Below are 390513 nucleotides of genomic sequence, written 5' to 3'. Positions count from 1 at the left end.
AGCAAGTTGGTCCCACCCCTTCCCATCCCGAACAGGACCGTGAAACAACTCTGCGCCGATGATAGTGCTGCAACCAGTGTGAAAGTAGGTTATCGTCAGGCTAGTTATATAAAGAACCCCACCCGGTGATCCAGGTGGGGTTTTTTGCTTTCGGCGGCGATTTTTTGTCGTAAAAAGAGGCATATAAGATACAAGCTAGATTTTGATCTGAAGAAACGAAAGGTGTACCATGTACTCTTCCGTGCTTGCCTTATAACTCAATGAAAAACAAGACAGCCCAATCCATGCTGTACCGTGCTCTGGCGTCCGCCGGCATCGTGGCAACCATCTTCGCGACTGCGCCAGCGAGCGCCGACGAGATGGCCGACGTCAGCAAATTGGCCAAGGCTGGCAAGATTGTCGAAGCACTCAACAAGACCAACGAGTACCTGAGCAAACACCCGTCCGATCCGCAGATGCGCTTCATGAAGGGCGTGCTGCTGACGGAACAAAACAAGTCGGAGGAGGCCATCGCCGTCTTCACCAAGTTGACCGAGGATTACAAAGATCTGCCGGAGCCATACAACAACCTGGCCGTGCTGTATGCGGCCAGCGGGCAGTATGACAAGGCGCGGGTGGCGCTGGAAAAGGCGATACGCACCAATCCAAGCTATATGACGGCCTATGAAAACCTGGGCGATGTCTATGGCAAGATGGCCAGCCAGGCTTATGACAAGGCGCTGGCGTTGGGCGCTAACAATGCGCCGCCGGCCAAGTCCAAGTTGACACTGTTGCGCAATTTCTCCAGCAGCACGGGCGCCAAGTTCGCCGCGCCCGAGACCGCAGCGCCGGCGCCAGTTCCTGCTCCGGTGCCGCAGGTGGCCCAGGCGGCGACCGCACCGCGTACGCCAGCCAATGCGGCGCCGCCGCTGATCTCGCAGATTCCTGCCGATGCCGGCAAGTCGACCACGCTGCAGCGCATACCGGCCTTGTCCGTCACGCCGCCGGCACCGGCCGTCAAAGTGGCCGCCGCGACGGTGCCGACGCCCGTAGCGGCCCCGGCCAGACTGCCGGCACCGGCACCGGCACCGGCACCAGCACCAGCACCGGCACTGGCCAAATCGCCCGCGCCGGTGCCAATGCCAACGCCAGCGCCAACCGTCGCACCCGCCAAGCCTGCCGCACCAGTCCCGGCGCCAGTGCTGGCCAAGGTCGAACCGCCGAAGCCGACACCTGTCCCTGCGCCGGTCAAAGCCGCGCCGGTAGTGGTCGCCCAAGCCGAACCAGCCAAGCCCGCCAAGGTGGAGCCGCCGAAACCTGCCAAGCACGAGCCGGAAAAAGCCGCGAAGCTGGACACGTCCGATCGCGACGCCGTGCTGGCCCAGGTCCACGGCTGGGCCAAGGCGTGGACCGCGCAGAACGTCGACTCCTACCTCGGCTATTACAGCCAGGAGTTCGAACCGCCCAAAGGCTTGTCGCGCAAGGCATGGGCCGATGAGCGCCGTGCCCGCATTGAAGGCAAGGGCCGCATCCGCGTCGACGTGGGTGCGCCGGAAGTGGTCGTGAACGGCAACACCGCCAAAGTGACCTTCCACCAGACGTATGAATCGGACCGTCTGACGGCCAGAAGCCGAAAGACGCTTGTGCTCGTCAAAAATGGTGGAAAATGGCAGATCAAGCAGGAAGCCTCGGGTAGCTGATGTCACACTTTAGATTTACACAACACTGGCGTGCCAGTGCGTTGCTGTGCGCGGTACTTCTCAGTGTTTTGGGAGGGGAGGTCAGCTACGCCGCAAAAAAGCCGGCGCGGGCACCGGTCGTCCATAAAGCCAATCCCGAAGAGCTGCTGTCCGATATCTACCGCGAGCTGGCCGAGCACAACCTGCGCGTGGCCCAGCAAAAGGCCGATGCGCTGGTGGAGGCCTATCCCAACTTCCGCCTCGGCCACCTGGTCCGCGGCGACATCCTGCTGATGCATACCCGCGCGGTGACCGCGTTAGGCGCCGCCGTGCCGCCTGGCGAGGATTCCAAGCTGGCCGACCTGCGCCGCGAGGCGGCCGTGCGCCTGCAGGCCGAGCCCGGCCGTCCGTCGCCTGCGCTGTTGCCGCGCGCGCTGCTGCAGATGCGCAAGGACCAGCGTCACGCGCTGATCGTCGACGCCAAGCATTCGCGCCTTTACCTGTACGAGAACCGCAACGACCAGATCCGTCTGCTGTCCGACTTCTACGTCAGCCAGGGCAAGCTGGGCATCAACAAGCTCAAGGAAGGCGACATGCGCACGCCGGTCGGCGTGTACTACATCATCGGCCGCCTGCCCGGCATCAAGCTGCCCGACATGTACGGCAAGGGCGCGCTGCCGCTCGACTATCCGAACGACTGGGACAAGGCGCAGGGCCGCAGCGGTTCCGGCATCTGGGTGCACGGCACGCCGCCGGAGACCTTCAGCCGTCCGCCGCTGTCGACCGACGGCTGCGTGGTGGTCAGCAACGACGACCTCAACACGCTGACCCGCACGGTGGAAATCGGCAAGACGCCGATCCTGATCGGCGACCAGGTCGAGTTCGTCAGCAAGGAGCAGATGGAGCGCGACCTGCGTGTCGCCAGCTCGCTGGTGGAATCGTGGCGCCGCGACGTCGAGAACCGCGACGATGCTGGCCTGCGGGCGCTGTATTCGCCGCGCTTCAAATCGGCGGCCGATGAGGATGTGAACACCTGGCTGGACAAGAACCGTTTCCTGCCTGGCGCCAAGAAGATCAGCGTGACTGTGACCGAGCCGAGCTACTTCCGCCAGCCGAGCCAGGAGGAAGTCATCGTCAGCAATTTCACGCAGCAGATCGTGGTGGGCAAGTTCCGCCACGCGGTGCGCAAGAAGCAATACTGGGCCAAGGAAGGCAAAAGCTGGAAGATCGTCGCCGAAACGAACGTATAAGACATTGGGGTCAAGTCTGACATTCGGACACGAGCCCTACCGTAGCACCGCGCTACGGTAGGGCTCGTGTCCGAATGTCAGACTTGACCCCAAATTTTTAGAAGTGGTAGGCCGCTTTGACTTCGAGGAAGTTCACGCCGGTATTGGGCTTTTTGTAGCCGCCGTTCGAGAAATGCTGGATCTTGCCGCCGATTTCCCAGTTGTTGTCGAATACGTAGCCGATGCCGATGTGGTCGCCAAACTGGAAGTGGGTCGACAGGCGGTAGGTGTCGTTGTCGTACAGCTTGGACAGGCGGTGCACGCCGATGCCGCCTTCGTAGTACAGGCCCTTCTTGTTGTCGTTCTCGAAGCGGAAAACTGGCGTGAAGCCCACGTCCCACAGATGCGCGGTGTTGCCCGAAATGTTCTGGTATTGGCTCTCTTTCCAGAAACCGGCGCTGGCTTCCCAGTAGCCGCTCAGGTGCGTGCCGTTCGATTGGAACCAGCGCGCGCTCCAGTCCTTGGCGGCGCTGAAACGCACCATCTGCACCTTGGCGGCGTTGCCGTAGTCGATGGCGACGGAGTCGACCAGTTTGTCATCGGCGTAGGCGCCTTGCATCGCGATCAGGGCGACGGCGGCGGCAATCAATTTTTTAGCGAACATAGTATCCTTGCGTAGTTAGTGCTGTATCTCAATTTATACGGCTGCCAAGATTGTACCGGGGTTCCAGAAAATATTCCGGGGTGGCTGCTTTTTTGATCATCTCAGGAGTTGGAATTGTCTACGCGAATCGCCTTTCTCGGTATTGGCTTGATGGGAGATCCGATGGTGCGCCGCCTGCTGGCGGCCGGCCACAAGGTCACGGTCTGGAACCGCACCTTCGCCAAGGCCGCCGCGCTGGCCGATGCCGGCGCGCACGCGGTGCCCGATCTGTCCGAGGCGGTGCGTGATGCCGGCATCGTCATTTCGATGCTGGAGGCCGGCCCCATCGTTGGCGAGGTGATGCGCGCCGCGCTGCCGGCGCTGGCGCCGCGCGCGCTGTGGGTGGACATGAGCTCGACCCGTCAATCCGAGGCGCAGGAGTTTCACGCGCTGCTGGCCGCGCAGGCACGCCGCTTTGTCGACGCGCCGGTGTCCGGCGGCGTGGGCGGTGCGGCGGCCGGCACCCTGGCCATCATGGCGGGCGGCAATGCGGATGATTTCGCCGAGCTGGAGCCTGTGCTGGCCGTGATGGGCCGGCCGACGCTGGTGGGCCCGGCCGGCAGCGGCCAGGTGGCCAAGCTGTGCAACCAGTTGATCGTCGGCGCTACCATCAACATCGTGGCCGAGGCCTTGTTGCTGGCGCAGGCCGCCGGCGCCGATCCGGCCGCGATGCGGGCGGCGATACGCGGCGGCTTCGCCGAAAGCAAAATCCTCGATGTACATGGCCAGCGCATGCTGGACCGGAACTTTGTCGCGGGCGGACAGGTGAAGACCCAGTTGAAGGATCAGCGCAATATTTTAGCTGCGGCGGAAGCGGCCGGCATCACCTTGCCGGTGACGCAGCTGGTGACCGAACGTTATCAAGCGCTGGTGGAGACTGTCCCGCAGGCCGATCATTCGGCGGCCCTGCTGGGACTGGAGGCCCTGAACCCGGGACAGCGCGTTGGCACCGCCCCGGACAAGCTGGCCTAAGCCACCGGCAAGCTCATCTCCGCCAGCCGCACCCAGAAGCTGGCGCCGATCGGCAGCAGGTTGTCGTTGAAGTCGTAGCTGCCGTTGTGCAGCACGCACGGGCCGAGGCCGTGGCCGCCGTCGCGGTGATCGCCTTCGCCGTTGCCGATGAAGACGTAGCAGCCCGGCTTGGCCTGCAGGAAGAACGCGAAGTCTTCCGCACCCATGGTCGGCTCGACGTTGTCGTCGACCTTGTCCGCGCCCACCACCGACTTCATCACCTCGACCGCGAACTTGGTCTCGGCCGGATGGTTCACCAGCGGCGGATAATTGCGGCGGAACTTGAACTCCACCTCGGCGCCGAACGCGGCCGCCGTATGTTGGGCGATCTCGCCCATGCGCTGCTCGATCATGTCCAGCACCGGCTGGGTGAAGGTGCGCACCGTGCCGACCAGCTCGGCCTCGTCGGGAATCACGTTGGTGGCGCTGCCGGCGTGGATCTGCGTGATCGACAGCACGGCCGTGTCCAGCGGGCTCTTCTGCCGGCTGATGATGGTCTGCCAGCTCTGCGCGATCTGCACCGCCACCATCACCGGGTCGATGCCCTTGTGCGGCTGGGCCGCGTGCGCGCCCTTGCCCTTTACCGTGACGTAAAACTCGTTACTGGAAGCCATCATCGGCCCCTCGACCACGCTCATCGTGCCGGCCGGTGCGCCCGGCCAGTTGTGCATGCCGTAGATCGCGTCCATCGGACACTGCTCGAACAGGCCGTCCTCGATCATGCGGCGCGCGCCGGCGCCGCCTTCCTCTGCCGGCTGGAAAACGAGGTAAACCGTTCCGTCGAAATTGCGGTGCTCGGCCAAGTGCTTGGCCGCGCCCAGCAGCATGGCGGTGTGGCCGTCGTGGCCGCAGGCGTGCATCTTGCCGGGATGGCGCGAGGCGTGCGCGAAGGTATTGACCTCCTGCATCGGCAACGCGTCCATGTCGGCGCGCAGGCCGATGGCGCGCTTGGAACTGCCGTGCTTGATGATGCCGACCACGCCGGTGAGGCCCAGCCCGCGGATCACCGGGATGCCCCATTCGCTCAGCTTGTCGGCGATGATGTCGGAGGTGCGTTGCTCCTCGTAGCACAGCTCGGGATGGGCGTGCAGGTCACGCCGGATTTGCTGTATTTCAGATTGAAATGCAATGATGGGATCAACTAGTTTCATCTGCTTCTCCAAGATCGGGTTCGCCTGCCTTTTGGGTGGCGAGAGCAGCCATTGTAGCCCTTGTCAGGTGAACAAATCCAGAGCGGACGGAATCGTCTCCATTTCGTTTACCATACTGCTTTCCGTCCACGATTTTTGATCCAAGACATGACAACGACACAAGTCCGCGCGGCCTGCCCGCACGATTGCCCCGACACCTGCGCGCTGCTGGTGACGGTGGAGGATGGCGTGGCCACCGCCGTCAAGGGCGACCCCGACCATCCAACCACGGCCGGCGTGCTGTGCACCAAGGTGGCGCGCTACACCGAGCGCACCTACCACGCGGACCGTCTGTTGCATCCGCTGCGCCGCATCGGTAAGAAGGGCGAGGGCAAGTTCGAGCGCATCAGCTGGGACGAGGCGCTCGACACCATCGCCGCCCGGCTTAAGCCGTTGGCCGAGCGCGCGCCGGAAGCCATCCTGCCGTACAGCTATTGCGGCACAATGGGGCTGGTGCAGGGCGAGTCGATGTCGATGCGTTTCTTCAACCGCATCGGCGCCTCGCTGCTGGACCGCACCATCTGCGCGACCGCCGGCGCCACCGGTTACAAGTACACCATCGGCGCCTCGATCGGTATTGACCTTGAACAGTTCCAGAACGCGAAACTGATCGTGATCTGGGGCGGCAATCCGATCGCTTCCAACCTGCACTTTTGGACCCGCGCGCAAGAGGCCAAGCGCAACGGCGCCAAGCTGATCGCCATCGATCCCTACCGTTCGCTGACGGCGGAGAAATGCCACCAGCACATCGCGCTGCTGCCCGGCACCGACGCCGCGCTGGCGCTGGGCCTGATGCACGTGCTGATCGCCGAAGACCTGCTCGACCACGACTACATCGCGCAGCACACGCTGGGCTTCGATCAACTGAAGCAACGCGCCGCCGAGTGGACGCCGGAACGCACCGCCGAAACCTGCGGCATCAGCGTGGCCGAGGTGGTCGACCTGGCGCGGCTGTACGGCGGCATGGCGCGCGCTGGCGAGCCGGTGGCGATCCGCGCCAACTACGGCGTGCAGCGCGTGCGCGGCGGCGGCATGTCGGTGCGCAGCATCGCCTGCTTGCCGGCGCTGGTCGGTGCGTGGCGCCATCCGGCCGGCGGCATCCAGCTGTCGTCCAGCGGCTCGTTCCCGACCAACAAGGCGGCGCTGCAGCGGCCTGACTTGCTGAAGAAGCAGCCGCGCACCATCAACATGACCACCATCGGCGACGACCTGCTGCGCGAGAGCTCGCCGGAGTTCGGGCCGGTGGTGGAGGCGGTGATCGTCTACAACGCCAACCCGCTGGCGATCGCGCCCGATTCGGGCAAGGTGATGGCCGGCTTCGCGCGCGAGGATTTGTTCACCGTGGTGCTGGAGCATTTCCAGACCGATACCGTGGACTATGCCGACATCGTGTTGCCGGCCACCACGCAGCTGGAGCACATCGACACGCACACCGCCTACGGCCACCTGTACATGATGGCCAACAACGCGGCCATCGCGCCGATGGGCGAGGCCAAGGCCAACACCGAAATCTTCCGCCTGCTGGCCGCGCGCATGGGCTTTGACGACCCGTGCTTCCAGGACAGCGACGACCAGCTGGCGGCGATGGCCTTCGACGCGCGGGACGTCCGCGCGGTCGACTTCGATTGGGAATCGCTGAAGCAAAAGGGCTGGCAGAAACTCAACATGCCCGACGCGCCGTTTGCGCACGGCGGCTTCCCCACGCCGTCCGGCAAGTGCGAGTTCTACTCCGCAACGATGGCGGCCGACGGACTCGATCCATTGCCCGCCTACCTGCCGCCGTATGAATCGGTGGCCAGCAACCCGGAGCTGGCCAAGCGCTATCCGCTGGCGATGATTTCTCCGCCGGCGCGCAACTTCCTCAACTCCACTTTCGTCAACGTGAAAAGCCTGCGTTCGGCGGAGGGCGAGCCGCACCTCGACATCCATCCCGACGACAGCGCCGCGCGCGGCATCGCCGACGGCGACATGGTGCGCATCTTCAATGACCGCGGCACCTTCATCGCCAAGGCACGCGTGACGGACAAGGCGCGCGCGGGCCTTGTTGTAGGCTTGTCAGTGTGGTGGAAAAAGCTAGGCAGGGATGGTAAAAACGCCAATGAGGTTACCAGCCAACAGTTAACCGATATGGGCCGCGCACCAACTTTTTACGATACACTGGTACAAGTCGAAAGAGTCGCTGCTTGAAGGTAATGTATGCGCAACTTAGCCCGCCGAATCGTCCGCGCCAGATACTGGCTGGCGGCGGGCTGCGCAGCACTTATGCTGGCTGGCTGCGCGCAACTCAAGTACTACATGCAAGCCGCCCAAGGCCAGTATGCGTTGTGGTCGGATGCCCGTCCGATTGAAGACTGGCTGGGCGATCCGTCCACCGATCCCCAGCTCAAGGCCCGCCTGGAAAAAGCGTTGTTGATACGCCGCTTCGCCGTCAAGGAACTGGGCCTGCCCGACAACGCCAGCTACAAAAACTACGCCGCGCTCACGCGTCCCTTCGTGCTGTGGAATGTGGTGGCGACGCCGGAACTCTCGTTGCGGCCGATCCAGTGGTGCTTCCCGATCGCCGGCTGCGTCAGCTATCGTGGCTACTACAGCAAGGAAGACGCGATGGTCTACGCCGACGAGCTGCGCAAGGAGGGCAACGACGTGCAGGTCGGCGGCGTGCCGGCCTATTCCACGCTGGGCTGGTTCAGCGATCCGCTGCTGTCGACCTTCATCAACTATTCCGACGCCGAGCTGGCGCGCATGGTGTTCCACGAGCTGGCGCACCAGGTGGTGTACGTGCAAGGCGATTCCCAGTTCAACGAAGGCTTCGCGACGGCGGTGGAGGAGGCCGGCGTGGCGCGCTGGCTGGAGCTGTACGGCACCGATCCGATGCGCGAGGCCTACACCCGCTACAACGCGCGCCGCCAGGATTTCCTGGAACTGTTGGTACGCCACCGCAAAATGCTGGCCGACACCTACGCCAGCAAAACCAGCACCCGCCACAAGCGCGCGGAGAAGGCGCGCATCTTCGCCCACCTGAAAAGCGACTACCAGAAGTTGAAGGACAGCTGGGGCGGCTACGCCGGCTACGACCGCTGGTTTGCCGAGCCGCTGACCAACGCCCACCTCAGCGCTGTGGGAACTTACCACGATTATCTGCCCGCCTTCCGTTCTTTGCTGAAGCAGGAACGAACGTTCGTGCGTTTTTATGCTGCAGTGCAAAAATTAGCTTCTCTTGATCTAGTTCAACGCCAGCAGCAGTTGCAGCAACTGGGTCGCCCGGTATTGCTCAACGCGGAGGCCACCCAGCAGCCGGATGCCACACCGCAAGGCACACATTGATGCTGCAATGCAGCATAAAAAGCCGTTAGAAGCTGCATTCAAATATGGTTAAATGCGCTTGCGTCCGAGCTTGCTGCCCGATAGCATCGTGATAAGTAGGCTCTCGAAGTTCGCATAGACGAATGACCGACCCTGAACCGGCACTGTGCGCCGGACCTTACAACGATAATTCGAGACACGAGGCACAGGATGGAAAAAATCTGGTTGAAGTCGTACCCGCCCGGCATGCTGACGGAGATAGACACGACTCAGTATCGCTCGCTGGTCCAGCTGCTGGAAGAGTCCTTCCACAAGTTCGCAGACCGCAACGCCTACGTCTGCATGGATAAATTCCTCACCTATGCCGAAGTCGACGCCTACTCCAAGCGTCTGGGCGCCTGGCTGCAAAGCCGCGGCATGAAGAAGGGCGCGCGCGTCGGCGTGATGATGCCGAACGTGCTGCAATATCCGATCGCCATCGCCGCCATCCTGCGCGCCGGCTACACCGTGGTCAACATCAACCCGCTGTACACGCCGCGCGAACTGGAGCACCAGCTCAATGACTCGGGCTGCGAAGCCATCCTGATCCTGGAAAATTTCGCGACCACGCTGGAGCAGGTGCTGGGCCGCACGCAAGTCAAGCACATCGTGGTGGCCAGCATGGGCGAGATGCTCGGCGGCCTCAAGGGCGCACTGGTCAATTTCGTGGTGCGCAGCGTCAAGAAGATGGTGCCGCCGTTCTCGCTGCCGAACGCGGTGCGCTTCAAGGATGCGCTGTCGCAGGGCGGCCGCATGAAGCTCACGCCGGTGTCGCTGGAACCCACCGATCCGGCCTTCCTGCAGTACACGGGCGGCACCACCGGCGTCTCCAAGGGCGCGACGCTGACGCACCGCAACCTGGTCGCCAACCTGCTGCAGAACGAGGCCTGGTCCAAGCCGGCGCTGGGCAATGTGACCGAGCAGATCACCATCGTCTGCGCGCTGCCGCTGTACCATATCTTCGCGCTGACCTGCTGCGCGATGTGGGGCACGCGGGTGGGCGCGCTGAACATCCTGATTCCGAATCCGCGCGACATCGGCGGCTTCATCAAGGAGCTGAGCAAGTACAAGTTCAACATGCTGCCGGCCGTGAACACGCTGTACAACGCGCTGCTGAATCACCCGTCGTTCGGCAACCTGGACTTCTCGGGCCTGAAGATCTGCAACGGCGGCGGCATGGCGGTGCAGCAGGCCGTCAACGACAATTGGCTGAAGGTGACGGGCGTGTCCATCATCGAAGGCTATGGCCTGTCTGAAACGTCGCCGGTGGCTACCTGCAACCGCGCCGACAGTTCGGCCTTCACCGGCACCATCGGTTTGCCGGTGCCGTCGACCGAAATCGCTATCCTCGATGACGACGGCAACGAAGTGGCGCTGGGCCAGCCGGGCGAGATCGCTATCCGCGGCCCGCAGGTGATGGCCGGCTACTGGAACCGTCCTGATGAAACCGCCAAGGTCATGACGGCCGACGGCTATTTCAAATCCGGAGACGTCGGCGTGATGGACGAGAACGGCTTCGTGAAGATCGTCGACCGCAAGAAGGACATGATCCTGGTGTCCGGCTTCAACGTCTACCCGAACGAGCTGGAGGGCGTGATCGCCGCGCATCCGGGCGTGCTGGAATGCGCCTGCATCGGCGTGCCGGACGAGCACTCGGGCGAGGCGGTCAAGATCTTCGTGGTGCGCAGGGATCCGAACCTCACGGTCGATCAGTTGATGGCCTATTGCAAAGAACAATTTACCGGCTATAAAAAGCCAAAATATATCGAGTTCCGCGAGGAGCTGCCCAAAACCAACGTCGGGAAAATCCTGCGGCGCATGCTGCGCGACGAACCACCCGGCCAGAACAAGAAAGCTGCATAAGACATGGAAAAGATTTGGCTCAAGTCCTACCCCGAAGGCGTGCCCGCCGAGATCGACAGCACGCAGTACCGCTCGGTCACGCACCTGCTGGAGGAATCGTTCCGCAAGTATGCCGACCGCAACGCCTACGTCTGCATGGACAAGTTCCTCACCTACGGCGAGCTGGACAAGCTGTCGCTGCAAATGGGCGCCTGGCTGCAAAGCAAGGGCCTGAAGCCGGGCGCGCGCGTGGCGATCATGCTGCCGAACGTGCTGCAGTATCCGGTGGCAATGGCCGCCATCCTGCGCGCCGGCTACACGGTGGTCAACGTCAACCCGCTGTACACGCCGCGCGAGCTGCAGCACCAGCTGACGGACTCCGGTTCGGAAGCGATCATCGTGCTGGAGAACTTCGCCACCACGGTAGAGCAGGTGCTGGCGCACACGCAGGTCAAGCACGTGATCGTCGCCACCATGGGCGACATGCTGGGCACGCTGAAGGGCGCGCTGGTCAACTTCGTGGTCCGCAACGTCAAGAAGATGGTCCCGTCGTATTCGCTGCCGAGCTCGGTCTCGTTCAAGCAGGTGCTGGCCGAGGGCTCGCGCCTGGCGCTGGATCCGGTCAAGCAGGGCCATGACGACATCGCCTTCCTGCAATACACCGGCGGCACCACCGGCGTCTCCAAGGGCGCCGTGCTGCTGCACCGTAACATCATCGCCAACGTGCTGCAGAACGAAGCCTGGCTGCAGTTCAAGCCGCAGGCCGAGCAGCTGGTGTTCGTGTGCGCGCTGCCGCTGTACCACATCTACTCGCTGACCATCAGCGCCTTCATGGGCATGCGCATGGGCGGCCTGAACCTGCTGGTACCGAACCCGCGCGACATTCCCGGCTTCGTCAAGGAGCTGGCCAAGTACCGCGTGGCTGTCTTCCCTGCGGTGAACACGCTGTACAACGCGCTGCTCAACAACGCCGACTTCGCCAAGCTGGACTTCTCCTCGTACTCGGTCTGCAACGGCGGCGGCATGGCCGTGCAACAAGCCGTGGCCGACCGCTGGCTCAAGCTGACCGGCACGCCGATCATCGAAGGCTACGGCATGTCGGAAACCTCGCCGGTGGCCACCGCCAACCGCGTGGACATCAAGGAATTCACCGGCACCATCGGCCTGCCGATTCCGTCGACCGAAGTGTGCATCCTGGACGACGACGGCAACGTGCTGCCGCTGGGCGGCACGGGCGAGATCGCCATCCGCGGCCCGCAGGTGATGGCCGGCTACTGGAACCGTCCGGACGAAACCGCCAAGTCGATGACGCCCGACGGCTTCTTCAAGACCGGCGACGTCGGCATCATGAACGAGCAGGGCTTCACGCGCATCGTCGACCGCAAGAAGGACATGATCATCGTGTCCGGCTTCAACGTGTATCCGAACGAAGTGGAAGGCGTGGTCGCCTCGCATCCGGGCGTGCTGGAAGTGGCGTGCATCGGCGTGCCGGACAAGAACTCCGGCGAGGCCGTCAAACTGTTCGTGGTGCGCAAGGATCCGAACCTGACCGCCGAGCAACTGCTGGACTTCTGCAAGCACGAGCTGACCGCGTACAAAAAGCCGAAGTACATCGAGTTCCGTGATGAGCTGCCGAAGACCAACGTCGGCAAGATCCTGCGGCGTCAGCTGCGCGACGAAAAAGTCGCAGCGTAACAAAAAAATCGCCTGTTTGAGACAGGCGATTTTTTTTGCTAGTGGTGTTCGAAATGCGGTCCCTTCCTGATGCAGGCGAGCCGTTTGTCCTTCATGGCGGCGGCCAGCCGCTGCCGCACTTCATGATCGTGATCGACATACCCTTCGACGTTGGCCTTGCGGGCGCAATCGGCCCAGTGCTGGTCGTCGACGTCTTGCAGTCTCTCGAACTCGGCCAGTGACAGCACGACCACCGGGTCGCGCTCGGCGTGTTCGACAACTATCGTCTGCGTCAGAGCCTGGTGCAGATAGCTATCCAGCTCTTGCGCGATTTCACTCTCCGTGACTTTCAACATGTAGCGCCTCCATGCGGTGATGGTCTAGCCAGTATAGGCCGTGCCGGGCCCGAATCAAGCGCTAACCAGTCCTGGCCGGCCGTCGCGCACCAGAAAGCTGGCGATGGTCTTAATGGGGCTGGCTGCGTTGTGGACGTCGTCCAGCGCCAGGAACAAGGTGGTGGTGTCGGACGGCGTGATGTTGAGCAGCATGAAGCCGCGCTTGTCGCTGCGTCCGTACTTGAGGCTGTGGTTCATGGCGACATATTGCTCGGTGCGCGCCTGTGGGCGCGACGGCGAGGTGACCGAGGTGCCGACGAACTCGGTGGCGATGACGGGATTGCCCGCCGATCGCGGACGCGTGGGGATGCGGTTGAGCTCGGCGGCGAAGAAGCTGTGGACGTCGCCGCCCAGGATCAGCGGGTTGCTGGCCTTGCTGGCGTGCAGCGCGTCGAACAGGCGCTGGCGCGCGGCCGGGTAGCCGTCCCAACCGTCGGTCCAGACGCGGCCGTCGGACTCCTTGATCACCGGCACCTGGCTGTTCTGTGCCATCAGCGTTTGCTGCGCCAGGATGTTCCAGCGCGCCGGCGACGACGCCAGCCCTTGCTCCAGCCAACGCTGCTGCTCGGCGCCCAGCATGGTGCGGTTCGGATCGCCCAGTTCGGCGCACTCGCGCTTGAGCACGGAGCTGGAGCCGCCGCGGCCGGCAGGCGGGCAGGCGTGATGCGAACGGTACTGGCGGTCGTCCAGCACGTGGAAGCGCGCCAGACGGCCCCAGTCGTAGCGCTGGTACATGCGCAGGTGCGCGAAGTCGGCCGGCGGCACGCGCAGCGGGATGTGCTCGTAGAAGGCCTGGTAGGCGGCGGCCCGGCGCTCGGGGAAGCGCGGGTCCAGCCGCTCGTCGCGGTCGCTGCCGTAGTCGTTGGCGACTTCGTGGTCGTCCCAGGTCACGATCCACGGCGCGGCGAGATGCGCGGCTTGCAGGTCGCGGTCGGTCTTGTACTGGGCGTAGCGGGCGCGGTACTCGGCCAGCGAGAAGCTCTCAGCGGTCCGTAGCGCCGTTTGCGGATGCGCCAGCTGGTACGGGCCCCATTCGTAGATGTAATCGCCCAGGAAGGCCACCAGGTCGGGCGCGGCGGCCGCGATGTGGCGGTGCGCGGCGTAGCTGCCGAACTCCCAGTGCTGGCACGAGGCCACCGCCAGTTTCAGCTGGTCCGGCATGGCGTTGGCGGCGGGCGCGGTGCGGGTGCGGCCAATCGGACTGACGGCCTCGCCCAGCATGAAGCGGTACCAGTACCAGTGCGCGGGCGCCAGGCCGGTGACGTCGACGTGCAGGCTGTGCGCCAGTTCCGGCGTGGCGATGGCCGTGCCCTTGGCGACGATGCGGCTGAAGCGCTCGTCCTCGGCCATCTCCCAGCGCACGCTGAAGGCCAGCTGCGGCGTGGCCGCCGCGTTGAGCGGATCGTGCAGGATGCGGGTCCAGATGATGACGGCGTCCGGCAACGGCGAGCCGGAGGCCACGCCCAGGCTGAACGGATATGACTTGCTGGCGCTGGGTGGCGCGGCTTGGGCGGCACCGGCACCCGCACCGCAGCCGGCGGCCAGCGCGGCCAAGCGGCTGGCGGTGAGCAGGAATGCGCGGCGAGGCTGCTGCATGCCGCGCCGGATCAGGAGCGGATCAGCGTTTCGATCGGCGGCACCTTGCGCGGCTTGCGGTCGGAGTCGGTGGCGACGTAGGTCAGCGTGGCTTCGGTCACCTTGACGGTGCACGCCTGCAGGCGATTACGTTCCGCATACACTTCGACGTTGACGGTAATGGACGTATTGCCAACCTTGACAATATCAGCATAAAACGACAGCAGGTCGCCCACGAACACCGGGTTCTTGAACACAAAGGAGTTCACCGAGATGGTCGCGACGCGGCCGTTGGCGCGGCGGGTGGCCGGCAGCGAGCCGGCGATGTCGACCTGCGCCATGATCCAGCCGCCGAACACGTCGCCGTAGACGTTGGCATCCGACGGCGCCGGCATCATGCGCAATTCCGGCATTTTCCCCGCTGGCAGGCCGCGGTTGACGGTTTCGACTTTGATGGTGGTGGGATTTTCGGGGGAGGTCATCGTGAATTCTCTTGAAGGGCTACAATTACCGGGATTGAACCATAAAAAGCCGACATCCGCCATGCGCCGTTACCCGAACTCCCCGCCCGAACCCGTCAATAACGCCAGCAGCGCCACCCCGCGCAGCGACACGGCGACGCTGAAGACACTCTTCCCTTACCTGTGGGTCTACAAATGGCGCGTGTTGCTGGCGCTGGGCTGCCTGGTCGGCGCCAAGCTGGCCAACGTCGGCGTGCCGGTGGTGATGAAGCGCCTGATCGACAGCCTGACCATTTCGCCAACGCACCCGCAGGCGCTGCTGGTGCTGCCGCTCGGCGCGCTGGTGGCGTACGGCGTGCTGCGCGTGTCCACCACCTTCTTCACCGAGTTGCGCGAGTTCCTGTTCGCGCGCGTCACGCAGCGCGCGGTGCGGACCATCGCGCTGCAGGTGTTCCGCCATCTGCACTCGCTGTCGCTGCGCTTCCACCTGAACCGCCAGACCGGCGGCATGACGCGCGATATCGAGCGCGGCACGCGCGCCGTCGGTTCGCTGATCAGCTACACGCTGTTCAACATCCTGCCTACGCTGGTGGAGATCACGCTGGTGCTGGGCTACCTCGTCACGCACTACGACATCTGGTTCTCGGTGATCACCTTCGTCGCGCTGGTGACCTACATCTCGTTCACCATCTTCATCACCGACTGGCGCACGCACTTCCGCCGCACCATGAACGAGCTGGATTCGAAGGCCAACACCAAGGCCATCGACTCGCTGATCAACTACGAGACCGTCAAATACTTCGGCAACGAGGACTACGAGGCGAAGCGCTACGACGAAGGCTTGCAGCGCTACGAATCGGCCGCCGTCAAATCGCAGACGTCCTTGTCGTTGCTGAACACCGGCCAATCGCTGATCATCGCCACCGCCGTCACGCTGATCCTGTGGCGCGCCACGCAGGGCGTCATCGACGGCAAGATGACGCTGGGCGACCTGGTGCTGGTGAACGCCTTCATGATCCAGCTGTACATACCGCTCAACTTCCTCGGCGTGATCTACCGCGAGATCAAGCAAAGCCTGGCCGACATGGAGAAGCTGTTCGCGCTGCTGGACCAGAACCGCGAAGTGGCCGACGCGCCGGACGCGCAGCCGCTGCTCACGCACGGCGCGCAGGTGCGCTTCAACCACGTGGACTTCAGCTACGAATCCAAGCGCCAGATCCTGTTCGACGTGGACTTCACGATCGCGCCCGGCACCACGACGGCGGTGGTGGGCCACAGCGGTTCGGGCAAGTCGACCTTGTCGCGATTGCTGTTCCGCTTCTACGAGGTCAACGCCGGCGGCATCACCATCGACGGCCAGGACCTGCGCTCGGTCACGCAGGACACGCTGCGCCACGCGATCGGCATCGTGCCGCAGGATACGGTGCTGTTCAACGACACCATCGAATACAACATCGCCTACGGCCAGCCCGGCGCGACGAAAGAGCAGATCGTGGCGGCGGCGCGCGCCGCGTCCATCCACGACTTCATCGACAGCCTGCCGGACGGCTACGCGACCATGGTCGGCGAGCGTGGCCTGAAACTCTCCGGCGGCGAGAAGCAGCGCGTGGCCATCGCCCGCACGCTGCTGAAGAATCCCGCCATCCTGATCTTCGACGAGGCCACGTCCGCGCTGGACTCCAAGGCCGAGCAGGCGATCCAGGCGCAGTTGAAGGAAATCGCCAAGAGCCGCACGACGATGGTGATCGCACACCGCCTGTCAACGGTGGCGGACGCGCAGCAGATCCTGGTGCTGGACCACGGCCGCATCGTCGAACGCGGCACGCACCAGTCGCTGCTGGCGGCGGATGGTTTGTACGCGCAGATGTGGCAACGGCAGCAGGCCAAGGCCGATGAAGAATTGGTGTCGTCGCCCGACGACGCCGTGGACGCAGTCTCTAACTAAGGAATCGACGATGAAGTCTCGTTTTGTGCTGGGTGCGGTGTCTGTCATGATGGCTTGCGTGCAGAGCGCGCACGCCGATCCCACGGAGCAGAAGTTCCGCGCGCTCTACAAGGAGCTGGTCGAAACCAACACCACGCTGTCGTCGGGCAGCTGCACGCTGGCCGCCGAACGTGTCGCCGCGCGATTGAAGACGGCTGGCTTCACCGATTCGCAATTGCACTTGTACGCCGATCCGGCGCATCCGAAGGAGGGCGGTCTGGTGGCCGTCATGCCGGGCAGCGATCCGAAGGCGAAAGCCATCCTGCTGCTGGCGCACATCGACGTGGTCGAGGCCAAGCGCGAGGACTGGGTGCGCGATCCGTTCACGCTGATCGAGGAAGACGGCAAGTTCTACGCGCGCGGCGCGCTGGACGACAAGGCGCAGGCGGCCATCTGGGCCGACACGCTGGTGCGCTTCAAGACCGAAGGCTACGTGCCGCGCCACACGCTGAAGATGGCGCTGACCTGCGGCGAGGAGACTGGAGGCGCCTTCAACGGCGCCGAGTGGCTGACCAAGAACCGCCGTGAGCTGATCGACGCCGGCTTTGCCATCAACGAAGGCGCGGGCGGCGAGCTCGATGCGGCGGGCAAGCGCGTGTCGATGACGGTGCAGGCGGGCGAGAAGGTGTCGCAGAACTACCGGCTGGAAGTGACCAATCGCGGCGGCCACAGTTCGCGTCCGCAGAAGGACAATGCGATCTACCACCTGGCCGGCGCGCTGAAGAAAATCGAAGGCTACACCTTCCCGATTCAGCTGGCCGACGGCAGCCGTGGCTACCTGAAGGGCATGTCGAAGATCCAGTCGGACGAGGGCCACAAGGACGTCGCGGCGGCGATGCTGGCCGTGGTAAAGAATCCCAATGACGCCAAGGCGGTGGCGTTGATCTCGGACCGCAACAGCAGCTGGGGCGCGATGCTGCACACCACCTGCGTGGCGACCATGCTGGACGCGGGCCATGCCACCAACGCGCTACCGCAGCGCGCACGCGCCAACATCAACTGCCGCATCTTCCCCGGCGTGACGCAGGAGACGGTGCGCGAGGCGCTGGTCAAGGCCATCAACGATCCGGCGGTGAAGGTGGAGACGCTGGAAATCCGTGGCGAGAATTCAGCGCCGCCTGAACTGACGCACGCCATCATGGAGCCGGTCGAGAAGCTGACCGCGAAGATGTGGCCCGGCGTGCCGGTGCTGCCCATCTTGCAATCGGGCGCCACCGACGGCCAGTTCCTCAACGCGGCCGGCATTCCGACCTACGGCATCAGCGGCATCTTCCTAACGCCGGACCTGGGCAACATCCACGGCCTGAACGAATACATCGGCGTGCAGTCGCTGATGGAAGGCCGCAGCTTCCTGTATGACCTGGTGAAGGTCTACGCCTCCCAGAACTAGGCCAGCGCGCGGTAGCGGAAATCGCGCATGCGCACAGCGCCCTCGCCGGCGCTGTAGACGCCCGGCTTGAGGCTGAGGAAGCCGCCGAACACGTTGTGGTGCATGCCCGATACCTCCATCTGCCACGGATGCTGGATCCATTCGCCGGCGCCGAGCGCGTACCAGAAGGTGACGATGTTGCGGTCGTTGCGCACGCGGATGCGTACCGTGGACACGGCCATCTTCTCGCGCATCCAGCTTTGCTCCTGGCCGTAGTTATAGGTCCGCATGTGGGTGGTGCTGAAGCCGATGCCGACGAACATGCGCTCGTTGTAGTGCAAGAGCAGGCCGCCATGGCCCTCGCCTGAGATGTCGAGCGTGACGGTGGCTTCGTAACTGCGGTCGCCGGCCGTGCAGGTGAGCGGTGAGCAGTCGGCCGGCGACGTTCCCTTGCCGGCGATGGTCATGCTGCCCGCTTCGCGGCGCACGCGCCGCATTTCGTCCGGCCCCGGATTGAAGAAGCTCCACTGCATGCCGAAGCGGTCCTGCGTAAAATCGTCGGACCATGCGTGGCCGTGCGGGACCGCGCTGCCTTTCTTGGGCATCGGCAGCGGTGACGACAGGTCGCCGCCCTTGGGCTTGAACCAGCCGTCGCTGGTCCATTCGACCGGCTCCAGCAAGGCCTGGCGGCCCAGCGTGCGGTAGCCGTTCTCGTAACCGTGGTAGACCATCCACCAGTCGCCTGCCGGGCCTTCGACCAATGTGGCGTGGCCGCGCGACCACCACATCTCGCTGTCGCTCCGCGTGCGCACCAGCGGATTGTGCGGGCAGTTTTCCCATGGGCCGTGGATGGAGCGCGAACGGGCGGCGATCACCATGTGGCTGGTCGGCGGGCCGGAAGTGCCGCCGACCGCCAGCACCAGGTAGTACCAGCCATTGCGGCGCAACAGCTTCGGGCCTTCTGGCGCGAACATCTCCACCACCCAGTCGGACGGATAGCGCCAAGGTTCGTAGACTTTTTCAAGCGTGCCGACGGTGGCCAGGCCGTCGTCGGTCAGGCCGATGCGGCGCACGCCGTTGACGAACAGGTAGCGCTTGCCGTCCTCGCCGACCGCGTGGCCGGGATCGATGGCGTCGATGTGCAGGTCGACCGGATCGCTCCACGGCCCACGGATGTTGTCGGCCCAGATGACGTAGATGCTGCCTTCGGCGGGGATGTAGATGAAGTAGCGGCCATTGTGCTTGACGAGGTCCATCGCCCACACGCTGCCGATAGGTTTGGTGAGCGCCGCGACGATGGGTTCCCAGTTCACCAGGTCGCGCGAATGCCAGATGACGGCGCCGGGGTAGGACAGGAAGGACGAAAACGTCATGTAGTAATCGTCGCCGTCCTTGAGGATGGTGGGATCGGGATGGTCGCCGGACAGGATGGGATTGAGATAGGTGCCGTTGCCCAGGTCGGCCTTGCGCTGGCCTTCGACGCCGCGTCCCCAGGTGGGCTTGGCGTTGGCCGCCAGCGGCGCCAGCGCGGCGCCCGACAGCAGTGTTTTCAGCGCGGTGCGCCGTGTTGATTTCATGATGTCTCCGCATGCAGATATTGTCGCGGCCCATGGTGCCTAGAGTGACGCGGACATGCAATTACGAAACTCACCAAGCCAGATAACGATTCCGCGCAACGACGTCAGCGCCCGCTTGCTGTGCAGCCGCACAAGGCGCATCATGAATAAACGAAGATGAGGAGAATCCAATGAAAGATGGTTTGATGCTCTTGATTGCCGGCCTGGTTTGCGCGGCTGGCGCGGCGCTATTCTTCAGATTTTTTGGCAACGAGGCGTTCGGCATCATCACATTGGTGATGCTGGTGTGCGTCCTCGCGGACAACGCGCGATTGCGGCGCCGGTTGCGCGAGATGGGCGCCAAGCCCGAGGGCAAGCGCACCTGGCTGTGACGAAAAAAAAGCCACCTCGCTGAACGAGGTGGCTTTCTTGCAGTTGTCTGTATGGCTTACGCGGCCTTGACCAGCTCGACCTCGCCGGGAGCGGCCAGTTCGCCCTCCCACTTGGCGACCACCGCGGTGGCCACGCCGTTGCCGATGACGTTGGTCGCGGAGCGCGCCATGTCGAGGAAGTGGTCGATGCCCAGCAACAGCAGCATGCCCGCTTCAGGAATGTTGAACTGGCCCAGCGTCGCGGCGATCACCACCAGCGAGGCGCGCGGCACGCCGGCCATGCCCTTGGAGGTCAGCATCAGCACCATCATCATCGACATCTGCTGGCCCAGCGACATCTCGATGCCGTAAGCCTGCGCGATGAACACGGTGGCGAAGGTGCAGTACATCATCGAGCCGTCCAGGTTGAACGAGTAGCCGATCGGCAGCACGAAGGCGGCCAGGCGGTTGCGCACACCGAAGCGCTCCAGGCCTTCCAGCGTTTTAGGATAAGCCGCTTCGCTCGACGCGGTCGAGAAAGCCAGCAGCACAGGGCTGCGCAGTTCCTTGAGCAGGCCGAAGATGCGGGTCTTCAGGAAGGCGAAACCAATCACGACCAGCAACAGCCACAGCAGCGCGATGCCGAAGTAGAACTCGGCCATGAACACGCCGTAGGTCGACAGCACACCCAGGCCGCTCTTGGCGATCACGCCCGACACCGCCGCGAACACCGCGAACGGCGCGAACTGCATCACGTAGCCGGTGACCTTGAGCATCACGTGGGCCACGCCGTCCAGCGCGGCGACCATGACGTTGGCTTTCTCGCCGACCGCCGCGGCGGCCGAACCGAAGAACAGCGAGAAGATCACGATCTGCAGGATCTCGTTCTTGCTCATGCCTTCGACGATGGACGCCGGCACCAGGTGGGTGACGAATTCCTTCAGCGTCAGGCCGGACACGACCAGGTCGGACTTGGCGGTGGTGGCGGCCATGTGGCCCAGCAGCGCGTCGCCGGGGCGGAACATGTTGACCAGTACCAGGCCCAGGCTCAGCGACATCACCGAGGCGATGAAGAACCAGCCCAGCGTCTTGATGCCGATGCGGCCCACCTCGGAGGCGTCGCCCATCTTGGCGATGCCGCAGACCAGCGTCGAGAACACCAGCGGCGCGATGATCATCTTGATCAGGCGAAGGAACAGCGTGGTGATCAGCGACATGTAGTCGGCGAAGTCTGTCGGTGTGGCCAAGTGCTTGTTGGCCAGGTAACCGGCGAAGATACCCAGCGCCAGTCCGACGAGGATGTAGGTGGTCAATCGGCTTTGTTTATGCATGTTATGAGCTTCCTGTGGTAGTGTCTCTCTGGGCCTGCGCAGAGGGCGGGGTGTCCGCCGCTGCGCGTGTTCTGCATTGGCTGCAACCGGTATTTTATGGTCCGGCTGATGAAACTATGGGCAAGTTCCGCAGTATCCTTGTGGGCAGAGGCGCTGTCAAGCGCATGTAGAGCCGTACCCGCACGGGTGCGGACAGGCTTTTTTATTCAGCGTGTATATGATTGAAATCGATAACGTCAGTAAGTGGTATGGCCAGTTTCAGGTGCTGGCGGAGTGCACCACCAGTGTGGTGAAGGGCGATGTGATGGTGATTTGCGGGCCTTCCGGCTCCGGCAAATCCACGCTGATCAAGACGGTCAACGGGCTGGAGCCGTTCCAGCAGGGCCGGATTACCGTCGACGGCGTCTCGGTCGGCGACAAAAACACCGATTTGCCGGCGCTGCGGGCGCGGATCGGCATGGTTTTCCAGAATTTCGAGCTGTTCCCCCATTTATCGGTGCGCGACAACCTGAACCTGGCCCAGGTGAAGGTGCTGGGCCGCAGCGTCGACGAGGCCACCGCGCGCGGCCAGCGCTACCTGGACCGGGTCGGCCTGCTGGCGCAGCAGGACAAATTCCCCAGCCAGCTCTCGGGTGGCCAGCAGCAGCGCGTGGCCATCGCCAGGGCGCTGTCGATGGACCCGATCGCCATGCTGTTCGACGAGCCCACCTCCGCGCTGGACCCGGAAATGGTCAACGAGGTGCTGGACGTGATGGTCGGCCTGGCGCAGGAAGGCATGACCATGATGGTGGTCACCCATGAAATGGGCTTCGCCCGCAAGGTGGCCAACCGCGTGGTGTTCATGGACAAGGGCCGCATCCTGGAGGATAGCGCCAAGGATGAATTCTTCGCCGCGCCCCGCTCGGAACGGGCGCGCGATTTTCTCGCCCGGATAATTCATTAATATTTTATCTACAGAGGCGCCGAGTATCCCCTCAGGCTGGCCTGCACGAAATCGATGAACAGCCGCACCCGCGACGGGATCAGGCGCGATTCGATGATCGCGTACACCGGTACCGGCGCGAAATCCCATTCCGGCAGCACCCGTTGCAACTGGTCCCGCTCCAATGCCCCGGCCGCCTCGGGGCCGGCGGAAATCGCCACCCCCATGCCCAGCGAGGCCAGTTTCCTGCACATGCCGACGTTGTTGGTGGCATAGCGCCCGCCGACCTCGACGGTGACCGTCTTCTTGCGCGAGGACAGCGTCCATTGCGCCTTGCCTCCGACCGGGAACGGGATGATGCATTGATGGTTGACCAGGTCGTCGGGATGTTCCAGCGGCGGCGCGCCGCGCAGATATTCCGGCGACGCAAACAGGTAGCGCGGCAACAGGCCCACCTGCCGGGCGATCAACGTCGACGGTGTCGGCGGGGGCTTGCCCATGCGGATCGCACAATCGAAGCCGTCGGTCACCAGGTCGACACGGCGCGACGTCAGGTCCATTTCGAAATCGATTTGCGGATACTGCGCGCTGAAGGCCTTCAGCGACGGCGCAAGGTAGGTGATCGCCAAGTCCACCGGCATCGACACCCGCAGCGTGCCGGTGGGCCGCTCCGCCAGTTCCTGCAGCGATTCGTGCGCGAGGCGCGCCTCGGCCACGATGCTTTCGCAGCGGCGGAAATAGGCTTGCCCGGCCTCGGTCAGCTCGACCTTGCGGGTGGAGCGGTGAAACAGGCGCACGCCGATTTCCTTTTCCAGCTCCGAGATGCGGCGCGACAGCGTGGAATTGGGCATGTCGAGCGTCTCGGCGGCGCGCCGGAACCCTTTGGCGTTGGCGACCGCCACGAACAATTCCATGCTCGATAAAAGTGACATTGCGATTGCTCCATCAGTGGATCAGTGATTTCATTTTAAGCTATTTATCCCACGGGCGAATCAATGGATGATGGCTGCACATTCACTCACTTAGCGAGGCTCCAAATGAACACCTTATCGACAGCAGTGCAAATCGGCCGTTACACCCTGCGCAACCGCATGGTGATGGCGCCCATGACCCGTTCGCGCGCCAACGATGCCGACGGCGTGCAGTCCGAGCTGGCGGTGACCTACTACCGCCAGCGCGCCACGGCGGGCTTGATCGTCACTGAAGGCGTCTTCCCCAGCGCCATGGGCAAGGGCTATGTGCGCACGCCGGGCATCTACAGCGACGAACAGGTGGCCGCGTGGAAGAAGGTGACGGAGGCGGTGCATGCCGAAGGTGGCCGCATCTTCATGCAGCTGATGCACACCGGCCGCATCTCGCATCCCAGCATGCTGCCCGGCGGCGCGCTGCCGGTCGCACCTTCCGCGATCAAGCCTGCGGGGCAGTCCTTTACCGCCGGCGGCTTGATGGATTTCGTCACGCCGCGTGCGCTGGAGACTTCCGAAGTGGCGGACGTGGTGGCCGAATACCGCCTGGCGACACGGCGCGCGCTGGAGGCGGGCTTCGATGGTGTGGAGCTGCATGCGGCGTCGGGCTATCTGCCGGAGCAGTTCCTGGCGTCGGGCAGCAACCAGCGCAGCGACCAGTATGGCGGTTCGATTCCCAACCGCGCGCGCTTCATCCTGGAGGTGCTCGGCGCGATGATCGCGGAAGCGGGAGGCGACCGTGTCGGCATCAAGATCTCGCCGGAGATGGGGTTCAACGACATCAAGGACGACACGCCTGTGGAGACCTACACCTACCTGGTGCGCCAGCTCGCTCCGCTGGGCCTGGCCTATCTACACGTGGCCAAGTTCCAGGCTGAATATGACTACCACGGCGCGCTGCGGCCTTTGTTCAACGGCGCCTACATCCTGGGCGGCGGCCAGACCCGCGAGTCCGGCGAGCAGCGCATCGCGGCCGGCGAGGCTGATGCGGTGGCCTACGGCAGTTCCTTCCTCGCCAATCCCGACCTGCCGCGCCGCTTCGCGTTGAACGCGCCGCTCAACACGCCCAATCCGGCGTTGTTCTACGCCCCGGGGCCGCAGGGCTATATCGACTATCCCGCGCTGGACGACGCCGCAAGCAACCGCGCGCTGCGCATCCATGCCTACGGCGGCGTGGAAGTGATGCAATGGGATGAGGTGCCGATGCCGCAGCCAGGTCCGGGCGAAGTGCTGGTGCGGGTTGCCGCCGCCGGCGTCAATGGCCTCGATTGGAAAATCCGCGATGGCCTGGTCAAGGATATTTTCCAGCTGCCGCTGCCCGCCACGCTGGGTTTGGAATTGGCCGGAGAGGTGGTCGCGGTTGGCGCGGGAGTCGACAGCTTCGTGGCAGGCGACCGTGTGTTTGGCGCGTTGGGCGGCCTGGGCGCCTACGCCAGCCACGTGGCGGTTGCGGCCTCGAAGCTGGCACGGACACCCGCCGCCATTGAAGATGCCACCGCTGCGGCGATTCCAGTCGCCTCGATGACGGCATGGCAGGCGTTGTTTGAAACCGGCCAGCTGCAACGCGGCGAGACGGTGCTGATCCATGGCGCCGCCGGTGGCGTGGGCAGCTACGCGGTGCAGTTTGCCAAACAGGCCGGCGTCCGCGTGCTGGCCACCGCGCAAGGCCGCAACGCCGACCTGCTGCGCAGCCTTGGCGCCGATGAAGTCATCGACTACAAGACCACCCGCTTCGAGGACGTGGCGAAGGATGTTGACCTGGTGTTCGATCTGGTGGGCGGCGAAACGCTGGACCGTTCGTGGCAGGTGCTGTCGCCGCAAGGCCGCATTGTCAGCATCGCCGCACCGGACATCGTCCAGCGCACGCCGGCCGGCCGCCGTGGCAGCTGGCATGCGAACCACCCCGACGGCGAGCTGCTGGCGCGGATCGCGAAGCAGGTGGGCAATGGCGAGTTGACCGTGGTGGTGTCGGAGCTTGTCGCGGCAGGGGAGGCGGCGGCCGCCATCGAGCGCAACAAAACCGGCCACGGCGCAGGGAAGACGGTGATCCGCTTCTGAGACGGTGGCTGACCATGGCGGCGCGAGAGGGTAAAATGACGGGATTCGTCATTGATAGCCTGAAAGCCCGCCGCCATGTCCGACCTCGAACACACCCCAGACAGCATCACCATCGCCCGTCCCGACGACTGGCATTTGCACCTGCGCGACGGCGCCACCCTGGCCAGCGTGCTGCCGCATAGCGCCCGCCAGTTCGGCCGCGCCATCGTGATGCCCAACCTGAAGCCGCCGGTGACCACCACCGCCGCCGCCGAGGCCTATCGCAACCGCATCATGGCCGCTCTGCCTGCTGGCATGAAATTCGAGCCGCTGATGACGCTCTACCTGACCAACAACACGCCGCCGGACGAGATCCTGCGCGCGCAGGAAAGCGGCATTGTCCACGCGGTCAAGCTGTATCCTGCCGGCGCCACCACCAACTCGGACGCCGGCGTGACCGACCTGTCCAACTGCTACAAGACGCTGGAGATGATGCAGGAAGTGGGCATGCCCTTCCTGGTCCACGGCGAAGTCACCGACCAGGACATCGACCTGTTCGACCGCGAAGCCGTTTTCATCGAGCGCGTGATGCGTCCGCTGCGCCGCGACTTCCCGGCGCTGAACATCGTCTTCGAACACATCACCACCAAGCACGCCGCGCAGTACGTGGCCGAAGCAGAAGGCCCGATCGCCGCGACCATTACCGCGCATCACCTGCTGTACAACCGCAACGACATCTTCAAGGGCGGCATCCGTCCGCACTACTACTGCCTGCCGGTGCTCAAGCGCGAAGAACACCGCCTGGCGCTGGTCACCGCCGCCACCAGCGGCGACGAGCGCTTCTTCCTCGGCACCGACTCCGCGCCGCACGCGCAGGGCGCCAAGGAAGCCGCCTGCGGCTGCGCCGGCTGCTACACCGCGCTGCACGCGATGGAGCTGTACGCCGAAGCCTTCGAACGCGCCGGCGCGCTGGACAAGCTGGAAGCCTTCGCCAGCTTCAACGGCCCGGCCTTCTACGGCCTGCCGCGCAACACCGACACCATCACGCTCAAGCGCGAGCAGTGGACGCTGCCGGAAACCCTGCCGCTGGCGGACCAGCAAGTGGTGCCGCTCAACGCCGGCGAAACCATCAACTGGAAAATGGTATAAGCAGTGCTGCAAGCGATAGACTGGCCGCGTCCCTGGTACGACTCGATACGCACCGCGGCCGGCCACCTCTCGGCGGACGTGGCCTTCATGGACACGTTCAACGCGCAGGCCGCCGCACTGGGCCTGCGTAATCACCAGGACTTGCCGATCCACTTCGTTCCGCAGGAATCGCTGCCGGATGGTACGGCGTACGAGGAATTCATCGGCGCCACCGGCGGCGTGCCCACGCGCGATAACCTGCACGACTTCTTCAACGGCCTTGTGTGGCTTAGCTTCCCGCGCATCAAAGTGCAGCTGAACGCCTTGCAGGCGGCGCAGATCGCGCGCGACGGCGTTGGCAAATCGCGCGGCCCCGCACGCGACGGCGCCACCATCTTCGACGAAAACGCCGCCCTGCTGGTGGTGCGCGACAGCGCCGCAGGCCACGCATTGACGGCCGCGCTGCGCGACCATCAATGGCGCGCCGCCTTCATCGAGCAGCGCGCCAGCTTCGGGCCGGACGCGCAAGTCTGGCTGTTCGGCCACGCGCTGATGGAAAAGCTGGTCGCGCCGCGCAAGGCGATCACCGCGCACACCCGCGTGGTGGTGGCCGGCGACGACTTCTTCGCCATGGACCACGTCGCCCGTCGCCACTGGATCGACGCCAGGGTGGCGCAGGACCTGGCCGAACATGGCCTGAGCACCGCCGACTTCACGCCGATGCAGGCGCTGGGCGTGCCGGGCTGGTGGCCGGAGCAGGACGACGCCTTCTACGACGACGCAACGGTGTTCCGCCCCAAGCGCCCACCGGCGGTAGAATAGATTTTTTAACCGACTTCGCCGCCGACGCGGCAGAAAGAGCACGCCATGACGCAGGTAATTCGCTGGGGGATACTCGGCACCGGCAAGATCGCCAAGGCTTTCGCCATCGCCTTGCAGGAGACTCCGGGCGCCAAGCTGGCAGCCGTCGCTTCGCGCACTGTAGATAGCGCTACCAGCTTCGGCGCCGAATACGGCGTGGAGCGCTGCCACGGCAGCTACCAGGCCTTGGCGGACGATCCCGAAGTCGATGTGATCTACATCGGCACGCCGCACCCCATGCACCACGAGAACGCGCTGATGTGCCTACACGGCGGCAAGGGCGTGCTGGTGGAGAAGTCGTTCACCATGAACCGCCGCCAGGCCGAGGACATCATCAACCTCGCGCGCGAGAAAAAGCTGTTCGTGATGGAGGCGATGTGGACGCGCTTCATGCCGGCCGTGGTGGAGGCCAAGCGCATCGTCGACAGCGGCGAGATCGGCGTGCCGGCCAACGTCAGCGCGGACTTCGGCTTCACCTCGGACGCTGGCCCGGAGCATCGCCTGTTCGCACCGGAGCTGGGCGGCGGCGCGCTGCTGGACCTGGGCATCTACCCTTTGTCGATGGCGTCGTTCTTCCTCGGTCCTGTGGCTAGCGCCAAAGCGCAGGCCGAGATGACCGCCACCGGCGTCGACATGCAGACCGCGTTCACGCTCACGCACAAGGACGGCGGCGTATCGTCGTGCGCATGCAGCCTGCGTTCGCGCACGCCGACCGAGCTGACGATCTCCGGCACAAAGGGCTTTGTGCGCCTGCACGACCGCTTCCACAACACCGAGACCATCACCGTCACGCTGGTGGACGGCGCCTCGCGCAGCGAGCGCACCATCAACCTTCCGCGCAGCGGCAATGGTTACACGCACGAAGCGCAGGAAGTGGGGCGCTGCATCCGCGCCGGCTTGATCGAAAGCCCGGTGATGCCGCACGAGGAAACGCTGTCCATCATGGGCACGCTGGACGACATCCGCGCGCAAATCGGCTTGAAGTACCCCGCCGACATTTAAGGCCTTCAAGCGCGGGCGGCGGGAACTGGTTAAAATCGATAGATGTCGTTTCCATAATCAGGTCCCTATCATGTTCGTCGCCTCCCGTGCTCCTTCGCTTAAAACCGTCCTGTTGGCCAGTGGCGTCGTCCTGACGCTGGCCATGGGCGTGCGCCACGGCTTCGGCTTCTGGCTGCAGCCGATCTCCCAAGCCAATGGCTGGACGCGGGAAACCTATTCGCTGGCGCTGGCCCTGCAGAACCTGTTGTGGGGCGTATTCGGCCCGTTCGCCGGCATGGCGGCCGACCGTTACGGCACCATGCGCGTGGTGGTGGTGGGCGCCTTCAGTTACATGGCGGGGCTGGTGTGGATGGCGCTGGTGAAGGATCCGACCTTGTTCGTCCTCGGCTCGGGCGTGTTCATCGGCCTCGGGCTGGCGTGTACCGCGTTCGGCGCGGTCAGCGGCATCATTGGCCGCGTGGCGCCGGTGGAGAAGCGCTCCTGGGCGTTCGGCATCTCCGGCGCGGCCAGCTCCTTCGGCCAGTTCTTGATGATGCCGGTGGAGCAGCAGTTAATTTCAGCGGTGGGATGGCAGACCGCCTTCTATATGCTTGCCGGCCTGGTGCTGCTGCTGATGGTGCCGATGTCCTTCCATCTGCGCGAACCGGCGGTGGAGCATGGCGCCGGCCCGCAGCAAAGCGTGCGCGAAGCGATGCGCGAGGCGGTGGGCAACCGCTCCTTCCTGTTCCTGGTGGCGGGCTATTTCGTGTGCGGCTTCCAGCTGGTGTTCATCGGCGTGCACATGCCGGCGTACCTGAAGGACAAGGGCATCGCCAGTCCTGGCGTCGCGGTGATGGCGCTGGCGTTGATTGGCCTGTTCAACATCTTCGGCTCCTACTACGCGGGCAAGCTGGGAGGGCGCTTCCCCAAGCGCTACCTGCTGTCGGCGGTCTACTTCACGCGGGCGGTGGTCATCGGCCTGTTCCTGCTGGCGCCATTGACGCCGTACTCGGTGTACGTCTTCGCGGCTGCGATAGGATTCATCTGGCTGTCGACGGTGCCTCTGACGAACGGCATCATCGCCGGCATCTTCGGTGTGAAGCACATGTCGATGCTGGCGGGCGTGGTGTTCTTCTCGCACCAGGTGGGGAGCTTCATCGGCGTATGGCTGGCCGGCTACCTGTTCGCAAAGCTGGGCAGCTACGACATCGTCTGGGGCATCGCGATTGGACTGAGCGTGATGGCTGGACTGATCAACCTGCCGATCAACGAGCGCGCCATCGAACGCGGCGCCTTGAAAGCGGCCTGACGATGAAAACCTGGCTGCTGCGCGCAGCCGGCGCCGTGATGTTGGCGCTGGTTTTCATGGCCTACCTGACGCCGGATTTCCTGCTGGACCTCGCCAACCGCTTCTACCTGTGCTTTTAAACCTTGAGGAACTCTTCGCGGCCGCCTAGCCAACGGGCCAGGTGGGCTTCGACCGTGGCGGCTTTTTCGGGGGTGTTGGCGTGGAGGAGGTCGTGGGCGACGTCGCGCGCCTGGTCGACCAGCCAGCCGTCCGTCTCCAGGTCGGCGAAACGCAGCATCGCCTGGCCGGACTGGCGGGCGCCGAGGAACTCGCCGGGGCCTCGGATCTCCAGGTCGCGGCGGGCGATTTCGAAGCCGTCGGTGGTTTCGCGCATCGTCATCAAGCGTTGCTTGGCGACGCCTCCCAATGGACTTTGGTACAGCAGCAGGCACACCGAGGCCGCCGAGCCCCGCCCAACACGCCCGCGCAGCTGGTGCAGCTGCGATAAACCGAAACGCTCCGCGTGCTCGATCACCATCAGCGATGCATTCGGCACGTCCACACCCACCTCGATCACGGTGGTTGCGACCAGCACCTGCATCTCGTTGGCGCTGAAGGCGTCCATCACCGCCTGCTTTTCGGCCGGCTTGAGGCGGCCGTGCACCAGGCCCACGTTCAGGTCCGGCAGCGCTTCGGCCAGCAGGGCGTGCGTGTCGGTCGCGGTCTGCAGCTGCAGCGCTTCCGATTCCTCGATCAGCGGACAGACCCAGTAGATCTGCCGACCTTCCAGCGCGGCCGCATGCACACGCTCGATCACTTCGTCGCGCCGGTTCTGGTCGATGGCGCGGGTGACGATGGGACTGCGGCCCGGCGGCAGCTCGTCGATCACCGACACCTCCAGGTCGGCGTAGTAGGTCATCGCCAGCGTGCGCGGGATCGGCGTGGCCGACATCATCAGCTGGTGCGGGACCGCGCCCTCGACACCCTTGTTGCGCAAGGTCAGGCGCTGGCCCACGCCGAAGCGGTGCTGCTCGTCGACGATCACCAGCCCCAGGTTGGCGAAGTTCACCGCGTCCTGGATCAGCGCGTGCGTGCCGATCACCAGCTGCGCCTCGCCCGATTCGATCAGCGCATACGCGGCCAGCTTCTCTTTTTTCTTCAGACTACCGGTCAGCCACGCGACCTTCACGCCCAAGGGCTCCATCCACGCGGCGATCTTGCGGAAGTGCTGGTCCGCGAGGATTTCGGTCGGCGCCATCAGCGCGGCCTGGTAGCCGCTGTCGATGGCCTGCGCTGCGGCCAGCGCCGACACCACCGTCTTGCCGCTGCCGACATCGCCCTGCAGCAGCCGTTGCATCGGATACGGGTGGCGCAAGTCGTTGCGGATTTCATTGAGCACGCGCTGCTGCGCGCCGGTCAGCTTGAACGGCAGCGCGGCCTGGAAGCTTTCGGACAGAGCGCCGATCACCGTCAGCGCGGCAGCACCCTTGGCGCGGCGCGCACGCTGCGCGCGCTTCAACGACAGCTGTTGCGCCAGCAGTTCATCGAACTTCATACGCGTCCACGCGGGATGGGAACGGTCGAGCAGCGCATGCTCGTCCACCTGTTGCGGCGGATAGTGCAGCAGCCGCACCGCCGGTTCGAAGTCGGACAGCTGCATCCGCGCGCGCAGCTGTTCCGGCAGCGTGTCGGTCCAGTCGACGCGCTTCATCGCGTCGCCGATGGCGCGCCGCAGTATCGGCTGCGACAGCCCTTCGCCCGATGGATACACCGGCGTCAGGGAAGTGGGCAGCGGTGCGCCCTCGTTGACCACCTTGTACGCCGGGTGCACCATCTCGGCGCCGAAGAAGCCGTGTTTCAATTCGCCGCGCGCGCGCACCCGCGTGCCCTCGGCCAGCTGCTTGACCTGGCTGCCATAGAAGTTCATGAAGCGCAGCTGCAGGTCGCCCGTCTCGTCGGCGATATGCACCAGCAGCTGCTTGCGCGGCTTGTAGGTGATTTCATTTTTCACCACCAGGCCCTCGACCTGCGAGGTCTCGCCGCCATGCAGGCGCGCCTCTTCGATGGTGATGACCTGGGTTTCGTCCTCGTAGCGCATGGGCAGGTGCAGCACCAGGTCCATATCGGTGTGCAGGCCGAGCTTGGCCAGCTTGGCTTCTGGGCTGACTGTCTTTTTGACGGTTTTCGAGGTTGAAACAGGCATATTGGAGCGTTTTTCGGGCACTAGCGTAAAATAGAGGGTTGGCCGCAGTAAAGCAACGCCGGTATTGTACGACTTGCACCGCCTTCGGGCCTATCCGAATTTTCTTCAACAGTTTCCAGAAGTCCGCAAATGTACTCGCTTTCCGATTTCGATTTTAACTTGCCGCAAGAGCGTATTGCGCAATTCCCGCTGCCAGACCGCAGCGCTTCCCGCCTGCTCCACCTGGACGGCGAGCAGATCATCGACCGCCAGTTCGCCGACATCGTCGGCCTGCTGCAGCCCGGCGACCTGCTGGTGATGAACGATACCCGCGTGCTGAAGGCGCGCTTCTTCGGCGTCAAGGAAAGCGGCGGCAAGATCGAGGCGCTGGTCGAGCGCGTGCTGGACAACCGCACCGTGCTGGCCCAGGTGCGCGCCTCCAAGTCGCCCGGTCCCGGCGTCAAGATCCGCCTGGCCGATGCCTTCGACGTCACCGTCGGCGAGCGCGCCGGCGAGTTCTACACCCTGCATTTCGACGCCGACGTGTTCGACCTGATCGAGGCCCACGGCCGCCTGCCGCTGCCGCCCTACATCGAGCACGACGCCGACTCCTTCGACGAGACCCGCTACCAGACGGTGTTCAACAAGGTGCCGGGCGCCGTCGCCGCGCCGACCGCCGGCCTGCACTTCGACGAGAAGCTGCTGGCCGCGCTGAAGGCCAAGGGCGTCAACTTCGCTTACGTCACGCTGCACGTGGGCGCCGGCACCTTCCAGCCGGTGCGCGCCGAGGTGCTGTCCGAGCACAAGATGCACACCGAGTGGTACACCATGCCGCAGGAAACCGTGGACGCCGTGCGCGCCACCCGCGCCGCCGGCCGGGACGTGGTGGCGGTCGGCACCACCAGCCTGCGCGCGCTGGAGTCGGCCTCGCAAAGCGGCCAGCTGGAGGCGGGCAGCGCCGATACCGCGCTGTTCATCACGCCCGGCTATCAGTTCAAGACGGTCACGCGCCTGATCACCAATTTCCACCTGCCGAAGTCGACCCTGCTGATGCTGGTGTCGGCCTTCGCCGGGTTTGAAGAGATCCGCAAGGCCTACGCCCACGCGATCGCCAACGAATACCGTTTCTTCAGCTATGGCGACGCCATGCTGTTGACGACACAAGCACGAGCAAAATAAGGAACAACATGCTGGAATTTAAATTACACAAGACCGATAGCAGCGGCCTGACCAAGGCGCGCCGCGGCGAGGTAAAGCTGAACCACGGCGTGGTCCAGACCCCGATCTTCATGCCGGTCGGCACCTACGGCTCGGTCAAGGCGATGTCGCCGCTGGAGCTGAAGGAAATCGACGCCCAGATCATCCTGGGCAACACCTTCCACCTGTGGCTGCGCCCGGGCAACGACGTCATGGCCAAGTTCGGCGGCCTGCACGACTTCATGGGCTGGGACAAGCCCATCCTGACCGATTCCGGCGGCTTCCAGGTGTTTTCGCTGGGCGCGATGCGCAAGATCACCGAAGAGGGCGTCCATTTCAACTCGCCGATCAACGGCGACAAGCTGTTCCTGTCGCCGGAAGTGTCGATGCAGATCCAGCGCGTGCTGAATTCGGACATCGTCATGCAGTTCGACGAATGCACCCCTTATGAAATCGACAACCGCCCGGCCACGCTGGACGAGGCGGCCAAGTCGATGCGCATGTCGCTGCGCTGGGCGCAGCGCTCGATGGACGAGTTCAACCGCGGCGAGAACCCGAACGCGCTGTTCGGCATCGTCCAGGGCGGCATGTTCGAGAACCTGCGCGACGAATCGCTGGCCAAGCTGGAAGAGATCGACTTCCCCGGCCTGGCCATCGGCGGCCTGTCGGTCGGCGAGCCGAAGGAAGACATGATGCGCATCCTGGCCCACGTCGGCCCGAAAATGCCGGCCAACAAGCCGCATTACCTGATGGGCGTGGGCACGCCGGAAGACCTGGTCAACGGCGTTTCCAACGGCGTCGACATGTTCGACTGCGTGATGCCGACCCGAAATGCCCGCAACGGCTGGATCTTCACCCGCTTCGGCGACGTGAAAATCAAGAACGCACGTTACAAAGAAGACAAGGAACCGCTGGACAGCAGCTGCTCCTGCTATGCTTGCCGCAATTTCTCGCGCGCCTACCTGCATCACCTGAACCGCACCCAGGAAATCCTCGGCGCGCGGCTGAACACCATCCACAACCTGCACTACTATCTGGACATCATGCGCCAGATGCGCGAGGCGCTGGATGAGGACCGTTTCCACGCCTGGACGCTGCAATTCCACGCGGACCGCGCGCGCGGCGTTTAATTTTGTTGTAACTCTTGTAAAAAGATTTATCTTACCCAGATAACCGGAAGTCCTCCCGGCTTCCGGCCAGTGCTAGAATACAGCGCTATTTTTTCAAACTATTATCGGAGTCACCTGTGTTCATTTCCAACGCTTACGCCCAATCGGCTTCCCCACTCGACGCACTCGGCCTGGGCGGTAACCTCACCAGCTTCCTGCCGCTGATCCTGATGTTTGTGGCGATGTACTTCCTGATGATCCGTCCTCAGCAAAAACGCGCCAAGGAACAGAAGGCCATGATGGAAGCCCTGGCCAAGGGCGACGAAATCGTGACCGCCGGCGGCGTGCTGGGCAAGGTCTCCAAGGTGACCGACCTGTACGTGACCATCGAAATCTCCAGCGGCGCCGAAATGACGGTGCAGAAGAATTCGGTCACCATGCTGCTGCCTAAGGGCACGCTCAAGGCGCTGTAATCAGGCCCCGGCCCGCCGCGCGCGGGCCGTATTGCATCCGACGCCTAACACTGAACGTTGAACAATATGAATCGCTATCCTCTCTGGAAATACATACTGATCGTAGTCGCCATCCTGCTGGGCGCGCTGTACACCGCGCCCAACTACTATGGCGAATCGCCTGCGGTCCAGGTCACGAGCGGTAAATCGACCGTCAAGATGTCGTCCGAAATGACCGCCAAGGTGGAAGAGGTGCTCAAGGGCGCCGGCATCGCCACCAACGGCATCGCCTTCGACGGCACCGGCACCTACGCTTCCGTGCGCGCCCGCTTCGCCGATCCGGACACTCAGTTCCGCGCCAAGTCGGTGCTGGAAAAAGGCCTGAACGCCGATCCGGCCGACCCGACCTACCTGGTCGCGCTGAACCTGCAAAAAGACACGCCGAAATGGCTGCAGGCCCTGCATGCGCTGCCGATGTACCTCGGCCTCGACTTGCGCGGCGGTGTGCACTTCCTGATGCAGGTCGACACCAAGGCGGTGCTGGCCAAGCGCGTGCAAGGCATCCAGGCCGCGTCCCGTACCCTGCTGCGCGATAAGAACGTGCGTCACGCCGGCATCGACCGCGTGGGCGACACCATCGAAATCAAATTCCGCGACGACGCCACCCGCCAGAAGGCCAAGGACGTCCTGCAAGGCCAGATGACCGACCTGCTGTTCGTCGATTCCGGCGAAGGCGATGCGCTGAAAACCACCGTCAGCCTGAAGCCGACGGCGCTCAAGCAGACCATCGACGATGGCGTCAAGCAGAACATCGCCACGCTGTCCAAGCGCGTGAATGAGCTGGGCGTGTCCGAACCAGTGCTGCAGCAGCAAGGCCCTGACCGCATCGTGGTCCAGCTGCCGGGCGTGCAGGACGTGGCCCGCGCGCGCGCCGTGATCGGCCGCACCGCGACGCTGGAAGTGCGCATGGTCGACGAAAGCGTCACCCCGGGCACCGAGATGACGGCGGCGATTCCGTTCAACTCCGAGCTGTTCACCGTTGGTAAAGGCGTGCCGGTCGTGCTGACCAAGGACGTGGTGCTGACCGGCGACTACATCTCCAGCGCCACCGCAAGCTTCGACCAGAACCAGCAGCCAGCGGTCGGCATCGACCTGAATGGCGACGGTGGCCGCAAGATGCGCGACGCCACCCGCGACCGCGTTGGCAAGAAGATGGCCATCGTGCTGTTCGAAAAAGGCAAGCCGGAAGTGCTGTCGGTCGCCACCATCCAGAGCGAACTTGGTAGCCGCTTCCAGATCACCGGCATGGGCAACGCGGAAAACGCCGCCGAACTGGCGCTGCTGCTGCGCTCAGGCGCGCTGTCCGCGCCGATGGACGTGATCGAAGAACGCACCATCGGCCCGCAACTGGGTGCAGAGAACATCAACAAGGGCCTGCACTCGACGATGTACGGCTTCGCCGCCATCGCCCTGTTCATGATCGTCTACTACATGATGTTCGGCTTCTTCAGCGTGCTGGCACTGGCCTGCAACCTGCTGCTGCTGGTGGCCCTGCTGTCGCTGATGCAGGCGACCCTGACCCTGCCTGGTATCGCCGCTATCGCGCTGGCGCTGGGTATGGCGATTGACGCCAACGTGCTGATTAACGAGCGTATCCGCGAGGAGCTGCGTTCCGGCGCCACGCCGCAGGCGGCGATTTCCGCCGGCTTCGACCGCGCATGGGCGACCATCATCGACTCCAACGTGACCACGCTGATCGTCGGTATCGCCCTGTGGGTATTCGGCTCCGGTCCGATCCGCGGCTTCGCCGTGGTGCACTGCCTGGGTATCTTGACCTCGATGTTCTCTGCCGTGTTCATCTCGCGCGGTGTGGTCAACCTCTGGTATGGCCGCAAGAAGAAGCTGCAATCGATCGCCATCGGTACCGTTTGGGTACCGGGTCTGAAATAACTCAGGGGTTCACATGGAATTTTTCCGCATCAAAAAAGACATACCGTTCATGCGCCACGCGCTGGTGTTCAACGTGATTTCCGCGTTGACCTTCGTCGCGGCCGTGTTCTTCCTGATCCACAATAAGCTGCACTTCTCGGTGGAGTTCACCGGAGGCACCGTGATGGAACTGCGCTACCAGCAGCCGGCTAAGCTGGAGCAGATCCGCCACTCGCTGGAGAAGATCGGCTACGAGCAGCCGGAAGTGACCAGCTTCGGCACCGCGCATGACGTCATGCTGCGCCTGCCGGTGATCAAGTCGGTCACCTCCAAGGATGCGTCGCAGCTGGTGTTCACCACGCTGTGCGCGGCCGAGCAGGGCGCGCCCAAGCAGATCGACACCGTGACCGCCAAGGGCGAGCACGTGGTCAAGTCGGCCTGCATGGACGCCGCCGGCGCCGAAACCGTCTCGCTGCAAAAAGTCGAATTCGTCGGCCCGCAGGTGGGCGACGAGCTGGCGCAGAACGGCTTGAACGCGCTGGTGATGGTGATCATCGGCGTGATGATCTACCTGGCCGTGCGCTTCGAATGGAAGTTCGCTGTCGCGGCGATCATCGCCAACTTGCACGACGTGGTCATCATCCTCGGCTTCTTCGCCTTCTTCCAATGGGAGTTCTCGCTGACGGTGCTGGCGGCGGTGCTGGCGGTGCTGGGTTACTCGGTCAACGAGTCGGTGGTTATCTTCGACCGTATCCGCGAAAACTTCCGCAAGCAGCGCAAGTCGTCGGTGCATGAAGTGATCGACAACGCGATCACCTCGACCATCTCGCGTACCATCATCACCCACGGCTGTACGCAGATGATGGTGCTGTCGATGCTGTTCCTGGGCGGTCCTACGCTGCACTACTTCGCCGTCGCGCTGACCATTGGTATCTGCTTCGGTATTTACTCGTCGGTGTTCGTGGCCGCAGCCGTGGCCATGTGGTTGGGCGTGAAGCGTGAAGACCTGATCAAGCCTATCAAGGAAAAAGACGAAACCGATGGCGCTGTAGTTTAAACAACGTTATCGAATCGATAGTAGAATCCCCCAGCGCTTTTGGCCTTGGGGGATTTTTTTATGTCGTACCGATTTTTAGCCAGCTTGCTGGTGTGTTGCGCCGCGCATGGCGCCGAACTGCCGTGGGATTTGAGCTACGCCACCGCGCTGCGCGATCATCCGATCGCCGAGAATGAGTTCATGCGCATCTGGCCGCAGCAGCATCCGCAGCGGCCCATCCAGCAAAAGCTGGCACAGTACGCGGGCGAGCCGATTGAAGCATCGATGCTGATCGAGCAGCCCGACGGCCATGCCGGCGACCCGATCGCCCAGTGGTTCATCAAGACACGCAACGGCGCGCAGCTGTGCATCTTCCACCCCAAGCGCCTGAACGACCCATGCCAGAAGCTCGACCCCACGCGCGTCGAAGCGGCGATCCGCGACGTGCTGCACATGAGCGACCCGTGGCCGCCGCGTGGCGACGGCTTGGTGGCGGAGAAGGATTACTTCGGCCCCGGCAAGCCGCTGCTGCTCAATTACTTCGGCTACGTCAGCGTGTATGTGGATGGCGTGGCGTCGCAGCGCCCCATCGGTGGCGACGAGTGGGCGGAACGGCTGGACAAGTCGCGCCCTGCCGGGGCGGAAGCAGGGCGCATGCAGCAGGCATTGGCGCGCGCGATGGAAGGCGCTGTGGTCGCGGAGCCTGCCCCCGCGGCCAGGCCCGTCGCCCCAGCGCAGGACAACACGGAACTGAATGCCCGCAACGCCCTGATCACCGAGGTGCAGGGCTATCTGCAAAAGGCCGACTACAAAAGCCTGGAGGCATTGCGCAAGCGCCTGCTGGACCAGACCCAGAGAACCGGCAGCGGCGTATGGAAGCTGGCGATCTTTTACAACCAGCTGCACTGGCGTCCACAGGGCACGCACGACCCTATCTTCTGGACGCGCATGGAGAACGAGGCCAAGGCCTGGGAGAAGCAGTTCCCCAAATCGAGCGTGGCGCGCATGTACCACGTCTACGTGCTGCTCGGACGCGCCACCACCTTCCGCGGCACGGCCAATTTCAAGGACGTGCCCAAGGAGGACATTGCACGCATGCTCGCGGACACGCGCGAAGCGATGGGCATCCTCAATACGCTTGAAAAGCCGATGCTCAAGGAGCGCGATCCCGAGTTCTACAAGGCCATGCTGCAGGTACTGCCCTACACGGACCACTACAGCTTCCTCGGCGTGACGCACCTGCTGGCCGACGCCCGCAAGGAATTCCCGAACTACCACGAGACCTACTTCTCCGCCGCCTTCTTCTCGACCGAGATGTGGGCCAGCGCTCCGGACGCGGTGGACGACATCGCCCGCAGCGCCATGTCGATGCGCACCGCCGATTCCGACGCGATGTACGCGCGCGTCTACTGGTACATGAGCCAGATGGCCTACGACGACAAGCTGTTTGAAAAGAGCCTCGCCGACTGGAGCGAGATGAAGACCAGTTTCGACGCGCTGGTGGACCGCTATCCCGATCCGTGGAACCTGAACGCCTACGCCTACTTTGCCTGCCAGGCCGGCGACTACGCCACCATGTCCGGGCTGTTGAAGCGCATCGGTGAGCGGCGCGTGTACACCAGCTGGGGCAGGGGCGGCGCGAATGCCTACGAGGAATGCGCCCGCCACGCCGGCGACGACACCAGCCACTACCTGGCCGACCTGCGCGAGACGGTCAAGAAGCGGCAATTGCGGGTCTTCTACCGCTACATCAACTACGCTGCGCAAACGCGCAAGGAAGGCAAGTACGGCGAAAGCCTGCGCATCGTGCGCAAGGCGGAGGAGTCCAATCGCGTCCTGTTCAACAAGCCGTCGATGATGGTGCAGTATCACCTGGGCCTGACCTTGCACGCGCTGAAGCGATACGACGAGGCCTTGCAGGCGCTGTCGTTGGGATTGCAGTCGCAGCCGGGCTACGCGCCGGCCTACTTCCAGCGCGGGCTGGCCTACGAAGCGCTGGGCCGCCGCGAAGAAGCGCGCGGACAGTTCGAAACCGCCGCCGGCCGCATGCCGGCCGAGATCACCAGCCGCGAGCCAGCGCAGCGCGAAGCGGAGGAACAGGAGCGCCGCACGATGTCGGCCAAGTTCCGCGAATACGGCATCAGCGCCCCGTTCTAAATTTGGGACAAGTCTGACATTCGCGTTTTAAATTGGGGTCAAGTCTGACATTCGGACACGAGCACAACTGTAGCGGCCGCTACGGCAGAGGCCGTGTCCGAATGTCAGACTTGACCCCACTGGGTTAGCGGCCTGTTTTGAGCATGTCGTACAGCGCCTGCGCGGCTGGCGACAGGTGGCCGGCGCGGCGTGTGATCAGCACCAGCTGGCGCGAGATGGTCGGGTCCTTCAGCTTGATGGCGCGCAGGCGCGGATAGCTGCCCTTCAAGATCGCCAGCCCGGGCACGATGGCCGCCGCGATGCCCGACGCGACCAGCCCCACCGCCGTCGCGCTGCGCTGCACGTCGTACTGAAAGTGCAGATTCAGTTCTGTGCTCTTGCTGCCCAGGTAGCTGTCGAGCAGCGCGCGGTTGCCGTTCACATCGCCCGAGAAGATCAGCGGGTAGGGCTGGATCTGCGTCCACGTCAGCGAGCGCCGCTTCGCCAGCGGATGATCGTCGCGGCAGACCAGCACGAAGTCATCCTCCATCAATGGCTCCGATACCAGCTCGGGATGCACGCCGCCTCCCAGGCCGATGCCAAACTCCGCTTCGCGCCGCTGCACCGCCTCCGCCACGCGCGATGAGGCGTAGTCCAGGATCTTGATGCGGTTCTCCGGGAAGCGCGCCGAATAGGCCTGGATGATCTGTGGCAGATACTGGATGCCCACCGTCGGCACGCAGGCGAGGGAGACGTCGCCGCGCTGCGCCTTGCCGGTCTCGCGGATTTCGTTCAGCGTGGACGACAGCTCATCCAGCAGCCGCCGCGCCTGCGGCAGGAAATCCTTGCCGATGCCGGTCAGTGCGATGGAGCGCGTGGTGCGTTCGATCAGCATCACGCCCAGGAAGTCCTCCAGATTGCGCAGCCGTTGCGTGACGGCGGTCTGCGTGATGTGCAGTGTCTCCGCCGCTTTCTGGAAGCCGCCGAAGTCCGCAATCGCAACAAAAGCCTGCACGCCGAGTGTGTCGATTTTCATCAGAAAAATGAATATATGGTCTAAATAAATTCATTGTACTTATATTTCCCCGAGGCGGAAAATTCGCCCCATTGAAACCGAAGGAGAAGATCGTGCCGCTATCAACAATTTTCCTGGTGTTTTCCAGGCTGGCGCTGGTGGGCTTTGGCGGCGTGATGCCGTTCGCCTACCGCGCGCTGGTCGAGCAGCACAAGTGGCTGACGGCCGAGGAGTTCGCGAAGTACCTTGCCACCAGCCAGATGCTGCCCGGCCCCACCATCTGCAACGTCGCTCTGATGGTGGGTAACCGCTACGCCGGCACCAGCGGCGCACTGGCCGCGCTGGCCGGCATGATCGCCGGACCGTTCATGGTGGTCATCGCGCTGGGCATGGTGTACCAGCGCTTCGGCGAGATCGACATGTTCCGCCACGCGATACGCGGCATGGCGGCGGTGGCGGCGGGGCTGATCCTCGCCACCGCCGTGAAGATGGCGAAGTCCATGTTCGCCAAGGCCGACTGGCACGCCAACCGCGCGCGCCTGCAAGTGGCCTTGCTGGCACTGGCCTTTATCGGACTGGGTCTGCTGCAATGGCAGCTGGCGCTGGTGTTCTGCGTGCTGGCGCCACTGGGCACCGCCGCGACCTACCTGTTGGGAGAAGAAAAATGAACGAGCAATCTCCAGTCATGGAGCTGTCGCTGCACATCGCGTTGATGTCGCTGATGGCGGTAGGCGGCGGCGTGGTGCTGCTTGGGCCGCAGGTCGGCCACTATGTTGTCGAAGGCAAGCAGTGGCTGAACAACGAGCAGTTCTCGGCCGCCTATGCGATCGCGCAGGCGGCGCCTGGTCCCAACCTGTTGTTCATATCGCTGGTCGGCTGGCTGATCGCCGGCTGGATGGGCGCCGTCTTCACCACGCTGGCGGTGCTGGTGCCATCCACGCTGCTGACGCTCACCGCGATACGCCTGCAGGCGCGCCATGCCGGCGGGCGCTTGACGCAGGCGCTGGGCGATGCCTTCGCGCCGATATCGATAGGCTTCCTGGCTGCCACCGCGTGGCTGTTCACCCGCATCTCCAACGTCAGCTGGCATGCCGACGCGCTGACGGTGCTGGCCGCGCTGGTGCTGCTGCGTACAAAAATCAATCCGGTGCTGCTGATCGCGGCCGGCGCGGTGGCCGGCGCGCTGGGCCTCATCTAAGCGCGCGCCATTGAACGCGACCGCAGCGACGCCGACGGGCACTGGCCGAACAGCTTGCGGTAGTCGCTGGAGAATTGGCTGAAGTTACTCAGGCCCCAGGAGTCGGCCACGTCGCCGATGGCGCCGCCGTCCTGCAGCTGGCGGCGCACGCCGTTCAGGCGCACCATGCGCAGGTACAGCATGGGGCTCATGCCCAGCACGTCCTCGAAGCAGTATTGCAGCGTGCGGCGGCTGACGTGCACGCGTTCGCACAACTCCGGCACGGTGATCGATTCGCTGCGGTGCGCCATGATGTACTCGCGCGCCAGCGACACCACATGGCGGCGCCGTTGCAGGCTGGCCGCCAGCGCCGGCTCCACGCAGCTGTGGTCCAGCATGTCGAGCAGGGTGGACAACACCGTCTCCTGCCACTGCGCCGCGCCGTCGGCGGTGGTGTCACCATCGGCCGGCAGCAGTTGCGACAGGATGCGCAGGCACTTGGCCTGCGCTTGCGCGTCCACCTGCAGCAGCTCGGCCGATTGCACGCGCTCCCAGTCGACCTGGCAGCCGTGGCGCCGCGCCGTCTCGGCCAGCAGCTCGCGGCTGGCGACGATGCCGAAGATGCTGTACGCGCTCGGTGTTACCAGTTCGAACTCTACGTTGCCCGGCTGCACCATGATCCAGTCGGCGGCGGTCTGCCGGCCGTTGATGCGGGTGGCGGCGCCGTGGTCGGGCAGGCCGAACCAGATGGCGTCCGGCCACACGCGGCAGGACTGGCGCACCGACTGGCTCAGGCTTTCACGGAACACCTGCAGCTGCGGCAGGCGCAGTTCGGTGAGGGCGCCATGGAACAGGCCGGAGCTGATCTGGTCATAACTTTGTTGCCAGTTGGTGAGCTTGCTGGCCAGTTCATCGGCGTCGTGCGCCATCACAGTGCGCAAATCTGGCGCACTGTGTAACAACTCTGTCGCAGTCTGGTGCATATTATTTTTCTCCCGCTGTTGTTATTTCTTCCCGAGGCGTCCAGTCCCTGCAAGTTTGCCGATTTTCGATAACGCTGGCGTTTGGCTGGCTCCTATACTCGATTCTGCTGCAACTTCCATACCAGACACGCTTTATCTAAAGGGAGAAACTCATGAGTGCAAAACAGGCGGCCGGGCAACCGGCGCTGCAACAGTCGCTAGGCACCTTTCAGTTGTGGGGCATCGCGGTAGGCCTGGTGATCTCGGGCGAGTACTTCGGCTGGAGCTACGGCTGGGCCTCGGCGGGGACGCTGGGCTTTACCATCACGGCGCTGTTCATCGCGGCCATGTACACGACTTTCATCTTCAGCTTCACCGAGCTGACCACCTCGATTCCGCACGCGGGCGGCCCGTTCGCCTACAGCAAGCGCGCCTTCGGCCCAACCGGCGGCTACCTGGCCGGCGCGGCCACGCTGATCGAATTCGTGTTCGCGCCGCCGGCCATCGCGCTGGCGATCGGCGCGTATCTGAATGTGCAGTTCCCTTCTGTCGATCCGAAGACGGCGGCGGTCGGCGCCTACATTGTGTTCATGACGCTGAACATCGTCGGCGTGCAGGTGGCGGCCACCTTCGAGCTGCTGATGACGCTGCTGGCCATCTTTGAATTGCTGGTGTTTATGGGCGTGGTGTCGCCGGGCTTCTCGGTGGTGAACTTCGTCAAGGGCGGCTGGTCGGGGCAGGATCATTTCAGCATCGCTTCCATCCCTGGCATGTTCGCGGCGATTCCGTTCGCGATCTGGTTCTTCCTGGCGATCGAGGGCGTGGCCATGGCCGCCGAGGAAGCCAAGGATCCGAAACGTTCGATTCCCATCGCCTACATCGCCGGCATCATCACGCTGGTGCTGCTGGCGATCGGCGTGATGGTGTTCGCCGGCGGCGCGGGCGACTGGACCAAGCTGGCCAACATCAACGATCCGCTGCCGCAGGCCATGAAGATCATCGTCGGCGAGCACAGCAACTGGCTGCACATGCTGGTGTGGTTGGGCCTGTTCGGGTTGATCGCTTCCTTCCACGGCATCATCCTGGGCTATTCGCGCCAGATCTTTGCCCTGGCGCGCGAGGCTTACCTGCCGCATTACTTCGCCAAGATCCATCCACGCTTCAAGACGCCGCACCGCGCCATCCTTGCGGGCGGCGTGATCGGCATCGCCGCCATCTATAGCGACGAGCTGATCAAGATCGGCGGCCAGACCCTGACCGCCAACATCGTCACCATGTCGGTGTTCGGCGCGATCACCATGTACATCCTCAGCATGCTCAGCCTGTTCAAGCTGCGCCGCGAGGAGCCGAACATGGTGCGTCCGTTCCGCGCGCCGTTCTATCCATTGTTCCCGGCGGTCGCGCTGATCGGCGCGCTGGTCTGCCTAGTGACGATGATCTATTACAACCTGCTGATCTTCGGTGTGTTCGTCGGCTTCATGGCCGTCGGCTATGCATTCTTCCTGGCCACCAAGGGTAATCGCCAGCAACACGCGGCATACGACGCCGTCTAACCAAACCAACGGAGCCTCTTCAATGTCAAAATCCATACTCTCCCTGCTGGCCGCGGCCGGATGCCTGGCTTGCGCGGCAGGCGGCGCGCTGGCCGCCGACGCCGCGCCTGCCGCACCCGCGCCGGCCTGGACCAACACCGGCAACGTGACGGTGGTGTCCGACTACATCTTCCGCGGCATCTCGCAGACCCAGGCCAAGCCGACCGTGCAGGCCAACCTGGACTTCACGCATGCCAGCGGCTTCTATGTCGGCCTGTTCGGATCCGGCGTCTCGCACGCGGCCTATAACAACGGCAGCGGTTCGGAGATCGACCTCTACGGCGGCTACCGCTATCCACTCAGCGCGGACAGCAATATCGACGCCGGCCTGGTGACGTACTGGTATCCCGGCGCGCACTTCGCGGCAGGCGGCAAGGACATCAAGTACCATACGCAGGAGGCCAAGCTGGGCGTGAACGTCGGCGCCTTCAATGCCTACGCCTGGGTGGCGCTGAGCCAGTACTGGTTCGGCTTCGCGGTGCAGCCGGACACCGGCAAGCTGGCCAACACGCGCGGCACCGCCTACGCCGAAGTGAACTGGAATCCGGAACTGATGCCGGGTCTCGCGCTGAACCTGCACGCGGGCCGGCAGCAGGTGCGCAACATGAGCGACTTCAATTTCTTCGACGTCAAGGTCGGCGTGACCAAGACGATGGATGTTTGGGCGTTCACGGCGGCGGGCACCTACAACAGCGGCGACGCCAGCAAGAACGGCACGCCCCTGTGGACCTTCTTCAACGCCGACGGCAGCGGCAAGAACGTGGCACAAAAGCGCCTGGTGGTGACGGCCTCGCGCAATTTCTAGAGGAACGGCGATGAGCAGCTTTGCACATACGGTAGGCAGCAGGACATACCAGTTCCGCGACCTGAAGGACTTGATGGCGAAGGCGACGCCGGCGCGTTCCGGCGACTACCTGGCGGGGCTGGCGGCGGCCAGCGCCGAGGAGCGGGTGGCAGCGCAGATGGCGCTGGCGGAGTTGCCGCTGTCGCTGTTCCTGAACCAGATGGTGGTGCCGTATGAAGAGGACGAGGTGACGCGCCTGATCGTCGACGATCACGACCGCGTGGCCTTCGCCCGCATCGCCCACCTGACCGTGGGCGACTTCCGCAACTGGCTGCTGGGCGACGCCGCCGATGAGGCGGTGCTGGCCGCCGTCGCCCCCGGCATCACGCCGGAAATGGCGGCCGCCGTTTCCAAGATCATGCGCATCCAGGACCTGATCCTGGTGGCGAAGAAATGCCGCGTCGTCACCAGCTTCCGCAACACCATCGGCCTGGCGGGACGCATGTCGACCCGGCTGCAACCGAACCATCCGACCGACGACGCCACCGGCATCGCCGCCAGCGTGCTGGACGGCCTGCTGTACGGCAGCGGCGACGCGGTGATCGGCATCAACCCGGCCACCGACAACGTGCCGCAGGTGATCAAGATCGTCACCATGCTCGACGAGATCATCGACCGCTACGGCATCCCCACGCAATCATGCGTGCTGACCCACGTCACCAACACCATCGCCGCCATCGAGCGCGGCGCGCCGATCGACCTGGTGTTCCAGTCGATCGCCGGCACCGAGGCGGCCAACGCCAGCTTCGGCATCAACCTGGCCCTGCTGGCGGAGGCGCAACAGGCGGCGCTGTCGCTGCAGCGCGGCACGGTGGGCGACAACGTCATGTATTTCGAGACGGGGCAGGGCAGCGCGCTGTCGGCCAACGCCCATCACGGCGTCGACCAGCAGACCTGCGAGACGCGCGCCTACGCGGTGGCGCGCAAGTTCCAGCCGCTGCTGGTCAATTCGGTGGTCGGCTTCATCGGCCCCGAGTACCTGTACGACGGCAAGCAGATCGTGCGCGCCGGGCTGGAGGATCACTTCTGCGCCAAGCTGCTGGGCCTGCCGATGGGCTGCGACGTCTGCTACACCAACCACGCCGAGGCCGACCAGAACGACATGGACATCCTGCTGACGCTGCTGGGCACGGCCGGCTGCACCTTCGTCATGGGCATCCCGGGCTCGGACGACATCATGCTCAACTACCAGACCACGTCCTTCCACGACGCGTTGTACGCGCGCCGCGTGCTGGGCCTGAAGCCGGCGCCGGAATTCGAGGCCTGGCTGAAGGAGATGGAGATCTTCACCCGCGACGATTACGTTACACTGGGCAAAGCGCTGCCGGCCTCCTTCCAGCAAGCGCTGGCCAGACTGAACTGATGGGAGCCCGCATGAACGACGACGAGCATCTGCTGCCTGCCAGCCCGGCCGGCGATGACGGCGTGGTGACGAGCAATCCGTGGCTGTCGCTGCGGCGCTTCACGGCGGCGCGCATCGCGCTGGGGCGAAGCGGCGTCAGCCAGCCGACCGCGCCGCAGCTGGAGTTCCAGCTCGCGCATGCCCGCGCGCGCGACGCCGTGCACCTGGCGCTGGATCACGCCGCGCTGGGCGACGCCCTGCAGGCCGGGACCGGCTTGCCCTGCCTGGCGCTGCACAGCGCCGCCGTCAGCCGCGACATTTACCTGCAACGTCCCGACCTGGGCCGGCGTCTGGACGAGGCCTCGCGCCAGGCGCTGCTGGAGCGCCCTCGTGAGGAGGCCGGCTACGACCTGGCCTTCGTCATCGCCGACGGCCTCTCGGCGCTGGCCATCGAGCAGAACGCCTTGCCCTTCCTGAAAGTGCTGATGGCGCGGCTGGCCGCCGAGTCGTGGTCGCTGGCGCCGCTGTCCATCGTGCGGCAGGGGCGGGTGGCGGTGGGCGACGAGGTGGGCGAGCTGCTGGGCGCGCGCGCGGTGGCGGTGCTGGTCGGCGAACGTCCCGGCCTGAGTTCGCCGGACAGCATGGGCCTGTACCTGACTTGGGCGCCGCGCACCGGCCTGACCGACGCCGCCCGCAATTGCATCTCGAATGTGCGTCCGGCGGGCTTGACCTACGACGACGCAGCCTTCAAGCTTCACTACTTGTTATCCGAATCGCGCCGGCGGCAGTTGTCCGGCGTCGCGCTGAAGGATGAGACAGCCACCGATAACACCACGCTGGACGCGCCGCCGCGCAACTTCCTGCTCGACCTCGACTAGTCGGCGGGCGGCCGTCCCGCCCAACCGACTAGCGAGAGACCGACAATGAGCCGTACCGGCCGACTTTTCATGCTGATGGATGCGATGCGCGGCTACCGCCGCCCCGTCACCGCCGCCCGCCTGGCCGAGCAGCTGGGCGTCTCCGAGCGCACCATCTACCGCGACATCCAGACCCTGTCCGGCCTGGGCGCGCCACTGGAGGGCGAGGCCGGGGTCGGCTACATGCTCAAGGCCGGCTTCTTCCTGCCGCCGCTGATGTTCGGCGCCGACGAGCTGGAGGCGCTGGTGCTGGGCGCGCGTTGGGTGCGCCGGCAGGGCGACGAGGCGCTGGCCGCCGCCGCCAACAACGCGCTGGCCAAGATCGCCGCCGCCACGCCGAAAGACCTGCGCGACGACATGGCCGAGACCAGCCTGTGGGTGCCGCTGGGCCAGGACCAGGACAGCGCCAGCGACATCCACGTGCGCCCGGTGCGCGAGGCGATCCGCTACCAGCACCGGCTGCGCATGGCTTACCAGGACGAGCACGGCAAGCCGTCGGAGCGGGTGGTGTGGCCGTTCGCGCTGGCTTTCCTTGAGGGCAAGCGGCTGCTGGCCGCGTGGTGCGAGCTGCGCATGGCCTTCCGCCACTTCCGCATCGACCGCATCGCGGCGGTGGAGTCGCTGGGACAGCGCTATCCGGCCCGCCGCAGCGACCTGCTCAAGACCTGGCGCCAGGAACAGAAGCTGCAAGAAGACTACTGACAAAACCTGTCGCGGCCTGGGTCTACGATGAAGTCCTCAACTCATTCATCGGAGACCGACATGCGCTTATACCACCACCCCGCTTCCACCAGCTCGCGCCGTGTGATGCTGGCCGCCCTGCACATGGGCACGCCGCTGGAACTGACCGAAGTGAACCTGATGAGCCCGGAGGACCGCCGCCGCCTGGTCGCGATCAACCCCAACAGCAAGGTGCCGGTGCTGCAGGATGGTGACTTCATCCTGTGGGAATCCTGCGCGATCATGCAATACCTGGCCGACCGCACGCTGGGCCAGACGCTGTACCCGGACAATATCGTGGTGCGGGCCGACATCAACCGCTGGCTGCTGTGGTCGTCGCAGCATTTCGCGCCGGCGCTGGGCGGCATCGTCTACGAAAACATCTGGAAGGGCCTGACCGGCGCCGGCGGCCCGGACGCGCACGAGCTGGAGCGCTACGGCCGCCAGGTGGCGCAGTTCGGCGCCGTGCTGGAGCAGCATCTGGCCGGGCGCGAGTGGCTGGTCGGCGACAAGCTGAGCTTGGCGGACTTCGCGGTGGCCTCGTCGTTGATGTATGTCGAGCAAGCTAAGTTGCCGGTTAAGCAGTATCCGAAATTGATGGCGTGGCTGGGACGTATCCAGCAGCTCGAGGCGTGGAAACAAACCGAGCCGGTGTGGTGATGGAAATGTACTTCCATATGTGAACTGGCGCACAGAGCGGGCGCTGCAGGGCGGGTATTCTGGATTTGTCTCCTCTGGAGGAGATCCCTAGTTTTGGACTTTGCCCGCTCCCCAGCGGGCTTTTTTTTATTCAGAGCATCAGCACCGCGTACAGCGACTGCACTTCCAGCGCCGATTCGCTCATGATGGCATGCAGCGTACCCTCGCCGACCACGAAGTCGATGGTGCGCGCGCCCAGCAGCGTGGTCGCGCCCGGACGCTGGTACAGCGGCGAATGCACCGGCGACAAATCATTGGCCAGCAACAGCGTATCGCCCAGCGTTTCCGGCGGCAACGCGCGCAGGCCAACCCACATCGATTCGATCGCCTTGTAGACGCCTTCCGGCACGCCCAGCTTGGTCAGCACGCCGCGGCCGATTTCCACCTCGCCATGTTCGACCCAGTCTTCCGGTTCGCCGTTCATCACTTCCGGGTATTCGCCGGCGCAGGACAGCATGTAGAAGCCCGCCACCTCGTGCACGATGCCGGCGAACAGCGCCGTGTCGGGATCGACGCGGGTGACGCGGCGCGCGATCACCTGCGACAAGGCCGCCACGTGCGCCGTGTGTTCCCACAGTTGATTGACCTTGGCCAGCAGGGAAGGTTCCGTGACCTGGCTGCCGATCTGGCGCACGATCAGCGCCGCCACCAGCGATTGCAGGGTACGCACGCCGAGCCGCTGCACGGCCGCGCGCACGCTGGAGATTTCATTGCCGGAACGGTTGTAGGCCACCGAGTTGGCGATGGCGACGCTGCGCGCCGCCAGCAACGGGTCTGCCTGGATGAGTTTGGCTGCCGCCTCGAAGTGGCAATCGGGATCGCTCAGCGCCTGCTGCAGGCGCAGCGAGGCATTGACGTTGGCCGGGAACGAAAGCTCCCCCCGGCTCGCCTGAGCAGCGATGGTCTTGAAGGCGTCGAGTCTGTCCATTGCAAAAAATTATACCCGGAATATTGCCGCATGGCACTTCTTCTGAAAATACTTTTGCCTGGCGCAACAACAGCCCTCAGCGGGGATTATTGCTCGCTGAAGATGGCGTCGCAGCCGTCCTGGGTGGCGTCGGTGTCTTGCAGTTCGTCGGTCAGGCCCAGGTCGAACAGTTCCTCGATCGCGTTCATGAAGCTGTTGTGCTTGGTCGCGCCGATCAGGCGGTAGATCTCGCCGTCTTCGTTGCGGATGCCAATGATCAGCTTTTCCTGGCGGACCACGTCCGGCGTCGATTGGTTCAACAGCAGGTTGCCGATGATGTGTTTGTCGAATTTGGCAGGCTTTTTGCCTTCGAGCAGAGTCGTTTTCAAATGATTTCCTTGGTTGAGTCGCGGGTGGACGGGCATTCGGTATGGCCGGCCGTGATTACAGTTTTAAGATCGGTCAGGGTTTTTTCAAGGGCGGCGAAATCGTCTTCGCTGTAGTGCGCGAACACTTTTCCGCTTTCCTTGACGACTTGCGGGAAGACATTGCAGAACACCTGCTCGCCCTCCGCCGTCAGCCGGACAAAGAAGGAACGTTTGTCGCAATCATTGCGCTGACGCTCTACCAGACCTTTTTGCTCCAATCGCTCGATCACCCCGGTCAGCGTACCCTTGGTGATCAGCGTCTTGTCGCCCAATTCTTTATAGGACATGCCGGGCGTATTGCCCAGCGTGGCGATGATGTCGAACTGGGCGTGCGTCAGGCCGCTCTGGCGCACATACTGTCCAGAGAGCCGTTCGTAGCTCTGTAAGCAATCGGCCAGCAGCCGGATACTTTTCAAAAATCGTTCACCCATAGACGGTGATTATAGCCGGTTCGCGCAGGCAATCTTGGCCGGGACTATAATGGCGGACGCACATTCATAATAAAAAAACCATGCCTCAACACTTGCGCGGCATCGCCGCTTTGCTGATCGTGACCCTGGTTTGGGGCACGACTTTCCCTGCGATGAAGAATATGACCGGCTACCTGTCGGCCAGCTGGATCGTGCTGTGCCGCTTCGCGCTGGCCGGCCTGCTGTTGTCGCCGTTTATGTGGCGCGCCAAGTGGAACGATGTCCGATGGGGCATCGTGGCCGGCGCGGTGTTGTTCCTGTGCTACGTGTTCCAGATCGAGGGGCTGGCGCTGACCAGTTCCAACCGCAACGCCTTCGTCACCGGCCTGAACGTGCTGGTGCCGCCGCTGTTGGGCGTGCTGATGGGCGCGCGGCTGGAGCGCCGCATCGTCGTCGCGCTCGTGCTGGCGCTGGCCGGCCTGTTCGCGCTGTGCTGGGAGGGCAGTTTCACCTGGGGGCGCGGCGACACGCTGGCGCTGCTGTGTGCGCTGTTCTTCGGCATCTACGTCAAGCTGATGGAGTCCACCACCCGCAAGGTCGAGAAGCTGATGGTCTTGACCGCCTCGCAGATCATGACCGTGGCCGTGTGCGCCGCGATCTGGCTGCTGATCCGCGAAGTGCCGCTGGGCCTGGCCGAGCGCAGCCAGGACTTGCCCGATTATATAAGCTACATCAGCAAGGGCTTGCGGATCTACGGCCTCAACCTGGCCTACCTGGGCGTGGTCGCCACGGCGGCCATCATCTCGCTGCAGACCTGGGGCCAGAGCCACAGCAGCGCCAACGAGGCGGCGGTGATCTACGCCTTCGAGCCGGCATGTGCGGCCATCTTCGCGTATTTCTGGCTGGGCGAGACGCTGGCCTGGAACGGCCTGCTGGGCGCCACGCTGCTCATCGGCGGCATGATCGTCAGCCAGTGGAGCACCGAGCGGCCCGCCGCCGCGCTGGCCCCGGAGTAAGTGTTCTATGTCTTTTGATAATTTATCCCGCGTCACGCAAGAGCGGCCGTTGCGCATGCTGCTGGTGAACGCGGGCGAGGCGGAGGCCATCACCTGGGCCGGCCTGGTGCAGCCGCTGCGCCTTGCCGCCGCCGCGCTCGGCCGCGACGTGCTGCATCTGGAAACCATGACCCCGTCGCAGGTGGTGCTGGCCCAGCCGGGCTGGCATATCGCCCTGCTGGTGGCCGACGAGCGCCAGTCGCCGATGGCGCCCGAGCTGAGCCGCGCCGTGATCGAGCGCTGCCGCTCGGCCGAGTACTGGGGCGGCGTCGGCGCCGGTGTGCTGTGGCTGGCCACCGCCGGCCTGATGGCGGGCGTGCGCATCGCACTGCCGTGGGCGCTGTACGCGGATACCGAGGGCATCTCCGAACGCGCCATCCTCACGCCCCACCTGTTCGAGCTGGACGGCCGCCACCTGAGCTGCTGCGGCGGCGCCGCCAGCATCGACTTCGCGCTGACGATGATCGAGCACCTGTTCGGCGCCACCGTGCAGGCTTCCGTCAAGGAAAGCCTGTGCATCGAGCGCGTGCGCAGCCACGAGGAACGCCAGCGGGTCGCCCTGCAGGCGCGCTTCGGCGCCTTGCAGCCGCGCCTGTCCGAGGCGGTGACGCTGATGGAGACCAATATCGAGGAGCCGCTGTCCACCGACGACATCGCCAACCTGGTCGGCCTGTCGCGCCGCCAGCTGGAGCGACTGTTCAAGCAATACCTGGGCAGCCTGCCGTCGCGCTACTACCTGGAGCTGCGCCTGCAGCGCGCGCGCCAGTTGCTGCTGGAGACCAACCATTCCATCGTGCAGGTGGGACTGATGTGCGGCTTCTCGTCCGGCTCGCACTTCTCGACCGCCTTCGGCGCCCTGTTCGGCAACACCCCGCGCGAGGAGCGACAACGCAAGCTGACCCCACCTGTATAGACTGGTTGTTCTGACAAGCTTACTTTCGTGGCCAAAAGTGAAAATCCTTGTCGCCATTAGAAAAGAGTTTTAGCATGCCGCTTTTTATAATGGGTCCACGCGGTGCTGTGCCGCGCCTTACCCAACATTGATAGGGAATGCCATGAACGCCAAGCTCGATACGACCGTAACTACCCGTCCTGTAACTCGTCAGACTTTTGATGAAGTTCTGGTGCCAACCTACGCACCTGCAGCGATGGTACCGGTCCGAGGTGCTGGCCTGGACCTGTGGGACCAGAATGGCAAGCACTACCTGGACTTCACGTCCGGCATCGCCGTGGCCGCGCTGGGCCACTGCAACCCGATCGTGGTCGAGGCGCTGACCCGCCAGGCCAACACCCTGTGGCACCTGGGCAATGGCTATACCAACGAGCCAGTGCTGCGCCTGGCCCTCGCGCTGACCGAAGCGACCTTCGCCGACCGCGCCTTCTTCTGCAACTCCGGCGCCGAAGCCAACGAAGCCGCGCTGAAGCTGGCCCGCAAATACGCCCACACCAAGTTCGGTCCGCACAAGTCGCGCATCGTGTCGTGCTACCAGTCGTTCCACGGCCGCACGCTGTTCACCGTGTCGGTCGGCGGTCAGTCCAAGTACACCGAAGGCTTCGAGCCGCTGCCGCCAGCGATCGAACATGTCACCTATAACGATATCGAATCCGCACGCGCCGCCATCGGCGACGACGTCTGCGCCGTGATCGTCGAACCGCTGCAAGGCGAAGGCGGCGTGGTCCCTGCCGACAAGGCCTTCCTGCAGGAGCTGCGTGACCTGTGCACCAAGACCGGCGCCCTGCTGATCTTCGACGAAGTACAGTGCGGCATGGGCCGCACCGGCGACCTGTTCCACTACATGACCTATGGCATCACCCCGGACATCCTGACTTCGGCCAAGGCGCTGGGCAACGGCTATCCGATCGGCGCCATGCTGACCACCGACGAACTGGCCAAGACGCTGGGCGTGGGCAGCCACGGCACCACCTACGGCGGCAACCCGCTGGCCGCGACCGTGGCGCTGACCGTGTTGGACACGATCAACCAGCCGGCCTTCCTGGCCCGCGTCAAGGAAGCCAGCGCCAAGCTGCGCGCGACGATGGAAAAACTGGTGGCCGATTATCCACAGGTGTTCACGCTGGTGCGCGGCGCCGGCTTGCTGCTGGGCCTGGTCGTGACCGATGCCTGGAAGGGCCGTTCGAAAGACATCCAGCGCGCAGCCGAAGGTAACGGCCTGATGGTGCTGATCGCCGGCATGGACGTGGTGCGCCTGGCGCCTGCGCTGATCGTCACCGACGCGCAGATCGCCGAAGCCGACCGCATCCTGCGCCTGTCGCTGGACGGCATGCTCAAGGCTGTCTAAGCAGCACCAACGGCGGCGGACTGGTTCCGCCGTCTTTCATTCCAGCCCGGTGCGCTCTGCGCCGGGCTTGTGCATTAATCTGAGGAGTTCACATGTATGTAGTCCGTCCGGTCGAACTTGCGGATATCGCTGCCCTCGAAGCGCTGGCCGCGGTCACCATGCCGGGTGTGCACACCTTGCCGAAAACGCGCGAGAAGATCGCCGACATGATCGAGCGTTCGATCGCCTCGTTCGCCGCCCACGTCGACATCCCCAGCGAGGAATCCTACCTGCTGGTGCTGGAGTCGCCGAAGGACAAGACCATCGTCGGCACCGCCGCGATCTTCGCGGCGGCCGGTTCCAACGGCACCTATTTCTCCTTCCGTAACGACGTGATCCAGCAGGTCTCGCGCGACCTGAACATCAGCCACAGCGTGCACGCGCTGACGCTGTGCTCCGAGCTGACCGGCTATTCGCAGCTGTCGAGTTTTTACGTCGGCGAGCAGGAACACGGCACGCCGGAAGCGGCGCTGCTGTCGCGCGCGCGGCTGATGTTCGCCGTGCTGGCGCCGCACCGCTTCGCCGACCGCTTCTTCGTGCCGCTGGCCGGCGTGACCGACGCCGACGGCGGTTCGCCGTTCTGGGATGCGCTGGGCCGCAAATTCTTCAAGATGGACTTCCTCGACGCCGAACGCGTGATCGGCGGCGCGCGCAACCGCACGCTGATCGTCGAGCTGATGCCGCACTATCCGGTCTACGTGCCGCTGCTGCCGGGCGACGCGCAGGCGGCCATGGGCCAGATCCATCCGTCGGGCGAGCTGGCGTTCAACCTGCTGACGGCCGAAGGCTTCGAAGCCGACGACTACATCGACATCTTCGACGGCGGCCCGATCCTGCAGGCGCACAAGAATTCGCTGCGCACCTTCAACGGCGCGCTGCAGCGCCGCGTGACCACCGCCGCCGAATCGCCGGACCGTGGGCGCGAGCCGCAGCTGCGCTACGCCGTGGCCTCGGGCTCCGAGCACAATTTCCGTGCGGTGATCACGCATTGCGCCGCGCTGGAATCGCAAGTCAACGTGGCGCTGCCTGCCGACGTGCAGGAAGCGCTTCAAATCGCCGAAGGCGATACCGTCATCTGCGTCAGAATCTAAGAGTGGACCAACTATGCTAGTAGTACGCGCAATCACAGCCAACGACCTCGACGCCCTGTACGTGATGGCCACGCAGGTCGGCAGCGGCATGACCACCCTCAAGCCGGACATGAAGATGATGGGCGACCGCCTGGCGATCGCCGTCGCCTCCTTCGCCGAAACCATCCCGCCCGAAAAGCGCGACTACATGTTCGTCATGGAGGACACCAGCAACGGCCGCATCGCCGGCGTGTGCGCGATCAAGGGCGCGGTCGGCCTGACGGAGCCGTTCTACAACTACCGCATCGGCACCCTGGTGCACTCCAGCCGCGAGCTGGATGTGTTCACCCGCATGGACACGCTGTACCTGTCGAACGACCTGACCGGCAGCACCGAACTGTGCTCGCTGTTCCTGGCGCCGGACTACCGCACCGGCAACAACGGCAAGCTGCTGTCGAAGAGCCGCTTCCTGTTCATCGCCCAGTTCCCGCACCTGTTCACCGAAAAGCTGATCGCCGAAATGCGCGGCTACCAGGAGGAGAGCGGCCGTTCGCCGTTCTACGAGGGCCTGGGCCGCCACTTCTTCAAGATGGACTTCGACCACGTCGACGACCTGACCGCCGTCGGCAAGAAGTCCTTCATCGCCGAGTTGATGCCGCGCCAGCCGCTGTACGTGGACTACCTGCCGGAAGACGCGCAGCAAGTGATCGGCAAGGTCCACACTTCGACCGCGCCGGCGCGCCGCCTGCTGGAGCAGGAAGGCCTGTACTTCGAAGGCTACGTCGACATCTTCGACGCCGGCCCGGTGCTGCAGGCGCGCGTGTCGGAACTGCGCGCCATGCGCGAAAGCACGCTGGCCGAAATCGGCCTGACGACGGACTGGGATTCGGCCTGCGCGCCGGAATCCGCGCCCGCCGAACCGATGCTGGTGTCGAACACCACGCTCAAGGATTTCCGCATGATCCTGTCGCAATCGGTGCCGGTCAACGGCGCCATCGCGCTGCCGGAAGCCGAACAAAAACTCCTGCACTGCCATACCGGCGATACCGTGCGCACGCTGTCCCTTAATTTGAGGAAGAATCCACATGTCTAAAGCTTTGAGTAACTTCATCAACGGCGAATGGCTCGCCGGTAGCGGCGCCGAGCTGGTCACCATCGATCCATCGAACGGCAAGCAGACCTGGGCCAGCAATGAATCGACCGCGCAGGATGTGGCCCACGCCGCCGCCGCCGCGCGCGACGCGTTCGAAGCCTGGGCCTTGACGCCGCTGGCCGAACGCATCGCCGTCTGCACCCGTTTCCGCGACCTGCTCAAGCAGGACGCCGAGGAGCTGGCGCTGCTGATCGCCGAGGAAGTGGGCAAGCCGATGTGGGAAGCCCGCATCGAAGTGACCACCATGGCCAACAAGATCGACATCTCGGTGCAGGCCTACGGCGCGCGCACCGGCGAAACGCAGAACAAGGTCGCAGATGGCGAGGCCGTGCTGCGCCACCGTCCACACGGCGTGTTCGGCGTGTTCGGTCCCTACAACTTCCCAGGCCACCTGCCGAACGGCCATATCGTACCTGCGCTCATCGCCGGTAACACCGTGGTCTTCAAGCCGAGCGAGTACGCGCCGCGCACCGCCGTGAAAACCGTGCAGCTGTGGGAAAAGGCCGGCGTGCCGAAGGGTGTGATCAACCTGGTCAACGGCGGCCGCGATGCGGGCGTCGCGCTGGGCCAGAACGACCTGCTGGACGGCGTGCTGTTCACCGGCAGCTGCCAGACCGGCACCGCGCTGCACAAGCAGTTCGGCGGCCAGCCGGGCAAGATGCTGGCGCTGGAAATGGGCGGTAACAACCCGTTGGTGGTGTGGGACGTCAAGGATATCGATGCCGCCGTGTTCATGGCGATTTCGTCGGCCTTCATCTCGGCCGGCCAGCGCTGCACCTGCGCGCGCCGCCTGATCGTCAAGCAGGGCGCGGAAGGCGATGCGATCGTGGCCCGCCTGGTCGACGTGGCCAGTCGCCTGACCATCGGCGCCTCCGCAGCAGAACCGGCGCCGTTCATGGGCCCTGTCGTTTCGGCGGCCATCGCCAAGCGCCTGGTGCAGGCGCAGGCCGACATGATCGCCAAGGGCGGCAAGAGCCTGCTGGCGATGCGCCAGCTGGTGGACAACACCGGCTTTGTCTCCGCCGGCATTGTTGATGTCACCGACGCCAAAGGCATCCCGGATGAGGAATGGTTCGGCCCTCTGCTGCAGGTGATCCGCGTGGCGGACTTCGACAGCGCGATCAAGGCCGCCAACGCCACCGAATTCGGCCTGGCCTCCGCGCTGATCTCGAACGACGAAAACCTGTGGAAGATCTTCCAGGTCCGCGCGCGCGCCGGCATCGTCAACTGGAACCGTCCGACCACCGGCGCCGCCAGCAGCGCGCCGTTCGGCGGCGTGGGCAAATCGGGCAACCATCGCCCGAGCGCCTACTACGCGGCGGACTACTGCGCCTATCCGGTCGCTTCGATCGAAAACAATGTACTTGAAATGCCTGCGAAGCTGTCGCCGGGCATGCACTTCTAAGGAACCGAGATGCGCGCACGCGAATTCAACTTCGACGGCCTGGTAGGCCCATCGCACAACTACGCCGGTCTGTCGTTCGGCAATGTGGCCTCGTTCAGCAACGTCAAGAGCGCTTCGAATCCGAAGCTGGCGGCGCTGCAAGGGCTGGCCAAGATGCGCGCACTGGCTGCGCGCGGCTTCGGCCAGGCGCTGCTGCCGCCGCAGGACCGTCCGAATTTCCGCCTGCTGCGCAGCATCGGTTTCACCGGCAGCGATGCCGAGGTGCTGGCCAAGGCCGCCAAGGAGTCGCCGGTGATCCTGGCGTGCGCCTACTCGGCATCGCCGATGTGGACCGCCAACGCGGCCACGGTCAGCCCGTCCGCCGACAGCGCCGACGGCCGCACCCACTTCACCGCCGCCAACCTGAATAACAAGCTGCATCGCGCCTTCGAGCACGCGCAGTCGGCACGCTCGCTGCGCGCCATCTTCAAGGACGAGAAGCACTTCGCCGTGCACGACGCGCTGCCAGGCACGCCGGCGTTCGGAGACGAGGGCGCGGCCAACCACACGCGCCTGTGCAAGGACCACGGCAGCGCCGCCGTCGAGATGTTCGTCTACGGCCGCACCGAGTTCGACGCCTCCGCGCCGGCGCCTAAAAAATACCCGGCCCGCCAGACCCTGGAAGCATCGCAGGCCGTGGCCCGCTTGCACGGCCTGTCCGCCGAACGCACCGTTTACATCCAGCAGAATCCGGACGTGATCGACCAGGGCGTGTTCCACAACGATGTGATCGCGGTCGGCAACGGCAATGTGCTGTTCTACCACGAGCAGGCTTTCGCCGACGAAGCGGGTGCGCTGGAACAGCTGCGCCGCGCGATGGGCGGCGTGGGCGCGGACCTGAACGCGATCCGCGTCGATACCGCCAAGGTGTCGGTGGCCGACGCGGTGCACAGCTATCTGTTCAACAGCCAGCTGCTGAGCAAGGACAACGGCAAGATGGCGCTGGTGATCCCGCAGGAGTGCGAGGAAAACGCCGCCGTCGCGGCCTATCTGCAAGGCCTGGTCGCCAGCGGCAACGCGGTCGATGAACTGATTCACTTCGACCTGCGCCAGTCGATGCGCAACGGCGGCGGCCCCGCGTGCCTGCGCCTGCGCGTGGCGCTGACCGACGCCGAAGCGGCTGCGATGCATCAAGGCGTGGTGATGACCGAGACGCTGTACCACACGCTGGTGGCGTGGGTGGAGAAGCATTACCGCGACCGTCTGGAACCGTCCGACCTGGCCGATCCGGCGCTGGCGATCGAGGTCCACACCGCGCTGGAAGACTTGAGCCGCATTCTGGGCCTGCCAGGGCTGTACGATTTGTAAAACAGATTTTCGCCCCCATATGACGATTTGGTGTTTAATTACACTCGACCACCGCCGCGCAGCCACAAGCCGGCGCGGCCCTGCAACATAAAATACACATAACGTATTGGAGAAGCACGATGAAACAAATGCCACAAGACCTGCGCGCACAGACGCTGGATTTGGTCAACGCCAGCAAGCCGGCCAGCGACAGCAGCCAGGTCGCGGCGCTGATCAGCGCCTGGCTCGGATCCCTGGACGATGAAGACCTGGCGGGCACCGCCCCCGGCAGCCTTGCCCCGGTTTTGTGGGACGGTTTCACGCAAGCCTCCAAGCGTTCCGGCTCCGGCGCGCAAATCGCCAAGCTGCGTTACGAGGATGGCCGCGGCGGCATGGCCACCGCGCTGCTGGTCCTGAACGACGACATGCCATACCTGGTCGATTCGATCGTCATGGCGATGCGCAAGCTGCGCGTGGGCGTCAGCGGTGTCCTGAACTCGGTGCTGCCGGTCACGCGTAACGCGGACGGCGTGGTCACCGCCGTCGGCCAGGCCGGCGCCAAGCTCGAATCCTACGTCATGTGCCTGCTGTCCGAAGACCTGGCCGACGCCGAAATCGGCATGCTGGCCGAGCGTCTGGAAATGGTGTCGCGCGACGCCGCCGTGGTTCGCCGCGACAAGGCCGCGATGCTGGAACACTTCAGCCGCATCGGCGCCGAAGCCGCAGCGCACGGCGAAGAAGGCAAGGAAGTCGCCGCCTTCCTGGAATGGGCCAAGACCGAAGGCTTCGAGCCGTTCGGCTACGCCTACTACCAGGTCAAGCCGGGCGCGCGCGAACTGGAACGCGACATCCCGAGCCGCATCGGCGTGCTGCGGGATACGGCGCATCCGGTCTACGGCACCTGCCTGGCCAACATCCCCGGCGACTTCGACACGCTGTCGAAGCGCGTCAACACGCTGTCCATCGTCAAGGCCGACGTGGAAGGCACGCTGCACCGCGACCAGCAGCTGGACTTCATCGGCATCCGCCACACCGACGCGCAAGGCGCGATCCTGGGCGAATACTGCTTTGTGGGCCTGTTCACCCGCGCCGCCACCGCGACGCCGCTGAACCGCCTGCCGTTCGCGCGTGGCCGCGTGGCCAAGGTGCTGAGCATCGCCGGCGTGCGCCAGGAAGGCTTCCGCGCCGAGAAATTCATCGAGATCCTGGAATCGCTGCCGCGCACCGAAGCGCTGGAAGCGGAACCTGAATGGCTGGCCGAAGTATGCGGCGCCGTGGTGTCGCTGTACAAGCAGCCGCGCACCAAGGTGTTCGCCCGCCGCGACGTGTATGCGCGCCACCTGAACGTGCTGGTCTACCTGCCGCGCGAGCGTTACAGCGCCAGCGTCGCTTCGTCGCTGGCCAAGGCGCTGCAAGCCAGTTCCGGCGCCCAGCATGTCAGCTCGCAGACGCTGGTGGCCGACGGCCCGCTGGCCCGCGTGTACCTGATCGCCCACGGCGCGCGCTATCCGCTGGACCTGGAATCCGACATCCAGCAACCGCTGTTGTCGGTGCTGGACGGTTGGCACGACCAGTTCTCCGCACTGGCCGATGCCGTGGCCGACGTGCCGCTGCGCGCCAGCCTGCGCAAGATGTGCGCGACGCTGCCGACCGACTACGTCGCCGCGACCGCGCCGGAAGCCGCCTTCCACGACCTGGGCACCATCCTGCGCAACACCGATCCGTCGCGCGTGGACGTGCGCGTGGAGACCGTGGCCGATGCCACCACCATCCGTTTGTACTCGGTCGACCGCGTACCGTCGCTGTCGACCATCCTGCCAGCGCTGCATAATGCCGGCGTGGCGATCGACCGCGAACAGGCGCACTCGCTGCGCGTTGACGGCAAGCGTCATTTCGTCACCAGCCTGTCGGTCGATGCCGCCAGCGGCGCCAACCTGGCCAAGGCGGAAATCGTGCCGGTCGCGCAGGAGCTGTTCACCGCATTGTTCAACAACGAAGCCGAAGACGGCCGCCTGAATGGCCTGGTCATCGAAGGCGGCCTGAGTGTGCGCCAGGTGCAGCTGGTGCGCGCCTACATGAGCTACTGGCGCCAGACCGGCAGCCGCTTCTCGGTGCGCTACATCGCCGAGACGCTGCGCAAGCAGCCGGTGGTGGTCAAGCAGTTGGTGGACGCCTTCCTGCAGCGCTTTAATCCTGCGCTGGACGACGCCACCCGCGCCGCCGCGCTGGACGCGCTGGCCGGCATCAAGAGCCGCCTGCCTGCGATCAACCACGCCGACAGCGAAGAAGTGCTGGGCGCGATGACGGACCTGATGTCCGCCACGCTGCGCACCAACTACTTCCAGAACAACCAGAAGGGCGACAAGATCATCTTCAAGTTCGACACCAGCAATCTGTCGTTGGTGCCGGAGCCGCGTCCGTTCCGCGAGATCTTCGTGTTCTCGCGCCGCTTCGAAGGCGTGCACCTGCGCGGCGGCCCGGTCGCCCGTGGTGGCCTGCGCTGGTCGGACCGCATGGAAGACTACCGCACCGAAGTCCTCGGCCTGGTGAAGGCGCAGATGGTGAAGAACGCCGTCATCGTGCCGGCCGGCGCCAAGGGCGGCTTCGTCTGCAAGCAGATGCCGAAGGACGCCGTGCGTGAAACCATCGCGGCCGAAGGCGAAGCGGTGTACCGCCTGTTCATCGCCAGCCTGCTGGAAATGACCGACAACCGCGTGCTGGGCAAAATCGTTTCGCCGGCCGACACCGTGTGCTACGACGGCAACGATCCATACCTGGTGGTGGCCGCCGACAAGGGCACCGCGACCTTCTCCGACATCGCCAACGGCATCGCCGTGCAGCGCGGCTTCTGGCTGGGCGACGCGTTCGCGTCGGGCGGTTCGAACGGCTACGACCACAAGAAGATGGGCATCACCGCCAAGGGCGCGTTCGAAGCCGTCAAGCGCCACTTCTACGAGATGGACCACGACATCCACGCCACTCCGGTGACGATGGTCGGCGTGGGCGACATGTCGGGCGACGTGTTCGGCAACGGCGCGCTGCTGTCGCGCAAACTGAAAATCGTGGCGGCCTTCGATCACCGTCACATCTTCCTCGATCCGAATCCGGACATGGAAAAATCCTTCGTCGAACGCGAACGCATGTTCGCGCTGCCGCGCTCCTCGTGGGATGACTACAACAAGGAGCTGATCTCGGCCGGCGGTGGCGTGTTCCCGCGCAGCGCCCGCAGCATCGAGCTGTCGCCGCAGATCCGCGCCACGCTGGATATCGAGGAAACCTCGCTGCCGCCTGAAGAACTGATGCACCGCATCCTGCTGGCGCCTGTGGACCTGTTCTACAACGGCGGCATCGGCACCTACATCAAGGCGTCGACCGAATCGCATGCACAGGTCAAGGACCGCGCCAACGACAACATCCGCGTGGACGGCAACCAGCTGCGCTGCAAGGTCGTGGCGGAAGGCGGCAACCTGGGCGCGACCCAGGCCGGCCGCATCGAGTTCGCGCTGGCGGGTGGCCGCATCTTCACCGATGCGATCGACAACTCGGCCGGCGTGGATTGCTCGGACCATGAAGTGAACGCGAAGATGTGGCTGGACGTGGAAATGAACGCCGGCCAGTTGAGCGAGGCAGACCGCAACCGCGTGCTGAACGAAATGACCGCCGACATCGAACGCCTGGTCCTGCGCGACAACACGCTGCAAACGCAGCTGCTGGTACGCGAGGCGCAGGCGCAGGTCGACGCCGCGGTGCAGGATGGCTATGCCGCGCTGATCGCGTCGCTGGAGGAAGAGGGCGCGCTGTCGCGTGAACTGGAGCAGCTGCCATCGGTGGCCGAACTGGCGCGCCGCAAGGCCGACGGCCGTGGCCTGACCACGCCGGAACTGGCGGTGGTGATCGCCAACGTGAAGAATCGCTACAAGCGCATCCTGTCGGCGCTGCCGCTGACGGACCTGAGCTGGGCCGAGTCGGTGCTGAAGCCGTACTTCCCGGACCTGCTGGTGGCCACCCGTCCGGCGCTGGCGCACCCGCTGGCCAACGCCATCCTGGCGACCGTGCTGGCCAACGAATCGGTCAACCGCTGCGGTCCGCTGATGCTGCGCCAACTGGCCGGCGAACATGGCGTGGACGAATCGGAAGTGATCCTGGCGTGGGGCCAGGCATGGTCCGCGCTGAACCTGGCGCCGATCTTCACGACGCTGGATGCGGATGCGCTGAAGGTGCCGCGCGCCGTGTCGATCAAGGTCGATGCGCGCACCCGCGTGCTGCAAAAGTCGGTGATCGAAGGCGCGCTGTCGGTGCCTGCCGACCAGCTGCGCGCCGGCGTGGCCGAGCTGACCAAGCTGTTCGCCAAGCCTGAGACGCTGGCGCAGTTGACGCCTGCCGACGGCCAGTCGGATGCGGACATCACGTCCGGCCTGCGCGCCGAATTCGTGCAAGCGTGGAAGGCTGTCGATGCGATCGATGCGGTGGCGGCGTTTGTGTTCGCGGCGCTGTCGGTATCGCGTCCGGAAGGCATGGACCTGCCGGCGTTCCTGCAAGTGGGCCTGGCGCTGCGCGCGCAGGTCGGCATCGATACGCTGGAGCGCGGCCTGAAGCTGCCTGCCACCAGCCGTTCGCAGGAGCAGCTGCGCAGCTACGCGCAGAATGCGCTGCGCCGCACGCAGCAACGCCTGCTGTCGCAGGTGCTGCAGCATGCGACCGGCGGCCATACGGCGTCGGAGGCGGTGGAAGTCGTCGCCAACACGCTGGGCTTGTCCGGCTATGCTGCGGCGGCCGATCTGGAACAGGCAATGCTGGACGTTTGGGCGTTGTCCGAGGCGACCAATTCCGGTAACACGATGCTGGTGGTGTAATGAGCGACGAATTACCCAAGGCCTTGCCTGAGTCGGTGCGCGCACTGGCTGAAGCGGATTTCAGCGCGGTCGCGCGGCGCTTTTCGGCGGCCGGTTTTGCGGTGACGCAGCCGGCCGACGGCATCCTGACGATCAAGGCCGAGGGTGAACGTCCGAGCGTGCTGGTTTCGGTCGGCGTGCACGGCGACGAGACCGGACCGATCGAGGTGGTGGCGTATCTGCTGGAGGCCTTGTCGCAGCAGGCTTCCTCGCTCGCGGTCAACCTGATGCTTTGCGTCGGCAATATCGGCGCGATCAGGGCTGGCAAGCGTTTCATCGACGCTGACTTGAACCGCATGTTCCGCAAGGAGCGCGGTTCGCTGGAAGGCACTGCCGAAGCGGCGCGCGCCGATGTGATGATCGCCGCCACCGCCGCCTTCTTCGAGGGCGCGGGGCCGGTGCGCTGGCATCTGGATCTGCATACGGCGATACGGCCGTCGGTGTATCCGACCTTCGCCATCGTGCCGGAGCTGATTCCCGACCAGCCGCGCCGCGAGTTGATCGAGTGGCTCGGTTTGGCCGGCATTGGTGCGGTCATCATGAATCCCGCTTCGGTGGGGACGTACAGCTACTACTCGGCCGAGCATCACGCGGCGGCCGGCACCACGGTGGAGCTGGGACGTATCGGCACATTGGGGCAGAACGACCTGTCGCAGTTCGCCGATGCGTCGCAGGCGCTGGACGACCTGCTGCGCGGCGCGGCCAAGCGCGAGGCCAGGCAGCAGCCGCACGTGTTCAACACGGCGCGCCAGATCATCAAGTTGAGCGACAAGTTCCAGATGGCGTTCGGCAAAGAGACGCACAACTTCACGGCGCTCAAGCAGGGCGAGGAAATCGCTCGCGATGGTGATACTGTTTATACCGTTCAGCATCCCGAGGAGTTGGTGGTATTCCCGAACCCGGACGTGCGCGTCGGCCTGCGTGCAGGGCTGATGGTGGTGCGCGTTTCCTGATCTTTACGCCGCTTTACACTTTGCGGGGTCATAGTTACACCGATTGTTTCGTTAACAGGAATAGCATTCCTTAACTACGGAGTAATCGACATGACGACAGCAATCAGCGGCGTTTCAAGCGGCAGCACTCAGGCCACCTCCTTCGATCCTGCGAAAGGGGCGGCGCGCTTCGCAGCCAAGGTGTTCAAGGACCTGGATGCCGACAAGGACGGTAAGGTCAACAAGGACGAATTCGTATCGGGGCTGGAGTCGAAGGGCGTATCGGCCGACGACGCCACCAAGCAGTTCGACGCGATCGATACGCAGAAGACTGGATCGATCACCCAATCCGACCTCGAGACCGCGATCAAGAGCGGCACCTTCGCGCCACCGCGCCCCAATGGCGGCGAAGCGGGTGGCCCCGGCGGCCCGCAAGGCGGCCAGCATGCGGAAGGCGGACGTGGTGCGGGCGGTGGCGGCGGTGCGGGCGGCGTCGGCAGCTCCAGCAGCTCGACCAAAACCTACGAAGCGGCGGACACCAACAAGGACGGCACAGTCTCCGCGCAGGAGCAGCTGGTCTACAGCATCTCCCATCCCGACAAGACATCCGACACCAGCAAGATTGGCAACAACGTCGACCAGTTGGCCTGATCGTTTCATGCGTGCTGCGGATCGACTAGGCTTGCGTTACACTCACAAGCTCTTCCTTACCAATTGGAGTTCGCGATGTCGTTATCGATGCATCGGGTGTCGGTGCCCGTGTTTGTGCGTGGCTTGAAGGTGCTGTCGGACTTGTTGGGGAAGGCGGAGGCCTACGCCGAGCAGCATGGCTCGGTGCCGGATGCGCTGATCTCCGCGCGGCTGGCGGATGATATGTTGCCGCTGTCGGCGCAGGTGCAGCGCGCCAGCGATACGTCGAAATTGTCGGTGGAGCGCCTGAGCGGCGTGCCCGCGCCCAAGTTTGAAGACAACGAAACCTCGTTCGCCCAATTGCAGCAGCGGATCGCCGACACCATCGCCTACCTGGACAGCGTCTCTGAAAGCGATTTCGCGGGCAGCGAGGCGCGCGCGATCAAACTTAATTTTGGTTCGTTCCAGCCGGAGTTCAAAGGGGACGATTACCTGCTGACGTTCGCGTTGCCGAACTTCTTCTTCCACATCGCCACCGCCCACGACATCCTGCGCAACCAGGGCGTCCCGGTCGGCAAGCGCGATTACCTCGGGGCGTACGCTTAACCGCGCACCAGCCAGGTCGCCAAGGTGCCCGCCAGGCCCAGCAAAACAACGGCGGCGCCCGCGACGGCAGGATGGATACGCCGGGATACGGTAGGGATCTTTTGAATTGGCATGATGGTCTCCTTATTGGCTGGATGTAACACTTGAGCCTAGAGTAGCTTGACAACAATTTCCAATCTATACATCCCGCTGTATCAAAAGTAAGCAACTGTAACGGAGCCCTTGCCCCGCCTGGCGTCCGAGTTGTTTTTCTAACACAAAATTACTGTATTGCGATGGGCCGGAAGGCCCTATAATCGCTTAGTTTTTTTGCCCGTACATATCTCCCACAAGGATTGCCTGTGAACCAAACGTTGGTCCAGAAACTGACCCGTACCAAGCCGGTCGATAACCGAGTAGAACCTGCTCCTACCAGTAGCAACAGCCTGCACCGCTCCATAGGCTTGTTCCCCTTGACGATGATTGGTGTCGGCGCCACGATCGGCACCGGTATCTTCTTCACGATGGTGGAGGCCGTGCCAAAAGCCGGGCCTTCCGTGATCCTGTCCTTCCTGTTCGCCGCCATCACCGCCGGCCTGACCGCGCTGTGCTATGCCGAGCTGTCGTTCCGCATTCCGGCGTCCGGCTCGTCGTACTCGTTCGCGTACGCCACGGTCGGCGAGTTCCTGGCCTTCATCATGGCGGCCTGCCTGCTGCTTGAATACGGGCTGGCGGCCAGCGCCACGGCGATCGGCTGGTCGGACTACCTGAACAACTTCCTCAACAACGCCTTCGGCTGGCACATCCCCGAGATGCTGCGCTCGCCGATGATCGTCTCCACGCCCAAGGGCATGGAGCTGCACCTTGGCCACATCAACCTGCCGCCGATCCTGCTGGTCGGCCTGTGCTGCCTGCTGCTGATACGCGGCACCAAGGAATCGGCCACCACCAACGCCATCATGGTGATGATCAAGCTGGCGATCCTGATCTTCTTCGTGGCGATCGCGTTCTCGGGATTTGATATAAACAATTTCCACCCTTTCTTCAGCCCGGACAACGGCGTGCACATCACCGGCATGACCGGCGTGACGGCCGCCGCGGCCACCGTGTTCTTCTCCTTTATCGGGCTGGACACCGTGGCCACCGCCGGCGAGGAGGTGCGCGATCCGAAGCGCAACGTGCCGATCGGCATCCTGTCGGCGCTGGGTATCGTCACCTTGTTCTACCTGCTGGTGGCCGTGGCGGCCATGGGCGCGCAGCCGGCCTACAAGTTCGCCGGGCAGGAAGCCGGCCTGGCCGTGATCCTGCAAAACGTCACCGGCAAGACCTGGCCGGCGCTGGTGCTGGCGGCGGGCGCCGTGATCTCGGTGTTCAGCGTGACGCTGGTGACGATCTACGGCCAGACCCGCATCCTGTACGCGATCTCGAAAGACGGCCTGATTTCCAAGTCGTTCCAGAAGGTGAACCCGCGCACGGCGTCGCCGGTGCATAACACGCTGATCGTCTGCATCGTGGTCGGCCTGGTGGCCGGTTTCGTGGATGCGACCTTCCTGTGGGATATGGTCAGCATGGGTACGCTGACGGCCTTCATCGTGGTGTCGCTGGCGGTGCCGGTGATGCGCAAGAAGGAAAACGGCAAGGGCACCAAAGGCTTCCGCGTGCCGTTCGGCCCGTACGTGGTGCCGGGCCTGAGCATCGCCGCCTGCCTGTACCTGATGTTCGGCCTGTCGATGACGACCTACACCATCTTCATCATCTGGATGAGCGCGGCGGTGCTGACCTACTTCTTGTACGGCATGCGCAATTCGCGATTGAATCACGCCGCGTAAAACCTCGCGACGTTAAAAAGCCCCGGCCGCTTGCGCGTAACCGGGGCTTTTTGTTTGGTGCGGCAGCTTACGCTTCTTCTTTGCCTGGGTTGGCGCCCAGGTAGAGGCGCAGTACGAGGCCCGACAGGGCGATGGCGGCAGGCAGGTTTTCGATGATGGTCAGCATGGTGATCTCCAGTAAGTTAAATTCGGTTCAATTAGCCGCGCGAGGCCAGGAAGCGCAGTTCGGCGGACAGGCTAGGGGAATGACGTTCGCAGTCATTCGCCATGCTGTTCAGCCAGGCGGCGGAGGATGCCTTCTGGCGCGGCGAGACAACTTCGTCCGCCACAACGGCTGGACGTGGCTTGACGGCGAACAGTGCGGCAACCAGCTGGCGCGCTGCGGCGGCAACATTGCTGGCGTAGCCAGGGGTGGCGAAGTCGGTGTAAGTCAGGTTGTTCGATGCGCTCATGGCAAGCTCCTTTAAATGTTTGTTTGTTTGTTGCAGTGCAGTATGCTCGTCTTTCAGTAATAAATAAACTTTTGATTTGTGATACTAGCCATAAGCATTCAATATAACTGGCGACTTTCCCTATGAAGAATGCGTTCTTAAGAGTAACTTTTTAAGCTCGGATTTTTTACGGCGGGGCGTCCATCAGGTATCATTGCTGTCCAACTGGCAATAATTTGATGGAGCTCCGATGTCCCTGCGCACGAAATTCATGCTGGCCCTGTTGCTGACCGGATTGGCGGCGGTGGTCATGGTGGGCGGCCTGGCCTATGTGGGCATGACCAAGAAGGTCGATGTGATCCGTCGCCAGCACGCCGCCGACACCTTTTACGAGGGCATGAGCGCTTACATGCAAAAGTACGGCAGCTGGCAGGCCGCCGGCGGCCAGGAGTCCTTCGAGGAGTTCATGCACAGCCGGCGGGAGGTGCAAGGCGGCCCTCCGCCGGGGCAGCAGGGCGAAGAGCGTCGGGGACCGCCGCAGGGTGAGGACCGTCCAGGGCCGTCACAGGATGAAGAGCGTCCAGGACCACCGCCAGGTGAATACCGCCCGGGGCCTCCACAGGGCGAAGAGCGTCAGGGGCCTCCACAGGGCGAGGAGCGTCCGGGCCCTCCGCAGGGCGAAGACCCTGCGCGGCGCGGCGACCGTCCGCCGCCGCCGCGCCGCGGCAACGGTGAGCCGCCATACCACTTCATCGTCGCCGACCAGGATTACCGCGTGCTGTTGGGCGCCGGTGTGTACCGGCCCGGTGAACTGCTGCCCGAGTCGGCCCGCAAGGATGCGCGTGCCGTCATGGTGGGCAACCGGGTGGCCGCCTACATTTCGCCGGAAGGGATCTTCACGCCCAGCAAACAGGAAATGCAGTACATAGACGCGATGCGCGAGGCGCTGCTGGCCGGCGTGACCGGCGCGGCGGCGCTGGCGGTGCTGCTGGGCGTACTGTTAAGCCGGGGCTTGAGCCGCAAGCTCAGTCACCTGACCGACGCGGTGCGCGCCATGCACGGCGGTTCGCTGCTGCAGCGGGTGCCGGTGGAGGGCAAGGATGAAGTGGCGGCGCTGGCCAGCGCCTTCAACGACATGAGCGAGCAGCTGGCGCATTCGCACGAGGAGCTGAAGGCCACTCACCAGACCATACTGGCGCAGGCCGAGCAGATGCGCGAACTGAGTGTGCGCGACGCGTTGACCAAGCTGCACAACCGCCGCCACTTCGACGAGCATGCGACCACGCTGTTCAGCCATGCGGTACGCCACAAGCGGCCATTGAGCGTGGTGATCGGCGATATCGATTTCTTCAAGCGCATCAACGACCAGTTCTCGCACGCCACCGGCGACGCGGTGCTGCGCCAGGTGGGGGAGATCCTGCGCAGCCATATGCGCCTGAGCGACCTGGTGGCGCGCTACGGCGGCGAGGAATTCGTGATCGCCTTCCCGGAGACCGAGCTGCCGCAAGCGGCCGCGCTGTGCGACAAGCTGCGCAACCTGATCGAAGGGTTCCCGTGGCATGAGGTGCATCCCGACCTGAAGGTTACGATGAGCATGGGCGTGTACGCCGACCTGGCCGCAGGCACCGCCGAAGCGATGCTGCAAAAAGCCGACGCGCTGCTGTACCGCGCCAAGCAGACGGGCCGCAACCGGGTTTGCTTCGCCTGATTAGCCGCGCTGGCCGAGCCAGCGTCCGCCGAACATGGTGCAGATCAGCGAGGCGACGATCAGTGCGATGCCGGCCCACTGCCAGCCGGTGATGACGTCGCCCAGCGCGATCATGCCGGCGCTGATGCCGACCACCGGCACGCCAAGGCTGAACGGCGCCACGCGGTTGACCGGATGGCGCTTGAGCAAACGTGTCCACATGGCGTAGCCGAGGATGGTCGCCATCCAGCCCAGGTAGGCCGCCGAGATCCAGGTGTCCAATGGCGCGCTGGTCCAGCTCCAGCGCGTGGCCGGATCGTCGAAGGCCAGCGACAGGCCGATGAACGGCAGTATCGGCACCAGGCTGCACCAGACCATGAATCCCACTACATCGAACTGCGGCGTGGCCTGCTGCGCGCGGCGCACGACGATGTTCGACGCCGCCCACATCGCGGCGGCGGCCAGGCATAGCACGAAGCCGCCGGCGGTGGTGCCGCCCGCGTGGCCGGGCTGCACGTAGTTCATGCCGAAGCACACCAGCCCGACGGCGGCCAGCAGCAGGCCCGCTTGCAGCTGGCGGCTGGCGCGTTCGTGCAGCAGCGCGAAACCAAAGAAGGCGGTGAAGAAGACTTGCGTTTGCAGGATCACAGAGGCCAATGCGGCCGACATGCCGATCCGCAGCGACAGGAACAGCAGGCCGAATTGGCCGACGCCCTGGCACAGGCCATAAGCGACGATCCATTTGACCGGCAGCTTGGGCGGGCGGATGAACAGGATCAGCGGAAGGACGGCGAACACGTAGCGGGCGGCGCCCATCTGGAACGGTGTGAGGTGGCGCAGACCGACCTTCATCGCGACAAAGTTGGTGCCCCAGATGAGGACTACGAACAGGGCGGAGATCAGGTCGCGGGTGCTGAAGGAAGACGGGGAGGTGGCGGTCATCCTTTAATCTTAACAGGCCTGCGCCAGGGCTGCTGGCGCAGGGCCGGATCAGGCCACGTTGCGGACGATGGCTTCGCTGTGGACGATGATCTTCAGGGCGTCCGCCTGCAACAGGCGAATGCGGCGCTGGACCAGCGGCCAGCCTGACCACGGCATGGCGGCGCCGTCGGCGGTGGCTGGCGCGATGGCCGGTGCGGTAGCGGGCGCGGAGTCGAGCGCAGTGGCCGCCGCTGGCGCAGTCGTCGCCGGCGCCGCTGCAGTCACCGGCGCAGTCGCCGGCGTGGCGCCTGCGGTTTGCGGCACCAATGCCTGCGCCAGCGTGTGCATCACCTGCTCATGGCTCTCGCGCAGCATGGCGTTGACTGGCTCCGTCGGCAGCTCCTTCACATGGCGGCGCAGGATGGCGCGCAGCGCGGCCACGTGCGCCACCAGCAGGTAGTTCTGCACGATGAACAGGTTGATGTCCTCCACCGCGCGCTGCTTGCGCGCCGGCTCGTCGAGCATGCGCACCAGCGCGGAGCTGAGCGCGGCCAGGCTGTCCATCAGGCGCTTGCGCTCGATGCGATACGCGAAATCGTCCTTGCCTTTGCCCTGCAGCAGATCGAAGCTGGCCTGCATGTAGCGCAGGTTCACCTCCAGCACTTCGCGGATCAGGCGCGGCAAAGTTTGATATTCCCAGCTGGCCAGCACGAAGCTGAACGCGGTCGCCACCGCCGCGCCGATGAAGGTGTCGATCAAACGCTCGACGATCAGGTCGTGGTTGCCCGGCGCGATCAGGTGCATCTGCAGCAGGATCATGATGCTGACCGCGATGGCCGCGTAACGATAGCGCACGTAGATGAAGGTCGGCGTGGCCACCGTCGACAAAATCAGGAAGCCCAGTATCGCCGCCGGATAGTTCAGGTACTTGATGATCAGCGCCGTGATCACGCAGCCGATGATGGTGCCGACGATGCGGTCGCTGCGGCGCTGCTTGGTCATGCTGAAGCTGGGCTTGAGGATGATGACGATGGTCAGCACGATCCAGTAGCTGTGCGCCGCATACGGCAGCCACGAGGCCACCGCCAGGCCCACGGAAATCGCCATCGCCACCCGCAGCGAGAAGCGGAAGATCGGCGAATCGAAGCGCAGGTGCGACAGGATCATGCGCAGCTCGTACTTCTGCTGCGACAGGAAGGGCCCCATGTCGGCGTCGACCCAGAACGGCGTGGTGTCGTAGGCCTTCTGGCTGGCCTGGTGCAGTTCGCCGATCATCTTGATGATGGCGCGGATCTTGTTGCGCTGCGCGCGCAGCACGGCCAGCGCTTCCTGCGCCGGCTTGCCCTCGTCCACGCGCCGCTGCAGGGACGCCAGCTCCGCCTCGATGGCGGCCAGCTCCGGCTCGTAGCTGATCTCCGGGTAGGAGGCCTTCTTGCGCGTGACGTCGTAGGCCACCGATTCGATATCGCGCGCCGCCTTGTAGGCCAGGTCGTGCAGCGTCTTGAGCACCGGCGAATCGGCCAGGTGCACGCGCAGCTGCGCGTAGTCGGTGTGGGTGGACAGCACCAGCTCATACAGGTCCAGCATGCAGACGTGGGTCTGCACGACGATGGCGTCCTTGCTGTTCTGGTGGCTGCGCAGTATCAGGTCGCGCGAGGCCTGCTGGCGGTCGGCCAGCAGGCTTTGATGGCGTACCAGCTTGTTGAATTGTTCGGTGAGGTTGTAGCGGGTGTCGTAGAAGTCGGCCTTGATGTCGATGTAGGCCGCCAGCTCGAACAGCGCCTCGGCCAGCACCTGCTGCTTGATGCGGTGGCGCAGTATCCACGAGATGCCCATCGCGTAGGCCAGGTAGGCCACCGCGCCCAAGGTGAACAGGCCGGTGTGGATGAAGGACTGGCGCGCCGTCATGTCGTGTTCCATCGACATGGTCATGATGAACAGCGTGGCCAGTTGCAGCGGCATCGACTTCTTGCCGTAGACGACCATCATGCAGGCCAGGAAGCTGATCGCCACCAGCATCGTCATCAGCAGCCAATGCACCGGCGCGCAAAGGCTGATCAACAAGGTGACGGCGCTGCACAGCAGCACCGAGGCGCTCATCTCGTTGAACTTGTGGCGCAGGGGGCTGGGCATGTCCATCAGCGCGGTGCAGAGCGCGCCGATGCACACCGTCATGGCGGTGGCCAGGCCGGCGAATTGCAGCGTGATCAGGGTGACGCCGACCAGGCCCGCGGCGAAGCGCAGGCCCAGGTAAAAGTAATGGCTGTAGAAAAACGTGCGCAGGTTTAGTGCGTAATGCATGGGCTATGGCCTTGTGGGCAGCTAGCATGCGCGCCGCGGGATCGCCGCCGCGCGCATGTGGTGATGCGGGTTGTTGCAGTATTTAGAGGACGGACAGCACCGGGTAGCGGCGCCATTCCGGCTCCGCGTGGCGCTTGCCGTTTTCGAAGATGAAGCCGAGGACCTTGTCCTGGCTGGTCAGCAGCGCCGGATTGGCGGCCTTCCATTGTTCGAATTTCGCCTTCAGTTCAGGCTCGGTTTCCAGCATCTCCAGCGCCAGGTCTTCGAACACGTAGTCGGAGTAGGCTTCTTTTTTCTCCAGCACGCTGTTGAAGAAACCCCAGCGGAAGAAGGAGTCGTGGCCTTGCGGTTCCAGCGTCTCGACGGCATAGCGGGCGTTGGCCTGCTTGAGCGGGATGAAGTAGTCGCCCGGCTGCACGGTGAAGCTGCCGGTGCGTGCTTCCAGCTCGATCTCGTCGTGGTACATATGGCCTTCGTAGGCGTTCGGGCGCGAGGTGACGGAGGCGATGTGGTAGTACTGCGCCTCGAAGGTGGAGGCTTCGTCGAAGCGCGCCATCTCCACGCCGTTCCACTGCAGGCGCTCGATGACTTCGCGCCAGGCTTGCGGCACCACATAGCCTTTCGGCGCGCGCACGGTGGTCGACGGCACGAAGCTGTTGTAGTAGGCGATGTCCTTTTCCCATGGCTGGCTGCGATCGTAGGACAGGCGGATGTAGTCGCCCAGCAGGCTTGGGCTGCGCTTGGCCGCGTAGCCCTTGAAGCGGAAGGTCGATGGATTCGCTTCGTCCATCTTCCAGCTCACGGTCCACTCCTTGGCGTTGGCGGCCTGCTCGCGCGCGTCGGCGCGCAGCTTGCGGATCTGCTCACCGTGCGAGACGGTGAAGGCCATGGTCACGTCCAGCAGCGCGCGCATCGATTCGTAGCGGTCCTTGAAGGGCTTGAGCATGTGCGTCTCGGGCATGAAACCGATCACGTGATGCAGCGCCGCGAAGCCGGTCGAGAAGCGCGGCACTTCCAGGAATTCGGCGATGCCGTCGTCCGGCGTGTCCTGCACCGGGTTGACGTAGGGGCAGGTCGGCCAGCCCTTCGCTTCCATCTGCGCGTAGATATGCGGCAGCATGGTCTCGCGCAGGAAGGGGCCGAGGCCGTAGCCCAGCTTGTCCGCCTGCGTGTGGATCAGCGTCATCGTGTATGGATAGTCGGCGCCGTTGGAGGTGTGGGTATCCACCATCACGTCCGGATCCCAGCTGGTGACGAGCTGGTTGAACAGCTGCGCGTTGAGCGTGTCGCATTTGATGAAGTCGCGATTGAGGTCCAGGTGGCGGCTGTTGCCGCGGAAGCCGAATTGCTCCGGCCCGTCCTGGTTGACGCGCGAGGTGTTGGCGCGGTTCAGCGCGCCGTCGACGTTGTACAGCGGGACGAACAGCAGCACGGTCTTGCCCAGCGCGGCGAGGCGGGCCGGATCGAAGCACAGGTCGCGCACGATGGCCATGCAGGCGTCCACACCTTCGGGTTCGCCGGGGTGGATGCCGTTGTTGTTGAAGAAGACCGTGCGGCCCTCGGCCTTGATTTGCGCGCGGTCGAACACGCCGTCCGCGCTGACTACGCCCGCATGCACCGGGATGCCGCCGTCGGACGTGCCGATCTGCTCGAAACGCAGTACCTGCGGGAAGCGTTGCGCCAGCTCCTGGTAGAAGGCGATGCACTCGCTCCACAGGGTGGTCTGGTTTTGATTGCCTTGTTCGTAAGGCGTGGGCATGTCTGGGTGCATGGCGGTCTGGATCTCAGAGGGAGTTGGGGGGAGGGCACGCCGCGCTTGGTAAGCATTGCAACGCGCTGCCGAGGGCGGAATTGTATCATTCGTGCCCGATTTTTGAGCGGCGCCGGCCCGGCACTGCGCGTGTATTGAGTTGCTTCAAGAAAACCTTATGCGGCTGGTGGTCTACTGGAGAACTGGAACTTGGCCGGGAGGAAGCGATGGGCAACCGTTACGGATGGCGCGCGGTGATCGTGTTGGCGCTGCTGGCGCTGGGGTGCAGGGTGGGGCTGGCGCAGATCGGACCGCGCTATGTGATCGAGCTGGACGGCGCGGCGCAGGCGGAGCCGACCGCGCCGGGGCGGGTGCAGCTGGCGGGCAAGGGCCTGGCGCTGATCCGCTTCCAGGGGCTGACCATCCTGACCGTGGGCGCCGATGCGGACGCCTACAGCGCCGAGGCTGCGCGCCGGTGGCCGGCGGCCGACCTGCTGCTGGTGACGCCGGCCAGCGCCGGCCACTACGGCGGAGTGGCGCCGCTGGCCTCGCTGGGCAAGCTGCCGGTGATCGTGGTGGAGCCGGTCGCCGCCGGGCTGGCGTCGGCCAAGTCGGTGCTGCGGCCGCCGCAGTTCTATCCGATGCAGACCTGGGACTCGCTGCATCTGCGCAAGGGCAAGACGCGGCTGCGTGTGACGGCGCTGCCCGGCCCGCCGGGCTCGGTGAATGTGGCGGGCTTCATGCTGGAGGTAGGCAACAGCTGGGCCTCGTACCGGCTGTACATCAGTTGCGAGCCGGTGGGCGCGGACGCGGCGGGCACGCTGGCCCAGCGCCTGCCGGGCGCGGACCTGGCGCTGCTGCCGGACCGGAATGCGCCGCTGCTGCTGGCGCTGCAACGCGCGGCGCCGCCGGCGGCCGGGGCCGCGGCCAGGCCGGCCGCGCTGACCGAGGCCGGCCACGCCTTCAAGGCGATCAAGCGCTGATCAGGCCTTGGCGTTGGTGTCCACCCAGGCGGCAAAGGCGGTCATGAACTTTTGCAGGAACTCCCGCGTGCTGTCGTTGTTCAACTTGCCGTCGTCGCCGAGCAGCTTGGCGGCGCCGCCGATGTAGGCTTCCGGCTGCTGCAACAGCGGCATGTCGAGGAACACCATCGTTTGGCGCAGGTGGTGGTTGGCGCCGAAGCCGCCCGTCGCGCCCGGCGACACGCTGACGATGGCGGCCGGCTTGCCGCTCCAGATGCTGCTGCCGTAAGGGCGCGAACCGACGTCAATGGCGTTCTTCAGCGGCGCCGGTATCGAGCGGTTGTATTCCGGCGTAAGGAACAGCACCGCCTGGGCTTCCTTCATGCGCTGGCGGAAGTGGGTCCAGGTCTGCGGTGCGGTGGCGCCGTTTTCCTCCAGGTCCTGGTTGTACAGCGGCAGTTCGCCGATCTCGACGATCTCCATCTGCAACGACGGCGGCGCCAGCGCGATCAACTCGTGGGCGAACTTGCGGTTGAGCGAATCCTTGCGCAGACTGCCGATCACTACGGCGACTTTTTTCGCGGCCATGACTTCTCCTGAACACGGTTGTGGGAAGCCCTTAATGTAACCGATCCAAGAAAAAAACCACGCCGCGTTGCCGGGGCGTGGTTTCGTGGGTGACGCGGGGGAGGCTTATTCCGCGTGCATTTCCTTCAGCAGGTTGTCGGCGTGGTCCACGTGTTTCATGTTCCACAGGATGTAGCGCAGGTCGACCTGGATGTCGCGGGTGTTGGCCTTGTTGAAGTCCCAGTCCGAGATGATGGAGTCGAGCGTGCCGTCGAAGGCTAGGCCGATCCACTCGCCCTTGGCGTTCAGCGCGGCCGAACCGGAGTTGCCGCCGGTGATGTCCAGCGTGGCCAGGAAGGCGACCGGCACCGATTTCAGTTTCGGATCGGCGTACTTGCCGAAGTCCTTGGCCTTGATCGCGGCCAGCTGGGCTTTCGGTGCGTTGAACTCGCCCACGCCGGTGGCCTTGGCGGCCACGCCTTCGACCGTGGTGAAGGCCTTCCAGGTTGTGCCGTCGGCGCCGTGGTCGCGGCCGGCGATCTGGCCGAAGGTCACGCGCAGGGTGCTGTTGGCGTCAGGGTAGACCGCCTGGCCCTTGCTCTGCATGAAGGCGATCTTGGCCTTCATGTAGTTGGCGTAGGCTTGCTGCAGCTTGCCGCCCAGTTCTTCCTCGTCGGCTTCGTTTTTCATGTCCATGTCGTACATGGCGACGGCGGTCTTGATGAAGGCGTCGTTGCTGGCCTTGAACTCCGCCGGCGTCTTGCCGATCCAGCTGGCGCGCTCGGCGGCGTCGCCCAGCTTGCTGCCGGCGTACATCGCGTCCAGCACCGCTTGCAGGTCGGCCTTGCTCATGCCGTCCTTGATGCCGAAGATGGCGTCGAAGCTGGCGTTGCGCTGGGCTGCCGGCTGGGCCGCGTATTTCGACAGGCTGTTGATCACCAGCGCCTTGTCGACTTTTTCATCGTAGTTGCGCACCAGCGCTGCCACCGACGATTTGATGCGCGGCACGTCGCGGACCTGGTAGCCGGACTTGCGTTCGGCGTCAGGCTTGGTGTTCTCGTTGGCCAGGCGGTACAGCATGCGCGCGGTGTTGAGCAGGCGCGGCTTGGACGAGGCCAGGAAGTAGTCGCGCTTGGTTTCGGCGTCGCGCTGGGCGATCAGCTTTTCCACCAGCTCGATATCGCCGGCGTATTCGGCCTTGCGGGCAGGGTTGGCGTTGATCCAGGTCTTCAGCGCCTCGTGCTCGGCGGTTTTACGCTGCAGCATATCGCTGCCGGCGTAGGAGTCCAGCATGCCCTGGCGGTTCTTGTAGTAGTTGTTGATGCTGGCGACCTGCGACGCGTATTTCAGCGCGGTGTCCTTGTTGTCCTTGGTGGCGTCGGCGATGATGGCCAGGTTTTCCGCCGAGGTCTTGACGAAGGCCGGGTAGCTCCAGTCGAAGGTGTAGGCCACTTCCGACGGCAGGCGGTGGCGGTTGGTGCGGCCCGGGTAGCCCAGCACCATGACGAAGTCGCCTTCCTTCACGCCTTCCTTGGCCAGCTTCAGGTAGTGCTGCGGAATGTAGGGGACGTTGTCCTTGCTGAAGTCGGCGGCCTTGCCGTCCTTGCTGACGTAGGCGCGGTAGAAGCCGTAGTCGCCGGTGTGGCGCGGCCACATCCAGTTGTCGGTATCGCCGCCGAACTTGCCGACGCCGACTGGTGGCGCGTGCACCAGGCGCACGTCGCGGATTTCCAGTTGTTTGATCAGGTAGTACTCCAGGCCGCCGTAGTAGGACGACACGGTGCAGCGGTGGCCCTCGTCTTTTTCGCACTCGGCCTGGATGGCTTTCTGGTTCTTCTCGATCGCGTCGCTGCGCTTCTTGCCGCTCAGTTTGACGACATCGGCGGTGATCACCTGCTTGCTGACGTTGGTGACGGCCTTGGTCACGAAGATGCGGCTGCCTGGCGCGGCCGGCAATTCCTCGGCGAAGCTGTGGGCCAGGAAGCCATTGGCCAGCAGGTCGCGTTCCGGCGTGGAGTTGTGCGCCACGCTGCCGTAGACGCAGTGGTGGTTGGTGGCGACCAGGCCTTGCGGCGACACGAAGGAAGCCGAGCAACCGCCCAGGCTGACGATGGCGCCCATCGGGAACTCGGTCAGTTTGGTCAGGTTGGCGGGGTCGAGTTTGAGGCCGGCGGCCTTCAGTTGCTTGGCTACTTGTGGCAGCTGTTGCGGCATCCACATGCCTTCATCGGCGTGGGCTGCGGTGCTCAGGATGGCGAGCGCGATCAGTGATTTGTGCATTTTTGTCGTTGTTGAAGTGGTGGTAAGGGGAACAACGACGGGAGTATAACAATAAAAAAACCCCGCGCATCCGTTGGATGGGCGGGGTGCGGCCGGCAACGAGGCTTGCTTAGTCGGCCTTGATGGCTTCGATCTGGATCGCCAGTTTGACTTCCGGGGCGAAGGCCGGGGTGCCGTAGTTCAGGCCGAAATCGGTGCGTTTGAACTCGGCCACGGCGTTGGCGCCGCAGACTTCACGTTTGTAGCGCGGGTGCATGATGCAGTTGAACTTGTCCACCTTCAGCGCCACCGGCTTGGTCACGCCCAGCAGCGTCAGTTCGCCATCCACGCCGACCAGCTTGTCACCTTCGAACTTGAACGACTTGCTCTTGTAGGTGATGGTCGGGAATTTCTCGACGTTGAACATGTCGGCCGTCTTGGCGTGGCTGTTCATCTTTTCCATGCCGAAGTCGATCGAGTCGGCGGCGATGGCGATGTCCAGCGCGCCAGTCTTGGCGGCGCGGTCCATCGTGACGGTGCCGCTGGTCTTGTCGAACTTGCCGCGCCAGACCGACAGGCCCATGTGGTCGGCCTCGAAGCTCGGGTAGGTGTGCGTCGGGTCGATGTTGTAGGTGGCGGCGATGGCGGACGTGGCCGAGGCGGCCAGCAGGGTGGCGATCAGGATTTGCAGTTTCATCTAACGGTCTCCGGGGAAAAATTATTGCGCGACGACGTGGAACTTGATGGTCACTTCATCGGCCACCATGCCGGTGTCTTTCCATTCGCCTTCGCCGATGTTGTAGGCCAGGCGTTTGATCGGCAGCGCGCCTTCAAACACTTGCTTGCCGCCGTCGGCCTTGACCGTCAGCGGGAAGCTGATGTCGGCGGTCTTGCCCTTGATGGTCAGCTTGCCGGTGACGTTGAGCTTGCCCGCGCCGGCGCTCTTGATCGCGGTCGAGACGAAGGTCGCTTTCGGGAACTGGGCCGAGTTGAACCATTCCTTTTTCGCCACTTCCTTGTTCATGTCGGCGTCGCCCACGTCCAGGCTGGCGGTCTCGACTTCGACGGTGGCCTTGGAGGCGTCCGGCTTGGCCGCGTCGTAGTCGATGGCGACGGTGTATTTCTTGAACTTGGATTCGACCGGCACGTTCATTTGCTTGAACACGGCCGATACGGTGGACTTGGCCGGATCGGTCTTCAGCGCGGCGGCGCTGGCGGCCAGGGCGATACCCATCATCGAGACGAGGGCGAGTTTTTTCATGGTTTTCATAGAAGCTCCGGTGATGTGGGTGGGGGTTACGGCAGCATGCGTTTGAGCGTGGCGTCGCGGTCGATGAAGTGATGCTTGAACGCGGCCAGCGCGTGCGCCACGACGGCGGCGGCCATCGTCATGGTCAGAACATAGTGAACGGTTTTTAAGATCGGCTTAAGCTCGGCGTTCGGCTCGATGAGGGCCGGCAGCTGGAACAGGCCCAGGTACACCACCGGCACGCCGGCCGCGTACGTGTACAGGTAGCCGGAGATTGGCACCGCGAAGATGAAGAAGTACAGCAGGTAGTGCATGCCGTCGGCCACCTTGTGCTGCCACGCCGGGATGCTGGCCAGCGGCGGCGGCGGGGTATTGGCCTTGCGCCACAGCAGGCGGATGGCGGCCACGCCCAGCACCGTCACGCCCAGCCATTTGTGCCAGGAGTAGTACTTGAGCTTGGTGGGCGTGATGCCGTGGATGTCCACCATGGTCAGGCCGAGGAAGAAGGCGGCGATGATCAGCAGGGCGGTCAGCCAGTGCAGCAACATGGCCGTTTTGGTATAGCGTTGCATAAGCGTTAGCTCCAGGAAATAGTACGTGTTAGGACTAATATACCAAAGAAATGCGATGCGTGCTGGGCGGGAATAAAAAAGGCAAAAAAAGCCCCCGGGACAATAGTCGGCGGGGGCTAGTGTAAAACAGTTTGACGGGTTTGCTTAGATGGCTTTAGCCAGATCCGTCGCGATGCCGATGTAGTTGGCCGGGGTCATGGCCAGCAGCAGGTCCTTGGCGTCCTGCGGAATCGCCAGGCCGGTGATGAAGTCGCGCAGCGCGTCCTTGGAGATGCCTTTGCCGCGCGTCAGCTCTTTCAGCTGCTCGTACGGGTTCTCGATGCCGTAGCGGCGCATGACGGTTTGCACCGGCTCGGCCAGCACTTCCCAGTTGGCGTCCAGGTCGGCGGCCAGGCGGGCGTGGTTCACTTCCAGCTTGTTCAGGCCGCGCAGGCAGCTGTCGTAGGCCAGCAGCGTGTAGCCCAGGCCGACGCCGATGTTGCGCAGCACGGTCGAATCGGTCAGGTCGCGCTGCATGCGCGAGACTGGCAGCTTCTCCGACAGGTGCTTGAGCACGGCGTTGGCCAGGCCCAGGTTGCCCTCGGAGTTTTCGAAGTCGATCGGGTTGACCTTGTGCGGCATGGTCGACGAGCCGATCTCGCCGGCCTTGGTCTTCTGCTTGAAGTAGCCCAGCGAGACGTAGCTCCAGATGTCGCGGTTCAGGTCCAGCAGGATGGTGTTGGCGCGGGCGAAGGCGTCGAACAGTTCGGCCATGTAGTCGTGCGGTTCGATCTGGATGGTGTACGGGTTGAACACCAGTCCCAGGCGCTGCTCGATGACGTTCTTGGAGAACGAAGCCCAGTCGAACGATGGATAAGCCGACAGGTGGGCGTTGTAGTTGCCGACCGCGCCGTTCATCTTGCCGAGGATTTCAACCTGTTCGATGCGCTTGATGGCGCGCTGCAGGCGGGCCACGACGTTGGCCATTTCCTTGCCCAGGGTGGTCGGGCTGGCGGTCTGGCCGTGGGTGCGCGAGAGCATCGGCACGTCGGCGTTGTCGATGGCGATTTCCTTCAGGCGGGCGATGACCTTGGTCAGCGATGGCAGCATGACGCTGTCGCGGGCGGCCTTGAGCATCATGCCGTGCGAGGTGTTGTTGATGTCTTCCGAGGTGCAGGCGAAGTGGATGAACTCCGACGCGGCCACCAGTTCCGGCACGTCCTTGACCTGCTCCTTCAACCAGTACTCCACGGCCTTGACGTCGTGGTTGGTGACGGCTTCGATTTCCTTGATGCGGGCGGCGTCCTGTTCGGTGAACTCGTTGGCGATCTTGTCCAGCAGGGCGGTGCCCGCGGCCGAGAACGGCTTGATTTCAGCGAAACCGGCCAGCGACAACGCTTGCAGCCAGGAGATTTCTACTTTGACGCGGTGGTGCATGAAGCCCGATTCGGACAGGATGGGACGCAGCAGGTCGGTTTTACCGGCGTAGCGGCCGTCCAGCGGCGACAGCGCCGACAGCGTGGAGTAAGGAGTAGTGGTCATGATGGGAAGGAGGCAGGGTTAAAATTGCGCAAAGGTAGATTTTACCATTGGCCGGCCATCAGGCCTCCGATGTTATACTGTTGTCTGATCTTCCACTCTAAGCCTCTATGAAACTCATCGGTTCCCTCGCCAGTCCTTATGTCCGCAAAGTTCGTGTCGTCCTGGCGGAAAAAAAGCTGGATTACCAGTTCGAATTGGAAGATGTGTGGGCCGCGGACACCACCATCGACAAGCTGAATCCACTGGGTAAAGTGCCCAGCCTGGTGATGGAGGATGGCGACGTCATGATCGATTCGCGGGTCATGGTCGAGTATCTCGATACGCTGACGCCGGTTTGCAAGTTGCTGCCGCCGAACGGCCGCGACCGCGCGGACGTCAAGTGCTGGGAAGCGCTGGCCGACGGCATCCTGGACGCTGCCATCATCGTGCGCCTGGAGCGCATCCATCGTCCGCCGGAGCAGCAGAGCGAGGCGTGGATGGCGCGCCAGATGCGCAAGGTGCAGCTGGGCCTGGCATCGCTGTCGGACAAGCTGGGCGAGTCGCCGTACTGCGCCGGCATCCATTACTCGCTGGCCGACGTGGCGGTCGGCTGCACGCTGGCCTGGCTGTCGTTCCGCTTCCCGGAAATCACCTGGCGCGACGACCATCCCAACCTGGCCCGCCTGCTCGACAAGCTATCCGAACGCCAGTCGTTCAAGGACACGGTTCCGCGCTAAGCCATGCCCAAGACCACGCCGCCCGACGCGGACAGCTCCGCCCAGCAGCGGCGCCTGCAGATGGCCGACATCGCGCGGCTGGCTGGCGTGTCGACATCGACCGTGTCGCGCGCGCTGGCCGGCAGCAAGCTGGTCAGCGAGGAGACGCGGGTGCGCATCATGGAGCTGGCGCGCTCGCTCAAGTACACCATCAACATCGGTGCGCAGAACCTGCGCATGAAGCAGAACCGCACCGTCGGCGTGGTGATCCCGTACGACTCGGCCACGCGCCAGCATCTGTCCGATCCCTTCTTCCTGTCGATGCTGGGCAGCCTGGCCGACGCGCTCACCGAGCTGGGTTTCGACATGCTGGTCTCGCGCGTGGACGCCGAGGAGCTGGACGCTGCGGCCGCGCCGTTCGATACCGGCCGCGTGATCGGCATCATCCTGATCGGCCAGTGGCGCCACCATGAACAACTGAACCAGCTGGCCGCGCGCCATGTGCCCATCGTGGTGTGGGGCGCGCAATTGCCGCAGCAGCTGTACTGCACCGTCGGCGGCGACAACGTCACCGGAGGCGAGCTGGCGGCCGCGCACCTGATCGCGCAGGGCCGCAAGCACATCGCCTTCTTCGGCGACATCAACCTGCCCGAGGTGGGCCAGCGCTACGAGGGCCAGTGCCGCGCGCTGCGCAAGGCCGGCATGCAGGTCGATCCGGCGCTGCAGGTGTCGGTGTCCTTCCTGCCGGAGGGCGGCCGGGAGGCGGTGCAGGAACTGCTGCGCCGTGGCGTGCCGTTCGACGCGGTGTTCGCGGGCAGCGACCTGATGGCCATGACCTCGATTAACACGCTGCGCCAGCACGGCTACGAGGTGCCGCGCCAGGTCGCCGTGGTCGGCTACGACGATATCGAGCTGGCCGGCTACTTCCATCCACCGCTGACCACCGTGCAGCAACCGATACGCGAGGCTGGCCGGGCGCTGGTGTCCCAGTTGCTGGAGCTGGTCGACGGCCGTCCGGCGCCTTCGCTGCAAATCCCTACCCAATTGATCGTCCGCAACAGTTCTGTCTGATTTATGCAACCGATTGCATAAACCTCACAATGAGGGCTGCAAATATCTTTTTGCAGAGTTATGCAATCGATTGCATTAAATCGAAAACCGAGGAATAATGGCGTACCTGCTCAATTTAATGGCAGATCAAAACGACAATATCTGGAGACGACAATGGAACAACGCACATTCAAAATGGGCGGCATCGCTGCCGCTGTTGCAACGGCTGTCCTGCACATGGGTAGCGCCTCGGCGCAGCAGGCCGCACCGGCCACCCCGGCCGATGGCTTGAACATGGAGCGCGTGGTCGTCACCGGCACCTCCGGCGGTTCCACCAAGATGAAGACCAGCGTCTCGATCAGCACCCTGGAAGGCGACACCATCAAGAACAGCGCGCCGCTGAGCGCCGCCGAGGTGCTGCGCTCGGTGCCGGGCGTGCGCTCGGAATCGTCGGGCGGCGAGGGCAACGCCAACATCACCGTGCGCGGCGTGCCGATTTCGGCCGGCGGCGCGCGCTATGTGCAGATCCAGGAAGACGGCCTGCCGGTGCTGCAATCGGGCGATTTCAACTTCATCACGCCGGACAGCTTCGTCAAGATCGACGGCACGCTGGACCACCTGGAAGTGGTACGCGGCGGTTCGGCGTCCACGCTGGCGACCAATGCGCCTGGCGGCATCATCAACTTCATCACCAAGACCGGCGAGGAGAAGGGCGGCCATGTGGGCATCAGCCATGGCCTGGGCTACGATGAGACCCGCCTGGACTTCGACTACGGCGCGCCGATCTCGGACAAGACGCGCTTCTTCATCGGCGGGAACTACCGCACCGGCGAGGGCGTGCGCAACACCGGCATGAGCACCGAGGACGGCGGCCAGATTCGCGGCAACTTGACGCATGACCTGGACAATGGCTTCATCCGCGTATCGTTCAAACACGTGGACGACAAATCGCCGACCGCGCTGCCGGTGCCGGTGCAGGTGGTGAACCAGCAGATCCAGGAAATCCCCGGCATCGATCCGCGCAAGGTGACGTTCTACTCGCCGTACTGGGTGCGCGATGTCACGCTGGGCAAGAACAACACGCCGGTGTCGACCAACGTCAACGACGGCCTGAAAGTGAAGAGCGACACCATCGGCCTGGAAGGTTCGTTCGACCTGGGCGACGGCTGGAACCTGAGCGACAAGTTCCGCACCTCCAGCAACAGCGGGCGTTTCACCGGTGTCTTCGCCGGTAACAACGGCACGGTTGGCAGCTATGTGTTCGCGACGGGGCCGAGCAAGGGCCAAGCCTACAATGGCCGCGCCTTCTCCGCCGTGGTGTTCAACACCGCCATCGACGACGCGGGCAATACGCTCAACGACACCAAGCTGGCCAAGACCTTCAAGCTGGCCGACGGCTCCAAGTTGACCACCACCGCAGGCCTGTATCTGTCGACGCAGAAGCTGGCGCTGACCTGGAACTTCAATGAGTACCTGATGCAGGCCACCGGCGACAAGCCCGCGCTGCTGCAGACTTCCAGCGCCACGCCAGGCCTGGTCGGTCCGGCCTTCGGCGGGTGCTGCTCGCGCGCGGTCGATATGGAATACAAACTGACTTCGCCTTACCTGAACGTGGGCTATGAAACCGGTCCGCTGAACATCGACGCCAGCGTGCGCCAGGATCGCCAGCGTGCAAGCGGCACGGCCAACATCGCGACCCTGAGCGGCGGCGCATTGCGCTACGATCCGGCCACGCAGCAGCTGGTGGACTACAAGATCAACCACAACTCGTACTCGGTCGGCGGCAACTACCGCATCACCAGCAGCCTGGCGGCGTTTGCACGCGTCAGCGATGGTGTGGCCTTCAACGCGGACCGCATCCTGTTCGGCACTCCGCTGGATGGCAGCGCGCCGATCAACATCAACACCGTCAAGCAGATCGAGGGCGGCGTGAAGTGGCGCAGCGGCGGCGTGAGCACCTTCGTGACGCTGTTCCAGGCCAAGACCGACGAGAGCAACTACGAGGCGACCACGCAGCGCAGCACCTCCAACAAGTATGACGCCAAGGGTGTGGAGCTGGAAGGCGCGTATGCGTGGAACGATTTCCGCGTCACCGGCGGCATGACCTACACCGACGCCAAGATCACCGGCACCGCGCCAGGCGATGTGGCGGTGATCGGCAACACGCCGCGCCGTCAGGCCAAGGTGGTGTACCAGATCGCGCCGACCTACACATTCGGCCAGGCCACCGTTGGCGCCAGCTTGATCGGCACCGGCAAGTCGTGGGGCGACGATGCGCACACCATCGTGCTGCCGGCGTATGAAGTGGTGAACGCCTTCGTCAACTACCGCGTGACCGAGAAAGCCACGCTGTCGCTGAGCGTGAATAACCTGTTCAACAAGATCGGCTACACCGAAGTCGAAGGCGACGGCCATGCCGCCCGCTCCATCACCGGCCGTGCCGCGAAAGTCAGCCTGTCCTATGCCTTCTAAAGTAATGTCGGACCGCCTGCTGGCGGTCTTGCCCGACGACCTGCGCCCGCAGGCTGCGCAGCGGCTGGCGGCGGCGGAGCCTGTGCTGCGCCGGCTGCTGGCCGGCCTGTATGGCGAGCGTGCCGATTTCGACGCCTGGTTGGGTGATCTGATGGAGTCGCTGGGCGCGCTGTATTCGGCGCGGCCGCCGGAACTGCGGGCGCTTGACGCGCAACGCGCCGCGCAGCCGGAGTGGTTCCTCAGTCAACGCATGCTGGGCTACTGCGCCTACGTGCAGAACTTCGGCGGCGATTTGAATGGCGTGGCGGCGCGCATCCCATATCTGCGAGAGCTGGGTGTGAGCTATCTGCATCTGCTGCCGTTCCTGCGTCCGCGCGCGGGCGAGAATGATGGCGGTTTCGCTGTCGCGAGCTTCGATGAAGTCGATCCTGCGTTGGGCAGCAATGCCGACCTGGATGCGTTGACCACGCAATTGCGCGCGGCCGGCATCAGTCTGTGCTCGGACTTCATCCTGAACCACGTGGCCGACGATCACGCTTGGGCGCAGGCGGCCAAGGCTGGCGACGCGGCGGCGCGGGCGATGTTCCATGTGTTCCCTGATCGCGATATGCCGGACCGCCACGAGCGTACGCTGGGCCAGGTGTTCCCGCAGGTCGCGCCGGGCAATTTCACGCATGTGGAAGCGATGGGCGGCTGGGTGTGGACCACGTTCTACCCGTATCAGTGGGACCTGAACTACGCCAACCCGGCGGTGTTCGCCGAGATGGCCGCCGCGATGCTGCGCCTGGCCAATCGCGGCATCGAAGTGTTCCGTCTCGATTCCACCGCCTTCCTGTGGAAGCGCGAAGGCACCAACAGTATGAACCAGCCGGAGGCGCACCAGTTGCTGCAAGCCTTGCGGGCCATCGTCGATATCGTCGCGCCGGGCGTGCTGCTGAAGGCCGAGGCCATCGTGCCGACGCGCGAGTTGCCGGCCTACCTGGGCAGCGCGGCGGCTCCTGAGTGCCACATCGCCTATCACAGCAGCCTGATGGCGGCCGGCTGGGTGGCGCTGGCGGAGCAGGGCACCGGCGTGCTGCGCGAAGTAATCCGCAACACGCCCGCGCTGCCCGCCGCCGCGACGTGGCTCAGCTACGTGCGCTGCCACGACGACATCGGCTGGAACGTGCTGCGTGCCGAGGCCTCGGCCGGCGGCGATGGCGGCGGAATCGGCAGCGAAGGCAATGGCCGTGGCGATGCCGGCAACGGCGGCAGCAGCGGCAACGGCAGCGTTGGCAGCGCGGCGCGGCTGGCGCGTGTGGCGCGCTTCTTCAGCGGCGCGGAGGGCAGCTACGCCGTCGGCGCCGCCTTCCAGAGCACCGATCCGAACGCGGCGCACGGCAGCAACGGCATGGCCGCATCGCTGACCGGCCTGCAGTCGGCCGGCACCGACGAGGAACGCGCGCTGGCGTTGCGCCGCATGCTGCTGCTGCACGGCCTGGCCCTGAGCTTCGGCGCGCTGCCGGTGCTGTACATGGGTGACGAGCTGGCGATGGAAAACGACTACAGCTACCTGCAACGCCCGCAGCACGCGATGGACAGCCGCTGGCTGCAACGGCCGGTGTTCGACGAGCAGCGCTGGAAGCATCGCTACGATGTATCCACTGTGCCCGGTATGATGCATCAAGCGTTGGCAAGGCTGGTGCGCATCCGCCGCAGGCACGATGCGCTGGCTGCCAACGCGCCCCGCACGCTGCTGGCCGATGCGCCGGATGGCATGCTGGCGCTGGCGCGCGGCGACCGCTTCCTGACGCTGATGAACTTCTCCAGCCAGCCGCAAAGCTATGCGCTGCAAGGCGCATGGCGCGATTGCGTGGCGGAGCAGGCGGCGGGCGCGAATGGCGCATTGGTGCTGGAACCATACGCGATGTACTGGCTGGAACGCGAATAATATAGAATCGCCCAAACAGGGCGTGGAGACAAGCATGACCCAACAAACCATCGCCGTATTCGGCGAAGCGCTGGTCGACGATTTCATCACCGAGCAGGTTGTCGGCGGTGCGCCGTTCAACGTCGCGCGTAATCTGGCCGCCTTCGGCGTGGCGACGCTGATGGTCACCCGCATCGGCATGGACAAGAACGGCGCCCTGGTGCGCAACGAGTTCGAACGCTTCGATATGAGCGAGGCGGGCCTGCAGCTCGATCCGCAAGAGGCCACCGGCCGCGTGGTGGTCGAGCGCAACGCGCAGGGCCACCGCTTCATCATCCTGCCCGACCAGGCCTACGATTATGTGGAAACCGCGCCGGCGCTGACGGCGTTGGCGCAGGCCGCGCCAGGCACGATCTACTTCGGCACCATGGCGCAGCGGCACGAGCGCTCTCGCGCGGCGCTGCGGGCGATGCTTGACGCATCGGCCGCGTTCAACGTCCAGCGCTACCTGGACCTGAATGTGCGCGATGGCCAGGTGACCGAGCGCTGCGCCTTCGAGTCGCTGCACCTGGCGGACATCGTCAAGGTCAACGAGGACGAGCTGAAGGACCTGTTCAGCTGGTACACCCACACCAAGCCTGGCACCAAGGCCATCGACAGCGCCGAGATGGTGGACGCCTGCCAGGCGCTGATGCGCATCTTCACGCTGAAGGGATTGATCGTCACGCTGGGCGAGCGCGGCGCGCTGTACTTCGGCGCCGACGGCACGGTCATCGCCAACCAGGACTGCCACGCGCCGGTACGCATCGTCGACACGGTGGGCGCGGGCGACGCCTTCTCCGCCGTGTTCCTGTTCGGGCAGTCGCAGGGCTGGCCGGTCAGCCTGACGCTGGCGCGCGCCAACGCCTTCGCCGGCGCCATTTGCGGCATCTCCGGCGCGGTGCCGGCCGATATCGCGTTCTACCAGCCGTGGATCGCGGCCTGGCGCGGCGACGCGGTCATGCCCGGAGCCGTCGCATGAAGCCGCGGCTGTCGTTCTGGCAGATCGTGAATATGAACATCGGCTTCTTCGGCATCCAGTTCAGTTTCGGCCTGCAGCAGAGCAGCATGAGCCCCATCTACAAATACCTGGGCGCGGACGAGGCCAGCCTGCCCTACCTGTGGCTGGCCGGGCCGATGACCGGCCTGCTGGTGCAGCCGCTGATCGGCGCCATGAGCGACCGCACGGTCACGCGCTGGGGACGGCGCACGCCGTACTTCCTGATCGGCGCCATCCTGTGCAGCCTTGGCCTGCTGGCGATGCCGTTCAGTCCCACGTTGTGGATGGCGGCCAGCCTGCTGTGGATACTGGACGCGGCCAACAACGTGACGATGGAGCCGTACCGCGCCTTCGTCAGCGACAAGCTCGATCCGTCGCAGCATTCGCTCGGCTTCCTGACGCAGAGCGCCTTCACGGGACTGGGGCAGACGCTGGCCTACCTGACGCCGTCGCTGCTGGTGTGGATGGGCATGAACAAGGATGCCGTCAACGGCAGCCATATTCCGCACATCGTCATCGTGGCGTTCCTGATCGGCGCGGTGTTCTCGATTTCCTCGGTGCTGTGGACCTTGAAGACCACGCCCGAGCATCCGCTCAGCGGCGAGGAGCTGGCGCAGATCCGCGCGCGGCCGGCCGGCTGGCGCCACACGCTGGGCGACATCGCCAGCGCGGTGCGCGAGATGCCGCCGACGATGAAGCAGCTGGCCTGGGTCAAGCTGTTCCAGTGGTATGCGATGTTCTGCTATTGGCAGTACATCATGCTGTCGCTGTCGACCACCATCTACGGCACCACCGACCAGGCCTCGCAAGGCTTCCGCGACGCCGGCCTGCTGGCGGGGCAGGTGGGGGCGTTCTACAACTTCATCGCGTTCGTGGGTGCGCTGGCGCTGGTGCCGTTCACGCGCCGCCATGGACCCAAGATCACGCACAGCGTTTGCCTGGCGCTGGCCGGCATCGGCATGCTGGCGATCCCGATGATCCACACCCCGGCGCTGCTGTTCGTGCCGATGGTGGGCATCGGGCTGGCGTGGGCCAGCATCATGGGCAATCCGTATGTGATGCTGGCGGGCTGCATACCGCCGGAGCGCACCGGCGTCTACATGGGCATCTTCAACATGTTCATCGTGATCCCGATGATCATCCAGATCTTCACGCTGCCGCTGTACTACCGCAGCCTGCTGGGCGGGAATCCGGAGAACGTGATCCGCCTGGCCGGAGGCCTGATGCTGTGCGGCGCGCTGGCCGTGCTGGCGGTGAAAATAAAAAAGCCGCAGGCTGTGAGTCCGCGGCTTTCTGAAGAGGCCAGGACGGCTTAGTCGTCGTTCATCTGGCTTTGCAGGTAGTTCTGGATGCCGACCTTGCCGATCAGGTCCAGCTGCGTTTCGAGCCAGTCGATGTGTTCTTCGGTGTCTTCCAAAATCATCAGCAGCAGGTCGCGCGACACGTAGTCGGCGGCCTTCTCCGCGGCGGCGATGCCTTCCTTGACGGTGATCTGCGCGCCCTTTTCCAGCTTCAGGTCGCAGCCGATCATCTCTTCGGTGTTCTCGCCGATCATGATCTTGTGCATGGCTTGCAGGTTGGGCAGGCCGTCCAGCATCAGGATGCGGTCGATCAGTTTGTCGGCGTGCTTCATTTCGCCGATCGATTCTTCGTATTCCTTCTTCGCGATCTTCTCGAAACCCCAGTGACGGTACATGCGCGAGTGCAGGAAGTACTGGTTGATGGCGGTGAGTTCGTTGGTCAGCTGAGCGTTCAGCAGGCGAATAACTTCTGGGTCACCCTTCATGGGATGCTTTCTAAAATGGTGGTGGAATACTGACATTTTGCCACGAACGCCGTGCTCGCGTGGCCCGATGCGTGCAAAGTGTACCAATATCGGCGGAGTGAGATTGTTGGCGCAAATGAAAACAATTAACATTCCCATATCGCCAAGTTGAAAGGACGCCTCATGATGCTGCATATCCCCGCCGTGCTGACCAAGCCGCAGGTGCAGGAATTCCGCCACCGCCTGGCGCAGGCCGAGTGGGTGGACGGCCGCGCCACGGCCGGCGCGCAGAGCACGCAGGTCAAGCGCAACCGCCAGTTGCCGGAGCTGTCTCCACTGGCGCAGGAGCTGGGCGCCTTCATCACGCAGGCGCTGGCCAACCATCCGCTGTTCTTCGCGGCGGTGCTGCCGCTGCGCATACTGCCGCCTTACTTCAACAGCTACACGGGCGGCGAGCATTACGGCATGCATATCGACGGCGCCATCCGCATGCGGCCCGGCACGGCCAACGCGATGCGGGCCGACGTGTCGTCGACCTTGTTTCTCAGCGAGCCAGAGGAGTATGACGGCGGCGAGTTGATCGTCAGCGACGCCTACGGCACGCACGAGGTCAAGCTGGCGGCGGGCGACCTGATCGTCTATCCGGCCAGCAGCGTGCACCGGGTGGCGCCGGTCACGCGCGGCGAACGGGTGGCGGCCTTCCTGTGGAGCCAGAGCATGGTGCGCGACGATGCCAAGCGCGGCATGTTGTTCGAGCTGGACCAGAACATCCAGAAGCTGCGCGCCGCGCACGGTGACGACGCCATCGCGGTGGACCTGACCGGCCACTATCACAACCTGCTGCGCATGTGGGCCGAAGTGTGAGGCAACCCACCGAGGTTTGACAGCGTCAGGGGTAGGATGACGGTTCAGCCATCACGGAGAGCCGCCATGGATTCCAGTACCGAGCACCACCATCAGGACTTGATCGGCGAGGACGCCGTCAGGAAGATTCGCGACTTTGTCGACAGTTCGCCGGGCTGCTTCTTCTGCACCAGCGACGTGGACGGTGGCCCCGGCGACGCGCGGCCGATGACCGCCTTGCAGGTCGATACGCTGGGTAACCTGTGGTTCGTCAGCGCCAGCGACAGCCTGAAGAACCTGGAGCTGGCGGCCGAGCCGTCGGCCACGCTGTATTTCCAGGGCGCCGGCAACGCCGAGTACATGCACCTGGAGGGCATCGCCACGGTGCTGCGCGATCCGGTCAAGCTGAAGGAGTTGTGGAGCTTTACGATGAAGACCTGGTTCGCCGGCGGCGAGGACGATCCGCGCATCACCTTGATCAAGTTCGCGCCGACCTACGGCTACTATTGGGATACCCGGCACGGCCGCGCGGTGGCCAGCGTCAAGATGCTGCTCGGCGCCGTGCTCGGCAAGCCGCTCGACGACTCGGTCGAGGGCAGGCTGGACGTCTGAGTGATCAGCCCAGCTGGAAGTTGATCGGCACCAGCGCGTACACGGGCACGGGTTTGCCGTCTTCCATGTTGGGCTTGTACAGGGCGCGCAGCACGGCCTGGCGGCCGGCCTCGTCGAGGTTGCTGGAGCCGGACGACTTGTGGATCACCACTTGCTCGGCCTGGCCTTTTTCGCCGATCAGCACGCGCAGGATGACGGTGCCGCTCTCGCCCATGCGGCGCGAGATGCTGGGGTAGACCGGCTGTGGCGCGCGGATGTATTCGACGCCGGACACGGTTTTCGGCGCGGACGGCGCGGCCACATGGGCCGGTGCTGGCGGGGCCGGCGGCGCAGCCACGGCGACCGGCTCGCTCGGGCGCGGTTGCGGCGGCGGCACGGTGATGGTCGGCTCGGCCTGCACCACGTTCACCAGCGGAATCGGCGGGATGAAAGCGGGCGCCTGGCGCACCACCGGCACGGTCTTGGGCGGCGGCGGGGACGGCTTGAGCGGCTCCGGCGACGCGACAAAGGTGACGTTGACTACTTGCGGCAGGATGGCGTGCGACACCTGGCGCAGCATTCCCGACTGGAACATGTAAAACCCGAACGCGTGCACCATGACGATGGCGGCCAGCGGCGCGAACTTGCGCCCGCGCGCCTGCCATTGCTGCTTGAGGAGGGCGGCCAGGCCGCTGTCGTCCGCCGCCGGCGTCGCCGCGCGGCCATAGCTCAGTGTGTTCATCGGAGTAGTTTGCTTGCTGCTTAGTTGGTGAAAACCGGGCGCTTCAGGACGGTTTCCTGGATCTGGGCGGTGGCCGCCAGATGCTCGTTCAGGATTTCCTCGGCGCAGGCAAAGCACTGCCCGCAGCAGGTGGACACGCCCAGGTCGCGGCGCAATTCTTCCATCGAGGTCAATCCCAATTCCACGGCTTGACGGATTTCACGATCAGATATGTTGTTGCAGACACATACAATCATCGATACACCTTCTGGCTAGGCTGTACAAAAAGAATGAACTGACATGATTGCGTGTTAGCTACTTAATGCGAATCATTATCATTAATCGTATACTGCCTCAAGTTTGAGCGGGATGCAAGCGCAAATAGAAGTAATTCGCATTACCGTTTATAATGCTACTATCTTATTTCCGGCCAGAACGCGATCTTGCAGTTCGCCGGCAAGCCGCCGCGGCCTTGGCCGGGCGGCGATTTGAACGGACTTTGCCATGACGCATGCAGCTCCCCTGATCACCCTCGATACCCTGACGGTCGGCGACAGCGCCACCGTGGTGCACATCGCCCCCGGCGACGCGGCGCACGACGGCCCTATGCTGGCGCGCCGCCTGATGGAGCTGGGCTTCGTGCCGGGCGAAAAAATCCGCATGCTCAAGCGCGGCATGCCGGGCGGCGAGCCGCTGGCGATCAAGGTCGGCAACTCCACCTTCGCGCTGCGCCGCTTCGAGGCGGCGCTGGTGTCGGTTCAACCATCGATCCAGCCGGAATAAGCCATGGGTGCAGCTGATATCGCGGCGCCGCTGGCGCCGGTCCTGTCGAAGACGCCGATGGTGGCCTTGCTGGGCAATCCGAATTGCGGCAAGACCGCATTGTTCAACCGCCTGACCGGCGCGCGCCAGAAGGTGGCCAACTACGCCGGCGTGACCATCGAGCGCAAGGAAGGCTCGTTCACTTCGCCGGAAGGCCGCGCCTTCCGCGTGCTGGACCTGCCGGGCGCCTACAGCCTGTCGGCCCACACGCCGGACGAGGCCATCACGCGCGACGTGGTGGCCGGCCTGCGCGCGGGCGAGCAGTCGCCGGACGTGGTGGTGTGCGTGGTCAACGCCACCAACCTGCGCCTGAACCTGCGGCTGGTGCTGGAGATCAAGCGCCTCGGCTTGCCGATGATCCTGGCGCTGAACATGGTCGACGTGGCCAAGAAGCGCGGCATCGAGATCGACGCCGCGCGCCTGGCGCAGGAACTGGAGATGCCGGTGGTGGAGACGGTGGCGGTGCAGGCCGGCGGCGAGAAGTCGCTGCTGCGCGCGCTCGACGGCATGTGGCCGCTGCACGAGGTCAAGCCGGCGTCGCTGTCGGCGATCGACGCGGTCGGCGTTGAGGACACGCAGCGCGAGGTGCGCCGCATCCTGGCGCTGGTCAGCAGCGACGCGCGCGACACCGGCAACCTGACCGAGAAGATTGACAACGTGGTGCTGCATCCGGTGCTCGGCCCGGTGATCCTGGCGGTGCTGATGTTCCTGGTGTTCCAGGCGGTGTTCAGCTGGGCCAATGTGCCGATGGATATGATCAAGGCTGGCGTCGACAGCGTCGGCGGCCTGCTCAAGGGCGCGATGGCGGACGGCTTGCTGCGCAGCCTGCTGGTGGAAGGCATTTTGGGCGGGGCCGGCAGCGTGCTGGTGTTCCTGCCGCAGATTCTGATTCTGTTCTTCTTCATCCTGATCCTGGAGGACTGCGGCTACCTGCCGCGCGCGGCCTTCCTGCTGGACCGGCTGATGGGCGGCGTCGGCCTGTCGGGACGCGCCTTCATTCCGCTGTTGTCGAGCTTTGCGTGCGCGATCCCCGGCATCATGGCGGCGCGCACCATCCAGAATCCGCGCGACCGGCTGGTGACGATCATGATCGCGCCGCTGATGACGTGCTCGGCGCGCTTGCCGGTGTATGCGCTGATCATCGCGGCCTTTATCCCCGAGCGCGAAGTGGGCGGCTTCATGAGCCTGCAGGGCCTGGTACTGTTCGCGCTGTACTTCGCCGGCATCGCGTCGGCGATGGCGGTGGCGTATTTCATGAAGCGCACCATGGGCTCGAACCACAAGCAGCCGCTGATGCTGGAGCTGCCGGCGTATCACTGGCCGCACCTGCAGAACCTGGCGCTGGGCTTGTGGGAACGCTGCAAGATCTTCCTGTCGCGCGTGGGCACGATCATTTTGACCTTGATGGTGCTGTTGTGGTTCCTGAGCTCCTTCCCCGGCGCGCCTGAAGGGGCGACGCATCCGGCCATCTATTACAGCATGGCCGGCATGCTGGGTCGCGGGCTGGAATATGTGTTCGCGCCGATCGGCTTCAACTGGCAGATCTGCATTGCGCTGGTGCCGGGCCTGGCCGCGCGCGAGGTGGCGGTGGGGGCGCTGGGCACGGTGTACGCGTTGTCGCAGAGTGGCGAGGAGTTGGCGCAGTCGCTGACGCCGATCATCGCCAGCTCGTGGACCTTGCCGACCGCCTTGTCGCTGCTGGCGTGGTATGTGTTCGCGCCGCAGTGCATGTCGACGCTGAGCGTGGTGCGGCGCGAGACCAACAGCATCCGCTATCCGCTGATGATGGCCGGTTATATGTTCGCGCTGGCGTACACGGCGTCGTTCCTGACGTATCGTATTTCCTTGTTCTTCATCGGAGGCTGAGCATGTGGCAGCAAGTGATCGTGGCGGTGATTGTGGTGGCGGCGCTGGGGCATTTCTGCACCAAGTATTTGCCGGCGGCCTTGCGCAGACAGATCGTCTATGTGCTGTCGCGGCGCGGCTTCGACCAGAATAAACTGGCTAAACTGTTTAACACGAAATCGAGCTGCGGCGACGGCTGCGCCAGCTGCGGCTCGTGCGAAACCACGCCATCGGCATCGTCCGACGCGCCCACCTCCGCGCCGCTCAAGCGCGTCATCATGCTGCGCGTGCAGCGCTAGTTCCTGCCCCTCTGCGCCGGCGCAAACGCGCCGGCCACAGCCTGTTTAATCTATCCGCATAGTGGTTGATTTCTTAATCTTTGCGGATAAGATGAAACATGGTGATCACCTTCGATCCCAAGAAAGACAAGCTCAACCAGCGCAAGCACGGCATATCGCTGTCTGCGGCGTCGGCGTTTGACTGGGACAACGCTGTCATCTGGATAGATCAGCGCTATCACTACTCAGAAGTCCGGGAATGTGCAATAGGGTTGATCGGTCATCGTTTGTTTCAGGTGACCTTCGTTGATCGTGGTCGCGAACGTCGAATTATTAGTTTGCGCAAGGCAAACGGAGGCGAGGAGATATCGTATGTTGGACAAAAGTAAGATCATTTTTTCGACGCCGGAAGAGGACGCGGCAATCACCGCCGCAGCCTTATCCGATCCCGATGCGTTGCCGATGACGGAAGAGCAGCTGGCGCAATTTCGCCCGTGGCGCTTGCGCTTGTTGCCGCCTGCGGATGCGCCCAAGGTGAAGATCAGCATCGACTACGATGTAGACCTGATCGACGTCTTCAGGAAAACCGGCGAGGGGTGGGAGCTGGGCATCAACGCTGTATTGCGGGAATGGGCGATCCGTCGCGGCTATCTGCCGTACCCGGATTAGCAAACCGGATTGAACGACTCCGCCTGCGCCATCGGCCAGTACAGGCCGAACACCGGCGGCAGGCGTGACAGCTGGCTCGGGTCGAGCAGCTCGCCCGGCTCCAGGTAGGGCAGCAGCGCCGACGCCAGCTTGACCTGGTTGGGCGAGATGCGCCGCACCAGATGATGCGCCTTCAGCTGCGACGGGTGCGTCAGGCCGGCGGCGGCGATCAATTGGGCCAGCGCCTTCAACGTGTTCTCGTGGAAGTTGGCGACGCGCCGGGTCTTGTCCGGCACCACCAGCGCGCGCTGGCGGGCGTGGTCCTGGGTGGCGACGCCGGTCGGGCAGCGGTCGGTGTGGCAGCTCTGCGACTGGATGCAGCCCAGCGCAAACATGAAGCCGCGCGCCGAGTTGCACCAGTCCGCGCCCAGCGCCAGGGTGCGGGCGATGTCGAAGGCGGTGATGATCTTGCCCGAGGCGCCGATCTTGATCTTGTCGCGCAGGTTGGCGCCCACCAGCGTGTTGTGCACCAAGAGCAGCGCTTCCTGCAGCGGCGTGCCGATGTGGTCGGTGAACTCGACCGGCGCGGCGCCGGTGCCGCCCTCGCCGCCGTCGACCACGATGAAGTCGGGCGTGATGCCGGTGGCCAGCATGGCCTTGACGATGCCGAAAAATTCCCACGGATGGCCAATCGCCAGCTTGAAGCCGGTCGGCTTGCCGCCCGACAGCGTGCGCAGGCGGTCGATGAAGGCCAGCATCTCCAGCGGCGTGTTGAAGGCCGAGTGCTTCGAAGGCGAGATGCAGTCCTGGCCCATGGCCACGCCGCGCGTGGTGGCGATTTCGATCGTGACCTTGGCGCCCGGCAGCACGCCGCCGTGGCCGGGCTTGGCGCCCTGCGACATCTTCAGCTCGATCATCTTGACCTGCGGCGTGGTGGCGTTGGCGATGAAGTTCGCCTCCGAGAACGTGCCGTCGGGGTTGCGGCAGCCGAAGTAGCCGGAGCCGATCTCCCACACCAGGTCGCCGCCGTTCTGGCGGTGGTAGGGGCTGATGCTGCCTTCGCCGGTGTCGTGCATGAAGCCGCCGGCCTTGGCGCCGCCGTTGAGCGCCAGGATGGCGTTGGCCGACAGCGCGCCAAAGCTCATCGCCGAGATGTTGAACACGCTGGCCGAGTAGGGCTGGGCGCGCGGGCAGTCCGGGTGGTTGCCGATCTCGATGCGGAAGTCGTGGTGCTGCTCGGACGCCGGGCTGATCGAGTGGTTGATCCATTCATAGCCGGGGGCGTAGACGTCGAGCTGGGTGCCGAAGGGGCGCTTGTCGGTGTCCATCTTGGCGCGCTGGTAGACGATGCTGCGCTGGTTGCGCGAGAACGGCTCGGCCACGGTGTCGTCCTCCAGGAAGTACTGGCGGATCTCGGGGCGGATCGATTCGAAGAAGAAGCGGAAGTGCGCCAGGATCGGGTAGTTGCGGCGCAGCGCGCGTTTGGTTTGCAGCAGGTCTGTGATGCCGACCACGGTCAGCGCGGCGGCCGTCAGCGGGATCCACCAGGGCGCGGCCAGGGCCAGCGAGGCCACCAGCGTGACGATGGCGGCGATGAAGACGAGGTAACGCGGGGACAACAGGTTCATGGACACTCCGGTGGGCGGCTGATGGCGCAGTGTACTGCTGTTCCTCCCGGGAATCCATCGCTCTCTGGCCGGAGGCGCGCAAGGTTGCCAACGATGCTAAAGTAGCGGGGTTGCGGCGCTCGGCCGCGTTTTTGCGGGAAGCTCACCATGATCGTGGTCCACCATCTGAACAATTCGCGCTCGCAGCGCGTGCTCTGGCTGCTCGAGGAGCTGGAGCTGGACTACGAGATCGTGCGCTACCAGCGCGACCCGAAGACCATGCTGGCGCCGCCCGAGCTGCGCGCCATCCACCCGCTGGGCAAGTCGCCGGTGATCAGCGACGGCGACATCGTGGTGGCGGAGTCGGGCGCGATCATCGAGTACCTGGTGGAGACCTACGGCCATGGCCGGCTGGTGCCGCCGGCCGGCACCGAGGAGCGCCGCCGCTGGACGTATTTCCTGCATTACGCGGAAGGCTCGGCGATGGCGCCGTTGCTGATGAAGCTGATCTTCGACCGGGTGGAGAACAGTCCGGCGCCGTTCTTCGTCAAGCCGATCGCGCGCGGCATCGCGCAAAAGGTCAAGGGCGGCTACATCGAGCCGCAGATCGCCGCGCACCTGGATTACCTGGAGGCGGAGTTGAGCAAGCGGCCGTGGTTCGCCGGCGCCGAGTTCAGCGCGGCCGATATCCAGATGAGTTTTCCGCTGGAGGCGGCCGCCGCGCGCGCGGGGCTGGACGCCAGCCGTCCCAACCTGACCGCCTTCCTCAAGCGCATCCACAGCCGCCCGGCGTTCCAGCGCGCGCTCGAGCGCGGCGGGCCGTACGAACTGCTGAAGTAAGGCGCTGCCAGATGGTTTGCACGTGCGGATAGGCTTGAATCTTCAGGTCCGCGGTCACGATGGGCACATTGAGCATCATGGCGGTGGTAACGATGATGCGGTGCCGGATCCTTGTGCAGACCCGGAGGGAGCTGAACGGACGTCACAGCGATTTCATTATCGACCGGAATGAAGCGCATGCGGTCGATTGCCTCCACCGCGGCCAGCCAACTGGCAAGGTCCAGCGGCAGTCTTAGTCGATTGTGCTCGACCAGCAAGGCAATTTCCCAGAACGAGAAAGCGGATATGCCAATTTTACCGCCTTGCGCTTCTTGCGCTATGGCGGCCCTGGCGTTTGGCGAGAGTCTGGCACTGCTGTCGCGCCACCAGATCAACGCATGCGTATCGAGCATGATCATTCGAATGGCTCATATCCGTCTGGCTCGAGTGGCGAGACGACGTCGCCATCGTTCAGTACCACGCCGCGCACCGGATCGTGCGTTATCGTGGGCCCCTGTTGGAACTTTCGTATTTCCATGACAGCCCGGCCATCCATCTCCACGTAGAGCGGTCCGCCGGACTCGATCAGGCGCCGGTAGATGGCGGGCGCCTGCTCCCTGAATTCCGATAGCGAAATAGCGATAAGCATGGTCGCCTCCATTGATCTGCGCATGCTCAAATCATAGGCCGATTCAAGGCGGATGCAATCCCGAATCGGACAAGGGGTGAGGCAGGTCGGGTAAAATGATGGATTGAACAAGCCCGGATGATGTTGAACATGGGTAGACTCCTTGCCATCGACGGCCTCAATATCGTGCGCCGCGTCTACGAAGCCAGCCCCGAACCCGATAGCGCCGAGAAGGCCGAGATCGCGCTGCGCCACGCGCTGTCCTCGTTCCGCAAACTGGTCAACGACCACGAACCCACCCACGTGCTGCCGGCCTTCGATTTCGGCGGCCCCACCTGGCGCCATGCGCTGTACGCCGGCTACCGCGAGGGCCGCGCGCCGATGCCGGCGCCGCTGCGCGAGGCGCTGCCGGCCTTCTACGACAAGCTGCGCGGCATCGGCCTGCATGTGGTGTCGCTGCCCGAGGTCGAGGCCGACGACGTGATCGGCACCGTGGTGCTGCGCTGGCTGGCCGACGGCCGCGGCGAGGCCACCGTGGCCACCACCGACAAGGACCTGCACGGCCTGATCGCGCAGGGCGCCCGCGTGTGGGACCACTTCAAAAGCGAGTGGCACGACCACGCCTGGGTCGAGCGCAAGTGGGGCGTGCCGCCCGAGCAGCTGCCGGACCTGCTGGCGCTGATGGGCGACCCCACCGACTCCATCCCCGGCGTGTCCAAGGTCGGCGTCAAGAAGGCGGCGCGACTGTTGCGTACATACGGCACTCTGGACGGGATCATGGCCGGGGCGGGCATTCTGAAGGACACGCTGGGCGAAACTCTACGAAAAGAACGCGAAATGCTGTATCTTTCGAAACAATTGGTGCAATTAAAAACGGACGTGCGGGTCGGCGTGAGCTGGAATATGCTGGCGTGGGACCGGAACTGAGCGCGCGCCCACTAAGACAAGGTTTGCAAGATGTTAAAAGCGGTCATTATCGACACCAGCGCGATCGCGCGCGGCCTGCTCAACACGGTCCTGCTCGATGGCGGCTATGACGTGGTGGGCCAGAGCCACACCTGCGCCAGCGGCCTGGCGCTGCTGATCAAGCATAATCCCCACATCGTCTGCATCGCCCGCGAGCAGATCGAGAACGGCGAGGACGTTGTGCGCGAGATCAAGACCAACTGGCCGAAGACGCTGATCTTCATGGTCTCGAGCGAATTCGACGCCGCCACCATCCAGGCCGCGCACGCGATGGGCGTGAACGGTTTCATCGTCAAGCCGTTCAAGGCCGACACGGTGCTCAACACGATACGCAATACGGTGATCGCCATGGTCAAGCGCCAGCGCGCGGCATTGGCCAGGGAGGCCGGCGCGCCGGACGCGCCCGAGGCCGAGGGCGGCGAGCCCTCCGCCGGCTAGTCCTTCCCCGTCAGGCGGCGAAGGTCGAGCTGTCGATGATGCCGCCGCCGAGGCAGACGTCGCCGTCGTACAGCACGGCCGACTGGCCCGGCGTCACCGCCCACTGGGCTTCCATGAACTTCAACGCGAAATCGGAATCGCCTTCCGGGGCGATCTCGCACGCCACGTCGGCCTGGCGGTAGCGGGTCTTGGCCGACATCGCGCGCGCGGTCGGCGCCTCGCCGGCGATCCAGCTGGCCTGGTCTGCGCGCAAGGTCGACGACAGCAGCCACGGATGGTCGTGGCCCTGCACGATGTACAGCGTGTTCTCGGCCACGTCCTTGCGCGCCACGTACCAGGCGTCGCTGCTGCCGTCCGGGTTCTTGTACGCCTTCATGCCGCCGACGCCGATGCCCTTGCGCTGGCCCAGCGTGTAGAAGCTCAGGCCCACGTGCTCGCCCACCACCTTGCCGTCCGGCGTCTTCATCGGGCCCGGCTTGTACGACAGGTAGCGGTTGAGGAATTCGCGGAACGGCCGCTCGCCGATGAAGCAGATGCCGGTCGAATCCTTCTTGGCCGCGTTGGGCAGGGCCAGCTTCTCGGCGATCTTGCGCACCTCGGTCTTGGGGATCTCGCCCAGCGGGAACAAGGTCTTGGACAACTGCGCCTGGTTGAGGCGGTGCAGGAAGTAGCTCTGGTCCTTGGTGTGGTCGACCGCCTTGAGCAGCTCGTGGCGGCCGCCGTTCTGGCGCACGCGCGCGTAGTGGCCGGTGGCGATCAGGTCGGCGCCCAGGTGCATCGCGTGGTCGAGGAAGGCCTTGAACTTGATCTCGGCGTTGCACAGCACGTCCGGGTTGGGCGTGCGGCCGGCCTGGTATTCGCGCAGGAAGTCGGCGAACACGCGGTCCTTGTATTCGCTGGCGAAGTTGACCGCCTCGATGTCGACGCCGATGACGTCGGCCACGCTGGCCGCGTCGATCCAGTCCTGGCGCGTGGAGCAGTACTCGGAGTCGTCGTCGTCTTCCCAGTTCTTCATGAACAGGCCGACCACGTCGTAGCCCTGTTCCTTGAGCATCCACGCCGCGACCGAGGAGTCGACCCCGCCTGACATGCCGATCACGACCTTTTTCTTGCTCATCTTACTTTCATCCATTCGCGGCGTTGGCCGCTTCCTTGTACACCGAGGTGTGGGTTTGTATCAGTTCCAGCGGGGCGCGGCGCCCGGCCAGGTATTCGTCCACGCATTGCAGCACCGTCGGGCTGCGGTGACGGTCGGCGCAGGCGGCCAGTTCGTCGCGCGTGAGCCACATGGTGCGCAGGATGCCTTCGTCCAGCGGACGGTCATGCTTGGCGCCCGGCACGCCGCAGAAGGTGAAGCGCAAATACGTCACTTCCTCGCCGGTGCGGTTGGAGGTGTAGCGCGACATGTACATGCCCACCAGCGCGGTCGGCGTGAAGTCGTGCGCGGTTTCCTCCAGCGTTTCGCGGATGACGGCCTGCTCCAGCGATTCGTGCGGGTCGAGGTGACCGGCCGGCTGGTTGATGCGGATGCCATCGCTGGTCTCTTCTTCGATCAGCAAGAATTTGCCATCTTTTTCGACGATGGCGGCAACAGTAACAGAGGGTTTCCAGATACGCGGCATGAGTCATCCTTGAAAGAGCCGACATTTTAGCCTGTTCCGGCCATTTGGTTTGAACCCGCCTGCACGGAAAGGTGGGTTCGTATTGAAATTTCGCAAGGTTTGTTGTGTTAATCCGTGTTTGACTGGCTGCCTTGCGAAAAATTCAGTGTTTTAACTGCAATTCGTGATAAATAGTAATAAATGATGTGATAAATGCGCTATTTATTGATAAATATATATTAAGTATGATGGGGCCAACGAGGGGCGATGCTGTCCCGGCATTCCGTGTTAGATTCTAGTCAGTTTATTAATCATTTGGAGGCACCATGAGAGTAGGCATACCGGCCGAGACGCGGCCGGGAGAAACCCGGGTGGCGGCGACGCCCGAGACAGTCAAGAAGCTCGCAGCCAAGCATCAAGTGATCGTGCAGGCCGGCGCCGGACTTTTGGCGTCGGTCACCGACGAGGCCTACGTGGCCGCCGGCGCACAGATCGTCGGCGCGGCGGAAGCCTTCGCCGCGGAGGTGGTGTTGAAAGTGCGTGCCCCCAACGCCGAGGAACGCGCGCTGATCCCGGCCGGCACGGTGGTGATCGGCATGTTGAATCCCTTCGACGCGGACAACAACGCGGCGATGGCGGCGGCAGGCCTGCAGGCGTTCGCGCTGGAGGCGGTGCCGCGCATCACGCGCGCGCAGTCGATGGACGTGCTGTCGTCGCAGGCCAACATCGCCGGCTACAAGGCGGTGATGGTGGCGGCCAATACCTACCAGCGCTTCATGCCGATGCTGATGACGGCGGCCGGCACGGTCAAGGCGGCGCGGGTGCTGATCATGGGCGTGGGCGTGGCCGGGCTGCAGGCGATCGCCACGGCCAAGCGGCTGGGCGCGGTGATCGAGGCGTCCGACGTGCGCCCGCCGGTCAAGGAGCAGGTGGAGTCGCTGGGCGCGAAGTTCATCGACGTGCCTTTCCTGACCGACGAGGAGAAGGAAATCGCCAAGGGCGTGGGCGGCTACGCGCGGCCGATGCCGGCGGACTGGATGCGCCGCCAGGCGGAGCTGGTGCACGAACGCGCCAAGCTGGCCGACATCATCATCACCACCGCGTTGATCCCCGGCCGGCCGGCGCCGGTGCTGATCTCCGAGGAGACCGTGAAGGCGATGAAACCGGGCTCGGTGATCGTCGACCTGGCCGTGTCGCAGGGCGGCAACTGCCCGCTGTCGGAACTGAACAAGACGGTGGTCAAGCACGGCGTGCACATCGTCGGCGAGCCGGACCTGGCGACGCTGGTGGCGGCCGACGCGTCGGCGCTGTACGCGCGCAATGTGCTGGACTTCCTCAAGCTGATCATCGACAAGGAAGACAAACTGGTGATCGATCGCGAAGACGAAATCATCAAGGCCACGCTGTTGTGCAGCGGCGGCGAGCTGCTTAGAAAATAATAGGGGAGTCAAACATGGAAGTCAGCCACACCATCATCAATCTGATCATCTTCGTGCTCGCCATTTATGTCGGCTACCACGTGGTCTGGACCGTGACGCCGGCGCTGCATACGCCGCTGATGGCGGTCACCAACGCCGTCTCGGCGATCATCATCGTTGGCGCCATGCTGGCGGCCTCGCTGACCGAGGGCGTCATCGGCCAGGTCGCCGGCACCGTCGCGGTGGCGCTGGCCGCCGTTAATGTGTTCGGCGGTTTTTTGGTCACGCAGCGCATGCTGGAGATGTTCAAGAAAAAAGAGCCTAAAGCGAAGAAGGGAGATCACGCATGAATTTCATCTCCATGAACCTGGTGACGATGATGTACCTGATCGCATCGGTGTGCTTCATCCAGGCGTTGAAAGGGTTGTCGTCGCCGGCCACGGCGCGCACCGGTAATGCGTTCGGCATGTCGGGCATGGCGATTGCCGCCGTGACCACCATCGCGTTGATCCTCAAGCTGAAGGCGGAAGCCACGGCGGCGGCGACTGCCGGCGCGTCGGGCGGCATGGGCCTCGGCCTGGTGGCGCTGGGCGTGATCGTCGGCGGCGGCATCGGCGCGGTGCTGGCCAAGAAGGTCGAGATGACCAAGATGCCGGAACTGGTGGCGGCGATGCACTCGCTGATCGGTTTGGCCGCAGTCTGCATCGCGGTGTCCGCGGTGTCGGAGCCGCACGCCTTCGGCATCGCCGCCGTGGGCGAGGCGCTGCCGTTCGGGAATCGCATCGAGCTGTTCATCGGTACCTTCGTCGGCGCGATCACGTTCTCCGGTTCGGTGATCGCGTTCGGCAAGCTGTCGGGCAAATACAAGTTCCGTTTGTTCCAGGGCGCGCCGGTCAGCTTCGCCGGCCAGCACATGCTGAACCTGATCCTGGCCATCGTCATGGTGGGCCTGGGGCTGGCGTTCTGCTTCGCCGGCGGCACCGAGCCTGCATGGCTGCCGTTCCTGGTCATGACCGCGATCGCCTTCGTGCTGGGCGTGTTGATCATCATCCCGATCGGCGGCGCCGACATGCCGGTGGTGGTGTCGATGCTGAACTCCTACTCCGGTTGGGCTGCGGCGGGCATTGGCTTCTCGCTGAATAACGCGATGCTGATCATCGCCGGTTCGCTGGTCGGCTCGTCCGGCGCGATCCTGTCGTACATCATGTGCAAGGCGATGAACCGTTCGTTCTTCAACGTGATCCTGGGCGGCTTCGGCGGCGCTCCTGCGGAGGCGGGTGCGGGCGGCGCGAAGGAACAGCGTCCGGTCAAATCCGGTTCGGCCGACGATGCGGCGTTCATCATGGCCAATGCGGAAAGCGTGATCATCGTGCCGGGCTACGGCCTGGCGGTGGCGCGCGCGCAGCATTCGCTCAAGGAGCTGGTCGAGAAGCTGACCCACAAGGGCGTGACCGTGAAGTATGCGATCCACCCGGTGGCGGGCCGCATGCCGGGCCACATGAACGTGCTGCTGGCGGAGGCCGAGGTGCCGTACGACCAGGTGTTCGAGATGGAGGATATCAACGGCGAATTCGGCCAGACCGACGTGGTGCTGATCCTGGGCGCCAACGACGTGGTCAACCCGGCCGCCAAAGATCCGAAGTCCCCGATCGCCGGCATGCCGATCCTGGAGGCGTACAAGGCCAAGAGCATCATCGTCAACAAGCGTTCGATGGCTTCCGGTTATGCGGGGCTGGATAATGAGCTGTTCTACCAGGCGAATACGATGATGGTGTTCGGTGACGCGAAGAAGGTCATCGAGGACATGGTCAAGGCTGTGGAGTAAGCTTGATTCAGCTTTTGTGAATGGTTCATTGGCTTTTGGCCGATTGATGGTGGGATTGATGAGGCATACGATGGCTACATCAACCCACCTCAAGGAGTCTCACCATGAACCGTTTGCAAAACAAAGTCGCCATCGTTACTGGCGCATCGTCGGGCATCGGCCGCGCTACGGCCAAACTGTTTGCCGCTGAAGGCGCGCGTGTCGTTGTCGCCGCGCGCCGTCTGCCCGAGCTGGAGTCGCTGGTGGCGGAAATCGCCGCCGACGGCGGCACCGCCATCGCGCTGGCCGGCGACGTCACTTCCGAATCGTTCAATGCACAACTGGTCGCCGCCGCCGTCGAGGCGTTCGGGCGGCTGGATATCGCCTACAACAACGCCGGTACGCTGGGCGAGATGGGCGAGTCCACCGGTGTTTCGGAGCAGGGCTGGAACGAGACCATCGCCGCCAACCTGACCAGCGCCTTCCTCGGCGCGAAGCATCAGATTCCTCAAATGATCAAGCATGGCGGCGGTTCGGTGATCTTCACTTCGACCTTCGTCGGCTACAGCTTTGCCTTCCCCGGCGTAGCGGCTTATGCGGCCAGCAAGGCGGGCCTGATCGGCCTGACGCAGGCGCTGGCTTCGGAATACGGCGCGCAGGGTGTGCGGGTGAATTCGGTGCTGCCGGGCGCGGTCGATACGGCGATGTATCGCGATATGAACAACACGCCGGAAGCGGCTTCCTTTGTCACCAACCTGCATGCGCTGAAGCGCGTGGCGCAGCCGGAGGAATTGGCGCGCTCGGTGCTGTATCTGGCTTCGGACGATTCGTCCTTCGTCACCGGCACCGCGTCGCTGGTCGATGGCGGCGCTTCGATCACGCGCACCTGAGCCCGGAACCGCGCAGGGGTATGTATGGGGGTATCTGCACGGCCCTTCTGGGAGCGATACTATTCCGGCTCTCTATTCCCTTCTATTTTTCTTGATTCGTCTCTGCGCTCGGCTGTCTGCGAATTTCAGAAGAAAATAGAGAAAACGAATGGGAACGAGAGGACGGAAATAGCGTGGTTCCCCCAAGGAGGCGCGCAAGGTACCCCCTGTGTGTATTCTCAGGTCAACGCCGGCCGTACATCATGAGCTCGGCCAGCACGCCGCGCGCGGGGCCGACCATGTCGATGGCGGCCAGCGACAGGCCCAGCAGGGCTTGTGCCGGCGAGTCGTTGGCGAAGATGCGGGCCATGGTGTCGGTCAGGCGCACGGTGGTGTTGCGGTCCTGGCGGCGCAGTTCGGTGAATTGCGCCAGCATGGCTGGATTCGCGCCTTGCGCCAGCAGGCGCGCCAGCACGGCGACGTCGCGCAGGCCGAGGTTCAGGCCTTGTCCCGCCACCGGATGCAGCGTCTGCGCCGCGTTGCCGATGGCGACCGTGCGCGCGGTGCTGCGCGGATCGGCGTTCAGGCCCAAGGGGAATGCCAGCCGCGGCGACGAGCGCGTGAAGGTGCCGAGGCGCTCGCCGAACGCGGCGCCCAGTTCGGCGAGGAAGGTTGCGTCGTCCAGCGCTTGCAGGCGGGCGGCGGTTTCGGGACGCACGCACCAGACCAGCGAATACTCTTCGCCTTGCGGCAGCAGGGCCAGCGGGCCTTGTTCGGTAAAGCGCTCGTAGGCGCGGTGCGCGATCGGGCGGCTGGTGCGTACTTGCGCGATGATCGCGGTCTGCTGGTAATCGCGGTGCTGCGCTTTGCTTTCCTGATCGCTGAACAAACCACCTTCGGCCTGCACGACGATGGCGGCGGTGATGGCGGTGGCTGCGGCCGCAGGGGCGGCGCCTGCGGCGGCGGATGCGGGCGTTGCTGCTGCTGCGGCGGCGCCAGTGGCGGCTGTGTCTGGCTTGGCTGTCGTGGTGGCGGCCGCGCCGGCGATGGTCAGCGCGACCGCGTCGGCGTCTTCAGTTATGGTTTCAACGCGGGCCGGGCGCAGCGTGGCGATGCCGGCGCGCTGGCAGACCGCGCCCAGCGCCGTCACCAGATCGCCGTAGCGCAGCACATAACCCAGCGCCGGCAGTTTATGCTCATCGCGGTCGATCAGGCTGCGGCCGAACTGGCTGCGGCGCGATACGTGGATCTGATGGATCGCCGTGGCGGCGGTTGGCCACGCGCCGATTTCCTCCAGTATCTGGCGGCTTCCCCACGACAGCGCGATCGAGCGCGGATCGTTGCTGGCTTGCTCCAGCGTCTTGGCGTCGATCAGGGCGATACGTTGCGCCGGCGTGCCGCGCCGGGCCAGCAGCGCGGCCAACGCCATGCCGGCCGGCCCTGCGCCGCAGATGGCGATGTCATAGGATGGAGCGTCGTTGCTGCCTTGCTGCGCGGGTTCTGCTTGATTGAGTGTGTTCATTGAGACTGCATCAGTTGTTCGATCTCGGCGACCGTCTTGGGCGCTGCGGCGCTCAGTATCGTGTGACCATCGGGCGTGACCAGCACATCGTCCTCGATGCGGATGCCGATGTTCCAATACTCTTCCGGCACACCTTCGGCCGGACGCACGTAGATGCCCGGCTCCACCGTCAGCACCATGCCCGCCTGCAGCGCGCGCGACGGCTTGCCTTCGGCCGCCATGTCGCGGTACTGGCCGACGTCGTGCACGTCCATGCCCAGCCAGTGTCCCGTGCCGTGCATGTAGAACTGCAGGTAGCGCTTGTTGGCGATGATGTCGGCCACGCTGCCGTGGGTGTCGTGATTGAGCAGGCCCAGGTCCAGCATGCCCTGCGCCAGCACCTGCACCGCCGCCTCGTGCACGCCGGAGTAGGGCTGGCCGGGGACGATGGCCTGCAGCGCCGCCGATTGCGCGGCCAGCACCAGTTCATACAGCCGCCGCTGCGGCGCGCTGAAACGGCCGTTGACCGGATAGCTGCGCGTGATATCGGAAGCGTAGCCATCGAGCTCGCAGCCGGCGTCGATCAGTATCAGATCGCCGTCGCGGCTTTGCGCGTTGTTGGCGCTGTAGTGCAGCACGCAGGCGTTGGCGCCGGCGGCGACGATGGAGTTGTAGGCCGGCGCCTGCGCGCCGTTGCGGCGGAATTCGTAAAGCAGCTCCGCCTCGATTTCGTATTCGTACATGCCGGGCCGCGACGCCCGCATCGCCCGCGCGTGCGCCTGCGACGAGATGGTGGCGGCGCGCAGCATGGTGGCCTGCTCGCCATCGTCCTTGAACAGGCGCATCTCGTCGAGCAGCGGCAGCAGGTCGACCGCGCTGGCCGGCGCGCCGACGCCGGTGCGCGCCATGCCCTTGACGCTGGACAGCCACTGGCGCACCCGCGCGTCCAGGGCGCTGCCCAGCGCGTAGTACAGCGCCGGCGCGTCGGCCAGCAGCTTGACGATCTCGCCGTCGAGGTCCTCGACCGGGTGGGCGTCGTCGAAGCCGAAGGCCACGCGCGCGCCGTCCGGGCCGTGGCGGAAGCCGTCCCAGATCTCGCGCTCGACGTTCTTCTGCCGGCAGAACAGGATGGAACGCGCCGGCGCGTCGCCGCGCGCGGCCACCAGCACCACCACGCTTTCCGGCTCGGCGAAGCCGGTCAGGTAGTAGAAGTAGCTGTCGTGGCGGTACAGGTATTCGCTGTCGCTGTTGCGCGCCACTTCGGGCGCGGTCGGCAGCACCGCCACCGCGCCGGGCGGCATGTGCGCCAGCAGGCGCGCGCGGCGGGCGGCGTAGTCTGGCAGCCCGGCGACCATCACTGCACGCCCTTGGCGGCGGCCAGGCGCGTGGCCGGCGGCGCGTTGAGCAGGTCGAGCTGCTGCACCGTGCCCAGGTTGTGCCATTCGCCCTCGTACACCTCGCCGCCGACCTGCTTCTTGTCGATGTAGGCGCGGATCAGCGGGCCAAGCTTGGCGTGCTCGCCCGGCGCGATGCCGTCGAACATTTCAGGGCGGTAGACGCCGACGTTCCCGAAGGTCCATTTCGGCGAGCCCTCGTTGGTCAGCGTGTACATGGTCAGCCCGAAGTCGCCCTCGGGGTGGAAGTCCGGGTTGGGCACCAGGTAGAGCCAGCAGATGTCGCGCTGGTCGGCCGGGTAGGGATTGCCCCACATGTCCTTGTCGTGCAACACGTCCTTGACCTGGGTGAAGTCGAAGTAGGGCATGTAGATGTCGCCCGACACCGCCACGAACGGCTCCTCGCCCAGCAGGTGGCGCGCGGTGGCGATGCCGCCGGCGGTCTCCAGCGCGGTGGTTTCGCGCGAGTACATCAGCTTGGCGCCGAACTGGCTGCCGTCGCCCAGCGCGGTCTCGATCTGGTCGCCCAGGTGGGCGTGGTTGATGACGATCTCGGTGATGCCGGCCCGCACCAGGTTGAGGATGTGCCAGACGATCAGCGGCCGGCCGCGCACCTTGAGCAGCGGCTTGGGCGTGGTGTCGGTCAGCGGACGCATACGTTCGCCGCGTCCGGCGGCGAAGATCATGGCTTTCATGCGCGCCGCCTCAGAAGGTGTAGCCGACTTGCGGCTGCTTGTCTTCCAGCTGGTCGAGCAGGCGCACCAGCGGCCGCAGCTCCTTGTAGCGGCCGGCGGTCTTGCGCACGTAGTCCATCACGGTCGGCAGGTCGTGCAGGTACTGGTCCTTGCCGTCGCGGTAGTTCAGGCGGCAGAACAGGCCGAGGATCTTCAGGTGGCGCTGCAGGCCGGCGTACTCGAAGTCCTGGTAGAAGCCGTCGATGTCCGGGTTGACCGGCAGGCCGACCGCCTTGGCGTGCTGCCAGTAGCGGATCGCCCAGTCCAGCACCAGCTCCTCGTCCCACTGCACGTAGGCGTCGCGCAGCAGCGAGGCCAGGTCGTAGGTGATCGGGCCGTACAGCGCGTCCTGGAAGTCCAGCACGCCGGGGTTGCCGGCATCCATCCACATCAGGTTGCGCGAGTGGAAGTCGCGGTGCACATACACCTGCTGCTGGGCCGTGACGTTGGCCAGGATGGCGTCGAACACGCCCTGCAGCTCGGCGGTTTGCTTGTCGGTCAGCGTGGCGTTCAGGTGCTTGCCGATGTACCACTCGGGGAACAGGCTCATCTCGCGCAGCATGAAGGCGCGGTCGTACTCGGGCAGCACGCCCGGCTGGCTGGTCAGCTGGAACTTGACCAGCGCCTCCAGCGCCTCGGCGTACATGGTCGAGGCGTTGTCGTGGTCCAGCACCTGCAGGTAGGTGGTCACGCCCAGGTCGGACATCAGCAGGAAGCCGCGCTCGTAGTCGGTGGCGACGATGCGCGGCACGCTGACGCCGGCGTGGGCCAGCATTTCGTCCAGCTTGACATAGGCCAGCACGTTCTCGCGCTCGGGCGGCGCGTCCATGACGACCAGGGTGGCGCCCAGCGCGGCTTGCTGTTCAGGCAACACATCGACGCGGAAATAGCGGCGGAAGCTGGCGTCGGCCGAGGCCGGACGGGCGCTGGCGACGTCCACCACGTTCAGCGTGGCCAGCCAGGCGGTCAGCTGTTCCAGACGCGGGTCGGAAGATGTATCGGAAGTTAAATTCTGTAATAAAGACATTAAGCGGGGCCCGGAATCCGGTGTTGGGTGAAGATTCCCATATAATAAGGGATTCAAATCAAAAAATCGCCTGTCATGGTGTTTCCTCCCTTCTTTTCATGAGTCGCATGCGCTGGCTTCCGGCCCCCCCCACACCCCCGCATCGCTGGGCGTTTGCCCTGACTGCCATCGCCGCCGCCATCGCGGCCCTGCCGGCCCACGCCCAGAGCCTGCCGCCGAAGGCGCGCGCGCCGCGGGTGGAGGACAAGAACGCGGTCACCACCATCCAGGCCGAGGACATCAGCGGTCGCCCCGAGCGTGAGATCACGCTGGAGCGCGACGCCGAGCTGGTCAAGGACAAGACCCGGGTCAAGGCCGACACCGCGTGCTACCGCCAGGTCGAGGACGAGGTCGAGGCCAAGGGCCATGTGAAGATCTGGCGCTTCGGCGACTATTTCACCGGCGACGAGCTCAAGCTGAACATGGACAGCGGCAAGGGCTATATGCTCAACCCGACGTACCAGCTGGAGGCCAACCACGCCCAGGGCAAGGCCGAGCGCATCAACTTCCTCAACGAGGACGAGGCGGTGGTGGTCAACGGCACCTACAGCACCTGCCAGGGCCCGACGCCGGACTGGTATTTGCGCTCGAACACCTTGAACCTGGACTCCGGGCGCGACGTCGGCACCGCCGGCCAGACCATCATCTACTTCAAGGACGTGCCGATCCTGGGCACGCCGGCGATGTCGTTCTCGCTGTCGGGCGCGCGCCGCTCGGGCTGGCTGTCGCCGATGCCGGGCTTCGGCTCCAAGGGCGCGGCCGAGCTGACCGTGCCGTACTACTTCAACATCGCGCCCAACCGCGACCTGACGGTGTACCCGAAAATCATCCCGCGGCGCGGCTTCCAGCTGGGCGCCAACGGCCGCTACCTGGGCGAGGCCGCCGGCGGCCTGTACCAGGGCGAGACCTATGTCGAGTACCTGCCGCACGACAAGCAGTACGTGCCGCCCACGGCCGGCGGCTCGACCGACCGCTGGATGATCAAGTCCATCCACAACCAGGAACTGTCCAAGGACTGGGCCTACAGCTGGAGCCTGCGGGCGGCGTCGGACAACAACTATCCGAACGATTTTTCCAAGACCGTGTCGAGCTCGACCGAGCGCCAGCTGCTGCGCGAGCTGCGCACCGACTACCACGGCGAGTTCTGGACCCTGACCGCGCGGGTGCAGAAGTACCAGGTGCTGCAGGACCCGGAATCGGCGGTCGACCCCTCGCTGTTCGTCTCGCGCCCGTACGACCGGCTGCCGGCGATCAACCTGCACGCGGCCCAGTACGACGTGGCGGGCGGCTTCGACTGGGCGCTCGACAGCGAGCTGACCCGCTTCTACCACCCGACCCTGATCAACGGCACGCGGCTGGTGGCGATCCCGCAGGTGAGCTACCCGATCGTCGGCCCCAGCTACTTCGTCACGCCCAAGCTGATGGTCAACCTGGCCAGCTACCAGCTTGACGCCTACGGCACGCAGGCGTCCGAGAACCTGTCGCGCGTGGTGCCGACGTTCTCGGTGGACTCGGGCCTGGTGTTCGAGCGCGACATCAAGTTCGGCGGCCGCGACATGACCCAGACGCTGGAGCCGCGCCTGTTCTACGTGAACACGCCGTACCGCGACCAGAGCCAGTTCCCGACCTTCGACACCGACGCCGCCACCTTCAACTTCAGCCAGATCTTCAGCGAGAACCGCTTCGTCGGCTCGGACCGCATCGGCGACGCCAACCAGCTGACCGCCGCGCTGGTGTCGCGCTTCCTGGACGCGGCCGGCGCCGAGACGCTGCGCCTGGCGTTCGGCCAGCGCTTCTACTTCCGCGACCAGCGCGTGCAGCTGGCCTCGACCACGCCGGTGGTGGACTCGCGCTCGGACATGCTGCTGGCCGCGACCGGGCGCATCTCCGAGACCTGGGGCTTCGACAGCGCGGTGCAGTACAGCCCGAGCTCGCGCCGCGTGGTGTCCGAGAGCTACACCGCGCAATGGTCGCCGGGGCAGAAGAAGGTGCTCAACGCCGGCTACCGCTACCTGCGCGGCAGCTTCAAGAACATCGAGCTGTCGAGCCAGTGGCCGATCTTCCAGCGCTGGTACGGCGTGGGCCGGGTCAGCTACTCGGTGCAGGACAAGAAGATCCTGGAGAGCCTGGTCGGGCTGGAATACAACGGCGACTGCTGGGTGTTCCGCATGGGCGCGCAGCGCTTCGTGACCACCTCGACCAAGGCGTCGACGCCGATCTTCTTCCAGCTCGAGCTGAACGGCCTGTCGCACCTGGGCGTGGGCAGCCCGCTGGAGGCGATGAAGAACAGCATTCCCGGCTACCAGCGTTTGAACGAAGGCTACGGCCGCTAGCAAGACCCCGGGCGTCCGCCGCTGCTTGTCGCGGCGGACGCTATTTGATTGTTGTCACCTGACTCATGAGCGTTCTTAAGATGAAGTTCGAAACGAAAATTCTCGCAGTCCTGTTGTGCACCACCGCCCTGGGCGGTTGCAGCCTGTTCTCGAAGAAGCCGGCGCCGGCCCCTGCCGCGCCGGCCGCCGCCCCGGCCAGCGCGCCGAGCACCGCGCCCGCCGCCGCGCCGGCCGCCAAGTCCGCCGTCAAGTCCGACGGCAAGGGCTTCCTGCCGCCCGGCGAGACCGGCAACGTGGCGATCGACTCCATCGTGGTGGTGGTCAACGACGACGTCATCACCCAGCGCGAGCTCACCAACCGCATCAAGTCCGTCACCGCGCGCATGAAGGCGCAGAACGTGCAGATGCCGGATCCGGCCGACCTGCGCCGCCAGCTGCTCGAGCGCATGATCGTCGAGCGCGCCCAGCTGCAGATGGCCAAGGAGATGGGCGTGCGGGTCGACGACCAGCAGCTCGACCGCGCCATCGGCCGCATCGCCGAGGCGCAGAAGCTGTCGGTGCAGGAACTGCGCAACCAGATGGAAAAGGAGGGCACGCCGTACGCCGAGTTCCGCGAGCAGATCCGCGAGGAGATCATCATGCAGCGCCTGCGTGAGCACGAGGTGGACGCCAAGATCCAGATCTCCGAGGCCGAGGTGGACAGCTTCATCGCGGCCGAGAAGGCCGCCGCCGCCGAGCAGTTCGAGATCAACATCTCGCAGATCATGGTGCGCATCCCGGACAACGCCACCGCCGAGGTGATCGCCCAGCGCCGCGCGCGCGCCGAGGAAGTGATGCGCCAGCTGCGCACCGGCGCCGACTTCGCCAAGATGGCCGCCACCTATTCGGACGCCAGCGACGCCCTGCAGGGCGGCGTGGTGGGCTGGCGCCAGCCCGAGCGGCTGCCGCCGGTGTTTGCCGAGGCGCTGAGCAAGCTCAAGCCGGGCCAGGTCACGCCGATCATCAAGAGCGTGGGCGCGTTCCACATCCTCAAGGCGGTCGACCGCCGCAGCCTGGCCGAGGCGCAGGCGGTCGCCGCCGTGCAGCAGTCCCACGTGCGCCACATCCTGATCAAGGTCACGCCGACCATGAGCGTGGCCGACGCCAAGCGCAAGCTGCTGGAACTGAAGGAGCGCCTGGACAACCACGCGGCCAAGTTCGAGGACCTGGCGCGGCTGGTGTCGAACGACGGCTCGGCCGCCAAGGGTGGCGACCTGGGCTGGCTGTATCCGGGCGACGTCACGCCGGAGTTCGAGGCCGCCATCAACGCCCTGAAGATCGGTGAAGTGAGCCAGCCGGTCGAGACCAGCTTCGGCGTGCACCTGATCGAGGTGCTCGAGCGCAAGAGCGACGACGTCTCCAAGGAGCGCGAGCGCAACAACGCGCGCCAGGCCATCCGCGAACGCAAGGTCGAGGAAGCGGCCGAGAGCTGGCAGCGCGAAGTGCGCGACCGCGCCTACGTGGAATTCCGCACCGACGACGGCACCGCCGCCAAGTAAGCCAACCAGGGGAACCCGCGTGAGCGCCACTCAACACTCCGGGCGCAGCGCGCTGCGCCCCCAAGCCACCGCCCGCCGCGCGCGCGGCGCCCGTCCGGCCATCGCCGTCACCGTCGGCGAGCCGGCCGGCATCGGCCCCGAGCTGGCGATCCGCGCCGCTTGGGCGCGCCGCGCCGAAGTCAACTGCGTGCTGCTGGGCGACGCCGCCTTCCTGGCCATGACGGCCAGCTACATCAATCCCGAAATCAAGCTGTCGGCGCTGTCGCTGCAGGCGGTGCGCAACGGCGGCCTGCCGCACTTCGGACCGGAGCGCGTGACGGTGATCGACGTGCCGCTGGCGGCCCACGTCGTGCCGGGCCAGCTGGACAAGGAAAACGGCCGCAGCGTGCTGGCCACGCTGGACGCCGCCATCGAGGGCATCGAGGCCGGCTGGTTCGAGGCGGTGGTCACCGCGCCGCTGCAAAAGAGCACCATCAATGACGCCGGCGTGCCGTTCTCCGGCCACACCGAATACTTCGCCGAGCGCACCGGCACGCCGCAGGTGGTGATGATGCTGGCCGGCCAGCCGGCCGCGCCGGCCGATGCGCCAATGCCGCCGCCATTGCGCGTCGCCTTGGCCACCACCCACCTGCCGCTCAAGGACGTGGCGGCCGCGCTGAGCCAGGACGGCCTGGCGCGCGTGCTCGACATCATCGACCACGACCTGCGCACCAAGTTCGGCATCGCCGCGCCACGCATCCTGGTGTGCGGCCTGAACCCGCACGCGGGCGAGGGCGGCTACCTGGGGCGCGAGGAGATCGACATCATCGCGCCGGCCATCGCGGCGGCGCAGGCGCGCGGCATAGCCGCCTCCGGCCCGTACCCGGCCGACACGCTGTTCCAGCCCAAATACCTGCAGGACGCCGACTGCGTGCTGGCCATGTACCACGACCAGGGCCTGCCGGTGCTCAAGTACGCCACCTTCGGGCGCGGCGTCAACATCACGCTGGGCCTGCCGCTGATCCGCACCTCGGTCGACCACGGCACCGCGCTGGACCTGGCGGCCCGGGGCCTCGGCCTGGCCGATGGCGGCAGCATGGACGCCGCGCTCGACACCGCCGTGGCGATGGCCAACGCCTCCCTTCACCTCAACCAAGAACAACTATGAAACACGTCGCCCGCAAACGCTTCGGCCAAAACTTTTTACACGACAAATACGTCCTCTCCAGCATCACCGAGGCCATCGCCCCGGCGCCGGACGACACGATGGTCGAGATCGGGCCCGGCCTGGGCGCGATGACCGAGCAGCTGATGCGCACGCTGGACAAGATGCACGTGGTCGAGCTCGACCGCGACCTGGTGGCGCGGCTGGAAAAGACCTACAACCCGGCCAAGCTGACCATCCACGCCGGCGACGCCCTCAAGTTCGACTTCGGCAGCATCCCGGTGCCGGCCGGGCGCAAGCTGCGGGTGGTCGGCAACCTGCCGTACAACATCTCCAGCCCGCTGCTGTTCCACCTGGCGACGTTCGCGCCGCTGGTGCAGGACCAGCATTTCATGCTGCAAAAGGAAGTGGTGGAGCGCATGGTGGCCGAGCCGGGCAGCAAGACCTACGGCCGGCTGTCGGTGATGCTGCAATGGCGCTACGACATGTCGCTGCTGTTCGTGGTGCCGCCGGAAGCGTTCGACCCGCCGCCGAAGGTGGAGTCGGCGATCGTGCGCATGATCCCGGTGGCCAACCCGCTGCCGTGCGACGGCGCCAAGCTGGAGGCGGTGGTGCTGAAGGCGTTCTCGCAGCGGCGCAAGGTGATCCGCAACTGCCTGGCCGGCATGTTCACCGAGGCGCAGATCGTCGAGGCGGGCATCGACCCGACCATGCGTCCGGAAACGGTGGGCCTGGCGCAATACGTGGCGCTGGCCAATCTGCTGTAGACAAAAAAAAGCCCGCTGGTGAAAGCGGGCTAAATCCAATTCCTTTGCAAGAAGTGGAGGAGACAGGTGCAGTATGCTGCGACGCGACATATAACGCAACTTTATTTTTCGAATATCGATCATCACGATAACGAATAACTGCTTCCCTCTCCCTCCCGCTCCCTTCCGTCCTTACTTCGGTGTGCAGTTCAGGATCATGTTGCTGACGATGACGCCGTTGACCACGCCGGTGTTGTTGGCCAGCGTGCAGTTGATGTCGGCCGGCTGCGACAGGATGGTCACGCCGTAGGCCGCGCCGTCGGCCACCGCCGGCAACTGGAACTCGCCCTTGCCCAGCACGGTGTCGTTGGCGTTGGCGCTCGACACCGAGACCTGGCCGCCGGTCGAGCCGTTCAGCAACACCACCACGCGCGGGGTGGCGGCGGTGGTGGCGGTGCCGTCGTTGTTCGGGAACAGGCCGGTGAAATAACCGCCCACCGTGTAGCTGTTCTGGATGCAGCGGATCGCCACTGCGATCGACACCGTGTGGCCGGCCGAGCCGGAGGCGCCGGCGATCGGCGCGCAGGTCTGGTGCGCCGGGTTGGCCTGCACGGTGACGTTGTAGTCGGTGCCGTAGGAAATCTGGCGCGGCATCGTGAAGCTGGTGGTGCCGGACGGCACCGTCAGCGTGTCGCTGCCGTTGGCCAGCACCAGGCCGTTGTTGTTCAAGCCCTCGATGGTGCCCTGCACGGCGAATTGGGCCTTGCCGCCGCAGGCGGACAGCGCGGCGGCCAGCATCAGCGCCGCAACGGCGCTCAAAGTCGAAAATTTCATGGTGTACTCCAAAAAGAGGCGGGCGGGCCGGCCCTCGCGCGGAGGGCCGGCGCCGGAATTAGTTGCAGGTGACGACCAGGTCGCCGTAGTCCTTGCCCGGCATGTTGCCGGTGGGGTTGGCGACCGTGCAGACCTGGGTCTGCTTGGTGGCCGGATCGACCGGTTGCGACAGCACCGTCACGCCGTATGGCGCACCGTCGCCGACCTTGCTGGGGAAGGTGAAAGCGACCTTGGCGTCGGCGGTGGCCGCCGGCAGCACGCTGACCAGGTCGGATCCGTTGGCCAGCACCAGGCCCTGATAGCGCAGGCCGCTGACGTTGCCGCCCAGCGTCCATGGATTGGTCACGCAGGTGAAGCCGATCGAATACGAGGTGTAGGCGTTGGCCTTGCCGATGTTGGAGGTGCCGGCCGGCGTGCACTTGGCGCCGGTGGGCTGGGTGTCGACTTCGATGTCGAATTCCTCGTCGACCGCGGCCAGGCGGGTGAACACGAAGCTGCTGGTGTTGGCCGGGATGGCCAGGCGCTCATTGGTCTTCTTGTTGATCAGGACCAGGTCGGGCTTGGTCAGGCCGCTGATCGTGCCCGACAGGGCCAGGTTGCCGTTGCCGCCGCCGCAGGCGTTCAGCAGGGCGGCGCACGCCAGGGCGAGGCCTGAACGCAGGTACACACTTTTCATAACAATCTCTCTCCAAATCGAATAGGGCCGGGCAACGGGCGGGTGCAGCATCTTACACGCGTTGGCCGGTATTTTAGTGCATTTGGTAACACCGGGGCCGCTAAGCGATGTAACAGCTTGTGACACCCCGCGCCGCCGCGGCGCTCAGCGCACCTGCGCCACCGCGCAGCGCGAGCGCTTGCCGTCGAGCTGGCAGCTGTTGCGCACCCGGCCCTGCAGGTCGTGCACCTGCACCAGCCAGCGGTCGGCGTCCTGGCGTTCCATGGTCATGAAGCCGAAGCCGTCGACCCAGGAACTGAACTGCTCGACCCGCGCGCCCGGCGCCGGCGTCACGCCGTCCGGCAGGCGCTCGGGCAGCGGCACGGTGTCCTCGGCGGTGCCGGAAAAGCCGGAGATGAACTGGCTCGGATGGCCGCTGGCGAAGCTGACCTGCTCCCACAGGTGCACGTGGCCGGACAGCATGGCCTGCACCGAGGCCGGCAGCAGGCCCGGATTGAGCGAGCCGAAGGTCTGCTGCAGGCCGGCGTCGCCCGTCAGCAGCCGCACCGAGCCGTCGGCGCGGCGATCGGCGCCCATGCCCAGCAGCGGATGGTGGGTGATGCCGATGTTGCGCGGCGCCCGCTGCGCCAGCGCGTCCAGCTGGCGGTACAGCGTGCGGTAGGCGTCGTAGCCTTGCTCGCCCGGCTTGAAGCCCTTCCAGGTGGTATTGGCGGTGTCGAGCACCAGCAGCTGGGTGTCCTGGCCGATCGGCACGGCGTAGGGCGCGCTGTAGTTGCCGAGCGCGTCGTCGGCGGCGTTGTTGCAGTCGCGCCCGGCGACCAGCGGGCGCGGATCCAGCAGGCGCCAGTAGCCCTGGCCGCCGCGCTGGCAGTTCTCGTGATTGCCGCGCGCCATGATCCACGGCGCCGCCCGCAGCAGCGCCGCGCCGGGCGCGAAGAAGTCGGCGTTCCAGGCGTCCCAGCCGTAGCCCCACGGACTGCCGGCGCAACCGGCGTCGCCGTCCGGGCAGGCGTTCTCGCGGTAGTGGTAGTCGCCGACGTGGACCACCAGCTCCGGACCCCACGCGGCGGCGGCGGCCGCGATGGCGGCGAACGGATAGTCGGCCGCGCGGTTGCAGGGCTGGTAGCTGTTGGAGTTTTTTTGCAGGCGGCAGCCGGTGTCGCCGATGACCACGATGCGGCGCGGCGCGGCCACCGGCCGCGGCAGTGCGCGGCCCAGCACGCTGGCTTGGGCGTGGCTACCGGCCGGCAGCGGCGCTTCGCAGGTCAGCAGCGGGAAGGCGGCCGGCTTGGAGTCGGCCGGCGCCGACGCCGTGGGGCGCAGCGGCAAGGTGGCGGCCGGCGCGCGCAGCGTCATCGGCAGCGGGCGGCCGTCGACCACGATGTCGGGACAGGCCGGGGCGTCGATCAGCACGCGCGCCACGGCGGCGCCGCCTTCGCCCAGCACCACGAAGGAGGTGAAGGCCGGCGGCTGGCCGACGGTGGCACAGCCGGCCAGCAGCGCGGAGGCCGCGAAGGCTCCGGCCGTCAGGGCTGCGGCCTTCCGGGCGGCTGCGGTCAGGGCGCCGGCCAGCGGCCGCGCCGGGCGGCGGCGGATTGTGGCAAGTGGAGCAACGGTGGCAAGGGCGGCAAGCTTAGTCAAGGGCACGGAATCTCCAGCGGGGCAATCCGGTAATTTACCACGCCCTCGCCGGGCGGCAATCGGTGCGACAATATCGCATCTTTCATTTTCGTTTGCCCGCCATGACGCCACGCCGCCCCCACGCCCTGCTGTTCGACCTGGACGACACCCTGTGGCCGATCGGCCCGGTGATCGCGGCGGCGGAAACCAGCTGGCACGCTTGGCTGGCCGAGCACGCGCCCGAGGTGACCCAGCGCTACTCCATCGAGGCGCTGCGCGCGCGCCGCATGGCCCTGCTGGAACAGCGGCCCGAGCTCGTGGTCGACCTGTACCGGCTGCGCCGGCTGGCGCTGGAGGAAGCCTTCGCCGAGGCCGGCGCCGACGCCGCCCACATCGAGGGCGCCATGCGCCACTTCCACGTGCAACGCAACGCCGTCACGCCGTTCGGCGACGTGCCGGCCGCGCTGGCGGAGCTGCAGGCCATGCTGCGCCTGGGCGTGATCACCAACGGCAACGCCGACCTTGAACTCATCGGCATGCACCACCATTTCGATACTGTGCTGGCCTCGTCGCGCTTCGGCCGCGCCAAGCCCGACCCGTCCATCTTCCTGGCCGCCTGCGAGGCGATGGGCGTGGCGCCGGCCGACGCGGTCTACGTCGGCGACGACCTGCGGCTGGACGTGCAGGGCGCGCAGGGCGCCGGCCTGCGGGCGGTGTGGATGAACCGCCGGGGAGCGCAGCACGAAGCGGGCATCGCGCCGGACGCCACCTGCGCCAGTTTTGATGAACTTCTGGCATGGGTTCGTGCGCAAATGCAGCATTGACGCCACGCCATGGCCCCCGTCCGGCGCGGAGCGTGCATAATAAGCAGAAATACCATCAGTGAATGAACATGCAACTCGATACACGCGCACAAACCTTGCTCAAGGCCCTCGTCGAACGCTACATCGCGGACGGCCAGCCGGTGGGCTCGCGCGCCCTGTCCAAGATCTCCGGACTGGACCTGTCGCCGGCCACCATCCGTAACATCATGGCGGACCTGGAGGAACTGGGCTACGTCGCCAGTCCCCACACCTCGGCCGGCCGGGTGCCGACGCCGCGCGGCTACCGTATCTTTGTCGACACGCTGCTCACCGTGCAGCAGCTCGACGAGCACGCGGTGGAGTCGCGCATGCGGCTGCAGGCGCCGCAGCCGCACAAGATGATTTCCAACGCGGCGCAGATGCTGTCGTCGCTGTCGCAGTTCGCCGGCGTGGTGCTCAGCCCGCGGCGCGAATCGGTGTTCCAGCAGATCGAGTTCCTGCGGCTGGGCGAGAAGCGCATCCTGCTGGTGATCGTCGGCCCGACTGGCGACGTGCAGAACCGGCTGCTGCTGACCGACGTCGACTACAGCCCCGCGCAGCTGGTGCAGTCGGCCAACTACATCAACCAGAACTACGGCGGCCTGGCCTTCGACGAGGTGCACCATCGGCTGCAGACCGAGGTGCGCCAGCTGCGTGACGACATGGGCCGGCTGATGCAGGCGGCGGTGGAGGCGGGCAGCGAGGCGATGGCCGACAGCTCGGACGACATGGTCATCTCGGGCGAGCGCAACCTGCTGTCGGTGAGCGATTTGTCGTCCAACATGACCTCGCTGCGGCAGATGTTCGACATGTTCGAGCAGAAGACCGGCCTGATGCAGCTGCTCGACGTGTCGAGCAAGGCCAGCGGCGTGCAGATCTACATTGGCGGCGAATCAAGCCTGGTGCCGATGGACGAGATGAGCGTGGTGACCGCGCCATACACGGCCAACGGCAAGATCGTCGGCACGCTGGGCGTGATCGGGCCGACGCGCATGGCGTATGAGCGGGTGATACCGATTGTGGATATCACGGCCAAGCTGCTGTCCAACGCGCTCAGCCACAATTAAGCCGGCCCCGTGTTGATCCCCGTGTCTTACGGGCGGTGCGGGCAGGCGGTCTTGGTGCAGTTGCCGTAGATGGCCAGCGCGTGCTCGGCGATCTTGAAGCCGCGCTCCTTGGCCACCACTTGCTGGCGCGTCTCGATTTCCTCATCGAAGAATTCCTCCACCCGGCCGCAATCCAGGCACACCAGATGGTCGTGGTGCGAGCCCTCGTTCAATTCGAAGATGGCCTTGCCGGTCTCGAAGTGATTGCGGTTCAGCAGGCCGGCCTGTTCGAACTGGGTCAGCACCCGGTACACGGTCGCCAGGCCCACGTCCATATTTTCGGCCAACAGGATCTTGTAGACATCCTCGGCGGTCAGGTGGCGCACTTCGCTGTTCTGGAAGATGTCCAGGATTTTGAGGCGTGGCAGCGTGGCTTTGAGGCCGCTGGCCTTCAGATCGGTGGGATTGTTACTCATGGTGGCGACTCTTAATGGTGGTTGGCGATAGCTAGGCGACAGTTTAACGCACTCCGGCCGCCACCGCACCCTGCGCGCCGCGCGGCGCCGCCGGCGTGAAATTTACATTTGCAATGTTTTACAATTAATCTTTATAAAACAAGGACATACTTGCCGTTTTGCTGGATAATGCGGTCTCCCGGAGTGCCCGCGCAGCCCCATGTCGCACCTTGTGCTTTATGATATAGCGTTTTTCGGCACTTCCGCTCGATCAGATTGAGGACAACCATGCGCGTCACCCAGGCTTTATCGCAGTCTTTGTTGCACCGTTTCACCCGCCGCGCCCCGCTGCTGGCCGGCGCCGTTTGCGTCGCGCTGGCCGCGGGCGGCTGCGCGTCCAACACCACGCTGGGCGAGAAATCGACCGAGGTGAAAGAAACCGGCACCACGCTCGACGCCAGCAAGGGCGCGCAGACCACCACCATCACCAAGCTGCAGAAGTTCATGTGGTTCTTCTCGCCGTACCGTCCGGACATCCAGCAGGGTAACTTCGTCTCCGAGGAGATGCTGTCGCAACTGAAGACCGGCATGACGCGCGAGCAGGTGCGCTTCATCTTCGGCACCGCGCTGCTGACCGACCCGTTCCACGCCGACCGCTGGGACTACGCGTTCCGCATGGCCAAGGGCAACGGCGAAATCACCACCAGCCGCGTGATCGTGTTCTTCGACAAGGACGGCAAGGTGGCGCGCTGGGAAGGCGGCAACCTGCCGACCGAAAAAGACTACATCGCCCGCATCGCCGGCCCGGCGCCCAAGGTCAAGAAGGACCTGAGCACGCCGGACGCGCGTCCGGTGTCGAACACCGCGCCGATCCCGGCCGGCGCCGACAACTCCGCCGCCTCGCCGATCGGCGTCACGGTGAGCAACGACAAGAAATAAGCACGAGGACAGACGCATGACAGACCTGAACATCGCCATCGCCGGCGCCGGCGGCCGCATGGGCCGCATCCTGATCGAAGCGGTGCTGGACGCGCCCGACGCCCGCCTGTCCGGCGCGCTGGACCGCGCGGGCTCGGCCAACATCGGCAGCGACGCCGCCGCCTTCCTCGGCAAGCCGGCCGGCGTGCTGGTGGAATCGGACCTGGCCAAGGGCCTGGCCGGCGCGCAGTTCCTGATCGACTTCACCCGCCCCGAGGGCACGCTGGATCATCTGGCGTATTGCGCCGAGCACGGCATCAAGATGGTCATCGGCACCACCGGCTTTGATGAAGCGGGCAAGGCGGCGATCGCCGAAGCGGCCAAGAAGACCGCCATCGTCATGTCGCCCAACTTCAGCGTCGGCGTCAACGTCACGCTCAAGCTGCTGCAGCAGGCCGCCAAGGCGCTGGCGGTCGGCTACGACATCGAAGTGATCGAAGCCCACCACCGCCACAAGGTCGACGCCCCGTCCGGCACCGCGCTGAAGATGGGCGAAGTGCTGGCCGACGCGCTGGGCCGCGACCTCAAGGATTGCGCGGTCTATGCGCGCGAAGGCGTGACCGGCGAGCGCGATCCGTCGTCGATCGGCTTCGCCACCATCCGTGGCGGCGACATCGTCGGCGACCACACCGTGCTGTTCGCCGGCACCGGCGAGCGCATCGAGATCAGCCACAAGTCCAGCAGCCGCGTGACCTACGCGCACGGCTCGCTGCGCGCCTGCCGCTTCCTGGCCGACAAGGCCACCGGCCTGTACGACATGAACGACGTGCTGGCGCTGAACTGATGACGCCCAACCACTTCACCCTGGCCGGCTACTGGGAACAGGGCGACACCATCAGCCACATCGTGGCGCTGGTGTTGCTGGCGATGTCGCTGGTGAGCTGGTTCTTCATTTTGTCCAAGGCCTACGCCGCGCTGCGCATCCGCCGCGGCGCGCCGGCCGTGCAAGCGTTCTGGGAGGCGCCGTCGATGCAGGACGGCGTGGCCGCGCTGACCCTGGCCGATCCCGAGCAGGTGTTCCTGCCGCTGGCGCAGCAAGGCGCGGCGCAGCTCAAGACCGGCGGCCGCGCGTCGCTGGGCGGCGAAATGGGCCATGCCGCGCAGGTCACCCGCGTGCTGCGGGTGGCGATCCAGAATTCCACCAACCGCCTCGAAGGCGGCCTGACGCTGCTGGCCTCGATCGGCGCCACCGCGCCCTTCGTCGGGCTGCTGGGCACGGTGTGGGGCATCTACCACGCGCTGGCCAATGTCTCGGCCAGCGGCACGGTGCAGATCGACAAAGTGGCCGGCCCGGTGGGCGAGGCGCTGATCATGACCGCCATCGGCCTGACGGTGGCCATCCCGGCGGTGCTGGCGTATAACGGCTTCAACCGCGTCAACCGGCTGACCCTGGCCGAGCTGGACGCCTTCGCGCACGACCTGCACGCCTACCTGACCACGGGCGAGCGTGCGGCCAAGTAAGGAGGACGCATGAGCTTTGGTGCATTCAACCACCACCGCAATCCGGGGCCGATGGCCGATATCAACGTCACGCCGATGGTGGATGTGATGCTGGTGCTGCTGGTGATCTTCATCCTCAGCGCGCCGATGTTCACCAACGCCGTCAAGCTGGAGCTGCCGAAGGCGCAGGCCCAGGCCAATTCGCAGCAGGCCGCCACGGTCACGCTGTCGATCGACGGCGCCGGCAAGATCTTCTGGAACAACGACCCGGTCGAGCTCAGCGTGCTGGAGGCGCGGCTGGTCGACGCGGCCAAGCTGGAGCCGCAGCCGGAGCTGCAGCTGCGCGCCGACAAGGACACCCGCTACGAAGTGGTGGCGCAGGTGATGGCCGCCGCGCAGTCGCATGGATTAACGAAACTGGGATTCGTCACGGACCCGAAGAAAGAGAAAAAATAATGGCAACCGCAGAACTGAACGGCGCGGCGATCACCGATTTCGCCAGCTTCCACGCCGCCTGCAAGGCCGCGCTGGGCTTCCCCGACACCTACGGCAACACCATGGACGCCTGGGTCGATTGCCTGAGCTACCTGCGCGACGAGGACGGCATGAGCAAGTTCCGCCTCAAGCCGAACGAGGTGCTGGACATCGTCATCACCAACGCCGAGGCCATGAAGGCCACCGTGCCCGACATCCTGGAAGAAGTGAGCTACTGCGTGGCCGGCATCAACGAGCGCTACGAAGACTACGGCGAGAAGCCGGCCCTGAAGCTTACGCTGCGCTGACCACGCCGGCCGGCACCGAGTTCGGGATCTGCGACTTGGCGCCGGTCTCGCCCGGGGCCAAGGTCAGCACCTCGAAGCCGGTCTCGGTCACCAGCACCATGTGCTCCCACTGCGCCGACAGCGATTTGTCGCGCGTCTCGACGGTCCAGCCGTCATTCAATTCCTTGGTCGCCGCCTTGCCGGCATTGATCATCGGCTCGATCGTGAACAACATGCCCGCCTTGAGCACCACGCCCTGGCCCGGACGGCCATAGTGCGCCACCTGCGGCTCGTCATGGTAGACCATGCCGATGCCGTGGCCGCAGTAATCGAGCACTACGCTGTAGCCGGCCTTCTCGGCCACGGTCTGGATCGCGAAGCCGACGTCGCCCAGCGTCGCGCGCGGCTTGACCGCGCGGATGCCGGCCCACATCGCCGCATAGGTGGTCTCGACCAGCTTGCGGGTGGCCTTGGACGGCTCGCCCACGTAGTACATGCGGCTGGTGTCGCCGTGCCAGCCATCCTTGATGACGGCGACGTCGAGGTTGATGATGTCGCCATCCTTGAGGATGTGGTCGTCCTTCGGAATGCCGTGGCACACCACATGGTTGACCGAGCTGCACACGGTGGCCGGGAAGCCGCCATAGCCCACGTTTGCGGGAATCGCCTGCTGCACGTTGACGATGTAGTCGTTGCACAGCTTGTCGAGGTAGCCCGTGCTGACGCCGGCCTTGACGTGAGGCGTGATCATGGTCAGCACGTCGGCCGCCAGCTGGGCGGCGACGCGCGCCTGGACGATTTGTTCGGGCGACTTGATCAGATTGGCGTTACGGCGGGACATGGTGCGACCTCTTTCATTTTCGGAGGCGCGTATACTGCCACATCCGCTAGCGTACCGCTGCCAAATCGAAATGAGGGTTGTCGATCAGACAAAGCAGATTGCCGAACGGGTCGGCCAATTCCACCGTCTTGATGTTCTCGCCCACGTCCTGGATCGCCCCGTGCACGGTGGCGCCCAGCGCGACGATGCGGTCCACTTCGGCGGCGATGTCGTCCACGCCCCAGTAGACCATGCTGCCGGCCTGCGCCGGCTTGCCGTCCGGGATCAGGCCCAGCTCGAAGCCGCCGACGTTGAAGCCGACGTAGAACGGCTGGTCGAAGTAGGGCGCCGTATCGAACACCTTGCTGTACCACGCCTTGGCGGCCGCCAGGTCGGCGACCGGATAGGCCACGGTGCGTAATCCCTTGATCATGCTAGTCTCCACTGAGATGTTGAAAACGCCATCTTGGCACATCGGCAGCGGGCGCGATTGTAAAAATGGAAGCTAGGCGCCCAGCAGGAAGCGCTCCGGCGCGCTGCCGGCGAACTCCTGGAAATCGTGGATCAGGTGCGACTGGTCGAAATAGCCGCAATCGAGCGCCAGTTGTGCCCAGTCCGCCCCCGGCGAGGCCTTGAGCGCGGCGGCGGCCCGCCGAAAGCGGCAGATACGCGCATACAGCTTGGGCGACAGCCCGACCCGCGCACGGAACAACGCCGCCAGGTGCTGGCGCGACACGGCCAACTGGTCCGCCAGCTGCTCGATGCGCAGCGCGCCGTCGCTGGCCTCCAGCGCAGCCAAAGCGCGCTGGATCAAGCGACCGCCCGCGTCGCCAGGCGTGCCGGCGCCGCGTGCGGCCGGCCCGCGCCCCGTGGCCGCGTCGCCTGAAGCGCGCAGCCGGTACAGCAATTGATGCTCGATGACAGCGATGCGCTCGCGGTCGGACAGCTCGCAGGTCCACAGCGCATCGGCCAGCCGTTCCGCATCGCCGCGCCCCCAGAGCTGGTCGATATCCGCCCGCTGATCGGTCAGCGCATGCAGCGGCGCGGCCAGGAAGGCGCCCGCCGCGCCCGGCTTGAAGCGCACCGCCACCGTCCGCAGCGGCCCATCGCTGGCGACCAGGATGGCGCTGCTCATCATGCCGACCGCAAAGCCAGGCTGTCCGCCATCCTGCCAAAGAATATCGACACAATTATCCGGCAACACCCGGTGCGTATGCGCACCGCCGGGCGCGCGGGCGGCCCACATGCACTCGACGTGCGCGGCCAGCGCCGGATGGGGAGGATATTCGCGATAGTACATCCGCGCAGTATACCTTTGCGCCCAACCAACTTTGGGGTCAAGTCTGACATTCGGACACGAGCTCTTCCTCAGTACGGCCGGGGCCGTGTCCGAATGTCAGACTTGACCCCCTGGGTTATAATGTCCGGTTCATATACACTTATTGGCCGCACACCATCATGCAAGATAAATATAGTCCCGCTGACGTAGAAAAAGCCGCTCAATCGCACTGGAAAGCCATCGACGCCTACAAGGCCGTCGAACACGACCCGCGTTTCCCGAAAGGGAAGTATTACGCCTGTTCGATGCTGCCTTATCCGTCGGGCAAGCTGCACATGGGCCACGTCCGCAACTATACGATCAACGATGTGATGTACCGCTACCTGCGCATGAACGGCTACAACGTGCTCATGCCGATGGGCTGGGATGCGTTCGGCATGCCGGCGGAAAACGCGGCGATGGCCAACAACGTGCCGCCCGCTCAATGGACCTACTCCAACATCGCCCACATGCGCGAGCAGATGGAGTCGATGGGCCTGGCGATCGACTGGTCGCGCGAAATGACCGCGTGCAAGCCGGAATACTATAAGTGGAACCAGTGGATGTTCCTGAAGATGCTGGAAAAAGGCATCATCTACAAGAAGACCGGTACCGTGAACTGGGATCCGATCGACCAGACCGTGCTGGCCAACGAGCAGGTGGTCGATGGCCGCGGCTGGCGTTCCGGCGCGCTGATCGAAAAGCGCGAGATCCCGATGTACTACGCCCGCATCACCGATTACGCCGATGAGCTGCTGGCCTATGTCGACGACAAGCTGCCAGGCTGGCCTGAGCGCGTGCGCACCATGCAGACCAACTGGATCGGCAAGTCGACCGGCGTGCGCTTCGCCTTCCCGCACCAGATCAAGGGCGCCGACGGCCAGCTGATCCAGGACGGCAAGATGTACGTCTTCACCACCCGTCCGGACACCGTGATGGGCGTGACCTTCTGCGCCGTGGCGGCCGAGCATCCGCTGGCGATCCACGCCGCGCAGACCAATCCCGAACTGGCGGCCTTCAACGCCGAGTGCAAGCTGGGCTCCGTGATCGAAGCCGACATGGCGACGATGGAGAAGAAGGGCATGCCGACCGGCCTGTTCGTCACCCATCCGCTGACCGGCGAGCAGGTCGAGGTCTGGGTCGGCAACTACGTGCTGATCACCTACGGCGACGGCGCCGTCATGGGCGTGCCCGCGCACGACGAGCGCGATTTCGCCTTCGCTAAAAAATACAACCTGCCGATCAAGCAGGTCATCAAGGCCGAGGGCAAGGAGTTCTCCACCGACGCCTGGCAGGAATGGTACGGCGACAAGGACGTCTCCATCGTCACCAACTCCGGCAAGTACGACGGCCTGCGCTACGCGGAAGCCGTGGACGCGGTGGCCGCCGACATGGCAGCCAAGGGCCTGGGCGAGAAGAAGATCACCTTCCGCCTGCGCGACTGGGGCATCTCGCGCCAGCGCTACTGGGGCACGCCGATCCCGATGATCCACTGCGGCGATTGCGGCGTGGTGCCGGTGCCGGAAAAAGACCTGCCGGTGGTGCTGCCGGAAGACTGTGTACCCGATGGTACCGGCAATCCGCTGAACAAATACGAAGCCTTCCTCAAGTGCGACTGCCCGCAGTGCGGCAAGCCTGCGCGCCGCGAGACCGATACGATGGACACCTTCGTCGATTCGTCGTGGTACTACATGCGCTATACCTCGCCGGGTTCGGACAAGATGGTCGACGAGCGCAATGACTACTGGATGCCGATGGACCAGTACATCGGCGGCATCGAACACGCCGTCATGCACCTGCTGTACGCGCGCTTCTGGACCAAGATCATGCGCGACTTCGGCCTGGTCAAGTTCGACGAGCCGTTCGTCAACCTGCTCACGCAGGGCATGGTGCTCAACGAGACCTACTACCGCGAAGACGCCGCCGGCAAGAAGACCTGGTTCAATCCGGCCGACGTCGACCTGACCTTGGACGACAAGGGCCGCCCGCAAGGCGCGGTCTCGAAGACCGACGGCCAGCCGGTCAACATCGGCGGCACCGAGAAGATGTCGAAGTCGAAGAACAACGGCATCGACCCGCAAGCGCAGATCGAACAATACGGCGCCGACACCGCGCGCCTGTTCACGATGTTCGCCTCGCCGCCGGAACAGACGCTGGAATGGTCGGGCAGCGGCGTGGAAGGCGCCAACCGCTTCCTGCGCCGCGTGTGGGGCTTCGGCTACGCGCAGCGCGACGCCATCGCCGCCATCGGCGCGCCGCTGACCGCGACCGCCACCACCGACGCCGGCAAGACCCTGCGTCGCGAACTGCATAAAGTGCTGCAGCAGGCTGACTACGACATCAAGCGCATCCAGTACAACACCGTGGTATCGGCCTGCATGAAGATGCTGAACACGCTGGAATCGGCCAAGGACGCGGATGCCGCGTCGCTGTCCGAAGGCTATTCGATCTTCCTGCGCCTGCTGAACCCAGTCGCCCCGCACATCACCCACGTGCTGTGGGAAGAACTGGGCTACGCCAAGGCGCACGGCGACATCCTCAACGTGCAGTGGCCGCAGGTCGATCCGGCGGCGCTGGAGCAGTCCGAGATCGAGATGATGATCCAGGTGAACGGCAAGCTGCGTGGCAGCGTGGTCGTGGCCAAGACCGCCGACAAGGCGAGCATCGAAGCTGCGGCGCTGGCCAACGAGGCGGTGCAGAAGTTCATCGAAGGCACGCCGAAGAAGGTCATCGTGGTGCCGGGCAAATTGATCAACATCGTGGTTTAACTGGATTCAAACATGCTGACTACTTCCGAGTTGTTCCGGCGCGGCCGGCTGGCCGCCGCGGTGCTGGCCGTGGCGCTGACCGTGTCGGCCTGCGGCTTCCATCTGCGCGGCGACGGCGGCCACTACACGCTGCCGTTCCCGACGATGTATGTCGGACTGCCGGAAGCGTCGCCATTGGCCATCGATTTGAAGCGCAACATCCGCGCCAACGGCGGCACCACCGTCGTCAACGCGGCCAAGGATGCGGATGGCGTGATCGAGGTGCTGTCCGACCCCGAGAAGACCCGCACCAAAACCATTTTGACGCTGAACCGCAATGGCCGCGTGAGCCAGTACCTGCTGTCGTATAACATCGTGTTCCGCGTCCTGGATAAACAGGGCAAGGAGCTGCTGGGCCGCACGCAGATCCTGCTGACCCGCCCCATCGACTTCAACGAGACCCAGTTGCTGGCGAAGGAGCAGGAAGAAGCGCTGCTGTACAAGGATATGCAGACGGACCTGGTGCAGCAGATGATGCGCCGTATCGCGGCCATCAAGCCGCAGCAGGTGTCGCTGCCGCCGCCGGCGTTGCCGACGCCGTCCGTGCCCGCCGTGCCTATCCAGTAAGGGCGCGCGATGCAATTGCGGTTAGAAGCGCTGGACGGTCATTTGACGAAATCGTTGTCCCAGCTGTACGTGATCACCAGCGACGAGCATCTGCTGGCGCTGGAGGCCGCGGACAAGATCCGCAAGGCGGCGCGCGCGCAAGGCTATTCCGAGCGCGACGTGCTGACCGTGGAGCGCAGCTTCAAGTGGGGCGAGCTGCTGGCGTCCAACCAGGCGCTGTCGCTGTTCGGTGACAAGAAGCTGATCGAGCTGCGCATCCCGACCGGCAAGCCGGGCAAGGACGGCGGCGCGGCGCTGCAGAATTATGTGAAGGATTTAAGCCCGGACAATCTGACCCTGATAACCCTGCCCAAGCTGGATTGGCAGACGCAGAAGGCGGCGTGGGTCGCCAGCCTGCAGCAGGCGGCGGTGTATATCGACATCGCGCAGATTGAACGGGCGCAGTTACCCAATTGGATAGGCCAGCGCCTTGCCGCACAAGGGCAAAGCGCGGATAGACAGAGCATCGATTTCATCGCCGATCGCGTTGAAGGCAATCTGCTTGCGGCCCATCAGGAGATACAGAAGTTGGCCTTGCTGCACGAGCCGGGCAAGCTGACCTACGAGCAGGTGCACGAAGCGGTGCTGAACGTGGCGCGTTACGACGTGTTCAAGCTCAGTGAAGCGATGCTGTCGGGCGATCCGGCGCGTCTGGTGCGCATGCTGGAAGGCTTGAAGGGCGAGGGAGAGGCGCTGCCGCTGGTGCTGTGGGCCGTGTCGGAGGAGATCCGCACGCTGCTCAAGCTGAAGGCGGGCATGGCGCAGGGCCGTCCTCTGGGTGCGCTGCTCAAGGAGTATCGCATCTGGGGACCGAAGGAACGCATGATGGAGCCGGCGCTGCGCCGCATCTCGCTGCCGGTACTGGAAGCGGCGATGAAGGACGCGGCGCAGGTCGACAAGATGATCAAGGGCTTGCGCGCCAAAGCGCACGCCGGCGACGCGTGGGACGCGATGCTGCAACTGGGACTGAAAGTCGCACGCGGCGGATAGGAAAGCTACCGATGGATATCAAGCACTACATGGAACAACTGGGCCAGCAGGCGCGCAAGGCATCGCGCGCCATGGCCCGCGCCGACAGCGCGACCCGCAACCGCGCGCTGACGCTGATCGCCGACGCGATCGAGCGCGACGCCGCCCAACTGCGCGCCGCCAATCAGCTGGACATGGACGCGGCGGCCGCCAACGGCCTGGCCCCGGCCATGCTGGACCGCCTGGCGCTGTCCGACAAGGCCATCGCGACGATGGTGGAAGGCCTGCGCCAGATCGTCGCGCTGCCCGATCCGATCGGCGAAATCTCGGGCCTGAAGTTCCGCCCGACCGGCATCCAGGTCGGCCAGATGCGCGTGCCGCTGGGCGTGATCGGCATCATCTACGAATCGCGCCCGAACGTGACGGTGGACGCGGCGGGCCTGTGCATCAAGAGCGGCAACGCCACCATCCTGCGCGGCGGCTCGGAAGCGATCCACTGCAACCGCGCGCTGGCCAAATTGGTCAAGGAAGGTCTGCTGGGCGCCGGCCTGCCGGAGGACGGCGTGCAGGTGGTCGACACCACCGACCGCGCGGCCGTGGGCGCGCTGATCACCATGCCGCAGTACGTGGACGTGATCGTGCCGCGCGGCGGCAAGAGCCTGATCGCGCGCCTGATTGAAGAGGCGACGGTGCCGATGATTAAGCACCTGGACGGCATCTGCCACGTCTACATCGACGCCAAGGCCGACATGAAGAAGTCGCTGGACATCGCGTTCAACGCCAAGTGCCACCGCTACGGCACCTGCAACACCATGGAGACGCTGCTGGTCGCGCGCGCCATCGCGCCCGCCGTGCTGCCGGAACTGGCCAAGCTGTACGCGACCAAGCAGGTCGAGCTGCGCGCCGATCCCGAGGCGATGGCGATCCTGTCCGCCGCGGGCTATCCGCACCTGGTGGCCGCCGTCGAGGAAGACTGGTCGACCGAATACCTGGCCGCGATCCTGTCGGTGAAAATCGTCGACGGCATCGACGAGGCGATGGAGCACATCAACCATTACTCGTCCAAGCACACCGAGGCGATCGTCACGGAAGACCACACGGCCGCGATGCGCTTCCTGCGCGAAGTCGATTCGGCGTCGGTGATGATCAACGCCTCGACGCGCTTCGCCGACGGTTTCGAATACGGCCTGGGCGCGGAGATCGGCATCTCCAACGACAAGCTGCACGCGCGCGGCCCGGTGGGGCTGGAAGGTTTGACTTCGCTGAAGTACGTCGTGTTCGGTCACGGCGAAATCCGTCAATAAGGAGACGTATGCTCTGGATTAAAGCGCTGCACATTTTCTTCGTGATCTCCTGGATGGCCGGTGTGTTTTACCTGCCGCGCATCTTCGTCAACCTGGCGATGGAGACCGACAAGGCCTCGACCGCGCGCCTGCTGCTCATGGCGCGCAAGCTGTATCGTTTTTCGATGTGGTTGTCGGTGTTCGCGGTGGTGTTCGGCGCTATCCTGGTGTGGATGCAGTACGGCGCGCAGATGCCGCACTGGCTGCACGCCAAGCTGTTCTTCGTGGTGCTGGTGATCGGTTATCACCACGCCTGTGGCCCCATCCTCAAGAAGTTCGAGAAGGGCGTCAACACGCGCAGCCACAAGTGGTTCCGCGTGTTCAATGAGCTGCCGGTGTTTATGCTGCTGGCGATAGTGCTGCTGGTTGTGGTCAAACCATTCTGATCGGAGTGTCATGAGTAAAGTCTGCCAGTATTTTTTCGCCGCCCATTCGCCGTGGACGTACCTGGGCCATGAGCGTTTTGTCGCCATGGCGCGCCAGCACGGCGTGCAAATCGATATGCGCCCGGTCGACCTGGGCAAGGTGTTCGGCGTGTCCGGCGGCCTGCCGCTGGCCAAGCGCGCGCCGCAGCGCCAGGCCTACCGCCTGCTCGAGCTGACGCGCTGGTCGGAGTTCCTCGGCATTCCGATGAACGTGCAGCCGAAGTTTTTCCCGGTGTCGCCGGAGCTGGCCAACCGCATGCTGATCGCCGCGCGCCTGACGCATGGCGTGGACGTGGCGATGTCGCTGTCGGCGGCGGTGATGCGCGGCCTGTGGGCCGAAGAAAAGAATATCGGCGACGAGGACACGCTGGTGCAGATCGCCGGCAGCCTTGGCCTCGATGGCAAGGCCTTGATCAAGTCGTCGGAAACGGCCAGCGTGCAGGCCGAGTACGACCGCAATACGGAAGACGCGACGGCGGCCAGCGTGTTCGGCTCGCCGTGGTATGTGTTGGATGGAGAGAGTTTCTGGGGCCAGGACCGCCTGGACTTCCTGGAACGGGCAATGCAGAAGTAAGCAGTTTTAGTTTTTTAACGGACAAAAGGTACACCTATGGCATCCTATTTTTGCCCATGCCCTCGCGGCATGGAAGCGGCGCTGGCCGAAGAACTGGGCGAGATCGCCCAACTGAGCACCACCATGAAGGTGCACAACCAGGTCCCGGGCGGGGTGCACTGCTCCGGCGACCTGCTTGATTCCTACCGCATCAACCTGCACTCGCGCATCGCGTCGCGCGTGCTGATGCGCATGGCCGTCACCGGCTACCAGAACGAGAACGACATCTACGACCTGGTGCTGGCGCAGCCGTGGGAAGACTGGTTCACCTACGACCACACCATCCGCGTCGACGTCACCGCCGTGAAGTCCCCGCTGAAAAGCCTGGAGTTCACCACGCTGAAAATCAAGGACGCGATCTGCGACCGCTTCCGCGACCAGTTCGACAAGCGTCCCTCGGTCAACACCAAGGAACCGGACATGCGCATCGTCGGCTTCCTCGACGCGCGCCAGTTCATCATCTACCTCGACACCTCCGGCGAGGCGCTGTTCAAGCGCGGCTGGCGCGAAGAGACGGGCGACGCGCCGCTGCGCGAGAACCTGGCCGCCGGCCTGCTGCGCGTGGCGGGCTGGAAGCCGGGCATGCCGCTGTTCGACCCGATGTGCGGCTCCGGCACCATCCTGTGCGAAGCGGCGCAGATGGTGCAGGGCATTCCGCCCGGCGCGCGCCGCCGCTTTGCCTTCGAAGCCTTCAACGACTTCGATCCGGCGCCGTGGAACGAGATGAAGAATTCGATCAAGGCCAATCCGCTGCCGGCATCGCCGACCATCTTCGGCTCCGACATCTCGGGCGACATGGTGGCGATGACGCGCCATAACCTGAAGTGCGCCGGCATCATGTTCGACGTGCCGCTCAAGCAGATCGAGGCGCAGGAAGTGAAGGCGCCGACCGAGCAGCCGGGCATCCTGCTGACCAATCCTCCGTACGGCGAGCGTATCGGCGTGCGCGGCGACAGCACGCTGCCGGAGGACGAACTGGCGACCAGCTTCTACTCGGCGCTGTCGACCACCCTCAAGCAGCGCTTCGCCGGCTGGACGGTGTTCCTGTTCACGGCGGACCTGGGCCTGCCCAAGCTGCTGCGCCTGAAGGAATCGCGCAAGACGCCGTTCTTCAACGGCGCGCTGGAATGCCGTTTGTTCCGCTTCGATATGGTGGCCGGTTTCAACCGCCGCGAAGCGGCCAAGCCGAAGGAAGTCTAAGCAGTACGCGCCGCGCTTTCCGGCGCGGCGCCCCAGCCGGAAAGCACCGCATGTTCACCACACCTCCCGTCAATCTTCCCCCCGATCCCGTCGCGGAGGCGCCCGAGCCGCCGCACATGAAAGTCCTCGGCGCCGGCGCGCTGGCCGCCGTGCTGGCGGCGCTGTCGATGCTGGGGCCTTTCTCCATCGACGCCTACCTGCCGGCCTTCCCCAACATCCAGGCCACGCTGAACGCGACCCCGATTGAGGTCCAGCAAAGCCTGACGTTCTACATGCTGTCCTTCGCCGCCATGGTGCTGTGGCACGGCGCGCTGTCGGACGCCTTCGGCCGCCGCAACGTGATCCTGGTGTCGCTGGCGATGTTCGCGGTCGGCACGCTGGGCTGCGCCGCCGCGCACACCGTGCATTACCTGTGGGTGTTCCGCATCCTGCAGGGCGTGTCGTCCGGCGCCGGGGTGGTGGTGGGGCGCGCCATCATCCGCGACCTGTACGAGGACGCCGCCGCCGCGCGCCTGCTGTCGATGGTGACGATGATCTTCTCGATCGCGCCGGCCATCGCGCCCATCCTGGGCGGCTGGGTGGTCACGCTGTTCGACTGGCGGGCGATCTTCCTGGCGCTGCTGGCCTACAGCGTGCTGCTGTTCATCTACTGCTACCGCAAGCTGCCGGAGACGCTGCCAAAGGAAAAGCGCCATCCCTTCAATCCGCGCTTCCTGCTGCGGAACTACACCGAGATCCTGCGCTCGCCGCTGTTCCACCTCAAGTCCGGCGTGGTGGCGCTCAATTTCGCCGGCCTGTTTTTGTACATCTCGTCGGCGCCGGTGTTCCTGCCGCAGCACCTGGGGCTGGGTGCCTCGCAGTTCGGCTGGCTGTTCATTCCGTCGGTGAGCGGGATTTTCCTCGGCGCGCTGGCCGCCAACCGGATCGCCGGCAAGATGGCATTTTCGCGACAGATCGGCATCGGATTTTGTTTCCTGGTGACCGCGTCGGCATTTAACGTTTGCTACCACCTGCTGCAGCCGCCCGCTCTGCCATGGTCGGTGGCGCCGATCTTCTTCTACACCTTCGGCATGTCGGTGGTGGCGCCGGCCGCCACCTTGCTGGCATTGGACCTGTTCCCGCACATCCGCGGCACGGTGGCGTCCTGCCAATCTTTCGCCACCACCCTGCTCGGCGCGGTGGTGGCGGGGGTGGTCGCGCCCTTCCTATCACACTCCGCGCTCTGGTTAGCCGCGGGACAGATGGCATTTAGTGCCTCTGCTCTCGTTTTGTGGTTGACGTCGCGCTATTACCGGCGCATGCTTCTACGCCATCCGGGTCGGTAATTATTTACGGCAGGAAATTGACTTAGTTTAGAAAGAAATCTTACTTGCTGTTAAGTTACTACGAGACTTTATGTTAGTATAACTTTTCGGCAGCAATTATTGCTCCTGATTATTGCCCCCGATTCTTGCACAACGACCGGCCCAAACAACGCTTGATACGATGCATCAACCTGACCATGATATTCGCAATCGCCTGCTGATTGCCCGTCTGCCGGCAATGCCGCAGATACTCATTAAGTTGATTGAGCACTTGCAGGCCGACGACGCCGGCATGCCGGAGCTGGCCGCGCTCATCGCCAAGGATGCGGCGATGACCAGCAAGATCCTCACCGTCGCCAACAGCTCGGCCTATCACCGCAACGCGCGCGTGGTCGGCCTGGAGCAGTCGCTGGTGTCGCTGGGCACCGACATGATCAAGACGCTGGTCATCAGCGAATCCGTGTTCCAGACCTTTAACAGCTTCCCGCATTCGAGCAGCACCGACTTGCGCGGTTTCTGGAAAGGTTCCCTGACCACCGCCGTCATCGCCCGCGACATCGCCAAGCGGATGGAATACCCGCAGGTCGAGGAAGCCTACCTCGCCGGCCTGCTGCACAACGTCGGCCGCCTGGCGCTGCTGGCCACCGCGCCCAAGGAATATGCCTTCAACTTCATGGCGCGCGACGACGAGGACCTGTGCGCGGTCGAGCAGCGCACGCTGCAGATCACCCACTCGGAGGCGGGCGCCTGGCTGATCGAACGCTGGCACCTCGACTCCTTCCTGGCCGACAGCGTGCTGTATCACCACGAACCGATTTCGCGCCTGGAGTCGGCCCATCCCTTGATCCGCATGGTGCGCCTGGCGCACCTGCTGTGCTTCCACGAGGACCAGCAGCAGGCCATCGAGGAAGCGGGCCACCTGTGCAGCCTCGATGCCGAGGCGCTGGAGCAGGTGGTCAACAACGCCGCGCGGCAGGTGGAGAAGTCGGCCGCCTACCTGGGCATCGACCTGGCCGGCGCCGACGACGTGCCGCCGCCGTCCGCCTACGCGCCGCCGCCGGTCGATCCGGTGCAGCAGCGGCTGTCCGAGGAAGTGCGCAACATGGTGCTGGTGTCCGAGATGGGCCAGACCTTCGCGCGCCAGCAGGGCGAGTCCGGCCTGCTGGAGGCGATGACGCGCTCGGCGCGCATCCTGTTCGATTTTGAAAACGCCGTGGTGCTGCTGGAGAATCCGACCGGCCACGCGCTGCACGGCGCCGCCGCCGGCGACCAGCAGCAACGGCTGGCCGAACTGGTCATCCCGCTCAACAAGGGCGGCGTGGTGGCCGATGCGGCGCTGGAGCGCAGGCTGGCCTTCGTCAGCCGCGACGGCAATCCGCAGCAGGCCCTGAGCGTGGCCGAGGAACAGCTGTTCCGCCTCCTCGGCAGCGAGGCCATGGTGTGCGTGCCGCTGGTGGCCAACCAGCGCTGCCTGGGCGTGTTGATCGGCGGCGCGCCGGCGTGGCAGATGGCCGGCTTCCAGAAGCGCGAGCGCTTCCTGCAATCGTTCGGCACCCAGGCCGCCGCCGCGCTGGAAACGGCGATCAGCGAGCGCGGTCACGCCAAGCGCCAGATCGCCCACGTGGCGGAGGAATACCGCGAAGCCTCGCGCCGCGTGGTGCACGAGGTGAACAACCCGCTGTCGATCATCAAGAATTACCTGTCGGTCCTGGACGGCAAGCTGGCCAAGCGCGAGCCGGTGGTGGGCGAGATGTCCATCCTGAACGAGGAGATCGACCGCGTTGGACAATTGATCAACGGCCTGGCCGACCTGCAGCCGACCGAGACCTCGCGCGTGACCGACGTCGCCCGCGTGGTGGACGACGTGCTGCGCCTGTTCCGCGCCACCGACTTCGTGCCGGCCTCGGTGCAGATCGTGGTGCGCATGCAGGAGGAGCCGGCCGAAATCGACGGCGACGCCGACCTGCTCAAGCAGATCCTGGTCAACCTGATTAAAAACGCCGTGGAGGCACTGGCCGACGGCGGCAAGATCGAAATCTCGAATCGCGGTCACGTCAACCGCGAACGCAAGCTTTACCTGGAACTGGTGGTCAGCGACACCGGCCCTGGTCTGTCGGCCGAGGTGCTGGCCAATCTGTTCTCCGCAGTGCGCAGCACCAAGGAAGGCGCGCACCATGGCCTGGGCCTGTCCATCGTCCACAGCCTGGTGAAAAAAATGCAGGGACTGATCACCTGCCGTTCCGGTAAAACGGGTACCACCTTTGAAATCCTGCTGCCCGCGCGTGGCAGCACCAGTCAAGTCGCCGGCGTGCAAACGCGGGTGATGGATTCCGTTTAAGGCCATGATGAACCTGAACCCAGCCAGCCTAACCGCTGCTATGGACGACCACGCCCCCGTCGCCCTTCCCGACAACTGCCCGCGCATCCTGCTCGTAGACGACGAGCCGCGCCTGCTGTCATCCCTGTACGAACTGCTGCGCGACCGCGACTACCACCTGGTCACCGCGACCTGCGGCAGCGAAGCCCTGGCGCAGCTGACCCGGTTGAAGTTCGACCTGATCCTGCTCGACCTGCGCCTGCCCGACATGAGCGGCCACGAGATCATGGACTTCATCAACGCCAAGGAGATCGACGGCGACGTCATCGTCATGAGCGGCGATGTCGGCATCGAGGCGGCCATCGGCGCCCTGAAGCGCGGCGCCTACGATTACCTGCGCAAGCCATACAGCCGCGAGGAGCTGCTCAAGACGGTGGAGAACGCGCTGCAGAAGCGCCGCCTGGCCATCGACAACGAGCGCATCGCCTCCAAGCTGGAAAACTCCGAGAAGATGTACCGCTACCTGGTGGACAGCTCGCCGGACATCATCTACACCCTGAACCACGAGGGCAAGTTCACCTTCGTGAACGACCGCGTGCAGCAGCTGCTGGGCTTTACCCGCGAAGAGCTGATCGGCCGCCACTACTCGGTGCTGGTGCACGACGAGGACCAGGAGCGCGCGCGCTACGCCTTCAACGAGCGCCGCGTCGACGAACGCGCCTCGCGCAACGTCGAGCTGCGCCTGAAGTGCAACACCGGCAGCGGCATCGAGCGCACCTTCAACAACACGCTGATGACGATTTCGCTCAACGCGATCGGCATGCACATCCCCGACCACGAGGTGAAGAAGCACGAGTTCTTCGGCACCTACGGCGTGGCGCGCGACATCACCGACCGCAAACGCGCCGAGGAGGTGATCTCCTACCAGGCCTACCACGACATCCTGACCGACCTGCCGAACCGCATGCTGTTCAAGGACCGCCTGGGACTGGCCGTGATCCAGGCCAAGCGCAAGCTGACCGAGTTGGCGGTGATGTTCATCGACCTCGATCGCTTCAAGCTGGTCAACGACACGCTGGGCCACGTCAAGGGCGACGAGCTGCTGCAGCAGGTGGCGACGCGCCTCAAGGACTGCCTGCGCCGCGGCGACACGCTGGCGCGCCAGGGCGGCGACGAATTCACCATCGTGCTGCCGGAGCTGCGCGACCGCCAGGACGCCAAGTCCATCGCCGACAAATTCCTGGAAAGCCTGCATAAGCCGTTCGACCTCGATGGCCATGAGGTGCACATCTCGGCCTCGATCGGCATCGCGATTTATCCCGGCGACGGCGAGACCATCGACGAGCTGCTGCGCCACGCGGACATCGCCATGTACCAGGTCAAGGCGCTGGGCAAGAATGGCCACAGCTTCTATCACAACTCGATGCTGGACGTGTCGCACCAGAAGATCGCGCTGGAGCAGAGCCTGCGCAAGGCGCTGGAGCTGAACGAGCTGGAAATGTACTACCAGCCGCAGGTCGACGTGGCCACCGGCCGCATCATCGGCGCCGAGGGCCTGATGCGCTGGAACCATCCGCAGCGCGGGCTGCTGTCGGCCGGCGAGTTCCTGCCGTTCGCCGAAGAGAATGGCCTGATGCTGCCGATCTCCGACTGGATGCTGGGCGCGCTGTGCCGCGACCTGCTGCAGTGGAACGCGGCCGGCGGCGAATCGATCCGCCTGTCGCTGAACCTGTCGCCGCAATACCTGGACCGCGGCGACTTCTTCGAGAAGATGCGCGGCGCGCTGACACGCTACGGCATTTCGCCGGCGCAGATCGAGGTCGAGATCACCGAGAACATCTGCATCCGCAATCCGCAGTACGCGATCGAGCAGCTGAACAAATTGTGCCAGCTGGGCGTGTCGGTGGCGATCGACGATTTCGGCACCGGCTATTCGTCGCTGTCGTACCTGCACCGCTTCCCGATCCACACGATCAAGATCGACCAGTCCTTCGTCAAGGAGATCCACGACGAGAACGGCCACTACCCGGTGATCCTGGCGATCATCTCCATCGCGCGCGGCCTTGGCCTGCACCTGGTGGCGGAGGGCGTGGAGACCGAAGTGCAGGCGCGCTACCTGCAGGCCAACGGCTGCACCACGATGCAGGGCTACCTGTACCACCGCCCGATTTCGCTGACCAGCTTCATGGACGTGCTGCAGGAGCAGGGCCGCCTGACCGCCATGCCTTCGGCGCATGCGCTGCACGCCGTCACCCACGTAGACACCCAACCGGCGATGATCGCGATCCAAGCTTGAACAGAGTATGACGAAATACAGTCCCAACGAAGCCGGCGCAGAGAACGGCAGCAAGTACACAGCCGAGTTCTTACGCGTCAAGGGATTGGCCGAACGTGGCGTCGCCAATGCCCAGCACAGCCTGGGCTTCATGTACTTCAACGGCCAGGGCGTGGCGCAGAGTTACGAGCTGGCCGTGGTGTGGTATCGCCAGGCCGCGCAGTCCGGCCTCGAACACGCGCAGTACAACCTGGGCGTGATGTACCAGAAGGGCCAGGGCGTCGAGCAGAATTACCAGGAGGCGGCCGCGTGGTACCAGCTGGCCGCGGAGCAGGGCTACGCCGCAGCGCAGTACAACCTTGGCTGGCTGTACGCCAAGGGCCAGGGCATCGACGCCGACACGCAGAAGGCCATGTACTGGTTCAGCAAGGCGGCCGACCAGGGCGACGCCGGCGCGCAAAACAATCTCGGCATGATGTACGACACCGGCAAGGGCGTGCCGCAGGATTTCAAGCAGGCCATCGCGTGGTACCGCAAGGCGGCGGAGCAGGGCTATCCGCGCGCGCAGTTCAACCTCGGCCTGCGCTACGACAACGGCCAGGGCGTGCCGCAGGACGTGGGCCAGGCGATGTCCTGGTACCGCAAGGCGGCCGACCAGGGCTACGCGCCGGCGCAGTTCAACCTGGCGCTGCGCTTCGACAAGGGCGACGGCATCGCGCAGGACAGCCAGAAGGCCATCCTGTGGTATCGCCGCGCGGCGGAGCAGGACCACGCCAGCTCGCAGTTCAACCTGGGCCTGATCTACGATAACGGTCAGGGCGTGCCGCGCGACGAGCAGAAGGCGATGGACTGGTACCGCAAGGCGGCCGAGCAGGGCCACGCGGCGGCGCAGAACAACCTGGGCCTGCGCTACGATCATGGCCAGGGCGTGCCGCAGGATCACGAGCAGGCGCAGTTCTGGTACCGCAAGGCGGCCGAGCAGGGCTTCCCCGGCGCGCAATACCATCTGGGCATGCTGTACGACGCCGGCCACGGCGTGGTGCAGGACCACCAGGAGGCGATCTTCTGGTACCGCAAGGCGGCCGACCAGGGCCACCTGCGCGCGCAGTTCGACCTGGGCCTGCGCTACGAAACGGGACGCGGCGTGCCGCACGACGACCGCAAGGCCATGGCCTGGTATCGCCGCGCCGCCGAGCAGGATTACGCGGCGGCCCAGTACAACCTGGGCCTGTTGTTCGACAAGGACGACGGCCCGCAGCCCGATTGCGCGCAGGCCAACGCCTGGTACGCCAAGGCGGCCGAGCAGGGCCACGCGCTGGCGCAGTTCGCGCTCGGCCTGCGCTACGATAACGGCCAGGGCCTGGCGCAGGATTACGCGCAGGCGCACCACTGGTACCTGAAGGCCGCCGGCCAGGGCCACGCGCGCGCGCAGTTCAATCTTGGCTTGATGTTCATGGTCGGCCAGGGCGTGCGCGCCGATATCGCGCAGGCCTGGACCTGGCTGGCGATGGCCGAGCGTAACGGCTACGCCGCCGCCGGCCGCTATCTGAAAAACGCCGCCGCGCGCATGGACAGCGCCCAGCTGGCGCAGGCCCGCGAGCGCCTGGAGCTGTTGCCGGGCTGAGGTCTTTTGCCGCCCGGCGGCTCAAGTACCGCCGATTATTGCCGTAAGTTAACCGACATCCGTCACTCCGTGGCGGCACCGGAAGCCATCGGCATGCAGATCAACACCAACCTCTCCGCACTGAACGTCCAGCGCAGCTATGCGCAGGCGGGCGAGGACATGGCTGTGCGTCTGCAAAAGCTCTCCAGCGGCCAGCGCATCAACTCGGCGCGCGACGACGCGGCCGGCCTGGCCATCAGCGAGCGCATGACTTCGGGCATCAACGGCTTGAACAAGGCCAGGCAAAACATCAACGATGGCATTTCGCTACTGCAGGTGGCGGATGGCGCGGCCAGCCAGCTGCTCGATAATTTCCAGCGCATGCGCGAGCTGGCGGTGCAGGCCGCCAACGACACCAACAGCCAGACCGACCGCGCGGCCATCCAGGGCGAGGTGACGGCGCTGGCGGCGTCCAACGTGGACATCGTGGCCGGCGCCCGCTACAACAATCTCGGCCTGCTGGACGGGTCGTTCTCGCAGCAGTTGCAGGTCGGCTCCGGGGCGGGGCAGACGCTGGCGCTGGTGATCCCGGCCGCGCTGGTGCCGGCCGGCTACAGCAAGCAGCTGGTCAACGTCGCGCCGCAGCAGTCCAGCGCGGTGGGCACGGCGGTGCTGGGGCCGATCGCTTATGGCGACCTGGTCATCAATAATGCGGCGGTGGGCGCGTCGTCGGCCGGCGCGCAGCCGGGGCAGAACGCGGGCAGCGCCTTCGCGGTGGCGGCTGCCATCAACGCGGCCAATGTGCGCAACGTGACGGCCAGCGCCGCCACCACCTTGTCGGGCGATGTCGGCGCCAGCGGCGCGCTGGCGGGCGGCAGCTTTTCCGTCAACGGCGTGAGCATCGGCGCCATCGCCGGCGCCACCGCCGCGGTCCGCGCGGCCAACGCCGCCGGCGCGATCTCCGCCGTCTCCGGCGCCAGCGGCGTGACCGCCAGCGCCGCCGGCGGCACGCTGACGCTGAGCGCGGCGGACGGCCGCGATATCGTCATCACCGAATCCACCGCCGGCAGCGTGGCGTCGCTGGGGCTGGCATTGGGGAGCAACAAGGGTACGGTCACCGTGACCGAGGCCGCGCGGCCGGGCGCGCATTCGATGAGCATCGGCGGCGCCAACCCGGCCAAGGCGGGCCTGAGCGCGGGCAAGCAGGCGTCGGTGATTGTCGGGCCGCCGCAGCTGGTGCTGCAGGATGTCTACAGCGGCGGCGAGCCGGTGCAGGACTTGTCCAACTTCAGCGGCGCCAGCGCGGCGCTGGACTACTTCGACGGCAAGATCGACGAAGTGACCGCCATCCGCGCCATGTTGGGCGCGACCAGCAACCGGCTGTCGGCGGTGGCCAGCAACGCCGAGATCGGCGCCAACAACCTGTCGGCGGCGCGCTCGCGCATCCGCGACACCGACTACGCCAGCGAGACCGCGCAGCTGACCCGCGCCAGCATCCTGCGCGAGGCCGGCGCGTCGATGCTGGCGCAGGCCAACGCCCAGCCGCGTAATGCGCTGATGCTGCTGCGTTAGTGGGCCGCTGCCTGTCGCTATCGCGATTGCCGCTGCGTTAGCGGGCCGCTGCTGTCGCTATCGCTGCTGCGTTAGCCGGCCGTTGCTGCCGTTGTCGACGGCGTCCGGCGCCGACACGTGCCCGACCCGGTAGCGCTGCTCGTTCGGCAGCGGCGGCAGGGCCGGTTCGCCGCGCCACAGGCACAGGCGCACGATGCTCCAGTTGCCCGGCTCGAAGCCGATCACCACCGCCAGCGCGCCGCATTCGAGCGCGTGGCGCGCGTGCTGCTCCTCCCGCTGACGCAGCTGCGCCAGGTCGCTGTGGGGCGCGATCGCCTCGACGCTGCGGGTGGCGTGGCGCGCCTCGCGCACCTCGGCGCCAACGCTGGCGTGCCACGGCGTCCAGGTGCGCACCGACGGCCAGCCGAAGGCCTGCGCCACGCCGGCGAATCCGGGGCCGTTGAGGAAGTCGTGCATGCCGGTCTCGCTGTGCCACAGGTAGAACGGCGCGTACAGGTTCTCCTTCGATTCACCGCGCTCGGCGTACAGGTAGGCCTTGAAGGCCAGGTGCGGCAGGCGGTCCAGCAGCGGGCCCTTGCTGCTGATGCGCTCGCGCACGATGGCCATGTCGTAGTCGGCCGGCAGCGCGAAGCTGTACTGCATCGCGATCATGCCGGCCTCCACAGGCTGGCGGCCGGGGCGCCGCCGCTGAAGGACCAGTCGTCGCCCTGCGAGCTCGACACCACCACCATCACATCCTGCGGCCGCAGGCCGGGCGCCTCGGCCAGCAGCTCGACCAGGCGGCGGTAGAAGGCCTGCTTCATCTCGGTGCTGCGCGGCTTGCCGATGGTGATGTTGATCAGCACGAAGTCGTCGGAGCGCGGGCCGGACGGGCTTTCGTAGTCGCGGTCGAAGACCAGCTCGTGCGGCTCGTGCTGGTGGATCATCTGGAAGCGGTCCTTGGCGGGCACGTTGAAGGCCTCGACCATGGCGCGGTGCAGGCTGTTCGACAGCGCGGTCAGGTACTCAGGGGATTTCCCCTTCAGCAGGGAGATGCGGCTCATAGGCATGATCATTCCTCCAGTTGTTTGAACACGTTGATGGCGGAGGCGGCGGTCGGCCAGCCCGAGTAGAACGCCAGGTGGGTAATCAGTTCGGCGATCTCGTCGCGCGTGACGCCATTGTCGCGCGCCCGTTGCAGATGGAAGGGCAGCTGCTCGACCCGGTTCATCGCGATCAGCGCCGACACGGTGATGATGCTGCGGTCCCGCTGCGACAAGCCCGGCCGCTGCCAGACGTCGTCGAACAGCACCTTGTCGGTCAGTTCCGCCAGTTTGGGGGCGTGGCTGCCCATGCTTTGTTGTCCCGCTGTCGAGGCCATGGCGTGCTCCTGTTTGATTTGACAGGTCCACGATACAGGACTATCGTGATCCTGAAAATCAGGAATATTTTGATGAACAGTTCAAAAAATCGGGACGATCATGCGGCGAATTACCTTTGACCTGGATGTGCTGCGCACCTTTGTCACCGGCGTCGACCTGGGCAGCTTCGCCAAGGCGGCGGACCGGCTGGGGCGGTCCACCTCGGCCGTCAGCGCGCAGCTGAAAAAGCTGGAGGACCAGCTGGGCATGCCGGTGCTGCGCAAGGAAGGGCGCGGCATGGTGACGACCTCGGCCGGCGAAGCGCTGCTGGGCTACGCGCGCCGCCTGCTGGAGCTGAACGACGAGGCCGCCACGGCGGTGCGCGGCGCCGAGCTGGCCGGCAGCGTGCGGCTGGGTATGCAGGAGGATTTTGGCGAGCATTTGCTGACCGAGGTGCTGGGGCGCTTCGCGCGCGTGCATCCGCGCCTGCGGGTGGAGGCGCGGGTGGCGCGCAACGCGGACCTGATGGCGCAGATGGCGGGCGGACGGCTGGACCTGGCGCTGGCCTGGGACAGCGACGCCGCCCTGGTGCCGCCCTCGCACAGCGCGCCGGTGATCGCCCGGCTGCCGTTGCGCTGGATCGGCGCGGCGGATGCGCCTGCGATGCTGCGCGACGGCGAACCGCTGCCGCTGGTGATGATGGAAGCGCCATGCACGATGCGCAGCATCGCCACCGCCGCGCTGGACCGCGCCGGCATCCCGTGGCGGATCGCCTTCAGCAGTCCGGGGCTGGGTGGCGTCTGGGCCGCCGTGGCCGCCGGCCTGGGCGTGACGGTGCGCACCGGCCTGGTCCTGCCACCCCGCCTCGGCGCGTTGGACGACCTGGCGCTGCCGCCGCTGCCGATGATCGCCCTGCGCCTGCATCGCATGGAAGCGCAGTTGAATCCGCCCGCGCAGCGCCTGCACGATATCGTGCTCGAAGCGCTGGAGCCCTTGCTGGAGCCGGCGCCGGCGCGGGCCGCCTGACGTTCTGCGCCGTGCTGCGGGGCCAACGAGGTTTGCCATTCCGCGCCAGGATTGCGTAGACTGGGCGACATGAAAAAAATCGCCAGGGTCTCCGTGTTTGCAGCATTGCTTGCCGCCGCCTATCTCAGCCTGTGGCCGGTACCCATCGTGCCGGTCAGCTGGACCGCGCCCACGCCGCCCGGCTACACCGGCGTCCACGCGGTCAACCAGCGCCTGTCTGGCCTGCGCCAGATTCCGCTGGGCGGGGAGGTCGGGCCCGAGCATGTGCTGGCCGGCCCGGACGGCAAGCTGTACACCGGCGTCGCCAGCGGCAAGATCCTGCGCATGGAGGCCGACGGCTCGGCGCTGGAAACCTATGCCGACACCGGCGGCCGCCCGCTCGGCCTGGACTTCGATGCCGCCGGCAACCTGATCGTGGCGGACGCCATGAAGGGCTTGCTGTCGGTGGCGCCGGACCGCGGCGTGCGCGTGTTGGCCGACAAGGTCGGTGGCGATCCGATCCGCTTCGCCGACGGCGTGGCGGTCGCGGCCAACGGCAAGATCTATTTCAGCGACGCCTCGCAGCGCTTCGCGCCGGTGCGGCGCGACACCATGGGCGCGGCCATGCTGGACGTGCTGGAGCAATCGTCGACCGGGCGCGTGCTGGAATACGACCCGGCCAGCCAGGCCACGCGCGTGCTGGCCGGCGGCCTGAGCTTCGCCAACGGCGTGCTGCTGAGCGAGGACCAGCGCTGGCTGTATGTGAGCGAGAGCGGCAAGTACCGGGTCTGGAAAATCGCCGTCGACGCGGCGGGGCTGGACGTGCGCGTGGCCACGCCGCAGGCGCAGGTGCTGCTCGATAACCTGCCCGGCTATCCGGACAACCTGGTGCGCGGCGCCGATGGCCGCATCTGGCTGGGCCTGTCCGGCCAGCGCAACGACCTCGACAAGATGGCCGACAAGCCCTGGCTGCGCAAGCTGATGCTGCGCGTGCCGCGCGCGCTGTGGCCGGAACCCAAGCCCTACGGCCACGTCGTGGCGTTCACCGACGACGGCCGCATCGTCGCCGACCTGCAGGACCCCAGCGGCGCCGCGCCGGTCACCACCGGCGTCACCGAGGCGGCCGGGCGCCTGTACATCCACAACGTCACCAGCGGCAGCCTGGGCTGGATGAACGCTGAAAAGTGATTGTCAATATGCTCATGCAATTATTGTTTCGACAAAAAACAACGTTTCGGCAATATTTTTTGCCTGTCGCTATCATAATGGCAATTTGTTGAAATTATTGCAGTAAAATACGCGCACTGTTGCTCGCCATATCCTCAATTCTTTTTGAAGGTTAGCCATGCGTAAGTTATTGCCCGTCTTGCTGTGCGCCGCCGCGTTCGGCGCCCCGTCCGCCTTTGCCACCAACCTGGTGGCCAATGGCGATTTCGCCGACGCGTCGCTGGCGGCCTGGACCCAGGGCGGCGACACCTCGCTGCAATGGGTCGGCTACGACTATTCCGGCACGCCGCTGTCCAACCAGTTCAACCAGGTATTCTGGGATGGCAACTCGGCCAGCGCCGGCCTGCTGGGCCAGCAGATCGCCACCCACGCCGGCTACAAATACACGCTGGAATTCGACCTGCAGCGCTTCGACACGTCGCTCGGCGTGACGCCGGTGGTCAACGATTCCCAGGTGCTGTTCAACGGCGCCGTGGTCTGGCACCAGACCAACACCAGCGGCGACTGGACCCACTACGTCATCAACAACCTGAGCACCGACAAGTCGTCGACCTGGTTGCAGTTCTCCAATCGCAACCAGTACGACTACACCGAACTCGACAACGTCTCGCTGGTGATGACCGCCGTGCCCGAACCTTCGTCCGCGCTGATGCTGTCGCTGGGCCTGGGTGGGCTGCTGCTGGCCAGCCGCGCCAAGCGCCGCCGACGCGGCTGACACTTCCCCTTGCCTGTACGCCGTCGTGCGACGGCGCGTTTTCCATCCGCCGCCCGGCCGCACCGGTGCGGCCATCTCTTGCCATCAGGAGCGACCATGTCTGAACCATTTTTGGGCGAAATCCGCATGTTCAGTTTCAACTACATTCCCAAGGGCTGGGCGCGTTGTGACGGACAGCTTTTGCCGATCAACCAGAACCAGGCGCTGTTTGCCATCCTGGGCACCACGTATGGCGGCAACGGCCAGACCAACTTCGCGCTGCCCGACATGCGCGGGCGCATGCCCATGCATAACCACCAGCCGGGCGCGCGGGGCGGCGAGGCCATGCACACGCTGACGGCGCAGGAACTGCCACAGCATACGCACGCGATGCAGGCGGTCAACCAGACCGACCGCAATGTGCTGCGTTCCACCAGCCCCAGCGGCAACTACCTGTGCTCGATCCCGGCCGGCGGCGCCAACGTCTTCCACGGCTACGACGGCAGCGCCGCGCTGGCGGCGAGCAGCGTCGGCAACGTCGGCGGCGGCCAGCCGCATGAAAACCGCCAGCCCTACGCCACCAGCATGTTCGGCATCGCGCTGGTCGGCATTTTCCCTTCGTACAATTAAGCGTACCGTTTCAGGAGACCTCCATGTCCATGCCATATATTGGTGAAATTCGCATGTTCGCCGGGAACTTCGCCCCGGCCGGATGGGCGTTCTGCGACGGATCGCTGTTGCCGATCTCGGAATACGACACCTTGTTCAACCTGATCGGCACCACCTACGGCGGCGATGGCCAGGAGACCTTCGCCTTGCCCGACATGACCGGGCGCGTGCCGGTCCATGTCGGCACGCTGGGCGCGGACTCGTACCAGATCGGCGAAAAGGGCGGGGTGGAGCAGGTGACCCTGACCACCGCGCAGATCCCGCCGCACAACCACCGGGTCAGCGCCAGCACCGCCGCGCCGCCGCCGGCCACCAGCGCGATCAACATCACCGACGGCAGCAGCTGGGTGCCGGCCGCGCCGCCGGCCAAGCCCAAGCTGTACGGCACGGCGGGCCCGAATCTGTTGATGGGCGCCGGCACCATCGGCGTCGGCGGCGGCAGCCAGCCGCACGACAATATGGCGCCCTTCCTGGCGGTGCAGTTCATCATTTCGCTGTTCGGCATTTATCCATCCCAATTCTGAGGAGACACCATGGCAGATCCCTTTGTTGCGGAAATTCGCCTCTTCGCCGGCAATTTCGCACCCACCGGCTGGGCCACCTGCGATGGCCAGATTTTGCCGATCGCGCAGAACACCGCGCTGTTCTCGCTGCTGGGCACGCAATACGGCGGCGACGGCAAGAGCACCTTCGCGCTGCCTAATTTGCGCCAGCGCGCGCCCATGCGCGCCGGCCAGGGCGACGGCCTGACCGAACGCTACCAGGGTGAGACGGGCGGCGCCGCCACCGTCACCGTGAATGGCGCGCAGACGCCGGCGCACGGGCACCAGATGATGGCGTCCGGCTCGCAGGCCACCACCACCAGCCCGAACGGCAACACGCTGGCGGTGGCGATTTCGCCGACGCCGCCTTATATCGGCCCGGCGCCGCTGCATCCGATGGGCGGTGCCGTGCTGTCCGCGTCGACCGGCGGCGGGCAGGCACACAACAATGTGCAGCCTTATCTGGAGCTGAATTTCATTATCGCGTTGCAGGGCATCTTCCCGCCGCGCAGCTAATCATCGAGAAGGAATCATCATGGAACGGCGAACCTTTGTATTAGCCACCGGCGGCCTGCTGGGCGGCAGCGGCCTGTGCGGCGCGGCCGAGCTGGGCAAGGCCAGGTCGGCGGCCATCGCCAGCGTTGGCGCCGCGCCCGTGCCCGCGCCGGCCGGCAGCGCGGCCTACCTGCCGCTGGTGCAGGAGCGCTTCAATGTGTATCCGGGCAACCGGGGCGTGGCGATGACGCTGCTCAGCGTCAAGCGCCGTTTCGAGGCGGCGCGCGGCGACCAGTTTTCGCTGACCTTCGCGGTGCCGGCCAGCCAGTCGCTGGCCAGCGGCGCGTATGAAGTCGAGCACACCGGCATCGGCAAGCAGACCATGTATCTGCAACTGGCCGGCAGCGGGCCGGAAGGCAATTACTACCGCGCCGACTTCAACCTGATGAACTAGTCGAACTTCAGGAACACCGCCGAGGACCAGACCTTGCTGTCGTCGCGCTGCCGTCCGTGGAAATACACCGGGCGGTGGCCGAAGGCGGCATTGTCCGGCGCGATGTCGATCGATCCGGCCAGGTCGGTCGGCAGCGCTTGTTCCGTCAGCCGCTCCAGCGCCAGGAACAGTTCCGTGCCGCCCAGGTCGAGCTTCAGGCCGCCCGCCGCCAGCAGCTCCGCGCCGCTGATCTCCCAGCTGAACCGCGGCTTGTGCACGAATGGATTCGGCTTGAGCGGATCGCCCACCTTGACGTAGCTGCCGATGCTGCCTTCCACCTTGATGGTGCAATGGCGCAGGTTGCTGATGTCGATCTCCACGCTGTCGGCGTCGCCGTAGGTGTCGCTGCGGAAGACGATGTCGGTCGGCCCATCGCGGCGGCACACTTCCTCGCCATGCTCGAAGCCCTGCGACTGGAAACGGTTGATGGTGCCGTTGAGGATGGTGATGCGGCCCTGCCAGACCGCCCAGCGGTAGCGGTCCGGGATGCGCGCGCCGCCCCAGCGCAGGCGGATCAGGCGCTCGGAGTAGCCGGCTTCCTCGTGCAGGTTGCGCTGCCAGATCAGGCCGTTGTGGTCGTATGCGGCGATCTCTTCCCAACCGGCCTGGCCGAGAAAACGGTAATCGAGCTTGGCCGGTCCGTGCTGCGGCACCACGTCACCTTGAAGGTAATTTCCGCAGCGGACCAGCAGCGCCGTGTGCTCGCCGGTGGTGGCCCAGGTGTGGCGCGCGCGCAGGGCCCTGCCGATGGTGCGGCGGTCCAGATGGTCGGCGATCACGCCGGTCAGGCCGCCATGCACGCCGAACACCTGGGTGCCCGGCGGGCCGCCGCCGGGACGGCCGCGATGCTCGTCGCCGCTGGCCGCCACGCCGAGCTGGTAGCCGCGCGCGATCACGTCCTGGTACAGCCAGCCGAAGTGTCCCCAGCTCGAGGCGATCTCCACCAGCCGCTCCAGCTCGGGGTGGTGCCAGTCGGGGATGTAGCGGCGTCCGCCGACGTGGGGCATGATCAGGCGGTGCTCGGCGTCGTCCACGTAGGCGGCCCATAGTTCCTCGACCGGCCAGCGGCCCAGCTGCACCGCGCTGCTTTTCATGTCCTCGTTCCAGACCAGCGTGCGGTTGTGTTCGCCCTGCTGGTTGTAGGGGAAGTCCGGCGGCGCGTCGTCCAGGAACACCACGTTGTGGTCGCCGCCGGCGGTCGAACTGCCGCACCATTCCTGGACCGGATAGCAAACGAAGCTGCCGGGCTGGTTGAATTCCTCCACGGTGCGCACGCCCAGCTGCCAGTTCTCGTCGGTGATCTGGAAGTCGTTGGCGGTGTAGCCCAGCACGTCAATGCCGCCGATGTCGCGCGCGTAGGCGGCGTTGTAGGCCGGGCTGTTGGTGCCGACCGTGTCGCTGGCGTGCACGTGCAGGTCGGCGTAGAAGGCGCGCGGCGCCGGCAGGGCGGGGTCGAGCGTTATCAAGGCTTCGGCTTGCGGTACGCCGGGCAGCTCCGCCACCAGACGCAGTTGCGGGAAGTCGCTCGGCAGGTCGTCGATGCCGATGCTGGACCAGCCGGCTTCAGGCAGCGCATGCTCGCGCTCATACACCTGGCGCTCGCCGGCGTAGGCGCGCAGGCGCAGCGTGCCGCCGCTGTCCTTGCAGGCATTGCCCCAGCGGTCCAGCACGGAAATGCGGAACGGCAGCGCCTGGCCCGGATGCGCGAAGCGCGGGCCGTTCACCAGCAGCCGCGCCGGCGCGCCGGCGGCGATGTCGATCACCACGTCGCCCGGCACCGCAACGAAGCGCGAGGTGCCCAGCGGATCGACGTAGCAGCGGAAACGGAAATTATCCTCGACGAAGGTCTGCACCCGCGTGCCAGGACCGCCGCCGCGCCGGTCGCCCAGACGGATCACGATGTGGTCGCCGGCGTTCAGGTAACCGTCGACCACATCGACGATCAGCGCCTTCTGGAACGGCCGCTCGTGGCCTTTCTGGTCGAAGCGGATGCTCAGCGATTGCACGGTGGCCGGGCTCTGGCCGGGCCGCAGCGGGCCGGCGTGATACTCGGCGCTGATGTAGTTCGCGGCGGTCGGATCGCTGCTCTGGAACAGCGCCCAGTCGGAATAGAATTTGAACGTGGCCTTGAACCAGCCGCCGTCGGCCAGGCCGGCCGCGCCCACTTCGTAGTCCAGCACGATCTCGTTCCAGCTGCCGCTCTCCAGCCGCGCGACGTTGCAGTGCACGCGCCCGACGAAGGGCAAATCCTTGTTCCGCAAATACAGGCCTTCAGGCGCGTGGTGCGGGCCCAGCTTCTCGCGCAGCGCGCTGTAGTGCTCTGCCGCCGTGTTCTCTTGCTTGCTCATGTCTAGTGCTCCGTGAGGAAAATTAAAACGGCCAGGGCGCGGTGGCATCCCACAGCGGAATGCCGAGGAAGGCGTACCACGGTGCCATCACCAGGATGCCGTAGGCGATGGCGATCAGCACCGAGACGATGCCGACCTTGGCGTAGTCGCTGGTGCTGAAGGTGCCGCTGCTGTAGGCGATCACGGCGGCGGTGATCTGCGTCGGCAGCAGATAGGCGAAGCTGTCGGTGTCGGCCACCAGCATGGTGAAGGCGACGGGATGCAGGCCGAGCTTGGGCGCAAGCGCCAGCAGGATGGGCGCGAGCATGGTGACCGCCGCCACGTTGGACAACATGCCGAGGCGGATCACATGCGTGCCGACCATGACGATCAGCAGGATGCCCCACCACGGATGTCCCTGCGCGATGGCGTGGATCTGGCCGGCCAGCCATTGCGCCAGCCCGGTGCTGCTGATCGCCGACGAGATCGACAATGCGCCGGCCAGCAGGAACACGGTGCCCCAGATGGTGCGGTCCTGGATGTCCTTCCATTTGATCTGGATGAGGCCGGGCGTAAACACCAGCGCCAGTCCCAGCAGGGCGATGTTCTCGGTCGGTATCTTGTGCCACTGCTCGGTGGCCCACAGCAGCGCCACCAGGCCGAACACCAGCAGGATGGACCAGTCCTGCTTGCCCGCAGGCGGCAGCTTGCGTTGTTCCTCGCGGATGATCTCCAGCCCGCCCGGAATGGCGGTGCGGCGGGTGCGGAAATAGTATTGCACCCACCACTGGGTCAGCACGAACATGCCCAGGTAAGGCCATTGCAGCTTGAACCAGTCCAGGTAGGAAATGCGGATGTGCAGCTCGCTGTTGAACAGGCCGGTGAGGACCAGGTTGGGCAGGTGCGCGGTCAGGATGCACATGCCGCTGATCATGGAGCCATACACCAGCGACTGGATGACGATGGCCTTGGCGGCGTTGCGCTCCTGCTCGGTATCGCCGAACAGCTTGGTCAGGCCGTTAATCACCGGCAGCAAGGTGGCCGCGCGCGCATTGGCCGCCGGAACCACGAACGACAGCACCAGGTTGACGCCGAACATGGTCCAGATCACGCCGTTGACGGTCTTGACCTTGATCTTGTCGAGCAGGCCGAGCGCGATCCGGCGGTCCAGCCCGGCGCACTGCATGATGGCGGAGAACAGGAAGGCGACCAGGCACAGGAAGACCACCGGGTTGGTGAAGCCGTTGGCCGCCTTGGCCATCGGCGTGACGGCCTTGGTCAGCACCAGCAGCGCCGGGATCAGCAGGCCGGAGACGGCCACCGGCAACGCCTCGAAGATCCAGATGATGGCGGCCCACGCCATGATCGCCAAGGTGGCCTTGCCAGCGACCGTTAGGCCGGCCGGGACCGGCATCAGCAGATGGATGGCCGCCAGCGTCAGCCAGGCGAAGATGAAGCCGGTCAAGGCCTTGGCCGGCGCGCGGCCGGCGGTGTGCGGGCGCAGCAGGGCGCGCCATTGGAAGGCGGGCGCCCAAGGCGTGCGCGCTTGGGTGAGTTCGCCGCTCATGGGCGTCCCCGTGTGGTGAGATTCGTCGTCATTGTTCCCCCAATTGTCGATAGGCTCAGAGCGTAGCAGCGACGGTTCATTGAGGACACGTATATAAAATCATATTGATATGTGGATTCCGGCAAGGCGGGCGGCGACGAGTTATACGTTTTTTATATGAAAGATAGTTCAACAATAAATTATAAAAATATGCTGCGGCGCAGTATATTTGAGCCGTTGCAAACGATTTCACCCCATCATTTTTGACTCGGAGGATTTATGTTCACTAAAATTTCTGCAAGCGCGATGGCGTCGGCTCTGGTGTTGAGCCTGGTATCGGGTGTGGCCTCGGCCGGGAATATCCTGAGCCGGTTCGACAAGGAGACGTGCACCGCGCCGGACTATTCGTCCGCATGGCGCGATGAGGAGCCACAAGGCGACGTCAAGGTGAAGCTGCTGGTTTCGCCGGACGGCACCGTGACGGACGCGAAGCTGGTCGAGTCCAGCGGTTACTCGACGCTGGACAAGGCATCGCTGCGCGCCAGCGTCAAATGCAAGTTCAAGCCGGTCGCCAAGGACAGCGACATCGCCCAGGGCTGGGTGAATGTCCGGTACACCTGGGTTCTCAACTGATGCATGGGCAGGCTGTTGCGTGTGGTACGGGGCGAAGCCGCTAGCGCTTCGCCCTGTCCGGCACCGGTATGACAAGCGGCGGTCGCTTGCAAGTTGCAAATCATCAAAATATATTACCAAAATACTATTGTCAATAGTACAATTACCAAGTTAATAATTTTGGTGATTGATCTATGCCCAGTCTTCTGTCCCTGAACAACTATGGGTATATCCGTGGTGGCTCCGACGCGGTATTTCTGTCGCACGACCGGCTGTTCGCCGAGAACGGGTGGGATACCGCCATCATGGCGATGCGACACCCCAAAAATTTTCCCTCGAAGTGGTCGTCATATTTCGTAGATGAAATCGAAATGGGGCGCGATTATTCGCTCATGCAAAAAGCGAAGATGAGCGCGAAAATCATCTACTCGATGGAGGCCCGCCGCAAACTCAGCGCATTGCTGGATGTATTCACGCCGGACGTGGCGCACGTCCACAACATCTACCACCACATTTCGCCGTCCGTGCTGTCCTTGTTGAAGGAGCGCGGCGTACCCATGGTCCTGACCGCGCATGACTTGAAGCTGGCATGTCCGAACTACAAGATGCTGAACCGCACGGGTGTTTGTGAACGCTGCCGCGGCGGCAATTATCTGAACGTGATAAGGCATCGTTGCCTGCATGGCTCAGTGGCCCTGAGCACGTTGGTGGCGCTGGAGTCCACGCTTCACCGCGCGCTGCGCAGTTACAGCGGCAACCTCAACAAAATCGTGGCTCCCAGCGCATTCATGCGCAACAAGCTGATGGAATGGGGATGGGCCGGATCGATGATCGAAGTGATTCCCAATTTTGTTGCGTATGAGTCGATGCAGCCGAAGTTTGAACCGGGCGGCCACTTCGTGTATTTTGGGCGCCTGCAAATGGACAAGGGATTGGATACACTGGTGCAGGCCGCCGCCGACGCGAAGGTCGCCCTGCAGGTGGTGGGCACCGGACCGGATGAGCGGGCGGTGGCGCAACTGGCCGAGCAAGCCGGGGCGGACGTCGTCTTCCACGGCTATCAGAGTGGCGGCGCGCTGCATGCTTTGGTGCGCGAAGCGCGCGCCGTGGTGATCCCTTCCAGGCTGTATGAGAACGCACCGATTGCCGCGCTTGAGGCTTACGCGTTGGGCAAGCCGGTGATTGGTTCGCGTATCGGCGGCATTCCCGAACTGGTGCGCGAAGGCGAGACCGGCGCGTTGTTCGACACCGGCGACGTGGCCGCCTTGAGCGCCACGCTGCGGCATTACCAGGAGCTGCCCGACGACAGGCTGGCGGCGATGGGGCGCGCGGGGCGCGATATGGTGGAGCGCGGATTCAGCGAGAACGTCTATGTCGAGCGCATGGCGGACTTGTATGCGCGCGTTGGCGTCCGGGCCGCCATACCGGCCTGAAGGCGGGAACATTATGCTCAACGTGAAAAAAGGCTGACCGATGATTAAACAGATGATATTTCATGCACTGCGGTTTTGCGGGGCATCGTTCGCATGGCTGCAGCTGCGGCAGCGCGGCAGGGTCACGATCTTGTGTTTCCACGATCCCTCGCCGGAAGATTTCCGGCGCCATGTCCGGCGCCTGAAAAAATGGTATCGCATCATTGCGCTCGATACCTACCTGGCTGCGCGACAGGCAGGGGACATGAGCACGCTGCCTCACCCCGCCCTGGTGCTGACCATCGATGACGGGCATCGCGGAAACGCCGAACTGCAAGCCGTGCTCGCGCAAGAAGGCGTGCCGGTCACGATCTTCCTCTCCACCGCGGGAACGGACACGGACAAGCCGTTTTGGTGGACTCTTCCGCAGAGCAAGGCCGAGGTGGAACGCCTGAAACGGCTGCCGAACCACGAGCGCCTGGCCGAGCTCCAGCGCATACCTGCACCTGGCGGCGCCACCAGGCAGGCACTGACGCGCGACGAGATCCGCGCGCTGGCTTCGTATGCCGATTTCCAGTCGCACACGGTCAGTCATCCGATACTTCCGCAGTGTGACGCGGAAGAGGCGCGTGCCGAGATTTTCGAGTCCAAGGCCGAAATAGAGCGGCGTTACGGGTGGAAGGTGACCACCTTCGCCTACCCGAACGGCGACTACAGCCAACGTGATATCGAGCTGGTGCGGGAGGCGGGCTACTTCTGCGCAGTGACGGTGGATGAAGGATTGAACGATGGCCAGACCGATCTGTTCAGATTGAAGCGTATCCTGGTCGACGACGATGCCGGCGTCAGCGAACTGCTGGTGAAAGCAAGCGGCCTGATGCCCGCCATGAAGAACGCGATCAAAAAATGGCGGGGCCGGCCGACGGATCAGTTCCACGCCGCGCCGAACCGGACCTCCCATTTTCCGGCGCAGTAATCGGCGGCCACGCCTTGCCGGCATGATTTAAATGGCTGGGCGATATTGTCAGCGGTGTCCAATCCCGCGTAGAATGCGTGGCACGCGGGTGTAGCTCAATGGTAGAGCAGAAGCTTCCCAAGCTTACGACGAGGGTTCGATTCCCTTCACCCGCTCCACTCAAGTCACCGCGCTTCGGCGCTATTCCCTCTCGTTACATTCCAAACGACTGCCGACGCGAGCGGGCGCGGGTTCGCCGCTGCTCACTGAACCATCAAGCCAGCGCCAGGCGCCGCGCGCTGGCGGCTTGCCTGGCCGTGGCCTTCGCGCTGGCGACCAGGTGCAGCGCAGCCGCCCCGTGATCGCCGTCCAGCTTGAACGTGCTGACCAGCTGCGCCAGCGTGCCGGCCTGGTTCTGCAGCGATTCGGCCGCGGCGGCCGCTTCCTCCACCAGCGCGGCGTTCTGCTGGGTCACGGTGTCCATCTCGGTGATGGCCTGGTTGACCTGCTCGATGCCGGTGTCCTGCTCCTGGGTGGCGGAGGCGATGTTGGCCATGATGTCGGTCACGCGTTTCACGCTGACGACGATCTCGTCCATCGTGGCGCCGGCATTGTTGACCAGCTCGCTGCCGCGCTCCACCTGCTCGACCGAGTCGCCGATCAGCGTCTTGATTTCCTTGGCGGCCGAGGCCGACCGGTGGGCCAGGTTGCGCACCTCGGTGGCCACCACCGCGAAGCCGCGTCCCTGTTCACCGGCCCGCGCCGCTTCCACCGCCGCGTTCAAGGCCAGGATGTTGGTCTGGAAGGCGATGCCGTCGATCACGCCGATGATGTCGACGATCTTCCGCGCCGAGGCGTGGATGGCGCCCATGGTGTCGATCACCTGGCCGACCACGGCGCCGCCCTTGACCGCCACGTCCGACGCCGACACCGCCAGCTGGTTGGCCTGGCGGGCGTTGCTGCCGTTCTCGCGCACGGTGGCGGTGATCTCCTCCATCGACGAGGCGGTCTCCTCCAGCGCGCCGGCCTGCTGCTCGGTGCGCGAGGACAGGTCCTGGTTGCCGGTGGCGATCTGGGTCGACGCGCTGGCGATGGTCTCGGTGCCGGCGCGCACCTGGCCGACGATGTGCTTGAGGCTGTCGTTCATCTCGTGCAGCGCCTGCAGCAGTTGGCCGGCCTCGTCCTTGGAGCACGGGCCGAAACGGGTGCTCAGGTCGCCGGAGGCGACGGTGCGGGCCACGCGCAGCGCCTGGGTCAGCGGCGTGACGATGGAGCGCGTCAGCAGCCAGCCGGTGGCCACCGCCAGCAGCGTGGCCAGCACGGCGAACACGGTCATCATCAGGGCGCCGCTGTCGGCCAGCGCGCCCGCCTCGGCGGCGAACTGCTCCATGCCCTCCACCTGGGTGGCGGAAAACACTTCGATCGCCTGCAGGTAGGCCGTTTGCGGCGGCATGATTTCCTTGAGCAGGTAGTTGCGCGCGGCGTCGCCCTGCTTGGACTTGATCAGCTCGATCATATGGTGCTCGTGGTCCTTGAAGGTGGCGCGCGCCGCGATCAGCGCTTGCAGCGCGGCCTTGCCCTTCTCGGTGTGGATGATGGGTTGCAGCTTGTCGATGGCGGCCGCGATGATCTGCACCGAGGCGTTCACCTTGGCCAGCTCGCTGGTGGCCACCTCTTCGTTGTCGCCGGCGATCAGCGCGGTGCGCAGCGCCCGGGTCTGGCGGTTGACCTCGTTCTCGATGGTCTGCGCCAGCGCCACCTTGGCGTAGCGGTCGTGCACGATGATGTCGGTGTTGGCGTTGATGCCGTGGATGCGGGTGATGCCGATCACGGCGGTTGCCACCAGCAGCGCGATCACGATGGTGAAACCGAGCCCCAGGCGGGTGCCGATTTTCAGGTCGTTGAGCAAGTTCATTGTGTTTCTCCGTAGACTGGACTAGCGCTGTCCGGCGTGGCCGTGATCGCAGCGACTATGAGTTTCCGGCGGAGATATGGCCGGCAGGGGGATGGTGGCCCCGGGGGAGGGGGGGCCGGTGAGGCGGTGGTGCGGTGATGCGGTGATGCAAGTTTAAAACAGGTATTTCTTAACAGCAAGAGAATTCTCACACATTCTCACCGCTGTTGTTTTCCGCCCGTTCCGGCGCCAGCGTGGCGGCGATGTCGGCCAGCACGCGGTACAGCTGGGCCGGCGCCACCGGCTTGTGCAGCAGCGGCACGCCGCTGTTGCGCGCCTCGCGCAGCCGGGCCGGCGCGGTGTCGCCGGTGATCAGCAGCGCCGGCACCGGACGGCCGGCCTGCTGGCGCAGCGCGGCGATGGCCCCGGCGCCGGTCTGCTGGCCGCGCAGCCGGTAGTCGCTGATGACCAGCTCGGGCCGCAGCGCCGGCGCCAGCGCCAGCGCCTGGTCGACGCCGTCGGCCACCTGGCAGACGCAGCCCCAGGCCTGCAGCAGGCGCCGCATGCTGGCGCAGACGATGGCGTCGTCGTCGATCAGCAGCACCCGCAGCGACAGCGGCCGCAGCGGCGCGGGCGGCGGCGCCGCCTCCACCGCGATGGCCGGCGCGGGCAGCCGCGCCAGCGGCAGCGCCAGCCGGAACACGCTGCCGCGTCCCGGCTGCGAGGACAGCGTCAGCGGCGCGTCCAGGATGCGCGCCAGGCCGCGCGCGATCGACAGGCCCAGCCCCAGGCCCTTCTGGCGGTCGCGCTCGGGATTGCCGAGCTGGTGGAACTCCTGGAAGATCTCCTGCTGCTGCGCGGCGGCGATGCCGATGCCGCTGTCCCACACCTCGATCACCGCGCCGGCACCGCGCCGGCGGCAGCCGACCAGGATGCCGCCGCGCAGCGTGTAGCGCACCGCGTTCGACACCAGGTTGCGCAGGATGAGCTCGACCAGCGCCGGGTCCGATTGCAGCACCAGCTCGCTGTCGTGGGTGCGGTAGACCAGGCCCTGGGCGTCGGCCTGCGGCGCCAGCTCGCTCTCGATCTTGGCCAGCAGCGGCTGCAGGCGGAACGGCACGATGTGGGCCTCGACCACGCCGGCGTCGATGCGCGAGAAGTCCAGCAGCGTGTGCAGCATGCTGGCCGAGGCCTCGGACGCCGAGCGGGCGCTGGCCAGCACCTCCTGCTGGGCCGGTGTCAGCGCCGAGCGCCCCAGCACCTCGAGGAACAGGCCCTGGGCGTGGATCGGCTGGCGCAGGTCGTGGCTGGCGGCGGCCAGGAACTTGGACTTGGCCAGGTTGGCCTGCTCGGCCGCGTGCAGCGCCTGGCGCGCCTTCTCGGTCTCGACCCGCAGCTGGTCGATCAGTTCGATGTTGTCGAAGCGCAGCTGGATCGCGGCGCGCGCCGCGCGCGAGCTGTTGCGGCCCTGGCTGAGCAGGCTCATCAGGTAGACCAGCACGGCCAGGCTCAGCGCCTGGAACGCCAGGTCGCCCATGGTCCAGGCCTTGAGCGCCAGCGCGCCCAGCTCGGCCACGCAGAACACCGCGAACACCGGCAGCACCGGCGACAGCAGCGACATCGAGTTGCCGACGATGCCGGCCAGCACCGCCACCACCAGGATGCTGTTGGCGGTGGAGGCCGGGTCCAGGCCGGCGAACGCCAGCATGCCCCAGGCGGCGCCGTCGATCGCGTTGAGCACGATCAGGCGGCGCGTCAGCCGGTCGGCGTGCTCGGCCAGGATGGGCGCGCGCAGCAGGCGCCGCGCGTCCCAGCTGGCGTACACCTTGGAGGCGATCACGGCCGCGCACCACAGGCGCAGCGCCAGCGTGTTGTCCGGCGTGGCCAGCACGTACACCAGCAGCAGCGCGACGGCGATGGCCGGCAGCAGCGAGCTGCCCATATTGCCCATCAACAGGCGCGCCTGCTCGGCGCGGATCAGGCGTTCGGTGGCGGGCGGGCTAAGCAACCAGGCCCCGCTGGCGCGCGACAAAGGCCGCCTCGGCGCGGCTGACCACCCCCAGCATGGACAGCAGCGCCTGCACGTGGCCGCGCACGGTGTTTTCCGACAGGTTCAGGCGCCGCGCGATCAGCTTGTTCGACAGGCCCTGGCAGACCAGGGCCAGCACCTCGCACTGGCGCGGCGTCAGGCGCGGCCGCTGGTCGCTGGCGGCGCCGGCCGGCGCGGCCTCGCTCTCGCCGCGCAGCACGGCGCAGATGGCGGCCTCGATCGCCGCCGCCGGCTCGGCCTTGGAGACGAAGCGCGCCGCGCCGCGCGCCAGCGCGTCGTGCGCGGTGGCGCTGGCGCCGTCGGCCGACAGCACGATCACCGGACAGTCCGGCCAGCGGCGGTGGATCAGCGCCATGCCGTCCAGGCCGTTGACGCCGGGCAGCTGGATGTCGAGCAGCACCAGGCTGGGCGCGGCGGCGTCGCGCGGGCCGCCCAGCGCCTCGTCGATCGAGGCGGCCTCGCGCACGTCGAGCTGGGCGGCGGCGTCGGCCAGCATCAGGCGCAGACCGGCGCGGAACAGCGAGTGATCGTCGATCACGAGTACGGTTTGATTCATGGTGTGCTTCACGGTGGCGCGGCAATTCAGTCCAATTGGACTATGTTGCAATGATTGGTATCAATTTATCATCATATCTGGTCTGCAAGCAAGCAGCCTTCTTCTAAATCACACCAGGAATACCAAATGAAATCCACCATACTTGCATTCGCGTTAAGTGCGCTGTGCGCGTCGTCGGCCATGGCCAAGACCTATGATGTCCAACTGCACCAGTCGAAAACCAATCCGCACCAGTGGACCGGCAGCTTCAACCTGAGCCAGCCGACGCCATGGGAAGGCCAATATTTCTCCGACACGTACAACTTCACGCCCGACCTGCCTGGCGCGCTGACGGTCAACGGCGGCGTGGTCAATTTCTTCGGCTTCGACGAGCAGAAGATCCAGTTCAGCCACGTGTTTTTGAACAATACGGAGCTGGCGCTGAGCAGCAGCGACGGCGAGAGCAAGGCGCGCCTGACCAATGTCGTGCTGAGCGGCCCGCTGAGCCTGCGCGTGACCGGCTGGACCGGCGACTCGGCCAGCTATTCGGGCAACTTCAACATCACCACCGCCGTGCCGGAGCCGGCAACCTACGGCATGCTGATGGGCGGCCTGGCCCTGGTGGGCGTGGCCGCGCGCCGCCGCAAGGCGCAATAAGCTAAACGGTTTATACCGTTGATGCCGCCGGCGGGCCGCCAGGTCCGGCCGGCGCTCGCGTTGCCGCCTAGCGGACGAACAGCGCGATCAGGATGACGATGGGCAGTGGAATGCCAAGCAAGAGCAGTAGTATCGAGCGCATCATATTCTCCGGTCAGGTTGGGGTGCGCACGATGACCCGTGCGTGATCGCGGTGGTGGCCGCCCAGCGTGGCCAGCAGGCTGGCGACGAAGGCGCCCAGCAGCAGGGCGATGAACATCCACAGCGCCGAATGGGCGGCGGCCTTGCGCGCCTCCTCGGCGGCGGCGGTGGCCTTGGCCTTGGCGGCGTTGGCGGCCTGCACGGCCTGGGCGTAGACCTGGTCCACGCGCAGCTCGGCGTCGGCCTGCGCCATGCCGGTGCGCTTGGCGACCAGCTGCGCCAGATAGCCGCGGTCTTCGGCGCTGAGTTTGCCGCCCGGCAGATCGGTCACCAGCAGGCGGTTGATCTCGTTGCGCTGGGCCTCGGTCGCGGCATCGCCGTTGGGGGAGCGCAGCAGCATGTCGGCGAAGTAGGTGTTGGTGCCGGCCGCGCCGCGCGCCAGCGCCGGTGCCGCGGCCCCGGCGACGGCCGCGCCCGAGTCGATGGCGCCGCTCAGCACCGCGCGCGTGCCGCCGCCCAGCACCGCCACGGTGACCAGCGTGGCCACCGCCCAGGCCAGCAGGCCGTGCGCAGTGTCGCGGAAGTGCACCTCGTCGCCGTGGATGCTGGCCCATTTGACGCGCAGGCGTCCCGCCATGTAGCCGCCGATGCCGGCCGCCGCCAGCTGCATGAAGGCCAGCCACGCGATGGCGGCATCGCCCAGCGGCGCGGCGTTGTACTGGTACGGCGAGACCGAGGACAGGCCGAGGCCCACGCCCAGTATCAGCAGGATGAAGGACAGCGCGGCCGCCGCGGCGGCGCCGGCGAACACGGCGCCCCACGAGACACCGGCGACGTAACCGTCCCCGAGTTCGTGGCCGGCCATGGTGGCGGCATGTAGTGGTTGTGTGTGCATGATGTCTCCTGTAGGTGGTATGGCGGAGACCATCATGCTGCGCCGCGCGGCGCGCGTATGTTAGCGCCCGTACGCTGGGCGCGTTTTGATCGGAAAATCGCGCTCAGGCGGTCTTGCGCTCGCCGCGCTGGAGGAAGTGCTCGACCAGCGCGCGGTGCGTGGGCAGGTCGGCCACCGCCCGGTGCGACATCTGCTCGATCATCTGGAACTCCCGGCGCGCCTCATCGAAGCGCGGCAGCGTGCGCGCGTTGGCGTATTGCGCGGTCGGGTACTCCATCCCGTACAGCACGTACTGCCAGCTCGATGGCGGGTACATCTCCAGGTCCACCACGAAGTCCATGCGGTGCGGCGCGCGCGTGCGCCACATCGACAATTTGTCGCGCAGCGATTCCGGGATGCTGGCCGGGTCGGTGTTGTCGGTCCAGAAGGCGTTGTCCTTGCGCTGCGTGAGGCAGTAGTGCAGCTTGACGAAATCGACGATGCGCTCGTAGCGCGCCTTTATCATCTCGTTGTACACCTTGGCCGCCGGCGCCAGCTCGCCGCTGTGCGGGAACAGGTAGCCGACCAGGTAGGCCGCCGTTTCGATCAGGCCGATGCCGGACGATTCCAGCGGCTCCAGGAAGCCGCCCGACAAGCCCACCGCCACGCAGTTCTTGACCCAATGCTGCTCGCGGTAGCCGACGTTGAGCTTGAGCTGGCGCGGATTGAGGCCGTCACTGGCCGGGCCGATGTACCGGCGCAGCACTTCCTCGGCGCGCGCGTCGTCGGTGTGGCGGCTGGAGTAGACGTAGCCGATGCCGCGCCGCTGCTGCAGGCCGATGTCCCAGGTCCATCCCGCCTCGTGCGCGGTGGCGATGGTGTAGGAGGGGATGGGCGCGTCCGGCGTGGCGTACGGCACCTGCATCGCCAGCGCGCGGTCGACGAACAGCGTGTCCTTGATGTTGCGGAAGGGCGTGCCCAGCGCCTCGCCGATCAGCGCGGCGCGGAAGCCGGTGCAGTCGATGTACAGGTCGGCCGTCAGCGCGCCCGCCTCTTTAGTGTGGACCGCGCCGATCGCGCCTTGTTCGTCCAGCGCCACCCGCTCCACCGTGGCCAGCACGTGGCGCACGCCCAGCGATTGCGCGTGGGTGCTGAGCAGGGCGGCGAACTTGCCGGCGTCGAAATGGTAGGCGTAGTTCAGCGGTCCCATGAAGTCGGTGTCGTTGAAGCGCTTCGGCCCGTGCGCGGCGTCGGCCACGCGCTTCTGCATGGTGGCGGCGGCGGCGAAGCCCGCGCCCGGCGCGGCCGCGCCCTGCAGCCAGTAGGGCAGCAGCTCGGGGCCGCCGGGCCGCTGGCTGGGCAGGCTGAAGGGATGGAAGTAGTGGTCGTTGCCCGGTGCGCCCGGTTCGCGCACCCAGTCGGTGAACTTGATGCCCTGCTTGAAGGTGGCGTGGCATTCGCGGATGAAGCGCGCCTCGTCGATGCCGATCGCCGCCAGCGTGCCGCGGATCGACGGGAAGGTGCCTTCGCCGACGCCGATGATGCCGATCTCCTTCGACTCCACCAGCGTGATGCGCACGGCGTCCGGATCCGCGCCGGCGCCCAGCGTGCGGGCCAGGAAGGCCGCCGTGAGCCAGCCGGCGGTGCCGCCGCCGACGATCAGGACATGTTTGACTTGTGTGGTTTTCATTGCGTTTCCGGTCTCCGTCGGTGGCGTGCGCGCTTCGGCGGCCAGGGTGAGGCATGCCGAAGAAACAACGCCGCTACAATTTTTAAATTGACATCTGCGATTTGAATTATGTACCATGAAATCGATTTCACAAATAACGAAAACGTTTTCACTCGATTTGAAAACGTTTTCATACAACGGAATCAAATCCACGATGAAAATGTGGCGCGCCTCTTCCCCGGCGATCGCCACGTAAAAGGAGACCTAAATGAACGTCCACGTACCGCAGTCCGGGAAGCGCTTGCCGTCCCCGATCCAATTGGCCATCTTCGCCCTGATCGCCGGCTCCAGCGCTGGCGCGTATGCCGCCGCCGACGCAGCAGCTGACGCACCGGCCGCCGAGCAAGCGGCCGCCGCCGACAAGACTTCCTCGACCATCACCGAGGTGTATGTCACGGCGACCAAACGTACCACCTCGCTGCAGAAAACCCCGGTGGCCGTCACCGCGCTGAACGCCGCGGTGCTGGACGATAACCATGTCCAGACCCTGCAGGACGTGGTCAACCTGGTGCCGAGCTTCGCCGCCACCGGCCAGGGCGACCACGGCGTGATCACCATGACCTTGCGCGGCGTCGGCAACGACAGCGCCAAGACCGAATACGCCGACCCGGAAGTGGCCAGCTTCGTCGACGGCATCTACTCGCCGCGTCCGGAAGGCGCGACCGCGCTGCTGTTCGACCTGGAGGCGATCGAAGTGCTGCGCGGCCCGCAAGGCACGCTGTGGGGCCGCAACTCGAGCGTGGGCGCGGTCAACATGCAGACCGTGAAGCCTGAAATCGGCAGCAGCTCCGGTAACTTCGAGGCAGGCTACGGCAACTACGCCCGCCTGGGCGCGCGCGGCGCGGTCAACATCCCGATCAACGACACCATGGCGATGCGCGTGGCGGTGGTGCACGAGCAGCACAACGGCTACGTCAGCTACCAGAACCCGCCCAACCTGTCGCTGGCGGCGCAGCACGCGGCGGCCGATCCGGTCATCGCCGCCTGGAACGCCAAGAATCCGGGCAACCCGATCGCCTTCCAGCCGATCAACACCAACCTGTACGTCAACAACGCGCAGAAGTACAACGCGCAGGACCAGAGCGCGGCGCGCCTGAGCTTCCTGTGGCAGCCGACGCCAGGCCTGAAGTGGAACGTCGCGTACGAGCACTATATGGACCGCGGCACGCCGAGCATGAACCTGATGCAGAACCCGCGCGCGGGCCAGGACTTCTGGTCGGCGCTGATCGACACCGCGCCTAGCGTCAACCGCGATTCGCATTCGGTGCGCAGCCGCGTCGACTACCAGATCAATCCGGACATCAGCCTGGCCTACATCGCCGGCTACTCGCGCTTCAGCGGTTCCTCGACCTTCGACCAGGATGGCGGCGCCACGCTGCCGACCAGCTTCACCAGCGGCGGCAACTACCAGGCCAACAACACCGTTTGGTCCAAGTACAAGAACTACAGCCATGAGGTGGAGATCCAGTCGACCGGCAAGCGCGATGTGGACTGGCTGCTTGGCCTGTACTACGCCAACGAGGACAACGGCATCCGCTTCGACATCCCGATCATGAACGGCACCCAGCAGGGCACCGTGGGCTGGCAGGGTTCCTTCATCCAGCCCAAGGAAACCGTGGATTCGAAGGCCGTCTTCGGCCAGGCCACCTGGAACGCCAGCGACGCGCTGCACCTGACCGGCGGCCTGCGCTACACCTCGGACGAGCGCAAGAACATCGGCGGCACCAACAACGGCTGGAGCGATAACACCGCGCCGCAGATTCCGGTGAGCCCTTCGATGAATCCCCTGGGCGGCGGCACCGGCTTCACGACCTACCAGCACAACGACGGCGTGTTCAACGACCACAAGCTGACCGGCCTGGTACGCGTGAGCTACGAGATCGACAAGAGCAACATGGTCTACGCCAGCGTGTCGACCGGCTACAAGTCGGGCGGCCTGCAGGATGGCGGCGTGCCATATGGTTCCGAGACGCTGACCAACTACGAGATCGGCTCGAAGAGCACCTTCCTCGGCGGTACGGTACGGATGAACAACTCGGCCTACTACGAGAAGTTCAAGGGCTTCCAGTTCAGCGCACCGGTCACCAATCCTGACGGCACCCGCGGCCTGGCCACCAGCAACGCGGAAGGCGCGAAGATCTGGGGCCTGGAGACGGAGATCGCGGCCAAGATCACGCCGGTGGACCGCGTGCAGTTCACCGCCGCGTACACCAACGCCAAGTTGAAGCACCTGGTCGGCGGCAGTAACGATTATGTGCTGCCTGCCTGCACGGCGCCTGGCATCACCAACCCGTGCCTGGACGTCTCCGGCAACACCATGCCGCACTCGCCGAAGTTCAGCGCGCAGATGATGTACCAGCACAGCTTCGCGCTGGCCAACGGTACGCTGATCCCGCGCATCAGCGCGCACTACGAGACGGCCAGCTGGCTGAGCGTGTTCAATCTGGGTGAGCCTGACCAGCAGAAGTCCTACACGCGCACCGACCTTGGCCTGCGTTTCGACGCCGATTCGAAGTGGTACTTCGACGCCTACATCCGCAACGCGGAAGACGCGAAGATCAAGACCAGCGCGATGAACGCCAACGGTCCATGGCAAGCGCAATACCTGCCGCCGCGCACCTTCGGCATCAACGTCGGCAAGTCGTTCTAAGCAAAGAGTTTTTCATGTAGTCCCAGTGTTGTAGTGCTCTTCTGCCCCTCGTCCTGCAAAGGCCGAGGGGTTTTTTTATGGTTCGTCACGGCCCTGTTGCAATGAGCCATTCGGGCTGCGACAGGCGATCGATAAAGAAGCGTGCGAGCACTTCCACTTTGGCTGGCCGGTTCTTCAACGTCGGAGTGACGAAATACAATCCTCCCTTAGCCATCACCCAGTCTGCCAGAATGACTTCCAAATGCCCGCTCCGTATATATTCCGCGGCGATAAATTCAGGCAGTTCCGACACCGCCAGTCCCGCGAGAATGGTAGGGATCATGGCGTCCGAATTCGTTACCCGCAGGCGTCCTTCAGGCACAATGGTTTCTTCCTTGCCCTTCTTAGTCAAACGCCATACGTCATTGCGCGCGCGGTAGGCATAGCCAAGGCAATGCTGAGGATTCAGGTCTTTTGGATGCTTGGGCCGGCCGTGCTTCTCGAGGTAACTGGGCGCCGCAACAATGACTCTGGAAACAGGGCACAATCTTCTCGCCACCAGGGAGGAATCTGGCAGCACGGCAATGCGCAGCGCCGCATCGAAGCCGTCCCCCACCAAGTCGACCGTCGCATCGGATAAGTGCAAATCAATCGATACGTCGGGATAAGCGGATAAGAACTCCGGCAAAAGCGGCGCCACCCACTTCAGTCCAAACGACATCGGCACCGCGAGCCGGATCAGGCCACGCGGCTGCACGGACAGTTCCCTCGCCACGCCTTCCACTTCTTCCGCATCCCGGTATATGCGCGTGGCGCTTTCCGCAATCGTGCGACCAAATTCCGTCAAGGCCAGCTGGCGCGATGTCCGGTTGAAAAGGCGAGCTCCCAAGCGCTCCTCGAGACGGCCAACCGCCCGCGACACGGTAGCGACAGACACATCCATTGCTCTGGCGGCGGCAGCAAATGACCGCTCCTCCACCACTTTGGCAAACATGGCCAAGCCTTCAAAGTCAGGAATTTTCGACATCGACAATTATGCAACGATCGTTTTCAATTCTTGCTATTTTAAAACAATATCGAACCCGATAAGCTTCTTCCTGCCAACCGAGCAAAACAATTTTTCAAACAACCCAGCAAGGAGAACTACCATGTCGCAAAAACTCAACGGAAAAATCGCCCTCGTCACCGGCGGCACGTCTGGCATTGGCCTGGCAACGGCCAAGCGCTTTGCCAGCGAAGGCGCGCATGTCTTCATCACAGGCCGGCGCGAGAAGGAACTGGAGGCGGCAGTTGCTGCAGTGGGCAATGCCACCGGCGTCCGTATCGATTCATCCAATCTGTCGGAACTGGACACGCTTTTCAAGCGCATTGAGGAAAGCAAAGGACGTATCGATGTCCTGTTCGCGAATGCCGGCGGCGGCTCCATGCTGCCCTTGGGCGCGATTACCGAGGAACAGTTTGACGACACCTTCGGCCGCAATGTCAAAGGCGTGCTCTTTACCGTGCAAAAAGCCTTGCCTCTTCTATCCAACGGCGCCTCGGTCATCTTGACCGGATCATCTGCGGCGCACACCGGCACGGCGGCATTCAGCGTCTATGCCGCGTCCAAGGCTGCTGTGCGAGCCCTGACCCGCAACTGGATTCTGGACGTAAAGGATCGCAATATCCGTTTCAACACGATCAGCCCTGGGCCAGTAAAAACGCCTGGCCTGGTTGAATTGGCAGGTCCGGACGCGGCGCAACAACAGGGCCTGCTGGATTATCTGGCGGCTCAGGTCCCGATGGGGCGCGTGGCAGATCCCGATGAAATCGCGAAAGCCGCAGTCTTCCTTGCCTCCGACGACGCCAGCTATGTCAACGGCATTGACTTCGCGGTTGACGGTGGCCTGGCCCAGGTCTGATGTTTGCCCACATAACCAGCACGAGCGCTGACTGTGCCCGATCATCCATGGGGTGCGGTTAGCGCGAAAGGAACCAACATGAAAACCCCTGTCGATCTGTTAAACCAGTACCTGTCTTCTATTCGTAATCCGGCTGCTGCGGCGGCGCTGTTTGCCGAGGATGGAGTGCTTGAACTCCCTTATCTGGCGTCTCTCGGCATTCCGCCCAGAGCACAAGGTCCCGCAGCAATCGAAAACTTCATTACATCCTTACTCAAGAAGGTGCCGGATTTCCAATTCAAGAACATCCGCGTCCTGATTGAGGCGGGCGATCAAGTATTTGCGGAGTACGACGTGGAAGCCATCGTCGTTCCGACCAACCGGATTTACCGCCAATCCTATGCCGGGCGGCTTGTCACATCCGGTGAAAAAATCAGTCTGCTACGCGAGTCACTGGACACAGTAGCCGCAGCTAAGGCATTCAATATCCCGGTATCAGTCTGACGGTGCGCGGATCACGGCTGGCGGCGGCAAGGGGCGCCTAGTCCTTGTTGTGGAACGGTGCGTACCAGGTGACGATGAACGACGGGATCGTCGCGGCCATCACCAGCCAGAAGTAGTGCACATAGCCCAGCGCCTGCTGCAGGTGGCCGCTGACGACGCCCGTCACCATCATGCACAATCCCATCAGCCCCGTGCCGAACGCGTAGTGTGTGGTGGTGTATTTGCCAGGCGCCAGCTGCTGCATCAGGTAGATCATGAAGCCCACCGAACCGAAACCGAAGAAGAACTTCTCGACCGCCACGCCGGCGCTGATCACCAGCAGGTCGTGCGGCTGGTAGATGCTCATCAAAAGGAAGGTGACGTTGGGGATGTTGACCGCGCAGCACAGCAGGAACAAGGTCGCCGGCAGACCGCGCCGCGCGACGAAGATCCCGCCCAGCAGGGAGCCAAGCAGCACCGCGATCAGGCCGTAGGTGCCGTAGATCAGTCCCAGCATCTCGTTCGACAATCCCAGCCCGCCCTGCGCCACCGGATCGACCATGAAGAAGGGGCCGATCTTCTCCAGCAGCCCGATACTGAGCCTGAACAGGAACGCGAACAGCACCATCAGCCACACGTCGCGCTTCTGGAAGAAGGTGACGAAGGAATCCTTGAGGATGAAGGCCGCATCGGCCACCGAGGCCGGCGCGTTCTCCGCCTTGGCGCCATCGGGCATCACGCGCATATGCCACAGCGCGGCGACGATGGTGATGGCGGCGACGATGAAGAAGATGATGCGCCACGAGTCGATCCACTCCGGTCCGAACACGCCGGCCTGGTGGTGGAAGTAGTGCGTGTGCAGCCAGCCGCTCAGGTACACCATGCCGCCCGAGGCGACGATGGGACCGATGTTCCAGCTCAGGCTCTGGATGCCGCAGAACAGCGACTGCGTCTTGGCGTCCAGCGAGGTGACATACACGCCGTCGGAGGCGATGTCCTGCGTGGCGCCGACCAGCGACAGCACGCCGAACATGAACACCATCACCACCATGTAGTCCGGCAGCGACATCGCCAGCGCCACGCCGGCGAAACCGAGGCCGATGATCAGCTGCGCGCACAGCACGAAGAACTTCTTGGTGCGGTACATTTCAACGAAGGGCGCGAACAGCGGCTTGATGGTGTAGGCCAGGATCAGGTAGCTGGCGTATTGCGCGGCCTGGCCGTTGTCCATGCCCAGGTTCTTGAACATGATGGAGGTGACGCTGGTGAGCATCATGTAGGTCAGCGCCATGGCGAAATAGCCGCTGGGGACCCACAGCATTGGCGTGTCGCGCGCGAACATGGCGCGCAGCAGCGATGGCGGCTGGCTGCCGGGGGCTGGGACCGGCGTCTCTTGTGGCGCGGCGGATGGTGCGGTTTGCATGGTGTCGTCCTCGTTGTTCTCGTTGGAGTGTAAAGCATCAGGCTCTGTGGCCTGTAGAAAGGAAAACGCCGGCATCTGCGCCGGCGGGATTAAAACGTTTGCTGTCAGGCCGCGTGCGCGGTGCGTTGCGGCCTTTGTTTCAGCAGGTATTCGCGATACCAGTGCGCGCTGTGCTTCAAGGTGCGCTTCTGCGTCGCGTAGTCCACGTGGACGATGCCGAAGCGCTTGGCGTAGCCGGAGTTCCACTCGAAGTTATCGAGCAGGCTCCAAAGGAAGTAGCCCTGGATGTCCACGCCCTGCAGGCGCGCGTCGTTGAGCGCCTTCAGGTGGCGCTGCACGAAATCGATGCGCGCCTCGTCCGGGATCTCGCCGTCGATGATCACGTCCGGATTGGCCATGCCGTTCTCGGTGATGTAGATCGGCGGCAGCTCGTATTCCGCCTTCAGTTTCAGCAGCAGCTCGGTCAGGCCGTCGGGGAAGATCTCCCAGCCCATGTCGGTGGTGCCCAGCTTCGCTTCCGGCTGGCGCGGCGGGGTCTCGGCCGAGCAGTAGGCGCGGAAGTAGTAGTTCACGCCGAGGAAGTCGATCTTGTGCTGGATGTCCTTGAAGTCGTTCTCGTGGATCACCGGCGCGTTGTCGCCGTGGCCCTGCAGCGCCAGTTCCGGATATTTGCCCTTGAAGATGGGGTCCATAAACCACTGCACCGAGCGCGCGTATTCGAATTCCGCCATCGCCTTGTCGGCCGCGCTGTCGGTGGCCGGGTCGGCGGTCCATTGATTGAGCACGATGCCCAGCTTGGCCGGGCTGCCGACCGCGCGCATGGCCTGCATCGCCAGTCCGTGCGACAGCAGCAGGTGATGCGAGACCTGGATCGATTGCTTCAGGTCCGCCACGCCGGGCGCGAACTGCGCGTTGCCGTAGCCCAGGTTGGCCGTGCACCATGGCTCGTTGTGCGTTGCAATCGTTTTCAAGCGCGAGCCAAAACGGCGCGCCACTTCGGCGGCATAGTCGGCGAAGCGGTAGGCGGTGTCGCGATTGAGCCAGCCGCCATCGTCCTGCAGGCCTTGCGGCAGGTCCCAGTGGTAGAGGGTGACGTGGGCGGCTATGCCCTTGGCTTCCAGCTCGGACAGCAGGCGGTCGTAGAAGGCGAAACCGGCTTCGTTCCAGGCGCCTTTGCCGGTGGGCTGCACGCGCGACCAGGCCATCGAGAAGCGGTAGGCGTCCACGCCCAGGCCGGCCATGATGGCCACGTCTTCCGGGTAGCGGTGGTAGTGGTCGCAGGCGACGTCGCCGTTGCTGCCGTCGATGACTTTGCCCGGCGTGTGGCTGAAGGTGTCCCAGATCGACGGGCCTTTGCCGTCGTCGGCCGCGCCGCCTTCAATCTGGAATGCGCTGGTGGCGACGCCCCAGGTAAACGAGGGCGGAAATTGCGTGAAATCGGTCATGTGAGGTCGTTTTGAGGTTTAACGGGTGTGGAATAGGGGCATTTTGACGTTTGAAAACGATTTCACGCCGCTTCCCTTGATTAGACCTCAACTCAAACGGAGTGTCAATCATTAGCTGAAGCGGAGGAGTGGTAAGGGAGGGAGCTGCGGGGCGGCTGATATAATGCTGCCTCATTGTTCACCGACTCACTTCATCCCATGTCTTCCGATACCCCTAAAGACGGCCCAGCGCGGCCGATGCTCTACGACCCGACCGAACACCGCATCCGCAGCTTCGTCACGCGCGCCGGCCGCCTGTCGACCGCGCAGGCGCGCGCGCTGGAGGAACTGAGCCCGAAGTACATGATCGAATACGCCAAGGCGCCGCTCGACTATGAGCAGGCCTTCGGCCGCAAGGCGCCGGTGGTGCTGGAGATCGGCTTCGGCATGGGCGGCACCACGGCGCACATCGCCGGCGTGATGCCGGAGAAGGACTTCATCGGCGTGGAAGTGCACACGCCCGGCGTGGGCAGCCTGCTCAAGCTGATTGAGGAACAGGGCCTGACCAACCTGAAGGCGATCCAGCACGACGCGGTGGAAGTGCTGAACCAGATGATCCCGGACGGCTCGCTGCACGGCGTGCATATCTACTTCCCGGATCCATGGCACAAGGCGCGCCACAACAAGCGCCGCCTGATCCAGCCGCCGTTCGTCAAGCTGCTGGTGCAGAAGCTGGAAACGGGCGGCTACCTGCATTGCGCCACCGACTGGGAAGACTACGCGGTGCAGATGCTGGAGGTGCTGGGCGCGGAAGAGGGCTTGCGGAACACCGCCGACGGCTACGCGCCGCAGCCGGCCTATCGTCCGCTGACCAAGTTTGAAAACCGTGGCCTGAAGCTGGGCCACGGCGTGTGGGATCTGGTCTTCACCAAGAAGTAATTATTTGCGCAGCCGGACGATGGCCGCGTTCAAACGCTTGAACGTCTCGTCCGGCACTGACCTGCCGCACCACAGGCGACGCTCGTAGCCTTTGTACAGGTCGGAGAAGTAGATCCGCTTGTAGTGCGAGGCCGGATAGCCCGAGGCCTTGACCGCTTCCTCCAATTCCTCTTCCGTGATGAAGAAGTAATCGATGCTGTGCCGGCGCAGCATGTCCAGCAGCTGCTGGGTGTCCGCCGCGCTGGGGATGGTCGGCGTCTTGTAGCGCAGCAGGCCACGGTCGATCGTCACGCCGTAGGACACGCCCTTGTTCACCACCACGCGCAGCTGCTTGTCGCTCAGCGTATCTTTCAGCGGCTCCTCGTCATGCATGGCGGGATTGCCGCTCCAGGTCAGCGCGAACGGGCGCTTGTCCTCATACACCACTTCCGAGAATTTGCCGATGCGTTCGCGCTCCGGCGTCTGCAACCAGCCCAGCATGCAGGCGGGTTCCTGCGCGGCGTCCTGCATCAGCACCAGTTGCTGCTTGGCCGGCGTCTGGCGCACGACGAAGGGAATGCCGGCCGCGTTGAGCGCGGCGATGGCGGGGGTGGCGGCGTGGCCGGTCAGCACACCACGCGTGTCGGCGTATTGCAGCGGCGGGCTTTGCGCATAGTGAAGCACCAGCGGCTGCGCTGACACGGCGCCTGCCGCCAGCAGGGACAATGCGAACGCCTTCATCACTTCTCCAACTGCTCCATGTCCAGCACCACCACGTAGGCCAGGCGGCCGTTCTGCCACACGCCGCCGCCGCGCACCTGCGCGTCGCAGGTCGTGGTGCGGCCTTCGATCTCCTCGTGCTTCAGCAGCGCGCGGAACGCCACCGATGCCTTGGGCGACAGGTAGCCCGTCATGCGGCCGTCGAGGAAGACCGCGACGGCGGCGCTTTCATATGGATTGACGTCGTCCGGTACCAGCGTGGCCAGGTAGGGCACGGCCGCGTTGCTGTCGCCATGATCGCCGGCCAGCGCCTTGAGCGTGGCCTGGTAGCGCGACTCGTTCACCACCTCGACCAGGAAGCGGCCATCGTCGGACCAGTGCAGCGCGGGCGCGCCTTCCGGCAGCTTGGGCTCATAGGGCGTGGCGGGACGCGCCGGCAGCGGCATCGGCTTGGCCGGATTGGTCTTGATGATCGCGTAGACCACCAGGCCGGTGACGGCGATGATCAGCAGGGAGATGGCGAGTTCCATGGCGGGCTTGATTATCTAAAGGCCGACATCTTAACGCATGCCCTTGGCCTGATACACAATTTTGCCGCCCACCACAGTCTGCAGCACCTTGATGTTGGCGATGTCCTCGGCCGGGATGGTGAAGAAGTTCCTGTCCAATACGATCATGTCGGCCAGCTTTCCTGGCTCCAGCGATCCGGTCAGCGCCTCCTGGCGCAGAGTGTAGGCGGCGTTGAGCGTGATCGCGCGCAGCACGGCGGCGCGCGGCATGCCGGGCTGCGTGCCCAGCGTGCCGGCGTACTCCTTGCCGGCGTTGGGCGCGGCGGTGCGGGTGACGCCGACCTTCAGCGCGAACCATTCGTCGAGCGGATCGACCGGCCAGTCGCTGCCGAAGGCGATGCGCGCGCCGGCGTTAAGCAGCAGCGCCTGCGGCTCGACGAGGGCGTAGCGTTGTGGGCCCATGTAGTCCTTCAGCGCGCCCACGGTGTCCGGCGCCGGCTTCGCCCACTGGAACGACAGCACCGGCGTCACATCCAGTTTGGCGAAGCGAGGGTAGTCGGCAGGTGCGACGATTTCGTCGTGCGCCAGCGCGGCGCGCACATCCTTGCCGGCCGGCGTCGAGCGCAGGTATTCGATGGCGTCCAGCGATTCGCGCACCGCGCGGTCGCCGTCGACGTGGATGTGCGGATCGATGTGGGCATTGGCCAGTTCGGCCAGCGTGGCCCTCAACGCTTCGGGCGCGAAGTAGCTGGCCGGGCCGGTGCTGGGGCCGGGCTGCCAGTCCGGCTTGTCCGCCGTGCCCTTGTTGACCAGGTAGGGCTCCAGCATGGCGCCGGTGAAGGCCGGCGCCGAGATCACACCATCCATGAACAGTTTGGCGTGGCGCACCTGCATCGACGGCGCCGTCGCCGTCGGGCCCTGGTCGAACTGCTTCTGCTGCTTGAGCAGCTCGGCCACCGCGCTTTGCGGCGTGGCGCCCTTATCCAGATCGATCAGCACCGCGAAGTGTGCGCGCGCGGTCAGCTTGCCTTGCTTGTGCAGGTCGGCGAAGGCGGTCATGGTTTCGGGATCGGTGTAGGCGTCGAGGAAGCTGGTGATGCCTTGCTTGCGCATCGCCGCCAGCGCGGCCTTGGAGGCGGCCAGGTTCTCGGCCACCGTCAGCGGCGGCAGCAGGTTCATCGCCATGTCCTGCGCGGCGTCTTCCAGCAGGCCGGTGGCGTCGCCCTTGGCGTCGCGGGTGATCTTGCCGCCGGCGGGATCGGGCGTGTCGCGCTTGATGCCGGCCAGTTGCACGGCCTTGGAGTTCAGCAGCGCCGAGTGCCCGAAGGACGAGCGCACGATGACGGGGCGCTCGGTCTTCAGCGCGTCGAGCGTGGCGGCGGTGGTTTCCACGCCGTCCGGCAGCATCCCCTGCTGGAACCAGTTCACCACCACCAGCCAGCGGTTGGCGTCGGATTTCTTGTCCTTGTCCAGGCAGGCCTGGATGCGCGACTGGAACTGGGCCACCGTCAGCGCTTCGTAATCGAGGCTGCAGTTGAGCAGGCGGCTGCCGCCCGACTGCGGATGCATATGGCCGTCGATCAGGCCGGGCATCAGCATGCGGCCATGCAGGTCGATGACCCTGGTCTTCCTGCCGGTCAGCGGCTTGGCGCCGGCGTTGTCTCCCACGTAGACGATGCGGCCCGCGCGCACGGCCAGCGCCTGCCGCACGCTGTCCTTCGCGTCAACCGTGTAGACGTAGCCGTTGCGGTAGACGGTGTCCGCCGGGGCCTCGGCGGCGATTGCCGCCGATCCTGCCAATGCCAGCGTGAGTGCGGCGACGTGTCGGTTCATGCGGTTCCCTTGTTATGCGGCTCCCATCACTTTGGCGCGCGGGGCCAGCGGCAGGAACGCCAGCAGGTTCCCCGCCAGGACCAGCGCCAGCCCGGCCAGCGCCGTTGGCGTCCAGTGGTAGCCTTCGTAAATCGTTGAAATGGTCAGTGCCACGATGGGGAATAATACCGTGGAATAGGCCGCGCGGTCCGGTCCTATGCGGCCGACCAGCAACAGGTAGGCGGTGAAGCCGATCACCGAGCCGGGGATCGCCAGGTACAGCAGCGCGCCGATGTAGCGCGTGCTGGGCTCCAGCGCGAACGGCATGCCCAGCGCGAGCGCCGCCACGCCCAGCGTGGTGGAGCCGATCAGCATGGCCCAGGTGTTGGTCAGCCACGGCGTCAGGCCTAGCGACTGCATGCGGCTCGACAGCAGATTCCCGCAGGAGAAGCACAGCGTGCCGCCCAGCGTGAGCGCGAGGCCCATCATCACCTTGCTGTCGTTCCAGTGGCCGGCCATCTGCGGCGCGAACAGCAGCACGATGCCGGTCAGGCCGAGCAGGGCGCCCATCATCACCTGGCGGCGTATCGGCCGGCCGAGGAAGATGCGGCCGTTGATGGCGTTCCAGATCGGCGCGGTGGAGAACACCACCGCTTCCAGTCCGCTGGTGATCCACTGGCTGGCGTAGTAGAAGCACAGGAAGTTCAGGCAAAACAGCGCCAGGCCCTGCGCGAACAGGTAGCGCCACGCCTGGCGCGGCGGCCACCACGGCTTGCGGGTGACGAGCAAGAATCCCATCAGCACGGCGGCGGCAAGCCAGAAGCGGTAGGCGATCGACACCGGCGCCGGCACCACGCCGATCTGGAAGGTGATGGCGATCCAGGTCGTACCCCAGATCAGGACAGTGAGCAGGTAGAGGAAGATGTTCATGCCGCCAGCATGCCGCGCGCGCGGCGCGGGCGCTTGTCTGGAATTGCGCAAATTGGCGGCCCGCCGGCGGGGAGGGCGTGCTCCGTGCTAGACTTTCAGCCAACTCTTACTGATTGCCAGCGCCGTGCCAGCCCGCCCTTCCATCGCCACCGATGCCTCCCCCGCCCGTGCGCCGGACGGACTGATTTCGCACGCCGTGTTCCGCACCATGTCCGAAACCGACGCGGTGCTGGAGCGCTTCGCGTGGCTGGGCGATGAGCTGGCGGTGGCGATCTGGCGCCGCGACACCGAGGTCGCCGAGACCAGTTATTCCAAGCCGGGGCACCACACGCTGTCCTACTACATGGGCGGCGGCTACCGCACGGAGCGCGATGAGCTGCCCGGCCTGTACGGCGCGCCGGAGCTCTTATGCACGCTGCCGGACTGGCACGAGTCCAGTTGGACGGTGCGCGGCCCGCTGCGCTTCCTGCACGTGTACTTCCTGCCCGAGCACTTTACGCGCCGCGCGGTGGTGGAGTTGGATCGCGAGCCGCGCGAGATCACGCTGGCCGACCGCACTTACTTTGAACATGAACGCATCGGCCACCTGTGCGCGGGGCTGGCGAACATGTCGTGGGAAGGCGCGGACGGTCAGCTGCGCGCCAACGAGACCGCGCACGAGACCCTGAGCCATCTGCTGCTGTCGCAATCGATGCCGCAGCACCAGCAGCGCGTGCGCGGCGGCCTGGCGCCGGTGGTGCGGCGCCGGCTGGCCGACTACATCGAAGCGAACCTGGGGCGGAACATCTCGCTGGGCATGCTGGCGCAGCTGGCGTGCATGTCGGAGTACCACCTGGCGCGGATGTTCAGGATCTCGTTCGGCATGCCGCCGTCGGCGTGGATCGCGGCGCGGCGCGTGGAGCATGCGCGACGCCTGTTGAAGACCACCGACCAGCCCTTGCAGCAGATCGCCGACGCCTGCGGCTACGCGGACCTGAGCCACTTCAGTCACCGTTTCCGCGACGCGGTCGGCGCGCCGCCAAGCCGTTACCGCGGCATCGTTACGGCCTAGGCTTTTCGAACGAGAAGCCCGGCGCGTACAGGTGGTAGCCGTCGAAGTCCTGCTTGCCGATGTCCGCCCCCTGGCTGCGCGCGATCGCGTAGGCCATGCTGAAGTGGAAGTAGAAGTTGGGCAGGATGTAGAGGTTCAGGTATTCGTCGGCCGGCAGTTCGATGTCGGCGAAGCCGGCGCGGTCGCGGCACAGGCGGTCGGCCGGGCCGTCGAACTGCCGCGGCGGGATCGCGGCGATGAAGGCGATGGTGTCGTCGAGCTGCCTGGCCAGCGCGGCGAAGGACAGCTCCGCGCCGTCGAAGCTGGCCGGCGGCAGGCCGGCCAGCGGGCAGCAGCCGCGCAGCGCAAAATTGCAGGTGGCCCGCACCTGCGAGGCGAACGGCAACATCCCGGCATGCAGCCGGGCGCCGAGGAGCTCCGGCCTGCCCTTCACTTTTTCAACAATTCCAGCCAGCTGGCCGAGGGAGCGATTAAAAATAATTGATGCATGCATGGCACGTCCTGGATGGGGTGTCGGAAACGATACAGCCAAGTTTAACCCAGCCGTTCAACAGGCGAGGTCCCACTGCAGTGGAAATGCGAGTCGATATTGATTTCGCTTATACGTCGCGCCGTCCGATTGCGCTAGTCTGGCTGCTTGTCCGTAGCGGGAGGTCCTCATGTCCACCCAAAAGAAACACGCCAAGCTTCCACTTAAACCCACAGACAAAGCCAACCCTGGCTTGCTGGATGCGATATTCGCATCGGCAACTGAATATGCGATCATCACCACCGACCCGAAGGGGAGCATCGTCTCCTGGAACAAGGGCGCGGAACTGGTGTTCGGCTATGCGCCCGACGAGATCGTTGGCAAGCCGCTTGCCCTCATCTTCACGTCGGAAGACAACGCCGATGGCGTGCCCATGCGGGAGCTGACATACGCGCGCGACATCGGCCGAAGCGATGATGTCCGCTGGCACCGCCGGAAGGATGGCTCCGCCTTTTGGGCCGATGGGGTGATGACGCCGATCCGGAATTTCAACGGCGAGATCACGGGATACCTGAAGATTCTTCGCGACGAGACCGAACGCAGGCGCGTTGAAGCGGAGCGGGCGCAAATGGCGCGGATCGATCTGTTGACCGGTGTGGGCAACCGTTCGGAGCTGGAGGAGCGGCTGAGCGAGATGTCGGCAGCGGCGCTTCGCAATGGCAATCTGCTGCTGATCCATATGATGGATCTGAACAACTTCAAGCAGATCAACGACCGCTGGGGGCATCAGGCCGGGGACAGGCTGTTGCAGCAGGTGGCGCGCTCCATTCGCGAGGCCATACGCGACTCCGATTTCGTCGCGCGCCTGGGCGGCGACGAATTTGTCGTGTTGCAGGCCAATGTGCAGACACCCGCAACCGGCGCCAGCCTGGCGATCAAGCTGATCGAGACGCTGTCGAACCCGATTCAAATCGACGGCCATGAAGTGGTCATCGGCGTCAGCATCGGGATCGCGGTCTTTCCGGACGATGCCGGCGACCATGACGAGCTGATGCGCAAGGCTGACCTGGCGCTTTACAAGGTCAAGAATGAGCGCAGTCATGGCGGCTACCATTATTACTCCAAACAACTTGATGCCGAGGCGCACAACAAAGCCCAACTGATCGCCAGTCTGAAGCGCGCAGTGAAGGCGCGCGCGTTTCGGCTGCACTACCAGCCGCAAGTCGATGCCCGCAGCGGGAACATTGTGGCGGTCGAGGCGCTGCTGCGTTGCCAGGACGCGGCGCTGGCCAATCGGCCCGTCGAGGAAATCATCGCGCTGGCGATCGACTCGGGCCAGATGCTCGAGCTCAGCCTATGGGTCCTGACGGAGGCGTGCGCACAGTTCGGCAAATGGCAGGCCCAGGGCCTGACCGATTTTAAAATGTGCATCAACCTGTGTCCGCGCGAGTTGCTTTATGCCGAACTGTCCGAGCATATTGAGCGTATCCTGAGGGAAAACAAGCTGGATGGTGAAGACATCGAGATCGAGATCACGGAGAATCAGGCCGTCGAGAGCGATGGGCCGGGATCGACGATGCTGGCGCGATTGCGCTCGTTGGGCGTCACCATCGCCATCGATGACTTCGGGACCGGCTATTCGTCGCTCAGCAAGCTGCGCGGGCTGCCGGTGGACAAGGTCAAGCTCGACCGTTCCTTCCTGGAGCGCATTCCTGCGGACCAGGACAGCTGCGCGGTGGTCAGCGCCATCATCACGCTGGCCCACACCCTGCGGCTGAAGATCATCGTCGAAGGGGTGGAATCGCCGGAGCAGGTATCGTTTTTCAGGCGCGAAGGCTGCGAGATCTTGCAGGGCAATTTTTTCAGCAAGCCGCTGCCGGCCGAGGCTATTTCGAGACTACTGAAATTCCCGGTCCAGGATTGATGTCATTTGCCGGAGAGCAGCCGCGCTATATTCTGCGCGCGGAATGCCTCGACAACGAAATCGATAAAGACGCGCGTCTTCGCCGGCAGCAGCTTCTGGCTGGTGAAGTATAGGGAGACCGCCCCGACGTCGCCATACCAGTTTGGCAGCAGGCGCACCAGCGCGCCGCTTTCCAGGTGCGGCGCGGCATGCGGCACCGGTATCAATCCGACCCCAAGGCCCAGCACCACGGCGCGGCTGAGCGCATCCGGATCGTTGACCAGCATGATGGCCCGCTGCTTGGCCGTGACCTCGGCGCCGGCGTGATTGCGCATGACCTGCGTGCGCAAACGGCCCGTCAACGGCGAACGTATCACCACGTTGGGGAACTCCGCAAGTCCGGATGGATCCTTGGGGCGGCGTCTGCCCTGCAATAGCGCTGGCGACGCCACCGCGATCAGATGGATGCGCGCCAGTTCGCGCGCCACCATCCCCGGCGGGAGTTCGAAGCCGGCGCCGATGGCCGCGTCGAAGCCGCCGGCGATCAGGTCCAGCGGACGGCTGTCGAACACCCAGTCCGGCACCACGCCCGGATAGCGTTCGAGGAACGCCGGCATCAGCGGCAGCAGGTAGTCCATGCCGAATCCCGGTGCGGCGCTCAGCTTCAACACGCCGGCCGGTTGTCCGGCGTTGACCTTGATGTCGGCGATCGCCCCCTGGATGCTGTCGAGGCCACCCTGCACCGATTGCTGGAAACGCTCGCCCGCTTCGCTCAGCGTCAGGCCGCGCGTGCTGCGCATGAACAGCTGCACGCCCAGGTTGCGCTCCAACAGCGCGACGTTGCGGCTCACCGCCGCCGGCGTCAGGCCAAGCCGGCGGGCCGCTGCGGAAAAGCTTCCGCTCTCGGCGCTGCGCACGAAGGATTCCAGATTGGCCAGGGTTTCCACGACTTTACCTTCAAGTGTTGATTGAAACTGATTATAGCCGGTTGCTACTAACGCTAGAAGCGAACCAGCCCTAGACTTCAACTCGGCAAACAGTTTATACACTTAACCTTCAAAGGAAACATCATGACTATCGGTATCATTGGCTCGGGCGCCCTCGGCTCCAACTTCGCTCGCATTCTGGCCAAACAAGGCATCGCGGCCACCATCTCCAATAGCCGCGGGCCGGCATCGCTGGCCGACCTGGTGAAGGAACTGGGACCGTCCATCAAGGCGGGTACGGTGGAGGAGGCGGCAAGCGCGGACATCGTGCTGGTGGCGGTGCGCTGGGTCGACGCGGAAAAAGTGCTGGGCAGCCTGCCGGCGTGGAATGGCCGCATCGTCATCGACGGCACCAACCCGGTGGAGTTCTTCGATCCGGCGACGTCGCCGGACGCGAACGACACCAGCAATCCGCTGGCGGCCTACGGGATCAAGGCGGTCGATTTGGGCGGCAAGCACTCCAGCCAGGTCATCCGGCAACTGGTTCCCGGCGCGCGCGTGGTCAAGGCCTTCAACCACAACGACGTCAATGTGCTGAAGGAGCCTGAAACGGCGGGCGGCAAGCGTGTATTGTTCTACTCGGGCGACGACGCGGCGGCCAAGGCTGAAGTGCGCGCCATCATGGAAGGCGCGGGCTTCTTCCCGGTCGACCTGGGCGCGCTGGATGTGGGCGGTCCGCTGGCATCGCTGCCTTTCGGCCCGCTGTCGACGCACAACCTCGTGCGCGTCTGACCAGTTATTCCATCTCGCTGATCATGGCGACAATCTCGTCGCCGTAGGAAGCGAGCTTCTTCTCGCCGACGCCGGAGATGCCGCGCAGGTCGGACAGCGTGGTGGGGCGCGCCTTGGCGATCTCGCGCAGCGTGGCGTCGTTGAAGATGATGTAGGCCGCCACGTCGTGCGCGCGCGCGGTCTCCACCCGCCACCAGCGCAGCTTGTCGAAGATGGCCTGCTCGCGCGGCGACAGGTCGCTCTCCACATAGCCCTTGGAGGCGCGGCTTGGGCTCTTCTGCTTGACCGGCTTCTGGTACTGGCGCAGCTGCACCTTCTGCCCGCCCTTGAGCACCGGCCGCGCGGCGTCGGTCAGCTTGAGTGAGCTGTATTGTTCATGGTCCACCGTCACCAGCCCGAGCGCGATCACCTGGCGCAGGATGGCGCGCCATTCCTGCTCGCTGCGGTCGGCGCCGATGCCGAACACCGACAGGGAATCGTGGTGCCAGGTCTTGATGCGCTCCGTCTCCACGCCGCGCAGCACTTCGATCACGTGGCCGGCCGCGAAGCGCTGGTCGACGCGGTACACCGCCGACAGCAGCTTCTGCACCGGCACCGTGCCGTCGAAGGACACCGGCGGAATCAGGCAGGTATCGCAATTGCCGCAAGGGCCGGACTGCTCGCCGAAGTAGTCCAGCAGGCGCACGCGCCGGCAACTCAGCGTCTCGCACAGGCCGAGCATCGCATCGAGCTTGTTGCCCAGCACGCGCTTGAAGGTCTCGTCGGCCTCCGACTCGTCGATCATCCGTCGCTGCAGCACCACGTCCTGCAGGCCGTAGGCCATCCAGGCGCTGGACGGCTCGCCGTCGCGGCCCGCGCGGCCGGTCTCCTGGTAGTAGCCCTCGATGCTCTTGGGGAGGTCCAGGTGGCAGACGAAGCGCACATTGGGTTTGTCGATGCCCATGCCGAAGGCGATGGTGGCGCACATGACGATGTTCTCTTCGCGCAGGAACTTGGCCTGGTTGGCCGCGCGCTTGGCGTGGTCCATGCCGGCGTGGTAGGCCATGGCGCGCACGCCGTTCTCGTTCAGGAACTCGGCGGTCTCCTCGACCTTCTTGCGCGACAGGCAGTAGACGATGCCGCAGTCGCCGCCATGCTCGGTGGTGATGAAGTCCAGCAGCTGCTTGCGGCCGTTGGCTTTCTCGACGATCTGGTAGCGGATGTTGGGACGGTCGAACGAGGACACGAACTGCATCGCGTCGCCCAGCTGCAGGCGGTGGATGATTTCGGCGCGGGTCTGCGGATCGGCGGTCGCGGTGAGCGCGATGCGCGGCACGTTGGGGAACTGCTCGTGCAGCACCGACAGCTTGATGTACTCGGGCCGGAAGTCGTGGCCCCATTGCGATACGCAGTGCGCCTCGTCGATGGCGAACAGCGCGATCTTCGACGCCTGGAACAGGTTCAGGCAGCGCTCCGTCATCAGGCGCTCGGGCGCGACGTAGACCAGGTCGATCTCGCCCATGCGCACCTGGCGCTCGATGCGCGAAGCCTCTTCGTAGGTCTGGGTGGAGTTGAGGAAGGCGGCGCGCACGCCCACCTCGGCCAGCGCGTCCACCTGGTCCTGCATCAGCGCGATCAGCGGCGAGACCACCACGCCCACGCCGTCGCGTACCAGCGCGGGGATCTGGTAGCACAGCGACTTGCCGCCGCCGGTGGGCATCAGGACCAGCGCGTCGCCGCCACCGCTGACATGGCCGACAATCTCCGCCTGCTGGCCGCGGAAGGCCGGGTAGCCGAACACGGTTTGCAGCAGATGAAGGGCGCGCTCGTTATTTTCCTGATGATCCATTTCTACTACTCGTTTCTACTGCAAAGATGTTAGTCGGCCCAGACGATCATACCGGTGTAGCCGGTGACCAGCACCATCAGGCCGAAGGCGATGCGATACCACGCGAACGCGGTGAAGGTGTGCGAGCTGATATAGCGCAGCAGCCAGCGCACGCACAGGAAGGCCGAGACGAAGGCCGCCACGGTGCCGATCGAGAACAGCGGCAGGTCGGAGGCCGACAGCAGCGCGCGTTCCTTGTACAGCGAATACACGGTGGCGCCCAGCAGCGTGGGGATCGCCAGGAAGAACGAGAACTCGGTCGCCACCTTGCGCGACAGGCCGAAGATCATGCTGCCCATGATGGTGGCGCCGGAACGGCTGGTGCCGGGGATCAGCGCGAACGCCTGGGCGATGCCGATCTTGATGGCGTCCGCCGGCGTGATGTCGTCCACCGAATTGATGCGGGCCATGGCCGGATTGGCCTTCTCGCGTTTTTCCACCCACAGGATCACCAGGCCGCCGATGATGAAGGCCAGCGCCACCGGCACCGGCGCGAACAGCTTGGCCTTGATGGCCTTGTTGAACAGCACGCCCAGCACGGCGGCCGGCAGGAAGGCGATCAGCACGTTGATGGCGAAGCGCCGCTGTTTCGGGTCGCCCAGGCCGGTCAGCACGGCGGCGATGCGCGCGCGGTACTCCCAGCAGACGGCGAAGATGGCGCCTGCCTGGATGACGATCTCGAACACTTTCATCTTTTCTTCCATGCCGTGGAAGCCCAGCAGGTGTTCGGCCAGAATCAGATGGCCGGTCGACGAAATCGGCAGGAATTCCGTGAAACCTTCAACCAGGCCCATGATCAGGGCTTTGAGAGCGAGAACGATATCCATGAAGTAAGTAGTTAGTTGGTGGGAAAAGAGGGCGCTGTCATAGCGCCGGGGTCGAAGCTTACCATGTTCGCCGGCTCCGATTCTGAATCTCACTCAAGCGTAATGCGGTTTTCGGCGCCCCAACGAAAAAACGCCCCGGAGCGGGGCGTCAAAGGAAGACAATGCGGGAAGACCGTGCGGGCAGCTTACCAGCTGGCCTTGAGCGTGTACTTGCCGCTGGTGGCGCCGGTGCCGCCGCCGTAGTAGATGACCTTGGCGTACAGCGTGCCGGCGGTGCCGTAGCTGACGCTGTCGGCGGCGCCGGTGCCGTTGACGCTGGACGCGACCTTGGTGCCGGCGCTGTTGTACAGCTCCAGGTCGTAGTCCGAGCTGGCGTTCGGGGTCAGCGTCACGGCCAGCGTTTTGCCGGTCGGCAGCACGATCTTGTAGTAGTCGACGTCGCTCGAGGCGCTCATCGTGCCGTTGACCGTGGTGCCGGCGGTGGTGATGGCCTGCGCGGTGGCGGTGGTGTTGTTGCTCTCGACCTCGCTGATGGTCGGGCCGCTGACCACCGACGACAGGATGTTCTGCGCCTCGAACTTGGCCTGGAAGGTGTTGGCGTAGGTCAGGTCGGACGGGAACAGGGTCTTGGCCGCGTTGACGATGGCGGTGGCCATGGCCGGCATCTTGATGTTGCTGCCCAGGCCGAAGTGCGCCTCCAGGATGATCTGGTCGATGTTGGCGCGCGGCTTGCCGGCCGCGATCAGCGCCACCATAGCCTGGTACAGCGGCGCCGACCACAATTCATCCGACTGGAAGCTGACGCCGCCCTCGGTCACCGACTGGTGCGCGCCGTAGGTCTTGCTGGCGTTGTACTTGGCGTCGGTGCGGTTGAGCATGCGGCCGTCCCAGCAGGCGCCGTGGCCGTCCCAGCTGAAGGCCCACTCGGGGTGGTAGATCTTGCCGTTCGGCGTGCTGTAGGAGTAGGACGCGGCCCAGTAGTCGCCGAAGCCTTCGCCCATGGCGCCGGTGTCGCCGCCGCTCCAGCTGCTGTCGATGTTGGCCTGGATGCCGTGGCCGTACTCGTGCAGGATCACGTCGGCGTCCTCGCTGTCGTTGACGCAGCCGTGGCCGAAGGCCAGGTAGTCCGAGCCGGCCGCGCCGCCGCTGTAGTGCGAGTTGTCGTCGCCGTTGACGCCGTTGGTGTCGACGTCCAGCGGACGGTTGATGATGGACTTGGTGCCGGTGAAGCCCAGCGACTGGATGTAGCGCTGGCTCTGGTCCAGGTGGAAGTAGACGTTGGTGTCGTCGAAGGCGTCGTTGCCGCGCTTGGCCGTCCACACGCCGTTGTTGGTGGTGCTGGGCGCGGTGTTCGGCGACTCGATGTCCTTGAGGTTGACGAACGGGCCGCTCAGTTTGTAGACGCCGCTGGTCACCGTCAGGTCGCGCAGGGTCTTGGTCGAGTAGGCGGCGTCGAAGGCGGAGGCGGGCGAGGTGTCGGTCAGCGCGTCGGTGTTGAGGACGGTGCGCGGATCAGGATCGAAGGCGTAGCCGGAGCCGTTGATGCCGGACGGCGTGGCGGTGGCCACGGCGCCGCTTTGCAGGGCTTGGCGGCCATGCGCGGTCTGGCTGTCGTTGAGCGCCTTGGTGGCGGCGCGGCGGTCCAGCACCGGGCCGGCCAGTTCGGCGCGGGCGTCCAGCGAGCGCTTGCCGCGGCGCGGCAGCGAGGTGGAATAGGAACCGATCACCGTGCCGTCATGCGCGTTCAGGAATTGCACGAAGCCGCCGGTCGGCATCTGCGCCTCGATGCGCACCTTGCGCGCCAGCTGCACGCCGTCCTTGGTTGGCACCCACACCAGTTCGGACGACGGCGCGGCCACCAGCGGATGCTGCACCTTCATATTCGTCCAGGCCTTGTCCAATGCCTGGTCCTCGCTGATCTGGGCCTGGTTGTACAGCTGATTGACGGCGCTGGCGTCCACTTTGTCGGAGATGTGGCGGGTTTCGTTGAAGATCTTCTGCAGCTGGCCGTTCTTGCCGATGGAGACGATGATCTCGGCCCGGTCCACGGGCAGGCCGCGCAGCATCTGCTGGTAGTGGTAGTGCTTGCCGGTGAGCGATTCCTGCACCTTCACCAGACCCAGGTTGTTCAGCGAGGCGGGCAGGCCGTAGCGGCTGGCGTTCTGGCGCAGCACCTCGTCGGCCGAGGTGGCGGCGGTGCCGGAGAACAGCGTGAGGTTGTCAACGGAATAGCTGTCGGCGTGCGCGGAACCCGCGTAGGCCAGCACGATCAGGGATGCAAGTAGAGGACGGGCAAATGGGCGCATGCTGCGTGGACTCCTGTAGAGATCGGGTTGATGGGGCTGCCAGACGAGTATAGCCACGGCTTTTTGCCGTTTGTAAAATCAGGTCTTTTTAGACATTTTGTGGAGTTCTGTTAAAAATGAGACATGGCGGCGCGGGGCGCGCGGCGCTAAGATGGATCCCAAATATCCAACGAAAGGGAGCGTATGGCCAGGCTGTTTATCCCGCTGTTGACGGTTGCGCTGGCGGCGCTGGGGTCTGGGTGCGCGATGGCGCAGGTGCCGGGGCCGATCGAGGATGCGGAGCCGGAAGTGACGCGGCAGGTGGCCGCCGCCGTCGCGGCCATGGCGGCCGATCCCGCGGCGGCGGAGGCGCCGCTGCTGCGCGCCTGTCCGGCGAAGGCAGCGCCGCCGCTGGAGCTGCTGCAACGCACGGTCGACGGCGAGGAGCGCAGCTATTTGTACCGCGCGCGTTGCGGCAAGGCGCTGCTGGTGACGGCCACAATTGGAAAAAACCGCGCCATCAAGCACTTGGCGATGAAGGCGGAGTGACGTGGCTTATTTGTACATCGGCCCGGCGGTGACGAACGGGCCGCCCTGGTAGATGGTTGGCGCATCGTCCGGCGCGGGGTAGGCTGCGCTGTCCGGGAAGTTGGCGGCGAACTCGCTGGAGCTGTGCTTGGGCACGTAGCCCAGGTGCGCTGCGTGCTTGTTGTCCCACCATTTGGTCGCGTTGTTCGAGGTGCCGAAGGTGATCGTGTGGCCCACGCGCGGCGTGAACAGCGCGCAGCGTATCAGTTCCACCAGGTCGTCGTAGGCCAGGTAGGTGACCATCATGCGGCTGTTCTTCGGCTCGGGGAAGGAGGAGCCGATGCGCAGGCACACGGTCTCGGTGCCGAAGCGGTCGTAGTAGTAGCGCGACAGCGCCTCGCCGAAGGCCTTCGACACGCCATAGAAGCCGTCGGGCCGCAGTGGCATGCTGGTGTCGACCAGCTGCGTGGTTTCGTAGAAGCCCACCACGTGGCTGGAGCTGGCGTAGATCACGCGCTTGACGCCGCACTTGTGCACCGCCTCGTACAGGTGGTGCAGGCCGAGGATGTTGGCGTTCATGATCGGCTCGAACTTGTCCTCGACCGAGATGCCGCCGAAGTGCAGCACCGCGTCCACGCCGTCCATCATCGCCAGCACGGCGTCGCGGTCGCCCAGGTCGCCGATGACGATTTCCTCGCCCTCGCGCGCCGGACCGAGATCCTTGACGTCGTTCAGGCGCACCACGTCGGCCCACGCCTTGGCGCGCTCGCGCAGGATGGTGCCCAGGCCGCCGCCGGCGCCGGTGAGGAGTATACGTTTGAATGGCTTTGCGCTGGAGGTCTCGGTCATTTTTTTCAGAAATGTAGTTAAACGTTTAACCTGAAGTATAGCGGATATATTGGCGGGGTCAATCGCTTTCCTCGCAGGGGAAGGCTTCCTACGACGAACGCTGAATTTTTCAGCAGGAAGGCACAATGACCATGAAGAAGACCACGTTGGCCCTGGCCGCGGCGCTGCTGCCGTTGCTGGCCGGCGCGCAGGATGCGCAGATCGAAAGCAAAGTCGCCGCGCTGATGCGGCAGATGACGGTGGCCGAGAAGGTCGACCAGCTGCACCAGATATCCGGCGGCCTGCACACCGGCCCGGCCAGCGGCGAGGACGCCCGCACGCAGGCCGATATCCGCGCCGGCAAAGTCGGCTCGATGCTCAACGTGAAAGGCGTGGCCGACACGCGCGCGATGCAGGCGTTGGCGCTGCAATCGCGCCTGCATATTCCGCTGCTGTTCGGGCAGGACGTGATCCACGGCTACCACACCGTGTTCCCGGTGCCGCTGGGCGAGTCGGCGTCGTGGGACATGGAGGCGATCGAACAGTCGGCCCGCATCGCCGCGCGCGAGGCTTCCGCCGCCGGCATCCATTGGACCTTCGCGCCGATGGTCGACATCGCGCGCGATCCGCGCTGGGGCCGCGTGATGGAGGGCGCGGGCGAGGATGCCTTCCTCGGCTCGGCCATCGCGCGCGCGCGGGTGCACGGCTTCCAGGGCAAGCGGCTGGGCGCCACCGATGCCGTGATGGCCACCGCCAAGCACTTCGCCGCCTATGGCGCGGCGCTGGCGGGCCGCGACTACAACGCGGTCGACATGAGCCAGCAGCAGCTGTTCGAGGTCTACCTGCCGCCATTCAAGGCCGCGCTGGACGCGGGCGCGGCGACGTTCATGAACTCCTTCAATACGCTCAACGGCGTGCCGGCCACCGGCAACAGCTTCCTGCAGCGCGATGTGCTCAAGGGCCGCTGGAACTTCAAGGGCTTCGTGGTCAGCGACTGGGGCTCGGTGCGCGAGATGGTGCCGCATGGTTACGCCAGCGACCTGGCCGACGCCTCGGTCAAAGCCATCAACGCCGGCAGCGACATGGACATGGAGAGCTATGCCCACCTCAATCACCTTGAGCAGTCGATCAAATCCGGCAAGGTGAAAATGAAGACGCTGGACGACGCGGTGCGCCGCATCCTGTACAAGAAGTTCGAGCTTGGCCTGTTCGACGATCCCTACCGCTTCGCCGACGCCGCGCGCGAGAAGGCCGTGCTGGCCGATCCTTCGCACCGCGCCGCCGCGCTGGACGTGGCGCAGAAATCGCTGGTGCTGCTGAAGAACGAGGGCGGCACGCTGCCGCTGTCGCGCGATGCGAAGCGCATCGCCGTCATCGGTCCGCTGGCCGACGCGCGGCGCGACCTGGAAGGCGGCTGGGTGGTGGGGGAGGAACGTGCACGCGTGGTCAGCATCCTCGAAGGCATCCGAGGCCACGCCGGCAAGGCGGAGGTCAGCTACGCGCAGGCCTGCGGCGCGGGCTGCGCCAACAGCGGTGGCTTTGCCGACGCCGTCGCCACGGCGGCCAAGGCGGACGTGGTGGTGCTGGCCGTCGGCGAAACCTGGGACATGAGCGGCGAGGCCAAGTCCCGCACCGACATCACCCTGCCCGGCCATCAGGAGCAGTTGTTCGCCGCGCTGAAGGCCACCGGCAAGCCGGTCGTGGTGGTGATGCTGGCCGGCCGTCCGCTGGTGTTCAACACCATCGCCGACCAGGCGGACGCCATCGTCTACGCCTGGTTCCCCGGCAGCGAGGGCGGCAACGCGGTCGCCAATGTGCTGTTCGGCGATTACAACCCGTCCGGCAAACTGCCGATCACCTTCCCGCGCAGCGTCGGCCAGATTCCGCTGTCGTACGCGCAGCCCAGCACCGGCCGGCCGGTCACCGACGAGAAGGACGTGGTGTACAAATCGGGCTATATCGATTCGGTCAACAGCCCGCGTTACGCCTTCGGGCATGGCCTGAGCTACACATCGTTCAAATATTCGGGCCTGACGGTCAGCAGCGCGGAGATGTCGCCGTCGCAGCAGGTCACGCTGTCGTTCGACCTGGCCAACACCGGCAAGGCCGAGGGCACCGAGATCGTGCAGCTGTACCTGCGCGACATGGTGGCCTCGGTGGCGCGGCCGGTGAAGGAGCTGAAGGGCTTCCAGAAAATCCATCTGCGGCCGGGTGAGCAGCGCCGCGTGAGCTTCACCATCGACCGCGAGCTGCTGTCGTTCTTCAACAGCCAATTGGTGTGGGGCGCCGAGGCGGGCGACTTCAAGCTGATGGTCGGCAGCGCCTCCGACGATATCCGCCTGGAGGGCGCGCTCAAGCTGCTGCCCGCGCGATAGCCGGGGCGCGCCGCGTCAATCCAGCGAGCGGCGCATCTCGTCGATTTCGTCCTTCAGCCAGGCGCGCAGGCGGGCGATCTTGGCCGTGCCCTCCTTGCTGCGGTTGACCACCAACCGGTAGCCGCGCGGGTAGGGCGCGCAGCGGCAGGCGAGCATCTTCAGCGCGCCGGTGCGGATGTCTTCATACGCGATGGCGTAGGACACGAGGCTGATGCCCTGTCCCGCCAGCGCCGCCTGCGTCAGCACGGCGAAGTTGCTGTAGCTGCGGGAGAAATCGTATTTCCCCTTGAGGATATGGTTCTCGCGCAGCAGCTGTATCCAGTCCTCGGTGCTGTGTTCATGCAGCAGCGGGAAGCGCTGCAGGTCGGCCAAGGTCAGCGCCTCCTGGCCGGGCGCCAGCAACGACGGGCTGTAGACCGCCACCAGCCGTTCGCGGAACATCAGGTCCGGATCGCCGTCCTCGATGGGATGGAAGCGCAGCGCGGCATCGGTGCTGCCGTCCTCCATGTCGGCCAGGTGGTCGCTGGAATCGATGCGGATGTCGAGCTCCGGATACAGCGTGGTGAAGCGGTGGATGCGCGGCACCAGCCACTTGATCGCCAGCGAATGGGTGGTGGAGATGCGCAGGATTTTTTCCTCGTCGCCGTCCTGCAGCGCCGTCACCTTGGCGCGCAGCTCGCCCAGCATGCGCGCCACCGTCACCGCCAGTTCCTGTCCCTTGTCGGTCAGCGCGATGTGGCGCGGGTGGCGCGTGAACAGTTCGAAGCCGACCGCCGCCTCCAGCTGCTTGACCTGCAGGCTGATCGCCGCCGGCGTCTTGTGCAGCTCCTGCGCGGCCAGCTTGAAGCTGCCCCAGCGGGCGGCGCAATCGAAGTCGATCAGGCCGGAGAGTGAGCGCAGCGGTTTGGTCATAGGCTAAGTTTTCCTTATGCATGGTTCGAAAATTACTCGTTTGATCACGAGTGCATGCGGGAGGAAAATATACCTCATGCGCTGATAAAACTCCATGCACAAGAATTTATCGACATCGGCGCACCATTCAACGAGGAGGTTGCCATGTTCCAGACCCACACCGTCACCCCGCCATGCATCTGCAAACCGGCCGCGCCACGCCCGGCGCCGGTGCCGACGTCAAAATACTCGGCGGAGTTGATGCGCATGTTCGCGCAGCTGGTCATGTTGCGCTGATCCGGCCCGGCGCGGCGGGCGCGCAACAGCCATCGACGATGGCAGCAGCTTTGTACAAGTTGCGCGGCATTGCGCAATTGCGCGGCGGGCGACAGCGTGACAATCGGTGCTCCACTACAAAAACCAAGGGGACACCATGAATCACCTACGCATCACGGCGGCGCTGGCAGCGCTGCTGGCCACGGGCGCCGCCAGCGCCGACAATATCTCGCTGCGCCTGTCTTATGCCGATGGCCGCAACGGCGCCGTGTTCAGCGCGCGCCACGCGGAAATCGGCAACTTCGCCCTGACGCCCGACGTGCGCAATCAGGCGGCCGGCGCGCAGTGGCGCGTGGTCGCGCGCGATGCGCAGGGCGCCATCCTGCACGAGGTCACGGTGGCGGGCAGCCAGCAGCGCCACGTCGAAGTCTTCAACCAGCGCACCGGCGCCATCGACATCGCCGAAACCGTGCGCCAGCCATCGGGCTCGTTCGAGGTCTCGATGCCGTTCGACAGCGCCACCGCCAGCATCGAGGTGCTGCCGGTGCAGGGCGCCAGCGCCAAGGGCATGAGCGCGGCCGTCGCCGCCGCGCCGCTGGCCAGGTTCGACCGCGCCGCACTGGCCAAGCTGGCCGGCACATCGCGCACCGCGCGCGCCGCCGCGCTGACGCCGGCGGCCAACGCCACCACCATCCTCAGCACCGGCCCGGCCGCCGCGCGCATGGACTACGTGTTCGTCGGCGACGGCTACACGGCGGCGGAAATGGACAAGTGGCATACCGACGCGCAGAAGGTCATCGACGGCTTCCTGGCCGATCCGCTGTTCGCCGCCAACCGCGCCAACATGAACGTGCGGCGCGTGGACGTGGCCAGTAACCAGTCCGGCGTGGATGAACCGGACAATGGCATCTACCGCGACACCGCGATGGACGCCTCCTTCAACTGCTACAACATCGACCGCCTGCTGTGCGTGGACAACGACAAGGTGCAGGACATCGTCGGCTCGGTGCTGGCGCCGGACGAGCGCGACGTGATCATCGTGGTCGCCAACTCCACCCGCTACGGCGGCTCCGGCGGGCAGGTCGCCACGCTGTCGATGGCGACGCAATCGATCGAGATCGCGCTGCACGAGATCGGCCACACCGCGTTCGGCCTGGCCGACGAATACGACTACGGCACCTGCAGCCTGAATGGCGAGCCGGCCGAGCCGGACGTGACGATGAACGGCACGCGCAGCGTCAAGTGGCGCGGCCTGATCTCGGCCAGCACGCCGGTGCCGACCAGCGCGGGCGCGTACCCGAACGGCACGGTGGGCGTGTTCCAGGGCGCGCAGTACTGCGCCAGCGGCAAATACCGTCCGACCGAGAACTCGCGCATGCGGATGCTGGGCTATCCGTGGCACGCGGTGAACGAAGGGGCGGCGACCAAGGTGTTCGCGCAGTACACCGGCGGCGGAGGCATCACGCAGACCGGCGTGCTGGCCAGCGGCGGCGTCGCCTACGCGCCGAGCGCGGCGCCCGGGTGGGTGCAGGCGGCGGCCGGCGCCTTCACGCTGAACCTGAGCGGCAAGGTGGGCACCGACTTCCGGGTTTCGCTGTACCAGTGGGGCGCCAACGGCTGGGCGCAGGTGGCCGCCAGCCAGGGCACGTCACCGAACAAGACGCTGACCTACAACGCCCCGGCCGGCTACTACTACGCGATGGTCAGCGCGGTGACCGGCAGCGGCGCCTACTCGCTGACCTATAGCTATACCAAGCCGTAGCGGGGGCGGTGGAAGGCCGCCCTAAGGGGCGGTCTATGGCAATGACTTTGTGCGCGCGCGGCAGGGATGATTATCCCATTGCGAAAGGTTGATTCCTTCCAGCTCTCGAACTCGGAAGTAGCCGCGAATGCATTCCTCATTGCGGACACAGATTTGCATATGATTTTTATCGGTGACACCCGCTTCATCATAAAGGTCGTTGCCTTCCCAAAGGGCACCAATAACCGTGTCATAGGCTGGCAGGTTCGCATCCTTGCGCATTTGATGCAGATATTCCAGCACCGCGCAATCCAAGGCTCGGACAAGGTACGCGCCACTTTTGTCCTTGAACTTGTTGGTGGGCAGTTGCTTTCCTTCTGCGTCGGCTAGCGACTTGAGCATTTGATGGGCTGTGCGCATTTCCATCAGTCCTGCATGGTCGAGCAAGTTCAAGCAATTACCTAGCTCAATCACTGCGCCCACGACATAGGGGTAGCGTATTCTTCCGTGAGAAATTTTCTTACGAACTTTGGCAGCGCGTGCAAATTCCAAGCCTCGTTCAGGACTGGCCTCCCAGAAGTACACCCCATGTCCCAACCAATCGTAGTCGTTTTTGCTCGGCTTCAAATGGTTCGTGTGGGAAGCTAGCACAGCTTCGCCGATGCGCCTGTCGCAGCCATGAAAACCATAAATGACGCCGGGACGTCCGTACATTTGTCAGGTGGCGCGCTTTGGAACAATGACTTTGTCGTACGGCTTCGCAACGGCAAGGCTACCGTCGACGGTGCGCACGAACACTCCTGCGCCAACCAACGTTGCTTCACGTAAGGCCTTATCCTTTAATACTCGCTCATGGTGAGCTCGCAGAATTTCCATTTCCCGCTCGTGCTTTGTTTGCTTGCCGCTGGCGGTTGGGGATGGTGGATAATTTTTAAACATGGTTGTTTGCTCGGTGAGTCAGACAAACAGGCGAAGAAGACGCGTCTACGATAAGGTATATCGGATTTGATCAAGTTTAGCACACCTGGCGTTGACATCGCGTGCTCAGGCAGGCGTTGTCGCGCGCTCCAGGTCGGCCAGCCACAGCATGGCGGACTCGCGGTCGGCGCCGCACATTTCGGCCGACGGCTGCAGGCCGCCGCAGAAGGCCGGGCGCTCGGGGCGGCCGAAGATCTTGCAGCGGTTGTCGTCGGCCAGCTGGATGCAGCGCACGCCGGCTGGTTTGCCGTCGGGCATGCCGGGGATGGGGCTGGTGATCGAGGGCGCCGTGCAGCAGGCGCCGCAGTTGGGACGGCAGTCCAGTGCGGGCGGTGTGGTTTTCATAGGGACGTAATTTTACGCCCCTTTTTCCGCCGCCATCCATTTCGCGATCGATGCCGCCACCCACGGGCCATCGTCCAGCGGCAGGTCGTGGCCGGCGTCGGGGTGCACCATCAGCGGCGCATCCCATGCCTGCGCCAGCCGCAGCGAGCAGCCGTGGTCCACCAGCTGGTCGCCGGCGCCGGCCAGGACCAGCAGCGGCACCGCCGGCCGCGCGGCCGGCGCGCGGAAGCGGGCGGCGGACCACAGCTGCCGCAGCGCGTTGGCGCGCGTGACCGGATACTCGCGCTGATACGACAGCCAGCGTTGCAGCAGTTCCTCGCGTGCGGCGGCGTCGCCGCCACGGCTGGTCAGGCGCAGGATCAGGCGCTCCTGCCGCTCCACGCCGCCGCGCAGCATCAGGTTGACGATGGCCGGATAATTCCGCCAGCGCAGCCGCTGGTGGAAGCGGCTGTACGGCCGCATGCTGGTGTTGATCAGCACGCAACGCTCCACTTCACCGGGATAGCGGCTGCACCACTCCACCGCCGCCATGCCGCCCAAGGACAGTGCCAGCAGCGAGTAGGGCGGCTTCACACCGCGCGCCTGCAGGTCGCGCCGGCAGAACTCCACCATCTGCGCCACCCGCGTGGCGCTGCGCAGCGCGTGGCGTTCGCCGTTGCCGGGCAGGTCGGGCGTGACGATGGCGGCCTCCGGCAGCGCGAGCGCGGCCGCCAGCTGGCCGGGGAAGGCGCCCCAGTGCCGCTGTTCGCGCATCAGGCCGCGCAGCAGGACCCAGCGGCTCACGCGTCGTACCACTGCGCCAGCGCGCGCCGGTGCTGGACCTTGCGCGCCATCCCCTCCGGCATCCAGCGCCCGTGGCTGTTGGCCGCGCGCATCAGGAAGTCGAACCAGATCAGGTGGCGCCGCAGCACCCGCTGCAGCCGGTGCCGGGCGGTCGGGTTGAAGATGGCGATGCGGTCGAAGATCTGGCGCGGATTCTTCTTCACCCACAGCCACGAGCCCATCTCCAGCGTCAGCGGCAGGAACACGCGCTCGCTGTAGCTGGTGCCGTTCAGGTACAGGTAGTCCCACAGGTCGCCGTGCGTGCGGTACTGGCGGCTCTGCGGCTCGAACACGTAGTTGTGGTTGGGGTAGCTCTGGCTGAACAGCTGTTCCAGCGCGCCGATGTCGGCCAGGTGCGGAATCGGCGCGGTGGTGTGCGCGTGCGGGAACCAGATGCGGTCGCGCAGGCCGAAGCCGGAGTGGCAGTCAAGCGCCATGCTGAACTGGCGCGACAGCAGCTCGCGCTCGACCAGCTCGCACACGGCCTGGCTTTCCGCCTCCATCGGCGCGCCGGCCTTGCCGCGATACCAGGGCAGGTGGTGGCTGTAGCGCTGCCCGCCCAGCATGAACGGCACCTTGTCGACCGCGCTCAGCGGCGCGTTGCGCATCAGGTCCACGCCCTGCGGATTGCAGCGCGTGGCCTGCCACATGCCGCCCGGGTTCACCAGCGGCATGAACACCAGCCGCATCGATTCGAGCTGCTGGTGCAGGGTGCTGTCCCAGCGCAGCCGCGCCAGCAGGCTTTCCATGAACGACAGGATGACCTGGGTGCCGATGCGCTCCAGTCCGTGGATGCCGCCGAAGAAGCCCAGCGCCGGCACGTCCGGGCTGGGATTGCCGAGCGCGATGCTGTAGACCGGGAACTGGCGGCCGTCCATCGCCACCGTGCAGGAGGTGCCGACCTCCAGATGCCGCCCGCCTTCGTCGATCAGGCGTTTCAGGGTGATCAGCTCGGGCAGGTTCTTCTCGGGCATGGAGGCGGACGCGGATGGGTGTGACCGATAGTGTAGCCCACTCCCACACGCTTGGCGACGAGTTAAAAGTTGTTTTGTATTTAATGTTATGCTCTTGGGAACATCTTGGCATCAGATCAAATCCGGAGACTTACGCATGACAGCAAGTGCAGCACTTCGTAACACCGTCGCCGGCGCCGTGCTGGCGCTGGCCAGCGCCGCGGCGATCGCCGCAGGCGGCGTCTCCAACTTCACGCCTTCCGAGCAAATCTCGGTCGGCACCATGTCCATCCTGGCCGCGCCCGTGGTCAGCGTGACCGCGTCGGCGCAGGGCGATTCCGGTCCGGCCGCCGGCTCGATGGCGGTGGTGATCGGCGGCGCCTACGTCGTCAGCGGCGTCGGCCAGAGCGTGGCGAACGGCGTCGAGGTCGTCCTGACCTCGGTCAGCTCGGCGGCCAAGCTGTCGGTCAAGCTGGCCGGCAAGACGGTCGACGCGATCGGCCTGTCGGTCGGCACCACGGTGCAGGTGGTGTCCGAAACAACCGGCACCCTGCTGATCGCCTCGGGCAAGGTGGTGGCCTTTATTCCCAACGCACTGGGCGAAGCGCTGTTGTCGCAAAAGCGCCTGCCGCCGCAATGAGCGCGCGCGCCTTGCTGGGCGCGGCCGGTGTGATCGCCATGCTGGCCGCCGCGCCTGCGCATGCCGGGCGCTCGTGCGAAGAACATCCGGTGACGCAGACCGCGCTGACCGAGGCGCTGGCCACCGGCCAGTCGCTGCAGGCCGCGCTCGACGCCACCGGCAGCGACGTGGCGATGATCGCGCGCCAGGGCCAGGACTTGTCCAAGTACGGCTTGAAGTACAGCCACGCCGGCCTGGCCTTCCGCGGCGCGCCGGGGCAGCCGTGGCGCGTGTACGAACTGCTCAACGAATGCGGCACCGCCGATTCCGCGCTGTGGGTCGACGGCCTGGCCAACTTCTTCCTGGAGAATCCGTTCACGCTGGACGCGCTGGTGATCGTGCCGCCGCCGAAGATCGCCGCCAAGCTGGGCGAGATCCTGCGCGACCCGGCCACGCTGCACGGCTTCCACGGCAGCCATTACAGCATGGTGGCTTATCCGTTCTCGACCAAGTACCAGAACTCCAACCAGTGGGTGCTGGAGGTGATGGCGTCGGCCGAGGCCACGGACTTTCGCATCCGCACGCGCGAACAGGCGCAGTCGTGGCTGAAGATGGCGGGCTACACGCCGACCGAGATGCACATCGGCCCGTTGACGCGGCTGGGCGGGCGCGTGTTCAAGGCCAACATCGCCTTCGACGACCATCCGAACGCGCTGCGCTTCTCCGACCGCATCAACGCGGTGACGGTCGATTCGATGCTGGCCTTCCTGCGCGGGCGCGAGGACGGCTGGCGCGTGCAGGAGCTCAAGGGCCGCCGCTGACGCCATACAGCTCGCGGCACACCAGCGCGACCTGCTCGCGCAGCCAGCGCTGCGCCGGATGCGCGTCGTTGCGGCGGTGCCAGTGCAGCACGAAGGGCACCGGCTCCAGGTCCAGCTCCGGCGGCAGCGGCAGCACCGCCAGCGCGCGGGCCATGCCGCTGGCGCGCACCACGCCTTCCATCATGGTCGCCAGCAGGTCGCCGCCGGCGACGATGGCCGGCGCCGCGTACATCTGCGGCAGCGTCACGGCCACCTGGCGCCGGCGCTGCAACTGCGCCAGCCGGACATCGACGTGGCCGACGCCGTCGCCCTCGGGCGACACCAGCAGGTGCTGGCAACTCAGGAAGCGTTTCAGCGTCAGCTTCTTGCCGGCCAGCGGATGGCCTTTGCGCGCCACGCACACGAAGCGTTCCTCGAACAGCGGCAGCGTGGGGATGCGCGGCGTGCTGCCGCCCGGCACACCGACCGCCGCATCGGCCTCGCCGGCGTCGAGCAGCGCCAGCGCGTCCTCGCGCGCGCTGAAGGACTTGATGCGCAGCGTGACGCCGGGCGCCTTGTGCGCCAGCCGCGCCAGCAACGCCGGCAGCATGACGACGGCCGGATGGTCGGACAGGGCCAGCGTGAAGCGCACGGCCGCGCGCGACGGCTCGAAGGCCTGCGTGAACTCCAGCGTGCGCTGGATGCTGGCCAGCGCCTCGCCCAGCGGCGCCGCCAGTTCCAGCGCGCGCGGCGTGGGCTGCAGGCCGCTGGCGCTGCGCACGAACAGGTCGTCCTTGAGCAGCAGGCGCAGTCGCGCCAGCGCCGCGCTCATGGCGGGCTGGGTGCGGCCGATGCGCACGCCGGCGCGCGTGACGTTGCGCTCGCAGATCAGCGCGTCGAAGGCCACCAGCAGGTTGAGGTCTATTCCATGTAAATCCATGCGGTGGATGATACCGCATATCCATTATCGATTGGACTTGCGTGGGGGCGGATTGCTACAGTGGCCGGGTCATTCACCGATACAGAAAGCCCACCATGACCATGCAGGAAAACGGCCTCACCACGGCCCAGCAGCAAGCCATCGAAACGCTGTACCGCGCCTTCAACGAGCGCAATCCCGACCTGCTCGACCAGGCGCTGGTGCAGGACTGGCAGGACACGCCGCTCGGCCCCGGCCAGCAACCCGGCCTGGCCGGCATGAAGCCGGTGGTCGCGATGTTCGGCGCCGCCTTCCCGGACGTGCACATCGCCATCCTCGACATCTTCGGCCGCGACGGCCGCGCCGCCGTGCGCGCACTGATCACCGGCACCCACCGCGGCGAGTTTTTCGGCATCGCCCCTACCAATCAGCCTATTGCAATTGCGATCCATGAGTTTCATTATCTGGGGGCGGACCGCATTACGCACACCTGGCACCTGGAAGACTGGTTCGGCATGTTGAACCAGATCGGCGCCTGACCCCCTGTTCAATAACTTTTTTAGGGAATTTTATGACCACTATCGCGATCGTGTACTTCAGCGGCTACGGCCACACCGTCAAACAGGCAGAAGCCGTGCAGGCCGGCGCCGCCGGCGTCTCCGGCGCGGAGGCGACGCTGTACCGCATCGACCAGAACGGCGACCTGACCGAGGATGCGATGGCCGCCATCGCCAAGGCCGATGCCGTCATCTACGGCAGCCCGACCTACATGGGCGGCCCGGCGTGGCAGTTCAAGAAGTTCGCCGACAAGTCGTCGGCCGCGTGGTTTGGCCAGAACTGGAAGAACAAGGTCGCCGCCGGCTTCACCAATTCAGCGTCGACCAACGGCGACAAGTTCTCCACCATCCAGTATTTCTGGACGCTGGCCATGCAGCACGGCCAGGTCTGGACCGGCACCGGCCTGCTGCCGTCGAACAAGAAGGAACACGGCCCGGCCGACGTCAACTGGACCGCCGGCTTTGGCGGCGCGCTGGCGATTTCGCCGTCGGACGCCTCGCCCGAGGAAGCGCCGCGCAGCGGCGACCTGGAGACCGCCCGCCTGCTGGGCAAGCGCGTGGCCGAACTGGCGGCGCGGCTGGCTTGATGGTGTAACCCGGCCGCGCGGGCGATGGCCGCCCGCGCGGCTTTTTTATTGCTTGTAGATGCCGGCGCCGACCAGGTAGTCGTCCACCTTTTCAACGTAGCTCGATTTTTCTTCGATGCCCTTGGTGACCGGGTTGGGCCACTTGTAGTCGAACCATCCCTGGTTCTTGGTCTTGGCGGTCTGGATCAGGCCCTTGATGATGTAGGTGCCTTCGGCGTCGCGCATGTCGATCAGGTTCTTGCCGACCATCTTGGAGGCGTTGCCGTTGCCGATGGCCAGGCTGACGCCGTTCAGATCGTAGACGAAGATGTACAGGTTGCGGTCGACGAACTGGCCTTTGGAGTTGTTGAACTCGGCAAACGCCTTCTCCTTGCCGTTGGCCTTGATATAGGCCACGGCCTTCTTGACCAGCGCGACGCAGTCTTCCGCGTTGGCGCGGTCGTTCGCGGCGTAGGCGCTGGTGGCCAGCAGCGCGGTCATCGCCAGCAGCAAAATTTTAGAAATAAACTGTTTCATTGTGGTCTCCGTTGTGGGTTTCTTCCAGGAACCATACTATGAATTACGATCTGAAAAACCCTTGATCTGGATCAAAAACAGCCTCATCAGAACCATTTCTTTTGCAGCGCTGCAAACGTGCCATTGGCCTTGATGGCCTCCAGTCCCTTGCGAAAACGCTCGACCAGCACATCGTCGGTCTGGGGTCCGAACGCCATGTAGCTGCCGCCGCTGCCCAGCTCGGTCAACTGCAGCGCCCGCACCAGCGTCCTGGACAGCTCGCCGCCCTCGCGCCGTACGATGTCCTCGGCCACCATGTCGCTCATCGCCCACAGGTCGACGCGTCCCAGCTTGAGTTTTTCGTAGTTGGTTTTGGGCTGGGCGTTGCCATGCAGCTGGCGGCCCTTGACGAAGCCCTTCGACTCCAGGTACTGCTCGCGCGCGTCGCCGTTGATGGTGGCGATCTTGTAGTTCAGGGCGTCGCCCAGTTTGTCGAGCTTGATGTGGCGTTCGCGCAGGGCGAACAGATAGGAGCTGTCGGGCGGGGACACCACGCCGACCCATTTGAACAGGTGTTCGCGCTCGGGCGTGCGCATGATCGAGAAGATCAGCACGTTTTCCTTGTGCAGAGCGGTCGCATAGGCGCGCGCCCAGGGCATGATCTGGATGTCGGCCCGCACGTCGATTTCCTTGAGCACGGCCTCGACCACCTCGGTGCTGAAGCCGGTGACCTTGCCGTTCTCCCAAAAATTGACGGGGCGGTTTTCCTCGGTGACGCAGGTGACCGTGGCGGTTGCGTGAGCGGTGGCCGACGCCAAGATCAACCCCACCCAGAGCAGCAAGCGAAGCATCTTCATTCCCTGGTAATCCTCTGGACTGGCGCCAAGAACTTGTACGCCTGGCGGCCATTATACGCACCCCGTCCGTCCCGCGGCTATCGCGGCCCGATAAATGCCTTGCCCATGGATTCCAGCGCGAACTTCAGCGACACGTCGCCGCGCGCGAGGCTGGCGGACAGGCGCCGCATGGCCGGATCGGCGTCCATTTGCGGTTCGACCCAGTCCAGCTGGTCGAACGTGATGTGGCGTTCCAGGCCGGCGGCGGGATCCAGGATGGCGCGCAAGGTGTGCGCGGACAAGCCATCGAATCCCAGCACCAGCGCGGGGCGGCCCGCGAGGCGCGTGATGAACAGGATGGGCGCGACGTCGGTGCGCGCCAGGAACGGCGCGGCCAGGTGCAGCCAGAACGCCGCCACCGGATGGCGGTGCAGCGGGTCTTGCGGCAGCGGCAGCACCAGGCTTTTCTCCAGCCGTCCGGAAGCGCAGGCCAGCAGCGGCCGCAGCAGCAGGCCCAGCGCCAGCATCACCCTGCGCGCGCCGCCGGTGAAGCCCGCTGGCGCCAGCAGCGCGTCGAGCGCGTCCAGCGTTTGCTGTTCCAGGAAATCCTCGAACGCGGCGTCGTAGGCGGCCGCGCGCAGGTCGAGCGCGATCGCTTGCGCGGCGGCCGCTTGCAACGACGCGGCCGGATCGGCGGCATCGTGGACGGTGGCGGCCAGCGCTTCCAGCCGGCGCCACAGGCGGGTGAGCACGAGCGGCGAGTTCGGCAGGAACGTGTCCGGCGCGGCCAGTTCCATCACGCCGGCCATCAGGAAGGGATAGCGGCGCCCGGACTGGTCGCGGCTGGCGACCAGGTGCCCGCCGATCGCCTGGCGGTCGCCCGGGCGGACCAACACGAAATGCAGCGGCGCCACGGCGTCATAGGCCGGCTGCCAGCGCGCGTTCGCGGCCATCAGGTCCATTGCCTGCGACAGCCAGTCGTCCAGTTCCCGCATTTGGGCCGGATTCGCGCTGCCCCGGACGAAGTCGCCGCGGCCGGGCAGCTTGCCGAACCAGCCGACCTGGACCGGCGTGAAGGCCGGGTTCATGGCCGCGCCATCGCTGCCCGCCGCCGCCGCGCGGAGGGATGATACGGTCGCATACGAGGCCGGCGAAAAGCGCAGCGCCATCGCCACCAGCACGAGGCAGCCGGCGGCCATCGCCAGCCACGCCAGGGTCAGGTCCGCCTGGCTGTCGCGCAGCTGGCCGGCGAGCAGGGGCATCAGGCTGGCGATCAGGTAGCCGCCGCCCTGCACGAACGCGGCCAGTTCGCCAGCTTCCAGCGGATCGTCGAGGTGGTCGACGGTCAGGATCAAGGTGAGCGGAAACAGCGAGCCGATGCCCAGGCCGAGCAGGCCGCAGGCCAGCCAGGCCAGCGGCGTGGGCGCCAGGACCAGGCACACAAGCCCGGCGATCAGCAGCGCGAGCACGATGAGCAGCGGCACGCGGCGGTCCGGGAAGCGGGCCGCGAACATCGACACCAGCAGCCCGGCCAGCACCTCGGTCATCGTCAGCGCGCCCAGCAGGTAGCCGGCGTCGGCCGGCGCCCAGCCGAGCGAGGTGTAGTACGCCGGCAGCCAGGCCAGCACGAGGGTGTAGGCGCCGGTGCCGATGCCGAAAAACACCAGCAGCTCCCAGGCCCGTGCGCGCCGCCACAACGACAGCGGCGGCGCCGCGCCGGCGGGCGCCTGGCCGCGCCGCTCGGGCTGGCGGGTGGCGGCGATCCACAGCGGCAGCGCGATCAGGGCCGGAACCGCCCACAGCCCCAGCGCGCCGCCCAGGCCCAGCCAATCCGCGCCCGGCGCCGACGACGCCGCGGCGATGGCGGCGCCGCCCATGATGCCGGTCGAGTACAGCCCCAGCATGGCGCCCGCGCCGCCGCCGTAGCGCCGCTTGATGAAGACCGGCAGCAGCACCTGGACCAGGGCCACGCCGACGCCCGCCAGCACGGCGGTCGCGATCAGCCCGGTGCTGGACGGCCAGGCCAGGCGCGCCAGGCAGGCCAATGCGATGCACGCCACGCCCAGCGTGGTGCCGCTCCGTTCGCCGAACCAGGCGCGCAGGCGGCGCCCGGACAGGGCGCACAGGCCAATCACCGCCACCGGGATCGCGGTGAGCAGGCTCGCCTGCGTGGAGCTCAGGCCGGTCGCGGCCTCGATCTGGTCCAGCAAGGGGCCCACGCCCGCCATCACGGGACGCAGGTTCAGCGCCAGGCCGATGATGGCGAGGGTTGGCAGGAAGGTGGCGGGCAACGATCTGTTCATGCGGCATGTCTCTCGGTAAAAAGATTCTCGATATCGAGACAAGTATCTCACTGTCGAGATACCAGGTCAAGCGGGCACAAAGGCGTTACCATGTCGGCTGGAATGAAAGCGCGGATTGGGAGAGCGAATGCAGGATCGGATTGAACGCATGAAGGCGGAGTGGGCCAGGGAATACCCGGAGCTGGACAGCGCGGTGATGGCGACCGTTGGCGCGCTGCTGCAGGCGGGCCGTTTGCTGGAGAAGCACTGGCTCGGCCCCTTCGCCGCCCGCTACAGTCTGCAGAAAGGCGAGTTCGATGTCATCGCCACGCTGCGCCGCGCCGGCGCGCCCTACGAGCTGACGCCGACCGACCTGTACGAAGGCTTGCTGATGACGTCGAGCGCGATGACCAGCCGCCTCGACCGGCTTGAGGAGGCCGGCCTGATCGAGCGGCGCCCGGACCCGGCCGACCGGCGCGGCGTGCGCGTGCGGCTGACCGCCAGAGGGCTCGACCTGATCAACGAAATCGTGCCGCAACATGTGGCCAATGAACTGGCCGCGCTGTCCGGCCTCGACCAGCGGGAACGCAGCGAGCTCGACCGGCTGCTGGCCAAGCTCATCCAGGGGCTGGCGAAGGACTGAGCCGGGCCGGGCCCGTGCTTCACCGCGCGCCGCGCCGCTCGGCCAGCTCGAACCATCCCATCCCGGCCAGCATGGCGCCAGCGAACAGCAGCGGCGGCAAGCCGCCGGTGGCCACAGAACTTAACGCCGGACCGGGGCAGTAGCCGGCCAGGCCCCAGCCGCGCCGAACAGCAGGCTGCCCAGCACCAGGCGGCGGTCGAGGCGGCGCCGTAGCGCGTGCCGATGCCCACCATCAAGCCGGCCAGCAGCAGCGTGGCGTGGCCGGCGTCGACCTGCACGGCCGGCAGCGGCGTCCAGGCGCGGTACAGCAGCGGCGCGGCCAGCAAACCAGCGGTGAACGCCAGTCGCCAGCCGAGGTCGCCACGGCGCGGCCGCAGCACGCCGCCGAGGATGCCGCTGATGCCGGCAATGCGGCCGTTCAAAGTAGATTGATTGCGCGGGCGGGCCGCGCGGCTACGCCAACCCGGCTTGCTTGAGGCGGCGGTACAGGGTGCGCTCGCTGCAGCCCAGCGCGGCGGCGAGCGCCTTGCGCGTGCCGTTGAAGCCCCGCACGTAGGCGGCGAAGTCGTCGTCGGCCAGCGTTGCCGGCGCGTGCACCGCCGGCCGCGCGCCCAGGCCGAGATGGGCGGCCTTGATTTCGCCATCGTCGGCAAACAGGCGGGCGCGCTCGATGACGTTGCGCAGCTCACGGATATTGCCCGGCCAGTGATAGCCGTCGAGCGCGGCCAGCGCGTCCGGCGCCAGATGCACGCCGGCGTTGCCGCCGCGCTGCAACAGCGACTCGACCAGCAGCCCGATGTCGCCGTGGCGCTCGCGCAGCGGCGGCAGTTGCAGGGGAAAGGCCGCGATGCGGTAGTACAGATCCTGGCGGAACTGGCCGTCGGTCACCATGCGCGCCAGCGGCTTATGGGTGGCGGTCACCAGCCGGAAGTCGCTGCGCAGCGTCTCGACGCCGCCGACGCGGCGGTAGGTGCCGGACTCGATCAGGCGCAGCAGCTTGACCTGCATGGCCAGCGGCACGTCGCCGATCTCGTCGAGGAACAGCGTGCCGCCGTTGGCGGTCTCGGCCAAGCCGGCCTTGCGCGACACCGCGCCCGTGAACGCGCCCTTTTCATACCCGAACACTTCGCTCTCGAACAGCGTCTCGCTCAGGCCGGAGCAATCCATCACCACGAACGGCCCGGCGCTGCGCGCGCTGGCCTCGTGCAGCGCGCGGGCGAACAGTTCCTTGCCGGTGCCCGATTCGCCCAGCAGCAATACCGGCAGCGTCGACGGCGCCACCCGCTGCAGCTCGCCGAGCGCGCGGTTGAACGCCGGCGACTGGCCCACCAGGCCGCTGCGGCTGGCGCGCGCGGACGCCTGCCGCACCGTCTGCAGGCGCTCGACAAAGCCGATCACCCGGTGGCCGGCATCGACGATCGGCCGCAGTTCCACGTCCACGTGCTCGGGTCCGCGGGGCGTGTGGTGGATGTGGAGCACGCGGTCCGGCGCGCGCGTGGCCAGCGCGCTTTGCAGCGGACAATGCTCGCCGGCCTGGTCGCACGGTACCGCGAACTGGTGCGAAACGGCGTAGCAGGTGCGGCCGAGATAGGGCTTGCCGGCCACCGCGAACTGCCGCTTGTACGCCGTGTTGGCGGCCAGGATCTGATACGCGGTGTTCATGACGATCATCGGCGCGGCCTCGTGGTCGAGGTAGGAAATCAGCGCCCGCACTTCGGGCGCCTGCAATAGTTCTGAATCTGTCATGGTTAAGCTCCAGGAAATGACTGCCACGTCTGCCACTGGCAGTATGCCACTGACGCGCAAAGCTGTCAGCGGCTTCTCCCTGCGTGAAAAAATCTGCGCCAAATCAAAAACTTAGCCGCGCGCGGCCGCTGGCACGGGATTTGTACTTAGACAGGCATCCGTCCCGAGGAGAACGACGTGGAACCACTGTATATCGAAGGCTTTTACGACCAGGCCACCAGCACCATCAGTTACATCGTGCAGGACCGGCAGACCCGCGCCTGCGCGCTGATCGACAGCGTGCTGGACTACGACCCCGCATCCGGCCGCACCGGCACCGCCGGCGCCGACCGGCTGATCGCCCGCGTGCGGGCCCTCGACGGCAAGGTCGAGTGGATCCTGGAGACCCATGCGCATGCCGACCACTTGTCGGCCGCGCCCTACCTGAAGCAGCAGCTGGGCGGACGCATCGCCATCGGCGGCCACATCCGCCAGGTGCAAACGGTGTTCGGCAAGCTGTTCAACGCCGGCAGCGAGTTTGCCCGCGACGGCAGCCAGTTCGACCACCTGTTCGCCGACGACGAGGTGTTCAGGATCGGCAACCTGAGCGCGCGCGCCTGGCATACGCCGGGCCACACGCCGGCCTGCATGACCTATGTGGTCGACGGCGCCGACGAGCCGGCGGCGTTTGTCGGCGACACGCTGTTCATGCCGGATTACGGCACCGCCCGCTGCGACTTCCCGGGCGGCGACCCGCGCCTCTTGTTCCGCTCGATCAATCGGGTGTTGAGCCTGCCCGCGAACGCCAGGCTGTACATGTGCCACGACTACCGCCCGAACGGCCGGCCGCTGGCCTATGTGACGACGGTGGCGGAGCAGCGGCACGCCAACATCCATGTGCGCGACGGCATCAGCGAGGAGCAGTTCGTGGCGATGCGCAGCGCGCGCGACGCCACGCTGGAGATGCCGGCCCTGATCCTGCCGGCGATCCAGGTGAATATGCGCGCCGGCCAGTTGCCGCCCGCCGAGGACAACGGCGTGCGTTACCTGAAGATCCCGCTGAACGCGGTGTGACGATGGAGACCGATCAACGACTGCTGCGCCACCTGGCGGTGGCGGTGCTGCTCAAGCTGGCGCTGCTGGCCGTCCTGTGGTGGGCATGGGTCAGGGATGCCGGCGTCGACGTCGACGCCGGCGCGATGGCCGACCGGGTGGGCGCGCCGCCCCGGCATACAGGAGAACACAAGTGATTTCAGACCAATTGGTGGACTTGTCGCGGCTGCAGTTCGCGGCCACCGCGATGTACCATTTTCTATTTGTGCCGCTCACCGTGGGCATGGTGTGGCTGCTGGTCATCATGGAGAGCGTGTACGTGATGACCGGCAAGGTGATCTGGAAAGACATGACCCGCTTCTGGGGCAAGCTGTTCGGCATCAACTTCGCGCTGGGCGTGACCACCGGCATCACGCTCGAGTTCCAGTTCGGCACCAACTGGGCCTATTACTCGCACTATGTGGGCGACATCTTCGGCGCGCCGCTGGCCATCGAGGGCATGATGGCGTTCTTCCTCGAGTCCACCATGATCGGCCTGTTTTTCTTTGGCTGGGACCGGCTGCGCAGGCGGCAGCACCTGCTGGTCACCCTGCTGATGGCGGTGGGGACCAACCTGTCGGCGCTGTGGATCCTGGTCGCCAACGGCTGGATGCAGAATCCGGTGGGCGCGCAGTTCAGCTACCTGACCATGCGCATGGAGACGGTGGACTTCTGGGCGGTGGTGTTCAACCCGGTGGCGCAGGCCAAGTTCGTCCACACGGTATCGGCCGGCTACGTGACCGGGTCGGTGTTCGTGCTGTCCATCTCCAGCTGGTACCTGCTGCGCCGGCGCGATGTCGAGTTCGCCAAACGCAGCTTCAGGGTGGCCGCCGCGTTCGGCCTGGCGTCGGCGCTGAGCGTGATCGTTCTCGGCGACGAGTCCGGCTACACGGTGGGCGAGGCCCAGCAGACCAAGCTGGCCGCGATGGAGGCCATGTGGGACACCAAGCCGGCGCCGGCCGGCCTGACGCTGGTGGCGGGCATCAACGAGGCGGCGTCGCGCAACGACTGGGAAATCGACGTGCCCTGGCTGATGGGGCTGATCGGCACGCGCTCGGTGAGCAGGCAGATCCCGGGCATCCACGAGATCCGGGAAAAGAACCGCGCCCGCATCGTGCGCGGCATCGTGGCCGTCAACGCGCTGGAAGCGTTGCGCCGGCAGCGCGGCGACGCGCACGCGCTGGCCACCTTCAACGACTACCAGGCCGACCTGGGCTTCGGCCTGCTGTTGAAGAAGTACGTGGCGGACGTCAACCAGGCCACGCCCGCCATCATCGAGCGCGCGGTGCAGGACACGGTGCCGCGCGTGACGCCGATGTTCTGGGCGTTCCGCGCGATGGTCGGGCTGGGCGTGGCGCAGCTGGCGCTGTTCGCGCTGGCGTTCCGGAGCACGCTGGGCGCGGCCGGCACACAGCGGCCGTGGCTGCTGCGCTGGGCCCTGTGGATGCTGCCGGCGCCGTGGATCGCCTGCGAGCTGGGCTGGTTCGTCGCCGAGTATGGCCGCCAGCCGTGGACCATCTACGGCGTCCTGCCGACCCACCTGAGCGTCTCCACCCTCGGCGTCGGCAACCTGTACGGTTCGCTGGCCGGCTTCGTGGGCTTCTACACGCTGCTGCTGGCGGTCGAGATGTTCCTGATGGTCAAATTCGCGCGCCTGGGGCCGGGCAGCCTGGGCACCGGCCGCTACGCCCACGACGCCATGCTCAAGGAGCTGCACCATGCTTGATTACGCCACACTGAAAATCATCTGGTGGGTCCTGGTCGGCGTGCTGCTGATCGGCTTTGCCATCATGGACGGCCATGACATGGGGGTGGGCGCGCTGCTGCCTTTTGTCGGCCGCAGCGACCTGGAGCGGCGCGTGGTGATCAACACGGTGGGGCCGCACTGGGACGGCAACCAGGTCTGGTTCATCACCGGCGGCGGCGCCCTGTTCGCGGCCTGGCCGGTGGTGTACGCCACCGCCTTCAGCGGCTTTTACTGGGCCATGATGCTGGTGCTGTGGGCGCTGTTTTTCCGGCCGGTCGGCTTCGATTACCGCAGCAAGATCCGGCACGCCGGCTGGCGCGGCACCTGGGACTGGGGCCTGTTCGTCGGCGGCGCGGTGCCGCCGCTGGTGTTCGGCATCGCCTTCGGCAACCTGCTGCTGGGCGTGCCGTTCCGGTTCGACGCGTATCTGGTGTCCAGCTACAGCGGCAGCTTCTGGCAACTGCTGCGGCCCTTCGCCCTGCTGTGCGGCGTGGTCGGCAGCGCGATGCTGACGCTGCAGGGCGGCGCCTACCTGGCCCATCGCACGGAAGGCGTGTTGCAGCAACGCGCCATTCGCGGCGCGGTGGGCGCGGCCGTGGTCATGGTGCTCGGCTTCGTGGCCGCCGGGGTCTGGCTGCAGTGGATCGATGGCTATCGCATCACCTCGGTGGTGGACGGCGCCGCGCTGCCGGACGTGCTCGGCAAGTCGGTGGTGCGCGAGGCCGGGGCCTGGATGGCGAACTATGGCCGCCAGCCGGCGCTGTGGCTGTTGCCGGCGACGGGGCTGGGCGGACCGGCGCTGGCGGCGTTGCTGCTGCTGAGGCGCCGCACGCTGGCCGCGTTCGTGGCCTCGTCGTTCGGCGTGGCCGGCGTGATCGGCACCGCCGGCGCCTCGATGTTCCCCTTCGTGATGCCGTCGTCGTCGATGCCGAACGCCAGCCTGACGGTGTGGGACAGCGTCTCGAGCCAGTTGAGCCTGGCCATCATGTTCTGGGCGGCGCTGCTCTTCATGCCGCTCATCATCCTGTACACCGGATGGGCTTATCGCGTCATGCGCGGCAAGGTCACCGCCGCGCAGATCGAAGCCAACCAGCACAGCGCCTACTAGCGCCGCGACGACTTGAATGAGGGAGGGACGAGCATGTGGTATTTCGCCTGGATACTTGGAGTGGGTTTCGCCTTGCTGCTGGCGATCATGAATGCGCTGTGGGGCGAGCACGAGGAGGGCCGCGCGGGCGGCCACGGCGACGAGGGGGACCGGCCATGAACGGCCATGCGCGGCGGCGGCCCCGCCGCGCGGCCCTGGTCCCGGCCGCGGCTTAAAACCCGGCTTCGCGCCAGGCCACCGCCGCCGCCGCGCGCAGGAAGCGCAGCGCCGGCGCTTCCCAGCGGCCGGCGATGGCGACCCGTCCGCGCCAGGCGGGGCTGGTGGCCGGCAGCTCGGCGCCGGCGTCCAGCACCACCCGGTACACCGCGTGTTCCGGATAAAACACGCCGTTCTTTTCCCGCACCAGCACGTCGCCGCCAAACAAGGCCGCCAGCTCCGGCTCGCCCAGCGTGCGGCTGGCGTCGCGGTCGATGCTGGCCACCGTCAGGCGCACGGCCGGCCCGGCCAGGCCGTCGGCGATGAACAGCGCGCGGTCGCCCTGCCGGATGCGGCGCACGGCGTCCTCGTCCACGTAGGCCACCACTTGCCAGCGGCCGGCCGCCACCAGCGAGCCCAGATACTCCTGGCCCTTGAGCCATTCGCCGGGGCGCAGGTCGGGATCGACGTCGACCAGCACGCCCGCGTACGGCGCCACCGGGCGGTAGCGTTGCAGGTCGGCGCCCACGGTGGCGTGTTCGGCGCTGGCGTAGGCCAGCTGGTCGTTGAGCACTTGCCAATCCTTGCGGCTGCCGGCGTCCAGGCCGGCCGCCGCCGACTGCCAGGCCAGCACATCCTGGCGCGCGCCGGTCTCGCCTTCGCGCAGGTCCAGTTCGGGCGACGACAGGCGCAGCAGCGGCTGGCCGGCCGCCACGTCTTGACCGTTCTTCACCGGCAGCGCCGCCACCGCCGCGTGGGGCGGCGCGTACAGCGCCAGCCGCGTGCGCGGCTGCAGCAGGCCCGAGGTCTGCACGCGGTCCGGCCACGGCAGCAGGAAGGCGAAGGCGAGCAGCGCCAGCAGCGCGCCGCTGCGCCAGGCGCGGCGGCTGTGGCGCAGCGCGGGCCAGCGCCGTCCCCAGGCTTGCAGCTCGCGCCACAGCGGCAGCGCGACAAACCACCCGATCTCGACCATGAACAGCAGGATGCCGACCGCCTTGATGAAGAAGTGGTACACCAGCGCGGCGATGCCGAGGAACAGCACCAGCCGGTAGATCCACACCGCCCACGCAAACAGCACCAGCCCCGTGTGGCGGCGGGGCGGGAACGATTCCGGCGCCGGCTCGCCCAGCGCGAACAGGCGCTCGCGCAGGTCCCAGCGCGCCAGCGCGAACGCGCGGCTGTGCAGGTTGGGCAGGCCGAGGTAGTCCGACAGCAGGAAGTAGCCGTCGAAGCGCATGAACGGGCTGGCGTTGATGGCCACGGTGGCGATCCAGGTGGTGGTCGACAGCAGGAAGGCCACCTGCTTGGGGCCGCCCTCGGGCAGCCACGACCAGGCCAGCGTGGCCCAGCAGGCGATCATCAGCTCGGTCACGATGCCGGCGCCGGCCACCGCCAGCCGCTGGTCGCGGCGCGCCAGCTTCCACACCTCGTTGGTGTCGGTGTAGGCCACCGGCCACATCACCAGGAACGCCAGGCCCATGGTCGGCACCCGGCAGCCGTAGCGCTTGGCCGTGAGCGCGTGGCCCAGTTCGTGGCAGACCTTGGCGAACGTGACGGCGCAGCCGTACAGCAGCGCGCCGTGCCAGCTCAGCGTATCCATCAGCGTGGCGGAAAAACGGTCCCATTCGCGGTAGGCGCCGGCCACGCCGAACAGGCCGGCGGCCACGGTCAGCCAGCGGAACGCGGGCGAGAACAGGAACGCCAGGCGCGGCGCCAGCCACGTCAGCCAGCGGTCCGGGCGCAGCAGCGGGATGCGGAAGAACAGGTAGTTGTGCAGCAGCCATTGCCGCCAGTTGCCGCGCTGGCGCTCGCGCATGGCGGCAAACGCGGCGGCCGCGCCGCGCCCCGGCTGCAGCAGCTGCTGGTCGCGCAGGAAGGCCAGCAGGCGCTCCATCGCTCCGCCGTCCAGCTGCAGCGCGGTGTCGCGGTTGATCGCGTCGATCACGGCCCGCGGGTCTTGCAGGTTCCAGCGGCTGAGCATTTCAAAGCTCGGCCAGTCGAGCTGGAAGAACTGGTTGCGCACCGGGTCGTGCAGGGTCCAGCTGGGCTGGCCGTCGGCCAGGCGCGGACCGGCGTCGATGGCCAGCTCCTGGCGCAGCGGGGGGAGGCTCGATCGCATGGCGGCGCCTCAGAAGGCGAGGAACTGGCGCACGCTGGCCAGCGGCCGGCGCAGCATCCAGTAGACCAGCGGCACCCGTTCGCCGCCCAGCTTGGCCGTGCCCTTGAGGCCGATGCGCTGGCCGGCCACGCTGTCGAGCTTGGCGCGCACGCGGTAGGCGTAGCTGCCGTCCGGGCGCGCGGTGGCGCGGTGGCTCATGTAGCGCAGGGTGCCGGTCAGCGGCGTCAGCGGCGCCGACGCCAGGTACAGGTGCAGTGGCGCCTGCTCGGCCAGCGGAATGGCGTCGCCGATCGGCACCCAGGCTTCGATCTCCACGTCGGTGGCCGAGGCCACCTGCAGGATGCGCTCGCCCGTCTGCACGGGCCGGCCTATCCATTCGGACGGATCGTCAAACAGCGCGATGCCGGCCTGCGGCGCCAGCACGCGCGAGCGCTGCGCCTGGCCTTCGAGGAAGCTGGCCTGGGCCTGCTTCTCGGCGATGCGGCCCAGCAGCGTGGCCAGCTGCGCCTTGGCGCGCGGGTCGTTGAGCATCATCTGGGCCGCCTGCCGGTACTCGGCCTGGGCCGTGGACAAGCCTTCGCGGGCGACGTCGAGGCGGCTGCCGATCGGCGCCTGGTCGAACGAGAACAGCTCCTGGCCGGCGGTCACCACCTGGTTCGGGCGCACGGCGAAGTCGGCGATGACGCCGTCCAGCGGCGCCCGGATCGTGGCCGGATTGGCCGGCACCAGCTCGCCGGGCGCGAGCACCGTCAGCCGCACCGGCATCAGCAGCACGGCCAGCACGGCCACGGCCACGCCCAGCCGGCGGCGCCGGCGGCGGCCGCCCCCGGCATCCTGCGCGCCGCCGTTCCACCACGCGCGCAGCCGCGCCGGCAGGCGCGCCAGCGACCAGCGCGCCGGCGGATGGAGCGCGCGCCAAGCGTGCTGCCAGATGTCCATCCATTCGCCCAGCAGCGCCAGGTGTTCGGCCGACAGCGCGGCGTCGCCGGCCAGCAGCAGGCCGGCCGGTTCGGCGGAGGCGTCTGCAGCGCCATGCAGCGCCGGCAGCGGTATCCATGTCGCGGCGGCGGGCAGCCACTCGTCCCACGCGGCGGCCACGGCCGGCGGCAACCGCGCCGGGTCGACCGCCTGCGGGCGGGGCGGCGCGCCGGCCAGCGCGCGGCACAGCTGGTCCAGCCATTGCGCGTAGGGCGCGTTGGCTTCGACCGCCACCACGCCGGACAGGGTGTGGACGTCGCCGGGGCCCAGCCACAGCGCCGCCTGGCGGTAGGGCGCCAGCGCGCGGCTGTCGTTGACCGCGATGAAGGCCAGTTCGTTGGCGCTGGCCGCGGCGCGTGCGCGCTGGGCCAGTTCCAGCAGGGACAGCAGGGGATTGCCCGGCGGCGCACCGTCGTTCATGCGGCCGCTTTCGCCGCCGCCGCGCTACGCGACAGCACCGCCAGGCGCTCGGCGCCGGCGCCGCGCGCCGCGCGCATTTGTTCGTCCAGCCCGCTGCGGCCCACCGGCACGGCGTCGATGGACGAGCTCTTGACGGCACGGCCATCCTTGCTGACGACGATCTTGAAGGTCTGCACGGCGACCCTGCCATGGCTGTCGCGCGCCGTGATCTTGAAGCTCAGCGTGCCTTCAAAGCCCGCGGGCGGCGTGCCTTCGAAGCGTGCCGAGCCGGGGTCGAACCTGATCCAGGACGGCAGCGGCTTGCCGTCCGCCGTCTGCGCGCTCAGCGAAAATGGCGAGGCGCCGCTGGTCGAGGCGAAGCTGTCCGGCGCCACCTGCACTGAAATGGCCTTGCCGCTGCTGACGGTCACATCCGGGATCGGCGTGTTGACCACCAGCGCGTCGCCGGCGAACGGCAGGTCGGGCAGGCCGTTCGGGGTGAAGGCGGTCAGCAGCGTACCGGGGTCGGTCAGCGTGGGCAGGCCGGGCGGCGCCAGCGGATTGGCGGGCGTGTTCGGCCCGGCGGGGCCGCCAAGGCCGCCACCTGCCGCTGGCTGGGCGCCCGAAGCCACGTTGACGAGGCCGCCGGCGGGGCGGTTGCCGGCGAGCGGGGTGTCGCCCAGTACCGGGTCGGCCTTGACCAGGTCGGACGGCCCGGTGACGCCCGGCTTGGTATCGGCCGGCGGTGGCGGCTGGGTCACGACCGGCACCTGCTGGACCGGCGGCACCGGGGGCACCGGCGGGACCGGCGGTTCCGGCGGCGGCGTGACCACCGCGGCCACGGTCAAGACGCTGCCGGTGTTGCCGGCCGTGTCGCGCACCGCGACCAGCACCGTGCTGTCGGCGCCACCGGCCGACGACCAGCCGCTGCCGGACACGCTGGCCGGCTGCCAGCTGGCGCCGTTGTCGCGCGACACCAGCACCGATTCGCCGGCCGCCAGCGGCGCCGACAGGCCGCCGGTCAGCACGCCGGCGGGCGACAGCGTGCCGCCGGTCGGGCTGGCCAGCGGGGCGCTGGTGTCGAGCGTATAGGCCTGCTGGAACGCCGCGCCGTGGCCGGCGTCGTTGCTGACGCGCGCCATGAAGACATTGCTGCCGCCGAGGGTGGCGGCGACCGACCAGCTGGCCGCGCCGGCCGCGGCCGAGGCGTTGACCCAGGTGGCGCCGCCGTCTAGCGAGACCTCGACCCGCTGGCCGGCCGCCAGCGGCGCCGACAGCGTGCCGCTGATGGTTTGCGCGGCCACGTTGGTGATGAAATCGCTGGCGCTGGCGCCGCTGTCGGCCGACAGCGCGGCGCCGGTGACCAGCGTGGCGGGCGGGCCTTCGACCAGCAGTTGGCCGCCGCCGGCGTTGCGGCTGGCATTGCCGGCCAGGTCGGTGACCACGGCGGCGACGTCGTAGCGCTGGCCGGCCGTCAGCGACAGCGCGCCGGACGACGGCGTGGCGTGCGCCAGGTCCAGGCTCCAGCCGCCGCCGCTGACGGCGACCTGGTAGGTGGCGCCGCCGACACTGACGGCGAGCAGCTCGCCGTCGGCCAACGTGGCCGAGCCGGTCAGCGTCGGGGTGGTCGTCGGCGCGGTCAGGGGAGTGACCGTCGGCGCCACCGGCGCCGTGGTGTCGAGCACATAGGCCTGGGTGTAGACCGCGCCGTCGCCGCCGGAGTTGCTGACCTTGACCTGCAACTGGCCGTTGCCGCTCAGCGTGACGCCGCCCAGCGACCAGCTGTCGCCGCTGGCGCTGGCGCTCTGCCAGCTGGCGCCGCCGTCCAGCGACACCCGCACCGATTCGCCGTCCTTCAGCGCCGCCGACAGCGAGCCGCTGAGGTTTTGCGCGGCCACGTTGGTGATGAAGTCGCTGGCGCTGGCGCCGCTGTCGGCCGACAGCGCGGCGCCCGTCACGGCGGTGGTGGGCGGCGTGACCGGCACGACGATGGTGCCCACCGTCAGCTCGTTGCTGCTGCTGTCGCTGGCGGTGTTGCCGGCCAGGTCGGTGACGGTGGCCACCACCTCGTAGCGGTTGTTGAGCACCAGCGCCAGCGCGCCGCTGGCCGGCACCGCGCTCGACAGGTCCAGGCTCCACGTGCCGGCCGCCGGCACCACGTTGTAGGTGGCGCCGCCGACGGTGACGGTCATGGTTTCGCCTGCGGCCAGCGTGGCGCCGCCGGTCAGCACCGGCGTCAGGCTCATGGTCTGCAGCGTGTCGACGGTGGCCACGGTGGCGGCGGTATCGTAGACATAGGCCTGGCTGAGCACGGGGCCGTCGTTGCCGGCGGTGTCGCTCACCTTGACCTGCAGCGTGCCGCTGGCGGTGAGCGTGCGTCCGGCCAGCGACCAGGTGCTCTGGCCCACGGTGGCGCTGGCGGCGGTCCAGGTGGCGCCGTTGTCGAGCGAGACCAGCACCGATTCGCCGGCCGCCAGGTTGGCCGACAGGGTGCCGCTGACCGTCTGCGCCGCCGTGTGGGTGATGAAGTCGGTCGACGAGACGCCGCTGTCGGCCGAGAAGGCAGCGCTGGCCACGCTGGTGGCCGGGGCGCTGGTGTCGAGCACGTAGGCCTGGCTGGTGGCGGCGCCGTTGTTGCCGGCGGCGTCGGTCACGCGCAGCTGGAGCGTGTCGCTGCCGGCCAGCGTGACGCCGTTCCAGGTCAGCGTGGTGCCGGACACCTTGCTGGTGATGTCGGTCCAGGTGGCGCCGTTGTCCAGCGAGCCGTAGACGATGTCGCCGGCGGCCGGCGCGCCGCCGAGGGTGGCGGTGATGGTCTGCGCCGCGGTGTTGGTGATCAGGTCGGTGCCGCTGGCGCCGGTGTCGGCCGACAGCGCGATGCCGCTGAAGCCGGTGGTGGGCGCCGTGGTGTCGAGCACATAGGCTTGCGCGTAGGCCGTGCCGTTGTTGCCGGCGTCGTCGCTGACGCGCACCTTCAGCGTGCCGCTGCCGGACAGCGTCTGGCCGCTGAGCGACCAGGTGTTGGTGCCGGCGCTGTCGGTCGCCTGGGTCCAGGTGGCGCCGTTGTCGAGCGACACATAGACGTGCTCGCCGGCCGCCAGGTTGGACGCCAGCGTGCCGCTGATGGTCTGCGCCGCGGTCTTGGTGATGAAGTCGGTGCTGGACGTGCCGGTGTCGGCCGAGAAGGCGGCGCCGGCCACCGTGTTGGACGGCGCGGCGGTGTCGATGACGATGGCCTTGTTGGCGCCCAGCGAGCCGGCCGTGCCGGGCGCGGCCAGCGTCAGGTCGGCCGGGCGGTGGCTGCCGCCGGCGTCGGTGATGGTGGCGGCGTTGAACGCCAGCGCGGCGCTCGAGCTGTAGTCGAGGTCGGCGCTGTTCTGGCCGGCGCCCACCACGTAGGTGAAGGTCAGCGTGCTGCTGCCCGAGCCGCCCGCGTAGCTGGCGACGCCGCCGCTGTCGAGCGTGAGCGTGGGCGTGCCGCCGCTGGTGTCGACGTCGACCGCGGTGGAGAAGTCCACCGTGATGGTGATGGTCTGGCCGGCGGCGTAGCTGCCGTCTGCGGTGGTGGCGCTGATGCCCGTCACGCTGGGGCTGGTGCCGTCGACATCCACGCCGGCCGTGCTGGGCACGCTGTTGAGGGTGGTCGCGGCGTCGTTGCCGGCGGTGTCGCGCAGCGTGCCGCCGTTGACCGACAGCGCGCCCACGGTGATGCCGTTGGCGTCGACGTCGCCGCTGGGCACGGTGTAGCGGAACACCAGCGCGCTGGTGCCGGAGCCGGACACGTAGCTGGCGTAGCGGGTGGTGGTGCCGACCACCAGCGCGATGCGCGGCGTGCCGCCGCCGGTGTCGACGGTGACCGCCTCGTCGAAGTTGACGGTGAAGTCCAGCGGGTCGCCGTTGTAGTAGGTGCCGTTGGCCGGCACCGCCACCGAGGTGACGGCCGGCGCGGTGGTGTCGACCAGGACGGTCAGCGCGGCCGAGGCGGCCGTGGCGTTGCCGGCGGTGTCGGTGGAGATGGCCGTGATGCTGTGGCTGCCTTCGGCCAGCGCGCCGTTGGTCAGCGTCCAGCCGCCGGCGCCCGCGGTGACCGTGCCCAGCAGCGTGGCGCCGTCAAACACGGTGACGGTGCTGCCGTTCTCGGCCGTGCCGCTCAGCGTCGGCGTGGTGTCGCTGGTCACGCAGTCGCTGCTGGAGGCGCCGGTGTCGCTGGCGGTGGCCAGCACCGGCGTGCCGGGCGTGGCCGGGGTGGCGGTGTCGAGCGTGTAGGCCTGGGTCTTGGCGCTGCCGCTGTTGCCGGCGGCGTCGACCACCTTCAGCTGCAGGGTGTCGCTGCCGGCCAGGGTGACGCCGTTCCAGCTCAGGGCGGTGCCGCTGACCTTGCCGGTGATGTCGGTCCAGCTGGCGCCGTTGTCCAGCGAGCCGTAGACGATGTCGCCGGCCGCCAGCGTCGCGCTCAGCGTGGCGGTGATGGTCTGGGACGCGGTCCTGGTGATGAAGTCGCTGCTGCTGGCGCCGGTGTCGGCCGACAGCGCCAGGCTGTTGAAGGTGATGGTGGGCGCCGTGGTGTCGTACACGTAGGCCTGGCTCAGCACGCTGCCGTCGTTGCCGGCGGTGTCGCTGACCTTGACCTTGAGGGTGTTGCTGGCGGTGAGCGTGCGTCCGGTCAGCGACCAGGTGCTCTGGCCCACGGTGGCGCTGGCGGTGGCCCAGGTGGCGCCGTTGTCGAGCGAGACCAGCACCGACTCGCCGCTGGCCAGGTTGGCCGACAGCGTGCCGCTCAGGTCCTGCGCCGCCGTGCGGGTGATGAAGTCGGATGACGAGGTGCCGCTGTCGTTGGAGAAGCTGGCGCTGGCCACGGTGGTGGTGGGCGCGGTGGTGTCGAGCGTGTAGTTCTGCGAGCTCACGCCGCTGTCGTTGCCGGCCGCGTCGGTCACCTTGAACGCGATGGCATTGCTGCCGGCGCCCAGCGTGGCGCCGTTCCAGGTCAGCGTGGTGCCGGACACCTTGCTGGTGACGTCGGTCCAGCTGCCGCCGCCGTCGACCGAACCCCAGACGATGTCGGTGCCGGCCGGCGCGCCGCTGAGCGTGGCGGTGATGGTCTGGCTGGCGGTCTTGGTGACCAGGTCGGTGCTGCTGGTGCCGGTGTCGGCCGACAGCGTGATGGCGGTGAAGCTGGTGGTGGGCGCCGTGGTGTCCAGCGTGTAGCTGTGCGTGTAGGCGGTGCTGGAGCCGTCGGCGTTGGTGACGCGGGCCTGGAAGGTGCTGCTGCCGGCCAGCGTGGTGGTGGTGCTCCAGCTGCTGGAGCCGACCGTGTAGGTGGTGGCGTCGCTCCAGCTGCCGCCGTTGTCGTACGAGACCTGGACCTTTTCGCCCGTGCTCAGCGTGGTCGACAGCGAGCCGCTGATGGTTTGCGCGGCGGTCTTGGTGATGAAGTCGCTGCTGCTGGTGCCGGTGTCGGCCGACAGGCTGGCGCCGGTGACCGTGACCGTGGGCGGGTGCAGTATGGCCTTGACGTCGGTGATGTCGAAATTCTGGAACAGCCCGAAATCGCCCGAACTGAACACCACCTGCTTGACGTCGTTGATCGGTTTGCTCAGGCCGGAATTGAGCAGGGTCTGCCAGCCGTTGAGCAGCGAGTTCACCGTCAGCGTGTCGGTGGTATTGTCGCCGTACGTCAGGTCGATCGTCAGCGAGTGGGAAAGGACGCCGACATCGAACGAGCTGATGTCGAAGGTGTAGCCGGAAGCGATGCTGACCGTCAGCTTGACTTCGTTGGTGGGGCCCTGGTAGGCGTACAGCCCGTCGGTGCCGTAGGTGCCGTCGATGCCCAGGCCGCCCGCGCTGGCGCCGCCGGAAAACGTGACGTTCTGGCCGTTGACCTGCTTGACCACGGTGGTCGAGCTGTAGTCCGCATCGCTGCCGGTGAACGTGATCGTGGTCAGCAGGCCCCGGTAGTCGCCGAGGTCCAGCGCCTTGGTGTCGATCTTGCCGGCGTGCGTTTCAAGCGTCCAGTTGCCGCCGATGGCCGCCGCGCCGGTGGCGTCGCGCGAGGCCGCGACATCGGCGCCGGTGACGCGCGCCAGGTCGGCCACCAGCGCGTTGTGGTCGCCGGCGGCGACGTCGCAGCCGTACAGCAGCAGGTCGCCGTCGGTGGCCAGCGCCCGGCCCAGCTGCGCCAGTTCCGCCTGCACGCTGGCCGATGACAGCGAGGCGTCGGTCAGGCGCGCGGTGCCGAGGTTGAGCGTGCCCTCGGAGCCGTGCGACAGGATGTGGATCGCGTCCAGGCCGCGCTGGCCGGCCGCCCACTGGGCGATCTGCGCCAGGCCGTCGCGGCTGCCGTCGAATTCGACGATGCCGATGCCGTCGCGCACGCCCGCCTCCAGGCTCTTGTAGTTGGCCACCGAGGTGTCGACCAGCACCACTTCCTTCTTGCCGTCGTCCCGGGCCGGATCGATGGCGCGCACCGTCACGGCAGGCGGCACCGGCGGCGGGGCCGTGTCGTGCTGGGCCGCGTGGGCGGCGTCGGCCACGGCGCCGTCGAACATGAAGCGCTGCTCCAGCGGCAGCAGCTGCGAGGCCGGGCGCAAGGGGCGGCGGACGCCGGCGGCGAAGAGGGGATGGTTCATGTCAGGCTCCTGGGGATGCGTTGGGGGCGCGGTTTGGGTTCAAGGCGGCGCCTGGCGCGGCGAATTTGGCGAGATGGTCGGCGACCTGGCGGTCCAGTCCGGGCTGCCATGCGGACGGCATGACGGCCAGCACGTTGGCCAGCAGTTGCGCGGTGGCGTCCAGCAGGGCCGGGTCGCGCAGGCGGGCCTTGGCGGCGCTGGCCCACAGGTAGACCTTGGCCAGGTGCTCGGCGCCGAGCGCGCCGGTGTCCGGCTGCGGCGGCATGTGGGCGTACATGACGGCGGTCGGCAGGTAGGCCGGCACATAGCCTTCGGCGGCCAGGCTTTCCATGCCGAACAGCGCGGCGTCGCGGTCGACCTCGCCGCCGTCGCCCTGCGACTGCATGATGGCCAGCCGGTAGCGCGCCTCGGCGATGCCGGCCTGGGCCGCTTGCTGGAACCAGGCGCGCGCGCGCGGCAGGTCGGCCGGCACGTCGGCGTCGCCGCCCAGGTACTGGCCCATGCGCAGCATCGCCGGCGGCGCGTTGGACTGGGCGGCCTGCGCGCACAGCGCCAGCCCGCGCGGCACGTCGCGCGGCACGCCCTTGCCGCGTATCAGCAGCTCGGCGGCCGAGCACAGCGAAATATAGTGGCTGCCCCTGGCCGCGTCCAGGTAGGACGCCAGCGCGGCGGCGGCGTTGCCGGGCGCGTCGGGCCGGCGCATCAGGCAATCGCCGTGCAGGTGCTGGGCAGTGGGGATCTGTTGCAGCGCGGCCTTGGCGAACCAGGCGCAGGCGGCGTCGGCGTCCACAGGCCGGCCCCAGCCGTTCTGGTTGAACAGGCCCAGCATGAATTGCGCCAGCGGATTGCGGGCGCTGTGGCGCTGGAATTGCGGGTAGGCGCGGGCGTAGTCGCCCCGGTCCAGCAGCGCGTAGGCCGGGCGCAGCTCCCCGGCGTAGTCCCGGGGGCGTTCGGCGCGGGCGCCCGCCGCCATCAGCAGCAGGGGCGCCAGCAGCGCCAGCAAACGGAGTATTCGTGTGTACAACATCTTGCTTCCAACCGCGGCCGCCGGTGGCGGCCGCGCAGTACGACGGTTGATTAATTGCGGCTCGGGAAGATGCCGACCGTGGCGATCATGTAATACATGGCGATGTACGGCGGCATGATGCTGAGCGGCTGGGACGCGCCGGCGATGCCGGTGTTGCCGCTGGCGTTGGTGGTGCCGCCCACGGTGACGGGCGCCGTGCCGGCCAGCGTGACGGTGCCGGTGCCGCTGGCCTTGACGGTCACGGTGCCGGTGATCGCGCCGGCCGCCATGGCCACGGTCGGCGGCGAGCCGGAGGTGTACACGCGGTTGGCCGGTCCGGCTGATTCGGCCAGGTAGGCGCCGCTCGGGCTGGCGGTGCCGGCGGGGGCGTTGACCGCCTGGATCCGCAGCTGCGTGGCGTCGGCGGTGTAGGTGACGCCGGCCAGCGAGACGCTGCTGGTGCCGCCGGTGACGGCGCCCAGGTTGGCGTTGCCGGTCAGGCCGGTCAGCGTCAGCGGCACGGCCAGCGAGTGCACGTGGGACGGCAGGTTGTTGATGGTCAGCGTGGTGGCCGTGGTGCCGCCCACCTGGCCGACGATGAAGTTGCCGCTGGTCGGGCTGTTGCCGGCGCCGAGCAGGAAGCGCCCGCGCAGGTCCGGCAGGCCGAAGGTGCTCTGGCCGTCGCCGCCGTAGGTGGTGCCGATCAGCGCGTACAGCGCGGAGTTTTGCGCGATCGGCATCAGGCGGCCATCGGCCGGCGTGTAGTTGCGCCAGTTGTTGCTGGGCGCGGCCAGCACGCAGATGGTCGACAGGTAGTCTTCGGTTGAACAGGCGAGGCTGGCGTTGCTCCAGCTGCCCGCCGCCACGATGGCGGCCATGGCGATGCGGTGGATATGTGGCTTCATGGGGTCCCCTTGTTTTAGCGTGGTCGAAAAAACGGGTGCTTGCTGCGCTACTTTGCCGGCGGCGCCATCAGCACCTTGCCGCTCATGCCGGCCACCAGCTCGCCGAAGCGACCGTCGATGACGGCCGTCAGCTTGACCGACTGGCTGACCGGATCGACCCGGGCGCCGATGCGCTGCACCTTGGCCGGGTAGGTCTTGCCGGTTTCATCGATGCTGACCTGGAAGGGCGCGCCGTTGCGCACCCAGCTCAGCCAACGCGATGGAATGATGAATTCCAGTTCCAGCGTGCTGTCGTCGAGAATTTCCATCAGCGCCTGGCCGGGCTGCACGTATTGCTGCTCGCGCGCCTTCTGCTCGGCGATGCGGCCGGCAAACGGCGCGTTGATCTGGCACTTGCCCAGCAGCGCGCGGTTGGCCGCGACCTCGGCCTGGGCCTTGAGCGTTTCCGCTTTGGAGACGTCGAGCTCGACCTGGCCGACCGAGTTCAGCTTCGCGAGCTTCTGGTTGCCTTTCCAGTTGGTGTCGGCCGCCATCAGCGCGGCCTCGGCCTTGGCCAGCTGGGCCTGCTGCAGCACGCAGTCGAACTGCACCAGCAACTGGCCCTGCTTGAAGGCCGCGCCCTCGGTCAGCGGCAGGCGGTTGATCTTCGCGCCGATCTCGGCGGCCAGCGTGGTGTAGCGGCGCGGCGACAGCTGGGCGCGGATCTCGCGCGTCTCCAGCGTGGCGGCGGCCGGCGCCGTGGCGGCGTGCGCGGCGGGCAGGACGGTCAGGACGGCGGCGGCCAGCAGGACGGCACGGCACGTGGACAGCACCACGGTCATGGACGGTCCTCGAGCGACGGCAACTTGCCCTGGTTCCAGGTCTGCAGCGACTGCGCGACGGCGGCCGTCAGGTCGGCCAGCGACATGCTGGACGAGCCGTTGATGGCCGGCTCCATGCCCAGCGTGGCCTGCAGGCGCGAGGCGGCCGCCTCGGCGTTCGAGCGCGCCTGGTAGCGGCGCAGCTGCGACAGCACCGCCGTGCTTTGCTGCGAAATGCGGTCCAGCGCCGACTGCTTCTGCACCTCGGCCTGGTTGGCGACATGCTGGGCGATACGGCCGTCGACCTGGGCGATGGCGTCGGCGCGCTCGTACTGGCGCGCGGTGTTGGCGTACTGCAGGCGGGCGATGTGGACCTGGCTGAGCACGGCCATCTGCACCGCCATGCGGCGCTGGTTGGCCAGGGTGACGCCGGCGTCGGCCAGGCGCATCTGCGCCGGCGCCGACAGCACGCCCAGCAGGTTGAACGAAATCTGCGCGCCGGTCTCGTTCCAGTTCTGGTGGATCAGGTAGTCGTCGTTGCTGTGCTTGACGCCATAGTTGAACGACAGGCCGGGGAACAGCTTGAGCATGGCGCGCCGGGTTTCCTGCTGCGCGATGCGGGCGTTGTAGATGCCCTCGCGCAGGTCGGGATTGCGCATCAGCGCCACTTCCTCCATCTTGTCGACCGGCTGATCCAGCCAGGCGGTGCCCACATCGCCGGCCGGCTCGACCACCGTGTAGCCGGCGGTGAGCGGCAGCGCCGTCAGCGCGGCCAGCTCGACGCGCGCGGTCGACAGTTCCTGCTCGATGGTCTCCAGCAGGCGCAGGTTTTCCAGCAGCTGGCGCTGGTAGCGCAGCGGTTCCAGCGGCGAGCGGATGCGGTCGTTCTCGGCCGCGCGGGCGTCCTTGAGCGCGGTTTCGGAGTCGGCGATGGTGCTGCGCAGCAGCGGCACCAGCTTTTGCGCGGCCACCACGCGCCAGTAGGCGGTGCGCACGTCCAGGATCAGCGTGTGCAGCGCCTTGCGGCGGCGTTCGCCGGCGATCAGCACGCGGTCGGCGTTCTGGCGCGCGGCGTAGTAGCTCTGGCCGAAGTCCAGCAGACTCCATGAAATGCTGACGTCGGTGCTGAGCACCTGGCGGCTGGACGAGATGTAGGGATGGGCCAGCGACGGTTCGCCGGTCACCGAATCGGTGCTGCGGGTGATCAGGTCGTTGTTGCGGTCGCGGTAGCCCGCCGAGGCGATCAGCTTGGGCAGCATGTCGAACTGGCCGGTCTCGAAGGTGCCCATGGCGACGGCTTCCTCCATGGCCTTGTAGCGGCGCTCGGCGTTGTACTTGATGGCGCGGGCGATGGCGCCGTCCAGCGTCAGCGGGCCGGCCAGCGGTTCGACGTCGCGCGTCAGTGCGGTCTTATCTTCCTGCAATGTCGAGCGCACTTCCGACTGGGTCAGTTTCGCGGTTTCGATATTGAGGGTCGAACAACCGCTGAAGATCAGCATGCTGGCGACCGCCAGCGGCAGAGTCTTGATTGCGGGAGTTTTAATGGACAGGATTTTTTGATAGGAGCTCATTAATTCAGCCAGGCCGGTTAAAGGTGGTCACTTAATAATAATCAAGAGTAAGTATCTACCTTTAGTGCACGCCGGTGTGCACCCTGATTTACCGATTTTTTATAATGTGGCGCGTTTGGTACATTCATATAGCATAACTTTCAGTTCACAATCCTTCTGCAAACCCTCTGGCGCGCCGCCGGCTACCGCGAGGTAACGCGTGAGTTTTTGTGACAATTGGCTTGCTGATTAATTAATAGCGGTTTGAAAATCGCGAGTATGTGGACATTGGTGAGAATTGCGCCGCATTATTGCCGCTGGGCGGATGTAATGAATTAAAAATATATTAAGAAGACCAAAGATTCCTATTCCATTTTTAGCGCAATGTATAACCCGTGGCTATTAACATGCAATAGGCGCTCGTCGTTTCGCGGCGACAACGGTTTGCGTTCGGGGGGGCGCGGGCCGGCGCGCACAACTTGACCTAGGCCACGTATCAGCATTCATTCTTGACGCCAGAGGGGCTTGCGCTTATATTAATGACTTATAAGTAAGTTAAATTGAGTACGCCCATGCAAGCCCCTCAAGATACCAAGCCACGCTGGGAGCGGCGCAAGGATGCGCGGCCGCAGGAATTGCTGGCGGCGGCGCTGGACCAGTTCGTCGAGCGCGGCTATGCCGGCACGCGCCTGGAGGACGTGGCCAAGCGCGCCGGCGTGTCCAAGGGCACGCTGTACCTGTATTTCGCCAACAAGGAAGAATTGTTCAAGGCCGTGGTGCGCGAGAACATCGTGCACGCCATCGGCGAGGCCGAACTGGAGGCGGCCGGCTTCGACGGCCCCAGCGCCGAGCTGCTGCGCGCCATCCTGATGAAGTGGTGGCACCAGATCTGCGCCACCCACCTGGCCGGCATCACCAAGCTGATGCTTGCCGAAGGCAATAATTTCCCCGAGCTGGCGCAGTTCTATAACAACGACGTGGTCGCCCGCGGCAACGCCCTGATCGCCAGCGTGCTGGTGCGCGGCATCGCGCGCGGCGAGTTCCGCCCGGTCGATCCGGCCGTGATGACGCCGGTGCTGGTGGCCCCGGTGCTGATGCTGATGATGTGGACCCACTCCTTCATGCCCACCTGCGAGATGCCGCCGATCGACCCGGGCGCCTTCATGAACACGCTGATCGACGTCACCCTGCGCGGCCTGGAAGTGCCCGCGCCGTGAGCCGTCCGCCCCGTGTCCTGCGTCAAACTTGCCAATTTGGTAGGTTCAACCCCCTTAAACTGCAGACTGTCGCAATTTCCCGCGAACCCGCCGTCATATCGTTAATATGTGCCTCGATGCCAGTTCAACGATAAAATGACGGATTATTTAATCCCGACCCGAGTCATAAGATGAATATCGAACAAGCCCGCTTCAACATGATCGAACAGCAAATCCGCCCTTGGGACGTCCTCGACACGAGTGTGCTGGACCTGCTGCTGGTGGTCAAACGTGAGAATTTCGTGCCTGCGGCCCACAAGGCGCTGGCGTTTGCCGACACGGAAATCCCGCTGCCGGGCGGCGTCGCCATGCTGAACCCGAAGGTGGAAGCGCGCCTGCTGCAGGACGTCAACGTCAAGAAGCATGAGAGCGTGCTGGAAATCGGCGCCGGCTCCGGCTACATGGCCGCGCTGCTGGCGCACAAGGGCCGCCACGTGACGGCGGTGGAAGTGTCGCCCGAGCTCAAGGCGCTGGCGGAAAAGAATTTGGCCGACAACGGCGTCACCAACGTGACGGTGGAACTGGGCAACGGCGCCCAGGGCTGGAGCAAGGGCGCGCCATGGGATGTCATCGTCGTGACCGGTTCGCTGCCGGTGCTGCCGGAAGCATTGTTGCAACAATTGAAAGTGGGCGGCCGTCTGGCGGCCATCATCGGCCAGTCGCCGGCGATGAAGGCGCAGCTGATCACCCGCACCGGCGAAGCCGGCTACGACACGCGCACGCTGTTTGAAACCGACGTCCAGCCGCTGGCCTCGGCCGTGCAGCCGTCGCAGTTCAAGTTTTAAGCGGACGGCCCCGCATGCAGCAGATCACCGCTCTGGAACTGGCCGACTGGCTGGCGGACGATGCACGGCCCAGCCCGATGTTGCTGGACGTGCGCGAGAACTGGGAATTCGAGACCTGCCGTATCGACGGTTCGGTGCAGATCCCGATGAACACCATACCGGCGCGCATCGACGACCTGGATGAGGATGCGGCCATTGTCTGCATCTGCCATCACGGCGCGCGCAGCCTGCAGGTGGCCGCCTTCCTGGAGCGTAACGGCTTCGGCAAGATGATCAACCTGACCGGCGGCATCCACGCCTGGGCGCTGCAAGTCGACAGCACGATGGCCAAGTATTGAATGTCGCGACGCTGAAGACGGGCGCGGCGCCAAGGTAGTGTGTTTTTGATTTGATCAACTTTTTTGATGACTCCAACGGAGAATGCAATGCAGAGACCCCTTATCGCCGTGCTGATCACCAGCGCCTTCTTGACGCTCAACGCACAGGCGGCCGACCTGATCCAGGTATATCAGCAAGCGCTGGCCAATGACGCCACGTACGCCAGCGCGCGCTCGTCGCTGACCGCGGGCCAGGAACGGATCACCCAGGGGCGCTCCGGCCTGCTGCCGAACATCGCGGCCAGCGGCAGCAACACACGCAACAGCGGCGACAACACCGGCTACCTGGGCGGCGTCCCGCTGCCCAAGACCGATAGCGACAGCCACAGCAACTCCTACACCGTGCAACTGAGCCAGCCGCTGTTCAACTGGGCCAACTGGCAGACCTACCAGCAGAGCAAGCTGGCGCAGGCCACCGCCGAAGCCACCTTCGCCCAAGCCCAGCAAGACCTGATCACGCGCGTGGCGCAGGCCTACTTCGACGTGCTGACCGCGCAGGACAACCTGACCTCGACCCAGGCGCAGAAAGTGGCCACCACCGAACAGCTGGCGTCGGCCAAGCGCAACTTCGAGGTCGGCACCCAGACCATCACCGACACGCACGAGGCGCAGGCCGCGTACGACCTGGTGGTGGCGCAGGAGTTCGCCGCCATCAACGACCTGGACAACAAGCGCACCGCGCTGCAGGTGATCATCGGCCAGGCGCCGGGCGAACTGGCGCCGCTGCGCACCGGCGTGACCATCAGCCCGCCGTCGCCGGCCGCGGTGGAGCCGTGGGTGAGCTCGGCCGAGAACCAGAACTACGCCGTCGTGGCCGCCAAGCTGAACGTGGAAATCGCCAAGCGTGAAATCGAGCGCAACCGCGCCAACCACCTGCCGACCGCCAACCTGATCGCCAGCACCACGCACCAGACCACCACCGGCCTGCAGCGCTCCAACAACAACGCCATCGGCGTCAGCTGGAACGTGCCGATCTTCAGCGGCTTCGCGGTCACCAGCAAGGTGCGCGAAACCATCGCGCTGGAAGACAAGGCCCGCAACGACCTGGAAGCGACCAAGCGCGCCGCCTCGCAGAACGCCCGTTCGGCCTACCTGGGCATGAACAGCGGCCTGGCGCAGGTCAAGGCGCTGGAAGCGGCCGAGGTGTCGAGCAAGTCGTCGCTTGATTCGAACAAGCTGGGCTACCAGGTCGGCGTGCGCATCAACATCGACGTGCTGAACGCCCAGAAGCTGCTGTACTCGACCCAGAAGGACCTGGCCAAGGCCCGTTACGACACCATCATGAACGGCCTGCGCCTGAAGTCGGCCGCCGGTTCGCTGAAGGAAGAAGACCTGGCGCCGATCAACGCCCTGCTGGCGCACTAAGCCGCGCCGAGGGTGACGCAAAGACGCCGGCGATGAGCCGGCGTTTTTTTTCGCGCTATCGCGTGGACGGAAATGGCGGGAGCTTGTACCATCCGGCACATCGTTATCAAATAAATAAAACGCCGCCGCCATGACCACCGCCCCCCTTGCCCTGCGCAGCGCCGCAGGCACCATACTCACCTTGCTGCTCGCATTTGCCGCGTCGCTCGGCATCGCCGCCGCCGTCGCTTATTTCGCGTTGAGCGTCATGCCCTGTGAGTGGTTCGGCTCGTCATTCGAGGGCGCCTGCGGCTACGGCGCGATGTTCGCGAGCATAGCCGGCGGCCTGTTGCTGAGCGTGGTGTTGTTCCTGGGCTTTGTGTTGGTGTACTTCAGGCGGCGGCAGCGTAGCGCGTCCGCGCCGGCGTTGTCCGAGCAAGAGCTGGCGGATGCGCCGCGCCTGCTGGGATGGTGGCGCGTGGTGTTCGCGCTGATGCTGGTGTTCCAGGTGCTACCGCCGCTGTCGCACCTGATGGGGGCCAACTATTCGGCGTGGCTCGATTCCATCCTGTGGTGGCTGGGCACGCTGCTGTTGCTGGTCAACGCCGTGATGGTGTACCTGGTCGCCAAGCTGTACAACCAGCAGCCGGCCGTGCTGGCGCTGGCGTCCGTGCTGGTCGGCGCGATCGGCGCCGCCGGCGTGTTCGTCTTCCTGCACACCGCCGGCGCCCGCAAGCCGGCCAGCACGGTCCAGGGTTAAAGCCCCGCGCCCTGGCCGTCGAAACTGCGTTCGATGAGTTCGATCTTGTAGCCGTCCGGATCGGTGACGAAGGCGATCACCGTCGAGCCGCCCTTGACCGGGCCCGGCTCGCGCGTGACGGCGCCGCCGTTGGCCTTGACCGCGTTGCAGGCGCTGACGATGTCGTCGGCCGAGATCGCGATGTGGCCGTAGGCCGTGCCCAGGTCATAGCTGGTCTGGCCGTAGTTGTAGGTCAGCTCCAGCTCGGCGTGCTCCGGGTTGGAGCCGTAGCCGAGGAAGGCCAGCGTGTACTTGTACTCGGGATTGTCGCTGGTGCGCAGCAGTTTCATGCCGAGCACCTTGGTGTAGAAATCAATCGAGCGCTGAAGGTCGCCGACTCGCAGCATGGTGTGCAGGATACGCATCGTGGTCTTTCGTGGAAACGGATAAAACAGCATTCTATGCGTTTTGCCGCCGCCCCGTTATTGGCCCGCCGTTTTCGCGGAGGGCGCCACGCGCCAGACGATGTTGCCGACGTCGTCCGCCACCAGCAACGCCCCTTGCTTGTCGACCGCCACGCTGACCGGCCGGCCGTGCGCCTTGCCGGCGTTGTCGAGGAAGCCGAACAGGAAATCCTGCGGCGGGCCGGACGGCTTGCCGTCGGCGAACGGCACGAACACCACCTTGTAGCCGCTGAACGGCTTGCGGTTCCACGAGCCGTGCTGGCCGATGAACACGCCGCCGTGATAGGCCTTGGGGAACAGCGTGCCGTCGTAGAACGCCAGCCCCAGCGAGGCCGTGTGGCTGCCCAGCGCGTAGTCCGGCGCCAGCGCGGTCGCCACCAGCTCGGGCTTTTGCGGCGACACGCGCGGATCGACATGCTGGCCGTAGTAGCTGTACGGCCAGCCGTAGAAGCCGCCTTCCTTCACTGAGGTCATGTAGTCGGGCACCAGGTCGTTGCCCAGTTCGTCGCGCTCGTTGACCGCGGTCCACAGGGAGTGGGTCTGCGGTTCCCAGTCCATGCCGTTGGCGTTGCGCAGGCCGGTCGCGTACAGGCGCGACTTGTTGGTAGCCAGCTCCAGCTGCCAGATGGCGGCGCGGCCGGTTTCCGCGTCCAGGCCGTTCTCGCCGGCGTTGCTGTTGGAACCGACCGTGACGTACAGGTAGCGCCCGTCGGGGCTGGCGATGAGGTTCTTGGTCCAGTGGTGGTTGATGGTGCCGGCCGGCAGGTCCATCACCTTCACGCCGGGCGTGTCGATCGCGTTCGCGCCTTCCTGGTAGGGGAAGCGCAGGATGGCGTCGGTGTCGGCCACGTACAGCTGCTTGCCGACCAGCGCCATGCCGAACGGCGAGTTCAGTCCCTTGATGTACACGTTGCGGCTTTGCGCCGCGCCGTGCTGGTCCAGCCCGCGCAGCAGCGTGATGCGGTTGGCCGACTCGCCGGCCGCGCCGGCCTTTTTCATTTCGTGTTTCATGATCGCGCCCTTGATGCCCTTGCTGTCGTCCGGCTTGGGCGGGGCGTTGGTCTCGGCCACCAGCACGTCGCCGTTGGGCAGCGTGTACAGCCAGCGCGGGTGGTCGAGCCCGCGCGCGTAGGCGGTGACGCTGAAGCCGGGCGCGGTGCGCGGCCGGTCCTGGCCCTGCCAGGCCTCGACCGGCGCCACCTTGACGGTGGGGATCAGCGAGCGGTCCGGTTCCGGCAGCGCGGGATTGGGGCCGTAGCCGGTCGGATAGCTTTGCGCCAGCGCGGCCGGCAGGACCAGCGGCGCGGCGAGGGCGGCCAGGGAGGCGAGGGCGGGGGCGTGGCGCACGCGCGGCCTCCTCAGTCGCGCTTGCTGCCGGGCTGCGGCTGGGCGGTGCCGGCGCGCGGACCGGGCGCGCGCGCCTGCTGCACGCCGGGCTGGTTGTGCAGGTCGGTGTCGACCAGGCCGCGCTCGATGTCGCTGGCGGCCTGCTTCATCACGCTGCGCGGCTTGGGATGCTGGGCGTCCGGCGACTCGTCGCGTTCGTGCGGCATGCGCTTGGCGCCGTCGTTCCTGACCTGGGCTTTGGTGTTGACGTGTGCGTCCTTCATGGCGGCCTCCTGTTCTTGTGCCTGCAACCATCTTAACCAGTTGTTTTTAGCACGGTCGCCACATTGAATTTTGACAACTCCCATCCGAAGTCGTTTATCATTTGGACACTTTTTCCACGCCCTCAACGATCAGGAAGTTTGCATGAGTACTGCTGTGAATCTGGAACACGACGCCCACGCGCCGTCGGCCAACTGCCCCAATTGCGAGGCGGTGGTCAGCGGCCACTTCTGCGCCAACTGTGGCCAGGAAGCCATCCTGCACCACGCCAGCACGCGCGAATTCCTGCACGAGTTCATCGGCCACTACGTGGCGCTGGAGGGCAAGCTGTGGGGCACGGTGATGCGCCTGCTGTTCCGGCCCGGCGCGCTGACCTTGGAATACATCCGCGGCCGCCGCGTGCGCTTTGTGCAGCCGCTGCGCCTGTACCTCACGCTGAGCCTGGTGTTCTTCGCGCTGATGAAGTTCACCAGCGGCTTCGATCCGGGCACGGAAGACAAGGAAAGCAAGTCCGAGGCCGAGGTGGCCTCGGCGACGGCGGAGGCGGCGGCGCCACTCAAGCCGCTCACGCCGGAAGAAAAGCGCGGCAAGGCCGCCGCCGAGGCGGCGATCAGCGCGATGCAGGAAGACTTCAAGCAGGATGAAGCCGCCGTTGCCGCGGAGCGCAGCAAGAACAAGAACAATCTCAACTTCAGCGTGATGGACAAGGACGGCGACTTCCTCAACCGCTGGCCGACGCTCCGGCACAAATGGCAGGCCTTCGAAGACCTGCCCGGCGGCGAGAAAGGCAAGGTCTTCACGGAAGGCTTCTACCACTACGCGCCGTACGCGATCTTCTGCCTGATGCCGGTGTTCGCGCTGATGCTCAAGGTGCTGTACCTCGGCTCGGGCAAGCGCTTCGGCGAGCACCTGCTGTTCGCGCTGCACAGCAACGCCTTCGCCTTCTTCATCTACAGCGTGATCCTGGTGATGCCGTTCGGCTTCGTCAATTTCGTGCTGTGGTGCTGGCTGCTGGGCTACCTGCCGTGGGCCATGCGGCGCGTGTACGGCGGCAGCCGCTGGGGTGTGTTCCTGCGCTGGGGCACGCTGATGACGTTTTACTCGATCGCGATCGGCGTGGCGGTGTTCCTGTCGATGATGGCCGGGATCATGAGCGTCGGCGCCCACTGAGCCGCCACCGGGGTCCTTGCAGTCTGGCGGCCCGCACACTATACTGCGCAAAATACTGTTTAAACGTACAGTCGTGAGGCGGGCGGGCGATGGCACAAGCCTGCGTTATGGGTTACCCTGCTGCGTGTCGCCGACCTCACCCCTTAGCCGAGATTTTTATGACCGCCACGCACGCCGTATATCAAACCATCGCACTGGTCGTGCGCCAGAACACCGACGGCATCGCCGAATCGGTGCGCAGCGTGGTCGACCTGCTGCAGCGCGACGGCTACACGGCGGTGTTTGAAGAGCAGACCGCCGCCCATCTGGGTTTCGCGATGGCCAATGTGCGGGTGATGAGCGCCACCGAAATCGGCGCCCACTGCGACGCCGCCATCGTCATGGGCGGCGACGGCACCATGCTGGGCATCGCGCGCCAGCTGGCGCCGTTCGACGTGCCGCTGATCGGCATCAACCAGGGCCGCCTGGGCTTCATGACCGACATCCCGCTCGACGCCATGCTCGACGTGCTGCCCAAGATCCTGGCTGGCCGCTACAAGGCCGAGCGCCGTACGCTGCTCGAAGGGCGCGTGGTGCGCAACGGCGCCACCATCCACGTCGGCCTGGCCGTCAACGATGTCGTGGTCTCGCGCGGCGCCGGCGCCGGCATGGCCGAGCTGCGGGTCGATGTCGACGGCCACTTCATGTACAACCAGCGCTCCGACGGCTTGATCATCTCCACGCCCACCGGCTCCACCGCCTACGCGCTGTCGGCCGGCGGGCCGCTGCTGCATCCGAGCCTGGGCGGCGTGGTGCTGGTGCCGATCGCGCCGCACGCGCTGTCGAACCGGCCCATCGTGCTGCCCGAGTCCAGCCAGATCGTGGTGGAGATCGTGCGCGGGCGCGACATCAGCGTCAACTTCGACATGCAGACCTTCGCCAGCCTGACGGCGCAGGACCAGATCTTCATCCAGCGTTCGCCGCACTCGATCACCTTCCTGCACCCGGAAGGCTGGAGCTACTACAACACGCTGCGCGAAAAGCTGCACTGGAACGAACATCCTTCCGTTGAAGGCAAACTCAATTAACCTCACCCAGGCTTCCATGCTCCGCACCTTGTCCATCCGCGATTTCGTCATTGTCGACACCATCGAACTGGAATTCTCCGCAGGCTTCACCGTCTTCACCGGCGAGACCGGCGCCGGCAAATCGATCCTGATCGACGCGCTGACGCTGGCGCTGGGCGGCCGCGGCGACGCCAGCGTGGTGCGCGAGGGCGCGGCCAAGGCCGACATCACGGCGGACTTCGCGCCCAGCGAGCAGGCGCGCGACTGGCTGGCCGCCAACGAGTTCGCGGCGGAGGAGGGCGGCGCGCTGCTGCGCCGCGTGATCGACAACGCCGGCCGCAGCAAGGCCTACATCAACGGCATCGCGGCGACGGCGGCGCAGCTGCGCGAGCTGGGCGACATGCTGGTCGACATCCACGGCCAGCACGCGCACCAGTCGCTGATGAAGACCGAGGCGCAGCGCGTGCTGCTCGACGGCCAGGCCGGCGCCGGCGGCGACGTCAAGGCGGTGACGCTGGCGTACAAGGCATGGCGCGCGCTGGCGCGGCAGCTGGAGGAGTTCGAGACCAACGCCGCCAACGTGCTGTATGAACGCGAGCGGCTGGAGTGGCAGGTCAACGAGCTGGAAAAGCTGGCCGTCAAGCCGGGCGAGTGGGCCGAGGTGACCAATGAGCAGAGCCGCCTGTCGCACGCGGCCAGCCTGCTGGAGGGCGCGCAGGAGGCGCTGGCGGTGATCTCCGAGGCGGAGGAGCATCCGATCCTGTCGCAGCTGTCGTCGCTGAACCAGAAGTTGGGCAAGCTGGCCGGCATCGACACCGGCCTGCAGGCCATCGTCGATTTGATCGAGCCGGCGCGCATCCAGCTGCAGGAAGCCGTGTATGCGCTTAACGATTACCTGGACCGGGTCGACCTCGATCCCGAACGGCTGCGCAGCGTCGAGGCGCGCATGGACGCGATCCATTCGGCGGCGCGCAAGTTCCGCGTCGGCGAGGAGCAGCTGCCGGAGGAGCATGCCAAGCTGGCCGAGCGCCTGTCGCGGATCGCCGACGCCAGCGACATCGAAGGCTTGCGCAAGCAGGAGGAAAAGCTCAAGGTCGCGTACATGGAGCAGGCGCGGCGCCTGTCCGCCACGCGCGCCACGGCGGCCCGCCAGCTGAGCGACGCCGTCACCAAGGCGATGCAGGAACTGAACATGACGGGCGGCCGTTTCGAAGTCGCGCTCAATCCCGGCGAGCCTGGCGCGCATGGGCTGGAGCAGGTCGAATTCCTGGTGGCCGGCCACGCGGGCGTGGCGCCACGGTCCTTGGCCAAGGTGGCGTCGGGTGGCGAGCTGGCGCGCATCTCGCTGGCCATTTCCGTGATCACCTCGAACGCCACCACCACGCCGACGCTGATCTTCGATGAAGTCGACAGCGGCATCGGCGGCGGCGTGGCCGAAGTGGTGGGGCGCCTGCTGCGCCGCCTGGGCCAGGAGCGCCAGGTGTTGTGCGTGACGCACCTGCCACAGGTGGCCAGCCAGGCCGGCCAGCACTTCCAGGTGGCCAAGGGCACGCTGGAAAACGGCAAGACCGCCTCGCGCATCGACGTGCTGGACTCCAAGGCCCGCGTCGAGGAAGTGGCGCGCATGCTGGGCGGCCTGGAAATCACCGCCACCACCCGCAAGCACGCGCGCGAACTGCTGGCCTCTTGATCCCCCCTCAGCCGCGGCGCGCGGCTGGCGGCATGGCCGGCGGCGCCGATTTCCAACCATCGCTGCGCCAGGCTATCTATAATGGCAAGCTGTCCTATACACGCTGCCATCGGCCGACATGACCTTCTTAAAAGAACCTCCCCACAAGCACGGCACCGTTGGCCGTAGCGCCATCGTGCTGGTCAACCTGGGCACGCCCGACGCGCCCACCCGCTCGGCGGTGCGCCGCTACCTGAAGGAATTCCTCTCCGATCCGCGCGTGGTGGAGATTCCGCGCGCCGTCTGGTGGTTCATCCTCAACCTGATCATCCTGCCGTTCCGCTCCGGCCAGTCGGCGAAAAAATACGCGTCGATCTGGACCCGCGACGGCTCGCCGCTGAAGGTGCACACCGCCGCCCAGGCCCTGCTGCTGCGCGGCGCGCTCGGCGAACGCGGCCACCAGAACCTGACCGTGGCCATGGCCATGCGCTACGGCTCGCCGTCGCTGCCCGAGGTGCTGTCCAAGCTCAAGGCCGACGGCGTCGAGCGCATCCTCGTGCTGCCCGCCTACCCGCAGTATTCCGGCACCACCACCGGCTCCATCTACGACGCCGTGTTCGACCACTATGGCACGGTGCGCAACATCCCCGAGTTGCGCTTCGTGCGCAACTACCACGACCACGACGGCTACATCCGCGCGCTGCGCGACTCGGTGCAGGCGCACTGGGACGCGCACGGCCGCCCGGACAAGCTGGTGCTGAGCTTCCACGGCGTGCCCAAGCGCACGCTGATGCTGGGCGACCCCTACCACTGCGAATGCCTGAAGACCGCGCGCCTGCTGGCCGCCGCGCTGAAACTGACGCCGGATCAATATGTGGTCACGTTCCAGTCGCGCTTCGGCAAGGCCGAGTGGCTGCAGCCCTACACCGCGCCCACCATCGCCCAGCTGGCGCGCGACGGCGTCCAGCGCGTGGACGTGCTGTGCCCCGGCTTCACCAGCGACTGCCTGGAAACGCTGGAGGAAATCTCGATGGAGGTGCGGCACGACTTCGAGCAGGCCGGCGGCAAGGAGTTCCACTACATCCCCTGCCTGAACGAAACCCCGGCCTGGATCGCCGCGATGGCGGAAATTGCCGAGCAGCACATGATCGGCTGGCCGACCCAGATGGCGCCGGCTCAGCACGATGAATTGAGGAAAGACGCGGAAACCGGCCGCGCAGCCGCCCTCAAACTGGGCGCCGCCGACTGAAAAGAGGCAAACTTGCCACAATTACCCGCTCACGCCATCATCAGCACTTGCGGTCGATGAGTGCCAGCCTGTTAAAATAGCCGACTGACGGGATCGGCTGCGTAGCAGATCCATGCCGTCGCCAGGACGATGTAGACCAGGATGGATGCTGCGATCAGTGGCAACTTCATGATGGATGCACTCCCTGAAAACCTGCCGCGACGGTTGTCTTTAGTACATCTTAGACGCTGCGCTGCAAAAGAGTAGAGCCTGCACAGACGAAGTTTTGTAACGCTTGATACATCAGGCCGCTTGCGGGGCAGCGGCGGCAAATGGCGCCAGGAATAACCCTTGAAAAGGTAGGTTATCGCCCCATTTGCTGCTGGTGCAGTATGAAAAGTAATGTCAAACAAATACGATAGTAGGAGTCTATAGATGCAAGATCAGGAAAACCAAGCCGTACCTAATCCAGAGGCGGCAGCTGCCGCTGCGTCGGCCCCGCCATCGACTCCTGACCAGCCTTCGCTGGAGGAGCAGCTGTCGGCCACCGAGGCGAAACTGGCCGAGATGCACGACGCCTTCATGCGCGCCAAGGCCGACGGCGAAAACATCCGTCGCCGCGCCCAAGAAGACGTGGCCAAGGCCCACAAATTCGCCGTCGAGAGCTTTGCCGAGGCCATGGTGCCCGTCAAGGACAGCCTGGAAATGGCGCTCAAGGTGGAAACCCCGTCGGTCGAATCGCTGAAGGAAGGGGTGGAAATGACGCTCAAGCAGCTGTCCTCGGCGTTCGAGAAGAACCGTCTGCTGGAAATCTTGCCGGCCCAGGGCGAGAAGCTGGACCCGAACAAGCACCAGGCCGTCGCCGTGGTGCCTGCCGACCAGGAAGCCAATACGGTAGTTTCCGTATTGCAAAAAGGCTATATGATCGCGGACCGCCTGCTGCGTCCCGCCATCGTGACCGCGGCACAGGCGAAATAAAATTATTTTTGCCCGCGCGCCGAACTAAGCACTTGAAAACATACAGCTTTTCCACATATTAGTACCATCTGAACTTTAGCAAATAAGGAAGAAAAATCATGGGTAGAATTATCGGTATCGATCTGGGAACCACGAATTCCTGCGTTTCCATCATGGAAAACGGTCAGCCAAAGGTAATCGAAAACGCCGAAGGCGCGCGCACGACGCCCTCGATCATTGCTTACCAAGAAGATGGTGAAATCCTCGTCGGCTCGCCGGCCAAGCGCCAGGCAGTGACCAATCCAAAAAACACGCTGTTCGCCGTCAAGCGCCTCATCGGCCGCAAGTTCGACGAAAAAGAAGTGCAGAAGGACATCGGCCTGATGCCTTACTCGATCATGAAAGCCGACAACGGCGACGCATGGATCGGCGTGCGCGACAAGAAACTGGCTCCGCCGCAAATCTCGGCTGAAGTGCTGCGCAAGATGAAGAAAACGGCGGAAGACTACCTCGGTGAAGAAGTCACCGAAGCCGTCATCACCGTGCCTGCGTACTTCAACGACTCGCAGCGCCAGGCAACCAAGGACGCCGGCCGCATCGCGGGCCTGGACGTCAAGCGCATCATCAACGAACCAACCGCTGCCGCGCTGGCATTCGGCCTGGACAAGACCGACAAGGGCGACCGCAAGATCGCCGTGTATGACTTGGGCGGCGGTACCTTCGACGTGTCGATCATCGAGATCGCCGACGTCGACGGTGAAAAACAATTCGAAGTGCTGTCGACCAACGGCGACACCTTCCTGGGCGGCGAAGACTTCGACCAGCGCATCATCGACTACATCATCGACGAGTTCAAGAAGATCAACGGCCTGGACCTGAAAAAAGATCCGATCGCCCTGCAGCGCATCAAGGCTTCGGCCGAGCGCGCGAAGATCGAACTGTCGTCGTCGCAGCAGACCGAGATCAACGAGCCGTACATCGCCATGGCGAACGGCGCGCCGGTCCACCTGACGCTGAAGATGACCCGCGCCAAGCTGGAATCGTTGGTGGAAGAGCTGATCAACGCCACCATCGAGCCATGCCGCACCGCGATCAAGGACGCCGGCGTCAAGGTCTCCGACATCGACGACATCATCCTGGTCGGCGGTATGACCCGTATGCCGAAGGTGCAGGAAAAAGTTAAGGAGTTCTTCGGCAAGGATCCGCGCAAGGACGTGAACCCGGACGAAGCCGTCGCTGTCGGCGCCGCGATCCAGGGCTCCGTGCTGTCGGGCGAGCGCAAGGACTTGCTGCTGCTGGACGTGACGCCTCTGTCGCTGGGTATCGAAACCCTGGGCGGCGTGATGACCAAGATGATCCACAAGAACACCACGATTCCTACCAAGTTCTCGCAAGTGTTCTCGACCGCCGACGACAACCAGCCTGCGGTGACCATCAAGGTCTACCAGGGCGAGCGTGAAATCGCGGCCGGCAACAAGGGCCTGGGCGAATTTAATCTGGAAGGCATCCCGCCGGCAGCACGCGGCACGCCACAGATCGAAGTGACCTTCGACATCGACGCCAACGGCATTCTGCACGTCGGCGCGAAAGACAAGGCCACCGGCAAAGAGAACAAGATCACGATCAAGGCCAACTCCGGCCTGACCGAAGCCGAGATCCAGAAGATGGTGAAGGACGCCGAAGTCAACGCCGAGGAAGACAAGAAAGTGAAAGAGCTGGCCGAGTCGCGCAACCAGGCCGACGCGCTGGTGCACTCGACCCGCAAGTCGCTGACCGAATACGGCGACAAGCTGGAAGCGGGCGAGAAGGAAAAGATCGAAGCCGCGATCACCGACCTGGAAGGTTCGATCAAGGCCGGCGACAAGGCCGAGATCGACGCCAAGGTGGCCGCGCTGTCGACCGCTTCGCAGAAGCTGGGCGAGAAGATGTACGCTGACATGCAGGCGCAGCAAGCCGCTGCCGGTGGCGGCGCCGAAGGCGGCGCTGGCCAGCAGGGCGCGGGCGCCGAGCAGGCCAAGCCACAGGACGACGTGGTGGACGCCGACTTCAAAGAAGTCAAAGACAGCAAGTAATCGGCAAGTAAGATCGCCATCCCCGCGCGAGCGGGGAGGACGAGCGCCGAGCCGTGCGGCCGTGGAAACGGCACCGGCTCGGCTTTTTAGCATAAACAGTACATCAGTATAAATACAGCAAGGTGCCGACAATATGGCAAAGCGAGATTTCTACGAGACACTTGGTGTCGCCAAAAACGCGTCGGAAGACGAGATCAAGAAGTCGTATCGCAAACTGGCGATGAAATACCATCCGGACCGCAATCCGGATAGCAAAGAGTCGGAAGAAAAATTCAAGGAAGTCAAAGAAGCCTACGAGATGCTGACCAATCCGGAGAAGCGCGAGGCGTATGACCGCTATGGTCACGCCGGCGTCGATCCGAACATGGGCGGCGGAGGCGGCTTCGGCGGCGGCGCGGGCGGCTTCGGCGACGCCTTCGGCGACATCTTCGGCGACATCTTCGGTGGCGGCCGCGGCCGCAGCCAGGGTCCGCAGGTGTACCGCGGCGCCGACCTGCGCTACAACCTCGAGATCACGCTGGAGCAGGCCGCGCACGGCTTCGACACCACCATCCGCGTGCCGTCCTGGGACAAGTGCGACACCTGCCACGGTACCGGCGCCAAGCCGGGCACCTCGCCGGTGACGTGCTCGACCTGCGCCGGCCACGGCCAGGTGCGCATGCAGCAGGGCTTCTTCAGCATCCAGCAGACCTGTCCGAAATGCCACGGCACCGGCAAGATCATTCCGGAGCCATGCGCCGCATGCTCGGGCCAGGGCCGCATCAAGCGCAACAAGACGCTGGAAGTGAAGATCCCGGTCGGCATCGACAACGGCATGCGCATCCGCTCGTCCGGCAACGGCGAGCCGGGCACCAACGGCGGGCCGTCGGGCGATTTGTATGTGGAGATCCACATCAAGCCGCACAGCGTGTTCCAGCGCGAGGGCGACGACCTGCATTGCGAGATGCCGATCTCGTTCGCCAAGGCGGCTTTGGGCGGCGACATCGAGGTACCGACATTGTCTGGTAAAGTATCGTTCACGATTCCCGAGGGCACCCAGTCGGGCAAGACCTTCCGCCTCAAGGGCAAGGGCATCAAGGGCGTGCGTTCCGGCTTCGCGGGCGACCTGTTCTGCCACGTGGCGGTCGAGACCCCGGTCAAGCTGACCGAGAAGCAGAAGGACATGTTGCGCGATTTCGAGAAGCTGACCACCGAGGGCGGCGCCAAGCACAGCCCGCAAAGCAAGACCTGGCGCGACAAGGTGAAGGATTTTTTTGAGTAGCCAGTTGAGTAACTGCGACGTCACGCAGTCTTGGTAATATCGGACCGCCGCGCCACCCTTCCGGGTGGACCGGCGGTCTTCTTATGTACGAGAGGAGCATCATGAGTGATCTGGACAACAGCAATTCCCCGTTGCGCGACCTGCTGGACAACAACCGCCGCTGGGCCGAATCCGAAGTCGAACGCGACCCGGACTTCTTCAACCGCCTGGCGCAGCAAGCCTCGCCCGAATACCTGTGGATAGGCTGCTCCGACAGCCGGGTGCCGGCAAATGAGCTGCTGGGCCTGGCGCCTGGCGACGTTTTCGTCCACCGCAACATCGCCAACGTGGTGGTGCACTCGGACCTGAACGCGCTGTCGGTGCTGCAGTTCGCCATCGACGTGCTGAAGGTGAAGCACGTGATCATCGTCGGCCACTACGGCTGCAAGGGCGTGCACGCGGCGATGACCGGCACCCGCGTCGGCCTGGCCGACAACTGGCTGCGCCACGTGCAGGACGTGCACCAGAAGCACGAGCGCTACCTGGGCGACGTCCTGACCAGCAAGCTGCGCGCCGAGCGCATGTGCGAGCTCAACGTGGTGGAGCAGGTGTCCAACGTCTGCCAGACCACCATCGTGCAGGACGCGTGGGACCGTGGCCAGGATGTGACGGTGCACGGCTGGGTCTACGGCCTGAAGGACGGCAAGCTGCACGACCTGGAAATGACCGTCGCCGCCGCCCACGAGCTGCAGCCGCGCGTGGCCAAGCGCCTGAGCGCGTATGAGGCGGACCTGGGCTGATCTGCGTTGCCGCTGGCGGAGAGTCGGCTTTGTGCCGTAGAATGGATTGATTCTTGCTTGCAGTAAGGCCATGAACTCTCTTCCATACTCCGCATGACGACCATGAAACATTTACGTATCGTGGTCGTCAACACCATCATCCTGGCCGGCGACGAGGATGACGAAGCGCTGCGCGCGCAGGCCGAGCGGGCCCGCGCGCTGCGCATCGGCCTGCTGGAGGCGGGCTACGACATCGTCGCCTCGCTGCCGCCGGACATGTACCTGCCCGAACGCATCGCCCAGCTGCAGCCCGACATGATCATCGTCGACGCCGAATCCGACGCGCGCGACGTGCTGGAACACATCGTCATCGCCACCCGCGACGAGCGCCGCCCCATCGTCATGTTCACCGAGAGCGACGACACCGAGAGCATGGAGGCCGCCATGGCGGCCGGCGTGTCGGCCTACATCGTGGCCGGCCTGCAGAGCGACCGCATCAAGCCGGTGCTGCAGGTGGCGCTGGCGCGCTTCAAGCGCGAGCAGAAGCTGCTGGACGAACTGTCCGACACCAAGAGCAAGCTGGCCGAGCGCAAGATCATCGAGCGCGCCAAGGGCCTGTTAATGGAGCGCCAACGTTTCAGCGAAGAGCAGGCCTACCAAAAGCTGCGCAGCATGGCCATGAGCAAGAACCTCAAGCTGTCCGAGGTGGCCCAGCGCATCATCGACGTCGAAGATCTACTGGGCTGACGCCCGTCCAAAATGATGCACCGCGCAATCGCGGTGCGTTTTCCGCCCCACCGCACGGCGCTCCCATCCTCCTTATCCCCCTGGCTTTCCCCTGCAAACTTGCTGGCATGGACATTGCATAGCCTGTAAGCAAGCGCAACGGTGCGCTTGATGTACCTCGCCAACGGCGGTGAGGTCCACCAGACAACGACGTCTACACACGTGAATCCGTTCACGTTGGGTAGACTTTTTTTTTGCCGTTTTGTTCTGCTGACTACATAAGGGATTTGCGATGGAATATGAAAAGCCACGAGCAGGGATCGACCTGCCATCCGATGCGAACACTGTGAACACCAAGCGTCGGCAAATCATTCATGGCGCAGGTCTTGTAGCAGGGGGAAGCATGTTGGGATTGGCAACGGGTGGGGTGTGGGCGGCGGGTTCGGACAAGCCGGAGAAGGAAGAAATCAAGATCGGCTTCATTCCGCTGACCGACTGCGCGTCGGTGGTGATGGCCTCGGTGCTGGGCTTCGACAAGAAGTACGGCGTCAAGTTCGTGCTGAGCAAGGAGGCCTCGTGGGCCGGCGTGCGCGACAAGCTGGCCAACGGCGACCTGGACGCGGCCCATGTGCTGTATGGCCTGCTGTACGGCGTGCAGATGGGCATCGGCGGCCAGAAGAAGGACATGGCGGTGCTCATGGGCCTGAACAACAACGGCCAGGCCATCACGCTGTCGAAGAAGCTGGCCGACAAGGGCGCGGTCGACGGCGCGTCGCTGGCCAAGCTGATGCAGACCGACAAGCGCGAATACACCTTCGCCCAGACCTTCCCGACCGGCACTCACGCGATGTGGCTGTACTACTGGCTGGCCGCCAACGGCATCAACCCGATGAAGGACGCCAAGGTCATCACCGTGCCGCCGCCGCAGATGGTGGCCAATATGCGGGTCGGGAACATGGACGGCTTCTGCGTGGGCGAGCCGTGGGGCCATCGCGCCATCATGGACGGCGTGGGCATCACCGCCACCACCACGCAGGACATCTGGAAGGACCATCCCGAGAAGGTGCTCGGCTCGACGCTGGAATTCGCGAAGAAGCATCCGAACACCTGCCGCGCGATGATGGCCGCCATCCTCGACGCCAGCAAATGGATCGACGCCTCGCTGGCCAACAAGAACAAGATGGCCGAGGTGATCGCCGATAAATCCTACGTCAACACCAGCAAGGACGCGATCGACCAGCGCATCATGGGCCGCTACCAGAATGGCCTGGGCAAGACCTGGGACGACCAGAACTACATGAAGTTCTACAACGACGGCGCGGTCAACTTCCCTTACCTGTCGGACGGCATGTGGTTCATGACGCAGCACCGCCGCTGGGGTTTGCTGAAGGACGATCCGGATTACCTGGCCGTCGCCACCTCGGTCAACCAGATCGACTTGTACAAGGAAGCCGCGGCGATGACCAAGACACCGGTGCCGAAAAGCCCGATGCGCACGTCGAAGCTGATGGATGGTTCCGTTTGGGACGGCAAGAACCCGAAAGCGTTCGCCGCCTCGTTCAAGATCAAAGCCTGATGGGGGAATGCCATGAACGCCATGCTCCAACCTGAAAGCGCCGCGCCCACGCCGGCGGTTGTAGAAGTTGATACGGCGCCGTTCCGCCATCCGCGTCGCCCGCTGGCCGCCAATCCCTCGGCGCGCGCGCGGGAGCAGGTATCGGCCTCCGTGATGAAGATCGTCGCGCCGTTGCTGGGCGCCGGGCTGCTGGTGCTGATCTGGCAGATCATCACCATCAACAACAGCAGCTTCCCGACGCCGCTGGCGACCTTGCAGGAAGCGGTCAAGCTGTTCTCCGATCCGTTCTACAGCAAAAGCCCGAACGACCAGGGCATAGGCTGGAACGTGCTCGCTTCGCTGCAGCGCGTGGCCGTGGGCTTCGGGCTGGCGGCGCTGGTCGGCATCCCGCTGGGCTTTGTGATCGGCCGCGTGCAGTTCATCGGCAGCATGTTCGGTCCGATCATCAGTTTGCTCAAGCCGGTGTCGCCGCTGGCCTGGCTGCCTATCGGCCTGCTGGTGTTCAAGTCCGCCAACCCGGCCGCCATCTGGTCGATCTTCATCTGCTCGATCTGGCCGATGATCATCAACACCGCCGTCGGCGTGCAGCGCGTGCCGCAGGATTACATGAACGTGGCGCGGGTGCTCAACCTGACGGAGTGGAAGGTGCTGACCAAGATCCTGCTGCCGTCCGCGCTGCCCTACATCCTGACCGGCGTGCGGCTGTCGATCGGCACCGCGTGGTTGGTGATCGTCGCGGCCGAGATGCTGACCGGCGGCGTGGGCATCGGCTTCTGGGTGTGGGACGAGTGGAACAACCTCAATGTCCCGCACATCATCATCGCCATCGTCGCCATCGGCGTGGTCGGGCTGATGCTGGAGCAGGCGCTGATGGCACTGGCCCGCGCCTTCACCTACGAACAAGTATCCAACTAAAGGAGCGCGATCATGGACGAGCCAAAATTCATCGATATCGAAGGCGTGGAGATGGTGTTCCACACCCGGAAGGGCGTATTCCACGCGCTGCGCGAGATCGACCTGACGGTGCGCAAGGGAGAGTTCATCACGCTGATCGGCCACTCGGGCTGCGGCAAGTCGACCTTGCTGAACCTGATCGCCGGCCTGCTCAAGCCCACGGACGGCGTGCTGTTGTGCGCCAACCGCGAGATCGCCGGGCCGTCGCCGGAGCGCTCGGTGGTGTTCCAGAACCACTCGCTGCTGCCCTGGTTGACCTGCTACGAGAACATCCACCTCGGCGTGGAGCGCGTGTTCGGCAAGGCCGAAACGCGCAGCCAGCTGCGCGAGCGCACCTTGCAGGCGCTGGCGCTGGTCGGCCTGACGGCGGCGGAAGGCAAGCGTCCGCACGAGATTTCGGGCGGCATGAAGCAGCGTGTCGGCATCGCCCGCGCGCTGGCGATGGAGCCCAAGGTGCTGTTGATGGACGAGCCGTTCGGCGCGCTCGACGCGTTGACGCGCGCGCACCTGCAGGACGAGCTGCTGAAGATCGTCGCGGCCACCAAATCGACCGTGGTGATGGTCACGCACGATGTGGACGAGGCGGTGCTGCTGTCGGACCGCATCGTGATGATGACCAACGGCCCGGCCGCCACCATCGGCGAGATCGTCGACGTGCGGCTGGATCGTCCGCGCGACCGCGTGGCGCTGGCGCAGGATGCGCGCTACGGCGAGTACCGCACGGCGGTGCTGGAGTTCTTGTACCGCAAACAGGCGCATCCCGCTAAGGAAGCCGCTTGATGGATATGACCACGCCCCCACTGGCGCCGGAGAGCGCCGACACCAAGGCGCTGTCCGGTGAAGTGTTCGGCGCGTTGATCAATCTGTCGGGCCGCCGGCGCTTCCTGTCGCAGCGCATCGTGTTGTATGCGCTGCTGGCGTCGCAGGGGCAGGAGGATGCCGCCGCCATCGCGCAGGAGGCGCTGGCGGTGTTCCGCGGCGCGAACAAGTCCCTGCTGGCCGAGAAGGACGGCCTGCCGGGCGTGTTCTGTCCCGAGCTGCGGGAGGCCTACTTCGGCAAGCTGGATGGCGACCGGCAGGTCACCGCCTTCGCCGACCTGGGCGAGCGCACCCTGAAGTCGATCGCACTGGGATCGTCGCAGACGGCGGAGCTGCTGGCGGAGCTGGTGCGCATCACCACGCCGACGCTGGCGATCTTAAACACCATCACCAGCATCTACGAAGAGCAGGCGAAGAAGCACGCCCGCATGGTGCGCAAGCAGCTGCGCGGCGTGATCACCGATATCGACACCATCAACCGCCAGGCGCGGATGGTGGCCTTCAACGCGCGCATCGTCGCTGCGAGGGCGGGGCACGCGGGCAAGGAATTCTCGGTGGTGGCGGGCGTGCTGTCCAACATCACCGGCGAGATTGATGAAATGGTCAGCGCGGCGCTGGCCGCGGCAGGATAGTTAGAACTTCATGAGGAGAACATCATGGGCAGCGTAACCTTGGTAGGCGCCGGTCCCGGCGACCCGGAACTGTTGACGTTAAAGGCCGTCCGCGCCATCGAGCGCGCCGACGTGGTGTTGATCGACGATTTGGTCAACCCGGAGATACTCAACTTCGCGCCATCGACGGCGCGGGTGATCCAGGTCGGCAAGCGAGGCGGATGCGCCTCCACGCCGCAGGAATTCATCGAACGGCTGATGATCGCCGAGGCGCGCGCGGGGCATCGTGTGGTGCGCCTGAAGGGTGGAGATCCATATATGTTCGGGCGAGGCGGCGAAGAGCGGGCATCGCTGCGCGCGCACGGCATCGAGGTCGACGTGGTACCGGGCATCAGCAGCGGCCTGGCCGCGCCGACCAGCATCGGCATCCCGCTGACGCACCGCTCGTGGAGCCAGGGCGTGACCTTCGTCACCGGCCATGGCAAGGATGCGGAATCCGAACCCGAATGGAAAGCGCTGGCGCAGAGCGGCCTGACGCTGGTGATCTATATGGGCGTGGCCCGCGTGGACGCGATCCAGGCCGGCCTGCTGGCGGGCGGCGCGGCGGCCGAGACGCCGGTGGCGGTGGTGCAATCGGCCACGCGCGACAACCAGCGCCAGTTGATCACCACCTTGGGCCAACTGCCGCAAGCGCTGCGCGCCAGTGGCCTGGGCAGCCCAAGCATCATCGTCGTCGGCGACGTGGTGCGCTGCGCGGATGATTGGCAGGCCCTCGCCGAACCCGTGCGCGCTAGCGCTTGACGCTTGACTTGAACCACTCCGCCAGGCCGCCGACGAAGTCCTGCAGGTTGGCCTTGTCCGGAGCTTGCAGCGTGTGGCTGGCGTTGGCGTATTCGATGAAGGTGAACTTCTTTTCCGGATGGCCGGCGAAGTAGTCCCGCAAGGCCCGTCCTGATTCAATGGCTTCGCTTTCGTCCTTCTCGCCCATGGCGGCGATGATCGGTATATCCAGTTGGGCGTAGGTGGACAAGGGATCGTGGAACAGGTGCGAACTCCAGTAGCGATACGGATGGCCGAAGAACGCCTTGTCCAGGCTTTGCGGATCGGCCTTGATCGCGGCGAAGGTGTTCAGGAAGATCTCGCGCGAGAAAGGCGATGCGTAGGGCGGCACGCCACGTCCGGCGAAGATCAGGAAGCTCTGGCTTTGCGGCAGACCGCCACTGCCTCCCGTGGCGAGCCAGCCTATCTTCGGGCTACGCAGCGCCACGATGGGTGCCACCGCGCCGCCCTCGGAGAAGCCAAGTATCGCGATACTGCGCGCGCCCGCGGCCTTCAATGCCGGTTCCTGTTCAATGAACGCCAGGGTGTCGCTTACCCGCCGATCCAGGGTGTCCGCCTCGTTGTAGGCATCGGAGCATGCCTGCCCATCCGCTCCCTTCTGGATGCCGATCTTTTCAAGGAAGTAGACGTCCACCGGCGCCGGATAGCGCTCGAAGAAGAACGGCACGCGGCTGCCGAACTCCTTGCAGCCCGACCCGCTGAGCAGCACGACAGGCGTCGCTGGCCCGTTGTTCGGGGCGTCGTGCAGGTGATAGTAGCGGCGCGCCTGCCCATCGATCTGGATCGTCGTCTCATCCAGTACGCGGGCGGCAAACGCGGATGTGGCCAGAAGGGCGGCGGTGGCCGCCAGTGCTGTGCTGCGAAGAATTGGGCGTAGGTTCATGGCCGCCAGCATAAGCCGAGCTTGAAATATCGTCAACAAACCGCCGGCGCCGTGAAGCGCTGGCCTGCACCGTCAACGCGCACCGATAGCGTGCAATCGTGCACCGCAACATCGCACCGTGGCGGCGTAATCGAGGCCCGCTGCGGCCCTCTCCCCCTGTAAACACGTGGCAAGCGGGCTGGCACAGCTCTTGCAATACGAAGGCTAAGGGATCAACGGCGATCCCCCCGAATACATCAGCCGACCCAATGGCGGGTTGGCAGGACAACGGCGTCCGCCCAACCCGGTCTTAGGTGACCTTGGTTGTGCGGGCGCCTTTTTGTTTTCTGAACGGGATAAAAAAATGGCCACCAAAGCTACCAGCATCAAGCTCTTTTCGATCTCAACGCCGCAGATGCGCGCGTTCCACCTGACCTGGATGGCGTTCTTCGTCTGCTTCTTCGCGTGGTTCGCCTGCGCGCCGCTGATGCCGGTGATTAAAGGTGAATTCGGCCTGAGCGTCGCGCAGATCGCCAACATCAATATCGCCGCTGTTGCCATCACCATCCTCGTGCGGCTGGTGGTCGGCCCGCTGTGCGACCACTTCGGCCCGCGCAAAACCTATACCGGCTTGCTGCTGCTGGGTTCCATCCCGGTGATCGGCGTGGCTTTCGCGCAGAGCTATGAGAGCTTCCTGTTCTTCCGCCTCGGGATCGGCGCGGCCGGCGCCAGCTTCGTCATCACGCAGTACCACACCTCGGTGATGTTCGCACCTAAAGTGGTGGGCACCGCCAACGCGGCCGCCGCAGGCTGGGGCAATGCGGGCGGCGGCGTGGCGCAAGCCACCATGCCGCTGCTGATGACCGCCATGATCATGCTGGGCGTGAGCGAAACCTACGGCTGGCGCGCCGCCCTGATCGTGCCGGGCGTCCTGATGATCATCATGGCTGGTGTCTACTACCGCTACACGCAGGACTGCCCGCAAGGGAACTTCACCGAACTGCGCGCGGCCGGCATCGCTATCGAAGGCGGCAAAAAAGGCGGCTGGGAGAGTTTCAAGCTGGCCTCCGTCAACTACCGCGTATGGATGCTGTTCATTACCTACGGCGCCTGCTTCGGCATCGAGATCTTCATCCACAACATCGCCGCGATCTACTACGTCGACCACTTCAAATTGACGCTGGCCCAAGCCGGCATGGCGGCGGGCAGCTTCGGCCTGCTGGCATTGTTCGCCCGTGCGCTGGGCGGCTGGGTGTCGGACAAATTCGCCGCCGCCGGCAACCTGAATAACCGCGTCACGCTGCTGTTCGTGCTGATGCTGGGCGAAGGCGCCGGCCTGCTGATGTTCGCCAACGCCGGCAGCGCCGCGCTGGCGATCGGCGCCATGCTGGTCTTCGGCCTGTTCACCCACATGGCCTGCGGCGCCACCTACGCCATCGTGCCTTTCGTCGACAAGCGCGCCCTGGGCGGCGTGGCCGGCATCATCGGCGCGGGCGGCAACGTCGGCGCGGTGGCCGCGGGCTTCCTGATGAAAGGCCTGGGCAACACGCAGCAGACGCTGAGCATCCTGGGCATCGTCGTCGGCGCATCCGCATTGTGCGCACTGGCCGCCCGCTTCAGCAGCAGCGCCGTCGAAGAAACCGCAACCGCCACCAAGCTGGCAGCTTAAGAGCTTAAGAGCTTAAGAGGACATCATGAAGATCATCGTTATCGGCCACGGCATGGTTGGCCACAAATTCCTGGAAAGCCTGGCCAACAGCGGCGCCGCCAACCTGCAGGTGACGGTGCTGTGCGAAGAGCCACGCCCCGCCTACGACCGCGTGCACCTGTCCGAATTCTTCTCCGGTAAATCGGCGGAAGACCTGTCGCTGGTGAAACCGGGCTTCTTCGAGCGCGACGACATGGTGCTGCGCCTGAACACCCGCGCCACCCAGATCGACACCGCCGCCAAGACCGTCACCACGGCCGACGGCAATGTGCTGGACTACGACAAACTGGTGATCGCCACCGGTTCCTTCCCCTTCGTGCCGCCGCTGCCGGGCAAGGAGCGCAAGGACTGCTTCGTCTACCGCACCATCGAAGACCTGGAAGCGATGCTCGAATGCGGCAAGCGCTCGAAGACCGGCGTCGTCATCGGCGGCGGCCTGCTGGGCCTCGAATGTGCCAAGGCGCTGCGCGACATGAACCTGGATACCCACGTGGTCGAATTCTCGCCGCGTCTGATGGCGGTGCAGGTGGACGACGGCGGCGCGCGCGTGCTGCGCCGGAAGATCGAGGAACTGGGCGTGACCGTCCACACGGGTAAGAACACCACCGCCATCGTCGACGGCGTCGACGGCACCCACCGCATGGAGTTCGCCGACGGCGGCCACCTGGACGCCGACATGATCGTGTTCTCGGCCGGTATCCGCCCGCGCGACATGCTGGCGCGCGAGAGCGGCCTGGCCATCGGCCCGCGCGGCGGCATCGAGATCAACAACAACTGCGTCACCTCCAACCCGGACGTCTACGCCATCGGCGAATGCGCGCTGTGGGGCGGCTTGATCTTCGGCCTGGTGGCGCCGGGCTACGAGATGGCGCGCGTCGCGGCCAAGCACATTCTGGGCGAAGCGGCGGAATTCGCCGGCGCCGACATGAGCACCAAGCTGAAACTGATGGGCGTGGACGTGGCTAGTATCGGCGACCCGCACGGCAAGGTCGAAGGCAGCCGCTCCTACCAGTTCACCGATGAGCGCAAACAGATCTACAAGAAGATCGTCGTCTCCGATTGCGGCCGCTACCTGCTGGGCGGCGTGATGGTGGGCGACGCCAGCGAATACGGCACGCTGCTGCAGATGATGCTGAACAAAATCGAGCTGCCGGAATCGCCGGAGTTCCTGATCCTGCCGCAGTCGGATGGCGCGGCCAAGCCTGGCCTGGGCGTTGACGCGCTGCCTGAAAGCGCGCAGATCTGCTCCTGCAACGACGTGTCGAAGGGCGCGTTGTGCGGCGCGGTGGCCGGCGGCGCCACCACCATCGGCGAACTGAAAAGCTGCACCAACGCCGGCACCTCCTGCGGCGGCTGCGTGCCGCTGGTGACGCAGGTGATGAAGGCCGAGATGAAAAAGCTCGGCATGGCCGTCAACAACCATGTGTGCGAACACTTCGCCTACTCGCGCCAGGAGCTGTTCCACCTGATCAAAGTAGGCCAGATCAAGACCTTCGGCGACCTGCTGGCCAAGCATGGCAAGGGCCTGGGCTGCGACGTCTGCAAACCGCTGGCCGCCAGCATCCTGGCCTCGGTGTGGAACGACTTCGTGCTGAAGAAGGAACACGCCAGCCTGCAGGACACCAACGACTACTTCCTCGGCAATATCCAGAAGGACGGCACCTACTCGGTTGTGCCGCGCATGCCGGGCGGCGAAGTCACCGCCGATGGCCTGATCGCGGTCGGTATGGTGGCCAAGAAGTACCAGCTGTACACCAAGATCACCGGCGGCGCCCGTGTCGACCTGTTCGGCGCCCGCGTCGAGCAGCTGCCGCTGATCTGGGAAGAGCTGATCGCCGCCGGCTTCGAATCCGGCCACGCCTACGGCAAGTCGCTGCGCACGGTGAAGTCCTGCGTCGGCTCGACTTGGTGCCGTTACGGCGTCGATGATTCCATCGGCCTGGCGATCGAACTGGAGAACCGCTACAAGGGCCTGCGCACCCCGCACAAGATCAAGTTCGGCGTATCGGGCTGCACCCGCGAGTGCGCCGAGGCGCAGGGCAAGGACGTCGGCGTGATCGCCACAGAAAAGGGCTGGAACCTGTACGTATGCGGCAACGGCGGCATGAAGCCACGCCACGCCGAGCTGCTGGCCACGGACCTGGACAAGGCCACGCTGGTCAAGTACATCGACCGCTTCCTGATGTTCTACACCCGCACCGGCGACCGCCTGCAGCGCACCAGCGTGTGGCGCGAGAACCTGGAAGGCGGCCTGGATTACCTGAAGCAGGTCGTCGTCAACGACAAGCTGGGCATCGGCGCCGAACTGGAAGCCGATATGCAGCACGTCGTCGACACCTATGCATGCGAGTGGAAGGAAGCCGTCGAGAATCCTGAAACCCGCAAGCGTTTCCGCCACTTCGTCAACAGCGAGAAGGGCGACGAGAACGTGTTGTTCATGGAAGAACGCGGACAGATTCGTCCGGCCACCGTGGAAGAGCGCAAGCGCGTGATTCCGATCGCAGTCAAGGCAGCTTGAGGAGAACATTATGCATCGCGATATTCAAACCGATAACTGGATCGCCGTCTGCAACCTGGACGAGATCGTGCCCAACACCGGCGTGTGCGCGCTGTTGAACAAGCAGCAGGTCGCCGTGTTCCATGTGGACGACGGCAGCGCGCGTGTATTCGCCATCGATAACTACGATCCGAATTCCGAAGCCGCCGTGCTGTCGCGCGGCCTGGTGGGCAACCTGGGTGAACGCATCGTGGTCGCCTCGCCGATCTACAAGCAGCACTTCGACCTGCAAACGGGCGAATGCCTGGAGGCGCCGCACCACTCGGTCGGCACCTATCCCGCCCGCATCGATGGCGGCAAAGTCTGGGTCGGCCTGTGAAACCCGCGCTGGTCGTGATCGGCAACGGCATGGCCGGCATGCGTACGGTGGAGGAGCTGTACAAGCTGGCGCCGGACATGTACGACATCACCGTGTTCGGCGCCGAGCCGCATGGTAACTACAACCGCATCCTGCTGTCGCCTGTACTGGCGGGCGAGAAGAGCATGGAAGACATCATGCTCAACACGCGCGAATGGTACGTCCAGCATGGCATCACGCTGCACGCCGGCGACCCGGTCGAGCACATCGACCGCCGCAAGCGCATCGTGCGCGCCCGCTCCGGGCTGGAAGTGCGCTACGACCGGCTGCTGATCGCCACCGGTTCCAAGCCCTTCATCATTCCGGTGCCGGGCCACGAGCTTTCCGGCGTGCTGGCCTTCCGCGACATCCAGGACGTGGAAAGCATGCTGGCGATGGCGCGCAATCACCGCCACGCGGTGGTGATCGGCGGCGGCCTGCTGGGCCTTGAAGCGGCCAACGGCCTGCAACGCCAAGGCATGTCCGTCACCGTGGTGCACGTGACCGATGCGCTGATGAACCAGCAGCTCGACAAGCCCGCCGCGCTGCTGCTGCAAAAGGCGCTGGAAGCCAAGGGCCTGAAGTTCATGATGAACGCGCAGACCGCCGAAATCGTCGGCCCGGATCGCGCCCGCGCGGTGCGCTTCAAGGACGGCAGCGAGATCCCGGCGGACCTGGTGGTGATGACCGCTGGCGTGCGTCCCAACATCGACCTGGCCAAGGCGGCCGGCCTGCATTGCGAACGCGCCATCGTGGTCGACGATACGCTGCAGACCTACGATCCGCGCGTGTACGCCGTCGGCGAATGCGTGCAGCACCGCAGCGCCACCTTCGGCCTGGTGGCGCCGATCTGGGACCAGGCGCGCGTCTGCGGCGCCCACCTGGCCGGCGCCGGCGTGCGCCGCTACGTGCAGCAAACGTCGCCAACCCGCCTGAAGGTGACCGGCGTGGACCTGTACTCGGTCGGCGATTTCATCGGCGGCGAGGGCAGCGAGGACCTGGTGCTGCGCGACGCGCGGCGCGGCGTCTACAAGCGGCTGGTGTTGAAGGACGGCCGCGTGACCGGCGCCGTGCTGTATGGCGATGTCAAGGATGGCCCGTGGTACTTCAACCTGATTCAAAACCGCACCGACATTACGCCGATCCGGCAAAACCTGTTGTTTGGCGAAGCGCTGTCCGCGCGCGCCGCATGATTTGAGCGAGAAGCATCTTGAACCTGTCCACTGACCATCTTGCGGTACGCACCACTTGCGCTTATTGCGGCGTAGGTTGCGGCGTGCAGGCCACGCCCATGGCCGACGGCACGTTCGCCATCGCCGGCGACAAGCTGCATCCCGCGAACAAGGGACGCTTGTGCGTCAAGGGTTCCGCGCTGGGTGAGACGATTGGCCTCGAAGGCCGCCTGCTGTATCCGCAGGTGCGCGACGCGGACGGCCTGCGCCGCGTGTCGTGGGACGCCGCGCTGGACAAGGTGGCCGGCGCCTGGCGCTCCATCATCGCCGAGCATGGCCCGGACGCGGTGGCGCTGTACGTCTCCGGCCAGCTGCTGACCGAGGACTACTACGTCGCCAATAAGCTGATGAAGGGCTACATCGGCAGCGCCAACATCGACACCAACTCGCGCCTGTGCATGTCGTCGGCGGTGGCCGGCTACAAGCGCGCCTTCGGCGAGGACCTGGTGCCGCTCTGCTACGACGACCTGGAACTGACGGACATGGTGGTGCTGGTTGGCTCCAACACCGCGTGGTGCCATCCCATCCTGTTCCAGCGCCTGCTCAAGGCCAAGGAAAGCCGGCCGGAGATGAAGATCGTCGTCATCGATCCGCGCCGCACCGCCACCTGCGAGCTGGCCGACCTGCACCTGCCGGTCAAGGCGGGCACCGACGTCTGGCTGTTCAACGGCTTGCTGAGCTACCTGGCGCGCATCGGCGCGGTCGATCCTGAGTTCATCGGCCATCACACCAACGGCCTGGATGCGGCGCTGGACACGGCCAACATCGATTGCAGCGATCCCGCCGCCGTGGCGAAGATCTGCCGCATCGAGCTGCCGGTGCTGATGGAGTTCTACGAGTCCTTCGCCAACACGCGCAAGACCATCACCGCGTTCTCGATGGGCGTGAACCAGTCGTCGGCCGGCACCGACAAGGTCAACGCCATCATCAACTGCCACCTGATCGGCGGCCGTATCGGCAAGCCGGGCATGGGCCCGTTCTCGATCACCGGCCAGCCCAACGCCATGGGCGGGCGCGAAGTGGGCGGCCTGGCCAACATGCTGGCCGCGCACATGGACCTGGACCGCGCCGATCACCGCGAGGTGGTGCAGACCTTCTGGGACTCTCCCGCCATCGCCGCCAGGCCTGGCCTGAAGGCGGTCGACCTGTTCCGCGCGATCGAAGAGGGCAAGGTCAAGGCGGTGTGGGTGATCGCCACCAATCCGATGGTCAGCCTGCCGGACGCGGACCAGGTGCGGCGCGCCCTGGAAAAGTGTGAGCTGGTGGTCGCCACCGACATCATGCAGAACACCGACACCAACGCCTACGCCGACGTGCTGCTGCCGGCGCTGGGCTGGGGCGAGAAGGACGGCACCGTCACCAACTCCGAGCGCCGCATCTCGCGCCAGCGCGCCTTCCTGCCCGCGCCGGGCGAGGCGCTGCCCGACTGGAAGATCCTGTCGCTGTTCGCGCAGCGCATGGGCTTCGGCGGTTTCGATTTCGGCGGCGCCCAAGGCGTGTTCGATGAACACGCGCGCCTGAGCGGCTTCCGCAACGCCGTCGGCGACGTGCCGCGCGCCTTCGACATGTCCGGCTTGTCCGGCCTCGATCAGCGCCAGTACGACGATCTGGAACCGACCCAGTGGCCGGTGCGCCGCGCCGCATCGGGCGAACTGCAGGTGGAAGCGCGCCTGTTCAAGGACAACGTCTTCGCCCACGCCGACGGCAAGGCGCGCTTCATCGCCACCGCCACCCGTGCGCCGGCCAACGCCATCTGCGAGGACTTCCCGCTGTCGCTCAACACCGGCCGCGTGCGCGACCAGTGGCACACCATGACCCGCACCGGCAAGTCCGCCACGCTGGCCGACCACATCGCGGAATCCTTCGTCGACATCCACCCGCAGGACGCGCTGCTGCACGGCGTGCGCGAGGGCGAACTGGCGCGCGTGAGCTCCCAGTGGGGCGCGATGGTGGCGCGCGTGCAGCACGGCGGCGGCATCCCGCGCGGCAGCGTGTTCATTCCGATCCACTGGTCGGGCCAGACCTCGTCCGACGCGCGCGTGGGCGCCTTGGTCAACCCGGTGGTCGATCCGGTCTCCGGCGAGCCGGAATTCAAGCACACGCCGGTGCGCATCGAGCAGTTCCGCGTGAACTGGCATGGCTTCATCCTGAGCCGCACCGAAATGAACCTCGACAGCGTGGCCCACTGGACGCGCATTCAGGGCCGCGAATTCGCCCGCTACGAGCTGGCCGGCCGCAACACCATCAAGGACTTCGGCGCCTGGGCGCGCGAGCTGCTGGGCGTGGCCGACCTGGACGCCGACTGGCTCGAATACGAGGACCGCACCGCCGGCGTGTACCGCGCCGTGCACGTGGTGAACGACCGCATCGACCAGTGCATCTTCCTGTCGCCGCGCCAGGACATGCCGTCGCGCGCCTGGCTGGCGAGCCTGTTCGTCAAGGCGGAGCTGAGCGAGATAGACCGCGTTGGCCTGTTGGTCGGCATGCCGGTCGAGAAGGGCGCGGACACCGGCCCCACTGTGTGCTCCTGCTTCGGCGTGGGCCGCAACACCATCTGCAGCGCCATCGTCGAAAAGGACCTGAAGACGGTGCCCGAAGTGACGGCCTGCCTGAAGGCCGGCGGCAATTGCGGCTCCTGTGTACCTGAAATCAAAAAGATTCTTGTGCAAACGCGCGTGGAGGCAGAGGAAGAAAGGTTGTAAACATGGTAAATTAGACTATCGATCGCTTGATCATGACCACAGAGAGCGAACATGTCTATCCGTGAAAACTTCTCCGATGCCGATATGGACCAGTGGCTCAACGAGAACCGAGTCACTGAAATCGAATGCCTGGTACCCGACCTGACGGGTGTGGCGCGCGGGAAGATCCTGCCGCGCGCCAAATTCACCCAGGAGCGCGGCATGCGCATCCCCGAGGCGGTGCTGGGCATGACCGTCACCGGCAACTACCCGATCGAGAACGCGGCCTATGACCGCGCCATCTCCTCCACCGACCGCGACATGATCCTGCGCGCGGACCCCGGCAGCATCACCAAGGTCCCCTGGGCCATCGACCCCACCGCGCAGGTGATCCACGACTGCTACTTCGCCGACGGCACGCTGGTCGATTTCGCTCCGCGCTCGGTGCTGCGGCGCGTGCTCAAGCTGTATGCGGAGCGTGGCTGGAAGCCGGTGGTGGGCCCGGAGCTGGAGTTCTACCTGACCGAGAAGAACATCGATCCCGACCTGCCGCTGAAAGCGCCCGTTGGCCGCAGCGGCCGCGCCGAAACCAGCCGCCAGGTCTACAGCATCGACGCCGTCAACGAATTCGATCCGCTGTTCGAGGACATCTACGACTACTGCGCGCTGATGAACCTCGACGTCGACACGCTGATCCACGAAACCGGCGCCGGCCAGATGGGCCTCAATTTCCAGCACGGCGATCCGCTGGCCCTGGCCGACAACGTCTTCTACTTCAAGCGCACCTTGCGCGAGGCGGCGCTCAAGCACGACATGTACGCCACCTTCATGGCCAAGCCGATGGCGGGCGAGCCGGGATCGGCGATGCATGTGCACCAGAGCGTGAGCGACGCCGCCACCGGCCGCAATATCTTCAGCGCGGCGGACGGCTCGCCGTCGGCCCACTTCCGCCACTACATCGGCGGCCTGCAGCGCTACACGCCGGCGGTGATGGCGATCATGGCGCCGTATGTGAACTCCTACCGCCGCATCGTGCGCCACACGGCCGCGCCGATCAACATCCAGTGGGGCATCGACAACCGCACCGTTGGCTTCCGCATTCCCATCTCCGGCGTCGAGCAGCGGCGGGTGGAGAACCGCATCATCGGGGCGGACGCCAATCCCTACCTGGCGATGGCGGTCACGCTGGCCTGCGGATATCTCGGCCTGGTGGACCAGCTGGAGCCGACGCCGATGACCACCGCCAGCGCCTACGACCACGTGTTCGAGCTGCCGCAAGGGCTGCCGCAGGCGCTGGAGCTGCTGCGGCGCGAGGACCGGCTGCGCGATGTGCTGGGCGAGCGCTTCATCGACGTGTACACGGCGATCAAGGAGCTGGAGCACCAGGAGTTCATGACCGTCATCAGCCCGTGGGAGCGGGAACACCTGCTGTTGCATGTGTGATTTCGTCATTTATAATCACGGGTTCGACTAAGCGCGCGGCCTGCGGTCGGCCCGTATTCAGTATATTATTAATATCATTTATATTTTAATAACATGACCCAAGAGCGAGAACCCTTTCTGCTGATCCGCAACCTGGTGAAGGAATTCGATGGCGTCCGCGCCGTCAACGATGTGTCGGTGGCGATCAACAAGGGCGAGATATTCGCGCTGCTGGGGAGTTCCGGCTGCGGCAAGTCCACGCTGCTGCGCATGCTGGCCGGTTTCGAAACGCCGACCCAGGGCCAGATCATGCTGGGCGGCCAGGATATCGTCGGCGTGCCGCCATACGAACGCCCGATCAATATGATGTTCCAGTCGTACGCGCTGTTCCCGCACTTGTCTGTTTGGGACAACATCGCCTTCGGCCTGCGCCGCGACGGCCTGCCGAAGGACGAAATCGCCGCGCGCGTGGAGCAGATGCTGTCGCTGGTGCAGCTCACCGCTTACGGCAAGCGCAAGCCGCACCAGCTGTCCGGCGGCCAGCAACAGCGCGTGGCGCTGGCGCGCAGCTTGGCCAAGCGTCCGCAGTTGCTGCTGCTGGACGAGCCGCTGGGCGCATTGGACAAGAAGCTGCGCGAACGCACGCAGATGGAACTGGTCGGCATCATCGAGGAAGTGGGCGTTACCTGCGTGATGGTCACGCACGATCAGGACGAGGCCATGAGCATGGCGACCCGCATCGCCGTGATGAGCGAAGGCCGCATCCTGCAGGTGGGCGCGCCGGGCGAGATCTACGAAACGCCGAACTGCCGCTTCGTGGCGGACTTCATCGGCAGCGTTAATATGTTCGAGGGCAGCGTGACGGTCGATGAGCCGGACCACGTCATCATCGAGACCCCGGAATGCCGCCACTACGTCACCCACGGCATCACCGGCACGGTGGGCATGCCGGTGTCGGTGGCGGTGCGTCCCGAGAAGATCGCCGTGCAGGCCGAGGCGCCGACCGCGGCGCAGCGCGCCAAGGCCAGCGAGGACGGCTACAACTGCGTGCAGGGCGTGATCACCGCCATGGCCTACTTCGGCAACGAGACGCTGTACCATGTGCGCCTCGACAGCGGTACGACGCTCAAGGTCTCGCGCACCAACGCTGCGCGCCATGACGAATCGGCGCTCAAGCGCGACCAGCGCGTCCACGCCTGGTGGGACGGCGCCGACGTCGTCGTGCTGACCAGCTAAGGCGGAGCGCAGCCATGAAAACTCTCAAGTACCTGCTGGGCGGGCGCTGGCTCTCCGGCCGCAACCTGGTGATCGCCGTGCCCTTCCTGTGGCTGACGATGGCCTTCCTGGTGCCGTTCCTGATCGTGATGCGCATCAGCTTCACCGAGGCCGACACCGGCGGCAATCCCTTCGGCACGTTGATGACGATGGTCGACGGCGTCATCACGCTCAAGGTCAAGATCGCCAACTACCTGTTCATCGCGCAGGACGACCTGTATGCGATCACCTACCTGAACTCCCTCAAGTTCGCCGCCATCACGGCCTCGCTGTGCCTCCTCATCGGCTACCCGTTCGCCTACTTCATGGCGCGCGCCAAGCCGACCGTGCGGCCGGTGCTGCTGATGCTGGTGATGATGCCGTTCTGGACCTCCTTCCTGCTGCGCATCTACGCGTGGAAGGGCATCCTGGCCAACAATGGCATCCTGAACCACTTCCTGATCAGCATAGGCGCGATCAGCGAGCCGCTGCACCTGATGAACACCCAGTTCTCGCTCATCATCGGCATGGTCTACGCCTACCTGCCGTTCATGATCCTGCCGCTGTACGCCAACCTGGTGAAGATGGACCTGCGCTTCCTGGAGGCCGCGGCCGACCTGGGCGCGACGCCGATGCAAGCGTTCTGGCGCATCACCGTGCCGCTGTCGAAGTCCGGCATCATCGCCGGCACCATGCTGGTGTTTATCCCGGCGGTGGGCGAGTACGTGATCCCGGAGCTGCTGGGCGGCCCGGAAACGCTGATGATCGGCCGCCAGCTGTGGGACGAGTTCTTCACCAATAACGACTGGCCGCTGGCGTCCGCGGTGACGGTGGTGGTGATCCTGCTGATCCTGGTGCCGATGGCGATCTTCAATAAATACAAGGCAGAGCAGGAGGCCCGTCCATGAAGGCACATTCGAATTTCGTGCAGCGCTGGTTCGGGCGCGGCTGGCTGTCGCTGGGTTATCTGTTCCTCTACCTGCCCATCGTGGTACTGGTGGTGTTCTCGTTTAACAGCTCGCGCCAGGACATGGTGTGGAGCGGGTTCTCGACGCAGTGGTACGAGGCGCTGATGAACGACTCGGAGATCATCAGCGGCTTCGGGCTGTCGCTGCGCATCGCGCTGCTGACGGCTTGCAGCTCGGTGATACTGGGGACGTTCGCGGCGTTTGTGCTGAACCGCTACCAGCGCTTCGCTGGCCGCACGCTGTTCTCGGGCATGGTCAGCGCGCCGCTGGTGATGCCGGAGGTGATCATCGGCCTGTCGCTGCTGCTGATGCTGGTGTCGGTGCAGAAGGCGTTCGGCTTCCCGGAGCGCGGCCTGGTGACGATCTGGCTGGGCCACACGCTGCTGGGCATGGCCTACGCTGCGGTGGTGGTGCAGTCGCGCCTCCAGGAGATGAACAAGTCGCTGGAAGAGGCGGCGATGGATCTCGGCTGTCGTCCGTTCCAGGTGTTCTTCCTGGTGACGCTGCCGAACATCACGCAGGCGCTGGGCTCCGCGTGGCTGCTGACATTCACGCTGTCGCTGGACGACGTGGTGCTGTCGGCCTTCCTGTCCGGGCCCGGCTCGTCGACGATGCCTATCGTGATCTTCTCGCGCGCCCGCCTGGGTCTGGACCCGCGCGTGAACGCGGTGGCGGCGTTGACCATCCTTGTGGTGTCGATCGGCGTGATCGGGTCGAGCCTCTACATGGCGCGCAACGAGCGCCTGCGCCAGAAGCAGGTCGCCGCCGCGGCCAAGGGTTAATCCACGTAGCCCTGTTTGTACTCCCACCAGGCGCAGGCGACGAAGATCGCCGCGCCGCACCACAGCACCGCCGGTAGCGCATTGATGCCGGCGGTCTGCATCAACAGACCTGTCAAGAGCGGCCCGCCGCTGCTGGTGATTCCCCAACTGGCATTGACCACCGCGCTGGCCGCGACCAGGGACTGCCCCTGGAAGCGCGCGCCGCAGGCCACCAGCGACAGCATGTAGATCGCCCCCGCCGCCGCGCCCAGCATCAGCAGCAGTATCCACCACAGCCACGGCGTGCCCGCCGCGAAAGGCAGCAGCGGCAGCAACACGCATACGGCGATGCCGCAGCCTGTATGCACGCGCCGCCGTCCCACATGGTCCGCCAGCCAGCCGAAGGCGAATTGCAGCGCTGTGTCGCCGACCAGCACCACCGTGGCCGACAACAGCGCCAGTTCCGTGACGATGCCCTGCCGGATCGCGTACAGCGGCAGCAGGCTCAATGCCAGCGTGTCGAACAGCGCGAAGAAGGCCGCGCCGACGGCGATCATCGGCATGCGTGGCAGCACCGCGCGCCAGGAGACGTGCGGTTCGTCCTCCTCGGCCTGGCCGTCGTTGGAAATCAGCGCCATGCCGGGCAGCGCAAGCAGGAACAGCGTACCGCAGGCGGCGAACGGCCACGCGACCTTGCCTTCCAGGCCCGCCACCAGCGCGGGGCCGATCAGCTGGAACAGCGTGAACGCGGTGGTGTACATGGCCACCACGCGGCCGCGCGAATTGACCGGCGCAAGGTGGTTGACCCATGCCTCGCCGATGGTGAACAACACACCCATGCAGGCGCCGAACACGAAGCGCAGCACGCCCCACAGCAGCACATTGTCCGTCGCCTCCATCAAGGCGGTGGACAGCGCGCCGATGGCGATGGCGCCGATCATGCAACCACGCGGCCCGTGACGCGCCACCCAGCGCGAGACGAAGGGCGTCGCGGCGAGGATGCCGAAGGCGCTGGCGGCGGTGACGATGCCGATGATGTCGGTGCCGATGCCGCGCTGGTCCAGCCGCAAAGCCGTCAACGGAATGGTGGCGCCCAGCCCTAGCCCGACCACGCCGATGCTGCTGACCAGCGCGCAGAAGTCCTTCCATGGCATGTGCTTCATGCTGGCACTCCCGCCGCGATCAGGTCCGCCAGGATGCGGCCGTAGTGGGCGATCTTCTCCGGCGTGCAGTAGGCATAGCCGACCAGCAGCCCGCGCCGCACCGGCTGCGCGAGGTAGTAGGTGGACAGCGCCTTGACGCGGATCTCCGCCGCCGCGGCAGCCGCCTCCAGCGCGACGTCGTCGGCGTCGTCGGGCAGCTGCACCACCAGGTGAAGGCCCGATTCCTCGCTGGAGATGGTCACCCGGCCGCCCAGCCGTGGCGCGAGCTGCTGCACCAGCGTGCGGCGCAGCAGCTCGCGGCGGGCGCCGTAGGTCTGGCGTATCTTGCGGATGTGGGTGGTGAAGTGGCCGAGCGCGATGAAGTCCGCCAGCACCGCCTGCACCGTTTGCTGGCCGGGCCGCTGCAGGTCGTATAGCGCGCTCTTGAAGCAATCGACCAGCGCCGGCGGCACCACCAGGTAGCCGATCTTGATGCCGGGGTAGAGCACCTTGGAGAAGGTGCCCATGTAAAGCACGCGGTCGTCGATGTCCAGCCCTTGCAGCGCCGCCAGCGGGCGTCCGGTGTAGCGGAATTCGCTGTCGTAGTCGTCCTCCAGTATCCACGCGTCCTTGCGCACGGCGACGTCGAGCAGCTCGCGCCGGCGGGCCAGGCTCATGACGGAGCCGGTCGGATACTGGTGCGACGGCGTGGCGTAGATCAGGCGCGGCCTGGTCGCCAGGTCGGCCTCCGTCAGCACCATGCCGTCGTTGTCCACCGCGACCGGATGCAGTTTCAGCTCGCGCGACTGGAACACGCGGCGCGCGCCCCAGTAGCCGGGATCTTCGACCCAGGCCGTGTCGCCGGCGTCGGCCAGCAGCATCGCGCACAGGTCCAGTGAATGCTGCGTGCCGGCCGTGATCATCACCTGGTCCACCGTCACCTTCACGGAGCGCGACAGGCGCAGATATTCGGTGATGGCCTGGCGCAGCGGCAGGTGGCCGCCGGACTGGCCGTAGTCCAGCAGGTCGGCGCGGCCCTCGCGCCAGATGCGGTTCTGCAGCCGCTGCCACAGCTTGAACGGAAAGGACGAGAAGTCGTCCTCGCCCGGCGCGAAAGGCTGGATCTCGAAGCGCGGGCCGGCGCCAAAGGCGGTCAGCTCGCGCCCGCGCCGGGACAGCCGCGCTGCGCGGCCCTGCGGCGAACCGCGTGGCGCCGGTCCCGTGCCGCGCATGCTGGCGCGCTGCGCCTGCAGGTCCGCCACGTAGGTGCCGCTGCCCAGCTGACTGGTGACGTAGCCCTCCGCCGCCAGCTGCTCGAAAGCCGCGATCACCGTGTTGCGCGAGATGCCCAGGTCGCGCGCCAGGTCGCGGCTGGACGGCAGTTTGCTGCCCGCGCCCAGCTGCTGGCGGTGGATCGCGCCCTTGGCCGCCTCGTACAGGCGGCGCTGCTGCGGCAGGCGAGGATGGAAGCCTGACTGCGACAAAGTCTGGGCCAGCAGATCGGAGGTGGGGGAGAGGGGATGCGGCATGATACTCAAAGTGGTTCCATCAAATTTAAACAAGTGGCACTCACAATGATACCAAAATAGGCATATGATAAAGACATGCATAGCCCAATTGTCATCGTTCCCGCCTGTGTGAACCAGATCGGCGCCCATGCCAATCACACGGCCCAGTTCAAATATGTCGCCGCCGTGGCCGACGGGGCGGGCTGCACGCCGCTCATCATGCCGGCCCTGGGCGCGGCCACCGATTTCGAAACGCTGCTGGCGCTGGCCGACGGCGTCATGCTGACCGGCTCACCGTCCAACGTGCATGCCGGCCTGTATGGCCAGGAAGTGCTGGAGCCCTCGCTGCCGCAGGATGCGGCGCGCGACGCCACCACGTTGCCTTTCATCCGGGCGGCGCTCAAGCGCGGCATACCGCTGCTGGCGATATGCCGCGGCTTCCAGGAAGTGAACGTGGCGCTGGGCGGCACGCTGCACCAGGCGGTGCACAGCGTGGCTGGCATGGCCGATCACCGCGAGCGCAAGGACCAGCCGTTGGAGCAGCAATACGCCGCCTCGCATCGCGTGAGGCTGGAGCCTGGCGGAGAACTGGCGCGCATCCTGGGCGGCGCTTCCGAGATCATGGTCAATTCGCTGCACGGCCAGGGCATCGCCCAACTGGCGCCGTCGCTGGCGGTGGAAGCCCGCGCCGACGACGGCCTGGTGGAAGCCTACCGCGTGGCGGACGCCAGGAGTTTTGGGCTGGCGGTACAGTGGCATCCAGAGTGGCGCCTGGCGGAGAATCCAGATTCCGTCAGATTGTTCAAGGCTTTCGGCGAGGCCTGCCGCACATATAAAAATCAACGCTAAAAAGAGAGAGAACCATGGCAATCCGCGAGAATTTTACTTATACCGACATGGACCTGTGGCTCAACGAGAAGCACGTCACCGAAATCGAATGCCTGGTCCCTGACTTGACCGGCGTGGCACGAGGGAAGATCCTCCCGCGCGGTAAGTTCACCCAGGAGCGCGGCATGCGCATCCCCGAAGCGGTGCTGGGCATGACCGTGACCGGCAACTACCCGGTGGAAGACGCGGGCTACGACCGCGCCATCTCCACCACCGACCGCGACATGATCCTGAAGGCCGATCCAACCACCATCACCATGGTGCCGTGGGCCACCGACCCGACCGCGCAGGTGATCCACGACTGCTATTTTTCCGACGGCCGCCTGGTCGATTTCGCGCCGCGCTCCGTGCTGCGCCGCGTGCTGAAACTGTATGCCGACAAAGGCTGGAAGCCTGTCGTGGCGCCGGAACTGGAGTTCTACCTGACCGCAAAGAACAGCGATCCCGATCTGCCTTTAAAACCGCCCATCGGCCGCAGCGGCCGTGCGGAGACCAGTCGTCAGGTCTACAGCATCGACGCCGTGAATGAATTCGATCCGCTGTTCGAAGACATCTACGACTACTGCGACATGATGAACCTCGATGTCGATACGCTGATTCACGAAATCGGCGCCGGCCAGATGGAGATCAACTTCCTGCACGGCGATCCGCTCGGCCTGGCCGACAAGGTGTTCTTCTTCAAGCGCACCTTGCGCGAGGCGGCGCTCAAGCACGACATGTACGCCACCTTCATGGCCAAGCCGATGGCGGGCGAGCCGGGTTCCGCGATGCACGTGCACCAGAGCGTGGTCGATCTCAAGACCGGCAAGAATATCTTCAGCTCCGACGACGGTTCGGCCGCGCCGATCTTCAAGCACTACATCGGCGGTCTGCAACGCTACATGCCGTCGGCGATGGCGATCGTCGCACCGTACGTCAATTCGTACCGCCGCATCGTGCGCCACACGGCCGCGCCGATCAACATCCAGTGGGGCATGGACAACCGCACCGTCGGCTTCCGCGTGCCGGAATCGGGTGTGCAGGACCGCCGCGTGGAGAACCGCATCATCGGCGCGGACGCCAATCCCTATCTGGCGCTCGCGGTCACGCTGGCCTGCGGCTATCTCGGCATGACCGAACAGCTGGAGCCGACGCCGATGACCGTCGGCAGCGCGTATGACCTGATGGTCGAACTGCCGCAAGGCCTGCCGGAAGCGCTGCAGCTGCTGCGCGGCGAGGACAAGCTGCGCAGCGTGCTGGGCGACCGCTTCATCGACGTCTACGCCGCCATCAAGGATCTGGAGCACCAGGAATTCATGACCGTCATCAGCCCGTGGGAGCGCGAGCACCTGCTGCTGCACGTCTGACCTTTTTGAGATAGGAACCATCATGTCTAACAGCCCATTGGCGCCCAGCGCCGCATTGGTCGCGTCGGTGAAGGCTGCCGCGCGTCCCGAAGTGTATGACACCGCCGCCATCCAGAAGCTGGACACGGCCCACTACATGCATCCCTTCACCGACCATAAGGCGCTCGGTGAAAAGGGCGCGCGCGTGATGGTGCGCGGCGAGGGCATCTACCTGTGGGATTCGCAGGGCAAGAAGGTATTGGACGGCATGTCCGGCCTGTGGTGCGTCAACGTCGGCTACGGCCGCACCAGCATTTCCGAGGCGGTCTACAAGCAGATGGAGACGCTGCCGTTCTATAACAGCTTCTTCAACACCACCAACATTCCGGCGGTGGAGCTGGCGGCCAAGCTGGTGAAGATATCGCCGCCGCAGTTCAACCACGTCTACTTCACCGGCTCCGGTTCGGAAGGCAACGACACCAATCTGCGCATGGTGCGCCGCTATTGGGACGTGTTGGGCTACAAGGAGCGCCACACCATCATCAGCCGTCACAACGCCTACCATGGCAGCACGGTGGCCGGCGCTTCGCTGGGCGGCATGGATGGCATGCACGCGCAGGGCGGCTTGCCGATACCGGGCATCGTGCATATCGGCCAGCCGAACTACCTGGAGTCCGGACGCGGCATGACGGAGGACGAATTCGGCATCGAGGCCGCGTCGTGGCTGGAGAAGAAAATTCTGGAGGTCGGCCCGGACAAGGTCGCGGCCTTCATTGGCGAGCCGATACAGGGCGCGGGCGGCGTGGTGATCCCGCCCGCCACCTACTGGCCGGAGATCCAGCGCATCTGCGACAAGTACGGCATCCTGCTGATCGCCGATGAGGTGATCTGCGGCTTCGGGCGGCTGGGCAAATGGTTTGCGTCCGAGCTGTTCGGCATCAAGCCGGACCTGATCACTTTCGCCAAGGGCGTCACCTCCGGCTATGTGCCGCTGGGCGGCGTGCTGGTTGGCGACCGCGTGGCCGATGTGCTGATCGAGAAGGGCGGCGAGTTCAATCACGGCTTCACCTACTCCGGACACCCGGTCGCCTGTGCGGCGGCGCTGGAGAACATCCGCATCATCGAGGAAGAGAAGCTGGTCGAGCGTGTCGGCAACGAGACTGGCCCTTACCTGAAGAAGCGCTTTGCCGAGCTGGCGGACCATCCGCTGGTTGGCTATGCCGACAGCTGCGGCTTTGTCGCGGGCCTGAACCTGGTGCGCGTCAAGGGCGCGGCCGTGCACGAGAACGTGCCGTTCGACGAAGAGCTGGCGGTGGGCATGGTCTGCCGTGGCTACATGTTCAACAATGGCATGATCATGCGCGCCGTCGGCGACCGCATGATCATCGCGCCGCCGCTGGTGATGACCTGCGCGCAGATCGATGAGATGGTGGCCCTGATCCGCCATTGCCTCGACCTGACCCACGCGGACCTCCAGCAGCGCGGCTGGCTGTAAATCAAGGAGGAGACGAATATGACTACAACATCCTGGCACGAGCGGGCGGGCAGCCTGCGGATCGACGGCCGCGCCTTCATCGGCGGTGAGCGCGTCTGGGCCAAATCCGAACAGCAGTTCGAGAACCTGTCGCCGATCGACGGCCGCAAGCTGGGCATGGTGGCCCGTTGCGACGGCGCCGATGTGGACCTGGCGGTGGTCGCCGCGCGCGCCGCCTTCGAAGACCGCCGCTGGGCCGGAAAATCGCCGGCGCAGCGCAAGCGCTCGCTGATCAAGTTCGCGGACCTGGTGCAGAAGTACGGCCCCGAACTGGCGCTGCTTGAAACGCTGGACATGGGCAAGCCGATCAAATACAGCCAGAGCGTGGACGTGGGCGCGACCGCCAACTGCCTGCGCTGGTACGGCGAGGCGATCGACAAGATCTACGACGAGATCGCGCCGACGGCGGCCAACAGCCTGGCGCTGATCACGCGCGAGGCGGTCGGCGTGGTGGCGGCCATCGTGCCGTGGAACTACCCGATGATCATGGCCGCGTGGAAGATCGCGCCGGCGCTGGCGGCCGGGAACAGCGTGGTGCTCAAGCCGTCCGAGAAGTCGCCGCTGACGGCGCTGCGGCTGGCGGAGATCGCGCTGGAGGCGGGCATTCCGCCGGGTGTGTTCAATGTGCTGCCGGGTTACGGCCACGAGACCGGCGCCGCGCTGGGCCTGCACATGGACGTGGACTGCATCGGCTTCACCGGTTCCACCCGCGTCGGCAAGCAGATTTTGCAGATGGCCGGACAGTCCAACCTGAAGCGCGCGTGGACTGAGTTGGGCGGCAAGTCGGCCAACATCGTCTGCGCCGATTGCCCGGACCTGGACAAGGCGGTGCAGGCGGCGATCGGCTCCATTTACTTCAACCAGGGCGAGAGCTGCAACGCGCCATCGCGCTTGTTCGTCGAAGCATCGATCAAGGACCAATTCCTTGAAAAGGCGATGGCGATGATGCCGGACTTCCAGCCCGGCGATCCGCTCGACGAGAACACCGTCATGGGCGCCATCGTCGATGCCACGCAATTGAAGACGGTGATGGGCTACATCGAAGCCGGCAAGTCGGGCGGCGCCAAGCTGCTCTCCGGCGGACGCCAGGCGCGCACCGACACCGGCGGCTACTACGTCGAGCCGACACTGTTCGACCAGGTGGACAGCGGCATGACCATCGCGCGCGAGGAGATCTTCGGGCCGGTACTGTCGGTGCTGAGCTTTACCGACGTGAAGGACGCCGTCAAACAGGCCAACGCCACGCCCTACGGCCTGCAAGCCGCTGTGTGGACGGCCGATATCAGCAAGGCGATCCAGACCTCGCGCGCGCTGCGTGCCGGCACCGTGCACGTGAACCAATACGATGGCGACGACATCACCGTGCCGTTCGGCGGCTACAAGCAGTCCGGCAATGGCCGCGACAAGTCGCTGCACGCTTTCGATAAATACACCGAGCTGAAAACCACATGGATACAAATCGGCTAGACAGCATGACCGCCCGCTCGACGGAACAATTGCAGCGCGAGCTGGCGGCGAAAGGCGTGAACTTCGTGTTCGCGCAGTTCACGGACATCCACGGCGCAGCGAAAGGCAAGCTGATACCGCTGGCGCACCTGGACGATATCGTATCGCCGGGCGCGGGCTTTTCGGGGCCGTCAATCTGGGGCACGGGCCTGCCGCGCACCGGCCCGCGCTCCGAGTACTACGGCCGCGCCGATCTCTCCACCTTGAAGATCATGCCCTGGCTGCCCGGCTACGCGCGCGTGGCGCTGGACGGCCATGTGGCCGGCGAGCCGTTCGACGCCTGTCCGCGTCAGGTGCTGCGCAAGCAGGTGGACCGGCTGGCCCAACGTGGCTGGACCCTGAACGCGGGTCTGGAGCCGGAATTCTTCCTGCTGCAAAAAGGCGCCAACGGTTACGATGCCGAAGCCGCCGACACACTGGAAAAACCATCCTACGATACCAAGAGTTTGCTGCGCCGGCGCGGCTTTATCGAAAAGCTGACGGCGTCGCTGGACCAGTGTGGCCTGGGCGTGTTCCAGATCGACCATGAGGACGCGACCGGCCAGTTCGAAGTCAATTACAAGTACGCCGACGCGCTCAAGGCGGCGGACAATTTCATGCTCTTCAAAATGGCGGCGCAGCATATCGCCGAAGAAGAGGGCATGCTGTTCTCGATGATGCCCAAGCCGTTCGCCGAGCGTCCCGGCAGCGGGCTGCATTTCCATTTGTCGCTGGCGAATGTCGCCGGCAAGCCCTTGTTCGCGCTGGGCGAGGAAAAGGAGCAGGGCGGCCGTGATCTCGGCCTGTCGTCGCTGGCCTACCACTTCCTGGCCGGCCTGCTGCGGCATGCGCCCGCGCTGACGGCGTTGTGCGCACCGACGGTCAATTCGTATAAACGATTAATGTGCGGGCAGTCGCTGTCCGGCACTAGCTGGGCGCCGGCCTTCATCGGCTATGGCGACAACAACCGCACCACGGTTGCGCGCGTGGTCTACCGGCGCATCGAATGGCGCTTGCCGGACAGTTCGGCCAATCCCTATCTGGCGCTGGCCGGCGTGATCGCGGCGGGGCTGGATGGCATCGATCATGCACTGGAAGCCGGCGCGCCGGTCAATCAGGACGTGTATGAAATGTCCGATGCGGCGCGCGCGGAATTGGGACTGAAACTGCTGCCGCAGAATTTGGGCGAAGCCGCCGCCGCGCTGAAGGCCGACACCGTGCTGGCCTCCGCATTGGGCACGAACATCGTCAACGAATTCGCGGCGCTGAAGAGCGCCGAATGGATCGAATACAGCCAACACGTCAGCGCGTGGGAGACCAAGCGCTATCTCGACCGCTTTTAGGAGCAACGATGAGCCAGGCCATGAAGGACTTCCTACGCGAGCGCAGCATCCACGAGGTGGAGTGCGTGATCGCCGACATGACCGGCATCGCACGCGGGAAGATACTGCCCAAGGATCTCTTCCTCAGCGAGGGCGAGATGCGCTTGCCCAAGAGCGTGCTGCTCAACACCGTCAACGGCGAGCAGCCCAACAACATGCCCTACGTCGGCGCCACCGATCCGGACATGATCTGTGTGCCAGACCTGAAGACGCTGCGGCAGGTGCCATGGGCGGCCGAGAATGTCGCGCTGGTGATTCACGATTGCCAGAACTTCGACGGATCGCCAGTAGGCCTGTCGCCGCGGGCGGTGCTGCGCAAGGTGCTCAAGCTGTATGCGGAACGCGGCTGGCAGCCGGTGGTGGCGCCGGAGATGGAGTTTTATCTGGTCGCGCGCAGCAGCAATCCGCACGAACCGCTCACGCCTCCGCTGGGGCGCAGCGGCAAGACGGAGTCCGGCCGCCAGTCGTATTCGATCGACGCCGTCAACGATTTCGATCCCTTCTTCCTTGAGCTGTCCACCTTCTGCAAGCAGCACGACTTGGGTGTGGAGACGCTGATCCACGAAGCCGGCGCCGGCCAGATGGAGATCAACTTCACGCACGGCGAGGCGCTGGAGCTGGCCGACCGCGTCTTCCTGTTCAAGCGCGCGGTGCGCGAGACGGCGCTGCGCCACGGGATCTTCGCCACCTTCATGGCCAAGCCGATGGAGACTGAGCCGGGCAGCGCGATGCATATCCATCAAAGCGTACTCGATACGGCGACCGGACAAAATATCTTCAGCCGCGCCGACGGCACTGCCAGCGATTTGTTCTTCAACTATATCGCCGGCTTGGAACAGTACGCGGCGGCGGCGACGCTGCTGTTTGCGCCGCACGTGAATTCATACCGCCGCCTGTCGCGCTTCATGTCGGCGCCGACCAACGTCCACTGGGGCTACGACAACCGCACCTGTGGCATCCGCATTCCGAACTCCACGCCGGTCAACCGGCGCGTGGAGAACCGCGTGCCGGGCGTGGATGTCAATCCCTACCTGGCGATGGCTGCCACGCTGGCCTGCGGCTATCTCGGCATGACGCAAGGCTTGACGCCATCGCCGCCAACCGCCGACAGCGCAGAGCATGTACACGACCAGCTGCCGCGCAACCTGGAGGACGCCATCCTGCGCCTGCGCGAATGCAAGCCGCTTAGCGAAATCCTGGGCGAGTTGTTCGTGCAGGCGTTCTGCGAAGTGAAGGAGCTGGAATTCGCCACCTACAGCCGCGTGATCAGCTCTTGGGAGCGCGAGCACTTGATGCTTCTGGTGTGACCATGGCCGGCACTCGCGATGGATTGAACTGGCCGCGCGCGCAAGCGCTGGCCGCCGCCGAACGCGCCAGCTACATCGCGCGTAATCCCGAATCGGCGCGGCTGGCGGGGCAGGCCGCGCAACATCTGCTGTTCGGCGTGCCGATGCACTGGATGAACGACTGGTCCACGCCATTTGCGCTGACGGTGAGCGTAGCCTCCGGCGCGCGCTTCCGCGACGTCGATGGCCACGAATACATCGACTTCTGCCTCGGCGACACCGGCGCCATGTTCGGCCACGCGCCGCAGCCGGTGGCGCAGGCGATCGCGCGCCAGTCCGCGTGCGGCTACACAGCCATGCTGCCATCGGAGGACGCCGCGCCGGTGGCGGCGGAACTGGCGCGGCGTTTCGGCCTGCCGTACTGGCAGTTCGCCCTGTCCGCATCGGACGCCAACCGCTTCGTGCTGCGCTGGCTGCGCGCCGCGACAGGCCGCAGCAAGGTATTAGTATTCAACGGCTGCTACCACGGCACGGTGGACGACGTGTTCGTCGATCTGGTCGACGGCGTGCCGACGCAGCGCGACAGCCTGCTGGGACAAGTGCACAAGCTCACGGATCATACGGTGGTGGTGGAGTTCAACGACCTGCCGGCGCTGGAGGCGGCGCTGCAGCAGGGCGACATCGCCTGCGTGCTGGCCGAGCCGGTAATGACCAATATCGGCATGGTGCTGCCGCAGCCGGGCTACTGGGAGGCCGCGCAACAGCTCATCAAGCGGTACGGCGGCCTGCTGGTGATCGACGAGACGCACACCATCAGCAGCGGCCCAGGAGGCTACGCGCAAGCGCAAGGCATGCGGCCGGACGCGCTGGTGGTCGGCAAGCCGATTGGCGGCGGCATTCCTTGTGCGGTCTATGGATTTACGGAAGAACTGGCACGGCGCGTGGAGCAGGCCAAGCGCAGCGCGCCGCCGGGCCACTCGGGCGTCGGCACCACGCTAAGCGCCAACATGTTCGCGATGGCCGCGATGCGCGCCAATCTGGAACAGGTGATGACGGAGCAGGCCTACCAGCACATGTTCGCGCTGGCGGCCCAACTTGCGGAAGGCCTGCGCGCCGTGATCGCGCGCCACAAGCTGCCCTGGTGCGTCACCCAAATCGGCGCCCGCACCGAATTCCAGTTCACGCCCACTGCGCCGCAGAACGGCACGCAGGCCCAGGCGATACTGGACGGCGAGCTTGAGCAGATCATCCACCTCTACCTGCTCAACCGCGGCCTGCTGATCACGCCGTTCCACAACATGCTGCTGGTGTGCCCGGCCACCAGCGAGAGCGACATCAAGCAGCTACTGGCCGCGTTTGATGACTGCGTTAAGCAGCTCGCTTAGAAGCAGTGCTCCAGCGCCGGGAAGCTGCCGTCCTTGACGGCGGTGACGTAGGCGGTGACGGCGGCGTCGATGCTGGTCTGGCCTTCCATGAAGTTCTTCACGAAACGCGCTTTCCGGCCCGGGAAGACGCCCAGCAGGTCGTGCATCACCAGCACTTGGCCCGAGCAGTCAGGACCCGCGCCGATGCCGATCGTCGGTATCGCCAGCAGGTCGGTCACTTCCTTGCCCAGCTGCGTGGGGATCGCTTCAAGCACCAGCAGCGCCGCGCCGGCGGCCTGCATCTTCAACGCGTCCGCCTTCAGCAAGTCGGCGCTTTCGGTGGTCTTGCCCTGTACCTTGTAGCCGCCCAGCTGGTGCACCGACTGCGGCGTCAGGCCGAGGTGGGCGCAGACCGGTACCGCGCGGTCGGTCAGGAAGCGCACGGTGTCGGCCAGCCAGGCGCCGCCTTCCAGCTTGACCATGTGCGCGCCGGCCTGCATCAGCTGCACGGCGTTGGCGTACGCGGTTTCCGGCGTGCCGTAGGCGCCGAACGGCAGGTCGGCCACGATCATCGCCGACTTGCTGCCGCGCGCCACGGCCGCCGTGTGGTAGGCCACTTCGGCCACTGTCACCGGCAGCGTCGATTGGTGGCCGTTGCAGACCATGCCCAGCGAATCGCCGATCAGCAGGATCTCGACGCCGCAGCGGTCCATCAGCGAGGCGAAGCTGGCGTCGTAGCAGGTCAGCATGGTGATCTTTTCACCGGCCGCGCGCAGGTTCGCCAGCGCGGGTATGGTGACTGCCTTGTTGGCGGCCGCTTTGGCCGGTGCAGGTGCGGTGGTGGCGGCAGGCTTTTGGCTCGCAGCCATTTCGTTTCCTTGCAAATAACCAGACATGGGAAATCCTTTAAAGATGTGATGACACGGCGATAGTGTAGTCCCGAATGCTATCGCGTGCAGGGAAGTCAAATAATGGGGCTGATGCCTTGATCGGCGACCGCCGCGGCGTACTGCTGCGCCGCGCCCTTGCCGGGGATGTGGATGGCCGGCGCCAGTTCCAGCAGCGGCACCAGCACGAAGGCGCGTTCGGTCATGCGCGGATGCGGCACGGTCAGCGTGGCGCTGGCGATCCGCTGGTCGCCGTACAGCAGCAGGTCCAGGTCCAGCGTGCGCGGGGCGTTGCGGTAGGGCCGTTCGCGGCCGTGCGCCTGCTCGATGCCGTGCAGCGCCTGCAGCAGCGCTTCGGCGCCGAGCGTGGTGGCGATGCGGGCCACGGCGTTGATGTAGTCGTCGCCGCTGGAGTCGATCGGCGCGGTGCGGTACAGGCCCGACGCCGCCATCAGCGTGCAGCCGGGCAGGCGTTGCAGGCGCTCCAGCGCGTCCGCCACGTTGGCGCGCGCGTCGCCCAGGTTGGCGCCGATGCCGATGTAGGCGATGGTGAAGGCGAACGGCGCGCCGTCATCCGGCTGCGCGGTGAGCGCGGCCGAAGGACTGCCGATGGTGCCATGGTTGTTCATGATGCGATGGCGCAGCTCAGTCGCCGCCGCCCTGGCCGCCGTCGCCGGAACCGCCGGCATGGCCGCCGGCGCTACCGCCTTCGGCTCCGCCCTTGCTGCGGTTGCCGCGGCGCGGCGCGCGTTTGCGCTTGGCGCCGCCGCCGGCCGGCTGGTTGGCCGATGCGATCAGGTCTTCGCGGGTGCCTTCATCGCCTTCATAGAATGCGGTCCACCATTCGCCCAACTCGGCGTCGATCTCGCCCGAGGCGCAGCGCAGCAGCAGGAAGTCGTAGCCGGCGCGGAAGCGCAGGTGCTCCAGCAGCTTGTGCGGCGACTTGCCGGTGCGGCGCTCGAAGCGCGGCTGCATCGACCAGATGTCGCGCATGTCGGAGCCGATCTTGCGCTGCAAGGCCAGCTTCTCGGTCTGCGAATCGAGCACGTCGTCTGCCGCCAGGTGCAGCGCGGGGATGGTCTGTTCGCCGGCGGCGCGGTAGGCGGTCCACTTCTCCAGCACCTGGTGCCACAGCAGCGACGCAAACAGGAAGCCCGGCGACACCGTCTTGCCGGCGTGGATGCGGGCGTCGGTCGAATCCAGCGCCAGCGTCACGAACTTGGCGCCCAGCGGCTGCTCCAGCACCACGTCCAGCAGCGGCAGCAGGCCATGGTGCAGGCCTTCCTTGCGCAGCTGCTGCAGGCAGGCCAGCGCCTGGCCGCTCATCAAGAGCTTGAGCATCTCGTCGAACACGCGCGCCGCAGGCACGTTGTCGATCAGCGACGCCATCACCGGGATCGGCGCGCCGGTGTTCGGCTCGATGGTGAATTTGAGCTTGGCCGCGAAGCGCACCACGCGCAGCATGCGCACCGGGTCTTCGCGGTAGCGCGCTTCCGGCTGGCCGATGATGCGCAGCGTCTTGGCGCGGATGTCCTCGATGCCGCCGTGGTAGTCCAGCACCTGCTGGTTGGCCGGGTTGTAGTACATGGCGTTGATGGTGAAGTCGCGCCGCACCGCGTCCTCCGCCTGCGAGCCGAAGGTGTTGTCGCGCAGGACGCGGCCATGTTCGTCCTTGGGCGCGTTGTCCAGCGTGGTGCCGCGGAAGGTGGTCACCTCCAGCAGGTCCTGGCCGAACATCACATGCACGATCTGGAACCGTTTGCCGATGATGAAGGCGCGGCGGAACAGGCGCTTGACCTGCTCCGGCGTGGCGTTGGTGGCGATGTCGAAGTCTTTCGGCTTCACGCCCAGCAGCAGGTCGCGCACGGCGCCGCCCACCACGAAGGCTTCGTAGCCGGCTTCCTGCAGGGTGCTGGTGACGCGCACCGCGTTCGACGACAACAGGCGCGGATCGATGCCGTGGGCTTCGGGGCCCAGCACCACCGGCGTGCTGGTGTCGCGTGCCTTGCTCTTGGTGCCGAGGATTTTGCGGATCAGTTTCTTAATCATTGAATAGGTCAATTAATGGCCAGCCTTGGGCTGTGGCGTGCGTTTTCAGGGCGGCGTTGGGATTGGTCGCCACCGGATGGCTGACGATGGACATCAGCGGCAGGTCGTTGTGCGAATCGCTGTAGAAGTGGACGGTGCCGAAGTCTTCCAGCTTCTTGTCCATCTTCGCCAGCCAGGCCTTGGTGTGCGTCACCTTGCCCGCGCCCTGGGTCGGGGTGCCGAGCAGCTTGCCGGTCAGCTTGCCGTCGGCGTCCACCTCCGGCATGGCCGCGATCAGGTGCTCCACGCCCAGCGCCTTGGCGATCGGCGCGGTGACGAAATGGTTGGTGGCGGTGACGATGGCCACCAGGTCGCCGGCGTCAATGTGCTTTTGCAGCAGCGCGCGCGCCGACGGGCGGATCGCCGGCAGCACCACTTCGGCCATGTACTGCTCCTGCATGGCCTTCAGGCGGTCCTGCGGGAACGAGGCCAGGGTGCCGAGCGAGAACTCCAGGTATTCCACCGGGTCCAGCGTGCCGGCCTGGTACTGGGCGAAGAATTCATCGTTGCGGCGGGCGAATTCGGCGGCGTCCACGGCGCCGATGCGCACCAGGAACTGCCCCCACTCGTAGTCGGAGTCGATCGGCAGCAGCGTGTGGTCGAGGTCAAATAAGGCTAAGTTCATGCAGGATTTCGTCATTCTTTAGCTTCCGCCTGCAACCACTCGCGCAGCAGCGGCAGGGTGATCGGGCGTTGGGTTTCCAGGGAATATTGGTCCAGCGAGTCCAGCATCGTCGACAGCGACCGCATGTCGCGCTGAAAATGGGACAGCAAGTAGGGTATCACGCCGGGCGACAGCGTCAAGCCGCGGGCGGTGGCGGCGGCCGTCAGCGCGGCCACCTTTTCGTCGTCGGTCAGGCCGTGGATCTGGTAGATCAGGCCCCAGCCCATGCGGGTGCGCAGGTCCTCGCGCACCGGCAGCACGGCCGGCGCCACCGCGCCGCTGCACACCATGAAGGCGTTGTTGGCGCGGATTTCATTGAACAGCGCGAAGGCGTCGATCTGCGCCAGCGGCGACAGCTTCTCGCAGTCGTCCAGCAGGTACAGGTCCACCTCCGGCGAGTAGACGAATTCGGACTCGATGGAAAACGGCGAGATGTAGCGCGCGCGCAGCTGCTCGGCCTCGCTGCCGGCGCTAGCCAGTGCCTTGAGCAGGTGGGTCTTGCCGACGCCGCCCGCGCCCCACAGGTAGGCAAAGTGCTCGCGCGACGTGCGGTCGGCGAACTGCGCCATCAGCGCTGCCGCCTCGGCATTCTGTCCCACCTCGAACGAAGCGAGGCTGTGCGCCTGGTCCGCGCCTAAATCGAGCACCAGCTGTTTCATGGCGTTCGCCTGTTTATGATCTTTTGCATAACGTTTTTCTGTTTCACGTCACGCATTATAGAAGCTGCTGCTCAGGTAGTGGCGGCGGAGATGCTTAAATGCCACCATCAGCACCGCCGAAGCGGGCAATGCGAGCAGCACACCGACAAAGCCGAACAGTTGGCCGAAGGCCAGCAAGGCGAAGATCACCGCCAGCGGATTGAGGCCGATGCGCTCGCCCACCAGGCGCGGCGTGAGGAAGAAACCCTCCAGCACCTGGCCGGCGCCGTAGATCACGGCCACCGCGATCACGCCGCTCCAGTCGGTAAATTGCAGCACCGCCGAGATCAGCGCCAGCACCAGGCCCAGGCCGAAGCCCAGGTAGGGGATGAACACCAGCAGGCCGGTGATGATGCCGACCGGTAGCGCGACGTCGAAGCCGGCGATCGCCAGCGCCACCGAGTAGTACACCGCCAGCACGAACATCACCAGCAGCTGGCCGCGCAGGTACTGGGCCAGCAGCGTGTCGACCTCCTCGGCCATGTTCATCGTGGCGGCGATCCAGCGGCGCGGCACGGCGCCGGCGATACGGGCCAGCATCGGGTGCCAGTCCAGCAGCAGGTAGAACAGCACCACCGGGATCAGCACCAGCGTGGCGATCCAGCCCAGCACCGCGGTGCCGCCGACGCGCGCCGAATTGAGCACGGCGGTCCAGATCTCCTCGCCGCTGGTGGCCATCTGCTGCGACACCAGCTTCTTGATGCCGTCGCTGTCCAGGCGCACCTTGACGCCCATTTCCTGCAGCTTGGGCACCAGCAGGTCGTTGGCCTTGGCCAGGAAGGCGGGGATCTGCGCCTGCAGCAGCGGGATTTCCTTCTGCAGCACCGGCACCACGATCAGCACCAGCGCGCCGATGGCGCCAAAGAACAGCACCACCACCACCAGCACGGCCAGCGCGCGCGGCACCCGCATCTTCAGGCGGCCGAGGCGCAGGTGGTCGAGGAAATCGACGCCCGGATTGAGCGCGTAGGCGATGATGGCGGCGGCCAGGAAGGGCGTCAGCACCGGTCCCAGAGTGACCAGCAAGAGGAAGAATGCCGCCCAGATCGCTACCCAGAATGCCGTTTGCTTTTGCTCTACCGAGAGGGGAAATGGCATGGAAAGTGATTTAGATGGTTAAAAACGGCTGTTGGACGGGGCATTTTGATAAAATAGCGGATTGACCGGGTTGTTGCGTCGTTTTTTGCGCATTTTCGTGGCTTTTTGCTACGAAACAGGTCTCCGCCTTCTATTTTACCGCCTCCGCTGCGAAATACACCATGAGCCAAACTTCTAATGTTTCCCTGTCCTACCGTGACGCCGGCGTCGATATCGACGCAGGCGACGCTTTAGTCGAAGCGATCAAGCCTTTTGCCAAGCGCACCATGCGCGAAGGCGTGATGGGCGGCTTGGGCGGTTTCGGCGCCATGTTCGAGATCAGCAAGAAGTACAAGGAGCCGGTGCTGGTCTCCGGTACCGACGGCGTGGGCACCAAGCTGAAACTGGCGTTCGAGCTGAACCGCCATGACACGGTCGGCATCGACCTGGTCGCCATGAGCGTCAACGACATCCTGGTGCAGGGCGCCGAGCCGCTGTTCTTCCTCGACTACTTCGCTTGCGGCAAGCTGGACGTGGTCACCGCGACCGACGTCATCAAGGGCATCGCCCAGGGTTGCGAACAGGCCGGCTGCGCGCTGATCGGCGGCGAGACGGCGGAAATGCCGTCCATGTACCCGGCCGGCGAATACGACCTGGCCGGCTTCGCGGTCGGCGCGGTGGAAAAATCCAAGATCATCGACGGCACCAAGATCGCCCCGGGCGACGTGGTGCTGGGCCTGGCCTCGTCGGGCGTGCACTCCAACGGCTACTCGCTGGTGCGCAAGATCATCGAAGTGGCCAAGCCGGACCTGGAAGGCGACTTCCACGGCCGCAAGCTGGCCGACGTGCTGATGCAGCCTACCCGCATCTACGTCAAGCCGCTGCTGGCGCTGATGGCCTCGATGGAAGTCAAGGGCATGGTGCACATCACCGGCGGCGGCCTGGTCGAGAACATCCCGCGCGTGCTGCAGCCTGGCCTGGTGGCCGAGCTGGACTCGAAGGGCTGGACCATGCCTCCGCTGTTCACCTGGCTGCAACAGCACGGCGGCGTGGCCGACGCTGAAATGCACCGCGTGTTCAACTGCGGCATCGGCATGACCGTGATCGTCTCGAAAGAGAACGCTGCGGCCGCCATCGCCCAGCTGGAAGCGGCCGGCGAGACCGTCTACACCATCGGCGCCATCCGCGCCCGCGTCGGCGACGAGCACCAGACCATCGTCGTTTAATCGATCGCCCTTTCAGAAAAGCGGACCTCGCCCCGGCGTCGTCCGCTTTTTTTACGCCCGGACCACGACACCATGAAACTGACTTTGAACAAACTGGCTGGCCTGTTGACGCTGGCTTTGAGCTGCTGCGCGGCGGCACACGCCGCACCGTTGACGATCCTGGTGTCGATCGACGGCATGCGCGCCGACTATCTCGAGCGCGGCGTCACGCCCAACCTGACCCGGCTGGCGGCCGGCGGCGCGCGGGCGGTGGCGATGCGGCCGTCGTTCCCGTCGATCACCTTCCCGAATCACTACACGCTGGTGACCGGACTGCGGCCCGACCATCACGGCATCGTCGACAACAACATGGACGACGCGGCGATCCCCGGCGTGCGCTTCAGCATGGGCAACGCGGCGGCCGTGGTCGACCGGCGCTGGTGGGACCAGGCCGAGCCGGTGTGGGTGACGGCCGAACTGCATGGCATCCGCAGCGGCACCATGTTCTGGCCCGGTTCCGAGGCGGCGATCCACGGCGTGCGGCCCACGGTGGCGCCGCGGTTCGACGGCAAGCTGCCGGCCGCCGCCCGGGTCGACCGCCTGCTGTCATGGCTGGGACGCGCGCAGGCGAAGCCGCTCGGCTTCGCCACGCTTTACCTGGACGACGTCGACCACGCCGGCCACACCTTCGGTCCGGACGCCGGGCACACCACGCAGGCGGTGGAGCGGGTCGACCAGGCGATAGGGCGGCTGGTGGAGGGCCTGGCCAAGCGCCGGCTGGCCGCCAACCTCGTGATCGTCTCCGATCACGGCATGGCGCCGGTCAGCGATGGACGCGTGGTCCGCATGGACAAGCTGCTGCCGGAGGGCAGCTACAACAAGGTGGTGAGCGGCCCATACGCGGGCATGGAGCCGGCGCCGGGCCGCGAAGCGGAGCTGGCCGCCGCGCTGCTCAAGCCACAGGAGCACATGGAATGCTGGCGCAAGGGTGAGATCCCGGCGCGGCTGGCGTATGGCCGCAATGCGCGGGTGCCGGCCTTCATCTGTCTGGCGGAGACTGGCTGGATGCTGGAGTTCAGCGACAAGAACGCGCACATGAAGGGCGGCGCGCACGGTTTCGACAACGCGGCGCCGGAGATGGCCGCCATCTTCATCGCCGCCGGTCCGGCCTTCAAGCCGGGCGTGGTGCTGCCGGCGTTCGACAACGTCGACGTCTACCCGCTGCTGATGCGCCTGTTGAACCTGGCGCCGCTGCCGTCCGACGGCGACCTCACACCGCTGCTGCCGTCGCTGGCGCCATAGTGTAAGCTGTAGCCACACACCGACAGTGGGAGTGGCGATGAGTGCGAGTATTTCCGAGCAGGCTATCGTGTCCGCGTTGCGCCAGCAGCTGCCTGCGCTGCTGGCCATTTACCTGTTCGGCAGCCGCGCAACGGGGCAGGCGGGCAGGGATAGTGATCTTGATCTGGCGGTGCTGGTCGAAGGCAAGCTTGAGCCGCTGGCGATGTGGGAGTTGGCGCAGTCTCTGGCCGATGTGGTCGGTTGCGACGTCGACCTGATCGATTTTCGTACCGCGTCCACGGTCATGCAATATCAAATCCTTACCACGGGTTCCCGTCTGTGGAGTAAGGACGTGCAGGCATCCCTGTATGAGTGCGCTATCCTGAGTCAAAAGACCGAACTCGATGCCGCCCGTTCTGGCCTGTTGGAAGACATTGAGCGCGAGGGCCGGATAGATGGCCGATGACGTCGTCCTGAACAAAGCAGCCATGAAAGAGCGCTGCGTGGCCCGCGCTCGCGAGGAGTATTTGAAGAATCCTGCGACGTTCGCTATCGATCACACGCGGCAGGATGCAGCGATCCTGAATATTCAGCGAGCATGTGAAGCCGCGCTGGATATGGGCCAGCATCTGATACGCCGGGAGCGGCTGGGCATCCCTCAAAGCGCACGGGATGTATTCAGCTTATTGGCGGACGCCGCATGGATAGATGTGGGACTTGCGGACGTCATGAAGCGTATGGTTGGTTTTCGCAACGTCGCCGTGCATAACTATCAGGCACTTCAACTGCCGATCACAGTCGCCATCATCGAAACGCATCTCGACGATTTTCTCGAATTTAGTCGAAAAATCATTCTGCACGACGTTTAGGCAAAGTCACAAATCGCGCGCGGCTATTAATGATTTTCTTTCGAACCGACTTGTGAGGGATCGAGCCCGATTTTCCGGATGCTGCCATCAGACGCATACTCCAGCGGAGCGGTTGTGATCGAGCGGCGATATGAATTCCCGCCGGGCAGCAGGCTGTCGTGATAGAACACCAGGCTTTTCCCATCGTGCTCGACGATCGAGTGGTGATTGGTCGAGATTTTCAGATAGTCGATGATCACACCCCGGTAGGTGAATGGTCCCAATGGAGACCCGCCAGTCGCATAGGCTATCTGTCCTGGCCACCCCGTCGAGAAACTGAAGTAATAAACGCCGGCGTGTTCGTGCAAAAACGGCGCTTCGCCGTATTGGCTATCTGCCGGCATATTCTGAATGACCACATTTTTGATCGCTCCATCGGTACTGGTCATGTCGGATCCGAGTTTGACCACCTTGGGAACACGCGTGCCAAAGTACATGTAGGCTTGCCCGGCATTGTCGACGAACACAGCGGGATCGATCGGTTCATCCCCGGCGTTTGGATCGCGTGCCTTGTCGACCAGCGGGGTCGTTCTCGCATCACTGTATCCGCCATCAGGACGGTCTGAAACCGCCACACCGATCTTGTCCCCTCCAACTGGGGCATAAAAATAATACTTCCCATTGCGATGGGCTACTTCGGGAGCCCATGCCTTGGCATCCGGCCGGGCCCATTTGAACACCGTCACGGACAAGGGAATGCCGGCATCTTTCCAGCTCAAACTATCCGGCGACGTGTACAAGCGCCAAGTGGTCGAGTCCCAATATTTTCCGGAGTTGGACGCGTCGTCCGTGGCGTACACGTAGAACTGGCCGCGGCCTTTATCGCTGAAAAAATGCGCGGACGGATCGGCGCTGAAGCGCGGCGATATAGGCTGTGCTGCGATCGCAACCGCCGGGATCGCACACACGAGCATCAACATAGCGGCATACCTCATTTATTTCCTCCTCGGGATGTTAGGCGTCGCCACGACAGTCACCACTGACATCGGGCGCGAATGGATGGTCAACCTGGCGGCGCATGACACAGGTTGCGAAGTCGCGAGGCTATCTTCTGCCTGCGTTATAAAAGTTGTGCATGTCAATTTGCCGCGTTTTGCATCGGGCAGCCGGATGTCCAGCATTCGCGAAACGATGCCGGGATTGACCGCCACTATGGCGACTTCATGCGTCTTCGGATTCTCAGCCACCAACGTATCCGGGTTATCCGATTTCAAGAACCGATATCCTGGCCTGATGAATTTGGTGAAATTGGCAAACGCCCAGAATTTCTTCGTGACCTGATATTCGGGCCGCTCCAGATTTGAATAGTCAGCCTTGATCAATCCCCAGTTCGAGCTGTTCTTGGGATCGGAAGACCTGTTTTCTACCGCTTGCCAGAGAACCCAGGCGCGCGGGCTCATACCGTTAATGTCGGTGATGATCTGCTGCGCCAGCGCGATGGCTGGACGCATGTCGTTGATGTCTTCACGTACATTGGCGGGCGATAAATCGGTTTCGGACATCCACAACCTTTTCCCGGAAGTTTCCGCGATATCCCTGACCCCGCTTTTTCCTATCCATTCGTAGCTGTGGACGTTGATCTGCTGGATGACCGCTTTCGCATCGGCGGACATGCCAGCCCAATCAACAAAAAGCGTCTGGGGATTTGTTTCGTCCGGCCCGGAGATTTCTGTCCGCATTCCGTTTTCCCGCAACACCTGGGCCAGCGCAATGTACATGCGCGACTGCGCTTCCGGCGACCAGTGAGCGCCTTCCTGCGTGTTCTTGGAAAACCAATAGGGCGTATTGGGTTCGTTGATCGGAGATAGTGTTCTGAAACGAATACCATGCCGCCGCTCGAGCTCAGCCGTTACGCGCGCCAGGTACCTTGAAAATTGAGTTTCAAAACCTGGAGCGAGATTGTCCTCCAACCCATTGACCTGCCCCGAAACCCTGCCGCTGCGGGTCATGAAATAGGGCGGAGAGTTTGAAAACGCCTCCAGAATCAAGTCCCGCGACGCCACGCGGGCTTTTATCGCATCAAGCCACCAGCGCTGTCCTGCATCTGCGGACCAGTCCCACGCATCTTCGGAATCCGGATTCCAATCTGTCCCGGATCGCTCGCCCGGCTTGCGCCAGAATCCAGGGACGTCCGCACCGAGCCGCAAATACGAAGGTGTGTCGGGCGCATTGCCGCCGCCAATGTTGTATCGTGCGATATTGAGTGCAAGGCCGTCCCGTCCATAAAGCAAATCAGCCAACTCGGTGCGATGCGGCTCGGCGAATCTCCCGGTCACATGGGCAAACCAAGCCAAGGCGGTTCCCCATCCTTCGAACGGAACACCCGGATGACGCCAGTCGACGTTAACCACGGCGGACACCTTCACCAGCTGTTCGCCCTTGTCTTCGGCATGCGCACCGCCACGAAGGAGACACAGCCCCATTAAAACCATGCAGGGTAACGATAGTGAACGGGACTTCATAACCGGGTTTCCATTTCCGAGGTAAGCCTGTTTTCTTTTATGTAGGCGGCATGATCCGACAGCCTTGAAACGATCTGTTTGAAGTTGCGCTCAAGTTTGCTGTAGGCCGCTGCGAGCACCGCGTCATCTTGCAGGGCCATCGTCGGCATGTAGGTTCTTGGTCGAATTCCTTGCCCCAAAAGGACGGCATGCCACGACGTGCTTGGGAACAGTTCTTCGGCTGCCAGGTTCAGTTGTCCACGCTCACGGAACAGCTCAATTCTTTCCCGCAGACTGTCCGGTATCCGCATGGCTTTTACGTAGCGCCATAATTCCGAGTCTTCGCGTTCAGTGGCGTGGTAATGCAAGATGAGGAAGTCTTTGACATCTTCGATTTCCCGCATGGCGTCCTTGTTGAAAGCCTGTGCACACAACGGAGAAAACCCCGCGTCCGGAAAATATCGAATGAGTCGCTGGACGCTGGATTGAATCAAATGAATGCTGGTGGACTCCAGCGGCTCGAGAAACCCGCTGGCAAGTCCGATGGATACCACGTTCTTGTGCCAAGGCGTTCTGCGCCTGCCTGCTGTGAACTTGAGGCGGTTGACCGGGGCCAGTGGCTTCCCCTCCAGTCCATCGAGCAGACACCGCTCTGCCGCTTCATCGGTGGCAAATTCGCTCGAATACACCACGCCGTTACCAACGCGATGTTGCAAAGGGATTCGCCATTGCCAGCCAAAAGGCCGGGCCGTGGAAATCGTATAGGGCGTCAGTGCCGACTTCAGTTCACAAGGCACCGCACACGCGCGATTCATCGGCAGCCAACGCGACCAGTCTTCATATTCGACACCCAACTCCTGCCCGATAAGCATTGCACGCATTCCGGAGCAGTCGATAAACAAGTCACCGGAAAGCAGCTCGCCCGACTTGAGCTTCAGAGCGGTGACATGGCCATTCTCGGCGTCACGTTCCGCCGTCAGCATGTCGCCAATCTTGTGCGACACCCCGCGCTCCAGGCAGAGCCCCTTCAAATATTTCGCATAGCGGCCAGCGTCGAAGTGATAGGCGGACTGCAGATGCTGCAGCGGATCGCCCGGCCGTTCAGACGGGGGCGCAAATACATTGCTTCGAGCTGCCAAGGTACATAGCGAGAATTCGGAGAAGTCGGGAACCTGCCCCTTGTCCTTCAAGCGCAGCCAGTATTGGAAGAAGTAGCCGATGTCGCGTTCCACCCCATACGAGCCGAACGGGTGGAAGTACTTTGAGCCTTCCTTCAGCCAGCCGCGAAATTCGATGCCCAGTTTGAACGTCGCCCCGGTGGCGCGCATGAACTCGGCTTCATTCACGCCTATCATTTGATGGAACATGCGGATCGGCGGGATCGTCGCCTCTCCAACACCCACCGTGCCTATGGCGTCCGACTCGACCAGGACGATCTCGACGGCCCGGCCAAATGTGTGGGACAACGCGGCCGCTGTCATCCATCCGGCGGTGCCACCGCCGAGTATCACAACCCTGGAAATCCATCTACCCTTGACCATCACACTCCTTCACGCGGAAAAACGCGCCGCGGAAAGGCGTGCGGCGCGTTGGTTCATGTCAGTCTTGCGTGGACGTTAGAAGCTTGCTTTCAGGGTCACGCTGTACCGGCGGTCGTTGAGCTGCCACAGCAAGCCGCCCGAAGGACGCTCGACATACGTCTGGTACATCGAGTTTCTCAGATTGACGGCATCCGCCGACAGCGTGAAGGTCTTGTTGATTTGGTAGCTTACCGAGGCATCGAGCGACGAATAAGGCGTCGCATATTGGTTTGCACCAGACACACCACTACCATTGATTTGGTCAAGGTAAGCGGAGCGCCAGTTGTACGCGATCCGGGCTTGCACGGGGCCGCGTTCATAGAGTGCGATCAGGTTGTAGCTGTTCTTGGACAACTTCGGCAAGGGAATGAGGACCCCAGGCGTGAGCTCAACTTTCGAGTCGACATAGGTGTAGTTGGCCTGCACGCCAAACCCTTTGAACGGATCTGGCAGGAAGTCAAAGAATTGCGTAAAGCCGGCTTCAAGGCCTTTTACCGAACCCTTGCCCAGATTGATGTTGGTTCCAATATCGTAGATGACACCACCGAAATTCATCGGTTCGATGCCGCCGGCGAGGTAACCCTTGATGTCCTTCTTGAACGCACCCAGGAACGCCATATTGGACGTACCCCAATAGTCCTCCGCCGTCACATCATACGAAGTCGCAGTCATCGGCTCCAGGAACGGATTACCGGAACTGCCGGTAGGACGTCCATTGGCGTTGAGCTGCGAGGGGATGTTCGGATTCAGCTGAACGTGGGCGGCCATATCGCCAAAGTTCGGCCGCGTCATCGTCTTGCCATAGCCGAAGCGGAGCTGCAAATCTTCGTTCAGGTGCAGACGTGTGTTGAGGCTGGGGAGAATATTCGAGTAGCGATTATTGAGAGAGACCGCATGCGACCCGGTGCTGTCCTGGATAAAGCCTATCGATGTCTGATCGGTCCTGACAGCCCGGACGCCGGCCGTGCCATCGAGTGCATACCCGAACACCTCTGTGGCGAAGTCGCCCGTCACGAACAGGGACTGCGTCTTTTCGTGTTGCTCATTGATGTCCCCAGGAGCAAACGATGTATCAAACGTATAGGAGTTTGGCTTGCCGGCGAATAATTGCGCGTAAGTCGCGACCGTGCGATCGAAGACGCTTGAGTTCGGATTGGCGTACTCGGGGAACACCGCAACAGGGAAACCAATGCCCGGCTTCATGAAGTTGCTGGCAGGCCCGGCGTAGGCGAGGTCCGGATGCTGCGCCACTGGAATCAGCGGGCATGCGCCCCAGCTGGGATTGGTGCCCGTGTCGTTACAGGCGCCGGTGCTGTTCCAGTTGCCCCGCAAGTTCACCTTGGTGTCCGCCAGGCGTACGCCGGCGTGCAGCTTGGTGAAGAAGTGATCGCCAATGTCGTAGTCGAAATCCTGGCTGAGCGCCGACATTTTCAGATTGTCGCGGTCTACCCCGTTAGCAAGCCACTCGTAATTCCAATTCTTCGGATTGCCAAAATATGCGTAGGGGTTGCTTGGGTTGGCGGGATCGACGATGGAGAATTTTGGAATCTTGCCGCGCACATCGAAGGCCAGATTGAGATTGGGAATATTGGCGACGCTTCTGCTTTCATTATCGTAAAGCTTGATGGAGTCGCCATTGCGCTCGGTGTCGTAGTGGGCGGTTTCATAGGCGAAATCAGTCTTTGACTTGAGCCTGTCCGAGATGCGCCACTTGAGGTTCACGGCGGATAAGTTCGTGCGATTGCGCACTTCCTGGTCAAACCGGGAGGACGAGAAAATTTGCGACCCCAACGTGCCGCTCGTGGCGCTGCCATCCGCTCCCCAGGTCCAGGTGGAACCCGCCGCTGCGCGCGGGTCGCTGTTCTTGTCGTCGCCGTAGATGTATTCTCCGCGACGGATAAATTTATAGTTCGAATAGAGATTTTGTGCCGTGAAAAGCATGTCCTCGTTCACCTGCCATTGGTAGGCGACCGACAGGCCCTCGCGCTTCCGGCTTCCCGAGTCCTGGTACATCTCAAAGGAGGTCGGCACATAGAGTTCTGTGAGAGCCCCCTTGTTTGGCATCGAATTAAAGGCCGCGACCTTTGCCGCCGAGGGAGCTTTCGTCGGGTCGCTTGAGCATTTCCCAACCGTCGCGGTAAGACAGTGCTGCTGTTGCTGAAGAACGGCATCCTGGCGATAGTAGGTCTCGCTTGCCGTTGCATTCACCAGGATGCCCATGCGGCCAGCACCCGTATTGAATTGCCGGCTCAACAGGCCCGAAACCGACGGTGAAGACTTACGAACCCGGTCATAGTAATTCGACTTGAGCGTAATGACGTTGAGGTCTTCCTTCGAATCGAATGGCAGTCGCGTGCGGATGTTGACCACGCCGCCGACTCCGCCTTCGATCAGGTTGGATGCCGCGTTTTTATAGACATCAACGCCGGCCATGAGTTCAGAGGGCAGCCCTTCCAGGTCCGGCGCCCGGCCACCGTTGGCCGTGAAGAAGTCCCGTCCGTCGATCAGGTTGCGCACCTGGGTAATGCCACGGATGGTGATCGCTGGTTCGGTGCGATGGTCGTAATCCGTGCCGCCCTCGCCATACCGGCGCTGGATCTGAACCCCGGCGACCCGCTGCAGCGACTCGACGGTATTCACGTCCGGCAGCTTGCCGATATCGTTTGCCTGGATCGAGTCGACGATCTGGTTGGAGTCCTGTTTGAGATCGCGCGCCGACTTCAACGCCGCCCGCTGACCGGTGACGACAACGGCGATCGGGGTGTCCGTGTCCTTGCCTGCGACGGCAGTCCCGGCCTCCTGCGCGGTCGCGGTCATTGGCCCGGCCATTAAAAGTGCGCAAGCTTGGGCCACCATGGTTTTTCTAATCGTTTTTGTATTTCCGTGTCTCATCTAACTGTCCCCTTAATCGTTTTTTTGGGAAGTGCTCCTCCAATGCTGCCGGCCCGATATTTCGGGTCCAACAGGTCTTCGACGCCCGTTTCAACGGGATCGCCATATTTTTTTCTTCTCGCCTGCCTCCTCCAGACGATTGAAGTAGTGCAATAAAGTCTATTACTGTCAACCGTTAAACTGGTATAAGGTTTTTGACGCCAGCTATGGCGTTTTCGCATAGCGTAGGGTTTTAGCGGAATGGGAAATGGAAGCGTTGCGGTGTTGAAGCAGGCCGAGCTGGCGATGGCGGCGGACGACATCGTGCGCCAGCCCGGCATGTCGGAGGGGACGTTTTATCGCTGGGAGACGCTGGCTGGAAGCCGCTTGGACTGGATTAACCTGGCGACGGCGCGTTCGATGCCGCTCCGGCCACCGTCGAGGAGATCGCTTGCCGTGGTCGGCAAGGGAACGTCGGGCGCCAGCCCCACCGCCTGGATGGCGAACGGCCGTGTACGGCTGGGGGCGAAACGGTCCTGGCTGACCAGATCGAGCAAGGCCAATTCATCGGTCTGGCCCGATTGCAAGCGCGTGCCATTGTCGAATACGCTGAAGTTCCCGCTGTATTTCACGCGCATGCCGGAGTTCGGCAACTGAGTGCCGGCGGCGTCGGCGTCGCGTCCGCCCCCCGCGCCTATCGTGCGTTCGCCGATGGTGATGGCGCCAGCGGACCACAGCCAGGTGGCCATGAATTCTCCCGACGAGCGCGTGCCGGCGTCGGTCCACACCAGCAGGGCGCGCGGGGTGGCGATGCTGCCGCAGGATGCGTCGTTATGCTGCTCCACCAACTTGACCTGGCCTGGCGTGCCCGTGGCAAACAGGTCCAGGGTGCGCGCCAATGGCTCGCGGGTCAAGGCCTGCGCCAGCAGACGCGCTTCGCGCCCGAATCCGCCCAGATTGCCGCGCAAGTCGACCAGCAGCAGATCCGACCGCGCCGCCAAGGCGTCAATGCCGGCGAGCCGCTTGCGGACCACGGCGCAAAAGCCAGCCAGCATCGGCGCGTCCTGGCTGGCGCCGGGGACATCGGCCGCATCGGCGGCCTGGTTGAAATCGGCATCGTACTGCGGCGCAAATGCGCCAAAGCGCAGCACGCCGACGCGATAGCCGCCCGCCAGCACGACCTCGGGGAGATCGGAGCGCTCGACAGCTAGAGCCATCGCGGCGCCGGTTTGCGCGGTGACCGCCTGATAGGTCAGCTCGACTGTGCGCTCCTTGCCGCCGGCATCACGTACGGTGAAACGCACACGGTTTGCCAGCCCCGTCGCGGCGTGTTCGGCGCGTGACGCCATCGCCAGCTTCACGGCCGCCTCGGCCATTCTTGAGCGGCGGTTGCCGCCAAACGTACGTTTGGCAGCCTGTTCCAGCCAGCGCGCCACCGGCACGCCGTCGATGCTGAGCACTTGCTCACCTTCCTCCAGCGTGGCCGCCGACGGGGCGATGCGCCGCCAAACCACCATCGCGCCATCGCTGCTTGTGCGGAAGAGCACGCCCAAGGTCTCTGGTTTGCCGCCTGCGGGGTCTGCCAGCGCGACATGCTGATCCTGCAAGGCGACCAGGGCGTCGATGAGCTGCTCGTTGTTATCGAGCGCCGGTGCCGCGGTGGCGCGCCAGAGCGCGTCGTTGCCTTGCACCTCTGCCGGGTAAGCCTGGCGATAACGCTCTATCCACGACAGCGAGGGATAGTGTCGCCTGAGCTCGTCGCGCAGCGTCTGGCCGTCCGTCGCCGGCTCGGCGGTGGATGCGTGGGTGGCGGGAGCCGCGCAGAGCATCCCTGACAAAAGCATGGCGCCCATGCTGACTCTGCCGTAAAAGAAGCGCATATACATCGTCCTCCAGGTTCTCGGATTTGCAAGCTGTAGAGCATAAGGCTTTCAACGCCACGAGATGTGATCAATGCGACAAACGGTAAAAATGGCGTGCCAGAACAACAATATTGCGCGCTGGGCCATGAAATTTGCGGCACCGAAGAGAGACCGTCATAGTTTTTAACAAGCACCGAATAATTTTGCGCAACACCGCGCACGATAACGGCATTCGTTACCGTGTGGCAATATCGCCTGCCATAATCGGCCCGCTGATCGCGTGGCCGCTGTCCGAGTCCGGGACCTCAGCAAGGGGCAGGCCGGATCGGCGCAAGGCCGAGGTGCCGCAGGATGCCGCGTCGCTGGCGCGGCGGATTTCCTGTCGATCCGGTATGCATGAACCACACTCACTCCGCATACTCATGACACACACCAAAACCCCCTTTTCCCCTGAGCGGCGCACGTTTTGCGCCGGCACCTTCGGCCTCATCGCTTTTGGTCCGCTGGGCCTGTCCGGTTGCGGCGGTGGCGATGCTTCCGCAGCCTCCGCGCAAGCGGGCTCGCGGCTGCTGGCGGGCACGATGGTCAGCGCATCCGGCGACTTCGTCCATCCCGGCTTGCTGCACACCCAGGCCGACTTCGACCGCATGAGCCAGAAAGTCGGCGCCAAGGCATCGCCGTGGATAGACGACTGGAACCTGCTGCTGCAAAACAACCTGGCGAGCAACACCTGGAAGCCCAGTCCGCGGGTGGTGGTCTACCGCAACGACGGCGTCCATGGCGACAACGTCCAGTACCTGCAGTGGGACATCATGGCCGCCTACCTGAACGCGCTGCAGTGGAAGATCACCGGCAACATTGCCGCCGCCAACACCGCCGTCGCCATCCTGAACGCCTGGGGCTCCACGCTCACCGAAATCCACACCACCGACGGCCACTGGGACGGCTTCCTGGCCGCCGGATTGCAGGGCTACGAGTTCGCCAACGTCGCCGAGATCATGCGCGGCTATTCCGGCTGGGCGGCGGCCGACATCGCCACCTTCCAGCAGATGATGCTGACCGTGTTTTATCCCATGGTCCAGGGCGAAGACGCCAACCTGCAGGTGTTCTCCAACTGGGGCTTGTGCGGGTATGCGGCAGCCATGGCGATCGCGGTGCTGTGCGACGACCGCGCCAAGTTCGACAAGGCGGTGTCCTATTTCAAGGCCGGCCTGAGCAACGGCGCCATCGCGCAGATGGTCTACTATGTCCACCCCGGCTATCTCGGCCAGACCCAGGAGGCCGGGCGCGACCAGGGACACAACACGCTGAGCGTCGCGTTGGTGGCGGCCCTCTGCGAAATGGCCTGGAACCAGGGCGTCGACCTGTATGGCTACGACAATAACCGTGTGCTGGCCGGTTGCGAATACGTGGCCAAGGGTAACCTGATCGAATCGGGGACCAGCTACTACACGGTGCCGTTCGCGCCCTATGCCGTGCGGGGATTCAGCGTCACCACGTTCTCCACCGGCGCCCAGGGCTTGCAGCGTCCGACCTGGGCGCTGATCTACAACCATTACGTCAACCGCATGGGACTGGCCGCCCCGTACTCGCAGCTGTTCGTGCAACGGATGGGACTGGAAGGGGGCGGGCACTATCCGCAGACCGGCGGCACCTGGGACCAGCTGGGTTACGGCACGCTGCTGTACACGCGCGATCCGATCGCGGCGGGCGCGCCGCCGAGCGGCCTGGGCGCCGTGACCACCGCCGGCCAGATCGTGCTGTCGTGGTGGGGCAGCGCCTACGCGACCAGCTACACCGTCAAGCGCGCCAAGAGCCCGGCCGGACCCTACGTCGTGGTCGCCACCGGCATCAGCGATCTGCTGACCCACACCGACACCAACCTGGTGGACGGCACCTACTACTACGTGGTCACGGCCAACACCCCGTCCGGCGAAACGGCCGCGTCGAACGTCGCGGTGGCGATCGCGGGCGTCAAGCTGCACACGCTGCTGAAATTTGACGAGGGCGCCGGCGCCACCGCCGCCGACGCCAGCGGCCACGGCCACGCCGCCACGCTGGCCGATGGCGCGGCCTGGGCCGCCGGGCGGACTGGGCAGGCGAGCGCGCTGGTCCTCAACGGCAGCGGCGCCCACGCCAGCCTGCCGGCCAACATCGTCGACACGGTTGGCGACTTCACGATCGCGGCCTGGGTGTACTGGAACGGCGGACAGACCTGGGCCCGGATCTTCGATTTCGGCTGCAACACCGAACACTATATGTTCCTGTCGCCACGCACCGGGCGCGGCACGATGGGCTTCGTTGCCTCGCTCAACGGCGGCGACGGCGAATTCCGGCTCGACGCCCCGGCTGCGCTGCCCGCCGCGCAATGGGTGCATGTCGCGGTCACGCTGCGCGGCACGGATTGCGCGTTGTACCTGAACGGCGCGCAGGTGCAGAGCGCCGGCGGCATGATCATCCCGCCATTCCAGATCGGCCATACGACGCAGAACTGGCTGGGCCGCTCGCAGTTCGCCGCCGACACGACCTTCAACGGCATGATCGACGACTTCCGCATCTACAACGGCGCCATGGACGCCGCCGGCATCGCGGCGCTGAGCAGCTCGGCGCCGTCGGTGGTGATGTTCGACATCGACACCGATGTTGGCGCGGTGGGCTTGCCAGGCGGCGTCAGCGTGGACAACGGTGTGTGGACGGTGACCGGCAGCGGCGCGGATATGTGGGCCACCGAGGACGGCTTCCATTTTGCCGCGTCGCTGCGCAAGGGCGACTGCGCGATCACGGCGCGCGTGGCGAGCCAGGCCAACACCAATGCCTGGGCCAAATCCGGCGTGATGATGCGCGCCAACCTGGACGCCAACGCGGCGCACGTGACGATGACGATCACGCCCGGACATGGCGCGCAGATGGTCTACCGCGGCGCCAACGGCTACGCCAGCACGCAGATCGGTTCCACGGTGGCATGCACGGCGCCGTACTGGGTCCGGCTGACGCGGGTGGGGACGGTTTTCACTGGTTCCATTTCGCCGGACGGCGTGAACTGGCGGGTGGTGGGCAGCGTCAGCCTCAACCTGCCGGCCGCGCTGTTCACCGGGCTGGAAGTCCTCTCGCACGACAACCGGCTGTTGAACAGCTCCACCTTCGACAACCTGTCGTTCGCCTAGTCCCGCGCGCCCGTGGTAAGTTCAAGCCCGCCACAGGCGCATCAGCGGCCGGACAAGCACATCAGGTCGAAGTGCCGCTACGTCTATTGACGTTTTGCACCGCCACGACGGTGAAGGTCTTCCGCTTAGCTGCTTAACATTCTTTAAAGCGCCAAGACCACCGCATATATCATCAAGGCTGCACGCTGTTTGTAGATGTACCATGAAAAATCAGGATCCGATTGGTATTGGAGGCGAACATGATGACTATGCACCCCGGCGAATATCTTTTTCTGTCCTATGTCGAACCCTACAAAATTAGTCCCGAAGAGTTGGCCGCCCGGCTGGGGGTGTCACTGCAGGTCGTGGAAGGCTTGCTTGCTGAAGACATCGCCTTAACGGCGGACATGGCGATACGGCTGGAACTGGTGTTCGATCGATCCGCGATGTCATGGATGGATATGCAGGCCGCGCATGACGTGATGCAGGCAAGAAAAAAGGTCGATACCGCTACGGTTCGACCTTTCGTTTTTTCTGCACGGGCAGACGCTGCCTGAGCGGTTGGGCTCAGTTAATTTTCGCCTCGCCTACTTGCGCTGGTCCGGCGGTGGCGGCGGCATGCCGCCTTCTGGTACGGCCACCACGCCTTCACGCATCTTCTTGCAGACGCCTTTGACGTCCTCGCCACGCCGGCCCTTGAAGGTGACCTTGACGCCTTCGGCCTTGCCCTTGCAGGCGTCGATCGCTTCCTGCGGCGGGCCGCGCTTGCCGTCGTGCTGCGGCGGCGGTGGCTGGTTGGCGTTCTGCGCGGCGGCGCTCAGTGCTGCACCTGCCAGCATGGCCAGCACCAGGCTGCGTGGGAATATGCTCATCTTCATCTCCTATTTTTTCAGAATTTTTTCCACCGGCGACGGCCGCAGGCGGAAGGCGTCGGGCATGCCGGAACCCAGCAACGGCCGCAGGTACAGCCTGAACGCGTCGGTCACGTCGGTGCCGCTGGCGCTGATGAACTCGTCCTCCATCACCCGCGTCTTGCCGGCCACGTCGGCCAGCGCCATCAGCTCGTAGTCGACCGAGTAAAAGCCGGTGCGCTTGATCGCCACCGAGCCGTCGCGCCCGCCCCACATGGCGAACTGTACTGCTTTTTCGCCGACCTCGCGAGCCTCGCGCTGGTCCACGTCCGACACGCAGCCGATGAAGGACCGTTGCAAATAGCCGAAGGTGTCGCCGCGCACGCGCTTGATACCCAGCTTGGCCTTGATCTCGTCGCACAGCAGGTCGGCCAGCGCGCCCGTGCCCGACAGCTGCACGTTGCCGTGCGCGTCGCGCTCGACCTCCTTGGCCAGCAGGCTGGCGATCGGCTCGCCCGAGGCGTCGTGGATGCCCTCGGACACGGCGATCACGCAGCGGCCGTAGCGCGCGTACGTGGCCTTGACGTCGGCCAGGAATTGCTCCAGCGAGAACACCCGCTCGGGCAGGTAGATCAGGTGCGGGCCGTCGTCCGGGAACTTCTTGCCCAGCGCCGAGGCGGCCGTGAGGAAGCCGGCGTGGCGGCCCATCACCACGCCCACGTACACGCCGGGCAGCGAGGCGTTGTCCAGGTTGGCGCCGGCAAACGCCTGCGCGACAAAGCGCGCCGCCGATGGGAAGCCCGGCGTGTGGTCGTTGCCGACCAAGTCGTTGTCGATGGTCTTGGGGATGTGGATGCTGCGCAGCGGATAGCCGGCCTGCTGCGCCTGCTCGCTGACGATGCGCACCGTGTCGGACGAATCGTTGCCGCCGATGTAGTAGAACTGCTCGATCTCGTGCGCGCGCAGGACCTTGAAGATTTCCGCGCAATAGGCCAGGTCCGGCTTGTCGCGCGTCGAGCCCAGCGCCGACGACGGCGTGGCCGCCACCAGCTCCAGGTTGTGGCTGGTCTCGCGGGTCAGGTCGACCAGGTCCTCGTTGATGATGCCGCGCACGCCGTGCAGCGCGCCGTAGACGCGGGTGACGTCGCGGAAGCGGCGCGCCTCCAGCACCACGCCCGCCAGCGACTGGTTGATGACGGCGGTCGGACCGCCTCCCTGTGCGACCAGAATTTTTCCCGACGACATGCGCGCTCCTCCGTAGACGTTGAACAGGCCTGCCGCAACTATAGCGCGACTTTCAGCGCGCGCCGATATTCTTGTCGAGGAATTTCTCCACCCTGGTCCAGAAGTCGATGCGGTTCTTCGGCAGCGCCCAGCCGTGGCCTTCCTCCGGGTATTCGATCCACTCGACGTGCGGATTGCCGGCCTTGACCGCGTCGTAGAACTTCAGCCCGTGGTTGAGCGGCACCCGCACGTCGGCGCCGCCGTAGGCCAGCAGCAGCGGCTGCGTCACGCGCGCCGCCTGCCGCAGCGGCGAGGTGGCCTGCAACTGTGCCGCGTCCTTGACCCGGTCGCCGATCAGCGCCGGCATGCCGTACTGCTTCCAGCCCTGCGGCAGGTCGGAGGCGTAGCGCCAGCCGCTGTCGTACAGCAGGTCGATGTCGGTCACGCCCACCCAGTCAATGCCGCACTGGTACAGCTCCGGATCGTTGATCAGGCCCATCAGCGTGGCGTAGCCGCCGTAGCTGGCGCCGGCGATGCAGACGCGCCTGGCGTCGGCCGTGCCCTGGGCGATGGCCCAGCGCGTGCCGTCGGCGATATCGTCCTGCATCTTCAGCCCCCATTGCTTCCAGCCGGCGCGGAAGTGCGCTTCGCCGAAGCCCACGCTGCCGCGGAACTCCGGCTCCAGCACCGCGTAGCCGCGCGTGGCCAGGAATTGGGCGTCGGCGTTCCAGTTCCAGCTGCCGCCGCGCATGAAGGGGCCGCCGTGCACCAGCACCACCATCGGCAGGTTCTTGTCGTGCCCGCCCGGCGGCAGGGTCAGCCAGGCGGGGATGTCGAGGCCGTCGCGCGCGGTGTAGTGCACCAGCTCGCGGCTGCCCATCTCGGCCGGCTTGATCAGCGGCGCCAGGTTGCCGACCTCGCTCATGCGTTTGGTCTCGGTGTTGAACACCAGCGTGCGCAGCGGCTGCTTGTCCGAATACGATTGCACCAGCATCCACGTCGTCTCCGGCCGCCTGGCCGGAGTGATCAGGTTGATGGTGCCGGGCAGGATGGCGTCCACCGTCTTTTGCAGCGCCTTCATGCCGGCGTCGAACCAGACCGTGCCCTCGGCGTCGCCATGCACCCGCACGCCCAGAAGACGGTCGTTGCTGACGATCAGGTGGCCGCGGAAGTCGAAGCCGTCCAGCGTCACGATCGGCTGCTCGGACAGCTTGTTGTGGACCAGGTCGTAGCGGTACAGCGCGCTGCGGTCGTGGCCGGCGCGGGCGGTCACGTACAGCGTGCCGTCCGGGCCGAAGGCCAGCGGATCGAAACCGCCGGCGCCGCCGGTGTAGGCGTTGAAGCTGGCCAGCGTGCGCCACTGGCTGGTGGCCGGGTCCAGGTAGTGGATGGCCTCGGTATCGCCATCCAGCGTCTCGACCAGGCGCGGCTGGCCGTGCTGGTCCAGCAGCCAGCCGCGCGCCACGCCCGGATGCTCGACCGCGTGGGTGAGGCCGGTGCGCGTGTTCAGCCGCAGCAGGTCGGACGCGGCCAGGATGCCGGCGCCGCGGATGTCGGCGTCGGTGACGTAGACCTCGTCGCCGTCCTGCGCGCCGGGCTGGTCCAGCATGAAGGTGTGCCACGGCAGCAGCTCGCGGCCGCCGTCGCCGTTCTGGAAGAACGGGTTGTTGCGCTTGGCCAGCTGGCGGAAGCGCTTGCCGTCGCGCTCGACCACGTACAGGCCGGGGCCGAAGCGCACGTCACGCCGGCCGACGCTCTTGTCGACCGTGCTGAACAGCAGGCGCTCGTTGTTGACCCAGTGCGCCTGGCCGATGTCGGTGTCGTTGAACTGCGCCACCATGTGGGCGCTCAGGTCGTTCAGGTCGACCACGGCCAGGCCGTCGCGCTTGTCGCCGGCGCCGATGAAGGCGGCCAGGTAGCGGCCGTTGGGCGAGAGCATGGCGCCGTTGAACGCGGGGTTGGCGAAGAAGCTGCCCACGGGTGGCGGCGCGGCCTGCGCGTGGCAGGCGGACCCCAGCGCGAGCGCGGCCAGCAGCAGCGTGCGGACGGGCCTCATCGCGCCGCTCCCGCGCCGATGTGCTTGTCGAGGAATTTCTCGACCCGGGTCCAGAAGTCGAAGCGGGTCTTGGGCAGCGCCCAGCCGTGGCCCTCGTCCGGGTACTCGATCCACTCGACGTCGGGGTTGGTCTGCTTGACCGCCTTGTAGAACTTGGTGCCGTGCGGCAGCGGCACGCGCTCGTCGGCGCCGCCGTAGGCCAGCAGCAGCGGCTGCTTGATGCGCGCCGCCTGCAGCAGCGGCGACGTGGCCTTCAGCTGCTCGGCATCCTTGACCGGGTCGCCCACCAGCTCCGGGATGCCGTACTGCTTCCAGCCGTCCGAAAAGTCCGACACATAGGCCCAGTGGCCGTCATGCATCAGGTTGATGTCGGTGACGCCGGCCCAGTCGATGCCGCACTTGTACAGGTCCGTATCGTTGACCAGTCCCATCAGCGTGGCGTAGCCGCCGTAGCTGGCGCCGGCGATGCAGATGCGCTTGGCGTCGGCCGTGCCGCGGGCGATGGCCCAGCGCGCGCCGTCGGCGATATCGTCCTGCATCTTCAGGCCCCATTGCTTCCAGCCGGCGCGGTAGTGGCGCTGGCCGAAGCCGGTGCTGCCGCGGTATTCGGGCTCCAGCACCGCGTAGCCGCGCGAGGCCAGGAACTGCGCCTCCGGTTCCCACTCCAGGTCGCCGCCGCGGACATACGGGCCGCCGTGCACCAGCACCACCATCGGCAGGTTCTTGCCGCCGCCCTGCGGCACGGTCAGCCAGGCCGGGATGTCGAGGCCGTCGCGTGCCTTGTAGTGCACCATGACCTTGTGCGCCATCTGCGTCGGATTGATGCCTGGATAGCTCGAGCCGACGGCGGACAGCTGCTGGGTGTCGCGGTTGTACAGGAAGCTGCGCGACGGCCACACGTCGCTGAACGCGCGCACCAGCACCCACGGCGCCTGCGGCCGGGTCGGCGGTGTCAGCAGGTTGATGGTGTTGGGCAGCATGGTGTCGATCTTGTCCTGCATCGCCTTCATGGCCGGGTCGAACCATACCGTGCCGGCGGCGTCGGTCTGGTAGCGCACGCCGAGGATCCGGTCGCGCTCCATGATCAGGCGGCCGCGGAAGTCGTAGCCGTCCAGCTTGACGATGGGCTCCTCGGAGATGGTGTTGGTGGCCAGGTTGTAGCTGTGGATCGCCATCAGGTCGCTGTGCTTGTTCGTGATCACGTACAGCATGCCGTCCGGCCCGAACGCCAGCGGCGTGAAGGCGTTCTTACCGCCGGTGTAGCTGTCGAAGCCGGTCAGCTTGCGCCATGCATTGGTGGCAGGATCGCGGTACCAGACCTCGTTGGTGCGTTCCTTCACTGTTTCCGTCAGGCGCGGCTCGCCCTTGTTGTCGAGCAGCCAGCTCATGCTGTCGCCGGGACGGGGGACGGTGATCGCCACGCGCCCGGTCAAGGTGTTAATGCGCTGCAGGTCGACACGGTCCACCTGGCCGGGGCCGCTGATGCTCATGTTGAGCACGTACATGTATTCCGAGTCCTGGGCGCCGGGCTGGTCCAGCATATAGGTGTGCCACGGCAGCAGCTCGCGCGTCAGCGAGCTGCCCGAGCCGGCGCTGATGAAGGGCTGGCCGTTGCGCATGGCCAGCTGGCGGAAGTTGCTGCCGTCGCGGTTGATCGCGTACAGGCCGGGCGCGTAGCGCTGGTCGCCCTGGGCCAGCTGGTGGTCGGCGGCGGTGAAGGCCAGCCGCTCATCGCTGATCCACTGGAAGCGGCCGATGTCGGCGTCGCTGAAGTTGCCCACCACGTTGACCGTGTTCGGCCCCAGTTCCACCACGGCCAGGCGGTCGCGCTTGTCCTTGGAGCCGACCTTGACGGCCAGGAATTTGCCGCTGGGCGAGAGCTGCGCCCCGTTGAATGCCGGATTGCCGAAGAAGTCTTCGACCGATGGGCGGGGCGGCGGCGCGTCGGCGGCCAGGACGGTGTGGAAAGCCTGGCTGGCGGCGAAGGCCAGCAGCAAGAGGGAGCGCAGGTTCATGGGCGAATTTGAAATGGACGGTGCCGGCACAATAGCACCAAGTTATCAAATCCGCCATAACGGCGATGTATCTTAAAGTTCCGGCGCCCGGATGTAGTCGACCAGCGCGCCGGTCTGGCGCTCGGGCGGCGGCGTCAGCAGGCTGACCGCGACCATCGTCAGCAGGCCGGCCGGCACGCCGAAGATGCCGGCCGAGATGGGCGCGATGTGGAACCATTGCCCGGCCACGCCGCCGCCCAGCGTGGGGCTGGTGTGCAGCATGTAGTACAGGCAGACCGCGAAGCCGGTCGTCATGCCGGCCAGCGCGCCTTGGTAGTTGGCGCGCTTCCAGAACACGGCCAGCACCAGCGCCGGGAACAGCGCCGACGCCGCCAGCGAGAACGCCGCGCCCACCAGCGACAGGATGTCGCCGGGCTTCTGCGAGGCGGCGTAGGCGGCGATGAAGGCCACGCCCAGCAGCAGCAGCTTGGAGATGGTCACCCGCTTCTGGGTCGAGGCGCCGCGGTCGACGATCTTGTAGTACACGTCGTGCGACAGCGCGTTGGAGATCGCCAGCAGCAGGCCGTCGGCGGTCGACAGCGCGGCGGCCAGGCCGCCCGCCGCCACCAGGCCGGACACCACGTACGGCAGGCCGGCGATCTCCGGCGTGGCCAGCACCAGCACGTCGGCGTCGATGGTGATCTCGGCCAGCTGCACCACGCCGTCGTGGTTGATGTCGCTGATGCTGAACAGTGGATTGGCCTTGTCCACATTGGCCCAGTACGACACCCAGTTGGGCAGGTGCGCGTAGTCGCTGCCGACCAGCGCGCTGTAGATGTCGTACTTGACCAGCACCGCCAGCGCCGGAATGGTCAGGTAGATCAGCAGGATGAAGAACAGCGTCCAGAACACCGACACGCGGGTGTCGTGCACCGACGGCGTGGTGTAGGCGCGCATCAGGATGTGCGGCAGCGCTGCCGTGCCCAGCATCAGGCAGAACACCAGCGCCAGGAAGTTGTTGCGCTTGATGTCCGAGGTCTCGGCGTCGCCGGGGTAGGGCGTGGCGTGCGGCGTGATCGGCTCGGCGCGCGCCAGGTTCTGGTCGCGCGCCTCGCTCCAGCTGCGCGCGGCCTCGTCGGCGTTTTTCGGATAGGCGATCAGCGCCCGCTCGGCGTTGCGGATCTCCAGCAGCGAGGCGTTGCGCAGCTTGACGCGGTCGAGCTTGCGCTGGAGCTCGATGCGGCCCGCCTCCCATGCGGCCGGCAGCGCGCGCAGGCGGGCGTCGAGCTCGTCGGCGCGCTGGCGGAAGATGGCGCGCACCTCGGCCTCCTTCGGATCGTTCTGCAGCACGTTTTCGCGCGCGCTCAGCTTGGGCAGCAGCTTGCCGTAGGCCAGTTGCGGGATCGGGTTGTCGGTGTGTTTGCCCGACAGCCAGATGGCCGGCATCAGGAAGGCCACCAGGATGATGATGTACTGCGCCACCTGGGTCCAGGTGATGGCGCGCATGCCGCCCAGGAAGGAGCACACCAAAATGCTGGCCAGGCCGAGGAAGATGCCGACCGAGAAGTCGACGCCGGTGAAGCGCGAGGCGATCAGCCCCACCGCGTAGATCTGCGCCACCACGTAGGTGAAGGAGACGATGATGGTGGCGCAGACCGCCAGGATGCGCACCGCGCGCCCGCCGCGTCCCTCGCCGTCGCCGTCGCCGTAGCGGGCGGCCAGGAAGTCGGGGATGGTGTACTGGCTGAACTTGCGCAGGTAGGGCGCGATCAGCAGCGCCACCAGGCAGTAGCCGCCGGTCCAGCCCATGATGTAGGCCAGGCCGTCAAAGCCGTGCAGGTACAGGCCGCCGGCCAGGCTGATGAAGCTGGCGGCGGAGATCCAGTCGGCGGCGGTGGCCATGCCGTTGAACATGGCCGGCACGCGCCGTCCGGCCACGTAGTATTCAAGCACGTTGGAGGTGCGGCTGAGCACGCCGATCGACGCGTACAGCACGATGGTGGCGAACATGAACAGGTAGCCGATCCAGGTGCGCGACATGCCTTCCTGCTCCAGCACCGACAGCGCCACCAGGAAGCAGGCGAAGCCGCCCGTGAACAGCAGGTAGTAGCTGCGCAGGCGCTGGAAGAAGGTGCGGGAGGCCTTCATGCGCGCGGCTCCGTTGCCTCTGCCGCTGCCCGGTCCAGCTTGCGCATGCGCCAGGCGTACACCGCCAGGATGGCCAGGTAGACCAGCGACGCGCCCTGCGCCGCCAGGTAGAACGACAGCGGCCAGCCGAACACGCTCAGGCCGGCCAGCTCGCGGGCGAAGAAGGCGGCGCAGAAGCCGGTCGCCAGCCAGGCCAGCAGCAGGATCGCGGTCAGGCGGCGCGTGTGCTCCCAGTGACGGACGCGGATCACGGTCTTATCCATAGTACGGCGGCTCGCTTTCCGGTTCCTGCGGACGCGGCGGCAACGGGAAGGTCAGCCGGAACAGGGCGCCCGGCAGCTTCGATTGCTGCGCGCGCGGGTTGTTGTAGATGTCGACCTCGGCGCCGTGCTGCTGGGCGATCTCGCGCACGATGGCCAGGCCCAGTCCGCTGCCCTCGGCCTTGTTGCCGAGGATGCGGTAGAAGCGCTCGAACACCCGCCCGCGCTCGGCTTGGGCGATGCCGGGGCCGGTGTCCTCGACTTCCAGGAAGCCGTGCTCGTCGTCGCCGCGCACGCGCACGGTGACGCTGCCGCCGGCCGGCGTGTAGCGCAGCGCGTTGTCGATCAGGTTGGACAGCAGCTCGCGCAGCATGGTCGGGTTGCCGACGATGTGCACCGGCTCGGCCGGCGCCTCGTAGCCCAGGTCGATGCGCTGCGCGAACGAGGCCGGCACCCAGTCCTGCACCGCGCTGCGCGCCAGCTCGGACAATTCCAGCGGCAGCATGGCGGTGCCGGCCTGCGGCTGGTTCTCGGCGCGGGCCAGGGCCAGCAGCTGGTTGACCAGGCGGGTGGCGGCCTCCGAGCTCTTGGCCAGCTGCTCCAGCGAGCGGTGGATTTCGCCGCGGTCGGTCTGGCGCAGCGCCAGCTCGGATTGCATGCGCATGCCCGCCAGCGGCGTGCGCATCTGGTGCGCGGCGTCGGCGATGAAGCGCTTCTGCATCTCGATCGACAGCGACAGCCGCGCCAGCATGTCGTTGAGCGAGGTGACCAGCGGCGAGATCTCCTCCGGCACCTGGTTGGAGGCGATGGGGCTGAGGTCGTCCGAACTGCGCGCGCGGATGCGCTCCTGCAGCTGCGCCAGCGGCGACAGCCCGCGCGCCAGCGCGAACCACACCAGGGCCAGCACGATGGGCAGGATGATGAACTGCGGCAGGATCACGCCCTTGATGATGGCGTTGGCCAGCTGGCCGCGCTTCTCCAGCGTCTCGGCCACCTGCACCAGCGCCAGCTGCGGATCGTCGACCGCGTCGCGCTCCAGCCGCACGTAGGCGTAGGCCACGCGCACCGGCGTGCCGTGCATGGTGTCGTTGCGGAAGCGCACGCTGCTGCGCGGCTTGTCGTCCTCGTCGATAACCGGCGGCGGCAGGTCGCGGTCGCCGTCCACGTGCTCGCCGTGCGGGCCCTGGATCTGGAAGTAGACGCTGTCGACGTCGTCGGCGCGCAGGATGTCGCGCGCCGGGCCGGACAGGCCCTTGATGACCTTGCCGTCCACCGCGCGCACCTGCTGGGCCAGCACGGTCACGCTGTCCTCCAGCGCGTGGTCGAACGGCTGGTTGGCGATGGACTTGGCCACCAGGTAGGTGATCGCGATGCTCATCGGCCACAGCAACAGCAGCGGCGCCAGCATCCAGTCCAGGATCTCGCCGAACAGCGAATGCTGGATCTCGTCGTCCGCCTCGGCCGCCGGCGGCTGGTACTCCAGATCCTGCTGCGGTGGCGAGGCCGGCGGCGTCACTTGGCGGCGTCCGAGAATTTCTCCAGGCAGTAGCCCAGTCCGCGCACGGTGGCGATGCGGATGCCGCCCACCTCGATCTTCTTGCGCAGCCGGTGCACATAGACCTCGATGGCGTTGTTGCTCACTTCCTCGCCCCACTCGCACAGGTGGTCGACCAGCTGTTCCTTGGACACCAGCCGGCCGCTGCGCGCCAGCAGGATTTCCAGCAGGCCCAGCTCGCGCGCCGACAGGTCCAGCATCTGGTCGTTGATGTAGGCGCTGCGGCCGACCTGGTCGTAGCTCAGCGGGCCATGCTTGACCACGGTGGCGCCGCCGCCGGCGCCGCGCCGGGTCAGCGCGCGCACCCGCGCCTCCAGCTCGGACAGTGCGAAGGGCTTGGCCATGTAGTCGTCGGCGCCCAGGTCGAGGCCGTTGACGCGCTGCTCGATCGAATCGGCCGCGGTCAGGATCAGCACCGGCAGCAGCGAGGACCGCGCGCGCAGGCGGCGCAGCACCTCCAGCCCGGACAGCTTGGGCAGGCCCAGGTCGAGGATCAGCAGGTCGAATTCCTGGGTCGAGAGGGCGGTGTCGGCCTCCTGGCCGTTACCGACGCAATCGATGGCGTAGCCGGACTGGCGTAGCGAGCGGGTCAGGCCGTCGGCCAGTACGCTGTCATCCTCGGCAAGTAAAATACGCATGTAAAACACTCCGGCTGCAGAAGCTTGTATTGTGTTGCATTTCGCGCAGGGTGGCGAGTTTTTGTGCTATCTCAAAATTGTTTAAAAATCGTGCTTGCATTAAGCACTGTTTTTTTATACAGTGCTGCCTGTACCGACGAATTCAGCGAATTTGCACCCAGAATTTGCACCCACTTACTGGTTGAAAGAACATTATGGACGATAAAAAAGCTGTTGTACCTGCATCTGAAAAGGCTAAGGCGCTCGCTGCCGCGCTGGCCCAGATTGAAAAGCAATTCGGCAAAGGCTCCGTAATGCGCATGGACGCCAACGCGCCGATCGAGGACGTGCAGGTGGTGTCGACCGGCTCGCTGGGCCTGGACATCGCCCTGGGCGTCGGCGGCCTGCCGCGCGGCCGCGTGGTGGAAATCTACGGTCCTGAATCGTCCGGTAAAACCACGCTGACCCTGCAAACCATCGCGGAAATGCAAAAACTGGGCGGCACCTGCGCCTTCATCGACGCCGAGCACGCGCTGGACGTGGGCTATGCGCAGAAGCTGGGCGTCAACCTGCACGAGCTGCTGATCTCGCAGCCGGACACCGGCGAACAGGCGTTGGAAATCTGCGACGCGCTGGTGCGCTCCGGTTCGGTGGACATGGTCGTGGTCGACTCCGTCGCGGCGCTGACGCCGCGTGCCGAGATCGAGGGCGACATGGGCGATTCGCTGCCGGGCCTGCAAGCCCGCCTGATGTCCCAGGCGCTGCGCAAGCTGACCGGTTCGATCAACCGCACCAACACCCTGGTCATCTTCATCAACCAGATCCGCATGAAGATCGGCGTCATGTTCGGCAGCCCGGAAACCACCACCGGCGGCAACGCGCTGAAGTTCTACGCCTCCGTGCGCCTGGACATCCGCCGCACCGGCTCGATCAAATCGGGCGACGAGGTGATCGGCAACGAGACCAAGGTCAAGGTCGTCAAGAACAAGATCGCGCCGCCGTTCAAGGAAGCGCACTTCGACATCCTGTACGGCGCCGGCACCTCGCGCGAGGGCGAGATTCTTGATCTGGGCGTGGAAGCGAAGATCGTCGAGAAGTCCGGTTCGTGGTACAGCTACAACGGCGAGCGCGTCGGCCAGGGCAAGGACAACGCCCGCATCTTCCTGCAGGAGCGTCCTGAGCTGGCGTGGGAAATCGAAAACAAGGTCCGCGAATCGCTGGGCGTGCGCGCACTGCCGCCGCTGGCCACCGACAACACCGTGGTCAAGCTGAAATCCGTCGACAAGGCGGACAAGGGCGACAAGGCCGACGCCGCGTAAGCCGCGTCCGCTTCATCCCGAACCACCGCGCTGTTGATTCAGCCGGTGGTTTTCTCATTGTGCGGAGGATTTTATGGCAGCACCGCAACTCAGCCTGAAGGCACGCGCGCTGCGCTTCTTGTCGATGCGCGAGCACAGCCGCATGGAGCTGGGCCGCAAGCTGGCGCGCTACGCGGAGGAGGGCGACGACGTCGAAGCCCTGCTCGACCTGCTGGAAAAGAACAACTGGCTGTCGCAGGAGCGCTTCTCGGAGGCGCTGATCCATCGCCGCTCGGCCCGCTTCGGCAACAGCCGCATCGTCGCCGAGCTGCAAAGCCATGGCATCAAGGGCGAGGAACTGCAGGAACTCAAGGCCGGCCTGGCCGAGGGCGAGACCGAACGCTGCGTCGAAGTGTGGAGCCGCAAGTTCGGCACCGTGGCGGCCGATCCGCAGGAACGCAACAAGCAGATGCGCTTCCTGCTGCAGCGTGGATTTTCCCAGCGCGCCGTGCAGACCGCGCTCAAGGGCGCGCCGGAAGACGATTGAGCCGCTGCCGCGCCGCACCATGGAATGTTTCCATGACTGAAATAAGACCTATGAATTTCTTGTAATAAAACTCTCAAACCGCCCATATTTCCGTCCAAAAGATATGTTCTGACGCAACTGACGGTCTTGATGTGCTACACTTTTGGGGTTTTTGCAGCGCCGCAGGTGCGGTAGTTGTCCGTAGAAGCTGCGGACACGTGCGATTCAGCACATGGCTGCTTACTAAATTTCTGTCGCGAGAGCGGCATCGGTCTTATGTCCCTGTCAACCCCAGTTACCCGACGTGCGCTGCGGCACACGCGTGCAATTGCCGTCCAAGCGTACGCGCGCGATGACGGCCTGTGGGATCTTGACGCCCATATCACCGACATCAAAGTCATCGACACCATGCTGGCCTCCGGCCCGCGCGCTGCCGGCACGCCCCTGCACGACCTGCACCTGCGTTTGACCGTCGATCTGCAACTGACCATCGTCGATGCCGAAGCCGCATCCGATGCCGTGCCGTATCCCGGTTACTGCGACACCATCGCCCCCGATTACAAACAACAGCTCGTCGGCCTGAACCTGATGAAGGGTTTCCGCCACGAGCTCAAGCAACGCCTGGCCGGCACCGCCGGCTGCACCCACCTGACCGAACTGGCGCAGATCCTGCCCACGGCCGCGGTGCAGGCGTTCGCCAACGATGTCTGGTCGACCAACGACGCGGCTACCGAAGACCAAGGCGTGCCGCGCCACAAGCCGTTTCAACTCGACAAATGCCATGCCCTGCGCACCGACGGTGGGGCAGTGGCGCAGTTTTACCCGCGCTGGGTGGCCAAAGCAGCACCAGGTGGCGCGTAGCAATCCCTGCTTACCAGTTTCACACATTTCGCAGTATCAACCGATTTTTACACATCAGCATCAGAAGGGAAGCCAGCATGAAAATCCATGAGTATCAAGGCAAAGAAATCCTCCGAAAATACGGAGTGACGGTTCCGCGCGGTATTCCGTGCATGTCCGTTGAAGAAGCAGTCAAAGCTGCTGAAACCTTGGGCGGCCCGGTCTGGGTTGTGAAAGCACAGATCCACGCCGGTGGCCGTGGTAAAGGCGGCGGCGTGAAAGTCGCCAAGTCGCTGGAACAAGTCAAGGAATACGCCGAGCAAATCATGGGCATGCAGCTGGTCACGCACCAGACCGGCCCTGAAGGCCAGAAAGTACGCCGCCTGCTGATCGAAGAAGGCGCGGACATCAAGAAGGAACTGTACGTGTCGATGGTTACCGACCGCGTATCGCAGCGCGTCGTGCTGATGGCTTCCTCCGAAGGCGGCATGGACATCGAAGAAGTTGCCGAGTCCCACCCAGAACTGATCCACTCGATCGCCATCGACCCATCGGTCGGCCTGACCGACGCTGAAGCGGCCGGCATCGCCGCCAAGATCGGCGTGCCGGAAGCTTCGATTCCAGACGCAGTCACCAACCTGAAGGGCCTGTACAAAGCCTACTGGGAAACCGACTCGTCGCTGGCCGAAATCAACCCGCTGATCCTGACCGGTTCGGGCAAGGTCATCGCACTGGACGCCAAGTTCAACTTCGACGCCAACTCGCTGTTCCGTCAGCCAGAAATCCTGGCTTACCGCGACCTGGACGAAGAAGATCCAGCTGAAGTCGAAGCATCGAAATTCGACCTGGCCTACATCTCCCTGGACGGCAACATCGGCTGCCTGGTGAACGGCGCCGGCCTGGCCATGGCCACCATGGACACCATCAAGCTGTTCGGCGGCGAGCCAGCCAACTTCCTGGACGTCGGCGGCGGCGCCACGGCTGAGAAAGTAACCGAAGCCTTCAAGATCATGCTGAAAAACCCAGGCCTGAAAGCCATCCTGGTCAACATCTTCGGCGGCATCATGCGCTGCGACGTGATCGCCGAAGGCGTGATCACCGCGGTCAAAGCCGTGTCGCTGAACGTGCCGCTGGTGGTCCGCATGAAGGGCACCAACGAAGACCTGGGCAAGAAGATGCTGGCCGATTCCGGTCTGCCTATCATCGCAGCCGACACCATGGAAGATGCAGCGAAGAGCGTAGTCGCCGCCGCTGCCGGTCAAGCTTAATTAAGGAATCAACATGTCCATTCTGATCAATAAAGATACCAAAGTCGTTACCCAAGGTATTACCGGCAAGACCGGTCAATTCCACACCCGCGGTTGCCGCGACTACGCGAACGGCAAAGCTGCCTTCGTCGCAGGCGTGAACCCGAAGAAAGCCGGCGAAGATTTCGAAGGCATCCCTATTTTCGCTAACGTCACCGAAGCGAAAAAAGAAACCGGCGCCAACGTGTCCGTGATCTACGTCCCGCCAGCAGGCGCGGCCGCCGCGATCTGGGAAGCTGTCGAAGCTGAAATGGATCTGGCCATCTGCATCACCGAAGGCATCCCTGTCCGCGACATGATGGCCCTGAAGGACCGCATGGCCAAAGCAGGTTCCAAGACCCTGCTGCTGGGCCCTAACTGCCCAGGCCTGATCACCCCTGACGAAATCAAGATCGGCATCATGCCAGGCCACATCCACAAGAAGGGCCGTATCGGCGTGGTTTCGCGTTCCGGTACCCTGACCTATGAAGCAGTCGGCCAGCTGACCGCACTGGGCCTGGGCCAATCGTCGGCAGTCGGCATCGGCGGCGACCCGATCAACGGTCTGAAGCACATCGACGTCATGAAGATGTTCAACGACGATCCTGATACCGACGCGGTCATCATGATCGGCGAAATCGGTGGTCCTGACGAAGCCAACGCGGCTTACTGGATCAAAGACAACATGAAAAAACCGGTCGTCGGCTTCATCGCCGGTGTGACCGCTCCTCCGGGCAAGCGCATGGGCCACGCCGGCGCGCTGATCTCCGGCGGCGCTGACACCGCACAAGCCAAACTGGAAATCATGGAAGCTTGCGGCATCACCGTCACCAAGAACCCGTCCGAAATGGCGCGTCTGCTGAAAGCCATGCTGTAATAACAGCCGGCTTGATTGTGGAATAATGAAGGGGAGCCCAGCGCTCCCCTTTTTTTGTCTTGGAGACCAGATTGGCGAAGATCATCATCTCGCGGGATGGGCAAGTCGAACAACAAGTACAACTAAGCAAAGAGCGGATGACCATCGGCCGTCACCCGCGCAACGACATCGTGCTGACGCATCCCGCCGTCAGCGGCGACCACGGCGTCATCGTCACCATCCTGGACGACTCCTTCCTGGAAGACCTGCACAGCACCAACGGCACCTTCGTCAACGGCCACCGCATCGGCAAGCATTTCCTGCAACACCGGGATGTGATCAAAATGGCCAAGTTCCAGATCGAGTTCATCGCCGACGGCGTGCGGCCGATGATGGCGGCGGCACCGCTGCTGGCGCAAATCGAAGTATTAAATGGCAACAATGCCGGCAAACAAATGGCGCTGACCAAGCCGCAGACCACGCTCGGCCGCGCCGGCGGGCAGGTGGTGGTGATCCACCGCCATCCGGACGCCTACACCATCACCCATCAGGAAGGCGCGCAGCCGCCGCTGGTCAACGGCAGCCCGCTCGGCAAGCAGGCGCAACGCCTGAATCATGGCGACGTGATCGAGCTTGGCGGAACGCAAATGGCCTTCCGCATCGCCTGACAATAATTGTCAGGACGCCGCCGGCTGACAAATTGCGGCGCGGCGAGTGACAAAAAACGGCAGTCCGGATAGCCAAAAGCGACAGTTTTTGGCAGGTTTCGACGGTTTCGGGGGCAAAAATGGGGTGGCACACCAATTGCACTTAGCTCAGTGTCCCACCCAATTTTGTAGTTCAACACACCCAGGAGTCGAAAATGAAATCCATGAAAATGATGAAGAAACAAGCCCAGGCTGGCTTCACCCTGATCGAACTGATGATCGTGGTTGCCATTATCGGCATCCTGGCCGCCGTTGCGATTCCTGCGTACAGCGACTACACCATCAAAGCCAAAATGGCCAACGCCCAGGGCGCGGTCGACTCGATCAAGACCGCCGTGGCGCTGTGCGCCCAGGAAGGTGGCGGCGACCTGACCGGCTGCGACTCTGGCGCCAAAGGCGTGCCGACCTTTACCCCGACTAAGGAAGTGGCCACCGCCACCGTCAAGGACGGCATCATCACCGAAACCTTCGCCACCAATGTCGGCAAAGACATCGACGGCAAGACCGCCATCTTCACTCCAAACATCGCCGCCGGCGCAGCTAACGTGAACTGGACCGTGACCACCACCGCCACCAACCCTGTAGCAATTGCAGCGTTGACCAAAAATAACGCTACGCCTTAATGAAGTAGTGGCGGCGTAAAAAACCGCCTGCCTGGACGCGTCAAGATCGCGTTCAGTGCAGGCGGTTTTTTTTTCGTCCGTGGCGCGCGGATCAGACGATTTTCTGGCGGTCGGCGATCAGCGCCTCGTAGGTCAGGTTTTGCAGCATCGTGTAGTGGACTGGATCCAGATCGATGAACTGCACGCCGTAGGTGAACACCTCGGGCTTGTCGCCGGCGGCGGGCTTGACCACGTTGATGTTGCGGATGGTCGCATTCGGATTGATCCGCACCTGGCGGTTGCCGGGCTGGGCGATCAGGTAGAACGACAGGCCGACCTGGGTCTCGTCGTCCGACAGCTTCTTGGACGACTCGATCAGCGCGCCGGACACGCTCAGGTTCACCAGGAACACCGAGGTGGTGCCGATGGGCGAGGTGACCTGGGCCGGGATATCGACCTTGACCCGCATCGCCGCGCGCAGGCTGGTGCCCTGGATGGATACCGGGAAAGACAAGTGGACATAAAACAACGGACGCGGGAAAACCCGCTGCACCACGCAAGAGAACGAGCACACATTCACGCCGGAAAACACGCGGATGGTCAGCTTGTCGCCATCGTTGAGGGCGATCGGCGCGCCGTTCTCGAAGGGTACCTTGACGATCATATACTCGTCCTTCATCCAGCCGATCAGCGTGGAGAAGTGCTGGATCGGCTTGATGGTACGGTGAGTAATGAACTGAATCCTGCCGCCTACCTGCAGGTTCATCTGCTCGAATTCGTATTCCTGAGTCTTGGCTTCGCTCGGTGGAGGGTTGCTGCTCATTCAAATTCTTTCTCGTATGCGCGAGGCGGGTACGGTGAGGCCTACGTCAAAAATTACTTCTGTGACATTGATTATATACGCGCCAATCAAAGGTAACAATCAGACAATAGCGCGGGTTGCTAATCGGTGGCAGACTAGGTTGCTGGCGGCGGGGCAACGTTGAAAACCGTTGCATTTTGGAGTTCGTAAGGGACGCGGTGGTTGCTGCCCCTGAAGTCCTTCTTGTTGCGGGTAACAAGCAAGCGCCCCGTCACATTGGCCGTAGCTTGGATGATGGCGTCGGGAAGACGAATCTTGGGTGGGTTGATCAAGCTGCTTGCGCGTACTCTGGCCGCCTCGGCCATGATGGCATCGCTGGTGTGGATGACCGTAAATGTTGCCAGGAAATCGCGGATCGTTTGCATTTCTTGAGGCGTAATTTTTCCCCAACCAGCTTTGGCAATAGGTTTCGATATGACTTCCATCCAAGTGATGGCGCTGATGCCTATGTCGTCAAAATAAGCAATTTCGGTTACCGCTTGTTGGATGCCGTTCAGCGCGTCGATTAGGATATTACTGTCGAAAAGGGCTAATCCCATTCTGCCCGGACCTCTAGCTGATACTCCAGCCCGTCCTCGGGGAATACATCCTTGCCCTTCAATATGCCGAAAGCAGCAGCGATAGCTTTTTTGCGCGCTTCAAGCTTGGCTGCAATATCGAGCTGCACCGCCTTTTCATCCGGCACGGCCGGCTTTTGAACTTGCTCTTCTGGTAGATACTGCATTTCAACCTCCAGAGTGGGCTTCGAAAGGGAAATTATAGGCCGGTGTAGGCTCACTGGCGCAGCTGCGCACAATTGTTTGATCTGGATCTACCTCACCCCGAAATTTGATTGCTTAGCTCGAGACACTCCAATTGTGCGGAGTTATTTACAGACGAACGTTTGCCCTTGCACATGATCATTTGTGAATTGTGTATTCCGTTGTGTCATCCGCGACTTGTTTGAGAATCTGAATTGGGGTGCGACCGCCGCGGTAGCCACAGTAGAGTCACATCGGATCGCCTTTCGGAGCATGAAACGTCCAGTGATCGGTCTGGGTGGATAATTTTCCAGATTTGGTCCGTTTGCTGCCGGCTGGAACCATGTAGTCGGACTGATCTGCTGGGCCTCGAACCATGCCACCTCCGCTGAGGTAGACCTCCTGTGGCATGCAGAGCTTCCATCCCGCTGGTGGGCGGTTAGCTCGAGCAGCTTCGGGATGCAGTAGTTCAGGGCAGTTTACGTGCGTTGCTCCGGTCCGTGAGCGCTGCCTAGATGGACAGCAAGGTGGAGACTAATGCCCGGATGTGTGGGATCTTCATCGTCCCATGGTTGAAAACTCCAGTGCATTATCGCTGGGACGCATAAATGATCTATCTAAGGTTACGTTGTTTACGCGGTGGTGGAATCCGTATCAGTCTAACTGTAATGCTTTCTTTACCCTTCCATTGATCGCCAACCCAAATGTCGCCGGACCTTCACGATGGACTTCCGTATGACTGTATAAACGTCCAGTATAATCTCCGACAGGCGATGGTGTGGATGATCATCGGAATGCTATGATTGCAGTGGACATTACTCAAAAAAGAATGGGCATGTATGGCGACGTTACGCGAGTATTTTGATACCAACATCACGGTCATGGCTCTGGATACTAATTGGACGATGAGTAATGCACAAAATAATATCTTGCCGACTGTGCGCGTGAAGATTGCGCAGGACTATGATGCAAATGCCAAGTACTTCGCGTTCTTTATTCCAGAGGGCTGTAACATTGTTGCTTACATTAACGCCATCTTGTCAGCCAAGGAAACACGGGACTGCATCCTGACCTCGGAAGGTGATCCTGTAGAGGTGCAGGCGTCGTTTGCGGGGTATTCGGAGTCCATGAGCTCTAGGACTTTGGTCTTCACTCAACGGGTATTCTTGTATATAGACGAAAACCTTACGGTTGAAGACCGGCAGGCGATTACGGCCATGGGTGCTGAACGCGGCTTCCATGTTGTTGTGTATGATAAAAATTACGCAAAGGCGCGATCAGACTTGGAAAAACCACTCGCATTCATTTCTCATGATTCCCGCGACAAGGACACGTTGGTGCGTGAACTAGCGTTGGAAATGAGTGGGCAACTCTGCCCAGTTTGGTACGACGAATACTCGTTGCGTGTAGGCGACAGCCTGCGGGCCAACATCGAACGGGGGCTGAAGGAAACACGCAAGTGCATCGTTGTGCTTTCACCGCACTTTTTGACAAACAATGGTTGGGGGAAGACTGAGTTCAATTCCGTGTTCACTCGTGAAATCATCGAAGAGGCGAACGTGATCCTTCCTGTGTGGCATAACGTCACCAAGAAACAGGTGTATGACTACAGCCCTAGTTTGGCAGATAAATTGGGGTTGAACTCATCAATGGGTGTAAAGCAACTGGCCGCGTTGCTGGTAAGCGCGGTAAAGCTGAATCCCTCCCCGGCGACCTCCGAAACCGATGAAACAAAAGAATAAAAAATACCGGAGGCCCACCGAGTTGTTGAACAGGGTAGTGAGGGGCGTAATAACCGCTACAGGCTGCGGCAAATATCTCTCTCCCCGCTGCTGCGCTGTGAAGTAACGCTTCACGGTCGCAGGGCAGATGTCGAAGTGTTCCGCTGTAGCGGCGATGGTCTTTTAGTTCTCGATCCACCGTGTCTGAACGGGGTCCAGCGTCTTGGCACGGCTCTTGTACCGGCCAGTCACTTAACTCGTCACGCTCCAGTCACCCGACTTGCCGCCATGCTTCTCCATCACCCGGATATCGGTCATCACCATGCCCCGGTCGACGGCCTTGCACATGTCGTACACGGTCAGCAGGCCGACTTGCACGGCGGTCAGCGCTTCCATTTCCACGCCGGTCTTGCCGTAGGTTTCGACCTGGGCCCGGCAGTGCACGCTGGAATTAGCCTCATCCGTCTCGAAATCCACCGCCACGCGGGTCAGCGCCAGCGGGTGGCACAGGGGCACCAGGTCGCTGGTGCGCTTGGAGGCCATGATGGCGGCGATGCGCGCGATGCCCAGCACGTCGCCCTTCTTGGCCGTGCCGCCGGTGATGATGGCCAGCGTTTCCGGCTTCATGCGGATGGTGCCGCTGGCCACGGCGATGCGGTGGGTCTCGGTCTTGGCGCCGACGTCGACCATGTGGGCCTGGCCGGAGCCGTCGAAGTGGGTCAGTTGGTCGGCAGGGGCGGTGTTTTCGGTGGTCATGGTGTCGGCGAACGTAACAAAATAATTCATTGGCGGGCGCCGTGCGTCGGCGCCCAAGTTGCGGGTATCATATCACCGTGAATGCAAAACGATCCCCCCGCTCCCTGCGCCTGCGCGTAGTCGCCGCCGCGCTGTTGATCGCCATGCCGCTGGCCATGGCCCAGGACGTGCTGGCGCCCGCCAGGATCCCGAACCTGCCCGCGCTCGGCGATACCGAACGCCAGGACCTGTCGCCGCTGATGGAGCGCAAGCTGGGCGAGGAAATCATGCGCGATATCCGCCGCGACCACGATTTCCTCGACGACGGCCCCATCCTCGAATACCTGAACAACTTCGGCAATGCGCTGGTGGCGGCCCGTCCCGGCGCGCGCGGCGAGGCCAATTTCGATTACTACTTCTTCGCCGTGCGCGATCCGCAACTGAACGCCTTCGCGCTGCCGGGCGGCTTCATCGCCGTGCACTCGGCGCTGCTGCTGGCGGCGCAGTCCGAGTCCGAGCTGGCCTCGGTGCTGGGCCACGAGATCGGCCACGTGGCGCAGCGCCACATCGCCCGCTCCATCGGCCAGCAGAAGCAGGATGCGCTGATTCCGCTGGCGGCCATGATCCTTGCTGCGCTGGCCTCCAAGGCCGGCGGCGACGCGGCCATCGGCGTGTTCTCGGCCGGGCAGGGCCTGGCGATCCAGCGCCAACTCAATTTCGGCCGCGACGCCGAACGCGAGGCCGACCGCATCGGCTTCCAGATCATGGGCGCGGCTGGCTTCGATACCTCGGGCATGGTGGCCTTCTTCCAGCGCATGCAGGCGGCCACCCGCAACTACAGCGACCTGGTGCCGGCCTATCTGCAGAGTCACCCGCTGACCACCGAGCGCATCGCCGACATCCAGGCGCGCATCCGCGAGCAGCCGTACAAGCAGCGCCAGGACAGCCTGGACTTCTATCTGGTGCGTTCGCGCGCGCGCGTGCTGCAAGACCCGAGCACGGCCGGGCTGGCCGAGGCGAAGACATTTTTTGAAACCCAGATGCAGCAGGAGAACCGCCAGCAGGTCACGGCCGGCCAGTACGGCATGGCCTTCCTGTCGCTGAAAAAAGGCGATACCGCCCAGGCCCAGGTCTGGCTCGACAAGGCGCGTGCGACCTTTGACAAGCCGCTCGCGGCCGGCACCTTCGGCGTGGCCGCGCGGCCCGCGCCGGATTCGATCTTCGTCAGCACGTCGATAGAAATCAAGCTGGCGCAGCCGGACAACAAGGCCATGATCGCCAAGGGCCTGGCCGAGGCGGAAGCTGCGCACCTGCAGTTCCCGCTGTCGCGCGGCATCGCGCATCAGTATGGCGAGGCGTTGATCGCGGCCGGCAAGCTGGAGGAGGCGGCAGCCTACCTGCGTGACCAGGTGCAGCTGTACCGCGAGGATCCCGACGCCTACGACCTGCTGGCGCAAGCGTATTCCAAGCAGGGCAAGCTGGCCTTGCAGCATATCGCGCTGGCGGAATCGTATGTGCTGCAGGGTGGCGTGCTGTCGGCGCTGGACCAGCTGAACTATGCGCGCAAGGCGCCCGATGCTTCCTTCTACGACCAGGCCGTGATCGACGCGCGCGAGCGCGAGTTGCAGGCGCGCCGCCGCGAGGAGATGGGCGACAAGGGCAAGAAGGATTTACGCGAGGCCGAGGTGCGCCCGGCGTTCAAGGCGGAGTTGCGCAGCGGCCCGGAAGGTGCACAGTCGACCAATCCCTTCGATCGCCTGCGCCAGAACACCGACCCTACGCAGGGGCGGACGGCTCGCTGACATAGCCGAAGCGCGCCGGCAGTTCGGCGGCATCCACGCGCTGCACGGCCACGCCGTCCAGCGTCAGCGCGCCGGACATCGAGCCTTCGATCCACCCCAGCAGCGTATCATCGGCCACTTCGGCGCCATTCATTTTCAGCCGCGGCAGCACGTGCGCGAAGTCGCGGTCGTCCAGCTGCGCCACCACATCGCCGCTGCGCAAGACCAGCGCGCCAGTCTCCGTCAGCACCGCTTCCTCGACCGGACCCAACGCCGCGCCCGTGTGCAGCACCCAGCCCAGCGCCGGATCGGTGCGCACGATGTAGGGCGTGGCCTCCAGCCGCACGTACACGCGCTGCGGACCGTTCTGGAAATACCAGCAGCCGCGCTCGTCGGCCGCGTAGTTGCGGACAATGAAGGCCACCAGCGCCGCGTGGTTCAGCTTGTCGCCGGGCAGGTTCAGGTGCTGGGCGCGTTCGTCGCGCATGCGCCAGTTGCCGCGCGCGTCCAGCCCCAGCCAGCCGTAGCAGTAGGGGACGTTGGGCCACTTGGCCAGTGCTTGCTTGACGATGTCATCCATGTTGTTCGGCCAGTGCGTGATGGGTGGCGCCTTGCAGGAAGTGGATCAGGCGCTGCGGCAGCCACGGCCGCGTGCCCGGCAGGCCGGGGGCGACGAAGCCCGCGTGGCCTCCTTCGTCAGGATAATCCAGGATCACGTTCGACGCCGCACGTTGCGGCAGGTGGCGGCCGGGCAGGAAAGGATCGTTGCGGGCGTTGAGCACCAGCGTCGGCACGGTGATGTCGTTCAACACGTGCTTGGCGCTGGCGCGGTCCCAGTAGTCGTCGGTGTTGCGGTAGCCGTGCAGCGGCGCCGTCACCACGTTGTCGAAGGCGTACAGGTCGCGCACGGCGCGCAGCGCGTCGAGGTTGTACAGGCCGGGGAACTGCTTAAGCTTGGCCTCGCACTTGGGCTTGAGCGTTTGCAGGAACATGCGCGTGTAAAACATGTTGAGGCCGCTCGACAGCGAGATGCCGCCCTGCGCCAGGTCCAGCGGCGCCGATATCGCGCAGGCGGCGTCGACGAAGTCGGCCTGGTGCTGCGATTCGCCCAGCCAGCGCAGCAGCGCGTTGCCGCCCAGCGAGACGCCGGTGGTGTAGAACTTCCCGCTGCCGCGCGCGTGCAGGCGGCGCACGATCCAGTCGATCTCGGCGGAGTCGCCGGAGTGGTAGAAGCGCGGCGCGCGGTTGGCCTCGCCGGAGCAGCCGCGGAAATGCGGCACCGCGCCGGACCAGCCGCGCGCGGCCAGGTCGGCCATCAGCGCCCGCGCGTAGTGGCTGTCCGACGATCCTTCCAGGCCGTGGAACAGCACCACGAAGGGCTGGCCCGGCTGGCCGTCGACGAAATCGACGTCGATGAAGTCGCCATCCGGCGTGTCCCAGCGCTCGCGCCGGAACGGCACCGCCTGCTTGGCGAGGCAGGTGGCCGGGTAGATGGTTTGCAGGTGGCCGCTGGGCAGCCAGATGGGCGCGCTGTACTTCACGGCGAAACTTAATGCAGGATCTGGCTGTGCGTATCGACCGGTGCCGGGCCCGGCGCCACCGACACGTGGTGCAGCACGATGCGCCAGCCGCGCGGCGTCTTGACATAGACGTTGGTGGCGACCAGGTGCGCGGCCTCGCCGCCGGCCGCCGTGCCCTCGACCACGGTGTGCACCGAGCTCATCAGGTTGTGCGTCTCATGCAGCTGCGACGGCATGATGTGCAGGCCGCCATGCTCCAGGACCGCCGCCCACGAGCTGCGGATCGCCGCGTGCCCGATCAGGCGCGGGCCGCCCGGATGCACGCAGACGATCTCGTCGTCATCGGCCCACAGGGCCATCAGGGCATCGAGGTCGGCGCGGTTGAGCGCGTCGTAAAACGCCGATTCGGTCTCGGCGGCGCTGCCGTTCAACTGCTTGACTCGCTTGGTGGGCATGCTGGCTCCGTGGCGCTGGCTGGCGGTTGTTTTAATGGTGGCCGACGACGGTGCCTGGCTTCAGGCGGTAGGCGGTGCCGCAGTACGGGCACTTGGCGATGCCGTCGTGGTTGAACTCCAGGAACACGCGCGGGTGGGACGACCACAGCGGCATGGCCGGATTCGGGCAGTGGGCCGGCAGGTCCTTGCCTTCGAGCTCGACTGCGTTGGTGGCGGCGGACGTGTGGGCGTTGGTCATATTCGTGTGCTCCGGAGGGCTGAGTAAAACCACGATTTTAACGGATTCGCGCATTGAGCAAAAATCATCGGTAAAATAGCGCCTCTACAACCCCGGTGCGGCCTGCTATGTGGCAGGAATGCCACACGATGACGCACATGACCGAATTGAGCAGCGCACCCCCTCCACCCTACGTCGCGGAGCATCACGAACCCTCGTGGCGCGAAGGCCTCAAGACCGGCACCCCCACCTTGTTCGGCATCGGCGCCTGGGGCCTGGTGGTCGGCATCGCCATGGTCAAGAGCGGGCTGACGGTGCCGCAGGCGCTGGGCATGACGCTGCTGGTATTCGCCGGATCGGCCCAGCTGGCGGCCTTGCCGCTGATCGCCTCGCACTCGCCGATCTGGGTCATCTTCGCCACCGCCTTCGTGGTCAACCTGCGTTTCGTGATCTTCTCGGCCCTGCTGGCGCCGCACTTCGCCCAGCTCCCCTGGCGCAAGCGCTTCGTGCTGGGCTACGTGGCCGGCGACATGACGGTCGCCATGTTCCTGCAAAAATACCCCAGCGAGGCACCGCAGGTCGGCAAACTGTCCTATCTGAAGGGCCTGCTGTACCCGAACTGGGGCGCCTGGCAGGTCGGTTCGATCGCCGGCATCTTCCTCGGCAGCACCGTGCCCACCGAATGGGGGCTGGGTTTTGCCGGCACGTTGGCCATCATCTGCGTGATGATCCCGCTGGTGGCGGGGCGGCCGGCGCTGTGCGGCGTGCTGGTGGCCGGCGCGGTATCGGTGCTGGCGGCCGGGCTGCCGTACAAGCTGGGCCTGCTGCTGGCCGTGCTGGTCGGCATGCTGACGTCGATGGCGATCGAAGAAGGCATCGACAAATGGAGGAAAAACCATGGCTGACTGGGAAATCTGGCTCGTCATCGGCGTGCTGGCGCTGGCCACCGCCGCCACCCGCAGCTCGTTCTGGCTGATCGGCCAGCACATCACCATCCCCAAGCGGGTGCAGGAAATGCTGCGCTACGCGCCGGCCTGCGCGCTGGCGGCCATCGTCGCCCCCGACCTGGTACTGGCGGACGGCCATGCGCTGCTGGACCTGAGCAACCTCAAATTGGTGTCCGGAATTGTCGCCACGATCTTTTATTTGCTGCGACGCAATATGTTGCAGACCATCGTGTTCGGCATGGCGTTTTACACGGCTTTGCGCTTGCTCCCTGTATTTTAATAACAGATGAATCACACCGCGCTTGCGGTAAAATAGCGCTCTTTCTTCAACTCGACCCTTGGGTAGCCATGTCAGCTGTTTTGAACTTCATCCGTCTGCAAGATCTCATCGCCCAGAACGCGCTGCAAGGCAAGCGCGTCTTCATCCGCGCCGACTTGAACGTGCCGCAGGATGATGCCGGCAATATCACCGAAGATACGCGCATCCGCGCGTCGGTTCCCGCCATTAAGGCTGCCGCGGCCGCTGGCGCCAAGGTCATGGTCACGTCCCACCTGGGCCGTCCGACCGAGGGCGAGTTCAAGCCGGAAGACAGCCTGGCGCCGGTCGCCGCGCGCCTGGCCGAGCTGCTGGGCCAGCCGGTCGAGCTGAAACAGAACTGGGTCGACGGCGCTGGCCTGGAAGGCCTGCAGGCCGGTCAGGTCGTGCTGCTGGAAAACGTCCGCGTCAACAAGGGCGAAAAGAAGAACAGCGACGAACTGGCGCAGAAAATGGCCGCTTTGTGCGATATCTACGTCAATGACGCTTTCGGCACCGCGCACCGCGCGGAAGCCTCCACGCACGGCATCGCCAAGTTCGCGTCGATCGCCTGCGCCGGTCCGCTGCTGGCCGCCGAGCTGGACGCGCTGGGCAAGGCGCTGGGCGCCCCGGCCCGTCCGCTGCTGGCCATCGTGGCCGGTTCCAAGGTCTCGTCCAAGCTGTCGATCCTGAAGGCGCTGGCCGACAAGGTCGACAACCTGATCGTCGGCGGCGGCATCGCCAACACCTTCATGAAAGCCGTCGGCCTGAACATCGGCAAGTCGCTGGTGGAAAACGAGCTGGTCGATGAAGCCAAGGCCATCATCGAAATCATGGCCAAGCGCGGCGCGCAGGTGCCGATCCCGGTCGACGTGGTCTGCGCCAAGGAATTCTCGCCGACCGCCGCCGCCACCATCAAGGCCGTGGCCGACGTGGCGGACGACGACATGATCCTGGACATCGGCCCGCAAACCGCCGCCACGCTGGCCGCGCAGATCGGCGCCGCCGGCACCATCGTCTGGAACGGCCCGGTCGGCGTGTTCGAGTTCGACCAGTTCGGCGAAGGCACCAAGACGCTGGCGCTGGCCATCGCCAACTCCAAGGCGTTCTCGATCGCCGGCGGCGGCGACACGCTGGCGGCCATCGCCAAGTACGACATCACCGCGCAGATCGGCTATATCTCGACCGGCGGCGGCGCCTTCCTGGAGTTCCTGGAAGGTAAGACCTTGCCGGCCGTGGAGATCCTGACCCAGCGCGCCGCGAAGTAAGTGAAAAAGCACGGTCGTGCGTTGTAGCAAATTGACAGTAAAATCCAGGTAATGCCTGGGAATGGCCTGATTTTTGTAGCTTTGCTACATTTTTCAGGCCGCCACACAAACAGCGCAGCTTTTCCTGGTCCCCGCCTGGCGGGGACCGTTCGCTAGCCCAAACGCTCAAGGATTACTATGTCCCGTGGTACTAAAATTGTCGCAACGATCGGCCCAGCCTCCACTGATTTCAATGTCCTGGTCAAAATGATACGTGCCGGTGTCGATGTCGTGCGCCTGAATTTCTCGCACGGCAAGGCACAAGATCACATCGACCGCGCCCGCCTGGTGCGCGAGGCGGCAGCCGAATGCGGCCGCGAAGTGGCGATCATGGCGGACATGCAGGGTCCTAAAATCCGCGTTGGCAAGTTTGAAAATGGTAAGATTGACCTCGCGAACGGCGATAAATTCATCCTGGACGCGAAATGGGGCGAAAACGGCGAACTGGGCAACCAGGACCGTGTCGGCCTGGACTACAAGGCGCTGCCGCAGGATTTGCGCGCCGACGACAAGCTGTTGCTCAACGACGGCCTGATCGTGCTGGTGGTCGACAAGATCGTCGGCCATGAGATTTACACCACCGTGAAAATCGGCGGTGAGCTGTCCAACAACAAGGGCATCAATCGCCAGGGCGGCGGCCTGACCGCGCCGGCGCTGACCGCCAAGGACATGGAAGACATCAAGACGGCAATGAGTTTCCAGTGCGATTACCTGGCGATCTCGTTCCCGAAAAGCGCGACCGACATGGAAATGGCGCGCCAGCTGGCCAATATCGCCGGCGAGCCGTTCGGCCACAAGCCGATGATGATCGCCAAGATCGAGCGTGCCGAAGCGATCCCTGTGCTGCAGGAGATCCTCGACGCCTCGGACGGCATCATGGTCGCGCGTGGCGACCTGGCGGTGGAAGTGGGCAACGCGGCGGTGCCGGCGCTGCAGAAGCGCATGATCAAGATGGCGCGCGAGTCGAACAAGCTGGCGATCACCGCGACCCAGATGATGGAGTCGATGATCTTCAACGCCGTGCCGACCCGCGCCGAAGTATCGGACGTGGCCAACGCGGTGCTGGATGGCACGGATGCGGTGATGACCTCGGCGGAAACCGCCTCGGGCCGCTATCCGATCGAAACGGTAGAGATGATGGCCGCCATTTGTGTGGAAGCCGAGCAGTCCGAGTACAACAAGCTCGACGCCGACTTCCTCAACGCGACCTTCACCCGGATCGACCAGTCGATCGCCTACGGCGCGCTGTTCACCGCGCACCATCTGGCGGTGAAGGCCATCGTGGCGCTGACCGAGTCCGGTTCGACCGCGTTGTGGATGAGCCGTCACAATATCGATACGCCGATCTTCGCGCTGACGCCGAGCGTGACGACCCAGCGCAAGGTGGCGCTGTATCGCAATGTGAAGGCCTACAATTTGCTGCAGAAGGCTGGCAGCGCGGAAGTGTTGAAACAGGCCGAGGATCTGCTGGTCGAGTACGGCATCGCCAAGAAGGGTGACATGATCGTCGTCACCTGGGGCGAGCCGATGGGCCAGGTCGGCGGCACCAATGCGCTGAAGATCGTCAAGGTTGGAGAATTTACCAAGTAAGTCCGGTAGCGCCGCCCTCGCGGAACGAGGGCGGCATTGCTCCGGCAACCAGGTTTTTTTATTGTTTGGAGTATTACCATGTCCCTCGTATCCATGCGTCAACTGCTGGACCACGCCGCTGAAAACGGCTATGGCATCCCTGCGTTCAACGTCAACAATCTGGAGCAGGTGCAGGCCATCATGGCCGCCGCCGACGCCCTGAACGCCCCGGTCATCATGCAGGCCTCGGCCGGCGCCCGCAAATATGCCGGCGAAGCCTTCCTGCGCCACCTGATCGACGCCGCCGTCGAAGCCTATCCGCACATCCCGGTCGTCATGCACCAGGACCACGGCCAGTCGCCGGCGGTCTGCATGGCCGCGATCCGCTCCGGCTTCACCTCGGTGATGATGGACGGCTCGCTGGAAGCGGACGGCAAGTCGGTCGCCTCGTACGACTACAACGTCGAAGTGTCGCGCGAAGTGGTCAAGTTCTCGCACGCGATCGGCGTGACCGTTGAAGCGGAACTGGGCGTGCTCGGTTCGCTGGAAACCATGAAGGGCGACAAGGAAGACGGCCACGGCGCCGACGGCACCATGACCCGCGAACAGCTGCTGACCGACGTGGCCCAGGCCGCCGACTTCGTGCAGCGCACCCAGTGCGATGCGCTGGCGATCGCCATCGGCACCTCGCACGGCGCCTACAAGTTCACCCGCAAGCCGACCGGCGACATCCTGGCCATCGACCGCATCAAGGAAATCCACGCCCGCATCCCGAACACCCACCTGGTGATGCACGGTTCGTCGTCGGTGCCGCAGGAACTGCTGGCCATCATCCGCGAATTCGGCGGCGACATGAAGGAAACCTACGGCGTGCCGGTTGAAGAGATCCAGGAAGGCATCCGTCACGGCGTGCGCAAGATCAACATCGACACCGACATCCGCCTGGCCATGACCGCCGCCGTGCGTCAGTACATGTTCCAGAATCCATCGAAATTCGACCCACGCGACTTCCTCAAGCCGGCCCGCGCCGCCGCCGAGCAGGTCGTGCGCGCCCGCTTCCAGGCCTTCGGCTGCGAAGGCCAGGCGTCGAAGATCAAGATCATTCCGATGGAAAAAATGGCCGAGCGCTACAAGGCCGGCGAGCTGTCGCAGATTGTGAAGTAAAATTCTGTTTTGGAACGGACTGGTTCTTTCGGGAACCGGTCCAACTCTCTTGACCGGCTAGCAAGGTTTTCCCTGCGCCGGTTTTCGCTTTTCTATACCGCTAGTCTATCCACCTCCCGCTATGAACAGCCTTTACCAGACCTCCATCAAGTCCCTGCCACTCCTCGGCCACGGCAAAGTCCGCGACAACTACGCTGTCGGCGACGACAAGATTTTGATCGTCACCACCGACCGCCTGTCGGCCTTCGACGTCGTCATGAACGAGCCGATTCCCGGCAAGGGCATGGTCCTGAACCAGATGAGCGATTTCTGGTTCGAGAAGCTCGGCCACATCGTGCCTAACCACCTGACCGGCGTGGCGCCGGAATCCGTGGTCGCCGCCGACGAAGTCGAGCAGGTCAAGGGCCGCGCCGTGGTCGCCAAGCGCCTCAAGCCGATCATGGTCGAGGCGGTGGTGCGCGGCTACATCATCGGTTCGGGCTGGAAGGATTACCAGGACACCGGCAGCATCTGCGGCATCAAGCTGCCAGCCGGCCTGCAACAGGCCGAGAAGCTGCCCGAGCCGCTGTTCACCCCGGCCGCCAAGGCCGACCTGGGCGAGCACGACGAGAACATCAGCTACGCTGAAATGGAAAAGCGCATCGGCGCCGAACTGGCCGCCAAGATGCGCGACGTCAGCATCGCGCTGTACAAGGCCGCCGCCGACTACGCCGCCACGCGCGGCATCATCATCGCCGACACCAAGTTCGAATTCGGCCTGGACGAAAACGGCGTCATGCACCTGATGGACGAAGTGCTGACCGCCGACTCCTCGCGCTTCTGGCCTGCCGATTCGTACAAGCCTGGCATGTCGCCGCCGTCGTTCGACAAGCAGTTCGTGCGCGACTACCTGGAAACCCTGACCTGGGGCAAAACCGCACCAGCGCCGGCGCTGCCTGCCGACGTCATCGACAAAACCCAGGCCAAGTACTTCGAAGCCATCGAGCGCCTGACCGGCCAGAAGCTGAAGGCCTGATATGAGCGATCAGAACAAGCCACTGGTCGGCGTCATCATGGGTTCGTCGTCGGACTGGGACGTGATGCAGAACGCGGTCGCCATCCTCAAGCAGTTCGGCGTGCCGTTTGAAGCGCAAGTCATTTCCGCGCACCGCATGCCGGACGAGATGTACGCCTACGCCAAGAGCGCCCGCGCGCGCGGCCTGCGCGCCATCATCGCCGGCGCCGGCGGCGCCGCCCACCTGCCTGGCATGGTGGCCGCGATGACCATCGTGCCGGTGCTGGGCGTGCCGGTGCCGTCCAAGTACCTGCGCGGCGAGGATTCGCTGCTGTCCATCGTGCAGATGCCCAAGGGCGTGCCGGTGTCGACCTTCGCCATCGGCGAAGCCGGCGCCGCCAACGCCGCGCTGACGGCGGTGGCCATGATCGCCGCCACCGACGGCGCGCTGGCCGACCGGCTGGAAGCGTTCCGCGTCTCGCAAACCGATGCCGCCAAGGCCATGACTTTACCGCTTGAATAAATGAGTAAATTGTTTTCACCATTTCTGCCCGCCGCCAATCCGCCAGCCTGGCTGGGCGTGATGGGCGGCGGCCAGCTCGGCCGCATGTTCGCCCAGGCCGCGCAAAGCATGGGCTACCAGGTGGCCGTGCTGGAACCGTCCGATGATTGCCCTGCCGGCCAGGTCGCGCAACGCCTGGTCAACGCCGGCTATAGCGATGCCGCCGGTCTCGACGCGCTGGCCGCGCAATGCCTGGCCGTCACCACCGAATTCGAGAACGTGCCGGCCGACAGCCTGTCGCGCCTGGCGCAGCAGGTGTTTGTCGCGCCGAACGCGCATGGCGTGTCGGTGGCGCAGGACCGCATCGCCGAGAAACGCTTCTTCGTCGACTGCGCGCCCAAGTCGGGCGTGATGCCGGCGCCGCACAAGGTGATCGTCTCGCATGCGGACATCGACGCCATCGGCGACGACCTGCTGCCCGGCATCCTCAAGACCGTGCGCATGGGTTACGACGGCAAGGGCCAGGTTCGCGTGCGCAGCCGCGAGGATGTGCGCGCCGCCTTCGACAGCATGGACGGCGTGACCTGCCTGCTGGAGAAGATGCTGCCGCTGGCCTACGAGGTCTCGGTGCTGACCGCGCGCGGCGCCGACGGCGAATCGGTGGTCTATCCGATCGCCGAGAACGTCCACCGCGACGGCATCCTGTTCACCACCACCGTGCCGGGCCCGAACGTGTCCGACGCCAGCGCCAAGAAGGCGCAGCAGGCGGCGCAAGCCATCGTGGCCGAGCTGGGTTATGTCGGCGTGCTGTGCATCGAATTCTTCGTGCTCACCGACGGCAGCCTGGTGGTCAACGAGATGGCGCCGCGTCCGCACAACAGCGGCCACTACACGATGGATGCCTGCGTCACCAGCCAGTTTGCTCAGCAGGTCCGTGCGATGGCGCGTCTGCCGCTGGGCGATGTGCGTCAGCATTCGCCGGCCGTGATGCTCAACATCCTCGGCGACGTCTGGTTCACCGACGACAGCGATGCAACGCGTGAGCCGGCCTGGGACCAGGTGCTGGCGCTGCCGGGCGCCTGCCTGCACCTGTACGGCAAGGACGATCCGCGCCGCGCCCGCAAGATGGGCCACCTGACCTTCATCGCGCCGACGCTGGAGCAGGCGCAGCAGCAGTTGGCCGCCGCTTGCGCCATCCTGGGCATCGCGCCGTGAAGCAGGCGCCAGCAACGGTAGCCGGCCCCGCCGCCATCGCGGCGGCGGCGGCGATCCTGGAGGAGGGCGGCCTGGTGGCCTTCCCCACCGAGACCGTCTACGGCCTGGGCGCGGACGCCGAGAACCCGGCGGCCGTGGCCCGCATCTACGAAGCCAAGGGCCGTCCCAACGACCATCCGGTGATCGTGCACGTCGCCCCCGGTGCCGACCTGGACTACTGGGTCACCGACATCCCTCAGGAGGCGCGCCAGCTGGTGGCGGCTTTCTGGCCGGGACCGCTTACGCTGATTTTGAAACGCGCCAGCCACATCCCCGACGCCGTCTCCGGCGGCCAGGACACGGTCGGCATCCGCTGCCCGTCGCATCCGGTGGCGGTCGCCTTGCTGAGCGCCTTCAAGGGCGGCAAGGGTGGCGTGGCGGCGCCGTCCGCCAACAAGTTCGGCAACGTCAGCCCGACCACCGCGCAGCACGTGCGCGACGAGTTCGGACTGGACGAACACGATGACGGCGCCACCGATGGCGAGGCCTGCAGCAGCGCGCTGCTGAGCACCGTGCTCGAAGGCGGCGCCAGCCAGGTCGGCATCGAATCGACCATCGTCGACCTGTCGCGCCTGGCCACGCACGGCCCGGTGCTGCTGCGTCCCGGCCACATCAGCGCGCGGCAGATCGCCGACGTGATCGGCGCCATGCCGGCCGCGCCGGACCTGGCCGCTCCGCGCGCCTCCGGCACGCTGGAATCGCACTACGCGCCGCGCACCCCGGTGACCATGCTGGAGCAGGCCGAACTGGCCGACGCGCTGGCGCAGCTGCAGGCGCGCGGCGTCAAGGTCGCGGTCATCAGCCACGCCCTGCCGGCCCTGCCGGCCGGGATACCGCAGCGTAGGCTGCCCGCCGACCCGGCCGGCTACGCCTATGGCCTGTACGCCGCGCTGCGCGACATGGACCAGACCGGCTCCGGCCTGATCCTGGTGCAGACCCCGCCGCAGGGCGCGGAGTGGCTGGGCGTCAACGATCGCCTGCGCCGCTCGGTGTTCGGCTCGGCCGGCGTGATCGCCGCGCTGCTGAAAAAATAGGCGATGCGGCGTCGCAACAGACTGATGCGATGAGGGGCGCTCCCTGCTAAGATTGAGTGTTGCCGGCCGCCATGAAACGCCCGGCAACCTTGACCTTCCAGCAGCGGCCGCCCCGGCGCCCTGCATCTTTCTCAAGGATGCGCTATGCGCCACGCCGCTCGTTACCCATGGATTTCCCTTGCTGTCCTGCTGGCTTCCTGCGGGGGCGGCGGCGGTTCGCCCGCCAGCCACACCGGCGGCGATATCGTGGTCCAGCCGCCGGCCACCCAGTTGCGTGGCATCGCCATCGGCGGCGCCACGCTGGTGCCGGCCGTGCTCGACGGCGGCGCCACGGCCGGCACGGTCGAACCGGCCGCCATGCAGAAGCTGGTGGAGTCCTCCGTCAGCCTCGGCACCGCCGTCACCGGCACGCCGACCTGCGCCGTGACCACCTACACGCTCAAGTACCACACCATCGACTCGCTGGCGGCCGACACCGACGCCAGCACCGCCATCATGGTGCCGTCCGGCGGCAACGCGGCGTGCCAGGGCGGCCGCCCGGTGATGCTGTACGCGCACGGCACCTCGGCGCTCAAGACCACCGACATGGCCAACCTGTCCGGCACCGAGGCGCGGCTGGTGGCGGCCATGTACGCGGCCCAGGGCTACATCGTGGTGGCGCCGAACTACGCCGGCTACGCCGGTTCCTCGATGGCCTACCACGCCTACCTCGACGCCGGCCAGCAGGCCGACGACATGATCGACGCCCTGCGCGCCGCGCGCGGCGTGTTCGCCAGCATCGGCGCGGGCGCGTCCAGTCGGCTGATGGTGAGTGGTTACTCTCAGGGCGGCTTCGTGGCGCTGGCCACCCAGCGGGCCATGCAGACCAAATACGCGGGGGAATTCACGGTCACGGCGGCGGCGCCGATGTCCGGCCCCTACGCCTTGCTGCAGTTCGGCGACGCCATCTTCAACGGCGCGCCGACGGTCGGCTCCAGCGGCTTCATGCCGATGCTGATCAACGCCGGCCAGCGCGCCGGCGCCGGCCTCTACGCCAGCCTGGGCGACATCTACGAGGCCAAATACGCCACCGGCATCGACACGCTGCTGCCGGGCACGCAGAGCCTGGGCGCGCTGGTAAGCGCCGGCAAGCTGCCCGATGATGTGCTGTTCGCCCAGGATTCGCTGCCGCAGGCAGCCGGCTACGCTTCCTATTTCGGTGTCGACCACCTGATCAGGACCAGCTACCGCAACACCTACCTGGCCGACCTCAAGGACCACCCCTGCAACCTCAGCGACAGCACGCCGCTGGGCTGCGCGCCGGTCCAGCCACTGCGCAAATGGCTGCTGAAGAACGACCTGCGCACCTACACGCCGGCCGCGCCGCTGTTCCTGTGCGGCGGCAACCGGGATCCGGTGGTGCCGTTTTCCAACACCGACGCGGCCGGCGCCTATTTCCGCGCCCACGCCATGGCGCCGGGCCTGTTGACGGTGCTGGACCTGGACGACTCGTCACTGTTGGGCGCCTACCGCGACACCCGCTTGGAATTCGGCCTGGCCAAGCAGGCCTTGCGCCTGAGTGTGCTGCACGACACCGGTTCGGGCGGGGAGGCCGACAAGGCGGTCAACGACGCCTATCACGCCGGCCTGGTGGCGCCGTTCTGCCTGCGCGAGGCACGCAGATTCTTTGATTCTGCACCATCGAGGTGAGAACCCTTTGACATAGATTAACTCCTAAGATAATACGGCCGAGCAAACGTTCTTTTTTGCCACAAACTTGTACGATTTCTTGTGCTTCGCTATACAGCCGCGAATAACGCTGGCATATTAGTTGGGTTGCGAATAGCACGGCCGTTCGTATCAAATAAATAAAAATTTCTTAGGAGACAACATGCGTCATACCAAATTTGCACTTGCTGCAATGACCCTGGCCGTCCTTGCGGGTTGCGGCGGAACCGATCCCAAACCCGGCGATCAAACCATCAAAGTCAAATACAGCAGCCAGGTATCGTTTGGCGACAGCCTGTCCGACGTCGGCTCCTACGCCGTCGGCACGGTGGCCCTGCTCAAGGGCGGCAAATTTACCATCAACGGCGACAACGTTGCCGTTGCGTCCACGCTGACCGGCAAGAACTGGACCGAACTGGTCGCCGCCCAGCTGGGCGTGGCCGCGCCGTGCGCGGCCGTGACCGGTCTTGACGGCGACGCCACCAAGGGCTTCTCGGTGCCGCAGGTGGCCCACGCCGGCTGCTACGGCTACGCCCAGGGCGGCTCGCGCGTGACCAACCCGGTCGGCCCCGGCAACAAGCTGACCGGCAGCCCGCTCGGCGCGCTGACCATCCCCGTGGTGACCCAGGTCGCCAACCACCTGAAAGCCGTCGGCGGCAAGTTCAAGGGCGATGAAATGGTGTTCGTCATGGCCGGCGGCAACGACGCGCTGTTCCTGCTCACCAAGCTGGGCGATGACGCCACGGCTGCCGGCACCGCCGCCGGCGGCGCCGCCTACGTGACCAGCCTGGTCGGCCAATTGGCCGCCGGCGCCACCGATCCGCTGAGCGCCGCCGCCGCCATCGGCCTGGCCGCGCAGACCGAAGCTGCCAAGCCTGGCAGCACCCAGACCTCGATCACGATGGCGGCAGTCGGCGCCGCCGCCATCCAGCCGGGTAATTCGGCCGTGGCATCGCAAGCCGTCTGGGGACCGATGACCGTCAAGGCCGGCGCCGACGCCACCGCCGCCGGCGCCAAGGCCGGTGCCGACTATGCCGCCGCCCATGGCCCCGAACTGGTCGCCGCCATGACCACCGCCGGTACCGAACTGGCCACCCTGGTCAAGACGCAGATCGTCGGTAACGGCGCCAACTACGTCACCGTCAACAACCTGCCGGACGTGGCCACCACGCCGAAGGGCCGTCTCCTGCCGGCATCGACCCAGGCGCTGATCAATGCCATGGTGAGCGCCTTCAACGGCGCGCTGTCCACCGGGCTGGCGTCGGAGTCCAAGGTGCTGATCGTCGACGTGTTCGCCGTCAGCCATGACCAGGCCACCAATCCCGGTCCGTACGGCCTGACCAACGTGTCGGACACCGCGTGCGACCTGAGCGCTGCCAAGAATCCGCTGGCCAGCTCGCTGGTGTGCAACGCCGGCAACCTCAAGTCGGGCGACGTCAGCCACTGGTCCTTCGCCGACGACGTCCATCCGACGCCGTTCAACAACCTGCTGCTGGCGCGCTACGTGGCCGAGAAGCTGGTGGTCAAGGGCTGGCTGTAATTCAGTCGTCGCAGGCGGCCGCCGCCCACGGGCGGGCGGCCGCCGGACTCACAACATAAAACATCAGGAGACGATATGAAGAACACGGTAAAACTGCTGGCGCTGGCCGCCGCACTGACGGTGGCATCGGCCGCATCGGCGCAACAAAGCGCAGGCACCTGGCTGGGGACGCTGGGTATCAACAAGATCACGCCGAAAGTGGATTCGGGCGACGTCTCGGCGCCCGCGCTGCCGGGCACCAAGGCCGACGTCAGCTCGGACACCAAGCCGCGCTTCGCGATCGCCTACATGGTGACCGATAACGTCGCAGCCGAGCTGGACCTGGGCCTGCCGTACAAGCACGACCTGATCGGCTCGGGCGCGATCCAGGGTACGGGCAAGGTGGGCACCTCGGAAGTGCTGCCGCCGACCGCCTTCGTGCAGTACCGCTTCCTGCCGGCCAACTCGAAGTTCCGTCCGTACGTGGGCCTGGGCCTGACCTACGCGATGTTCCAGAAGGAGACCGGCTCCGGCCAGCTGACCGCGCTGCTCAACACCGGCGGTCCCGGCACCACCTTCAAGCTGGACGACAAGTGGGCCATGAGCTACCAGATCGGCGGCACCATGAAGATCAACGAGAAATGGTTCATCGACGCCACCGTCATCAAGACCAAGCTCAAGACCGTGGTGCACTTCTCGACCGGCCAGACCCAGGACGTGCGGCTCGATCCGCTGGCTGTCAGCGTCAGCGTTGGCTACAACTTCAAGGGCTTCTAAAAGCTTGAGATGTAAAAAAACCGCCGAGGCCAAAAGCCCGGCGGTTTTTTTATGCCGGCCCCGATTACTGGAAGGCCTGGATGCCGGTCTGCGCGCGGCCCAGGATCAGCGCGTGGATGTCGTGCGTACCCTCGTAGGTGTTGACCACCTCCAGGTTGACCATGTGGCGGATGATGCCGAACTCGTCCGAGATGCCGTTACCACCCAACATGTCGCGCGCGACGCGGGCGATGTCCAGCGACTTGCCGCACGAGTTACGCTTCATCATCGAGGTGATTTCCACCGCCGCCGTGCCGGCGTCCTTCATGCGGCCCAGCTGCAGGCAGCCCTGCAGGCCCAGCGTGATCTCGGTCTGCATGTCGGCCAGCTTCTTCTGCACCAGCTGGTTGGCGGCCAGCGGACGGCCGAACTGATGACGGTCCAGCACGTACTGGCGCGCGGTGTGCCAGCAGGCCTCGGCCGCGCCCAGCGCGCCCCAGGCGATGCCGTAGCGTGCCGAGTTCAGGCAGGTGAACGGACCCTTCAGGCCGCGCACGTCCGGGAAGGCGTTCTCTTCCGGGCAGAACACATTGTCCATCACGATCTCGCCCGTGACCGAGGCGCGCAGGCCGAACTTGCCGTGGATGGCGGGGGCGCTCAGGCCGGCCATGCCTTTTTCCAGCACGAAGCCGCGGATCGCGCCTTCATCGTCCTTGGCCCAGACCACGAACACGTCGGCCACCGGCGAATTGGTGATCCACATCTTGGCGCCGGTCAGCGCGTAGCCGCCCGGCACCTTCTTGGCGCGGGTGATCATCGAGCCCGGGTCGGAGCCGTGGTTGGGTTCGGTCAGGCCGAAGCAGCCGATCCACTCGCCGGTGGCCAGCTTGGGCAGGTATTTCTGTTTCTGCGCCTCGGTGCCGAACTCGTAGATCGGCACCATCACCAGCGACGACTGCACGCTCATCATCGAGCGGTAGCCGGAGTCGACGCGCTCGACTTCGCGCGCGATCAGGCCGTAGGCCACGTAGTTCAGGCCGGGACCGCCGTACTGTTCCGGAATGGTCGGGCCCAGCAGGCCCAGTTCGCCCATCTCGCGGAAGATCGAGGTGTCCATCTTCTCGTGGCGGAACGCCTCCAGGATGCGCGGCGCCAGCTTGTCCTGGCAATACGCGGCGGCGGCGTCGCGCACCATGCGTTCGTCGTCGGTCAGTTGCTGGTCCAGCAGCAGGGGATCGTCCCAGTGGAATTGCGCGCGGGCTTGGCTCATGTGTGGTCTCTCATTATGAAAATGTGGGAAGTCTGCCCGGCATTCTATGCCGCGGCCGCCGTCACGGCTTTTCAAATGGCGACACCAATTTCCGTTTTTAGCCCAGGCTGCCGAACTGGCCGCCGTGGAAAATCAGCGGCGGCGACGGCGAGAACTCGCACAGCTCGACCTCCCCGACGAAAATCACGTGGTCGCCCTCCGGGTAGCGGCTGCGGTTGTGGCATTCGAACCAGGCCGAGGCGCCCTTGAGGATGGGCTGGCCGGTGCGCGACAGTTCGTATTCGGTGTTTTCCCACGGATCGATGCCGCGCGTGGCGAACTGCTTGGCCAGGTGCGCCTGGCCGGCCGACAGCACATTGATGACGTAGTGCGAATTGCCGGTGAAGATGGGCATGCTGTTGGCCGTGGTGGCCAGGCTCCACAGCACCAGCGGCGGATCGAGCGACACCGAATTGAAGGAACTGGCCGTCAGGCCACGGAAGGTGCCGTCCGCCAGCCGGGTGGTGATGACGGTGACGCCGGTGGCGAACTGGCCCAGCGCCTGGCGGAAATGGCTGGTGTCGAAGGGGCGCTGGTCGGCGCGGGGGGAACGAGTGTGCATGGTGGACCTGTGAACTTTCAGCCATTATGCCAAAGTTTACCGCGCCATAGCGGATTGCCCTGGTTTGCGTTACAGTGACCCCATGGGCATTCTTCTACGCGGGGGAATCATGACGAGTCAGTCCGCGCCGGGCACGGCGCTTGAAACAGCGTATCTGGGCGGCGGCTGCTTCTGGTGCACCGAGGCTGTGTTTGCGCGGGTCAAGGGCGTTGTTGATGCCGAGTCCGGCTATGCCGGCGGCCAGCAGCCCGATCCCACCTACGAGCAAGTCTGCGCCGGCGGCACCGGCCACGCCGAGGTGGTGAAATTACAATTTGATCCTTCCGTCATCGGTTTCCGCGACCTGCTGGAAATCTTCTTCACCATCCACGATCCCACCACGCTGAACCGCCAGGGCAACGACGTCGGCACCCAGTACCGCTCGGTCATCTTCTACCAGTCGCCGCAGCAGGAAGCCATCGCGCGCCAGGTGATCGCGCAGATGGCCGGGGTGTGGGACGCGCCCATCGTCACCGAGCTGGCGCCGCTCACGTCCTACTATCCGGCCGAGCCCTACCACCAGGATTATTTCACCCAGCACCCGCTGCAGAGCTATTGCGCCTTCGTGGTGGCGCCCAAGGTGGCCAAGTTCAAGAGCATCTACGCGCAGCGCCTGAAATGACGACCGGAGAACGCGGATGAAGGTAGTGCTGGTCGACGATACCCACATCAACCTGGTGCTGATGTCGCGCCTGGTCGACAAACTGCAGGGCGTGAGCACCATCGGCTTCCAGTCCGCGCGCGAGGCGCTGGCCTGGTGCAACGCCCATCCCTACGACCTGCTGATCGTCGACTACATGATGCCGGATATGAACGGCCTGGAGCTGATCGCCCGGCTGCAGGCGCCGCCCGACCAGCGCCCGCCGGTGCTGATGGTCACCGCCAGCGTCGACCTCGACGTGCGCCACCGCGCGCTGGAGAACGGCGCCAGCGATTTCCTCATCAAGCCAATCGACAAGGTCGAGTTCCTGGCGCGCACCCGCAACATGCTGGCGCTGCGCAGCGCCACACTGAGCCTGCAGCACCGCGCCAGCTGGCTGGCCGACGAGGTGGCCAAGGCCACCGCCGAGCTGTGCGAGCGCGAGCAGGAGACCATCATGCTGCTGTGCCGCGCCTCCGAGTACCGCGACCCCGAGACCGGCGCCCACATCCAGCGCATGGCACGCTACTCGCGGCTGATCGCGGCGGGGCTGGGCCTGTCCGACGAGCAGCAGAGCGACCTGCTGAACGCCGCGCCGATGCACGACATCGGCAAGGTCGGCACGCCGGACCACATCCTGCTCAAGCCCGGCCGCCTGACTCCCGAGGAGATGGCGGTGATGCGCCAGCACGCGGAGATCGGCTACAACATCCTCAAGGATTGCAAGGCGCGCATGCACAAGCTGGCCGCCGAGATCGCGCTGACCCACCACGAGCGCTACGACGGCCAGGGTTATCCGCGTGGCCTGGCGGGCGAGTCCATTCCACAGGCCGGCCGCATCGTCGCCGTGGCCGACGTGTTCGACGCGCTGACCAGCGTGCGCCCGTACAAGCCGGCGTGGAGCATGGAGGCCGCGCGCCAGCACCTGCTGGACCACAGCGGCGCGCATTTCGATCCGCGCTGCGTGGCCGCGCTGCTGCAGCGCTGGGACGAGGTGCTCGACATCCGCGCCCGCTTCCAGGACGAGCACGGCGGCCCCGCCGCCATCACGGCCTGAGCCCGCCATGGACGAGGACAGCCAGGTCGACCAGATCCGCATCGCGCTGGCGGCGCAGGGCGCGCACGAACTGGCGCGGCTGCTGGAGCCGCAACTGGCCGCGCTGGCCGACCTGGAGGCCGAGGCGCGCCAGCTGCGCTCGGCCAACGCGCTGCTGCGCAAGGAGAATCGCCAGCAGCGCGGCAACGTCGGCACGTGGCGCGATCCGCACACCGCGCGCCTGGCCGGCCTGCAGCACGAGTTGCACGCCGACCTGCACGGCCAGCCGAGGGCGCCGGCCGGCGAGCGCGCCGCGCGCGACCAGCAGGAGCTCACCGAGCAGATCCTCGACCAGCTGCCCATCCCGATTTTCCTCAAGGACCGCGACGGCCGCTTCCTGCGCTTCAACAGCCGCTTCGAGGAATTCACCCAGCGCTCGCGGGCGGAAATCCTCGGCCGCACGGTGGACGACTTCGCCTCGCCGCGCTGGGCCGCCGCCACCCACGTCGAGGACGAGCAGGCCTGGGCCACCGGCCGCATGATCACCACCGAGCGCCGCATGGCCACCTTCGATCCGCCGCTCGACGTGCTGGTCAGCCGCAAGGTGATCCGCACCGGCGGCCTGTCCTACATGCTGGGCTACTTCATCGACATCAGCGAGCAGCGCGCGGCCCGCGCCGCCATGCAGCACGCGGTCGAATCGGCCGAGGCGGCCAGCCGCGCCAAGAGCGAATTTCTGGCCAACATGAGCCACGAGATCCGCACGCCGATGAACGGCATCCTCGGCATGACCGAGCTGGTGCTCGAGTCCGATATCGACGCCGGCCAGCGCGCCGACCTGGCGCTGGTGAAGGCCTCGGCCGACGCGCTGCTGCACATCGTCGACGACATCCTGGATTTCTCCAAGATCGAGGCGGGCAAGCTGGAGATCGAGGAAGTGCCGTTCGACCTGCGCCAGCTGGTGGCCGACACGCTGCGCGCCATGAGCCTGCGGGCGCGGCAGAAGGGGCTGGCGCTGTCGGCCGAGATCCCGCCCGCCGTGCCGCGCCTGATGAAGGGCGATCCGGGCCGGTTGCGCCAGGTGCTGCTCAACCTGGTCGGCAACGCCATCAAGTTCACCGACGCCGGCGGCGTGACGGTGGCGCTGTCGGTCGGCGCCGAGCGCGACGGCCGCAGCGAGATCGCCTTCGCGGTGCGCGACACCGGCATCGGCGTGCCGCCGGAAAAGCAGCACCTGATCTTCGAGGCCTTCGCCCAGGTCGACGGCTCGACCACGCGCGAGTACGGCGGCACCGGCCTGGGGCTGGCGATCTGCCGCCGGCTGGTGATCCTGATGCAGGGCCGCATTGACGTGCACAGCGTGCCGGGTCAGGGCAGCGTGTTCGGCTTCACCGTGCCGCTGCAGCACACCGGCGCCGCCCAGGCCGCGCCGCTGCCGCCGCTGGCGGTGCTGGCGCCCGGCCAGGGCATGAACCTGAACGCCAACGACAACGGCCTGCTGGCCGGCGCCGACGAAACCCTGCCCGCCGCAGCCCCGGCCGGCGGCCTGCAGGCGGGCCTCGGCGAGCCCGTGTCCGCCGCGCCTTCGGCCAGCGGCGTGCTGGCTGGCGCCGGGGTCGGCGACTCCGCGCCCGGCGGCCTGCGCGTGCTGCTGGCCGAGGACAATCCGGTCAACCAGCGCCTGGCGGTGCGGCTGTTGGAAAAGCTGGGCCACCGCGTCACGCTGGTCGACAGCGGCCTGGCCGTGCTGGAGCGCGCCAGCCACGGCGACCACGACCTGATCCTGATGGACGTGCAGATGCCGGGCCTGGACGGCCTGGCCGCCACCCGCCAGATCCGCCAGCGCGAGGCGGCGCAGGGCGGCCACGTGCCCATCATCGCGATGACCGCGCGCGCCATGGCCGGCGACCGCGAGCGCTGCCTGGAGGCCGGCATGGACGACTACCTGGCCAAGCCGGTCGACAGCCAGCAGCTGCGCGCGATGCTGCTGCGCTACCAGCCCGACAGCGGCCACCTGCTGCTGGACTGGCGCGGCGCGCTGAAGCGGCTGGACGGCGACGCCGAGCTGCTGCTGGAGCTGGCCGCGCTGTTCCTGCAGGACGGCCCGCAGCTGTGGCGGGAACTGGGCGAGGCGCTGGACGCCGGCGACGTGCCGCGCAGCACGCGCGCGGTGCACAGCCTCAAGGGCGTGCTGGCCAACTTTGGCGCGGCGCGCGCGCTGGCGCTGGCCGAGCAGCTGTCGGCCGCGCTGCGCGCCGGCCAGCCGTGCCAGCTGGCGGCCGGACGGCTGGAGCAGGCGCTGCGCCAGGTCTACGTGGCGTTGAAGGAGTTGATCGACGGCGGCGCCGACGTCATGCGCGCCCCGCCGTCTTCCTGAAGCACCGAGAACGCGGGCAGACCGTCTTCGGTCAGCGCGTAGTGCGCGCCGGCGTGGCTGGCGCTGGCCGGATACATGTGCTGGCGCGACCACGGCAGCGCCGCGCTGCGCTGGCCCGCCTTGCGGCCGACCACCTGGTACAGGCTGATCCAGTCCTGCTCGAAGGCGTAGCAGCAGCCCGCCAGGTAAACGTGCCAGATGCGGTAGCGCTTGTCCCCGGCCAGCGTGCGCACGCGCTCGGTGTGCGCCTCGAAATTGTCGGTCCAGATGGCGCAGGTGCGGGCGTAGTGGCGGCGCAGGTTCTCCACGTCGCTGACCTCCAGCTTCCCTTGTTGCATGGCCTTGAGCACGTGGCCGATGTGCGCCAGCTCGCCCTGCGGGAACACGTACTTGTCGATGAACTCGCCGCCGCCGTAGGGCGTCTCGCCGTTGTCCGGGTCGGTGGTGGTGATGCCGTGGTTCATCACCACGCCGTCCGGCGCCAGCAGCTTGTGGATGGCCGCGAAATATTCCGGCAGGTGCTTGACGCCCACGTGCTCGAACATGCCGACGCTGGTGATGCGGTCGAACTGGCCGCGCACGTCGCGGTAGTCCTGCAGGCGGATCTCGACCAGGTGTTCCAGCCCGGCCTGCCGCACGCGCTCCTTGGCCAGCGCGAACTGGTTTTCCGACAAGGTGACGCCGACGCAGCGCGCGCGGTACTGCTGCGCCGCGCGGATCACCAGCGCGCCCCAGCCGCAGCCGATATCGAGCAGCGTCTGGTTCGGCTTGAGCTCGATCTTGCGCAGGATGTGGTCGATCTTCTTGATCTGCGCGGTGGCCAAGTCCTCGTCGCCGTGCTCGAAGTAGGCGCAGGAATACACCATGGCCGGGTCGAGGAATTGCTGGTAGAACTCGTTGGAGACGTCGTAGTGGTAGCGGATCGCCTCGGCGTCCTGGCGCTTGCTGTGGGCGATGCCGCGCACGACGCGGGCGAACTTGCCCTCGGCCTTGAGCGTGGTGCGCGCCAGCGCGTTGACCACGGCGATCATGTCGTGCGCGCGGCCCTTGACCTCGATCGCGCCCTCGACGTAGGCCGCGCCCAGGTTGGACAGCGACGGCGTGAGCAGGTAGCGCGCGGCCGACACATTGGGCAGCCGTATCGTCACCCGCGGCGCCTCGCTGGAAAAGTCCACATGCTGGCCGTTCCACAGTTCGATGCGCAGGGGCAGGGCGATTTGCTGGCGGATGCCGGCGATCCAGCTGCTGAGACGGTTTTGTACAAACACGATCACACCTCCGAGTCCACAAAAAAAAGACCACCGCATGCGATGGTCTGGTGTGTGCCTCGTGGCGCTCCGCTTACGGCTGCAGGCGCTCCTTCACCCAGCTACCATCTGCTTGTTTCAGATACACGATCCGGTCATGGAAGCGCGAACGGCGCCCCTGCCAGAACTCGATGCGCACCGGATCGAGGCGATAGCCGCCCCAGTGTTCCGGCCGCACCGGATGCTCGCCGCTGACGGCGGCCGCCGCATCGTAATTGGCTTCCAGCTGCTCCCGGTTGGCGATGCGCGCGCTCTGTTGCGAGGCGATCGCGGCGATCTGGCTCTTCACCGGACGGCTGTAAAAATACTTGTCGCTTTCCTCGGCGGACGTCTTGACCACCTTGCCCTCGATGCGCACCTGGCGTTCCAACTCGCTCCAGAAGAATAACAGCGCGGCGTGCGGGTTGTCGCCCAGTTGCCGGCCCTTCTGGCTGTCGTAGTTGGTGTACCAGGTGAAGCCGCGCGCGTCGTACTGCTTGATCAGCACGATGCGCGAACTGGGCTTGCCCTGCGCGTCCACCGTGGCCACGCTCATCGCGTTCGGTTCGTTGACCTTGGCGCGCAGCGCTTCCTCGAACCATTTGCCGAACTGGTCGATCGGATCGTCCAGCACATCGTGTTCCGTCAAACTGGCGCGGCCGTAATCGAGGCGCAGGTCCGCCAGCACCACGCCGTCGGCCACCGTGTCGGAGACCGCCACCTGTTTCTGTTCCGGCACCTGGCTTTGCGGCAGGCCGGGGGCGATGCCGCGCCGCGCCTGCATCGCGCTGCCCAATTGCGCCATCTGCTCGGGGCTGAACAAGCGCTTGGCCATCGGCGCGATGTCGCCTTCCTCGATCGCCATATGGGTGGCGTAGACCGCGCTGAAGCGCTGGACATCGTCGGCCGACAGCTCGCTGCTTTGCCCATTTGCAATTTTATCAAGTTGTGCGTCAATTATATGCCAGTCCCGTTCCATTTGCTGATGGTCGGCCAGGATGCCGGGCACCAGTCCGGCCAGCAGCACGGCGTCGGCGTCGCGCGCGGTGGCCTGCAGCATCGGCATCAGGTTTTGCTCCTCGTCCTCGTGGTGCAGCGGTGCCGCCATGTTGAAATATTTCTGCACCGCCTGCGCGGCCTTGCGGGCGTCGTCGTCGGCGCCGTGCTGGGGCAGGTGGGCCAGCAGCTTTTGCAGCGTCTGCAGCTGCTTGCGGATGCGCTCGTGGCAGTGTTTTAGGACGGCCAGCGGCTGGCTGAAATCAGGGGCGGTGTCGAACAGGGGAAGACTCATGGCGGTCGCTCGGGCTAGGGGGAAAGTCATTCTAAAATAATTTTTGCCGTGGCGTCCGTTAAAATGTCGGGATGAACTCCCTTGCACCTACCCCATTCGACGATGTCGACTTCGAGCGCCGCTTCGGCGGCATTGGCCGCCTCTATGGCGAACGCGCGCTGGCGCGCTTCCGCGCCGCCCACGTGTGCGTGGTTGGCGTCGGCGGCGTCGGCTCGTGGATCGTCGAGGCGCTGGCCCGCAGCGCCATCGGCCGGCTCACGCTTATTGATCTGGATAACGTCGCCGAGTCCAACATCAACCGCCAGATCCAGGCCCTGAGCGGCACCGTCGGCCAGGCCAAGATCACCGCGCTGGCCGAGCGCATCGCCCAGATCAACCCGTTCTGCGTGGTCGAGCAGGTCGAGGACTTCGTCAGCCCGGACAACCTGGAGCAGATGCTGGGCGGCGGCCGCTTCGATTTCGTGGTCGACGCCATCGACAGCGTGGCGGCCAAGGCTGCCATGATCGCCTGGTGCCGCCAGCACGCCATGCCCCTGATCATCATCGGCAGCGCCGGCGGCCAGACCGACCCCACCCAGATCGCCGTGCGCGACCTGGCCCGCACCGAGCAGGAGCCGCTGCTGAAGAAGGTGCGCAAGGTCCTGCGCAGCCAGTACGGCTACCCGCGCGGCGAGAAGACCAAGTTCCACGTCGACGCGGTGTTCTCGATGGAGCGGCTGCGCCTGCCGGAAACCGCCGAAGTGTGCGCGGTGGACGGCGAGCCGGGCACCGGCGGCGTGACCGGCCTCAATTGCGCCGGCTTCGGGTCGGCCATGGTGGTCACGGCCAGCTTCGGCATGGTGGCGGCCAGCCGCGTGCTGCGCCACCTGGCCGACAGCGCGCAACCGCCGGTGGCGCCAGCCGAAACGATTTAGATTTTATCCAGCGCGCGGGGCGGTTTTGCTATCATGGTGCGCGCTGGCACGGGGACCGTGCTCTCCACAGACCTGATCGAAAGAAAAAAACATGATCCGTAGTTCCGTACTCGTAGCAATGTTGTGCGCGCTGGCGGCCTCCGCGGCCCAGGCGCAGACCCCGGCCGCCCCGGTGGCCCCGGCCGACGTGCCGCCGCCGCCACCGCTGGTGGTGGGATCGGCCACGCCCGGCCCGGCCGCCGAACAGTTGATCGTCACCGACACCAAGCTCGGCACCGGCAAGGAAGCGACCACCGGCGCCACCGTCTACATGCACTACTCGGGCTGGCTGTATCGCCCGCTGGCCAAGAATATGCACGGCAAGCTGTTCGACTCCTCCATCCCGCGCGGCGAGCCGCTGGACTTCGTGCTGGGCGCAGGCCGCGTCATCAAGGGCTGGGACCAGGGCATCCAGGGCATGAAGGTGGGCGGCAAGCGCACGCTGATTATTCCGTCGGAGCTCGCTTACGGCTCACGTCCGACGCCGGGCAGCGGCATTCCGCCGAATTCCGCGCTGATCTTCGACGTCGAACTGGTCGACGTGAAATAATCGACGCAAATCGGCGTAGACTGGAACCTCCGTCCCACCTCGGAGGTTCTTCATGAAGATTGCCAACGACGTCACCGAACTGATAGGCCGCACCCCGCTGGTGCGCCTGAACCGCTTGAACAAAGGCAGCACCGCCCAAGTGCTGGTCAAGCTGGAGTACTGCAACCCGGCCCACAGCGTGAAAGACCGCATCGGCCTGTCGATGATCGAAGCGGCCGAAGCGGCCGGCCAGATCCGTCCCGACACCGTCATCCTCGAACCGACCAGCGGCAACACCGGCATCGCGCTGGCGATGGTGTGCGCCGCGCGCGGCTACCGCTGCACCTTGGTCATGCCCGACACCATGAGCCGCGAACGGCGCATGCTGCTGCGCGCCTACGGCGCCGAACTGGTGCTCACGCCGGGCGCCGAGGGCATGCTGGGCGCGATCCGCAAGGCCGAGGAGCTGGCCGCCAGCGACCCGCGCTACCTGATGCCGCAGCAGTTCAACAACCCCGCCAATCCCGATGTGCACCGCCGCACCACGGCCGAGGAGATCTGGGCCGACACCGACGGCCGGGTCGACATCCTGGTGGCCGGCGTCGGCACCGGCGGCACGATCACCGGCGTGGGGGAGGTGATCAAGGCGCGCAAGCCGGAATTCCGCTGCATCGCGGTGGAGCCGGAGGCGTCGCCGATGCTGGCCAAGGGCATCAAGGGGCCGCACCCGATCCAGGGCATAGGCGCGGGCTTCGTTCCGGCCGTGCTCAACACCAAGGTGTACGACGAGATCATCGGCGTGAAGAACGACGATGCGTTCGCGACCGCGCGGCTGGCGGCCAGCCAGGAGGGGCTGCTGGTGGGGATCTCCTCCGGCGCCGCGCTGTGGGCCGCGCTGCAGGTGGCGCGGCGGCCGGAGAACGCGGACAAGATCATCGTGACGATCATCCCGTCCTTCGGCGAGCGCTACCTGAGCACGCCGCTGTATGCCAATCTGGCGGATTGACCGATGGCGAGCAATGGCCGATGCTTGAGGCCGAGGTACTTGAGGTCTATCGGACCTGCGGCAATTCCTTGCTTGCTAATAAATCAATGCAATGAGACCATAGACGCTTGACACATTTCCAGAGCTATCAGATGGACCGCCAGCTGCTTTTTATTTGCTTCTTGACCTTCGTCATTCACCTCATCGGTACGCTCGCGTATTCGGTCCGGATCGCAGGTATCAGGACGCGGCGTATAGCTGTGTCATTGGCGTTATTCAGTATTCTGGTGCTGGTATCAAGGACATCGAATTCCTTCCTCGGGCCATTCTTGGCAAAGCGCGTTGAGTCAACAATCGATACACCGCTTTCGGAGCCGACCTTGCTTGGGGATTTTCGATGGTTGTTGCTATCGGCATCTCTCGCAACGATTGTCGGAGCTATGCTGATTCCTACGTTTCAGCGAGTTTTCTCTCGTGCAGTCCTTCATTTTCAAGTACACCGCTCCGTGCCTAAATTGATACTGCATGGTTTCTTCAAAGGTGGCCTTTCGTACGTGAAGGACAACGTGCGCATGCCTCAAACAGGAAACATTGCTGGTTTACGCGATACCCAAAGTGTGTCCGTGTCTGTCACGCTGTTGAATATTATTGCCACTGCTCTGTGGACAGTTGGGGTGTTCGCTGCTCTGTACGCCGGGGTGTTGGACCCATCGGTTCGAGTGACATCCAGCACATTGTCATCGATTATCAATGGCGGGGCGACCGTTCTGATGGCTGTATTCATCGACCCCCACATGTCGGGCATGACAGATGATGTAATCGAAGGAAAGGTAAGTGAATCTCAGTTCAGACGTGCCGTCGTTTGGCTGGTTGGAAGTCGGCTGTCAGGTACGCTTTTAGCGCAAGTGCTTCTCGTGCCATCAGCCCTTATCATCACTGTGGTGGCAAAAGCTATTTAGAATAGTCTGTCATCGGCCATTAACGATAAGCGGACGCTGCTGCTCTCCATCTTTAACCTACGTCGCCTTCATGGAAATTAGTGTAACTAAATCAATCGCTACAGACGGCAGGACTGTCCTTGAAAGTGGGAATGGCAAATTTTGTTTTCTGCGCTTAACGCCCGGAGCGCTACTTGTCACTATCAGCGGAAACGATCAAGGACAGTTCGGCAGTGCGGCGCTCGATGAGATACGTCTTGAAATTCTCCGGCATGGAAAACTTGAGTTGTTAATCGACGCTGAGCAGGCCGAGTTGGTCACTGTCGAGGTTAGTCAGGAATGGACCCGTTTTTTTGCCATGACCCGGCAGCAGCTGACCCGGGTCAGCGTGCTGACCGGGTCCAAGCTCATCAACCTGACGGTTGCCATTGCCCAGCACCTTTCGCAGACCGGCAACCTCATACAGATTTATTCCGACAGAAGCCTGTTTGAAGTGGCGCTGGCAAAAGCAAGCGCCGCACAAGTCATCAAGAACGCCAGGGCCTGAACGGCTTGGCCGCCTAGTGCGGCTGTTCCTGCAGGCTGCACTCGTGCGCGGTGGTGCCGAGGCGCACCTGCAGCGTGCTGTGGTCGATCGAGAACTGCTCCTTGAGCTGCAGGCTGATGGCGTCCATCGCGGCGTCGCCCGGATGGCCGGCCGGCGTCACCAGCTGCGCGGTCAGCGCGTTCTCGGTGGTGCTCATCGACCAGATGTGGACGTCGTGCACGTCGGTCACGCCCGGCTGGGCGCGCAGGAATTGTTCGACTTCGGCGTGGTCCAGGTTGTCCGGCACGGCGGCCAGCATCATGCGCATCGATTGCTTGAGCAGCGACCAGGTGCTGTAGACGATGATGGCGACGATGATCGCGCTGACCAGCGGGTCCAGCCAGTTCCAGCCGGTGTAGCGCACGATCACGCCGGCCACCAGCACGCCCAGCGAGATGGCGGCGTCGGCCGCCATGTGCAGGTAGGCGCCGCGCACGTTGATGTCGTCTTTGCTGCCGGACATGAACAGCCACGCCGAGAAGCCGTTGACCAGGATGCCCACGCCGGCCACCACCGAGACGGTCAAACCGGCCACGGGTTCCGGGTGCACCAGCTGCTGCACCGCTTCCCAGGCGATGGCGCCGCAAGCCGCCATCAGCAGCATGGAGTTGAACAGCGCGGCCAGCATTGAGGTGCTGCGCAGGCCGTAGGTATAGCGGCCGTTCGGCACGCGCTTGGCCAGGATCGCCGCGCCCCAGGCCAGCATCAGGCCCAGCACGTCCGACAGGTTGTGGCCGGCGTCGGCCATCAGCGCGGTGGAGTTGGCCAGGAAGCCGTAGAAGAATTCGATAGCGACGAACGCCGTGTTGAGCACGATGGCCACCGCGAACGCGCGGCCCATGGTGTTCGGATCGCCGTGGTGATGGTGATGGCCGCCGTGGCCGTGGTCATGCCCGTGGTCGTGGCCGCACGACTTGGCTTTGGCCCCGGCCTTGGCCGGCGCGTGGTCATGGTCGTGATCATGGCCGTGATGATCGTGGTCATGATCGTGGTCGTGATGGTCGTGGTGCTTGCTCATGCTTCGTGTCCGTTGGAAGGTTCGGCGATATGTTCGAGCATATCGTTGAGTACGCCGCTGATGTGGGCGTCGGCGGCGGAATAGAACACTTGCTTGCCCTGGCGCTCAGACTTCACAATGCGCGCCGCGCGCAGCAAACGCAAGTGGTGGCTGACCAGCGAACTGCTCAGCTCCAGCGAGGAGGCGATGTCGCTGACGGCGATGGGCGCCGTCACGCAGGCCAGCACGATGCGCAGGCGCGTCGGATCGCCCAGCAGATGGAACAGGTCGGCCAGCTGGGCGATCGCGGGATCGCAGTCGGAATAGTCGTGTTGGCAGCTCATAATGCTAACAAGTGAATAGGTGTTCACATGTTAGCATGGATTCGCGGACCGGGCTATGGCGCGATCTGTACCACCGCCTTGCCCAAGCCGCTCCCGGCATCCAGCCAGGCGTGGGCGTTGACGATGTCGTCGAAGGCGAACACCCTGGCCGGGCGTGCGTGGTACCGGCCTTGCTCGACCCGCTCGACGATCTCTTGCCAAGGCAGCCGGTCCAGCTCGTACCCCGGCGTGCCGAACGCGAAGCTGCCGAAAAAGCTTAGCTGCACGCCGGGCGGCAACTGCTGCAGCGGCAGGAAACTGGCCAGTGGCTCCAGTCCGCCGAGGAAGCCGGCCTGGCACACCCGGCCGCCCGGCCGCGCCGCGCAGGCCAGCGAGTCGAGCAGGGTGGTGTTGCCGATCAGGTCCAGTACCGCGTCAACACCGCCGGGCGCGATGCCGCGCACCACGCTGGCCAAGGCGGGCCGCTCCTCGACAATGTGGCGCGCGCCGTTCCTGGTCAGCACATCGGCAAGCTCCACCGGGCGGCGTGTGGTGGCGATCACCTGTGCGCCCAGGTGGGCCGCGATATTGCTGGCCGCCTGGCCCAGCGCGGAACTGGCGCCGCGTACCAGCAGCGTCTGGCCGGGACGCAGCGCCAGGTTGTCGTGCAGGCAGGCCCAGGCGGTTGCGTACGATTCCGGGATCGCGGCCAGCTCGGCCCACGGCAGCGTCGAGCGCAGCGGCACCACGTTGGCGGCCGACACGCACACATACTCGGCGTAGCTGCCGTTGATGCTGCGGCCCATGCCGCCCATGATGGCGGCCACCATCTGGCCCGGCAGCAGGCCGGTGCCGGGCGCCTCGGCCACTTCGCCGACGCATTCGATGCCCGTCACCTGGGCCACCTCGCCCCATAAGCCACGGCGCATATAGCTCTCCGCGCGGTTGAGGCCGAACGCCTTGACGCGGATGAGGACTTGGCCAGAGGCCGGTACCGGGATCGGCAGTTCAACCGCTTGCAACTGTTCCGGGCCGCCGAATCGGACGATGTGTATGGCTCGCATGGAATGCTCCTGTAAATGATGGAGACACCACTGTAGTGACAAACACATTCGGATAAAATTGGGTAATTCAGTCTATCTCTGTAGGATTTATGAACACTGTCGGCTTCACCCTGCACGAACTGGCGTGCTTCCTGGCGGTGGCCGAGCTGGGCAGCTTCCAGAAGGCGGCCGTGCGCCTGCACCGCTCGCATCCCAGCGTGTTTGCCGCCGTTTCCAGCCTCGAGCGTCAACTGGGGCTGGCGCTGCTGGACCGCAGCGGCTACCGCGTCGCCGTGTCGGCCGCCGGCCAGGCCTTTGTCGAGCAGGCCCGGCAACTGCTCGACAGCGCCGGCCAGATGGCGATGCAGGCCCGCCAGATCGCGCAGGGCGAGGAGGTGAAACTGGCCGTGGTGATCGGCGACCTGTGCCCGTTGCCTGCCACGCTGGGCCTGCTGCGGCGCTTCTTCGCCCAGTGTCCCGGCACCCGGCTGGACCTGCATTTCGAAGCCCTGTCCGGGCCGTGGGAGCGGCTGCACAACGGCGAGGCCGACCTGATCGTCCACCATCTCGAACAGGCCGACCTGCGTTTCGAGGCGCGGCCGTGGCGGCGCGTGCGGCTGGTGCCGGTGGTCGCGCCCGGCTTCCTGGACTTCCCGCTGCACGCCGGCGTCACGCCCGAGATGATGCGGCCCTACGTGCAATGCATCATCCGCGACAGCGCGCGCGACAGCCCGCCGCGCGACTACTTCGTGGTGGACGGCGCGCGCCGCTGCACCGTGGCCGACCAGTTCATGAAGCGCGAGGTGATCCTGCAGGGCATGGGCTGGGGCCACATGCCCGGCTATCTGGTGGACGAGGATCTGGCGCAGGGACGGCTGCTGTCGCTGGCCGGCGATCATTTCCGCGAGAGCGAGCTGGAACTGGTGATCGCGCGCCGCCGCGACACCGCCCACGGCCCGGTCGCCACGCGGCTGTGGGAGCACCTGCTGGCCGGCCTGGCCTAGCCTTCCAGGCCTTGGCGGATGCTGGATGCGATCAGCTGTTCGTACAGATCGTACTGGCCCGCCGGCAGCACCGGCCGCAGCGTCTCCATGCTTTTTTCCGCATCGAACAGCCGCTCGACCATCCAGCCGACCAGATACAGCGCGGCCAGGCAGCCGCCCGCCGTCGCCACGTTACCGACGCGCATGAGCGGCCGCTCGTCCGGCTCGACTCCGGCCGCGCTGAGCGCGCCGCGCGCGTCGGGATGGGTGGACGCCCGCCGTCCCGGCAGCAAGCCCAGCGCCGACAGGATCAACGAGCCGGCGCACATGGAACCGATCAGCTGGCGGCCCGGATCCAGCTGGAACACCGCCATGAAGCCCGGGTCCGCGAGCGCGGCCGGCACGCCCTCCCTGCCGCTGGCGAACAGCACCACGTCGGCCCGGTTCGCCTCGTCCAGCGGGCCGTGCGTGGCGACTCGCAGGCCGTGGGCCGATCGCAGCTCGCGCTGCTGGCCGAGGATGCGCACCTGCCAGTCGTGGCGGTTGCGGCCGAGGATGTCCCACATCAGGAACAGGTCGATGTCGGTGAATTGGTCGAAGGCGACCAGCGCGATGGTTTTCATTGCGGCTCCATGGTTGAGGACAGGAAGCCGCAGTCTAGCGAGGCCGGTGCTACCATACACAGTCTGTATGTTTTCAAGGTGAGACGAGTGCTGACGCGTGACCACTGGATAGCCGCGGGCTTCGACGCCCTGGACCACGATGGCGATGCCGGCATCTCGGCCGAGCGCCTGGCGCGCCGCCTGAACGTGACGCGCGGATCGTTCTACCACCACTTCCGCAACCGCGAGGATTTCGTCCACGCGCTGCTGTCGGCGTGGGAAGCCGACTACGCGGACCGCATGCTGGCCCACGCCGCCGGCGGCCGCAGCCTGGAGGACGTGCTGGAGCGCTACCTGGCGATCGCCGCCGAAAAACAGCCGGGCCGGGAAACCGCGATCCGCGCCTGGGCACGGCACGATCCGCTGGTGGCGGTCTACCAGCGGCGCGTCGACCAGACGCGGCTGACCTTCGCCATCACCACCTGCCGCACGCGCGCCGGCGGCCTGATCGATGCGGAGCTGGTGGGCCGCATTGCGCATCTGTGTTTGATCGGCGGCCAGGAATCCGGCGACCGCATCCAGCCGGCGGCGTTCGCCCGGCGCATCCAGGATGCGCTGGCCTTGCTAAGTCATCGTATGTAATTCGCTGGCCGGCGGGCGCGGCTTATGAATGCGGCGTGTCCTTGGCGGACTTGGCCAGGTTGTTGCGCAGTTCCTGCAGGTTGCCGTCGGTGCTGGAATAGGCGCTGATCATTTGCGACAGCATGCGGTAGACGGCCTTGGGGTCGCCCTGGCCCATATTGATGTCGCTGATTGTGTTCAGCATGCCCGCGCCATCGAGGAAGTTGTTGCCGCCGCTGCTGGTGATCGATTGCACGTCGCGCATATTGGCGTAGATGCCGGAGTAGCGCTCCAGCTGTTGCTGCGGCATCCAGCTGACCGCCTGGTTGGCGACCGCCACTTCCCACGCCTCACGGCGCAACGACGGCGACATGATGCTGAGCCCGAGCTTGTGCTGCTCCAGCAGTTGCTTGATCAGGACTTGGCCATCGACCTTTTCCTTGATACCGGCCAGCAGCAGCTCGCGCGCCGCCATGATTTTTTTCTGCTGATCGTTGTTGTGTTGCAGCGCTTCGTCGAGCTCGTGGACATTGGTCTGGATCTCGGCGTCGATCTTGACGGCGGCCTCATGCGCCAGGTGGCGATGGTGCAGCGTTTGCACGCCATGCTCCAGCGCCAGCGCGGTGGCGATACTGATCACGATCATCAGGTATTCACCGCCGAATTCCTTGAGTCTCTTCGCCTTGGGTACTTCAAAGTGCATGCGTCATCCTTATTTTTGCAGTTCAGACTGGAGTTGTTCGCGGACCTTCGGGTCCAGCTTCTGGATCGCCTTGTTCAGTTTGTCGGCGTTGGCCAGCGCGGCGCTTTGCTCCGCCGTCAGCCCGGGCTTGGAGAAGGCCGCCTGGCCGCCAAGCACCAGCAGCGCGCTGAGGATGGCCACGCCGGCGGCCGCGCCCAGCAGCCGCAGTTCGCGCGGCGTGATGGCCGCCGCCTGCGTGGCGATCGGCCGCACCGGGCCGGCGGCGGGCGCCGGCGCGTAGGCGGACGGCGTCTCGGTGCCGGCCATGGCCGGTTCGTTGGTGGCGTCCAGCACCACCGGCTTGCGGACGCCGCCGTGCTGCGCGACCAGTCCGCCGGCCAGCCGCGCCTGCTGCGCCAGCTCCTGCGAGGCGGCGTCGATCAGCGCGATGTGGCGCTCGACCGTCTCGGCCAGCACCGCCTCGTTCAGCGCCACCAGCGCGAACACGGGGTCGTCGATGTCGATCTTGACGCCGGTTTTTTCAAAGACCAGGCTGCGCAGCTTTTGCTGATCCATGGCGGCTTACCACTCGACCTTGTCGAGCTGCTCGAACAGGTCGCGGAACACCACCTTGATGCGCTGCTTTTCCATCAGGTTGAACTTGTCGCTTTCCTTGACTTCCTGCGCGGTCAGGCGGGCCGTGTTCATCTTCTTGATGTCGGCGCCGAAGGTGTCGGCGTTGCGGGCCGACAGCACCACGCGGCCCCTCACGCGCGCCGAGTTGTCGGCATAGGTCTGCGATTCGGTGAACTGCTTGCCGGACGCCGATTGCAACAGGCCGAAGTGCTCGTTCTCCCACAGCACCAGCGGCACGTTGGTGGACTTGGCGGTGGAGACGAAACCCATGGCGGTGTCGTGCAGCGTGTCGCCGCCGCCGACGATGGTGTGGATGTAGACCTTGCGTCCCGATTCCTCCAGCAGCGAGAAGCAATCGTTCTCGATCAGATAGCCCATCAGCGGCGAGAAGGTGTTGGCGCCGTTGTCGATGACGCAGTTGCCGTCCTCCTCCAGGATGTCGATCATCAGCGCGTCGAAGCGCTTGGGGTCGATGGTGCGGCTGTCGGTCATCACCGGCACATGCTTGACGTCCATCGCCTTGTAGCGCGAGAAGGTCGCGTTCTCCTGGTCGGTGTCGTAGCAGCGCAGTGGCGTCTCGTCCTTGGCCGCGAGCCATTGCGCCAGGATGGTCGACACCAGGGTCTTGCCGATACCGCCTTTACCTTGGAGAATAAAATGTACCGAATTTTGCATCAATCACTCCAGAATCGCTCGAATGCGTCGAGAGTAATTGTTTTGCGGCGGTATGGCAACCGCCGGCCCGTATTCAGTCGCGCATTCAGTCTATAAACCGCAGCAGTCCCTGCAACGCGTGGATCACGGTCTGCTCGCGCACCGCCCTGCGGTCGCCGGTGAACACCAGCCGCTCGGTGTGCACGGTGTCGGCGTTGGCCCAGCCGAAGCACACGGTGCCGACCGGCTTGCCCGGCACGGCGCCGGTGGGGCCGGCGATGCCGGTGGTCGACACCGCCAGGTGGGCGTTGCTGGCGCCCAGCGCGCCGGTGGCCATGGCCGCCGCCACCTCCTCGGACACGCTGCCCATCTGCGCGATCAGCGCGGCCGACACGTCCAGCATCTCGGTCTTGGAGGCGTTGGAATAGGTGACGAAGCCGCAATCGAACCAGGCGGTGGAGCCGGCGATCTCGGTGATGGCCTGGGCCACGCCGCCGCCGGTGCACGATTCGGCGGTGGCCAGGATCAGGCCCTTCGCTTGCAGGGACTTGCCCACTTGCGCGGCCAGGTCAAGAATGGTGTCTGTGGAATGCATGGAACTCTCCGTCTGTTGCGGCACTCTGTGGCCTGGCTTCCACTCTACCATGCGGTGAGCGATCGATGCCAGCGACGCACGGCTGATTTGCCTGAACCGCAACATGCCAGAAAACATTAGACCGCCGATTTGAACTTGCGTACACTCGGACGGATAAGCCGGCCGCCGCTGCCCAACCATTGCAGCCGTGCGCCGCCAAACGGGCAAACTGTTAAGCTTGCCAGGTAGTAGTAAGCGGTCCGAACCGGCCATGACGCCGGCTCCCCGAGGGCCATACGGAGGCGCATCTCATGATCAGCCAGACCGACATCTTCAACGCCAGCATCCTGATCGTCGACGATCAGCCGGTCAACGTGGAATTGCTGGAGTTCCTGCTCAAGTCCACCGGCTACACGGCGGTCAGCTCCACCACCGATCCGCGCGTGGTGGCCGGCTGGCACGCCGAGCACCAGTACGACCTGATCATCCTGGACATGCAGATGCCCGGCATGAGCGGCTTCGACGTGATGGAAGCGATCCGCCCGCTGGAGACCGAGGCCTGGCTGCCGGTGCTGGTGGTCACGGCCCAGCCCGACCACAAGATCAAGGCGCTGGAGCTGGGCGCGCGCGACTTCGTCAGCAAGCCCTTCGACCCGGTCGAGGTGCTCACCCGCATCGGCAACATGCTGGAGGTGCGCCTGCTGCACCGCGAAACGCGCAGCTACAACACGCGGCTCGAGCAGACCGTGCGCGAGCGCACCGCCGAGCTGCAGCGCTTCCGCAGCGCGATGGACGCCACCGCCGACGCCATCTTCCTGCTTGACGCCGGCAGCGCCGAGCTGGTCGACGTCAACGACGGCGCCTGCCGCATGCTGGGCTATCCGCGCGCCGAGATGCTGGGCCAGACCGCCAGCCGCATCGGCCTGGGCGCGCCGGCCGCGCTGTGCGAGCGGGCCGCCGGGCTGGCCGACTACGCCGCCGCGCTGGGCCCGGCGCGCGCGCCCGAGATGATCGAGCTCGAGCTGATGCGGCGCGACCTGTGCGCCGTGCCGGTCGAGCTGTACTGGCAGCTGCTGCGCCGTCCCGGCCAGCCCGACATCCTGCTGGGCGTGGCGCGCGACATCAGCGAGCGGCGCCAGGCCGAGGAACTGCTGCAGCACATGGCCCACTACGACAGCCTGACCGGCCTGCCCAACCGCACGCTGTTCTTCCAGACGCTGGCCGACGCCATCGCGCTGGCGCAGGAAAAGTCGTGGCGCATCGTGGTGCTGTTCATCGCGCTGGACCGCTTCAAGAACGTCAACGATTCGCTGGGCGCGGCGGCCGGCGACGAGCTGCTGCGCCAGTTCAGCAACCGGCTGGTGCAATGCGTGCGCCTCCGCGACACGGTCGGGCGCATGGGCGGCGACGAGTTCGCGCTGATCCTGACCATGACGCGCGACCAGCAGGACGCGGTGCACACCGCCAACGAGGTGCGCGAGGCGCTGCGCCAGCCGTTCGACCTGGACGGCCATCCGGCCGCGCTCAGCGCCAGCATCGGCATCGCCATGTACCCGGACGACGCCACCGATCCGCACACGCTGGTCAAGTACGCCGACACCGCGATGGAGCGCGCCAAGCAGGCCGGGCGCGACGGCTACCGCTTCTTCACCGCCGGCATGAACGTGCAGGTGCTGGCGCGGCTGGACATGGAGATGGCGCTGCGCCGCGCGCTCGAGCACAACGAGCTGCTGCTGTACTACCAGCCCAAGGTCAACCTGCACACCGGCCAGATGGCCGGCGCCGAGGCGCTGCTGCGCTGGCAGCGGCCCGGCTGCGGCCTGGTGTATCCGGCCGAGTTCGTGCCGGTGCTGGAGGATACCGGCCTGATCGTGCGGGTCGGCGCCTGGATCATCGACGCCGCCTGCCGCCAGATCGGCGCCTGGCTGCGCAGCGACACCGGGCCGGTGCGGGTGGCGGTCAACGTCGCCAGCCGCCAGTTCGTCGAGGGCGACCTGGAGCTGGTGGTGCGCAGCGCGCTGCTGCGCCACGACGTCCCGCCCGAGCTGCTGGAGCTGGAGCTCACCGAGACCGCGCTGATGTCCAACACCGAGCGCACCATCAGCGTGCTGTCCAGCCTGAAGGCGCTGGGCCTGAAGGTGGCGATCGACGACTTCGGCACCGGCTATTCGTCGCTGGCCTACCTGCAGCGCTTCCCGATCGACAAGCTGAAGATCGACATCGCCTTCGTGCGCGACATCACCACCAACCCCAACGACGCGGCCATCGCCCAGGCCATCATCAGCATGGCGCACAGCCTGAAGCTGCGGGTGATCGCGGAAGGGGTGGAGACGCGCGCCCAGCTCGAATACCTGCGGCGCAGCCGCTGCGACGAGATCCAGGGATATTTCTTCAGCCGGCCGGTGGCGCCGGCCGACATGGCGGCGCTGGTGCAGTCCGGCCAGGGCCTGCCGCCCGACGTGGCCAAGCCGGGCCAGCCGGCGCAGACCCTGCTCATCGTCGACGACGACGTCAACGTGCTGTCCTCGCTGCACCGGTTGTTCCGCCGCGACGGCTACCAGATCCTGACGGCGGCCACGCCGGCCGAGGGCTTCGAGATGCTGGCGCTGCACGCGGTGCAGGTGATCGTGTGCGACCAGCGCATGCAGGGCATGAGCGGCACCGAGTTCCTCAGCAAGGTCAAGGAGATGTATCCGGAGACGATACGCATCATCCTGTCCGGCTACACCGGGCTGGACGCGGTGATCGACTCGATCAACCGCGGCGCCATCTACCGCTTCTACACCAAGCCGTGGGACGACACGCAGCTGCGCGACAATATCCGGCTGGCGTTCCACCACTACTGGCTGTTGCACGGCAGCGGGCGCCACGCGGGCGAGCCGGGCGAGGACGTGACCGCGCTTCAGGAAGTGAAGTGATCGAAGCTCTGTAGCTGCAGGTCGAGCGGGGCGCCGGCCGCGTCCACCAGGCGCAGGCCGGGCGCGGCCTCGATGCGGCCCACGCGCGTGACCGGCGTGGCCACGCTGGCGGCCGCCGCCAGCACCGCCGCGCGCGCCGAGGCCGGCGCGGTGAAGCACAGTTCGTAATCGTCGCCGCCGGCCGCCGCGAAGGCGCGCCGCAGATCCGTCTCGCGCGTGGCCAGCACGGCGCCGGCCGGCAGCGCGTCCACGTCCAGCGTGGCGCCCATCGACGACTGCTTGAGAATGTGGCCGAGGTCGCCCACCAGGCCGTCCGAGATGTCGATCGCCGCGTGCGCGATGCCCTGTTCGGCCAGCAGCATGCCCAGCGCCACGCGCGGCGTCGGCGTGTGCATGCGCACGGCGGCCGCCAGCAGGCTGGCCGCGTCCATCGATTGCTCCAGCCGGTAGCCGGCCAGCGCCAGGCGGGCGTCGCCCAGGGTGCCGGAGATCCAGATGTCGTCGTCGGCAAGGGCCGCGCTGCGGCGCAGCGCCTGGCCCGGCCGCAGCTCGCCGAACACCGTGATGCAGATGGTGAGCGGGCCCTTGGTGGTGTCGCCGCCGATCAGCTCGATGTTATAGGCGTCGGCCAGCGCGAACAGGCCCTTGGAAAAGCCGGCCAGCCAGTCGCGGTCGGCGGACGGCAGCGCCAGGGCGAGGGTAAAAGCAACTGGGCGCGCGCCCATGGCCGCCAGGTCCGACAGGTTGACCGCCAGCGCCTTGTGGCCGAGGCGGGCCGCATCCTCGCCGGCAAAGAAGTGGCGGCCCTCGACCAGCATGTCGGACGAGATCGCCGTCTGCATGCCGGGCGTGGGCGTGAGCAGGGCGCAATCGTCGCCGATGCCGAGCGTGGCGCGGGCCGCGTGCTGCGGGCGCTGGAAGTATTCCTGGATGAGGTCGAATTCGGAGAGCATGCCGCTATTGTACTGAAGAGCGGCAGGACCGGCGCTGGGCGTTGCTCTTGGTTAATTGATATTTTCAATCAATTTTCATCGGCTGATGCAAAATAGTTATAACTGCGGAAAATTGATTATATTGGAGCTATTGATAGGTTATTGCCGCTAAAAACGTCAAAAATTCGGTTTTTGTTGCATTGAATCATAAATAATGCTGATATCCGTCATAGCTGTTGGTGAAAATACCTACTTAATTGAAAGAATTGGTCTGATAAAATCGGAAGCTTTCCGACAGTACAAACAGGAAGGCCGCACAGCATGGATTCGTCATCTGATAAAAAAGAAGAACTTCGTCAACAATTGCGCCTCGCGGCGCTCGAATACCACGAGTGCCCGACGCCCGGCAAGATCAGCGTCACGCCGACCAAGCAACTGACCAACCAGCGCGACCTGGCGCTGGCCTACTCGCCGGGCGTGGCCGCGCCATGCGAAGAGATCGTCATCGATCCGGCCAACGCCTACAAATACACCGCGCGCGGCAACCTGGTGGCCGTGATCACCAACGGCACCGCCGTGCTGGGCCTGGGCAACATCGGCCCGCTGGCGGCCAAGCCTGTGATGGAAGGCAAGGGCGTGCTGTTCAAGAAATTCGCAGGCATCGACGTGTTCGACATCGAGATCAACGAATCCGACCCCGACAAGCTGGTCGACATCATCGCCTCGCTGGAGCCGACCTTCGGCGGCGTCAACCTGGAAGACATCAAGGCGCCCGAGTGCTTCTACATCGAGCGCCAGCTGCGCGACCGCATGAAGATCCCGGTCTTCCATGACGACCAGCACGGCACCGCCATCATCGTCGGCGCCGCCATCATGAACGGCATCCAGTACGTCGGCAAGGACATCGCCAACTGCAAGCTGGTGGTGTCGGGCGCCGGCGCTGCCGCGCTGGCCTGCCTGGACCTGATCGTCGACCTCGGCTTCCCGCTGGAAAACATCTACGTCACCGACCTGGCCGGCGTGGTCTACAAGGGCCGCAAGGAACTGATGGACCCGGACAAGGAACGCTTCGCGCGCGACACCACGGCCCGCACCCTGGCCGAAGTGATCAGCGACGCCGACATCTTCCTGGGCCTGTCCGCCGGCGGCGTGCTCAAGCAGGACATGGTCAAGGCCATGGCGCCCAATCCGCTGATCCTGGCGCTGGCCAACCCGAACCCGGAGATTTTGCCGGAAGACGTCAAGGCCGTGCGCGGCGACGCCATCATCTGCACCGGCCGTTCGGACTATCCGAACCAGGTCAACAACGTGCTGTGCTTCCCGTACATCTTCCGCGGCGCGCTGGACTGCGGCGCCACCACCATCACGCGTGAGATGGAAATCGCCGTGGTGCACGCGATCGCCGAGCTGGCGCACGCCGAGCAATCGGACATCGTCGCCACCACCTACGGCTTCACCAACCTGTCGTTCGGCCCCGAGTACCTGATCCCGATGCCGTTCGACCCGCGCCTCTTGATCAAGATCGCCCCGGCCGTGGCCAAGGCGGCCGAGGATTCCGGCGTCGCCACCCGTCCGATCAAGGACCTGCAAGCGTACGCCGACAGCCTGCAGCAATTCGTCTACCGCAGCGGCACCTTCATGAAGCCGCTGTTCCAGGTGGCCAAGAAGACCGCGTCCGACCTCAAGCGCATTGTCTACGCCGAGGGCGAGGAAGAGCGCATCCTGCGCGCGGTGCAGGTGATCGTCGACGAGAAGCTGGCGCGTCCGATCCTGGTGGGCCGTCCGGCCGTGCTGGAAACGCGCATCAACAAATTCGGCCTGCGCCTGAAGCAGGGCGTGGACTTCGACGTCATCAACCCCGACCACGACGAGCGCTACCGCGACTACTGGCAGGCCTACTACGAGCTGACCGCGCGCAAGGGCGTCACGCAGGAGTACGCCAAGCTGGAAATGCGCCGCCGCCACTCGCTGATCGGCGCCATGATGATCAAGAAGGGCGACGCCGACGGCATGATCTGCGGCACCTTCGGCACCACCCAGCTGCACCTGCACTACATCGACCAGGTGCTGGGCAAGCGCGAAGGCGCCTGCGTGTACGCCGCGATGAACGTGCTGATCATGCCTGAGCGCCAGCTGGTGATGGTCGACACCCACGTCAACGAAAACCCGAATGCCAAGGAACTGGCGGCGATCACCGTGATGGCTGCGGAAGAGATGCGCCGTTTTGGTTTGTCGCCGCGCGCGGCCTTGCTGTCGCACTCGAACTTCGGCTCGTCCAACAGCGAATCGGCGCAAAAGATGCGCGCCGCGCTGGAGCTGGTCAAGCAGCTCGACCCGGCGCTGGAAGTGGACGGCGAGATGCACGGCGACACCGCGCTGGACTCCAAGCTGCGCAACTCCATCATGCCTGGCACCAGCCTCAAGGGCGACGCCAACCTGCTGGTGATGCCGAACATCGACGCCGCCAACATCGCCTACAACCTGGTGAAAACGGCGGCCGGCAACGGCATCGCGGTGGGCCCGATTTTGCTGGGTTGCGCCAAGCCTGTGCACATCCTGACGCCATCGGCCACGGTGCGCCGCATCGTCAACATGACCGCGCTGTGCGTGGTGGACGCGGTCGCCCAGCGCAAAGTCTAAAAGTCTAAAAAGCAATTTGGGGTCAAGTCTGACATTCGGACACGAGCACAACCGTAGCGCGCTGCTACGGTTGTGCTCGTGTCCGGATGTCAGACTTGACCCCATTTTTTATCGATTGGTAACAAGATGTAAGGGATGTAATTGACATAATTGGTGAGAAGTGCGGCTCAGGTGCTCTGTTACAATAGCGGGTTGTAAAGTCACCCATGATTTGGATTGCTATTCACCATGAATAAAATAAAAAGAGCCCTGGTTACGGGCATCACCGGCCAGGACGGCGCTTATCTGGCCGAGTTGTTGCTGGAAAAAGGTTACGAGGTCACCGGCACTTATCGCCGCACCAGCTCGGTGAATTTCTGGCGGATCGAGGAACTGGGTATCCAGTCGCATCCGAATCTCAAGCTGGTGGAATACGACCTGACCGACCTGGGCTCCAACATCCGCCTGCTGCAATCCGCGCAGCCGGACGAGGTCTACAACCTGGCCGCGCAAAGCTTTGTCGGCGTGTCCTTCGAACAGCCGGTCACCACGGCGGAAATCACCGGCGTCGGCCCGGTCAACCTGCTCGAAGCCATCCGCATCGTCAATCCGAAGATCCGCTTCTACCAGGCGTCGACCTCGGAAATGTTCGGCAAGGTGCAGGCCGTGCCGCAGAAGGAAGACACCCCGTTCTACCCGCGCAGCCCGTATGGCGTGGCCAAGCTGTATGCCCACTGGATGACCGTGAACTACCGCGAGTCCTATGGCATCTTCGGCTGCTCCGGCATCCTGTTCAACCACGAGTCGCCACTGCGCGGCCGCGAGTTCGTCACCCGCAAGATCACCGACTCGGTGGCCAAGATCCACCTGGGCCAGCTCGACGTGCTGGAACTGGGCAACCTGGACGCCAAGCGCGACTGGGGCTACGCCAAGGAATACGTCGAAGGCATGTGGCGCATCCTGCAGGCCGATGAGCCGGACACCTATGTGCTGGCCACCAATCGTACCGAAACCGTGCGCGACTTCGTCAGCATGGCGTTCAAGGCGGTCGACGTGGCGCTGGAGTGGAGCGGCGAAGCCGACCACGAGATCGGCACCTGCAAGAAAACCGGCAAGGTGCTGGTGCGCGTCAATCCGAAGTTCTACCGTCCGGCCGAGGTGGAGCTGCTGATCGGCGATCCGGCCAAGGCGCTCAAGGAACTGGGCTGGAAGCCGCAGACCACGCTGGAGCAGCTGTGCCAGATGATGGTCGAGGCCGACCTGCGCCGCAACAAAGCCGGCTTCTCCTTCTAAGGAACCGCGATGGCTGCTGAAGGCATGGAGGGCGCCGGCAAGCGCGCCCTGGTCACGGGGCTGTCCGGGTTCACCGGCCGCTACGTCGAGCAGGAGCTGCGCGCGGCCGGCTACGAAGTCTACGGCACCATCACACCCGGCCACGCGCCCGGCGAGCGCCAGTTCGCCGTCGACCTGAACGACCGCGCCGGCCTGGCCGACATGGTGGCCCAGGTGCGTCCGGACGTGGTGGCCCACCTGGCCGCGATCGCCTTCGTGGGCCACGGCGACGTCGAGCAGATCTACCGCGTCAACGTTGCCGGCACCCGCAACCTGCTGGAGGCGCTGGCCGCCAGCGAGCATAAACCATCGGCCGTGCTGCTGGCCTCCAGCGCCAACATCTACGGCAACACCGACGCCGGCGTGATCGGCGAGGACGTGCCGCCGGCGCCGGCCAACGATTACGCGGTCAGCAAGCTGGCCATGGAGTACATGGCGCGCCTGTGGCGGGACAAGCTGCCGCTGATCGTGGTGCGTCCCTTTAACTACACCGGCGTCGGCCAGCACGAGAACTTCCTGTTGCCGAAGATCGTCTCGCACTTCCGCCGCCGCGCCGCCGACATCGAGCTGGGCAACCTGCACGTGTGGCGCGATTTCTCCGATGTGCGGATGGTGGCGCAAAGCTATCGCCGCCTGCTGGCCGCCGGTCCCTCGGTGGCCGGCCAGGCCTTCAACATCTGCTCCGGCCACGCGTACTCGCTGGGCGAGGCGCTGGCCATGATGGCCGACATCGCCGGCTACCCGATCAACGTCCACGTCAACCCGGCCTTCGTGCGAGCCAATGAAGTGGTGCGCCTGGTCGGCGACAACCGCCGCCTGCTGGCCGCCATCGGCCCGCTGGACACGGTGCCGCTGGCCGACACGCTGCGCTGGATGTACACGGCGTGAGCATGGCCGACACCAAGACTGACACCAAGGCCGCCAGCCCGGTGCGGGTGGGCCTGTCCACCACCACCGCCGAGACCACGCTGACCGGCGGCCGCCTCGACGGCCTGGGCGTGTACAGCCGCGCGCTGCTCGAACATTTGCCGCATGCCGGCGCCGAGGTGCAGCCGCTGTCCTTCGCGCCCGGCGGCGACGCCAGCCGCGTTCACGTGGGGCGCGCGCTGCCGCGCTCCTTCCGCGGCGCGACCTTGGCCGACCTGGTGCTGCCGTCCTCGGTGCGGATGAGCGTGCGCGGCCTGGCGGGCCAGGGCGCGGCGCCGCTGGACCTGTTCCACGCCACCGACTACCGCATCGTGCGCATGGACTGCCCGGTGGTGGCGACCCTGCACGACGCCGTGCCGATCGCCCATCCCGAGTGGTGCACGCCGCGCCTGCGCGGCCTGAAGAACTGGCTGCAGATCAAGGCCGCGCGCAAGGCCCAGCATGTGATCACCGGCTCGCACTATTCGATCCGCGAGCTGGTCGAGCACTTCGGCGTCGACGAGCGCAAGATCAGCGTGGTGCACCACGGCGTGCGTCCCGAATGGTTCGAGGCGCCGCCGGCCGAGGCGCGCGACGCCACGCTGGCGCTGCACGGCCTGCGCGCCGGCTACTTCCTGTTCGTCGGCACGCTGCAGCCGCGCAAGAACGTCGGCCGCCTGCTGGAGGCCTACCTGGCGCTGCCACCGGTGCTGCGCGCCGCGCGCCAGCTGGTGATCGTCGGCGCGCCCGGCTGGCTCAGCGACGAGCTGGTGGCGCGGATCAAGGCCGCCGGCCAGCGCGGCGAGAACGTGGTCTGGCTCAGCCGCCTGACCGACGACGCCCAGCTGCACCACATCTACGCCGGCGCCGGCGCCTTCATCTTCCCGTCGCTGCACGAGGGCTTCGGCCTGCCGCTGGTGGAAGCGTTCGCCAGCGGCGTGCCGGTGGCCACCTCCACCGCCACCTCGCTGCCGGAAGTGGCACAGGGCGCGGCGCTGGAATTCGATCCGCTGTCGGTGCCGGAGATCACGGCCGCGATGACCACGCTGGCGCGCGACGATGCGCTGCGCCAGCGCTGCATCGCCGCCGGCCGCCGCCGCGCGCTGGAGCTGACCTGGGACGCCGCCGCCCGCCGCACCGTCGAGGTGTACCGCGACGTCCTGTCCAATTGAAGCATCACTGAAGCTGCCATGCGCGTCCTCCATTTCTACAAGACCTACTACCCGGACACCTGGGGCGGCATCGAGCAGGTGATCCGCCAGCTGTGCGTGGGCACCAGCCGCCTCGGCGTGCGCAACGAGGTGCTCACGCTCACGCGCGACCGCGGCCCGGCGAGGATCGAATTCGAGGGCCACACCGTGCACCGTGCGCGGCTCGATTTCGAGATCGCCTCCACCGGCTTCTCGGCCGGGGCGATCCGCCAGCTGGCGCGCCTGGCGCGCGACGCCGACGTGATCCACTACCATTTCCCGTGGCCGTTCATGGACCTGGCCCACTTCCTGGCGCGCATCGACAAGCCCAGCGTGGTGACCTACCACTCGGACATCGTGCGCCAGAAGAACCTGCTGCGCGTGTACGGCCCGCTCAAGCGCGGCTTCCTGCGCAACGTCGACACCATCGTCGCCACCTCGCCCAACTACCTGGCCTCGTCGCCGGTGCTCAAGCGCTTCGAGCACAAGACCCGGACCATCACCTACGGCCTGGACAAGACGATCTATCCGCAGCCGCCCGAGTCGCTCAAGGACCAGTGGCGCGCGCGCTGCGGCGAGCGCTTCTTCCTGTTCGTCGGCGTGCTGCGCTACTACAAGGGCCTGCACATCCTGCTCGACGCCATGGCCAACCTGGACTACCCGGTGGTGATCGTCGGCGCCGGCCCGATCGAGCAGGAGCTCAAGGAGCACGCGCGCCGGCTCGGCCTGACGCACGTGATCTTCGTCGGCGCGGTCGAGGAGCTGGACAAGGTGGCGCTGCTGGAGCTGAGCTACGCGATGGTGTTCCCGTCGCACCTGCGCTCGGAGGCGTTCGGCATCTCGCTGCTGGAGGGGGCGATGTACGGCAAGCCGATGATCTCCAGCGAGATCGGCACCGGCACCACCTACATCAACATCGACAACGAGACCGGGCTGGTGGTGCCGCCGGACGATCCGGCCGCCTTCGGCGCCGCCATGCGCACGCTGTGGGAGCAGCCGGAGCGCGCCGCCGAGATGGGCCGGCGCGCCGAGGCCCGCTACTGGGAGCTGTTCACCGCCGAGACCATGGCGCGCAACTACCACGCGCTGTACGCCGAGTTGGCCGCCGGCCGGGGCCGGCCTGCCGCTTGATCTGGCGCAAGGCCGCCGATGGCGGGCGCGGCTATGATGGCGGTCGAACTCCGCGCCCCGCCGATGGTCCTCAAAGTCGGCGCCGCCAAGCCGGCGCCACCCCCTGTGCGACGCAACGACGTCGACCGGGCGGGAGTTCACCACCAGCGCCCGCGCGCCACGAGGTAGAATACCGCACCATCCTGAATCCCGGAGATCCGCGTGCGCTGCCTGGTTATTGAAGACGAAGCCGAAACGGCCAACTACATCTGCAAGGGCCTGCGCGAGGCCGGCTACCTGGTCAGCGCCTGCGACAACGGCCCGGACGGCCTCGACCTCGCGGTCGGCAGCGACTGGGACATCATCATCCTCGACCGCATGCTGCCGGGCCGCATCGACGGCTTGTCCATCGTCGACAAGCTGCGCGCGCTGGGCAAGCAGACCCCGGTCATCATCGTCAGCGCGCTGACCTCGATCGACGCCCGCGTCAGCGGCCTGCGCGGCGGCGCCGACGATTATTTATCCAAACCGTTCGCCTTTTCCGAGCTGCTGGCGCGCATCGAGGCGCTGCAGCGGCGCAGCGCGCCCGGCGCCGACAGCTCGACCTTGCAGGTGGCCGACCTCAAGCTGGACCTGCGCACCTTGCGCGTGACGCGCGGCGCCAAGGTCATCACGCTGCAGCCGCGCGAATACCGGCTGCTGGAGTACCTGATGCGCAACGTCAACCAGGTGGTGACCCGCACCATGCTGCTTGAATCGGTGTGGGACTACCACTTCGACCCGCAGACCAACGTCATCGACGTCCAGATCAGCCGCCTGCGCGCCAAGGTCGACAAGGACTTCCCCGTCATGCTGATCCACACGCTGCGCGGCGTCGGCTACCGCATGGGCCCGATCCCGCCCGAGGACGCCGGGCCGGCCGGCGGCGCCGCCCAGTGATCGACCTGCGCGCCTCGATCGCGGCCCGGCTGGTGCTGGGCTACGGCCTGCTGGGCACGGCCTCGATCGTGCTGGTGTCGGCGGTGTTCTACCGCGGCACCGTGGGCGTGCTGGACCAGGACATCGACGGCCGCATCATGGCGCAGTCGGACCGGCTGGTGGCGCGCGCCGGCGGCCAGCCGCACGGCGCGCTGTCGGCCGAGGTGCGGCGCCTGCTGGACGACGGCATCGACAGCGATCGCGAGCTCTTCGAACTGCTGGCGGCCGACGGCACGCCGCTGGCCGGCAACCTTGGCCCGTTGCCGGCCGCCGCCGCGCGTGCCGGCGACGGCCCCGAACTGCTCAGCACCGTGGTCGCGCGCGGCCGCCACCAGGCGCCGGCGCGGCTGTACCTGCGGCCGCTGGACGGCGGCGGCCTGCTGATCGTCGGGCGCGACCTGAGCGAGCAGGAGGCGGTGCGCGGCGTGATCTGGCGCGCGCTGCTGGCCGGCGCCGGCGTGTCGCTGCTGCTGACGGTGGCCGGCGCGCTGCTGTTCCGGCGCCTGGTCGAGCGGCGCCTGGGCACCATCCGCCGCACCGCCGCCCACATCGAGGCGGGCGACCTCAGCTCGCGCATCCCGGTGCGCGGGCGCGACGAGTTCGCGCTGCTGGGGCGCGACATCAACCGCATGCTGGACCGCATCGAGCTGCTGATGGACGGCATCCGCCACGTCTCGAACGCCATCGCGCACGACCTGCGCACGCCGCTGGGCCGGGTGCGCAGCAAGCTTGACGACGCGCTGCGCTCCGAGGCCACGGTGCCGCGCCTGGCCGGCGCCGCGCGCGACGCCATCGAGGAGATCGACGACCTGATACGGCTGTTCGAGCGCCTGCTGCAGATCGCCGAGGCCGAATCGGGCATGCGCAGCCGCCTGTTCGAACGCCTCGACCTGGGCCACATCGCCCGCGACATCGGCGAGATGTACGAGGCCAGCGCCGAGGACGGCGGCGTGGCCCTGACGGTGGACGCGCCCGAGCACCTGTACGTGGACGGCGACCGCAACCTGCTGGCCAGCGCGGTGGCCAGTCTGCTGGACAACGCCATCAAGTACGCCGGGCCGGGCCACGCGGTGCGGGTGCGGGCCGGCGTGTACCGCGGCGGCCTGGCCTCGATCGCGGTGCAGGACGACGGCCCCGGCATCCCCGAGGCCGAGCGGAGCAAGGTGACGCGGCGCTTCTACCGCCTCGACGACAGCCGCCACCTGCCGGGCAACGGCCTGGGGCTGGCCATCGTCAGCGCCACCGCGCTGGCCCATGGCGGCGAGCTGGTGCTGGAGGATGGCGCGCCGGGGCTGGTCGCGCGCATCCTGCTGCCGTTGTCGCCGTCCAACTAGCTATCCGATCGGTAATGTGGCCGCAAGCCGGTCCGCGCTAGCATGGACGGTTACTCACGGAATCCCTCTTCACCATGCACGACTTGCGCGACATCGCCGACTGGCTCAAGCAGCACCCGGTCCATCCCGACCGCCAGCTGCCCGGCACCCTGCCGGACCCGGCGTTCATGGCCGGCGGCGAGCCGGTGGTGTCGTTCAGCAGCAACAATTACCTGGGGCTGGCCAGCCATCCGCGCGTGACGGCGGCGGCCAAGGACGGCCTGGAGCGGCACGGCGCGGGCAACTGCGAATCGCGCCTGCACGGCGGCGACCTGGCGGTCTACCGCGCGCTGGAGGACCGCCTGGCGGCGCTGCAGCGCAAGAGCGACGCGGTGCTGTTCGCCTCCGGCTACATGGCCAACCTGGGCGTGCTGTCGTCCATCGTCAAGGCCGCCACGCTGGCGCGCCTGCACGGCTACCGCGCCCGCAAGCGCCACAAGTACGCCTACTATTCGGACGAGTGCAACCACGTCAGCATCCGCGAGGGCATCCAGCTGTCGGGCGCGCTGCGCTACAACTACCGCCATGGCGACATGGACCACCTGGCCTCGCTGCTGAAGGCGGGGGCGGAGGAGGGCGCGACGCCGGTCATCGTCAGCGACGGCGTGTTCGGCATGGAGGGCACGATCGCGCCGCTGCCGGCGCTGGTGGCGCTGGCCGAGCAGCACGGCGCGCTGTTGTACGTTGATGACGCCCACGCCACCGGCGTGCTGGGCGCGCACGGCGGCGGCACGGCCGAGCACTTCGACTGCCACAGCCCGTGCCTGATGCAGATGGGGTCGCTGGGCAAGGCGCTGGGCGCCAGCGGCGGCTTCGTCGCGGTCGAGCGCGACATGGCGGACGTGATCCGGCTCACCAGCGCGGCGTATGGCTACAGCCGCCCGCCGCCGCCCAGCCAGGCGGCCGCGCTGCTGGCGGCGCTGGATGTGCTGGAAGAGGAACCGCAGCGGCGCCAGCGCCTGTGGGACAACCAGCGCTACTTCATCGAGCGGATGGCGCCGCTGGGTTATACCTTCGTGTCGACGCAGACGCCGATCCTGCCGGTGCTGGTCGGCGAGGCCGAGGCTTGCCAGCGCCACGCGATCGCGCTGCGCAAGGAGGGCATCCAGGTCGAGGCGGTGCAGTTCCCGGCGGCGCCGGTGGGCCAGGCGCGGCTGCGTTTCATGATGAACGCCGGCCACACCGGCGCGCAGATCGACCATGTGGTGCGGGTGATGGCGCAGCTGGCCGGACGGGCCTCACGGCTGGCCTGAGTCCGCACCGCCACCCGCGCCACCAGATCAGGACTGGGCGAACGCCAGGAAGTCGGCGTTGAACTTGTCCTTGTGGGTGTCGGTCAGGCCGTGCGGCGCGCCGGGATAGGTGATCAGCTTGGCGTGCTTGACGATGGCGGCCGAGGCGCGGCCGGCCGCGTTGATCGGCACGATCTGGTCGTCCTCGCCGTGGATGACCAGGGTCGGCTTGTCGAACTTTTTCAGGTCGTCGCGGAAGTCGGTTTCCGAGAACGCCTTGATCGAGTCATAGGTGTTCTTGTGGCCGGCCTGCATGCCCTGCGCGTACCAGGCGTCGATGATGCCCTGCGACGGCTTGGCGCCCGGACGGTTGTAGTTGTAGAACGGGCCGGAGGCCAGGTCCAGGTACAGCTGCGCGCGGTTGGCGACCGAGGCTGCGCGCAGGCCGTCGAACACTTCCATCGGCAGGCCGCCGGGGTTGGTGTCGGTCTTGAGCATCAGCGGCGGCACGGCCGAGATCAGGCCCAGCTTGGCGATGCGCTTGGTGCCGTGGCGGCCGACGTAGCGCGCCACCTCGCCGCCGCCGGTCGAGAAGCCGGCCAGGATGATGTTCTTCAGGTCCAGCGCCTCGATCAGCTGGGCCAGGTCGTCGGCGTAGTGGTCCATGTCGTTGCCGTCCCACGGCTGGCTCGAACGGCCGTGGCCGCGGCGGTCATGGGTGATCACGCGGAAGCCGTTGTTGGCCAGGTGGAAGGCTGCCGATTCCCAGCTGTCGGCGTTCAGCGGCCAGCCGTGGCTCAGGATGACTGGCTGGCCGGTGCGCGGACCCCAGTCCTTGTAGTAGATCTCGACGCCGTCGCGGGTGGTGATGGTGCTGACCGATTTCTGCACCTTGCCGGTTGCGGCCTGGCTGTCGCCGCTGACGGCGGCCAGCGGCAGGGCGACCGCCGCGGCGGCTGCGACCGCGGCGCCGGTCATGGCGGAACGGCGGGAGGTATCGAGGGTTTTGCTGGACATGATGTGTTTCCTTTTTGAGTGGTGATGAGTCTCATGGTAGGCAGGTCCGGCCGGCTTGGAAACGCCCATACGTGCAGGATGGGACTGCAACTTTGCACATACCCCCATCTGGTTGCCGCAACCCCCTTCCTTGGAGGGAGCGGGCCCAACGTTGCCTAGTTGCATTCCTTGCAAAACTCCATATACTTGGCGGGCTGATCCGCATATCGACGGATCTCACCTATGGGATGTGTAGAGACGATGGCTTTCCTGACCAAGAAGAAGATAGCGCTGGCCGTGGGCCTGCTGGTGATCTGCGGCGCCAGCGCCGCCTGGTACTCCAAGAGCAAGACCCCGGTGGTCGAGCCGCCGCGCTTCCGCGTGGCCGCCGCCGACACCGGCAACATCACGCAGACGGTGACCGCCACCGGCACCATCAACCCGGTGGCGTTGATCAACATCGGCTCGCAGGTGTCGGGCACGGTGAGCGAGCTGAAGGCGGACTTCAACGACCACGTGCAGAAGGGCCAGGTGCTGCTCAAGCTCGATCCGACCATTTTCAACGCCCAGATCCGCCAGGGCGAGGCGCAGCTGGCGTCGGCGCGAGCCAACCTGCGGCTGGCGCAGGCCACCCACCAGCGCAACCAGACGCTGGTGACGCAGAGCTTCATCTCGCCGCTGGCGCTGGACCAGTCCAAGCGCGAGGTCGACGTGGCGCAGGCCAACATCCAGCTGGCGCAGGCACAGCTGGCGCGCGCCCAGGCCGACCTGGACAACAGCGTGATCCGCTCGCCGATCGACGGCGTCATCATCAAGCGCACGGTGGACCTGGGCCAGACCGTGGCGGCCTCGTTCACCACGCCGACGCTGTTCCAGATCGCCCGCGACCTGACCAAGATGCAGATCGACACCAGCGTCTCCGAGGCCGACGTCGGCGCGCTGAAGGAAGGGCAGGCGGCCCGCTTCGTGGTGGACGCCTATCCCGACAAGGAATTCGACGCGCGCATGCGCCAGTTCCGGCTGGCGGCCAACGTGGTGCAGAACGTGGTCACCTACAACGTGGTGCTGGACGTGGACAACAAGGAAGAGCTGCTCAAGCCGGGCATGACGGCGCAGGTGCGTCTGCTGGTGGGCAATCGCCAGCAGGTGCTGCGCATCCCGACCGCCGCGCTGCGCTTCCGCCTGAGCGACGAGGAAGTCGAGAAGCAGGCCAAGAAGGACAAGGCGCTGGCCGCCAAGGCCGGCAGCGCGTCGGCCAGTGCGTCCGCGAGCGCGGTGGCCGTGGCCGAGGCGCCGCAGGAGGACGACGCCGCCTTCCGCAGCAAGAGCGAACTGGCGCGCTCGTTCAAGATCTACACCATGGACGACAAGAACAACCCGGTGGCCAGGGACATCAAGATCGGCCTGTCCAACTTCCGCTACACCGAGGTGGTGGGCGGCGACCTGAAAAAAGGCGACAAGGTGATCACGCGCGCCATCAACGAAAAGCAGGGTGAGCTGTGACGGCGCCGCAACCGCTGATCGATATCCGCCAGGTCACCAAGAGCTACTTCTCCGGCAACGTCGAGACCCAGGTGCTGTTCGGCATCGACCTGGCCGTGCCGCGCGGCGACTTCCTGGCGGTGATGGGGCAGTCCGGCTCGGGCAAGTCGACGCTGATGAATATCTTCGGCTGCCTGGACCAGGCCACCGGCGGCAGCTACCACCTCAACGGCGTCGACACGCTGACGCTGTCGCGCGCCGAGCTGGCGACCATCCGCAACCGCACCATCGGCTTTGTGTTCCAGAGCTTTAACCTGATCAAGCGCATGAGCGTGGCCGAGAACGTGGCGCTGCCGCTGATCTACGCCGGCGTGTCGCGCTCGAAGGCGCACGCCAAGGCGCTGGTGGAGCTGGAGCGGGTCGGCCTCAAGGACTACGCCAAGCGCACGCCGAACCAGCTGTCCGGCGGCCAGCAGCAGCGGGTGGCGATCGCCCGCGCGCTGGTGGGCGATCCGCCGCTGATCCTGGCCGACGAACCGACCGGCAACCTCGACACGCAGACCAGCATCGAGATCATGCGCTCCTTCCAGCAGCTCAACGAGGAGCGCGGCATCACCATCCTGCTGGTCACGCACGAGCCCGACATCGCGGCCTACAGCAAGCGGCTGATGCGGCTCAAGGACGGCCACGTGCTGTACGACGGCCCGGCCGCCGAGGGCTTGCGCCAGCTGGCGCAGAGCCACGAACCGATAACGGTATAAATCATATGAATCCTTTACAGATAGTGGTCGAGGCGTTCCGCTCGATGATGGCGAACCGCCTGCGCACGCTGTTGACCATGCTGGGCATCATCATCGGCATCACCTCGGTGGTGTTGTTGCTGGCGGTGGGCGACAGCATGAAGCGCTTCATCGCCAAGGAGCTCGAGCAGCTGGGCACCAACATGCTGTTCGTCTCGCCCGGCGGCGACCGCGCGCAGCAGCAGCGCATGCGCACCGGCGCGGCCCCGGCCCTGACCATGGCCGACGCCGCCGCGCTGAACGCGCTGCCGTCGCTGGCCGGCGCGGCCGGCGTGTTGCAGGGCGGCTTCAACCTGGCGGTCGGCAACGAGAGCGCCTCGAAGACGGTGCACGGCGTGACGCCGGCCATGTTCAAGATCCGCGGCTGGAAGATCGACAAGGGCAGCGCCTTCAGCGACGCCGACGTGCGCGCGGCCTCGCGCATGGTGGTGATCGGCAAGAAGATCGCCGACCAGTTCTTCTACAAGGTCGACCCGCTGGGCAAGTACATCCGCATCGAGAACGTCTCGTTCCAGGTGGTGGGCGTGCTGTACGGCGAGGGCAAGCAGGTGGACGGCGGCGACCTGGCCGACTACGTGCTGGTGCCGATCACGGCGTCGGCGGCCAACCTGGTGCGGCTGCCGTTCCCCGGCAACGTGCATTACGTGGTGGCGCAGGGCAAGTCCGGCGGCAATCTGCAGGACGCCATCCAGGACATCAACGAAACGCTGCGCGACCGCCACCACATCAAGTTCGAGCAGCCGGACGATTTCCGCATCGACAACCTGGCCTCGTTTGCCGAGACCGCGCAGAAGATCAGCGCCGGCCTGGCCGCGCTGCTGGGCCTGATCGGCGCGATCTCGCTGGTGGTGGGCGGCATCGGCATCATGAACATCATGCTGGTGTCGGTGACCGAGCGCACGCGCGAGATCGGCATCCGCATGGCGATCGGCGCCAAGCCGCGCGACGTGCTGCTGCAGTTCCTGACCGAGGCGGTGGTGATCTGCCTGGTGGGCGGCGTGTTCGGCATCCTGCTGGCGACCGGCGCGGCGGCGGCCATCACGTCCACCGGCAAGTTCGACGTGTTCATCACGCTGCAGGCGGTGGTGGTGGCGTGCGGCTTCTCCAGCCTGGTGGGGGTGTTCTTCGGCTTCTACCCGGCGCGGCGGGCGTCGAAGCTGCTGCCGGTGGACTGCCTGCGCTACGAGTAGTTCAGTAGTCGAACTTGCCGCTGCGGGCCGAGTTCTTGAAGAACGAGGGCGCGGTCTCGCGCTCCAGGCGTTCCTGCTCGCGGCGCTGCTTCGCCTCCAGTTTTTTCTGGGCGATGCGTTCGTTCTGTTCGTCGATGCGGCGCTGCATGTCGCGGCCCTGCTTGCTGTTGCGCAGCAGGCTCAATTTCTGCAGCATGGCGGCGCACCAGATCAGGAACACCACCAGCAGCGCCAGCAGATAGCCGGCCTGCCATACGCCATAGTTCTGGCTGATGATGGGGAACAGCGGGCTGGCATCCTCCAGCCAGCCCTGGCCCAGCACGCCGCACACGGCCGCCAGCGCGCCCAGCACCAGCGTCTTGACGATCAGCCACCGGCTGGCCTTGACGCGCTGGTTCCAGAATTGCTGCAGGTCTTCTTGGTGGTCGGTAGGAGTGGTCATGACGTTCGGAATGCGTGGCGGTAGTGCAGCGAGCATTATGTCATATTTTCCACTGGGAAACTAACTTGCAGCCTTGATCCCGCGCAAACAACGCGGCCCGGTCCCCTGTGCGGGGCCGGGCCGTGGTTTGCCGTGACGGGCTTAGTTCTTCTTGGCGATCTCGTTGCCGACGTAGGCGCCGCCGACCGCGCCGGCGATGGTGGCCGCCGTCTTGCCCTTGCCGCCGCCAACCTGGTTGCCGATCAAACCACCAACCACCGCGCCGATGCCCATGCCGAGCGGGCTGTTCTGAGCCACCGGTGCCGGGGCGGGAGCCTGCGGCTGTGGCTGGGCTGCTGGCGCCTGGGCGACATAGTCGTCATTGTTCACATGGCGCACTTGCGGCGTCACATGGTGCACGGTGCGGTGCTCGGCCACGACGGGGCGGCTTTCCGGCATCGGCTGGTTGGCCGCTTGCTGGCCGGCCTGCGGCGCGACGTTGGCGGCCACTGGCGTGGTGTCCTGCGTGGCGTGCGAGCTGGGCAGCAGGCCGGCGATCGACGCGGCGCCGACCAGGCTTACCAGCGTCAGCGATACGGCCGCTACGGCCATCAGAGGGTGGATACGGCTACGGGTGGTTGGGGTGGTCGTCATTTTATTCTCCTGTATTGCGCCACGGTGGCGCTTGCTCATATAACGAGCCGGAGGACAAAGCCGGTGACGCAGAAAGTGTTTCCAGAGTAAGTAAATGTTACGGCGCGCCACGGGCCGCGTGGCGCCGTTCCAGCCATTCGTGGCCGCCGCTGGCCAGCGCCTTGGCGATCACGGCCGGCGGCAGGCTGTAGACGGTGGCCCAACTGGCGCGGCCGTCGCCGGTGTTGGACGGGAAACTGCTGATCTCGACCGGCCAGTTGTATTTGCGCTTGAGCGTCTTGACGATGGCGGCCAGCGAGGTGCGGCCCTGCAGCGGCGGCGCGCCGGTCTGGTCGGCGTCGGACAGCAGCACGGCGAGCACGGCGCCGCGCGCGGTCAGCGGGCCGGGGAATTTGGGGAGTTTGGCGGGAGGCATGCCGCCATTCTAGCGGAACGGGCTGGCGAGGCGGAGGCCGTTGTGGTCCACCCCGCCTGTCGCTTAGGCCGCCTTGGCTTTGCGCTTGCGTGCCAGGCCGATCAGGCCGAGGCCGGCGCCCAGCATCAGGTAGGTGCTGGGTTCCGGCACGGCGGTGACCGACACGGTGTCGAGACCGATGTAGTTGGAACGGGTGCCGGACGGGCCGCCGTCGTCGACCGCGTAATGGAAGGCGAAGGCGCCGGCGGTGGCGCCGGACAGGCCGCTCAGCGTCACGCTGTACTTGGTCCACGAATCCGGATAGCCGGCGACGTCCTGAGTGGGATTGACGGACAGCAGCAGCGAGCCGAACGAGCCGACGCTGGCGGCCGAGTGGCCGACGTCGGTGCCGCCGGCGTTGCTGAAGCGGACTTCCAGGCGGTCGGGGAAATGCGAGTTTTCAACGGTGCGGGTGTAGAACGACAAGGTGTCGCCGTTCTGGTAAGTCGAGGTCGGCATGATCAGCCAATTGCTGATGGCCGACAGGTCCTTGCCGCTGGTCCAGCTGGCGCCGATGAAGGAGGAGGGCGCGCCCTGCTGCGCATTGAACACCTTGGAGTCGCCCTGGAACCAGCTGGCGTCGCCGACCGGATCGCTGTTGTTGACGATCGTCCAGCCGTGCGGCACGCCGCCGTCGAAGTTCTCGTTGAGCGCGTCCGCCGACGCGGCGCCGGCGCTCAAGGCCATGGCCAGCAGCAGGGTGGACATCACAGCAGGTTTAAACGATACAGCCATTTTCTACACCTCCATCAATCTATCGAAAGAATACCGGCGGGCCCCCGCCGCACCGGGCCGTGCAATCTTGTAAAGATGAGATTGCAGGAAATTACGATAGCATGCGTGCAACGGAAAAATGGACGTTGTCTTAATGTTATATAAGGGTTATGCCGCTTTAGCGGGAAACTACATGGGGATGGCACAATGGCTGTTGTTTCGCGAGCGTGTCGGCGGTGGCAGCGCCGGCCTGGTATCAGGAAACCATCCTCACTCCGGCTGGCGACAAAATGTCACCACCTGATGATAGAGTGGCACCGGTGTGCTACCATGTTCTTGCTCAGTAGAGCTCACTTAAATAAGCATCGGAAGGCTTAAACCATGAACGCGACGGAAGAAAGAGGCCGTATTACGGCCAGAGTTTCTGCCTCGGTAGCAGAGAAACTCCAGGAGGCAGCGGATTTAGTGGGGGCTACGGTGAATCAATTTTTGGTACAGGCCGCATTAAAAGAAGCGAACAGAGTGATCGAACGAGAACACACGATCCGCTACACCCGTGAAGATGCTGCCATGTTGATAAATTTGCTCGACTCCCCACCATCGCCCAACCCGGCGCTAGTGAAGGCGTTCGCCCAATATAAAACCAAGGTGGAAAATGGCATACTCACTATCCGCTCTGGAAGCGGCACATGAAGTAAATCGGTTCACCTGTGGTAAGCCTGAGCTTGATAACTATCTGCAGGCGACGGCAAGACAGCACCAAAGCAAGAATATCTCCAAGACGTATGTATTAACGAGCGATGAAGACCCGACGCTGATCATAGGGTTTTTCACGATGGCAATTCGACCAATGACGCCTAAGGGCGACATGCCGGCAAGCTTGGTCAAGCGTCTGCCCAATACCATCCCCGGCTTCACCTTGGGACGTCTGGCCGTTTCCGAGACGCACAAAGGAAAGGGGCACGGGGCGACATTGTTGATGGCAGCGATGGCTAAAGCCAAAGCGGTGGCAAACGAGGTTGGGGGCTTTGCGTTGTTCGTTGACGCCAAGGACGCCGAAGCGTCAAGCTTCTATCAGAAATATGGTTTCACACCGTTCCCATCCGATCCTCGGATCCTCGTGATACCGATCGCTCACATCCCTGGATGATATCGCGAGCGCAAATGAAAAAAGCACTGACGGGGTCAGTGCTTTTGTCTTGTGTTCTGGTGCCTCGGGCCGGAATCGAACCGGCACGCCTTGCGGCGGGGGATTTTGAGTCCCCTGCGTCTACCAATTTCACCACCGAGGCCGGTGTGTCGTCCCAACTTCAACGACTTGCCAGGGAGCTCAGCTACTACGCCATCCCGGCAACGCGACCCGCATTATCACTGATTTGCCTGCATGCCGCAACCCGTGATGTGGAAATTTTATATTTTTGCAAGTGCCACGGCCGGCGCCGCGCCCAGCTGCCGCTGCTCCAGCAGCGAGAAGATGGCGTCCTTCGACAGCACGTACTGCTCCATCAGCACCTCCTTGAGTTCGTCGATCGCCACGCGGTAGTCGGCGATCGCGCCCAGGGTGTACGAGTACAGCTCGTCCGCCTTGGCCTGCACCTGGTCGAGGTCGCGCTCCTGGTTCTTGAACTGGCTGTAGTCCAGCTTGGAGCGTGAATACATCGACAGCTGGTTGACCATCATGTCCAGCATCGACGTGGCCTTCTGGATATCGTTCTGGCTGCCCACCGAGATCCCGCGCGCGCCGTAGAACAGCTCCTCGGCCGCGACCCCGCCGTACAGCTGGATCACGTCGCGCTCCAGCTCCTCCAGCGTGCGCAGCGCGACGTCGTCCGAGGCCGACAGCACATAGCCCAGCGCGCCCAGCTTGGACACCGACTCGGTGCTGATCTTGAGCAGTGGCGAGCGCTCCTTGATCTGCTCCAGCGTCAGCCCCTGGCGCAGCCACGGGTCGATCTGCATGAAGAAGTGGCCCAGCTCGTGCAACGCCACGCGCTCGCGCTGGCGCGTCTTCTCGGCGCTGGTGGCGCGGTCGGTCAGGCCGATGGTGGCGCGCTCGAAGGCGCGGAACATCAGCCCGGTGTCGATGGCCGCCTGTTCCTGGATGGCGATCATGCTGGCGCGGTCGACCACGGTCTGCAGCAGCGCCGGGCTGAGGTTGGCGGTGATCTCGGCCACCTGGTCGAGGTCGAGCCGGTCCCAGGCCACGCAGCCCTCTGCCTTGCGCGCCAGGAAGGCGCGCAGCAGCTCGCGCCGCTCGGCCTTGTTGGGCAGCCGGAAATTGATCTTGACCGAGAAGCGGCGCAGCATGGCCTCGTCCATCGACGAACTGGCGTCGTCGAAGTTGGAGGCCACCACCCAGATCACGCCCGCGCCCTGGTCGCTGCGCACGCCGTCGAGCAGGCCCAGCAGCGCGTTGGCGGTGTCGTCCTCCCATTTCTTGTCGCCGCGTCCGCGCGGCATGAACAGGCCCTGGGCTTCGTCGAGGAAAATGATACAGCTGCCGCGCGCGCAAGCCTTGCGGTGTAACGCGTGCAGCGCCTTGGCGCCGCCGCCGATGTAGCCGGACTCCAGCGCCGAGGCCGAGGCCTGGATCAGCGGCACGTTCAGGCGCTTGGCCAGGTAGCCGGCCAGCTTGGTCTTGCCGGTGCCGGCCGGGCCGGTCAGCATGACGTTGAAGGGCTTGTCGATATCGTGCTGGCGGTACACCGCGCGGTTGCGGATCATGTCCTCCAGGTGCAGCACTTCCTGCTTGATGTCGTCCATGCCGATCAGGTCGTCCATGCTGCCGGCCAGCTGGTCCGGGCTGAGCACGGTGGCCGAGACGCCGGTGCCGGGCAGGCCGTTGCGCAGCACGAACAGCACCAGGCCCACCAGCAGCAGGTCGACCGCGTGGCGACGCAGCCAGCCGCCGGCGCGCGCCATGGTGCTGTCGTCCTCGTCCTGCAGCACCGCGCGGTGCGAGGCCAGGTAGTCCTCGCGCGCGATCGCGTACGGCAGGTTGTGCTTCAGCAGCACTTCGCGCTCCAGGCTCAGGTGCGTGGTGGCCGGCACCTTGACCACATACAGCAGCGGGTCGCCGCGCAGCTTGAACACATAGCGCGGCGCCTCCGACAGCGGCGCCGCCACCAGCAGGTATTCCAGCCGCTGGCGCTGGGCCGGCAGCGCGGTGATCTGCGCGATGTCCTGCGAGCGCAGCACGGGTTGCGGATCTTGCGGCACGTCGGCGCGCCAGCCGAGCAGGGCCGCGATGGCAAGGGCCAGCAAGGCCAGGCCGGCGCGCACATAGTTGTTGCGCAGGGCTGCCTGCAATTTGTACAAGGTGAACATGATGCTATCCAGAATAAGACTGTGCGGCTGAGGTCGGATTTGGGCGCGGGGTTGGGGCGCAGCAGCCGGGGCCGCTATGGCCGGCGCGCGAGGTTGGGCGCTGCCGGGTGTTGCGCTCAATATAGCTGGACTGTGGCGCTTTGTATCGGCTGAGCTAAAAGAAAGACGTGCCGTGCAACATCATTGCCGCGGCTTCCGTTCGTCGCGTTTTTTTACACTTCGCGCACGCCGATCGACCGCCCGTCGCATACGCCGGATCTGGCGCGCGGCCTTTGCTAATCTGTACACGTCTACCGCTGATTTGAAAATGCAGCGGTGGCTCCCAGCAGTTTGCAGGTCCCGATAATCCAACGGAGCACACCATGAAAACCACTCTCTTCGGCGTTGTTGCCGCCTTGGCCTTTGCGGCCGTGCCGGCCGCCCACGCGGACGATGCCAGCGTGCAGATCAAGGGCGGCCTCAGCCGCCTTCATCTGCTGCAGGGCGACTTCGCCAACTTCAAAAACACGTATCAGTTGACCAACGGTCAGATCCTGACCTTCAGCCAGCGGATGTCGCGCTATTACACCCAGCTCGACGACGGCCAGCGCGTGGAGATCTACGCGATCGCCCCGGACAAGTTCGTCACCGCCAACGGCACCCGCTTCGAATTCAGCGACGTGGGAGAGAGCGTGGGCGTGGCCAACTTCGCCCGCCTGCCGCTGGCCAAGGCCAACGGCGAAACCATCGTCGTCGCCCACCGTTAAACACTTCGGGGCCAGGCGCCCCAACCTTTTACATATTGGAGCAATACCATGAAGACCACTCTTTTGAGCCTGGCTGTAGCCGCTGCTTTGTCCTTCGCCGCCACCGCCGGTGCGGCACCCGATGCCACCGCCACCAGTGCCGCCAGCGAAAGCGTCAAGATCAGCGCCAGCCGCTACCACATGGAGCCGCAGGAGTTCCAGGATTACCAGTCCGCGTACCACCTCAGCAATGGGGAGACGATGAGTTTCACGCGCCAGGTCGGCCGCTTCTACGCCGAGATCAAGGGGCAGCCACGGGTGGAAATCTATGCGGTGGGACCGGCGGAATTCATCACCCGCACCGGCTCGCACATGAGCTTTGCGGACGACGGCGACACGCTCACCGTCAGCAACTACGAGCGCCTGCCGATGGCGGCCAAGCTGCCGGCCAACACCACGGTGCTGGCACGGCGCTGAGCGCGCGCGGGCAGGGCCGCGCGGCACCATCACGGCCCCGTCGATCGGGGCCGTTTTTCATTGGGGAGTTTAACCGCCGCGGCGGTACAGGCGGAAGCGCTCGTCGCGGTCGGCCGGGCGGCGGCCTTCCCACAGCAGCTTCCATTGCTGGTCGCGGTAGCGGGCCGGAATCTCGCGCTCGTCGCGCAGCTTGATGCTGTCCTGGAGCAGCAGCAGGTCGCAATGATCGCCCTCGACGCCGGCGAACGGCAGCTGGGCGTAATACGCGAACGAGGCACGCTGGGCCGGGCCGACGTTGCTCTCGATGCAGCGCGCGCCGGCCGGCAGCTTGTCGGCGATCTGGCGCGCCACGCTGGCGTAGCTCTTGCTGTAATTGACGTCCGGCAGGAACAAGGTCATCAGCAAAATCCAGATCAGGATCAGGCCGCCGGACGACAGCACCACGGCGCGCCACAGCACGGCGGGCTGGCGCGAGATGCGCCAGTGGACCAGCGCGAACCAGCCGGCGGTGGCGGCCAGCGCCACCAGCAGCGCGATCCAGCCCAGCTCGGGATGGAAGCCGGGCACCAGCTTGAGCGCGTTCTTGGCGGCCTTGGCCGGCCAGCCGGTCAGCTTGGCGATCCAGAACACCCAGATCACGGCCGCGCACAAGGTCAGCGCCATCACCGAGAACCAGTCGATGGCGTTGATGGCGCCGCGCTTCATGGTCAGCAGGCCGAACGCGGCCATGATGGCCAGCGGCGGCAGCAGCACCAGCAGCTGTCCCTGCTCGGGCTGGTCGTTGAACAGCGTCAGCAGCGCGCCCATGGTGACGAAGGCCAGCGGCACCACGATGTGCAGCGCGCGGCGCTGGCGCCGCCAGGCCCACACGGCCCAGCCGGCGAACGGCCACGCCGGCCAGAAGAACCAGACGCCGACGCGGAAGAAGAATTTGAGCGAGTGCATGCCCGGCATGCCGAGCTGGTCCAGGTTCCAGGCCAGCCAGGCGTTCAGCGGCAGCTGGTGGTAGGGTTCCAGCAGTTGCGCCGGCACCAGCCACAGCGCGGCCACCGCGCCGCCGACCGCGATGGTGGCGCCCAGGTCGCGCGCCGCGCGGATGGCGGGCTGGTCGAGGAAGCGGGTGCAGGCGAACAGGGCCAGCATCAGGCACACCGGCGTGACCCAGCCGCGCGTCAGGGTCAGCAGGCCGACCGCCAGGCCGCTGAGGGCGGCGTTGCGCAGCGACGGGCCTTCCACGTAGCGCACGGTGCGGTACAGCAGCAGCGCCACCAGCGACACCTGCAGCGCCTCCGAGGTGGTCTCGTGGCTGTGCAGCAGCAGGCCCAGGCAGCCCAGGTAGATCAGCACGGCGGCGTCGGCCAGCGTGCGGCCGAAGTCGTCCGGCTCGGGCTGGCCGCCGAAGGCCAGGCGCAGCGGTTGCGCGTCCTGGCGGCGGCCCAGGTTGAAGGTGGCGTACCACAGCGACAGCACACCCAGCAGGAAGATGCCGACCGTGCCCACGCGGGCCGCCAGCACATCGCCCATCAGCCAGCCGAACAGCTTGATGCCGAGCGCGCCCAGCCAGAACGCCAGCGGGCCCTCGTCGGGCATCGACATGCCGGCGATGTTGGGCCACAGCCAGTCCTGCCAGGTGCCGTGGGCCATGGTCCACATGATGCCGAAGCTGGCGGCGTCATCGTTCTTCCACGGGTCGCGGCCGATCAGGCCAGGCAGGATGTACAACAGGCCCAGGGCGAACAGCGCCCAGCGCGGCAATGCCAGGGTAGCGGCGGCGGGAAGACGGACTGGCTTCATCGATCGGTGTGCAAGTAAGAGGTGAACGGGAGTATGCAGGAAAACCTGCGGCCGGCGAGGCCGACAAACAAAAAAAGCAGCCAGAGGCTGCTTTTTTGTTCATCGCGGCGAAAATCAGCCTTGTGCGACTTGGGTCTTCGAACCCACTGCGCCGAACTTCTGGCGGAATTTCTCAACGCGGCCAGCGGTGTCGACGATTTTGTGCTTGCCGGTGTAGAACGGGTGCGATTCAGCCGACACCTCGATCTTGACCAACGGGTATTCTTTACCGTTGTGTTCGATCTTTTCGCGGGTCTGGATGGTCGAGCGGGTGATGAATTTGAAGTCGCACGACAGGTCGTGGAACACCACTTCGCGGTAATCTGGATGGATTTCTGGTTTCATTTTGAAGCCTTCGGTTAGTTAGGTAGCCAAACAGCACTTCGTCGGTCGATACCACTTCGTGACCCGATTGCCGCTCACTTGCCAGAGTTAAAATTGATGCGATCGGGGATTATACCGGCGTTAACGCAAACAGGCAACCACGCGGGTTGCCTGTTCATCATGATTGCCGAGGGGTTAATTAACCGCCACGACGCATCATGTCGAAGAACTCACCGTTATTTTTGGTGGCCTTCATCTTGTCGAGGATGAACTCCATCGCTTCGATCTCGTCCATCGAGTACAGCAGCTTGCGCAGGATCCAGATCTTCTGCAGTTGGTCCGGCTTGATCAGCAGTTCCTCGCGGCGGGTGCCCGATTTGTTCAGGTTGATCGCCGGGTAGACGCGCTTCTCGGCCAGGCGGCGCTCCAGGTGCACCTCCATGTTGCCGGTACCCTTGAATTCCTCGTAGATCACGTCGTCCATGCGCGAGCCGGTTTCGATCAGCGCGGTGGCGATGATGGTCAGCGAGCCGCCTTCCTCGATATTGCGCGCGGCGCCGAAGAAGCGTTTCGGGCGTTGCAGCGCGTTGGCGTCCACACCGCCGGTCAGCACCTTGCCGGAGGCAGGGATCACGGTGTTGTAGGCGCGCGCCAGGCGGGTGATCGAATCCAGCAGGATGATCACGTCCTTCTTCATCTCGACCAGGCGCTTGGCTTTTTCCAGCACCATCTCGGCGACCTGCACGTGGCGGGTGGCCGGTTCGTCGAAGGTCGAGGCGACCACTTCGCCGCGCACGGAGCGCTGCATCTCGGTCACTTCCTCTGGACGTTCGTCGATCAGCAGCACGATCAGCGTGCAGTCCGGATGGTTGGCGGTGATCGCGTGCGCGATGTGCTGCAGGATCACCGACTTGCCCGATTTAGGCGACGCCACCAGCAGGCCGCGCTGGCCCTTGCCGATCGGCGCGATCAGGTCGATGATGCGGCCGGTGATGTTCTCGGTGCCGTTGATGTCACGTTCCAGGCGCAGCGGCTCGTTCGGGTGCAGCGGCGTCAGGTTCTCAAACAATATGCGGTGCTTCGAGGCTTCCGGCGATTCGCCGTTGACCTTGTCGACCTTGACCAGCGCGAAGTAGCGCTCGCCATCTTTAGGGGTACGCACCTCGCCCTCGATCGAATCGCCGGTGTGCAGGTTGAAGCGGCGGATCTGCGATGGGGAAATGTAGATGTCGTCGGTGGACGCCATGTAGCTGGCGTCTGGCGAGCGCAGGAAGCCGAAGCCGTCCGGCAGCACTTCCAGGGCGCCGTCGCCGAAGATCTGTTCACCGGATTTCGCGCGCTTTTTCAGGATCGCAAACATCAACTCCTGTTTGCGCAGACGCGCCGCGTTGTCGATATCAAGACCGATGGCCATCTCCAGCAATGCCGAGACGTGTAGGGCCTTTAATTCAGATAGATGCATATGTGTTGAGTGTCCCGTGACGGGAAAGTAAAGGTAGGGGAGGGAACTGCGTGGTTGTCTCTAAGTTATTAAACGGCGCCACGGGCGCGGCGCCGTTTTTTGCAGCGTAATACTATCGTACTTAGATATTGCTGTCGATGAAAGAGGTCAGCTGGCCTTTTGCCATTGCGCCAACCTTTTGCGCGGCTGCGACGCCGTTCTTGAACAGGATCAGGGTCGGGATGCCACGGATGCCGAACTTGGCCGGTACGGCCTGGTTGGCGTCGACGTCCATCTTGGCGATCAGGATCTTGCCGTCGTATTCCTTGGCGACTTCTTCCAGGATCGGGGCGATGCTCTTGCAAGGACCGCACCATTCGGCCCAGAAGTCGACCAGCACCGGGCGGTCGGACTTGAGCACGTCGGCGTCAAAGGAAGTGTCGGTGATGTGTTTGATATTTTCGCTCATATATTCCTCAATCGAGGTCTGTGGGATCAATAACGCCTGGGGATTATGCCATGTTGTCCGCAATCGCCGTCAACGTTGCCGGTTACAGGCAGCAGATGGTGGCCAATTGCGCGAATTCAATGTCTTGGAATGGGATGGCAACAAGGTCGGCAGGCGGGGATGGCGTAAATAATAACCCATTTTTTAAAAATGTGCGGCAGATTGTAGAAACCATCTAAACTATTTGCCATTGTTGTCCGGCGCCGGGCCCGGATGGGGCGGGCAGCGCGTGGCGGCGCGCTCCATCAGGCCGGCCAGCGTCTCGGCCGCCAGCGGCTTGGCGCAGGCGTCCAGGATCGACAGTCCCTGCGCCTCGGCCAGCCGGGCGGCGGTGCGCAGCACGGCGCCATCCACGCCCGACAACAGCACCACGCAGCCGCCGTATTGCTGCGCCGCGGCCGCGCGCAGGAAGTCGATGCCGTCCATCGCCGGCATGCTCAAATCGCAGATCAGCAGGTCGGGCGGGCGCAGCCGCAGCGCCACCAGCGCGCGCCGGCCGTCGGTCTCGGCCACCACCTCGTGCGGGCCGAGCTCGACGATCATATCGGCCAGCAGTTCCAGCATGAACTTGTCGTCATCGAGCAGCATTACCCGCATGGTGTGTCACCTGGTCTAGTTATCGTCGGCGAAAGTGGTGTTGGTCATGATTTGTTCGGTGATCTGTTCCAGCAGCACCCACAGCTGCGCCAGGATGGCCGCCGCCGCGCGTTCCGGCATGCCGTCGGCCGGCAGCTGCTCCAGCTGCAGCATCAGCTCACCCATGCCCAGCGCGCCCACCGTGCGCGCGGGCGACTTCAGGCGGTGGCCCAGCTCGCGCACCCCGGCCAGGTCGCCCTTCTGCAGCGCCCGCTCCATCTGGGCCAGGCCCTCCTGCGTGTTGTGCAGGAACTTGAAGGCGAACTTGCGCACCTTGTGCGGATGATAGCCCAGCAGCTTGGCCAGGATCGACAAATCGATCACCGCCGGATCGCCGCCCAGCGTGGCCTTGAAGGCCGGGCGCGGCGGCGCGGCCGGCGCCTCGCGCGGCGCCGCCTCGCCGCGCTCGGGCAGCCAGTTGGCGATGGTCTGGTACATCAGCGCCGGCTGGATCGGCTTGGAGATGAAGTCGTCCATGCCGGCCTCGATGCAGCGCACCCGGTCCTCGTTGGTGGCGGTGGCGGTCATGGCCAGCACCCGCATGTCGGCCAGGGCCGGGTCGGCGCGGATGCGGCGCGTGGTCTCCAGGCCGTCCATCAGCGGCATCTGCACGTCCATCAGCACGCAGTCGAAGGCGGTCTGGCGCAGCAGCTCCAGCGCCTCCATGCCGTTGGCCGCCAGGCACACCGACGAGCCGACTTCCTCCAGCATCTCCAGCGCGATCTGCTGGTTGAAGGTGTTGTCCTCGACCAGCAGGATGCGCGCGTGCTTCAAGGTCGCCATCACCGCCGCGCTGCGCGAGGAGGCCAGCAGCTCGGCGGCGGCGTCCTTGACGCGGTCGATCAGCGCCGGCAGCGTGGCGCTGGAGATGCCGAGGCGCGCGGTGAACCAGAAGGTGCTGCCCTGGCCCGGCCGGCTGCGCACGCCCACCTCGCCGCCCATCAGCTGCGCCAGCTGCTTGCAGATCGACAGGCCCAGGCCGGTGCCGCCGTACTCGCGCGTGGTCGAGGTGTCGGCCTGCTGGAACGACTGGAACAGCTTGCCGATCTCGGCCTCCGACAGGCCGATGCCGCAGTCGCTGACCTCGAAGCGCAGCAGGCAGCCGTTGGCGTCGCCCACCACCTGGCGCACCCGCACCTCGATCCGGCCCTTCTCGCTGAACTTGATGGCGTTGTTGGTGTAGTTGATCAGCACCTGGCCCAGGCGCAGCGGATCGCCGCGCAGCACCTTGGGCAGGTTGGGGTCGAGGTTGAACACCAGCTCCAGCTCGCGGCTGGCGGCCTTGGGCGCCACCACCGTGGTCAGCGTCTGGATCACGTGGTCGAGCGCGAAGTCGACCTGCTCGATCTCCAGCTTGCCCGCCTCGATCTTGGAGATGTCGAGGATGTCGTCGATGATGCCCAGCAGGTGCTCGCCGGCGAAGCGAATCTTTTCCAGGTAGTCGCGCTGGCGCGGATCGAGGTCGGTCTTGAGCGCCAGGTAGGCCATGCCGATCACGCCGTTCATCGGTGTGCGGATCTCGTGGCTCATGTTGGCCAGGAACTGGCCCTTGGTCTGGCTGGCCTCCTCGGCCAGCATGCGCGCCTGGTTCAGCTCCTCGGTGCGGATCGCCACCCGCTCCTCCAGGTGCTCGTTCAGCTCGCGCAGCTGGTCCTCGCCGCGCTTGCGGTCGGTGATGTCGGTCAGGCTGGCCACCACCAGCGGCACCACGCCGCGCTCGTCGGGAATGGGCTCGGCGTTCACCGACAGCCAGTGCACCTCGCCGTTGGACTGGCTCACGCCCATCACCACGTCGCGCACCGACACGCCGGTGACGATGGCCTGCTGCACCGGATGGCTGGCGGCATCGAACGGCGTGCCGTCCTCGCGCACGCCGCGCCACAGCATGCCGCCGTCCACCGCCAGCGAGTGCGCCAGCATGCGCGCGGCGGCTGCGTTGCTCTCCAGGATGCGGCCGTCGCCGTCGATCATCACCAGGCCGTTGGTGACGGCGTTGAAGATCGACGCCAGCCGCTGGCTGGAGCTGCGCAGCGCGCTGTCGGCGGCGCGCCGCGCGGTGATGTCGGTCAGCATGGCCAGCGTGCCGGCGTAGTGGCCGGCGTCGGAATTGATCACGGTGGTCGACAGCAGGCACCACACCACGGCGCCATCGCGCCGGCGGAAGCAGACATCGCCCTGGCAGGCCTCGCCGGCCAGGCGGCGCTGCAGGTGCTGCTTGAGCAGGGCCTGGCCGTCGTCGTCCATGAAGTCGGTCATGGCGCGGCCCATCATCTGCTCGATGTCGTAGTCCAGCATGCGCGCCATGGTGGGGTTGACCAGGCTGGTGCGGTCGTCGGCGCCGGTCATCCAGATGCCCTCGGCGGCGGTCTGCACGATCAGGCGGTAGCGCTCGGAGCTGGCGTGCAGCGCCTCCTCGGCGCGCTGGCGCTGGGTCATGTCGCGCAGCGTCACCACCACCAGCTCCTGCCCGCCCAGCATCACCGGCGCGATGTGCACCATCGCCGGGAAGCTGACGCCATCGGCGCGGATCGCGCTCAGCACCCGGCCTGGCAGGTTGGGGCGCGAGAACAGCTCGCGCGCGCGGCCGGTGCTGCGCATGGCCTCCGGCGCCAGCTGCTCGACCGAGCAGCCGGCCATCGTGCCCTCGTAGCCGAAGCTGCGCGCGCAGGCCGGGTTGGCGTAGCGTACCCGCCCGCTCTTGTCGGCGATCAGCATGGCGCCCGGCGTGGCGTCGATCACCGCGCACAGGCGCGCCTCCTCGGCGGCGGCGCGCTCGCTGATGTCGGCCATGGTGCCGGTGGCGCGCAGCGGCCGGCCGGCGGCGTCGCGCTCGACGATCATGCCGCGCGCCAGCACCCAGATCCAGCCGCCGTCGCGGGTGCGCATGCGGTGCTCGCTGACGATCTGGTTGTTCAGGTCCGTGGTGCTGGCCAGGTGGTCCTGGATGCTGCGCTCGACGCGCGCCTGGTCGTCCGGATGCACGTGGTCCAGCCACTGCTCCAGCGTCGGCGCGAACTCGCCGTCGCCGTAGCCCAGCAGCGCGCCGTAGCGCGGCGACAGCGTCAGCGTGCCGGTGTCGAGCCGCCATTCCCACATGCCCTCGCCGGTGCTGTCGAGCGCACCGCTGGCGCGGCGCTCGGCGTCGCCCAGTTCCGCGCGCGCCGCCCGCAGCGCCGCCGCCTGTCGCCGCAATTGCCACAGCGCGGCCGCCGTCAGCAGCAGCACCAGCGCGGCCGCCAGCGGGCCGGCGTAGCGCGCCAGGCGGTCGCCGGGCTGCGGCTGGTACAGGAAACCGTCCAGCTTGAAGTCGGCTGGCAGCATGCCCTGCTCGATGTAGGTGCGGGCGATGGCGCGCCAGCGTTCGGGATTGCTGTAGCCCAGCTGGATCAGGCCCTGCTCCAGCAGCGGCGCGATGTGCTGGGCCTCGTACATCAGGTGTTCGCGGCTGTGGCGCTCGGGGTAGCGGGCCCGTATCAGGTCGGCGATCTCGCCCTGGTGCGCCATCGCGTAGCGCCAGCCGCGCAGCGTGGCCTCGCGCAGCGCCTGCGCGCGCATCGGATGCTCGCGCAGTTCGCTCTCGGTGGTGTACAGCGTGTCGCCGTAAAAATCGTCGCCCAGCATGCGCGCCGACAGCAGCTCGTAGCCGACGTTGCTGCGTTCGAGCAGGTAGGGCGCCTCGGTCATGTAGACCGACATGGCGTCGACCCGGCCTTCGAGCAGGTCGTCGGTGTTGTAGCTGTGCGGGACTTGCGTCAGGCTGTCGGGCCGCACGCCGTACTTCTTGAGCAGGATGAGCAGCTCCTCGTTGTTCGGCGCCAGCATCAGGCGCGAACCGGCCCAGGCGCGGGCCTTGCCGCCGGCGTCGTGGCGCACCAGCAGCGCGCTGGCCGAGTGCTGGAAGATCGAGGCCAGCGCCACCACCGGCTGGCCGTGCCCGCGCGCCACCAGCAGCGAGGTGTTGCCGACGCCGTACTGGGCGCGGCCCTCCAGCACCGACAGGGTGGGATCGACGCCGGGGCGGGCCTCGATCAGCGTGACATCGAGGCCGGCGTCGCGGTAATAGCCCTGGTCCTGGGCCGCGTAGTAGCCGGCGAACTGGAACTGGTGCATCCACTTGAGCTGGATGCTGACCTTCTCGGCCGCCAGCGCCCCATGCGCGCCGCACGTCAGCACGAGCGCAACCGCCGTCAGGGCGCGTGGCAGACGGCGCCAGAAGAGGGTCCGGCCGGACCTGGGACGGCGGTGCGACAAAAGCTTCCCTTTCAATCCGCAAGGCTGGAATTTATGCTGTAGCCGGGCAACTATAGCATCGAAGAATGGGGCTTAGTCGAGAAAGTTGTAAGCGCTGGCAACCCGCGCGGCCTACTGCGCGAAGCTGCCGGCGAACTGGTAGCGGTGGCCCGGATGCCACATGGTGGCGATGGACGCGACCTGGCCGTTGGAGCGGGTCTGGCGCTTGAGCACCAGGCAGGCCTGTTTGGTGTCGATGGCCAGCATGTCGGCGATGTCGCGCGGCGCGGCCAGCGCCTCGATGCTGTAGGTGGCGCCTTGCAGCGGCGCGGCCTTCATCAGGTATTCGTTGGGGGTGATGGTGGAGTAGTCCTGCTCCATGTAATCCGGCGCGCACAGCGGATTGGCCCAGCGGTCCTCGACCTGGATCGGCACGCCGTTCTCGAAGTGCACGATCACCGAATGGAACAGCGGGTGGCCGGCCGGCAGGTCGAACTGCTTGGCCATCAACTCGCTGGCCTTGACGCGCTCGAGCTGCTGCAGGCTGCTGCGGTGGGCGTGGCCGCGCGCGCGGATCTCGTCGGCGATGGATTTGATCTCCAGCAGCGTGGCCTGGTACTTCTGCTGTGCGACGTAGGTGCCGGAACCCTGGCGGCGGGTGAGGATCTGGTCGGCGGTGAGTTCGCGCACGGCGCGGTTGACGGTCATGCGGGAGACGCCGAACTGCTTGACCAGCGCCTGTTCGGACGGGATCACGTCGCCTTCCTTCCAGGTGCCGGCGGCGATCTGCGCCACCAGGTAGTCCTTGATGCGCTGGAATATGGGGGTGCTCTCTGGCAGGGCTGCTTCGTCGTCCAAACGTTTTCTCCGGGGCGCGCGCCTGGGTGGCGGCAAGCGGACATTTTAGCATCGCGTGCTTGTCCGACGTACAATCTGCAATTCAAAAGCAAGAGCCGGAGTGCGTCGCCGCGCGGCGCTGGATAGGATGGTGGCATTCCTTATCCAATCATGGAGTCCGAGATGGGCAAGACCGCAAACAAAGAATTGATCCAGGCCGCCTACCAGGGCGACGAGCAGCGCTGGGCCGCCGTGACGCAGCGCGACGCCGGCGCCGATGGCGTGTTCTGGTACTCGGTGCGCAGCACCGGGGTGTATTGCCGTCCGTCGTGCGGCGCGCGGCCGGCGCTGCGCAAGAACGTGGCCTTCCACGACAGCCGCGAGGCGGCCGAGCAGGCGGGCTTCCGTCCTTGCCTGCGCTGCAAGCCGGACCTGCCGCCGCTGGCCGAGCGCCAGGCCGCCATCGTGGCCCAGGCCTGCCGCCTGATCGACACGGCCGCCGCCGACGACGGCGCCGCGCCGGACCTCGACAGCCTGGCGGCGGCGGTGGGCGTGAGCCGTTTTCACTTCCATCGCATGTTCAAGGCGGTGACGGGAATTACGCCCAAGGCCTACGCCAACGCCCAGCGGGCGCGCCGCGTGCAGGTTGGGTTGGCGCAGCAGGCCACGGTGACGGATGCGATGTACGCGGCCGGCTTCAATTCCAGCGGACGGTTTTATGCGCAGTCGCCGGCGGTGCTGGGCATGACGCCGGGCGCTTTCCGGGCCGGCGGGCGTGGCGCGCGGATCCGCTTCGCCATCGGCGCCTGTTCGCTGGGCGCGATCCTGGTGGCCAGCACGGAGCAGGGCATCTGCGCGATTTTGATGGACGACGATCCCGATGTGCTGGTGCGCGACCTGCAGGACCGCTTCCCCAAGGCGGAGCTGATCGGCGCGGAGCCGGAGTATGAGCAGGTGGTGTCGCGCGTGGTTGGCATGGTGGAGCGGCCGGAGCTTGGCCTCGACTTGCCGCTCGATGTGCGCGGCACAGCCTTCCAGCAGCGCGTGTGGCAGGTGCTGCGCGGGATACCGGCCGGGCGCACGGTCAGTTATGCCGAGTTGGCGGAGCTGGTCGGTTCGCCGAAGGGCGCGCGGGCGGTGGCGGGGGCTTGCGCGGCCAATGCGCTGGCGGTGGCGATACCGTGCCATCGCGTGGTGCGCAATGATGGGTCGATCTCCGGCTATCGCTGGGGCGTGGACCGCAAGGCCGCGCTGCTGGACCGGGAGGCGGTCAAATGAAGAATGGCGAATTCGATTTCGGCGGAGGCGCGGCCGAGCGCAAGCCGCGCAAGACGCCGCCGGTGAGCGTGGCGCCACCCGCACCGGCCGCGCCGCCGGCTGGCAGCGCTGCCCCGGCGGGCGCGAACGCCGCCGCATCGGCCGCGTCT

Annotated in this window: 352 protein-coding genes, 2 tRNA genes, 1 rRNA gene and 2 pseudogenes; 211 read left to right on the top strand and 146 right to left on the bottom strand. The window is 65.4% G+C overall.

The features are described from left to right. The 3 genes from rrf to ACUJB0_RS24140 all read left to right on the top strand — a co-directional run. Positions 1-101 (top strand): 5S ribosomal RNA (rrf, locus tag ACUJB0_RS24150); the annotation flags it as partial. A 183-nt stretch (positions 102-284) separates the two neighbouring features. Continuing rightward, entirely contained in the window at positions 285-1679 is a 1395-nt protein-coding gene (locus ACUJB0_RS24145) for a L,D-transpeptidase Cds6 family protein (RefSeq protein WP_444847442.1), read from the top strand. A gap of 68 nt (positions 1680-1747) precedes the next feature. Beyond that, complete coding sequence (locus ACUJB0_RS24140) at positions 1748-2908, top strand: L,D-transpeptidase family protein (protein ID WP_444847441.1); 1161 nt, start codon at positions 1748-1750, stop codon at positions 2906-2908. 97 nt (positions 2909-3005) lie between these two features. Here ACUJB0_RS24140 and ACUJB0_RS24135 read toward each other — a convergent pair whose 3' ends face one another. After that, positions 3006-3551, bottom strand: a complete 546-nt coding sequence (locus ACUJB0_RS24135) for an acyloxyacyl hydrolase (RefSeq protein ID WP_161096013.1) — start codon at positions 3549-3551, stop codon at positions 3006-3008. A gap of 114 nt (positions 3552-3665) precedes the next feature. On the opposite strand from ACUJB0_RS24135, the gene ACUJB0_RS24130 reads away from it, so the two are divergent. After that, complete coding sequence (locus tag ACUJB0_RS24130; protein ID WP_444847440.1) at positions 3666-4562, top strand: NAD(P)-dependent oxidoreductase; 897 nt, start codon at positions 3666-3668, stop codon at positions 4560-4562. On the opposite strand, the gene ACUJB0_RS24125 is transcribed toward ACUJB0_RS24130, so the two are convergent. Beyond that, positions 4559-5752, bottom strand: a complete 1194-nt coding sequence (locus ACUJB0_RS24125; RefSeq protein ID WP_444847439.1) for a M20 aminoacylase family protein — start codon at positions 5750-5752, stop codon at positions 4559-4561. The two genes, ACUJB0_RS24130 and ACUJB0_RS24125, sit on opposite strands and share 4 nt — an antisense overlap. A 147-nt stretch (positions 5753-5899) precedes the next feature. Here ACUJB0_RS24125 and ACUJB0_RS24120 point away from each other — a divergent pair, with 147 nt between their 5' ends. From ACUJB0_RS24120 to ACUJB0_RS24105, 4 genes are all read left to right on the top strand, one after another. Continuing rightward, complete coding sequence (locus ACUJB0_RS24120; RefSeq protein WP_444847438.1) at positions 5900-7978, top strand: molybdopterin-containing oxidoreductase family protein; 2079 nt, start codon at positions 5900-5902, stop codon at positions 7976-7978. 9 nt (positions 7979-7987) lie between these two features. After that, complete coding sequence (locus tag ACUJB0_RS24115; protein WP_444847437.1) at positions 7988-9115, top strand: aminopeptidase; 1128 nt, start codon at positions 7988-7990, stop codon at positions 9113-9115. Between the two features lie 189 nt (positions 9116-9304). Beyond that, positions 9305-10996, top strand: coding sequence for a long-chain-fatty-acid--CoA ligase (locus ACUJB0_RS24110; RefSeq protein WP_444847436.1), 1692 nt, complete (start codon positions 9305-9307; stop codon positions 10994-10996). A 3-nt stretch (positions 10997-10999) separates the two neighbouring features. Further along, complete coding sequence (locus ACUJB0_RS24105; RefSeq protein ID WP_161090176.1) at positions 11000-12670, top strand: long-chain-fatty-acid--CoA ligase; 1671 nt, start codon at positions 11000-11002, stop codon at positions 12668-12670. A 38-nt stretch (positions 12671-12708) separates the two neighbouring features. On the opposite strand, the gene ACUJB0_RS24100 is transcribed toward ACUJB0_RS24105, so the two are convergent. From ACUJB0_RS24100 to ACUJB0_RS24090, 3 genes are read right to left on the bottom strand one after another with little or no spacing between them, the layout of a single operon-like run. Beyond that, positions 12709-13005 (bottom strand): hypothetical protein, encoded by a 297-nt coding sequence (locus ACUJB0_RS24100; RefSeq protein WP_161096020.1) that lies wholly within the window; start codon positions 13003-13005, stop codon positions 12709-12711. A 54-nt stretch (positions 13006-13059) separates the two neighbouring features. Further along, entirely contained in the window at positions 13060-14640 is a 1581-nt protein-coding gene (locus ACUJB0_RS24095) for an alkaline phosphatase D family protein (RefSeq protein ID WP_444847435.1), read from the bottom strand. Positions 14641-14651: 11 nt separating this feature from the next. Beyond that, positions 14652-15101 carry an acyl-CoA thioesterase gene (locus ACUJB0_RS24090; protein ID WP_117014211.1) on the bottom strand — a complete coding sequence of 150 codons (450 nt, stop codon included), beginning with the start codon at positions 15099-15101 and terminating at the stop codon, positions 14652-14654. A 61-nt stretch (positions 15102-15162) separates the two neighbouring features. On the opposite strand from ACUJB0_RS24090, the gene ACUJB0_RS24085 reads away from it, so the two are divergent. Further along, complete coding sequence (locus ACUJB0_RS24085; RefSeq protein ID WP_444847434.1) at positions 15163-17025, top strand: ABCB family ABC transporter ATP-binding protein/permease; 1863 nt, start codon at positions 15163-15165, stop codon at positions 17023-17025. Positions 17026-17035: 10 nt separating this feature from the next. Continuing rightward, entirely contained in the window at positions 17036-18454 is a 1419-nt protein-coding gene (locus ACUJB0_RS24080; RefSeq protein WP_444847433.1) for a M20/M25/M40 family metallo-hydrolase, read from the top strand. Here the strand turns inward: ACUJB0_RS24080 and ACUJB0_RS24075 are convergent. After that, the gene (locus tag ACUJB0_RS24075) at positions 18451-20010 is read right to left on the bottom strand and encodes a family 43 glycosylhydrolase (protein ID WP_444847432.1); all 1560 of its coding nucleotides are present in this window, start codon (positions 20008-20010) and stop codon (positions 18451-18453) included. The genes ACUJB0_RS24080 and ACUJB0_RS24075 overlap by 4 nt on opposite strands. 170 nt (positions 20011-20180) lie before the next feature. Here ACUJB0_RS24075 and ACUJB0_RS24070 point away from each other — a divergent pair, with 170 nt between their 5' ends. After that, entirely contained in the window at positions 20181-20381 is a 201-nt protein-coding gene (locus ACUJB0_RS24070; protein WP_444847431.1) for a hypothetical protein, read from the top strand. Positions 20382-20437: 56 nt separating this feature from the next. On the opposite strand, the gene ACUJB0_RS24065 is transcribed toward ACUJB0_RS24070, so the two are convergent. Then, positions 20438-21691 carry a dicarboxylate/amino acid:cation symporter gene (locus ACUJB0_RS24065; RefSeq protein WP_444847430.1) on the bottom strand — a complete coding sequence of 418 codons (1254 nt, stop codon included), beginning with the start codon at positions 21689-21691 and terminating at the stop codon, positions 20438-20440. A gap of 217 nt (positions 21692-21908) precedes the next feature. Here ACUJB0_RS24065 and ACUJB0_RS24060 point away from each other — a divergent pair, with 217 nt between their 5' ends. Continuing rightward, the gene (locus ACUJB0_RS24060) at positions 21909-22634 is read left to right on the top strand and encodes an amino acid ABC transporter ATP-binding protein (protein WP_444847429.1); all 726 of its coding nucleotides are present in this window, start codon (positions 21909-21911) and stop codon (positions 22632-22634) included. An 8-nt stretch (positions 22635-22642) separates the two neighbouring features. Here ACUJB0_RS24060 and ACUJB0_RS24055 read toward each other — a convergent pair whose 3' ends face one another. Beyond that, positions 22643-23545 carry a LysR family transcriptional regulator gene (locus ACUJB0_RS24055; protein ID WP_444847428.1) on the bottom strand — a complete coding sequence of 301 codons (903 nt, stop codon included), beginning with the start codon at positions 23543-23545 and terminating at the stop codon, positions 22643-22645. 105 nt (positions 23546-23650) lie between these two features. Here ACUJB0_RS24055 and ACUJB0_RS24050 point away from each other — a divergent pair, with 105 nt between their 5' ends. The 5 genes from ACUJB0_RS24050 to ACUJB0_RS24030 all read left to right on the top strand — a co-directional run bounded on the left by ACUJB0_RS24050 (position 23651) and on the right by ACUJB0_RS24030 (position 29894). After that, a complete protein-coding gene (locus ACUJB0_RS24050; protein ID WP_444847427.1) occupies positions 23651-25636 on the top strand; it encodes an oxidoreductase in 1986 nt (661 codons plus the stop codon). Positions 25637-25711: 75 nt separating this feature from the next. After that, entirely contained in the window at positions 25712-26764 is a 1053-nt protein-coding gene (pyrC, locus tag ACUJB0_RS24045; protein ID WP_161083517.1) for a dihydroorotase, read from the top strand. A 3-nt stretch (positions 26765-26767) separates the two neighbouring features. Then, the gene (locus ACUJB0_RS24040) at positions 26768-27565 is read left to right on the top strand and encodes a DUF3025 domain-containing protein (protein ID WP_444847426.1); all 798 of its coding nucleotides are present in this window, start codon (positions 26768-26770) and stop codon (positions 27563-27565) included. 45 nt (positions 27566-27610) lie between these two features. Then, positions 27611-28606 (top strand): Gfo/Idh/MocA family protein, encoded by a 996-nt coding sequence (locus tag ACUJB0_RS24035; protein WP_444847425.1) that lies wholly within the window; start codon positions 27611-27613, stop codon positions 28604-28606. Positions 28607-28676: 70 nt separating this feature from the next. After that, positions 28677-29894: an MFS transporter gene (locus ACUJB0_RS24030; RefSeq protein ID WP_444847424.1), complete on the top strand. Its 1218-nt coding sequence runs from the start codon at positions 28677-28679 to the stop codon at positions 29892-29894. Between the two features lie 115 nt (positions 29895-30009). Here the strand turns inward: ACUJB0_RS24030 and recG are convergent, their stop codons facing one another. Beyond that, positions 30010-32076 carry an ATP-dependent DNA helicase RecG gene (gene recG / locus ACUJB0_RS24025; RefSeq protein ID WP_444847423.1) on the bottom strand — a complete coding sequence of 689 codons (2067 nt, stop codon included), beginning with the start codon at positions 32074-32076 and terminating at the stop codon, positions 30010-30012. A 129-nt stretch (positions 32077-32205) separates the two neighbouring features. Between recG and queA the strand changes: the two genes are divergently transcribed. The 6 genes from queA to ACUJB0_RS23995 all read left to right on the top strand — a co-directional run bounded on the left by queA (position 32206) and on the right by ACUJB0_RS23995 (position 39935). Then, positions 32206-33234 carry a tRNA preQ1(34) S-adenosylmethionine ribosyltransferase-isomerase QueA gene (queA, locus tag ACUJB0_RS24020; protein WP_444847422.1) on the top strand — a complete coding sequence of 343 codons (1029 nt, stop codon included), beginning with the start codon at positions 32206-32208 and terminating at the stop codon, positions 33232-33234. 8 nt (positions 33235-33242) lie between these two features. Next, positions 33243-34382 (top strand): tRNA guanosine(34) transglycosylase Tgt, encoded by a 1140-nt coding sequence (gene tgt / locus ACUJB0_RS24015; RefSeq protein ID WP_444847421.1) that lies wholly within the window; start codon positions 33243-33245, stop codon positions 34380-34382. A 116-nt stretch (positions 34383-34498) separates the two neighbouring features. Beyond that, the gene (gene yajC, locus ACUJB0_RS24010) at positions 34499-34834 is read left to right on the top strand and encodes a preprotein translocase subunit YajC (protein WP_176363694.1); all 336 of its coding nucleotides are present in this window, start codon (positions 34499-34501) and stop codon (positions 34832-34834) included. 66 nt (positions 34835-34900) lie between these two features. Beyond that, positions 34901-36763, top strand: a complete 1863-nt coding sequence (gene secD, locus ACUJB0_RS24005; RefSeq protein WP_444847420.1) for a protein translocase subunit SecD — start codon at positions 34901-34903, stop codon at positions 36761-36763. A 13-nt stretch (positions 36764-36776) separates the two neighbouring features. Further along, positions 36777-37799: a protein translocase subunit SecF gene (gene secF / locus ACUJB0_RS24000; protein ID WP_117014192.1), complete on the top strand. Its 1023-nt coding sequence runs from the start codon at positions 36777-36779 to the stop codon at positions 37797-37799. A 60-nt stretch (positions 37800-37859) separates the two neighbouring features. After that, positions 37860-39935 (top strand): tetratricopeptide repeat protein, encoded by a 2076-nt coding sequence (locus tag ACUJB0_RS23995; RefSeq protein ID WP_444847419.1) that lies wholly within the window; start codon positions 37860-37862, stop codon positions 39933-39935. A 124-nt stretch (positions 39936-40059) separates the two neighbouring features. Here the strand turns inward: ACUJB0_RS23995 and ACUJB0_RS23990 are convergent, their stop codons facing one another. Then, positions 40060-40950 carry a LysR family transcriptional regulator gene (locus ACUJB0_RS23990; RefSeq protein WP_444847418.1) on the bottom strand — a complete coding sequence of 297 codons (891 nt, stop codon included), beginning with the start codon at positions 40948-40950 and terminating at the stop codon, positions 40060-40062. Between the two features lie 92 nt (positions 40951-41042). On the opposite strand from ACUJB0_RS23990, the gene ACUJB0_RS23985 reads away from it, so the two are divergent. Both ACUJB0_RS23985 and ACUJB0_RS23980 read left to right on the top strand, forming a co-directional pair. Then, positions 41043-41597: a chromate transporter gene (locus tag ACUJB0_RS23985; protein ID WP_444847417.1), complete on the top strand. Its 555-nt coding sequence runs from the start codon at positions 41043-41045 to the stop codon at positions 41595-41597. Beyond that, positions 41594-42127 (top strand): chromate transporter, encoded by a 534-nt coding sequence (locus ACUJB0_RS23980; RefSeq protein ID WP_444847416.1) that lies wholly within the window; start codon positions 41594-41596, stop codon positions 42125-42127. Before ACUJB0_RS23985 ends, ACUJB0_RS23980 begins: the two co-directional genes overlap by 4 nt. Here the strand turns inward: ACUJB0_RS23980 and ACUJB0_RS23975 are convergent. Beyond that, a complete protein-coding gene (locus ACUJB0_RS23975; RefSeq protein WP_444847415.1) occupies positions 42124-43035 on the bottom strand; it encodes a helix-turn-helix domain-containing protein in 912 nt (303 codons plus the stop codon). The genes ACUJB0_RS23980 and ACUJB0_RS23975 overlap by 4 nt on opposite strands. A 206-nt stretch (positions 43036-43241) precedes the next feature. Between ACUJB0_RS23975 and eat the strand changes: the two genes are divergently transcribed. Genes eat through ACUJB0_RS23945 form a run of 6 tightly spaced genes read left to right on the top strand, consistent with a single transcriptional unit; the run spans position 43242 to position 49143 of the window. Continuing rightward, positions 43242-44621 (top strand): ethanolamine permease, encoded by a 1380-nt coding sequence (gene eat, locus ACUJB0_RS23970; RefSeq protein WP_444847414.1) that lies wholly within the window; start codon positions 43242-43244, stop codon positions 44619-44621. A gap of 22 nt (positions 44622-44643) precedes the next feature. Continuing rightward, positions 44644-45465, top strand: a complete 822-nt coding sequence (locus ACUJB0_RS23965; protein WP_444847413.1) for a TorF family putative porin — start codon at positions 44644-44646, stop codon at positions 45463-45465. 10 nt (positions 45466-45475) lie between these two features. Next, positions 45476-46867 (top strand): ethanolamine ammonia-lyase subunit EutB, encoded by a 1392-nt coding sequence (locus tag ACUJB0_RS23960; RefSeq protein WP_444847412.1) that lies wholly within the window; start codon positions 45476-45478, stop codon positions 46865-46867. A gap of 11 nt (positions 46868-46878) precedes the next feature. Beyond that, positions 46879-47724 carry an ethanolamine ammonia-lyase subunit EutC gene (gene eutC / locus ACUJB0_RS23955; protein ID WP_444847411.1) on the top strand — a complete coding sequence of 282 codons (846 nt, stop codon included), beginning with the start codon at positions 46879-46881 and terminating at the stop codon, positions 47722-47724. A gap of 45 nt (positions 47725-47769) precedes the next feature. After that, the gene (locus ACUJB0_RS23950; protein WP_444847410.1) at positions 47770-48465 is read left to right on the top strand and encodes a helix-turn-helix transcriptional regulator; all 696 of its coding nucleotides are present in this window, start codon (positions 47770-47772) and stop codon (positions 48463-48465) included. A gap of 60 nt (positions 48466-48525) precedes the next feature. Then, the gene (locus tag ACUJB0_RS23945) at positions 48526-49143 is read left to right on the top strand and encodes a glutathione S-transferase family protein (RefSeq protein ID WP_444847409.1); all 618 of its coding nucleotides are present in this window, start codon (positions 48526-48528) and stop codon (positions 49141-49143) included. A 130-nt stretch (positions 49144-49273) separates the two neighbouring features. Here ACUJB0_RS23945 and ACUJB0_RS23940 read toward each other — a convergent pair whose 3' ends face one another. From ACUJB0_RS23940 to ACUJB0_RS23930, 3 genes are all read right to left on the bottom strand, one after another. Further along, positions 49274-50110 carry an HDOD domain-containing protein gene (locus ACUJB0_RS23940; RefSeq protein ID WP_444847408.1) on the bottom strand — a complete coding sequence of 279 codons (837 nt, stop codon included), beginning with the start codon at positions 50108-50110 and terminating at the stop codon, positions 49274-49276. Between the two features lie 86 nt (positions 50111-50196). Next, positions 50197-50478 carry a hypothetical protein gene (locus ACUJB0_RS23935; protein WP_161083538.1) on the bottom strand — a complete coding sequence of 94 codons (282 nt, stop codon included), beginning with the start codon at positions 50476-50478 and terminating at the stop codon, positions 50197-50199. After that, positions 50475-50948, bottom strand: a complete 474-nt coding sequence (locus ACUJB0_RS23930) for a MarR family winged helix-turn-helix transcriptional regulator (RefSeq protein WP_161090145.1) — start codon at positions 50946-50948, stop codon at positions 50475-50477. Before ACUJB0_RS23930 ends, ACUJB0_RS23935 begins: the two co-directional genes overlap by 4 nt. A gap of 80 nt (positions 50949-51028) precedes the next feature. Between ACUJB0_RS23930 and ACUJB0_RS23925 the strand changes: the two genes are divergently transcribed. The 12 genes from ACUJB0_RS23925 to ACUJB0_RS23870 all read left to right on the top strand — a co-directional run bounded on the left by ACUJB0_RS23925 (position 51029) and on the right by ACUJB0_RS23870 (position 68143). Further along, positions 51029-51943 (top strand): DMT family transporter, encoded by a 915-nt coding sequence (locus tag ACUJB0_RS23925; protein WP_444847407.1) that lies wholly within the window; start codon positions 51029-51031, stop codon positions 51941-51943. Positions 51944-51950: 7 nt separating this feature from the next. Next, positions 51951-52895 (top strand): GlxA family transcriptional regulator, encoded by a 945-nt coding sequence (locus tag ACUJB0_RS23920; protein WP_444847406.1) that lies wholly within the window; start codon positions 51951-51953, stop codon positions 52893-52895. 142 nt (positions 52896-53037) lie between these two features. Further along, a complete protein-coding gene (gene astC, locus ACUJB0_RS23915) occupies positions 53038-54282 on the top strand; it encodes an acetylornithine/succinylornithine family transaminase (RefSeq protein WP_444847405.1) in 1245 nt (414 codons plus the stop codon). Positions 54283-54374: 92 nt separating this feature from the next. Continuing rightward, positions 54375-55412, top strand: coding sequence for an arginine N-succinyltransferase (gene astA / locus ACUJB0_RS23910; RefSeq protein WP_444847404.1), 1038 nt, complete (start codon positions 54375-54377; stop codon positions 55410-55412). A 13-nt stretch (positions 55413-55425) separates the two neighbouring features. Further along, positions 55426-56484 (top strand): arginine N-succinyltransferase, encoded by a 1059-nt coding sequence (astA, locus tag ACUJB0_RS23905; RefSeq protein WP_444847403.1) that lies wholly within the window; start codon positions 55426-55428, stop codon positions 56482-56484. Next, positions 56477-57949, top strand: a complete 1473-nt coding sequence (gene astD, locus ACUJB0_RS23900) for a succinylglutamate-semialdehyde dehydrogenase (RefSeq protein WP_444847402.1) — start codon at positions 56477-56479, stop codon at positions 57947-57949. The genes astA (ACUJB0_RS23905) and astD overlap by 8 nt, the downstream gene beginning before the upstream one ends. Positions 57950-57958: 9 nt before the next feature. Further along, complete coding sequence (gene astB / locus ACUJB0_RS23895) at positions 57959-59296, top strand: N-succinylarginine dihydrolase (RefSeq protein ID WP_444847401.1); 1338 nt, start codon at positions 57959-57961, stop codon at positions 59294-59296. 119 nt (positions 59297-59415) lie between these two features. Further along, complete coding sequence (locus tag ACUJB0_RS23890; protein WP_444847400.1) at positions 59416-64128, top strand: NAD-glutamate dehydrogenase domain-containing protein; 4713 nt, start codon at positions 59416-59418, stop codon at positions 64126-64128. Then, positions 64128-65120: a succinylglutamate desuccinylase gene (locus tag ACUJB0_RS23885; RefSeq protein WP_444847399.1), complete on the top strand. Its 993-nt coding sequence runs from the start codon at positions 64128-64130 to the stop codon at positions 65118-65120. Before ACUJB0_RS23890 ends, ACUJB0_RS23885 begins: the two co-directional genes overlap by 1 nt. Before the next feature lie 90 nt (positions 65121-65210). Further along, positions 65211-65750 (top strand): EF-hand domain-containing protein, encoded by a 540-nt coding sequence (locus ACUJB0_RS23880; RefSeq protein ID WP_444847398.1) that lies wholly within the window; start codon positions 65211-65213, stop codon positions 65748-65750. 75 nt (positions 65751-65825) lie between these two features. After that, positions 65826-66335 (top strand): DUF1993 domain-containing protein, encoded by a 510-nt coding sequence (locus ACUJB0_RS23875; RefSeq protein WP_444847397.1) that lies wholly within the window; start codon positions 65826-65828, stop codon positions 66333-66335. 341 nt (positions 66336-66676) lie between these two features. Beyond that, positions 66677-68143, top strand: coding sequence for an APC family permease (locus ACUJB0_RS23870; RefSeq protein WP_444847396.1), 1467 nt, complete (start codon positions 66677-66679; stop codon positions 68141-68143). Between the two features lie 197 nt (positions 68144-68340). On the opposite strand, the gene ACUJB0_RS23865 is transcribed toward ACUJB0_RS23870, so the two are convergent. After that, on the bottom strand, positions 68341-68595 hold the full coding sequence (locus ACUJB0_RS23865; protein WP_161090130.1) for a hypothetical protein: 255 nt from the start codon (positions 68593-68595) through the stop codon (positions 68341-68343). Positions 68596-68824: 229 nt separating this feature from the next. On the opposite strand from ACUJB0_RS23865, the gene ACUJB0_RS23860 reads away from it, so the two are divergent. Next, complete coding sequence (locus tag ACUJB0_RS23860; protein WP_444847395.1) at positions 68825-70282, top strand: diguanylate cyclase; 1458 nt, start codon at positions 68825-68827, stop codon at positions 70280-70282. On the opposite strand, the gene ACUJB0_RS23855 is transcribed toward ACUJB0_RS23860, so the two are convergent. The 3 genes from ACUJB0_RS23855 to ACUJB0_RS23845 form a co-directional block, all read right to left on the bottom strand. Continuing rightward, a complete protein-coding gene (locus tag ACUJB0_RS23855) occupies positions 70283-71203 on the bottom strand; it encodes an EamA family transporter (RefSeq protein ID WP_444847394.1) in 921 nt (306 codons plus the stop codon). Between the two features lie 48 nt (positions 71204-71251). Continuing rightward, a complete protein-coding gene (locus tag ACUJB0_RS23850; RefSeq protein ID WP_444847393.1) occupies positions 71252-73483 on the bottom strand; it encodes an FUSC family protein in 2232 nt (743 codons plus the stop codon). An 82-nt stretch (positions 73484-73565) separates the two neighbouring features. Further along, entirely contained in the window at positions 73566-75254 is a 1689-nt protein-coding gene (locus tag ACUJB0_RS23845; RefSeq protein WP_444847392.1) for a M14 family zinc carboxypeptidase, read from the bottom strand. A 206-nt stretch (positions 75255-75460) separates the two neighbouring features. Here ACUJB0_RS23845 and ACUJB0_RS23840 point away from each other — a divergent pair, with 206 nt between their 5' ends. Further along, positions 75461-76216, top strand: coding sequence for an MBL fold metallo-hydrolase (locus ACUJB0_RS23840; protein WP_444847391.1), 756 nt, complete (start codon positions 75461-75463; stop codon positions 76214-76216). On the opposite strand, the gene ACUJB0_RS23835 is transcribed toward ACUJB0_RS23840, so the two are convergent. From ACUJB0_RS23835 to purB, 6 genes are all read right to left on the bottom strand, one after another. Further along, the gene (locus ACUJB0_RS23835) at positions 76217-76783 is read right to left on the bottom strand and encodes an NADPH-dependent FMN reductase (protein ID WP_444847390.1); all 567 of its coding nucleotides are present in this window, start codon (positions 76781-76783) and stop codon (positions 76217-76219) included. Positions 76784-76888: 105 nt separating this feature from the next. Further along, positions 76889-79042, bottom strand: a complete 2154-nt coding sequence (locus tag ACUJB0_RS23830) for a S46 family peptidase (RefSeq protein WP_444847389.1) — start codon at positions 79040-79042, stop codon at positions 76889-76891. Positions 79043-79151: 109 nt separating this feature from the next. Further along, positions 79152-79718 carry a YceI family protein gene (locus ACUJB0_RS23825; protein ID WP_161083560.1) on the bottom strand — a complete coding sequence of 189 codons (567 nt, stop codon included), beginning with the start codon at positions 79716-79718 and terminating at the stop codon, positions 79152-79154. A 21-nt stretch (positions 79719-79739) separates the two neighbouring features. Next, the gene (locus ACUJB0_RS23820) at positions 79740-80291 is read right to left on the bottom strand and encodes a YceI family protein (RefSeq protein WP_161099410.1); all 552 of its coding nucleotides are present in this window, start codon (positions 80289-80291) and stop codon (positions 79740-79742) included. 26 nt (positions 80292-80317) lie between these two features. Beyond that, positions 80318-80842 carry a cytochrome b gene (locus tag ACUJB0_RS23815; RefSeq protein ID WP_444847388.1) on the bottom strand — a complete coding sequence of 175 codons (525 nt, stop codon included), beginning with the start codon at positions 80840-80842 and terminating at the stop codon, positions 80318-80320. A 144-nt stretch (positions 80843-80986) separates the two neighbouring features. Continuing rightward, positions 80987-82363, bottom strand: coding sequence for an adenylosuccinate lyase (purB, locus tag ACUJB0_RS23810; protein WP_444847387.1), 1377 nt, complete (start codon positions 82361-82363; stop codon positions 80987-80989). Positions 82364-82470: 107 nt separating this feature from the next. On the opposite strand from purB, the gene ACUJB0_RS23805 reads away from it, so the two are divergent. The 6 genes from ACUJB0_RS23805 (at position 82471) to ACUJB0_RS23780 (ending at position 90844) form a co-directional block, all read left to right on the top strand. Continuing rightward, entirely contained in the window at positions 82471-83079 is a 609-nt protein-coding gene (locus ACUJB0_RS23805; protein ID WP_444847386.1) for a glutathione S-transferase N-terminal domain-containing protein, read from the top strand. 3 nt (positions 83080-83082) lie between these two features. After that, positions 83083-84129: a LacI family DNA-binding transcriptional regulator gene (locus ACUJB0_RS23800; protein WP_444847385.1), complete on the top strand. Its 1047-nt coding sequence runs from the start codon at positions 83083-83085 to the stop codon at positions 84127-84129. 153 nt (positions 84130-84282) lie between these two features. Further along, positions 84283-86580, top strand: coding sequence for a TonB-dependent receptor (locus tag ACUJB0_RS23795; RefSeq protein ID WP_444847384.1), 2298 nt, complete (start codon positions 84283-84285; stop codon positions 86578-86580). After that, positions 86570-88510 carry an alpha-amylase family glycosyl hydrolase gene (locus ACUJB0_RS23790; protein ID WP_444847383.1) on the top strand — a complete coding sequence of 647 codons (1941 nt, stop codon included), beginning with the start codon at positions 86570-86572 and terminating at the stop codon, positions 88508-88510. The genes ACUJB0_RS23795 and ACUJB0_RS23790 overlap by 11 nt, the downstream gene beginning before the upstream one ends. Positions 88511-88544: 34 nt before the next feature. Beyond that, a complete protein-coding gene (locus ACUJB0_RS23785) occupies positions 88545-89510 on the top strand; it encodes a PfkB family carbohydrate kinase (RefSeq protein WP_444847382.1) in 966 nt (321 codons plus the stop codon). Continuing rightward, positions 89507-90844 carry an MFS transporter gene (locus tag ACUJB0_RS23780; RefSeq protein WP_444847381.1) on the top strand — a complete coding sequence of 446 codons (1338 nt, stop codon included), beginning with the start codon at positions 89507-89509 and terminating at the stop codon, positions 90842-90844. Before ACUJB0_RS23785 ends, ACUJB0_RS23780 begins: the two co-directional genes overlap by 4 nt. Here the strand turns inward: ACUJB0_RS23780 and bfr are convergent. Then, entirely contained in the window at positions 90841-91314 is a 474-nt protein-coding gene (gene bfr / locus ACUJB0_RS23775) for a bacterioferritin (protein ID WP_444847380.1), read from the bottom strand. The genes ACUJB0_RS23780 and bfr overlap by 4 nt on opposite strands. A gap of 162 nt (positions 91315-91476) precedes the next feature. Here bfr and ACUJB0_RS23770 point away from each other — a divergent pair, with 162 nt between their 5' ends. Together ACUJB0_RS23770 and ACUJB0_RS23765 are read left to right on the top strand one after the other, a co-directional pair. Further along, positions 91477-92157 (top strand): Fe2+-dependent dioxygenase, encoded by a 681-nt coding sequence (locus tag ACUJB0_RS23770; protein WP_444847379.1) that lies wholly within the window; start codon positions 91477-91479, stop codon positions 92155-92157. 66 nt (positions 92158-92223) lie between these two features. Continuing rightward, entirely contained in the window at positions 92224-92748 is a 525-nt protein-coding gene (locus tag ACUJB0_RS23765; protein ID WP_444847378.1) for a pyridoxamine 5'-phosphate oxidase family protein, read from the top strand. Between the two features lie 4 nt (positions 92749-92752). Here the strand turns inward: ACUJB0_RS23765 and ACUJB0_RS23760 are convergent, their stop codons facing one another. Beyond that, positions 92753-93469 (bottom strand): energy transducer TonB, encoded by a 717-nt coding sequence (locus tag ACUJB0_RS23760; RefSeq protein ID WP_444847377.1) that lies wholly within the window; start codon positions 93467-93469, stop codon positions 92753-92755. Positions 93470-93489: 20 nt separating this feature from the next. After that, complete coding sequence (locus tag ACUJB0_RS23755; RefSeq protein WP_161083573.1) at positions 93490-93705, bottom strand: (2Fe-2S)-binding protein; 216 nt, start codon at positions 93703-93705, stop codon at positions 93490-93492. Between the two features lie 247 nt (positions 93706-93952). Between ACUJB0_RS23755 and ACUJB0_RS23750 the strand changes: the two genes are divergently transcribed. From ACUJB0_RS23750 to ACUJB0_RS23730, 5 genes are all read left to right on the top strand, one after another. After that, complete coding sequence (locus ACUJB0_RS23750; protein ID WP_161083574.1) at positions 93953-94231, top strand: FeoA family protein; 279 nt, start codon at positions 93953-93955, stop codon at positions 94229-94231. Positions 94232-94234: 3 nt separating this feature from the next. Continuing rightward, positions 94235-96136, top strand: a complete 1902-nt coding sequence (gene feoB, locus ACUJB0_RS23745) for a ferrous iron transporter B (protein ID WP_444847376.1) — start codon at positions 94235-94237, stop codon at positions 96134-96136. Positions 96137-96138: 2 nt separating this feature from the next. Further along, positions 96139-96414, top strand: coding sequence for a DUF6587 family protein (locus ACUJB0_RS23740; protein ID WP_444847375.1), 276 nt, complete (start codon positions 96139-96141; stop codon positions 96412-96414). A 98-nt stretch (positions 96415-96512) separates the two neighbouring features. Then, a complete protein-coding gene (locus ACUJB0_RS23735) occupies positions 96513-96782 on the top strand; it encodes a BrnT family toxin (RefSeq protein ID WP_444847374.1) in 270 nt (89 codons plus the stop codon). Continuing rightward, complete coding sequence (locus tag ACUJB0_RS23730) at positions 96766-97062, top strand: BrnA antitoxin family protein (protein WP_444847373.1); 297 nt, start codon at positions 96766-96768, stop codon at positions 97060-97062. Before ACUJB0_RS23735 ends, ACUJB0_RS23730 begins: the two co-directional genes overlap by 17 nt. On the opposite strand, the gene ACUJB0_RS23725 is transcribed toward ACUJB0_RS23730, so the two are convergent. Beyond that, on the bottom strand, positions 97059-98669 hold the full coding sequence (locus tag ACUJB0_RS23725; protein WP_444847372.1) for an FMN-binding glutamate synthase family protein: 1611 nt from the start codon (positions 98667-98669) through the stop codon (positions 97059-97061). The genes ACUJB0_RS23730 and ACUJB0_RS23725 overlap by 4 nt on opposite strands. A 147-nt stretch (positions 98670-98816) precedes the next feature. Between ACUJB0_RS23725 and ACUJB0_RS23720 the strand changes: the two genes are divergently transcribed. After that, positions 98817-99488 (top strand): glutathione S-transferase, encoded by a 672-nt coding sequence (locus ACUJB0_RS23720; RefSeq protein WP_444847371.1) that lies wholly within the window; start codon positions 98817-98819, stop codon positions 99486-99488. 182 nt (positions 99489-99670) lie between these two features. Here ACUJB0_RS23720 and ACUJB0_RS23715 read toward each other — a convergent pair. Beyond that, a pseudogene (locus tag ACUJB0_RS23715) lies at positions 99671-99880 on the bottom strand (PIN domain-containing protein); the annotation flags it as partial. A gap of 2 nt (positions 99881-99882) precedes the next feature. Continuing rightward, positions 99883-100116 (bottom strand): hypothetical protein, encoded by a 234-nt coding sequence (locus ACUJB0_RS23710; RefSeq protein ID WP_444847370.1) that lies wholly within the window; start codon positions 100114-100116, stop codon positions 99883-99885. Positions 100117-100245: 129 nt separating this feature from the next. On the opposite strand from ACUJB0_RS23710, the gene ACUJB0_RS23705 reads away from it, so the two are divergent. Next, on the top strand, positions 100246-101022 hold the full coding sequence (locus tag ACUJB0_RS23705) for a 5'-3' exonuclease (protein WP_444847369.1): 777 nt from the start codon (positions 100246-100248) through the stop codon (positions 101020-101022). A gap of 30 nt (positions 101023-101052) precedes the next feature. Continuing rightward, complete coding sequence (locus tag ACUJB0_RS23700; protein ID WP_444847368.1) at positions 101053-101499, top strand: response regulator; 447 nt, start codon at positions 101053-101055, stop codon at positions 101497-101499. 10 nt (positions 101500-101509) lie between these two features. Here the strand turns inward: ACUJB0_RS23700 and mnmA are convergent, their stop codons facing one another. Together mnmA and ACUJB0_RS23690 are read right to left on the bottom strand one after the other, a co-directional pair. Beyond that, positions 101510-102616, bottom strand: a complete 1107-nt coding sequence (gene mnmA, locus ACUJB0_RS23695) for a tRNA 2-thiouridine(34) synthase MnmA (protein ID WP_444847367.1) — start codon at positions 102614-102616, stop codon at positions 101510-101512. Positions 102617-102623: 7 nt separating this feature from the next. Beyond that, positions 102624-103121: an NUDIX hydrolase gene (locus ACUJB0_RS23690; protein ID WP_117014137.1), complete on the bottom strand. Its 498-nt coding sequence runs from the start codon at positions 103119-103121 to the stop codon at positions 102624-102626. 305 nt (positions 103122-103426) lie between these two features. Here ACUJB0_RS23690 and ACUJB0_RS23685 point away from each other — a divergent pair, with 305 nt between their 5' ends. The 4 genes from ACUJB0_RS23685 (at position 103427) to ACUJB0_RS23670 (ending at position 107212) form a co-directional block, all read left to right on the top strand. After that, positions 103427-104539, top strand: a complete 1113-nt coding sequence (locus ACUJB0_RS23685; RefSeq protein WP_444847366.1) for a Re/Si-specific NAD(P)(+) transhydrogenase subunit alpha — start codon at positions 103427-103429, stop codon at positions 104537-104539. A gap of 14 nt (positions 104540-104553) precedes the next feature. Continuing rightward, positions 104554-104868, top strand: coding sequence for a proton-translocating transhydrogenase family protein (locus tag ACUJB0_RS23680; protein WP_117014135.1), 315 nt, complete (start codon positions 104554-104556; stop codon positions 104866-104868). Next, positions 104865-106343 carry an NAD(P)(+) transhydrogenase (Re/Si-specific) subunit beta gene (locus tag ACUJB0_RS23675; protein WP_444847365.1) on the top strand — a complete coding sequence of 493 codons (1479 nt, stop codon included), beginning with the start codon at positions 104865-104867 and terminating at the stop codon, positions 106341-106343. Before ACUJB0_RS23680 ends, ACUJB0_RS23675 begins: the two co-directional genes overlap by 4 nt. Positions 106344-106447: 104 nt before the next feature. Beyond that, positions 106448-107212: an SDR family oxidoreductase gene (locus ACUJB0_RS23670; protein ID WP_117014133.1), complete on the top strand. Its 765-nt coding sequence runs from the start codon at positions 106448-106450 to the stop codon at positions 107210-107212. A gap of 223 nt (positions 107213-107435) precedes the next feature. On the opposite strand, the gene ACUJB0_RS23665 is transcribed toward ACUJB0_RS23670, so the two are convergent. Genes ACUJB0_RS23665 through ACUJB0_RS23650 form a run of 4 tightly spaced genes read right to left on the bottom strand, consistent with a single transcriptional unit; the run spans position 107436 to position 111847 of the window. Then, positions 107436-108713, bottom strand: a complete 1278-nt coding sequence (locus tag ACUJB0_RS23665) for an FAD-dependent monooxygenase (RefSeq protein ID WP_444847364.1) — start codon at positions 108711-108713, stop codon at positions 107436-107438. Next, complete coding sequence (locus tag ACUJB0_RS23660) at positions 108710-110047, bottom strand: aminopeptidase P N-terminal domain-containing protein (protein ID WP_444847363.1); 1338 nt, start codon at positions 110045-110047, stop codon at positions 108710-108712. Before ACUJB0_RS23660 ends, ACUJB0_RS23665 begins: the two co-directional genes overlap by 4 nt. Further along, positions 110047-110781, bottom strand: coding sequence for an N-acetylmuramate alpha-1-phosphate uridylyltransferase MurU (gene murU / locus ACUJB0_RS23655; protein ID WP_444847362.1), 735 nt, complete (start codon positions 110779-110781; stop codon positions 110047-110049). Before murU ends, ACUJB0_RS23660 begins: the two co-directional genes overlap by 1 nt. Positions 110782-110791: 10 nt before the next feature. Further along, a complete protein-coding gene (locus ACUJB0_RS23650) occupies positions 110792-111847 on the bottom strand; it encodes an aminoglycoside phosphotransferase family protein (protein WP_444847361.1) in 1056 nt (351 codons plus the stop codon). Between the two features lie 107 nt (positions 111848-111954). On the opposite strand from ACUJB0_RS23650, the gene ACUJB0_RS23645 reads away from it, so the two are divergent. From ACUJB0_RS23645 to rsmA, 4 genes are all read left to right on the top strand, one after another. Continuing rightward, entirely contained in the window at positions 111955-114219 is a 2265-nt protein-coding gene (locus ACUJB0_RS23645; RefSeq protein WP_444847360.1) for an LPS-assembly protein LptD, read from the top strand. 80 nt (positions 114220-114299) lie between these two features. Beyond that, positions 114300-115757 carry a peptidylprolyl isomerase gene (locus tag ACUJB0_RS23640; protein WP_444847449.1) on the top strand — a complete coding sequence of 486 codons (1458 nt, stop codon included), beginning with the start codon at positions 114300-114302 and terminating at the stop codon, positions 115755-115757. 52 nt (positions 115758-115809) lie between these two features. Continuing rightward, on the top strand, positions 115810-116904 hold the full coding sequence (gene pdxA, locus ACUJB0_RS23635) for a 4-hydroxythreonine-4-phosphate dehydrogenase PdxA (protein WP_444847448.1): 1095 nt from the start codon (positions 115810-115812) through the stop codon (positions 116902-116904). Then, positions 116901-117668: a 16S rRNA (adenine(1518)-N(6)/adenine(1519)-N(6))-dimethyltransferase RsmA gene (rsmA, locus tag ACUJB0_RS23630; RefSeq protein WP_444847359.1), complete on the top strand. Its 768-nt coding sequence runs from the start codon at positions 116901-116903 to the stop codon at positions 117666-117668. Before pdxA ends, rsmA begins: the two co-directional genes overlap by 4 nt. A gap of 171 nt (positions 117669-117839) precedes the next feature. Here the strand turns inward: rsmA and ACUJB0_RS23625 are convergent, their stop codons facing one another. From ACUJB0_RS23625 to ACUJB0_RS23615, 3 genes are all read right to left on the bottom strand, one after another. Beyond that, positions 117840-118481 (bottom strand): hypothetical protein, encoded by a 642-nt coding sequence (locus ACUJB0_RS23625; RefSeq protein ID WP_444847358.1) that lies wholly within the window; start codon positions 118479-118481, stop codon positions 117840-117842. A 58-nt stretch (positions 118482-118539) separates the two neighbouring features. Further along, positions 118540-119157, bottom strand: coding sequence for a hypothetical protein (locus ACUJB0_RS23620; protein ID WP_444847357.1), 618 nt, complete (start codon positions 119155-119157; stop codon positions 118540-118542). A gap of 144 nt (positions 119158-119301) precedes the next feature. Then, entirely contained in the window at positions 119302-120804 is a 1503-nt protein-coding gene (locus ACUJB0_RS23615) for a metallophosphoesterase family protein (RefSeq protein ID WP_444847356.1), read from the bottom strand. A 95-nt stretch (positions 120805-120899) separates the two neighbouring features. Between ACUJB0_RS23615 and ACUJB0_RS23610 the strand changes: the two genes are divergently transcribed. Continuing rightward, a complete protein-coding gene (locus tag ACUJB0_RS23610) occupies positions 120900-121601 on the top strand; it encodes an HAD family hydrolase (RefSeq protein ID WP_444847355.1) in 702 nt (233 codons plus the stop codon). 68 nt (positions 121602-121669) lie between these two features. Continuing rightward, a complete protein-coding gene (gene hrcA, locus ACUJB0_RS23605) occupies positions 121670-122686 on the top strand; it encodes a heat-inducible transcriptional repressor HrcA (RefSeq protein WP_444847447.1) in 1017 nt (338 codons plus the stop codon). 26 nt (positions 122687-122712) lie between these two features. Here hrcA and fur read toward each other — a convergent pair whose 3' ends face one another. Further along, positions 122713-123141: a ferric iron uptake transcriptional regulator gene (gene fur, locus ACUJB0_RS23600; protein ID WP_444847354.1), complete on the bottom strand. Its 429-nt coding sequence runs from the start codon at positions 123139-123141 to the stop codon at positions 122713-122715. A gap of 267 nt (positions 123142-123408) precedes the next feature. On the opposite strand from fur, the gene ACUJB0_RS23595 reads away from it, so the two are divergent. The 5 genes from ACUJB0_RS23595 to ACUJB0_RS23575 are packed head-to-tail and all read left to right on the top strand — an operon-like array spanning position 123409 to position 126320. Beyond that, positions 123409-124059: an outer membrane protein assembly factor BamE gene (locus ACUJB0_RS23595; protein WP_444847353.1), complete on the top strand. Its 651-nt coding sequence runs from the start codon at positions 123409-123411 to the stop codon at positions 124057-124059. Positions 124060-124075: 16 nt separating this feature from the next. Next, entirely contained in the window at positions 124076-124882 is an 807-nt protein-coding gene (dapB, locus tag ACUJB0_RS23590) for a 4-hydroxy-tetrahydrodipicolinate reductase (protein WP_444847352.1), read from the top strand. Further along, complete coding sequence (locus ACUJB0_RS23585) at positions 124882-125559, top strand: MotA/TolQ/ExbB proton channel family protein (protein WP_444847351.1); 678 nt, start codon at positions 124882-124884, stop codon at positions 125557-125559. The genes dapB and ACUJB0_RS23585 overlap by 1 nt, the downstream gene beginning before the upstream one ends. Positions 125560-125568: 9 nt before the next feature. Then, a complete protein-coding gene (locus tag ACUJB0_RS23580) occupies positions 125569-125994 on the top strand; it encodes an ExbD/TolR family protein (RefSeq protein WP_444847350.1) in 426 nt (141 codons plus the stop codon). Further along, on the top strand, positions 125994-126320 hold the full coding sequence (locus ACUJB0_RS23575) for a barstar family protein (protein ID WP_444847349.1): 327 nt from the start codon (positions 125994-125996) through the stop codon (positions 126318-126320). Before ACUJB0_RS23580 ends, ACUJB0_RS23575 begins: the two co-directional genes overlap by 1 nt. Here ACUJB0_RS23575 and map read toward each other — a convergent pair. From map to ACUJB0_RS23560, 3 genes are all read right to left on the bottom strand, one after another. Further along, the gene (gene map, locus ACUJB0_RS23570; RefSeq protein WP_444847348.1) at positions 126307-127140 is read right to left on the bottom strand and encodes a type I methionyl aminopeptidase; all 834 of its coding nucleotides are present in this window, start codon (positions 127138-127140) and stop codon (positions 126307-126309) included. The two genes, ACUJB0_RS23575 and map, sit on opposite strands and share 14 nt — an antisense overlap. Positions 127141-127186: 46 nt before the next feature. After that, positions 127187-127552, bottom strand: a complete 366-nt coding sequence (locus tag ACUJB0_RS23565; protein ID WP_444847347.1) for a VOC family protein — start codon at positions 127550-127552, stop codon at positions 127187-127189. A 72-nt stretch (positions 127553-127624) separates the two neighbouring features. Next, positions 127625-128419, bottom strand: a complete 795-nt coding sequence (locus ACUJB0_RS23560; RefSeq protein ID WP_444847346.1) for an AraC family transcriptional regulator — start codon at positions 128417-128419, stop codon at positions 127625-127627. Positions 128420-128577: 158 nt separating this feature from the next. On the opposite strand from ACUJB0_RS23560, the gene leuS reads away from it, so the two are divergent. The 12 genes from leuS to ACUJB0_RS23500 all read left to right on the top strand — a co-directional run bounded on the left by leuS (position 128578) and on the right by ACUJB0_RS23500 (position 145471). Further along, a complete protein-coding gene (gene leuS, locus ACUJB0_RS23555) occupies positions 128578-131205 on the top strand; it encodes a leucine--tRNA ligase (protein WP_444847345.1) in 2628 nt (875 codons plus the stop codon). A gap of 12 nt (positions 131206-131217) precedes the next feature. Continuing rightward, entirely contained in the window at positions 131218-131811 is a 594-nt protein-coding gene (locus ACUJB0_RS23550) for an LPS-assembly lipoprotein LptE (RefSeq protein WP_161086790.1), read from the top strand. Positions 131812-131820: 9 nt separating this feature from the next. Further along, a complete protein-coding gene (gene holA / locus ACUJB0_RS23545; protein ID WP_444847344.1) occupies positions 131821-132840 on the top strand; it encodes a DNA polymerase III subunit delta in 1020 nt (339 codons plus the stop codon). A gap of 11 nt (positions 132841-132851) precedes the next feature. After that, a complete protein-coding gene (locus tag ACUJB0_RS23540) occupies positions 132852-134123 on the top strand; it encodes a glutamate-5-semialdehyde dehydrogenase (protein ID WP_444847343.1) in 1272 nt (423 codons plus the stop codon). A gap of 8 nt (positions 134124-134131) precedes the next feature. Further along, positions 134132-134548 carry a CopD family protein gene (locus ACUJB0_RS23535; protein WP_444847342.1) on the top strand — a complete coding sequence of 139 codons (417 nt, stop codon included), beginning with the start codon at positions 134132-134134 and terminating at the stop codon, positions 134546-134548. A 10-nt stretch (positions 134549-134558) separates the two neighbouring features. Further along, entirely contained in the window at positions 134559-135161 is a 603-nt protein-coding gene (locus tag ACUJB0_RS23530; protein ID WP_444847341.1) for a 2-hydroxychromene-2-carboxylate isomerase, read from the top strand. A 36-nt stretch (positions 135162-135197) separates the two neighbouring features. Next, positions 135198-136400 (top strand): THUMP domain-containing class I SAM-dependent RNA methyltransferase, encoded by a 1203-nt coding sequence (locus ACUJB0_RS23525; protein WP_444847340.1) that lies wholly within the window; start codon positions 135198-135200, stop codon positions 136398-136400. Positions 136401-136450: 50 nt separating this feature from the next. Continuing rightward, entirely contained in the window at positions 136451-137725 is a 1275-nt protein-coding gene (locus ACUJB0_RS23520; RefSeq protein ID WP_444847339.1) for a multidrug effflux MFS transporter, read from the top strand. 217 nt (positions 137726-137942) lie between these two features. Next, positions 137943-140042, top strand: a complete 2100-nt coding sequence (locus ACUJB0_RS23515; RefSeq protein ID WP_444847338.1) for an HDOD domain-containing protein — start codon at positions 137943-137945, stop codon at positions 140040-140042. Between the two features lie 40 nt (positions 140043-140082). Then, positions 140083-142317 (top strand): putative bifunctional diguanylate cyclase/phosphodiesterase, encoded by a 2235-nt coding sequence (locus ACUJB0_RS23510; protein ID WP_444847337.1) that lies wholly within the window; start codon positions 140083-140085, stop codon positions 142315-142317. Positions 142318-142324: 7 nt separating this feature from the next. Continuing rightward, a complete protein-coding gene (locus ACUJB0_RS23505) occupies positions 142325-143920 on the top strand; it encodes an SEL1-like repeat protein (protein ID WP_444847336.1) in 1596 nt (531 codons plus the stop codon). 69 nt (positions 143921-143989) lie between these two features. After that, on the top strand, positions 143990-145471 hold the full coding sequence (locus ACUJB0_RS23500; RefSeq protein WP_444847335.1) for a flagellin N-terminal helical domain-containing protein: 1482 nt from the start codon (positions 143990-143992) through the stop codon (positions 145469-145471). Positions 145472-145528: 57 nt separating this feature from the next. On the opposite strand, the gene ACUJB0_RS23495 is transcribed toward ACUJB0_RS23500, so the two are convergent. From ACUJB0_RS23495 to ACUJB0_RS23485, 3 genes are read right to left on the bottom strand one after another with little or no spacing between them, the layout of a single operon-like run. Beyond that, positions 145529-146122, bottom strand: a complete 594-nt coding sequence (locus ACUJB0_RS23495) for a DUF4865 family protein (protein WP_444847334.1) — start codon at positions 146120-146122, stop codon at positions 145529-145531. Beyond that, on the bottom strand, positions 146119-146520 hold the full coding sequence (locus ACUJB0_RS23490; RefSeq protein ID WP_161092524.1) for a tautomerase family protein: 402 nt from the start codon (positions 146518-146520) through the stop codon (positions 146119-146121). The genes ACUJB0_RS23495 and ACUJB0_RS23490 overlap by 4 nt, the downstream gene beginning before the upstream one ends. A gap of 2 nt (positions 146521-146522) precedes the next feature. Beyond that, positions 146523-146831 (bottom strand): carboxymuconolactone decarboxylase family protein, encoded by a 309-nt coding sequence (locus tag ACUJB0_RS23485; RefSeq protein WP_444847333.1) that lies wholly within the window; start codon positions 146829-146831, stop codon positions 146523-146525. A gap of 100 nt (positions 146832-146931) precedes the next feature. Between ACUJB0_RS23485 and ACUJB0_RS23480 the strand changes: the two genes are divergently transcribed. The 7 genes from ACUJB0_RS23480 (at position 146932) to ACUJB0_RS23450 (ending at position 151897) form a co-directional block, all read left to right on the top strand. Beyond that, positions 146932-147837, top strand: a complete 906-nt coding sequence (locus tag ACUJB0_RS23480; RefSeq protein ID WP_444847332.1) for a LysR substrate-binding domain-containing protein — start codon at positions 146932-146934, stop codon at positions 147835-147837. 69 nt (positions 147838-147906) lie between these two features. Further along, positions 147907-149004, top strand: coding sequence for an SMP-30/gluconolactonase/LRE family protein (locus ACUJB0_RS23475; RefSeq protein ID WP_444847331.1), 1098 nt, complete (start codon positions 147907-147909; stop codon positions 149002-149004). A gap of 157 nt (positions 149005-149161) precedes the next feature. Next, positions 149162-149758, top strand: a complete 597-nt coding sequence (locus tag ACUJB0_RS23470) for a PEP-CTERM sorting domain-containing protein (protein WP_444847330.1) — start codon at positions 149162-149164, stop codon at positions 149756-149758. A gap of 96 nt (positions 149759-149854) precedes the next feature. Continuing rightward, the gene (locus ACUJB0_RS23465; protein ID WP_444847329.1) at positions 149855-150367 is read left to right on the top strand and encodes a phage tail protein; all 513 of its coding nucleotides are present in this window, start codon (positions 149855-149857) and stop codon (positions 150365-150367) included. 23 nt (positions 150368-150390) lie between these two features. Continuing rightward, positions 150391-150930: a phage tail protein gene (locus tag ACUJB0_RS23460; protein ID WP_444847328.1), complete on the top strand. Its 540-nt coding sequence runs from the start codon at positions 150391-150393 to the stop codon at positions 150928-150930. Positions 150931-150939: 9 nt separating this feature from the next. Next, positions 150940-151464, top strand: coding sequence for a phage tail protein (locus tag ACUJB0_RS23455; protein ID WP_444847327.1), 525 nt, complete (start codon positions 150940-150942; stop codon positions 151462-151464). A 19-nt stretch (positions 151465-151483) separates the two neighbouring features. Further along, a complete protein-coding gene (locus ACUJB0_RS23450) occupies positions 151484-151897 on the top strand; it encodes a DUF6916 family protein (RefSeq protein ID WP_444847326.1) in 414 nt (137 codons plus the stop codon). Here the strand turns inward: ACUJB0_RS23450 and ACUJB0_RS23445 are convergent. Both ACUJB0_RS23445 and ACUJB0_RS23440 read right to left on the bottom strand, forming a co-directional pair. Next, positions 151894-154284 carry a hypothetical protein gene (locus ACUJB0_RS23445; RefSeq protein WP_444847325.1) on the bottom strand — a complete coding sequence of 797 codons (2391 nt, stop codon included), beginning with the start codon at positions 154282-154284 and terminating at the stop codon, positions 151894-151896. The two genes, ACUJB0_RS23450 and ACUJB0_RS23445, sit on opposite strands and share 4 nt — an antisense overlap. 22 nt (positions 154285-154306) lie before the next feature. Then, positions 154307-155830, bottom strand: a complete 1524-nt coding sequence (locus ACUJB0_RS23440) for an SLC13 family permease (protein ID WP_444847324.1) — start codon at positions 155828-155830, stop codon at positions 154307-154309. A gap of 258 nt (positions 155831-156088) precedes the next feature. On the opposite strand from ACUJB0_RS23440, the gene ACUJB0_RS23435 reads away from it, so the two are divergent. The 4 genes from ACUJB0_RS23435 to ACUJB0_RS23420 all read left to right on the top strand — a co-directional run bounded on the left by ACUJB0_RS23435 (position 156089) and on the right by ACUJB0_RS23420 (position 158967). Continuing rightward, entirely contained in the window at positions 156089-156442 is a 354-nt protein-coding gene (locus tag ACUJB0_RS23435; protein ID WP_444847323.1) for an energy transducer TonB, read from the top strand. 173 nt (positions 156443-156615) lie between these two features. Further along, positions 156616-157854 (top strand): glycosyltransferase family 4 protein, encoded by a 1239-nt coding sequence (locus ACUJB0_RS23430; RefSeq protein WP_444847322.1) that lies wholly within the window; start codon positions 156616-156618, stop codon positions 157852-157854. Between the two features lie 40 nt (positions 157855-157894). Then, entirely contained in the window at positions 157895-158809 is a 915-nt protein-coding gene (locus ACUJB0_RS23425) for a polysaccharide deacetylase family protein (RefSeq protein ID WP_444847321.1), read from the top strand. An 84-nt stretch (positions 158810-158893) separates the two neighbouring features. Further along, positions 158894-158967 (top strand) — tRNA-Gly (locus ACUJB0_RS23420). A gap of 95 nt (positions 158968-159062) precedes the next feature. On the opposite strand, the gene ACUJB0_RS23415 is transcribed toward ACUJB0_RS23420, so the two are convergent. The 3 genes from ACUJB0_RS23415 to ACUJB0_RS23405 all read right to left on the bottom strand — a co-directional run bounded on the left by ACUJB0_RS23415 (position 159063) and on the right by ACUJB0_RS23405 (position 163288). Beyond that, positions 159063-160703, bottom strand: coding sequence for a methyl-accepting chemotaxis protein (locus ACUJB0_RS23415; protein ID WP_444847320.1), 1641 nt, complete (start codon positions 160701-160703; stop codon positions 159063-159065). 187 nt (positions 160704-160890) lie between these two features. Continuing rightward, positions 160891-162690 carry an ATP-binding response regulator gene (locus ACUJB0_RS23410; protein WP_444847319.1) on the bottom strand — a complete coding sequence of 600 codons (1800 nt, stop codon included), beginning with the start codon at positions 162688-162690 and terminating at the stop codon, positions 160891-160893. Then, the gene (locus ACUJB0_RS23405) at positions 162683-163288 is read right to left on the bottom strand and encodes a response regulator transcription factor (protein WP_444847318.1); all 606 of its coding nucleotides are present in this window, start codon (positions 163286-163288) and stop codon (positions 162683-162685) included. The genes ACUJB0_RS23410 and ACUJB0_RS23405 overlap by 8 nt, the downstream gene beginning before the upstream one ends. Before the next feature lie 126 nt (positions 163289-163414). Between ACUJB0_RS23405 and ACUJB0_RS23400 the strand changes: the two genes are divergently transcribed. Next, positions 163415-163924, top strand: a complete 510-nt coding sequence (locus ACUJB0_RS23400; RefSeq protein WP_444847317.1) for an FxDxF family PEP-CTERM protein — start codon at positions 163415-163417, stop codon at positions 163922-163924. A gap of 154 nt (positions 163925-164078) precedes the next feature. Here ACUJB0_RS23400 and ACUJB0_RS23395 read toward each other — a convergent pair whose 3' ends face one another. Together ACUJB0_RS23395 and ACUJB0_RS23390 are read right to left on the bottom strand one after the other, a co-directional pair. Further along, positions 164079-164960 (bottom strand): hypothetical protein, encoded by an 882-nt coding sequence (locus ACUJB0_RS23395; protein WP_444847316.1) that lies wholly within the window; start codon positions 164958-164960, stop codon positions 164079-164081. 103 nt (positions 164961-165063) lie between these two features. After that, positions 165064-166629 (bottom strand): tryptophan halogenase family protein, encoded by a 1566-nt coding sequence (locus ACUJB0_RS23390; RefSeq protein WP_444847315.1) that lies wholly within the window; start codon positions 166627-166629, stop codon positions 165064-165066. A gap of 247 nt (positions 166630-166876) precedes the next feature. Here ACUJB0_RS23390 and ACUJB0_RS23385 point away from each other — a divergent pair, with 247 nt between their 5' ends. Next, the gene (locus ACUJB0_RS23385) at positions 166877-169318 is read left to right on the top strand and encodes a TonB-dependent receptor (protein ID WP_444847314.1); all 2442 of its coding nucleotides are present in this window, start codon (positions 166877-166879) and stop codon (positions 169316-169318) included. An 85-nt stretch (positions 169319-169403) separates the two neighbouring features. On the opposite strand, the gene ACUJB0_RS23380 is transcribed toward ACUJB0_RS23385, so the two are convergent. Continuing rightward, positions 169404-170324 (bottom strand): LysR family transcriptional regulator, encoded by a 921-nt coding sequence (locus ACUJB0_RS23380; protein WP_444847313.1) that lies wholly within the window; start codon positions 170322-170324, stop codon positions 169404-169406. A 121-nt stretch (positions 170325-170445) separates the two neighbouring features. On the opposite strand from ACUJB0_RS23380, the gene ACUJB0_RS23375 reads away from it, so the two are divergent. Then, the gene (locus ACUJB0_RS23375) at positions 170446-171198 is read left to right on the top strand and encodes an SDR family NAD(P)-dependent oxidoreductase (RefSeq protein ID WP_028819669.1); all 753 of its coding nucleotides are present in this window, start codon (positions 170446-170448) and stop codon (positions 171196-171198) included. A 78-nt stretch (positions 171199-171276) separates the two neighbouring features. Continuing rightward, positions 171277-171681, top strand: coding sequence for a nuclear transport factor 2 family protein (locus ACUJB0_RS23370; protein WP_444847312.1), 405 nt, complete (start codon positions 171277-171279; stop codon positions 171679-171681). Between the two features lie 37 nt (positions 171682-171718). On the opposite strand, the gene ACUJB0_RS23365 is transcribed toward ACUJB0_RS23370, so the two are convergent. Next, positions 171719-173083 carry an MFS transporter gene (locus ACUJB0_RS23365; protein ID WP_444847311.1) on the bottom strand — a complete coding sequence of 455 codons (1365 nt, stop codon included), beginning with the start codon at positions 173081-173083 and terminating at the stop codon, positions 171719-171721. Between the two features lie 104 nt (positions 173084-173187). After that, positions 173188-174528 carry a GH1 family beta-glucosidase gene (locus ACUJB0_RS23360; RefSeq protein WP_444847310.1) on the bottom strand — a complete coding sequence of 447 codons (1341 nt, stop codon included), beginning with the start codon at positions 174526-174528 and terminating at the stop codon, positions 173188-173190. A gap of 237 nt (positions 174529-174765) precedes the next feature. Here ACUJB0_RS23360 and trmB point away from each other — a divergent pair, with 237 nt between their 5' ends. Continuing rightward, positions 174766-175446 (top strand): tRNA (guanosine(46)-N7)-methyltransferase TrmB, encoded by a 681-nt coding sequence (gene trmB / locus ACUJB0_RS23355; protein WP_444847446.1) that lies wholly within the window; start codon positions 174766-174768, stop codon positions 175444-175446. Here the strand turns inward: trmB and ACUJB0_RS23350 are convergent, their stop codons facing one another. Genes ACUJB0_RS23350 through ACUJB0_RS23335 form a run of 4 tightly spaced genes read right to left on the bottom strand, consistent with a single transcriptional unit; the run spans position 175447 to position 179396 of the window. Continuing rightward, entirely contained in the window at positions 175447-176166 is a 720-nt protein-coding gene (locus ACUJB0_RS23350; RefSeq protein WP_444847309.1) for a transporter substrate-binding domain-containing protein, read from the bottom strand. Further along, positions 176166-176675: a hypothetical protein gene (locus ACUJB0_RS23345; protein ID WP_444847308.1), complete on the bottom strand. Its 510-nt coding sequence runs from the start codon at positions 176673-176675 to the stop codon at positions 176166-176168. The genes ACUJB0_RS23350 and ACUJB0_RS23345 overlap by 1 nt, the downstream gene beginning before the upstream one ends. 30 nt (positions 176676-176705) lie before the next feature. Beyond that, a complete protein-coding gene (locus tag ACUJB0_RS23340) occupies positions 176706-178487 on the bottom strand; it encodes an amidohydrolase (RefSeq protein ID WP_444847307.1) in 1782 nt (593 codons plus the stop codon). A gap of 12 nt (positions 178488-178499) precedes the next feature. After that, complete coding sequence (locus ACUJB0_RS23335; protein ID WP_444847306.1) at positions 178500-179396, bottom strand: DMT family transporter; 897 nt, start codon at positions 179394-179396, stop codon at positions 178500-178502. A 124-nt stretch (positions 179397-179520) separates the two neighbouring features. Here ACUJB0_RS23335 and ACUJB0_RS23330 point away from each other — a divergent pair, with 124 nt between their 5' ends. Beyond that, positions 179521-180447: an AraC family transcriptional regulator gene (locus ACUJB0_RS23330; protein WP_444847305.1), complete on the top strand. Its 927-nt coding sequence runs from the start codon at positions 179521-179523 to the stop codon at positions 180445-180447. Here ACUJB0_RS23330 and ACUJB0_RS23325 read toward each other — a convergent pair. After that, on the bottom strand, positions 180437-180940 hold the full coding sequence (locus ACUJB0_RS23325; RefSeq protein WP_444847304.1) for a DUF1993 domain-containing protein: 504 nt from the start codon (positions 180938-180940) through the stop codon (positions 180437-180439). The two genes, ACUJB0_RS23330 and ACUJB0_RS23325, sit on opposite strands and share 11 nt — an antisense overlap. Before the next feature lie 166 nt (positions 180941-181106). On the opposite strand from ACUJB0_RS23325, the gene ACUJB0_RS23320 reads away from it, so the two are divergent. Next, positions 181107-182840 (top strand): putative bifunctional diguanylate cyclase/phosphodiesterase, encoded by a 1734-nt coding sequence (locus tag ACUJB0_RS23320; RefSeq protein ID WP_444847303.1) that lies wholly within the window; start codon positions 181107-181109, stop codon positions 182838-182840. Positions 182841-182842: 2 nt separating this feature from the next. Here ACUJB0_RS23320 and ACUJB0_RS23315 read toward each other — a convergent pair whose 3' ends face one another. Continuing rightward, positions 182843-183766 (bottom strand): LysR family transcriptional regulator, encoded by a 924-nt coding sequence (locus ACUJB0_RS23315; RefSeq protein ID WP_444847302.1) that lies wholly within the window; start codon positions 183764-183766, stop codon positions 182843-182845. 123 nt (positions 183767-183889) lie between these two features. On the opposite strand from ACUJB0_RS23315, the gene ACUJB0_RS23310 reads away from it, so the two are divergent. Further along, complete coding sequence (locus ACUJB0_RS23310) at positions 183890-184537, top strand: NADPH-dependent F420 reductase (RefSeq protein ID WP_444847301.1); 648 nt, start codon at positions 183890-183892, stop codon at positions 184535-184537. Between the two features lie 4 nt (positions 184538-184541). Here ACUJB0_RS23310 and recQ read toward each other — a convergent pair whose 3' ends face one another. From recQ to ACUJB0_RS23295, 3 genes are all read right to left on the bottom strand, one after another. Next, entirely contained in the window at positions 184542-186365 is a 1824-nt protein-coding gene (gene recQ, locus ACUJB0_RS23305) for a DNA helicase RecQ (RefSeq protein WP_444847300.1), read from the bottom strand. A 29-nt stretch (positions 186366-186394) separates the two neighbouring features. Then, positions 186395-187231 (bottom strand): undecaprenyl-diphosphate phosphatase, encoded by an 837-nt coding sequence (locus ACUJB0_RS23300; RefSeq protein ID WP_444847299.1) that lies wholly within the window; start codon positions 187229-187231, stop codon positions 186395-186397. Positions 187232-187416: 185 nt separating this feature from the next. Beyond that, positions 187417-189537, bottom strand: a complete 2121-nt coding sequence (locus ACUJB0_RS23295; protein ID WP_444847298.1) for a hypothetical protein — start codon at positions 189535-189537, stop codon at positions 187417-187419. 183 nt (positions 189538-189720) lie between these two features. Between ACUJB0_RS23295 and ACUJB0_RS23290 the strand changes: the two genes are divergently transcribed. Then, positions 189721-190065: a hypothetical protein gene (locus tag ACUJB0_RS23290; RefSeq protein ID WP_444847297.1), complete on the top strand. Its 345-nt coding sequence runs from the start codon at positions 189721-189723 to the stop codon at positions 190063-190065. Between the two features lie 6 nt (positions 190066-190071). Here ACUJB0_RS23290 and ACUJB0_RS23285 read toward each other — a convergent pair whose 3' ends face one another. Next, the gene (locus tag ACUJB0_RS23285; RefSeq protein WP_444847296.1) at positions 190072-190893 is read right to left on the bottom strand and encodes an NAD-dependent epimerase/dehydratase family protein; all 822 of its coding nucleotides are present in this window, start codon (positions 190891-190893) and stop codon (positions 190072-190074) included. A 125-nt stretch (positions 190894-191018) separates the two neighbouring features. Here ACUJB0_RS23285 and ACUJB0_RS23280 point away from each other — a divergent pair, with 125 nt between their 5' ends. Beyond that, positions 191019-193247, top strand: coding sequence for a glycoside hydrolase family 3 N-terminal domain-containing protein (locus tag ACUJB0_RS23280; RefSeq protein WP_444847295.1), 2229 nt, complete (start codon positions 191019-191021; stop codon positions 193245-193247). Between the two features lie 15 nt (positions 193248-193262). Here ACUJB0_RS23280 and ACUJB0_RS23275 read toward each other — a convergent pair whose 3' ends face one another. After that, complete coding sequence (locus tag ACUJB0_RS23275; RefSeq protein WP_444847294.1) at positions 193263-194159, bottom strand: LysR substrate-binding domain-containing protein; 897 nt, start codon at positions 194157-194159, stop codon at positions 193263-193265. A 144-nt stretch (positions 194160-194303) separates the two neighbouring features. Between ACUJB0_RS23275 and ACUJB0_RS23270 the strand changes: the two genes are divergently transcribed. Together ACUJB0_RS23270 and ACUJB0_RS23265 are read left to right on the top strand one after the other, a co-directional pair. Next, the gene (locus ACUJB0_RS23270) at positions 194304-194435 is read left to right on the top strand and encodes a hypothetical protein (RefSeq protein WP_444847293.1); all 132 of its coding nucleotides are present in this window, start codon (positions 194304-194306) and stop codon (positions 194433-194435) included. A 136-nt stretch (positions 194436-194571) separates the two neighbouring features. After that, positions 194572-196176, top strand: coding sequence for a M64 family metallopeptidase (locus tag ACUJB0_RS23265; protein WP_444847292.1), 1605 nt, complete (start codon positions 194572-194574; stop codon positions 196174-196176). Between the two features lie 33 nt (positions 196177-196209). Here the strand turns inward: ACUJB0_RS23265 and ACUJB0_RS23260 are convergent, their stop codons facing one another. The 5 genes from ACUJB0_RS23260 to ACUJB0_RS23240 all read right to left on the bottom strand — a co-directional run bounded on the left by ACUJB0_RS23260 (position 196210) and on the right by ACUJB0_RS23240 (position 199274). After that, positions 196210-196869 (bottom strand): hypothetical protein, encoded by a 660-nt coding sequence (locus ACUJB0_RS23260; protein WP_444847291.1) that lies wholly within the window; start codon positions 196867-196869, stop codon positions 196210-196212. 3 nt (positions 196870-196872) lie between these two features. Further along, a complete protein-coding gene (locus ACUJB0_RS23255) occupies positions 196873-197094 on the bottom strand; it encodes a hypothetical protein (RefSeq protein ID WP_444847290.1) in 222 nt (73 codons plus the stop codon). Positions 197095-197199: 105 nt separating this feature from the next. Further along, complete coding sequence (locus tag ACUJB0_RS23250; protein ID WP_444847289.1) at positions 197200-197478, bottom strand: YkgJ family cysteine cluster protein; 279 nt, start codon at positions 197476-197478, stop codon at positions 197200-197202. Between the two features lie 12 nt (positions 197479-197490). Beyond that, positions 197491-198261, bottom strand: a complete 771-nt coding sequence (locus tag ACUJB0_RS23245; protein ID WP_444847288.1) for an alpha/beta fold hydrolase — start codon at positions 198259-198261, stop codon at positions 197491-197493. Further along, positions 198258-199274, bottom strand: coding sequence for a M14 family zinc carboxypeptidase (locus tag ACUJB0_RS23240; protein WP_444847287.1), 1017 nt, complete (start codon positions 199272-199274; stop codon positions 198258-198260). Before ACUJB0_RS23240 ends, ACUJB0_RS23245 begins: the two co-directional genes overlap by 4 nt. Before the next feature lie 136 nt (positions 199275-199410). Between ACUJB0_RS23240 and ACUJB0_RS23235 the strand changes: the two genes are divergently transcribed. Both ACUJB0_RS23235 and ACUJB0_RS23230 read left to right on the top strand, forming a co-directional pair. Further along, positions 199411-199893 (top strand): hypothetical protein, encoded by a 483-nt coding sequence (locus tag ACUJB0_RS23235; RefSeq protein WP_444847286.1) that lies wholly within the window; start codon positions 199411-199413, stop codon positions 199891-199893. Further along, complete coding sequence (locus ACUJB0_RS23230) at positions 199890-200693, top strand: DUF2145 domain-containing protein (RefSeq protein WP_444847285.1); 804 nt, start codon at positions 199890-199892, stop codon at positions 200691-200693. Before ACUJB0_RS23235 ends, ACUJB0_RS23230 begins: the two co-directional genes overlap by 4 nt. Here ACUJB0_RS23230 and ACUJB0_RS23225 read toward each other — a convergent pair. Further along, positions 200677-201612 (bottom strand): LysR family transcriptional regulator, encoded by a 936-nt coding sequence (locus ACUJB0_RS23225; RefSeq protein ID WP_444847284.1) that lies wholly within the window; start codon positions 201610-201612, stop codon positions 200677-200679. The genes ACUJB0_RS23230 and ACUJB0_RS23225 overlap by 17 nt on opposite strands. Positions 201613-201707: 95 nt before the next feature. On the opposite strand from ACUJB0_RS23225, the gene ACUJB0_RS23220 reads away from it, so the two are divergent. Further along, a complete protein-coding gene (locus ACUJB0_RS23220) occupies positions 201708-202130 on the top strand; it encodes an ester cyclase (RefSeq protein WP_444847283.1) in 423 nt (140 codons plus the stop codon). A gap of 32 nt (positions 202131-202162) precedes the next feature. Next, complete coding sequence (locus tag ACUJB0_RS23215) at positions 202163-202735, top strand: flavodoxin family protein (RefSeq protein ID WP_444847282.1); 573 nt, start codon at positions 202163-202165, stop codon at positions 202733-202735. A 45-nt stretch (positions 202736-202780) separates the two neighbouring features. On the opposite strand, the gene ACUJB0_RS23210 is transcribed toward ACUJB0_RS23215, so the two are convergent. The 3 genes from ACUJB0_RS23210 to tagF form a co-directional block, all read right to left on the bottom strand. Further along, positions 202781-203251, bottom strand: a complete 471-nt coding sequence (locus ACUJB0_RS23210; RefSeq protein WP_444847281.1) for a cache domain-containing protein — start codon at positions 203249-203251, stop codon at positions 202781-202783. A gap of 86 nt (positions 203252-203337) precedes the next feature. Next, positions 203338-204087: a substrate-binding periplasmic protein gene (locus ACUJB0_RS23205; RefSeq protein ID WP_444847280.1), complete on the bottom strand. Its 750-nt coding sequence runs from the start codon at positions 204085-204087 to the stop codon at positions 203338-203340. A gap of 77 nt (positions 204088-204164) precedes the next feature. After that, positions 204165-206369, bottom strand: coding sequence for a type VI secretion system-associated protein TagF (gene tagF / locus ACUJB0_RS23200; RefSeq protein WP_444847279.1), 2205 nt, complete (start codon positions 206367-206369; stop codon positions 204165-204167). Positions 206370-206496: 127 nt separating this feature from the next. Here tagF and ACUJB0_RS23195 point away from each other — a divergent pair, with 127 nt between their 5' ends. Beyond that, positions 206497-206991, top strand: coding sequence for a MarR family winged helix-turn-helix transcriptional regulator (locus ACUJB0_RS23195; protein WP_444847278.1), 495 nt, complete (start codon positions 206497-206499; stop codon positions 206989-206991). A 19-nt stretch (positions 206992-207010) separates the two neighbouring features. Here the strand turns inward: ACUJB0_RS23195 and ACUJB0_RS23190 are convergent, their stop codons facing one another. Continuing rightward, positions 207011-207106, bottom strand: a complete 96-nt coding sequence (locus tag ACUJB0_RS23190; protein ID WP_444847277.1) for a hypothetical protein — start codon at positions 207104-207106, stop codon at positions 207011-207013. 101 nt (positions 207107-207207) lie between these two features. On the opposite strand from ACUJB0_RS23190, the gene ACUJB0_RS23185 reads away from it, so the two are divergent. Then, on the top strand, positions 207208-207423 hold the full coding sequence (locus ACUJB0_RS23185) for a hypothetical protein (RefSeq protein ID WP_444847276.1): 216 nt from the start codon (positions 207208-207210) through the stop codon (positions 207421-207423). A gap of 21 nt (positions 207424-207444) precedes the next feature. On the opposite strand, the gene ACUJB0_RS23180 is transcribed toward ACUJB0_RS23185, so the two are convergent. After that, positions 207445-208737 (bottom strand): sigma-54 interaction domain-containing protein, encoded by a 1293-nt coding sequence (locus ACUJB0_RS23180; protein ID WP_444847275.1) that lies wholly within the window; start codon positions 208735-208737, stop codon positions 207445-207447. A gap of 177 nt (positions 208738-208914) precedes the next feature. Between ACUJB0_RS23180 and ACUJB0_RS23175 the strand changes: the two genes are divergently transcribed. Genes ACUJB0_RS23175 through cydX form a run of 5 tightly spaced genes read left to right on the top strand, consistent with a single transcriptional unit; the run spans position 208915 to position 212822 of the window. Further along, positions 208915-209790, top strand: coding sequence for an MBL fold metallo-hydrolase (locus tag ACUJB0_RS23175; protein ID WP_444847274.1), 876 nt, complete (start codon positions 208915-208917; stop codon positions 209788-209790). Between the two features lie 2 nt (positions 209791-209792). Continuing rightward, positions 209793-209966, top strand: a complete 174-nt coding sequence (gene cydP / locus ACUJB0_RS23170; protein WP_444847273.1) for a cytochrome oxidase putative small subunit CydP — start codon at positions 209793-209795, stop codon at positions 209964-209966. Further along, entirely contained in the window at positions 209963-211534 is a 1572-nt protein-coding gene (locus ACUJB0_RS23165; protein ID WP_444847272.1) for a cytochrome ubiquinol oxidase subunit I, read from the top strand. The genes cydP and ACUJB0_RS23165 overlap by 4 nt, the downstream gene beginning before the upstream one ends. After that, on the top strand, positions 211527-212663 hold the full coding sequence (gene cydB / locus ACUJB0_RS23160; RefSeq protein ID WP_444847271.1) for a cytochrome d ubiquinol oxidase subunit II: 1137 nt from the start codon (positions 211527-211529) through the stop codon (positions 212661-212663). The genes ACUJB0_RS23165 and cydB overlap by 8 nt, the downstream gene beginning before the upstream one ends. A gap of 33 nt (positions 212664-212696) precedes the next feature. Further along, positions 212697-212822: a cytochrome bd-I oxidase subunit CydX gene (cydX, locus tag ACUJB0_RS23155; RefSeq protein WP_161087334.1), complete on the top strand. Its 126-nt coding sequence runs from the start codon at positions 212697-212699 to the stop codon at positions 212820-212822. Between the two features lie 52 nt (positions 212823-212874). Here cydX and ACUJB0_RS23150 read toward each other — a convergent pair whose 3' ends face one another. The 7 genes from ACUJB0_RS23150 to ACUJB0_RS23120 are packed head-to-tail and all read right to left on the bottom strand — an operon-like array spanning position 212875 to position 227262. Next, positions 212875-214977, bottom strand: a complete 2103-nt coding sequence (locus ACUJB0_RS23150) for a site-2 protease family protein (RefSeq protein WP_444847270.1) — start codon at positions 214975-214977, stop codon at positions 212875-212877. A gap of 9 nt (positions 214978-214986) precedes the next feature. Further along, positions 214987-216375 (bottom strand): efflux RND transporter periplasmic adaptor subunit, encoded by a 1389-nt coding sequence (locus tag ACUJB0_RS23145; RefSeq protein ID WP_444847269.1) that lies wholly within the window; start codon positions 216373-216375, stop codon positions 214987-214989. Then, the gene (locus ACUJB0_RS23140; RefSeq protein WP_444847268.1) at positions 216372-222980 is read right to left on the bottom strand and encodes an Ig-like domain-containing protein; all 6609 of its coding nucleotides are present in this window, start codon (positions 222978-222980) and stop codon (positions 216372-216374) included. The genes ACUJB0_RS23145 and ACUJB0_RS23140 overlap by 4 nt, the downstream gene beginning before the upstream one ends. Position 222981: 1 nt before the next feature. Further along, positions 222982-224007: a tetratricopeptide repeat protein gene (locus tag ACUJB0_RS23135; RefSeq protein WP_444847267.1), complete on the bottom strand. Its 1026-nt coding sequence runs from the start codon at positions 224005-224007 to the stop codon at positions 222982-222984. 50 nt (positions 224008-224057) lie between these two features. After that, the gene (locus ACUJB0_RS23130) at positions 224058-224891 is read right to left on the bottom strand and encodes a phage tail protein (protein ID WP_444847266.1); all 834 of its coding nucleotides are present in this window, start codon (positions 224889-224891) and stop codon (positions 224058-224060) included. A gap of 47 nt (positions 224892-224938) precedes the next feature. Continuing rightward, entirely contained in the window at positions 224939-225712 is a 774-nt protein-coding gene (locus tag ACUJB0_RS23125) for an efflux RND transporter periplasmic adaptor subunit (protein ID WP_444847265.1), read from the bottom strand. Next, entirely contained in the window at positions 225709-227262 is a 1554-nt protein-coding gene (locus ACUJB0_RS23120; RefSeq protein WP_444847264.1) for a TolC family protein, read from the bottom strand. The genes ACUJB0_RS23125 and ACUJB0_RS23120 overlap by 4 nt, the downstream gene beginning before the upstream one ends. A 551-nt stretch (positions 227263-227813) precedes the next feature. Here ACUJB0_RS23120 and ACUJB0_RS23115 point away from each other — a divergent pair. The 5 genes from ACUJB0_RS23115 to ACUJB0_RS23095 all read left to right on the top strand — a co-directional run bounded on the left by ACUJB0_RS23115 (position 227814) and on the right by ACUJB0_RS23095 (position 231763). Beyond that, on the top strand, positions 227814-228458 hold the full coding sequence (locus ACUJB0_RS23115) for a TetR/AcrR family transcriptional regulator (RefSeq protein WP_444847263.1): 645 nt from the start codon (positions 227814-227816) through the stop codon (positions 228456-228458). 170 nt (positions 228459-228628) lie between these two features. Beyond that, on the top strand, positions 228629-229282 hold the full coding sequence (locus tag ACUJB0_RS23110) for a protein-L-isoaspartate O-methyltransferase family protein (RefSeq protein WP_161089041.1): 654 nt from the start codon (positions 228629-228631) through the stop codon (positions 229280-229282). A gap of 14 nt (positions 229283-229296) precedes the next feature. After that, on the top strand, positions 229297-229620 hold the full coding sequence (locus tag ACUJB0_RS23105) for a rhodanese-like domain-containing protein (protein WP_161089040.1): 324 nt from the start codon (positions 229297-229299) through the stop codon (positions 229618-229620). An 87-nt stretch (positions 229621-229707) separates the two neighbouring features. Next, positions 229708-231024 carry a TolC family outer membrane protein gene (locus ACUJB0_RS23100; RefSeq protein WP_444847262.1) on the top strand — a complete coding sequence of 439 codons (1317 nt, stop codon included), beginning with the start codon at positions 229708-229710 and terminating at the stop codon, positions 231022-231024. 130 nt (positions 231025-231154) lie between these two features. Then, complete coding sequence (locus tag ACUJB0_RS23095; RefSeq protein WP_444847261.1) at positions 231155-231763, top strand: hypothetical protein; 609 nt, start codon at positions 231155-231157, stop codon at positions 231761-231763. On the opposite strand, the gene gloA is transcribed toward ACUJB0_RS23095, so the two are convergent. The 3 genes from gloA to ACUJB0_RS23080 are packed head-to-tail and all read right to left on the bottom strand — an operon-like array spanning position 231760 to position 233816. Then, positions 231760-232167 carry a lactoylglutathione lyase gene (gene gloA / locus ACUJB0_RS23090; protein WP_444847260.1) on the bottom strand — a complete coding sequence of 136 codons (408 nt, stop codon included), beginning with the start codon at positions 232165-232167 and terminating at the stop codon, positions 231760-231762. The genes ACUJB0_RS23095 and gloA overlap by 4 nt on opposite strands. Positions 232168-232224: 57 nt before the next feature. Continuing rightward, on the bottom strand, positions 232225-233553 hold the full coding sequence (locus tag ACUJB0_RS23085; RefSeq protein WP_444847259.1) for a PQQ-dependent sugar dehydrogenase: 1329 nt from the start codon (positions 233551-233553) through the stop codon (positions 232225-232227). An 11-nt stretch (positions 233554-233564) separates the two neighbouring features. Continuing rightward, a complete protein-coding gene (locus ACUJB0_RS23080; RefSeq protein WP_444847258.1) occupies positions 233565-233816 on the bottom strand; it encodes a hypothetical protein in 252 nt (83 codons plus the stop codon). Positions 233817-233958: 142 nt separating this feature from the next. On the opposite strand from ACUJB0_RS23080, the gene ACUJB0_RS23075 reads away from it, so the two are divergent. The 14 genes from ACUJB0_RS23075 to cobA all read left to right on the top strand — a co-directional run bounded on the left by ACUJB0_RS23075 (position 233959) and on the right by cobA (position 249462). Next, positions 233959-234984 (top strand): DUF3667 domain-containing protein, encoded by a 1026-nt coding sequence (locus tag ACUJB0_RS23075; RefSeq protein ID WP_444847257.1) that lies wholly within the window; start codon positions 233959-233961, stop codon positions 234982-234984. Positions 234985-235142: 158 nt separating this feature from the next. Beyond that, positions 235143-236051 carry an NAD kinase gene (locus ACUJB0_RS23070; RefSeq protein WP_444847256.1) on the top strand — a complete coding sequence of 303 codons (909 nt, stop codon included), beginning with the start codon at positions 235143-235145 and terminating at the stop codon, positions 236049-236051. Between the two features lie 16 nt (positions 236052-236067). Then, a complete protein-coding gene (recN, locus tag ACUJB0_RS23065) occupies positions 236068-237720 on the top strand; it encodes a DNA repair protein RecN (RefSeq protein ID WP_444847255.1) in 1653 nt (550 codons plus the stop codon). A 118-nt stretch (positions 237721-237838) separates the two neighbouring features. Continuing rightward, a complete protein-coding gene (gene hemH, locus ACUJB0_RS23060; RefSeq protein ID WP_444847254.1) occupies positions 237839-238948 on the top strand; it encodes a ferrochelatase in 1110 nt (369 codons plus the stop codon). Positions 238949-239362: 414 nt separating this feature from the next. Next, positions 239363-239905 carry a nucleotide exchange factor GrpE gene (grpE, locus tag ACUJB0_RS23055; protein WP_161089029.1) on the top strand — a complete coding sequence of 181 codons (543 nt, stop codon included), beginning with the start codon at positions 239363-239365 and terminating at the stop codon, positions 239903-239905. 98 nt (positions 239906-240003) lie between these two features. Continuing rightward, entirely contained in the window at positions 240004-241956 is a 1953-nt protein-coding gene (gene dnaK / locus ACUJB0_RS23050; RefSeq protein WP_161084025.1) for a molecular chaperone DnaK, read from the top strand. Positions 241957-242089: 133 nt separating this feature from the next. Continuing rightward, positions 242090-243217, top strand: coding sequence for a molecular chaperone DnaJ (gene dnaJ / locus ACUJB0_RS23045; protein ID WP_117014047.1), 1128 nt, complete (start codon positions 242090-242092; stop codon positions 243215-243217). Between the two features lie 101 nt (positions 243218-243318). Further along, positions 243319-243996 carry a carbonate dehydratase gene (gene can, locus ACUJB0_RS23040; protein ID WP_161084024.1) on the top strand — a complete coding sequence of 226 codons (678 nt, stop codon included), beginning with the start codon at positions 243319-243321 and terminating at the stop codon, positions 243994-243996. A 102-nt stretch (positions 243997-244098) separates the two neighbouring features. Beyond that, the gene (locus ACUJB0_RS23035) at positions 244099-244722 is read left to right on the top strand and encodes an ANTAR domain-containing response regulator (protein ID WP_117014234.1); all 624 of its coding nucleotides are present in this window, start codon (positions 244099-244101) and stop codon (positions 244720-244722) included. A 382-nt stretch (positions 244723-245104) separates the two neighbouring features. Further along, positions 245105-246277 (top strand): CmpA/NrtA family ABC transporter substrate-binding protein, encoded by a 1173-nt coding sequence (locus ACUJB0_RS23030; RefSeq protein WP_444847253.1) that lies wholly within the window; start codon positions 245105-245107, stop codon positions 246275-246277. 12 nt (positions 246278-246289) lie between these two features. Continuing rightward, complete coding sequence (gene ntrB / locus ACUJB0_RS23025; RefSeq protein WP_444847252.1) at positions 246290-247192, top strand: nitrate ABC transporter permease; 903 nt, start codon at positions 246290-246292, stop codon at positions 247190-247192. A gap of 12 nt (positions 247193-247204) precedes the next feature. After that, positions 247205-248011 carry an ABC transporter ATP-binding protein gene (locus tag ACUJB0_RS23020; protein ID WP_444847251.1) on the top strand — a complete coding sequence of 269 codons (807 nt, stop codon included), beginning with the start codon at positions 247205-247207 and terminating at the stop codon, positions 248009-248011. Then, positions 248011-248682 (top strand): methyl-accepting chemotaxis protein, encoded by a 672-nt coding sequence (locus tag ACUJB0_RS23015; RefSeq protein ID WP_444847250.1) that lies wholly within the window; start codon positions 248011-248013, stop codon positions 248680-248682. Before ACUJB0_RS23020 ends, ACUJB0_RS23015 begins: the two co-directional genes overlap by 1 nt. 24 nt (positions 248683-248706) lie before the next feature. Continuing rightward, on the top strand, positions 248707-249462 hold the full coding sequence (cobA, locus tag ACUJB0_RS23010) for a uroporphyrinogen-III C-methyltransferase (protein WP_444847249.1): 756 nt from the start codon (positions 248707-248709) through the stop codon (positions 249460-249462). On the opposite strand, the gene ACUJB0_RS23005 is transcribed toward cobA, so the two are convergent. Further along, the gene (locus ACUJB0_RS23005) at positions 249452-250384 is read right to left on the bottom strand and encodes an alpha/beta fold hydrolase (RefSeq protein WP_444847248.1); all 933 of its coding nucleotides are present in this window, start codon (positions 250382-250384) and stop codon (positions 249452-249454) included. The genes cobA and ACUJB0_RS23005 overlap by 11 nt on opposite strands. 343 nt (positions 250385-250727) lie before the next feature. Here ACUJB0_RS23005 and ACUJB0_RS23000 point away from each other — a divergent pair, with 343 nt between their 5' ends. The 9 genes from ACUJB0_RS23000 to ACUJB0_RS22960 all read left to right on the top strand — a co-directional run bounded on the left by ACUJB0_RS23000 (position 250728) and on the right by ACUJB0_RS22960 (position 263304). After that, positions 250728-252032: an MFS transporter gene (locus tag ACUJB0_RS23000; RefSeq protein ID WP_444847247.1), complete on the top strand. Its 1305-nt coding sequence runs from the start codon at positions 250728-250730 to the stop codon at positions 252030-252032. Positions 252033-252057: 25 nt separating this feature from the next. Then, positions 252058-254589: a nitrite reductase large subunit NirB gene (gene nirB, locus ACUJB0_RS22995; protein WP_161095856.1), complete on the top strand. Its 2532-nt coding sequence runs from the start codon at positions 252058-252060 to the stop codon at positions 254587-254589. Between the two features lie 10 nt (positions 254590-254599). Further along, positions 254600-254947 (top strand): nitrite reductase small subunit NirD, encoded by a 348-nt coding sequence (gene nirD, locus ACUJB0_RS22990; protein ID WP_161084017.1) that lies wholly within the window; start codon positions 254600-254602, stop codon positions 254945-254947. Continuing rightward, a complete protein-coding gene (locus ACUJB0_RS22985) occupies positions 254944-256158 on the top strand; it encodes an NAD(P)/FAD-dependent oxidoreductase (RefSeq protein WP_161084016.1) in 1215 nt (404 codons plus the stop codon). Before nirD ends, ACUJB0_RS22985 begins: the two co-directional genes overlap by 4 nt. Positions 256159-256175: 17 nt before the next feature. Then, positions 256176-258899: a molybdopterin-dependent oxidoreductase gene (locus tag ACUJB0_RS22980; protein ID WP_444847246.1), complete on the top strand. Its 2724-nt coding sequence runs from the start codon at positions 256176-256178 to the stop codon at positions 258897-258899. Positions 258900-258950: 51 nt separating this feature from the next. Then, the gene (locus ACUJB0_RS22975) at positions 258951-260321 is read left to right on the top strand and encodes a glutamine synthetase family protein (protein WP_444847245.1); all 1371 of its coding nucleotides are present in this window, start codon (positions 258951-258953) and stop codon (positions 260319-260321) included. Positions 260322-260414: 93 nt separating this feature from the next. Further along, on the top strand, positions 260415-261536 hold the full coding sequence (locus ACUJB0_RS22970) for an ABC transporter ATP-binding protein (RefSeq protein ID WP_444847244.1): 1122 nt from the start codon (positions 260415-260417) through the stop codon (positions 261534-261536). Positions 261537-261550: 14 nt separating this feature from the next. Next, positions 261551-262462 (top strand): ABC transporter permease subunit, encoded by a 912-nt coding sequence (locus ACUJB0_RS22965; protein WP_444847243.1) that lies wholly within the window; start codon positions 261551-261553, stop codon positions 262460-262462. After that, a complete protein-coding gene (locus ACUJB0_RS22960) occupies positions 262459-263304 on the top strand; it encodes an ABC transporter permease (RefSeq protein ID WP_444847242.1) in 846 nt (281 codons plus the stop codon). Before ACUJB0_RS22965 ends, ACUJB0_RS22960 begins: the two co-directional genes overlap by 4 nt. Here ACUJB0_RS22960 and ACUJB0_RS22955 read toward each other — a convergent pair. Together ACUJB0_RS22955 and pdxR are read right to left on the bottom strand one after the other, a co-directional pair. Then, a complete protein-coding gene (locus tag ACUJB0_RS22955; protein ID WP_444847241.1) occupies positions 263301-264446 on the bottom strand; it encodes an MFS transporter in 1146 nt (381 codons plus the stop codon). The two genes, ACUJB0_RS22960 and ACUJB0_RS22955, sit on opposite strands and share 4 nt — an antisense overlap. Further along, positions 264443-265954: a MocR-like pyridoxine biosynthesis transcription factor PdxR gene (gene pdxR / locus ACUJB0_RS22950; protein WP_444847240.1), complete on the bottom strand. Its 1512-nt coding sequence runs from the start codon at positions 265952-265954 to the stop codon at positions 264443-264445. The genes ACUJB0_RS22955 and pdxR overlap by 4 nt, the downstream gene beginning before the upstream one ends. A gap of 75 nt (positions 265955-266029) precedes the next feature. Here pdxR and ACUJB0_RS22945 point away from each other — a divergent pair, with 75 nt between their 5' ends. From ACUJB0_RS22945 to ACUJB0_RS22915, 7 genes are read left to right on the top strand one after another with little or no spacing between them, the layout of a single operon-like run. Continuing rightward, a complete protein-coding gene (locus tag ACUJB0_RS22945) occupies positions 266030-266782 on the top strand; it encodes a gamma-glutamyl-gamma-aminobutyrate hydrolase family protein (protein WP_444847239.1) in 753 nt (250 codons plus the stop codon). A 14-nt stretch (positions 266783-266796) separates the two neighbouring features. Next, entirely contained in the window at positions 266797-268167 is a 1371-nt protein-coding gene (locus tag ACUJB0_RS22940; protein ID WP_161084008.1) for a glutamine synthetase family protein, read from the top strand. 22 nt (positions 268168-268189) lie between these two features. Then, on the top strand, positions 268190-269641 hold the full coding sequence (locus ACUJB0_RS22935; RefSeq protein ID WP_444847238.1) for an aspartate aminotransferase family protein: 1452 nt from the start codon (positions 268190-268192) through the stop codon (positions 269639-269641). Positions 269642-269659: 18 nt separating this feature from the next. Continuing rightward, complete coding sequence (locus ACUJB0_RS22930; RefSeq protein ID WP_444847237.1) at positions 269660-271147, top strand: aldehyde dehydrogenase; 1488 nt, start codon at positions 269660-269662, stop codon at positions 271145-271147. A gap of 5 nt (positions 271148-271152) precedes the next feature. After that, the gene (gene glnT, locus ACUJB0_RS22925) at positions 271153-272508 is read left to right on the top strand and encodes a type III glutamate--ammonia ligase (protein WP_444847236.1); all 1356 of its coding nucleotides are present in this window, start codon (positions 271153-271155) and stop codon (positions 272506-272508) included. Positions 272509-272516: 8 nt separating this feature from the next. Next, complete coding sequence (locus ACUJB0_RS22920; protein ID WP_444847235.1) at positions 272517-273854, top strand: glutamine synthetase family protein; 1338 nt, start codon at positions 272517-272519, stop codon at positions 273852-273854. A gap of 2 nt (positions 273855-273856) precedes the next feature. After that, positions 273857-275218 (top strand): aspartate aminotransferase family protein, encoded by a 1362-nt coding sequence (locus ACUJB0_RS22915; protein WP_444847234.1) that lies wholly within the window; start codon positions 273857-273859, stop codon positions 275216-275218. Here ACUJB0_RS22915 and panB read toward each other — a convergent pair. The 6 genes from panB to ACUJB0_RS22885 all read right to left on the bottom strand — a co-directional run bounded on the left by panB (position 275215) and on the right by ACUJB0_RS22885 (position 280632). After that, complete coding sequence (gene panB / locus ACUJB0_RS22910) at positions 275215-276066, bottom strand: 3-methyl-2-oxobutanoate hydroxymethyltransferase (RefSeq protein ID WP_161084000.1); 852 nt, start codon at positions 276064-276066, stop codon at positions 275215-275217. The two genes, ACUJB0_RS22915 and panB, sit on opposite strands and share 4 nt — an antisense overlap. Before the next feature lie 95 nt (positions 276067-276161). Then, on the bottom strand, positions 276162-276713 hold the full coding sequence (gene folK / locus ACUJB0_RS22905) for a 2-amino-4-hydroxy-6-hydroxymethyldihydropteridine diphosphokinase (protein ID WP_444847233.1): 552 nt from the start codon (positions 276711-276713) through the stop codon (positions 276162-276164). 16 nt (positions 276714-276729) lie between these two features. Then, positions 276730-278133 carry a polynucleotide adenylyltransferase PcnB gene (gene pcnB / locus ACUJB0_RS22900; protein WP_444847232.1) on the bottom strand — a complete coding sequence of 468 codons (1404 nt, stop codon included), beginning with the start codon at positions 278131-278133 and terminating at the stop codon, positions 276730-276732. Continuing rightward, on the bottom strand, positions 278126-278797 hold the full coding sequence (locus ACUJB0_RS22895; RefSeq protein WP_444847231.1) for a histidinol-phosphatase: 672 nt from the start codon (positions 278795-278797) through the stop codon (positions 278126-278128). The genes pcnB and ACUJB0_RS22895 overlap by 8 nt, the downstream gene beginning before the upstream one ends. 11 nt (positions 278798-278808) lie before the next feature. Continuing rightward, positions 278809-279495: a DnaA regulatory inactivator Hda gene (gene hda / locus ACUJB0_RS22890; protein WP_444847230.1), complete on the bottom strand. Its 687-nt coding sequence runs from the start codon at positions 279493-279495 to the stop codon at positions 278809-278811. A 48-nt stretch (positions 279496-279543) separates the two neighbouring features. Then, a complete protein-coding gene (locus ACUJB0_RS22885) occupies positions 279544-280632 on the bottom strand; it encodes an AI-2E family transporter (RefSeq protein ID WP_444847229.1) in 1089 nt (362 codons plus the stop codon). 161 nt (positions 280633-280793) lie between these two features. On the opposite strand from ACUJB0_RS22885, the gene purM reads away from it, so the two are divergent. The 4 genes from purM (at position 280794) to hepT (ending at position 283966) form a co-directional block, all read left to right on the top strand. Further along, positions 280794-281837, top strand: a complete 1044-nt coding sequence (purM, locus tag ACUJB0_RS22880) for a phosphoribosylformylglycinamidine cyclo-ligase (protein ID WP_444847228.1) — start codon at positions 280794-280796, stop codon at positions 281835-281837. Positions 281838-281909: 72 nt separating this feature from the next. Next, a complete protein-coding gene (locus ACUJB0_RS22875) occupies positions 281910-283118 on the top strand; it encodes an alkaline phosphatase family protein (RefSeq protein ID WP_444847227.1) in 1209 nt (402 codons plus the stop codon). A gap of 37 nt (positions 283119-283155) precedes the next feature. After that, a complete protein-coding gene (gene mntA, locus ACUJB0_RS22870) occupies positions 283156-283563 on the top strand; it encodes a type VII toxin-antitoxin system MntA family adenylyltransferase antitoxin (protein WP_444847226.1) in 408 nt (135 codons plus the stop codon). Further along, positions 283553-283966, top strand: coding sequence for a type VII toxin-antitoxin system HepT family RNase toxin (gene hepT, locus ACUJB0_RS22865; protein WP_444847225.1), 414 nt, complete (start codon positions 283553-283555; stop codon positions 283964-283966). The genes mntA and hepT overlap by 11 nt, the downstream gene beginning before the upstream one ends. Before the next feature lie 26 nt (positions 283967-283992). On the opposite strand, the gene ACUJB0_RS22860 is transcribed toward hepT, so the two are convergent. From ACUJB0_RS22860 to ACUJB0_RS22840, 5 genes are all read right to left on the bottom strand, one after another. Further along, entirely contained in the window at positions 283993-284940 is a 948-nt protein-coding gene (locus ACUJB0_RS22860; RefSeq protein ID WP_444847224.1) for a family 43 glycosylhydrolase, read from the bottom strand. Further along, entirely contained in the window at positions 284941-286467 is a 1527-nt protein-coding gene (locus tag ACUJB0_RS22855; RefSeq protein WP_444847223.1) for a glycoside hydrolase, read from the bottom strand. Beyond that, the gene (locus ACUJB0_RS22850; RefSeq protein ID WP_444847222.1) at positions 286464-287987 is read right to left on the bottom strand and encodes a tryptophan halogenase family protein; all 1524 of its coding nucleotides are present in this window, start codon (positions 287985-287987) and stop codon (positions 286464-286466) included. Before ACUJB0_RS22850 ends, ACUJB0_RS22855 begins: the two co-directional genes overlap by 4 nt. Before the next feature lie 75 nt (positions 287988-288062). Then, positions 288063-290843 carry a TonB-dependent receptor gene (locus tag ACUJB0_RS22845; protein WP_444847221.1) on the bottom strand — a complete coding sequence of 927 codons (2781 nt, stop codon included), beginning with the start codon at positions 290841-290843 and terminating at the stop codon, positions 288063-288065. A 410-nt stretch (positions 290844-291253) separates the two neighbouring features. Then, positions 291254-292783, bottom strand: coding sequence for a S41 family peptidase (locus ACUJB0_RS22840; protein WP_444847220.1), 1530 nt, complete (start codon positions 292781-292783; stop codon positions 291254-291256). Between the two features lie 398 nt (positions 292784-293181). Here ACUJB0_RS22840 and ACUJB0_RS22835 point away from each other — a divergent pair, with 398 nt between their 5' ends. Continuing rightward, positions 293182-295923, top strand: coding sequence for a LamG-like jellyroll fold domain-containing protein (locus ACUJB0_RS22835; protein WP_444847219.1), 2742 nt, complete (start codon positions 293182-293184; stop codon positions 295921-295923). Between the two features lie 239 nt (positions 295924-296162). Beyond that, positions 296163-296459, top strand: a complete 297-nt coding sequence (locus tag ACUJB0_RS22830) for a HigA family addiction module antitoxin (RefSeq protein ID WP_444847218.1) — start codon at positions 296163-296165, stop codon at positions 296457-296459. A gap of 30 nt (positions 296460-296489) precedes the next feature. On the opposite strand, the gene ACUJB0_RS22825 is transcribed toward ACUJB0_RS22830, so the two are convergent. From ACUJB0_RS22825 to ACUJB0_RS22790, 8 genes are all read right to left on the bottom strand, one after another. After that, positions 296490-296774, bottom strand: coding sequence for a hypothetical protein (locus tag ACUJB0_RS22825; RefSeq protein ID WP_444847217.1), 285 nt, complete (start codon positions 296772-296774; stop codon positions 296490-296492). A gap of 9 nt (positions 296775-296783) precedes the next feature. After that, positions 296784-297998, bottom strand: a complete 1215-nt coding sequence (locus tag ACUJB0_RS22820) for a 6-phosphofructokinase (protein WP_444847216.1) — start codon at positions 297996-297998, stop codon at positions 296784-296786. A gap of 52 nt (positions 297999-298050) precedes the next feature. Further along, positions 298051-300033: a S9 family peptidase gene (locus ACUJB0_RS22815; RefSeq protein WP_444847215.1), complete on the bottom strand. Its 1983-nt coding sequence runs from the start codon at positions 300031-300033 to the stop codon at positions 298051-298053. Then, a complete protein-coding gene (locus ACUJB0_RS22810; RefSeq protein WP_444847214.1) occupies positions 300030-302048 on the bottom strand; it encodes an alpha/beta hydrolase family protein in 2019 nt (672 codons plus the stop codon). Before ACUJB0_RS22810 ends, ACUJB0_RS22815 begins: the two co-directional genes overlap by 4 nt. Positions 302049-302120: 72 nt before the next feature. After that, positions 302121-304175, bottom strand: a complete 2055-nt coding sequence (locus ACUJB0_RS22805) for a sodium:solute symporter family protein (RefSeq protein WP_444847213.1) — start codon at positions 304173-304175, stop codon at positions 302121-302123. Further along, positions 304172-304438, bottom strand: coding sequence for a DUF4212 domain-containing protein (locus tag ACUJB0_RS22800; RefSeq protein WP_444847212.1), 267 nt, complete (start codon positions 304436-304438; stop codon positions 304172-304174). The genes ACUJB0_RS22805 and ACUJB0_RS22800 overlap by 4 nt, the downstream gene beginning before the upstream one ends. After that, positions 304431-305951: a sensor histidine kinase gene (locus ACUJB0_RS22795; protein ID WP_444847211.1), complete on the bottom strand. Its 1521-nt coding sequence runs from the start codon at positions 305949-305951 to the stop codon at positions 304431-304433. Before ACUJB0_RS22795 ends, ACUJB0_RS22800 begins: the two co-directional genes overlap by 8 nt. Then, entirely contained in the window at positions 305948-306628 is a 681-nt protein-coding gene (locus ACUJB0_RS22790; protein ID WP_161083981.1) for a response regulator, read from the bottom strand. Before ACUJB0_RS22790 ends, ACUJB0_RS22795 begins: the two co-directional genes overlap by 4 nt. Before the next feature lie 194 nt (positions 306629-306822). Here ACUJB0_RS22790 and recA point away from each other — a divergent pair, with 194 nt between their 5' ends. The 7 genes from recA to ACUJB0_RS22755 all read left to right on the top strand — a co-directional run bounded on the left by recA (position 306823) and on the right by ACUJB0_RS22755 (position 312743). Beyond that, entirely contained in the window at positions 306823-307926 is a 1104-nt protein-coding gene (gene recA, locus ACUJB0_RS22785) for a recombinase RecA (protein ID WP_444847210.1), read from the top strand. 73 nt (positions 307927-307999) lie between these two features. Then, a complete protein-coding gene (recX, locus tag ACUJB0_RS22780; protein ID WP_444847209.1) occupies positions 308000-308452 on the top strand; it encodes a recombination regulator RecX in 453 nt (150 codons plus the stop codon). A gap of 255 nt (positions 308453-308707) precedes the next feature. Next, positions 308708-309292 carry a DUF2889 domain-containing protein gene (locus tag ACUJB0_RS22775; RefSeq protein ID WP_161088980.1) on the top strand — a complete coding sequence of 195 codons (585 nt, stop codon included), beginning with the start codon at positions 308708-308710 and terminating at the stop codon, positions 309290-309292. Positions 309293-309369: 77 nt separating this feature from the next. Further along, positions 309370-310539, top strand: a complete 1170-nt coding sequence (sucC, locus tag ACUJB0_RS22770) for an ADP-forming succinate--CoA ligase subunit beta (protein WP_444847208.1) — start codon at positions 309370-309372, stop codon at positions 310537-310539. Between the two features lie 13 nt (positions 310540-310552). Next, a complete protein-coding gene (gene sucD / locus ACUJB0_RS22765; RefSeq protein WP_008452531.1) occupies positions 310553-311434 on the top strand; it encodes a succinate--CoA ligase subunit alpha in 882 nt (293 codons plus the stop codon). Between the two features lie 71 nt (positions 311435-311505). Beyond that, positions 311506-312081: an FHA domain-containing protein gene (locus ACUJB0_RS22760; RefSeq protein ID WP_444847207.1), complete on the top strand. Its 576-nt coding sequence runs from the start codon at positions 311506-311508 to the stop codon at positions 312079-312081. Between the two features lie 194 nt (positions 312082-312275). Further along, on the top strand, positions 312276-312743 hold the full coding sequence (locus ACUJB0_RS22755; protein WP_161083976.1) for a pilin: 468 nt from the start codon (positions 312276-312278) through the stop codon (positions 312741-312743). A gap of 91 nt (positions 312744-312834) precedes the next feature. Here ACUJB0_RS22755 and ACUJB0_RS22750 read toward each other — a convergent pair whose 3' ends face one another. The 4 genes and pseudogenes from ACUJB0_RS22750 to ACUJB0_RS22735 all read right to left on the bottom strand — a co-directional run. Further along, positions 312835-313545, bottom strand: a complete 711-nt coding sequence (locus ACUJB0_RS22750; RefSeq protein WP_117013997.1) for a flagellar brake protein — start codon at positions 313543-313545, stop codon at positions 312835-312837. A gap of 134 nt (positions 313546-313679) precedes the next feature. Continuing rightward, entirely contained in the window at positions 313680-314123 is a 444-nt protein-coding gene (locus tag ACUJB0_RS22745) for a PIN domain-containing protein (protein ID WP_444847206.1), read from the bottom strand. Then, positions 314114-314308: a hypothetical protein gene (locus ACUJB0_RS22740; protein WP_444847205.1), complete on the bottom strand. Its 195-nt coding sequence runs from the start codon at positions 314306-314308 to the stop codon at positions 314114-314116. Before ACUJB0_RS22740 ends, ACUJB0_RS22745 begins: the two co-directional genes overlap by 10 nt. A 265-nt stretch (positions 314309-314573) precedes the next feature. After that, positions 314574-314810, bottom strand: a pseudogene (locus tag ACUJB0_RS22735) (STY0301 family protein); the annotation flags it as partial. Between the two features lie 353 nt (positions 314811-315163). Here ACUJB0_RS22735 and ACUJB0_RS22730 point away from each other — a divergent pair. Next, on the top strand, positions 315164-316066 hold the full coding sequence (locus ACUJB0_RS22730) for a toll/interleukin-1 receptor domain-containing protein (protein ID WP_444847204.1): 903 nt from the start codon (positions 315164-315166) through the stop codon (positions 316064-316066). Between the two features lie 231 nt (positions 316067-316297). Here the strand turns inward: ACUJB0_RS22730 and moaC are convergent, their stop codons facing one another. Beyond that, a complete protein-coding gene (moaC, locus tag ACUJB0_RS22725; RefSeq protein WP_161084034.1) occupies positions 316298-316801 on the bottom strand; it encodes a cyclic pyranopterin monophosphate synthase MoaC in 504 nt (167 codons plus the stop codon). Positions 316802-316944: 143 nt separating this feature from the next. Here moaC and ACUJB0_RS22720 point away from each other — a divergent pair, with 143 nt between their 5' ends. Continuing rightward, positions 316945-318582, top strand: coding sequence for a M48 family metallopeptidase (locus ACUJB0_RS22720; RefSeq protein ID WP_506737536.1), 1638 nt, complete (start codon positions 316945-316947; stop codon positions 318580-318582). On the opposite strand, the gene ACUJB0_RS22715 is transcribed toward ACUJB0_RS22720, so the two are convergent. The 4 genes from ACUJB0_RS22715 to ACUJB0_RS22700 are packed head-to-tail and all read right to left on the bottom strand — an operon-like array spanning position 318557 to position 320774. Further along, positions 318557-319141 (bottom strand): DUF2946 family protein, encoded by a 585-nt coding sequence (locus tag ACUJB0_RS22715; RefSeq protein ID WP_444847203.1) that lies wholly within the window; start codon positions 319139-319141, stop codon positions 318557-318559. The genes ACUJB0_RS22720 and ACUJB0_RS22715 overlap by 26 nt on opposite strands. Next, complete coding sequence (locus tag ACUJB0_RS22710) at positions 319134-320102, bottom strand: YheT family hydrolase (RefSeq protein WP_444847202.1); 969 nt, start codon at positions 320100-320102, stop codon at positions 319134-319136. Before ACUJB0_RS22710 ends, ACUJB0_RS22715 begins: the two co-directional genes overlap by 8 nt. Before the next feature lie 8 nt (positions 320103-320110). Then, positions 320111-320536 (bottom strand): YybH family protein, encoded by a 426-nt coding sequence (locus ACUJB0_RS22705; RefSeq protein ID WP_161088973.1) that lies wholly within the window; start codon positions 320534-320536, stop codon positions 320111-320113. A gap of 31 nt (positions 320537-320567) precedes the next feature. After that, positions 320568-320774 carry a zinc-finger domain-containing protein gene (locus ACUJB0_RS22700; RefSeq protein ID WP_117014229.1) on the bottom strand — a complete coding sequence of 69 codons (207 nt, stop codon included), beginning with the start codon at positions 320772-320774 and terminating at the stop codon, positions 320568-320570. A gap of 137 nt (positions 320775-320911) precedes the next feature. Here ACUJB0_RS22700 and ACUJB0_RS22695 point away from each other — a divergent pair, with 137 nt between their 5' ends. The 12 genes from ACUJB0_RS22695 (at position 320912) to ACUJB0_RS22640 (ending at position 333822) form a co-directional block, all read left to right on the top strand. Beyond that, the gene (locus tag ACUJB0_RS22695; RefSeq protein WP_444847444.1) at positions 320912-321658 is read left to right on the top strand and encodes an AzlC family ABC transporter permease; all 747 of its coding nucleotides are present in this window, start codon (positions 320912-320914) and stop codon (positions 321656-321658) included. After that, positions 321651-321980 carry an AzlD domain-containing protein gene (locus ACUJB0_RS22690; RefSeq protein WP_444847201.1) on the top strand — a complete coding sequence of 110 codons (330 nt, stop codon included), beginning with the start codon at positions 321651-321653 and terminating at the stop codon, positions 321978-321980. Before ACUJB0_RS22695 ends, ACUJB0_RS22690 begins: the two co-directional genes overlap by 8 nt. Positions 321981-322048: 68 nt before the next feature. Beyond that, positions 322049-323263, top strand: a complete 1215-nt coding sequence (locus ACUJB0_RS22685) for a phosphoglycerate kinase (protein WP_444847200.1) — start codon at positions 322049-322051, stop codon at positions 323261-323263. Between the two features lie 177 nt (positions 323264-323440). Then, a complete protein-coding gene (gene pyk, locus ACUJB0_RS22680) occupies positions 323441-324892 on the top strand; it encodes a pyruvate kinase (RefSeq protein ID WP_161083968.1) in 1452 nt (483 codons plus the stop codon). A 78-nt stretch (positions 324893-324970) separates the two neighbouring features. Continuing rightward, the gene (gene fba / locus ACUJB0_RS22675) at positions 324971-326035 is read left to right on the top strand and encodes a class II fructose-bisphosphate aldolase (RefSeq protein ID WP_161088970.1); all 1065 of its coding nucleotides are present in this window, start codon (positions 324971-324973) and stop codon (positions 326033-326035) included. 121 nt (positions 326036-326156) lie between these two features. Beyond that, positions 326157-327050, top strand: a complete 894-nt coding sequence (locus ACUJB0_RS22670) for a phosphoribosylaminoimidazolesuccinocarboxamide synthase (protein WP_444847199.1) — start codon at positions 326157-326159, stop codon at positions 327048-327050. A gap of 1 nt (position 327051) precedes the next feature. After that, a complete protein-coding gene (gene purE / locus ACUJB0_RS22665) occupies positions 327052-327552 on the top strand; it encodes a 5-(carboxyamino)imidazole ribonucleotide mutase (RefSeq protein ID WP_444847198.1) in 501 nt (166 codons plus the stop codon). Next, positions 327553-328746 carry a 5-(carboxyamino)imidazole ribonucleotide synthase gene (locus ACUJB0_RS22660; RefSeq protein WP_444847197.1) on the top strand — a complete coding sequence of 398 codons (1194 nt, stop codon included), beginning with the start codon at positions 327553-327555 and terminating at the stop codon, positions 328744-328746. Further along, complete coding sequence (locus ACUJB0_RS22655; protein ID WP_444847196.1) at positions 328743-329819, top strand: L-threonylcarbamoyladenylate synthase; 1077 nt, start codon at positions 328743-328745, stop codon at positions 329817-329819. The genes ACUJB0_RS22660 and ACUJB0_RS22655 overlap by 4 nt, the downstream gene beginning before the upstream one ends. Positions 329820-329963: 144 nt before the next feature. Then, a complete protein-coding gene (locus ACUJB0_RS22650; protein WP_444847195.1) occupies positions 329964-331508 on the top strand; it encodes an alpha/beta hydrolase family protein in 1545 nt (514 codons plus the stop codon). Positions 331509-331689: 181 nt separating this feature from the next. Beyond that, positions 331690-333066: an SGNH/GDSL hydrolase family protein gene (locus ACUJB0_RS22645; protein ID WP_444847194.1), complete on the top strand. Its 1377-nt coding sequence runs from the start codon at positions 331690-331692 to the stop codon at positions 333064-333066. Between the two features lie 75 nt (positions 333067-333141). Next, positions 333142-333822 (top strand): OmpW/AlkL family protein, encoded by a 681-nt coding sequence (locus ACUJB0_RS22640; protein ID WP_444847193.1) that lies wholly within the window; start codon positions 333142-333144, stop codon positions 333820-333822. A gap of 64 nt (positions 333823-333886) precedes the next feature. Here the strand turns inward: ACUJB0_RS22640 and ACUJB0_RS22635 are convergent, their stop codons facing one another. Both ACUJB0_RS22635 and ACUJB0_RS22630 read right to left on the bottom strand, forming a co-directional pair. After that, positions 333887-335071 (bottom strand): acyl-CoA dehydrogenase, encoded by a 1185-nt coding sequence (locus tag ACUJB0_RS22635; protein WP_117013981.1) that lies wholly within the window; start codon positions 335069-335071, stop codon positions 333887-333889. 97 nt (positions 335072-335168) lie between these two features. After that, entirely contained in the window at positions 335169-335672 is a 504-nt protein-coding gene (locus ACUJB0_RS22630; RefSeq protein ID WP_161083960.1) for a flavin reductase family protein, read from the bottom strand. 109 nt (positions 335673-335781) lie between these two features. Here ACUJB0_RS22630 and msrA point away from each other — a divergent pair, with 109 nt between their 5' ends. From msrA to ACUJB0_RS22615, 3 genes are read left to right on the top strand one after another with little or no spacing between them, the layout of a single operon-like run. Next, positions 335782-336333, top strand: a complete 552-nt coding sequence (msrA, locus tag ACUJB0_RS22625) for a peptide-methionine (S)-S-oxide reductase MsrA (protein ID WP_444847192.1) — start codon at positions 335782-335784, stop codon at positions 336331-336333. 16 nt (positions 336334-336349) lie between these two features. Then, positions 336350-337408 (top strand): HD domain-containing phosphohydrolase, encoded by a 1059-nt coding sequence (locus ACUJB0_RS22620; protein WP_444847191.1) that lies wholly within the window; start codon positions 336350-336352, stop codon positions 337406-337408. A 7-nt stretch (positions 337409-337415) separates the two neighbouring features. Beyond that, the gene (locus ACUJB0_RS22615) at positions 337416-339764 is read left to right on the top strand and encodes a PAS domain-containing hybrid sensor histidine kinase/response regulator (RefSeq protein ID WP_444847190.1); all 2349 of its coding nucleotides are present in this window, start codon (positions 337416-337418) and stop codon (positions 339762-339764) included. Here ACUJB0_RS22615 and ACUJB0_RS22610 read toward each other — a convergent pair. Then, positions 339698-341032, bottom strand: a complete 1335-nt coding sequence (locus tag ACUJB0_RS22610; RefSeq protein ID WP_444847189.1) for a class I SAM-dependent methyltransferase — start codon at positions 341030-341032, stop codon at positions 339698-339700. The two genes, ACUJB0_RS22615 and ACUJB0_RS22610, sit on opposite strands and share 67 nt — an antisense overlap. A gap of 73 nt (positions 341033-341105) precedes the next feature. After that, entirely contained in the window at positions 341106-342341 is a 1236-nt protein-coding gene (gene pdxH, locus ACUJB0_RS22605) for a pyridoxamine 5'-phosphate oxidase (RefSeq protein ID WP_444847188.1), read from the bottom strand. A gap of 71 nt (positions 342342-342412) precedes the next feature. Between pdxH and ACUJB0_RS22600 the strand changes: the two genes are divergently transcribed. From ACUJB0_RS22600 to ACUJB0_RS22580, 5 genes are all read left to right on the top strand, one after another. Next, entirely contained in the window at positions 342413-343255 is an 843-nt protein-coding gene (locus tag ACUJB0_RS22600) for a tRNA threonylcarbamoyladenosine dehydratase (RefSeq protein ID WP_444847187.1), read from the top strand. A gap of 118 nt (positions 343256-343373) precedes the next feature. Next, positions 343374-343844, top strand: coding sequence for an FKBP-type peptidyl-prolyl cis-trans isomerase (locus ACUJB0_RS22595; protein WP_444847443.1), 471 nt, complete (start codon positions 343374-343376; stop codon positions 343842-343844). A gap of 52 nt (positions 343845-343896) precedes the next feature. Next, positions 343897-344829 (top strand): cysteine synthase A, encoded by a 933-nt coding sequence (gene cysK / locus ACUJB0_RS22590; RefSeq protein WP_444847186.1) that lies wholly within the window; start codon positions 343897-343899, stop codon positions 344827-344829. Between the two features lie 131 nt (positions 344830-344960). After that, positions 344961-345767 (top strand): lipid II flippase Amj family protein, encoded by an 807-nt coding sequence (locus tag ACUJB0_RS22585; RefSeq protein WP_444847185.1) that lies wholly within the window; start codon positions 344961-344963, stop codon positions 345765-345767. A 70-nt stretch (positions 345768-345837) separates the two neighbouring features. Continuing rightward, the gene (locus ACUJB0_RS22580) at positions 345838-346293 is read left to right on the top strand and encodes a SpoIIAA family protein (RefSeq protein ID WP_444847184.1); all 456 of its coding nucleotides are present in this window, start codon (positions 345838-345840) and stop codon (positions 346291-346293) included. A 13-nt stretch (positions 346294-346306) separates the two neighbouring features. Here ACUJB0_RS22580 and ACUJB0_RS22575 read toward each other — a convergent pair whose 3' ends face one another. Genes ACUJB0_RS22575 through ACUJB0_RS22565 form a run of 3 tightly spaced genes read right to left on the bottom strand, consistent with a single transcriptional unit; the run spans position 346307 to position 348716 of the window. Further along, positions 346307-347350 carry a cation diffusion facilitator family transporter gene (locus ACUJB0_RS22575; RefSeq protein WP_444847183.1) on the bottom strand — a complete coding sequence of 348 codons (1044 nt, stop codon included), beginning with the start codon at positions 347348-347350 and terminating at the stop codon, positions 346307-346309. Further along, complete coding sequence (locus tag ACUJB0_RS22570; protein ID WP_117013970.1) at positions 347347-347673, bottom strand: ArsR/SmtB family transcription factor; 327 nt, start codon at positions 347671-347673, stop codon at positions 347347-347349. The genes ACUJB0_RS22575 and ACUJB0_RS22570 overlap by 4 nt, the downstream gene beginning before the upstream one ends. Before the next feature lie 53 nt (positions 347674-347726). Then, the gene (locus ACUJB0_RS22565) at positions 347727-348716 is read right to left on the bottom strand and encodes a zinc-binding dehydrogenase (protein ID WP_444847182.1); all 990 of its coding nucleotides are present in this window, start codon (positions 348714-348716) and stop codon (positions 347727-347729) included. 89 nt (positions 348717-348805) lie between these two features. Between ACUJB0_RS22565 and ACUJB0_RS22560 the strand changes: the two genes are divergently transcribed. Beyond that, a complete protein-coding gene (locus tag ACUJB0_RS22560) occupies positions 348806-349699 on the top strand; it encodes a LysR family transcriptional regulator (RefSeq protein WP_444847181.1) in 894 nt (297 codons plus the stop codon). Here ACUJB0_RS22560 and ACUJB0_RS22555 read toward each other — a convergent pair. Further along, entirely contained in the window at positions 349696-350301 is a 606-nt protein-coding gene (locus tag ACUJB0_RS22555) for a DJ-1/PfpI family protein (RefSeq protein ID WP_444847180.1), read from the bottom strand. The genes ACUJB0_RS22560 and ACUJB0_RS22555 overlap by 4 nt on opposite strands. An 87-nt stretch (positions 350302-350388) precedes the next feature. On the opposite strand from ACUJB0_RS22555, the gene ACUJB0_RS22550 reads away from it, so the two are divergent. Continuing rightward, a complete protein-coding gene (locus ACUJB0_RS22550) occupies positions 350389-350922 on the top strand; it encodes a TetR/AcrR family transcriptional regulator (RefSeq protein WP_444847179.1) in 534 nt (177 codons plus the stop codon). 22 nt (positions 350923-350944) lie between these two features. Here the strand turns inward: ACUJB0_RS22550 and ACUJB0_RS22545 are convergent, their stop codons facing one another. From ACUJB0_RS22545 to ACUJB0_RS22530, 4 genes are all read right to left on the bottom strand, one after another. Then, the gene (locus ACUJB0_RS22545; RefSeq protein ID WP_444847178.1) at positions 350945-351604 is read right to left on the bottom strand and encodes a hypothetical protein; all 660 of its coding nucleotides are present in this window, start codon (positions 351602-351604) and stop codon (positions 350945-350947) included. Positions 351605-351613: 9 nt separating this feature from the next. After that, on the bottom strand, positions 351614-352159 hold the full coding sequence (locus ACUJB0_RS22540; RefSeq protein ID WP_444847177.1) for a hypothetical protein: 546 nt from the start codon (positions 352157-352159) through the stop codon (positions 351614-351616). A 6-nt stretch (positions 352160-352165) separates the two neighbouring features. Then, on the bottom strand, positions 352166-352894 hold the full coding sequence (locus ACUJB0_RS22535) for a P-loop NTPase family protein (RefSeq protein WP_444847176.1): 729 nt from the start codon (positions 352892-352894) through the stop codon (positions 352166-352168). Between the two features lie 85 nt (positions 352895-352979). Then, on the bottom strand, positions 352980-353468 hold the full coding sequence (locus tag ACUJB0_RS22530) for a CinA family protein (RefSeq protein ID WP_444847175.1): 489 nt from the start codon (positions 353466-353468) through the stop codon (positions 352980-352982). A 290-nt stretch (positions 353469-353758) separates the two neighbouring features. On the opposite strand from ACUJB0_RS22530, the gene ACUJB0_RS22525 reads away from it, so the two are divergent. Next, positions 353759-356365 (top strand): EAL domain-containing protein, encoded by a 2607-nt coding sequence (locus ACUJB0_RS22525; protein WP_444847174.1) that lies wholly within the window; start codon positions 353759-353761, stop codon positions 356363-356365. On the opposite strand, the gene thiL is transcribed toward ACUJB0_RS22525, so the two are convergent. Further along, the gene (thiL, locus tag ACUJB0_RS22520; protein WP_444847173.1) at positions 356350-357318 is read right to left on the bottom strand and encodes a thiamine-phosphate kinase; all 969 of its coding nucleotides are present in this window, start codon (positions 357316-357318) and stop codon (positions 356350-356352) included. The two genes, ACUJB0_RS22525 and thiL, sit on opposite strands and share 16 nt — an antisense overlap. Positions 357319-357618: 300 nt before the next feature. Here thiL and ACUJB0_RS22515 point away from each other — a divergent pair, with 300 nt between their 5' ends. From ACUJB0_RS22515 to ACUJB0_RS22480, 8 genes are all read left to right on the top strand, one after another. After that, positions 357619-359937, top strand: coding sequence for an NADP-dependent malic enzyme (locus ACUJB0_RS22515; protein WP_444847172.1), 2319 nt, complete (start codon positions 357619-357621; stop codon positions 359935-359937). A 228-nt stretch (positions 359938-360165) separates the two neighbouring features. Then, the gene (gene gmd, locus ACUJB0_RS22510) at positions 360166-361209 is read left to right on the top strand and encodes a GDP-mannose 4,6-dehydratase (protein WP_444847171.1); all 1044 of its coding nucleotides are present in this window, start codon (positions 360166-360168) and stop codon (positions 361207-361209) included. A 9-nt stretch (positions 361210-361218) separates the two neighbouring features. Continuing rightward, positions 361219-362136, top strand: a complete 918-nt coding sequence (locus tag ACUJB0_RS22505) for an NAD-dependent epimerase/dehydratase family protein (RefSeq protein ID WP_444847170.1) — start codon at positions 361219-361221, stop codon at positions 362134-362136. A gap of 2 nt (positions 362137-362138) precedes the next feature. Continuing rightward, a complete protein-coding gene (locus ACUJB0_RS22500) occupies positions 362139-363326 on the top strand; it encodes a glycosyltransferase family 4 protein (RefSeq protein ID WP_444847169.1) in 1188 nt (395 codons plus the stop codon). 18 nt (positions 363327-363344) lie between these two features. Beyond that, positions 363345-364475: a glycosyltransferase family 4 protein gene (locus tag ACUJB0_RS22495; RefSeq protein ID WP_444847168.1), complete on the top strand. Its 1131-nt coding sequence runs from the start codon at positions 363345-363347 to the stop codon at positions 364473-364475. A gap of 201 nt (positions 364476-364676) precedes the next feature. Further along, entirely contained in the window at positions 364677-365393 is a 717-nt protein-coding gene (locus tag ACUJB0_RS22490; RefSeq protein ID WP_444847167.1) for a winged helix-turn-helix domain-containing protein, read from the top strand. Continuing rightward, entirely contained in the window at positions 365390-366766 is a 1377-nt protein-coding gene (locus ACUJB0_RS22485; protein ID WP_444847166.1) for a sensor histidine kinase, read from the top strand. The genes ACUJB0_RS22490 and ACUJB0_RS22485 overlap by 4 nt, the downstream gene beginning before the upstream one ends. Before the next feature lie 74 nt (positions 366767-366840). Next, positions 366841-368058, top strand: coding sequence for an aminotransferase class I/II-fold pyridoxal phosphate-dependent enzyme (locus tag ACUJB0_RS22480; RefSeq protein ID WP_444847165.1), 1218 nt, complete (start codon positions 366841-366843; stop codon positions 368056-368058). Positions 368059-368085: 27 nt separating this feature from the next. On the opposite strand, the gene ACUJB0_RS22475 is transcribed toward ACUJB0_RS22480, so the two are convergent. Continuing rightward, the gene (locus ACUJB0_RS22475; RefSeq protein ID WP_444847164.1) at positions 368086-369054 is read right to left on the bottom strand and encodes an alpha/beta fold hydrolase; all 969 of its coding nucleotides are present in this window, start codon (positions 369052-369054) and stop codon (positions 368086-368088) included. A 240-nt stretch (positions 369055-369294) separates the two neighbouring features. On the opposite strand from ACUJB0_RS22475, the gene ACUJB0_RS22470 reads away from it, so the two are divergent. Genes ACUJB0_RS22470 through ACUJB0_RS22460 form a run of 3 tightly spaced genes read left to right on the top strand, consistent with a single transcriptional unit; the run spans position 369295 to position 372505 of the window. Continuing rightward, the gene (locus tag ACUJB0_RS22470) at positions 369295-370536 is read left to right on the top strand and encodes an efflux RND transporter periplasmic adaptor subunit (protein ID WP_444847163.1); all 1242 of its coding nucleotides are present in this window, start codon (positions 369295-369297) and stop codon (positions 370534-370536) included. Next, the gene (locus ACUJB0_RS22465; RefSeq protein ID WP_161086761.1) at positions 370533-371276 is read left to right on the top strand and encodes an ABC transporter ATP-binding protein; all 744 of its coding nucleotides are present in this window, start codon (positions 370533-370535) and stop codon (positions 371274-371276) included. The genes ACUJB0_RS22470 and ACUJB0_RS22465 overlap by 4 nt, the downstream gene beginning before the upstream one ends. A 5-nt stretch (positions 371277-371281) precedes the next feature. Continuing rightward, positions 371282-372505, top strand: coding sequence for an ABC transporter permease (locus ACUJB0_RS22460; RefSeq protein WP_444847162.1), 1224 nt, complete (start codon positions 371282-371284; stop codon positions 372503-372505). Between the two features lies 1 nt (position 372506). Here the strand turns inward: ACUJB0_RS22460 and ACUJB0_RS22455 are convergent, their stop codons facing one another. From ACUJB0_RS22455 to ACUJB0_RS22440, 4 genes are all read right to left on the bottom strand, one after another. Continuing rightward, on the bottom strand, positions 372507-372947 hold the full coding sequence (locus ACUJB0_RS22455) for a hypothetical protein (protein ID WP_444847161.1): 441 nt from the start codon (positions 372945-372947) through the stop codon (positions 372507-372509). A gap of 141 nt (positions 372948-373088) precedes the next feature. After that, positions 373089-373580 (bottom strand): glycine zipper 2TM domain-containing protein, encoded by a 492-nt coding sequence (locus ACUJB0_RS22450; protein WP_444847160.1) that lies wholly within the window; start codon positions 373578-373580, stop codon positions 373089-373091. 97 nt (positions 373581-373677) lie between these two features. After that, positions 373678-373995 carry a hypothetical protein gene (locus ACUJB0_RS22445; protein ID WP_444847159.1) on the bottom strand — a complete coding sequence of 106 codons (318 nt, stop codon included), beginning with the start codon at positions 373993-373995 and terminating at the stop codon, positions 373678-373680. A gap of 63 nt (positions 373996-374058) precedes the next feature. After that, positions 374059-374742 carry a choice-of-anchor J domain-containing protein gene (locus ACUJB0_RS22440; protein WP_444847158.1) on the bottom strand — a complete coding sequence of 228 codons (684 nt, stop codon included), beginning with the start codon at positions 374740-374742 and terminating at the stop codon, positions 374059-374061. 387 nt (positions 374743-375129) lie between these two features. Here ACUJB0_RS22440 and ACUJB0_RS22435 point away from each other — a divergent pair, with 387 nt between their 5' ends. Together ACUJB0_RS22435 and ACUJB0_RS22430 are read left to right on the top strand one after the other, a co-directional pair. Then, positions 375130-375441, top strand: a complete 312-nt coding sequence (locus ACUJB0_RS22435) for a type II toxin-antitoxin system TacA family antitoxin (RefSeq protein ID WP_444847157.1) — start codon at positions 375130-375132, stop codon at positions 375439-375441. Continuing rightward, positions 375404-375898, top strand: a complete 495-nt coding sequence (locus ACUJB0_RS22430) for a GNAT family N-acetyltransferase (protein WP_444847156.1) — start codon at positions 375404-375406, stop codon at positions 375896-375898. The genes ACUJB0_RS22435 and ACUJB0_RS22430 overlap by 38 nt, the downstream gene beginning before the upstream one ends. A 57-nt stretch (positions 375899-375955) precedes the next feature. Here ACUJB0_RS22430 and ACUJB0_RS22425 read toward each other — a convergent pair. Both ACUJB0_RS22425 and ACUJB0_RS22420 read right to left on the bottom strand, forming a co-directional pair. Beyond that, positions 375956-376040, bottom strand: a tRNA-Leu gene (locus tag ACUJB0_RS22425). Between the two features lie 118 nt (positions 376041-376158). Further along, a complete protein-coding gene (locus ACUJB0_RS22420) occupies positions 376159-378075 on the bottom strand; it encodes an AAA family ATPase (RefSeq protein ID WP_444847155.1) in 1917 nt (638 codons plus the stop codon). A gap of 362 nt (positions 378076-378437) precedes the next feature. Here ACUJB0_RS22420 and ACUJB0_RS22415 point away from each other — a divergent pair, with 362 nt between their 5' ends. Further along, positions 378438-378821, top strand: a complete 384-nt coding sequence (locus ACUJB0_RS22415; RefSeq protein WP_444847154.1) for a gel scht — start codon at positions 378438-378440, stop codon at positions 378819-378821. Positions 378822-378869: 48 nt separating this feature from the next. Beyond that, a complete protein-coding gene (locus ACUJB0_RS22410; RefSeq protein ID WP_444847153.1) occupies positions 378870-379277 on the top strand; it encodes a hypothetical protein in 408 nt (135 codons plus the stop codon). Between the two features lie 69 nt (positions 379278-379346). Here the strand turns inward: ACUJB0_RS22410 and ACUJB0_RS22405 are convergent, their stop codons facing one another. From ACUJB0_RS22405 to hutC, 7 genes are all read right to left on the bottom strand, one after another. Beyond that, positions 379347-381071 carry an ArnT family glycosyltransferase gene (locus ACUJB0_RS22405; RefSeq protein WP_444847152.1) on the bottom strand — a complete coding sequence of 575 codons (1725 nt, stop codon included), beginning with the start codon at positions 381069-381071 and terminating at the stop codon, positions 379347-379349. A 114-nt stretch (positions 381072-381185) separates the two neighbouring features. Next, positions 381186-381455, bottom strand: a complete 270-nt coding sequence (locus tag ACUJB0_RS22400; RefSeq protein WP_117013937.1) for a type B 50S ribosomal protein L31 — start codon at positions 381453-381455, stop codon at positions 381186-381188. 178 nt (positions 381456-381633) lie between these two features. After that, the gene (gene rho, locus ACUJB0_RS22395) at positions 381634-382896 is read right to left on the bottom strand and encodes a transcription termination factor Rho (protein ID WP_116991848.1); all 1263 of its coding nucleotides are present in this window, start codon (positions 382894-382896) and stop codon (positions 381634-381636) included. A gap of 121 nt (positions 382897-383017) precedes the next feature. Continuing rightward, positions 383018-383344, bottom strand: a complete 327-nt coding sequence (gene trxA, locus ACUJB0_RS22390) for a thioredoxin TrxA (RefSeq protein WP_008452390.1) — start codon at positions 383342-383344, stop codon at positions 383018-383020. Between the two features lie 219 nt (positions 383345-383563). Then, positions 383564-383980, bottom strand: a complete 417-nt coding sequence (locus tag ACUJB0_RS22385) for a response regulator (protein WP_444847151.1) — start codon at positions 383978-383980, stop codon at positions 383564-383566. A gap of 15 nt (positions 383981-383995) precedes the next feature. After that, positions 383996-388270 carry a PAS domain S-box protein gene (locus ACUJB0_RS22380; protein WP_444847150.1) on the bottom strand — a complete coding sequence of 1425 codons (4275 nt, stop codon included), beginning with the start codon at positions 388268-388270 and terminating at the stop codon, positions 383996-383998. A gap of 111 nt (positions 388271-388381) precedes the next feature. After that, positions 388382-389143, bottom strand: a complete 762-nt coding sequence (gene hutC / locus ACUJB0_RS22375) for a histidine utilization transcriptional repressor HutC (protein ID WP_444847149.1) — start codon at positions 389141-389143, stop codon at positions 388382-388384. Positions 389144-389257: 114 nt separating this feature from the next. On the opposite strand from hutC, the gene ada reads away from it, so the two are divergent. Then, on the top strand, positions 389258-390364 hold the full coding sequence (ada, locus tag ACUJB0_RS22370; RefSeq protein ID WP_444847148.1) for a bifunctional DNA-binding transcriptional regulator/O6-methylguanine-DNA methyltransferase Ada: 1107 nt from the start codon (positions 389258-389260) through the stop codon (positions 390362-390364). Positions 390365-390513: the final 149 nt, after the last annotated feature.

The organism is Duganella caerulea, from assembly GCF_040362985.1.
Lineage (GTDB): Bacteria > Pseudomonadota > Gammaproteobacteria > Burkholderiales > Burkholderiaceae_D > Rugamonas > Rugamonas vulcania.
The sequence above is the reverse complement of the archived record's forward strand: the minus strand, read 5'-3'. Positions and strand labels throughout refer to the sequence as shown.

Excerpts from the sequence above, each read along its gene's own strand:
- pdxH (WP_444847188.1), bottom strand. The coding sequence starts at position 342,341 with ATGAGTCTTCCCCTGTTCGACACCGCCCCTGATTTCAGCCAGCCGCTG.
- ACUJB0_RS22595 (WP_444847443.1), top strand. The coding sequence starts at position 343,374 with ATGTTGTGCGCGCTGGCGGCCTCCGCGGCCCAGGCGCAGACCCCGGCC.
- ACUJB0_RS23255 (WP_444847290.1), bottom strand. The coding sequence starts at position 197,094 with ATGTTTAAAAATTATCCACCATCCCCAACCGCCAGCGGCAAGCAAACA.
- ACUJB0_RS23850 (WP_444847393.1), bottom strand. The coding sequence starts at position 73,483 with ATGCATTACGCACTAAACCTGCGCACGTTTTTCTACAGCCATTACTTT.
- ntrB (WP_444847252.1), top strand. The coding sequence starts at position 246,290 with ATGAACGCCATGCTCCAACCTGAAAGCGCCGCGCCCACGCCGGCGGTT.
- leuS (WP_444847345.1), top strand. The coding sequence starts at position 128,578 with ATGCAAGATAAATATAGTCCCGCTGACGTAGAAAAAGCCGCTCAATCG.
- ACUJB0_RS23005 (WP_444847248.1), bottom strand. The coding sequence starts at position 250,384 with ATGAACCTACGCCCAATTCTTCGCAGCACAGCACTGGCGGCCACCGCC.
- ACUJB0_RS23830 (WP_444847389.1), bottom strand. The coding sequence starts at position 79,042 with ATGCACAAATCACTGATCGCGCTCGCCATCCTGAGCACCGCAGCCCAC.
- ACUJB0_RS23365 (WP_444847311.1), bottom strand. The coding sequence starts at position 173,083 with ATGCAAACCGCACCATCCGCCGCGCCACAAGAGACGCCGGTCCCAGCC.
- ACUJB0_RS23640 (WP_444847449.1), top strand. The coding sequence starts at position 114,300 with ATGAAGTTCGAAACGAAAATTCTCGCAGTCCTGTTGTGCACCACCGCC.
- ACUJB0_RS24100 (WP_161096020.1), bottom strand. The coding sequence starts at position 13,005 with ATGTTGAAAGTCACGGAGAGTGAAATCGCGCAAGAGCTGGATAGCTAT.
- ACUJB0_RS24065 (WP_444847430.1), bottom strand. The coding sequence starts at position 21,691 with ATGCATAAACAAAGCCGATTGACCACCTACATCCTCGTCGGACTGGCG.
- ACUJB0_RS23485 (WP_444847333.1), bottom strand. The coding sequence starts at position 146,831 with ATGGCCTCGACAGCGGGACAACAAAGCATGGGCAGCCACGCCCCCAAA.
- folK (WP_444847233.1), bottom strand. The coding sequence starts at position 276,713 with ATGAACAACCATGGCACCATCGGCAGTCCTTCGGCCGCGCTCACCGCG.
- ACUJB0_RS23395 (WP_444847316.1), bottom strand. The coding sequence starts at position 164,960 with ATGCACACACAACCACTACATGCCGCCACCATGGCCGGCCACGAACTC.
- ACUJB0_RS23430 (WP_444847322.1), top strand. The coding sequence starts at position 156,616 with ATGCCCAGTCTTCTGTCCCTGAACAACTATGGGTATATCCGTGGTGGC.
- ACUJB0_RS23525 (WP_444847340.1), top strand. The coding sequence starts at position 135,198 with ATGGCATCCTATTTTTGCCCATGCCCTCGCGGCATGGAAGCGGCGCTG.
- ACUJB0_RS23515 (WP_444847338.1), top strand. The coding sequence starts at position 137,943 with ATGCCGCAGATACTCATTAAGTTGATTGAGCACTTGCAGGCCGACGAC.
- ACUJB0_RS22945 (WP_444847239.1), top strand. The coding sequence starts at position 266,030 with ATGCATAGCCCAATTGTCATCGTTCCCGCCTGTGTGAACCAGATCGGC.
- recG (WP_444847423.1), bottom strand. The coding sequence starts at position 32,076 with ATGCCTGTTTCAACCTCGAAAACCGTCAAAAAGACAGTCAGCCCAGAA.
- pcnB (WP_444847232.1), bottom strand. The coding sequence starts at position 278,133 with ATGATTAAGAAACTGATCCGCAAAATCCTCGGCACCAAGAGCAAGGCA.
- ACUJB0_RS22840 (WP_444847220.1), bottom strand. The coding sequence starts at position 292,783 with ATGTATATGCGCTTCTTTTACGGCAGAGTCAGCATGGGCGCCATGCTT.
- can (WP_161084024.1), top strand. The coding sequence starts at position 243,319 with ATGAGTGATCTGGACAACAGCAATTCCCCGTTGCGCGACCTGCTGGAC.
- bfr (WP_444847380.1), bottom strand. The coding sequence starts at position 91,314 with ATGAAGGGTGACCCAGAAGTTATTCGCCTGCTGAACGCTCAGCTGACC.
- ACUJB0_RS23460 (WP_444847328.1), top strand. The coding sequence starts at position 150,391 with ATGTCCATGCCATATATTGGTGAAATTCGCATGTTCGCCGGGAACTTC.
- ACUJB0_RS23705 (WP_444847369.1), top strand. The coding sequence starts at position 100,246 with ATGGGTAGACTCCTTGCCATCGACGGCCTCAATATCGTGCGCCGCGTC.
- ACUJB0_RS23845 (WP_444847392.1), bottom strand. The coding sequence starts at position 75,254 with ATGCACCCAGACATGCCCACGCCTTACGAACAAGGCAATCAAAACCAG.
- ACUJB0_RS22895 (WP_444847231.1), bottom strand. The coding sequence starts at position 278,797 with ATGAACTTAGCCTTATTTGACCTCGACCACACGCTGCTGCCGATCGAC.
- ACUJB0_RS23665 (WP_444847364.1), bottom strand. The coding sequence starts at position 108,713 with ATGAACACACTCAATCAAGCAGAACCCGCGCAGCAAGGCAGCAACGAC.
- ACUJB0_RS23310 (WP_444847301.1), top strand. The coding sequence starts at position 183,890 with ATGACTATCGGTATCATTGGCTCGGGCGCCCTCGGCTCCAACTTCGCT.
- ACUJB0_RS24050 (WP_444847427.1), top strand. The coding sequence starts at position 23,651 with ATGAACACCTTATCGACAGCAGTGCAAATCGGCCGTTACACCCTGCGC.
- ACUJB0_RS22705 (WP_161088973.1), bottom strand. The coding sequence starts at position 320,536 with ATGCCCACCAAGCGAGTCAAGCAGTTGAACGGCAGCGCCGCCGAGACC.
- ACUJB0_RS23445 (WP_444847325.1), bottom strand. The coding sequence starts at position 154,284 with ATGAGCAAGCAAGAGAACACGGCGGCAGAGCACTACAGCGCGCTGCGC.
- cydP (WP_444847273.1), top strand. The coding sequence starts at position 209,793 with ATGGAGACCGATCAACGACTGCTGCGCCACCTGGCGGTGGCGGTGCTG.
- ACUJB0_RS23020 (WP_444847251.1), top strand. The coding sequence starts at position 247,205 with ATGGACGAGCCAAAATTCATCGATATCGAAGGCGTGGAGATGGTGTTC.
- ACUJB0_RS23675 (WP_444847365.1), top strand. The coding sequence starts at position 104,865 with ATGAATTTCATCTCCATGAACCTGGTGACGATGATGTACCTGATCGCA.
- ACUJB0_RS22570 (WP_117013970.1), bottom strand. The coding sequence starts at position 347,673 with ATGAGCTGCCAACACGACTATTCCGACTGCGATCCCGCGATCGCCCAG.
- ACUJB0_RS23780 (WP_444847381.1), top strand. The coding sequence starts at position 89,507 with ATGAAGCCGCGGCTGTCGTTCTGGCAGATCGTGAATATGAACATCGGC.
- ACUJB0_RS23530 (WP_444847341.1), top strand. The coding sequence starts at position 134,559 with ATGAGTAAAGTCTGCCAGTATTTTTTCGCCGCCCATTCGCCGTGGACG.
- ACUJB0_RS23390 (WP_444847315.1), bottom strand. The coding sequence starts at position 166,629 with ATGAAAACCACACAAGTCAAACATGTCCTGATCGTCGGCGGCGGCACC.
- queA (WP_444847422.1), top strand. The coding sequence starts at position 32,206 with ATGTACTCGCTTTCCGATTTCGATTTTAACTTGCCGCAAGAGCGTATT.
- ACUJB0_RS23455 (WP_444847327.1), top strand. The coding sequence starts at position 150,940 with ATGGCAGATCCCTTTGTTGCGGAAATTCGCCTCTTCGCCGGCAATTTC.
- astD (WP_444847402.1), top strand. The coding sequence starts at position 56,477 with ATGTCTAAAGCTTTGAGTAACTTCATCAACGGCGAATGGCTCGCCGGT.
- ACUJB0_RS23215 (WP_444847282.1), top strand. The coding sequence starts at position 202,163 with ATGACCACTATCGCGATCGTGTACTTCAGCGGCTACGGCCACACCGTC.
- rsmA (WP_444847359.1), top strand. The coding sequence starts at position 116,901 with ATGAAACACGTCGCCCGCAAACGCTTCGGCCAAAACTTTTTACACGAC.
- ACUJB0_RS22495 (WP_444847168.1), top strand. The coding sequence starts at position 363,345 with ATGCGCGTCCTCCATTTCTACAAGACCTACTACCCGGACACCTGGGGC.
- ACUJB0_RS23030 (WP_444847253.1), top strand. The coding sequence starts at position 245,105 with ATGTTGGGATTGGCAACGGGTGGGGTGTGGGCGGCGGGTTCGGACAAG.
- ACUJB0_RS23625 (WP_444847358.1), bottom strand. The coding sequence starts at position 118,481 with ATGAAATTTTCGACTTTGAGCGCCGTTGCGGCGCTGATGCTGGCCGCC.
- ACUJB0_RS23735 (WP_444847374.1), top strand. The coding sequence starts at position 96,513 with ATGGTGATCACCTTCGATCCCAAGAAAGACAAGCTCAACCAGCGCAAG.
- ACUJB0_RS23495 (WP_444847334.1), bottom strand. The coding sequence starts at position 146,122 with ATGATCGCGATGCAGTACAGCTTCGCGCTGCCGGCCGACTACGACATG.
- ACUJB0_RS22700 (WP_117014229.1), bottom strand. The coding sequence starts at position 320,774 with ATGACCAACGCCCACACGTCCGCCGCCACCAACGCAGTCGAGCTCGAA.
- ACUJB0_RS23920 (WP_444847406.1), top strand. The coding sequence starts at position 51,951 with ATGTCTTTTGATAATTTATCCCGCGTCACGCAAGAGCGGCCGTTGCGC.
- ACUJB0_RS23770 (WP_444847379.1), top strand. The coding sequence starts at position 91,477 with ATGATGCTGCATATCCCCGCCGTGCTGACCAAGCCGCAGGTGCAGGAA.
- ACUJB0_RS24090 (WP_117014211.1), bottom strand. The coding sequence starts at position 15,101 with ATGACCTCCCCCGAAAATCCCACCACCATCAAAGTCGAAACCGTCAAC.
- ACUJB0_RS23890 (WP_444847400.1), top strand. The coding sequence starts at position 59,416 with ATGAAACAAATGCCACAAGACCTGCGCGCACAGACGCTGGATTTGGTC.
- ACUJB0_RS22475 (WP_444847164.1), bottom strand. The coding sequence starts at position 369,054 with ATGTCCAGCAAAACCCTCGATACCTCCCGCCGTTCCGCCATGACCGGC.
- ACUJB0_RS23360 (WP_444847310.1), bottom strand. The coding sequence starts at position 174,528 with ATGACCGATTTCACGCAATTTCCGCCCTCGTTTACCTGGGGCGTCGCC.
- ACUJB0_RS22420 (WP_444847155.1), bottom strand. The coding sequence starts at position 378,075 with ATGTTCACCTTGTACAAATTGCAGGCAGCCCTGCGCAACAACTATGTG.
- ACUJB0_RS23150 (WP_444847270.1), bottom strand. The coding sequence starts at position 214,977 with ATGCGATCGAGCCTCCCCCCGCTGCGCCAGGAGCTGGCCATCGACGCC.
- ACUJB0_RS22845 (WP_444847221.1), bottom strand. The coding sequence starts at position 290,843 with ATGACCGCGACCGCGCAGGAGGCCGGGACTGCCGTCGCAGGCAAGGAC.
- ACUJB0_RS23750 (WP_161083574.1), top strand. The coding sequence starts at position 93,953 with ATGACGCATGCAGCTCCCCTGATCACCCTCGATACCCTGACGGTCGGC.
- glnT (WP_444847236.1), top strand. The coding sequence starts at position 271,153 with ATGACCGCCCGCTCGACGGAACAATTGCAGCGCGAGCTGGCGGCGAAA.
- ACUJB0_RS24095 (WP_444847435.1), bottom strand. The coding sequence starts at position 14,640 with ATGCAGCAGCCTCGCCGCGCATTCCTGCTCACCGCCAGCCGCTTGGCC.
- ACUJB0_RS23015 (WP_444847250.1), top strand. The coding sequence starts at position 248,011 with ATGGATATGACCACGCCCCCACTGGCGCCGGAGAGCGCCGACACCAAG.
- ACUJB0_RS22940 (WP_161084008.1), top strand. The coding sequence starts at position 266,797 with ATGGCAATCCGCGAGAATTTTACTTATACCGACATGGACCTGTGGCTC.
- ACUJB0_RS22965 (WP_444847243.1), top strand. The coding sequence starts at position 261,551 with ATGAAAACTCTCAAGTACCTGCTGGGCGGGCGCTGGCTCTCCGGCCGC.
- ACUJB0_RS22955 (WP_444847241.1), bottom strand. The coding sequence starts at position 264,446 with ATGAAGCACATGCCATGGAAGGACTTCTGCGCGCTGGTCAGCAGCATC.
- ACUJB0_RS23285 (WP_444847296.1), bottom strand. The coding sequence starts at position 190,893 with ATGACCGAGACCTCCAGCGCAAAGCCATTCAAACGTATACTCCTCACC.
- ACUJB0_RS22690 (WP_444847201.1), top strand. The coding sequence starts at position 321,651 with ATGGCTGACTGGGAAATCTGGCTCGTCATCGGCGTGCTGGCGCTGGCC.
- recQ (WP_444847300.1), bottom strand. The coding sequence starts at position 186,365 with ATGGATCATCAGGAAAATAACGAGCGCGCCCTTCATCTGCTGCAAACC.
- ACUJB0_RS23375 (WP_028819669.1), top strand. The coding sequence starts at position 170,446 with ATGTCGCAAAAACTCAACGGAAAAATCGCCCTCGTCACCGGCGGCACG.
- ACUJB0_RS22515 (WP_444847172.1), top strand. The coding sequence starts at position 357,619 with ATGGATTCGTCATCTGATAAAAAAGAAGAACTTCGTCAACAATTGCGC.
- ACUJB0_RS22695 (WP_444847444.1), top strand. The coding sequence starts at position 320,912 with ATGACCGAATTGAGCAGCGCACCCCCTCCACCCTACGTCGCGGAGCAT.
- pyk (WP_161083968.1), top strand. The coding sequence starts at position 323,441 with ATGTCCCGTGGTACTAAAATTGTCGCAACGATCGGCCCAGCCTCCACT.
- ACUJB0_RS22810 (WP_444847214.1), bottom strand. The coding sequence starts at position 302,048 with ATGAACCTGCGCTCCCTCTTGCTGCTGGCCTTCGCCGCCAGCCAGGCT.
- eat (WP_444847414.1), top strand. The coding sequence starts at position 43,242 with ATGAGTGCAAAACAGGCGGCCGGGCAACCGGCGCTGCAACAGTCGCTA.
- recN (WP_444847255.1), top strand. The coding sequence starts at position 236,068 with ATGCTCCGCACCTTGTCCATCCGCGATTTCGTCATTGTCGACACCATC.
- ACUJB0_RS23075 (WP_444847257.1), top strand. The coding sequence starts at position 233,959 with ATGAGTACTGCTGTGAATCTGGAACACGACGCCCACGCGCCGTCGGCC.
- ACUJB0_RS22850 (WP_444847222.1), bottom strand. The coding sequence starts at position 287,987 with ATGGTCAAGGGTAGATGGATTTCCAGGGTTGTGATACTCGGCGGTGGC.
- ACUJB0_RS23685 (WP_444847366.1), top strand. The coding sequence starts at position 103,427 with ATGAGAGTAGGCATACCGGCCGAGACGCGGCCGGGAGAAACCCGGGTG.
- ACUJB0_RS22920 (WP_444847235.1), top strand. The coding sequence starts at position 272,517 with ATGAGCCAGGCCATGAAGGACTTCCTACGCGAGCGCAGCATCCACGAG.
- ACUJB0_RS22825 (WP_444847217.1), bottom strand. The coding sequence starts at position 296,774 with ATGAGCATATTCCCACGCAGCCTGGTGCTGGCCATGCTGGCAGGTGCA.
- ACUJB0_RS24135 (WP_161096013.1), bottom strand. The coding sequence starts at position 3,551 with ATGTTCGCTAAAAAATTGATTGCCGCCGCCGTCGCCCTGATCGCGATG.
- msrA (WP_444847192.1), top strand. The coding sequence starts at position 335,782 with ATGACGAGTCAGTCCGCGCCGGGCACGGCGCTTGAAACAGCGTATCTG.
- fur (WP_444847354.1), bottom strand. The coding sequence starts at position 123,141 with ATGAGTAACAATCCCACCGATCTGAAGGCCAGCGGCCTCAAAGCCACG.
- ACUJB0_RS22470 (WP_444847163.1), top strand. The coding sequence starts at position 369,295 with ATGGCTTTCCTGACCAAGAAGAAGATAGCGCTGGCCGTGGGCCTGCTG.
- ACUJB0_RS22755 (WP_161083976.1), top strand. The coding sequence starts at position 312,276 with ATGAAATCCATGAAAATGATGAAGAAACAAGCCCAGGCTGGCTTCACC.
- ACUJB0_RS23710 (WP_444847370.1), bottom strand. The coding sequence starts at position 100,116 with ATGCTTATCGCTATTTCGCTATCGGAATTCAGGGAGCAGGCGCCCGCC.
- map (WP_444847348.1), bottom strand. The coding sequence starts at position 127,140 with ATGTCCCGCCGTAACGCCAATCTGATCAAGTCGCCCGAACAAATCGTC.
- ACUJB0_RS23610 (WP_444847355.1), top strand. The coding sequence starts at position 120,900 with ATGACGCCACGCCGCCCCCACGCCCTGCTGTTCGACCTGGACGACACC.
- ACUJB0_RS23210 (WP_444847281.1), bottom strand. The coding sequence starts at position 203,251 with ATGAAACAGTTTATTTCTAAAATTTTGCTGCTGGCGATGACCGCGCTG.
- ACUJB0_RS22535 (WP_444847176.1), bottom strand. The coding sequence starts at position 352,894 with ATGCAAAATTCGGTACATTTTATTCTCCAAGGTAAAGGCGGTATCGGC.
- ACUJB0_RS22635 (WP_117013981.1), bottom strand. The coding sequence starts at position 335,071 with ATGAGCCAAGCCCGCGCGCAATTCCACTGGGACGATCCCCTGCTGCTG.
- recA (WP_444847210.1), top strand. The coding sequence starts at position 306,823 with ATGGACGATAAAAAAGCTGTTGTACCTGCATCTGAAAAGGCTAAGGCG.
- ACUJB0_RS23800 (WP_444847385.1), top strand. The coding sequence starts at position 83,083 with ATGCCCAAGACCACGCCGCCCGACGCGGACAGCTCCGCCCAGCAGCGG.
- ACUJB0_RS22480 (WP_444847165.1), top strand. The coding sequence starts at position 366,841 with ATGCACGACTTGCGCGACATCGCCGACTGGCTCAAGCAGCACCCGGTC.
- cydB (WP_444847271.1), top strand. The coding sequence starts at position 211,527 with ATGCTTGATTACGCCACACTGAAAATCATCTGGTGGGTCCTGGTCGGC.
- ACUJB0_RS22400 (WP_117013937.1), bottom strand. The coding sequence starts at position 381,455 with ATGAAACCAGAAATCCATCCAGATTACCGCGAAGTGGTGTTCCACGAC.
- ACUJB0_RS22640 (WP_444847193.1), top strand. The coding sequence starts at position 333,142 with ATGAAGAACACGGTAAAACTGCTGGCGCTGGCCGCCGCACTGACGGTG.
- ACUJB0_RS23145 (WP_444847269.1), bottom strand. The coding sequence starts at position 216,375 with ATGAACGACGGTGCGCCGCCGGGCAATCCCCTGCTGTCCCTGCTGGAA.
- ACUJB0_RS22540 (WP_444847177.1), bottom strand. The coding sequence starts at position 352,159 with ATGGATCAGCAAAAGCTGCGCAGCCTGGTCTTTGAAAAAACCGGCGTC.
- ACUJB0_RS23645 (WP_444847360.1), top strand. The coding sequence starts at position 111,955 with ATGCGCTGGCTTCCGGCCCCCCCCACACCCCCGCATCGCTGGGCGTTT.
- ACUJB0_RS23295 (WP_444847298.1), bottom strand. The coding sequence starts at position 189,537 with ATGCGCCCATTTGCCCGTCCTCTACTTGCATCCCTGATCGTGCTGGCC.
- ACUJB0_RS22685 (WP_444847200.1), top strand. The coding sequence starts at position 322,049 with ATGTCAGCTGTTTTGAACTTCATCCGTCTGCAAGATCTCATCGCCCAG.
- ACUJB0_RS23205 (WP_444847280.1), bottom strand. The coding sequence starts at position 204,087 with ATGAAGATGCTTCGCTTGCTGCTCTGGGTGGGGTTGATCTTGGCGTCG.
- ACUJB0_RS23225 (WP_444847284.1), bottom strand. The coding sequence starts at position 201,612 with ATGGATTTACATGGAATAGACCTCAACCTGCTGGTGGCCTTCGACGCG.
- ACUJB0_RS24110 (WP_444847436.1), top strand. The coding sequence starts at position 9,305 with ATGGAAAAAATCTGGTTGAAGTCGTACCCGCCCGGCATGCTGACGGAG.
- ACUJB0_RS22720 (WP_506737536.1), top strand. The coding sequence starts at position 316,945 with ATGCCGCTGGCCATGGCCCAGGACGTGCTGGCGCCCGCCAGGATCCCG.
- ACUJB0_RS23585 (WP_444847351.1), top strand. The coding sequence starts at position 124,882 with ATGACGCCCAACCACTTCACCCTGGCCGGCTACTGGGAACAGGGCGAC.
- sucC (WP_444847208.1), top strand. The coding sequence starts at position 309,370 with ATGAAAATCCATGAGTATCAAGGCAAAGAAATCCTCCGAAAATACGGA.
- ACUJB0_RS22565 (WP_444847182.1), bottom strand. The coding sequence starts at position 348,716 with ATGCGAGCCATACACATCGTCCGATTCGGCGGCCCGGAACAGTTGCAA.
- ACUJB0_RS23490 (WP_161092524.1), bottom strand. The coding sequence starts at position 146,520 with ATGCCTATGAGCCGCATCTCCCTGCTGAAGGGGAAATCCCCTGAGTAC.
- ACUJB0_RS24105 (WP_161090176.1), top strand. The coding sequence starts at position 11,000 with ATGGAAAAGATTTGGCTCAAGTCCTACCCCGAAGGCGTGCCCGCCGAG.
- ACUJB0_RS23290 (WP_444847297.1), top strand. The coding sequence starts at position 189,721 with ATGGCCAGGCTGTTTATCCCGCTGTTGACGGTTGCGCTGGCGGCGCTG.
- ACUJB0_RS23520 (WP_444847339.1), top strand. The coding sequence starts at position 136,451 with ATGTTCACCACACCTCCCGTCAATCTTCCCCCCGATCCCGTCGCGGAG.
- dnaK (WP_161084025.1), top strand. The coding sequence starts at position 240,004 with ATGGGTAGAATTATCGGTATCGATCTGGGAACCACGAATTCCTGCGTT.
- rho (WP_116991848.1), bottom strand. The coding sequence starts at position 382,896 with ATGCATCTATCTGAATTAAAGGCCCTACACGTCTCGGCATTGCTGGAG.
- ACUJB0_RS22650 (WP_444847195.1), top strand. The coding sequence starts at position 329,964 with ATGCGCCACGCCGCTCGTTACCCATGGATTTCCCTTGCTGTCCTGCTG.
- ACUJB0_RS22960 (WP_444847242.1), top strand. The coding sequence starts at position 262,459 with ATGAAGGCACATTCGAATTTCGTGCAGCGCTGGTTCGGGCGCGGCTGG.
- ACUJB0_RS23135 (WP_444847267.1), bottom strand. The coding sequence starts at position 224,007 with ATGTTGTACACACGAATACTCCGTTTGCTGGCGCTGCTGGCGCCCCTG.
- ACUJB0_RS22530 (WP_444847175.1), bottom strand. The coding sequence starts at position 353,468 with ATGCATTCCACAGACACCATTCTTGACCTGGCCGCGCAAGTGGGCAAG.
- ACUJB0_RS24145 (WP_444847442.1), top strand. The coding sequence starts at position 285 with ATGCTGTACCGTGCTCTGGCGTCCGCCGGCATCGTGGCAACCATCTTC.
- ACUJB0_RS22800 (WP_444847212.1), bottom strand. The coding sequence starts at position 304,438 with ATGGATAAGACCGTGATCCGCGTCCGTCACTGGGAGCACACGCGCCGC.
- ACUJB0_RS23575 (WP_444847349.1), top strand. The coding sequence starts at position 125,994 with ATGGCAACCGCAGAACTGAACGGCGCGGCGATCACCGATTTCGCCAGC.
- ACUJB0_RS23875 (WP_444847397.1), top strand. The coding sequence starts at position 65,826 with ATGTCGTTATCGATGCATCGGGTGTCGGTGCCCGTGTTTGTGCGTGGC.
- ACUJB0_RS23450 (WP_444847326.1), top strand. The coding sequence starts at position 151,484 with ATGGAACGGCGAACCTTTGTATTAGCCACCGGCGGCCTGCTGGGCGGC.
- ACUJB0_RS23125 (WP_444847265.1), bottom strand. The coding sequence starts at position 225,712 with ATGACCGTGGTGCTGTCCACGTGCCGTGCCGTCCTGCTGGCCGCCGCC.
- purE (WP_444847198.1), top strand. The coding sequence starts at position 327,052 with ATGAGCGATCAGAACAAGCCACTGGTCGGCGTCATCATGGGTTCGTCG.
- ACUJB0_RS23035 (WP_117014234.1), top strand. The coding sequence starts at position 244,099 with ATGAAACATTTACGTATCGTGGTCGTCAACACCATCATCCTGGCCGGC.
- ACUJB0_RS22835 (WP_444847219.1), top strand. The coding sequence starts at position 293,182 with ATGACACACACCAAAACCCCCTTTTCCCCTGAGCGGCGCACGTTTTGC.
- tgt (WP_444847421.1), top strand. The coding sequence starts at position 33,243 with ATGCTGGAATTTAAATTACACAAGACCGATAGCAGCGGCCTGACCAAG.
- ACUJB0_RS23945 (WP_444847409.1), top strand. The coding sequence starts at position 48,526 with ATGCGCTTATACCACCACCCCGCTTCCACCAGCTCGCGCCGTGTGATG.
- hrcA (WP_444847447.1), top strand. The coding sequence starts at position 121,670 with ATGCAACTCGATACACGCGCACAAACCTTGCTCAAGGCCCTCGTCGAA.
- ACUJB0_RS23940 (WP_444847408.1), bottom strand. The coding sequence starts at position 50,110 with ATGGACAGACTCGACGCCTTCAAGACCATCGCTGCTCAGGCGAGCCGG.
- ACUJB0_RS22580 (WP_444847184.1), top strand. The coding sequence starts at position 345,838 with ATGGAAATTAGTGTAACTAAATCAATCGCTACAGACGGCAGGACTGTC.
- ACUJB0_RS23690 (WP_117014137.1), bottom strand. The coding sequence starts at position 103,121 with ATGCCGCGTATCTGGAAACCCTCTGTTACTGTTGCCGCCATCGTCGAA.
- ACUJB0_RS22410 (WP_444847153.1), top strand. The coding sequence starts at position 378,870 with ATGAAGACCACTCTTTTGAGCCTGGCTGTAGCCGCTGCTTTGTCCTTC.
- pyrC (WP_161083517.1), top strand. The coding sequence starts at position 25,712 with ATGTCCGACCTCGAACACACCCCAGACAGCATCACCATCGCCCGTCCC.
- ACUJB0_RS24120 (WP_444847438.1), top strand. The coding sequence starts at position 5,900 with ATGACAACGACACAAGTCCGCGCGGCCTGCCCGCACGATTGCCCCGAC.
- trxA (WP_008452390.1), bottom strand. The coding sequence starts at position 383,344 with ATGAGCGAAAATATCAAACACATCACCGACACTTCCTTTGACGCCGAC.
- ACUJB0_RS23535 (WP_444847342.1), top strand. The coding sequence starts at position 134,132 with ATGCTCTGGATTAAAGCGCTGCACATTTTCTTCGTGATCTCCTGGATG.
- pdxR (WP_444847240.1), bottom strand. The coding sequence starts at position 265,954 with ATGCCGCATCCCCTCTCCCCCACCTCCGATCTGCTGGCCCAGACTTTG.
- ACUJB0_RS23680 (WP_117014135.1), top strand. The coding sequence starts at position 104,554 with ATGGAAGTCAGCCACACCATCATCAATCTGATCATCTTCGTGCTCGCC.
- ACUJB0_RS23370 (WP_444847312.1), top strand. The coding sequence starts at position 171,277 with ATGAAAACCCCTGTCGATCTGTTAAACCAGTACCTGTCTTCTATTCGT.
- ACUJB0_RS23980 (WP_444847416.1), top strand. The coding sequence starts at position 41,594 with ATGAACGAGCAATCTCCAGTCATGGAGCTGTCGCTGCACATCGCGTTG.
- ACUJB0_RS22915 (WP_444847234.1), top strand. The coding sequence starts at position 273,857 with ATGGCCGGCACTCGCGATGGATTGAACTGGCCGCGCGCGCAAGCGCTG.
- ACUJB0_RS23120 (WP_444847264.1), bottom strand. The coding sequence starts at position 227,262 with ATGAGCTCCTATCAAAAAATCCTGTCCATTAAAACTCCCGCAATCAAG.
- hepT (WP_444847225.1), top strand. The coding sequence starts at position 283,553 with ATGGCCGATGACGTCGTCCTGAACAAAGCAGCCATGAAAGAGCGCTGC.
- ACUJB0_RS23825 (WP_161083560.1), bottom strand. The coding sequence starts at position 79,718 with ATGAAACTGCAAATCCTGATCGCCACCCTGCTGGCCGCCTCGGCCACG.
- murU (WP_444847362.1), bottom strand. The coding sequence starts at position 110,781 with ATGAAAGCCATGATCTTCGCCGCCGGACGCGGCGAACGTATGCGTCCG.
- ACUJB0_RS22585 (WP_444847185.1), top strand. The coding sequence starts at position 344,961 with ATGGACCGCCAGCTGCTTTTTATTTGCTTCTTGACCTTCGTCATTCAC.
- ACUJB0_RS22435 (WP_444847157.1), top strand. The coding sequence starts at position 375,130 with ATGAACGCGACGGAAGAAAGAGGCCGTATTACGGCCAGAGTTTCTGCC.
- ACUJB0_RS22560 (WP_444847181.1), top strand. The coding sequence starts at position 348,806 with ATGAACACTGTCGGCTTCACCCTGCACGAACTGGCGTGCTTCCTGGCG.
- ACUJB0_RS23840 (WP_444847391.1), top strand. The coding sequence starts at position 75,461 with ATGGGCAACCGTTACGGATGGCGCGCGGTGATCGTGTTGGCGCTGCTG.
- ACUJB0_RS23480 (WP_444847332.1), top strand. The coding sequence starts at position 146,932 with ATGCGGCGAATTACCTTTGACCTGGATGTGCTGCGCACCTTTGTCACC.
- purB (WP_444847387.1), bottom strand. The coding sequence starts at position 82,363 with ATGACCACTACTCCTTACTCCACGCTGTCGGCGCTGTCGCCGCTGGAC.
- ACUJB0_RS22600 (WP_444847187.1), top strand. The coding sequence starts at position 342,413 with ATGAACTCCCTTGCACCTACCCCATTCGACGATGTCGACTTCGAGCGC.
- ACUJB0_RS24085 (WP_444847434.1), top strand. The coding sequence starts at position 15,163 with ATGCGCCGTTACCCGAACTCCCCGCCCGAACCCGTCAATAACGCCAGC.
- ACUJB0_RS24035 (WP_444847425.1), top strand. The coding sequence starts at position 27,611 with ATGACGCAGGTAATTCGCTGGGGGATACTCGGCACCGGCAAGATCGCC.
- ACUJB0_RS23650 (WP_444847361.1), bottom strand. The coding sequence starts at position 111,847 with ATGTCTTTATTACAGAATTTAACTTCCGATACATCTTCCGACCCGCGT.
- gmd (WP_444847171.1), top strand. The coding sequence starts at position 360,166 with ATGAATAAAATAAAAAGAGCCCTGGTTACGGGCATCACCGGCCAGGAC.
- ACUJB0_RS23730 (WP_444847373.1), top strand. The coding sequence starts at position 96,766 with ATGTTGGACAAAAGTAAGATCATTTTTTCGACGCCGGAAGAGGACGCG.
- ACUJB0_RS22620 (WP_444847191.1), top strand. The coding sequence starts at position 336,350 with ATGAAGGTAGTGCTGGTCGACGATACCCACATCAACCTGGTGCTGATG.
- ACUJB0_RS22820 (WP_444847216.1), bottom strand. The coding sequence starts at position 297,998 with ATGTCGTCGGGAAAAATTCTGGTCGCACAGGGAGGCGGTCCGACCGCC.
- ACUJB0_RS23990 (WP_444847418.1), bottom strand. The coding sequence starts at position 40,950 with ATGAAAATCGACACACTCGGCGTGCAGGCTTTTGTTGCGATTGCGGAC.
- panB (WP_161084000.1), bottom strand. The coding sequence starts at position 276,066 with ATGGCTGCGAGCCAAAAGCCTGCCGCCACCACCGCACCTGCACCGGCC.
- ACUJB0_RS23140 (WP_444847268.1), bottom strand. The coding sequence starts at position 222,980 with ATGAACCATCCCCTCTTCGCCGCCGGCGTCCGCCGCCCCTTGCGCCCG.
- ACUJB0_RS23110 (WP_161089041.1), top strand. The coding sequence starts at position 228,629 with ATGAATATCGAACAAGCCCGCTTCAACATGATCGAACAGCAAATCCGC.
- ACUJB0_RS23465 (WP_444847329.1), top strand. The coding sequence starts at position 149,855 with ATGTCTGAACCATTTTTGGGCGAAATCCGCATGTTCAGTTTCAACTAC.
- ACUJB0_RS23580 (WP_444847350.1), top strand. The coding sequence starts at position 125,569 with ATGAGCTTTGGTGCATTCAACCACCACCGCAATCCGGGGCCGATGGCC.
- ACUJB0_RS23340 (WP_444847307.1), bottom strand. The coding sequence starts at position 178,487 with ATGAACCGACACGTCGCCGCACTCACGCTGGCATTGGCAGGATCGGCG.
- ACUJB0_RS22455 (WP_444847161.1), bottom strand. The coding sequence starts at position 372,947 with ATGACCACTCCTACCGACCACCAAGAAGACCTGCAGCAATTCTGGAAC.
- ACUJB0_RS23740 (WP_444847375.1), top strand. The coding sequence starts at position 96,139 with ATGTGGCAGCAAGTGATCGTGGCGGTGATTGTGGTGGCGGCGCTGGGG.
- ACUJB0_RS23405 (WP_444847318.1), bottom strand. The coding sequence starts at position 163,288 with ATGAATCAAACCGTACTCGTGATCGACGATCACTCGCTGTTCCGCGCC.
- ACUJB0_RS23725 (WP_444847372.1), bottom strand. The coding sequence starts at position 98,669 with ATGAACCTGTTGTCCCCGCGTTACCTCGTCTTCATCGCCGCCATCGTC.
- ACUJB0_RS23565 (WP_444847347.1), bottom strand. The coding sequence starts at position 127,552 with ATGATCAAGGGATTACGCACCGTGGCCTATCCGGTCGCCGACCTGGCG.
- ACUJB0_RS22730 (WP_444847204.1), top strand. The coding sequence starts at position 315,164 with ATGGCGACGTTACGCGAGTATTTTGATACCAACATCACGGTCATGGCT.
- sucD (WP_008452531.1), top strand. The coding sequence starts at position 310,553 with ATGTCCATTCTGATCAATAAAGATACCAAAGTCGTTACCCAAGGTATT.
- ACUJB0_RS23260 (WP_444847291.1), bottom strand. The coding sequence starts at position 196,869 with ATGTACGGACGTCCCGGCGTCATTTATGGTTTTCATGGCTGCGACAGG.
- ACUJB0_RS23475 (WP_444847331.1), top strand. The coding sequence starts at position 147,907 with ATGAAAAAAATCGCCAGGGTCTCCGTGTTTGCAGCATTGCTTGCCGCC.
- ACUJB0_RS22975 (WP_444847245.1), top strand. The coding sequence starts at position 258,951 with ATGTCTATCCGTGAAAACTTCTCCGATGCCGATATGGACCAGTGGCTC.
- ACUJB0_RS23805 (WP_444847386.1), top strand. The coding sequence starts at position 82,471 with ATGAAACTCATCGGTTCCCTCGCCAGTCCTTATGTCCGCAAAGTTCGT.
- ACUJB0_RS23435 (WP_444847323.1), top strand. The coding sequence starts at position 156,089 with ATGTTCACTAAAATTTCTGCAAGCGCGATGGCGTCGGCTCTGGTGTTG.
- ACUJB0_RS23505 (WP_444847336.1), top strand. The coding sequence starts at position 142,325 with ATGACGAAATACAGTCCCAACGAAGCCGGCGCAGAGAACGGCAGCAAG.
- hda (WP_444847230.1), bottom strand. The coding sequence starts at position 279,495 with ATGAAACAGCTGGTGCTCGATTTAGGCGCGGACCAGGCGCACAGCCTC.
- ACUJB0_RS22415 (WP_444847154.1), top strand. The coding sequence starts at position 378,438 with ATGAAAACCACTCTCTTCGGCGTTGTTGCCGCCTTGGCCTTTGCGGCC.
- ACUJB0_RS23975 (WP_444847415.1), bottom strand. The coding sequence starts at position 43,035 with ATGGCGCACGACGCCGATGAACTGGCCAGCAAGCTCACCAACTGGCAA.
- ACUJB0_RS23550 (WP_161086790.1), top strand. The coding sequence starts at position 131,218 with ATGCTGACTACTTCCGAGTTGTTCCGGCGCGGCCGGCTGGCCGCCGCG.
- ACUJB0_RS22875 (WP_444847227.1), top strand. The coding sequence starts at position 281,910 with ATGAAACTGACTTTGAACAAACTGGCTGGCCTGTTGACGCTGGCTTTG.
- ACUJB0_RS23595 (WP_444847353.1), top strand. The coding sequence starts at position 123,409 with ATGCGCGTCACCCAGGCTTTATCGCAGTCTTTGTTGCACCGTTTCACC.
- ACUJB0_RS23000 (WP_444847247.1), top strand. The coding sequence starts at position 250,728 with ATGGCCACCAAAGCTACCAGCATCAAGCTCTTTTCGATCTCAACGCCG.
- ACUJB0_RS23930 (WP_161090145.1), bottom strand. The coding sequence starts at position 50,948 with ATGGGTGAACGATTTTTGAAAAGTATCCGGCTGCTGGCCGATTGCTTA.
- ACUJB0_RS23880 (WP_444847398.1), top strand. The coding sequence starts at position 65,211 with ATGACGACAGCAATCAGCGGCGTTTCAAGCGGCAGCACTCAGGCCACC.
- mntA (WP_444847226.1), top strand. The coding sequence starts at position 283,156 with ATGAGTGCGAGTATTTCCGAGCAGGCTATCGTGTCCGCGTTGCGCCAG.
- dapB (WP_444847352.1), top strand. The coding sequence starts at position 124,076 with ATGACAGACCTGAACATCGCCATCGCCGGCGCCGGCGGCCGCATGGGC.
- ACUJB0_RS23865 (WP_161090130.1), bottom strand. The coding sequence starts at position 68,595 with ATGAGCGCATCGAACAACCTGACTTACACCGACTTCGCCACCCCTGGC.
- feoB (WP_444847376.1), top strand. The coding sequence starts at position 94,235 with ATGGGTGCAGCTGATATCGCGGCGCCGCTGGCGCCGGTCCTGTCGAAG.
- ACUJB0_RS23115 (WP_444847263.1), top strand. The coding sequence starts at position 227,814 with ATGCAAGCCCCTCAAGATACCAAGCCACGCTGGGAGCGGCGCAAGGAT.
- ACUJB0_RS24060 (WP_444847429.1), top strand. The coding sequence starts at position 21,909 with ATGATTGAAATCGATAACGTCAGTAAGTGGTATGGCCAGTTTCAGGTG.
- ACUJB0_RS23540 (WP_444847343.1), top strand. The coding sequence starts at position 132,852 with ATGGATATCAAGCACTACATGGAACAACTGGGCCAGCAGGCGCGCAAG.
- ACUJB0_RS23700 (WP_444847368.1), top strand. The coding sequence starts at position 101,053 with ATGTTAAAAGCGGTCATTATCGACACCAGCGCGATCGCGCGCGGCCTG.
- ACUJB0_RS23790 (WP_444847383.1), top strand. The coding sequence starts at position 86,570 with ATGCCTTCTAAAGTAATGTCGGACCGCCTGCTGGCGGTCTTGCCCGAC.
- ACUJB0_RS22545 (WP_444847178.1), bottom strand. The coding sequence starts at position 351,604 with ATGCACTTTGAAGTACCCAAGGCGAAGAGACTCAAGGAATTCGGCGGT.
- ACUJB0_RS22740 (WP_444847205.1), bottom strand. The coding sequence starts at position 314,308 with ATGCAGTATCTACCAGAAGAGCAAGTTCAAAAGCCGGCCGTGCCGGAT.
- eutC (WP_444847411.1), top strand. The coding sequence starts at position 46,879 with ATGAACGACGACGAGCATCTGCTGCCTGCCAGCCCGGCCGGCGATGAC.
- ACUJB0_RS23855 (WP_444847394.1), bottom strand. The coding sequence starts at position 71,203 with ATGACCGCCACCTCCCCGTCTTCCTTCAGCACCCGCGACCTGATCTCC.
- ACUJB0_RS24070 (WP_444847431.1), top strand. The coding sequence starts at position 20,181 with ATGAAAGATGGTTTGATGCTCTTGATTGCCGGCCTGGTTTGCGCGGCT.
- ACUJB0_RS24080 (WP_444847433.1), top strand. The coding sequence starts at position 17,036 with ATGAAGTCTCGTTTTGTGCTGGGTGCGGTGTCTGTCATGATGGCTTGC.
- ACUJB0_RS22430 (WP_444847156.1), top strand. The coding sequence starts at position 375,404 with ATGGCATACTCACTATCCGCTCTGGAAGCGGCACATGAAGTAAATCGG.
- ACUJB0_RS22500 (WP_444847169.1), top strand. The coding sequence starts at position 362,139 with ATGGCCGACACCAAGACTGACACCAAGGCCGCCAGCCCGGTGCGGGTG.
- ACUJB0_RS22505 (WP_444847170.1), top strand. The coding sequence starts at position 361,219 with ATGGCTGCTGAAGGCATGGAGGGCGCCGGCAAGCGCGCCCTGGTCACG.
- ACUJB0_RS23230 (WP_444847285.1), top strand. The coding sequence starts at position 199,890 with ATGAGCGCGCGCGCCTTGCTGGGCGCGGCCGGTGTGATCGCCATGCTG.
- ACUJB0_RS23345 (WP_444847308.1), bottom strand. The coding sequence starts at position 176,675 with ATGGAACTCGCCATCTCCCTGCTGATCATCGCCGTCACCGGCCTGGTG.
- ACUJB0_RS22555 (WP_444847180.1), bottom strand. The coding sequence starts at position 350,301 with ATGAAAACCATCGCGCTGGTCGCCTTCGACCAATTCACCGACATCGAC.
- ACUJB0_RS23925 (WP_444847407.1), top strand. The coding sequence starts at position 51,029 with ATGCCTCAACACTTGCGCGGCATCGCCGCTTTGCTGATCGTGACCCTG.
- ACUJB0_RS23280 (WP_444847295.1), top strand. The coding sequence starts at position 191,019 with ATGACCATGAAGAAGACCACGTTGGCCCTGGCCGCGGCGCTGCTGCCG.
- ACUJB0_RS23470 (WP_444847330.1), top strand. The coding sequence starts at position 149,162 with ATGCGTAAGTTATTGCCCGTCTTGCTGTGCGCCGCCGCGTTCGGCGCC.
- tagF (WP_444847279.1), bottom strand. The coding sequence starts at position 206,369 with ATGAACAGATCGTTGCCCGCCACCTTCCTGCCAACCCTCGCCATCATC.
- ACUJB0_RS23620 (WP_444847357.1), bottom strand. The coding sequence starts at position 119,157 with ATGAAAAGTGTGTACCTGCGTTCAGGCCTCGCCCTGGCGTGCGCCGCC.
- ACUJB0_RS22450 (WP_444847160.1), bottom strand. The coding sequence starts at position 373,580 with ATGACGACCACCCCAACCACCCGTAGCCGTATCCACCCTCTGATGGCC.
- ACUJB0_RS23425 (WP_444847321.1), top strand. The coding sequence starts at position 157,895 with ATGATTAAACAGATGATATTTCATGCACTGCGGTTTTGCGGGGCATCG.
- recX (WP_444847209.1), top strand. The coding sequence starts at position 308,000 with ATGGCAGCACCGCAACTCAGCCTGAAGGCACGCGCGCTGCGCTTCTTG.
- ACUJB0_RS22715 (WP_444847203.1), bottom strand. The coding sequence starts at position 319,141 with ATGGATGACATCGTCAAGCAAGCACTGGCCAAGTGGCCCAACGTCCCC.
- cydX (WP_161087334.1), top strand. The coding sequence starts at position 212,697 with ATGTGGTATTTCGCCTGGATACTTGGAGTGGGTTTCGCCTTGCTGCTG.
- ACUJB0_RS22630 (WP_161083960.1), bottom strand. The coding sequence starts at position 335,672 with ATGCACACTCGTTCCCCCCGCGCCGACCAGCGCCCCTTCGACACCAGC.
- ACUJB0_RS23070 (WP_444847256.1), top strand. The coding sequence starts at position 235,143 with ATGACCGCCACGCACGCCGTATATCAAACCATCGCACTGGTCGTGCGC.
- ACUJB0_RS23755 (WP_161083573.1), bottom strand. The coding sequence starts at position 93,705 with ATGATTGTATGTGTCTGCAACAACATATCTGATCGTGAAATCCGTCAA.
- nirB (WP_161095856.1), top strand. The coding sequence starts at position 252,058 with ATGAAGATCATCGTTATCGGCCACGGCATGGTTGGCCACAAATTCCTG.
- ACUJB0_RS23400 (WP_444847317.1), top strand. The coding sequence starts at position 163,415 with ATGAAATCCACCATACTTGCATTCGCGTTAAGTGCGCTGTGCGCGTCG.
- ACUJB0_RS22935 (WP_444847238.1), top strand. The coding sequence starts at position 268,190 with ATGTCTAACAGCCCATTGGCGCCCAGCGCCGCATTGGTCGCGTCGGTG.
- ACUJB0_RS22445 (WP_444847159.1), bottom strand. The coding sequence starts at position 373,995 with ATGCCTCCCGCCAAACTCCCCAAATTCCCCGGCCCGCTGACCGCGCGC.
- ACUJB0_RS23795 (WP_444847384.1), top strand. The coding sequence starts at position 84,283 with ATGGAACAACGCACATTCAAAATGGGCGGCATCGCTGCCGCTGTTGCA.
- mnmA (WP_444847367.1), bottom strand. The coding sequence starts at position 102,616 with ATGAGCAAGAAAAAGGTCGTGATCGGCATGTCAGGCGGGGTCGACTCC.
- ACUJB0_RS23380 (WP_444847313.1), bottom strand. The coding sequence starts at position 170,324 with ATGTCGAAAATTCCTGACTTTGAAGGCTTGGCCATGTTTGCCAAAGTG.
- ACUJB0_RS24075 (WP_444847432.1), bottom strand. The coding sequence starts at position 20,010 with ATGAAATCAACACGGCGCACCGCGCTGAAAACACTGCTGTCGGGCGCC.
- holA (WP_444847344.1), top strand. The coding sequence starts at position 131,821 with ATGCAATTGCGGTTAGAAGCGCTGGACGGTCATTTGACGAAATCGTTG.
- ACUJB0_RS23080 (WP_444847258.1), bottom strand. The coding sequence starts at position 233,816 with ATGAAGGACGCACACGTCAACACCAAAGCCCAGGTCAGGAACGACGGC.
- ACUJB0_RS23660 (WP_444847363.1), bottom strand. The coding sequence starts at position 110,047 with ATGGTCGCCGGGCTGCCAGACTACGCCGCCCGCCGCGCGCGCCTGCTG.
- moaC (WP_161084034.1), bottom strand. The coding sequence starts at position 316,801 with ATGACCACCGAAAACACCGCCCCTGCCGACCAACTGACCCACTTCGAC.
- ACUJB0_RS22830 (WP_444847218.1), top strand. The coding sequence starts at position 296,163 with ATGATGACTATGCACCCCGGCGAATATCTTTTTCTGTCCTATGTCGAA.
- ACUJB0_RS23670 (WP_117014133.1), top strand. The coding sequence starts at position 106,448 with ATGAACCGTTTGCAAAACAAAGTCGCCATCGTTACTGGCGCATCGTCG.
- ACUJB0_RS22525 (WP_444847174.1), top strand. The coding sequence starts at position 353,759 with ATGATCAGCCAGACCGACATCTTCAACGCCAGCATCCTGATCGTCGAC.
- ACUJB0_RS24030 (WP_444847424.1), top strand. The coding sequence starts at position 28,677 with ATGTTCGTCGCCTCCCGTGCTCCTTCGCTTAAAACCGTCCTGTTGGCC.
- ACUJB0_RS23195 (WP_444847278.1), top strand. The coding sequence starts at position 206,497 with ATGCAGGATCGGATTGAACGCATGAAGGCGGAGTGGGCCAGGGAATAC.
- ACUJB0_RS23815 (WP_444847388.1), bottom strand. The coding sequence starts at position 80,842 with ATGCAACGCTATACCAAAACGGCCATGTTGCTGCACTGGCTGACCGCC.
- ACUJB0_RS23820 (WP_161099410.1), bottom strand. The coding sequence starts at position 80,291 with ATGAAAACCATGAAAAAACTCGCCCTCGTCTCGATGATGGGTATCGCC.
- ACUJB0_RS22615 (WP_444847190.1), top strand. The coding sequence starts at position 337,416 with ATGGACGAGGACAGCCAGGTCGACCAGATCCGCATCGCGCTGGCGGCG.
- cobA (WP_444847249.1), top strand. The coding sequence starts at position 248,707 with ATGGGCAGCGTAACCTTGGTAGGCGCCGGTCCCGGCGACCCGGAACTG.
- ACUJB0_RS23760 (WP_444847377.1), bottom strand. The coding sequence starts at position 93,469 with ATGAACACACTGAGCTATGGCCGCGCGGCGACGCCGGCGGCGGACGAC.
- ACUJB0_RS22930 (WP_444847237.1), top strand. The coding sequence starts at position 269,660 with ATGACTACAACATCCTGGCACGAGCGGGCGGGCAGCCTGCGGATCGAC.
- ACUJB0_RS22385 (WP_444847151.1), bottom strand. The coding sequence starts at position 383,980 with ATGCGGGTAATGCTGCTCGATGACGACAAGTTCATGCTGGAACTGCTG.
- ACUJB0_RS22815 (WP_444847215.1), bottom strand. The coding sequence starts at position 300,033 with ATGAGGCCCGTCCGCACGCTGCTGCTGGCCGCGCTCGCGCTGGGGTCC.
- ACUJB0_RS23720 (WP_444847371.1), top strand. The coding sequence starts at position 98,817 with ATGATCGTGGTCCACCATCTGAACAATTCGCGCTCGCAGCGCGTGCTC.
- ACUJB0_RS22440 (WP_444847158.1), bottom strand. The coding sequence starts at position 374,742 with ATGTCCACCCTGCTGCTGGCCATGGCCTTGAGCGCCGGCGCCGCGTCG.
- ACUJB0_RS22855 (WP_444847223.1), bottom strand. The coding sequence starts at position 286,467 with ATGAAGTCCCGTTCACTATCGTTACCCTGCATGGTTTTAATGGGGCTG.
- ACUJB0_RS24125 (WP_444847439.1), bottom strand. The coding sequence starts at position 5,752 with ATGAAACTAGTTGATCCCATCATTGCATTTCAATCTGAAATACAGCAA.
- ACUJB0_RS23130 (WP_444847266.1), bottom strand. The coding sequence starts at position 224,891 with ATGAAGCCACATATCCACCGCATCGCCATGGCCGCCATCGTGGCGGCG.
- ACUJB0_RS22670 (WP_444847199.1), top strand. The coding sequence starts at position 326,157 with ATGAACAGCCTTTACCAGACCTCCATCAAGTCCCTGCCACTCCTCGGC.
- ACUJB0_RS23960 (WP_444847412.1), top strand. The coding sequence starts at position 45,476 with ATGAGCAGCTTTGCACATACGGTAGGCAGCAGGACATACCAGTTCCGC.
- ACUJB0_RS22790 (WP_161083981.1), bottom strand. The coding sequence starts at position 306,628 with ATGCGTATTTTACTTGCCGAGGATGACAGCGTACTGGCCGACGGCCTG.
- ACUJB0_RS22660 (WP_444847197.1), top strand. The coding sequence starts at position 327,553 with ATGAGTAAATTGTTTTCACCATTTCTGCCCGCCGCCAATCCGCCAGCC.
- ACUJB0_RS24055 (WP_444847428.1), bottom strand. The coding sequence starts at position 23,545 with ATGTCACTTTTATCGAGCATGGAATTGTTCGTGGCGGTCGCCAACGCC.
- ACUJB0_RS23220 (WP_444847283.1), top strand. The coding sequence starts at position 201,708 with ATGACCATGCAGGAAAACGGCCTCACCACGGCCCAGCAGCAAGCCATC.
- fba (WP_161088970.1), top strand. The coding sequence starts at position 324,971 with ATGTCCCTCGTATCCATGCGTCAACTGCTGGACCACGCCGCTGAAAAC.
- astA (WP_444847403.1), top strand. The coding sequence starts at position 55,426 with ATGCTAGTAGTACGCGCAATCACAGCCAACGACCTCGACGCCCTGTAC.
- ACUJB0_RS24115 (WP_444847437.1), top strand. The coding sequence starts at position 7,988 with ATGCGCAACTTAGCCCGCCGAATCGTCCGCGCCAGATACTGGCTGGCG.
- ACUJB0_RS23385 (WP_444847314.1), top strand. The coding sequence starts at position 166,877 with ATGAACGTCCACGTACCGCAGTCCGGGAAGCGCTTGCCGTCCCCGATC.
- ACUJB0_RS23785 (WP_444847382.1), top strand. The coding sequence starts at position 88,545 with ATGACCCAACAAACCATCGCCGTATTCGGCGAAGCGCTGGTCGACGAT.
- ACUJB0_RS23325 (WP_444847304.1), bottom strand. The coding sequence starts at position 180,940 with ATGCATGCATCAATTATTTTTAATCGCTCCCTCGGCCAGCTGGCTGGA.
- ACUJB0_RS22745 (WP_444847206.1), bottom strand. The coding sequence starts at position 314,123 with ATGGGATTAGCCCTTTTCGACAGTAATATCCTAATCGACGCGCTGAAC.
- ACUJB0_RS23250 (WP_444847289.1), bottom strand. The coding sequence starts at position 197,478 with ATGAAAACCACACCGCCCGCACTGGACTGCCGTCCCAACTGCGGCGCC.
- trmB (WP_444847446.1), top strand. The coding sequence starts at position 174,766 with ATGCTCTACGACCCGACCGAACACCGCATCCGCAGCTTCGTCACGCGC.
- grpE (WP_161089029.1), top strand. The coding sequence starts at position 239,363 with ATGCAAGATCAGGAAAACCAAGCCGTACCTAATCCAGAGGCGGCAGCT.
- ACUJB0_RS22405 (WP_444847152.1), bottom strand. The coding sequence starts at position 381,071 with ATGAAGCCAGTCCGTCTTCCCGCCGCCGCTACCCTGGCATTGCCGCGC.
- ACUJB0_RS22970 (WP_444847244.1), top strand. The coding sequence starts at position 260,415 with ATGACCCAAGAGCGAGAACCCTTTCTGCTGATCCGCAACCTGGTGAAG.
- thiL (WP_444847173.1), bottom strand. The coding sequence starts at position 357,318 with ATGCTCTCCGAATTCGACCTCATCCAGGAATACTTCCAGCGCCCGCAG.
- ACUJB0_RS22750 (WP_117013997.1), bottom strand. The coding sequence starts at position 313,545 with ATGAGCAGCAACCCTCCACCGAGCGAAGCCAAGACTCAGGAATACGAA.
- cysK (WP_444847186.1), top strand. The coding sequence starts at position 343,897 with ATGAAGATTGCCAACGACGTCACCGAACTGATAGGCCGCACCCCGCTG.
- ACUJB0_RS23320 (WP_444847303.1), top strand. The coding sequence starts at position 181,107 with ATGTCCACCCAAAAGAAACACGCCAAGCTTCCACTTAAACCCACAGAC.
- ACUJB0_RS23105 (WP_161089040.1), top strand. The coding sequence starts at position 229,297 with ATGCAGCAGATCACCGCTCTGGAACTGGCCGACTGGCTGGCGGACGAT.
- ACUJB0_RS23950 (WP_444847410.1), top strand. The coding sequence starts at position 47,770 with ATGAGCCGTACCGGCCGACTTTTCATGCTGATGGATGCGATGCGCGGC.
- ACUJB0_RS22645 (WP_444847194.1), top strand. The coding sequence starts at position 331,690 with ATGCGTCATACCAAATTTGCACTTGCTGCAATGACCCTGGCCGTCCTT.
- astC (WP_444847405.1), top strand. The coding sequence starts at position 53,038 with ATGAACGCCAAGCTCGATACGACCGTAACTACCCGTCCTGTAACTCGT.
- hemH (WP_444847254.1), top strand. The coding sequence starts at position 237,839 with ATGACCTTCTTAAAAGAACCTCCCCACAAGCACGGCACCGTTGGCCGT.
- ACUJB0_RS23765 (WP_444847378.1), top strand. The coding sequence starts at position 92,224 with ATGGATTCCAGTACCGAGCACCACCATCAGGACTTGATCGGCGAGGAC.
- ACUJB0_RS23995 (WP_444847419.1), top strand. The coding sequence starts at position 37,860 with ATGTCGTACCGATTTTTAGCCAGCTTGCTGGTGTGTTGCGCCGCGCAT.
- ACUJB0_RS23275 (WP_444847294.1), bottom strand. The coding sequence starts at position 194,159 with ATGACCAAACCGCTGCGCTCACTCTCCGGCCTGATCGACTTCGATTGC.
- ACUJB0_RS22860 (WP_444847224.1), bottom strand. The coding sequence starts at position 284,940 with ATGAGGTATGCCGCTATGTTGATGCTCGTGTGTGCGATCCCGGCGGTT.
- gloA (WP_444847260.1), bottom strand. The coding sequence starts at position 232,167 with ATGCGTATCCTGCACACCATGCTGCGAGTCGGCGACCTTCAGCGCTCG.
- ACUJB0_RS23180 (WP_444847275.1), bottom strand. The coding sequence starts at position 208,737 with ATGACAGATTCAGAACTATTGCAGGCGCCCGAAGTGCGGGCGCTGATT.
- ACUJB0_RS23270 (WP_444847293.1), top strand. The coding sequence starts at position 194,304 with ATGTTCCAGACCCACACCGTCACCCCGCCATGCATCTGCAAACCGGCC.
- ACUJB0_RS23095 (WP_444847261.1), top strand. The coding sequence starts at position 231,155 with ATGACCACCGCCCCCCTTGCCCTGCGCAGCGCCGCAGGCACCATACTC.
- ACUJB0_RS23965 (WP_444847413.1), top strand. The coding sequence starts at position 44,644 with ATGTCAAAATCCATACTCTCCCTGCTGGCCGCGGCCGGATGCCTGGCT.
- ACUJB0_RS23265 (WP_444847292.1), top strand. The coding sequence starts at position 194,572 with ATGAATCACCTACGCATCACGGCGGCGCTGGCAGCGCTGCTGGCCACG.
- astA (WP_444847404.1), top strand. The coding sequence starts at position 54,375 with ATGTATGTAGTCCGTCCGGTCGAACTTGCGGATATCGCTGCCCTCGAA.
- ACUJB0_RS23335 (WP_444847306.1), bottom strand. The coding sequence starts at position 179,396 with ATGAACATCTTCCTCTACCTGCTCACTGTCCTGATCTGGGGTACGACC.
- ACUJB0_RS22775 (WP_161088980.1), top strand. The coding sequence starts at position 308,708 with ATGTCCCTGTCAACCCCAGTTACCCGACGTGCGCTGCGGCACACGCGT.
- astB (WP_444847401.1), top strand. The coding sequence starts at position 57,959 with ATGCGCGCACGCGAATTCAACTTCGACGGCCTGGTAGGCCCATCGCAC.
- ACUJB0_RS22575 (WP_444847183.1), bottom strand. The coding sequence starts at position 347,350 with ATGAGCAAGCACCACGACCATCACGACCACGATCATGACCACGATCAT.
- nirD (WP_161084017.1), top strand. The coding sequence starts at position 254,600 with ATGCATCGCGATATTCAAACCGATAACTGGATCGCCGTCTGCAACCTG.
- ACUJB0_RS23300 (WP_444847299.1), bottom strand. The coding sequence starts at position 187,231 with ATGGATATCGTTCTCGCTCTCAAAGCCCTGATCATGGGCCTGGTTGAA.
- ACUJB0_RS22460 (WP_444847162.1), top strand. The coding sequence starts at position 371,282 with ATGAATCCTTTACAGATAGTGGTCGAGGCGTTCCGCTCGATGATGGCG.
- ACUJB0_RS22805 (WP_444847213.1), bottom strand. The coding sequence starts at position 304,175 with ATGAAGGCCTCCCGCACCTTCTTCCAGCGCCTGCGCAGCTACTACCTG.
- secD (WP_444847420.1), top strand. The coding sequence starts at position 34,901 with ATGAATCGCTATCCTCTCTGGAAATACATACTGATCGTAGTCGCCATC.
- ACUJB0_RS23440 (WP_444847324.1), bottom strand. The coding sequence starts at position 155,830 with ATGAGCGGCGAACTCACCCAAGCGCGCACGCCTTGGGCGCCCGCCTTC.
- ACUJB0_RS23240 (WP_444847287.1), bottom strand. The coding sequence starts at position 199,274 with ATGCCCGAGAAGAACCTGCCCGAGCTGATCACCCTGAAACGCCTGATC.
- ACUJB0_RS22885 (WP_444847229.1), bottom strand. The coding sequence starts at position 280,632 with ATGCCATTTCCCCTCTCGGTAGAGCAAAAGCAAACGGCATTCTGGGTA.
- ACUJB0_RS23510 (WP_444847337.1), top strand. The coding sequence starts at position 140,083 with ATGGACGACCACGCCCCCGTCGCCCTTCCCGACAACTGCCCGCGCATC.
- ada (WP_444847148.1), top strand. The coding sequence starts at position 389,258 with ATGGAGTCCGAGATGGGCAAGACCGCAAACAAAGAATTGATCCAGGCC.
- ACUJB0_RS23885 (WP_444847399.1), top strand. The coding sequence starts at position 64,128 with ATGAGCGACGAATTACCCAAGGCCTTGCCTGAGTCGGTGCGCGCACTG.
- dnaJ (WP_117014047.1), top strand. The coding sequence starts at position 242,090 with ATGGCAAAGCGAGATTTCTACGAGACACTTGGTGTCGCCAAAAACGCG.
- ACUJB0_RS23835 (WP_444847390.1), bottom strand. The coding sequence starts at position 76,783 with ATGGCCGCGAAAAAAGTCGCCGTAGTGATCGGCAGTCTGCGCAAGGAT.
- ACUJB0_RS23235 (WP_444847286.1), top strand. The coding sequence starts at position 199,411 with ATGACAGCAAGTGCAGCACTTCGTAACACCGTCGCCGGCGCCGTGCTG.
- secF (WP_117014192.1), top strand. The coding sequence starts at position 36,777 with ATGGAATTTTTCCGCATCAAAAAAGACATACCGTTCATGCGCCACGCG.
- ACUJB0_RS23415 (WP_444847320.1), bottom strand. The coding sequence starts at position 160,703 with ATGAACTTGCTCAACGACCTGAAAATCGGCACCCGCCTGGGGCTCGGT.
- ACUJB0_RS23100 (WP_444847262.1), top strand. The coding sequence starts at position 229,708 with ATGCAGAGACCCCTTATCGCCGTGCTGATCACCAGCGCCTTCTTGACG.
- ACUJB0_RS23860 (WP_444847395.1), top strand. The coding sequence starts at position 68,825 with ATGTCCCTGCGCACGAAATTCATGCTGGCCCTGTTGCTGACCGGATTG.
- purM (WP_444847228.1), top strand. The coding sequence starts at position 280,794 with ATGAGCCAAACTTCTAATGTTTCCCTGTCCTACCGTGACGCCGGCGTC.
- ACUJB0_RS23560 (WP_444847346.1), bottom strand. The coding sequence starts at position 128,419 with ATGTACTATCGCGAATATCCTCCCCATCCGGCGCTGGCCGCGCACGTC.
- ACUJB0_RS23350 (WP_444847309.1), bottom strand. The coding sequence starts at position 176,166 with ATGAAGGCGTTCGCATTGTCCCTGCTGGCGGCAGGCGCCGTGTCAGCG.